433 protein-coding genes, 1 tRNA gene and 7 pseudogenes (2 of these 441 running past the window's edge) are annotated in these 453,852 nt (G+C 63.6%); 198 read left to right on the top strand and 243 right to left on the bottom strand.

Annotated elements, in window-relative coordinates:
• From EN862_RS05315 to EN862_RS05300, 4 genes and pseudogenes are all read right to left on the bottom strand, one after another.
• Positions 1–215, bottom strand: partial view of an SMP-30/gluconolactonase/LRE family protein gene (locus tag EN862_RS05315; RefSeq protein ID WP_127868685.1) — the beginning only. 1,909 nt of this gene lie to the left of the window's left edge; only the first 215 of its 2,124 coding nucleotides appear in the window; it begins with the start codon at positions 213–215; the stop codon falls past the left edge of the window.
• A 98-nt stretch (positions 216–313) separates the two neighbouring features.
• On the bottom strand, positions 314–1,339 hold the full coding sequence (locus EN862_RS05310; protein WP_127868684.1) for a sugar ABC transporter substrate-binding protein: 1,026 nt from the start codon (positions 1,337–1,339) through the stop codon (positions 314–316).
• 88 nt (positions 1,340–1,427) lie between these two features.
• Positions 1,428–2,414: an ABC transporter permease gene (locus EN862_RS05305; RefSeq protein WP_127868683.1), complete on the bottom strand. Its 987-nt coding sequence runs from the start codon at positions 2,412–2,414 to the stop codon at positions 1,428–1,430.
• A gap of 279 nt (positions 2,415–2,693) precedes the next feature.
• Positions 2,694–4,030 (bottom strand): annotated as a pseudogene (locus tag EN862_RS05300) (MFS transporter).
• A 111-nt stretch (positions 4,031–4,141) separates the two neighbouring features.
• On the opposite strand from EN862_RS05300, the gene EN862_RS05295 reads away from it, so the two are divergent.
• Complete coding sequence (locus tag EN862_RS05295; protein ID WP_127868682.1) at positions 4,142–5,143, top strand: ornithine cyclodeaminase family protein; 1,002 nt, start codon at positions 4,142–4,144, stop codon at positions 5,141–5,143.
• Positions 5,140–6,636 (top strand): histidine ammonia-lyase, encoded by a 1,497-nt coding sequence (gene hutH, locus EN862_RS05290; RefSeq protein ID WP_127868681.1) that lies wholly within the window; start codon positions 5,140–5,142, stop codon positions 6,634–6,636. Before EN862_RS05295 ends, hutH begins: the two co-directional genes overlap by 4 nt.
• Before the next feature lie 18 nt (positions 6,637–6,654).
• On the opposite strand, the gene EN862_RS05285 is transcribed toward hutH, so the two are convergent.
• The 13 genes from EN862_RS05285 to EN862_RS05225 all read right to left on the bottom strand — a co-directional run bounded on the left by EN862_RS05285 (position 6,655) and on the right by EN862_RS05225 (position 18,529).
• Positions 6,655–7,458: a 3-methyl-2-oxobutanoate hydroxymethyltransferase gene (locus EN862_RS05285; protein WP_127868680.1), complete on the bottom strand. Its 804-nt coding sequence runs from the start codon at positions 7,456–7,458 to the stop codon at positions 6,655–6,657.
• A 39-nt stretch (positions 7,459–7,497) separates the two neighbouring features.
• Positions 7,498–7,812 (bottom strand): MocE family 2Fe-2S type ferredoxin, encoded by a 315-nt coding sequence (locus EN862_RS05280; RefSeq protein WP_127868679.1) that lies wholly within the window; start codon positions 7,810–7,812, stop codon positions 7,498–7,500.
• A gap of 27 nt (positions 7,813–7,839) precedes the next feature.
• Positions 7,840–8,937: a fatty acid desaturase family protein gene (locus EN862_RS05275; RefSeq protein WP_189400934.1), complete on the bottom strand. Its 1,098-nt coding sequence runs from the start codon at positions 8,935–8,937 to the stop codon at positions 7,840–7,842.
• A 15-nt stretch (positions 8,938–8,952) separates the two neighbouring features.
• Positions 8,953–9,867 (bottom strand): sugar phosphate isomerase/epimerase, encoded by a 915-nt coding sequence (locus EN862_RS05270; RefSeq protein ID WP_127868677.1) that lies wholly within the window; start codon positions 9,865–9,867, stop codon positions 8,953–8,955.
• Between the two features lie 51 nt (positions 9,868–9,918).
• Positions 9,919–11,007: a Gfo/Idh/MocA family oxidoreductase gene (locus EN862_RS05265; RefSeq protein ID WP_127868676.1), complete on the bottom strand. Its 1,089-nt coding sequence runs from the start codon at positions 11,005–11,007 to the stop codon at positions 9,919–9,921.
• A gap of 83 nt (positions 11,008–11,090) precedes the next feature.
• On the bottom strand, positions 11,091–12,158 hold the full coding sequence (locus EN862_RS05260; protein ID WP_127868675.1) for an ABC transporter ATP-binding protein: 1,068 nt from the start codon (positions 12,156–12,158) through the stop codon (positions 11,091–11,093).
• On the bottom strand, positions 12,158–12,946 hold the full coding sequence (locus EN862_RS05255; protein ID WP_127868674.1) for an ABC transporter permease: 789 nt from the start codon (positions 12,944–12,946) through the stop codon (positions 12,158–12,160). Before EN862_RS05255 ends, EN862_RS05260 begins: the two co-directional genes overlap by 1 nt.
• Complete coding sequence (locus EN862_RS05250) at positions 12,946–13,815, bottom strand: ABC transporter permease (RefSeq protein WP_127868673.1); 870 nt, start codon at positions 13,813–13,815, stop codon at positions 12,946–12,948. The genes EN862_RS05255 and EN862_RS05250 overlap by 1 nt, the downstream gene beginning before the upstream one ends.
• Before the next feature lie 28 nt (positions 13,816–13,843).
• Entirely contained in the window at positions 13,844–14,908 is a 1,065-nt protein-coding gene (locus EN862_RS05245; protein WP_127868672.1) for an ABC transporter substrate-binding protein, read from the bottom strand.
• A gap of 38 nt (positions 14,909–14,946) precedes the next feature.
• A complete protein-coding gene (locus EN862_RS05240) occupies positions 14,947–15,921 on the bottom strand; it encodes a PfkB family carbohydrate kinase (RefSeq protein ID WP_127868671.1) in 975 nt (324 codons plus the stop codon).
• Positions 15,918–16,949, bottom strand: a complete 1,032-nt coding sequence (locus tag EN862_RS05235; RefSeq protein ID WP_127868670.1) for an ADP-ribosylglycohydrolase family protein — start codon at positions 16,947–16,949, stop codon at positions 15,918–15,920. The genes EN862_RS05240 and EN862_RS05235 overlap by 4 nt, the downstream gene beginning before the upstream one ends.
• Positions 16,950–16,951: 2 nt before the next feature.
• A complete protein-coding gene (locus EN862_RS05230; protein ID WP_127868669.1) occupies positions 16,952–17,677 on the bottom strand; it encodes a GntR family transcriptional regulator in 726 nt (241 codons plus the stop codon).
• A gap of 81 nt (positions 17,678–17,758) precedes the next feature.
• On the bottom strand, positions 17,759–18,529 hold the full coding sequence (locus EN862_RS05225) for an IclR family transcriptional regulator C-terminal domain-containing protein (RefSeq protein WP_127868668.1): 771 nt from the start codon (positions 18,527–18,529) through the stop codon (positions 17,759–17,761).
• 108 nt (positions 18,530–18,637) lie between these two features.
• On the opposite strand from EN862_RS05225, the gene EN862_RS05220 reads away from it, so the two are divergent.
• Genes EN862_RS05220 through pcaF form a run of 3 tightly spaced genes read left to right on the top strand, consistent with a single transcriptional unit; the run spans position 18,638 to position 21,501 of the window.
• Positions 18,638–19,495 carry a CoA transferase subunit A gene (locus tag EN862_RS05220; protein WP_127868667.1) on the top strand — a complete coding sequence of 286 codons (858 nt, stop codon included), beginning with the start codon at positions 18,638–18,640 and terminating at the stop codon, positions 19,493–19,495.
• The gene (locus EN862_RS05215; protein WP_127868666.1) at positions 19,492–20,295 is read left to right on the top strand and encodes a CoA-transferase subunit beta; all 804 of its coding nucleotides are present in this window, start codon (positions 19,492–19,494) and stop codon (positions 20,293–20,295) included. The genes EN862_RS05220 and EN862_RS05215 overlap by 4 nt, the downstream gene beginning before the upstream one ends.
• The gene (pcaF, locus tag EN862_RS05210) at positions 20,296–21,501 is read left to right on the top strand and encodes a 3-oxoadipyl-CoA thiolase (protein ID WP_127868665.1); all 1,206 of its coding nucleotides are present in this window, start codon (positions 20,296–20,298) and stop codon (positions 21,499–21,501) included.
• Between the two features lie 13 nt (positions 21,502–21,514).
• Here the strand turns inward: pcaF and pobA are convergent, their stop codons facing one another.
• The 6 genes from pobA to pcaD are packed head-to-tail and all read right to left on the bottom strand — an operon-like array spanning position 21,515 to position 26,319.
• Complete coding sequence (gene pobA / locus EN862_RS05205) at positions 21,515–22,687, bottom strand: 4-hydroxybenzoate 3-monooxygenase (RefSeq protein ID WP_127868664.1); 1,173 nt, start codon at positions 22,685–22,687, stop codon at positions 21,515–21,517.
• Positions 22,687–23,739 carry a 3-carboxy-cis,cis-muconate cycloisomerase gene (locus EN862_RS05200; RefSeq protein ID WP_127868663.1) on the bottom strand — a complete coding sequence of 351 codons (1,053 nt, stop codon included), beginning with the start codon at positions 23,737–23,739 and terminating at the stop codon, positions 22,687–22,689. Before EN862_RS05200 ends, pobA begins: the two co-directional genes overlap by 1 nt.
• 11 nt (positions 23,740–23,750) lie before the next feature.
• Complete coding sequence (pcaG, locus tag EN862_RS05195; RefSeq protein WP_127868662.1) at positions 23,751–24,365, bottom strand: protocatechuate 3,4-dioxygenase subunit alpha; 615 nt, start codon at positions 24,363–24,365, stop codon at positions 23,751–23,753.
• On the bottom strand, positions 24,365–25,117 hold the full coding sequence (gene pcaH, locus EN862_RS05190) for a protocatechuate 3,4-dioxygenase subunit beta (protein WP_127868661.1): 753 nt from the start codon (positions 25,115–25,117) through the stop codon (positions 24,365–24,367). Before pcaH ends, pcaG begins: the two co-directional genes overlap by 1 nt.
• Entirely contained in the window at positions 25,110–25,514 is a 405-nt protein-coding gene (gene pcaC, locus EN862_RS05185) for a 4-carboxymuconolactone decarboxylase (RefSeq protein WP_127868660.1), read from the bottom strand. Before pcaC ends, pcaH begins: the two co-directional genes overlap by 8 nt.
• Positions 25,507–26,319 carry a 3-oxoadipate enol-lactonase gene (gene pcaD / locus EN862_RS05180; RefSeq protein ID WP_127868659.1) on the bottom strand — a complete coding sequence of 271 codons (813 nt, stop codon included), beginning with the start codon at positions 26,317–26,319 and terminating at the stop codon, positions 25,507–25,509. The genes pcaC and pcaD overlap by 8 nt, the downstream gene beginning before the upstream one ends.
• 92 nt (positions 26,320–26,411) lie before the next feature.
• Here pcaD and pcaQ point away from each other — a divergent pair, with 92 nt between their 5' ends.
• The 8 genes from pcaQ to EN862_RS05140 all read left to right on the top strand — a co-directional run bounded on the left by pcaQ (position 26,412) and on the right by EN862_RS05140 (position 34,533).
• Complete coding sequence (gene pcaQ / locus EN862_RS05175; protein ID WP_095815781.1) at positions 26,412–27,329, top strand: pca operon transcription factor PcaQ; 918 nt, start codon at positions 26,412–26,414, stop codon at positions 27,327–27,329.
• Between the two features lie 181 nt (positions 27,330–27,510).
• Positions 27,511–28,827 carry an ABC transporter substrate-binding protein gene (locus EN862_RS05170; RefSeq protein WP_127868658.1) on the top strand — a complete coding sequence of 439 codons (1,317 nt, stop codon included), beginning with the start codon at positions 27,511–27,513 and terminating at the stop codon, positions 28,825–28,827.
• Positions 28,828–28,855: 28 nt separating this feature from the next.
• Positions 28,856–29,587, top strand: a complete 732-nt coding sequence (locus tag EN862_RS05165; protein ID WP_127868696.1) for an ABC transporter ATP-binding protein — start codon at positions 28,856–28,858, stop codon at positions 29,585–29,587.
• Positions 29,584–30,312: an ABC transporter ATP-binding protein gene (locus EN862_RS05160; RefSeq protein WP_127868657.1), complete on the top strand. Its 729-nt coding sequence runs from the start codon at positions 29,584–29,586 to the stop codon at positions 30,310–30,312. Before EN862_RS05165 ends, EN862_RS05160 begins: the two co-directional genes overlap by 4 nt.
• Positions 30,309–31,205, top strand: coding sequence for a branched-chain amino acid ABC transporter permease (locus EN862_RS05155; protein ID WP_127868656.1), 897 nt, complete (start codon positions 30,309–30,311; stop codon positions 31,203–31,205). Before EN862_RS05160 ends, EN862_RS05155 begins: the two co-directional genes overlap by 4 nt.
• Positions 31,202–32,263, top strand: coding sequence for a branched-chain amino acid ABC transporter permease (locus tag EN862_RS05150; RefSeq protein WP_127868655.1), 1,062 nt, complete (start codon positions 31,202–31,204; stop codon positions 32,261–32,263). Before EN862_RS05155 ends, EN862_RS05150 begins: the two co-directional genes overlap by 4 nt.
• 2 nt (positions 32,264–32,265) lie before the next feature.
• Entirely contained in the window at positions 32,266–33,051 is a 786-nt protein-coding gene (locus EN862_RS05145; RefSeq protein WP_127868695.1) for a coniferyl-alcohol dehydrogenase, read from the top strand.
• Positions 33,052–33,087: 36 nt separating this feature from the next.
• A complete protein-coding gene (locus EN862_RS05140) occupies positions 33,088–34,533 on the top strand; it encodes an aldehyde dehydrogenase (protein ID WP_127868654.1) in 1,446 nt (481 codons plus the stop codon).
• A gap of 44 nt (positions 34,534–34,577) precedes the next feature.
• Here EN862_RS05140 and EN862_RS05135 read toward each other — a convergent pair whose 3' ends face one another.
• From EN862_RS05135 to EN862_RS05115, 5 genes are all read right to left on the bottom strand, one after another.
• The gene (locus EN862_RS05135) at positions 34,578–35,432 is read right to left on the bottom strand and encodes a sugar phosphate isomerase/epimerase family protein (protein WP_127868653.1); all 855 of its coding nucleotides are present in this window, start codon (positions 35,430–35,432) and stop codon (positions 34,578–34,580) included.
• Position 35,433: 1 nt separating this feature from the next.
• Positions 35,434–36,210, bottom strand: a complete 777-nt coding sequence (locus EN862_RS05130; protein WP_127868652.1) for an ATP-binding cassette domain-containing protein — start codon at positions 36,208–36,210, stop codon at positions 35,434–35,436.
• Entirely contained in the window at positions 36,207–37,193 is a 987-nt protein-coding gene (locus EN862_RS05125) for an ABC transporter permease (protein ID WP_127868651.1), read from the bottom strand. Before EN862_RS05125 ends, EN862_RS05130 begins: the two co-directional genes overlap by 4 nt.
• Positions 37,194–37,323: 130 nt before the next feature.
• Positions 37,324–38,313: a substrate-binding domain-containing protein gene (locus EN862_RS05120; protein ID WP_245519499.1), complete on the bottom strand. Its 990-nt coding sequence runs from the start codon at positions 38,311–38,313 to the stop codon at positions 37,324–37,326.
• 74 nt (positions 38,314–38,387) lie between these two features.
• Positions 38,388–39,449: a LacI family DNA-binding transcriptional regulator gene (locus EN862_RS05115; protein ID WP_127868650.1), complete on the bottom strand. Its 1,062-nt coding sequence runs from the start codon at positions 39,447–39,449 to the stop codon at positions 38,388–38,390.
• Between the two features lie 147 nt (positions 39,450–39,596).
• Here EN862_RS05115 and EN862_RS05110 point away from each other — a divergent pair, with 147 nt between their 5' ends.
• A complete protein-coding gene (locus EN862_RS05110) occupies positions 39,597–40,628 on the top strand; it encodes a hydroxyacid dehydrogenase (RefSeq protein WP_127868649.1) in 1,032 nt (343 codons plus the stop codon).
• Positions 40,629–40,638: 10 nt separating this feature from the next.
• Here EN862_RS05110 and otsB read toward each other — a convergent pair whose 3' ends face one another.
• The 4 genes from otsB to EN862_RS05090 form a co-directional block, all read right to left on the bottom strand.
• Positions 40,639–41,421, bottom strand: coding sequence for a trehalose-phosphatase (otsB, locus tag EN862_RS05105; protein ID WP_127868648.1), 783 nt, complete (start codon positions 41,419–41,421; stop codon positions 40,639–40,641).
• Positions 41,418–43,211 carry a trehalose-6-phosphate synthase gene (locus EN862_RS05100; protein ID WP_127868647.1) on the bottom strand — a complete coding sequence of 598 codons (1,794 nt, stop codon included), beginning with the start codon at positions 43,209–43,211 and terminating at the stop codon, positions 41,418–41,420. The genes otsB and EN862_RS05100 overlap by 4 nt, the downstream gene beginning before the upstream one ends.
• A 148-nt stretch (positions 43,212–43,359) precedes the next feature.
• Complete coding sequence (locus EN862_RS05095; RefSeq protein ID WP_127868646.1) at positions 43,360–45,522, bottom strand: amylo-alpha-1,6-glucosidase; 2,163 nt, start codon at positions 45,520–45,522, stop codon at positions 43,360–43,362.
• 154 nt (positions 45,523–45,676) lie between these two features.
• A complete protein-coding gene (locus EN862_RS05090; protein ID WP_127868694.1) occupies positions 45,677–46,735 on the bottom strand; it encodes a glycosyltransferase family 4 protein in 1,059 nt (352 codons plus the stop codon).
• A gap of 258 nt (positions 46,736–46,993) precedes the next feature.
• Here EN862_RS05090 and EN862_RS05085 point away from each other — a divergent pair, with 258 nt between their 5' ends.
• Together EN862_RS05085 and EN862_RS05080 are read left to right on the top strand one after the other, a co-directional pair.
• Entirely contained in the window at positions 46,994–48,199 is a 1,206-nt protein-coding gene (locus EN862_RS05085) for an ROK family transcriptional regulator (protein WP_127868645.1), read from the top strand.
• Between the two features lie 3 nt (positions 48,200–48,202).
• Positions 48,203–48,697, top strand: a complete 495-nt coding sequence (locus tag EN862_RS05080) for a peptide deformylase (protein ID WP_127868644.1) — start codon at positions 48,203–48,205, stop codon at positions 48,695–48,697.
• Between the two features lie 26 nt (positions 48,698–48,723).
• Here EN862_RS05080 and EN862_RS05075 read toward each other — a convergent pair whose 3' ends face one another.
• The 6 genes from EN862_RS05075 to EN862_RS05050 form a co-directional block, all read right to left on the bottom strand.
• Positions 48,724–50,040 carry a sorbosone dehydrogenase family protein gene (locus EN862_RS05075; protein WP_127868693.1) on the bottom strand — a complete coding sequence of 439 codons (1,317 nt, stop codon included), beginning with the start codon at positions 50,038–50,040 and terminating at the stop codon, positions 48,724–48,726.
• 16 nt (positions 50,041–50,056) lie between these two features.
• Positions 50,057–50,509, bottom strand: coding sequence for a DUF2231 domain-containing protein (locus tag EN862_RS05070; RefSeq protein ID WP_127868643.1), 453 nt, complete (start codon positions 50,507–50,509; stop codon positions 50,057–50,059).
• Between the two features lie 168 nt (positions 50,510–50,677).
• Complete coding sequence (fghA, locus tag EN862_RS05065; protein WP_127868642.1) at positions 50,678–51,511, bottom strand: S-formylglutathione hydrolase; 834 nt, start codon at positions 51,509–51,511, stop codon at positions 50,678–50,680.
• A 114-nt stretch (positions 51,512–51,625) separates the two neighbouring features.
• Positions 51,626–52,774, bottom strand: coding sequence for an alpha-hydroxy acid oxidase (locus EN862_RS05060; protein ID WP_127868641.1), 1,149 nt, complete (start codon positions 52,772–52,774; stop codon positions 51,626–51,628).
• A gap of 4 nt (positions 52,775–52,778) precedes the next feature.
• Positions 52,779–53,870 carry an isocitrate/isopropylmalate dehydrogenase family protein gene (locus tag EN862_RS05055; protein WP_127868640.1) on the bottom strand — a complete coding sequence of 364 codons (1,092 nt, stop codon included), beginning with the start codon at positions 53,868–53,870 and terminating at the stop codon, positions 52,779–52,781.
• A gap of 27 nt (positions 53,871–53,897) precedes the next feature.
• Complete coding sequence (locus tag EN862_RS05050) at positions 53,898–54,641, bottom strand: glucose 1-dehydrogenase (protein WP_127868639.1); 744 nt, start codon at positions 54,639–54,641, stop codon at positions 53,898–53,900.
• 142 nt (positions 54,642–54,783) lie between these two features.
• On the opposite strand from EN862_RS05050, the gene EN862_RS05045 reads away from it, so the two are divergent.
• On the top strand, positions 54,784–56,280 hold the full coding sequence (locus tag EN862_RS05045) for an aldehyde dehydrogenase family protein (protein ID WP_127868638.1): 1,497 nt from the start codon (positions 54,784–54,786) through the stop codon (positions 56,278–56,280).
• A 148-nt stretch (positions 56,281–56,428) separates the two neighbouring features.
• Here the strand turns inward: EN862_RS05045 and EN862_RS05040 are convergent, their stop codons facing one another.
• The 10 genes from EN862_RS05040 to EN862_RS04995 all read right to left on the bottom strand — a co-directional run bounded on the left by EN862_RS05040 (position 56,429) and on the right by EN862_RS04995 (position 68,327).
• Entirely contained in the window at positions 56,429–56,716 is a 288-nt protein-coding gene (locus EN862_RS05040; RefSeq protein ID WP_127868637.1) for a GIY-YIG nuclease family protein, read from the bottom strand.
• A gap of 170 nt (positions 56,717–56,886) precedes the next feature.
• Complete coding sequence (locus EN862_RS05035) at positions 56,887–57,783, bottom strand: LysR family transcriptional regulator (protein ID WP_127868636.1); 897 nt, start codon at positions 57,781–57,783, stop codon at positions 56,887–56,889.
• Between the two features lie 115 nt (positions 57,784–57,898).
• Positions 57,899–59,398 carry a sugar ABC transporter ATP-binding protein gene (locus tag EN862_RS05030; protein ID WP_127868635.1) on the bottom strand — a complete coding sequence of 500 codons (1,500 nt, stop codon included), beginning with the start codon at positions 59,396–59,398 and terminating at the stop codon, positions 57,899–57,901.
• A 3-nt stretch (positions 59,399–59,401) separates the two neighbouring features.
• Positions 59,402–60,496, bottom strand: a complete 1,095-nt coding sequence (locus EN862_RS05025) for a strictosidine synthase (RefSeq protein ID WP_127868634.1) — start codon at positions 60,494–60,496, stop codon at positions 59,402–59,404.
• Positions 60,493–62,610 carry an SMP-30/gluconolactonase/LRE family protein gene (locus EN862_RS05020; RefSeq protein WP_127868633.1) on the bottom strand — a complete coding sequence of 706 codons (2,118 nt, stop codon included), beginning with the start codon at positions 62,608–62,610 and terminating at the stop codon, positions 60,493–60,495. Before EN862_RS05020 ends, EN862_RS05025 begins: the two co-directional genes overlap by 4 nt.
• A gap of 12 nt (positions 62,611–62,622) precedes the next feature.
• Complete coding sequence (locus EN862_RS05015; RefSeq protein WP_127868632.1) at positions 62,623–63,639, bottom strand: sugar ABC transporter substrate-binding protein; 1,017 nt, start codon at positions 63,637–63,639, stop codon at positions 62,623–62,625.
• A gap of 36 nt (positions 63,640–63,675) precedes the next feature.
• Positions 63,676–64,674 (bottom strand): ABC transporter permease, encoded by a 999-nt coding sequence (locus EN862_RS05010; RefSeq protein ID WP_127868631.1) that lies wholly within the window; start codon positions 64,672–64,674, stop codon positions 63,676–63,678.
• A gap of 164 nt (positions 64,675–64,838) precedes the next feature.
• On the bottom strand, positions 64,839–65,900 hold the full coding sequence (locus EN862_RS05005) for a maleylacetate reductase (RefSeq protein ID WP_127868630.1): 1,062 nt from the start codon (positions 65,898–65,900) through the stop codon (positions 64,839–64,841).
• Between the two features lie 175 nt (positions 65,901–66,075).
• A complete protein-coding gene (gene ftsZ, locus EN862_RS05000) occupies positions 66,076–67,068 on the bottom strand; it encodes a cell division protein FtsZ (protein WP_042647517.1) in 993 nt (330 codons plus the stop codon).
• 218 nt (positions 67,069–67,286) lie between these two features.
• Entirely contained in the window at positions 67,287–68,327 is a 1,041-nt protein-coding gene (locus tag EN862_RS04995) for a proline racemase family protein (RefSeq protein WP_127868629.1), read from the bottom strand.
• A gap of 94 nt (positions 68,328–68,421) precedes the next feature.
• On the opposite strand from EN862_RS04995, the gene EN862_RS04990 reads away from it, so the two are divergent.
• From EN862_RS04990 to EN862_RS04960, 8 genes are all read left to right on the top strand, one after another.
• Entirely contained in the window at positions 68,422–69,381 is a 960-nt protein-coding gene (locus EN862_RS04990; RefSeq protein ID WP_127868628.1) for a dihydrodipicolinate synthase family protein, read from the top strand.
• A 155-nt stretch (positions 69,382–69,536) separates the two neighbouring features.
• On the top strand, positions 69,537–69,692 hold the full coding sequence (locus EN862_RS36040) for a hypothetical protein (RefSeq protein WP_189400937.1): 156 nt from the start codon (positions 69,537–69,539) through the stop codon (positions 69,690–69,692).
• A 25-nt stretch (positions 69,693–69,717) separates the two neighbouring features.
• A complete protein-coding gene (locus EN862_RS04985) occupies positions 69,718–70,428 on the top strand; it encodes an SDR family oxidoreductase (protein ID WP_127868627.1) in 711 nt (236 codons plus the stop codon).
• A 10-nt stretch (positions 70,429–70,438) separates the two neighbouring features.
• Positions 70,439–71,188, top strand: a complete 750-nt coding sequence (locus EN862_RS04980) for an SDR family oxidoreductase (RefSeq protein WP_127868626.1) — start codon at positions 70,439–70,441, stop codon at positions 71,186–71,188.
• A gap of 82 nt (positions 71,189–71,270) precedes the next feature.
• On the top strand, positions 71,271–72,218 hold the full coding sequence (locus EN862_RS04975) for a LysR substrate-binding domain-containing protein (protein WP_127868625.1): 948 nt from the start codon (positions 71,271–71,273) through the stop codon (positions 72,216–72,218).
• Positions 72,219–72,395: 177 nt separating this feature from the next.
• On the top strand, positions 72,396–74,492 hold the full coding sequence (locus EN862_RS04970) for a hydantoinase/oxoprolinase family protein (protein WP_127868624.1): 2,097 nt from the start codon (positions 72,396–72,398) through the stop codon (positions 74,490–74,492).
• On the top strand, positions 74,489–76,108 hold the full coding sequence (locus EN862_RS04965) for a hydantoinase B/oxoprolinase family protein (protein WP_127868623.1): 1,620 nt from the start codon (positions 74,489–74,491) through the stop codon (positions 76,106–76,108). The genes EN862_RS04970 and EN862_RS04965 overlap by 4 nt, the downstream gene beginning before the upstream one ends.
• Positions 76,109–76,180: 72 nt before the next feature.
• Positions 76,181–76,996 carry an NAD(P)-dependent oxidoreductase gene (locus tag EN862_RS04960; protein WP_127868622.1) on the top strand — a complete coding sequence of 272 codons (816 nt, stop codon included), beginning with the start codon at positions 76,181–76,183 and terminating at the stop codon, positions 76,994–76,996.
• A gap of 8 nt (positions 76,997–77,004) precedes the next feature.
• On the opposite strand, the gene EN862_RS04955 is transcribed toward EN862_RS04960, so the two are convergent.
• Positions 77,005–77,982, bottom strand: a complete 978-nt coding sequence (locus EN862_RS04955; RefSeq protein WP_127868621.1) for a membrane dipeptidase — start codon at positions 77,980–77,982, stop codon at positions 77,005–77,007.
• Complete coding sequence (locus tag EN862_RS04950; RefSeq protein ID WP_127868620.1) at positions 77,979–79,427, bottom strand: aldehyde dehydrogenase family protein; 1,449 nt, start codon at positions 79,425–79,427, stop codon at positions 77,979–77,981. Before EN862_RS04950 ends, EN862_RS04955 begins: the two co-directional genes overlap by 4 nt.
• 100 nt (positions 79,428–79,527) lie before the next feature.
• Here EN862_RS04950 and EN862_RS04945 point away from each other — a divergent pair, with 100 nt between their 5' ends.
• The 6 genes from EN862_RS04945 (at position 79,528) to EN862_RS04920 (ending at position 85,970) form a co-directional block, all read left to right on the top strand.
• Positions 79,528–80,436, top strand: a complete 909-nt coding sequence (locus EN862_RS04945) for a LysR family transcriptional regulator (protein ID WP_127868619.1) — start codon at positions 79,528–79,530, stop codon at positions 80,434–80,436.
• Between the two features lie 15 nt (positions 80,437–80,451).
• Positions 80,452–81,453, top strand: coding sequence for an Ldh family oxidoreductase (locus EN862_RS04940; protein WP_127868618.1), 1,002 nt, complete (start codon positions 80,452–80,454; stop codon positions 81,451–81,453).
• Positions 81,450–83,099 carry a hypothetical protein gene (locus tag EN862_RS04935; protein WP_127868617.1) on the top strand — a complete coding sequence of 550 codons (1,650 nt, stop codon included), beginning with the start codon at positions 81,450–81,452 and terminating at the stop codon, positions 83,097–83,099. Before EN862_RS04940 ends, EN862_RS04935 begins: the two co-directional genes overlap by 4 nt.
• The gene (locus tag EN862_RS04930) at positions 83,096–83,674 is read left to right on the top strand and encodes a DUF3726 domain-containing protein (RefSeq protein ID WP_189400940.1); all 579 of its coding nucleotides are present in this window, start codon (positions 83,096–83,098) and stop codon (positions 83,672–83,674) included. Before EN862_RS04935 ends, EN862_RS04930 begins: the two co-directional genes overlap by 4 nt.
• 15 nt (positions 83,675–83,689) lie before the next feature.
• On the top strand, positions 83,690–84,796 hold the full coding sequence (locus EN862_RS04925; protein ID WP_127868615.1) for an SAM-dependent methyltransferase: 1,107 nt from the start codon (positions 83,690–83,692) through the stop codon (positions 84,794–84,796).
• Positions 84,797–84,947: 151 nt separating this feature from the next.
• Positions 84,948–85,970, top strand: a complete 1,023-nt coding sequence (locus EN862_RS04920) for an aminopeptidase (RefSeq protein ID WP_127868692.1) — start codon at positions 84,948–84,950, stop codon at positions 85,968–85,970.
• Between the two features lie 93 nt (positions 85,971–86,063).
• Here EN862_RS04920 and EN862_RS04915 read toward each other — a convergent pair whose 3' ends face one another.
• Positions 86,064–88,133 (bottom strand): NAD(P)-binding protein, encoded by a 2,070-nt coding sequence (locus EN862_RS04915; RefSeq protein WP_127868614.1) that lies wholly within the window; start codon positions 88,131–88,133, stop codon positions 86,064–86,066.
• Positions 88,134–88,353: 220 nt separating this feature from the next.
• On the opposite strand from EN862_RS04915, the gene argE reads away from it, so the two are divergent.
• Positions 88,354–89,511, top strand: coding sequence for an acetylornithine deacetylase (argE, locus tag EN862_RS04910; RefSeq protein WP_127868613.1), 1,158 nt, complete (start codon positions 88,354–88,356; stop codon positions 89,509–89,511).
• Positions 89,512–89,514: 3 nt separating this feature from the next.
• Here argE and EN862_RS04905 read toward each other — a convergent pair whose 3' ends face one another.
• The 4 genes from EN862_RS04905 to EN862_RS04890 all read right to left on the bottom strand — a co-directional run bounded on the left by EN862_RS04905 (position 89,515) and on the right by EN862_RS04890 (position 93,001).
• Positions 89,515–90,444 (bottom strand): LysR family transcriptional regulator, encoded by a 930-nt coding sequence (locus EN862_RS04905; protein ID WP_127868612.1) that lies wholly within the window; start codon positions 90,442–90,444, stop codon positions 89,515–89,517.
• Positions 90,445–90,594: 150 nt separating this feature from the next.
• Entirely contained in the window at positions 90,595–91,269 is a 675-nt protein-coding gene (locus tag EN862_RS04900; RefSeq protein ID WP_127868611.1) for a DUF1028 domain-containing protein, read from the bottom strand.
• A gap of 5 nt (positions 91,270–91,274) precedes the next feature.
• Complete coding sequence (locus EN862_RS04895) at positions 91,275–91,691, bottom strand: RidA family protein (protein ID WP_042647582.1); 417 nt, start codon at positions 91,689–91,691, stop codon at positions 91,275–91,277.
• Positions 91,692–91,726: 35 nt separating this feature from the next.
• The gene (locus EN862_RS04890) at positions 91,727–93,001 is read right to left on the bottom strand and encodes an NAD(P)/FAD-dependent oxidoreductase (RefSeq protein WP_127868610.1); all 1,275 of its coding nucleotides are present in this window, start codon (positions 92,999–93,001) and stop codon (positions 91,727–91,729) included.
• A 235-nt stretch (positions 93,002–93,236) separates the two neighbouring features.
• On the opposite strand from EN862_RS04890, the gene EN862_RS04885 reads away from it, so the two are divergent.
• Positions 93,237–94,853 carry a GMC family oxidoreductase N-terminal domain-containing protein gene (locus tag EN862_RS04885; protein WP_127868609.1) on the top strand — a complete coding sequence of 539 codons (1,617 nt, stop codon included), beginning with the start codon at positions 93,237–93,239 and terminating at the stop codon, positions 94,851–94,853.
• Between the two features lie 358 nt (positions 94,854–95,211).
• On the opposite strand, the gene EN862_RS04880 is transcribed toward EN862_RS04885, so the two are convergent.
• From EN862_RS04880 to EN862_RS04815, 15 genes are all read right to left on the bottom strand, one after another.
• Positions 95,212–95,970, bottom strand: coding sequence for an ABC transporter ATP-binding protein (locus EN862_RS04880; RefSeq protein WP_210235657.1), 759 nt, complete (start codon positions 95,968–95,970; stop codon positions 95,212–95,214).
• Between the two features lie 122 nt (positions 95,971–96,092).
• Complete coding sequence (locus EN862_RS04875; protein WP_126081817.1) at positions 96,093–96,896, bottom strand: ABC transporter permease; 804 nt, start codon at positions 96,894–96,896, stop codon at positions 96,093–96,095.
• Positions 96,897–96,985: 89 nt separating this feature from the next.
• Entirely contained in the window at positions 96,986–97,969 is a 984-nt protein-coding gene (locus EN862_RS04870) for an ABC transporter substrate-binding protein (protein WP_127868607.1), read from the bottom strand.
• Between the two features lie 353 nt (positions 97,970–98,322).
• A complete protein-coding gene (gene msuE, locus EN862_RS04865) occupies positions 98,323–98,883 on the bottom strand; it encodes an FMN reductase (RefSeq protein WP_127868606.1) in 561 nt (186 codons plus the stop codon).
• A gap of 106 nt (positions 98,884–98,989) precedes the next feature.
• Positions 98,990–100,237, bottom strand: coding sequence for an SfnB family sulfur acquisition oxidoreductase (locus tag EN862_RS04860; RefSeq protein ID WP_127868605.1), 1,248 nt, complete (start codon positions 100,235–100,237; stop codon positions 98,990–98,992).
• A 24-nt stretch (positions 100,238–100,261) separates the two neighbouring features.
• The gene (locus EN862_RS04855; protein WP_127868604.1) at positions 100,262–101,053 is read right to left on the bottom strand and encodes an ABC transporter ATP-binding protein; all 792 of its coding nucleotides are present in this window, start codon (positions 101,051–101,053) and stop codon (positions 100,262–100,264) included.
• Between the two features lie 72 nt (positions 101,054–101,125).
• Positions 101,126–102,466, bottom strand: coding sequence for an ABC transporter substrate-binding protein (locus tag EN862_RS04850; protein WP_112126904.1), 1,341 nt, complete (start codon positions 102,464–102,466; stop codon positions 101,126–101,128).
• Between the two features lie 89 nt (positions 102,467–102,555).
• On the bottom strand, positions 102,556–103,596 hold the full coding sequence (locus EN862_RS04845; protein WP_127868603.1) for a branched-chain amino acid ABC transporter permease: 1,041 nt from the start codon (positions 103,594–103,596) through the stop codon (positions 102,556–102,558).
• A 2-nt stretch (positions 103,597–103,598) separates the two neighbouring features.
• Positions 103,599–104,495: a branched-chain amino acid ABC transporter permease gene (locus EN862_RS04840; protein ID WP_189401074.1), complete on the bottom strand. Its 897-nt coding sequence runs from the start codon at positions 104,493–104,495 to the stop codon at positions 103,599–103,601.
• Positions 104,495–105,418: an ABC transporter ATP-binding protein gene (locus EN862_RS04835; protein ID WP_127868601.1), complete on the bottom strand. Its 924-nt coding sequence runs from the start codon at positions 105,416–105,418 to the stop codon at positions 104,495–104,497. The genes EN862_RS04840 and EN862_RS04835 overlap by 1 nt, the downstream gene beginning before the upstream one ends.
• 112 nt (positions 105,419–105,530) lie before the next feature.
• On the bottom strand, positions 105,531–106,634 hold the full coding sequence (sfnG, locus tag EN862_RS04830) for a dimethylsulfone monooxygenase SfnG (protein ID WP_127868600.1): 1,104 nt from the start codon (positions 106,632–106,634) through the stop codon (positions 105,531–105,533).
• Positions 106,635–106,797: 163 nt separating this feature from the next.
• Positions 106,798–107,307 (bottom strand): hypothetical protein, encoded by a 510-nt coding sequence (locus EN862_RS37510; protein ID WP_348632065.1) that lies wholly within the window; start codon positions 107,305–107,307, stop codon positions 106,798–106,800.
• Between the two features lie 33 nt (positions 107,308–107,340).
• Positions 107,341–108,216, bottom strand: coding sequence for an FAD-dependent oxidoreductase (locus tag EN862_RS37505; RefSeq protein ID WP_348632064.1), 876 nt, complete (start codon positions 108,214–108,216; stop codon positions 107,341–107,343).
• A complete protein-coding gene (gene ssuD, locus EN862_RS04820) occupies positions 108,213–109,385 on the bottom strand; it encodes an FMNH2-dependent alkanesulfonate monooxygenase (protein ID WP_127868599.1) in 1,173 nt (390 codons plus the stop codon). The genes EN862_RS37505 and ssuD overlap by 4 nt, the downstream gene beginning before the upstream one ends.
• 324 nt (positions 109,386–109,709) lie before the next feature.
• Entirely contained in the window at positions 109,710–110,057 is a 348-nt protein-coding gene (locus tag EN862_RS04815) for a helix-turn-helix domain-containing protein (protein ID WP_095817448.1), read from the bottom strand.
• 137 nt (positions 110,058–110,194) lie between these two features.
• On the opposite strand from EN862_RS04815, the gene EN862_RS04810 reads away from it, so the two are divergent.
• On the top strand, positions 110,195–111,049 hold the full coding sequence (locus tag EN862_RS04810; protein WP_127868598.1) for an SDR family oxidoreductase: 855 nt from the start codon (positions 110,195–110,197) through the stop codon (positions 111,047–111,049).
• A gap of 194 nt (positions 111,050–111,243) precedes the next feature.
• Here EN862_RS04810 and EN862_RS04805 read toward each other — a convergent pair whose 3' ends face one another.
• On the bottom strand, positions 111,244–112,137 hold the full coding sequence (locus EN862_RS04805; RefSeq protein ID WP_127876783.1) for a LysR substrate-binding domain-containing protein: 894 nt from the start codon (positions 112,135–112,137) through the stop codon (positions 111,244–111,246).
• Between the two features lie 119 nt (positions 112,138–112,256).
• Between EN862_RS04805 and EN862_RS04800 the strand changes: the two genes are divergently transcribed.
• Positions 112,257–113,126, top strand: coding sequence for an NmrA/HSCARG family protein (locus tag EN862_RS04800; RefSeq protein WP_127864672.1), 870 nt, complete (start codon positions 112,257–112,259; stop codon positions 113,124–113,126).
• Positions 113,127–113,316: 190 nt separating this feature from the next.
• Here EN862_RS04800 and EN862_RS04795 read toward each other — a convergent pair whose 3' ends face one another.
• The 4 genes from EN862_RS04795 to EN862_RS04780 form a co-directional block, all read right to left on the bottom strand.
• Positions 113,317–114,477 (bottom strand): epoxide hydrolase family protein, encoded by a 1,161-nt coding sequence (locus EN862_RS04795; RefSeq protein ID WP_127864671.1) that lies wholly within the window; start codon positions 114,475–114,477, stop codon positions 113,317–113,319.
• Between the two features lie 230 nt (positions 114,478–114,707).
• Entirely contained in the window at positions 114,708–115,091 is a 384-nt protein-coding gene (locus EN862_RS04790) for a VOC family protein (protein ID WP_127864670.1), read from the bottom strand.
• 179 nt (positions 115,092–115,270) lie between these two features.
• Positions 115,271–115,951 carry a redoxin family protein gene (locus EN862_RS04785; RefSeq protein WP_127864669.1) on the bottom strand — a complete coding sequence of 227 codons (681 nt, stop codon included), beginning with the start codon at positions 115,949–115,951 and terminating at the stop codon, positions 115,271–115,273.
• Positions 115,952–115,970: 19 nt separating this feature from the next.
• The gene (locus EN862_RS04780; protein WP_127864668.1) at positions 115,971–119,267 is read right to left on the bottom strand and encodes an adenylate/guanylate cyclase domain-containing protein; all 3,297 of its coding nucleotides are present in this window, start codon (positions 119,265–119,267) and stop codon (positions 115,971–115,973) included.
• A 368-nt stretch (positions 119,268–119,635) separates the two neighbouring features.
• On the opposite strand from EN862_RS04780, the gene EN862_RS04775 reads away from it, so the two are divergent.
• The gene (locus tag EN862_RS04775) at positions 119,636–122,551 is read left to right on the top strand and encodes a trifunctional glycosyltransferase/class I SAM-dependent methyltransferase/polysaccharide deacetylase (RefSeq protein WP_127864667.1); all 2,916 of its coding nucleotides are present in this window, start codon (positions 119,636–119,638) and stop codon (positions 122,549–122,551) included.
• Between the two features lie 45 nt (positions 122,552–122,596).
• Here the strand turns inward: EN862_RS04775 and EN862_RS04770 are convergent, their stop codons facing one another.
• The 3 genes from EN862_RS04770 to EN862_RS04760 all read right to left on the bottom strand — a co-directional run bounded on the left by EN862_RS04770 (position 122,597) and on the right by EN862_RS04760 (position 125,727).
• Positions 122,597–123,931, bottom strand: coding sequence for a hypothetical protein (locus EN862_RS04770; RefSeq protein WP_245519498.1), 1,335 nt, complete (start codon positions 123,929–123,931; stop codon positions 122,597–122,599).
• Between the two features lie 102 nt (positions 123,932–124,033).
• Complete coding sequence (locus EN862_RS04765; protein WP_127864665.1) at positions 124,034–124,558, bottom strand: GNAT family N-acetyltransferase; 525 nt, start codon at positions 124,556–124,558, stop codon at positions 124,034–124,036.
• 176 nt (positions 124,559–124,734) lie between these two features.
• Positions 124,735–125,727 carry a hypothetical protein gene (locus tag EN862_RS04760; protein ID WP_245519497.1) on the bottom strand — a complete coding sequence of 331 codons (993 nt, stop codon included), beginning with the start codon at positions 125,725–125,727 and terminating at the stop codon, positions 124,735–124,737.
• Between the two features lie 34 nt (positions 125,728–125,761).
• Here EN862_RS04760 and EN862_RS04755 point away from each other — a divergent pair, with 34 nt between their 5' ends.
• Positions 125,762–127,177, top strand: a complete 1,416-nt coding sequence (locus EN862_RS04755) for an adenylate/guanylate cyclase domain-containing protein (RefSeq protein ID WP_127864663.1) — start codon at positions 125,762–125,764, stop codon at positions 127,175–127,177.
• A 21-nt stretch (positions 127,178–127,198) separates the two neighbouring features.
• Here EN862_RS04755 and EN862_RS04750 read toward each other — a convergent pair whose 3' ends face one another.
• The 8 genes from EN862_RS04750 to EN862_RS04715 form a co-directional block, all read right to left on the bottom strand.
• Positions 127,199–127,678: a class I SAM-dependent methyltransferase gene (locus EN862_RS04750; RefSeq protein WP_127864662.1), complete on the bottom strand. Its 480-nt coding sequence runs from the start codon at positions 127,676–127,678 to the stop codon at positions 127,199–127,201.
• 213 nt (positions 127,679–127,891) lie between these two features.
• On the bottom strand, positions 127,892–129,073 hold the full coding sequence (locus EN862_RS04745; protein WP_127864661.1) for an ABC transporter permease: 1,182 nt from the start codon (positions 129,071–129,073) through the stop codon (positions 127,892–127,894).
• Positions 129,070–130,068, bottom strand: a complete 999-nt coding sequence (locus EN862_RS04740; protein ID WP_127864660.1) for an ABC transporter permease — start codon at positions 130,066–130,068, stop codon at positions 129,070–129,072. The genes EN862_RS04745 and EN862_RS04740 overlap by 4 nt, the downstream gene beginning before the upstream one ends.
• A gap of 2 nt (positions 130,069–130,070) precedes the next feature.
• Entirely contained in the window at positions 130,071–131,969 is a 1,899-nt protein-coding gene (locus EN862_RS04735) for an ABC transporter substrate-binding protein (protein ID WP_127864659.1), read from the bottom strand.
• Positions 131,966–133,861: an ABC transporter ATP-binding protein gene (locus EN862_RS04730; RefSeq protein WP_127864658.1), complete on the bottom strand. Its 1,896-nt coding sequence runs from the start codon at positions 133,859–133,861 to the stop codon at positions 131,966–131,968. The genes EN862_RS04735 and EN862_RS04730 overlap by 4 nt, the downstream gene beginning before the upstream one ends.
• 145 nt (positions 133,862–134,006) lie before the next feature.
• Positions 134,007–135,347, bottom strand: a complete 1,341-nt coding sequence (locus tag EN862_RS04725) for an adenylate/guanylate cyclase domain-containing protein (RefSeq protein ID WP_127864657.1) — start codon at positions 135,345–135,347, stop codon at positions 134,007–134,009.
• A gap of 266 nt (positions 135,348–135,613) precedes the next feature.
• Positions 135,614–136,957, bottom strand: coding sequence for a nucleotide sugar dehydrogenase (locus EN862_RS04720; RefSeq protein WP_127864656.1), 1,344 nt, complete (start codon positions 136,955–136,957; stop codon positions 135,614–135,616).
• Between the two features lie 113 nt (positions 136,958–137,070).
• Entirely contained in the window at positions 137,071–138,231 is a 1,161-nt protein-coding gene (locus tag EN862_RS04715) for a DUF3095 domain-containing protein (protein ID WP_127864852.1), read from the bottom strand.
• Positions 138,232–138,323: 92 nt separating this feature from the next.
• On the opposite strand from EN862_RS04715, the gene EN862_RS04710 reads away from it, so the two are divergent.
• On the top strand, positions 138,324–139,412 hold the full coding sequence (locus EN862_RS04710) for a glycosyltransferase family 4 protein (RefSeq protein ID WP_127864655.1): 1,089 nt from the start codon (positions 138,324–138,326) through the stop codon (positions 139,410–139,412).
• Positions 139,409–140,164, top strand: a complete 756-nt coding sequence (locus EN862_RS04705; RefSeq protein WP_127864654.1) for a polysaccharide deacetylase family protein — start codon at positions 139,409–139,411, stop codon at positions 140,162–140,164. Before EN862_RS04710 ends, EN862_RS04705 begins: the two co-directional genes overlap by 4 nt.
• A 201-nt stretch (positions 140,165–140,365) precedes the next feature.
• Here the strand turns inward: EN862_RS04705 and EN862_RS04700 are convergent, their stop codons facing one another.
• From EN862_RS04700 to EN862_RS04690, 3 genes are all read right to left on the bottom strand, one after another.
• Positions 140,366–141,220, bottom strand: coding sequence for an MBL fold metallo-hydrolase (locus EN862_RS04700; RefSeq protein ID WP_127864653.1), 855 nt, complete (start codon positions 141,218–141,220; stop codon positions 140,366–140,368).
• A 75-nt stretch (positions 141,221–141,295) separates the two neighbouring features.
• A complete protein-coding gene (locus EN862_RS04695) occupies positions 141,296–141,745 on the bottom strand; it encodes a cyclic nucleotide-binding domain-containing protein (RefSeq protein WP_126081340.1) in 450 nt (149 codons plus the stop codon).
• Between the two features lie 188 nt (positions 141,746–141,933).
• Positions 141,934–144,648: an ABC transporter ATP-binding protein gene (locus tag EN862_RS04690; RefSeq protein WP_127864652.1), complete on the bottom strand. Its 2,715-nt coding sequence runs from the start codon at positions 144,646–144,648 to the stop codon at positions 141,934–141,936.
• A gap of 161 nt (positions 144,649–144,809) precedes the next feature.
• Here EN862_RS04690 and EN862_RS04685 point away from each other — a divergent pair, with 161 nt between their 5' ends.
• Positions 144,810–145,484, top strand: a complete 675-nt coding sequence (locus EN862_RS04685) for a class I SAM-dependent methyltransferase (protein ID WP_127864851.1) — start codon at positions 144,810–144,812, stop codon at positions 145,482–145,484.
• A gap of 38 nt (positions 145,485–145,522) precedes the next feature.
• Here EN862_RS04685 and EN862_RS04680 read toward each other — a convergent pair whose 3' ends face one another.
• The 9 genes and pseudogenes from EN862_RS04680 to EN862_RS04640 form a co-directional block, all read right to left on the bottom strand.
• Positions 145,523–146,683, bottom strand: coding sequence for a glycosyltransferase family protein (locus tag EN862_RS04680; RefSeq protein ID WP_127864651.1), 1,161 nt, complete (start codon positions 146,681–146,683; stop codon positions 145,523–145,525).
• The gene (locus EN862_RS04675; protein ID WP_127864650.1) at positions 146,665–147,909 is read right to left on the bottom strand and encodes a glycosyltransferase family 4 protein; all 1,245 of its coding nucleotides are present in this window, start codon (positions 147,907–147,909) and stop codon (positions 146,665–146,667) included. Before EN862_RS04675 ends, EN862_RS04680 begins: the two co-directional genes overlap by 19 nt.
• Position 147,910: 1 nt before the next feature.
• The gene (locus EN862_RS04670) at positions 147,911–149,125 is read right to left on the bottom strand and encodes a glycosyltransferase family protein (protein WP_127864649.1); all 1,215 of its coding nucleotides are present in this window, start codon (positions 149,123–149,125) and stop codon (positions 147,911–147,913) included.
• 328 nt (positions 149,126–149,453) lie between these two features.
• Positions 149,454–149,681: pseudogene (locus tag EN862_RS04665) on the bottom strand (SUMF1/EgtB/PvdO family nonheme iron enzyme); the annotation flags it as partial.
• A 303-nt stretch (positions 149,682–149,984) separates the two neighbouring features.
• Entirely contained in the window at positions 149,985–150,512 is a 528-nt protein-coding gene (locus EN862_RS04660) for a hypothetical protein (RefSeq protein WP_127864648.1), read from the bottom strand.
• A gap of 311 nt (positions 150,513–150,823) precedes the next feature.
• Entirely contained in the window at positions 150,824–151,732 is a 909-nt protein-coding gene (locus tag EN862_RS04655; protein ID WP_127864647.1) for a formylglycine-generating enzyme family protein, read from the bottom strand.
• Positions 151,733–151,919: 187 nt separating this feature from the next.
• Positions 151,920–153,548 (bottom strand): arylsulfatase, encoded by a 1,629-nt coding sequence (locus EN862_RS04650; RefSeq protein ID WP_127864646.1) that lies wholly within the window; start codon positions 153,546–153,548, stop codon positions 151,920–151,922.
• A gap of 280 nt (positions 153,549–153,828) precedes the next feature.
• Positions 153,829–155,337 carry an arylsulfatase gene (locus tag EN862_RS04645; RefSeq protein ID WP_127864645.1) on the bottom strand — a complete coding sequence of 503 codons (1,509 nt, stop codon included), beginning with the start codon at positions 155,335–155,337 and terminating at the stop codon, positions 153,829–153,831.
• A gap of 446 nt (positions 155,338–155,783) precedes the next feature.
• Entirely contained in the window at positions 155,784–156,575 is a 792-nt protein-coding gene (locus tag EN862_RS04640; protein ID WP_135890486.1) for a hypothetical protein, read from the bottom strand.
• A gap of 224 nt (positions 156,576–156,799) precedes the next feature.
• Here EN862_RS04640 and EN862_RS04635 point away from each other — a divergent pair, with 224 nt between their 5' ends.
• The 4 genes from EN862_RS04635 to EN862_RS04620 all read left to right on the top strand — a co-directional run bounded on the left by EN862_RS04635 (position 156,800) and on the right by EN862_RS04620 (position 162,370).
• Positions 156,800–157,774, top strand: coding sequence for a helix-turn-helix domain-containing protein (locus tag EN862_RS04635; protein WP_127864643.1), 975 nt, complete (start codon positions 156,800–156,802; stop codon positions 157,772–157,774).
• Between the two features lie 243 nt (positions 157,775–158,017).
• A complete protein-coding gene (locus tag EN862_RS04630; protein ID WP_245519546.1) occupies positions 158,018–158,287 on the top strand; it encodes a hypothetical protein in 270 nt (89 codons plus the stop codon).
• A gap of 265 nt (positions 158,288–158,552) precedes the next feature.
• Positions 158,553–160,775, top strand: coding sequence for a mechanosensitive ion channel family protein (locus EN862_RS04625; protein ID WP_127864641.1), 2,223 nt, complete (start codon positions 158,553–158,555; stop codon positions 160,773–160,775).
• 149 nt (positions 160,776–160,924) lie between these two features.
• The gene (locus EN862_RS04620) at positions 160,925–162,370 is read left to right on the top strand and encodes an adenylate/guanylate cyclase domain-containing protein (RefSeq protein WP_127864640.1); all 1,446 of its coding nucleotides are present in this window, start codon (positions 160,925–160,927) and stop codon (positions 162,368–162,370) included.
• Between the two features lie 35 nt (positions 162,371–162,405).
• Here the strand turns inward: EN862_RS04620 and EN862_RS04615 are convergent, their stop codons facing one another.
• The 4 genes from EN862_RS04615 to EN862_RS04600 are packed head-to-tail and all read right to left on the bottom strand — an operon-like array spanning position 162,406 to position 167,708.
• Complete coding sequence (locus EN862_RS04615) at positions 162,406–163,476, bottom strand: adenylate/guanylate cyclase domain-containing protein (protein ID WP_127864639.1); 1,071 nt, start codon at positions 163,474–163,476, stop codon at positions 162,406–162,408.
• Positions 163,477–163,479: 3 nt separating this feature from the next.
• A complete protein-coding gene (locus EN862_RS04610; RefSeq protein ID WP_127864638.1) occupies positions 163,480–163,974 on the bottom strand; it encodes a Rab family GTPase in 495 nt (164 codons plus the stop codon).
• Positions 163,975–163,987: 13 nt separating this feature from the next.
• Positions 163,988–167,035, bottom strand: coding sequence for an OmpA family protein (locus EN862_RS04605; RefSeq protein WP_127864637.1), 3,048 nt, complete (start codon positions 167,033–167,035; stop codon positions 163,988–163,990).
• A 7-nt stretch (positions 167,036–167,042) separates the two neighbouring features.
• On the bottom strand, positions 167,043–167,708 hold the full coding sequence (locus EN862_RS04600; protein ID WP_127864636.1) for a hypothetical protein: 666 nt from the start codon (positions 167,706–167,708) through the stop codon (positions 167,043–167,045).
• Positions 167,709–168,120: 412 nt separating this feature from the next.
• On the opposite strand from EN862_RS04600, the gene EN862_RS04595 reads away from it, so the two are divergent.
• On the top strand, positions 168,121–168,831 hold the full coding sequence (locus tag EN862_RS04595; RefSeq protein WP_127864635.1) for an SIMPL domain-containing protein: 711 nt from the start codon (positions 168,121–168,123) through the stop codon (positions 168,829–168,831).
• Between the two features lie 174 nt (positions 168,832–169,005).
• Here the strand turns inward: EN862_RS04595 and EN862_RS04590 are convergent, their stop codons facing one another.
• Together EN862_RS04590 and EN862_RS04585 are read right to left on the bottom strand one after the other, a co-directional pair.
• On the bottom strand, positions 169,006–169,362 hold the full coding sequence (locus tag EN862_RS04590) for a hypothetical protein (protein ID WP_042647488.1): 357 nt from the start codon (positions 169,360–169,362) through the stop codon (positions 169,006–169,008).
• 247 nt (positions 169,363–169,609) lie between these two features.
• Positions 169,610–170,056 carry a YcgN family cysteine cluster protein gene (locus EN862_RS04585; protein ID WP_095817408.1) on the bottom strand — a complete coding sequence of 149 codons (447 nt, stop codon included), beginning with the start codon at positions 170,054–170,056 and terminating at the stop codon, positions 169,610–169,612.
• 194 nt (positions 170,057–170,250) lie between these two features.
• Here EN862_RS04585 and EN862_RS04580 point away from each other — a divergent pair, with 194 nt between their 5' ends.
• Complete coding sequence (locus tag EN862_RS04580; protein ID WP_127864634.1) at positions 170,251–172,590, top strand: OmpA family protein; 2,340 nt, start codon at positions 170,251–170,253, stop codon at positions 172,588–172,590.
• A gap of 407 nt (positions 172,591–172,997) precedes the next feature.
• Positions 172,998–173,516 carry a TIGR00645 family protein gene (locus tag EN862_RS04575; protein ID WP_127864633.1) on the top strand — a complete coding sequence of 173 codons (519 nt, stop codon included), beginning with the start codon at positions 172,998–173,000 and terminating at the stop codon, positions 173,514–173,516.
• A gap of 15 nt (positions 173,517–173,531) precedes the next feature.
• On the opposite strand, the gene EN862_RS04570 is transcribed toward EN862_RS04575, so the two are convergent.
• The 3 genes from EN862_RS04570 to EN862_RS04560 form a co-directional block, all read right to left on the bottom strand.
• Positions 173,532–174,398, bottom strand: coding sequence for an NAD(P)-dependent oxidoreductase (locus tag EN862_RS04570; RefSeq protein WP_127864632.1), 867 nt, complete (start codon positions 174,396–174,398; stop codon positions 173,532–173,534).
• 265 nt (positions 174,399–174,663) lie between these two features.
• Positions 174,664–175,308: a helix-turn-helix transcriptional regulator gene (locus EN862_RS04565; protein ID WP_127864631.1), complete on the bottom strand. Its 645-nt coding sequence runs from the start codon at positions 175,306–175,308 to the stop codon at positions 174,664–174,666.
• Positions 175,309–175,316: 8 nt separating this feature from the next.
• Positions 175,317–176,192: a S1C family serine protease gene (locus EN862_RS04560; protein ID WP_127864630.1), complete on the bottom strand. Its 876-nt coding sequence runs from the start codon at positions 176,190–176,192 to the stop codon at positions 175,317–175,319.
• 160 nt (positions 176,193–176,352) lie between these two features.
• On the opposite strand from EN862_RS04560, the gene EN862_RS04555 reads away from it, so the two are divergent.
• Positions 176,353–177,300 (top strand): trypsin-like peptidase domain-containing protein, encoded by a 948-nt coding sequence (locus EN862_RS04555; RefSeq protein ID WP_127864629.1) that lies wholly within the window; start codon positions 176,353–176,355, stop codon positions 177,298–177,300.
• 11 nt (positions 177,301–177,311) lie between these two features.
• Here the strand turns inward: EN862_RS04555 and EN862_RS04550 are convergent, their stop codons facing one another.
• Entirely contained in the window at positions 177,312–177,737 is a 426-nt protein-coding gene (locus EN862_RS04550) for a VOC family protein (protein WP_127864628.1), read from the bottom strand.
• A 66-nt stretch (positions 177,738–177,803) separates the two neighbouring features.
• Here EN862_RS04550 and EN862_RS04545 point away from each other — a divergent pair, with 66 nt between their 5' ends.
• Positions 177,804–178,430, top strand: coding sequence for a TetR/AcrR family transcriptional regulator (locus EN862_RS04545; RefSeq protein ID WP_127864627.1), 627 nt, complete (start codon positions 177,804–177,806; stop codon positions 178,428–178,430).
• Here EN862_RS04545 and EN862_RS04540 read toward each other — a convergent pair.
• Complete coding sequence (locus tag EN862_RS04540; protein ID WP_127864626.1) at positions 178,372–179,319, bottom strand: LysR family transcriptional regulator; 948 nt, start codon at positions 179,317–179,319, stop codon at positions 178,372–178,374. The two genes, EN862_RS04545 and EN862_RS04540, sit on opposite strands and share 59 nt — an antisense overlap.
• 115 nt (positions 179,320–179,434) lie before the next feature.
• Between EN862_RS04540 and EN862_RS04535 the strand changes: the two genes are divergently transcribed.
• Positions 179,435–180,076: an FMN-dependent NADH-azoreductase gene (locus EN862_RS04535; RefSeq protein ID WP_127864625.1), complete on the top strand. Its 642-nt coding sequence runs from the start codon at positions 179,435–179,437 to the stop codon at positions 180,074–180,076.
• Between the two features lie 77 nt (positions 180,077–180,153).
• On the opposite strand, the gene EN862_RS04530 is transcribed toward EN862_RS04535, so the two are convergent.
• From EN862_RS04530 to EN862_RS04520, 3 genes are all read right to left on the bottom strand, one after another.
• Positions 180,154–181,329 carry an ROK family transcriptional regulator gene (locus tag EN862_RS04530; RefSeq protein WP_127864624.1) on the bottom strand — a complete coding sequence of 392 codons (1,176 nt, stop codon included), beginning with the start codon at positions 181,327–181,329 and terminating at the stop codon, positions 180,154–180,156.
• Between the two features lie 153 nt (positions 181,330–181,482).
• A complete protein-coding gene (locus EN862_RS04525; RefSeq protein WP_127864623.1) occupies positions 181,483–182,505 on the bottom strand; it encodes an SIS domain-containing protein in 1,023 nt (340 codons plus the stop codon).
• Between the two features lie 22 nt (positions 182,506–182,527).
• Positions 182,528–183,445 (bottom strand): BadF/BadG/BcrA/BcrD ATPase family protein, encoded by a 918-nt coding sequence (locus EN862_RS04520; RefSeq protein ID WP_127864622.1) that lies wholly within the window; start codon positions 183,443–183,445, stop codon positions 182,528–182,530.
• A gap of 149 nt (positions 183,446–183,594) precedes the next feature.
• On the opposite strand from EN862_RS04520, the gene EN862_RS04515 reads away from it, so the two are divergent.
• Genes EN862_RS04515 through EN862_RS04500 form a run of 4 tightly spaced genes read left to right on the top strand, consistent with a single transcriptional unit; the run spans position 183,595 to position 187,566 of the window.
• Positions 183,595–184,845 (top strand): extracellular solute-binding protein, encoded by a 1,251-nt coding sequence (locus EN862_RS04515; protein ID WP_127864621.1) that lies wholly within the window; start codon positions 183,595–183,597, stop codon positions 184,843–184,845.
• A 1-nt stretch (position 184,846) separates the two neighbouring features.
• Positions 184,847–185,782, top strand: a complete 936-nt coding sequence (locus EN862_RS04510; protein ID WP_127864620.1) for a sugar ABC transporter permease — start codon at positions 184,847–184,849, stop codon at positions 185,780–185,782.
• On the top strand, positions 185,782–186,612 hold the full coding sequence (locus EN862_RS04505) for a carbohydrate ABC transporter permease (RefSeq protein WP_127864850.1): 831 nt from the start codon (positions 185,782–185,784) through the stop codon (positions 186,610–186,612). The genes EN862_RS04510 and EN862_RS04505 overlap by 1 nt, the downstream gene beginning before the upstream one ends.
• 21 nt (positions 186,613–186,633) lie before the next feature.
• Positions 186,634–187,566, top strand: a complete 933-nt coding sequence (locus EN862_RS04500) for a 3-keto-5-aminohexanoate cleavage protein (RefSeq protein WP_127864619.1) — start codon at positions 186,634–186,636, stop codon at positions 187,564–187,566.
• 23 nt (positions 187,567–187,589) lie between these two features.
• Here EN862_RS04500 and EN862_RS04495 read toward each other — a convergent pair whose 3' ends face one another.
• The gene (locus tag EN862_RS04495) at positions 187,590–187,883 is read right to left on the bottom strand and encodes an HlyU family transcriptional regulator (RefSeq protein WP_095817395.1); all 294 of its coding nucleotides are present in this window, start codon (positions 187,881–187,883) and stop codon (positions 187,590–187,592) included.
• Positions 187,884–187,950: 67 nt separating this feature from the next.
• On the bottom strand, positions 187,951–188,592 hold the full coding sequence (locus tag EN862_RS04490; RefSeq protein ID WP_127864618.1) for a TetR/AcrR family transcriptional regulator: 642 nt from the start codon (positions 188,590–188,592) through the stop codon (positions 187,951–187,953).
• Between the two features lie 171 nt (positions 188,593–188,763).
• On the opposite strand from EN862_RS04490, the gene EN862_RS04485 reads away from it, so the two are divergent.
• Both EN862_RS04485 and EN862_RS04480 read left to right on the top strand, forming a co-directional pair.
• Entirely contained in the window at positions 188,764–189,441 is a 678-nt protein-coding gene (locus EN862_RS04485; protein ID WP_127864617.1) for a PspA/IM30 family protein, read from the top strand.
• A gap of 41 nt (positions 189,442–189,482) precedes the next feature.
• Positions 189,483–189,743, top strand: a complete 261-nt coding sequence (locus EN862_RS04480; RefSeq protein ID WP_127864616.1) for a YiaA/YiaB family inner membrane protein — start codon at positions 189,483–189,485, stop codon at positions 189,741–189,743.
• A 79-nt stretch (positions 189,744–189,822) separates the two neighbouring features.
• On the opposite strand, the gene EN862_RS04475 is transcribed toward EN862_RS04480, so the two are convergent.
• The 7 genes from EN862_RS04475 to EN862_RS04445 all read right to left on the bottom strand — a co-directional run bounded on the left by EN862_RS04475 (position 189,823) and on the right by EN862_RS04445 (position 197,070).
• Positions 189,823–190,494, bottom strand: coding sequence for a PadR family transcriptional regulator (locus tag EN862_RS04475; RefSeq protein WP_127864615.1), 672 nt, complete (start codon positions 190,492–190,494; stop codon positions 189,823–189,825).
• 140 nt (positions 190,495–190,634) lie between these two features.
• Positions 190,635–191,015, bottom strand: a complete 381-nt coding sequence (locus EN862_RS04470; protein WP_189400943.1) for a DCC1-like thiol-disulfide oxidoreductase family protein — start codon at positions 191,013–191,015, stop codon at positions 190,635–190,637.
• Between the two features lie 63 nt (positions 191,016–191,078).
• Positions 191,079–191,372 (bottom strand): GYD domain-containing protein, encoded by a 294-nt coding sequence (locus EN862_RS04465; protein ID WP_127864614.1) that lies wholly within the window; start codon positions 191,370–191,372, stop codon positions 191,079–191,081.
• A gap of 395 nt (positions 191,373–191,767) precedes the next feature.
• A complete protein-coding gene (locus EN862_RS04460) occupies positions 191,768–192,142 on the bottom strand; it encodes a hypothetical protein (RefSeq protein ID WP_127864613.1) in 375 nt (124 codons plus the stop codon).
• A 23-nt stretch (positions 192,143–192,165) separates the two neighbouring features.
• Positions 192,166–194,193 carry an RNA polymerase sigma factor RpoD gene (gene rpoD / locus EN862_RS04455; RefSeq protein WP_127864612.1) on the bottom strand — a complete coding sequence of 676 codons (2,028 nt, stop codon included), beginning with the start codon at positions 194,191–194,193 and terminating at the stop codon, positions 192,166–192,168.
• Between the two features lie 429 nt (positions 194,194–194,622).
• Positions 194,623–196,569 carry a DNA primase gene (dnaG, locus tag EN862_RS04450; RefSeq protein ID WP_127864611.1) on the bottom strand — a complete coding sequence of 649 codons (1,947 nt, stop codon included), beginning with the start codon at positions 196,567–196,569 and terminating at the stop codon, positions 194,623–194,625.
• 138 nt (positions 196,570–196,707) lie between these two features.
• Positions 196,708–197,070, bottom strand: a complete 363-nt coding sequence (locus tag EN862_RS04445) for an RcnB family protein (protein WP_127864610.1) — start codon at positions 197,068–197,070, stop codon at positions 196,708–196,710.
• Positions 197,071–197,430: 360 nt separating this feature from the next.
• Between EN862_RS04445 and EN862_RS04440 the strand changes: the two genes are divergently transcribed.
• Both EN862_RS04440 and EN862_RS37500 read left to right on the top strand, forming a co-directional pair.
• Complete coding sequence (locus EN862_RS04440; protein WP_127864609.1) at positions 197,431–199,095, top strand: Na/Pi cotransporter family protein; 1,665 nt, start codon at positions 197,431–197,433, stop codon at positions 199,093–199,095.
• A 99-nt stretch (positions 199,096–199,194) separates the two neighbouring features.
• Positions 199,195–200,378: pseudogene (locus tag EN862_RS37500) on the top strand (MFS transporter).
• Positions 200,379–200,384: 6 nt separating this feature from the next.
• Here the strand turns inward: EN862_RS37500 and EN862_RS04430 are convergent.
• Positions 200,385–201,761: a PLP-dependent aminotransferase family protein gene (locus EN862_RS04430; RefSeq protein ID WP_245519495.1), complete on the bottom strand. Its 1,377-nt coding sequence runs from the start codon at positions 201,759–201,761 to the stop codon at positions 200,385–200,387.
• Between the two features lie 114 nt (positions 201,762–201,875).
• On the opposite strand from EN862_RS04430, the gene EN862_RS04425 reads away from it, so the two are divergent.
• Positions 201,876–202,262 (top strand): DUF983 domain-containing protein, encoded by a 387-nt coding sequence (locus tag EN862_RS04425; protein ID WP_127864607.1) that lies wholly within the window; start codon positions 201,876–201,878, stop codon positions 202,260–202,262.
• An 18-nt stretch (positions 202,263–202,280) separates the two neighbouring features.
• Here the strand turns inward: EN862_RS04425 and EN862_RS04420 are convergent, their stop codons facing one another.
• A complete protein-coding gene (locus EN862_RS04420; protein ID WP_127864606.1) occupies positions 202,281–202,838 on the bottom strand; it encodes a GNAT family N-acetyltransferase in 558 nt (185 codons plus the stop codon).
• A gap of 44 nt (positions 202,839–202,882) precedes the next feature.
• Positions 202,883–203,593 (bottom strand): DNA helicase, encoded by a 711-nt coding sequence (locus EN862_RS04415; protein WP_127864605.1) that lies wholly within the window; start codon positions 203,591–203,593, stop codon positions 202,883–202,885.
• Positions 203,594–203,878: 285 nt separating this feature from the next.
• On the opposite strand from EN862_RS04415, the gene EN862_RS04410 reads away from it, so the two are divergent.
• Positions 203,879–204,877 carry a hypothetical protein gene (locus EN862_RS04410; RefSeq protein ID WP_127864604.1) on the top strand — a complete coding sequence of 333 codons (999 nt, stop codon included), beginning with the start codon at positions 203,879–203,881 and terminating at the stop codon, positions 204,875–204,877.
• A 125-nt stretch (positions 204,878–205,002) separates the two neighbouring features.
• Here EN862_RS04410 and EN862_RS04405 read toward each other — a convergent pair whose 3' ends face one another.
• On the bottom strand, positions 205,003–205,452 hold the full coding sequence (locus tag EN862_RS04405) for a GatB/YqeY domain-containing protein (RefSeq protein WP_112126870.1): 450 nt from the start codon (positions 205,450–205,452) through the stop codon (positions 205,003–205,005).
• Between the two features lie 262 nt (positions 205,453–205,714).
• Between EN862_RS04405 and carA the strand changes: the two genes are divergently transcribed.
• A complete protein-coding gene (carA, locus tag EN862_RS04400; RefSeq protein ID WP_127864603.1) occupies positions 205,715–206,920 on the top strand; it encodes a glutamine-hydrolyzing carbamoyl-phosphate synthase small subunit in 1,206 nt (401 codons plus the stop codon).
• A 125-nt stretch (positions 206,921–207,045) separates the two neighbouring features.
• On the opposite strand, the gene EN862_RS04395 is transcribed toward carA, so the two are convergent.
• The 4 genes from EN862_RS04395 to mntR all read right to left on the bottom strand — a co-directional run bounded on the left by EN862_RS04395 (position 207,046) and on the right by mntR (position 210,327).
• Complete coding sequence (locus tag EN862_RS04395; protein WP_127864602.1) at positions 207,046–208,332, bottom strand: TCR/Tet family MFS transporter; 1,287 nt, start codon at positions 208,330–208,332, stop codon at positions 207,046–207,048.
• 163 nt (positions 208,333–208,495) lie between these two features.
• On the bottom strand, positions 208,496–209,407 hold the full coding sequence (locus tag EN862_RS04390; RefSeq protein WP_127864601.1) for a neutral zinc metallopeptidase: 912 nt from the start codon (positions 209,405–209,407) through the stop codon (positions 208,496–208,498).
• A gap of 177 nt (positions 209,408–209,584) precedes the next feature.
• The gene (locus EN862_RS04385) at positions 209,585–209,773 is read right to left on the bottom strand and encodes a hypothetical protein (RefSeq protein WP_041002355.1); all 189 of its coding nucleotides are present in this window, start codon (positions 209,771–209,773) and stop codon (positions 209,585–209,587) included.
• A gap of 95 nt (positions 209,774–209,868) precedes the next feature.
• Entirely contained in the window at positions 209,869–210,327 is a 459-nt protein-coding gene (gene mntR, locus EN862_RS04380; protein ID WP_041002353.1) for a manganese-binding transcriptional regulator MntR, read from the bottom strand.
• Between the two features lie 221 nt (positions 210,328–210,548).
• On the opposite strand from mntR, the gene EN862_RS04375 reads away from it, so the two are divergent.
• The 4 genes from EN862_RS04375 to EN862_RS04360 all read left to right on the top strand — a co-directional run bounded on the left by EN862_RS04375 (position 210,549) and on the right by EN862_RS04360 (position 214,273).
• Entirely contained in the window at positions 210,549–211,907 is a 1,359-nt protein-coding gene (locus EN862_RS04375; protein WP_127864599.1) for an Nramp family divalent metal transporter, read from the top strand.
• Positions 211,908–211,943: 36 nt separating this feature from the next.
• Positions 211,944–212,792: a methyltransferase domain-containing protein gene (locus tag EN862_RS04370; protein ID WP_127864598.1), complete on the top strand. Its 849-nt coding sequence runs from the start codon at positions 211,944–211,946 to the stop codon at positions 212,790–212,792.
• A gap of 85 nt (positions 212,793–212,877) precedes the next feature.
• The gene (locus tag EN862_RS04365; protein WP_127864597.1) at positions 212,878–213,528 is read left to right on the top strand and encodes a dihydrofolate reductase family protein; all 651 of its coding nucleotides are present in this window, start codon (positions 212,878–212,880) and stop codon (positions 213,526–213,528) included.
• Positions 213,529–213,622: 94 nt separating this feature from the next.
• Positions 213,623–214,273 carry a glutathione S-transferase family protein gene (locus tag EN862_RS04360; protein ID WP_127864596.1) on the top strand — a complete coding sequence of 217 codons (651 nt, stop codon included), beginning with the start codon at positions 213,623–213,625 and terminating at the stop codon, positions 214,271–214,273.
• 12 nt (positions 214,274–214,285) lie between these two features.
• Here EN862_RS04360 and EN862_RS04355 read toward each other — a convergent pair whose 3' ends face one another.
• Positions 214,286–215,152, bottom strand: a complete 867-nt coding sequence (locus EN862_RS04355; protein ID WP_127864848.1) for a LysR substrate-binding domain-containing protein — start codon at positions 215,150–215,152, stop codon at positions 214,286–214,288.
• A 100-nt stretch (positions 215,153–215,252) separates the two neighbouring features.
• Here EN862_RS04355 and EN862_RS04350 point away from each other — a divergent pair, with 100 nt between their 5' ends.
• Entirely contained in the window at positions 215,253–215,852 is a 600-nt protein-coding gene (locus EN862_RS04350; protein ID WP_127864595.1) for a LysE family translocator, read from the top strand.
• A gap of 179 nt (positions 215,853–216,031) precedes the next feature.
• On the opposite strand, the gene EN862_RS04345 is transcribed toward EN862_RS04350, so the two are convergent.
• On the bottom strand, positions 216,032–216,826 hold the full coding sequence (locus EN862_RS04345; protein ID WP_127864594.1) for an SDR family oxidoreductase: 795 nt from the start codon (positions 216,824–216,826) through the stop codon (positions 216,032–216,034).
• Positions 216,827–217,015: 189 nt separating this feature from the next.
• Here EN862_RS04345 and EN862_RS04340 point away from each other — a divergent pair, with 189 nt between their 5' ends.
• Complete coding sequence (locus tag EN862_RS04340; RefSeq protein WP_127864593.1) at positions 217,016–217,480, top strand: MarR family winged helix-turn-helix transcriptional regulator; 465 nt, start codon at positions 217,016–217,018, stop codon at positions 217,478–217,480.
• A 32-nt stretch (positions 217,481–217,512) separates the two neighbouring features.
• Here EN862_RS04340 and EN862_RS04335 read toward each other — a convergent pair whose 3' ends face one another.
• Positions 217,513–218,691, bottom strand: a complete 1,179-nt coding sequence (locus EN862_RS04335; RefSeq protein ID WP_127864592.1) for an MFS transporter — start codon at positions 218,689–218,691, stop codon at positions 217,513–217,515.
• Positions 218,692–218,884: 193 nt separating this feature from the next.
• On the opposite strand from EN862_RS04335, the gene EN862_RS04330 reads away from it, so the two are divergent.
• From EN862_RS04330 to EN862_RS04310, 5 genes are all read left to right on the top strand, one after another.
• A complete protein-coding gene (locus EN862_RS04330) occupies positions 218,885–219,241 on the top strand; it encodes a helix-turn-helix transcriptional regulator (RefSeq protein ID WP_127864591.1) in 357 nt (118 codons plus the stop codon).
• A gap of 3 nt (positions 219,242–219,244) precedes the next feature.
• On the top strand, positions 219,245–220,003 hold the full coding sequence (locus EN862_RS04325; protein ID WP_127864590.1) for a metallophosphoesterase family protein: 759 nt from the start codon (positions 219,245–219,247) through the stop codon (positions 220,001–220,003).
• A 92-nt stretch (positions 220,004–220,095) separates the two neighbouring features.
• A complete protein-coding gene (locus tag EN862_RS04320) occupies positions 220,096–220,899 on the top strand; it encodes an SH3 domain-containing protein (RefSeq protein WP_127864589.1) in 804 nt (267 codons plus the stop codon).
• A gap of 159 nt (positions 220,900–221,058) precedes the next feature.
• A complete protein-coding gene (gene carB, locus EN862_RS04315; protein WP_127864588.1) occupies positions 221,059–224,562 on the top strand; it encodes a carbamoyl-phosphate synthase large subunit in 3,504 nt (1,167 codons plus the stop codon).
• Between the two features lie 406 nt (positions 224,563–224,968).
• Entirely contained in the window at positions 224,969–226,063 is a 1,095-nt protein-coding gene (locus EN862_RS04310; RefSeq protein ID WP_127864587.1) for an HAD family hydrolase, read from the top strand.
• A 70-nt stretch (positions 226,064–226,133) separates the two neighbouring features.
• Here EN862_RS04310 and EN862_RS04305 read toward each other — a convergent pair whose 3' ends face one another.
• From EN862_RS04305 to EN862_RS04290, 3 genes are all read right to left on the bottom strand, one after another.
• Positions 226,134–226,526: a RidA family protein gene (locus EN862_RS04305; RefSeq protein ID WP_127864586.1), complete on the bottom strand. Its 393-nt coding sequence runs from the start codon at positions 226,524–226,526 to the stop codon at positions 226,134–226,136.
• 332 nt (positions 226,527–226,858) lie between these two features.
• A complete protein-coding gene (locus EN862_RS04295; RefSeq protein ID WP_127864585.1) occupies positions 226,859–227,419 on the bottom strand; it encodes a DUF4142 domain-containing protein in 561 nt (186 codons plus the stop codon).
• Between the two features lie 112 nt (positions 227,420–227,531).
• Positions 227,532–228,287, bottom strand: a complete 756-nt coding sequence (locus tag EN862_RS04290; protein WP_127864584.1) for a DUF899 family protein — start codon at positions 228,285–228,287, stop codon at positions 227,532–227,534.
• A gap of 159 nt (positions 228,288–228,446) precedes the next feature.
• Here EN862_RS04290 and EN862_RS04285 point away from each other — a divergent pair, with 159 nt between their 5' ends.
• A complete protein-coding gene (locus EN862_RS04285) occupies positions 228,447–228,785 on the top strand; it encodes a hypothetical protein (RefSeq protein ID WP_127864583.1) in 339 nt (112 codons plus the stop codon).
• A gap of 61 nt (positions 228,786–228,846) precedes the next feature.
• Here the strand turns inward: EN862_RS04285 and EN862_RS04280 are convergent, their stop codons facing one another.
• The 5 genes from EN862_RS04280 to EN862_RS04260 form a co-directional block, all read right to left on the bottom strand.
• The gene (locus EN862_RS04280; RefSeq protein ID WP_189401077.1) at positions 228,847–229,665 is read right to left on the bottom strand and encodes a carbohydrate ABC transporter permease; all 819 of its coding nucleotides are present in this window, start codon (positions 229,663–229,665) and stop codon (positions 228,847–228,849) included.
• Positions 229,666–229,672: 7 nt separating this feature from the next.
• The gene (locus EN862_RS04275; protein ID WP_127864846.1) at positions 229,673–230,545 is read right to left on the bottom strand and encodes a sugar ABC transporter permease; all 873 of its coding nucleotides are present in this window, start codon (positions 230,543–230,545) and stop codon (positions 229,673–229,675) included.
• A 71-nt stretch (positions 230,546–230,616) separates the two neighbouring features.
• A complete protein-coding gene (locus EN862_RS04270; protein WP_127864581.1) occupies positions 230,617–231,879 on the bottom strand; it encodes an ABC transporter substrate-binding protein in 1,263 nt (420 codons plus the stop codon).
• Between the two features lie 427 nt (positions 231,880–232,306).
• The gene (locus EN862_RS04265) at positions 232,307–232,804 is read right to left on the bottom strand and encodes an N-acetyltransferase (RefSeq protein ID WP_127864580.1); all 498 of its coding nucleotides are present in this window, start codon (positions 232,802–232,804) and stop codon (positions 232,307–232,309) included.
• Between the two features lie 35 nt (positions 232,805–232,839).
• Positions 232,840–233,856: a lytic transglycosylase domain-containing protein gene (locus EN862_RS04260; protein ID WP_189400946.1), complete on the bottom strand. Its 1,017-nt coding sequence runs from the start codon at positions 233,854–233,856 to the stop codon at positions 232,840–232,842.
• Between the two features lie 165 nt (positions 233,857–234,021).
• Between EN862_RS04260 and EN862_RS04255 the strand changes: the two genes are divergently transcribed.
• Entirely contained in the window at positions 234,022–234,591 is a 570-nt protein-coding gene (locus tag EN862_RS04255; protein WP_127864579.1) for a methylated-DNA--[protein]-cysteine S-methyltransferase, read from the top strand.
• A gap of 15 nt (positions 234,592–234,606) precedes the next feature.
• Here EN862_RS04255 and EN862_RS04250 read toward each other — a convergent pair whose 3' ends face one another.
• The gene (locus EN862_RS04250; protein ID WP_127864578.1) at positions 234,607–234,936 is read right to left on the bottom strand and encodes a hypothetical protein; all 330 of its coding nucleotides are present in this window, start codon (positions 234,934–234,936) and stop codon (positions 234,607–234,609) included.
• A gap of 279 nt (positions 234,937–235,215) precedes the next feature.
• Here EN862_RS04250 and EN862_RS04245 point away from each other — a divergent pair, with 279 nt between their 5' ends.
• Positions 235,216–235,428, top strand: coding sequence for a cold-shock protein (locus tag EN862_RS04245; protein ID WP_027168154.1), 213 nt, complete (start codon positions 235,216–235,218; stop codon positions 235,426–235,428).
• Positions 235,429–235,834: 406 nt separating this feature from the next.
• On the opposite strand, the gene EN862_RS04240 is transcribed toward EN862_RS04245, so the two are convergent.
• The 3 genes from EN862_RS04240 to EN862_RS04230 form a co-directional block, all read right to left on the bottom strand.
• Positions 235,835–236,446: a glutathione S-transferase family protein gene (locus tag EN862_RS04240; protein WP_127864577.1), complete on the bottom strand. Its 612-nt coding sequence runs from the start codon at positions 236,444–236,446 to the stop codon at positions 235,835–235,837.
• A 117-nt stretch (positions 236,447–236,563) separates the two neighbouring features.
• Positions 236,564–237,424, bottom strand: a complete 861-nt coding sequence (locus EN862_RS04235) for an EAL domain-containing protein (protein WP_127864576.1) — start codon at positions 237,422–237,424, stop codon at positions 236,564–236,566.
• On the bottom strand, positions 237,421–238,308 hold the full coding sequence (locus tag EN862_RS04230) for an EAL domain-containing protein (protein ID WP_127864575.1): 888 nt from the start codon (positions 238,306–238,308) through the stop codon (positions 237,421–237,423). Before EN862_RS04230 ends, EN862_RS04235 begins: the two co-directional genes overlap by 4 nt.
• 219 nt (positions 238,309–238,527) lie before the next feature.
• On the opposite strand from EN862_RS04230, the gene EN862_RS04225 reads away from it, so the two are divergent.
• Positions 238,528–239,730 (top strand): pyridoxal phosphate-dependent aminotransferase, encoded by a 1,203-nt coding sequence (locus EN862_RS04225; protein ID WP_127864574.1) that lies wholly within the window; start codon positions 238,528–238,530, stop codon positions 239,728–239,730.
• Positions 239,731–239,794: 64 nt separating this feature from the next.
• Here the strand turns inward: EN862_RS04225 and EN862_RS04220 are convergent, their stop codons facing one another.
• Together EN862_RS04220 and EN862_RS04215 are read right to left on the bottom strand one after the other, a co-directional pair.
• Entirely contained in the window at positions 239,795–240,190 is a 396-nt protein-coding gene (locus tag EN862_RS04220; protein WP_127864573.1) for a cupin domain-containing protein, read from the bottom strand.
• 39 nt (positions 240,191–240,229) lie between these two features.
• Complete coding sequence (locus EN862_RS04215) at positions 240,230–240,784, bottom strand: isoprenylcysteine carboxylmethyltransferase family protein (protein ID WP_245519494.1); 555 nt, start codon at positions 240,782–240,784, stop codon at positions 240,230–240,232.
• 148 nt (positions 240,785–240,932) lie between these two features.
• On the opposite strand from EN862_RS04215, the gene EN862_RS04210 reads away from it, so the two are divergent.
• The 3 genes and pseudogenes from EN862_RS04210 (at position 240,933) to EN862_RS04200 (ending at position 245,349) form a co-directional block, all read left to right on the top strand.
• Complete coding sequence (locus EN862_RS04210) at positions 240,933–241,790, top strand: alpha/beta hydrolase (protein WP_127864572.1); 858 nt, start codon at positions 240,933–240,935, stop codon at positions 241,788–241,790.
• 329 nt (positions 241,791–242,119) lie between these two features.
• A complete protein-coding gene (locus EN862_RS04205) occupies positions 242,120–244,168 on the top strand; it encodes an elongation factor G (RefSeq protein WP_127864571.1) in 2,049 nt (682 codons plus the stop codon).
• A 683-nt stretch (positions 244,169–244,851) separates the two neighbouring features.
• A pseudogene (locus EN862_RS04200) lies at positions 244,852–245,349 on the top strand (isoprenylcysteine carboxylmethyltransferase family protein).
• A 151-nt stretch (positions 245,350–245,500) separates the two neighbouring features.
• Here the strand turns inward: EN862_RS04200 and EN862_RS04195 are convergent.
• Together EN862_RS04195 and trxB are read right to left on the bottom strand one after the other, a co-directional pair.
• Positions 245,501–246,397, bottom strand: coding sequence for a LysR family transcriptional regulator (locus tag EN862_RS04195; RefSeq protein ID WP_042646207.1), 897 nt, complete (start codon positions 246,395–246,397; stop codon positions 245,501–245,503).
• 72 nt (positions 246,398–246,469) lie between these two features.
• A complete protein-coding gene (gene trxB / locus EN862_RS04190) occupies positions 246,470–247,444 on the bottom strand; it encodes a thioredoxin-disulfide reductase (RefSeq protein WP_127864570.1) in 975 nt (324 codons plus the stop codon).
• A gap of 238 nt (positions 247,445–247,682) precedes the next feature.
• On the opposite strand from trxB, the gene EN862_RS04185 reads away from it, so the two are divergent.
• Positions 247,683–248,159 carry an Lrp/AsnC family transcriptional regulator gene (locus tag EN862_RS04185; RefSeq protein WP_127225967.1) on the top strand — a complete coding sequence of 159 codons (477 nt, stop codon included), beginning with the start codon at positions 247,683–247,685 and terminating at the stop codon, positions 248,157–248,159.
• A gap of 66 nt (positions 248,160–248,225) precedes the next feature.
• On the opposite strand, the gene EN862_RS04180 is transcribed toward EN862_RS04185, so the two are convergent.
• From EN862_RS04180 to EN862_RS04160, 5 genes and pseudogenes are all read right to left on the bottom strand, one after another.
• The gene (locus EN862_RS04180) at positions 248,226–248,855 is read right to left on the bottom strand and encodes an HAD family hydrolase (RefSeq protein ID WP_127864569.1); all 630 of its coding nucleotides are present in this window, start codon (positions 248,853–248,855) and stop codon (positions 248,226–248,228) included.
• Entirely contained in the window at positions 248,848–249,420 is a 573-nt protein-coding gene (locus EN862_RS04175) for an SIS domain-containing protein (RefSeq protein WP_127864568.1), read from the bottom strand. The genes EN862_RS04180 and EN862_RS04175 overlap by 8 nt, the downstream gene beginning before the upstream one ends.
• A gap of 7 nt (positions 249,421–249,427) precedes the next feature.
• Entirely contained in the window at positions 249,428–250,912 is a 1,485-nt protein-coding gene (gene rfaE1 / locus EN862_RS04170; protein WP_127864567.1) for a D-glycero-beta-D-manno-heptose-7-phosphate kinase, read from the bottom strand.
• A 153-nt stretch (positions 250,913–251,065) separates the two neighbouring features.
• Positions 251,066–251,697 (bottom strand): annotated as a pseudogene (locus EN862_RS04165) (LysE family translocator).
• Positions 251,698–251,758: 61 nt separating this feature from the next.
• Positions 251,759–252,220: a thioesterase family protein gene (locus tag EN862_RS04160; protein ID WP_210235652.1), complete on the bottom strand. Its 462-nt coding sequence runs from the start codon at positions 252,218–252,220 to the stop codon at positions 251,759–251,761.
• Positions 252,221–252,382: 162 nt separating this feature from the next.
• Here EN862_RS04160 and rfaD point away from each other — a divergent pair, with 162 nt between their 5' ends.
• Genes rfaD through waaC form a run of 3 tightly spaced genes read left to right on the top strand, consistent with a single transcriptional unit; the run spans position 252,383 to position 255,290 of the window.
• On the top strand, positions 252,383–253,333 hold the full coding sequence (gene rfaD / locus EN862_RS04155) for an ADP-glyceromanno-heptose 6-epimerase (protein WP_127864566.1): 951 nt from the start codon (positions 252,383–252,385) through the stop codon (positions 253,331–253,333).
• Positions 253,306–254,313 carry a lipopolysaccharide heptosyltransferase II gene (gene waaF / locus EN862_RS04150; RefSeq protein WP_127864565.1) on the top strand — a complete coding sequence of 336 codons (1,008 nt, stop codon included), beginning with the start codon at positions 253,306–253,308 and terminating at the stop codon, positions 254,311–254,313. Before rfaD ends, waaF begins: the two co-directional genes overlap by 28 nt.
• The gene (gene waaC, locus EN862_RS04145) at positions 254,310–255,290 is read left to right on the top strand and encodes a lipopolysaccharide heptosyltransferase I (protein WP_127864564.1); all 981 of its coding nucleotides are present in this window, start codon (positions 254,310–254,312) and stop codon (positions 255,288–255,290) included. Before waaF ends, waaC begins: the two co-directional genes overlap by 4 nt.
• A gap of 249 nt (positions 255,291–255,539) precedes the next feature.
• Here waaC and greA read toward each other — a convergent pair whose 3' ends face one another.
• Together greA and EN862_RS04135 are read right to left on the bottom strand one after the other, a co-directional pair.
• Positions 255,540–256,013 carry a transcription elongation factor GreA gene (gene greA, locus EN862_RS04140; RefSeq protein ID WP_027168132.1) on the bottom strand — a complete coding sequence of 158 codons (474 nt, stop codon included), beginning with the start codon at positions 256,011–256,013 and terminating at the stop codon, positions 255,540–255,542.
• A 261-nt stretch (positions 256,014–256,274) separates the two neighbouring features.
• A complete protein-coding gene (locus tag EN862_RS04135) occupies positions 256,275–256,811 on the bottom strand; it encodes a tetratricopeptide repeat protein (protein WP_127864563.1) in 537 nt (178 codons plus the stop codon).
• A 178-nt stretch (positions 256,812–256,989) separates the two neighbouring features.
• On the opposite strand from EN862_RS04135, the gene EN862_RS04130 reads away from it, so the two are divergent.
• The 4 genes from EN862_RS04130 (at position 256,990) to EN862_RS04115 (ending at position 260,307) form a co-directional block, all read left to right on the top strand.
• On the top strand, positions 256,990–257,415 hold the full coding sequence (locus EN862_RS04130; protein WP_112126832.1) for a DUF3775 domain-containing protein: 426 nt from the start codon (positions 256,990–256,992) through the stop codon (positions 257,413–257,415).
• A 75-nt stretch (positions 257,416–257,490) separates the two neighbouring features.
• A complete protein-coding gene (locus tag EN862_RS04125; protein WP_127864562.1) occupies positions 257,491–258,537 on the top strand; it encodes an extensin family protein in 1,047 nt (348 codons plus the stop codon).
• Between the two features lie 127 nt (positions 258,538–258,664).
• Positions 258,665–259,495 carry an extensin family protein gene (locus tag EN862_RS04120; protein WP_127864561.1) on the top strand — a complete coding sequence of 277 codons (831 nt, stop codon included), beginning with the start codon at positions 258,665–258,667 and terminating at the stop codon, positions 259,493–259,495.
• Between the two features lie 104 nt (positions 259,496–259,599).
• Positions 259,600–260,307, top strand: coding sequence for an LssY C-terminal domain-containing protein (locus EN862_RS04115; RefSeq protein ID WP_127864560.1), 708 nt, complete (start codon positions 259,600–259,602; stop codon positions 260,305–260,307).
• A gap of 33 nt (positions 260,308–260,340) precedes the next feature.
• On the opposite strand, the gene EN862_RS36035 is transcribed toward EN862_RS04115, so the two are convergent.
• A complete protein-coding gene (locus tag EN862_RS36035) occupies positions 260,341–260,517 on the bottom strand; it encodes a hypothetical protein (protein WP_189400949.1) in 177 nt (58 codons plus the stop codon).
• 249 nt (positions 260,518–260,766) lie between these two features.
• Here EN862_RS36035 and EN862_RS04110 point away from each other — a divergent pair, with 249 nt between their 5' ends.
• The 4 genes from EN862_RS04110 to EN862_RS04100 all read left to right on the top strand — a co-directional run bounded on the left by EN862_RS04110 (position 260,767) and on the right by EN862_RS04100 (position 267,732).
• Positions 260,767–262,077 (top strand): hemolysin family protein, encoded by a 1,311-nt coding sequence (locus EN862_RS04110; RefSeq protein ID WP_127864559.1) that lies wholly within the window; start codon positions 260,767–260,769, stop codon positions 262,075–262,077.
• A 48-nt stretch (positions 262,078–262,125) separates the two neighbouring features.
• Positions 262,126–262,302: a hypothetical protein gene (locus EN862_RS36030; RefSeq protein WP_189401117.1), complete on the top strand. Its 177-nt coding sequence runs from the start codon at positions 262,126–262,128 to the stop codon at positions 262,300–262,302.
• A 404-nt stretch (positions 262,303–262,706) separates the two neighbouring features.
• Complete coding sequence (locus tag EN862_RS04105) at positions 262,707–267,404, top strand: autotransporter outer membrane beta-barrel domain-containing protein (RefSeq protein WP_127864558.1); 4,698 nt, start codon at positions 262,707–262,709, stop codon at positions 267,402–267,404.
• A 76-nt stretch (positions 267,405–267,480) separates the two neighbouring features.
• Positions 267,481–267,732, top strand: a complete 252-nt coding sequence (locus tag EN862_RS04100) for a hypothetical protein (protein WP_348632071.1) — start codon at positions 267,481–267,483, stop codon at positions 267,730–267,732.
• 30 nt (positions 267,733–267,762) lie between these two features.
• Here EN862_RS04100 and EN862_RS04095 read toward each other — a convergent pair whose 3' ends face one another.
• From EN862_RS04095 to EN862_RS04075, 5 genes are all read right to left on the bottom strand, one after another.
• Positions 267,763–269,325, bottom strand: a complete 1,563-nt coding sequence (locus EN862_RS04095; RefSeq protein WP_127864556.1) for a DHA2 family efflux MFS transporter permease subunit — start codon at positions 269,323–269,325, stop codon at positions 267,763–267,765.
• 7 nt (positions 269,326–269,332) lie between these two features.
• On the bottom strand, positions 269,333–270,427 hold the full coding sequence (locus tag EN862_RS04090) for an HlyD family secretion protein (protein ID WP_127864555.1): 1,095 nt from the start codon (positions 270,425–270,427) through the stop codon (positions 269,333–269,335).
• On the bottom strand, positions 270,424–270,963 hold the full coding sequence (locus tag EN862_RS04085; protein ID WP_127864554.1) for a helix-turn-helix domain-containing protein: 540 nt from the start codon (positions 270,961–270,963) through the stop codon (positions 270,424–270,426). The genes EN862_RS04090 and EN862_RS04085 overlap by 4 nt, the downstream gene beginning before the upstream one ends.
• 250 nt (positions 270,964–271,213) lie before the next feature.
• Positions 271,214–271,579, bottom strand: coding sequence for an avidin/streptavidin family protein (locus EN862_RS04080; protein ID WP_127864553.1), 366 nt, complete (start codon positions 271,577–271,579; stop codon positions 271,214–271,216).
• A gap of 239 nt (positions 271,580–271,818) precedes the next feature.
• Complete coding sequence (locus tag EN862_RS04075) at positions 271,819–272,424, bottom strand: NADPH-dependent FMN reductase (protein ID WP_127864552.1); 606 nt, start codon at positions 272,422–272,424, stop codon at positions 271,819–271,821.
• Positions 272,425–272,514: 90 nt separating this feature from the next.
• Here EN862_RS04075 and EN862_RS04070 point away from each other — a divergent pair, with 90 nt between their 5' ends.
• The gene (locus EN862_RS04070; protein WP_095817326.1) at positions 272,515–272,883 is read left to right on the top strand and encodes a helix-turn-helix domain-containing protein; all 369 of its coding nucleotides are present in this window, start codon (positions 272,515–272,517) and stop codon (positions 272,881–272,883) included.
• A 170-nt stretch (positions 272,884–273,053) separates the two neighbouring features.
• Here EN862_RS04070 and EN862_RS04065 read toward each other — a convergent pair whose 3' ends face one another.
• Both EN862_RS04065 and EN862_RS04060 read right to left on the bottom strand, forming a co-directional pair.
• A complete protein-coding gene (locus EN862_RS04065; RefSeq protein ID WP_127864551.1) occupies positions 273,054–273,257 on the bottom strand; it encodes a hypothetical protein in 204 nt (67 codons plus the stop codon).
• A gap of 106 nt (positions 273,258–273,363) precedes the next feature.
• On the bottom strand, positions 273,364–273,759 hold the full coding sequence (locus EN862_RS04060) for an acyl-CoA thioesterase (RefSeq protein WP_042646168.1): 396 nt from the start codon (positions 273,757–273,759) through the stop codon (positions 273,364–273,366).
• Positions 273,760–273,950: 191 nt separating this feature from the next.
• Here EN862_RS04060 and EN862_RS04055 point away from each other — a divergent pair, with 191 nt between their 5' ends.
• The 3 genes from EN862_RS04055 to EN862_RS04045 are packed head-to-tail and all read left to right on the top strand — an operon-like array spanning position 273,951 to position 277,698.
• The gene (locus EN862_RS04055; protein WP_127864550.1) at positions 273,951–275,567 is read left to right on the top strand and encodes a GMC family oxidoreductase N-terminal domain-containing protein; all 1,617 of its coding nucleotides are present in this window, start codon (positions 273,951–273,953) and stop codon (positions 275,565–275,567) included.
• Complete coding sequence (locus EN862_RS04050; protein ID WP_127864549.1) at positions 275,564–276,775, top strand: mandelate racemase/muconate lactonizing enzyme family protein; 1,212 nt, start codon at positions 275,564–275,566, stop codon at positions 276,773–276,775. Before EN862_RS04055 ends, EN862_RS04050 begins: the two co-directional genes overlap by 4 nt.
• Positions 276,772–277,698, top strand: a complete 927-nt coding sequence (locus EN862_RS04045; protein WP_127864548.1) for an NAD(P)-dependent oxidoreductase — start codon at positions 276,772–276,774, stop codon at positions 277,696–277,698. Before EN862_RS04050 ends, EN862_RS04045 begins: the two co-directional genes overlap by 4 nt.
• A 63-nt stretch (positions 277,699–277,761) precedes the next feature.
• On the opposite strand, the gene EN862_RS04040 is transcribed toward EN862_RS04045, so the two are convergent.
• Positions 277,762–278,700: a diacylglycerol kinase family protein gene (locus tag EN862_RS04040; RefSeq protein WP_127864547.1), complete on the bottom strand. Its 939-nt coding sequence runs from the start codon at positions 278,698–278,700 to the stop codon at positions 277,762–277,764.
• 808 nt (positions 278,701–279,508) lie between these two features.
• Here EN862_RS04040 and EN862_RS04035 point away from each other — a divergent pair.
• Positions 279,509–280,024: a hypothetical protein gene (locus EN862_RS04035; RefSeq protein WP_127864546.1), complete on the top strand. Its 516-nt coding sequence runs from the start codon at positions 279,509–279,511 to the stop codon at positions 280,022–280,024.
• 351 nt (positions 280,025–280,375) lie between these two features.
• A complete protein-coding gene (locus tag EN862_RS04030) occupies positions 280,376–280,777 on the top strand; it encodes a DUF2314 domain-containing protein (protein WP_245519493.1) in 402 nt (133 codons plus the stop codon).
• A gap of 2 nt (positions 280,778–280,779) precedes the next feature.
• Here EN862_RS04030 and EN862_RS04025 read toward each other — a convergent pair whose 3' ends face one another.
• Together EN862_RS04025 and EN862_RS04020 are read right to left on the bottom strand one after the other, a co-directional pair.
• On the bottom strand, positions 280,780–281,751 hold the full coding sequence (locus tag EN862_RS04025) for a DUF3137 domain-containing protein (RefSeq protein ID WP_127864544.1): 972 nt from the start codon (positions 281,749–281,751) through the stop codon (positions 280,780–280,782).
• Between the two features lie 71 nt (positions 281,752–281,822).
• Positions 281,823–282,866, bottom strand: coding sequence for a CapA family protein (locus EN862_RS04020; protein WP_127864543.1), 1,044 nt, complete (start codon positions 282,864–282,866; stop codon positions 281,823–281,825).
• 149 nt (positions 282,867–283,015) lie between these two features.
• Here EN862_RS04020 and EN862_RS04015 point away from each other — a divergent pair, with 149 nt between their 5' ends.
• The 7 genes from EN862_RS04015 to EN862_RS03985 all read left to right on the top strand — a co-directional run bounded on the left by EN862_RS04015 (position 283,016) and on the right by EN862_RS03985 (position 291,304).
• Positions 283,016–284,269 (top strand): hypothetical protein, encoded by a 1,254-nt coding sequence (locus tag EN862_RS04015; protein WP_127864542.1) that lies wholly within the window; start codon positions 283,016–283,018, stop codon positions 284,267–284,269.
• Positions 284,270–284,581: 312 nt separating this feature from the next.
• Positions 284,582–287,677 carry an excinuclease ABC subunit UvrB gene (gene uvrB, locus EN862_RS04010; RefSeq protein ID WP_127864541.1) on the top strand — a complete coding sequence of 1,032 codons (3,096 nt, stop codon included), beginning with the start codon at positions 284,582–284,584 and terminating at the stop codon, positions 287,675–287,677.
• A gap of 314 nt (positions 287,678–287,991) precedes the next feature.
• Positions 287,992–289,518, top strand: coding sequence for an ABC-F family ATP-binding cassette domain-containing protein (locus tag EN862_RS04005; protein ID WP_127864540.1), 1,527 nt, complete (start codon positions 287,992–287,994; stop codon positions 289,516–289,518).
• A gap of 102 nt (positions 289,519–289,620) precedes the next feature.
• A complete protein-coding gene (locus tag EN862_RS04000; protein WP_127864539.1) occupies positions 289,621–290,010 on the top strand; it encodes a nuclear transport factor 2 family protein in 390 nt (129 codons plus the stop codon).
• A gap of 92 nt (positions 290,011–290,102) precedes the next feature.
• Positions 290,103–290,285 carry a hypothetical protein gene (locus EN862_RS03995; RefSeq protein ID WP_127864538.1) on the top strand — a complete coding sequence of 61 codons (183 nt, stop codon included), beginning with the start codon at positions 290,103–290,105 and terminating at the stop codon, positions 290,283–290,285.
• A 148-nt stretch (positions 290,286–290,433) separates the two neighbouring features.
• Positions 290,434–290,850 carry a glyoxalase/bleomycin resistance/extradiol dioxygenase family protein gene (locus EN862_RS03990; RefSeq protein WP_127864537.1) on the top strand — a complete coding sequence of 139 codons (417 nt, stop codon included), beginning with the start codon at positions 290,434–290,436 and terminating at the stop codon, positions 290,848–290,850.
• Between the two features lie 100 nt (positions 290,851–290,950).
• Positions 290,951–291,304, top strand: coding sequence for a DUF1428 family protein (locus EN862_RS03985; protein WP_127864536.1), 354 nt, complete (start codon positions 290,951–290,953; stop codon positions 291,302–291,304).
• 324 nt (positions 291,305–291,628) lie between these two features.
• On the opposite strand, the gene EN862_RS03980 is transcribed toward EN862_RS03985, so the two are convergent.
• Positions 291,629–293,263, bottom strand: coding sequence for a tetratricopeptide repeat-containing sulfotransferase family protein (locus tag EN862_RS03980; RefSeq protein WP_127864535.1), 1,635 nt, complete (start codon positions 293,261–293,263; stop codon positions 291,629–291,631).
• A gap of 198 nt (positions 293,264–293,461) precedes the next feature.
• On the bottom strand, positions 293,462–293,845 hold the full coding sequence (locus tag EN862_RS03975) for a Kazal-type serine protease inhibitor domain-containing protein (RefSeq protein WP_127864534.1): 384 nt from the start codon (positions 293,843–293,845) through the stop codon (positions 293,462–293,464).
• 449 nt (positions 293,846–294,294) lie between these two features.
• Here EN862_RS03975 and EN862_RS03970 point away from each other — a divergent pair, with 449 nt between their 5' ends.
• The 3 genes from EN862_RS03970 (at position 294,295) to EN862_RS03960 (ending at position 295,584) form a co-directional block, all read left to right on the top strand.
• Positions 294,295–294,507 (top strand): cold-shock protein, encoded by a 213-nt coding sequence (locus EN862_RS03970; RefSeq protein WP_006202520.1) that lies wholly within the window; start codon positions 294,295–294,297, stop codon positions 294,505–294,507.
• A 238-nt stretch (positions 294,508–294,745) separates the two neighbouring features.
• Positions 294,746–294,958, top strand: a complete 213-nt coding sequence (locus tag EN862_RS03965; RefSeq protein ID WP_006202521.1) for a cold-shock protein — start codon at positions 294,746–294,748, stop codon at positions 294,956–294,958.
• A gap of 215 nt (positions 294,959–295,173) precedes the next feature.
• Positions 295,174–295,584, top strand: a complete 411-nt coding sequence (locus EN862_RS03960) for a BA14K family protein (protein ID WP_127864533.1) — start codon at positions 295,174–295,176, stop codon at positions 295,582–295,584.
• Between the two features lie 223 nt (positions 295,585–295,807).
• Here EN862_RS03960 and EN862_RS03955 read toward each other — a convergent pair whose 3' ends face one another.
• The 3 genes from EN862_RS03955 to EN862_RS03945 all read right to left on the bottom strand — a co-directional run bounded on the left by EN862_RS03955 (position 295,808) and on the right by EN862_RS03945 (position 297,962).
• Positions 295,808–296,449: an MBL fold metallo-hydrolase gene (locus EN862_RS03955; RefSeq protein WP_127864532.1), complete on the bottom strand. Its 642-nt coding sequence runs from the start codon at positions 296,447–296,449 to the stop codon at positions 295,808–295,810.
• A 164-nt stretch (positions 296,450–296,613) separates the two neighbouring features.
• Positions 296,614–296,922 carry a hypothetical protein gene (locus tag EN862_RS03950; protein WP_095817307.1) on the bottom strand — a complete coding sequence of 103 codons (309 nt, stop codon included), beginning with the start codon at positions 296,920–296,922 and terminating at the stop codon, positions 296,614–296,616.
• Positions 296,923–297,068: 146 nt separating this feature from the next.
• Positions 297,069–297,962 (bottom strand): branched-chain amino acid aminotransferase, encoded by an 894-nt coding sequence (locus tag EN862_RS03945; protein ID WP_127864531.1) that lies wholly within the window; start codon positions 297,960–297,962, stop codon positions 297,069–297,071.
• Between the two features lie 260 nt (positions 297,963–298,222).
• Here EN862_RS03945 and EN862_RS03940 point away from each other — a divergent pair, with 260 nt between their 5' ends.
• The 4 genes from EN862_RS03940 (at position 298,223) to EN862_RS03925 (ending at position 302,169) form a co-directional block, all read left to right on the top strand.
• Positions 298,223–298,750 (top strand): MarR family transcriptional regulator, encoded by a 528-nt coding sequence (locus EN862_RS03940; RefSeq protein ID WP_042647466.1) that lies wholly within the window; start codon positions 298,223–298,225, stop codon positions 298,748–298,750.
• On the top strand, positions 298,737–299,456 hold the full coding sequence (locus tag EN862_RS03935; protein ID WP_040989639.1) for a response regulator transcription factor: 720 nt from the start codon (positions 298,737–298,739) through the stop codon (positions 299,454–299,456). The genes EN862_RS03940 and EN862_RS03935 overlap by 14 nt, the downstream gene beginning before the upstream one ends.
• A 52-nt stretch (positions 299,457–299,508) precedes the next feature.
• Positions 299,509–300,924, top strand: coding sequence for an ATP-binding protein (locus EN862_RS03930; RefSeq protein ID WP_127864529.1), 1,416 nt, complete (start codon positions 299,509–299,511; stop codon positions 300,922–300,924).
• 222 nt (positions 300,925–301,146) lie between these two features.
• Positions 301,147–302,169 carry a glycosyltransferase family 1 protein gene (locus EN862_RS03925; RefSeq protein ID WP_127864842.1) on the top strand — a complete coding sequence of 341 codons (1,023 nt, stop codon included), beginning with the start codon at positions 301,147–301,149 and terminating at the stop codon, positions 302,167–302,169.
• Between the two features lie 157 nt (positions 302,170–302,326).
• On the opposite strand, the gene EN862_RS03920 is transcribed toward EN862_RS03925, so the two are convergent.
• The 3 genes from EN862_RS03920 to EN862_RS03910 all read right to left on the bottom strand — a co-directional run bounded on the left by EN862_RS03920 (position 302,327) and on the right by EN862_RS03910 (position 303,822).
• Positions 302,327–302,686, bottom strand: a complete 360-nt coding sequence (locus EN862_RS03920) for a tRNA-binding protein (RefSeq protein ID WP_127864528.1) — start codon at positions 302,684–302,686, stop codon at positions 302,327–302,329.
• Between the two features lie 18 nt (positions 302,687–302,704).
• Positions 302,705–303,205: a YbjN domain-containing protein gene (locus EN862_RS03915; RefSeq protein ID WP_040989643.1), complete on the bottom strand. Its 501-nt coding sequence runs from the start codon at positions 303,203–303,205 to the stop codon at positions 302,705–302,707.
• A 314-nt stretch (positions 303,206–303,519) separates the two neighbouring features.
• On the bottom strand, positions 303,520–303,822 hold the full coding sequence (locus tag EN862_RS03910; protein ID WP_127864527.1) for an accessory factor UbiK family protein: 303 nt from the start codon (positions 303,820–303,822) through the stop codon (positions 303,520–303,522).
• Between the two features lie 159 nt (positions 303,823–303,981).
• Here EN862_RS03910 and EN862_RS03905 point away from each other — a divergent pair, with 159 nt between their 5' ends.
• The 7 genes from EN862_RS03905 to EN862_RS03875 all read left to right on the top strand — a co-directional run bounded on the left by EN862_RS03905 (position 303,982) and on the right by EN862_RS03875 (position 310,020).
• A complete protein-coding gene (locus tag EN862_RS03905) occupies positions 303,982–304,164 on the top strand; it encodes a hypothetical protein (RefSeq protein ID WP_127864526.1) in 183 nt (60 codons plus the stop codon).
• A gap of 101 nt (positions 304,165–304,265) precedes the next feature.
• Positions 304,266–305,120: a prolipoprotein diacylglyceryl transferase gene (lgt, locus tag EN862_RS03900; RefSeq protein ID WP_127864525.1), complete on the top strand. Its 855-nt coding sequence runs from the start codon at positions 304,266–304,268 to the stop codon at positions 305,118–305,120.
• Positions 305,117–306,184 (top strand): class I SAM-dependent methyltransferase, encoded by a 1,068-nt coding sequence (locus EN862_RS03895; RefSeq protein ID WP_127864524.1) that lies wholly within the window; start codon positions 305,117–305,119, stop codon positions 306,182–306,184. Before lgt ends, EN862_RS03895 begins: the two co-directional genes overlap by 4 nt.
• An 89-nt stretch (positions 306,185–306,273) precedes the next feature.
• Entirely contained in the window at positions 306,274–307,062 is a 789-nt protein-coding gene (pgeF, locus tag EN862_RS03890; RefSeq protein ID WP_127864523.1) for a peptidoglycan editing factor PgeF, read from the top strand.
• A complete protein-coding gene (locus tag EN862_RS03885) occupies positions 307,062–308,213 on the top strand; it encodes a Xaa-Pro peptidase family protein (protein ID WP_127864522.1) in 1,152 nt (383 codons plus the stop codon). Before pgeF ends, EN862_RS03885 begins: the two co-directional genes overlap by 1 nt.
• A gap of 55 nt (positions 308,214–308,268) precedes the next feature.
• A complete protein-coding gene (locus EN862_RS03880; protein ID WP_127864521.1) occupies positions 308,269–308,895 on the top strand; it encodes a hypothetical protein in 627 nt (208 codons plus the stop codon).
• A 189-nt stretch (positions 308,896–309,084) separates the two neighbouring features.
• Positions 309,085–310,020 carry a ribose-phosphate pyrophosphokinase gene (locus tag EN862_RS03875; RefSeq protein ID WP_095817296.1) on the top strand — a complete coding sequence of 312 codons (936 nt, stop codon included), beginning with the start codon at positions 309,085–309,087 and terminating at the stop codon, positions 310,018–310,020.
• Here EN862_RS03875 and EN862_RS03870 read toward each other — a convergent pair.
• Both EN862_RS03870 and EN862_RS03865 read right to left on the bottom strand, forming a co-directional pair.
• Positions 310,017–310,583 (bottom strand): dihydrofolate reductase family protein, encoded by a 567-nt coding sequence (locus tag EN862_RS03870; RefSeq protein WP_127864520.1) that lies wholly within the window; start codon positions 310,581–310,583, stop codon positions 310,017–310,019. The genes EN862_RS03875 and EN862_RS03870 overlap by 4 nt on opposite strands.
• Positions 310,584–310,699: 116 nt before the next feature.
• Complete coding sequence (locus EN862_RS03865; RefSeq protein ID WP_127864519.1) at positions 310,700–311,569, bottom strand: helix-turn-helix transcriptional regulator; 870 nt, start codon at positions 311,567–311,569, stop codon at positions 310,700–310,702.
• A gap of 133 nt (positions 311,570–311,702) precedes the next feature.
• On the opposite strand from EN862_RS03865, the gene EN862_RS03860 reads away from it, so the two are divergent.
• Complete coding sequence (locus tag EN862_RS03860) at positions 311,703–312,932, top strand: MFS transporter (RefSeq protein WP_189400955.1); 1,230 nt, start codon at positions 311,703–311,705, stop codon at positions 312,930–312,932.
• Between the two features lie 82 nt (positions 312,933–313,014).
• Here EN862_RS03860 and EN862_RS03855 read toward each other — a convergent pair whose 3' ends face one another.
• Positions 313,015–313,872: an alpha/beta hydrolase gene (locus EN862_RS03855; RefSeq protein ID WP_127864517.1), complete on the bottom strand. Its 858-nt coding sequence runs from the start codon at positions 313,870–313,872 to the stop codon at positions 313,015–313,017.
• 148 nt (positions 313,873–314,020) lie between these two features.
• Between EN862_RS03855 and EN862_RS03850 the strand changes: the two genes are divergently transcribed.
• On the top strand, positions 314,021–314,464 hold the full coding sequence (locus tag EN862_RS03850; protein WP_127864516.1) for a MarR family transcriptional regulator: 444 nt from the start codon (positions 314,021–314,023) through the stop codon (positions 314,462–314,464).
• Positions 314,465–314,521: 57 nt separating this feature from the next.
• Here EN862_RS03850 and EN862_RS03845 read toward each other — a convergent pair whose 3' ends face one another.
• On the bottom strand, positions 314,522–315,166 hold the full coding sequence (locus EN862_RS03845) for a glutathione S-transferase family protein (RefSeq protein ID WP_127864515.1): 645 nt from the start codon (positions 315,164–315,166) through the stop codon (positions 314,522–314,524).
• 348 nt (positions 315,167–315,514) lie between these two features.
• Between EN862_RS03845 and EN862_RS03840 the strand changes: the two genes are divergently transcribed.
• The 6 genes from EN862_RS03840 to EN862_RS03815 all read left to right on the top strand — a co-directional run bounded on the left by EN862_RS03840 (position 315,515) and on the right by EN862_RS03815 (position 320,147).
• A complete protein-coding gene (locus EN862_RS03840) occupies positions 315,515–316,159 on the top strand; it encodes a 50S ribosomal protein L25/general stress protein Ctc (RefSeq protein ID WP_127864514.1) in 645 nt (214 codons plus the stop codon).
• A gap of 24 nt (positions 316,160–316,183) precedes the next feature.
• Positions 316,184–316,906: an aminoacyl-tRNA hydrolase gene (gene pth, locus EN862_RS03835; RefSeq protein WP_127864513.1), complete on the top strand. Its 723-nt coding sequence runs from the start codon at positions 316,184–316,186 to the stop codon at positions 316,904–316,906.
• Between the two features lie 91 nt (positions 316,907–316,997).
• Positions 316,998–318,101, top strand: a complete 1,104-nt coding sequence (gene ychF, locus EN862_RS03830) for a redox-regulated ATPase YchF (RefSeq protein WP_127864512.1) — start codon at positions 316,998–317,000, stop codon at positions 318,099–318,101.
• A 19-nt stretch (positions 318,102–318,120) separates the two neighbouring features.
• Positions 318,121–319,095, top strand: a complete 975-nt coding sequence (corA, locus tag EN862_RS03825; RefSeq protein ID WP_127864511.1) for a magnesium/cobalt transporter CorA — start codon at positions 318,121–318,123, stop codon at positions 319,093–319,095.
• A gap of 114 nt (positions 319,096–319,209) precedes the next feature.
• Positions 319,210–319,680: a MaoC family dehydratase gene (locus EN862_RS03820; protein WP_127864510.1), complete on the top strand. Its 471-nt coding sequence runs from the start codon at positions 319,210–319,212 to the stop codon at positions 319,678–319,680.
• Positions 319,677–320,147: a MaoC family dehydratase gene (locus EN862_RS03815; RefSeq protein WP_127864509.1), complete on the top strand. Its 471-nt coding sequence runs from the start codon at positions 319,677–319,679 to the stop codon at positions 320,145–320,147. The genes EN862_RS03820 and EN862_RS03815 overlap by 4 nt, the downstream gene beginning before the upstream one ends.
• 220 nt (positions 320,148–320,367) lie before the next feature.
• On the opposite strand, the gene EN862_RS03810 is transcribed toward EN862_RS03815, so the two are convergent.
• From EN862_RS03810 to petA, 5 genes are all read right to left on the bottom strand, one after another.
• Entirely contained in the window at positions 320,368–320,913 is a 546-nt protein-coding gene (locus tag EN862_RS03810; protein ID WP_112127111.1) for an adenine phosphoribosyltransferase, read from the bottom strand.
• Positions 320,914–321,107: 194 nt separating this feature from the next.
• The gene (locus tag EN862_RS03805; RefSeq protein WP_127864508.1) at positions 321,108–321,803 is read right to left on the bottom strand and encodes a phosphatase PAP2 family protein; all 696 of its coding nucleotides are present in this window, start codon (positions 321,801–321,803) and stop codon (positions 321,108–321,110) included.
• A 137-nt stretch (positions 321,804–321,940) separates the two neighbouring features.
• Entirely contained in the window at positions 321,941–322,798 is an 858-nt protein-coding gene (locus EN862_RS03800; RefSeq protein ID WP_127864507.1) for a cytochrome c1, read from the bottom strand.
• Positions 322,799–322,819: 21 nt separating this feature from the next.
• Entirely contained in the window at positions 322,820–324,121 is a 1,302-nt protein-coding gene (locus tag EN862_RS03795) for a cytochrome b N-terminal domain-containing protein (RefSeq protein WP_127864506.1), read from the bottom strand.
• Between the two features lie 17 nt (positions 324,122–324,138).
• A complete protein-coding gene (gene petA / locus EN862_RS03790) occupies positions 324,139–324,699 on the bottom strand; it encodes a ubiquinol-cytochrome c reductase iron-sulfur subunit (protein WP_042647595.1) in 561 nt (186 codons plus the stop codon).
• A gap of 312 nt (positions 324,700–325,011) precedes the next feature.
• Between petA and EN862_RS03785 the strand changes: the two genes are divergently transcribed.
• Positions 325,012–325,356, top strand: a complete 345-nt coding sequence (locus EN862_RS03785) for a cupin domain-containing protein (protein ID WP_127864505.1) — start codon at positions 325,012–325,014, stop codon at positions 325,354–325,356.
• A gap of 12 nt (positions 325,357–325,368) precedes the next feature.
• Here the strand turns inward: EN862_RS03785 and EN862_RS03780 are convergent, their stop codons facing one another.
• The 5 genes from EN862_RS03780 to EN862_RS03760 all read right to left on the bottom strand — a co-directional run bounded on the left by EN862_RS03780 (position 325,369) and on the right by EN862_RS03760 (position 331,935).
• Complete coding sequence (locus tag EN862_RS03780; protein WP_127864504.1) at positions 325,369–325,680, bottom strand: DUF6665 family protein; 312 nt, start codon at positions 325,678–325,680, stop codon at positions 325,369–325,371.
• A gap of 9 nt (positions 325,681–325,689) precedes the next feature.
• On the bottom strand, positions 325,690–327,573 hold the full coding sequence (locus EN862_RS03775) for an ABC transporter ATP-binding protein (protein WP_127864503.1): 1,884 nt from the start codon (positions 327,571–327,573) through the stop codon (positions 325,690–325,692).
• A complete protein-coding gene (locus EN862_RS03770; protein ID WP_127864502.1) occupies positions 327,570–329,462 on the bottom strand; it encodes an ABC transporter ATP-binding protein in 1,893 nt (630 codons plus the stop codon). Before EN862_RS03770 ends, EN862_RS03775 begins: the two co-directional genes overlap by 4 nt.
• A 153-nt stretch (positions 329,463–329,615) precedes the next feature.
• A complete protein-coding gene (locus EN862_RS03765; RefSeq protein ID WP_189400957.1) occupies positions 329,616–331,490 on the bottom strand; it encodes an ABC transporter ATP-binding protein in 1,875 nt (624 codons plus the stop codon).
• A gap of 28 nt (positions 331,491–331,518) precedes the next feature.
• Positions 331,519–331,935: a hypothetical protein gene (locus EN862_RS03760; protein ID WP_127864500.1), complete on the bottom strand. Its 417-nt coding sequence runs from the start codon at positions 331,933–331,935 to the stop codon at positions 331,519–331,521.
• A 467-nt stretch (positions 331,936–332,402) separates the two neighbouring features.
• Between EN862_RS03760 and EN862_RS03755 the strand changes: the two genes are divergently transcribed.
• Together EN862_RS03755 and soxR are read left to right on the top strand one after the other, a co-directional pair.
• Positions 332,403–332,861 carry a tRNA (cytidine(34)-2'-O)-methyltransferase gene (locus tag EN862_RS03755; protein ID WP_127864499.1) on the top strand — a complete coding sequence of 153 codons (459 nt, stop codon included), beginning with the start codon at positions 332,403–332,405 and terminating at the stop codon, positions 332,859–332,861.
• 148 nt (positions 332,862–333,009) lie between these two features.
• Positions 333,010–333,453, top strand: a complete 444-nt coding sequence (gene soxR / locus EN862_RS03750; protein ID WP_127864498.1) for a redox-sensitive transcriptional activator SoxR — start codon at positions 333,010–333,012, stop codon at positions 333,451–333,453.
• 3 nt (positions 333,454–333,456) lie between these two features.
• Here soxR and EN862_RS03745 read toward each other — a convergent pair whose 3' ends face one another.
• Positions 333,457–333,714: a hypothetical protein gene (locus EN862_RS03745; protein ID WP_127864497.1), complete on the bottom strand. Its 258-nt coding sequence runs from the start codon at positions 333,712–333,714 to the stop codon at positions 333,457–333,459.
• A 121-nt stretch (positions 333,715–333,835) separates the two neighbouring features.
• Between EN862_RS03745 and hemF the strand changes: the two genes are divergently transcribed.
• The 5 genes from hemF (at position 333,836) to EN862_RS03720 (ending at position 337,646) form a co-directional block, all read left to right on the top strand.
• The gene (gene hemF, locus EN862_RS03740; RefSeq protein ID WP_127864496.1) at positions 333,836–334,750 is read left to right on the top strand and encodes an oxygen-dependent coproporphyrinogen oxidase; all 915 of its coding nucleotides are present in this window, start codon (positions 333,836–333,838) and stop codon (positions 334,748–334,750) included.
• Between the two features lie 254 nt (positions 334,751–335,004).
• Positions 335,005–335,265 (top strand): DUF1344 domain-containing protein, encoded by a 261-nt coding sequence (locus EN862_RS03735; RefSeq protein WP_127864841.1) that lies wholly within the window; start codon positions 335,005–335,007, stop codon positions 335,263–335,265.
• Positions 335,266–335,541: 276 nt separating this feature from the next.
• Positions 335,542–335,727, top strand: a complete 186-nt coding sequence (locus EN862_RS03730) for a DUF1059 domain-containing protein (RefSeq protein ID WP_040989704.1) — start codon at positions 335,542–335,544, stop codon at positions 335,725–335,727.
• Positions 335,728–336,001: 274 nt separating this feature from the next.
• Complete coding sequence (locus EN862_RS03725) at positions 336,002–336,580, top strand: hypothetical protein (RefSeq protein WP_127864495.1); 579 nt, start codon at positions 336,002–336,004, stop codon at positions 336,578–336,580.
• A gap of 85 nt (positions 336,581–336,665) precedes the next feature.
• A complete protein-coding gene (locus EN862_RS03720) occupies positions 336,666–337,646 on the top strand; it encodes a S8 family serine peptidase (protein WP_127864494.1) in 981 nt (326 codons plus the stop codon).
• Positions 337,647–337,672: 26 nt separating this feature from the next.
• On the opposite strand, the gene EN862_RS03715 is transcribed toward EN862_RS03720, so the two are convergent.
• The 3 genes from EN862_RS03715 to EN862_RS03705 are packed head-to-tail and all read right to left on the bottom strand — an operon-like array spanning position 337,673 to position 340,214.
• On the bottom strand, positions 337,673–338,941 hold the full coding sequence (locus EN862_RS03715) for a CCA tRNA nucleotidyltransferase (protein ID WP_127864493.1): 1,269 nt from the start codon (positions 338,939–338,941) through the stop codon (positions 337,673–337,675).
• The gene (locus EN862_RS03710; RefSeq protein ID WP_127864492.1) at positions 338,938–339,570 is read right to left on the bottom strand and encodes a CoA pyrophosphatase; all 633 of its coding nucleotides are present in this window, start codon (positions 339,568–339,570) and stop codon (positions 338,938–338,940) included. The genes EN862_RS03715 and EN862_RS03710 overlap by 4 nt, the downstream gene beginning before the upstream one ends.
• Positions 339,570–340,214, bottom strand: a complete 645-nt coding sequence (locus tag EN862_RS03705; RefSeq protein WP_127864840.1) for a DUF1285 domain-containing protein — start codon at positions 340,212–340,214, stop codon at positions 339,570–339,572. The genes EN862_RS03710 and EN862_RS03705 overlap by 1 nt, the downstream gene beginning before the upstream one ends.
• A 154-nt stretch (positions 340,215–340,368) precedes the next feature.
• On the opposite strand from EN862_RS03705, the gene EN862_RS03700 reads away from it, so the two are divergent.
• From EN862_RS03700 to EN862_RS03685, 4 genes are read left to right on the top strand one after another with little or no spacing between them, the layout of a single operon-like run.
• The gene (locus EN862_RS03700) at positions 340,369–341,373 is read left to right on the top strand and encodes a MoxR family ATPase (RefSeq protein ID WP_095817269.1); all 1,005 of its coding nucleotides are present in this window, start codon (positions 340,369–340,371) and stop codon (positions 341,371–341,373) included.
• Positions 341,373–342,308, top strand: a complete 936-nt coding sequence (locus tag EN862_RS03695) for a DUF58 domain-containing protein (RefSeq protein ID WP_127864491.1) — start codon at positions 341,373–341,375, stop codon at positions 342,306–342,308. Before EN862_RS03700 ends, EN862_RS03695 begins: the two co-directional genes overlap by 1 nt.
• Complete coding sequence (locus EN862_RS03690) at positions 342,305–345,124, top strand: DUF4159 domain-containing protein (protein ID WP_127864490.1); 2,820 nt, start codon at positions 342,305–342,307, stop codon at positions 345,122–345,124. The genes EN862_RS03695 and EN862_RS03690 overlap by 4 nt, the downstream gene beginning before the upstream one ends.
• Positions 345,125–345,127: 3 nt before the next feature.
• Positions 345,128–347,215: a hypothetical protein gene (locus EN862_RS03685; protein WP_127864489.1), complete on the top strand. Its 2,088-nt coding sequence runs from the start codon at positions 345,128–345,130 to the stop codon at positions 347,213–347,215.
• Positions 347,216–347,382: 167 nt separating this feature from the next.
• Here EN862_RS03685 and clpS read toward each other — a convergent pair whose 3' ends face one another.
• The 4 genes from clpS to EN862_RS03665 form a co-directional block, all read right to left on the bottom strand.
• Positions 347,383–347,688 carry an ATP-dependent Clp protease adapter ClpS gene (gene clpS / locus EN862_RS03680; RefSeq protein ID WP_095817265.1) on the bottom strand — a complete coding sequence of 102 codons (306 nt, stop codon included), beginning with the start codon at positions 347,686–347,688 and terminating at the stop codon, positions 347,383–347,385.
• Between the two features lie 143 nt (positions 347,689–347,831).
• Positions 347,832–348,161, bottom strand: coding sequence for a hypothetical protein (locus tag EN862_RS03675; RefSeq protein ID WP_127864488.1), 330 nt, complete (start codon positions 348,159–348,161; stop codon positions 347,832–347,834).
• A gap of 151 nt (positions 348,162–348,312) precedes the next feature.
• Entirely contained in the window at positions 348,313–348,564 is a 252-nt protein-coding gene (locus EN862_RS03670) for a hypothetical protein (protein WP_127864487.1), read from the bottom strand.
• Positions 348,565–348,601: 37 nt separating this feature from the next.
• Positions 348,602–348,907 (bottom strand): hypothetical protein, encoded by a 306-nt coding sequence (locus EN862_RS03665; RefSeq protein ID WP_127864486.1) that lies wholly within the window; start codon positions 348,905–348,907, stop codon positions 348,602–348,604.
• A 237-nt stretch (positions 348,908–349,144) separates the two neighbouring features.
• On the opposite strand from EN862_RS03665, the gene EN862_RS03660 reads away from it, so the two are divergent.
• From EN862_RS03660 to EN862_RS03650, 3 genes are all read left to right on the top strand, one after another.
• Positions 349,145–349,861, top strand: a complete 717-nt coding sequence (locus EN862_RS03660; protein ID WP_127864485.1) for a response regulator transcription factor — start codon at positions 349,145–349,147, stop codon at positions 349,859–349,861.
• Entirely contained in the window at positions 349,858–351,267 is a 1,410-nt protein-coding gene (locus EN862_RS03655) for an ATP-binding protein (protein ID WP_127864484.1), read from the top strand. The genes EN862_RS03660 and EN862_RS03655 overlap by 4 nt, the downstream gene beginning before the upstream one ends.
• 94 nt (positions 351,268–351,361) lie before the next feature.
• Complete coding sequence (locus EN862_RS03650; RefSeq protein WP_127864483.1) at positions 351,362–351,736, top strand: YciI family protein; 375 nt, start codon at positions 351,362–351,364, stop codon at positions 351,734–351,736.
• A 34-nt stretch (positions 351,737–351,770) separates the two neighbouring features.
• On the opposite strand, the gene EN862_RS03645 is transcribed toward EN862_RS03650, so the two are convergent.
• A complete protein-coding gene (locus EN862_RS03645; RefSeq protein ID WP_127864482.1) occupies positions 351,771–352,007 on the bottom strand; it encodes a hypothetical protein in 237 nt (78 codons plus the stop codon).
• Positions 352,008–352,166: 159 nt separating this feature from the next.
• Between EN862_RS03645 and EN862_RS03640 the strand changes: the two genes are divergently transcribed.
• Positions 352,167–354,179: a BTAD domain-containing putative transcriptional regulator gene (locus EN862_RS03640; protein ID WP_127864481.1), complete on the top strand. Its 2,013-nt coding sequence runs from the start codon at positions 352,167–352,169 to the stop codon at positions 354,177–354,179.
• A gap of 21 nt (positions 354,180–354,200) precedes the next feature.
• On the opposite strand, the gene EN862_RS03635 is transcribed toward EN862_RS03640, so the two are convergent.
• Both EN862_RS03635 and EN862_RS03630 read right to left on the bottom strand, forming a co-directional pair.
• Positions 354,201–355,682, bottom strand: a complete 1,482-nt coding sequence (locus EN862_RS03635) for an aspartate aminotransferase family protein (RefSeq protein WP_127864480.1) — start codon at positions 355,680–355,682, stop codon at positions 354,201–354,203.
• 81 nt (positions 355,683–355,763) lie between these two features.
• Positions 355,764–356,849, bottom strand: coding sequence for a pyridoxal-phosphate dependent enzyme (locus tag EN862_RS03630; protein WP_127864479.1), 1,086 nt, complete (start codon positions 356,847–356,849; stop codon positions 355,764–355,766).
• Between the two features lie 170 nt (positions 356,850–357,019).
• Between EN862_RS03630 and EN862_RS03625 the strand changes: the two genes are divergently transcribed.
• On the top strand, positions 357,020–359,092 hold the full coding sequence (locus EN862_RS03625) for a transcriptional regulator (protein WP_245519492.1): 2,073 nt from the start codon (positions 357,020–357,022) through the stop codon (positions 359,090–359,092).
• Positions 359,093–359,099: 7 nt separating this feature from the next.
• Here EN862_RS03625 and EN862_RS03620 read toward each other — a convergent pair whose 3' ends face one another.
• The 5 genes from EN862_RS03620 to EN862_RS03600 form a co-directional block, all read right to left on the bottom strand.
• Positions 359,100–360,137 carry an MBL fold metallo-hydrolase gene (locus EN862_RS03620; protein ID WP_127864478.1) on the bottom strand — a complete coding sequence of 346 codons (1,038 nt, stop codon included), beginning with the start codon at positions 360,135–360,137 and terminating at the stop codon, positions 359,100–359,102.
• Positions 360,138–360,319: 182 nt separating this feature from the next.
• Positions 360,320–362,353 (bottom strand): autotransporter outer membrane beta-barrel domain-containing protein, encoded by a 2,034-nt coding sequence (locus EN862_RS03615; protein ID WP_127864477.1) that lies wholly within the window; start codon positions 362,351–362,353, stop codon positions 360,320–360,322.
• 111 nt (positions 362,354–362,464) lie between these two features.
• On the bottom strand, positions 362,465–363,646 hold the full coding sequence (choV, locus tag EN862_RS03610; protein WP_127864476.1) for a choline ABC transporter ATP-binding protein: 1,182 nt from the start codon (positions 363,644–363,646) through the stop codon (positions 362,465–362,467).
• Positions 363,643–364,497 (bottom strand): choline ABC transporter permease subunit, encoded by an 855-nt coding sequence (gene choW, locus EN862_RS03605; RefSeq protein WP_127864475.1) that lies wholly within the window; start codon positions 364,495–364,497, stop codon positions 363,643–363,645. Before choW ends, choV begins: the two co-directional genes overlap by 4 nt.
• A gap of 201 nt (positions 364,498–364,698) precedes the next feature.
• A complete protein-coding gene (locus EN862_RS03600; protein WP_127864474.1) occupies positions 364,699–365,634 on the bottom strand; it encodes a choline ABC transporter substrate-binding protein in 936 nt (311 codons plus the stop codon).
• 251 nt (positions 365,635–365,885) lie between these two features.
• Here EN862_RS03600 and EN862_RS03595 point away from each other — a divergent pair, with 251 nt between their 5' ends.
• Complete coding sequence (locus EN862_RS03595; RefSeq protein WP_127864473.1) at positions 365,886–366,497, top strand: thymidine kinase; 612 nt, start codon at positions 365,886–365,888, stop codon at positions 366,495–366,497.
• A gap of 7 nt (positions 366,498–366,504) precedes the next feature.
• On the opposite strand, the gene EN862_RS03590 is transcribed toward EN862_RS03595, so the two are convergent.
• A complete protein-coding gene (locus EN862_RS03590; protein WP_127864472.1) occupies positions 366,505–367,401 on the bottom strand; it encodes a DMT family transporter in 897 nt (298 codons plus the stop codon).
• A gap of 101 nt (positions 367,402–367,502) precedes the next feature.
• Here EN862_RS03590 and EN862_RS03585 point away from each other — a divergent pair, with 101 nt between their 5' ends.
• The 9 genes and pseudogenes from EN862_RS03585 to EN862_RS03545 all read left to right on the top strand — a co-directional run bounded on the left by EN862_RS03585 (position 367,503) and on the right by EN862_RS03545 (position 378,644).
• Positions 367,503–368,360, top strand: coding sequence for a LysR substrate-binding domain-containing protein (locus tag EN862_RS03585; RefSeq protein WP_127864471.1), 858 nt, complete (start codon positions 367,503–367,505; stop codon positions 368,358–368,360).
• A gap of 88 nt (positions 368,361–368,448) precedes the next feature.
• Positions 368,449–368,838, top strand: coding sequence for a cytochrome c family protein (locus EN862_RS03580; protein ID WP_127864470.1), 390 nt, complete (start codon positions 368,449–368,451; stop codon positions 368,836–368,838).
• A 332-nt stretch (positions 368,839–369,170) separates the two neighbouring features.
• Positions 369,171–370,259 (top strand): hypothetical protein, encoded by a 1,089-nt coding sequence (locus EN862_RS03575; protein ID WP_127864469.1) that lies wholly within the window; start codon positions 369,171–369,173, stop codon positions 370,257–370,259.
• Between the two features lie 136 nt (positions 370,260–370,395).
• Positions 370,396–371,544 (top strand): hypothetical protein, encoded by a 1,149-nt coding sequence (locus tag EN862_RS03570; protein WP_127864468.1) that lies wholly within the window; start codon positions 370,396–370,398, stop codon positions 371,542–371,544.
• Between the two features lie 24 nt (positions 371,545–371,568).
• Entirely contained in the window at positions 371,569–373,473 is a 1,905-nt protein-coding gene (locus tag EN862_RS03565) for an ATP-binding protein (protein ID WP_127864467.1), read from the top strand.
• Between the two features lie 61 nt (positions 373,474–373,534).
• Positions 373,535–373,946: pseudogene (locus EN862_RS03560) on the top strand (DUF559 domain-containing protein).
• Positions 373,947–374,010: 64 nt separating this feature from the next.
• Complete coding sequence (locus EN862_RS03555) at positions 374,011–375,315, top strand: DUF6638 family protein (RefSeq protein WP_127864466.1); 1,305 nt, start codon at positions 374,011–374,013, stop codon at positions 375,313–375,315.
• 103 nt (positions 375,316–375,418) lie between these two features.
• Complete coding sequence (locus EN862_RS03550; RefSeq protein ID WP_127864465.1) at positions 375,419–376,543, top strand: DUF2333 family protein; 1,125 nt, start codon at positions 375,419–375,421, stop codon at positions 376,541–376,543.
• Between the two features lie 421 nt (positions 376,544–376,964).
• Positions 376,965–378,644, top strand: coding sequence for a formate--tetrahydrofolate ligase (locus tag EN862_RS03545; protein WP_127864464.1), 1,680 nt, complete (start codon positions 376,965–376,967; stop codon positions 378,642–378,644).
• Positions 378,645–378,710: 66 nt separating this feature from the next.
• On the opposite strand, the gene EN862_RS03540 is transcribed toward EN862_RS03545, so the two are convergent.
• A complete protein-coding gene (locus tag EN862_RS03540; RefSeq protein ID WP_127864463.1) occupies positions 378,711–379,352 on the bottom strand; it encodes a cysteine hydrolase family protein in 642 nt (213 codons plus the stop codon).
• Positions 379,353–379,478: 126 nt separating this feature from the next.
• On the opposite strand from EN862_RS03540, the gene EN862_RS03535 reads away from it, so the two are divergent.
• The gene (locus EN862_RS03535; protein WP_127864462.1) at positions 379,479–380,456 is read left to right on the top strand and encodes a helix-turn-helix domain-containing protein; all 978 of its coding nucleotides are present in this window, start codon (positions 379,479–379,481) and stop codon (positions 380,454–380,456) included.
• Here the strand turns inward: EN862_RS03535 and EN862_RS03530 are convergent.
• The gene (locus tag EN862_RS03530) at positions 380,443–381,000 is read right to left on the bottom strand and encodes a sugar O-acetyltransferase (RefSeq protein WP_127864461.1); all 558 of its coding nucleotides are present in this window, start codon (positions 380,998–381,000) and stop codon (positions 380,443–380,445) included. The two genes, EN862_RS03535 and EN862_RS03530, sit on opposite strands and share 14 nt — an antisense overlap.
• A 132-nt stretch (positions 381,001–381,132) precedes the next feature.
• On the opposite strand from EN862_RS03530, the gene EN862_RS03525 reads away from it, so the two are divergent.
• The 6 genes from EN862_RS03525 (at position 381,133) to EN862_RS03500 (ending at position 388,934) form a co-directional block, all read left to right on the top strand.
• Positions 381,133–381,594, top strand: a complete 462-nt coding sequence (locus EN862_RS03525) for a DUF4126 domain-containing protein (protein WP_126059708.1) — start codon at positions 381,133–381,135, stop codon at positions 381,592–381,594.
• A complete protein-coding gene (locus EN862_RS03520) occupies positions 381,591–382,967 on the top strand; it encodes an FAD-containing oxidoreductase (protein ID WP_127864460.1) in 1,377 nt (458 codons plus the stop codon). The genes EN862_RS03525 and EN862_RS03520 overlap by 4 nt, the downstream gene beginning before the upstream one ends.
• Positions 382,968–383,163: 196 nt before the next feature.
• Positions 383,164–384,336: an MFS transporter gene (locus EN862_RS03515; RefSeq protein WP_127864459.1), complete on the top strand. Its 1,173-nt coding sequence runs from the start codon at positions 383,164–383,166 to the stop codon at positions 384,334–384,336.
• Positions 384,337–384,494: 158 nt separating this feature from the next.
• The gene (locus tag EN862_RS03510) at positions 384,495–385,550 is read left to right on the top strand and encodes a succinylglutamate desuccinylase/aspartoacylase family protein (protein WP_127864458.1); all 1,056 of its coding nucleotides are present in this window, start codon (positions 384,495–384,497) and stop codon (positions 385,548–385,550) included.
• Positions 385,551–385,787: 237 nt separating this feature from the next.
• On the top strand, positions 385,788–387,977 hold the full coding sequence (locus EN862_RS03505; protein WP_127864457.1) for an anthranilate synthase: 2,190 nt from the start codon (positions 385,788–385,790) through the stop codon (positions 387,975–387,977).
• A 27-nt stretch (positions 387,978–388,004) separates the two neighbouring features.
• Complete coding sequence (locus EN862_RS03500) at positions 388,005–388,934, top strand: cation diffusion facilitator family transporter (RefSeq protein ID WP_281035833.1); 930 nt, start codon at positions 388,005–388,007, stop codon at positions 388,932–388,934.
• A gap of 233 nt (positions 388,935–389,167) precedes the next feature.
• Here EN862_RS03500 and EN862_RS03490 read toward each other — a convergent pair whose 3' ends face one another.
• Entirely contained in the window at positions 389,168–390,268 is a 1,101-nt protein-coding gene (locus tag EN862_RS03490) for a hypothetical protein (protein ID WP_127864455.1), read from the bottom strand.
• A 98-nt stretch (positions 390,269–390,366) separates the two neighbouring features.
• On the opposite strand from EN862_RS03490, the gene EN862_RS03485 reads away from it, so the two are divergent.
• From EN862_RS03485 to EN862_RS03465, 5 genes are all read left to right on the top strand, one after another.
• Positions 390,367–390,801, top strand: a complete 435-nt coding sequence (locus EN862_RS03485) for a DsrE family protein (RefSeq protein WP_127864454.1) — start codon at positions 390,367–390,369, stop codon at positions 390,799–390,801.
• Positions 390,802–390,883: 82 nt separating this feature from the next.
• Positions 390,884–391,657, top strand: a complete 774-nt coding sequence (locus EN862_RS03480) for an SDR family oxidoreductase (RefSeq protein ID WP_127864453.1) — start codon at positions 390,884–390,886, stop codon at positions 391,655–391,657.
• Between the two features lie 51 nt (positions 391,658–391,708).
• Positions 391,709–392,020, top strand: a complete 312-nt coding sequence (locus EN862_RS03475) for a putative quinol monooxygenase (protein ID WP_127864452.1) — start codon at positions 391,709–391,711, stop codon at positions 392,018–392,020.
• A 68-nt stretch (positions 392,021–392,088) separates the two neighbouring features.
• Entirely contained in the window at positions 392,089–393,192 is a 1,104-nt protein-coding gene (locus EN862_RS03470) for an AbrB family transcriptional regulator (protein WP_127864451.1), read from the top strand.
• Between the two features lie 49 nt (positions 393,193–393,241).
• Positions 393,242–393,994 carry an SDR family NAD(P)-dependent oxidoreductase gene (locus EN862_RS03465; RefSeq protein WP_127864838.1) on the top strand — a complete coding sequence of 251 codons (753 nt, stop codon included), beginning with the start codon at positions 393,242–393,244 and terminating at the stop codon, positions 393,992–393,994.
• A gap of 23 nt (positions 393,995–394,017) precedes the next feature.
• On the opposite strand, the gene EN862_RS03460 is transcribed toward EN862_RS03465, so the two are convergent.
• Positions 394,018–394,905 (bottom strand): LysR family transcriptional regulator, encoded by an 888-nt coding sequence (locus EN862_RS03460; RefSeq protein ID WP_127864450.1) that lies wholly within the window; start codon positions 394,903–394,905, stop codon positions 394,018–394,020.
• 146 nt (positions 394,906–395,051) lie between these two features.
• On the opposite strand from EN862_RS03460, the gene EN862_RS03455 reads away from it, so the two are divergent.
• The gene (locus EN862_RS03455; protein WP_127864449.1) at positions 395,052–396,587 is read left to right on the top strand and encodes an MFS transporter; all 1,536 of its coding nucleotides are present in this window, start codon (positions 395,052–395,054) and stop codon (positions 396,585–396,587) included.
• A gap of 63 nt (positions 396,588–396,650) precedes the next feature.
• Here the strand turns inward: EN862_RS03455 and EN862_RS03450 are convergent, their stop codons facing one another.
• The 3 genes from EN862_RS03450 to EN862_RS03440 are packed head-to-tail and all read right to left on the bottom strand — an operon-like array spanning position 396,651 to position 398,912.
• Complete coding sequence (locus EN862_RS03450; RefSeq protein WP_127864448.1) at positions 396,651–396,965, bottom strand: nuclear transport factor 2 family protein; 315 nt, start codon at positions 396,963–396,965, stop codon at positions 396,651–396,653.
• Positions 396,965–397,741 carry an alpha/beta hydrolase-fold protein gene (locus EN862_RS03445; RefSeq protein ID WP_127864447.1) on the bottom strand — a complete coding sequence of 259 codons (777 nt, stop codon included), beginning with the start codon at positions 397,739–397,741 and terminating at the stop codon, positions 396,965–396,967. The genes EN862_RS03450 and EN862_RS03445 overlap by 1 nt, the downstream gene beginning before the upstream one ends.
• Positions 397,742–397,745: 4 nt before the next feature.
• Positions 397,746–398,912: an ATP-grasp domain-containing protein gene (locus EN862_RS03440; RefSeq protein WP_127864446.1), complete on the bottom strand. Its 1,167-nt coding sequence runs from the start codon at positions 398,910–398,912 to the stop codon at positions 397,746–397,748.
• Between the two features lie 430 nt (positions 398,913–399,342).
• On the opposite strand from EN862_RS03440, the gene leuA reads away from it, so the two are divergent.
• From leuA to EN862_RS03415, 4 genes are all read left to right on the top strand, one after another.
• Entirely contained in the window at positions 399,343–401,082 is a 1,740-nt protein-coding gene (gene leuA, locus EN862_RS03430; protein ID WP_127864445.1) for a 2-isopropylmalate synthase, read from the top strand.
• Between the two features lie 174 nt (positions 401,083–401,256).
• On the top strand, positions 401,257–403,047 hold the full coding sequence (locus tag EN862_RS03425; protein WP_127864444.1) for a hypothetical protein: 1,791 nt from the start codon (positions 401,257–401,259) through the stop codon (positions 403,045–403,047).
• Positions 403,048–403,341: 294 nt separating this feature from the next.
• Positions 403,342–404,145: an alpha/beta fold hydrolase gene (locus tag EN862_RS03420; protein ID WP_127864837.1), complete on the top strand. Its 804-nt coding sequence runs from the start codon at positions 403,342–403,344 to the stop codon at positions 404,143–404,145.
• A 160-nt stretch (positions 404,146–404,305) separates the two neighbouring features.
• Complete coding sequence (locus EN862_RS03415; protein WP_127864443.1) at positions 404,306–404,923, top strand: hypothetical protein; 618 nt, start codon at positions 404,306–404,308, stop codon at positions 404,921–404,923.
• Here the strand turns inward: EN862_RS03415 and EN862_RS03410 are convergent.
• A complete protein-coding gene (locus EN862_RS03410) occupies positions 404,913–405,845 on the bottom strand; it encodes a metallophosphoesterase (protein WP_127864442.1) in 933 nt (310 codons plus the stop codon). The two genes, EN862_RS03415 and EN862_RS03410, sit on opposite strands and share 11 nt — an antisense overlap.
• A gap of 68 nt (positions 405,846–405,913) precedes the next feature.
• Here EN862_RS03410 and EN862_RS03405 point away from each other — a divergent pair, with 68 nt between their 5' ends.
• On the top strand, positions 405,914–406,417 hold the full coding sequence (locus EN862_RS03405; protein WP_127864441.1) for an NUDIX domain-containing protein: 504 nt from the start codon (positions 405,914–405,916) through the stop codon (positions 406,415–406,417).
• Here EN862_RS03405 and EN862_RS03400 read toward each other — a convergent pair whose 3' ends face one another.
• A complete protein-coding gene (locus tag EN862_RS03400; RefSeq protein ID WP_127864440.1) occupies positions 406,418–407,404 on the bottom strand; it encodes a glutathione S-transferase family protein in 987 nt (328 codons plus the stop codon).
• A gap of 290 nt (positions 407,405–407,694) precedes the next feature.
• Here EN862_RS03400 and EN862_RS03395 point away from each other — a divergent pair, with 290 nt between their 5' ends.
• The 6 genes from EN862_RS03395 (at position 407,695) to EN862_RS03370 (ending at position 412,437) form a co-directional block, all read left to right on the top strand.
• Positions 407,695–408,300 carry an N-acetyltransferase gene (locus EN862_RS03395; protein WP_127864439.1) on the top strand — a complete coding sequence of 202 codons (606 nt, stop codon included), beginning with the start codon at positions 407,695–407,697 and terminating at the stop codon, positions 408,298–408,300.
• A gap of 27 nt (positions 408,301–408,327) precedes the next feature.
• Positions 408,328–409,089, top strand: coding sequence for a 3-hydroxyacyl-CoA dehydrogenase (locus EN862_RS03390; protein WP_127864438.1), 762 nt, complete (start codon positions 408,328–408,330; stop codon positions 409,087–409,089).
• A 6-nt stretch (positions 409,090–409,095) separates the two neighbouring features.
• Positions 409,096–410,283, top strand: a complete 1,188-nt coding sequence (locus EN862_RS03385) for a CaiB/BaiF CoA-transferase family protein (RefSeq protein ID WP_127864437.1) — start codon at positions 409,096–409,098, stop codon at positions 410,281–410,283.
• 36 nt (positions 410,284–410,319) lie between these two features.
• Entirely contained in the window at positions 410,320–411,093 is a 774-nt protein-coding gene (locus tag EN862_RS03380; protein ID WP_127864436.1) for a HugZ family protein, read from the top strand.
• Between the two features lie 154 nt (positions 411,094–411,247).
• Positions 411,248–411,586, top strand: coding sequence for a metalloregulator ArsR/SmtB family transcription factor (locus tag EN862_RS03375; protein WP_127864435.1), 339 nt, complete (start codon positions 411,248–411,250; stop codon positions 411,584–411,586).
• 53 nt (positions 411,587–411,639) lie between these two features.
• On the top strand, positions 411,640–412,437 hold the full coding sequence (locus EN862_RS03370; protein ID WP_127864434.1) for an RNA methyltransferase: 798 nt from the start codon (positions 411,640–411,642) through the stop codon (positions 412,435–412,437).
• A gap of 44 nt (positions 412,438–412,481) precedes the next feature.
• On the opposite strand, the gene EN862_RS03365 is transcribed toward EN862_RS03370, so the two are convergent.
• Positions 412,482–413,624 (bottom strand): hypothetical protein, encoded by a 1,143-nt coding sequence (locus tag EN862_RS03365; RefSeq protein WP_127864433.1) that lies wholly within the window; start codon positions 413,622–413,624, stop codon positions 412,482–412,484.
• 133 nt (positions 413,625–413,757) lie between these two features.
• Positions 413,758–414,294 (bottom strand): EipA family protein, encoded by a 537-nt coding sequence (locus tag EN862_RS03360; RefSeq protein WP_245431486.1) that lies wholly within the window; start codon positions 414,292–414,294, stop codon positions 413,758–413,760.
• A gap of 384 nt (positions 414,295–414,678) precedes the next feature.
• Here EN862_RS03360 and EN862_RS03355 point away from each other — a divergent pair, with 384 nt between their 5' ends.
• Together EN862_RS03355 and EN862_RS03350 are read left to right on the top strand one after the other, a co-directional pair.
• On the top strand, positions 414,679–415,308 hold the full coding sequence (locus EN862_RS03355; protein WP_095817211.1) for a histidine phosphotransferase family protein: 630 nt from the start codon (positions 414,679–414,681) through the stop codon (positions 415,306–415,308).
• 230 nt (positions 415,309–415,538) lie between these two features.
• Positions 415,539–415,907, top strand: a complete 369-nt coding sequence (locus tag EN862_RS03350; protein ID WP_127864432.1) for a response regulator — start codon at positions 415,539–415,541, stop codon at positions 415,905–415,907.
• Positions 415,908–415,976: 69 nt separating this feature from the next.
• Here the strand turns inward: EN862_RS03350 and ctrA are convergent, their stop codons facing one another.
• The gene (gene ctrA / locus EN862_RS03345; RefSeq protein WP_006203583.1) at positions 415,977–416,672 is read right to left on the bottom strand and encodes a cell cycle two-component system response regulator CtrA; all 696 of its coding nucleotides are present in this window, start codon (positions 416,670–416,672) and stop codon (positions 415,977–415,979) included.
• Positions 416,673–417,122: 450 nt separating this feature from the next.
• On the opposite strand from ctrA, the gene EN862_RS03340 reads away from it, so the two are divergent.
• Positions 417,123–417,500: a flagellar export protein FliJ gene (locus EN862_RS03340; protein WP_126064596.1), complete on the top strand. Its 378-nt coding sequence runs from the start codon at positions 417,123–417,125 to the stop codon at positions 417,498–417,500.
• A gap of 104 nt (positions 417,501–417,604) precedes the next feature.
• Here the strand turns inward: EN862_RS03340 and EN862_RS03335 are convergent, their stop codons facing one another.
• Positions 417,605–418,006, bottom strand: coding sequence for a helix-turn-helix domain-containing protein (locus EN862_RS03335; protein ID WP_127864431.1), 402 nt, complete (start codon positions 418,004–418,006; stop codon positions 417,605–417,607).
• Between the two features lie 90 nt (positions 418,007–418,096).
• On the opposite strand from EN862_RS03335, the gene EN862_RS03330 reads away from it, so the two are divergent.
• Positions 418,097–419,023 carry an NADP-dependent oxidoreductase gene (locus EN862_RS03330; protein WP_127864430.1) on the top strand — a complete coding sequence of 309 codons (927 nt, stop codon included), beginning with the start codon at positions 418,097–418,099 and terminating at the stop codon, positions 419,021–419,023.
• A gap of 62 nt (positions 419,024–419,085) precedes the next feature.
• On the opposite strand, the gene EN862_RS03325 is transcribed toward EN862_RS03330, so the two are convergent.
• Positions 419,086–419,361: a DUF1153 domain-containing protein gene (locus tag EN862_RS03325; RefSeq protein ID WP_006203587.1), complete on the bottom strand. Its 276-nt coding sequence runs from the start codon at positions 419,359–419,361 to the stop codon at positions 419,086–419,088.
• 255 nt (positions 419,362–419,616) lie between these two features.
• Here EN862_RS03325 and mnmA point away from each other — a divergent pair, with 255 nt between their 5' ends.
• Positions 419,617–420,807: a tRNA 2-thiouridine(34) synthase MnmA gene (gene mnmA, locus EN862_RS03320; RefSeq protein WP_127864429.1), complete on the top strand. Its 1,191-nt coding sequence runs from the start codon at positions 419,617–419,619 to the stop codon at positions 420,805–420,807.
• 70 nt (positions 420,808–420,877) lie between these two features.
• On the opposite strand, the gene EN862_RS03315 is transcribed toward mnmA, so the two are convergent.
• Positions 420,878–421,843, bottom strand: a complete 966-nt coding sequence (locus tag EN862_RS03315) for a Gfo/Idh/MocA family oxidoreductase (protein WP_127864428.1) — start codon at positions 421,841–421,843, stop codon at positions 420,878–420,880.
• Between the two features lie 252 nt (positions 421,844–422,095).
• On the opposite strand from EN862_RS03315, the gene EN862_RS03310 reads away from it, so the two are divergent.
• Positions 422,096–422,172 (top strand) — tRNA-Met (locus EN862_RS03310).
• Here EN862_RS03310 and EN862_RS03305 read toward each other — a convergent pair.
• Positions 422,129–423,799, bottom strand: a complete 1,671-nt coding sequence (locus tag EN862_RS03305) for a recombinase family protein (RefSeq protein WP_127864836.1) — start codon at positions 423,797–423,799, stop codon at positions 422,129–422,131. The genes EN862_RS03310 and EN862_RS03305 overlap by 44 nt on opposite strands.
• Before the next feature lie 74 nt (positions 423,800–423,873).
• Between EN862_RS03305 and EN862_RS36025 the strand changes: the two genes are divergently transcribed.
• Positions 423,874–424,017 carry a hypothetical protein gene (locus tag EN862_RS36025; protein ID WP_189400965.1) on the top strand — a complete coding sequence of 48 codons (144 nt, stop codon included), beginning with the start codon at positions 423,874–423,876 and terminating at the stop codon, positions 424,015–424,017.
• A 248-nt stretch (positions 424,018–424,265) separates the two neighbouring features.
• On the opposite strand, the gene EN862_RS03300 is transcribed toward EN862_RS36025, so the two are convergent.
• From EN862_RS03300 to traA, 9 genes are all read right to left on the bottom strand, one after another.
• Positions 424,266–424,868, bottom strand: a complete 603-nt coding sequence (locus EN862_RS03300) for a hypothetical protein (RefSeq protein ID WP_245519491.1) — start codon at positions 424,866–424,868, stop codon at positions 424,266–424,268.
• Positions 424,869–425,550: 682 nt separating this feature from the next.
• Entirely contained in the window at positions 425,551–426,645 is a 1,095-nt protein-coding gene (locus EN862_RS03290; protein ID WP_127864427.1) for a HigA family addiction module antitoxin, read from the bottom strand.
• Positions 426,646–426,669: 24 nt separating this feature from the next.
• The gene (locus tag EN862_RS03285) at positions 426,670–426,975 is read right to left on the bottom strand and encodes a hypothetical protein (protein ID WP_128192805.1); all 306 of its coding nucleotides are present in this window, start codon (positions 426,973–426,975) and stop codon (positions 426,670–426,672) included.
• Positions 426,976–427,056: 81 nt separating this feature from the next.
• Positions 427,057–428,532: a ThiF family adenylyltransferase gene (locus EN862_RS03280; RefSeq protein WP_127864425.1), complete on the bottom strand. Its 1,476-nt coding sequence runs from the start codon at positions 428,530–428,532 to the stop codon at positions 427,057–427,059.
• Positions 428,529–429,044 carry a Mov34/MPN/PAD-1 family protein gene (locus EN862_RS03275; RefSeq protein ID WP_127864424.1) on the bottom strand — a complete coding sequence of 172 codons (516 nt, stop codon included), beginning with the start codon at positions 429,042–429,044 and terminating at the stop codon, positions 428,529–428,531. Before EN862_RS03275 ends, EN862_RS03280 begins: the two co-directional genes overlap by 4 nt.
• Complete coding sequence (locus EN862_RS03270; protein WP_127864423.1) at positions 429,041–429,478, bottom strand: hypothetical protein; 438 nt, start codon at positions 429,476–429,478, stop codon at positions 429,041–429,043. Before EN862_RS03270 ends, EN862_RS03275 begins: the two co-directional genes overlap by 4 nt.
• Positions 429,478–429,756 carry a hypothetical protein gene (locus EN862_RS03265; RefSeq protein WP_127864422.1) on the bottom strand — a complete coding sequence of 93 codons (279 nt, stop codon included), beginning with the start codon at positions 429,754–429,756 and terminating at the stop codon, positions 429,478–429,480. The genes EN862_RS03270 and EN862_RS03265 overlap by 1 nt, the downstream gene beginning before the upstream one ends.
• Before the next feature lie 555 nt (positions 429,757–430,311).
• Positions 430,312–430,551, bottom strand: a complete 240-nt coding sequence (locus tag EN862_RS03260) for an AlpA family transcriptional regulator (protein WP_127864421.1) — start codon at positions 430,549–430,551, stop codon at positions 430,312–430,314.
• Between the two features lie 127 nt (positions 430,552–430,678).
• Positions 430,679–433,708 (bottom strand): Ti-type conjugative transfer relaxase TraA, encoded by a 3,030-nt coding sequence (gene traA / locus EN862_RS03255; RefSeq protein ID WP_127864420.1) that lies wholly within the window; start codon positions 433,706–433,708, stop codon positions 430,679–430,681.
• A 173-nt stretch (positions 433,709–433,881) separates the two neighbouring features.
• Here traA and EN862_RS03250 point away from each other — a divergent pair, with 173 nt between their 5' ends.
• From EN862_RS03250 to EN862_RS03235, 4 genes are all read left to right on the top strand, one after another.
• On the top strand, positions 433,882–434,208 hold the full coding sequence (locus EN862_RS03250) for a conjugal transfer protein TraD (RefSeq protein WP_127864419.1): 327 nt from the start codon (positions 433,882–433,884) through the stop codon (positions 434,206–434,208).
• A 1-nt stretch (position 434,209) separates the two neighbouring features.
• Positions 434,210–434,452 carry a conjugal transfer protein TraD gene (locus tag EN862_RS03245; protein ID WP_127864418.1) on the top strand — a complete coding sequence of 81 codons (243 nt, stop codon included), beginning with the start codon at positions 434,210–434,212 and terminating at the stop codon, positions 434,450–434,452.
• Positions 434,453–435,082: 630 nt separating this feature from the next.
• Positions 435,083–435,268 (top strand): hypothetical protein, encoded by a 186-nt coding sequence (locus EN862_RS03240; protein ID WP_127864417.1) that lies wholly within the window; start codon positions 435,083–435,085, stop codon positions 435,266–435,268.
• Between the two features lie 549 nt (positions 435,269–435,817).
• The gene (locus tag EN862_RS03235; protein ID WP_127864416.1) at positions 435,818–436,096 is read left to right on the top strand and encodes a hypothetical protein; all 279 of its coding nucleotides are present in this window, start codon (positions 435,818–435,820) and stop codon (positions 436,094–436,096) included.
• Positions 436,097–436,164: 68 nt separating this feature from the next.
• On the opposite strand, the gene EN862_RS03230 is transcribed toward EN862_RS03235, so the two are convergent.
• Positions 436,165–436,455 (bottom strand): hypothetical protein, encoded by a 291-nt coding sequence (locus EN862_RS03230; protein WP_127864415.1) that lies wholly within the window; start codon positions 436,453–436,455, stop codon positions 436,165–436,167.
• Between the two features lie 669 nt (positions 436,456–437,124).
• Positions 437,125–437,673, bottom strand: coding sequence for a J domain-containing protein (locus EN862_RS03225; protein WP_127864414.1), 549 nt, complete (start codon positions 437,671–437,673; stop codon positions 437,125–437,127).
• 216 nt (positions 437,674–437,889) lie between these two features.
• Here EN862_RS03225 and EN862_RS03220 point away from each other — a divergent pair, with 216 nt between their 5' ends.
• Positions 437,890–438,270 carry a YkvA family protein gene (locus EN862_RS03220; RefSeq protein ID WP_127864413.1) on the top strand — a complete coding sequence of 127 codons (381 nt, stop codon included), beginning with the start codon at positions 437,890–437,892 and terminating at the stop codon, positions 438,268–438,270.
• 337 nt (positions 438,271–438,607) lie between these two features.
• On the opposite strand, the gene EN862_RS03215 is transcribed toward EN862_RS03220, so the two are convergent.
• On the bottom strand, positions 438,608–438,874 hold the full coding sequence (locus EN862_RS03215; RefSeq protein ID WP_127864412.1) for a hypothetical protein: 267 nt from the start codon (positions 438,872–438,874) through the stop codon (positions 438,608–438,610).
• A gap of 292 nt (positions 438,875–439,166) precedes the next feature.
• Between EN862_RS03215 and EN862_RS03210 the strand changes: the two genes are divergently transcribed.
• Positions 439,167–440,426 (top strand): pilus assembly protein TadG-related protein, encoded by a 1,260-nt coding sequence (locus EN862_RS03210; protein WP_127864411.1) that lies wholly within the window; start codon positions 439,167–439,169, stop codon positions 440,424–440,426.
• Between the two features lie 404 nt (positions 440,427–440,830).
• A complete protein-coding gene (locus EN862_RS03205; RefSeq protein WP_127864410.1) occupies positions 440,831–441,040 on the top strand; it encodes a hypothetical protein in 210 nt (69 codons plus the stop codon).
• Between the two features lie 16 nt (positions 441,041–441,056).
• Here EN862_RS03205 and EN862_RS03200 read toward each other — a convergent pair whose 3' ends face one another.
• Both EN862_RS03200 and EN862_RS03195 read right to left on the bottom strand, forming a co-directional pair.
• The gene (locus EN862_RS03200) at positions 441,057–441,485 is read right to left on the bottom strand and encodes an SgcJ/EcaC family oxidoreductase (protein WP_127864409.1); all 429 of its coding nucleotides are present in this window, start codon (positions 441,483–441,485) and stop codon (positions 441,057–441,059) included.
• 154 nt (positions 441,486–441,639) lie between these two features.
• A complete protein-coding gene (locus tag EN862_RS03195) occupies positions 441,640–442,479 on the bottom strand; it encodes a class I SAM-dependent methyltransferase (protein ID WP_127864408.1) in 840 nt (279 codons plus the stop codon).
• A 121-nt stretch (positions 442,480–442,600) separates the two neighbouring features.
• On the opposite strand from EN862_RS03195, the pseudogene EN862_RS36750 reads away from it, so the two are divergent.
• Positions 442,601–442,762 (top strand): annotated as a pseudogene (locus tag EN862_RS36750) (transcriptional regulator); the annotation flags it as partial.
• Between the two features lie 369 nt (positions 442,763–443,131).
• A complete protein-coding gene (locus EN862_RS03190) occupies positions 443,132–443,425 on the top strand; it encodes a hypothetical protein (RefSeq protein WP_127864407.1) in 294 nt (97 codons plus the stop codon).
• A 1,940-nt stretch (positions 443,426–445,365) separates the two neighbouring features.
• Here EN862_RS03190 and EN862_RS03185 read toward each other — a convergent pair.
• The gene (locus tag EN862_RS03185) at positions 445,366–445,602 is read right to left on the bottom strand and encodes a hypothetical protein (protein WP_127864406.1); all 237 of its coding nucleotides are present in this window, start codon (positions 445,600–445,602) and stop codon (positions 445,366–445,368) included.
• A gap of 120 nt (positions 445,603–445,722) precedes the next feature.
• Between EN862_RS03185 and EN862_RS03180 the strand changes: the two genes are divergently transcribed.
• From EN862_RS03180 to EN862_RS03170, 3 genes are all read left to right on the top strand, one after another.
• Positions 445,723–446,184, top strand: a complete 462-nt coding sequence (locus EN862_RS03180; RefSeq protein ID WP_245519490.1) for a helix-turn-helix domain-containing protein — start codon at positions 445,723–445,725, stop codon at positions 446,182–446,184.
• Entirely contained in the window at positions 446,174–446,929 is a 756-nt protein-coding gene (locus EN862_RS03175) for a class I SAM-dependent methyltransferase (RefSeq protein ID WP_127864404.1), read from the top strand. The genes EN862_RS03180 and EN862_RS03175 overlap by 11 nt, the downstream gene beginning before the upstream one ends.
• A 116-nt stretch (positions 446,930–447,045) precedes the next feature.
• On the top strand, positions 447,046–447,366 hold the full coding sequence (locus tag EN862_RS03170; protein WP_245519489.1) for a thioesterase family protein: 321 nt from the start codon (positions 447,046–447,048) through the stop codon (positions 447,364–447,366).
• Positions 447,367–447,515: 149 nt separating this feature from the next.
• Here the strand turns inward: EN862_RS03170 and EN862_RS03165 are convergent, their stop codons facing one another.
• The 3 genes from EN862_RS03165 to EN862_RS03155 form a co-directional block, all read right to left on the bottom strand.
• Entirely contained in the window at positions 447,516–447,842 is a 327-nt protein-coding gene (locus tag EN862_RS03165; RefSeq protein WP_127864403.1) for a hypothetical protein, read from the bottom strand.
• Between the two features lie 42 nt (positions 447,843–447,884).
• The gene (locus EN862_RS03160; RefSeq protein WP_245519488.1) at positions 447,885–448,322 is read right to left on the bottom strand and encodes a nuclear transport factor 2 family protein; all 438 of its coding nucleotides are present in this window, start codon (positions 448,320–448,322) and stop codon (positions 447,885–447,887) included.
• 656 nt (positions 448,323–448,978) lie between these two features.
• Entirely contained in the window at positions 448,979–450,538 is a 1,560-nt protein-coding gene (locus EN862_RS03155; protein ID WP_127864402.1) for a winged helix-turn-helix domain-containing tetratricopeptide repeat protein, read from the bottom strand.
• Between the two features lie 109 nt (positions 450,539–450,647).
• On the opposite strand from EN862_RS03155, the gene EN862_RS03150 reads away from it, so the two are divergent.
• Entirely contained in the window at positions 450,648–451,109 is a 462-nt protein-coding gene (locus tag EN862_RS03150) for a cupin domain-containing protein (protein ID WP_127864401.1), read from the top strand.
• A gap of 260 nt (positions 451,110–451,369) precedes the next feature.
• On the opposite strand, the gene EN862_RS03145 is transcribed toward EN862_RS03150, so the two are convergent.
• Positions 451,370–451,648: a hypothetical protein gene (locus tag EN862_RS03145; RefSeq protein ID WP_127864400.1), complete on the bottom strand. Its 279-nt coding sequence runs from the start codon at positions 451,646–451,648 to the stop codon at positions 451,370–451,372.
• On the opposite strand from EN862_RS03145, the gene EN862_RS36020 reads away from it, so the two are divergent.
• Positions 451,635–451,799 (top strand): hypothetical protein, encoded by a 165-nt coding sequence (locus EN862_RS36020; RefSeq protein ID WP_189400968.1) that lies wholly within the window; start codon positions 451,635–451,637, stop codon positions 451,797–451,799. The genes EN862_RS03145 and EN862_RS36020 overlap by 14 nt on opposite strands.
• A 166-nt stretch (positions 451,800–451,965) precedes the next feature.
• Here the strand turns inward: EN862_RS36020 and EN862_RS03140 are convergent, their stop codons facing one another.
• The 3 genes from EN862_RS03140 to EN862_RS03130 form a co-directional block, all read right to left on the bottom strand.
• Positions 451,966–452,202 carry a hypothetical protein gene (locus EN862_RS03140; protein ID WP_127864399.1) on the bottom strand — a complete coding sequence of 79 codons (237 nt, stop codon included), beginning with the start codon at positions 452,200–452,202 and terminating at the stop codon, positions 451,966–451,968.
• On the bottom strand, positions 452,193–453,506 hold the full coding sequence (locus EN862_RS03135) for a winged helix-turn-helix domain-containing protein (protein ID WP_127864398.1): 1,314 nt from the start codon (positions 453,504–453,506) through the stop codon (positions 452,193–452,195). Before EN862_RS03135 ends, EN862_RS03140 begins: the two co-directional genes overlap by 10 nt.
• A 162-nt stretch (positions 453,507–453,668) precedes the next feature.
• Positions 453,669–453,852: the final stretch of a class I SAM-dependent methyltransferase gene (locus EN862_RS03130; protein ID WP_193771559.1), read on the bottom strand. 542 nt of this gene lie beyond the right edge of the window; only the last 184 of its 726 coding nucleotides appear in the window; its start codon lies off the right edge, out of view; the stop codon is at positions 453,669–453,671.

Genomic DNA, 453,852 nt, shown 5'->3' with positions numbered 1-453,852 from the left:
ACCACCAGGGAGAACTCGCCGAGCTGGCGTGTCGATTCCTGCAGCGAGGTCAGCTTGAAGAAGCCAGGAATGATCGAGCCGAACACGCCGAGCGTCGCCACCAGCGCCAGGAAGGGAATGGCATTGTCGGTCCAGCGCTTGGTCAAGATCTCGCCGATCAGATGGTCGGGCACGAGATTGTAGCGCCAGGCCTGGAGGCGTTCACGAAAGGTCATCGGCTGCGGCTGTCGTTCAAGCGGGAAAGAAGTGGCAACGGGAAAAGAGGTGGCCGGGGTGATCCGGCCACCTCGTGGATACCATCCGGACGCGCTGTCTATTTCGCCGCCGCTTCGGCCTGCAGCGCCTTCAGGTCCCAACAGCTGTCGGGCTTGAGGTCGGCCTTGGTCGTCGCCTTCTCCAGCGTGTAGATGTAGGTGTGCGAGGTGCCGGCCGGCTGGCCGCTCTGCAGCAGGAACTTGATGATGGCGTTCATGTCGCCGGACTGGCGGGCAAGATCGGTCATCACCACGGCGCCATAGGTGCCGTCGTTCAGCTTGTCGCAGTCGGCCGCCTTCTCGCCGCCGCCGGTGGTGACCAGGAACACCTTGCCATCGAGCTTGGCGTCGCGGATCGCGGCCGAAGCGCCGGTGGCGTCGCCGTCCCAGAAGTCGATGATCGAGCAGATGTCGGGGTGCTGCTGCAGCATCGTCGTTGTCACATTGCGCGACGTGGTCGCGTCCCAGTTGGAATCCGGCTTGGCGACAACCTGGAAGTCGGAATGCTTCTCCAGCACCTTCATGATGCCGGCATACTGGTAGAGGCTCGACGAGTTCGCCTGGTCGCCCTGCACCAGCCCGATCTTCTTGGACGAATTCTCGCCGCAGCCCTTGATCGCTGCTTCCGCTTCCAGCTGGCCGAGCTTGTCCCAGTCGCTCCCGACGAAGGCATCGGCCGGGAAGTTGGCCGGGTTGTCGACCAGGATCACATAGGTGCCGGCAGCCTGCGCCTTCTTCATCAGCTTGGAGTAGGAATTGAGGTCAGGCGCGTGGATGATCAGAACATCCGGCCGGGTGTCGGAAGCGATGGCATCGGTGATCGCCTGCGCGCCGGCATCGACAACCCAGTTCGGATCGCGGGTCTCGAACGTGCCACCCCAGGCCTCGACTTCCTTCTTCAGGTAATGCGCCCAGCCCTGCGCCAGGTCGAAGCCCATCGCCAGCGGCACCAGCATGACGCGCTTGCCGTTGAGCGCCTTGGCATAGGCGGCCGGGCCTGGATCGTCGGCGGCAAAGCTCGGCGCCGCGAAGGCGGTAACGGCGAGCGCCGTGGCGGCGGCCATCAATGTTTTGAGTAGTCTCATGTCACATCCTCTGGTTCGGTTTTCATTGCCGCGCGATCGTCGCGATCGCTCCGGGTACCCCAAAGCAAGATGGGCCAGCCCATCGGCTCTAAATGTCGCCCTGCTGCGCGGTCTGCTCGTCGCGCGGATTGATGATGCCGTCGACGATGATGGCCCCCAGCAGGATCGCCGCCTTGATCAGGTTCTGATAGAGCAGCGGAATGTCGATGATGGTCATGGCATTGAGCAGGATGCCGATCAGCGCCGCCCCCACCAGCACGTTGCGCACCCCGCCCCTGCCGCCGGACAGGCCGATGCCGCCGATCACCGCCACCAGCACGATGTCGTAGAGCAGCGTCGAATTGACGACGCGCGTGTTGATCGAATGCAGGCTGGCCGCCGTGAGCAGGCCGGCGATCAGCGCCACCACGGCCGAAAGCGCGTAGCGCAGCACCAGCATCGGGCGCACCGGAATGCCGATGTTGCGCGCCGCGACCGGGTTGTCGCCGGCGAAGTAGATGAAGCGGCCCCATTTGGTGTAGCGCAGGAACAGGAAGACCAGGAACGCCAGTCCGGCGAAGACGAAAACCTCGACCGGAATGTCGAGGAAGCGCACGCCGCCGAGCAGTTCCACCCAATGGCCCTGCGGCACGGGAACGGCATCCTGCGTGATCAGTTGCGAGCGCACATAGCCGAAGACGAAGGAGCCAGTGGCCAAAGTGACGAAGATCGCCGGAACGTCGGCATAGGCGACCAGAAAGCCGTTGAGCAGGCCGATGGCTAAAACGCCCGCCAGCACATAGGCGAAGGCCAGGCCGTCCGAGGTGCCGGTGTTGAGCAGTTGCAGGTACCAGGCAACCGACATCGCCATGATCGCCACTGCCGACAGGTCGATGCCGCGGCCGATGATGACGACCGCCATGCCGAGCGCCAGAATGCCGAGCACCGAGACGGATCGGACGATGGCCACCAGATTGTCGGCGGTCAGGAACCCGGGCAGGCCCAGCGCAGCGGCGGCGAACAAAAGGATGGCGATGGCAAAGACGATGCCTTCCTGATTGAGGCGCCTCCAGTTCGGCCAGCCGATCGCGTTCATCGCTTATGTCTTTCGCCCCAACGGCAAGGTTTTGCCGGCCCTCACCCCACACGAAAGCTAATCGGCCCGACAGCGGGTAGTCAAATGAATCCACGTTCAAGAACCGCGCCTCTCCGACTATTTTCCGAGTGGACGCATCGATTGCCGCAACTGGCGCAATAGACGGAAACTCTTGAGCTTTTGGCAATCCGTTACCTCGATCGCGCGGCCGGCGGAAGAGCCCGTTCGAAGGCAGCGCGGCCGGCGCAATTTGAGTCCGCGAAATCCCCCGGCGCGACCTCAATTGTTCGTCGAATGCCCCGAAACCTCGGCGCCGGCGTTGGCCGGCAGCACCAGGAAGCGCATCGCCGCGGCGAGACCGAGCAGGCCGATCGCGACGAAGGTGATTCTGAAGTCGACGAGGTCGGGCAAGGCTTCGCCCCTGAATATCTGCGACAAATTGAGGATCGCCGCCGCGATCGCCACGCCGAACAGCATCGATATCTGCTGCAGCATCGAGGACAGCGTCGCCGCCGAGCTCCGCTGCGGCGCGCCGATATCGGCGAAGGCGAGCGTGTTCAGCGCTGTGAATTGCATCGAGCGCGTGAGACCGGCGACCAGCATCAGCGCCACCTGAGACGTCTGCGGCGAGATCGCTCCGCAGGCCATGATCGCCAGCGACGCGATCGACCCATTCACCACCATCACGGTGCGGAAGCCGAAGCGCCTGAGCGTCGGCGTCGTCACCGTCTTCATGCCGAGATTGCCGAGGAAATAGGCCAGCACCAACAGGCCGGCATCGACTGGACTCAGGCCGAAGCCGACCTGGAACAGCAGCGGCAGCAGGAAGGGCGTGGCGTTGATCGCGACGCGGAAGACCGTGCCCGCGGCAAGCGTCGAGATCGCGAAGGTCAGCACCTTGAAGGCCGAAAGGTCGAGCAGCGGATGCCGAGCCTGCAAGAGGTGGCGAACGGCGAGCCAGCCGATCATGATGCCAATGCCGATGGAGCCTACCGTCGGCAACAAGCCGTTCTCGGGATGCGCGAGGCGTTCGAGCCCGTAAAGCATCACTGCAAGCCCGAGCGAGGTGAGGAAAAAGCCCGGCCAATCGAATGGCTTGGCCTCGGAATCGCGGTCGCCCGGCACGAAGCGGGCGACCAGCGCAAGCCCGGCCAGCCCCAGCGGCGCGTTGATGAAGAAGTTCCAGTGCCAGGAGAGATAGGTCGTGATGAAGCCGCCAAGCACCGGCCCGACCACCGGCGCGAACAAAGCCGGCTAGGTTATCAGCGCCGTCGCGGCGATCAATTCGGATTTCTCGGCGTTGCGCAGCACCAGGATGCGGCCGACCGGCGTCATCAGCGCGCTGCCCAGGCCCTGCACGATGCGGGCGGCGACGACTGGGTCAGGCTCTGCGAAAACCCGCAAGCAACCGAGGCCAGCGTGAACAGCGCCATCGCCAGGAGGAAAATATTGCGCGCGCCAAAACGGTCGGCAAGCCAGGCCGACAGCGGCACGAACACCGCCATGGTCAGCATATGCATGAAGAAGGCGACCGCCACGATCAGCGCGACACGACGCGCCTGACGTGCGGAATTTGCGGACGGGGACACGGCTGCGTTGTCGGGGATGCTGGTCATGACGCGGTGGTTGAACAGCATAAGCCCGGTCCAGTCCAGAGCTTATCCAACAAACTTTCGTGTCGCCTCTCCGCCTGTTATGGAAGAGCGCGGGCCGACCGAGGGAAACGCATGAAGCCTATCTACATCGACTACCTCAACGCTCTCGACATCGAAGCGCTTGCCATGACCGACGCCGAGATCATCGGCGCCGTCGAGGCCGGGCTCGTCGCGCAGGGCAACGGCCAGACCGTTATCGAGCCGCGTGTCCATCTCGAGCCGGATCCCTCCTTCCACGGCCACTTCAACGTGCTTCGCGGCTATGTGGCGCCACTCGACGCCGCCGGCGTGAAGATCGTCGGCGACTATGTCGACAACTACATGCACGGCCTGCCGTCCGAGTTCGGCATCCTCAATCTTTTCGATCCGCGCACCGGCACGCCGCGCGCCATCCTCGACGCCACCGTCATCACCGACATGCGCACCGGCGCCGTCACCGCCATCGGCGCCAAGCATCTGGCGAAGAAGTCGTCAAAAGTGCTCGCCCATATCGGCGCGCGCGGCACCGCCTATTGGAACGTGCGGCTGCTCGACCATCTTTTCGACTTCGACGAGATCCGCGTCCATTCGCGCCGGCCCGAAAGCCGCGACAGCTTTGCCGCGAAGCTGGCCGCCGATCTCGGCAAGCCGGTCCTGGCCGTGGCCGACTGGAAAAGCTGCGTCGAAGGCGCCGACATCGTCGTCGAGGCCTCGCGGCTGCCGGAACCGCAGCCACTGCTCAAGACCGAATGGATCAAGCGCGGCGCGCTGGTGGTGCCCTATGGCACGATGAGCGCCGTCGAGCTGTCGCTCACCGATATCATGCAGAAGATCGTCGTCGACGACTGGGGCCAGTGCAAGGGCGGCAAGTTCGGCTCGCTGCGCGCCCATGTCGAGACCGGACGGCTGAGCGAGGCGACTTTGCACGCCGAGCTTGGCCAGATCGCGGCCGGCCTCAAGCCAGGCCGGCAGAGCGATGGCGAGACGATCCTGTTCTGGCATCGCGGCCTCTCGCTCTCCGACATTGCGCTCGGCAAGGCCATGCTCGCCAAGGCCGGCGAAAACGGCATTGGCCAAAGGCTGCGCTTCGCATGAGCCCGCTCGTACTCACCGGCGCCGGCGTCAGCATCGAGGATGTGCTTGCCGCCGCGCGCAATGCTTGCAAGGTCGAGGTCACGGCTGGTGTCCTCGAAAAGCTCAACAAGGCTCGCCAGGTCCTCGATGCCGCAGCGGCCGGCGGCCAGCAGATCTATGGGCTGAACACCGGCCTCGGTGCCAATCTCATCACCGCGGTCGAAGGCGACGCGAGCGCCTTCCAGCGCCAGCTGATCGAAGGCCGCAGCGCCGCGGTCGGCGAGGCCCTGCCGGTGCCGGTGGTGCGGGCGGCGATGTTCGCCCGCCTTGCGATGCTCGCTTCCGGCGGCTCGGGCCTGTCGCCGCGCGTGTTTACGGCGCTGGTGGAGGCGCTCAATGCCGGCGTGCATCCGGTGATGCCGTCGCTGGGCTCGATCGGCGCCGGCGACCTCCTGCTGATGACGGCGATCGCCCGCATGCTGATCGGCGACGGCGAAGCCGAATACCAGGGCCGCCGCATGCCTGCCGCCAAGGCGCTGATGATGGCGCGGCTGGCGCCCGTCACGCTCTCGCCGAAGGACGGGCTTTCCCTGATCAACGCCTCGGCGGTTTCCACCGGGACCGGAGCGCTGGCGCTGACCGACGCGCTGTCGGCGCTCGACCAGCAGCAGCAGGCCGGCGCGCTGACGATGGAAGGCATCGGCGCCAACCGCACCATCCTCGATGCGCGCCAGCACCAAGCGCGTCCGGGCGCCTGTCAGCAGCTTGCGGCAAAGGCGCTGCGCGACCTCTTGGCGCGCGATGAGGCGCCGGCGCCGACGACCATCCAGGATCCGCTGTCGATCCGCTGCATGCCCTCGATCCACGGCGCGCTGATCCAGGCGATCGACCATGCGAGGCTTGCGGTCGAGATCGAGCTCAACGCCGCCGCCGACAATCCGCTGGTGCTTGCCGAGGATGAGCTGGTCATGTCGACCGGCAATTTCCACACCGCATCGCTGGCGCTCGCCTTCGAGACGCTCGGCCTGGCGATCGCGCAATGCGCGGCGGCTTCAGCCGCCCGCTTCGTCCAGCTCACCGGCTCGACCCGGCACGGCCTGCCGAAATATCTCTCACCGGTCGGCGGCGCCTCGGCGGGCTTCGTGCCGCTGCAGAAGACGGTGACGGCGATCCTGGCCGCCATCCGCCACAAGGCCAATCCGGTGATGCTCGATTTCCTGCCCGTGTCCGAGGGCGTCGAGGATCACGCCACGCAGACGCCGCTCGCCGTCGCGAAATGCGCCGAGATGATCGTGCTGTGGCGGCGGCTGATCGCCTTCGAGCTGATGGCGGCAGCGCAGGCCATCGATTTGCGCGAGGGCGCCACGCTCGCGCCGGCCACCGGCGCAATCCACACGGCCGTGCGCTCGCATGTGGCGACGCTGAAGGAAGACAGGCCGCTCGGCATCGATGCCGAGGCGCTTTACGCTGCTCTCGCCAGCGGAATTTGGCAAGGCCCTCCGGCAACGGGCTGAAGCTTTTCGACTCTTGCTTCAGGGCTTTGCGTCCACCTTCCTCATGAAGAGGGTGAGCTCGTCCGGATCCATACGCACGATATGCCTGTCTTCGGGATAGGCGCCGCTGTTGACGTCGGCGATATATTCGGAAAACGCGGCGATGCGCTCCTGCTGCAGCCGGTCATATTCGGCGGCGAAGTTGCGATAGACCTTTGAGTGGCGCGGCAAGTGACCGCGATTGGCGCCGAGAATATCCTCGGCAAACAGATATTGCGCGTCGCAGCCCCTGCCGGCGCCCATCGACAGCATGATCAGCGAAGTGCGCTCGGAGATCGCCTTCGCCACCTCCACCGGCACCACTTCGATCTCGGCGCCGATGGCGCCGGCGGCTTCCAGCTGCTTGACCGCCTCGAAGACCTGCATGGCGGTGTCGGCGGTCTTGCCGACCGCCTTGAAGCCTCCCGTCCAGGTCGCGCGGGAAGGAATGAGGCCGACATGGCCGATCACCGGAATGGCATCGTCGGCCATGCGCTTGATCGTGGCGTAGCCGGCGCTGCAATAGACCGCGTCGGCGCCGGCCTTGTAGAGCCGGAACGACCATCGCAGGAAATCGTCCGCCGTGCCGATTTCGAAGAAATTCTCGCCGGGCATGGTGAAGAGGCTGGGCGCCGCGTCGCGGTACTGCGGATTGAGCACCAATTCCGGCGGCACCGAGACGATATCGATGCCGGCGCGCTCGGCGGCCTCGGCTTCCTCCAGCGTCAGCACGCGCAGCATGGTCAATTGCCGCTTGCCCTTCATGGCGCGCAGATCGGCGACGGTCGGTCTCTTTCGGCTCATCGGACTTCGGTTCCCTCTATGTGTTGCGGCGCGTTGCTGTCAGCCGATATCGATCATCACCTTACCGGCCTCGACCTTGACCGGAAAGGTTCTGAGGTTGACGCAGACCGGCGCGCCCTTGGCCTGGCCGGTCTTGTAGTTGAAGCGGCCATTGTGCTTCGGGCATTCGATGATGTCGTCCATCACCAGCCCGTCGGCGAGATGCGCTTGTTCGTGCGTGCAGAAGCCATCGGTGGCGAAGAACTGATCGTCAGGCGAACGGTAGATCGCGAAGCTGCGGCCGCCGTGGTCGAAGCGGATCACATCCTCCCCGTCCACGTCGTCGACCGCGCATGCTTCGACCCAGTCCGCCATCGTCTGTCTCCGAGTTGCCCGCGTCGCCTATTCGGCGGCCGCGGCCGTTATGTCGAGATCATGGAACTCGCCGCGATAGGGCTTGGCAGTCGGCGGCAATTCGCGCTTGAGGTAAAAATCCTCGTATTTCAGCTGCCTGAGCAGAACCGGCCAGACCTCGCGATAGGCGTGCCACATCGACGGGTTCGCCACCGGCAGATCGTGCTTGATCAGCTCATGCAGCTTCGGAAGCGCGTGATAAGGCACCATCGGGAACATGTGATGCTCCACATGATAGTTCATGTTCCAGTAGATGAACCGGCTGACTGGGTTCATGTAGACGGTGCGCGTGTTCAGCCGATGGTCGGTGACGTTGTCGGCGAGCCCGATATGCTGCAGCAGGCCGGTCAGCACCATGTGCCAGGTGCCGTAGAGGCGCGGCAGGCCGATCAGCACCAGCGGTATCCATGATCCAAGCGCGATCGCGACAGCGATCGTCGCGGCATAGACCACCATGTGCCAGCGCGCCGCGATCACCGCCTTGTGCTGCTCCATCTGCGGGATGTAGCTCTTCTCGTCATCCGACAATGTGCCGAAGGCCTGGCGCACCAGCGTCGGCAGCGAGTAGCGGAAATCGAGGATGCCGGTGAAGGCCAAAGCCGCCTTGAGGAGGTCCGGCGGCCGCATCACCGCGATCTCGGCGTCGCGGCCGACGATGATGGTGTCGGTGTGGTGGCGCGCATGGCTCCAGCGCCACTGCACCGGATTGCGCATCAGCATGAAGGAAGCGATGTGATAGACGACGTCGTTCATCCAGCGCGTTCGGAAGGCGGTGCCATGGCCGCATTCGTGCCAACGCGAGTCGCTCGACGAGCCGTAGAGCACGCCATAGACGAACAGGAACGGCACGACCCACCACGTGCCCCAGAACCAGACGGTGCCGGCCGCCGAGCCCAGGATCGCGACGACCCAGATGATGGTGTCGCGGATCGCCGGCCCGTCCGAGCGCTGCATCAATTCCTTCATAGTCTTGCGCGGTACATCCGTGTGATACCACTCGGCCGAGGCGAGCCCGGTCTCGATCGCCCGGCGCGTGCTTTCGCCGACAAGGCTGTAGTCGCGCTTGGTGCTGGAGGCCGCCGTCATCATCCCTCCCCGCAATCAAAGCCCGTTCGCGCGGAATTTGCCGTCGAGGAATCTCTTGGCGCGCGGCACGTCGTCCTCGGTCAGATGCTCGATGATCACCGGGATGTTCGGATGCTTCTCGCTGAGCCGCTTGAGGTAGAGGTCGTAGTTCAGCGCGCCCAGCCCCGGCGCCGGCAATTCGATCTCGCCGACGCCGCGGAACGTCAGCCCCTCATGCGCGTCCGCGTCGCCGATATCGGCATGCTTTTCCGTCTTGTCGCTGCCCGAACGCTTCACGTCCTTGGCATGCGCGATCCTGATCTTGTCGGTCAGCGTATCGAACACCTGGTTCAGCACCTGATCCATACGGTCGATGTTATGCGCCTCGAAATAATTGGTCGGGTCCATCAAAAGACCAAGTCCGGGATGGTCGACCTGCGCGAACATTCTCACCGTCTCCTCGACCGAGCCGACGACATTGTTGACATAGGTCTCGAGCAGGAACACCGCGCCGTGATCGTAAGCCGTCTGCGCGAGGTTGGAGATCACCTTGCGGCATTCCTCGAAGCCTTCCTCGGTCTTGTTCTTGGGATGATGCACCCAGTCGGACTCGGTGTTGAAGGTACCAGTCTCGGAGATCACGTAAGGCGAGCCGAAGTCGCGCGCGTTACGGATGATCTCCTTGAGATAGGCAAGCCGCCGGTCCCGCTCTCCCTTGTCCGGATGGATGATATTGGTGTAGCCGGACACGCAGCAGACCGGCAGGTTATGGTCGCGAAACGTGTCGCGCACCTTCCTCGCCTTGTCCTTGGTGATCTGCCCGGCCGACAGGTCGATGTCCTTGAAATGCAGGTCGAGCTGCACGGTGTTGAATCCGAGCGCCCGGATGCGTCTTGCCGATTCCTCCAAACCGTAGGGGAAATAGCCTGTGAAGATACCTGCCTGCATCATGAGGTGAAGTCCTCCGGGTAAGCGATTCAGTTGCCGCGTCTTTCGGCTGCCTCAGTCGACGCGGATTTCGGACAGCCTGACGGTGCGGCCCTCCGCCATCGAGCGGTAGCCGGCCTCGACCAGCGCCATGGTCTTGACGTTGTCGGCGACCGACAGCGCCGGCGGCGTTCCGGTCTTCAGCGCATATTGCAGCTGTTCCATGACGCCGATGAAGGCGTGCGGGAACCACATCGTCTCCCAGCTTGGGCTGACCCATTTCCCGCCCGTCGTCTCGGTCGAGGCATAGGTCAGCGTCGAGGCGATGCCCTTCGGCCAGCCGATCGTGCCCTTGGCAACGCCCTTGGTGCCGTCGACGCGCCAGGCGATGTGCTGGTCGTCGTCGTAGCCTTCCTGGCGCGGACCGGACCAGACATCCTCCAGCGATACCGCGAGCACGCCGGACGGAAAGCGCAATGTCGAAACGGTAATGCCGTCGGAATGGTCGAATTTCGTGCGCGGGTCCTTGCGCGTCAGCGTGGTGATCTCGTCGGGATCGCCGAACAGGAAGCGCAGCACGTCGAGATGATGCACGCTCATATTGGCGAGCGTCAGCCGGTCGTAATCGGCCAGGAATGTCTGCCAGTGCGGGATCGCGTGCATGTCGATCTCGGCAAAGACGATCTCGCCAAGCGCGCCGCTGCCGATGATCTGCTTCAACACGCGCATCGATTGGTCGTAGCGCATGTTCTGGTTGACCGAGAGAATCTTGCCGGAGGCAGCCGCCTCGTCGCGCAGCCTGACCGCTTCCTCGACCGTGAGCGCCAGCGGCTTCTGCGCCAGGATCGCCTTGATGTGCGGCTCCTTCAGGGCATGGCGGATCAGCGCCGGTTGCTGGTCGGGAGGAAAGGCAAGGTCGACGATCTCGACGCTGATGTCCTCGATCAATTGCTCCGGCGTGTCGTGGACGGTCGGGATATGCCAGCGATCCGCCACCTTCCCGGCATTCGCCCTGGTTCGGGAAGCGATCGCCACCACCGGAAAGCCAGCTTGCGCATAGGCAGCGAGATGGCATTCGGCCATGATCATGCCGGCGCCGATACAGCCGATCCGGTAGTCCTTGACCCGGACCTTCACATCCGGCTCGAAACCCGTACTCGCCATCCATTCCTCCCGTCGAGGACTGGATATAACGCGATGCTCCGGGCCTCAGCCAAGGCCCGCGCCATCATTTCCCATCAGCGAGATCAGGCGGCCGCGATCAGCACCGTGCTATCCGGCGACCAGCTGAGCACCACCGGCTGGCCCTCGGCCAGCCGCTCGGCGCCGGTGTTTTGGACGATCACCTTCAGCGCCTGGCCATCGCGGTCGACGAAATAGGTGCTGTTGTTGCCGGCGAAGATGCGCTTCGAGACCTGTCCCGTGAGCATATTGGCGTTGGCTGGATCGGGCTTTGCCGCGCCGGTCGCAATCCGGATGCGCTCGGGCCGAACCGCGCAGCTCGCCTTGGCGCCCGCCGGCACCGACGCGCCTGTCGAAGCCGCGATCGTTGTGCCATCCGGAAGCTTGATCCCCGAGCCGGTCGCATCGCCGCGAAAGATGTTGGCGTCGCCGAGAAAGGTCGCGGCGAACTCGCTTTGCGGCCGGTCGTAGATTTCCTCGGGCGGTCCCTCCTGCACCAGGCGGCCGTCGCGCAGGATGCCGATCCGGTCGCTCATCGTCAGCGCCTCTTCCTGGTCGTGGGTGACGAAGATGGTGGTGATGCCGATCTCGCGCTGGATGCGCTTCAGCTCGATCTGCATGTCGACGCGCAGCGCCTTGTCGAGCGCGCCGAGCGGCTCGTCGAGCAACAGCACGCGCGGCTTGGTGACGATGGCCCGCGCCAGCGCCACGCGCTGGCGCTGGCCGCCGGAAAGCTGGTGCGGCTTGCGCCCGCCGAGCTTGCCTAGCTGCACCAGATCGAGCGCGCGCTGAACCTCTGTCGCGATCGTCGCCTTAGGTTCACCACGCACCGAAAGGCCGAAGGCGATATTGTCGGCGACGCTCATATTGGGAAACAGCGCATAGTTCTGGAACACCATGCCGATGCGCCGCTTCTCGACCGGCACGCGCTCGACGCTTTCGCCGCCGATGGCGATGCGGCCGCTATCGGGAAAATCGAAGCCGGCAATCTGCCTGAGCAGCGTGGTCTTGCCGCTGCCGGACGGCCCGAGCAGCGCATAGAATCCGCCATCGGCGAAATCGATCGAGACATCATCCAGCGCCTTGTGCGCGCCGAAGCTGCGGGAGACGTTCGCGACCTGGACGCCAGCCATTATTTCTCTCCGCCGAATTTGAAGAAGCGCGCCGTGAGCAGCATCAGCGCCATCGACACCACAATGATGATCGTCGAGACCGCGTTGATCTCGGGCGTGAAGCCTTTGCGGATCGCGGCATAGATCTCAACCGGCAGCGTCGTCTGGCCGGGCGTCGACAGAAAGTAGGAGACCACGAACTGGTCGAACGACACGGCGAAGGCGAACAGCCCGCCGGCGATCACACCGGGCATGATCCAGGGCAAGGTCACCCGCATGGTCACCTGCCACTGGTTGGCGCCGAGCGAGCGCGCCGCCTCTTCCAGTTCAGGCGCGAAGGTCTGCAGCCGCGCCGAGACGACGACGATCACATAAGGCAGCGCCAGCGCGACATGGCCGAGCAGGATGGCCACCAGACCTCGCCCGATGCCGACGCCGAAGAAGAAGATCAGCATCGCCGTGCCGGTGATCAGCCACGGAATGGCGATCGGCGGGAAGAGCAGCGCTTGCAGGACTTTCTTGCCGCGGAACTCGTAGCGATAGAGCGCGAGCGAGGCCATCGAGCCAAGCACCGTCGAGATCAAAGTGGTGATGACCGCGATCTCGATGCTGTTCCAGGTCGCCGCGATCAACTGGTCGTTCTGCCAGAGGGAGGCGTACCAGTCCGTCGTCCACTCGAACGGCAATTGGTAGAAGGGCGAGGCATTGAAGGACATCGCAGCCATGATGATGATCGGCAAATAGAGGAAGCCGAGCAAAAGCGCGATGTAGAAGCGCCCGAGCCCTTCGAGCATGCGCGTCGTCGCCATCAGCCGGCCCTCCGTAGGACGGGCGCGGCCAGCGCCAGAATGATCAGCACGACGGCGAGCAGGATGAAGGAAAGTGCTGCGCCCAGCGGCCAGTTGAAGACGGCGACAAACTGGTCCTCGATGACCGTGCCGTAGAAAGTGCCGGTGCGGCCGCCGAGGATGCGCGGCTCCATGAAAGAGCCGACGACCGGTACGAAGATAAGCGCGGCACCGGCGATCAGCCCTGGCATCGACAGCGGGATGATGACGCGCCACAGCACTTGCCGCCGCGATGCGCCGAGCGAACGCCCCGCCTCGATCAGCGAGTCGTCGATGGCCTGCAACGTCAGATAACAGGTCAGCACCATGTAGGGCACATAGGAGTGCACCAGGCCGATGATGACGGCCGGATAGGAATACATGAGATCGATGTTGATCTTGAACGGCAGCACCGCGTTGAGCGCTGTGTCGAGGATGCCGCCTTCGCGCAGCACCATCGCCCAGGAGAAGATGCGCACCAGCCCGTTCGACCAGAAGGGCAGGATGACGAGCAGGAAGATCGCTTCGCGGCTGCGCCCTTTCAGCACCTTGGCTAGCACATAGGCCGCCGGATAGCCGATGACGACGCACCACAGCGTCACTTCGAGGCCGAGCCGCAGCGACGCGAAGAGGAGCGTCGAATAGAGGCTTTGCGAAAAGAACGCCGCGTAATTGCCGAGCGTGAACGACCACTCCTTTCCGGCCAGCGGCAGGTCGGTCATGAAGGAGAAGAACACCATGGCCGACAGCGGCAGGAAGATCGCCACCGTCAGCCACAGATAGGCCGGAAGGAGAAGCGGCAGGGCCGGCCTCAGTCCGCGGCGCGAACCGATCGCAAGCTGGTCAGCCATTCTGCCTCTCCTCCCCGAAAGACATCGATTACTTCACGTTGACCTTCAGTTCCTGCCACAGCGCCAGGTACTTCTCGCGCTGCGCGTCGGTGACCGGCGCCTGGAACTGGATACGCTTGGCGACGTCCGGGCTGCCCATGACCTTGCGGTTGAAGGCGTCCTCGGGCAGCGCGTCGACCGCCTTGGTGTTGGCCGAAACCGGCGCGCCGACCTTGGTGACCCATTCGACATAGAATTTCGGATCGATCATGTAGTTGATGAAGGCCTCGGCGCCGGCGACGTTCTTGGAGCCGACGGGGATCGAGAAGGCGTCGAGCCAGGCGACTGCGCCTTCCTGCGGGATGACCAGCGAGACCGGCAGCTTGAAATGCGTCTTGGCGCGGTCGGCCGAACCGCTCCAATAGGTGCCGATGTCGATCTGGTTGGAGGCGACCATCTGGTTCCAGTCGTTCTCAGAGCTCCAGAAGGTCTTGACCTGCGGCATCAGCGAGGTGAGCTTCGCCTTGACCGCGTCCATGTCCTTGATGTCGTTGATGTTCTGCCCCGAAGCGATCGCGCCGAACTGCACCGCCTCGACGGCGTCGTCGCGGATGATGACGCGGCCCTTATGCGCGGGATCCCACATCTCGGCGATGCTCGTCGGCGGCTTGTCGAAGGACTTGTCGTTGATGGCGAGAGCCGTCAGGCCCCACACCCACGGCACGCCATAGACCTTGCCGTCATGGTTGAGCATCGGCGAGCCGGCCTTGTCCTTGGCGATGTCGGCGTAGTTGGAAAGCTTCGAGACGTCGATCGGCTGGATCAGCTTGCCGGCCATCGCCTGGTCGTTGAAGGCGGCGTTGATCATGACGACGTCATAGAGGCCGGGATTGGTGCGGATCTTGGTCAGCATCTCCTGTTCGGAGTTGAAGAAGTCGTTGACCACCTTGAAGCCGGTCGCCTTCTCGAAATTGGCGACCGCCCACGGCTCGTCGGCGCCGTAGCCTTTCCAGTTGAGCACATGCACTTCCTCGGCGGCTTGTGCGGCCAGTGTGAAGGCGGAGACAAAGACGGCGGTGGCCGTCAGGAAAGCGGTCAGTCTGGGCATGCGCATGATATTTCCTCTCATTGTTTGCCCGATTGACGGGCTTGTTAAGTTGCAGTCGCTTCCGCCCGGCCAGGCGCGGTCGTCGCTTCGCCGCGCTCAGCCAGGAATTCCTGGATTTCGAAATTGGTCGGCGCCGAAGACCCGCCATGGCGGGTGACGGAAAGCGCGGCGGCCGCGTTGGCATACCGGGCCGCCTCGCAGGGCGACATGCCTCGCGACAACGCGCTGACGAAGGCGCCGATATGCGTGTCGCCGGCCCCGTTCGTGTCGACCGCCTCCACCTTGAAACCGGGAACCGCGCGGGTGCCGCCATCGGCCATGCGCACCAGGCAGCCATGCGCGCCGGCGCGGATGACGACACCTTCGGCGCTGGGGCAATGCTCGGCCAGCAATCGTATGGCGACGGTCTGGGCGTCGCCGGCGCCCGCTATTTCGGCTGCTTCATTGGTGTTGCAGCTCAACCAGGTCGTACGCGCCAGCACCCTGTCCAGGATCGGGCGCGGAATATCGGCGATCACCGGTGTCGGGTCGAAGACGAAAGGAATGCCGGCCGGCAGCGCCTCGATCCAGTCGGTCAGCGCATCCCGGCTGCCGGGATAGCTCAGCGTATAGCCCGAGGTGAAAACCCAATCGCCGGGAACGGCTTGTACCGGCTTCATCGTGTCTGGCGTTAGCCGGCTCTCGGCGCCCGGCCAGGAGACGAAGGTTCGCTCCGCGTCGCCGCTGATCATGGCGACGCAATTGCCGCTGTCCATGAAGGGCGACGGCGGCGTCAGCGTCTCGATGCCTTCAGCGGCGAAAGCGGCGCGCAGGAAGTCTCCGTCCGGCCCGGTCCCGAGCTGGCCGCCGAACACAACTTTCATGCCGGTGCGGCTTGCCGCGACCATCATGTTGAAGCCGCCGCCGGCGACGCGGGCGTAAGCTGACGCTGTCTTTTCCGTGCCGGCCGCCGGCAACGCATCGATGCGGTAGACGTAATCCACCACCGCGCTGCCGACATGGACGAGCCGCCCGGTCATGCGGCGTCCTCCTTGCCCGGGCCGGATTTGGAGCCGCGTGCCGCGACCAGATCCGCAGCCAGCGCGCGGACCTCCGCGATGTCGATGCCTTTCAGTTCGGCGATGCGATCCTGCGGCAGCTTCGACAGGCCGGCGCAGGCACCCGCCATACCGGCGGCAATCGCCCCGATCGTGTCGGTATCGCCGCCGAGATTGGCGGCAATCACGGCAGCCCGCCAGGCATCGCCTTGCGCGACCTCCAGCACCGCGAAGGCGGCCGGCACCGATTCCTGGCTGGCGACGCCGGTGCCGACCAGGTCGACGATCAGCGTGATCGCTTCCTTCTCTGCCTTGCCGCGGACAAGCTCCTGCGCCCAGGCAATACGGGCGGCGATGTCGCCGCCGGTGACCCAATGGCCAAGGCTGGCGCCGAGCCCCGCCGCCGCGACGGCATGGCCGCAAGCGGCGCGCCAGTCGCCGCCCGAGACGCCGAGGCTGACAGCGGCGGCAACGGCACTAGCGGAAGCTATTGCGATCGATGTGTTGTGCGTGGCCCGGCAGGTTTCCGCCACCTTGGCGACCAGCGCGCCAAGCGGCTCCGGCGGCATCATGATGCCGACCGGCCCGATGCGCATCGCCGCGCCATTGGTGTCGCCGCCGCGCCCGGCCTCTTCGGCCGGCACGCCGCTGTTGATGGCATCGATGGCGCGCTTGGTCGATGGTCCGAGCAGGTCGTAGCTCCCGCGCGCCTTGACGTCGCGCTCCCAGTCAAGCAGCGCGTTGACCCAGCGCGCATGGTCGAAACGCTCGCCGGACTCGACCAGGATGCGGCCAAGCAGCAGCGCCTGCTCGGTGTCGTCGGTGATCGCGCCGGCCGGCAGCCCCTTCGACACCGGATGGTCGTCGGAAGGCGCGACGAAACCCTCGACATGGCCGTAAAGCTCGACGATGCGGCCCGGCGACAGAAGCTGCGTCGGCATGCCCAGCGCATCGCCAAGCGCCCCGCCGACCAGCGCGCCCATTGCCCGATCTATCGCCTCCCCCGCCATGCTCAGAACTCCAGATGCAGCGCGAAATGCGCCGGGTTGAGCAGACTGGTGACGAATTCGATGGCGCGTCCGTCGGCGGCGCGCGTCAGGCGGCGGGTGCGCAGGAACGGTGTGCCCGGCGCGCAGGCTAGGATCGCGGCGTCGGCCGCGCTCAGCATCTCGATGTCGACCCATTCCTCGCCGTGATCGGGAATAAGCCCTGCCCCGCGCAGCGTCTGGTGCAGCGTGCCTTCGCGCAGGCCGCGCAGGGGAATGTCTTCCAGTTCAGGCGATAGCGGCAGGCGGCTGCGCTCGATCGAAATGGCGTGGCCGTCATCGGCATTGGTGCGGGCGCGGTCGACGGCGATGAAGGATGGGCTCTCGACCCCGAGCCTGGCCGCCAGCTCCGCGTCCTCGATGATCTCGAGCCGCAAGGTGCGGGTCTCGGCATTGGCACCCGCATTGGCAAGCGCGCGCGACCAGCCGATCGCGTCGTCGACCGGCATGCCGTCGAAGGTGACGAAGGAGCCGATGCCGACCTTGGTGGTGATAAGGCCCCGGCTCGACAGTTCCTCGAGCCCCTTGCGGATCGTGTTGCGGCTGACGGAGAAGCGCTGGACGAGCTCGTTCTCGCTCTGCAGGCGGTCGCCGAAGCCGAGCACGCCGGAGCGGATCTCATGCTCCAGGACCGTCGCGATTTGCTCGGGCTTGCCCGTGCCGGGAGAGAGCTGCATCGCGCGACGGGCCATATCGATACCTGTTCAATGAACCTGTATAGTCCTGTTCATTAGCGCATCTGAAATGAAGCGTCAACACGCCTCGACCGACCTTTAAACGAAGAAGAACTCCTCCACCCGCTGCTTTGCCTGCCGCAGCACCGGCAGGATGTCGCGCTCCATCGCCTCGACCGAGAAACGCGCCGACTGCGTCGAGACATTGATGGCGGCGACTGTGCGGCCGGCGCGATCGACGATCGGCACCGCGATCGAGCGCAGGCCGGGCTCCAGCTCCTCGTCGACGATGGCGAAGCCGTCCGCCCTCGCCCTTTCGATGGCCTTGCCGAGCGCGGCCCGGCTGGTGATCGTCTTCGGCGTTCGCCGTTCGATGGTCGCTTGCGCAAGGAAGGCCTTTAAATCGTCCGCCGCCAGGCCGGAAAGCAGCACGCGCCCCATCGACGTGCAATAGGCCGGCAGCCTGGTGCCGACATCGAGCGCGACGCTCAAGATTCGCCGTCCGGGAATGCGCGCAACATAGACGACGTCCTCGCCCGACAGCACCGCCGCATTGCAGGCTTCGTCGAATTTCCCCGCTACCTCGCGCATAATGGGCGCGGCGAAGGTCCAAAGCGATGCTCCGCCGAGCCAGGTCCGCGCGACGGTCAAGAGACGCGGCGACAGCGAGAACAGCCGGCCGGACTGCGTCGCATAACCCGTGGCGACCAACGTCAGCAGAAAGCGGCGGGCGCCTGCGCGGGTCAGGTCAGCCTCTTCGGCCATCTCGGTCAGCGTCATGCCGGCCGGATGGCGCGCGAGGATTTCCATCACCGTGAGGCCCCGTTCCAGCGAGCCGACATGATCGCGTGAGATCGATTCCTCTTCCACGAACCTCTCCAGGCCAGCGTTGACTCGAGGCAAAGTTTGGAGCTAAAAGTATCTTATATAAAACACATGTTCGCAATACGAACTTTTTTGAATCTAGGGAGCCTGGAGATGGTCAAGTTCCTGCCGCTGAGAGAGGCGGTCGCGGAAAACCTGCATGACGGCGACACAGTCGCCTTCGAGGGCTTCACTCATTTGATCCCGACCGCCGCCGCGCATGAGGCGATCCGCCAGGGCTTTCGCGACCTCACTCTCATCCGCATGACGCCCGACCTGATCTACGACCAGATGATCGGCATGGGCATGGCGAAGAAGATAATCTTCTCCTATGTCGGCAATCCGGGCGTCGGCCTGCTGCGACGCGCCCGCGACGCCATCGAGAACGGCTTTCCGCGGTCGATCGAGGTCGAGGAGCACAGCCACGCCGGCATGGCCAACGCCTATGAGGCGGGCGCCGCCGGCTTGCCCTGCGCGGTGTTCCGCGGCTATCGCGGCGCCGGTCTCGCTTCGGTCAATCCGAACATCAAATCGGTCACTTGCCCCTTCACCGGCGAGGCGCTGGCCGCCGTTCCGGCGATAAGGCCCGACGTCACCTTCGTCCACGCGCAGAAGGCGGACCGGAAAGGCAATGTGCTGGTCGAGGGCATCATCGGCATCCAGAAGGAAGCGGTGCTGGCGGCAAAGCGCGCGGTCGTGACGGTCGAGGAGGTGGTCGACAATTTCGACGACCTCCACCCCAACCTCACCGTGTTGCCAAGCTGGACGATTGCGGCGATTTCCGTCGTGCCGGGCGGCTCGCATCCCTCCTACACGCATGGCTATTATGAGCGTGACAACGCCGCCTATCTCGAATGGGACGAGATCGCCGCCGACCGCGACCGCTTCCAGGCATGGATGCAGAAGAATGTTATCGAGAGCAGCGCCGACGACTTTGCCAGCCGCGTCGAGCATCTGAGGAAAGCCGCATGAGCGACACGAAGGATCTGGGTTTCAGCCCAAACGAGATGATGACGATCGCCGCCAGCCGCGCCTTGAAAAGCGACGACGTCTGCTTCGTCGGCATCGGCGCGCCATCGGCCGCCTGCAACGTCGCGCGGCTGACGCATGCGCCCGACATCACGCTGATCTATGAGAGCGGCACCATCGGTACCGCGCCCGACGTTTTGCCGCTGTCGATCGGCGACGGCGAATTGTGCGAGACGGCGGTCACCACCGTCGCAGTGCCGGAGATGTTCCGCTATTGGCTGCAGGGCGGCCGTATCTCGATCGGCTTCCTGGGCGCCGCCCAGCTCGACAAGTTCGGCAACATCAACACCACCGTCATCGGCGACTATGCGCATCCCAAGACCCGCCTGCCCGGCGGCGGCGGCGCGCCGGAAATCGCCACCTCGTCGAGACAGGTCTACATCACCATGGCGCAGTCGAAGCGCGGCATGGTCGAAAAGATCGACTTCTTCACCTCCTTCGGCCATGGCGAAGGCGGCGATCATCGCCGGCGGCTCGGCATTAACACCGCCGGCCCGACGCTTTTGATCACCGACCTCGCCATCTGGAAGCCGGACCCGGTGACCAAGGAGTTCACCGTCGTGTCGCTGCATCCAGGCGTCAGCCGCGAGCAGGTGCAGGAGACTTGTGGCTGGATCGTAAAATTCGCCGAGGCCCTTGACGAGACAACGCCGCCGACGGAACTCGAGCTGAAGACATTGCGCGACCTGCAGGCCCGCACCAAGGCGGCGCATCAGGGGACCGCCAAAGGGAAAGCTGCATAAATGGCTGAAGCCTTCATCTGCGATTATATCCGTACGCCCATCGGCCGCTTCGGCGGTTCGCTGTCCTCCGTGCGCGCCGACGATCTCGGTGCCATCCCGTTGCGGGCGCTCGTTGAGCGCAACAAGGATCTCGACTGGACCGCAATCGACGACGTCGTCTATGGCTGCGCCAACCAGGCCGGCGAGGACAACCGCAACGTGGCGCGCATGGCGCTGCTTCTTGCCGGCCTCCCGCAGGACATTCCCGGTTCCACGGTCAACCGCCTGTGCGGTTCGGGCATGGATGCCGTCACCATCGCCGCGCGCGCCATCAAATCAGGCGAGGCCGAGCTGATGATCGCCGGCGGCGTGGAATCGATGAGCCGCGCGCCTTTCGTGATGCCGAAGGCCGACGCAGCTTTCTCGCGCAATGCCGAGATCTACGACACCACCATCGGCTGGCGCTTCGTCAACCCGCTGATGAAGAAGCAGTATGGCGTCGATTCCATGCCGGAGACCGGCGAGAACGTCGCTGAGGATTTTTCCGTCTCACGCGCTGACCAGGACGCCTTCGCCGTGCGCAGCCAGGACAAGGCCGTGGCCGCGCAAGAGAGTGGCCGGCTGGCGAAGGAGATCACGCCGGTGACGATCCCGCAGAAGAAGGGCGATGCAATCGTCGTCTCGAAGGACGAGCATCCGCGCGCAGGCACCACCATCGAGACGCTGGCCAAACTGCCGACGCCGTTCCGCCAGGGCGGCACGGTGACCGCCGGCAACGCATCCGGCGTCAATGACGGCGCGGCCGCCCTCATCATCGCTTCGGAGGCGGCGGCAAGGAAGCATGGCCTGACGCCGATCGCCCGCATCCTCGGTGGTGCCGTCGCTGGCGTGGCGCCGCGCATCATGGGCATTGGCCCCGCCCCGGCCACGAACAAGCTTTGCGCCCGCCTCGGCCTGACGCCCGAGCAGTTCGACGTGGTCGAATTGAACGAGGCCTTCGCCTCGCAAGGCATCGCGGTGCTGCGCCAGCTCGGCATCGCCGAGGACGCCGCGCACGTCAATCCGAACGGCGGCGCGATCGCGCTCGGTCACCCGCTCGGCATGTCGGGCGCGCGCATCACCGGCACGGCGGCGCTGGAGCTCAGCGAGCGCGGCGGCAAGCTGGCTCTGGCCACCATGTGTATCGGCGTCGGCCAGGGGATTGCGATCGCGCTCGAACGCGTCTGAGCGCGGCGGCCGATCAATAGGGAAGGCCGACGTAATTTTCCGCGAGCGCCGTCGACGCGGCCTTCGAATGCACAAGATAGTCGAGCTCGGCTTCCTGGATGCGTTGGCCGAACTCGCCGGTCTCCGGAAAGCGGTGCAGCATCGTCGTCATCCACCAGGAAAAGCGCACCGCTTTCCACACACGCGACAACGCCTTGGCCGAGAAGGCGTCGAGCCCGGCCTCTGACCTCTCGCGGTAGAATTCGCGAAGCCCAGCAAAGAGATAACGAACGTCGCTGGCAGCGAGGTTGAGGCCCTTGGCGCCGGTCGGCGGCACGATATGGGCGGCATCGCCGACCAGGAATAGTTTTCCGAAGCGCATCGGCTCAGCGACGAAGGAGCGCAGCGGGGCGATCGACTTCTCGAAGGACGGCCCTGTGGTGACGGCTTCCGCTATTTGCGCCGGCAGGCGGCTGCGCAGCTCGTCCCAGAAGCGGTCGTCCGACCAGGCCTCGACGCGCTCGTCGGCGGGAACCTGCACATAGTAGCGGCTGCGCTGCGGCGAGCGCATCGAGCAGAGCGCGAAGCCGCGCTCGTGATTGGCATAGACCAGCTCATGGTCCGCAGGCGGCACCTCGGCCAGCACGCCCAGCCAGCCGAACGGATACTGCCGCTCGAACGTCTTCAGCGCGCCCTGCGGCACCGACTTGCGGCTGACGCCGTGATAGCCGTCGCAGCCGGCAATGAAGTCGCAATCGATGCGGTGCGTCGCGCCATCCTTGTCGTAGGTGACGAAGGGAGACGTCCCATCGAAATCATGCAGCGCGACATTCGACGTTTCGAAGACGGTCTGGAGTCCCGCCGCCTCGCGCTTCTGCATCAGATCGAGCGTCACTTCGGTCTGGCCATAGACGGTGACATGCTTGCCGCCGGTGAGCGCGCTCATGTCGATGCGATGCGCGCGGCCGTCGAAGGCGAGCGAGATGCCTTCATGCGGCAGGCCCTGGGCATGCAGCCGGTCCGCCGCGCCTGCTTCGCCGAGCAGGTCGACCGTGCCCTGTTCCAGCACGCCGGCGCGCACCCGCCCAAGCACATGCTCGCGGCTCGATCGTTCGAGAATGACGGTCTCGACGCCGATGCCGGCGAGCAACTGTCCAAGCAGCAGGCCGGACGGTCCGGACCCAATGATGACGACCTGCGTGCGCATCAGTGACCAAGGCTCTCGATCTGCGCGGCAAGCTCGGCGGCAAGCCTGAGCGCGGCCGCCGTCGCCACGACCATTTGCGGCAGGATCAGCCACTCCAGCGTCCAGGCCGCACCCGAGCGCTCCTGCTCATGCACCAGCGCCTGGTGCATGCCGGGAAGCTGCACCGCGTTGAAGCGCGCCAGCGCCACCAGCGTCTCCGCCTTCACCGGGTTCTGCTTGTGCGGCATGGCCGACGAGCCGCCGCCACCGGACAATTTGACGTCGGAGCCCGTCAGCGCCATCAGCGCGACATCCTGCCCGAACTTGCCGAGGCTGCCGGTCACCAGCGACAGCCAGCCGGCGAACTCGGCCAGCGCGTCACGCTGGCTGTGCCATTGCGGCGCATCGGCAAGACCGAGCTTCCCGGCAAGCGCGGTGCGCACGGCGGCGGCCCTGTCGCCGAGCCTGTCCAGCGTGCCGGCAGCGCCGCCGAATTGCAGCGCCAGCACACGGCCGGACATTTCGGCAAGGCGCTGCTGGTGACGTTCGAGCGGCGCCCTCCAGGATGTAGTCCGATCCGTCACTGTGATCGGGATTGCCGGCTGCATGCGCGTCATCGCCATGAACTGACGTTCTCCGAACTCCAGCTCGAGACCGGTGAGGCGCACGACGTTTTCACCAAGCAGCAGGCCGATATGATCGATGGCCTGCCGCAGGCGCAGCACAAGCGAGGTGTCGATAACATCCTGGCTGGTGGCGCCGAAATGCACATAGGCATCGTGCGGCGCGCCGACTGCGGCTTTGATCTGCCGAGCCAGTTCCGGCACCACGACGCCATCCCCGGCGACACCGGCGCGCAGCTTCGCGGTGTCCGGCCGGAAGGCGGCCAAAGCTTGCACGATCGCCGCCTCGGCCTCACGCGGGATGACGCCACACTCGGCCTCCGCCTCGGCCAGCGCCCGCTCGAAAGCGAGCATCGCATCGATGTCGGCTTCGACGGAGAAATGCCGTGCCGCCTCCTCGTCGCCGAGCAGGCCGGAAAGCAGCGGATGATCGAAGGGCGAAACGGTCATATTGGTCGCGGTCAGCTGTCGAAGAAGACCGTCTCCTTTTCGCCCTGCAGGTGGACATCGAAGACGTAAGTGTCGCCCTGCCGCTCGGCGATCAGCGTCGGCACGCGCATGCGATGTTCGATACGGGCGAGGATAGGATCCTCGGCATTGGCCTTCTCCTCGTCGGAAAAATAGAGCCTGGTGCTGAGCCCGATATTGATGCCGCGCGCCACGATCCACAGCGTGACATGCGGCGCCATCAGCCGACCGTCGCGGAACGGCACGCGTCCAGGCTTGATCGTGTGGAACCGGCAGACGCCCGTTTCCATGTCGGTCGGCTGCCTGCCCCACCCCAAAAAGTTGGGATCGGCCGCGCCGCGCATCTCCGCCGGTGAATTGTAGAGCCCGTTGGCATCTGCCTGCCAGATCTCGATCAGCGCATCCTTCAGCGGCGTGCCGGTGCCGTCGAGCACGCGGATGCGCAGCTCGATGCGCTCGCCCTTGGTCTCGCCGTTGACCATCGTCGAGCCGAGGTCGCTCGCATAGACGCCGCCGATACCGCAGAAATTGGGCGTCAGGCCGATATGCACGTAAGGGCCGGCGGTTTGCGAAGGGCTCTCCTTCAGCCGGTCGAGCGACTGCGCCATCAATTGCCCTCCGGCCTGTTCTCGAACAGCGTCGAGCGCCGCCCGCGCAGCACGATGTCGAACGTGTAGGCGAGCGCGTCCATCGGGATCGTCGCGTGCATGTCGAGCGCGGCGATCAGCGCCTCGACCGCGGCCTTGTTGGAAATGCCGCCGACGATCGGGCAGCGCCAGATCAGCGGATCGCCCTCGAAATACATCTGCGTGATCAGCCGCTGCGCGAAGCCGTGGCCGAACACGGAAAAATGGATATGCGCCGGCCGCCAGTCGTTCGGACCGTTCGGCCACGGATAGGGCCCAGGCCTGACGGTGCGAAAGGCGTAGCCGCCATCCTCGCCGGTGATCGTGCGGCCGCAGCCGCCGAAATTCGGATCGAGCGGGGCGAGATAGCCGTCCTTCTTGTGACGGTAGCGGCCGCCGGCATTGGCCTGCCAGAATTCGAGCAGCACGCCCGGCACGCCCTTGCCGCGCTCGTCGAGCACGCGTCCATGGACGATGATGCGCTCGCCGATGGCTCTCTCGCCGGCCTTGGCGAAATTGTGGATCAGGTCGTTGTCGAGCTCGCCGAGCATCGTATGCCCGAACACCGGACCGGTCAGTTCCGACAGGGTGTTGTCGAACGACAGCAGCGCCTTCCGCGGCGAGCGCAGCACCGAGCTCTTGTAGTTCGGCGTGAAGGCCGCCGGATGCCACTGCCGGTCGCGCTGGAAGAAGGCGCCGGTTTCCGGCGCGCGGTTTGAGCCTGACTCAGCCATGGGCGGTCTTTGCTCCGTCCATCTGCGCGAACACCTCCTTGGCGATCTTGAAGGCGCGGTTGGCGGCTGGCACGCCGGCATAGATCGCGACATGCAGGAAAGCCTCGCAGATGTCGTCTCGCGTGGCGCCTGTATTGGCGGTGGCGCGCACATGCATGGCGACTTCCTCGTCATGGCCGAGTGCGGCGAGCAGCGCCAGCGTCACGATCGAGCGCTCGCGCTTCGACCAGCCCGGTCGCGCCCACACGGTTCCCCAGGCGGCTTCGGTGATCAGTTGCTGGAACGGCCGGTCGAAATCGGTCGCCGCATCTTCGGCGCGGTCGACATGGGGATCGCCGAGCACGGAGCGGCGGACCTCGAGACCAGTCCGGTAGCGGTTCTTCGTGACATCATCCATGAGCAGGCTTTCCCTCGGGCAACGAGGCGACGAAATCGCGGATCAAAGTGACGAGCGCTTCGGGCTGCTCGATGCACGGAATGTGTGCGGCATTGCGGATCACTTCGAGGTGTGCGCCGGGGATCAGTCCAGCCAATGAGCGGACCAGCTCCAGCGGCGTCGAACCATCCTGGTCGCCGACGATGCAGAGCGTCGGCACAGCGATCCGCCGCGCGCTGTCGGTGAAATCGGCATCGCGCACCGCCATGCAGGTGCCGATATAGCCGGGCAGCGCCTGCCTGGTCAGCATGTTGCGGCAACCGGCCAGATCGGCGGCGCGCGCTGCGTGGAATTCCGGTGTGAACCACACTTTCATGATGCCGTCGGCGATCACCTCGATGCCGTCGCGCTCGACGGTGGCGATGCGCGTGTTCCAGCTCTCTGCGGTGCCTATCTTGTGCGCGGTGTCGCTGAGGATCAGCGCCTCCACGCATTTGGGATGGCGGGTGTAGAGTCGCTGCGCGACTAGGCCACCGACCGACAATCCGCACAGCACGACCTTCCCGAAACCGAAATGATCGATGAGGCCCAGCAGGTCGTCGACATGGTCGTCGATCGAGCGCACGCCGCTGCCGATATCCGACAGCCCATGGCCGCGCTTGTCGTAGACGAGCATCGGCATTTCACCAGTAAGCCGCGCGACGAGGTCGTCCCAGATACGGAAGTCGGTGCCCAACGAATTGATGAAGATGATCGGACGCGACGTGCCGGCCGCCTCGATATGGCGATGATGCAGCGTGACGCCGCCTATGCTGACGAATGGCACGATTTCGATCCTCCAAAGCCACATTGCACCAGCGATTTGGTTCGGTAAAATGATATTTTGCGGCGTTTCATTAACTCTGAGGTTATCGAACCATGGCCGAAAGCCGGATCCGCTTCCGCCACCTCCAAGCGTTTCTCGAAGTCGCGCGGCAAGGCAGCGTCGCGCGCGCAGCCGACTTCCTGCATGTCAGCGCGCCCGCCGTCACCAAGACTTTGCGCGAGTTGGAGGAAGCGCTGGGCGTCGCGGTGGTCGAGCGCGACGGGCGCGGCATTCGCGTCACGCGTCTCGGCGAGATCTTCCTTGGACATGCCGGCTCGGCGATTTCGGCGCTGAAGCGCGGCGTCGATTCCGTGCGCCAGGACGGCGCCCTCAATCGCGACCCGATCCGTATCGGCGCGCTGCCGACCGTGTCGGCGCGGGTGATGCCGCTCGCCATGAACCTGTTCCTCGAGGAGAACACCGGCGCCGCGCTCAAGATCGTCACCGGCGAGAACGCGGTGCTTCTGGAACAGTTGCGTGTCGGCGCGCTCGACCTCGTGGTCGGCCGGCTCGCGGCGCCCGAGCATATGACCGGCTTCTTCTTCGAACACCTTTATTCCGAACAGGTGCTGTTCGTCGTGCGGGCCGGGCATCCCCTGTCCGAGCCGGGCGCCGACATCTTCGCGCGGCTCGACGAGTTCCCCGTCCTGATGCCGACGCGGGAATCCGTCATCCGGCCTTTCGTCGACCGGCTCTTCATCACCAACGGCATGACCGCGCCGGCGACGGAAATCGAAACTGTCTCCGATTCCTTCGGCCGCTCCTTCATGCGCCAGAGCAACGCGGTGTGGATCATCTCGGCCGGCGTCGTCGCCAACGAGATCGCCAGCGGCGCCTTCGTCGCCCTGCCGGTGGATACGGAAGAAACCAAAGGGCCGGTGGGCTTGACCATGCGCACCGACACCGCGCCCTCGCCCGCCTTCACCATCCTCTTGCAGACGATCCGCGAGGCAGCGCGGCACCACGCCTGACGATCGGCCCTGGCAGTTCGAATTCCGCTAACCTAGGGGTTAATGAAACACCGTACAATATCATTTTACCGAACCAAACCGCTAGTGCAATGTGACCTCGGAGGATCGAGAGCCGTGCCGTCCGGCCGCAAACGGAAGACCCGTTTGCCGTCGTGTCGAACGGCCACTGAGGGAGGAGCAGATGTCTCGCATTATCGGCAGCAAACCCGCTCTATCGGGCATTTCACGGCGCCAATTCATCGCCACGTCGGTGGCCGGCGGCGCGGCACTGGCATTCGGCCGCGGCAAGGCCTTCGCGCAAAGCGCCGACACGGTCAAGGTCGGCTTCGTCAGCCCGCGCACCGGCCCGCTCGCCGGCTTCGGCGAGACCGACGGCTATGTGCTCGACCTTGCCCGCAAGGCCCTGGCCAACGGCATCGAGCTCGGCGGCAAGAAATACAGCGTCGATATCCTCGACCAGGACACCCAGTCCGACCCGTCCCGCGCCGGCCAGTTGGCAAAAGATCTGATCAACAACCAGGCCATCGACCTGATGCTCGCCGTCTCCACGCCGGAGGTGATCAATCCAGTGGCGGATGCCTGCGAAGCAGCCGGCGTGCCCTGCCTCTCGACCGTCATGCCGTGGGAGGCCTGGTATTTCGGCCGAGGCGCCAAGCCCGGCGCGCCCTCGCCTTTCAAATGGACCTATCATTTCGGCTTCGGCGTCGGCGAATTCTTCAAGACCTACATTTCGCAGTGGAACCTGATCGAGACCAACAAGAAGGTCGGCGTCATGTATCCGAACGACGCCGACGGTAACGCCATCCGCGCCAACCTCGCGCCGCTTCTGGCCAAGCAAGGTTTCACGATCGTCGATCCCGGCGCCTATGAGACCGGCACCACCGACTATTCCTCGCAGATCGCGCTGTTCAAGCAGGAAGGAGTCGAGATCTTCAACTCCTTCCCGATCCCGCCCGATTTCGCCGCCTTCTGGCGCCAGGCCGCGCAGCAGGGCCTGACAAGGCAGATCAAGATCGCCCAGGTCGCCAAGACCGGTCTGTTCCCCTCCGACATCGAGGCGCTGGGCGATCTCGGCATGAAGATTGCGAGTGCCGCCTATTGGCACAAGGCCTTCCCCTACAAGTCGCCGCTGACCGGCGTCTCAGGAACGGAACTGGCCGATGGCTACGAGGCGACAAGCGGCAAGCAGTGGACGCAGCAACTCGGCGCCTCGATGTCGCTGCTCGACGCCGGCTTCGAAGCCCTGAAGGCGAGTTCCAACGCCAAGGATAAGGCGGCGGTCGCCAAGGCACTGAGCACGCTGAAGACCGAGACGATGATCGGCAAGGTCGATTTCACCAGCGGCCCAGTCGCCAACGTCTCGCCCGGCCCGATCATCGGCACGCAATGGGTCGCCGCCAAGGAAGGCTCGAAGTTCCCGCTCGATTATGTCGTGACCGAGAACGCCACCGATCCGAAGGTGCCGGTCGAGGCCAAGCTCCAGCCTTACAACGGCTGATCTGTCGAGGGACCGCATCGTGAACGCCATGCCCAACGGTGCGATCCTCAGTGCCGCCGGCATCCACAAGCGCTTCGGAGCGCTTGTGGTGCTCGACGACATCGACTTCGCCATGGGCGCCGAAGAGGCGGTGGGCATCGTCGGCCCGAACGGCGCCGGCAAGACGACGCTGCTCAGCGTGCTTTCCGGCGCCTATCCACCAAGCGCCGGCACCATCGCCTTCAAGGGTGATGACGTGACCACGCTGCCGGCGACGCAGCGCTGCCGGCTGGGCCTCGTCCGCACGCACCAAGTGCCAAAACCCTTCGGCGGCATGACCGCCTTCGAGAATGTCTTCGTCGCCGCCTCGCATGGCGCCGGCCTCGGTCGCGACGAGGCCTATGAGGAGGCGCTCGGCTCGCTGAAGCTCTGCGGCATGCTGGGCGTCGCCAACCGGCGCGCCGAGACGCTTGGCTTGCTCGACCGCAAGCGGCTGGAGCTGGCGCGCGCGCTGGCGGCGAAGCCGACGCTGCTTCTGCTCGACGAGATCGGCGGCGGCCTGACCGACGGCGAGGCCGGCGAGCTGGTAGAGACCATCCGCGAATTGCGCCGCCGCAGGATCGGCATCGTCTGGATCGAGCACATCGTCCACATCCTTCTGCAGGTGGCCGAACGGCTGATCTGCATGGACGCCGGCAAGATTATCGCCGACGGCGACCCGCAGGCGGTGATGGCCGACCCGCAGGTGATCAGCGCCTATCTCGGCGGAGGTCCGAAATGAGCCTGCTGTCGGTCGAGGATCTGGTCGTCCGGCATGGCTTGCTGCAGGCGGTGCGCGGCGTCAGCTTCAGCGTCGAGCGCGGCGAGACGCTGGCGCTGGTCGGCGCCAACGGCGCCGGCAAGACGACATTGTTGAGGGCGATCGCCGGCGCGCACCAGGCAGCCTCCGGCCGCGTGGTCTTCGACGGCGCCGACCTTTCCGGCGTGCCTTCGCATGAGCGCGTCCGCAAAGGCGTGGCCTTGGTGCCAGAGGGCCGTCGGCTATTCGTGCAGATGACTGTCGAGGAAAATCTTCTGCTTGGCCGCACCGCCGGCCGCCGCGGCGACTGGAGCGTCGAGCGCGTGCTGGAAACCTTCCCCAACCTCAAGCCGCGCCGCCACGCCAAGGCCGGACATCTTTCCGGCGGCGAGCAGCAGGCGACGGCAATCGGCCGCGCATTGATGAGCAATCCCGACCTGCTGCTGCTCGACGAAGTCTCGCTTGGCCTGTCGCCGCTGGTCGTCGACCGCGTCTATGCCTCCCTTCAGGGTCTGATCAGCTCCGGCACGACGATCATTCTGGTCGAGCAGGACCTCAACCGCGCGCTCTCGGTCTCCAACAAGGTCATCTGCATGCTCGAGGGCCGCATCGCGCTTGCAGGCGACAGCAAGAACGCCTCGCGCGACGAGGTGACCAAAGCCTATTTCGGCCTGCACCGCAAAGCCGCCGGAGGCGTGCCGGCATGACCAACCAGATCGTCCAGGGCATCCTGCTTGGCGGCTATTACGCGCTGATCGCCTGCGGCCTCTCCTTCATGTTCTCGGTGATGCGCATCATCAACCTGGCGCATGGCAGCCTTGCCGTGCTGTCGGCCTTCGCGCTGTGGCTGCTCGCCTCGCGCTTCCACATCCCGCCCTTCCTGGGCCTCGCCATCGTGTTGCCGCTGATGGCGGTGATCGGCTGGGCCTTGCAGCGCTTCCTGCTCGAGCGCAGTGCGCGCGGTGGCGCGCTCTTACCGATCCTCACCACCTTCGGCCTCGCCATCGTCATCGACAATGTGCTGTTCGAACAGTTCGGCGCCGACACGCGCTCGCTGGCGCCGTTCATCGGCAACCTGTCCTACGATTCGTGGGAATGGCCAGGCAGCCTCTATGTCGGCAAGCTCGCGGTGATCATCTTCGTCGCCGCTGTCGTCCTGCTCGGCGGGCTGCAGCTCTTTCTCACCCGCACCGGGCTCGGCCGCTCGATCCGCGCCACTTCGGAAGACCCCGACACCGCCGGCCTCGTCGGCGTCGATGTGCGCCGCGCCAACGCGATCGCCGCGGCAATCGCCATGGTCACCGTCGGTCTCGCCGGCGCCTTCCTCGGTATGCGCGCCACCTTCGATCCCTATGCCGGCGCAACGCAACTTCTGTTCGCCTTCGAGGCGGCCGTCATCGGCGGCGCCGGCTCGCTCTGGGGCACGCTCATCGGCGGCATCGTGCTGGCGCTCGCCCAGACGCTCGGCGCCAAGGTACATCCGCAAGGCTTTCTCATCGGCGGGCACGTCGCCTTCCTGATCGTGCTGTTCATTCGGCTCTACACTTCCGGCCTCGGCCTGCGCGGCTTGCTGCGGTTCTCGACGGGGAAGGTGCCATGAGCGCCGCCTCCCCCGTCATCGAGCGCGGCACGGCCGCCTCGCGCATCGCCGGCTGCGGCGTCGCGATCATCATCCTGCTGCTTGCCCTCGCGCCGCAGTTCCTCTCCGCAGGCGCGGTCGACCGCATGACCGCTTTGTTCATCTATGTGATCCTCGCCGCGATGTGGAACGCACTTGCCGGTTTCGGCGGGCTGGTCTCGGTCGGCCAGCAGGTGTTCTTCGGTCTCGGCGCCTACTTCGCCATCCGCCTCGCCAACGCCGGGCTCAATCCGTTCGTCTCGCTGTTCGTTTCGGCGGTCATCGTCGGCGCCGTGTCCTGGCCGATCTCGCTGTTCATGCTGCGCTTGAGGAACGGCGAGTTCGCCATCGGCATGTGGGTGATAGCGGCACTCACCCACCTTCTCGTCAATCTCGACCGGCTGATCCAGGGCGAGACCGGCACCTCGCTGATCTCGCTCAACGTCTACGACGCGTCGACACGCAGGCTGACCATCTACTGGCTGGCGCTGGCCTCGATGACGGCGCTGCTCGCCGTCCTGTTCGGCCTGCTGCGCGGCAGCACGGGCGCCGCCATCCGCGCCATCCGCGACAATGAGGACGCGGCAGCCTCCATCGGCGTGCGCGTCACCGGCACCAAGCGGCTGCTCTTCGTGCTCGCCGCTTTCGGCATCGGCGTTGCCGGCGCGCTGTGGCTGGCGACCTCAATCACCTTCCAGCCGAAGACGTACTTCAGCGTCCAGTGGACCGCCTACATGATCTTCATTGTGCTGGTCGGGGGCATCGGTACCTTCGAAGGCGCCATCCTTGGCGCGCTCATCTTCTTCCTCATCGAGACCTGGTTCGGCGGCACCGGCGTCTGGTACCTGATCGGGCTCGGCGCCACGGCGCTGATCTTCTCGCTGCTCTTGCCGCGCGGTCTGTGGGGCACGCTCGAAGAGCGTTTTGGTTGGCGCCTGCTTTCGGTCGGCTACCGCGTCAGGCTTCCTGTCAACGCAAGCGACACGACCGGTGGGACCGCTTCGCCGGCACAGGTAACAACATCTCGGGAGAAAGCGTGAGCATGCTGTTCGGCAAGACGATCCTCATCACCGGCGTCGCCTCGGGCATCGGCGCCCGCACGGCGGAACTGGCGGGCCAACTTGGCGCCGATGTGATCGGCGTCGACATGCGCGAGCCAGCCGATCATCAGGGCATCTTCGTCAAGGCCGACATCTCGTCCAAATCCGGCGTCGACGATCTTGTCGCGCAACTGCCGCAGCGGCTCGATGCGCTGTGCAACGTCGCCGGTCTCTCCGGCAACACCGGCGCCGCGCCGACGTTCGCCGTCAATTTCTACGGCCTGCGCGCGCTGTCCGAAGCGCTGGCGCCAAAACTTCGCGAGGGCGGCGCCATCGTCAACGTCGCCTCGATCGCCGGCTACGGCTGGCGCGCCAATCTCAACCGCGCCGCCTCAATGGTCGGCGTCGAGGGTTTTCCCGATGTCCCGAAGGTGATTGCCGACCACGCAGTGAAGAACGAAGAAGGCTATCCGGTCTCGAAGGAGCTCCTCCTCCTGTGGACCTTCCGCGCCGCGCATCAGAAGCTGTTCAAGAGCCGCGGCATCCGCGTCAATGCGGTCAGCCCGGGCCCGGTGGAGACGCCGATCCTCAAACAGTTCCGCAGCGTGCTGGGCGACGCGAAGGTTGACAGCGATATCGTCCGGGTCGGCCGAGCCGGCACATCGGGCGACATCGCGCCGGTCGTGCTGTTCCTGTGCTCGGACGGCGCACGCTGGATCAATGGCGCCAACGTGCCCGTCGACGGCGGCCTCGAGGCGTCGATCAACGCGGAAGTGCTTGGCTTCTGATTTTGCAACGCTCCACCGGGAGCGAGGGAGAGAACAATGGATATCGGACTTCTGATTGATGGCGACGAAAGGGCAGCGACCGGCAAGGCCTCCTACGAACGCCTGGACCCCTTCACCGGCAAGCTCGCGACGCGCGCCGCCGCTGCAAGCATTGCCGACGCCAATGCCGCAGTCGATGCTGCGGCCGCTGCTTTCGATGCCTGGTCGAAGACCGGACCCGGTGAACGCCGGGCACTGCTCTTGAAGGCCGCCGATGTGATGGCTTCGAAGGTTGGCGAGTTCACGAAGCTGATGATGGAAGAGACCGGCGCCACCGGCCCCTGGGCGGGCTTCAACGTCATGCTGGCCTCCAACATGCTGCGCGAGGCGGCGGCGATGACCACGCAGATTTCCGGCGAGGTTATTCCGTCCGACAAGCCGGGCACGCTCGCCATGGCGATCCGTCAGCCGGCAGGTGTGTGCCTCGGCATCGCGCCGTGGAACGCGCCGGTCATCCTCGGCACGCGTGCACTCGCCATGCCGCTCGCCTGCGGCAACACCGTGGTGCTGAAGGCTTCCGAAATGTGCCCCGGCACGCATCGCCTGATCGGCCAGGTGCTGGTCGAGGCCGGCTTGCCGAAAGGCGTCGTCAATGTCGTCACCAACGATCCGAGGGACGCCGCGGCGATCGTCGAGGCGCTGATCGCGCATCCGGCGGTGAAGCGCGTCAACTTCACCGGTTCGACCAAGGTCGGCCGCATCATCGCCGAGCTCTCCGGACGGCACCTCAAGCCGGCGCTGCTCGAGCTCGGCGGCAAGGCGCCACTGGTCGTGCTGGACGACGCCGACATCGACGCGGCAGTCAATGCCGCTGTTTTCGGCGCCTTCATGCATCAGGGCCAGATCTGCATGTCGACCGAACGTCTTATCGTTGACGAGAAGATCGCCGACGAGTTCGTCGCCAAGCTTGCCGCCCGTGCTTCGCGACTTCCGGCCGGCGATCCGCGAGGCCATGTCGTCCTTGGCTCGCTGATCAGCACTCAGGCCGCGGACAAGATGGAGGAGCTGATCGCTGATGCGACCGCGAAAGGCGCCAAGCTTGCCGCCGGTGGCAAACGCACGGGCACGGTCGTGGAAGCTACGCTCCTTGACCAGGTGACCCCCGCCATGCGCGTCTATGCGGAGGAATCCTTCGGCCCGGTCAAACCGGTGATCCGCGTCAAAGGCGAAGAGGAGGCCGTGCGCGTCGCCAACGACACCGAATACGGCCTGTCGTCGGCCGTCTTCAGCCGCAACATTCGCCGCGCCATGGCGGTTGCCGCGCGCATCCAGGCCGGCATCTGCCACATCAACGGCCCGACCGTCGGCGACGAGGCGCAGATGCCTTTCGGCGGCGTCAAGGGTTCGGGCTATGGCCGCTTCGGCGGCAAGGCCTCGATCGCCGAGTTCACCGACCTGCGCTGGGTGACGATCGAGGATCCGGGCCAGCACTACCCGTTCTGATTGGCCGCTTCTTCCTTCTCCCCTTGCGGGAGAAGGAAGAAACCTCACCCCAGCGTCAATCCGGCCTTCTTCGCTTCCTCGCGCAGGAAAGGCAGGCCAACCTCGATGACGTCGCGCGGGTCTTCCGCCACCGGCCGCCACACCGCGAGCCCGCCGGCGATATCGACATCGACGTGGTTCATGCTTTCGAGCGTGATTGGGCCCTGATAGCCGATGTCGGCGATCGCCTTCATGCAGGCCGCCCAGTTGAGCATGCCGCGACCGGGCACGCCGCGATTGGCTTCCGACACATGCACATAGCCGAGATAGGGCGCTGCCGCCTCGAAGCCGGCGGCAAAGCTCTCTTCCTCGATATGCATGTGGTAGGTGTCGAGATGGATGAAGATGTTGTCGGCACCGACGCGCTCGATGATGCGCGCCGCATCGATGCCGCGGTTGATGAGATGCGTCTCATAGCGGTTGCAGGGCTCGATGCCGAGCTTCAGGCTGCGCGACTTCGCCGATTTCGCCGCACGTTCGAGGAAGCGGCACATACCGTCGATCTCGCGCTGCGTCGGCGCCCGTCCGGTGGTCTTGCCGATCGTGCCGTAGGTGACGCCGCCGAGCGCCTCGGCGCCGACCTCGTTGCAGACTTTGAAGGCCGGCTGCAGGAAGTCGAGCGCCTCTTCCGGCCGCTCGACCACATCGAGCGCGCGCGGCAGGCCAAGCGACGGGATGAGCTCGACGCCATAGTGACTGGCGAAGCCGCGCGTGCGCTTGGTGTCGATCTCCTCCGGCCTCAGCAGCGGGATCTCCATCAGCCCGATGCCGAGCTCCTTCAGCCGGTCCATCTGCGGCTCGATGCGGGCAAGGTCCCAGACCGGCGCGATCGCGAAAGTGTGCAGTCCGAAGGTATTCATATCAGCCTCGTTGCTCATGCGCCGCCGCGGCGGCAATGTCGCCGCCGCCGACGATGCGGCTGACGACTTCGTTCATATTGGTCCTGGCGGTGACGAGATCGGCATCCGCCCGCCCATGGCGCAGCACGACGATGCGGTCGGTGACCGACAGCACGTCGTTCAGCCGGTGCGAGATCAGGATGACGGCGATGCCTTCTGACTTGAGCCGCCGGATGAGGTCGAGCACGCTCTGCACCTCGCGCACCGCAAGGGCCGCCGTCGGCTCATCCATGATGACGAGCTTCGGGTTGAAGGTGAGCGCCCGCGCGATCGCCACCGTCTGCTGCTGGCCGCCCGAGAACGAGCCGACGGAACGGTTGATCGACGGCAGATGCGCGCCGAGCCGCTCGATCATTTTTGCGGCTTGGCGATCCATCTCGCCTTTGTCGACGAAGCCGGGGAACAGGCCGAACAGCCGCTTCGTCGGCTCCCGTCCGAGAAAGATGTTGGACGCCACGTCCTGCTGCTTGGCTAACGAAAGATCCTGGTAGATCATCTCGATGCCGAGTTGGCGGCGCTGTCCAGGATCGAGGGCAAGGATGTCCTTGCCGTCGAATTCGATCGAGCCCGAGTCGGCCCGGTAGATGCCGGTGATGGTTTTCATCAGCGTCGACTTGCCGGCGCCATTGTCGCCGACCAGCCCGACCACCTCGCCGGCCGCGACCGAGAGGTCCACGCCGTGCAAAACGTCGACCGCGCCGAAACTCTTGCGGATGCCGTGAAGCGAAAGCAGGGTCATACGCGCGACTCCTTCCGCACCTGGTACTGGTCAATGAACACGGCGAGGATCAGCACCGCGCCGATCGCCATCTGCTGGTAGTAGGATTGCACCGCGAGCAGCGTCAGCCCGTTCTGCAGCACACCCATGATCAGCGCGCCGATCATGGTGCCGAGGATCGAGGCGCGGCCGCCGAACAGGTTCGTGCCGCCGATGATCGCCGCCGTGATCGCGGTAAGCTCGTAATTGATGCCGGCGGTCGGGTCACCCGCGTTGACGCGGGCGGTGAAGAGCAGGCCGGCGAGCCCGGCCAGCGCGCCGGACAGCGTGTAGATGATGCGGCGGTGATGCTCGACGCGGATGCCGGCCGCGCGGGCAGCACCCTCACTATCGCCCAGCGCCAGCGTGTGGCGGCCGAAGCGCGTATAGGCGAGCACCGCGTGTGCCACGATCGCCGTCAGCACGAAGATGATGACCGGCATCGGAATGCCGAAGGGCCGGCCCTGGCCGATATAGACGATCTCGGGCGGCAGGCCGTAAATCGCCCTGCCCTGCGAGATGACCAGCGCCAACCCGCGCGCCAGGCCCAGCATGCCGAGCGTGACGATGAAGGCCGGCACGAAGGCGCGGGTGACCAGTTGCCCGTTGATGTAGCCGGCGATCGCGCCGGCCAGGATGCAGGCGATCACGGCGAGCACCGAGGGCCAGCCGAGATTGACGGCGACGAAGGCGCCCGCGACGCCGGCAAGCCCCATCACTGAGCCGAGCGACAGGTCGAGCCCGCCCGAGCCGATGACGAAGGTGGCGGCGATCGCCAGCACGCCGATCGTCGAGGTCGCGAGCAAGATGTTGAGGAAATTGCTGAGCGACAGGAAATAGGGCGACAGCAGCGCCATCGCCGTGCTCAGCGCCAGAAGGACCACCAGCGACTCCAGCCTGATGTGGAGCCTTTCGACGGATGCGCGCTGCACCCGAGCCCAGAAGCCGGGCTGTTCAGAAGCCATGTCTTTGCACCCTTCGGGTAAGGGAATAAGGCAGTAGGGCAGTAGAGGAGCCAGGCCTGAGAAGCGCAACTTTTGCCTTCCCTTACTTCCCTTACTGCCCTACTCCCTTACTGCCCTATTCCCTTCCTTCCTACTTCACATACTGCAGCATCGGCTCCTTGCCGGCGTCGATCACGTCCTTGGTCAGCACCAGGGTCGGCACGGCGATGCTTTCCTCGACCTTCTCGCCGGCGAGCGCCTTCTTGACGTTCTCCACCGCCTGCTTGCCGACGAGATAGGGAAGCTGCGCCACCGAGGCATTGAGGCGGCCTTCCTTGATCGACTTCACAGCATCGACATTGCCGTCTACGCCGATGATCGTCACCTGCGGGCCCTTGCCGGCCGCATAGACCGATTCCACTGCGCCGAGCGCCATGCCGTCATTGGCGCAGAAGATGGCGACGAGGTCGGGATGCGCGGTCAGCGTGTCGGTGGCGATCGAGGCGGCCTTGCCGCGATCCCAGTCACCCGGCAGCGAGGCGACAATCTCGAGCCCCGGCGCCAGTTCTTTCAGCTTGTCGGCGAAGCCCTTGGCGCGCTTCTCGCCGGTGATGTTGCCGGAGAGGCCTTCGATGACCAGCACCGGACCCTTGGCGTCCTTGCCGAGCTTGTTGGCTAGATACTCGGCGCCCTGCGCGCCGGCGGCGATGTTGTCGGAGCCGATATGGAAGGTCACCTTGACGCCTTCCTTGTCGAGCACCGCCTGGTCGAGATTGTTGTCGAGGTCGACGATCTTGATGCCAGCGTCCTGCGCCGACTTCAGACAAGGCAGAAGATTGGTGGAGTTGATGGCGGCGGTGATCATCGCCACCGGCTTACGCTCCAGCATCGTATTGCAAAGGTTGAGCTGCGGCTCGGCCGCCTGGTCGCTCTCGGCCGCCTGCTGGAAATATTTCACCCCGGCTTCCTTGGCGCCGTCCGCGACGCCCTGCGCCATCGCGCCCCAGAATGGATTGGCCAGCGTCTTCATCAGCACGCCATATTCGCCATCCTCGGCCTTGGCGACGCCGATGGCCGAAAACGCCAGAGCCACGCCCAATGCAAGCGTAAATCGATTTATCTTCAGGGTGAGCGATGTCATTCCAGTCCTCCTTCTGATCTGGGGTGCCGGATGCCTTGGCCAGGCCGGCGTCCTTCCGTTGTCGACAATGGGGGCTATTGTCGGTCTCCTCCCCCGGAATACGGGCCGTTGCCTGGCGAGCCAACGGATTCCCGCTCCAACACCTGGCAGGGTTCGAGCCGTGCCGTGGGTGGTCCCACGGCGCCCTCGACCCTGCGAAACAAAACGTTCATCGCCTCGCTGGCGATCCGGTGCACCGGCTGCACCACGGCGGCGATCGCCGGCCATGTCACCTGCATCCATTCGGCGTCGTCGAAGCCGACCAGCGAGATATCGTCCGGGCAGTGCCAGCCGCGGCGACGGAATTCCGACAGCGCGACGAGCGTGCCCTTCAAGAGCAGCGAATAGACGGCGGTCGGCCGCTCGCCTTGCCCGAAATAGTCGCGCAGTGAGGACCTGAGTGGCTCGACGCTCACCTCCGACGTGATGACGTCGATGCGGACCGCCGGATTGAGCGCCAGTGCCTGGGAGCGAAAGCCCTCCAGGCGCGCGCGCACCGTCGCCGCCTGCTCGGCAAGGCCGATGACCAGGATATGGCTGTGGCCCTTGCCGACCAGCATCCGCGCAACTTCGGCGCTGGCGGCGGCGCTGTCGGCCGAAACGGTATCGAAAGCGTCGTCGGACAAGACGCGGTCGATCAGCACGCCGGTCATGCCGTTGGCTTTCATGAAGGCAGCCGCCGGCCCGTGCTCATTGCGCACCGGCGCCAGCACCACGCCGGCAACACGCCAGTCATGCATGCGGGCCAGGATCTCCTTTTCGCGCGCTTCCGATTCACGGCTCGACGCCGCGACCAGCGTGTAGCCGCGCTGCTCGGCAAGGCCCTCCAGCTCGGTGACCATCTGGCCGAAGAACTCGCTTTCGAATTCCGGCATGATGGCGCCGATGATGCGGCGCTTGGCTCGACGCATGTCGGAAGCAAGGGGGTCGACGCGATAGCCCAGGCGCTCGACAGCATCGAAGACGCGTTGCGCGTTTTCAGGCTTCACCGTGGTGACGCCGGCCAGCACCTTGGAAACGGTGGCCGCGGACACGCCGGCATGGCTTGCCACGTCGTGGATCGACGCGCGCCGCTGCTTGGCCTCGTGTTGCGCCATTGACCTCCTCCCGAGGGCAGGCAGCTGGTTTTACTGCCGCGCTACTCCAATCGATAAATCGATTTTTCGTTCTTGTAAATCGTTTCACCGGGAGTAAGACTGGAAAGATGTGATTGGCGCGATCCAATCGCGTCCCGGGAGGAAAACATGTCCGACAAGACGTTGCCGCTGGTTATCAGCGCGCCCGAACCGCGTACGCTGGACCTGATCTTCACGCCGCCGCAGCTGGCGCTATTTCGCAAAAAATATCGCATCGTCGAGACAACGCCGGAAGGCGTCGCAAAGTTGCCGGCGGATGTGCTGGCCGAAGCGCGCTATATCGTTGGCCAGCCGCCCATCGCCTCGGAAACGCTGCAGAAAATGACGGCGCTGCGCTGCATCTTCAATGTCGAGACCAACCTCATCAACAACATGCCTTATGAGACGCTGTTTGGCCGCGGCATCCATGTCGTCACCACCGGCCTGGTCTTTGCCGAACCGGTGGCCGAGCTCGGTCTTGCCATGGCGCTCAATTTGGCCCGCAACATCGTCGACGCCGACCTCGCGTTCCGCCAGGGCAAGGAATTGTGGGGCGGCGATGGCAACCAGACGGCGCGGCTGCTCTCCGGCGCCGATGTCGGCATCATCGGCTTCGGCGATCTCGGCCGCGCGCTCAACCGCCTGTTGACCGGCTTCCGCACCCGCACGAAGGTCTATGACCCGTGGCTGCCGCCATCGATCCTCATCGACAACGGCGTCGAGCCGGCCTCGCTGGACGAGGTGCTGTCGCAAAGCGATTTCGTCTTCGTCGTCGCTTCCGTCACCAGCGAGAACCAGGGTTTCCTCGGCGCGGACTCTTTTGCCAAAATGCGCAAGGGCGCCGCCTTCGTCCTGCTCAGCCGCGCCGGCGTCGTCGATTTCGACGCGTTGATGCAAGCGGTGAGGAGCGGCCACATCGTCGCCGCAAGCGACGTCTTTCCGGAAGAGCCGCTGGCCAAGGACCATCCTGTCCGCGACCTCCCCGGCTTCCTACGCTCGGCGCATCGCGCCGGCGCCCTCGACATCGCCTTCAAGCGCATGGGCGACATGGTGCTGGAGGATATGGACCTCATCGACCGCGGCCTGCCGCCGCTGCGCTCCAAACGCGCCGAACGCGAGACGGTCTCGCGCATGCGCTCGAAACCCGTCGACAGGAACTAAGGCTGCTGCGTCAGGCGACAAGGTCGTCTCTGGCAGCATGGCTTGCCGAGTCTCCGAAATTGGCTTCGAGCCAAGCGATCGCGCTGGCGACATCCTCGATCGCGAAGCGGGCAGCCGTCTCGCCCTGCGGCTTGACGCGAATCGAGATCCCGCCCGCGGCATTGACAGTCTCGAAGCCGTTCTCGTCGGACGTATCGTCGCCGAGAAACACCGGGCGTCTGCCGGTGAAAGGATCGAGCTGCATGAAGCGCCGGATCGCGGCGCCCTTGGCGGCTTCGAGCGGCATCAGCTCGACGCCGGCATTGCCGGCGATCACGCGGTAGCCCTTGGGCAGGCGCTCAAGCGCTGCCTCGACCAGCTCCGTCGCCCGTGCCAGAAGCTGCGGCGCGGCTCTCGTGTGGATGGCGAGCACCGGCCCCTTACGTTCGACATAGACGGCCTGGCTTGCCAGCTCGAGTTCAATCTCATCGGCGAGGGCAGCCATATCCGCCGGTTCGTCCGCGGCCTCGATCGGTCCGTCCGGGAGAAGCCTGTGCTCCAGCCCGTAGAGGCCGGCAATCCGGAGTTTCAAGGGGGCGAACAGATGGTCGACGACCGCGATCGAGCGGCCGGTGATGAAGGCGAGCGCACCGTCCAACCGCCGCTCGATTGTCTGCAGGAGATCACGCAACTCCTCGCTGACCGAGACGGCGTCGGGGTGTTCCGCGTGCTCCAGCAAAGTGCCGTCGATGTCGAGGAAAAGCGCCCACCGTCCCGCGGGAAGCGGCGGGGTGAGGTCTGTCTGGATGTTCATCTAAATCCCACTGCCTGTTTGCGTTCGAACATGGAAACGACATTGTCGCCGGTCGGGCCTGCCGGCCGTTCGTATAAGGCCGTGACTCGATCCAGGTCGCCGCGCTTCCTCAGCCGCGCTGCGTCGAGCAGCATGCTGCCGGCCCAGCGATAGACATTATTGTCGCGCACGATCTCGCGCATGCGCCGCATGCGCTCACGCTGTTCGTCCGGCCCCATGGTCAGCGCCTGCAGCATCGCTTCGCTCATCATCGCCGCGTCGTAAGGATTGACGATCAGCGCCTCCAGCAGCTCGCGCGAGGCGCCAGCGAAGGTGCTGAGCAAAAGAACGCCCTGCTCGTCGTCCCGCGACGCGACGAACTCCTTCGCGACCAGGTTCATGCCGTCATGCAGGCTGGTGACCAGACAGATGTCAGCGGCGCGATAGAGTTCATAGACTGCCGCTTGCGAATGATGCTCGGCCACCATGACGACCGGCCGGTAGGATTCGCTGCCGTAACGCTGGTTGAGTTCGTCGGCACAGCGCAGACATTCCTCGTGCAGCTGTTTGTAGGCCGGCAACGTACCCCGGCTCGGCGCCGCGACCTGCAGGAACACGACTTTACCCACCATTTCAGGATGACGAATGAACAGCTCCTCTAATGCACGGAAGCGGTCGAGGATGCCCTTAGTATAGTCGAGACGCTCGACGCCGACGCACAGCTTGGCGCCGACTGCAATCCTGTGGCGCTTGCGCACGCGCAGCCGGCATTCCTCGACGTTGGGCAGGGCTTTCAGGAGATCGTCCGGCCATTCGATCGAGATCGGATAGGAATGCACCAGCGTCACTTGGCCGCCATAGGAAATGGCGGCATCGGCGCGCTCTATGCGGCTTTCCATGAAACGGTCGACGCTCTCGGTGAAGTTGTTGGCGTGATATTGGGTATGGAAGCCCACGATCGAGCTGCCGAGCAGACCATCCAGGATGCGCTCGCGCCACGGGCATATGCTGAACACTTCAGAATTCGGCCAGGGAATATGCCAAAAGGTGATGATGATCGCCTCGGGCAGGCGCTCGCGGATCATGCGCGGCAGAAGCGCGAAGTGATAGTCCTGGACCAGCACGATCGGTCGCTCGTTGCGCGCCTCGGCAACCACCGTGTCGGCAAACTTGCGGTTGACGGCTTCATAGGCTTCCCAGTCCGACTCGCGAAAAATCGGCCGCGTGAAGGCTATATGGCAGAGCGGCCACAGGCCTTCATTGGCAAAGCCAAGATAGTAGCCCTGATATTCGTCGTCGCTCAGCCAGACCCGCCGCAGCGTGTAGGAGGGATGGCCAGGCGGCACCTGCACGCGGTCATGTTCGTCGACCATCGTCCGGTCGGCGCTGCCGCCGCCATAGGCGATCCAGGTGCCGCCACAGGCGCGCGTGATCGGCTCGAGCGCCGAGACCAGTCCACTCGCCGGCACAACGAGCTCGACCTCGCCGTCCTTGGTTTCGTTGTGGATATAGGGCTCGCGATTGGAGACCACGATGACCTGCGCATCCGGCAGGTCCTCGGCAAGGATCTTGCGCAGGGTATCGGGCGACCAGCTAACCAGCGCCGCGTCCACCGACTGCCCGTTCTTCTCGAATTCGCGCAGCACTTTGCGCGCGGCTTCGGTGGCGGAGTCGTCGCCGGAAGTCGGCACAGCCAACGCTCTTGGATGATTGCGACGGTACCGGGATATCGAAATGAAAATCGCTAGTGCGGACAGTCCGAGGCTTGCGAGAATAAGGACCAGTAGCAGGTCGACGCCGTATTGTGTCATTGAAATGCCAGGTTGCCTCCGGCCGTCCGTTCATTGTTTTCGTTCGTGCCGGCCGCGGACGGGCAGACCGGCTTAGGTCTGCAACGCGCGAACCAGCGATCAGTTCCGACACTTTTCGATTGTTGGACGCGGGGTTGCAGCGCTTTATTTACGTGCGAACGATAAGCGGTACCTGCCCCTCGTGGCGGTCGGACAGGAAAGCGACGACGCGGTCGCCGACGCGCTGGAAGGTTAGATCGACCGCCTTGTCCCCGACGTTGAGATGCCGAAGCGTCAGCATGTCGATACCGATCGGAAGCCTTGGTCTAGTGACATGCAATTCGCCCTCCCAGCCATCGATCTCCAGGCCCAGGCACGCCTGCATCAGCATGAAGGTGGAACCTGCCGACCAGGCCTGCGGCAGGCAGGCGACGGGATAAGCGATCGGCGCCTCGCCGGGCGCGCGGGTGAAGCCGCAGAACAGTTCCGGCAGCCGCATGTTGAAATGCACGGCCGACTCGAACGTGCCGCTCATCAGCCGCACGACGCTGTCACGCTCGCCGTAACGCGCCAGGCCGACGCCGCAAAGTGCTGTGTCATGCGGCCAGATCGAGCCGTTGTGGTAGGACATCGGATTGAAGAACACGGCGTCGTCGGCAAGCGTCCTCAGCCCCCAGCCTGAATGGAAGGACGCCGACAGCAACTGGTCGGCGACCAGCCTGGCGCGCTCCGGCTGCGGCAGCCCGACGAAAAGCAGATGCCCGGCATTCGACGTCCGGACCTTGCAGGGCTGGCCTTCGCCATCGATGGCCAGGGCGTAGAAATTCATGTCGTCGAGCCAGAAATCGCGTTCCACGGCGACCCGCATTTCCTCGGCGCGGTTCTCCCAGTGCTCGGCGTCGGCGAATTCGCCGCGGCGGCGCGCCAGCGCCGCCAGGCCCCGAAAGGCGGCAAAGACATAGCCCTGCACCTCGACCAGCGCTATCGGCCCCTTTGGAATGCGGCCGTCGGCGTGGAACACCGAATCGAAACTGTCCTTCCAGCCCTGGTTGGCGAGGCCTGACTCGGCGGCGCGCTGATAGGTGACGAAGCCGGTGGCGCGGCTCGCCTCCTCCGTCCATTCGGCAGCGGCCTTGAGCGAAGGCCAAAGCTTGTCAATAAAGGCCATGTCGCCGGTGCGGTCGGCATAGGCGGAAGCCAGATGGATATAGAGCGGCGTGGTGTCGACACCGCCATAGTAGCGCCCGAACGGAAGCTCACGCAGCGCCGCCATCTCGCCCTTGCGCGTCTCATGCATGATCTTGCCCGGCTGGGAATCCGAGAAGGGCGACGTTTCGGTCGCCTGGTGCTCGGCCAGAAATGCCAGCACGCCGCGCGCCAGTCCGGGATTGAGCCAAAGCATCTGCAGGCTGGAGATCACCCCGTCGCGGCCGAACGCCGTCGAGAACCACGGAATGCCGGCATAGGGATAAGGTCCTGTCGAAAGCTCGGTGGTGAGCAGTGCCACGTCGGCGCGGGCGCGCTCGACCCAATCGTTGAAGACGCGGCCCGAACTGTGCACCGTGGCGCCATGCCTGCGCTTGGCGCGCATGCCGAAGCGCGCCCGCGCCGCCGCGGCGCGGAAGCGGTCGCGGTCGGGCGCATCGGCGACCTCGGGACCGACTTCGACATAGAGCACTTTCTGGCTGCGCTTGGTCACCGCGATGAGAAAATCGGCGCGATTGTCGCTCAATTGGTCTGGCGCCTGCGAAAAGGAGATTGCGGAAAGCCGCGGCAGGCCGTCGAGGCCATCATAGCCGAGCAGCACCGAGGTCTTGTCGGTCTTGGCGACATGCGTCGTGCCGCGCTTCACCCTCGTCGAGCCGCGCACTTCGAACATGTCGCGAAAATCGGCGGCGAAATGCAGCGAGGCGGTGATCGTCGAATGCTCGCGGCTGTAGTTGGAAAGCGTGATGCGCTCGAACAGCCTATCCTGCCAGATCAGCCTCACGCGTTCGATATGGATCGCGCCCTGCGGGATATCGCGGCCGGCCGCGCTTTGGATCGGCAGGTTGGTGAGGTTCGACGTGAACAGCACATTGTCCTGGCTGAGCGAAGCGCCGAGCAGCGACATCTGCCTGCCGCCGATGGTCAGCCGGAATTCGGACAGCACGCGCGTGTCGTCGCGGAAGAAGCCGTCGCCCGCCCCCCTGATGTCGCCATAAGCGTCGGCGACGGCGAAGCAGTCGCCCTGCTTGAGGGCAAAAAGCCGGTGCGGTTCGCGCGGCGCCGTTTCGTCGAGTGAAGAAAGGGCTACGGCAGGATCGAGCTTGCGCTCGTCGAGCTCCATCATTCGTCACCTCTTCGTTTGCCCCCGCCCTAGAGCATGATGCCGAAAAGTGTGAAGCGGTTTTCGGACGACATTATGCTCTGTCTCTTTGATTTAGAGCCGGATTCAGATTTCAGGCCGAACAGAGCTGAAATCATCCGGCTCTAGGCAGTGAAGGTCAGGAGGCTTTCGCCTCCGGCATGCCGGTCAGACGCATATAGGCAGCAACATAGTCGCTTGCCATTCTTGCCGCCGAGAACCTTTTCTCGAACATCGCCCTCACCTGCCGCCGGTCGAGATCGAGAAGCACCGGCATCGACGCGACCGCAGCGTCAACACTGTCCACGACGAAGCCGGTGACGCCATCGTCGACGATCTCCGGCAAGGCGCCCTGGTCCCAGGCGATCACCGGCGTGCCGCAGGCCATGGCCTCGATCGCGACCAGGCCGAACGGCTCCGGCCAGTCGATGGGGAACAAAAGGCCCGCCGCATTGCCGAGGAATTCGGCCTTCTCGTCCTCGGTGATCTCGCCAACATAGTCGATGCGGTCGCCGTCGATGAGCGCCTCGATGTTGTCGCGGAAATAGGCGCGGTCGTCGTCGCCGATCTTGGCCGCCAGCTTCAGCTTCAATCCGGACCGGCGCGCGATCTCGATGGCACGGTCCGGCCGCTTGTCGCGCGACAGGCGTCCGAGGAAGGCGAGATATGGTTCTTCCGCCTGCGGCTCATAAGTCGGCTGGTAGGCGTCGAGCGGCAATCCGTGATGGATCGTGGCGAGCCAGTTCGCGTCCGGCAGGCCGCGCTTCTGGCTGTGCGAGATCGAGATCATCGGGAAACGCGGGAAGCGTTTGTAGGCCGGCGCCAGATCCACATAGTCGAGCCGGCCATGCGGCGTCGTCACCGTCCGCCCCGCGATCTCTTCGAAGAAAGGAAAATGCAGGAAGTGGCTGAGATGGAAATGGATGACGTCGAACTCGCCGGCGCGCTTGCGAACATCGGCGAGCATCGCCAGATGCGCGGCGATCTCCGATTTCTTCGGCCGCGGGTCGAGGCGTATGGCCTGATCGCGCGCGGATACCAGCCTGGCCGAGGTCTCGCTATCGCCACTCGCGAACAGCGTCACATCGTGGCCGAGCTCGACCAGCGCTTCGGTGATGTAAAAGACGATCCGCTCGGTCCCGCCATAGAGTTTCGGCGGCACCGATTCATAGAGCGGCGCAACATGGGCAATGCGCATCGGGTCCCTCGGCTGTTGACGCGAAGCAAAATGCGTCAGCCGCCAGATCGTTCCTGCCCAATTGGTGGAGGTGCCGTTGGCCGCCGATTTTGCCGCGCCGCGCTTCGCCCAGGTGATCGCGCCGGGCGACCTGCATTTCCAGAAATGCAGGCTCCTACGCTGGCCCAAGCCTCGGACTGCTGAGCGCTAAGCCCATAATTAAATCAACTTGAGTTTCTGAAGTGGCATTCTACAGTTCCGGCGACTGGCAATGACCGCATGACCCTCAAGAAAGCCATCTCCGGCACCAATCTCGAACAGGCGAAATCGCACAACCGGCGTGTGGTGATCGAAGCCATCCGAACCAGTGGCGCGCTTTCGCGCGCCGCGATCGCCAGGCTGACGGCGCTGTCGTCGCAGACCATCTCCAACATCGTCGAGGAACTGGAAGAAGCCGGGCTGCTGAGGCCCGAAGCAACGCTCAAGGGCGCGCGCGGCCAGCCGGCCGTGCCCTATTCCATCAACCCCGATGGCGGTTATTCGATCGGTCTTCAGCTCGATCACCAGCTTGCCGTCGGCGTCGTCAGCGATCTCTCAGGTACGATGCGCGCCCGCATCGAGAGAAATGTCGACCGCCCCACGCCCGCCGAGGCGATGCCGCTGCTGGCCGCGATCTCGAGCGACCTGATCGCGACCTCCCGGCTGGAGCGGAAAAGGCTGCTCGGCATCGGCATGGCGATGCCCGGGCCGTTCGGCGTCGAAGGCATGACGTCGGTCGGCCCGACTGCCCTGCCCGGCTGGCAAGACTTTCCGGTGGCCGACGAATTGGAACGGCTGACCGGTATCGCCGTCACCGTCGAGAACGACGCCACCGCGGCGGCAATAGGCGAGCGGCTCTATGGCGTCGCCCGCAAGCTCGGAAGCTTCGTCTATCTGTTCATCGGCACAGGACTTGGCGCCGGGCTTTTCCTTGACGGGCATCTCTACAAGGGCAGCCGCCACAATGCCGGCGAGATCGGCCACATCATCGTCAGGCCTGGCGGCCTTCCCTGCGGCTGCGGCAAGCGCGGCTGCCTGGAGCGCTATGTCTCGCTGCGGGCGGCCTATGACAGGCTCGACCTGCCGGATCCCGACCATGCTTCTCCCGAGCTGCTGGAAAAAATGCTGGCAAAGGGCGACAGCCGTTTCGAGGCATGGCTCGCCGAGGCGGTCGAGCCATTGCGGCAGGCGATCGACATCCTGGAAATGGCGCTCGATCCCGAAACCGTCGTGCTCGGCGGCTTCATGCCGCTGCCGGTGATCGAGGCCCTGGCCAGCCGGCTCGAACCGCTCCATCTCTCCGTGAGCGCGACCAGCGCCCGCACGACCCCGCGGGTCCTGGTCGGCGCCGCGGGCAAGGATACCTCCGTGCTCGGCGCCGCCGCCTTGCCGATCTTCTCCGAAACCAATCCGCAATTCGACGTGCTGCAGAAGCCGGTGGGCTGACACATGACAATCCGGCCGATCATAAAATTTCCCGATCCGCTCCTCCGCTCTGTCGCGGATCGCGTGGAGCTGTTCGACAGCGACCTGCGCGGTCTGGCCGACGACCTTGTCGACACCATGCACGCGGCGCCGGGCATAACCGGTCCGCATATCGGCATTTTGAAACGCCTGGTCGTGATCCAGGTGCCTCCTGCCGCAAAACCGGCGATCTACGTGAATCCGGCGATTGTCGAGGCCTCGACCGAAATGCTCCGTCATACGGAAGGCAGCGTTTCGATGCCCGGTGTCACCGAAGAGGTTGAGCGGCACGCCCGCGTCCGGGTTCGCTACCAGGATCTCGAAGGCCAAGAGCAGTTCGAAGATGCCGAAGGCCTGCTGGCGGTCTGCCACCAGCACGAGATCGATCAGTTGGACGGCCTCTTCTGGATACACAGGCTATCGCGCCTGAAGCGCGAGCGCCTGATCAAACGCTACGACAAACTGATGCGGGCGTTTTAGGAAAATCAGAGGATTGAGCCTGTTCCTTACGTCGATCCCGGCGCCGCCGCGGTGACCCGCCACACCGTGTTGCCGACATCGTCGGCAATCAGCAGCGCGCCGGATTTGTCGACGGCAACTCCGACCGGACGGCCCCTCGCCTCGCCCTTGTCGTTGAGGAAGCCGGTGACCACGTCCTTCGCCATACCGTTCGGATGCCCGCCGCTGAACGGCACGAAAACCACCTTGTAGCCATTGAACTGGGAACGATCCCAGCTGCCATGCTCGCCGACGAAGGCGCCGCCGCGATAGGATTGCGGCAGGTTGTCCGCTGTATAGAAGGCAAGCCCGAGCGGCGCGACATGCGAGCTCAGCGCATAGTCCGGCGGGATGGCCTTGGCCACCATATCCGGCCGCTGCGGCATCACACGCGGATCGACATGCTGGCCATAATAACTGTAGGGCCAGCCATAGAAGGCGCCGTCCTTCACCGACGTCATGTAGTCCGGAACGAGGTTCGGTCCGAGCTCGTCGCGCTCGTTGACCACGGTCCACAGTGCCTTGCTCTGAGGTTCGAACGACAGGCCATTGGGGTTGCGCAGTCCGCTGGCGAAGATGCGCGAACGGCCGGTGGCGCGGTCGACCTCCCAGATCGCGGCGCGGTCCTTCTCGGCCTGGATGCCGTTCTCGGTGATGTTGCTGTTCGAGCCGACTCCGACATAGAGCAATGAGCCGTCCAGGCTCGCCACCAGGCTCTTCGTCCAGTGGTGATCGATCGGCCCGCCCGGCAGTTCCGTCAGCACCTTGCCGGGCGCCGTGATCTTGGTGTCGCCCGGCTGGTAGGGATAGCGTATGATGGCATCGGTGTTGGCGACATAGAGGTCGTTGCCAACCAGCGCCACGCCGAAGGGCGAGTTGAGATGGTCGAGGAACACGCCCTGGTAATCCGGCTTGCCGTCGCCATTGGTGTCGCGCAGCAGCGTGATGCGGTTGCTCGGCCCGGTATCGCCGCCGGAGGTGACCCAGCTTTCGACCCAGCCCATGACGATGTCCTTAGGCCGCTTGACCGATGCTTCATCCGGCGCCTTGGACTCCACCACCAGAACGTCGCCATCGGGCAGCACGTAAAGCGAGCGCGGATGCTGAAGTCCCTTGGCCAGCGCATTGATCTGCAGCCCTTGCGCGACGGTCGGCTTTTCGCCGTTTTTCCAGCCGACCACCGAGGCCAGATGCATCGGTGGGAACAGGTATTGATTTATCTCCGGTAGTTTCGGATTGGGACCGATCTGGGCGTTCGGATCGGTGTTCTCGTCGCTGCAGCCGGCAACGCCCAAGGCCATCGCGCTGCAAAGCGCCGCGGACATCCATCTTGTCGTGCTGTCAAACCGTCTCATCGGCCACTCCTACGTGATGGCGGTAGACCAGCCCCCAGCCGAGCCAGCCTGTGAAGATCAGGATGATCACCACCAGCGCCGACAGGATCAGCCCGGTCGGCACCACGGATGTCCAGGCATCGCGCGTGTGGATCAGCATGTTGAAGACGGACAAAACAAGCACCACGAGGTTGCCGGCCATATGCAGCCATGCAGTCGGCTGAGCGCGTATCCTGCGACCGCCCAGAAAGTCGGTAAGCCCCGCTATGGCAGCCAGGATGCCGACGATGACACCAACGGTCAGGAGCCAGGCCGAGAAGTTGGCCCAGGTCATTTCGGCCGTCCGCCAATAGGCGATATCGGTGAGCAAGGTCCCGACGAAACAGGCGATCGGGATGGTGACGAGCATGGGGTGGATGGGATGGCCGGCTATGCTTGCCGTGGATCGCGGATTGTCCATGCGGGAACTCCTTTCCGCGCTGCTGCTTCGGCTTAACAGCGCGAAAAGAGGAATGTTCCGCCGGAAATTCGCGCGCTCACCGGAAGGTGAACGCTGAAATCCCTTCAGTCACCGGTGACCCGGAATAGACCATTCGATTGCGGCGGGGCGCGCATTCTGCGGACGATGTCACTTAAGACGGCTGGCATGCCATTTGAGGTGATCGTCCATGAAGGTCGACATGAAATTGTAGGAATGGTCGTAGCCTTCCCGCATGTGCAGGATGAGGTCGATCCCTGCCTTCTTGCAGGCCTCTTCGAGCAGCCATGGGCGAAGGCCATCCCGCAGGAAGCCATCCGCCGTGCCTTGGTCGACGAGGAATTCGGGATATCGCTTGCCGTCCTCGATCAGCAGCGTCGCGTCATAGGCGCGCCAGCTCTTTTCGTCCGCTCCGAGATATTTTTCGAAAGCGGGGCGCGACCAGCCGGCCGTCGACGGTTGCACGATCGGCGCGAAGGCCGAGCAGCTCCGGTAGCGCTGCGGGTTCTTCAGCGCGATCGTCAGCGCGCCGTGCCCGCCCATCGAATGGCCGAAGATCGCCTGGCGTGACATGTCGACCGGGAAGTTCGCGGCAACGAGCGCTGGCAATTCCTCGGCGATGTAGGAATACATCCGGTAGTTTTCCGCATAGGGCTCTTGCGTCGCGTCGAGATAGAACCCGGCGCCGCAGCCGAACTGCCAATTGTCCTTTTCGTCGGGAACGTCCGGTCCACGCGGACTGGTATCGGGACACACGACGACGAGCCCGAGCTCGGATGCCATCCGCCGGTACTCGCCTTTGTCCATGACGTTGGCGTGCGTGCAGGTCAGGCCCGACAGATACCAGACGACCGGCAGCGGCCGGTCCTTGGCCTGCGGCGGCACGAAGACGGCGAAGGTCATGTCGCAGGCGCAGACCTCCGAAGCGTGCGAATAGACGCCCTGGATGCCGCCATGCGACTTGGAGGTGGAAACGACCTTCATCGGCTGCCTCTTGTCTGGAAAATCCTGGACGGGCATAGCCGCCGGCTGGGGCTCGCGCAACCTCGCGTTTCGCAAAGCTGGACGGATGGCGCAACGGAGCCGTGACGGTGCCGGTTAACCCGATGGAGCGATCAAGTCCGGACCAATCTCGTGGAAACTCGGCACCCCGGAAAGCTTCAGGCCGGTCGCGATCCCGTCGAGCAAAATATCCAGAACCCGTTCGACACCGGCCCGTCCGGCCACCGCTCCGAACAGGGCGGCGCGGCCGATAGCGGAGGCCATCGCTCCGCGGGCTTTTGCCTTGATGACGTCCATGCCCGTGTGGATGCCGGAATCGATCAGGACCGGAACCCCATCGCCAACGGCTGCATGCACAGGCCCGATAGCGTCGATGCTCGAGACTGCGCCGTCGAGCTGGCGGCCGCCGTGATTGGACACCCAGATCCCGTCCGCGCCCTCCGCGATCAATCTCGCGGCATCGTCCGGATGCAGGACGCCCTTGACGATCAGCGGTCCTTTCCACCAGTCGCGGATCGAACGAAAATCGTTCCAGTCGAAGCCAGCATGGAGATTGCGGCCGACGCGCGCTGCGATCGTCAGCCCCGCGCTGGTGTCACCAAGGTAACCACGGACATTCTCGAACCGTGGCAGGCCGCCGCGAAGCAGGCGAAGCGACCAAGCCGGATGCGCGATCCCTTCGACCAGGTGTCGCAGAGAAGGCCTGAGCGGAATCGAAATCCCGTTCCTCAGGTCCTTCTCGCGCTTGCCGCCCGTCTGCAGGTCGACAGTGACGACCAGCGCCGAATAGCCGAACTCTTCAGCCCGCCGCACCAGCCGGCGATTGAAATCGAAATCCTTCAGCACATAGAGCTGGAACCAGAGCGGCCCCTGGACCGCCCTTGCCATCCGCTCGATGCCAGTCGTCGCCATGGTCGACAGTGTGTAGGGTATGCCGCGCGCCGCGGCCGCTGAAGCAATGGCGATGTCAGCGCCGGGGCGAACGAGCGCGCAGGACCCCATCGGGCTGATCACCAGCGGCGTCGGATAGGTCCTCGACCACAAGGTGGTGGTGAGATCGGGCCGGGATACGTCGGTAAGAACACGCGGCAGCAGCCGGATGCGCTCGAAGCCGGCGCGGTTGTCGCGCAGGGTCAGTTCCTGGCCTGCCCCACCATCGACGAACTCGAAGACCGATTTCGGCAGCCGGCGACGCGCCAGCTGGCGGAAATCCTCCACCGATACGCAGCGATCGAGCCGCCCCATCGCTTCAGGCCGCGAGCCGGTCGCACACGTTTCCGGTGATCTCGGCGGTCGATGATTTTCCCTTCAGATCGGCGCTGAGCAGCCCGTTCGCCAGGCATGCCTCCGTCACACGGCGGATCTGTTCGGCGGCCCGGAGCAGCCTTTCATCGTCATGGCCGCGGCCAAGCCAGTCGAGCATGGCCGCCGCCGACAGGATCGTGCCGTAGGGATTGGCGATCCCCTTGCCGGCAATATCCGGCGCGGACCCGTGCGCCGCCTGGAAGAAGCCCTTCGCGTCGCCGACCTCGGCCGAGGGCGCCATGCCCATGCCGCCGACCGTCGCCGCCGCCAGGTCCGACAGAATGTCGCCGAACATGTTCTCGCTGACGATGACGTTGAAATGGCCGGGCTTCAGCACGAGATGCATGGCCATCGCGTCGACCAGCGCATGTTCCGCCTCGATGTCGGGATAGTCTCTCGCCACCTCGTCGAAGACGGAGCGGAAAAAGGCGTAGCTGCGCAGCACATTGGCCTTGTCACAGCATGTCACCCGCCGCACGCCGTCGCGCGGCGCGCCGCTCGACTGGCGCGCTAGCTCGAAGGCCTTGCGCACGATGCGCTCGATCCCGGCGCGCGTCTGCACGAGCGTGTCGACCGCGACCTCGCCGCGCAGCAGCGCCCCTGCCCCGCGCGCGGCGTAAAGCCCTTCGCTGTTCTCGCGCAGGATGACGTAATCGATGTCGCCGGCCTTCACCCCGGCGAGCGGGCTCGCCACCCCTTCAAAGAGCCTGATCGGGCGGATATTGGCGTAGAGGTCGAGCTCGAAACGGAGCCTCAGCGTGAAGTCGAGGCCCGCTTCCGTGCCGTCCGGATAGACCACGCCCGGCAAGCCGCCGGCGCCGTGCAGGATCGCATCCGCCGCCCGGCACGCCTCGAAGGTCGGCTGGGGAAAGCTCTGCCCGGTCTTCAGGAAATGCTCGGCGCCGGCCGGATATTCCGTGAAGCGCAAGGGGCAGTCCGGCCCGAGCGCTGCCTTCACCACCTCAACGGCCGCGGCGCAGACCTCGGGGCCGATGCCGTCGCCATGCACGACCGCGATCTGGTAGACATCCTTCATCGCCAATCCCTCAGGAACCGCAAATATTCAGATGCACTTGCCGCCGTCGACATTCAGGTCGACGCCGGTGATCATGCTGGCTTCGTCGGAGCACAGGAACGCCGCGGCATTGCCCATGTCCTGCGGCGTCGACAGCCGGCCGATCGGAATGGTGGCGACGACGCGGGCGCGGTTTTCCTCGCCCGAGCCGATGAAGGTGGACAGGAGCGGCGTGTCGCCGGCAACCGGGTTGATCGCGTTGACGCGGATGCCGAACGGCGCGAGCTCAACCGCCATGGCGCGGGTGGCGGCGATCGCCCAACCCTTCGAGGCGTTGTACCAGGTGAGGTTCGGACGTGGCGAGACGCCGCCCGTGGAAGCGACATTCAGGATGGCGCCGGACTTGATCGATTTGAAATGCGGCACCACCGCGCGGGCGCCGTTAAAGATCGAGCGCATATTGACGTTGGCGATACGGTCGAACAGGCCTTCGTCCATCATCTCCAGCGGCAGCGGCGGCTGCGCGACGCCGGCGTTGTTGACGAGTATGTCGAGCCCGCCGAAGGCCGAGCGCGCCAGGTCGGCGGCCGCCGTAAAACTCTCCAGCGTCGAGACGTCGCCCGTGATCGGCCGCACCCTGTCGCCGGCTTCGCGTGCGACGCGGGCAGCCGCAGCTTCGTCGCGATCCATCAGCACGACCGACGCGCCTTCCTCGACGAATTTCTTGACGATGCCTTCGCCAAATCCAGATCCGCCGCCGGTGATGATGGCGACCTTGCCAGCAAGTCTCATATCTGTTCCTCCGTTGCCGGCAACATCGGGGAAGACGCGCGCGTTGCACAGTCCGATTATCTGAACGCCCTTTTAGCTTTCCTTGTTTGAGGTCGCCCGAGGCGGGAGTAATAGTCGCCTCGGAATTCGTGAGGAGGAGACGATGACGCTGAACTTCGACCCGAGGGTGAAGGCCACGACGCTCTACCATGGCGAATTCCGGCCGATGTTCATCAGCGGCAAGTGGGTCGCGGCGCAGTCCGGCGAGGTGATGCAGGCCCTGAACCCGGCCACCGGCGAGGTGCTGGCGACCGTGCCGCGCGGCGGAGCCGCCGATATCGACGCGGCGGTGGCCGCGGCGCGGGCCGCGTTCGAGGGGCCCTGGTCGAAATTCTCGCCCTACGAGCGGCAATGCGTGCTGCTCAGGATCGCCGACCTTTTCGAAAGACATTGGGAAGAGCTCAGCGTCTCCGACACGCTCGACATGGGATTGCCGATCACGCGCACGCTGGCCAACCGGCGCCGCGTCATCGGCATGCTGCGCTTCTATGGCGGCATGGCGACCGCTTTGCATGGCGAGGCGATCGACAATTCCATCCCCGGCGAGATCGTAACCTTCACCCGGCGCGAGCCGGTCGGCGTCGTCGGCGCGATCATTCCCTGGAATGCGCCGACCGCAGCCTCGGTCTGGAAGATCGCGCCGGCCCTCGCCACCGGCTGCACCATCGTGCTGAAGCCGTCTGAGGATGCGTCGCTGACGCCGCTTCTGATCGCGAAGCTGATGCAGGAAGCCGGCGTCCCCGACGGCGTCGTCAACATTGTCACCGGAACCGGCGCCGAGGCCGGCGCGCGGCTGGCCGAGCACCCGGATGTCAATAAGATCGTCTTCACCGGCTCGACGCTGACCGGCCAGGCGATCGCCCGCGCCGGCGTCGCCAATCTCAAGCGCGTTTCGCTGGAGCTCGGCGGCAAGTCGCCGATCATCGTCTGCCGCGACGCCGATATCGACAAGGCCGTGCCGGTCGCGGCAATGGCGGTGTTCGTGCATTCCGGCCAGATCTGCATCGCCGGCTCGCGCCTGTTCGTGGCGCGCGAGATCCATGACGAGTTCGTGCGCCGGGTCGCGGAGTTCGCCGGCAAGCTGCGCATCGGCCACGGCATCGAGGCGGAGACGGAAATCGGCCCGCTGATCAATGCAAGGCAGGCCGGCAAGGTGGAAGGCTTTATCAAGGCCGGCAGCGACGAAGGCGCCAAGCTGGTCGCCGGCGGCTCAAGGCTGACGGGTGCGCTCTATGACGGTGGCAACTTCATCGCGCCGACCGTCTTCGGCGCAGTCTCCGACAAGATGACCATCGCGCGCGAAGAGATCTTCGGTCCGGTCATTTCGGCGATGCCCTTCGACACGCTGGACGAGGCCGTCGCGCGCGCCAACGCCACGCCCTACGGCCTGGCGGCCGGCATCTTCACCACCCATCTCGGCACCGCGCACAAGCTCGCGCGCCGCGTCAAGGCCGGCTCGGTCTGGGTCAACATGTACCACGCCATCGATCCGGCCGTGCCGTTCGGCGGTATGAAGATGTCGGGCTACGGCCGCGAAGGCGGCGTCGAGCATCTGCATGAATATCTGGAGACCAAAGCGGTCTGGATCCAGACGGATTGATATTCAGGTGAGGCCGGCCTGCGAATGGCGGCGTTCTGTGCAGGCGCACGTAGCTTCGTCATCCTAGGGCGAAGCAAGGAGCGAAGCGACGCGCGCAGACCCTAGGATCCATTCCGTTGCCTCGAAGCGTCGCAACGATGCAGAAGGCTCACCACCCCGTTCCGCGGAAAAGCTCAAACCAATTTGGATTTGTTTTCTCAATAAGGTCAATCTTCCACTGCCTTAGCCAGCGCTTCAGCGATTTCTCCCGCTGAATAGCATCGGTGATATCGAAGTATTCCTCATACCAGACTAGCCGCTGCACGCCGTAGCGACTGGTGAACTGTGACCCTTGCCCGGACTTGTGTTCGGGCATGCGGCGGCCAAGATCATTGGTGACGCCGATATAGATCGTGCCACGCTTCTTACTTGAGGTCATGTAGACATAACCGGTCATAGATGGATGTTAGCTGTCAAATTGAGCCTCTACCATTCTGGACCGCTGTGTTCTTCGACTGACGTTACGGAATGGATCCTAGGGTCTGCGCGCGTCGCTTCGCTCCTTGCTTCGCCCTAGGATGACGAAGGAAAGAGCGTTTGCCCCAATCTGCGAAGCGCTCCAGCAGATCAGCCCGCCAGCTCGCGCAGGTTGGTGCGGATAAGGTTCATCAACTGTTCGGAAAACGAGTGGTGCACATAGCCGCGCGCGGTGATGATGCCGACGGCGCGGTGCGCGTCGCGATGGTCGATCGGCACCACCCGCATGCGCTCGTCGTTGCGTGAGATGGCGATGCCGGGCACGACGCAGACGCCCAGCCCCGACGACACCAGCGCCACCGCCGTCTGCGCGCTTTCGACTTCGTATTGCGGCTTGAGCTCGATCCCTTCCGCCGCCGTCAGCCGGTCGAGCAGGCCGCGCACCGCTGTCTTGCGGTTGAGCAGGATCAGTGGGAAGCGTTTCAGGTCTGACAGAGGCAGCTTCTTTTCGCCGCCATAGGTCTCCGTCGGAATGCAGGCCATCAGCGGATCGTCGAGGATCGACTCGAACTGGAAGTCGTTGAGGTTCGGCAGTTCGGGGCCGATGTAGAACTCGACCTCCTGCTGCTGCAACAGCGCAAGTGCACCCTGCGGCGGGGTCTCGATGACCTCGACGATCGAGCGCGGATAACGCAGCTTGAATGTCGCCAGAATGTCGCCCAGGCGGCTCGCCGCAAGTGTCGGCGCGCAGGCGATCTGCACCTTGCCCTTGCGGCGCGCGGCGATCTCGGTCAGCCGGTCGAGGCTGGTCTGCACCTGCGACATTGCATTGGCGATCTCCTCGAACAGCACCTGGCCTTCCGGCGTCAGGCTGGCGCGCTGCGCCGTGCGGATGAACAGCGAGATGCCGATCTGCTCCTCGAGGTCGCGTATCTGCATGGAGACGGCCGACGGCGAGCGGTTGCTCTCTTCGGCCGCACGCCGGAAGCTGCCGTTTTCCGCGGCAAGCAGAAACGTCTGCAGAAGTTTGAGGTTGATGCTGGACATGTCCGCTCGGGCAGGTGATCTGAGCCTCCTGACCTATTCAGACGCGGAAGTGATTGCAAGGCAATAGGCCGGCTCAGGCGCCGGTCCTGGTTTAGCCAACAAATTTATTTCCCGGTCAGTGGACAGCGGCGAACATGACGCGTTCCTCAGTTGCGTCAGACAGCATCATCTCCTCGACCACGCGGCCGCGCTTGACCACCAGGATGCGATCGGAAACCGCAAGGATTTCCGGCAGATAGGACGAGATGACGACGACGGCCATGCCCTGGTCGGCAAGGTCGCTGATGAGCTGATGGATCTCGACGATCGCACCGACATCGACGCCGCGCGTCGGCTCGTCGAAGATCACCAGCTTGGGCCTTTGGATCAGCGATTTGGCGATCACGACCTTTTGCTGGTTGCCGCCGGAGAGCTCGATCATCCTGGCGCGGTCGCTGATCTGCTTCAGCCTCAGACGCTCGCCCCATTGCTTGGCGAGTTCCCTGGCGCGCGCCAGGGACACGATCGACACCGGGTTGGACTTGTCCGTCAGTTCGCCGATCTGAAGGTTCTCGCCCGCCGTCATGGTTTCGAAGAAACCGTCGGACTTGCGGTCCTCCGTCACATAGACGATGCCGTCGCGCACCGCTGGCCGGGGCACGCGATAGCGCACCGACTTGCCGAGCAGGCGGATTTCGCCGCCATGAAAGATGTTGCGCTTCAGCAGCCCGGCGACGACCTTGGCCATTTCGGTGCGGCCGGCGCCGACCAGTCCGAACATACCGGTGACCTGGCCCGAGAACACCGAGAAGGACGAGTTGCGCACAAGGCCGGCGCAGGAGAGGTTCTCGACCGAAAGCACCTTGTCGCCATAGGGCCGCGCAGTGCGCTTGACCTCGCCATGCAGCGTTTCGGTGAGCGTGCGGCCGACCATGGCCTGAACGATGGAGGCTCGGGTGAAGCCCTTGGCCTCCCCCGAAGCCACAATCTCGCCGTCGCGCATGACGGTGATGCGGTCGGCGACGGCGAGCGCCTCTTCGAGCGCATGGGTGATGAAGATGATGGCGATGCCTTCCTTCACCAGACGCTGCAACAAGTTGAAGAAATGGCGTTTCTCTTCCGGCGTCAGCGTCGCGGTCGGCTCGTCGAAGATGATGACGCGCGCCTTGTGATGGACGGCGCGCGCGATCTCCACCATCTGCTTGTGCGCGGCGCCCAGCGTGCTCACCTGCGCGGTCGGGTCGACTTGGAACCCCATGCCGGCAAGGAATTGCCGCGCCTGGATGTAGAGGCCGCGCAGCCGGTTGAACATCTTCTCCTCGCCGAGATAGAGGTTCTGCGCCACCGTCATGGCCGGCACCAGGTTGGTCTCCTGGAACACCATGGCGATTCCGGCGCGCAGCGCTTCGGCGGGGGTAGAGAAGGACACCTCCTTGCCGTCGAAGAACAGCTTGCCCTCGGTCAGCTTGAACACGCCCGCCATGACCTTGGTCAGCGTCGATTTGCCGGCGCCGTTTTCGCCCAGCAGCGCGTGGATCTCACCCTTGCGCAGGTCGAAATTGACGTTCTTGAACGCCGGGATGCGCGAGAACGCCTTGGTCGCGTCCTTCAGTTCGATGATGTTGGCGTACGACATCGCTTAACCTCGCTTGCCGCCGGCGGCCCTGGCCAGGCGCACGATCCTCGATCCGCCGCGCGAGGCGACGAGCAGGTCGTCGTCAACCTCGCAGGCGCTGAGAGTGCCATGCACCGTGCCGTCGGCGCGCGAGTGGAAGCTCGACAGCGGCTTCATGTTGTGGTCGCAATGGACCACCAGCCCGTAGGATCTGGTGACCGCGTAAGGTTTGAGCACATTCATCTGCTTGAGCTGGCTGCCCTGCATCGGCTCGCGATAGTCGCGCCATGAGCAGAGCGACGGTGCCATCCAATAGTCCTCCGGCACCTCCGCCAGCATGCGCTTGCGGTAGGCCTCCTCGCGCAGGATGAACTCCACCAGCTGGTTGCGCACGGAATAGAAGGTCAGCCAGTAGCCGGCGTTGAAGGCGGGTGCGATGCGCGCCGGATAGGCCGGCAGATGGTCCAGCACCGGCAATGTCGCCTTGCTGGCGAGGTCGATCGCCAGCACGCGATGGCGCCAGGCTTCGGTGACGTAGACGCGGTTCGAACCCGTCGTGGCGATGCCGGCCGGCCAGGCAAGGCCGTCGCGGATCAGCTCCAGCCGGCCGCTTTTCAGGTCGAGCCGCCAGACCGAGCCGGAGGCGTTCTTCTGCATCAGGTCGCGGCGCCAGGCGCTCGCCGGCAGGGAGGCCGAGCCGTTGGCCACCAGCAGAGTGTTGCTGTCGAGGAAGGTGAGAGCGGTGACGCAGGACAGGCTGCGGTCCTCGTCGCCTGTCGCCTCGCGCCCGTCATGCAGGCCGCCGCGGATGACGACGCCCTTGCCGTCGATGGCCAAAGCGGTCATGCCGCGGGCATGGGCGAGCGCGGTGATCTCGCCCGGAAATTCTTGCAGGACCTCGGCCTTGCCGTCGGCGCCGAAACGCATCAGCAGGTTCGCGCTGCTCGCCAGCATGCCCTTTTCAGTCCGCACCAGATTGTCGGCGTCAACGAGGCCGGCAAAAGTCTCTGCCTCTTCCAGTTCCTGGTTGGGCAGCAGCGGCCCGTCGAGCGTCGGTACCGTCACCGCCCAGTCGCCACGGCCAAGGAAGCGATCGAAAAGCCGGCTGACGGCGCTCATGGCTTTTTGCCCCAGTAGGAATCCGAGCTGAACCAGTTGGGGTCGACCCCCTTCAGCGGAAGGGTGCCCATGCGGTTGTTGAAGATGCCGCAGAGATAGAGGACGCCCTTGTGCTCGCGCATCGAGGTGATCATCGGATGCTTCTCGCCGGCCTGGTCCCATAGGCTTTCGAGGATCTGGCCCTTCTCGTCGAAGCGCAGCACGCAGCCGGTGTTGAGATTGGGCATCAGCCAGGCGTCTTCCGACACGCGCCGCGCCATGCGGCGGCGGAAGCCGGGCATTTCCAGCGACAGGTCGAGCGCCGGCGTGCGCATGCCCATCAGCGCCAGCCAATAGGTGCCGTCGGAGGCTCGGTTGATATTGTCGGGATAGCCGGGCAGCCCCTCGATGACGCGCTCGACCTTGCCCTTCTTCGGACCGTCGAAATAGTAGCGGCTGATGCGGCAGGCCCAGCTTTCGGCGAACAACACCGACTGGCCGTCGAAGGCGGTGCAGATGCCATTCGGGAAGACCAGGTTCGACAGCAGCGTGCGCGTCGAGCCGGAGTTGGGATCGTGGACGATGATGCGCCCGTTGCCGCGGCTCTCCAGCGCGTCCGCATACCAGTCGTGCATCTCGAAACGCACCGTGGCCTCGGAAAAGACGATGCGGCCGTCAGGGAGGATGTCGCAGTCGTCGGCAAGCTTCATGGTCGAGTCGTCGACCACCGATGTCAGCGAACGGTTGGTCTCGGCGGTGAGCAGCTTCACCTCGCCCGCTGGCGAAACCTGGTAGAGGCCCATGCCGGCGACGCAGATGACCAGATTGTCGTCGCGGTCGAAGGCCATGCCGAGCGGCGAGCCGCCTATATGGGCGAAGACTTCGCTCTCGGTGTAGTGCGGCGGCTGGAAGCGCAATATGTCGCCTTGCCGGCTGCCGGTATAGAGGCGGTCCTGCCGGTCAAAGATCACATCTTCGGCGCCGTCGAGGAAGCCGAGGCCGATGACGCCGACAACCTTCAGCCGGTCGTTCACGGCCATCGGCGCGCCGGGCGCCGTCGAGATCGCCTGCGGCATCTTGGCGAAGGTCGGCGAGATGTAGACGCTGCGCAGGATCTTGTGGCGGTTCTTCACCCAGCGCACGTCGAGCATGACCGAGAGTAGCAGCACGACGCCGAGGATCAGATAATTGACCGGGCCGGGCACGGCGAGCGCAAGCAGGCTGTTCGACAGGACGAGCACGAAGAGCGTGCCCATCAGCGCCTTGGCGACCGAGCCGCGCCCGCCGCCAAGCGAGATGCCGCCGAGCACCGTCGCGGTCAGCACCTGCAATTCGAGACCGGTGCCGATGTCGGAAGCAGCACTTCCGATGCGGGCCGAGAAGAAGAAACCGGAGAGCGCGACCAGCACCGAACAGAGAACATAGGCGCTGAACAGGGTGAAGCGCACATTGATGCCGGCATTGTAGGCGGAACGGCGCGCGCCGCCGACCGCGAACAGACGCCAGCCGTAGCGGGCGCGCGACAGCACCAGGTGGATCGCGATCGCGATGACCACGAAGACCGCGAAGGACGTTGGAACGCCCCAGACCGTTCCGAAGCCGAGAAAATCATAGGTCGGCGAATCCGGCCCGCTGGTGACGATCGCCGTCGAGACATGCGGGAAGACGATGTCGAAGGTGGAGCGGTAGATGATGAGCGTGACCAGCGTGGTGAGAAACGCCCGCATGCGTAGGAAGCCAACCAGGAAGCCGTTTATGGCGCCGCAGGCGACGCCGAGACCCAGGCAGGCCAGCAGGCCGGTTCCGAAACTCCACTGCTCGACATTCATGCCGTAGAGCGTGACGAGCACCGCCAGCGCGAAGGTCGAGCCGACCGAGAGATCGATGCCGCCCGACACCATCACGATGGTCATGCCGAGCACGACCAGGCCAAGCTCGGCGGTCTGGCCGCTGAGATTGGTCAGCGTCGTCACATCGAAGAAGCCCGGTACGATCGAGCCGAAGATCGCGCACAGGATGACCAGCGCGGTGAAGGGGATGACGCTGTCGATCCACTTCTTGGTCAGGATCTCCCCGACCACATGGTCGGGGAGCAGGCGGTAGCGCCAGCGCACAAGGCTTTCGGCCATGCTCATCGAAAAGTCCGCTTACTTGATGTCTTCAGGCTTCCAGCAGTTGCGGCCGGTCGCATTGGTCTTGTCGACGCGAGTGATCGGGCCGAAGAAGATGGTCTTCTCGCTGCCGGCCTTGCGATCAGGGTGCTGCAGCAGTTCGGAAATCTGCTGCGCGGCGATTTCGCCCTGCGTCGGCGCATTGAAGTTGAAGATCACGTCGAGCAGCCCGTTCTTGATGCTCTCGCAGCCGGTGGCGGCGCCAGCGCCATTGGTGACGATGGTCACCTGGTCCTGCTTGCCGGCAGCCGCGACGGCAGCGCCTGCGCCGACTTCGGCATTGTCCCAGATGCCCATGATGCCGCAGAGATCGGGGTGCTGCTGCAGCACAGTCTCGGTGATCTGGCGGGCCTTTTCGCTGATATAGTCGGCCGGCTGGTCGGAGACGAGCTGCAACTCGGGATTGGCCTTCAGCACCTCGTCGATGCCGGTGCGCATATAGATGTTGGCGGCGCCCGTCTGCACGCCGGCAAGCCAGACCACCTTGTGCGAGACGGCGTTCGGCCCGGTGCAATGCTTGGCGAGCTCGCCCATCTCCAGGCGGCCCATCTCGATCCAGTCATTGCCGACATAGGAGTCGGTCTGGGTCGCCGACTGCATGTTGACCTGCAGCACCTTGATGCCGGCGGCCTGCGCCTGCTTCAAGAGGCGCGCATAGGTCTGCACGTCCGGGTTCTGCACAATGATCAGGTCCGGCTTCTCGGCGATGGCGCCCTGCATGGCGCGAATGCCGGCATTGGTGTCGCCGTTGGGATCGCGCACCTCGAGGGTGAAGCCATAGCGGGCGGCGTGGCGCTGCCACACCATCACCCAGGCCTGGTTGAGGTCCATGCCCTGCGAGATCGGCACGAAGATAACCTTCTTGCCCTTGACGCCGTCGATATAGGCGGCCCGGCCGACCTGGTCGGTTTCCTGTGCGCTCGCGACCTGCGCCGCGCCCAGCAGCGCGAGCGCGCCCAGGCCCGCCAACAGGCATTTCTTGAATATCTTCATCGGTTCCTCCCTGATTTGATGGTTCGGGTTCTTGTTTCAGATGTCGCCGCTCTGCGAGGTCTGCTCGTCGCGCGGATTGATGATGGCGTCGATGGCAAGCGCGCTGAGCAGGATCACGCTCTTGATCAGGTTCTGGCTGGTGTAGCTGAAGTTCAGGATCGTCATGCCGTTGGTCAGGATGCCGACCAGGATGGTGCCGGCGATGACATTGCGCACACCGCCCTGCCCGCCCGACAGGCCGATGCCGCCCAGCACCACCACCAGCAGCACGTCGTAGATCAGGCTCGAATTGTAGAGGCGCGTGTCGATGCCGGTGACGAGACCCGTCATGATGATGCCGGCGGTGAAGGCGATCAGCGCGCTGATGACATATTGCGTGACGATGATCGGGCGCGTCGGCAGGCCGGTGGTGCGGGCCGCGTTCGGATTGTCGCCGGTCGCGTAGACCAGCCGGCCGAAGCGCGTCCTGCGCAGGAAGAGGCCCATCAGAGCCGCCACGGCGCCAAAGATGACGACGGACATCGGAATGCCGAGCACGCTGCCATTGCCGACGAATTTCAGCCAGGCGATGTCCGGCGGGGCATAGAGCACGTCCGAGGCGAAGACGATGCGCCCGGAGCCGTAGACCGACGAGGCGATGGCCAACGTCGCAAAGATCGGCGGCACTTCCGCGATCGCCACCATGACTCCGGTGAACAGGCCTATGGCCGCGACCAGCACGGCGCCGCAGATCACGGCCAGCGTGAAATCGATGCCCCAGGTGGAGATCCAGATGCTGAAGGCGACGCCGACGACCATCACCGCCACCATGGTGAGGTCGATGCCGCGGCCGACGACGACGAAGCCCATGCCGACGGCAAGCGTGCCGAGGATCGACACGTTCTTGAGTATGGCGATGATGTTGCCCTGGCTCAGGAAATTGTTGAGCGTCGCCGAGAACACGACGAACAGCGCGATCGAGATCGCAACGACGACGACTTCCTGCGACGCCTTGAAGCCAAGGCGCCTGTCGTCCGATTTGCCCGAACCAGGCATTTTCTTCCTCCCAGGCAGCCTGTGGTCGGCGCCTTTGTCAGGCGATCAGCTGCTCCGGAATCCTCCCAAGAAACCCAGCCGTTCGCCTGGCTGGGACAATTACGGCTGGAGCGTCGGCGGACAATTTCGTTTTTCTGATGCGCTGTGCAGTTTGCCCGGGCGTCTCAGCTCCGTGGCGGTTCGCCGGCATAGGCGCGGGCGATAAGGGCCCGGATCGGTTCCCGCTCCAGCGCGCGCGGGTTCCAGTAGGGATTGGCCAGCGCGCGGTCCGTCGCGATGTCGATTCCCTCGGGCGGCATGCCTATCTCCGACAAAGCGTGCTTGGCGCCGATCCGGCCGGCGAGATCGTAGAGAGTCTGCGCCGGGTCGTTCGTCTTCAGGACGGCCCGCAAGGTTTCCATGGCGGCCGGAACGGCAGGCGCGTTATAGGCCAGCGCATGCGGCAGCACGATCGCATGGGTCTCGGCATGCGGCAGGTCGAAACTGCCGCCGAGCGTGTGGCAAAGCTTGTGGTGCAGCGCCATGCCGACGGAGCCGAGACAGATGCCACAGAGCCAGGCGCCGTAAAGCGCCTCGGAGCGCGCGTCGCGGTCATGCGGGTTCCCGGCAATGACCGGCAGGGCGCTCACCAACGCGCCGATGGCCTCTGCGGCCATCAGGTCTATCACCGGGTTGCTTTCCCTGGCATAGAGCGCCTCGACGGCATGGGCGATGGCGTTCATGCCGCTTGTTCCCGACAGGGAAGCGGGAAGCGTCATCGTCAGGTCGACGTCGTAGATCACCACTTCCGGTAGCACCCTCGGGCTCGACTGGGTGACTTTCACGCCATCCTTGGTCTCGCCGAGGATCGGCGTCATTTCCGAACCGGCATAGGTCGTCGGCGCCACGATCTGCGGCAGGTCGGTGCGCAAGGCGATCGCCTTGGCGAGGCCGGTCGTGGAGCCGCCGCCGATCGCGACCAGCCCGTCGGCCTTAAGCTCCGCCACGACCCGCAGCGCGTCCTCGGTCACGGACACCGGCGTGTGCATCATCGCCCCCGCATAGACGCCGGCTGCCGTGCCGCCGAGCGACCCGGCGAGACGCCGGGCATCGGCCTCCCGCGGCGGTGTCGTAAGCACGAGCACGCGTTTCAGCCCCAGCCGGTCGATCTCCTCCGGGAGCCTGGCGATCGTGCCCGATCCGAAGACGACGCGTGCCGGCTGGGCGTTGTAGACGAAGCTTTTCATGTGAGCCTCTCCCGTCAGCCGCGACTGTATGCCGTGGCATGAAAATTAGCGACGGAGAGGCGCGCGTGTAAGTGCGCTAGCCGACGATATTCGGCAGCCGTAATCTATTCGCCGTTGGGAGCTGGCATCAGCCGATCGCGCCGCGCCATCGGCGCGGCCGAAGATCGCGGTGGCGTTAGGCGATCCTCTGCTCGAACTGCATCACGCTCGCGCTCTTGCGCAATCCGGTCGCGACGACCGACACACGGAACTTTCCGGCCAGGGACTGATCGAAGATGGCGCCGACGATGATGTCGGCATCGGCGTCGACCTCCTCGCGTATCCGCGTCGCCGCTTCATCGACCTCGAACAGCGTCATGTCCATGCCGCCGCTGATCGACACCAGCAGCCCCCTGGCGCCCGTCATGGAGGCTTCGTCCAGCAGCGGATTGGCGATCGCAGCTTCGGCCGCCGTCCTTGCACGCCCCTCTCCTGAGGCCTCGCCGGTTCCCATCATCGCCGGGCCCATGTCGCGCATCACCGACTTCACGTCGGCGAAATCGAGATTGATCAGGCCTTCCTTGACGATGAGGTCCGTGATGCAGCCGACGCCCGCGTAGAGAACGCGGTCCGCCATGGCGAAGGCGTCGGCGAATGTGGTCCTGGCGTCGGCGACCCTGAACAGGTTCTGGTTCGGGATGACGATCACGGTGTCGGCGCTCTCGCGCAGCCGCTCGATGCCTTCCTCGGCCGCCTGGGTCCGGCGCTTGCCTTCGAACGTGAAAGGCTTGGTGACGACGGCGACCGTCAAAATGCCGGCGTCGCGCGCGGCACGCGCAATCACCGGCGCGGCGCCCGTGCCCGTGCCGCCGCCCATGCCGGCGGTGATGAAACACATATGCGTTCCCGCCAGATGATCCATGATCTCGTCGATGGATTCCTCCGCGGCCGCACTTCCAACCTGCGGCAGCGATCCGGCGCCCAGCCCCTCGGTGACATGCGCGCCCAACTGAATCAGCCTCGACGATTTCGACATGGTGAGCGCCTGGGCGTCGGTGTTGGCGACGACGAACTCGACGCCCTGCAAGCCTTCGGCGATCATGTTGTTGACGGCGTTTCCGCCGGCGCCGCCGACCCCGACGACGGTGATCTTGGGTCTCATCTCCAGGATTTCCGGCTTGGCGGTCATTTCTTCATCTTTCTGCGAAAGCACCCGCTGCTCCGCCGCACAGCGATGCGAAACCGGAGCGACGAGCACACGAATCAGGTGATCCCCACCAAGCGCAGGGAATCAGAGCGGGCGCCTCCCTGCAAGGTCCGCCGAGCATATGCAGCGCGATGCCCTGCGTTCGAACAGAAAGGTTCCGGGTACCCGAGTGCTCCAAGACGACGCCGTTGCAGGAAGTTCTATTGCTTCACCGAGGTCGAGGTGCCCCAGGTGTCCGACAGCACATAGCCTTGCGGATAGGGATCCGTTGGATCGAGATAGTAGTTATGCTCGCCGGTGATCCAGGCACGGCCGGTGATCTCGGGAACGATCGCCTTGCGTCCGGCGATTTCGGTGAGGTCCACAATTCTGCCGGTGAAGCGCGAGCCAATGATCGATTCATGGATCAGAACGTCGCCGACGCGCATCAGGCCCCGCGCGTGCAGCACGGCCATGCGGGCCGATGTGCCGGTTCCCGTCGGACTGCGGTCCGAGCGCCCGGGCGAGACGATGCAGGTGTTGCGTGTGACCTTGCCCGGCCCCTGGAACGGCATGGCGAACTGCACGATCGACACGCCGCGCACATTGTCGAACTCAGGATGGACGACATTGAGCTGCTCGCGCGCGGCGTGGCGGACCTTCTCGCCGGCCACAGCAATCTCCCGGGCCTCGTCAGGCGTGACCGAGAAGCCCAGCGCGGCCGCGTCGACGATCGCGTAGAACATCCCGCCATAGGCGATATCGACCTTCAGAGTTCCCAGCCCCTCGACTTCGATATTCGCGTCGAGGCGTTCGGCGAAGGCGGGGGCGTTGCGGAAGGTGATCGACAGGCATTTGCCGTCGCGGCATTCGGCGCGCACCTCGATGACGCCGCCCGGCATATCCAGCTTGAAGCGCGTCTCCGGCTCCTGCATCGGCACCATCCCGGTCTCGAGCAGCACGGTGGCGACGCAGATCGTGTTGGAGCCGGACATCGGCGGGTACTCCGTCGGCTCCATGATGATGGCCCCCGCGGCGCAATCCTCGCGCGTCGATGGCACCAGGAGATTGACATGCCGGGCCACGCTGCCGCGCGGTTCGCAGATCAGCATGCGCCTGATATGATCGTGATCGCGCTCCATCGTGATCATCTTTTCCATCATCGTGCGGCCGGGCGGCGGCAGCACGCCGCCGACGATGACATCGCCGATCTCCCCCTCGGCATGGCAGCCGACGACGCGGATGCTGGACTTGGTACGCATGGTTGCTCCCTGTGGCCGCGACTATCCGCTTGGCAAGCGGTTCTTTGCGGGACAAACTGGCCAATGTGCGTGCCAGCCTCAAGGAGAATCCGAAATGACCGCCAATGTTTTTTCCGGCTGCATGCCGGCGCTGATGACGCCCTGCACCAATGACCGGCTTCCCGACTTCGACGCGCTGGTGCGTAAAGGTAAGGAACTGATCGCCGCCGGCATGTCGGCCGTGGTCTATTGCGGCTCGATGGGCGACTGGCCATTGCTGACCGACGCGCAGCGCATGCAAGGTGTCGAGCGACTGGTGAAGGCCGGCGTCCCGGTGATCGTCGGCACCGGCGCGGTCAACACAGCCAGCGCCGTGGCCCACGCCGCGCATGCCCAGAAGGTCGGCGCGCGCGGCCTGATGGTGATCCCGCGCGTTCTGTCGCGCGGCCCGTCGGTCACCGCGCAGCGCCACCATTTCAAGGCGATCCTTGCTGCCGCCCCCGACCTGCCCGCTGTCATCTACAACAGCCCCTATTACGGCTTTGCCACGCGCGCGGATCTGTTCTTCGCGCTGCGGGCCGAGCATCCGAACCTGGTCGGCTTCAAGGAGTTCGGCGGCCCGTCGGATCTGCGCTACGCGGCCGAAAACATCACCAGCCGCGACGACGAGGTCGCGCTGATGATCGGCGTCGACACCGCCGTCTTCCACGGTTTCGTCAATTGCGGTGCTTCGGGCGCCATCACCGGCATCGGCAACGTGCTGCCGAAGGAAGTGCTGCATCTGGTCGGCTTAAGCCAGGCGGCGGCGAAGGGCGACGCCGAGGCGCGCCGGCTGGCGCAGGAACTGGATGCCGCGCTCGCCGTGCTGTCCTCCTTCGACGAGGGGCCCGACCTGGTGCTTTATTTCAAGCACATGATGGTTCTGAAGGGTAATCCTGAATACAGGCTGCACTTCAACGAGACCGATGCTCTGATCGACAGCCAGCGCGGCTATGCCGAGGCACAGCTCAAGCTGTTCGACACCTGGTACGCCCAGTGGTCAAGGCAGCCCGTAATGGCACGCTACGCGGCCTGAGTTCGAGGACCTGAGGCCGCTCGACTTCGCCCTTCACCAGGATGAAGGGCGGATGGTCCGCGCCAGATGCGGCCTCAACACACAAACCGAGGGCTATCCGCCATCCGATTTGCGAAAGCTATGTTTTTGTTCGATCGGCCGGCATGAGCCCTCCCTTGCGCGCCGAAAGCATTGTATTCCTTTGCTTTGTGGCCTTGAAAATCGCGCAGGCGGCGTGGAACGTTTCAAACGCCGCACCGGCTTTCGAAAGTGTATCTTTCCTTTTTGCTGGTTTTCTTGGTTTTGCGGCGCCGGCCCGCGCCGCACATTGAAAGCCAGGCAAATGGGGAAGCTCAGGTGACGACAGCCTTCATCACAGGTGCGACGAGCGGCATAGGACGCGCGATCGCAATCGCCTTGAGCGATGCCAGCTACGAGGTCTATGCGGTCGGCCGCAGCCAGGCGGCGCTGAAAGAACTGCAGGCCGAACGTCCGGGCATCATGCCGATCGCTGTCGACGTCACCGATCGCGAGGCGCTGGAGTCGGCGCTGGCGGATCTCACCATCGACGTCTTGATCAACAATGCCGGCATGATGCCGCCGCTCGGCAATTTCGCCGACATGAAGATCGCCGACATCGACGCCACGCTGGAGGTGAACCTCAGCGCCACAATCCTGCTCACCCGCCTCGTCGTCCCGCGGATGCGTGAGCGGCAGTCGGGGCATATCCTGTTCACAGGCTCGATCGCCGGCCACGCGGCATTTTCCAACATCGCCGTCTATTCGGCCACCAAGGCGGCGATCTCCGGCTTTGCCAGCGCGTTGCGCGCCGACCTCTCGCCATCCGGCATACGCGTCACCGAGATCGTCGCTGGCCGTGTCGAGACGCAGCTCTACAACGACATCCTCGACGCCAAGGCGCGCGCCGCCATGTACGCCAGCAAAGTGGTGCAGCCGGATGACGTGGCCAGGATGGTCGTCGCCGTGCTCGCGCTGCCGGCATGGGCCGACGTCACCCGTTTCGACATCATGCCGACATGGCCGACTTCGCCGAGCGGCACCAAGTAAGGAAACCAGGATGAAAGACCTTTCCGTTTTGATCGTCGGCGGAGGCGCCGGCCTCGGCGCCCTTCTCGCCAAGATGGCCGTCGACGCTGGCGCGGCAAAGATCGGCATCATCGACATCAATCAGGAAGCCGCCGAGGCCGCGCTCGGTCCGGCGAAGGCCAAGGGCCTGCCAACAGTGGCCGCGACTTGCGACATCCAGGTTGGCGCGCAGTGCCACGCCGCCTTCGATTCCATCGCGGCCGAGCTTGGGCGCGTCGACACGCTGATCAATTGCGCCGCCATCTATCCGCGCCGTCCGCTGCTCGAAATCACCGACGCCGATTGGGACGCCTCCAACGGCATCAACATCAAGGGCACCTACCACATGATGGTGGCCGCGGTTCGCCACATGCAGGCGCAGGAGCCGAAAGCCCAGGTGCGCGGCCGCATCGTCAATCTGACCTCGGTCGACGCCTTCAAGGCGCATCCCCAGAACGCCCATTATGCCGCGACCAAGGCAGCCGTCGTCAGCCTGACCCGGTCCTTCGCGCATCACGTCGCCAGGGACGGCATCCTGGTGAACTCCGTCGCGCCCGCCGGCATGGCCACCGAGAAGGCCAAGGCGCTCGGCTTCCTCGAGGAGCTGGCCAAGGCAAGCCCGCTCGGCCGCGGCGCCGAGCCGACCGAAATCGCCGAATGGGTGCTGATGACCGGCGGACCCAAGAACACCTACATGACCGGCGAAAACGTCATCGTTTCAGGAGGTTACATCTACGCATGAATCTATTTCGGCAGCCGATGGCTGCTGAAGTACGGTAGTGCACGATCGACGGAGTCTCGAACGAAAGGAGGCGGAATTCACCATGACCGGCAAGCTTCGCCTGCCCTCGCTCAACGCGCTGCGCGTCTTCCATGCCGTCGTGCAGCACAAAAGCTTCCGCCAGGCCGCCGACGAATTGCTGGTCACGCCGCAAGCGGTCGGACAGCAGATCAAGCTGCTTGAAGACACGTTGCAGGTCACACTCTTCAAGCGCAAGGGCCGCTCGATCGAACTGACCGAGTCGGCGATCCTTCTTTCGCATTACGTGAAGGCCGGCTTCGACGAATTTTCCGAAGGCGTTCGTCGCGTCACTAAGTCAAACCACCGCGACCGCATCAACCTCAACGCCAGTCCATACTTCGCCACGCACTACCTGCTGCCGAGGCTGTCGCTGTTCCGCGAGATCCTGCCTGGCGCCGATCTGCGCCTGACGACGATGGTCGACCTGCCCGACTTCGGTCGCGACGACATCGATATGACTGTCCAATGGGGCTACGGCCACTGGCCCGACTACGAGACCACGCTCCTGGTGCCGGACCCGAAGATCATCTGCTGCACGCCGGCGATCGGCGAGAAGATCAAGTCGGCGCGTGACCTGACGAAGTTCACGCTGCTCGACACCGTGAAGTCGAAGCGCCTGTGGCCGGACATATTGCGGCACCTTGGCGTCGAGCTATCCGACGGTGACCGCAGCATCAGCTTCGACGACGCGGCGACCATGCGTCGGGCGACCCTGCAAGGCATCGGCGTCGGCCTGGTTTCCGTCATTGACGCTGAGGAGGATTTCCGCTCCGGCGCGCTGGTCGCGCCGATCGGCCGCGACGCCATCACTGATATGAAGCCGGAGGAAGTGCCCGGTTTCTATCTCGTCGTCCCGCGCGGGCATCTGCGCGTGAAGGCGGTGGCCGCGCTGCACCGCTGGCTCGCCCAGGAGGATTGGCTGAGCGACCTCAAGCTCTCCTTGCCGAAACCGACCCCGCTTTCAGACTGACAAGCGGCTGCGAGACAAGCGTTCTGGCGCGCGAGACAATAAAGAAAAACTTTCGAATGAGCCGCATTTCTTGATTTCGCGCCGGCCCGCTGGAGTGCAGATATAAGCCGAAAGGCAAGTCTGTCCGCTTGCCGCCCAAATGCGCGACGCAGCATTCTCTTCCCGGAAGGCCAAGGCATGACCTCCAGATCAGACGACATCCGCCTCGGCGCGGACATCGGCGGCACCTTCACCGACATCGCGCTCGATGTCAGGGGAGAGATGTTCTCGACCAAGGTGCTGACCAATTATACCGCGCCCGAGCAGGCGATCCTCGACGGCATCGACGTCGTCATCCGCGACGCCGGCATTTCGGCGGCCGAGATCGGCATCATCATCCACGGCACGACGCTTGCCACCAATGCCCTGATCGAACGGCGCGGCGCCAGGACCGCCCTGGTCACGACGGACGGGTTTCGCGACGTGATCGAGATGCGCACGGAGAACCGCTTCGAGCAATATGATCTCAACCTGCAACTGCCGGCGCCGCTGATCCCGCGTGAGGACCGTTTTGCCGTCAAGGGCCGCATCGGCGCCGAGGGCCAGGAGTTGCAGCCGCTCGACGAAGCCGCCCTGGAGGAAATCGCCGACCGGATCGCGGCAGGCAATTTCGGCTCGGTGGCGATCGGCTTCATCCATGCTTACGCCAACCCGGACCACGAGCGCCGGGCGCGCGAAATCCTCTCCAGGAAACTCAGCATCCCGATCTCGATCAGCGCCGAGGTCTCGCCGCAGATGCGCGAGTTCGAACGCTTCAACACGGTCTCAGCCAACGCCTATGTGCAACCGCGGATGGCCGACTATCTCGCCCGCCTGCAGACGCGGCTGAAGGACATGGGCGCCGACTGCCCGGTCTTCATGATCCATTCCGGCGGCGGCCTGATCTCCGTGGAGACTGCTTCGGAATTCCCGGTGCGGCTGGTCGAGTCCGGCCCGGCCGGCGGCGCCATCTTCGCCGCCGATATCGCCCGGCGCTTCGGCCTGGAAAAAGTCGTTTCCTACGATATGGGCGGCACCACCGCCAAAATCTGCCTGATCGAGGATTTTGCGCCGCGCACGGCGCGGACCTTCGAGGTGGCGCGCACCTATCGCTTCTCGAAAGGCTCGGGCATGCCGATCTCCATTCCGGTGATCGAGATGATCGAGATCGGCGCCGGCGGCGGCTCCATCGCCTGGGTCGACGCCATGGGCCGCATCCAGACCGGACCGGAGAGCGCCGGCTCGGAGCCTGGCCCGGCCTGCTACGGCCGCGGCGGAAGACGCCCGGCGATCACCGACGCCGACCTCGTGCTCAGCAAGGTCGACCCCGACAATTTCGCCGGCGGCGCGATCAAGCTCGACAAGGCTGCATCCGAACAGGCGATCCTGCGCGATGTCGGCGAACGCCTGTCGCTCAACGCCCTCTCGACAGCCTTCGGCATCTGCGAGGTGGTGGACGAGAACATGGCCAACGCCGCCCGCGTCCATGCCGTCGAGAACGGCAAGAACATTTCCGACAATCTGATGATCGCCTTCGGCGGCGCCGCACCACTGCATGCGGCAAGGCTCTGCGAAAAGCTCGGTATCGACCAGTGCATCGTGCCGCGCGGCGCAGGCGTAGGCTCCGCGATCGGCTTTCTCAAGGCGCCGTTCGGCTACGAGGCGCTGGCGTCGAAGCTGACGCGCCTGTCGCGCTTCAAGTCCGCAGACGTGAATGCCCTGCTCGCCAACCTCAAAGCCTCCGCCGAGGGCTTCGTGCGCACCGGCGCCAGCGGCAGGATCGTTTGCGAGATCACCGCTTTCATGCGCTATGCCGGCCAGGGCTGGGAAATCCCCGTGCCGCTGGCGGACGAGCCGTTCGGCGACGATGCGGTGGCCAAGCTCAAAGACCTCTTCGAAGAGAACTACCAGCGCTTCTTCGGCCGCGCCATCCAGGGGCTCAACGGGCTGGAGATCGAGATCGTCACCTGGTCGGTGAAGGCGACGGATGTTCGTCCGGCCGTGACGCGGCATGAACTCACCACCGGCAGCAAGACGAGCGAACCGACAACGACCCGCGCAGTGTTCGATCCGGCGACCGGCGCGCCACAGACCTATGGCATCGTCGAACGCGACGCGCTTTTCGCCGGCGACAGGGTGGCAGGCCCTGCGGTCATCGTGGAGCGCGAGACATCGACCGTCGTCACCACCAGCTTCGACGCCGTTATACAGAGCGACGGCGCGATCCTCCTGATCCGCAAAGGCAGCCAGGCATGAGCGATATTGGCGAAATCCGCATGCAGGTCATGTGGAACCGGTTGATCTCGGTGGTCGAGGAGCAGGCGCTGACCTTGCTGCGCACCGCCTTCTCCACCTCGGTGCGCGAAGCCGGCGACCTGTCGGCCGGCGTGTTCGACCCGCGCGGCCAGATGCTCGCGCAGGCGGTCACCGGCACGCCGGGCCACGTCAACACCATGGCCGAGGCCGTGCTGCATTTCATGAACGCGATACCGCGCGAGGAGATGTTCGAGGGCGACACTTATGTCACCAACGATCCCTGGCTCGGCACCGGTCACCTGCACGACATCACCATGGTGTCGCCATCCTTCCTGAACGGCGAGCTCGTCGCCTTCTTCGCCTGCACGGCGCATGTCGTCGATGTCGGCGGCCGCGGTTTCGGCGCCGACGGCAAGTCGGTCTATGAGGAAGGCATCCAGATCCCGATCATGAAGTTCGCGGAAAAGGGCAAGGTCAACCTCGACCTCGTCCGCATCCTGCGCGCCAATGTCCGCGAGCCGAACCAGGTGGTCGGCGATTTCTACTCTTTGGCCGCCTGCAACGAGGTCGGCCACCGCCGCCTGATCGACATGATGAAGGAGACCAGCCTTGCCTCGCTCGACGGTCTCCGCGACTTCATCTTCTCGCGCACCCGCGACGCCATGCTCGAGCGCATCGAGGCGCTGCCCAAGGGAAGCTGGTCGAACGAGCTTATGACCGACGGTTACGACGAACCCGTGAAACTGGCGGCGACGGTCTCGGTCCGCGACGACCATGTCGAGGTCGACTTCACCGGCAGCGACCCGATGAGCCGCTGGGGCATCAACTGCCCGATCATCTACAGCAAGGCCTATGCCTGCTATGCGCTGAAATGCATGGTGGCGCCGGACATTCCGAACAACGCCGCCTCGCTCGCCTTCTTCACCGTGTCGTCGCCCATTAACGTCCTGAACGCGGTGCGACCAGCGCCGGTGGCGCTCAGGCACATTTTCGGCCACATGGTCCCCGATCTCGTGCTGGGCGCGTTCTCCAAGGCGTTGCCCGGGAAAATCCTCGCCGAAGGCGCCGGGGCCCTCTGGAACATCCACATTTCCGTGCGACCCGTCGCTGGCGGTTCCGGCCGCCGCGCCGAAGTGCTGATGTTCAACTCCGGCGGCATGGGCGCCCGACCAAATCTCGACGGCCTGTCGGCGACGGCCTTCCCGTCCGGCGTGCACACGATGCCGATCGAGGCGACCGAGCATACCGGCCCGATCGTCATCTGGCGCAAGGAGCTGCGGCCGGATTCCGGCGGCGACGGCGAATTCCGCGGCGGCCTGGGACAGGTCATCGAGATCGAGGCGACCGAAGGCCACGAATTCGATTTCTCGGCGATGTTCGACCGCGTCAACCATCCGGCGCATGGCCGCGAGGGCGGCAAGCCGGGCGTCGCCGGCGTCGTCAAGCTCGACGACGGCACCAGGATGCGCCCCAAAGGCTGGCAGCATGTGCCGGCAGGGCTTCGGCTGATCCTGGAACTGCCGGGTGGCGGCGGCTATGGCGATCCGGCCAGGCGCAGCGCCGCCGCACGAGCGAATGACCGATCCAAGGGTTACGTCACGGAGAACGACCGATGAGCTACGTTGCCTCGCGCCTGTCGACCGAGGCGATCGCGCGGATCAGCCGCCGTCGCGCAAGTGGAGTAAACGATGCCGCATTATGAACGTATCCTGATCACGGGCGCCGCCGGCCGGCTCGGTTCGCAGTTGCGCAAGGGGTTGGTGCCGCTCGCCAAGACGATCCGCCTGGCGGGCCGCGAGCCCTTCGGTGACCTTGCGCCCCACGAAGAGGAAGCGGTCTTCGATCTCGCCGACATGGAGGCGACGATCGCGGCCACCAAGGATTGCGATGCGATCGTGCATTTCGGGGGGGCGCCGCTCGAATGCGAGTGGCAGACCATTCTCGATTCCAGTATCCGCGGCTCCTACCACATCTATGAAGGCGCGCGGAAACACGGCGTGAAGCGCGTCATCTATGCGTCTTCGGTGCATGCCATCGGCTATCACGAGATCGAGGCGCATATCGGCGTCGACGCGCCGGTGCGCCCAGACAGCCTCTATGGCGTGTCGAAGAACTTCGTCGAAAGCCTCAGCCGGCTCTACTGGGACAAGTTCGGTATCGAGACCGTGTGCCTGCGCATCTTCTCGTCCTTCCCCGAGCCGGCCGACCGCCGCATGCTGTGGTCGTATCTCTCCTTCGCCGACTGCGTGCGCCTGGTCGAGGCGTCGCTGACCGCGCCGCGCGTCGGCCACACCATCTCCTTCGGCATCTCCGACAACAAGCTGAAGATGGTCGACAACAGCGGCGCCGACCATCTGGGCTTCATCCCGCAAGACAGCGCCGAGCCGTTCCGGGCCGCCATCGAGGCCAAGACCCCGGTGCCCGATCCGAAGACGCCGTCGGTGAAATATCTCGGCGGCTGGTTTTGCGAGCTCGGCCATCCGGACGACAAGCCGGCAGAATAGCGCGGCATTCAGCCAGCGGGGGGCAGGCTGTCCCGGATGAACCGGTGCCAGGCGCCCCCAAGCACAAGGGATCTTCCCGTCTCGTCGAAGCCCGCCGCGAGAAGGCCCTGCGAAAGCCCGGGAAAATCGAGGTTCGATCCGAACCAGGACGGCTGAGCCGGGAAGCTTGCAGCGGCCTGGACCTCGCGGGTCCAGCGGCCCTCGCGCATCCAGCGCAGGACGCTGTCGGGCTGGTTCTGGCAGAGATCCGACCCGATGCCGAGATGCTCCGCTCCCATGATTTCAGCCGCTTCCCTGGCCATCTTGCCAAATTGATCGAGTGTCGTGTCCGAGCCGTTCGGAAGATGCAGCGGATAAAGCGAGAGGCCGAGCAGCCCTTCCTTTTCGCGCAGTGCCTGCAAGACGCCCTTGGACACATTGCGATTGCTGTCGCGGAGCCAGCGCGGGTTGGCGTGGCTGATGACCACCGGACGCTCTGAGAGCGCGATCGCCTCCAGCGCGGTCCGCCCGCCCGCATGCGACAGATCGATGATCATGCCGAGCCGGTTCATCTCGGCGATCGCCTCGCGCCCCATCCGCGTCACGCCGCTGTCCTCCTTTTCCATCCAGCCGCAGCCGAGCAGGGACTGATTGTTGTAGGTGAGCTGCATGAAGCGGATGCCGAGATCGTAGAGCATTTCGATCAGGCCGATGTCGTCTTCTATCGGCAGCGGGTTTTGCAGCCCGAGGAAGATCGCCGTCCGGTTCGTGGCCCGCGCCTGCTCGATGTCGCCGGCGTCGCGCGCCAGAAGGATCAGGTCCTCATTGTCGCGGAAGCGGGTACGCCAATCCACTAGATGCCGCACCGTCTCGCGAAAACCTTCGTGGTAGCCGACCGTGGCATGGACGGCGGTCAGCCCGGCCCGGCGCATCTCCTCGAAGATTTCCCGCGACCAGTTGCAGTATTGCAGCCCGTCGATGAGCACTTGCGGCGCGTCGCTGGTCATTCGGCCGCGCCCGCGTGGATGTAGGACGTCTTGACCTGGGTGTAGAACTCGACCGCCGAACGTCCCTGCTCGCGCGGGCCGTAGCTCGAGGCGCGGACGCCGCCGAACCGCACGTGATAGTCGGTGCCGGCGGTCGCAAGGTTGATCATGACGCAGCCGGAGCGCGAGGCATGGCGGAATTTCGTCGCGCGCGCCAGCGAGCGCGTGGCGATGCCGGCCGTCAGCCCATAGGGCGTATCGTTGGCAAGGAAGATCGCCTCGTCGAGATCGTCGGCTGTCATCACGCAGGTGATCGGCGCGAACATCTCCTCCTGGTTGATGCGCATGCGCGAGCGGCCGTTGAGGAAGACGGCGGGCGCCATGTAGTGGCCGCGATGCGCCAGATCGAGCGCCTCGCAGCCGGTCGCAAGCTCGGCACCCTCGCTGATGCCGAACGTCACATAATCGAGATTGGCCGAGAGCTGCTCAGCGCTCACCACCGGCCCCATCTGGACGCCGGCCTCAAGAGCATGACCGACCTTCAGCGCCTTGGTTTTCGCCAGCAGCTTTTCGACGAAGGCGTCATGGATCGGCCGATGCACGATCAGGCGCGACGAGGCCGTGCATTTCTGCCCGGTACCGCCAAAGGCGCCGTTCACGGCAAGGTCGACGGCGCGATCGAGGTCTGCGTCGTCCATGACGACGAACGGATTCTTCGACCCCATTTCGAGCTGGAGCTTCACGAAGCGTGCCGCCGCCAGCGCCGCGATGCCGGAGCCGACAGCGCCGGAGCCAGTGAAGCTCAGGCCCTGTATGTCGGCATTGGCGGCAAGCTCGCGGCCGATCGTCGACCCCGATCCCATAACAAGGTTGAACAGGCCTTTCGGGATCGCCTGCCGGCTGATGATCTCGGTCAGCGCCCAGGCGCTCGCCGGCGTGATGCTGGCCGGTTTCCAGACCACCGCATTGCCGAAGGCCAGCGCCGGCGCGATTTTCCAGGACGCGGTGGCGATGGGGAAATTCCAGGGCGAAATGATCGCGACGACGCCGAGCGGCTCGCGCTCGATCAGGACATCCACGCCGGCCCGGACCGAGTCGGCGGAGGCGCCGAGATTGCGCAGTGCCTCGGCGGCGAAATAGCTGAAGAACTGCCCGGCGCGAAAAACCTCGCCGACACCTTCGGGCAGGGTCTTGCCCTCCTCGCGCGAAAGCAGTTCGCCGAGCTCCTTCGAGCGGGCCATCAACTCGCGCCCGATGGCGTCGAGAACGGCGGCCCGCGCTTCGAGGCCCGCTGCCGCCCATTCACGCTGCGCGCCTTGCGCCGCCGCAACGGCGTCATGGATGTCGGACGGCCGCGCCTGGGCAAAGCGCCCGACGATGTCGGTCACATCCGATGGATTGACGTCCTCGATCCAGTCGGTGCCGTCGCGCCATTCGCCTGCAACAAAGTTCCGCCCGTTCAGCATCCTGTTCGACCTGCATCAATTCGGTTGACAACGACCTAAGCAATGCTGTGAACTTCAATCAAGCTCAATTTTTGGCACAAACGTTCAGGCAAGCTTAACAGTGACCAAAACCATCAGCCTGACCGGCATGCGCAGCTTCGTCGCGGTATGCGAGACCGGCGGCGTGCGTGCCGCCGCCGATCAGATCGGCCGAACGCCGTCGGCGGTGTCGATGACCCTGAAGCAACTGGAAGACGATATTGGCGCGCCACTGTTCGAGAGCGAACGCAAGGGCGCGCTTTCGCCGGTCGGCCGTATCGTGCTCGACGAGGCACGCGCCATGATCGCCCACTACGATCGCGCCTGTCTGGCGATGACCAGCTACGCCGCGGACCGGCAGGGACGCTGCGACGTTGCAAGCGTTCCTTCGGTCGCGGTCACCTTGCTGCCGCGCGCGATCGCCCAGCTTCGCGCCGAGGGCAGCCGGTTCGACATCCACGTCCGCGACAGCGATTCCAACGCCATCGTCGAGGCGGTAGAAAACGGGATGGTCGAGGTTGGCCTTTGCGTGCTTGCCAGCAAGCGGCCGCAGCTCAGTTTCGAGCCGCTGTTCCAAGAGCCGCTCGATTTCGTCTGCCCGGCCGATCATCCCCTGGCGAAATCGAAGCGTCCGTTGAAATGGGCGCAGCTGGAAGGCGAGAGCTTCATCCGCAATGGCGCGGCCGAAGCACTCGGGCTTGCCGAGACCGAGGCGCTTGCCGCCGGCTCGAAGCTCACCGCGACCAATGTGAGCTCCAACCTAGCCATGGTGGAGGCCGGGCTCGGCGTCACCATCCTGCCCCGGCTCTGCCGTTGGAAGTGCAGCCATGCCGTGCGCTTCGTTCCGCTGGCCGATCCGCGCTCGAGCCGGACGGTCGGCTGGATCGCCAAGGAAGGCCGGAACCTGCAGCCCGCGTCGCTGCGCTTCATCGAATGCATTCGCCAGCAGACGCAGGCGGGCGAGAAAGAGTTCGGCTATGCCGCGGCGTGATTGGTGAGTGACCGGATGACACGCCTGACGCAAGCCCGCATCGAAACGCTCGCCCGGGAAGCGCTGACGCGGCACGGCGCAAGCGAACGGCAGGCCGAGGCGCTGGCCGCCGGCATCGCGGCGGCGGAACGCGACGGATTGAAGTCGCACGGGCTGATGTATCTGCCGACCTATTGCGAGCATCTGACCTGCGGCAAGGTGCTGGGACTGGCCGAGCCGCGCCTGACCCGGCCTGCGCCGGCGGTTGTCGCCGTCGATGCCGGCAACGGCTTTGCCCATGCGGCAATCGCTCTCGGCCTGCCGCCGCTGATCGAAGCGGCGCGCTCCCAAGGTGTCGCGGCGCTCGCCATCCGCAATTCCTACAATTGCGGCGCCTTGGGCCATCACACCGAGCGGATCGCTCAAGCCGGCCTGGTCGGGCTGGGTTTCACCAACGCGCCGGCCTCGATCGCGCCCTGGGGCGGCCGCAAGGCGGCCGTGGGCACCAACCCCTGGTCGCTCGCGGTCCCGGATGGACAGGGCGGCGCGCGCTTCGTCATCGACCAGAGCGCCAGCGTCGTCGCCAAGAGCGAGGTCATCAAGCGCGCCCGCGCCGGCGAGCCGATCCCGTCCGGCTGGGCTTTCGATGCAGATGGCGAGACGACCACCGACGCCAGCGAAGCGCTGAAGGGCACCATGGCGCCGGCGGGCGGCTACAAGGGCGTCGGCTCGGCGCTTTTGGTGGAGATCTTCGCCGCATGCCTGACGGGCGCCAATCCCGGGCTTGTCGCGAGCCCCTTCTCCGGCACCGCCGGGGGCCCGCCTGGAACCGGTCAGTTCTTCCTGGCGGTGTCGCCCGACGCGACATCGGCCGGGGCGTTCGCGGGCAATCTTGAAACCGTCGCCGGCGCCTTCGTCGGCGATGCGAGGCTTCCCGGCACAAGGCGTTTCGGCGCGCGCGAGAACAATGCCCAAGGCATCGAGGTGGCGGCCGAAACGCTTGCCACCTTGGAGAAGCTTGCCGGGACTGCCGCATGACGGCAATCGCGCTGCGTCCGCCGGAGGTCGTCATGCGCCTGCAACGGCTGGGCGCGGCGCATCCGACGCGGCTCAGCTTCCTGCGCCAGCTGATCCGCCGCGCCGCCAGGGAGAAATGGCGTGTCCGCAAGCACGTGTTCGACCTGGACGACAATGGGTTCGGGCGCGCGGTCTATGCGGTCGAGACGCCGGCAAGGATATACAGCCTGGTCGCGTTCTCGACGCCGCTCGACGACGAGAAGCGCTCGGACCGGGTGATCGCGCAGGCCTGGGACACGAGCTACGTGCTTTACGACGGCTTGCCGGACGCCGCCGACATCGTCCGGCTGGAGGCGAATGCGCCGCTGCAGGAGGCGGGCCGCTACACCAGCCGCGAACTGGTGCTGGCGCGCGCGAACAAGAGTGTCAGGCTCTTTGAGGACGTCGCCACGGCGCTGGCGCAGGGACAACAGCCGGATGAGGAGCAACTGCTCGGCGTCGGCTATCTGTTGCGCACCACGGCGGTCTACGGCAACGGCAAGTTCGGCATCGCCGATCGCGACGAGATCGCTTCGCGCCCGGAGCTTGCCGGATCCTTCCAGGCCGAGATGCTCACCGTCTGGCTGATCCGGTCCTTCACGCTCGACCTCGTCGATCACATTGCCCGTCGCCGCAACCCGGCCGGCGCGGCAAGGCTGGCGCAGGACCTGCGCCGGGCACTCGGGGTGGGCAATGCGACGGGGCTCGGCATGGCGCCGTTCCTCGTGCGCCATCTGCTGTTGACGCATAGCTGGTTCCTGGCCCGCGAAACCGCGCTGGCGCGGGTGCGCGCCGAACCGCAGGCCGGCGAGGCGGAACGAGACGCCTTCTCGAAAGCGCTCGCAGATCTGCGTCGGCGCATCGCCCGCTGGCACAGCGACGACAGCCGCCAGGCCGCCGCAACCCGGCTACTGGCCGGCGATCTCGACACGCTGGCGGAAAATCTCGACCGGCTTTTGGCGAGGCCGCGCCCGTGGGATGCGCTCTATCGCTTCGCTGAAGATCACTTCTCGCTGGAGGGGCAGGAAGCCTGCGTCTCCCTTATCCTCGAACCGCACGGCGCCTTGATCGACGAGCTCGGCGACACGATGAAGGCCGACGAGACGCCAGGCCATGCCATCGACGGCGGCATGGACTGCGGTTCGCTACGCCAGACGCTGCTCGACTGCTATTCCTGGGCGGCGGATATCGACTTCGCCGAGCCGTCCGCCAATGCACGCTTCTGGTATGTTTCGGCGGAGAAGCTTGAGCCAAGGCTTGGCGAGCGCTTCGAGGAGGACGGCGCCGAGCTCGAACAACCTTTGGCCACTGCGCGCGACGCGCTCGGCCTGGCGGCCGCGCTGGCGCGGGAGCCGGCCTCGGCCAGTGTCGCGGACTTCCTGCTGCGCCGACCGGAATGGCGCCATGCGGTGCGACGCGCCCAGATCGTCGCGAGATTTCCCTATGCGGAGATCCACGACAACCTGATCGGCGCTGAATTGCGGCCCGTCGACATATTGCGCGCCAAGCTGGCGTTCTTCGGCGCGCGCAGCTTCGATCCGCGCTCCGACCGCTGGCTGCGGATCGCGCTGTTCAGCGGCGAGCCGCTGATCGAGGATGTCGCCACGACGGCAGGAGAGGCCGCGTGATCGACCTGTCGCTCAACGAGGTGGAAACGCTGAGCGCCAAGTCGGCGCGGAGCGCCGGATTTTCATGGGGATTGGCCGAGGATATCGGCCGAGCGGCGCGCCGGATCGCGGTCGAAGGCGACAATTGGGGCCTGGCCATGCTGAGCCTTGCCGAACACGCGCAATCCTTCGAGCCGCCCAATGCTGCCCGCGCGGCGCGCTGGCGGAGCGGCAAGATTGACGCCGCGACTGGAGGGCCGCTCTGTCCCATCCGGACGGCGGCCCTGCTGCTAGACGAACCGCTTCCAGCGAGCGCTATGCCGCTGACGATCCTGGATGTCGGCCTGCCGGTCTGGCTCGACGCAATGCTGCGCCGCTCGGCCATGCGCGTAGCGCGGCCCGCGGGGCTGGCGACGCGCGCCGATGTCGTCATCGAACACCGCGCCGAAACCGAGCAGTCAGCCACAGGCCGGCGCGGTGCGATCGACGACCGGACGCTTGCGGCGCTCAATTCCTTCGCCGCCAGAACCTATGTGCCGGAAAGCGAAAGATCGCGCGTGCGTGGTGCCGGCGGCGGTCGGGTGGACGATGAATAACAAGGGGAGAACAAAATGAGCGCAGCCGACGGCCAGAAGATCGCCATGCGCGGGGCGGGCTACTACTCGGCCAACACCGTCGGCGCCAAATACGTCATCGACAAGGTCGGCGATCTCGTCGTCGAGGCTGTCGCCAGGATGCCCCGATTGGCTGACGGCCTGCCCTTCGCCATCGCCGATTTCGGCGCCGCCGACGGGGGCACCTCCATGGACATGATGCGGCGGCTGGTCGGCGCCGTTCGCGAGAGGGAACCGAACCGGGCGATATCGATCACCTACACCGACCTGCCTCATAATGATTTCTCGACTCTGTTCCGGCTCAGCCAGGGACTGCTCGGGACCTCGACGGACGTCCCGCTGGCCGAGACGCCAGGGCTCTACATCTTCGGCAGCGGCACCAGCTTCTACCGCCAGATCCTGCCGGACGATTCGCTCTCCTTCGGCTTCTCCGCGACGGCGATGCACTGGATCAGCAAGCGGCCCTGCATGATCGCCGATCACGTCCAGGCGGTCGGTGCAAGCAATGCCGAGCGCGAGCAGTTCCGCGCCCAGGCGCTGCGCGACTGGGAGACGATCCTGCTTGCCAGGGCGCGCGAATTGCGATCAGGGGGGCGGCTGGCGCTGGCCAATTTCTGCGTCGACGACGAAGGCCGCTATCTCGGGCATACGACAGGCGCCGACATGTTCGACAGCTTCGCGCGCCATTGGCGCGGCCTGCTGCGGGCCGGGCGGATCAACGAGGTGGAATACGTCAACGCGACGTTCCAGCAGTTCTACAAGACACCTGAGGAGTTTGCCGCGCCGTTCCGCGATCCCACTTCGCCGGTGTCGCAAGCCGGGCTAAGGCTGGAGACGATGTTCACCATGGTCACGCCCTGCCCCTATGCGGAAGCCTTCCGCACCCACCGCAATGCGAAGGATTTCGCCCGCGCCTATGTGCCGACGCTGCGCTCCTGGTCCGAGACCGTTTTCGCCAACGCGCTGGATCCCGCGCGACCGCCAAGCGAACGCTCCGCGATCGTCGACGATTTCTACGGCGCCTATGAAGCCGACGTCGCACAAGCTCCCGAAGGCCACCGCATGGACTACGTCCACTGCGTGACGGAAATCGTCAAGTCTTGACGGACCGGCAAACGCCGCCCGCTCCAGGTCTTGACGAAAACAGGCGCGCCTGTTTGAGACTCGGGAAGCAAGGGGACATTCGCTCCCGAGGAGATGAGCAGGCGGTGGGCAAGCTTTGAAGCGCGTTTTTCGATTGCTTGCCGCTGCGATCATGGCGTCCGGCGTGACCGGATGCACCAGCATTTCCTATTATGCTCAGTCGCTGGAGGGCCATGTCGAGATCATGGCCGCGCGGAAAAATGTTGGAAAACTGATCCGCGATCCCTCTACGCCCAAGGCGCTGCGCGCCAAGCTGACGTCGGCCAGCGCCATTCGCCGCTTCGCCACGGAAGAATTGGCGCTGCCCGACAACAGCAGCTACCGCAGCTATGTCGACGTGGGCCGCAACGATGTGACCTTGGCGGTCTTCGCCGCGCCGCAATTCTCGCTCGCGCCGATAACATGGTGCTTTCCGGTGTTCGGCTGCGTTCCCTACAAGGGTTATTTTTCGCGCAAGGACGCGCTCGAAAATGCCGCCGCGCTGCAGCGGCAGGGGCTGGACGTCTATGTGACAGGCATCACGGCCTATTCCACGCTGGGCTGGTTCAGCGACCCGCTGCTCAGCACCATGCTGCGCCAGAACGACACCTATCTCGCCAGCCTTGTCTTCCATGAGCTGGCGCATCAGAAAGTCTATGTGAACGGCGACTCCGCGTTCAACGAGGCTTTCGCTGTTTCCGTCGAAACCACCGGCACGCGGAAATGGCTGCGCGCCACCGGCAACCGCGCCGGATTGCGCAGCTACGAAGCCGATCGCAAGCGCAAGGCGGATTTTCTCGGACTGATCTCGAAGACCCGGGACGAGCTGAAACAGGTTTATGGAAGTCCCCGCAGCCCGGAGCAGATGGCCGCCGCCAAGGCAGCTACGATCGACAGGCTGCGGGCGCGCTACCGGCAGATGCGCGACAAGCGCTGGGGCGGATACCGCGGCTACGACGCCTGGTTCGACAGCCCAATCAACAACGCGAAGCTCGCCGCCACTGCCGTCTACGGCGAACAGGTCCCGGCGTTCCTTCGCTTGTTTGACTTGTGCTCGGGCGACTATCCGAGATTCTACGCCTCTGTTCGACGGATCGGAAATTTGCCCGCGCCTTCCCGCGCCGAAGCGCTCAAGGCTGCGGCTACGTGTGATTGACGCGACCAATCGAAGGGCTGGCAATGTCGCTGGCGCCCGGAATTGCGCAAAACAAAGAGAGCGGTTCGCGTGCCCGTGAAGCGGTGACGCGCCCTACTCCGCCGCCAGCGCTGCCACCTCACGCCGGAAGGGCAAGGCATCGCCGATATCGGCCTCGTCCAGCTCGCGGGCGAAGCGATGGCCGGCATAGGTGGCCCAGGCGATTGGCCCTGGCGCCTCGGCATCGCCGATGACCTTGATCGAACGGATGCCGTTGCCGGCCCAGTCGCTCTCCCGAGCTTTCAGCTCGCGCCAGACCGCGTCGTCCTGATTGCGCGACGTGACGAGAACGACGGCATCGGCCGCCAGTTCTTGCCGCGCGCCTGTGTAGACGCAGGCCGTGACGACGCAGCCGGAGGCGATGCTCGTGACGGTCCTGTTGAGAACGATATCGACGCCAAGCTCCGCCAAGCGGCGGTGGATGGCGCCCTGCTCCAGCGTGTTGCGGGTCCAGTCCGAGACATAGGCCGACGGCGTCACCAGGGTCACCTTCGCGCCCTGCCGCGCCATCAGCTCGGCCAGCACGCCGCCCATGTAATAGTGGTCATCGTCGAACAGCACGACATTGCCGGAAGGCACCTTGCCGTCCATCAGATCGTCGGGCGTGTAGACCGGCATGGCGGCATCGATCGGCATCGGCACGACATGGGCGCGCGCCACGCCATCGCGTCGCCAGGTCGATCCGGTGGCGACGGCGACGTTCTGGAAGCCGAAGGACAGGATATCGTCCGCCGACAGCCGACTTTCGAAATAGATGTCGACATTCGGCATCTGGTTGAGCTGGTACTGGCGATAGTCGCGCACTCGCCCCCAGGCCGACAGGCCCGGAAGCAGGCATTCGCGCGCCACGCGTCCGCCAAGCTCGGTGCCGGCTTCCGCCAAGGCCACCTGATAGCCGCGCAGGCCGAGCGCGCGGGCGGCCTCCAGCCCGGCAGGCCCGGCGCCGACGATCAGCACGCTGTCGCTGTCGCCCTTGGCCTGCATGCGCTCCGGATGCCAGCCCTTGCGCCATTCCTCCATGAAGGTCGGGTTCTGCGTGCAGCGCGAGATCGACATCGTCATGTCGCCGGTGATGCAGATGTTGCAGCCGATACATTCGCGGATGTCCTCGATGCGGCCCTCCTCGACCTTGCGCGGCAGGAACGGATCGGCGATCGACGGGCGCGCGCAGCCGATGAAGTCGAGCGTGCCCGACTTGATCATCCGCACCATCACGTCGGGCGAGGTGAAGCGGCCGACGCCGACGACCGGCTTCGAGGTCAGCTTCTTGATGCCGGAGACGAGACTCTCCTGCGCCGCCTCTTCCTTGAAGCGCGACGGCCCCGAGCAATCCTCCCAGGCGCCATGCGCGAGGTCCCAGAGGTCGGGCAGCTCGGCATGCATCTCGATCATGTCGCGGACTTCCGAATTGGCGAAGCCAAGCTCGCCGATCATCTCGTCCAGCGACAGCCTGAGTGTCAGGCCGCAGGTGTCGCCGATCGCGTCGCGCCCTTCCTCGATCAGCTCGCGCATCAGCCGCGAGCGGTTTTCCAGCGAGCCGCCATATTCGTCGCTGCGCTGGTTGGTGGCGGTGGATAGAAAATGCTGGATGATGCCGAAGCCATGCGCGCCGTAGAGGCACACCAGGTCGAAGCCCGCCTGCCTGGCGCGCTTGAAGGCGTTGCGGTGCCAGCGGCGCAGGTCGCGTATATCCTCTCTGTCCATGGCGCGCGCTTGCACCGGATCGTTGGTGAAGGTGCGGATCGGCAAAGCCGACGGCCCGCGCGGCACTTCCTTGGTGTAGAGGTTGGGACCGTTGATGCCGGAATAGGCGAGCTGAACGCCGGCGAGCGCGCCATATTCGTGCATGGCCTTGGCCATCTTGGCCAAAGCCGGAATGTCGGCGTCGTCCCACAGCCTGAGCTCGATGAAGGGCGTGATCTCCGAGGTGTGGTGCATCTCCGTCTGCTCGGTGAAGATGACGCCCCATCCGCCTTCGGACTTCATGCGCCGCATCTCGGCCGCGGCCGACGGATCGCGGTAACCGCCGCCATTGCAGTGCGGAACCTGATAGAAGCGGTTCTTGGCGGTCACCGGACCGATCTTCATCGGCTCGAACAGAATGTCGTAGCGTGGGTCGCGCATGGTACTTCCCTTCCCGTCGGCTGGCGCTGCCGATGCTCTGGAGACTACTCATAAGTTGGCGCAGACGCAGGAAAACAACGGAATTCTTCTGTGCGGATTAGGACACGCCTAATCGCGCATCTGGGATTAGCCTGCGATGAACCGGGGCTGAGCCAAATGCGACTTCAGCGCCGCCACGCCACGATGCTACACAGCCGAGAGCGGCAACGAGGCAAGAGATATGGACAGCATCAGGATCCTCGAACGGCTGATCGCCTTCCCGACGGTGAGCCGTGACTCGAACCTCGACCTCATTGGCTACGCGGCGAACCTCCTGGAAGCCAACGGCATAGCCAGCCAGATCATCCACAGCGCCGACGGTCACAAGGCCAATCTCTTTGCCACGATCGGTCCGGCCAACAAGCCCGGCATCATGCTGTCCGGCCACACCGACGTCGTTCCCGTTGACGGCCAAAACTGGACGCTGCCGCCCTTCGCGATGACCCAACGCGACGGCAAGCTTTATGGGCGCGGCGCGGCGGACATGAAGGGTTTCGTGGCCTCGGCGCTCGCCGCCTGCCTCAAGGCTACGAAGATGGCGCTTCGCACGCCCTTGCATCTGGCGCTCTCCTATGACGAGGAGGTCGGCTGCCTCGGGGTGCGAGACCTGATCGAGATGCTGAGCGCGGCACCCCAACGCCCGCTGCTGTGTATTGTCGGCGAGCCGACCAACATGCAGGTGGCCACGGGGCACAAGGGCAAGCTCGCCGCACGCGCCGTCTGCAAGGGACGCGAGGGCCATTCGGCTCTTGCTCCGCTGGCGCTCAACGCCATCCATCTCGGTTGCGATTTCGTGCGCGCCTTGCGCGACGAACAGGAGCGGCTCGCCCGCGAAGGCCCGCGCGACGGCGATTACGACATTCCTTACACCACCGTGCATGTCGGCAAGATCAATGCCGGCGTGGCGCTCAACATCGTGCCCAACCTTTGCGAGGTGGAATTCGAGATCCGCAACGTCGCCGCCGACGATGCCGCCGGCATTCTCGACAGGCTCCGCGCTGCCGCGGCGCGCATTGCCTCTGACGCCGCTTCAATCGCCCCCGAAGCGGCGATCGACATCGAGATCACCAACACCTATCCGGGTCTCGATACGCCGGCGACGTTCGAAGCCGTCGCTTTCGTCAAATCACTGACCGGAGCCAACGACACCATGAAGGTCGCCTTCGGCACGGAAGGCGGATTGTTCAGCCGTGATCTCGGCACGCCTTCCGTCGTCTGCGGACCAGGCTCGATGGCGCAGGGGCACAAGCCGGACGAATATGTCAGCGTCGAGCAATTGCGGCGCTGCGACGAGATGCTGGAGCGACTGCTGTCGCGGCTCGCCGAAGGCTGGCCGTGACTCTTACTTGACGATGCGCTCGGTGCCGAAGACGCCCTGCTCGACGACGAAGCGGCGGCAGTGATCGATGAAGGCCTGCACCGTCAGCGTGCGGTGCTCGGCGTTGGGCAACGCAATGCCCATCATCAGCGGCCTGATGTCTCCCAGCAGGGGAACGAAGACCAGCAATTTGCCGTCCGGCGACATGGCGTTGAGCGGCCGCATGTTGGCGATGCCATAGCCGAAGCCGTTGGCGACCATCGAGCGCATCACGGCGATGTCGCCGGTGCGCTCGGCGATCCTGGGCCGCAGGCCCTGGAACGCCGAAAGGAAGTATTCCCGGCTGTAGGGCAGATCGAGCAGCACCATCGGCTCGTCGACCAGTTCCTCCGGCGTGATGCCCGCCCTCGTCGCCAGCCGATGCGCGGCCGGCAGCATCACATAGGCCGGCAACTGGATCAGCGGCTCGAACGTCATGTCCTGCGACAATTCGAGATCGTAGGTAAGTGCTGCGTCTATTTCGCCACGCTGCAGCATCTCGAACAATTGTCCCTGGTTGCGCTCGAACTGGCGGACCCGCACATCCGGATAGGCGTCCTCGAACTTTCTGCGCAGCGCCGGCAGCACGATCTGCGCGAAAGTGAGCAGGCAGCCGACCGCCAGCGGTCCGCGCACCTTTTCGGCGATATCGCCGGCAATGTCGTGCAGCGCGTCCGCATCGTTGAGCAGCCGCGCGGCCTCCTTGAGGAACAGGCGCCCGCCCGCCGTCAGCGCCAGCGCATGCGAATGCTTGCGCACGAAGAGCTGGACGCCGAACTCCGCTTCGAGCTGCGCGATCGACGCCGAGATCGACGGCGGCGAGACATTCACCTGCTCGGCCGCCTTGGCGATTGAGCCGGCTTCGCCAACGGCGACGAAATATTCGAGCTGTCTGAGCGTGAAGCGGAGCGGCATGGGCTGCTATGATGCCCGTTTGGTCGCTGCAATCAAGTCGCGGCCGCTCCTGCCCTCGATGAAAGCTTTGTCACGAAAACGGATCACGGACGCCTTGCCGACCCACTCCTTGTGGCTGAGTTCGCGCAGACTTGCTCCAGACTGCCGGTATTACTCGTCACCGGGCACGCCGTAGCTCGGCGCGTCGGACGGATTGAGGGCGCGGGTGACGTAGGCATCGAGCTGAGGCTTGTAGATCTCCCACAGCGCAGCCAGCTGCTCGATCGGGCAATCCTCGGTCCAGTCGCAGCGCAGATCGGCGACGGGCCAGGACACATCGCGCACCAGCTTCATGCCCGCGGAGCGGACAGGCCCCGCCTCGCCGCCCGCCTTGAGCGCGGCGCGCATGGTGGCGATCAGCCGGTCGCCGAGATGGCCATCGGAAGCGAGGAAGGCATCGACCATGGCTTGCGGGATGCCGCCATTTGCGAGCAGGTTGCCGCCGCAGGCGACATCCTCGCCGCGTGCCTCAGCCCAGATGCCGAGCGCCTTCGGCCCGGAATGGATCGCGCCGCCGCCGGCCGCGTCGACCGCCAGCACCTGCCGGTATTCGCTGAAGGCGGCCGTGCGCTTGATGATCGCGACCGCCTCGGCGGCGGAGGCGCCGCGCGCCATCAGCTCCAGCGCCCGGACCCCGAGCGTCGGGTCGGTGACGTTCTGGCTGGCGACCGCGCCGACGCCGGCCTGCGCATAGGCGCAGCGCGCCGCGACCGCGGGGGACGACGAGGACACCGCCACCCCGAACATGCCCGTGCGCCTGCAGCGCGCGACGATGGAAAAGGTCATGACGCTCAGTCCGGAATGACGGCGGTGCCGTCGATTTCGACCAGCCATTCCGGCCGCGCCAGCGCCGACACGACCAGCCCGGTCGACACCGGATGCACGCCCTTGATGTATTCGCCCATCGTCCGATAGACGGCCTCGCGATGGCGGACGTCGGTGATGTAGACGACCACCTTCACAAGATGCTCCATCGTGCCGCCGCACTCCTCGATGAGCTGCCTGATGTTCTGCATGACCTTGTGCGTCTGCTCGGCCGGATCGTGGCTGTCGATGTTCTTGGCCGTGTCGAGATCCTGCGGGCACTGGCCGCGCAGATAGACGGTGCGGCCGCCACGCGTGACGACGGCCTGGCAGAGGTCGTTGTCGAGCTTCTGCTCGGGATAGGTTTCCTTGGTGTTGAATTTGCGAATTCGCGTATGCGCCATCTTGGTCTCCAATTGGGTCGGGCTCGCAGCGTTGGTCAGGCGTCCACGGGCTCGCGCTTCGCGGCGGCGTGGTAGGCCAGATATTTGCGGTGCGTCGAAATACGGTCTGCCACATGCTTGGCATCATGCCAGACGCCCCAGATGAAGCTCGACCCCCTGCGCGACTGCCAGGGCAGGCCCAGGAAATAAATCCCCGGCTCGACCGAGACGCCGCGCTGATGCCGTGGCCGGCCCTTCTCGTCGAAGGCATCGACCTTCAGCCAGCTGTAGTCGACGGCGAAGCCTGTCGCCCACAGGATCGTCGCCACGCCGGCTTCGGCAAGATCCAGCTCGAGGATCGGATTGGTCACGCATGCCGGGTCCGGGCCTATTTTGCGGAGAGCGGGCTCTTCCGGAAGGTCGAGGCCGTTGCGCGCGACATAGGCATCGGCTTCGTCCAGCAGCGACATCAGATTGGCGTCGCCTCGGGCAATATTCTTCGCAAGATCCGGCGCGAAACTCATCACGCCATCCTGGTACGCCTTGGTCATGCCGACCAGCGTGAGCCCCTGCGCGGCCAGGCGACGGAAATCGATCGTCTCGCCACCGCGCGCGCCGCTTACAGCAATCGTGACATGTTCCGTGCCAGACCCTGGCGTTTCGAGGTCCCATTTCCCGAGAACGCCAAGCCACCAGCAGAAGTCGCGCCCACGATAGGAACGCGGCGGACGGTCATGCGCGCCGACGGAAAGATAGACGCGCCGTCCGGCGCGCTGGAGCTCATCGGCAATTTGCACGCCCGAAGATCCCGCGCCGACCACCAGCACCGCGCCCTTTGGCAATTGCGCCGGATTGCGGTACGCGCTGGAGTGGATTTGCAGGAGACCGGCATCGGCAGGAACGAGAGAGGGGATGACGGGGACCTGGAAAGGTCCGGTCGCGGCGACGACACTGTTGGCCTCGATCACGCCATCCGACGTCTCGACGCGAAATCCCGGACGGCCGACATTCCTCTGCACGAGCTTGACCTCGACGCCGCAGCGGATCGGCGCGTTGATCTGCTTTGCGTAGGCGACGAAATAGTCGGCGACCTCCTCCTTCGACGGAAAGCCGTCGGGGCCGGTCATAGAAAACTCCAGGCCCGGGAATCGGTCATGCCAGGCCGGACCGTTGGCGACCAGCGAGTCCCAGCGCTGCGAGCGCCAGCGCTCGGCAATCCGGCCGCGCTCGAGAACCAGATGAGGCACGCCGCATTTGCTCAGGTGCTCGCTCATGGCCACCCCCGCCTGGCCGCCTCCAACGACAAGCGTGTCTACCGTTTCAACCGACATGCTCAGTCCTTTTTTGATCATCCGACAGCTTCCGCTGCGCGGGATGAAACCCGATCTTGGGCAGTGGGTGGATGCAGATAGGCTGCGCCATCCGACCGCTTCTTACTGGCGCTCACAAGTAGCAGCACGTGCCGGCGCGAGCCCATAACGAATCTCCGAAGTCACGCGTAACCATTTCCGAATTTCTCGCGCCCATGGACGCACCTAGAGTTCCGCCATTCTCGAGGGGCTGGGCATGCAGACTGAGAGCTTTGACTACATTGTCGTGGGCGCCGGCTCGGCCGGTTGCGTGGTGGCCAATCGGCTGAGCGCCGACCCATCGGTCAAAGTGTGCCTGATCGAGGCCGGAGGCAGCGACAACAGCCTGCGGGTCAAGGTGCCGGCGGGCATTCTCTCGCTCTATGGAAACCCAAACTACGACTATTGTTTCGTCGGCGTGCCGCAACCGCAGCTCAACAACCGCAGCATTCCAGTCAACCGCGGCAAGGCGCTGGGCGGATCGAGCTCGATCAACTCGATGGTCTATATCCGCGGCGCCGCCGAGGATTATGACGAATGGGCCGGTCTCGGCTGCGCCGGCTGGGCCTACCGCGACGTGCTGCCCGTGTTCAGGAAGCTGGAGTGCAACCTGCTTGGCCAGGACTCGCGCTATCACGGCAGCGACGGCGAATTGCTGGTCGACAATCCGCGCGATCCGAACGTGCTTTCAAGCATGTTCGTCAAGGCCGGCAAGAACGCCGACCTCCCCGCCAACGCCGACTTCAACGCCGAAAGCCAGTATGGCCTTGGCATCTACAACGTCACGCAGGATCGCGGGCAGCGCTTCAGCAGCTTCAGCGCCTTTATGCGTCCGGTGCTTCATCGCAAGAACCTGACATTGCTCAGCCAATGCGAGGTGATCGATCTGGTCATCGCCGAGGGTCGCGCCACGGGACTGCGCATTCGGCATCAGGGCCAGCAGAAGACGCTCTCGGCCAGCCGCGAGATCGTGCTTTCGGCCGGTGCCATCAACTCGCCCAGGATATTGATGGCCTCGGGGATCGGTTCCGCTGCCGAACTCCAAGCGATCGGCATCGCGCCGGTGCTCGACCTGCCGGGCGTCGGCAAGAACCTGCAGGACCATGTCGACGGCATGATCACCGTGCGCTCCAGGAGCACCAGGACGCTCGGCCTGTCGCTTGCCAATCTGCCGCGCATCGCGGCAGCGCCTTTCCAGTATTTCGCGCGCCGCAAGGGCATGCTCACCACCAACTATGTCGAAGCCGGCGGCTTTGCCAAAACCAGGTACACGAATGGCCTGCCCGACATCCAGTTCCACTTCGTGCCTGGATATCGCAGCCATCGCGGCAGGCTGATCGAATACGGTCACGGCTACGCCATTCACACCTGCGTTCTGAGGCCGAAAAGCGTGGGCGAGATCAGGCTGTCGCGCGACAATTCCCGCCGCGACGTCCTCATCGACCACCGCTTCTTCACGCATGAAGACGACGCCATGGTGCTGGTTGAAGGCATCAAGATCGCGCGCCGGATTTTTGCCTCGCCCGAGTTCGACAGCGTGCGCGGCAAGGAGATGCTTCCGGGCAAGGATGTAAGCAGCGACGACGAGATCCTGGCCTATCTGTGCGCCGAGGCGCTGACCGTCTATCACCCGGTCGGGACCTGCAAGATGGGAACCGACGACATGGCCGTCGTCGATCCGGCGACGCTCAAGGTGCGGGGCGTCGAAGGGCTTCGCGTCGCGGATGCTTCGGTCATGCCGAAACTGATCGGCGGCAACACCAACGCGCCAAGCATGATGATCGGCCAGAAGGCTTCCGAGATGATCCTCGGCTCGGCGCGCAACGGCAAATAGGTCGCAGCTATTTCGGTGAACCGTCACAAACGTCCGGAATTGGCTTAAGCCCTCCAAACCTCGTCATTTTAGGGCGGAGCAAGGAGCGAAGCGACGCGCGCAGACCCTAGAATCCATTCCGTGAAGTTGAGGCGTCGCCGCGGTGCAGAATTCTGCTCCGCTGCATTCTTCGACCAAGGTCACGGAATGGATCCTCGGGTCTCCGCGTCCGCTTCGCTCCCGCTCCGCCCGTGGATGACGAAGCTGAGAGGCTTCGGCCAACCCCCAGCATCTGCGCTGATTTCACGAAAATAGACGATGAAAATCGTGCCGCCTACAAGCCTGCAACCTTTTCAGAAACCCTATGTCGAGAGGCTGTTTAGTGATCCTCGTCGATCTCGTCGTGCAGGAGGCCGAGGATGCGGCGCTTGAGCGCGATGAAGTCGGGCTCGAGGATCACGTCCATCGAACGCGGCCGCGGGATGTCGACCTTGATCTCGGCCTTGATCTTGCCGGGCCGCGCCGTCATCACCAGGACGCGATCGCCCAGCACCAGCGCCTCGTCGATGTCGTGAGTGACGAAAAGCACCGTCTTCTGCTGCCGCTCCCACACGCCCAGCAACAGCTTCTGCATGGTGCCGCGCGTCTGGCTGTCGAGCGCGCCGAACGGCTCGTCCATCAGCAGCACGGCCGGGTCGTTGGCGAGCGCCCGCGCGATCGCAACGCGCTGCTTCATGCCGCCGGAAAGCTGCGCGGGATAGTGGTCCGCGAAGGGCGCGAGGCCGACCTCATTGAGATACTGATCGACGATCTGCTTGCGCTGCTCCGCCGGCAGGCCCTTGCGTTTCGGTCCATATTCGATGTTGGCGCGCACCGTAAGCCAGGGAAACAAGGTATAGCTCTGGAACACCATGCCCCTGTCGGGACCGGGTTCGATCACTTCCCTGCCGTCGACCTTGATGCTGCCGGAGGTCGCGTCGTTGAGGCCGGCGGCAAGATAGAGCAGGCTGGATTTGCCGCATCCCGAGGGGCCGACGATGACGCAGAATTCGTTCTTGGCTACCTTGAGCGACACATCGTCCAGCGCCAGCACGCCATTGGCATCGCCATAGCGCAATGTCACGTCCTCGATGGCCATGGTGGTGACGGCCGAACGCTGATCGACGGCTGCATGGGCCGCGCCGTCCAAATTGTTCGCCTTGATGGTTTCGGTCATCGCTACCCTTGATCCGGCTGCGGTTTGCGAGGAGGCGTTCATAGTCAGGCTGCCCATGGCGCGACCCTTGCCCGGAGAATGCGGAATGCCGTGTCGGTGATGAGGCCGAGAAGCCCGATCGCGGCGATCGCCATGAAGATCACGTCGACCTGGAAGCCGCGCATCGCCTTGAGGCTGATATAGCCGAGCCCGCTCGACGCCGCGACGAGTTCCGCCACGACCAGATAGGTCCAGGCCCAGCCCATGGTGACGCGGAGCGTGTCGAGGATCGCCGGAAGCGCTGCGGGGAAAATGACGTGCCACACCGCCTCGCTGCGCTTTGTGCCCAGTGTGTAGGAGGCGTTGACCAGGTCCCTCGATACGCTGCGCGCGCAGTCGGAAATCATCACCAGCTGCTGGAAGAACGTGCCGAAGAAGATGACTGCGATGCGCTGCTCGATACCGATGCCGATCCACAGGATGAACAGCGGCACGAAAGAGGTCACCGGCAGATAGCGGATGAAGTTGACCAGCGGCTCAAGCGGCGCCTGCACTGCCCGGTAGGTGCCCATCCACAGCCCCAGCGGCACTGCGATCGCCGAGGACACGATGAAGCCCAGGATCACCACCTTGGCGCTGGTGAAAGTATGATAGAAAAGACTGCCGTCCAGCGACATGCGATAGGCCGTCTGCAGCACGGTTCCGGGCGTCGGCAGGAACATGTTCGGCACGACGCGGCCGTAGGACAGAAGAGCCCAGCCGCCGATCACGGCTATCCACATTGCCAATGCGAGCGTGGTTGCAGTGCTGGCGGGAATGTTGGCGAATGGGGTCGTCAGGCGTGTCCACGCCGTCCGCCTCTGTGCCATAAGATGGCCTCCGTGATTTATGCGCGAAACTCTGGCTTTCGAGAAAACAGGGCCGGCCCCGAGGGACCAACCCTGTCAGTTTCGAAAGCTCACTGTTCCTTGATGAAATCGGTATCGAGGATGGTTTTCGAGTCGATCGTCATCTTGAGCTTGCCGGCCTTGCCCCAGACATCCTGGGCGAAGTTCACCAGGTCGGCCGCCTCGCTCTTTTCCGGCGTGCCGAAGAATTCCAGGTTGCGGGCGCGGTCGTAGTAGCGCACGCCCTGGGCGCCGGCCGCGAAATCCTCGGGCTTCTCGAGATAGCCGCCAATGCCCTTGGCCATGATCTCATAAGCCTTGTCCGGATTGGTCTTGATGTAGTCGAGCGCCTTGTAATAGCCCTTGATCAAAGCCTTCACATCCTCGGGATGCTTCTCGATCAGGTCGCATTTGAGCGCGATCACGTCGACGATCAGGCCAGGCGTCGTCGTGGAGTCGATCAGCACCTTGCCTTTGCCGCCCTTGCGGACTTCGGTGAGGTGCGGCTCCCAGGTCACGGCGGCGGGAACCTGGCCGGCGATGAAGGCCGTCGCGGCGTCGTCGGCGGTCATGTTGGTGACACTGACATCGTCCTCGGTCATGCCTTCCTTCTTCAGGAGCACGTTGAACCAGAATTCGGAAACGGAGCCCTCGTTCAGGGCCACGGGCTGGCCCTTCAGATCCTTGAGCGACTTGACGTCGGCCTGCGTGACGACGCCGTCGCCGCCGTGGCTGTCGTCAAGCGCCACGACATATTTGAAGCAGAGGTCGTCGGAGCGGTACTTCATCAGTTCGTCGACTGTGGATGCCGCGCCATCGAGATCGCCGCCGGCGACCGCCGCCATATAGAGCGCCGATTCTTCGATCACTTTCAGATCGACATCAACGCCGGCCTCCTTGAAGTAGCCGAGGTCGCGGGCAAGAAAGAGCGGCCCGTAGCCGACCCAGGTGGTCATGCCGAGGCGAATGGCGCCCGCGTCAGCGGGAGCGGCAAGTCCCAGGCCGAGCAGGCCCGCGCCGACCGCGGTCAGCAGGCAATTGCGGAATGTCTTCATTGTCGTGGTTCCCCATGGCTGTTGCTGGCATCGGCCCATTCGAGTGGCGTATGCCAGGCTGTCGTTTCGGCAGCCGCTCTCTTGTTATGCGTCGCCCTCCCAGGCGGGCCTTGTTCTAGGTCCCGCAAGAGAGCATCCGGGCCGGGTCGCCAAAAGAAGTCTTTTTCTGTCCTTTGCTTCGCCGAAACCGAAGCAGCAGCCCTTCCCTTGTCGTTGAACTCGAATTGACGGCGCCAGGCGATTGCAGTTCCGGCGGATGTGCCAATGACCGCGGGCCGGCGTCCGCTGCGATGCAGACCGCCGATTAGAAAGCAAACTATTTGGGGATTTGCCGCTGGGGCACCGCCGTATGACTATTCGGCGGCCACTCTGACACCCGATTTATCGGCAAGCAAAACGGCGATCCCATCGACGGCCTGCGCCGCCCGCTTCAGGATTAGGTCGGACCGGAGCACACCATCGGTAAAATCCTTGTCGGTGGCATAGACAGCCGTCGGCAGCGTGAAGGCTTCGAAGAAGCCGAACAGCGGCCGCAGCTGGTGCTCCACGACCAGGGCATGTCGCTCACCGCCTCCGGTCGCAGTCAGCAGCACCGGCTTGCCCCTCAGCGCCGACGGATCGATCAGATCGAAGAAATGCTTGAACAGCCCGGTATAGCTGCCCTTGTAGGTCGGCGAGCCGACCACGAGCACGTCGGCTGCAATGACCTGCGTCAGGATCGCCTGCCCCTGCTCATCGAGATCGCGCGACCATTTGGCTGCGCCTAGCGACGGGCCGACATCGTCGATGTCATAAGTGTGGCCCGTCAGGCCATGGCGCGTGGCGATGTCCTGGACGACGAGATCGACGAAACTGCGCGTCTTCGACGGACGGGTGATGTTGCCGGAAAAGCCGACGATTGCTGGGCTGGACATGGAACGGACCTCCAAGGGTGCTCCGGATTGACATTTGGGCGGCCATGCCGGCCGCCGCTTGGCGAAAGCGTGGCCGAGGCCTGCCGGCCTCGGCGGGCCGGCGCGATCAGCTCCAGGCGTGCAACGGCGGGTTCTCGCCGTTGAGGAAATACTTGCCGAGGATGGCGTATTTCCAGCGCACCGGATCGTGCAGCGTGTGGGTGCGGGCGTTGCGCCAGTGCCGGTCGAGATTGTGCTCGGCGAGCGTCGAGCGCGTGCCCGCCAGTTCGAACAGCTTGTTGGTCGCCGCGATCGCGATCTCGGTCGACAGGATCTTCGCTTCCGCGGTGACGATCTGCGCATGCGCCACCGTCTCGGCGGTCGGCTCGGCGACTGCGCGGTCGATGGCATGGCCGGCCTTTTCGAGCAACGCCTGGGCAGCATGCAGTCGAAGCGTCAGGTCGCCGACCGCCTGGATCGTGTAGGGATCGTCCCAGGCATTGTCGACGCCGCTGTCGATCCAAGCGCGGCTCCTGGTCCTGACGAAGTTGACCGTTTCGTCGATCGCCGCCTGTGCTATGCCGGTGTCCACCGCCACCTGGATGATCTGGAAGATGGCGCCGTCTGCGGTCGGCTTGTCGTAACCCTTGTAACCCGGAACGAGATGCGTCTTCGGCACCTTGACGTTGTCGATGATCACGGTGCCCGACAGCGTCGTGCGCTGGCCGAAGCTCGACCAGTCGTCGATCACGGTCAGGCCGGGCGCGCCGCGATCGGCGATCGCGTACCAGGCCCGGCCCTCGTCGTCGAGCGCAACGATCGGCACCAGATGGGCAAGCAGCGCGCCCGATGAATAGAATTTCTGGCCGTTGACGATGACATGGTCGCCGGCGTCGGTGTACTTCGTCTCGAAATCGGCGGCGCGCTTGGAGCCGAATTCGGAAAAGGCGTTGCCGAACCGCGTCCCCTTCAGCACTTCGGCAAAGAGCAGCGCCTGCTGGTCCTTGTCGGAGACGGTGCGGATGGCCGCGACGACGCCGAGATGGTTCTGCGCGATCTGGCCTATCGAGGAATCGGCCGCCGAGATGATCTCGATCACCTTGGCCAAAGTCGCGTAGGACACTTCCGGCCCGCCGAACGCCTTCGGCACATTGATCGACCACAGGCCGCTCTGCGAGAACTGGTCGAGCTCGGCCACCGGCCAGATCCGCTCGCGATCGCGCTTGGAGGACTCCTTGACGAACTCGGCCGCAAGGCGATGCGCGACCGCGATCGCTTCGGCGTCGTCCTTGATGATATGCGCGGCGGTGGCCGGACGCGGCACCGGTGGAACGGCGGCCGCCGCTTTGTCGGTCTTCAGGTTGGACACAGTCATTTCATGGCTCCTTGGGATTTCGGTTCACACGACGGCGTGGAGATGGGTTGGTTGGGCGGCGGGCGAAGGCTGTTGTCCGAGATAGAAGGCGCGCACATCCTCGCGCTGGCGCAGGCTGGCGGCGGCGCCGGAGAGAACCGAGACCCCGTTCTCGAGCACCGTCGCATGATCGGCATAGCCAAGCGCGACCGCCGAATTCTGCTCGGCGACCAGGATCGACAGGCCGGCCTCCCGGTTCAGCTTTCTAAGCGTCTGGAAGATGTCCTGGACGATGAGCGGGGCAAGCCCCATCGACGGTTCGTCGAGGACGAGCAGGCGCGGTCGCGACATCAGCGCCCGGCCGATTGCCGTCATCTGCTGTTCGCCGCCCGAGGTCAGCCCCGACAAGGTCCGCCGCTTTTCCCGCAGCCGGGGGAAATGGGCATAGACCCGTTCCAGATCCCGATTGATCTCGGCGCGGCTGCCGCTGCGGCCGATGCCACCGGAAACCAGGTTCTCCTCGACGCTCAGGCTCTTGAAGCAGTGGCGGCCTTCCAGCACCTGGACGAGCCCGGCACGCACCAGGTCGCCCGGCTTTCGCCGCGAGACGTCCTCGCCATCGAACCTGATCGAACCGGCGGTGATCTGGCCACGCTCGGCCGGCAGCAGGTTGGAGACAGCTTTCAGCGTGGTGGTCTTGCCGGCGCCGTTGGCGCCGAGCAGCGCCAGCATCTCGCCTTGCCTGATCTCGAAGCTGACGCCGTGCAACGCCGTGATGGCGTGATTGTAGGTGGCGTGGATATTGTCCACGGCGAGGATGACGTCATTGCCCGGCATCGCGCGCTTCCCTGATGTGTGCGAAGTGGATGACCGGGCGTCGCAGTATAATCCGGCGCCCGGTCCGTTGGATCAGTTGGTGGCGGCCACCGCTTCGGCATCGGCTGCGGTGCGCGGCTTGATGCCCTTCTCGGCCGCATAGGCTTCAGCCGACTTTTCGATGATCGGCCGCAGAAGTGCCCAGTCGGGGGCGATCCAGTCGGAGACGACGTTCCACTTCTTGCCGTCCCACTGCTGGAAGGTCACGTAGCCTTCGCCTTCGTGGTTGTCCCAACTGACATTGATGGAGTGGAACAGGTCCTTGGCGCCGAGCGCTTCAACCTTGGCCGGATCGAGCTTGAGGTGCTCGAAGCCCCAGCGGACCTCGTCGCCGGTCAGGGTGCGATGGCCGAACTTCTCCTGCGCGATGCGGATTGCCTCGACATTGAGGATGCCGTTGACGATGCCGAGATTATGATAGACCGAGCCGATGCGCGACTTGTCCTCGAGGTTGCCCTTGCCGGCGCCGTAGACGGTCTTCACGATCTCCTGCACAACCGGATAGGTGTTGCCCGAAGCCTGCGTGGTGATCGCGGTGTAGCCCTTGGCGGCGTCGCCGGCCGGGATGACGTCTTCTTCCGAATTCGACCAGACATTGCCGATGATGTGGTCGACCGGATAGCCGACCTTCACCGCCGTCTTCAGCGCCACCGGGTTCATCACGCCCCAGCCGCGCAACACGACGAAGTCCGGCTTGGCGCGGCGGATCGTCAGCCATTGCGACTGCTGCTCGTTGCCGGGGTGCGGTACCTCGATCTGCTGCACGGTGAAGCCGTATTTCTGCGCCAGGAGCTCGTAGATCGGGATCGTCTCCTTGCCGTAGGGCGAGCCGTGATAGAGCACGACGATCTTCTTGCCCTTCAGCTTGTCGATGCCGCCTTCCTTGGCGGCGATGTAGTTCACGATGCCGGAGGTCTCGCTGTAGGGGTTGAGCAGCAGCGGGAAGACATAAGGGAAGACCCGCCCGTCGGTGGAGTCGGTGCGGCCGTGATTGACCGTGATCAGCGGCACCTTGTCGGCGGTGATGCGGTCGATCATGGCGTAGGCGATGCCGACCGAGAGCGGATTCCAGGCGGCAGCGCCGGCATGGCTCTTCTGACGCTCGTAGCATTCGACGCCGCGCTCGACCTCATACTGGGTCTCGCACTCGTCCCATGTCAGCTTGACGCCGTTGACGCCGCCGTCGCGGATGTTGATCAGGTTGAGATAATCGATGAAGCCGCCGAAGAAGCCGGTGCCGCCGGCCGCATAGGGCCCGACGCGATAGCTCTGCAGCGGGAAATATTGCTCGTCGGCATGGGCGGCCGGCAAGGCCACCGACACGGCCAGCGCCGCCGAGATGGCAATCGCCTTGACTGTGCTGAGGAAGGTCATGGTTCGAGGGTCTCCAGTATGGGCCTTGGTTTGGCCTGGTTCATTCTCTGAATGCTTGCAGTGTTGGAGCGCGCGGCTGCCAACCGGTCTCAGCTCGATTGCCAAGCGAGCGAGAGCCGTCTCCGGACCCTGTCCCAGAGGGCGACCAGCCCGTCCGGTTCCAGGATCAGAAAGAGGATGATGAGCGCGCCGAGCACGATGCGCTGGCTCATGTCGAGCACGCCGGAATCGAAGAGGTCGCCGAGCAGGAAGCCGCCGAGGCGCGACAGCACCAGCGGGAAGACGACGATAAGCGATGCACCCAGGAAAGCCCCGCGTATCGAGGCGAGCCCGCCGATGATGATGATGAACAGGATCTGGAACGAGCGGTCGAGGTCGAAGCCCGCCGGCTCGACGGTCCTGAGATAGGCGAACGCCCAGATGACGCCGGCGACGCCGATGATGAAGGACGAGATGGCGAAGGCGAGCAGCTTCGTCTTCAGCACCGGAATGCCGATGATGCGCGCCGCCGTGTCGTTGTCGCGGATGGCGATGAAGTTGCGTCCTGTCTGCGAGGTGACCAGCCGATGGGCGAGGAAGGTGAGGACGACGACGACGGTAAGCGCGAAGAGATAACGACCGACCGCGCCGTCAAACTCGAAGCCGGCGATGGAAAGCTTCGGCGCGTCGATGACGCCTGACGCCGAGTCGTTGGAGAACCAGCTGAACTTGGTTAGCGCCCATTGCACGAAGAACTGCGCGGCAAGTGTCGAGACCGCCAGGTAGAAGCCTTTCAGCCGCAGGCTGGGCAGGCCGAAGACGATGCCGATCGCGGCAGCCACGAGGCCGGAAAGGATGATGCTGGCGACGAGCGGCAGGCCTTCGATACGCAGGCTGAAATTATAGGCGGCGAAAGCGCCGGCCGCCATGAAGGCGGCGCTGCCGAGCGACACCTGGCCGGCATAGCCGGTGAGGATGTTCAGCCCCACGCCCGCCAGGCTGAGCGCCAGGAAAGGCAGCAGGATCGCCTCGAACAGGTAGGAGTTGCCGATCAGCGGGATGACGACATAGGCGAAGGCGATGAGGAGCAGCGGCGCCAGCCATTTCGGCAGCGCGGCGGCCGGAGACAGTTGCGTGGCGATGGCGCTCATCGTCAGACCCTTTCGACAAGCTTCTGGCCGAACAGGCCTGATGGGCGGATGAGCAGGAAGACGAGCGCCACGACATAGGCGAACCAGCTTTCGATGCCGCCGCCGAAATAGTCGCCGATATAGACCTCGGCGAGCTTCTCGCTGGCGCCGATCAGAAGCCCGCCGACGATCGCGCCGAGGATGGAATCGAAGCCGCCCAGCACCAGCACCGGCAGCGCCTTGAGCACCACCAGCGAGAGCGAGAACTGGACGCCGAGACGCGCGCCCCAGAGCAGTCCGGCCACCAGCGCGACGAGGCCGGCCGCGGCCCACACGCTCGCCCAGATCAGCGGCAGCCTGAGCCCGACGGCTAAAGCGGCGAACTGATCGTCGGCGACGGCGCGGAAGCTCAAGCCGATGCGGGTGTAGCGGAAGAACAGCGACAAGAGCAGCACCATGGCCGCGGCCACCGCGGCGGCAAAGATGTCGAACTGGCTGATCAGCACACCGCCGACTTCCAGCGGCACATCCTCGATGCCGAGCTCGAGGCCGTGCACCTGCGTGCCCCAGATGAGCTGGGCGGCGCCCTCGATGATGTAGGAGAGGCCGAGCGTGGCCATGAAAAGCGTGATCGGCGGCTTGTTGGTCAACGGCCTCAGCACCGTGCGCTCGATGCCGATGCCGAGCGCCACCATGATGGCGAAGGTGACGGCCAAGGCCAGAGCGAACGGGACGCCGCGCTCGACGAGGCTGACGAAGGTCAGCGCCGCAAACAGAAGCAGCGCGCCTTGCGCGAAATTGAGCACGCCGGAGGTCTTGTAGATCAGCACGAAGCCGATCGCGACCAGCGAGTACATGACACCCGACAGCAGGCCGCCGGTCAGCACTTCGAGGAAGAACTGGTAGTCGAAGTCGCCGATCATATGTCTGCCCCCTCTTCATTGCCGGAGGCGACGCCGAGATAGGCGTCGATGACACGCTGGTCGTTCCTGACCTCCTCCGGCGTGCCGTCGGCGATCTTGCGCCCGTAGTCGAGCACGGCGATGCGATCCGACAGGCCCATGACGACGCCGACATCGTGCTCGATCAGCACGACGGTGGTGGCGAAGCGGTCGCGCGCGGCGCGCACATAGGCCGCCATCTCGCTCTTCTCGCCCGCCGTCATGCCGGCCATGGGCTCGTCGAGCAAAAGCAGCCGCGGTTCGGCGACCAGCGCCCGGGCAAGCTCGGCACGCTTCTGCAGACCATAGGGCAGCGTGCCGGCCAGCCGGTCGCGGACGTCGGTCAAGTGCAGGAATTCGAGAACCTGGTCGGCGCGCCCGCGCTGCTCCTGCTGCTCGCGGCGGGTGCGGCCTATGCCGAGTATCTGTCCGGCGAAGTTGGATCTGGTCCGATAGGCAAGGCCGGACGTGACATTGTCGAGGACGCTGAGCCCCTTGAACAGAGCGAGATTCTGAAAGGTGCGGGCGACGCCCAGACGCGCCAGCCGTTGCGTCGGGACCTGGGCATAGCGCGCGCCATAGAGCCGGACGTGGCCGCGATCAGCCCGATAGACGCCGCTGATGACATTGATCAGCGAGCTCTTACCGGCGCCGTTCGGGCCGATGATGGCGCGTATTTCACCCGGTCGAACCGACAGATCGACATCCGCCAGCGCCACCACGCCACCGAAAGACAGCCCTATGCCCTCAAGGGCAAGAAGCGGCGCGGCATCTTCCGCCGCAGGCTGTCGAGGCCTGTCGCCGTGAGCCTGCCGCTGAGCGGCCGGCAGCCCTTGCGCGAAGACCTCCGGCGCATAGACCGAAGCCTCGATCGCCCCGAAAGCATGGTTGGATATCGGCATTCCATCGTTCCCCAACTGTAGAAGGCACGCACGGTCCCGGCCGCGCGCCCGACCGGCGCGCGGTTCATCATCGTCGGCTGGCCGGAGGATCTCCGGCCGGCGGCTGGCGTTGTTATTCGGCGGCGAGCGCCGCCGCGGCTTCCGCGTTTTCCAGCTCGCGCACGAGCGGGATGACATGCTTGCCGAAATACTCGACCTCTTCCTGGAAGTGCAGGAAGCCGAGCAGGATGAGATCGGCGCCGGCACGCTTGAGATCGACGATGCGCTCGGCTACCTGTTTCGGCGTGCCGATCAGGTTCGAGCGGAAACCGTCATTGTACTGCACCAGATCGTCGAAGGACGACTTCGCCCAATTGCCCTCGCCTTCCGGCGAAGCCTTGCCGGCGTTCTTGACCTCGTGGCCGAAGGCATTGACGGCCTCCGGATTGGCCTTGGCGATGATCTCGGCCAGCACCCCCTTTGCCTCCTCCTCAGTCTCGCGCACGATGGCGAAAGCGTTGACGCCGACCTTGACCGAGTGGTTGTTGGCCTTGGCTTTGGCCTGGATGTCGTCGACCTGCTTGGCGATCTCGGCGGGCGTGTTGCCATTGGTGAAGTACCAGTCCGAAACGCGCGAGGCCATGTCGCGCGCGGCGCGCGACGAGCCGCCCTGGAAGATCTCCGGCAACGGCTTCAGCGGCTTCGGCTTCAGCGAATACTGGTTGAAGCGGTAGAAGTCGCCACGGAAGGTGAAGCTGTCCTCGGTCCAGATGCCGCGCAGCGCGCGGATGAATTCTTCCGAGCGGCGATAGCGCTCGTCATGGTCGAGCCAATGCTCGCCGATGGCGTGGAATTCGCCGCGGAACCAGCCAGAAACGAGATTGATGGCGACGCGGCCGCCGGTCAGATAGCTGATGGTGGCGAGCTGCTTCGCCGCCAGCGCCGGGTTCCACGGCCCCGGCAGGATCGCCGCGATCACCTTCAGCGTCTTGGTGGCGGCGAGCAGGTCGTGGCTGAACGATACCGACTCATGCTGCTCGTCGGCGCCATAGCCGGCCGTGAAGCGGATCTGGCTCAGCGCATAATCGAAGCCCGCCTGCTCGGCGATCTGCGCCAGCTTGCGGTTGTACTCGGCCGAGTGGTTGGTCCTCTGCTCGATGTTCGAAATGACAAGGCCACCCGAGACGTTCGGCACCCAATAAGCGAATTTGACTGCGTCGCGATTGTTCTGCGGCATGGAGATCTCCCGGTTTGGCCTGTCCCAACGATTGATCCGGACGTGGCCGGATTTCGTCGCTAATTATTAGTCTACTGAGTATATATACAAAGTAGGATTTTCCGTTTTGATGGCCCTGCCCGGACGGAAATACCAATTCGCTTGCCTGCACCGTCGTGGATTTTCAGCGCCCGCTCACGAACGACGACAAGGCGCCGAGCCGGCTTTCGATCTCGGAGGCGACCGCTTGCGCGTGACGCGCCACTTCCGGCAGGCCCATCAGCTCGCCGAAGGTGCCGCGTGCCAATGGTCCGGCAATGAAAAGGCCGGGCACAGGCCCGCCGTCCGGACCGACGGCGCGACTGTCGCGCCCGGTTGCAATGCCGAGCCCATGGCTGTCGATCCGGATCAGGCCGGCATCGCCAAGCGAGCGCAGCGCCGGATTGATCCGCAGCGTCTTGCCATGCGCCGGCCCCGTTGTGTTGATCACCGCGTCGAAATGCATCGTCTCGAATTGCCTTTGACCGCGCCGGCGCAAAGTAATGGCCAGGCCGTCTCCGTCGTCGTTCGAGGCCACAAGGCTCGCGGCGATATTATCGAACGTGCCCTCGGCGCGGCGGCGATCGAGCACCGCCTCGACCTGCGGCGCGATGCGGAAGCGATGCACGTCCCAGAACGCGCGCAGCCGCCGCACCAGCCGAGTGCGCTGATCTTCCTTGAGAGCGGACTAGATTACCGGTCCCTGCAGCCGCAGCTGATCGAAGACTGACTGCCAGTTGACGCCGCGGGCATTGGCCGCTGCCAGCGTCGAGCGGATATTTTCGAGCAATCCGAGCGCGGTCGTGGCCGGCATGGCAGTGAAATCGCCAAAAGGTTCGCCACGTACTCGCGGGTGCCCGCGCGAACGCAATCCATGGCGTGACACGGTCAGGATACGCCCGCGATGGCCGCGGCGATCGAGCTCGGCGACGGTGTCGGCCGAGGTCAGGCCGGAGCCGACGATCAGCACCGACGCTTCGGGAGCGATCGAACCAAGCGCATCGCCAGAGTAGACATCGGCAACGAAACCCTCCGCATCGGCGATCGACTCCAGCGCGACCGGAACATCGGGCGACGGATGCGTCATGGCGAGAACCACTATGTCGGCGGCGATCGGTTGACCGGAAGCGGTCACGATCCAGCCGTTGCCGTCGCGCTTCACGTCGCTGGCACGATCTCGAACATGGCGGATCGCTCCGCTGGCGATATGCGGCGCCAGTTGCTCGGCAACGTAGCGGCCGAAGACCTGGCGCCTGGGAAAGATGTCGCCGTTACGCCATACCGCATCCGGGTCGCGCTCGGCCTCGCCGCCATGCGCCAGCCAGTGCGAAAAATGCTCCGGCTCGTCCGGCGACAGGCTCATCCTGGACGCTGGCACGTTGACGCGATGCGACGGCTCCTCGCTGGAATAGGCCAGCCCGCCGCCGAGGAACGGACGCGGCTCTATGATCGTGATCAATGGCCGGGCGGACTGGCGCGCCAGATGCCAGGCCACGGCTGCGCCGGTAAAGCCGCCGCCGAGAACGACAACATGGCTTCGCGGCCGGGGCGGCAGCGCGTTCACGAGGCGCTGGCGAGCGATTTCGGACGATGGTCGCCGGCGATCGTTTCGCCGAAAGGACCGGTGTTGACGGACGAGCCGGGCGCCTTGACCGGATGTTCGGTCGGCAGATGCGGCAGCACCAGCTCGCCAAAGCGGTAGGCTTCTTCCAGATGCGGGTAGCCGGACAGGATGAAGGTATCGATGCCGAGCCGCCGGTATTCGTCGATGCGCTCGGCAATGGTATCGGGGTCGCCGACCAGGGCCGTGCCGGCGCCGCCGCGCACCAGGCCGACGCCGGCCCACAGGTTCGGCGCGATCTCGAGCTTGGACCGGTCGCCGCCATGCAGCGCGCTCATCCGCGCCTGGCCGACCGAGTCCATGCGCGAAAAGACCTTCTGCGCCGAGGCGATGGTCGCGTCGTCGAGACGGCTGATCAGCCTGTCGGCGGCGGCCCAGGCTTCCGCGGTGGTTTCGCGGGCGATGACATGCAGGCGAATGCCGAAGGAGAGTTTGCGCCCGGCCTTTTCGGCGAGCTCGCGCACGCCGTCCAGCTTGCGCGCGACATCGGCAGGCGGTTCGCCCCAGGTCAGGTATTTGTCGATCTCCTGCGCCGCCACGGTCGATCCCGCATCGGAAGACCCGCCGAAATAGAGCGGCGGATAGGGCGTCTGCACCGGCGGGAACAGGAGGCGGCCATCCTCGATGCGGAAATGCTTGCCCTGATGCTCGACCGTCTCGCCGCTCAGCACGCGCTTGTAGATCTGCAGGAATTCCTGCGTCACCTCATAGCGCTCGGCATGCGACAGGAAGATGCCGTCGCCCTTGTTCTCCAGCGGGTCGCCGCCGGTGACGACATTGATCAGCAGCCGTCCGTTCGAGATACGATCGAGCGTTGCCGTCATGCGCGCCGCGAGCGTCGGCGACTGCAGCCCGGGCCGGACCGCGACGAGGAAGCGCAGCCGCTTCGTCAGCGGCGCCAGGGCCGATGCGATCACCCAGGAATCCTCGCAGGACCTACCCGTCGGCAGGAGCACGCCGTAGTAGCCAAGCGTGTCGGCCGCCTGCGCCACTTGCGTCAGATAAGGCAGGTCGACCGCCCGGCCCCCTTCCGAGGTGCCAAGATAGCGACTGTCGCCATGGGTCGGCAGGAACCACAGGACTTTGATGCGATCGGGGGTTTCATGAACCATGCCTGTTTGTTCCTATGGCGTGAAACTGCCTCGACGTGGCCGTGAAGCATCGCCCTATAGGGTATTATTCCATTAAATCTGTAGAGATAGATTATTCCAATTCGGCCGCCTGCTTCGGAAATTTTTCTCGGGCAGTCAAACCGCGCGACCGCTCTAAGGCGTGTTGAGATTCAGGTCAGGCCGAGTCGGAGTCGAAGACGGGCGCGAAGCGACCAAACTGGGTGGTTTCCGAGAACCGGAGCGGAGCGTACTTTTCGTATGTGAGCACCGGAAGCGCAGAAAACCGCCATTTGCAGGCCGGTCTCACCTGAATATCAACGCGCCTTAGTCTGAAGAGTCACGCAGCAGCAGGCGCGAGCCGACCTCGACGATCGATCTGATCGCGGGGAGCAGTTCCTGGCCCAATGACGTCAGCTCATATTCCACCGTTGGGGGCGACGTCGGCATGACGTGGCGGGTCAGGACGCCACGCTGCTCAAGGTCACGCAGCCGGGTCGTCATGACCTTCGCCGAGATGAAGGGATTATCGCGGCGCAATTCCGAGAACCGGCGCGGGCCTTCGCTCAAGGACCAGAGCACCTCCGGCGTCCAGCAGCCGCCAAGCAGAGCCATGCACCGCGACATCGGGCAGCCCAGAGGCGCCTTTACCGTCTTTCGTACCTTGAGAACCATCGCCCATCCTTCACCGGCGGTTTCCAGCTGGTTACCGGAAAATGCAGGTAACCACAAGATACGTGGTTTCCCCTGGTAACTATGGTCGCTATGTAAACGCTCCCGTATCCAATCCCAACCATGAAATGGACTGAACAATGTACGCAGTAACTGGAGCAACAGGACAACTGGGCCGCCTCGTGATCGAGGCGCTGCTGAAGACCATTCCCGCCGACCGGATCGTCGCGGCGGTTCGCAACCCTGCAAAGGCCAACGATCTGGCCGAACGCGGCGTGATCGTGCGCGAGGCCGACTACAGCCGGCCCGACACGCTCCGTTCGGCGCTGGCCGGCGTCGAGAAACTGCTCTTGATTTCCTCGACCGAAGTCAGCGGCCGCCTTCCGCGGCATCGTGCCGTGATCGACGCTGCAAGAGCGGCCAGCGTTTCACTGATCGCCTATACGAGCATGCTGCACGCCGACACGTCGCCCGCGACGCTCGCGATCGAGCATCGGCAGACGGAGGAGGCCATCGCGGCCTCGGGCCTGCCCGCCGTGATCCTGCGCAATGGCTGGTACGCCGAAAACCATCTCATGGCGCTCCCGGCAGCGCTTGAGCACGGCGCCTTCGTCGGCGCCGCGAAGGACGGGCGCTTCTCGTCCGCGGCGCGGCAGGACTATGCCGAGGCCGCGGCCACGGTGCTGACGGCCAGCGACCAGGCGGGGAAGACTTATGAACTCGCCGCAGACCATGCCTTCACATTTGCCGAGCTTGCGATGGAGGTCTCGCGGCAATCGGGCAAGACGATCATCTACAACGACCTGTCCGAGGCAGACTACAGGGATGTGTTGACGGGCGCCGGCCTGCCAGCCGATCTCGCTGCACTTCTGGCCGATGCCGACGCCGCCGCCTCGCGCGGGGCGCTGTTCGACGACGGTGGCGCGCTGAGGCGGCTGATCGGTCGTCCGACCACCTCGATGCAGAGCCTCGTCGCGGCCTCCTTGCACGGCTGAGCCAGGCGCTCAGCCGATGTCACGTTGACAGAACGGGCGTGGAACACGTGTGCGCTGGCACCAACGGCCGTCACCATGGCGGCCGCGGAGTTGACGTGTTGCGCCAGCCGGAGTTTCCCCACTTGCTCCGCTTGTCTTGTTCGCCGTTTTGCTCGCTGCAGAGGTGGGCCCATAGGAAAGGGTGGCCGAATTGTTCAGTCCGCGACATAGGCTGCCAATTCATCAGCCGTCCCCTGCGGAAAGGCTTCCTTCAAGTAGTCGAGGAAGGCTGACACGCGGGGGCTGAGCAAGCGCCTCGAGGGATAAAGGGCCCAAAGTGCCGTTTCGGGCCCTGACGCATCCCCCCAATGCACCAGCGTGCCGTTAGCCAGATCACCGCTGGCAAGCGACAACGGCAGGCGCGCGGCGCCGAGCCCCATGCGCACCGCATCCCGGACCATGACGAACGACGCCAGGCTGAGCACTGGCTTGGCGTTAATCGTCCACTTGCCGGACGAGGTCGTGACTTGCCAGGCTTCGGACTCGTTCAACGAGCCTCGACTGATCGCGGGAACGAGACCTCCCGAGCCTGGGAGCGTCAGGCGCGGACTGGCCACCACCACCAGCCGATCGCGCAGGAACACGCGCCCAACAAGGGTGGCATCCGGCTCCGGGTTGACCCGGATGACGAGGTCGTAGGCTTCTTCGATCATGTCCACGGCCCTGTCTTCCGTAGTGATCTCCAACCGAACCTCCGGGTATCTAAGGACGAAGCCCGCCGCGAGCTTTCCGATCGCCGTCTGAGAAAAGAGCAGTGGCGCGCTGATGCGTAGCCGGCCACGCGGGCTATGGCCGCCCGAAGCGACCGCTTTCGCCGTCTCATCAAGCTCTGTGAGCAGAAAGGCCGTTCGTTCAAACAGGGCTCGTCCCTCCTCCGTGAGCTTGAGCATCCGCGCACCACGTTCGAACAGGCGCAAATCAAGGCTTGCCTCGAGATCGGCCACGCGTCTGGAAAGTGTCGCCTTTGGCCGGCCGGCGGCACGCGAGGCCTTTCCGAACCCGCCGTGGCGGGCCACCAGGTTGAAGTCGGCAAGAGCGAGAAGATCCACGATCTTGTTCTTTTCTGTTCCACCAATGAGACGACCTGTCCAAACATATCATCTATCGGGACGAATGTGGATCACTCATTTTGAGCGTGCCTTTTAACTCAAACAGAAAGTGAACCCCAATGACCATCCTCGTTACAGGTGCCACCGGCCGCGTCGGCCGCCATGTCGTCGACCAACTCCTTCAGCGCGGCGCGACGGTGCGTGTGCTGACTCGCGACCCCGCGAAAGCCAGCTTCCCGACCGGTGTCGACGTCGCCGAGGGCGATCTCCTCGACATCGATGCACTGCGCAGCGCCTTCAAAGGGGTGAGCACGCTCTTCCTGCTCAATGCCGTCACGGGTGACGAATTTGCCCAGGCGATCATCACGCTCAACGTTGCTCGCGAAGCGGGCGTCGACCGTGTCGTCTATCTTTCGGTGTTCGAAGCCGATCGGGCGGTGAACGTCCCGCATTTCGCCGTGAAGTTCGGCGCCGAGCGCATGCTGGTGCAGATGGACTTCAGCGCCACCATCTTGCGTCCGACCTACTTCATCGACAACGAGTCGATGGTAAAGGACGTCATTATGGAGCACGGCGTCTATCCGATGCCGATTGGCAGCAAGGGCGTAGCCATGGTCGACGCCCGTGACATCGCCGAAGTAGCCGCGATCGAGCTGATCCGCCGCGACTCCGCACCCGGCAAGCTGCCGATCGAGACCATCAACGTGGTGGGGCCCGACACGCTGACCGGCCCAAACGTGGCTAAGATCTGGTCGGACCTTCTCGGTCGCCCAGTGGTCTATGGGGGTGACGATCCCGGCGCGTTCGAGCAGAACATGGCGAGCTTCATGCCGAAATGGACGGCCTACGAGATGCGCCTGATGGCCGAGCGCTATGTCAGCGACGGCATGATCCCGGAGGCCGATGACGTTGTGCGGCTGACCAGTATTTTGGGCCGTCCCCTGCACACCTATCGCGACTTTGCGGCCGGGATCGCGAGCGCGGCCTGAGGGCCGGGCCATCCGCCTCTTGAAACGCCAAGGAGGCCGCCTGTCCCTGCCAAGGCGGCCTGTGCACGCCGCGAATTGACCGGGAGGGCGCGACCCACTTCTTACGCGACGCGACCATTGCGGGCGGGCTACAAGGCCACACTTCCGTCGCCTCGAACAGCGGCAGCCGCAGTTGCACGGACCTCGCCCTCTACGAGAGCCGGCCGCGCAATGGCCTGAAGAACGCGCGCACCTCTTCAGCGAGCAGGTCCGGCTGCTCCAGAGCGGCGAAATGCCCGCCCACAGTCATGGTCGTCCATCGCTCGACGTTGAACACGCGCTCCATCCAGGACCGCGGCGGCATCGGCAGCTCCTTTGGAAAGACCGCCACGCCCAGCGGCGGCACCACCCCTTCACCCGGCCGGAAGGTCAGCGGCTGAAGCCGGTTCTCCTTATAGAGCCTGAGCGAATGGGCCAGGCTGTCGCTGAACCAGTAGAGCGAGATGTCGGTCAGCAGCGTATCAAGCGAAATGCAACTCTCAAGGTCGCCGCCGCAATCGCTCCATGAGCGGACCTTCTCGACGATCCAGGCGGCAAGACCGACCGGGGAATCGTTGAGCGAAAACGCGAGCGTTTGCGGCTTCGTCGCGTGCAGCGCGCCGTAGGCGCCTTCCAGCGCCGACCAATATGCCCGCTTGTCGAGGAAGGCCTGTTCTTCGCCAGTCAATGGCTGCGCCTGTTCGAGCCACGGCTGGAAGCTGGCGGGCACGTAGTTCAGATGAACGCCCAAGACGCTGTCCGAATAGAGACGCGCCAGCCAGATCGACACGCCGGCACCAATATCGCCGCCCTGCGCGCCGAAGCGATCATAGCCGAGCATCGCCATCAGGCCTCGCCACAGGCCCGCGATCTCGCGCGAACTGGTGCCGGCCTTTTGCGGCGGAGCGGAAAAGCCATAGCCGGGGAGCGAAGGCACGACGACATGGAAGGCGTCCGCCGGATCGCCGCCATGCGAACCTGGATCGGCAAGCATCGGCATCAGATGTTCGAACTCGACGAACGAGCCGGGCCAGCCGTGAGTCAGAATGAGCGGCATCGGCGAAGGCCCGGTGCCAGGCTGGTGCAGGAAGTGGATGTCCTGGCCTTCCACACGCGCCATGTAGTGCGGCAGCGCGTTGAGCCGCGTCTCCTGCGCTCGCCAATGGAACCGATGCCGCCAGTGACCGACGAGATGCGTCATGAACGACAAGCCGGCCCCATCCTCCCAGGAGTCGGGCGCAACGACCGAAGGCCACCGGGTGCGCGCCAGCCTGTCTTGAAGATCCCGCACGACGGCGTCCGGTATGTCGACATGAAAGGGCCTGACTGTCATCCATCCTCCAGCGAACGATCGCCGATCAAAAATTTCGCCCCTCGCTGTCGGTCTCTGCTGGCGAGCCAGCAGGACGGCCAAGATCGTGCGATTGGCCAATATCTGGCGCGGAGCGGTCGGCTTCCTAGCCCGTCGTCAGGAGTTCGGCGACGAACCGAGTTGGCGGATTACATCTACCGGCTGCCGTTCCCACCTCCGATGATGTGGTCGCGAAAGCGACAAACCGTTCCTTACGGGGCTTCGTAGAGTTCCAGCGGCAACCCATCCGGGTCGCGGAAAAAGGTAAACCGTTGGTCTGTATATGGGTCGATCCGGATTGGCTCGACGGCAACGCCGGCGGCTTCCAGGCGCATAATTACGGGGTCAAGATTCGCGACGGCGAATGCCAGATGCCTGAGGCCTGTCGCCTCTGGATGGGACGGCCGCGTCGCTGGCGCAGGGAAGGAGAACAATTCCAGCTGGACGGACCCGATCCGCAGATCCGCCTTCCATGATTGCCGCTCCTCCCGATAGACCTCCCGGATCACATCGAGGCCGAGGAGCTCGACGTAAAACCGTCGCGACCGCTCGTAGTCGGTGCAGATGAGAGCGACGTGGTGAATAGCGTTCAGCATGCCAAGACCTCTAGCCAAGTTAGGAAGCGCCGCACAGACAACGGCGGGTCCGGAGGGCGTGCAAGAACTGTTGATTCAATAACCGTGTGATCTCACAACCGCATAAAGTACAGCTTCGGCTGCGTCCAAAGACGACAGAAAGCATTGCCGCTTTTTGTTCGGTTGCTTCTTTCGCAAGTCTATTGGGCGACTTGCGACACGGCCGACATCAGTTCCTGCGGGCTTGGCGCCGCGAACATGTATCGCCCGCCCTCGGGAACTTCCGTGAAGCTCCAGCGGACGATCCCCTGCCGGTCCAGTAGGAACTGACCGATCAGTTGTCCGTGTCCCGTCGCCATCATCTGCTCGTCGGCTTCGGTCACTTCGTAGTGGTCCTTCTTGTCGAGGAATTCGCTGGCCGCAAAAGGATCCATGGGACCGGGCAGCTCGCCTGGTATGTCGACCCGCATATCCTTTGCCGCTGCCATCGAGACCTTGTACGGCCAGTTCGTCTCGTCTTGGGTGAATTCGAGATTGGGCAGTCCAAAAGCACGATGCGACGCGCGTTCAGGGTCGGAGGCCGCAAGCAGATTCGGCATCGGGTGGTAACGGAAATAGAGACGAGCCCGCTCGATCGGCGTGTTGACCACCGTCAGGCTCCCCACGCCCTTTTCGCGCAGCTCCGAATCAAGCCGCGCCTGGGCGGCGATATGGCGCCGGCAGAACGCGCAATGCAGACCTCGAAACAGGCCGACCAGCACCGGTTTTTGTCCGCGAAAGTCGTCAAGCGCAATCTTGCCATCCTGGGTGATGGCGTCGAGCACCACGTTCGGCGCACGGTCGCCCGGTTGAAGCGGTATCAAGTCAATGCGCGCTGACATTGCCAACCTCCCACCCCGGCTAGTCGAGAAAAGGCAGCACCACAAGCCCTTCCGGGTCGAGCCCGTGCTGGGCGCAAATACCCTGCGCCAGGGAAAAGTAGCGTTCGGCCTCGGCCAGATTGTCGAGGTCGAGATTGAGCGTTGCGAGGCCATCATAGCACGGAAACAGCTGTTGGGGCTCGCCCGTTTCGCGGGCTACGTCCAGCGCCTCGTGGAACAAGCCAATCGCCAATTCCGGACGGCCGTTGCACTGGTGGATTTGCCCAAGCACGATCAACGGCACCGGCAGATGCTCGCGCTGGTCGAGCGCCCGGTCGATCTCGATGGCCTTCTCGGCGGCAGGCACGCCCTCCGTCGGACAGCGATCCGTGAAGGTACAGCAGGCGACCGCCAGATTGGCGAGGAGGCGCGCCTGGTATCCCAAATCACCAATACGGCGCGCCACGTCAAGACCGCGCCGACAGACCTCCATCGCCTTTGTCGGGTCGATGGTCGTGTAAAGCACGCCGAGATTGGTGTAGCCGCGGCAAGCCGTGCCCAGTAGACCGGCGGCTTCGGCTAATTCGATGCTACGCTCGACCTGGCCGACGGCTTCGCGGTCTCGTCCAAGGCGTGCCAACGCGACAGCCTTGGTATTGAGCGCCTCGGCGGTCACGAGAGTGGCATCACGCCCTACCTCGGAGATATGCTCGGTTGTCAGCGTACGGACGCAATCCAGCGCCGCGTCCGCCCATTTTGCGGCGAGCGCGTTGTCTCCGCTACGGAACGCCTGTCGGCCACGTTCTTGCCACAGATGCGCCTGCTCGACCGGGGCATCCGCTCCATCGAGCAGCGCTGCCGCTTCGGCGTATCGCGATTCCGAGTTGTCCCGCTTGCCGACGTCCCAGAGCAGCCGACCGATCTTACGCAAAACCCGCGCCGAAGCGACACGATCGGCCGATGCGCGATATGCCTGCAGCACCGTCTCGTAGTGCCGGTGCGCGACGTCGCGGCGGCCTAGCGGGCCGCTCAAGTCGGCAATGCGCTCTGCGATTGCCAGTTTGAGCGGAGTTTGCCCTGTCTCGCTCAACGCAGTCAGCGCTCGCTCGTAGAAACGAAGGGCGTCGTCGTTGGCGTATATCATGCGGGCGCGATCGCCCGCCGCCTGCAGGTAATGCGCGCCCCTCTCCCGCTCGGCGCTCTGTGCGAAATGATGACCGAGCGCGGTCAAATCCTCGAGCCGTTCCGGCTTGTCGCCGCACAGCTGCTCCAAGGCAGCACCGACCCGTCCGTGGATGTCGGTCCGGCGTTGCAGGAGAAGGTTCTGGTAGATCACGTCCTGCAGCAATGTTTGCGTAAAGCGGTAGCTTTGCGACGAGACCGAGCCTGATCCTGCAACTTCCTCGATGATTTCCGCGTCGCATAGCAGTTCGCAGCCGGCCTCCAGGCGGCCCGGGTCGGCTGTCACGGCTTTCAGGAGCGTGGCATCGAAGCGCGGCCCGATTACCGCGGCTTCCTGGGCCAACCGGCGCACCTCCGGGGGCAGCCGGTCGACGCGGGCCAGCAACATTGCCTGGATAGTGGCGGGAATGCCGGTTGCGTCGCCTGCCACAGCCCGCCATCGCTGGCCCTCGCGCACCAGGACACCGCGATCGATAAGGCCGCGGACGATCTCCTCTATAAAAAGCGGATTGCCGCCCGCACGCTCGAGGATCTGGTCGACAAGACTGCCTGTGGAGCTTACCCAGCTCTCGCCGAAAAGCGCCGCCAGCAGGCTGCGTCCCTCATCCCTGTTGAGCGGCGATAGCCTGAGCGCTGTGTGGCTGACCCGACTTGAGTCGAGCTGGTCGTTGTCCGGCGCCGGGCGATGCGTCACCAGCAACATCAATCGCGTGCGTTCCAACCTGTCCATCACGAAACGCAGTGCCTCGAGCGACGCGGCGTCGGCCCAGTGCAGGTCTTCGACGACAATCAACAGCGGCGATAAAGCAAGCCGCCGTTCGATGATTGTGCGGACTGCGTAGAGAATTTGCCGACGCAACTGCTCGGGCTCGACATGCTGCAGGGTGGCATCGGGGTCGCCAAGGCCAAGCACATGGTAAAGCAGAGGCATCAGGCGCTTCGCCTCCTCGCCCTGCAGGCCAAGATCGTCGAGCAAGCCTGCGAGCTTGCCCCGCATTTCCTCCCCATTGTCGTTCTGCATCATCCCGGCAGCGCTGCGCACCACCGCGCCCAAGGCGCCAAATGATTGTTCCCCCAGCGGTGAGCACGTCACCTGCCGCACGGCGACGTTGCGAAAACGATCCTCGTCGCCGACGCGGGCGACGAACTCCTTCACCAGCCGCGATTTCCCGATACCGGCTTCTCCGACAAGGCGGACAAGCTGGGCCGAGCCGCCGCACGCCTGGTCAAGGCTCGCCAGCATTCTGTTGAGCTCCGCACCGCGACCTATCATCGGCGCGCTCAGGCCGAGCGCCTCGAGCCCGCGCGCTGCACGCGGCGTCGCAAGCGGTGCATCCAGTCGATGGACGAGCACACTGCCAGCCTTGCCGCGAAGCACGACATCGCCCAGCGACTCATATGAGAACGCATGTCGGGTCAGCCTGTGGGTGAGCTCGCCGACCAGCACCTCACCCGGTGCGGCCAGCGATTGCAGGCGTTGCGCCGTATTCACCGTGTCGCCGGTCACCGAATAGGATTTGGCGGTGCCGATGCCCAATCCTCCAGTAACGACCGGACCAGTGTTTATGCCGATGTGGAGTAACAGAGGCGAGCCGGAGTGGGAGGTGCTTTCGCCGAGCCGCGCCGTCCGGGCGATCATGTCGAGAGCGGCGCGAAGCGCACGTTCCGGATCGTCCTCATGCGCGACCGGCGCACCGAACAAAGCGAGCAGCGCATCGCCTATGAATTTGTCGACGAAACCACCAAAGTTTCGCACGGCCGCCGTCAATTCCTTGAACAAATCGTTCTGCAGCGCCTGCATGACCTCTGGGTCGAGCTGCTCGCTGAGCGTCGTGAAGCCGCAAAGGTCGGCGAACAGGACCGTCACCGTTCGGCGATCGGCGTCAGAGACGGGATGCGGCCCGTCTTCGCTTTCAATGTTCGCAAGCAGCGACGGAATTCGAGAAGGCGGCACAATGGTTCGGCTTGGTGTCGGAGCGGGCCGTTCGACGGCCTTGGCGGGTGCACCGACGCTGGCCCCACATTTCGGACAGAACTCGAAATCAGGTGCGCAGAGGTAGCCGCAACTGGCGCATGGCACGGGCTGGCGCTTGCCACACTTCGGACAGAAGGCGAAACCGCGCTCAACCTCGAAACCGCAGCCCAAGCAGTCCATGGAACAAGACCTCACTTGCGGCCGTGACGGCGTGATCTCGCTACGTGCTTCACGGCCAGGGTGCTCACAAGGATGAACCGATCGCGGCCGACCAGCAAGCGGCTGCGCAATTTGTCTCGCCTCGGCGCATCGATTGCGGCTCTGGGCGGTCACGAGCGCTCGCCATTCAAGCCTGTCTTCAGGTCTCTTTTGCCTGCCTCCAATCCACCTCGATCTTGACAGGGCGGTGCTGCCATCCGATGCCGTTATCCCGTTTGAGACAGTCGCCGACTCTTGCCAAAGAAAACCAAAGCTCGATGAACCAGGAAATCGCCGGCTATTTTTCGGGACCCTTGTTCTTCCTTCGAACCAGGCGCGGGTAGGACGGCGTGGCACATAAACCCCTGGTTTCAATCGTGGTGCCCGCGCACAATGCGGAGGCGACGCTGCCGCGCGCGCTGGATTGCCTGCTCGAACAGGAAATAGCGGATTGGGAAGCGATCATCGTCGACGACGCCTCCACAGACCGCACCCCCGCGATCATCGCCGCGTATGTAGAGCGCGATGCCCGGTTTCGGACGTTGACCTCTTCCGCCAACAGCCCCGCCCGCGCGCGCAACAGCGGGATTTCGACAGCGCGCGGCCAATGGCTGATGTTTCTGGATGCCGACGATTGGGTGGATGCCAGCTTCCTCGCCAAAATGCTGGCCGCGCTGAAAACCGCTCCCGATGCGGTGGCCGCCTATTGCGGTTCCCGGCACGTGATGCCCGACGGCGCGCTCGCCCCGGCGAGCATCTCGCCGGAGGTCGCGGTCCAGCCCTTCGAAACATTCGCTCGCCGGTGTCCCATCCGCACGCACGCGCTGCTGGTCGACCGGGAGACTATCGTCAAGTTGGGCGGTTTCGATGCGTCGCTGCGCACATGCGAGGACTGGGATCTGTGGCAGCGCCTCGCACGTCTCGGCAAAAATTGGGTGATGGTCGACGAGCCGCTCGCTTTCCATCGGGTCAGCCCCAAGGCGCTCTCTTGCAATTCGGCGCAGATGCTGGCGGATGCGGAAATCGTCATCGCCCGCGGCTTTTCTCCTGATCCCAGGGTCAAACACCCGGCATCGGCTCACGCCAATGGGGCGATCGAGGCCAACGGCGGCACCGCTGCCGAAGCACTCGCGTGGTTCGCGTTGTGGAACGCCGCGTCGGATAGCGGCCGAGGCTCGCTCTCGATCGACCCGCAGTCCCTGCGCGCGCTCCCGGCAGGACGCAAGTGGGCGCGTGAGATCGCCAAGATGGTCCTCGATGGCCTTATGGAGGGAAGCCTGTCGGTGCCGGAGCAATTGGCAGCCAGGTGGGACAGGTTCGGCGGCGCCCTCACCGAGTTGACCGTCGAACTCGGCAAGCTCCGCGGCGATCCCGGAGCGGGTCGCCGCGTCCAGTATCACCTTGAGCAGATGCTTCTCGACGCCGACGACCTTGCCGCACCGCGCAAACTGGGGCGGACACTCGGAATTCGCGTCGACGCTCGAAATCCGACCTCGACCGAACTTCCGGAAGGAATCGATCAAATTTATGCCTATCTGATGATGAAGGGCCGGATCGAGGCTCGCGTCCAGTTCGGCGCGCTCGGGAGAGTGACAAGGCATCATTGGATTGAATTGATCCTGAATCTCGTGCCCCCTCAGCAGCTTGCGCCGCAAAAGGGCGCCGGTGCCGACATGTCTGCGGCCGAGGCGTTGTCGTCCACAGCGGAATCCGATCGGGACAGCCACTTCGGCAAACTCGCGCGATTGGCCGCTGAGGCGCAGGAACTGGTTCGGTCGAGCGCCGAACCTGCAGAGCCCCTTGCGGCACCGCGCCGAAAACCGGCCGTGGATGACCACGACAATGATCGCACGTCGTTCTGGAACCGCCATTTCGCGACCGAGGATCCCTGGAACTACGGTTCGCCCTATGAGCAGGAAAAATATCAGCGGCAGCTCGAAATTCTGCCTGCCGGTCCCATCGGACGGGCGCTTGAGCTGGCCTGCGCGGAGGGTCACTTCACGCGGCAGCTGGCGCCGCGAGTAGGCCATTTGACCGCAACCGACATCTCCGCCATAGCCGTCGGGCGGGCGCGTGAGCGTTGCGGCGACCAGCCGAATGTCGAGTTCGGAGTCCTGGATTTCGCCGCCGACGCGCTGCCGGGTGAAATGGATCTGATCGTCTGTTCGGAAGTGCTCTACTACCTGGATGATCTCGCGGAGTTGCGGCGCATCGCCAAGAAATTTGTCGAGGCCTTGGCGCCTGGCGGCAGTTTCATCAGCGCACACGCATTCGTGCTGCGCGACAATCCTGAAAGGACGGGCTTCGACTGGAACACATTCGGCGCGCAAGCGATCTCAGAGACGCTGGCTGCGGCCGAAGGCCTCGTCCTCGAGCAATCGATTGAGACCGAGCTCTATCGCATAGACCGTTTCCGCCGTCTGTCGCCAGGCGAGGTGGCGAGGGAACCGATGATCGAACATGCGCCAATCCGCGCGCCCGTGGGAATTGGGGTCGCGCGAAACATCGTCTGGGGCGGGGCGCGGGCCTTGCGCCGCGACGTCGCACGCAACGAGCGGCGGCAGCGTATCCCTGTCCTCATGTATCACAGCGTCGCCGACGATGGTCCGGCCGCCCTCGCCCGTTTTCGGTGCACGCCCACCGCATTCGCCAGCCAGATGGCATGGCTGCGCGCCAATGGCTTCCACGCGATCAGTTCCGAGCAGCTGGAACGGTTCATCGCCGACCGTCAGCCTTTCGTTGGCCGCCCGGCGCTCATCACCTTCGATGACGGCTTTCAGAACTTTGCCGACCATGCCTGGCCGATCTTGCGCGCGAACGACCTGACCGCGGAAGTGTTCCTGGTGACGGACCTGGTGGGTGAAAGTGCGATATGGGACGCCGCCAGCGGTCCGCCGACGCCGCTTATGGACGCCGGGACGGTTCGGCGCCTCGCCGGCGAAGGTGCATTCTTCGGAAGCCATCTGGCGACGCATCGCGCGATCGATGGTCTGTCGACTTCCGACCTGGCCGCCGAGCTCCTTCGCTCTCGTATGTTCATCGAACGATGGACCGGGCGGGCAATCACGACGTTCGCGGCACCCTACTCGGTCACCGATCGACGGCTTGGCCGACTGGCCAGGGAGTGCGGCTATCGAACCGGCTTCGGCGGCAGACACGGGCCGGCCGACCTCGATTGCGATCCCATAGACCTTCCGCGCATCGAGATTCGTGGGGATCGCTCGCTCGATGACTTTGTCACCATTATCGAGGCAGTGCTCGGATGAAGCGGCCGGCGCGCTGATAAGCCTCGTCGCTTCCGGTTATGCGCCTCAGGTCGCGTTGATCGCTGCCTTGCCGATCTTGCGCCATCGGGCATTTTCGCGAACCAGTTTCAGGTCGTCGGTCGTCTCGGCAAATGTCCGCAATCGGTATTGCCGGAGCAGGTCCGGAAAGAGCGCCCCTTCCGGCAGGCCGGCCAGTTGCTCGCGGACCGAGATCTTTTCATCGATGACCCGCGTGCCCCAGGCATTTTCCCGGGTCTGCAGCTCCGCTGCCAGATCGCGCTCTTCCGGTGCGTTTTCGTCCAGCGCAGCCAGCAGGATCGAGTGGAAAAGCGCCACATAGCCAATCTGTCTCAGGCCGCCCACCACCCGCACCCGCGGCAATATGGCAAGGACGAGGAACATCAGGAACAGGTTTGGCAGCAGCACGCCGTCCAGCAGCGCCTGCCTGAGATGCGGCCGCTCGAACGGGATGGAAAGACCATGCGGCCTGTCAGGCTCGATGAGGTGCCCGTTGTCGAGGACGAGCCTGCGCACGCGCTCCTCGCGGATGCCCCAGAAATAGTCCGTGGCATTGGGCAGGAATCTGCCAAATGGGCTCGAAACGGCCTCTTGCAAGGCACGGTCGAGACGCTGGCGTCTCGCGGGCTGGGTGAGCAGCCTGGAAAGAAGACTGCCGTCACATTCCAGATGCCGCGCCATGGCAGAAGCGGCGAGCCGATCATCGATGAAGACGGGAACGGCCATGCCGGAACGATCCCAATTGGCGACCAGATCCTCGTTGAGGGCCGTCAGCGCATCGGCGGCGGTTCCAAACACCTTGTCCTGGCTGGCAAGCAGTGTGCCCCGCCAGCGGCTGGCATCCGTTTCATCGCCAACCGCCTCGAGCGCACGCTTGTTGAGGGAGACAGGACCGGCCACGCAGACGCTCTTGCGGCACAGTTTGTGACGCCCCAAGCCAAACAGGTTGACCTTGTCGTCGCCGACATCGAGCCATCCCGGCCCCTCACGGCCAACGGTCTCCATGGTCATCGTGGTTCCCATGAAGCCGAAAAAGGCCGACAGCCCGTTTTCCACCGCGCCGAGCCAGGCAAGCAGCAGGGCATCGAAGGTAATCCGATCCATTAGGAGGAGGCAGTGCAGGCCGGATTGAATCACCGGCCTGTGCTCGAACTCTTCGAGGACCTTGGCGATCTCCTCAGGCTGCATAATTACATCGAGGCGCTGACGCAGGACGTCGCGCAGGATCGAGCGGGCGGCGATCGCCGGGCCCGATACAGGCCTTGCCACCGGCCGCCACAGATGGCGGGCGTAATCGGAAACCGGTGCATTCCAGTTCTGCTCGATGTCGCGCACGACTTCCGGGCAGAGCAGCGACAGCACGGCCAGAACTTCCATCGGAGGCGTAGGGCTTGGATCAAAGGCGGCGGTCATTGGTCCCGTCTAGCCGCATCTTGGTCCAAACGCCAAGGGAAACAGCGGTACTTAGAACCGCAGTCGGGCCATGCTCAGGAGGTCGTGGTACTGCCCGTCAGTGAAGCCGGCCTTCACATGCCGACCTTCGACCTCGAAGCCGTGGCTCGAGTAGAGACGGATGGCCGGTTCGTTGTCGGCATATACGGTCAATTCGACCCGCTTCAGGGCCCGCCAGTTATCGGCCACGTCAAGCAGCGCGCCGAGTATGACAGAGCCGATGCCCTTGCCGACAAAGGCATCGCCAAGGCCGATATTGATCTCGCCGACATGCGAACGGCGCGGCGAACCCAGCACGACCAGGTTGCCATGGCCGACGACCTTGCCCTCGACCTCCGCGACGATCCATGTGGTTTCCTGGCCGGATTTGGCGATGCGCCGCTCGACTTGCTCCACCCTCTCGAAAGGCATCCTGAGCGTGCCCCAGCGGAAGCCAGGCATGTTGAAGATGGCGCAAAGCGCCTCCGCATCGCTTGGCCGGACGGCTCGGAGCTGCGGTTCGATTTTCTCGGAGGATGGCGAGGTCGTGCTGGTCATGGCGTTCCCGGCTGGAGCAATTCCAGGAAAAGTGTAAGCGGTTTTCCGCCCGCAATTGCGTCAGAACAAAGACATAGAGCAGTTCGCCGGTTCCTTTGAAACGGTGAAATGCTCTAACGCGATCGGCCCGGCACGATGCACCGGACGTCACCCGAAAATCCAGTCGTCTCTGCAACCTATGATGCCGGCTCCGAGCTGAAATACCGGGAGGCGGCGTAGAGCTTGAAGACGCCGCTGATGCCGATCCAGCCGAAAAGAGCGAGCCAGCATAATGTCTTTGTCGCCGTCCAGTCGATCCGGTGCACCGCAGCGTCGGTGATGACCAGGCCAAGGATGGCAAGCAGGCCAACCAGAAACTGCGCCAGGCCGAGCACCAGCAGTTCCTCGCGCGGAGCGTTTTTCCGGAGGAGATATACTCCGCCGGCGCCGGCGAGGAAGATGGCGCTGTAGACCTGGGCGTGGAAGGGATCGACCGGCCATGGCCAGCTGCTGCTGACCACCCGGGGAAACAGCAACATGCCGACGCCGTATAGCCCAAGGATCGCCATTTCCGTTGACATGTAGCCGCGCCATGCGGGGGTTAAGGCCACGCCTTTTGCCGAAGGACGGGCCCTGGCCCGCCACAGGAACAGCCCGGATACCGCGGCCGAGGCAAGATAGACCAGGAACCAGAGCCAGGCCGCTTTTCGTTCGAAGTTGAAATAGCCGAGATTGATGAACGAAGCCGCCGACACGATGACGGTGAAGATGAAGGCCATGACGAGCACCAGCCTGCCGGGCGACCAGCGATTCCAGAACAAGAGCGCCGCCATTACCGCCATTTCAGCGGTGTAGAAGCCGCCGAGGAAGCGGGCGCTGAACGGCGTGACGGGCCAGGGCCAGCGCGGCTTGACCAGCGCGGGCGCGAAAAACAGGCCAGCGCCCACGATCAGGACGATGATGACAACCGCGGAGAAGAGGCGAAGGGCCCCTGGAAACGGCGGATTGTCGGATTTCGGCATGGGAAAGAGCCTCAAAGATCGATGCCCATGCGCCATCATAGTGCCGCTTGGAGTGGGAGAAAATCCGTCAAATGGAAATCGACCGTCGCCGTGTTTGTCTATTCGAATTGGCGGTACGGTCGGTTTCGAAGTAAAATGCATCATTCGGACCAAGCGCGGTCCGGTCAACGCGCCCCTGGGCGCATTTTCCGGAGCCTTTACGATGAACGAAGCTCAGGATCTGTTCTCGCTTCTGCGGCAATCGAGCGATGTCGATCCGGTGGCGATCGACGCGATCAAGCGCACCATCGCGGAGGGCGATGACCGCGAGCTGTGCCGCATCAATGTGCCAGCCTTCGCCAGCAAGCATGGTCTCGACGAGGAGCGCGCCATAGGCGCCTTTCTCCACGCGGCACGGGTGGGCATCTTCGACGTCTCCTGGAATGTCCTGTGCCCCGGCTGTGGCGGCGTGCTCGACACCAACGCCACGCTGAAAACCGTGCAGAAGGACGAATATACATGCGCGCTTTGCGCCTCGGGCTATTCGCCGACCCTCGACGAGATGGTCGAGGTGACATTCACCGTCAGTCCCCGCATACGCAGGATTGCCGGCCACAATCCGCATGAACTACCGCCGCTGGAATATTTCCGGCAGATCTATTGGGCGTCCGGCGTCGATCTGCCCGATGAAGACTTCGCGAAAATCATGGAAGATATCACGCTGGAGGACATCGAGCTTGCGCCCGGTGAAAAGGCGGTTCTGACCGTACAGCTTCCGTCCGATTTCATCATCGTCTTCGAGCCGGTTACCCATTCGGTGCAGTTCATCGACGTGAAGGGTGAGCCGACAAAGGAGCGCCGAAGCCTTTCGTTAGTCTTCGACCGCGACCATGTCCAGAGCCAGACGCTGGAGATGCAACCCGGGCCGTTGCGCATTTCGCTGGAGAACAGGACCGACACACGCGTGCTGCCGACGGTGTTCATCGCCAGCCACGGCTTGCACGATCTGCTAGGCAGGCGCCGGCCCTTCCTCACAGCCAAGCGCCTGCTTACCAATCAGACGTTCCGCGATCTCTATCGCACGGATACGCTCGACATCAACCAGCGCCTGAAGATCACCAGCCTGACCTTCCTGTTCACCGACCTGCGCGGATCGACCGCGCTTTACGAGCGGGTGGGCGATCTTTCGGCCTTCGATCTCGTGCGCGCGCATTTCCAGGTTCTGCACGAGATCGTCGCGGCGGAAGCAGGCGCAGTGGTGAAGACGATCGGTGATGCGGTGATGGCGACCTTCGCGACGCCCGATCGTGCGATTGCCGCGGCCCTCAGGATGCGCGATGCCATGCGTGCGCTCAACGACAAGAGCGGGCGCGAGGATCTGCTGCTCAAGATCGGAGTCCATGCCGGTCCCTGCATCGCCGTGTCCATGAACGAGCGACAGGACTATTTCGGCCAGACGGTCAACATTGCTTCGCGGGTCCAGAACCTTGCCAACGCACAGGCGATCTTCGCCACTCATGCGGTGGTCGACGACAATCTCACCGCCGATCTATTGCACAGGAAGGCGCTGACGCCCGTGCCCCACGAGGTCTCGCTGCGCGGCATTGAGCGGGAGATTGCTGTCTATACGATCCCCTGAGACTTAGGCCGTCTGGACCTCTCACACCCGCCTATAGATAAAATAACGATCGGCGGGCACCGAAGGTGGCGGCGGGAGGCGTTGCAAGTGCGGGTGATCGAGCGGCGTGCCGCTGACGGCGATGCCGCCGACGCGAAGCAGGCGCGCGGTCAGGTCGGGAAGCCAGGTAGCGGTCACTGCGTCGCGATCTTCATAGCCGGTGCCGATGTCGGCATGAACAAGAGCGGCGTCGATGCCAATGAACCTGATCGCCGTCTCGCGTATTTCGCCGAGCACGAGGTTTTCAGCTTCGGGAATTGAGCTGGAGTGGGCGGCCAGTGCGCGGTCGAAAGCCACGATCCGGCGTCCGGGCAGGCGCTCGCGCAGATGATGAAACGTCCGGCCATTGCCGAGGCCGAGCTCGAGCACGGGGCCTTCGATGGTCGCGACCTGCGCGCAGACTTGATCGAGAATGTCGCGCTGCGCGGTCAGCCTGCGGATGAAACTCTCGAGGCGGCTCATTTGCGTTTGTGTGTCCTGAACCAGCTCAAGAGCGATCGGCAATGCCCGGGACCGAAACGGTTCGCGGGTGAAACCCGAGGGCGATGTATTGAACCCCGATCGAGCCTCGCGGCATATAGAGGCGAACGATGAACACTGCAACAACCGAACACACTGCCGACAAGGATCATGCCGGATGGGGGTCGGCGGCCCAGCGTAAGGCGCAACGCGATGTCACTTGTAGGGGTCTGCGGCGTCCCGCAGGCCGTCGCCGAGGAAGTTGAACGCCAGGATGACGAGAATGACGGGGAGGATCGGCAAAAGCAGCCATGGATAGAACGCGATCACGCTAACGCTGCGCGCCTCGGTGAGCAGGATGCCCCAGCTGGTTATCGGCGCCCTCAGGCCGAGCCCGAGGAAGCTCAGCGCCGTCTCGCCCAGGATCATGCCGGGGATGGAGATCGTCGCCGTGGCGATCAGATGCGACATGAAGCCGGGAATGAGGTGCCGGCGGATAATGCGGCTGCTGCTGGCGCCCATCAATTGCGCGGCCAGAACATAATCCTCCTCGCGCAAGGCCAGAAGCTTTGAACGCACGGCCCGCGCTAGCCCAGTCCAGTGGAGCAGCCCGAGGATGACGGTGATGCCGAAATAGATCAGGATCGGACTCCAGGTTATCGGCATGATCGCCGCCAGAGCCAGCCATAACGGAATGCTGGGAATCGATTGCAGGACTTCGATGATCCGTTGAACGATCAGGTCGAACATACCGCCATGATAGCCGGCCAGCCCCCCGATGATGATGCCAAGGACGAAGCTGAAACCGATGCCGACAAGGCCGATTGTCAGCGAAATGCGTGCGCCGTAGATGATGCGCGAGAGCACATCGCGCCCCAGCCTGTCAGTGCCGGCCAGAAAGAGCTGGCCGTTTTCGGCAGGGCAGACAAGATGCCTGTCACCTTCGATCAGGCCCCAGAATAGGTAACTGTCGCCCTTGCAGAAGAAACGGATCCGCTGAACATCATCCTGCTTGTCCGTATAGTTCCGCTTGAGCGTGTCCATATCCAGCGTCATCTGGCGGCCATACACGAACGGCCCGACAAACTGGCCGTTGTGGAACAGGTGCACCCGCTGCGGCGGCGAATAGATGTAGTCCATGTTGCGCGTGTGCAGATTGTAGGGCGCCAGGAACTCGCAGATCAGTATCCCAAGATAAAGCGCTGCCAGGAATATGCCGGATATGAGGGCAAGCCGGTGCCGTCGGAATTTCCACCACATCAGCCGCAACTGCGACGCCTGGAAGACTTTCGACTGCTCAGGCGTCATCGCCTCGACCGACTGCAGGTCAAAGGGCGCGATGGAAACGTAGTGTTGCAGCGGGGCACCCGGAGCGGGCAGCGGCGATTGCGTGTTCATTTGGTGCTGCCGCCCTGCAAGCGAATTCGTGGATCAAGCAGCGCCAGCGCCAGGTCGGAAATCAGGACACCGATGACCGTCAGGAAGGCGAGGAACATCAGGAACGACCCTGCCAGATACATGTCCTGGCTTTGCAGCGCCTTGATCAGCATCGGCCCGGTCGTTTCCAACGACAGCACGATCGCCGTGATTTCGGCGCCGGAGATGATGGCCGGCAGGATGGAGCCGATGTCGGAAATGAAGAAATTGAGCGCCATGCGCAGCGGATATTTGACCAGCGCCTTGAAGGGATGGAGGCCTTTGGCGCGCGCGGTCACGACATATTGCTTGTGCAGCTCATCGAGCAGATTGGCGCGCAGGCGCCGGATCATGCTTGCCGTGCCCCCGGTGCCGATGATCAAGACCGGGATCCAGAGATGGGCGAGGATCGACTTCGCCTTGGCCCAGCTCATCGGCTCGGCTAGATATTGCTGGTCCATGAGATGGCCGATGGACGTGCCGAACCAAATGTTGGCGAAATACATCAGGATCAGCGCCAGCATGAAGTTCGGAATGGCAAGGCCGAGAAGGCCGAGGAAGGTCAGGCCGTAGTCGCCCCAGCTGTATTGATGCGTGGCGGAGTACATGCCGATCGGAAAGGCGATGAGCCAGGTGACGATGATCGTGACGAAGGAAACCAGCACAGTCAGCCACATTCGATCCCCGACGACGTCGCGAACCGGCAGCTCATATTCGAAGGAATAGCCGAAATCGCCATGCAGCATCCCGCCGACCCAGTAGAAGTAGCGAATGACCGGCGGCTTGTCGAAACCATACTCCTTGCGCATCATCTGGATGCGATCGGAATCCACCGCTTCGCCCTGGGCCCGAAGCTCGGAAACATAGCTGTCGAAATAGTCGCCCGGGGGAAGTTCGATGATCGTGAACACCAGCGCCGATATGATCAGCAGCGTTGGAACCATCACAGCAATGCGCCAGACAATGTATCGAAGCACGCTCAGGACTCTCCAAGCCAGAATGTGTCCATCAAATAGACACCGAAATAGGCGGTCGGGTCGTAGCCGTAGAGCGCCTTGTCAGGCAGATTGCGCAGTCGCGAGGACGCCAGAATCGGCTGATGCGTTCCGTTCACCGTGCCGATCGAAAACACCTGATCGGTGTAGATCGACAGCATTGAATTCCAGATTTCGGCGCGCTCAGTGGCTCCGGTTGAAGCGTTCCAGCGCTTGAGCAAAGCCATCAACTCGACGACAGGCGGAAGATCGGGCGCCTCGCCGAGCGTGCCATGGGACAGGTAGTGAGCACCCCAGAGCGGCCATTGCAGCTGGTCGTCCATGGTGGGAGCCAACTGGGATGGGTTCATGTCGGCGGTCGGCACACCATTGTCGATGCCCGACCAAATCGACATCATGATCTCGCCACCTAGCGCGCGGCTGCGGAAGATGTCGCGCTGCGAAGTCCGGACGAACAGGGCGATGCCGATCTGGCGCCAGTGATCGGTGATGAGTTCGAGCGCGTCGGTTTCCAGCGTGCTTTCGCCGGCCGTTTCCACGATGACCTGCGCCGGGCGTCCATCGGGAAGGATCCGCAGACCGTCATCGTCGCGCGCCTTAAGCCCGACCTCGTCGAGCAGGGCGTTGGCCTGGTCGGGATCGTGGGCGACCCAGGCTTTCGCGAATTCCGGCCGGTAGAGCGGGCTCTCCGGCAGGACTGTATCGGCACTTTCCTGCGCCAATCCGTAGAACACCGCCAAATTGATCTCGCGCCTGTCCACAGCGAGCGAAAGCGCGCGACGCACGCGCACGTCGCGAAAAAGGCCACGCCACACCTGGTCGGTACAATTCAGATTGGGCAGCAGCGCCAGCCGCGAACCCTGTGTGCGTTTCCACAGATGCATCTTCACCGGGTAGCGCTTCTCCGCATCCTTCAGGAAGGAGTAATCGGCAAAGTCGATTCCCATGCATTGCAGGTCGCTCTCGCCCGCACCGGTCTTGGCGGAAATGATCGCCGACGAGCTGACATTCAGGACTACCCGGTCAACATAGGGCATTTGCCGGCCATTCTCGTCTATTCGATGAAAGAACGGGTTCCGCTCGAAGACGAACTGCTCGGCCGGCGGCTTGGTCCGGTTCTGCCAGGGATCGAGCGTCGGCAGTTCCGGGTTCTCCGGGCGATACTGGCGCGACATGCGGATATGCAGGAGCGTCCATTTCTTGGCCCTGTTCTCCTCCATCAGGCCGGCGAGCCGGAATGGATCCTGATATTTCTTGTGGAACTGCTTGAGATAGGCGGCCGGCAGAACAAGCGATAGCGGCGAAGCGGCAGCGAGCTTGGGCAGGAAGTCGGGATTAGGCGCATCCCAGCTATAGCGGACCGTCAACGGATCGACGATCTCGAAGCGTGGCGGCTTGCCGTCCGCCAGCAGGGTCGGGGGGAGCCCGCCTTGCGTAAGCTCATCGTTCAGCCAGACATCTTCCCAGCAATAGCGAAAATCCTCCGGCGTCAGCAGGCTGCCGTTAGACCATTTATGTCCTTCCCGTATCTTGAAAGTGAAGACGCGATCGTCCGCCACGTCGAAACTTTCGAGAATGTCGGGTTGCAGGTTGAGCTTTTCGTCATAGCCGACCAGGCGAGCATATCCGTAGATGGTCATCATCCGGATATCTTTCTGGCTGCCGATGATCGTGCGCAGCGTGCCGCCATACTGGCCGGGCTGCCGGCCCATAGCAGCGAGGTTCAGCACGCGCGGGCTATTGGGCAGGCGTTTGGCGAGTGCCGGCAGCGCCAGGGCCTTCAGCAGCGGCTGAAGAAATTCCGGCTCCAGATCGCCGGCGTGCAACGTGCTCGGCACGAATGCCGAAGCCATGAGTCCAAGGACGGCGCGCCGGCTGATCAAGGGCGTAGCTCGCTGACATCGGCCGAACGTCGGGCCAGCACGAGGTGGCCGCCGCCAAGATCGAGCGGCGACAGCATATCCTCTTCGCCCTCGTCGCGGAATTGCGGTCCCCAGGCGCTGGTATCGGAAGCGCCGCTGAGCTTCAGCGTCTTGAAATCCATCGGCCTGTCGAGATCGGGGAAAGGTACCGCGGCGACCAGTGAGCGGGTGTAGGGGTGGATCGGTTTCCTAAGCAGAATCTCGCGCGGCGCAAGCTCGACGATGCGCCCGCCGCACATCACCGCGATGCGGTCTGCCATGTAATCCACCACCGCCAGGTTATGGGATATGAACAGGTAGGTAAGGCCCAGTTCCTTCTGCAGGTCCTTCAGAAGGTTCAGGATCTGCGCCTGGACAGAGACATCGAGCGCCGAAACCGGCTCGTCGCAGATCAGCAGTTCAGGCCCCAGCGCCAACGCGCGCGCGATGCCGATACGCTGACGCTGCCCGCCGGAGAAACTGTGCGGATAACGCTTGATGAAGCGCGGATCGAGCCCGATTGCCTGCATCAGGCTCTTCACCATGGCTAACCGGGACGCGGCATTGCCACGTTGATGGATTTCCAGCGGCTCGCTCAAGATGTTCTCCACCGTCATGCGAGGTGAAAGCGACGAAACCGGATCTTGGAAGACCATCTGGATTTTCGCGCGCAGCATGCGCAAGGCCTCGCCCTCGCCTGCCAGGACGTCGATCGGTCCATCTCGGCCGTTGAAGATCACAGAGCCGCCGCTAGGGGTGACAGCGCGCATGAGGATCTTGCTGACGGTGGTTTTGCCGGAGCCGCTTTCGCCGACCAGACCCAGGCACTCACCCCGCCTGATATCGAAGCTCACACCGTCGACGGCGCGAACAGAGGTTTGATGATCTCCGCCGAACCATCCGGACTTGCGGATGGTGAAGGTCTTTGTCAGATCCCTGACCGACAGCAGGATGTCGTCCGGCCCCTTCGATACCGGCGCGGTCTGCTTGCCGAGCAGGTTTCCGACATTCACCGGCACCTCGCGCAGCGCCTTTAGCCTTTCGCCAGGCTTCAGGTCGAAATGCGGAACGGCTGCCATCAGGCCCTTAAGATAAGGATGGCCTGGCCGGCGGAATATCGCCTCGACGGGTCCCGCCTCCATGATCTCGCCATGGTACATGACCACCACCTCGTCGGCGACATTGGCGACCACGCCGAGGTCGTGCGTGATCAGCAGCATCGCCATGTTCAGCTTGGTCTGAAGCCCGCGCAGCAATTGCAGGATTTGCGCCTGGATGGTGACGTCCAACGCCGTCGTCGGCTCATCGGCGATCAACAGGGCAGGCCGGCAGATAAGCGCCATTGCGATCATGGCGCGCTGACGCAATCCTCCCGAAAGTTCGAAGGGATACATGTCATAGGCGCGCTTGGGATTGGGGAATCCGACAAGGCTGAGCATTTCCTCGGTCCGCGCCCTGCGCTCCGCCCGAGCCATGGGCGTATGAATCTGCAGGGATTCGCTGACCTGGTTGCCGATCGTGTGCAGCGGCGACAGCGATGTCATCGGCTCCTGAAAGATCTTGCCGATGCGGCTGCCTCTCAACGCCCGGATTTCGGGCCCGTCACGCGGCATCGTGAGGATATCCTGCGTCGTGCCGGGCTTTTCAGGGTCGGAAAACAGGATCCGGCCACGAACATGGGCTGTGTTCGGCAAAATGCCCATCACGGCCTGGCTGAGAACCGATTTTCCGGAACCTGACTCGCCCACAAGCGCGGTAACCTTACCGGGCAGGACGCGAAGATTTGCGCGCCTGACGGCATGCAACGGCCCCCCCATGATGGCAAAAGAGATGCCAACGTCTTCGATCCGCAGCAGATCGACACTCGAATTCATTCTCACACCAGCCCCACTCTGGCAGCTCCAGAAAGCGAGACTAGCGCATTGCCAGCGCAGAGCAACTTGGATTCGAAGCAGTCGCCAGTTGCGGAACCTGCGACCGAACTGGCTACCAAAGGCGATCGGGCCAGATCGCGGCGGTTTACTGGAGCTTACTCGGGTCGCCCGCCGCCATCCGCGCGGCATCGCGATGAAGCAGCATGACCTGCTCGGCGTCCGATCTTCGGCCGTGAATCGGCTCCGGCGTGCCGTCCTCATCGGGTGCGAGAGCTCCCGACAGATCGGGTGAAAGCACCGTCAGCTTCTGCTTGATGCCAGCCAGTTCCTCGTTGCCGAGCGTCAGCCAGCTGTTGGCGCCGCAATAGCCGGCGAAGTCTTTGCTGGCCAGAACGCTGTGCGGATATTTCTTGGTCAGGGTCTGCAGGCGCTGGACCTCGTTCACAGCCGAGCCGAAGACAGAGAATGTGAGCCGGTCGGTAAGCCCGACATTGCCGAACATCACATTGCCGACATGCAGGCCGATACCGAATTTGATGTCGGACAACCCCTGCTCCTTTCTGCGCAGGTTGAGATCCATCATGCGCGCGCTGGCCTTATGCGCGGCCGCAAGCGCAGCCTGGCAGGCGATCTCGGACTGCGAACGGTGCCTTTCGCAAGGGTAGACGGCAATGAAGCCATCACCAATGAAACTCATGATCTGCCCGCCGTTGCGATTGAAAGGTGCGGCGACGGCGTCGAAAAACTGGTTCAGCGTATCGATATAGACTTCGCGGCCTGAGGTTTCGGCAAGCCTCGACGACCCGCGCATATCTCCCATGACCAGTGCGGCCCGGATTGTATCGCCCTCGCCGCGCTTGATCTGGCCGTCAAGCACGCGCCTGCCAGCGTCGCCGCCGAGATAGGTGGTCATCATATTGTCGGCGAGCTTGGTGAGCACCGCCATCTTGGTGGCGATAGCGAGATGACTCTGGATGCGCAGCAGCGCCGAAATCATGCTGTCGCTGAAGCCCGCGGCGCTGTCGGTGGACCAAGACCCCATCATGCCCTGACTGGCGTTGCCGCTGAAGGGATGGACGAAAGCCATGTAATCGGTGATGCCCATAAGCCGGAGGTCATCGAAAACAGGAAACTCCGACACCACCGACGGGTCGAGCCGGCGTCGCAAATGATCGAGCTTATTGCTGAGCAGATGGTAGTATGGGCTGGTCAGGAATCTCTCAGACGGCACACCGGCCTCCTTGCGGAAGCCTTCCACTTCCATGCCCTGGCCGCGAACCCAGGTGAAGCCAAGCGCGTCATAAAGCGGGTGAAGCATCGAGAAGCTCAAATGCACCCGCTTCAGCGGCAGGCCAGCAGCAGCCAGCCGTTCGCAAAAGCCATTTACCAATGTTTCCAGGTCGTTGCCGGCCAGCGCCGATTCGTTCAGCCAATCGGCAACCTTATCCATGAGAATGGTGGAAATTTCTGCGTACGATGTGCTCATGCTATCTCGAAACCCGTCGGAAGACGGAACCATTATCCTCTGATCTGTCATAACACAGTCCGTCAACGACCCAACGATAAGACACCCGAAGTCAACAAGGCCGGCCTCGACGGCAAAAGCGGCGAAGAATATCCCGGATGACTATCCTTGCGGCCAAGGGGAAGGCGTAAATGCATCTGTATTCCGTGGCGTTATGTGGCGAGTCAGCCGACGGAGTGCAACCACGATCCTGACACTGCGCAAGAAATTCGCCGGCTCAGATGCCGTCAGGCCTTCACCACCGTCTCTCGGTCCAGCCCGAGGCGGCCAAAAACATTGCGCGTGTCGACGATCAGAGGGGCGTGATCAGCGATAGTCTGATAGTCGATCGCGTCGTGGTCGGTTGCAACGACGACAGCATCGAAATCCTTCAGGGCCGCCTCGGTCAATTCGACCGAGCGGCGCCCCTTGATCGCCATATGCTCCCGTGTGGTCGGTATTTCGGTAACATGCGGATCGTGGAATTCCGCCTTGCCGCCCCAATCCTCGATGAGTTCAATGAGCCGCAATGAGGGGCTTTCGCGGATATCGGGCACATTCTTCTTGTAGGCGAGCCCGACGATGAGAATGCGCGAGCGGCTGAGCGCCTTGCCGCAGCGCCGGTCCAGCGCCTTCGCCAGTTCATCGACCACATGACGCGGCATGGCCGTGTTGATTTCTGCCGCCAGCTCGATGAAGCGCGTCGGCAGTTCGTATTCGCGCGCCTTCCACGTCAGGTAGAAGGGATCGATCGGAACGCAGTGCCCGCCAAGTCCAGGGCCAGGATAGAACGGCATGTAGCCGAAGGGCTTGCTCTTTGCCGCCTCGATCACCTCCCAGATGTCGATGCCCATCGCACCCAGCACGACCTTCAACTCGTTGACGAGAGCTATGTTGACCGAGCGGAAGATGTTTTCCGTCAGCTTGACCGCCTCGGCGGTCGCCGTGGTGGAAACCGGAACGACGGTCTTGACCACGCCATGGTAGAAAGCCTGCACCAGCGTCGCCGCTTCAAGGCCGTCGCCTGCCACGACCTTGGGGATCGTCGCGACTTCGAAGCTGCGGTTGCCGGGATCCTCGCGTTCGGGCGAGAAGCCGAGGAAGAAGTCTGTCTTCGACCGCAAGCCGGTTTCTTCCAGTATGGGCTTGATCACGTCGTCGGTGGTGCCGGGATAGGTGGTCGATTCGAGCACGACGAGCTGGCCGGGACGCAGATGCTTGGCGATGGTGACTGCCGTGTTCCTGACAAAGGAGAGATCCGGCTCACGGTTTTTCGTCAGCGGTGTCGGAACGCAGATGATGATGACCTCGCAGGCGGCCAGTTCCGCAAAATCCGCAGTGGCGCGGAACCGTCCGCTCGCCACCTGGCCGGCAAGGGCTGTCGACGTCACCGCCTCGATGTAGGATTGGCCGTTGTTCAGGCTCTCGACCTTGTGGGCTTCGATGTCGAAGCCCGACACCGGGAAGCCGGCGCGTGCGACCGCAATCGCCAGCGGCAATCCGACATAGCCCAGTCCGATCACGCCGACTTGCGCGGCGCGCGTCGAAATCCGGTCTAGAAGATGGTCATATATCGATCGTGAGGCGTCCAAAAATCTGCTTTCCCGTCAATTCGGACAGGCTGTCCGTTCCATGGCGAGGCTCATGAGGCTCCAGGGACCATGGCCGAGGCATATTGCGGAAGATCGGTTTCCGCAAGCCGTCATCAAACCGGCACCTTCGACTTCAGGCTTGCGGCAGCCATCGCATAGCCGCCGGCACCGCCATCGATGAAATGAAGGTGATCGCGCTGGAGCGGCGAAGCGACGAGGCATGTCATCAGGGCCGATTTCTGGCGGTGCAGGCCATAGGTGCAGATGCCCGCCTCTTCCGCCTGTTTCAGCCGGTTCTCGATCCGCTGCGACACATTCGCGTCGACGTCGATGGTCATCTTCAGGCCGTCGTCGAACTTCCGGAAGTCCGAATTGCTGGCCACGTCGCGTTTGTAGACCTTCGGATCGAAACCGCCGATCGTCCAGCCACATCTATCGGTCACAGCCGTAAGAGTCATGAGGAACACAACCCACAGCTTCGTCAGCCACCGCCGTCCAGCCGGCGCCGTGGCCCGCGCCTCGAGATCGAGACCGGCGGGCAGTAAACTGTAGGCCGGCCCGTCCGCCGGTACGGGGTGGCCACCGCGCTCCTGCCTGCCGGCAAGGGCGATGATGTCGGAAACCAGCAACTGAAAGCCGCGCAAGTCGCGCGACGCCCGCGGTATGGCTATGATCGAGACGATTTCGCCATGCCGGGCTTCGATCGGGTTCCAGCGGCAGGAGAGGCCGGTCAGATCCGGCCGCGCGCCGGCCGGCGCGGGATCGATGCGGTAGCGCCCCGCTTTCATCTCGGCTTCCGCCCAACTGCCGCCACCGCCGGCGAACATGGCATAGAAGACCGCTTCGGAGGCCTGGAACCTCGCCACGCGAACGTCGAGTCCTTGCGCTCTTATATCCCTTATCGGCACGATTGCGGTGCGCAGGGCCAGGTCCAGTTCGTCCGCCACCCATCTCTGGACAGCGGCAAGCGCGTTGCGGGCGATCTCCAGCGCCGAGCCGGGAAACGCCACGAGCGCGCCGTCGCCGCCGAAGACAAAGGGAAAATCTTGCCGGCCCAGCGCATTGAGCAGCGCCGAAATGACGCTGGCGCCGGCCATATTGACGGTTTTATAGCGCCCAGCCTCGATCGCCTTTGTCGAGCCGACGATGTCGGCCGTGGCCAGCGCCCAGTCATCGGGAAGAGGCCGATAGTTGTCGATATCGGCAACGCTTTCGAACTTTGCGAAGACCGGCAGAGAAGCGACAAACGGGTCGGACGCGGCTGCTGTTTCCATGGGCATCAGATAGCATATTCCACTGCTGAAGGGTGAAGTCGATCATGCTTCGAAATTGACTTGCGCCGGCTTTCCGATGATAGGTTCCGGCGATGCGAATTGCCTTCTACGCACCGCTGAAGTCACCCAATGATCCCGTTGCCTCCGGCGACCGCCAGATGGCACGGACGCTGATCAAAGCGCTGCAGCACGTGGGGCATAGCGTCGAACTGGCATCCGAATTGCGCTTCTATCTACGCGAACCGGAGCCGAAAAGTTTCGATGCGCTCAAGATCGAGGCCCGAGAGGAAGCCGCGCGGCTGACCAGGCTTTGGGATCGTGACGGCAAGCCCGATCTCTGGCTCACTTATCATCCCTATTACAAGGCGCCCGACCTGATCGGGCCCGAGCTGGCGGCGGCCTTTGCCGTCCCCTATGCGACGGCGGAAGCCTCCTATTCGAGACGGCGCAATGCCGGTTTGTGGGCAGATGCGCAGGCTTTGGTGGCGCGAGCCGTCGAACGGGCGGCGCTGAACATCTGCTTAACGCAAAGGGACCGCGAGGGACTGGCGGATGCGGTACCCGGCGCCACTTTCGGCATGCTTTCGCCCTTCATCGACACATCCGCATTCCGTGAAACGCCGGCACGGGGTCGTCCGACGCGCCTCGTTACCGTCGCCATGATGCGCCCGGGCGACAAACTCGAAAGCTATCGCATGCTGGCGCAAGCGCTCGGTTCGATCGGTCACCTGCCCTGGACCATGTCGGTCGTCGGAGACGGGCCTGCCCGTGACGAGGTCAAAGCGCAATTCGCCGGCTTGCCCGCCGACCGTATCGAATGGCTTGGCGCGATTGAGCCGGCCGCCGTGCCGGATGTCCTCTACAGCGGGGGAATTTACGTCTGGCCGGGTTTCGGCGAGGCCTATGGCGTTGCCTATCTTGAAGCGCAGGCCGCCGGCCTTCCGGTGGTCGCTCAGGACATCGCCGGCGTGCCGGAGGTCGTGCGCGATGGCCAGACCGGGTTCCTCACCCCGCCGGGCGATGTGACGGCGTTCGCTTCAGCCATTGAAAGGCTTCTGGCCCGTAACGACGAAAGGACCATCATGGCCGCGAAAGCCAGACGTTTCATCCTCGAAGAACGCTCCCTCGGTGCTGCGGCAGCGCGTCTCGCCGAACTTCTTGCGAAGATCCCGGTTTCATGACATCCGACCAGATCTGGCAACCCTTGGTGGAAGAACTGGCGCGCCGGCAACGGGCGGACCGCAAGGCAGAGTTCTGGCTGCGCGACGATGACGCCGTGGATCCGACGCCTGCGCTTGACCGGCTGCTCGACCTCACCGGTCAATTCGCGATTCCGGTCACTCTGGCCGTCATTCCGGCCCTGACTGATGGGAAGCTGGTCGCCCGGCTTGACGAGGCGCCGCATGCCACGGTCGCCATCCATGGCTGGGCGCACCGAAATCATGCGTCGGAGGGCCAGAAAAAGCAGGAACTCGGCCCGCACCGGCCACGCGAGACGGTGCTCGATGATCTGGCTCGCGGTCTGTCGCGCATAACCGGCCTGCACGGCGCACGTGCTGTACCGATGCTGGTGCCGCCCTGGAACAGGATCGACGCCGGCTTGGTATCCGAGCTTGGATCGATGGGATTTGCAGCATTGTCGGTCTATGGGCCGCCTAAGCCGGCTTCGCTGGTGGTCATGAACAGCAATGTCGACATCATGGACTGGCACGGCACGCGCGGTTGCCGCGATCACGGCATATTGGTCCAGACCATCATCGCGCAATTGCGGCACGCATTCGACGGCGGCGAACCGGTCGGCTTGCTTACCCACCATCTCGTACACGATGAATCGGCCTGGCTTTTCCTCGAACGGCTGTTCACGGTCACCGCACAGACTGAAGCCTGCGCATGGCTTCCGATCAGGACATTGATCGGGGCGCGGCGCCGCTAAAGCATGTCGCCCGAAAGTGGAAACCGGTTTCGGGATAAAGACATGCGCAAAATCAAAGTCCCAAAGCGCATGGAGCGAATCCGAAGGATCGCGACGCGCTTTAGAGCAATTCCAGGAAAAGTGTGAGCGGTTAGGCTCGGCGCCTTCGCTGTAGCCTTCCGTCCGGAATTGCGTCAAAACAAGAAGATAGAGGAAAATAGCTTAGCGCGCTTTGTGTGATAAGACTGGAAATTCAAGCGTCTGGCCATCCCGCGCGGCAAAAGCGCCGGCAAACCTGTCCTTGGCCAGTTTCTCGATCTCGTCCAGTTCCTCGTCGGTGCGTGCCGGATCGTGGTGGATCAGCGCAAGCTCCCGCGCGCCGGCCGCCTCGCAGAGCTTGATGCCCTGTTGCCATGTCGAGTGCCCGTTACCGCGGTAGCGCTCCATTTCCTCCTCGGTATAGGTGCAATCGTAAATGACGAGGTCGGCATCTTCGATCAGGCCGAGCACCGCCTGATCGAGCTTGCCCGGCTCGTGTTCAGTGTCTGTGATCACTGCCACGACACGGCCGCCCCATTCGACCCGATAGCCTATACAGCCACCGGGATGGGTGAGACTGCCGGTCCGGATCACCACCCCTTCGCGCGGCCGAAGCACGTCTCCTGATACGAAATCGCGGTAGTCGAGGCTTGCCTTGCAGACGTCCAGTCGCACCGGAAACCAAGGCGGCCGCATGAACTCATCGACAATCTGCCGGGTCGTCATGCGTCCTGCAAGATGCCCGGACCAAAGCCTGACTTTGACGCTACGGTCGTAGATCGGCTTAAAAGCCGGCAGCCCGATGATGTGGTCGTAATGGCAGTGGGTGAAGAACAGGTCGAAATCGGTTACGCCCGACGCCCGAAGCGTTCGGCCGGCAGGCGGCAGGCCCGAGCCCGCGTCGAAGAGAAGCGTATGCTTACCGCATCGCATCTCAATACAGATCGTGTTGCCGCCATAGCGGGAGAATTCTGGCCCCGATACCGAAATGCTGCCGCGCACCCCCCAAAACCTGACCAGGAAAACGTCGTCCTCCATGCTGCTCCTTCGCGGTCCAGTCGCCCATGCTAGCCGGAGCCATCACAACGGCGAGAATTAAGTGCGCGTCACTGGTTACTTGGCGCTCCGTGCGTCGATCAGATCCGCGGTCGTATGGCTTAGGCGATCGGCGAGGACCCGCACCATCTCGATGGTCATTTCCGGGAACTCCCTCATAAGCCTCAGGAAATGATCCTTGCGAATTCTCAAGGCTTCCACCGGACTTGCGGCTCTGACGGTGGCCGTGCGGGAGCTGTTGCACAATATGGCGATCTCGCCAACGATCGAATTTGGCAGCAGTTCGGCAACTTTTATCGGTCCGTTGTCGGAATCGACCAGAATATCCGCCTTCCCTGAAAGGATGACATAGGCGGCGTCTCCCTCATCGCCTTGCCGGAAAAGGATCTGGCCGGCGCTGTAGCTTACGCGATCGGATGTGAACGCAAGCAGCTTGAGCTTTGCCGACTCTATGCCGGAGAACAAGGGAACGCGTTGCAGCATTCCAACCTCATCCTTGAGCAGCATTGTCGCAAACCTCCCAAAATTCACGTCTGCCAGACTAGAACAACCGACGCCCAGATGAAATCAATTCCGTTTCCGGGTGGCAATACGAACCACTTGAGGTGGCGAGCCCAACCAGCTGGAAAGCTCAATCTCTTGATCTTGCAGCAAGGTCCTACCGGTGGAATGATCCCATCTGAATGTCTCATGCTCTATGACACCAGTTCCTTGAAAATACCGTCCCCGGCCAAAAGCGTCTCGTGCGGTCCGTCTTCCACCAATCGACCCGAGTCGAAGACGACAACGCGATCGAACATCATCGCCATTGCCGGATTCGTCACGACGCACACAATTGCCGGCGAACGGCCGTCGCGTCTGGCTTCCTCGAGCACGTTTTGCAGCACCTTGTCCTGCACGCGCTGGTCGAGCGCCGACAGCGGTCGGTTGAGAATGAGAAAATCGGGCCGCTTGAGCAGAGCTCGGGCAACATCGAGCTTCTGTCGCTGCCCAGCGGTCAGCCGCCTGCCGCCGGCGCCGACGTTGAAGTCCAAACCGACATCCAGCAGTTCGGCATAAAGCCCCAATTCATCGAGAATATCATAGACGATGGAGCGTATGCGATCCGGCGCGTCGGGATGGTTGCTACCCAGACGCCCGAACAGGACATTGTCCATGACCGTAGCCGCGGCAATGTATTTGGCAGGATCGTAGCGTTCGACCGCATTTTGCAGCTCGGGCGGAAGGTCTTCATGGAATCGGTTGCGTGCGGCAACGATCTTGTTCATCAATTCCTCGCCCAGCAGGCCGAAGCGATGCCGGGGCTCGATATAGGCAAAGCTCAGGGTGACCATCATAGCGCGGTCGTTCTCCGAGACCGTCTCGTAGGGACGGTTCTTGAGCCGTTGCAGCAAGGTTTCGTAGGCGGGTATCTCCTCGGCGCTCATGAACGCGAGCTGCTGGAAGAACTGGTGATCGGGCGGCAGATCGGCAAACAGCTCGATCGCTTGTTCGGCGATCTCCAAGCCCATTTCGTAGAACGTTCGATCGAGGCCGGCTTGCCTCAGCACGGAAGCAAAATAGGGATTTGCCGCCAGAGCCTTGTCGGCCAGCTCCGGGCCTGCGGCAGCGCCGAAGAGCAGGTTCTGGCCGATCGTTGCTTCCTTGTTGTAGGCGCCCGGTTCGAATGGAACCACCAGTCCGCTCAATCCTTCGTGTTCCAGTCGGGTTCGCAGCGCCGCACGCAGTTCGACGATCCGCCCGGCAAGCTCCGTGTGACGCGTGAGGTCGGCCGAAGAACGCAAGCCTAGATCGAGAATGTCGCGCGACAGAAGAACCGCGTCGAGCACCTGGCGCACGGCTTCAAAGAGGTCGTGCGGGCCGGTAGCGCCGACGGAAGCGTAGTCGATCCAGTCGCTGTGGATATCAAGGTCCGGGTTGCCCGACCGGCGCGCCTCGTGGATGTTCCAGCGCTGCTGGTCCGCTGCGGCACCGTCATAAGTCACCGGTGTCAGCGGCGCATGCTTCAACCCGTAGAGCAGATTGTCGCGAAGGCTTGCCTGGAACAGGAAAACATCCGACGAGGCATAGGACATGCGCCGGCCGGTCACTGCTTCGGGAAGTTCAAGCAGGTCGTCGGCACCCGAAGCGACCTTTCCGCTTTCCGGCCAGTTCAGCCGCGCGAAGGCCTCTGCGAGCGCCTCCGCTCCACCTGTTGAGGTGCTGACCAGCGCCACCGTCTCACCGGGCTTGACCTGGAGAGAGATACGGTCGAGGAGCATTGCACCGCCATCGTCCGCCATGGACAGACCGATCGCGGACAGGGGTTTGGTCATCGGACCGGGATCATCGATCGTCAGTGCGCCGATTTGCGGCGCAATGAGACCCTCGACGGTGAATTGTTCGACGACCTGCTGGTATTTGACCTGGACATCCTGCCGGTCCTGATCCCAGTCGATCAGTTCCTTCATCGGTCCGGGCAGGTCCTTGTAGGCGCCGATCACGGCCACGAGCTGGCCGACGTCCAGCCGTCCCTGGATGACCAGATACCCACCTACCATGTAGAACAGAAACGGCGTGATCTGCGCGAGAAAATTGTTGAGGAACTTCACCATGAATTTCCATTGGTAAAGATCGAAGCGGATCTTGAAGATGAGCCCGAGCCGGGCAGCTATGTCGGCGCGCTCGTAGTTTGATGTATCATGGACGTGAACAGCGCCGATGCCGTCGACGATTTCGCCGACGCGGCCCGAAAGCGCGCGCGCCGTCAACTGCCGTTTGCGCCCGAGCACGATCAGCCGCCGCCGCATTCGCGGGATGAGCACGATCTGGATCGCCACGATCACGGCGGCGATCATTCCGAGCCAGAAGTTCTGGACCACGATGAACAGCATGGCCGTCACCGCCTGGCCGCCGAGTAGCACCGGCTGCAGGAAAGCATCGCCGATGAAACCGCCCAGCGGCTCCACCTCGTCCTTGACCATGGTCGCCACTTCGGCGGATTTCACGCGCTTGAAATAACGCGGCGGAAACCGCAGCACACGATCGACCAGTTCGAAGCGGATACGGCGCAGCATGCGTTCGCCGAGCCGACCCTTGTAGGTATTGATGTAGAATTTGAACAGGCCGTTGATGATGACCAGCAAGAGGAACACGAGGCTGAGGGCAAACAGCGTCGTCGTGCGGTCGAGCTGAAAGCCAGGAAAGAACTGGACCTCTCCGATGAACGGCAGGTTATAGTGGAGCCGCATGAATGGCTGGGTCGCGCCCGGTTGCTCGAAGCCCTTGCCTTGGATCGGGCCGTTGACGATCAGCTTCGGCAGGTCAAAGGACATGAAATACGGAATCATCGAAAGCAAGACGATAACCAATATCCAGAGCTGCTGCTTCTTGGTGTGCGTCCAGATATAGCGAGCAAGGCTGGGTTCCATATGCGACTGTGGACCTTCAGTTTAACGAACGAAGTAAAGCCTCAGCTGGTGGACGGCGCATCGGCAATCATCGCCGGCGACGCGTTCGAAGCCTGCGAGGCGGCTTGGCGGGGCAAGATTGCGTTGTGTCGCCCGAAATCCCAACGTACAAGGCGAATATGATGGATGTCACGCAACCGCGCAATGCCGGCATGGACGGGCACGAGCAGGCCTTGGACCTCACGCGGGGAATTGCTGCCTATGTCAATCACCCTCTCGTGGCGGGGCTGGCGCGCGTCATCGCCAAACATCCGCAGGCCGACATCGCCAACGCATTCAACCACAAGCAGGTGGCCTGCAAGATGTGGGCGCTCGACAGACTGTTCGAAAGCTGCGGCGGGCACTTCGCGCGCATATGGGTTCTGGGCGGATGGTACGGCATATTGCCGGCAATGCTTTTCAACGACCCCCGCTTCGATATTGCTGCAGTCGATAGTATCGACATCGATCCCGAGGTCGCGCCAGTTGCCCGGACCCTCAACCGGGACGCCGGCGACCGGTTCCGGGCGCTGACGGCAGATATGTACGCACTCGATTATGCACACGCCGGGCGGTCCGACCTGATAGTCAACACGAGCTGCGAGCATATCGCCGATCTCGGCGCCTGGCTTGCCCTGCTCCCGCGGGGCACGAATGTACTGCTGCAATCGAATGACTATTTCAGCGAGCCGACGCACATCAACTGCGTGGCTTCACTTGCAGCCTTCGAAGCAATGGCGTCGCTGCGGGAGATGCGGTTCTCCGGCGAACTGCCGACAAAAAAATATACGCGCTTCATGCTGATTGGAACTGTTTGAAGCGCGTTGCGCGAACTCTAACCCCGACGCGATCCGCGTCAGGATTTTACTGACCATGTTCGATGCCGCTCGCGCAGGATTTGCGCCGTATGACGCGCGCCTTCCAGATCGAGACGATGCGCGGACGGCGTCGGGGCCGCAAGCGCCTGTTCGATCGCTTGCGCCAAGCCTTCAGGCGTCAGGTCCTTTTCCATCAGCACCGTTGCAAGACCGAGTTCTTCGAGCATCAGGGCGCGAACCGTTTGTTCGGTTTCCCCGCCGGCAGCAAACGGCACGAGCAGGGAGCGACAACCCGCGCGCAGGACATCGCAGACCGTGTTGTAGCCCGCCTGCGAGACCGACAGGCGGGCGCCGGTCAGCAGGCTGGCGAAATCCTCGCGGAAGCGGAAGACGGACAGGCCCGGCGTGGCATCGCGTGCGATGGCGTCAAACTCGTCTTTCGGCAGGTTGGGACCGGTGATCAAACACCATTTCCAGCCATTGTTGGCATTCCGCGCCGCTGCGATGGTGGAGCTGACAAGGCCCCTCCCGGCAGCCCCGCCGCCAACCGACACCAGAATGTCGAAGCGCTCGGTGGCCGCGGGCGATGGCGGCGCGGCAACGAGCCCTGTGTAGGTGACCTCGGCCCTGATTGCCCCAGCCAGTGGAAATGTCTTGTCGATGGTTGCGAAAGCCGGATCGCCATGGACCATGACAAGGTCGAAATGCCTGTTGATGAGATCGACCGTTTCCTCGTTTCGGCCCGGCTTGACGCGCTCCTGAAGGATATCGCGGACGGACGTCGCCAGCAGCGGTCTGGGCGATGACGCCTCGATGGCCTCGAGCAGCGGCATGAGTTCGAAGCGCATCTGCCGGCGTCCAAATGGAAAGGCCTCGACAATGACGACATCAGGCCTGCAATCCCTGTATGCCTGCAGCAGCATCTCTGAACGCCGTTTCTTGAAATCATCGTCGACCGGTTTGCCCTGCAGGTCGACAAGTCCGGAAAATCCTTCATCACCGGAGGTGACAGGCGGAAGGGTTACAGTTTTTACCCCCGGTCCCGGAAACCCGGCGATCGGCGCGCCGCCGGTCACGACGGTTACGTCAAACCCGTCATCGACCAGTGCCGCTGCGATGCGGCTGGAGCGCGCGAGATGGCCGATACCGAGCAGGTGCTGGACATAGAGGAAGACGCGCTTCAATCGGCGGCCCGCCACTCGCGCTCGAACAGTTCCTTGAGCTGTCCAATGCTTGCCGTATGATCGAAATTGCCGCGCACGCGCCGCTCCGCGGCGTCGCCGAGGCGGGCGCGCAGCACGGGATCACGGATCAGGCGCTCCAGCGCCTGTGCCAGGGCAATTGGGTTTTCCGTCGGAACCAGCAGCCCGGTTTCATCCGGCGATAAAAGCTCCGGCACGCCGGAAATATCGGTCGACACGCAGGCAAGCCGCTGGCTGGCCGCCTCCACCAGGACATTCGGCAGACCGTCACGGTCGCCATTTGCGGTGATCCTGCAGGCCAGGGCGAAGATGTCGGCGCAGCGGTAGTGCTCAAGCACCTCCTCCTGCGCAAGCGCACCTTTCCAGGAGACACGGCCATCCAATCCAAGCTTTCGCGCCAGTGCCTTGAGCCGTTCCAGTTCCTCGCCGCCGCCGATATGCTCGAAACGCCACGCCAAATCGCCAGGCAAGAGGGCAAGGGCCTTCAGCAGGGTATCGTAACCTTTCTTTTCAACGGCGCGCCCGACACTCAGAATGATGACCGGTTCGTTCGGCGCCGAGCCGTCACGCTGTTTTCGCGCCTCGCCGAAACTGCCGAAGCGATCGAGGTCGAGCCCATGGTAGCTCAGATGCACGGACGAGTTGCCGTTGGCGAGTTCTTTCAGACGATCGAAGCCGGTTTTCGTGCAGGTGACCGTCCAGCGCGCCGAGGAAAGCTTGCCGGCCAAATCCCAGTCTTCCGAAGTCCAGATGTCCTTGGCATGGGCCGAGCAGCTCCAGGGCAGGCTACGAAGTAGGCTGGCATAGCGCGTCACCGATGCCGGCGTGTGCGCGAAATGCGCATGCAACCATCCCGCGTCTTCCGGCCATTCGGCCGCCAGCACGAGCGCCTGCCCGAAGCGGCGCACGCGATTGCGCGTGAAGTCGCGGGGGATATCGGTAGCCAGCGATCCGAGCGCGCGCCAGAAACCCGGCCGCAGCAGATAGGCAAGCAGCGAGCGAACCACGCGCAGCGGCTCTTCATGCAGATATTCCGGCAGATAACGGACGGGCGCTTTGATCTCGTCATGCACGGGATGGCGTTTTTCGTCGGTCGGCCGCCTGAGCGCGACGAGTATCAGGTCGAACCCCGCGCGCTCCAGACCGAGCAGTTCCTGCGCGATGAAGGTTTCCGACAGCCGCGGATAGCCCTTCAGAACCACGACGATCTTGCGGCGTTGCAACTCAGCTCATTCCTTCAATGACCGAAAGGTGAGGGCTGGCCCGCCGGTCGAGCAGTTCCGCGACGATTTCGGAAATATGGGGCAGCCCTTCCAGTCTCAGATGCGGATTGCTCTGTGATGGGCGGGGCCGGTCAGGCAGCGCCACCAGTGCATCGGCAAACCGCTGGGAATCCTTGGCTTCGTCCGGCAAAAGCATCTCGATGAGGCCGAGTTCGGCAGCGCGCCGAGCACGGATCAGTTGTTCCTCACGGGGCTCGACGCGCGGCACGATCAGCGCCGGCTTGTCGAAAGACAGTATCTCGCAATAGGTGTTGTAACCACCCATCGCCACTACCGCCTTGGCCCCGGCAATCAGGTCTTCCATGCGGTTGTCGAACTCGATGATCTTGATGCAGGAGATCTTGGCCCCCTTCTTGAGCAGCTTGTTGCGCTTGCGCGCCGGCATGTAGGGCCCAAGCACGATCAGCGCCCTGTGCTGCAGCTGCGGGTTCTGCTGATAGGCATCGATGACGTCGTGGATCAGTTCCGCGCCGTCACCGCCGCCCCCTGTGGTAACGAGGATATACTCACCCTCGGGCCGGTGGCCGGGCAACTCGTTCCGCTGCAGGCGCCGTTGCAGGAAACCGACGAACCTCATCTTTGCCCTGACAGCGGGCGGCACATCCAAGCCAGTCAACGGATCGTAGAAATCCGGCGGGCCATAGGCCCAGACCTTGTCGTAGAACAGGCCTATCTTGCGCATCACATCCCTGCGTGCCCACTCTGCTTCGAGCAGATGCGGCGCATCCATCACCTCGCGCAGGCCAAGCACGAGCGTGGTACCCCGCGTCTTGAGGTAGGACAGCGTGTCCTCGATCTCACCGCGCAGGCCGAGCGGTTCCTTGTCGACGATGAAGATATCCGGCCGGAAGGTCTCGGCCGTGTGGCGGATGATCGACTGGCGCATCCTGAGCGTCTCATGCAGATCGATATCCTTTTCCAGCGAGGTATACTCGCCGTTGCGCAACTTAATGACGCTGGGGATCTTCACGAAGTCGACACGGGCGCGATAGTCGAAGGCGCCGGCGATAGGCGCGCCGGAAATGATCAGCACCTGAAGTCCACGAAAATCCTCGACCAGCGAATGCGCGATGGTCCGACAGCGCTGCAGGTGGCCGAGCCCGAACGTGTCGTGGCTGTACATGAGAATTCGAGCGTCTTGTACGTGCTGGGTCATTTCCGAACGTCTTTTCGAATTCTCGCCTTGGGAACCGGGGCGGTTGGGGAAGCCATCCTGGGGCCTAACCGACCTGTTGTGAAACATGAGGGCGCAATTTTCAATTCGTATTACTGAGGAGGCCGCAGATCGCCCCTCACCGTTCGCGAATTCATCGTCTCTCATGCGACCGGCGCGATGCGAAAGGCCAGATAGCGCTGTTCACTCTGGACCCGCATTTCGTAGTGTAGATGGACGGCAACAAGAATCCAAAGCCCTTCATGAAGCTACATTCGCACGAAGCGATAGGTCCTGTCTTCTGCGACCTGAACATCTCAGCGCGTGCTCGTCACGACGAACGCGCGACGCAGCGAAACCCAAGGTGGCAGGTGGAGGTGTCCACGGGCTGCGCCATGCGGGCGGCCGGGCGGTAACGGCAGCAGTAGCTGGGGGCGCACAGGAAGGACCCGCCTTTGGTGACCTTGCGCGGAATCCTCATGTCGGGCGTGAGCGGGTCGTAACTCGCCTCCCGCTCCCCGCCGCGCGGATTCTCCATCGTGCAACAGGGGCTCTCGATCCGTCACGAGCCGAGACGCAGCGGCACGCTTGCCCATCGTCTAGCGCGAGAGCTGCGGTCGCCAGTGCGCCGCCGCCACTGGTAGAGCGATTGTCGTGACGGGACCTGTCTATGCCGATCAAGGCGCGCCGCCTGGACGGCTCTCGGCTGAGCGGCCCCCGCAACGCGATCCATCCGCGGCTCTGCTTTCATCGGTCGGACAATTGCCCGCGCCTCGTGTGGAATGCACGGATGATGCATAAGTCGCGACTTATTCGCGAGGTCACGAACACGGCAACCCGCTCTTCAATTTTTTCCGCTCGATCAATGCTTGAGGCATTTGCGACCGACCGCCATTGCCTTGAAAGTCCCCTTCAGGTCGACGACGAAGGCTCCTTTAGTCTTCGGAAAAACGGTCATTTTGTATTTCTTCGCCACGTCGCGCTTAAACTTCGGATCGTCGGTCAAGATATAGCCGCCAGAATATCCGCCCTTGAGTTCGCCGCTCGAGCTAGTGGCCACACCCTTGTAGAGGTGGCCATCCAAGGAGACGAAGATGTCCGACTTGGTCCCGTTCTGAAGGCCGATATCCACCTTCGTGAACACGCCAAGATACCCGACATCCTGATTTGCGGTAACGCCCATTTGGACCGCACTTGGGCCATCTTGGCGCACGAGCAAGCAATCTCCACGGGTTTGATTTGCATAAATCGTCCAGCCCTCGACGTCATCTCCGTATCGGACAAGCACATCGCTGGCTTTGGGAAGGGGATTCTCTGTTTGTGCGTAGGCTGCCGTTGCAGACGAAAGTGCTACTGACATTGCCATGATAAGTGTCATGGAGTTTCGCATAGTTTTTCCCCTCATGTTAGAAGTTCCGGAACATCAACAGTGACGTTCGGTTCACCGGCGCCTTCCTGGCGTACTCGGCTTCCGATCGTCCCCTCTTTGTTTAACATATTAGTAAGAGCTAATTCCCCTTGACTGAGGTCGCAACAGGCTACGGCAGAGGTCGCAAACCGCCGCGCATGCAGCTCGTATAAGCAGAAGCAGCGCCGATGTAGTTCACTTAACTCGCCCACGCATTGACCCGAACCCCACTGTGATGTCTCTCTACTCTGTTTCGCACTTCTCCGCGCGATAGCGCTTGCCGAGCGGGTCCATCAGGCTGGACGCACGATGCAGCGGAAGCCGAGGTGACAGGTTGACGTATCGACCGGCTGCGCCATGCGGGCAGCCGGGCGGTAGCGCCGGCAGTAATTAGGTGCGCAGAGGAATGAACCACCCTTGGTGACCTTGCGCGGAATCCGAATGTCGGGTGTCAGCGGATCGTAGCTCTCCTCCCGCTCGCCGCCGCGTGGGTTCTCCATCGTACAACATGGGCTCTCGATGCGGCGATGCTCTTGGTACCAGTCGACAGTCCACTGCCAGACATTGCCGGCCATGTCATAAAGTCCATAGCCGTTTGCCGGGAAGGAGCCGACCGGCGCGGTCCATTCGTAGCCGTCCTCACAGTCGTTGCGATGGGGAAACTCGCCCTGATAGGTGTTGGCCATATGCTGGCCACCTGGGGTCAGTTCGTCGCCCCATACGAAGTCGGCGCCGTCCAGCCCGCCACGCGCGGCGAACTCCCACTCGGCCTCGGTCGGCAGCGCCTTCCCTGCCCAGCTCGCATAAGCTTCCGCGTCCTCGTAGGCGATGTGCACGACAGGATGGGTGTCGAGCTTCTTTATGCTGCTGGCAGGCCCGCGCGGATGCCGCCAGTTGGCGCCACGCACATAGGCCCACCAGTTGTAGTGGTTGCGCATGTCCACCGGACCGGACGGCTTCTTGAAGATGGTCGAGGACGGTGCCAGCATTTCCGGGTTGGCGCCCGGGTAGTCGACAGGGTTGGCGGCCCTCTCGGCCAAGGTCACGTAGCCAGTTTCCGCGACGAAGCGGCCGAAGTCCCGGTTCGTAACGGTGCACGGGTCGATCCAGAAACCGCCGACGCGGGCTCGGTGTGCGGGCGCTTCCTCAGGATAGTGCCGGTCCGAACCCATCAAGAACTCGCCACCGGGAATCCAGACCATGTTTGAAAACGGCGCCTCGCCCCGCGTGGGTGAAGGTTCATGTTCCACGGGGAGCTGAGTTCCGCCATCCATAACTTTCATTGGACGCACCCTCCACGGCGCTTTCAGTGGCTCTTCATATCCACGAGAGTCCAGCCTTTGGTCTGGCTGCCGCGCCCGGTCCGGCCGGGCGCGACCGAAGTTCGCATCAGTTCGCGCCTGTACCGGCGGATCCGGCCGTCAGGCTCGCAAGAACCTGGTCGATCGAGAAGCTGCCTGGCTTCTGTCGCGGTGGGAATTCCTTGAACGTGGCAAGGAATTTGCCGACATATTGTTGTGCCGGCACCAGCAGGAACACATGTTCGACGCGCCAGCGGTCATAGTCCATGCCTTCGTGATCGGCCGTTTCGAACGGGTCGGAGCGCAGGTTGAACAGCTTCGGCAGGCGCAGCGGCACAAACGGCTCCTCCCAGACTTCGAACCCTTCGCCGCGCTGCTCCGCAAAGACCAGCTTCCACTGGTCGTAGCGTAAGGCTACCAGCGACCCGTCGTCGTTGAAGTAGAAGAACTCATGACGGGGGTCCGGCCCCTTGCCGGCGAAGTAGTCCATCTGATTGTAGCCATCGAGGTGAACCTTGTAGGTCTTTTTGCCGACCTTGAGGCCGGCCTTCAGCTTCTCGCCGATGTCGGGCTCGCCAACCGCCGCCATCAAGGTCGGGATCCAGTCTTCGTGTGACACGATATCGTTGAGGATCGTGCCCGGCTTGACCACGCCCGGCCAGCGCACCATGGCAGGCACCCGGTAGCCGCCTTCCCAATTGGTATTCTTCTCACCGCGGAAAGGCGACTGGCCGCCGTCGGGCCAAGTGAACTTCTCGGCGCCGTTATCGGTTGAATACATGACGATTGTATTGTCGTCGAGGCCAAGCGCTTTGAGCTTTTCGAGAACCTGGCCGACCTGACCGTCATGCTCGACCATGCCGTCGGGATAGATGCCGAGACCTGTCTTACCTTCGCTTTCCTTCTTCAGCCGCGTCCAGATGTGCATCCGTGTGGAGTTCCACCACAGGAAGAACGGCTTGTTTGCATCCTTCGCCCGCTGCATGAAATCAAGCGCTTTCTCGGTGACCTCAGCATCGATCGTCTCCATGCGCTTCTTCGTCAGCGGTCCCGTGCTTTCGATCTTCTGGGTGCCATCCGGGTTCGCCCAGCAATGAATCACGCCGCGCGTCCCGTATTTCTTCTGCATCTCCGGGTCTTTGAAGTAGTCGGGATGCTCTGGCTCATCCTCGGCGTTCAAATGGTAGAGTGAGCCGAAGAACTCATCGAAACCGTGGGCGGTAGGCAGGTGCTCGTCGCGGTCGCCGAGATGGTTTTTGCCGAACTGGCCGGTCATGTAGCCCTGCGCCTTGAGCAGATCCGCAAGCGTCGGGTCTTCAGGCTGCAGCCCCTCCTTGGCGCCCGGCAGGCCGACCTTCAGCATACCAGTGCGGAAAGGCGTCTGACCGGTGATGAAGGCGGCGCGGCCGGCGGTGCAGCTCTGCTGGCCGTAGTAGTCCGTGAAGAGTGCGCCTTCTTTCGCGATACTGTCGATGTTGGGCGTCTTGTAGCCCATCATGCCCTGGTTGTAGGCGCTGATGTTCCACCAGCCGATGTCGTCGCCCCAGATGATGAGTATATTCGGCTTCTTCTGAGACTCGGCCGTGGCTGGCTCCGCCAGGCCCCACGCCATAGCCGATATGGTGAGAGCCGAGGCGGCGCCGAGCAGAACATCGCGACGCCTAATCGGTAGACCTGACAGACGCTCTCCGCCTCTGGCTTCCGGTTTCTTGTGCATGACAGTCCTCCCTTTTGTTGTGACTCTCGGGACCGCTCATAAACACGCAGTCCGGAGTCAGTCCCCACTCATGTTGATTTTCCGGCCTGTTGGACGCATCAGCCCCAAAATGCCGCGAGAGACCTGACGAAGCCCGGCGCCGACGATTCTGTTCTGGCCCCGGGATAGTCCGCGGCATTGCCGCGCGCTCGACCAGCGTGACATAGCCGGCGGCAGGGATCCAAACCATATCGCCACGCGACGGCGCCTCAATCGGCCCGTCCGCCCCCCGTTGAGGCGATCAGTCCCCAACATTGAACATCTCGGAAGCGTCAGGCAGCAAGGTCTCCGAGTGCAGCAGCATTTTCACGGCATCCACCATGATCAGCGGAGGGGCCATCTGAGATGCAAGTTCGACTATCCGAGCCTGAAGTTTCTTCAGCATCTCAGGATTTTGATCGGCCAAATTGGTCGTCTCTGACTTGTCCTTCGAAAGATCGAAGAGCTCGACTTTGGGCGGCAGCGCTGCCTTCCACACGACCTTCCAGTCGCCCTGACGAACGGCGCCGTCCATCGGTTCAATGTTGTAGACAATCTCGGTTCGGGGAGAAGGTTTACCTTCTGCGATTGTCGGCCACATGTCCATGCCGTCCAACGGCTTGCTCTTCGCCGGCTTCGCGCCGGCCACAGCCGCGAGTGTCGGAAGCATGTCAGTGACATGAACCATGCCATCAACAACACCGGGCTTGATGTGTCCCGGCCAGTTGAGAAGTGCCGCGACACGGGTGCCCCCTTCATACGTTGTACCCTTGCCCTCCCGATAGGGTCCATTGTCGGCGGGTAGCTTGCCCTTGACGGCGCTCTCGCCAGCGAAGTGCGCGTCGATCACGCCGCCATTGTCGCTCTGGAAAACGATCAATGTGTTCTCGCGCATGCCACGCTTCTCGAGGGCGGCGACGACCTTGCCGACCTCGTCGTCCACCAGCGAAACCATGGCTGCGTACTTCCGCCGGCTCTCGTCGGCGATGTGGCTGTAACGATCGATATATTCCTTGGGTGCCTGGAACGGGGTGTGGGGCGCCGTGAAGGCCAGATAAACAAACAACGGTTTCTTGCCGTCGTGCCGCTCGATCACGCGCACAGCCTCGGCGCCGAACAGGAGGTTGTCGAAGCCTTCCTCTTTGAGAGGCTTGTTGTTCCGGAACCAATCCATGGTTCCATTGGCCGCTTTATGCGTGAAATGATCAATCTCGCCGAGCAATGCGCCATAGAACGAATCAAAACCGCGCTGGCGCGGCCAGAATGCCGTCTTGGCCTGTCCGAGGTGCCATTTGCCGCTCATGGCAGTGGCATACCCTGCGTCCTTGAGCATCTGTGGCAACATATATTCGTCAAGGGCCACGCCATATGTGCCGCCTTGAGGAATGACGGCCGTTTGCATGCCATAACGAAATGGATAGCGGCCGGTCATCAGTGCGGAGCGCGTCGGCGTGCACATCGGCTGCGCGTAGAATTGCTCCAGCCGCACACCTTCGGCCGCTAGCTTGTCGATGTTGGGCGTCTTGATGTCCGAGCCATGATAGCCGACGTCCTTCCAGCCTTGATCATCCGTTATGATGTAGACGATGTTCGGCTGCGACGGCCCTGCCGCCGCAGCCTGGGCGCCGGCGAGCCCGGCGAGTGCGCCCGAAAGGCCGACGGGTGCGGCCAATCGCGAAACGGCGGCAGCCGTCCCGGCCATCAATGCATCCCGCCGGGTAATTTTGCTGGTTGTGCCGGCTTCAGCCGGAAAGTCGCGATCGTTGCTCATGTTACGCCCCTGCTCTGTTATTCACGCCGCTTCACTCAAACCCAAATCGCATCTGATTTTTCGACCCGCCCGCCAAGGCAGCCGCCGGCTACACAACAGAGGATTGCTTCAGGGGCACCCGATGCCCTCTGCGCACATCTCTGAAGTGGTTCAGCCTGCCCATGATCCCCACTCGCCGTTCGTCGGCGATATTCTTGCGCTGTTTGATCTCGCGCTATTCGGATTCCAGGTTATTCCTAGTACAACCGGGCCGCTATCCACTTTGCGCAAAGTTTTCTGGCGGCTGGGGCGCATCGCTGGCCATAGGGAGCGCCGCCCAGGGGGATGAGCCTGCCAGGCGGTTTCAACGTTCCGGATGCGGCCAAAAAGGTATTCGACGGCGCAGTTCCTCACTCTCGGCAGTCGCAAGCGCCGCCGGGAACCAGCCACTTCATGTCAATCCGCTATTATCCCGGATGGGCTGGCGAGAATTGATAGGTGAACCCCAGCAATGGACCCTGCTGGGTGAGTTTGTTCACGAAGCCGTCGTGGCTGTAATTGTCGTGTACGGCCCGATAGCCGACGAACATCGACATCTTGTCGTTGAACTGATACCCGGCGCCGCCCATCACGTCCCACATCGATTTGGATCCGGCGCCGAAGCCACCGACGAGGCCCCAGCCGGCGAGGTAGAATCCATTGCCGACATCAGCCTTGAACTTGGCGCCGATCACCGGATCGACCCATGTATCACCGTCGCTCGCCGAGCGGCCGTCCAGCGCACCGCCGTGGAAGTCGAAACTGTTGTCGACCGACCAGAGACGGGCTCCGGCGACAAGGTCGAAATTCGTCCCATCCTGATAGTAGACGCTGTAACCACCGAGCGCGGTGCCCATGAACGTGCTCACCGTCGCATCGATGTTGGAGGCGAGGATTCCTCTGGGGGTGCCTATGTTGGCGTCGAGCTTGGCGTACACAATGTCCGTGCTGATGGTGAAAGGCCCATTGCGAGCTTCCGTGAGCCCCATAAAGCCGAATTTGAGGTGGTGCAGCACGTCACTGAAGCTCACATCGACGTCCTGAGGCGGGAATCCAAAGAGGCCGCTTTCGCCCTTGATTCCAGATGCCCACAGATACGGCGCGACAGTAAAGGTCCAACCGTCGTCCTGTGGCTTGGCGATGTCTGCTGCAAAGGCATTGGCCACACCAAGTACCAATGCCCCGGCCGTTGCCAGGGCGGCCAAACGAAATTTCTTCATCATCGTCCCCCATTTGTCGTTTTTGCTGCCCGACTATCCCAAGCAGAGACTACTCTTCCACATTGGATGAACCCTCGCTTTGCGCTCCGTCAACTTGGCCACACGGCCTATCCCCACTAGGCCGTTGGTCGGCGACCTAAGTGCAAATTGATCTCGCGCAATTTGTGCTTAAGCTATATCTAATACAATCGTCCTGCTATCCAGTTTGCGCAAAAGGACGTGCCTTGACTGCCTGGCCATCATCGCCTTCGTACAGGGATGTACAACTTGACCCTGACGACCTCACCAGCGCCGCCTCTGGTCTGCCGGTGAAAATAGACAGGCTTTCGCCCGGCTACGTTCCCTCCCGCATCCGGCAAATCCAGTCTCCCGGCAAGTGGGCGCTCGACCTGCCAGAATTCAATTGCGCCTTCCGCGCCAATGGCGGTTTCGATTCAGGCTCCGTGGCGTTGGTGGCCATCGAGCGGGCCTGTGGGTCGGCGATATGCGGAATCCCGCTTGAAGACGACTTGATCCTCGCGATCCCTGCCGGCACGACCGTGACTGCAACGGTCCGGCCTGGCCTCACTTACGTTGTCGCCATTGTTCCGACCGCAACCTGGATGGAAATCCAGTCGGTTGCCGCGGGAACGGTCCTCGAACAGATCAGCGATCGCCCCTCGGCAGTACGGCTCCCCGCCCACGAAGCGCAAAGAATCCGACGCCTGATGAAGTCGATGGCGGACCACCTCGGGGCAATTGCAAGTGACTCCGTTCTGCCGGAGCAGCCTCCAGGTGCGTTCGTGGAATATCTAGGGATGGTGGCTGACGCCTTCGCGGGCGCAGACAATCGTGAGACCGGGACAACCGGTTCCACGAGTCGTCATTTGAGACAAGCGTCGGCGGCCGAGGATTTCATTCGCACTCATATCCAGGAAGACATACGCATCGTTCGACTGTGCAAGGAAATCGGCGTCAGCCGTCGACAGCTGGAGTACGCCTTCCGCACTACGTTCGCTGTGACCCCGCTCGAATTCATCAGAGCGCTCCGCCTCAACGAAGCCAGACGGCTCCTTACCACGGCACGTGCTGACGGCTTGAGCGTTACCGCGGTCGCTATGGATGTGGGGATCACCCATCTGGGCCGCTTCGCCGCGAATTATCGACTCTTCTTCGGTGAATCTCCCTACGAAACACTGCAGCGCGCCGGAAGATCGTGACTGGGCGCACCCTGCGCCGAGAAATGCTGGTCCCCATGCAAGCGGTTCGATGGAATTTGCGCAATCCGGATAGAAGCCAAAATCGAGAATTAGTATATTCTAAAATACTGGCCGTAGGGTCGGCAGCGGAGGCTGCGTAGGCCGGAAACAAAAACACACGGAGCGGTGAGCTCTTGGGAGGATGCAAAAATGACAAGACCTAGCTCGAGATTGACCGGCGCTGCAGGAATCGTCGCCGCCCTGATGTTTGCTGGGCTGGTGGACACGGTTGGCCCGTTCGGCCCCTTTGTCAGCGACGCGCAGGCGAGAGTCGGCCGTCCGCTCACGCCTGGCAGCGTCGCAGGTGTCGCGAGGCGCACCACGCGTCGAACGATCCGCCGCTCGACCATTTACGTGGCCAGGCTCCCGGCGGCATGTGTGAAAACCTCGGTCAACGGCACCGTGCTTTGGTACTGCGGCGGCACATATTATCAGGCCTACAGCGGACGCTACGTCGTCGTCCACGTAAATTGAGTGGGAGTGGACCTCATCCCTTGATGAACATGGTGGATCACATCCAAGAGGGCGGAAAACTTTGAGAGGCGCTTCGATCGCGCGCCCTGGGACGGCGACGTCTTGCACCGCAATGTCGGTTTCTTCAAGGTAGGGCAACGATGGACGTAGATGTCCTTGCTTACCGATTTGACCGGAAGGTTGCAGCACGATGCCACTCATGATTCGACGATTGGGAGACAGGAAACCAGCGCACCTGGCAAGACGTCTCGGAGATTTGACGGCGATGTTGGTCATGATTGCCCGTCCGCTCGTCTTTGCGGTGGTCGCCCTCTTGTTGGCCGGTCCGGCACAGGCGCAGGCGCCGGCGACCGTCCCGCCCGAAAAGGTCAAACAGCTGTTCGATCTTCTCGACGATCCATCAGTGAAGGCCTGGGTGGCCGAACAACGAAAGCAGGATGCCGGTTCAACGGCAGCCCCTGCCGCGGCAGGAGCTTCACCGGCCGGCGCATCGTCCGACGCCGCGGCCGCGCCAGGCCGGATGAATACGATGGCATCCTCGATGCTCGATCGGATCAAGCATCATATCGAAAGAATCGTGCGGACCTTGCCCTCACTGCCAGGCCAGTTCGCGCGCATTCGGACCGAGACCATGGAGGATATGTCCGGCAAGAGGCCCGCCGGCGTGCTTTTTCTGGTCGCGATTTTTATCGCTGCCGGCCTGGCGCTCACTTGGGCAACGTACAAGCTCACCCGTCCGTTTCGTCTTTGGATCATTGCACAATCGAAAGATACGCCCATCGGGCGGGCCAGGAAGATTGGTGGCCGCACGCTTTACTCCAGCCTGCTGATCGTCTCGTTCGCGCTGGGCAGCGCCGGCGCGTTCATCTTGTTCGACTGGCCAATGCTTATCCGCGAGATCGTGCTGACCTTTCTGATGGCTGCGGTCGCCACAGCGGCGGTGCGCATGTACCTCGCAGCCCTGCTCGTCCCCTCCTTCATGCAGGTCGAAAACTCGGTCGAGGTTCGCGCTTTGCCGGTCACCAACGAAACGGCCGACCATTGGTTCTATTGGGTACCCAGGATCTTCGGCGTCTTCGCCTTCTTCGCCGCCGCGTTCATCCTCCTGCCGGGTCTCGGCATCGATCAGGACGGAATGTTGGTGCTGTCGGTAGGTGCCGATTTCGTACTGCTGCTGCTCTTTCTGATTGCCGTTTGGCGTAGGCCAAGAACACAGCGGAACGATGGGCACGGTCACACCGCAGCGACATGGTCTTTGACTGCTTACTTCGTCGGCCTGTTCCTGCTGCGCATCGCAGGCCTTCCCATATTGTTCTGGTTTACCTTCGCCGCATTCTTCCTGCCTTTGGCAATCGTGCTGACGCAGCGCGGGGTCAATTTCGTCCTGCGGCCGGGTTCGGAAGAGTCTGGCCGGCCTACGATCCCTGCGGTGACGATCGCTGTCATCGATCGCGCAGTCCGGATGATCTTGATCCTGGCGGCGGCTTACCTTCTTGCGCGTGCCTGGGGTCTGGACATGCAGTCGATGCAGGACAGCAACACGACGACCACGCTCATATTGCGCGGCTTGATCAATGTCGTGGTCATTGCTCTTGCCGCCGATTTCGGCTGGTCGATCATCAAAGCCTTGATCGAGAGAAAGCTGGGCATCGACACGCAGCACGCGGAGATCAGCGACGAGGAGATGCCGGTCGTCGATCCGCAGCAGGCGCGGCTGCACACGCTCTTGCCGATCATCCAAAACATTCTGCTGGCGGTGATCGTCGTCATGGCGGTGCTGATGATGCTCGCATCGGTCGGTATTCAGATCGGCCCGCTGATCGCCGGCGCTGGCGTCGTTGGTGTTGCTGTGGGATTTGGGGCGCAGACCCTGGTCAAGGACGTCATTTCGGGCGTGTTTTTTCTGCTCGATGATGCGTTTCGTGTTGGCGAATACATTACAGCCGGCCGTTATGTGGGAACGGTGGAGAGCTTTTCGCTGCGCTCAGTGAAGCTGCGCCACCATCGTGGCTCGCTGTTCACAATACCTTTCGGTGAACTCGGGGCAGTCCAGAACCAGAGCCGTGACTGGGTCACCGACAAATTCAACATCACCGTCGGCTATGACACCGACATCGACTTCGCTCGCAAGCTGATCAAGCGAATAGGCCTCGAACTGGCGGAGGATCCCGAATTCAAACCCTGGGTGCTTTCACCGATCAAGATGCAGGGCGTACAGGAATTCGGCGAGTACGGCATCGTCTTGAGGGTCAAGGTCACAACCAGACCGGGAGGCGCCTTCGGCATGAAACGCAAATTCTATGTACGCGTCCGCCAGGTCTTCAAGGAGCAGGGCATCGAACTGCCATTCCCGACCGTTCACGTCGAGGGGCTGCAGAGCCCACATGGGGCAGAGAATGCGCCTTTGGAGATCACACCCGAGTTGAAACTCGCCGTCGCGCAGTCGCACACCAACCGGCGCAGGAAAAAAGCCAGCACGACGGAGTAGGAAAGCTCCACCAGGAGATAGATCAGGCTGGCGGTTCGACGAAACGTTATGCTGATCCAGGCCGACTGTCATACAACCAAGGAAGTCAACCCATTCGCATCGCGCTGGTTTTTTAGTAGGCTGTCGCGAGGCAAGGCTGAGGATCGGGCGTGACGGTAGTCGACGATCGTCTTCTCGAAAGCAAGATGACCAAGGTGGAGCAGGCGCGCGCCTGGAGCCCGCGCGTCATCTCGAAATTCGAGACATTGATCAGGAGCGCCGACGACCACTCGCTCTATCGTGTCAATCCGCTGGCCTTTGCCCGCGACCGCGCAATCGCCGAGCCTGAAGCAATCGACCTCTTCCTTCACGCCGCCCGCTGCGGCTTGTTCGACATGAGCTGGGATGTGCTCTGTCCCCAGTCCGGGATGGTGCTCGACAGTTTCGGTGCCCTGCGCACGCTGAAGACCCACTACGTCTGTGGCCTGTGCGACGTGTCGGGCGACACCGACCTCGACGATTTCATCGAGGTCACCTTCTCGATATCCCCGAAGCTGCGGCGCCTGCCGCACCATGATCCCGAGACGCTGCCTGTCGAGGATTTTCACTGGAAGCTGCACTTCGGACATGACGGGCGATTACCCGGGCAAGACGTTCGCTTTGTTGACGTTCTGCGCGGCTTCGTTCGGGGCATGACGTTTCTGCCGCCCGGGACCACCACAGTGCTCCGCGCCGACCTGGGACCGGGCGCCCTTGCGGGCGTCAACGTGCAGACGCAGGCCGCATTCACTGTGCCGATATCAGGCGATCCGGTGCTGGCGCCGACGCTTCTGAAGATCGACTATGACGGCAAACGCTTCTTGCCGGCGTTGCCCGCCGTGCCGCCTGGTCCGATTGTCATTGAGGTGGCGAACAGGGGGCCGGTGCGAGGTTCATTGCTTGCCATCAACTGGCCGCCCGAGCTTGTCGCGCTGACCACCAAGCCGGCGCTTGATTTCGACCCTTATGTCTCCGGCGGAGCGCTGCTTGCGCGGCAAACCTTCCGCCAGCTCTTCCGGTCCGAACGTGTCGACGAGAAGGAGGGGCTCGGCATCCGGCAGGTCACCTTCCTGTTCACCGACCTCAAGGGTTCGACCGCCATGTATGAGCGCCTGGGTGACCTCAACGCCTATGCATTGGTCCGCGAGCATTTTGCTCTGGTCAACGCGGCGGTTCAGCAACATTCCGGAGCGGTGGTCAAGACGATTGGGGATGCGGTGATGGCTGCGTTTTCGCAGCCGTCGGATGCGATTTCGGCTGCACTCCACATCTTTGAAGAAATCGATCGTTTCAACAGCGACCATGACGGCCCGGGGATCATCCTCAAGATCGGTGCCCACTGTGGACCGTCGATCGCCGTGACGCTCAACGACAACCTCGACTATTTCGGCCAGACCGTGAATGTGGCCGCGCGCGTGCAGTCCTTGGCGGAAGCCGGACAGGTCTGCATTTCCGAGGCGCTCCATTCCGCGCCCGGGGTCAGCGACATGCTCGCCGGCCATCATGTCGTGGCCTTTGACGCGCCTCTTCGAGGCGTGGAAGGTGATGCTACCGTCTATCGCATTATGCGGGGATAGAAGCGATTTGGATTGCGCCCTCGAAGCACGGCAAATCAGCCGCGGAGCCGCCACATTCGCACACGACCCGTACCACGCAATTCCGTTTCTCCGAGCGGGTCGCAGGCAAAATCCGGTCCGAGCAATTCGTGGGTTGCATCCGAAATACGGATTTCATCGGGCTCCGCGGCCTTTTGAATGCGCGCGGCGAGATTGACGGTGTCGCCCCACAGGTCATAGACAAACCGCCTTTTGCCGATGACGCCAGCGACGATTGGCCCTGAGTGAATTCCAATTCTAAGGCTTAGCGGTTCTCCTGCGAAGCGCTCGCGCCTGGCCGCCTCCCGCAGCTCAAGCGCATAATGCGCAAGGGCTTGCGCATGATCGGATCGCGCGACGGGCAGGCCAGCGACCGCCATGACGCAATCGCCGATGGTCTTGATCTTTTCGCAGCCGTGTTGTTCCGAGAGCAGATCCGCCGCCCTGAAGAAGTAATTCAAGATAGCGAGCGTCGTCGTGGCTCCGACATTCCGCGCTCTTTCCGTAAAACCGACGATGTCGGCAAAAAGCACACTGACCTCGGCGTGGCTGTCCGCAATTTGCTCGTCCGCCTTCAGCCGCTCCGCGATTGAGGCCGGAAGAATGTTGAGGAGCAGGGATTCGGCGCGCCGGTACTCGCGCGACAAACCCTCCTGGCTCTCCCTCAATGCCTCGTTCGTCGATTGCAGCTTCGCATTGAGTTGACGCTCCCTCTCCTGCAGGAGCGTCATTTCATATGCCTTCTGCTGAAGCCGCTGCTGGTGGTCGCGTTCGGGCGTGGCGTCGAGAAAGACCAGCCACACCGAGTCGCCATCGCCAAAGAAGTGAAGGTCCGCGACATGCCCGCCGGGCAGTTCCATCATCGGCATATGAAATGGAAGCTCGGGGCAAGGCAGCAGCCCTTCCATGAATTCAAGCTGCTCGGCAATGGGCTCGCCGATGCGAAGCGACGAGAGCCCGTAAAAATCGAGATTGCCGCCCTTGGCTTCTATGCATTGCCGGGTGTCGATCTTCAGATACGCTGCGAAGCGCTCATTCGAGAAGAAGTCGTATATCCAGCCTCTGACTTCTTTCGGCAAACTGGACATGGTCTACTTGGCGACCATCGAAGCAAGCTGACGAAACGCATCGTCGACATGTTCGCCCGAAAGCGCGCTCGTCAGATAGATCTGCCATCCACGTTGCTTGAGTTCGTCGATCTCACCATCCGATATTGCCCACCGATCGGTCAGATCGGATTTGTTGAACAGCAGTATGAAGGGCATGGCGCCGAATTCGGCCTCGCATCGTTCGCGCAGCGTGAGCGCCACGGCAAGAGTGGCTGGCCGGGTTCCATCGACGACGAGCACGAGCCCGGTCGCGCCTCGCACATAGCTGACGCGGAACGAGCCGATATCGTCTTCGCCGGCCAGATCCCACAAGATCAGGTCCACGGTCTTGTCCGGAAACACGACGCTTTTCTTGTCGATCTTGACGCCGACCGTGGTCAGGTAGTTTTCCGAGAAGATGCTTTGGACAAACCTGCGCACCAGGCTCGTCTTGCCGACGGCGAACCCGCCCAACATGCAGATCTTTTTTTGCAGCATCCTGGGCTCCGCGCTACTCCAGGTTCACCGTAACCGAAACCCGGCGATTGGTGGAGTTCCCAGTTGGGCTATTTTCATTTTCGGGCACCGCCGGCTCGAAGGTGCCGGCGCCCCGAACCTGCAGCAGTTCCGGAGCGACGCCGCGCTTGTTGAGAAGCGCGCGAACTGTCTCGGCGCGGGCGGCGCTGATCGACGCGTTGGCCGTCTCACGGCCCGTTATGTCCGAATGGCCGGTCAGCATGAACCGCGCTGTCACGCCTGCCTTGCGGGCATTTTCGGCGAATTCCTTCAACTGATCAGCCAATCTGTCGAGCACCGGCGTCTGCTCCGGTCCCGGAACAACTCGACCGGAAGAGAAGTAAATATCGGTCGTCTGGATGGCCTCTCTCAACTGATTAAGCTCTGCAAGGTTCAGCTCGCTCAGCTGCGAGACATCCAGAACCACTCCGTCCGCCGAAAGTTGGTCGGCGGCGGCCTGCGCCCGGCTGATCCAGCCGGCAGGTGCCTCGCCCACGATGACGATGCGACCCTGGACGATCGAAAGCCGAACCGATTTCGGCGGGGACAGCGACGCCGTCAGCCGCTTCACCACGAACTTCGGATCAAGGCTCTGATAGAATTGCCACTGTGAATGAACGCGGGCAGGATCGACCTGTGTTCCGGACAGCAGAGCTTGCGGGTCGGCGGCAAGAGGATCCCTCAGACCGGAAATGTAGAACTGTCCGCCCCTCGCCGATTGCTGAGCGACGATGATTCCCGGTTGGGCCTCAAGTCGCGACACATAATACTGCCAATGCTCCGCCGCGCGTGCATCGGGGCTCACATCACGAACCTTGGAGATGTCGAACTCCGGCCCGCCTTCAGAAAGCTGTCTTGCCGCTGCGCGCGCCCGATCTATCCAGGTGTCGGGAGCCTCACCTTCGGCGACGATGCGGCCATTGACGATCGAGAGTCGCACTTTATCCATCGGATACAGTGACGCCGTCAGCCGCTTCAACACGAACGCCGGCTCGAGGCTCTGATAGAATTGCCAGCTTGCATGAACGCGCGCGGGATCGACCTGCGTTCCGGACAGCAGCGACTGCGGGTCGACGGCAAGCGGGTCTCTCAGTCCAGTAATATAGAACTGGCCATCGCGCACATTCTGTTGGGCGACGATGATGCCCGGCTGCGTCTCCAGTCGCGACACGTAGGCCTGCCAGCGCTCCTCGGGGCTGACATCACGGACCCCTGAGATGTCGAAGACCGGGCCGCCGGCTGAAAGCTGCTGGGCAGCCGCCCGCGCCCGGTTGATCCAGGCGGTGGTAGCCTCGCCTGCGGCAACGATGCGATCATTGACGACTGAAAGCCGCACCGAATCCGGTGGCGTGAGCGACGCCGTCAGCCGCTTCAGCACGAACTGCGGCTCAAGGCTCTGGTAGAATTGCCAGCTTGCATGCACACGTGCGGGATCGACCTGCGTTTCGGCCAACAGCGACTGCGGGTCGGCGGCAAGCGGGTCTCTCAGGCCGGTAATATAGAATTGGCCGTCGCGCACATTCTGATCGGCGACGATGATGCCAGGCTGGGTCTGCAGTCGTGACACATAGGCCTGCCAGCGGTCCTCGGCGCTCACATCGCGGACCCGGGAGATGTCGAAGACCGGGCCGCCTGCCGAAAGCTGCTGGGCAGCGGCCCGCGCCCGGTTGATCCACGTCGTTGTCGCCTCACCCTCGGCGACGATGCGACCATCGACGACCGAGAGTCGTACCGAATCCGGAGGCGCCAACGACGCCGACAGCCGCTTCAGCACGAACTGCGGCTCGAAGCTCTGATAGAACTGCCAGTTTGAATGAACGCGGGCGGGATCGACGTCCGTTCCCGGCAGCAGAGACTGCGGGTCCGCGGCGAGCGGGTCTCTCAGGCCGGCGACATAGAAGTCGCCGCCACGGATTTTTTGGTCCGAAACGACGATGCCCGGCTGGGCTGCCAGCCGCGACAGGTAGGCCTGCCAGCGGTGTGCGGATTGCCAGGACAGAAAGTACCAGCCGCCCGCCACGATCAAAGCCAGCAGGACCGCCGTCACCACCAGCCACGGAAATCCCTCTTTCGAATCCATGTGCTGCAGCTCGACGCAGGTCTGCAACTGCGTCTCCACGCCGGGCAACTGGGAACTGTCGCCGTCGAACCGCTCCAGGGCCCGCGAGGATTCTTGATGGATGCGAAGCAGTACGTCGCGGATGACTTCATGCAGTTCCTCCGGAGGATTTCCCCGGATCACCGCAACCAGGGTCGCAAACTGTCCGACTTCCGACCAGAGGCGAAGTTCCCCGAACCGGATGGTGTCGAGGCCGCTATTTTCCTTCTCTTTGAAAGAGTCCTTCACAAAGTCCTGGATGGCGCTCAGCATCGAGGAAATCAGTTGAGGATCTTCGCTGGTTGCGTCTTGGGAAGTTACATGCGCAATCAGGAGCCCGGAAGCGCGACTGATGAGAAAGACATGTTCCACGCGATAGATAAGAGAATGCTTGAGAACAACTGCCGAGAAGCTTGTCCCCGTCCGCCAGGCTTCAAACCTCCACTTCAACCCATGCCATGTGAATATATGCCTTAGAGACTCATTCAATGACTGGAAGGTCTGGTCGATCTTTTCGCCAATCGACTTGCGAATGGCCGGCAGAAACACCGGATACAATATATCCGTCAGCGTGTTCGGGTTCTTTTGGATGGACCGCTGCGCGGCCCTCTCGACCGCCGGGGCAAGGGCCTCGCCGAGTTGCGTATGCGACGCGCGCGCGGTTGCCTCGGGCAGAACGTTGCCCACCGCGGTGGCAAGCTGCTCGGGTTCGTCGAGCAGGTGCGTAACGCGTGACAGCTCCGAGATCTCGCCGCCGACGAGCAGTTGGCGGAGCCTTTCCAGCCGATGGTCGGCGGCTGGAACGCCTTCGTAAAGGGCATGGTTGTCCGGATCGACGTTCCGGGCAATTTCCACCAAAAGGCGGGCCAAAGCCTCGCGATCAATACCGGTATCGTTCGAAGCTTGTCTTTGAGATAGGCTGATTGGTTCGACGCTCGACGTCAAGTTCCGATCAACTCACTTTCCAGCCACGCTCCGAATTGCCCTTGCTGCCGACAGGATCCTGGTTGAGACATTTCGCGACCTCGACGAACAGGCCGGCCAGAAGGTTCCGGTCGGTCTTGACGTTGCTGAGATCGGAAAAGATCTTCTCCATCAGCATTTGAGCGCTCTCGTTCTTCTGCTTAATTTCCTCGCGCAGCAAATGGTCGCTTCTGCTCATGCGATCCGCGAATTCGCGCTCGAGCTCGCTCAATTGATCCGACAAGGCGCGCACCTGCTTTTCGAGCGCCTGGTTTTGATCGCGAAGATTGCGGTCCATCTCCTTGTCGGCCTCGGCGCGCGCGTCCTTTTCGTTGCGCAACTGCGTCGCCAGCGAGTCAACCTGCTTCTTGGCATTCGACTCGTAGGTTTCAAGATTGCGCTTGGTTTCGGATTCGACATCCTTGAATCGCTGCAGGAACCGTTCCTCAAGTTTGGAGAAGCGGCGATCATAGTCCTGCATCTGATTGCCGAACAAAAGATCGCGTATCTTGTCGACACCTGGAGCGTCACCGCCTGGCCCGCCCTCGCGAGCCTGGGAGGCCATGAAGTTCAGCCCATTTCCTTCTGAATTACCTATCAGATTTGCATCCGCTTTATTTGTCGAAGAAGCGGCACTCGAAGATTCCTTCGCCATCTCTAAACCCCAATTACCCGCTACAACATTAGGAGATGTGAAATTATGTCAGACAAATACCAGGCCCGCAAGGCGGAATCCTCTTGGCTTGAAACTGATTCGCCCGTCCCTTGTTCGCCTCTTGGACAGCAGGGCGCATCGAGCGGTCCAAGGGCCTGATCCATCAGAAGCGATTGACACTGGTCTATATTGCCCTCGCCATCGGTTCCGCAGAACTCTCAGCACATTACCTTCGAAAGCGATGGCGCCGGCCGCCAAAATCAGCCCATATTCGCTGCGTAGAGCGGCTTGCGCCCATAAGGCGCGTGAACAGGTCCCGGCTCATGCGCCGCATTGCAGGGTATCGATGCCTTTTGCAGGGTCGATGCAAGCGCGGCACCGAGCTGCGGACCGCAGACATCGAGGAGTTTTCATGACCAGACATCTTTTGCCTATCGCGCTGGCTGCCGCGGTCGCGTTCCCGGCGCTGGCAAGCGCCGCCGACACGCAGCCGCCTCCCCGCATCATCGTATCCGGCGAAGGCGAAGCGACGGTGGCACCGGACATGGCGATCCTCTCGCTCAGCGTCATGCGCGAGGCAAAAAGCGCGCGCGAGGCGCTCGATGCCAATAACGACGCCATGGCGGCGGTGATCGCGGCGATGAAATCCGCCGGCATTGCCGATCGCGACCTGCAGACGGCGGGCATACAGATCAACCCGCGCTACAACTACACCAACAAGGCCGACGGCAGCCAGGAGGCCGAGGTCGTCGCCTATCAGGTGACCAACACGCTGTCGGTGCGCGTGCGCGACGTCGACAAGACCGGCGAGATCCTCGACAAGGCGGTTTCGCTCGGCGTCAACCAGGGTGGCGGCATCGCCTTCACCAATGACGATCCGAAAGCAACGATCACCGAGGCGCGCAAGAAGGCCGTCGCCGACGCGATGGCCAAGGCAAAGACGCTCGCCGAAGCGGCCGGCGTCAGCCTGGGCAAGGTGCTCGAGATCACCGACCAGAATATCGCGCCGGCGCCGATGCCGATGGCGGCCAAATCATTCGATGCCGCCCGTTCGGCCGTCCCTGTGCAGGCTGGCGAAAATTCCTACAACGTCCAGGTCACGGTCACCTTCGAGCTGAAGTAACGATCGGCCGGCGCGCCGCAGGCGCCACCGACACGCAAAAAACCCCGGAGGATCGGTCCTCCGGGGCTTTTTTCGAGCCGCGCCTCACCTCGAGGGGCTCCGCTACTTAAGATTGATCTTCGCAGAAGATCATATCCTAACAGCCGATCCTCGCAGAGCATCGTCCTTTCAGCCTCAGCGATAGATGATCGGGCAGCCACGCTCGTTGGCGAACACAACCACCACGCGGTCGCCATACTGGCGGCCGACGACCTTCACCGTGCGGCGGCTGATATCGACGATGCGGGCGCGGTGCAGGCCCATGCGTTCGGCCTTGTCGAGGGCGCGATCCGGCGAGCAGCCGCGCCAATCGCGGTCACGGCGCCAGTCGCGGCGGTAGTAGCCGTCATCGTCGCCCGTATAGACGCCGAAGCGCGGATCCTGGTTGTTACCAAAACCGAGATAAAGGCTGTCCGCATGCGCCGGAATCGCGGCAAGCGTGCCGAGCCCGACAAGCGCCGAAAGGGCGGCAGTCTTGATGGTGTTGAACATGGTCTTCTCTCCTTGTTGCGGGCTTTCGCCCTAGAACCGATGATTGGAAAATGCCTTTTTGTGTCTGAACTTTCCGCGAACCGCCCATTCATGTCCGGTTCATGTAAACGCGAACCCGTAGGGTTCGTCGCTCGTGACCAAAAACGCTAACCCCTTAGGGTTCCAAACGCGAACCCGCAGGGTTCGTCGTTCCCCGTCAAAAAGCGCCCCCGTCAGGGTTCGTCATCCCTCGTCAAAAGGCGCCCGTTCAGGGTTCGTCATCCAATATGTAATCAAAGTAGTCGTCCGGCTCGGCCAGATCGGTCTCCTTGGCCTTCACCCGGCCCTGGATCGAAATACCGGCTTCATGCACGGTCGCAGCACTTCCCGAAACAAGCCTGTGCCACCAGTAGAGGTCATGGCCCTCGGCGATCAGCCGGTAGGCGCAGGTCTTTGGCAGCCAGGTGATGGTGCGCACATTCTGCGGCGTCAGCCCGACGCAGTCGGGCACCCGCGTCAGGCGGTTTGCATAGTCGGAGCAGCGGCAGCTTTCGGCGTCGAACAGCCGGCAGCCAACGCTTGTCCAGAAAATCTCGCCCGTATCCTCGTCCTCGAGCTTCGACAGGCAGCATTTGCCGCAGCCGTCGCAAAGTGATTCCCACTCGGCCGGGGTCATCGCCTCAAGTGTCTTGGTTTTCCAGAATGGCGCGGTCATTTCGGTGGATTTGGCCCTCCGCGACCTTCCGGTCAAGCGCTGCTGTCACGCAGACTCACTATCAACATTAGAAAAACACGAAATTGCCTTCAAAAGGCCGGCCAGGCGTCCTTGGCTGGCGCCAATGCCTGAAGGAACCAATTGCGGTCGATGAAAGTTTGGGCAGGGATGGGACCCCATTAGGAGAAAATGATATGAAACGCCAACCACGGATTCTGGCGGGCACGGCAATCGGCCTGCTTATGGCATCCGCGCCGTTGGGCGCGTACCCGCTGCAGGGGGGTGTCGCTTCCGGCAGTCTGCATGGTGCGCCGCTCGTGCTGGCTCAAGCCGCTTGCGCCGAAGGCCAGTCGGCCGAGGAATGCGCGCAGGGCGGAGCCGAACAGCCGAAGAAGAAGAAGCGCGAGCAGCAGCAAAGCGAATCGGCGCCGGCAACCGAACAAGCCGCCCCTGCCGAGACCGAGCAGAAGCCGCGCAAGAAGCGGCAAGAGCAGCAGCAGATTGATAATGGCCAATCCGGCGAGGCTGCTCCCGCCGAGCAGCAATTCAAGCCGCGCAAGAAACGCGATCAGCAGCAGCAGATCGAGGCAGCACCCGCCGATCAAGGCGGCCAGCCCGTGACCGACGAGCAGCAGTTCAAGCCGCGCAAGAAGCACGACCAGCAGCAGCAGATCGAGGCCGCGCCCGCCGATCAAGGCGGCCAGTCCGCGACAGACGAGCAGCCGCGCAAGAAGAAGCGCAACCAGCAGCAGATCGAAGCGGCGCCAGCTGACCAGCAGGCCACGGAACAGGTCGCGCCTGCCGCCGGCGACCAGCTGCAAGGCAACCAGGGTAAGAAGAAGCGCAAGCACGATCAGCAGCAGAGCGAGCCCGCCGGCCAGGCCGGCGAGCAGGTCGCGCCGACCGACCAGACCGCCCCTGCCAACGACAATCAGCAAGGCGGCAACCAGTTCAAGAAGAAGCACAAGCAGAACCAGCAGGGCGAGACCGCGCCGGCCGAGCAGACGCAGACCAACGAGCCTGCCAAAAAGCCGGCGCCGGCAGGTGAACCCGTGCCGCAGGCCGAACCGTTGCAGACCGGCGAGCAGCCGGCCCAGGGCGCAGAGACCCAAGACAAGAAGAAACGCGGCAAGAAGCTAGGCGAGCAGCCTGCTACCGGGCAGCAACCGGCGACGGGCGAGCAGCCAACCACGGGTGAGCAAACCCAGGGTGGCAAGCAGTTCGGTAAGAAGCCAGTGACCGAACAACCCACGACTGGAGAGCAGCCGGCGACAGGCCAACAGCCGGCCAACAACAATCAGCCCGCCAGTGGCGGCAACGCCGCGCAAGGCGAAGCTCCCGCGAACCCGAACGAAGCGCCCCTCCTCGACAGCCAGAAAGACGTCATGCGCAAGCACAAGGGCCGCAACGATAACGGCCAGAACGGCGGTGGCCAGGCAGGTGGCGCTCAAACCGAAAATGGCCAGAACGTCAATCAGGCCGGACAGCAGCAGGGTGGTGAGCAGGCGCAGAAGCCGGCTCCGGTCGATCAGGGTCCGCCGCCCACCGACGACAAGTCGGCGCAGCAGGCGATCAAGCCCGAGACGATCGTCCCGGTGGACCAGGAGAAGGGCAAGCGCATCGAGCTTACGCCCGAGCAGGTCGTGCGCGAGCGTCGCCGGCCGCAGGGCGCGGATGTCGTGAAACAGTTCGGCGACCGCGTCATCCTCCAGTTCAACAACCAGACCTTCGTGGAAAGCAACGAGGCGCCTCGCATCACCCGCGGCGCCAGGGACGTCTACTACGAGGATCTGTCGGGTGGCCGCACCCGCGAAATCGTGGAGCGCGACAACGGCGTCAGGATCATCACCATCCGCAACCGTAATGGCGACGTCATCCGGCGATCGCGCATTACACCGGATGGCCGCGAATATGTGCTGACCTATGTCGACGAGCGCTACTACAACGATGTCGATGAGTGGCGCGATCCCGGCGACGAGCTGCCGCCGATGCGGCTCGACATCCCGCGCCGGGACTATATTCTCGATTCCGAGGATGTTCAGAGCGATGACGACTACTACACCTTCCTCGAGCAGCCGCCGGTGGAGAGGGTGCAGCGTCTCTACTCGATCGACGAGGTCAAGCGGTCGGCCCGCGTGCGCGACATCGCTCGGCGTATCGACCTCGACACACTGAACTTCGACTTCGGCTCGGCCACGATCTCCGACACCGAGGTGCAGAAGCTCGAAGGCGTCGCCAGCGCCATGGAAAAACTGCTGAAGAAAAATCCGGCCGAGACCTTCCTGATCGAAGGCCACACCGACGCCGTGGGCACGCCGGAGGCCAACCTCGCCCTGTCGGACCGCCGCGCCGAAGCGGTTGCCGAGGCACTGACCAATGCCTTTGGCATCCCGGCCGAGAACCTCACCACGCAGGGCTATGGCGAGGAATATCTCAAGGTGAACACGCCCGGTCCGAACCGCGAGAACCGGCGTGTCGCCATCCGCCGCATCACCTCGCTGGTAGCGCCGGTGGCAAGCAACAGTGAGCAGTAATCAATGCATGTCGCCCAAAAGTGTGCAGCGGTTTTGGGACAACGACATGCATTAGACAAAGACACAAACCGCGCCGCGCTGAATTCGTTCAGCGCGGCGTGGTTTGGCGTTGGATTTCAAGAACCTGATCGGATTTCTGTAATCAGCGCTTGAGAGGAGGGCCCATCCGCTCGGACGGGCCTTTTCCTTTCCTGGCTCAACAAGATTTGTCCTGTCGATTTAGAGCTAACTCATTGAATTGCCGCATTGCGACACCAGATTCAAAGCAGGGCGTTCCCTGCCCTGTCCCGACTCCAGCGGGACATGACTGAGCCCCGCCGGTTCCCCTCTCCGGCGGGGTTTTTTGTCTTGAAAACCGGCTCCGTCTGGCCGAAATACCCTCTATCGCAACTTGACCGGAACCCTTCATGAAGCGTCTCGAACTCGCCATCGAATCCGTCATCCTCGCCTCGCGCTGGCTGCTGGTCGCCTTCTATCTCGGGCTCGGCTTCGCACTCGCGACATATGCCCTGTCCTTCGGCAAGAAACTTTACGAGTTCGTGATCAGCGCCTTCACGCTCGGCGACACCGACACGATCCTGAAGATGCTCGGTCTGATCGACGCCGCGCTTGTCGCCTCCCTGGTGGTGATGGTGATCATCTCGGGCTACGAGAATTTCGTCAGCCGCTTCGACGATCAGGATGGCGAGGTCCATTGGCTGGGCACGATCGATGTCGGCTCGCTGAAGGTGAAGGTGGCCTCGACCATCGTCGCGATCTCGTCGATCCATCTGCTGCAGATCTTCCTCAACCACGCTTCTTACACGGCGGAGCAGTTGATGTGGCTGACCATCATGCATCTGGCCTTCGTGCTTTCGGCGCTGATGCTGGCCTATATCGACCGGGTGATGGCGCTGGCCAAGGGCAAGAAGGCCGCGGCGGAGTAAGGCCTGCCGCGCCCTTCAGTAGATTCTTCTGACTTTCGTCTGCGAGTTCGCAAACACCTCGTCTGGAACGAAGAAGTCGCCCGCGAGCTGATCGGCCGCGCCAGGCGCATAGACCGAAAAATCGGTCACACCTTCGGCGCGCAGCACCTCTTCGTCGATATAGAAATTGCCGGTCGCCTCGCGCGAGGGACGCAGGAAGATCGCATGCGCCGCATCGGCCATGATGTCGGGCGAGCGGCTCATCGCCGCCACCGTCGCTCCGCCCAGAAGATTGCGTACCGCGGCCGTATCGATGGTCGAGATCGGCCACAGCGAGTTGACGGCAATGCCAGCTCCAGCGAATTCGGCGCTCATGCCAAGCGTGCACATCGACATGCCGAACTTCGCCATCGTGTAGGCGACGTGGTTCTTGAACCACTTGGCCTTCATGTCGAGCGGCGGCGCCAGATTCAGGATGTGAGGGTTCTTGGCCAACTTCAGGTGCGGAATACACATTTTGGAGACGAGGAACGTGCCGCGCGTGTTGATCTGATGCATCAGATCGTAGCGCTTCATGTCGGTCTCCAGCGTGCCTGTGAGCTGGATGGCGCTGGCATTGTTGACGCAGATGTCGATGCCGCCAAACCGCTCCACGGTTTTCGCCACCGCATCGGCGACCTGGGCCTCGTCGCGGATGTCGCAAAGTACCGGCAGCGCCTTGCCGCCGGCCTGCTCGATCTCTTGCGCCGCGGTGTAGATGGTGCCCGGCAGCTTCGGATGCGGCTCGGCGGTCTTGGCCGCGATCGTCACATTGGCGCCGTCGCGCGCCGCCCTGAGCGCGATCGCCAACCCGATGCCGCGCGATCCGCCCGAGATGAACAGCGTCATTCCGTTGAGCGACATCCTTTTGCCTCCCTCTGCAACAAGGGAGGCAACTTGCGCGGCAGACAGCCGTGGCGCAAGAGCGGAAAGCAACCCGAGTGTTTACGTTGCGTAGCGCAGGAAACCTTGCTGGCACCGGGCCGGGGTCACTTGAGATTCAGGTCAGGCCGAGTCGAGAATGATGGCTTCCGAGAACCGGAGCGGAGCGTACTTGAAGTACGTGAGCACCGGAAGCGCAGGAAGCCGTCGGTCGCAGGCCGGCATCACCTGAATATCAAGTGACCCCCTAGACCAGCACCAGCCCCTGTCGCATCGCAATCGCGATCGCGTCCGTCCGGTTGGCGGCGCCGAGCTTGATCAGGATGGCGGCGACATGGAACTTCGCCGTGTGGACCGAAATGTTGAGCCGGCGGGCGATCACCTTGTTCGGGGCGCCTTCGGCGAGCAGCGCCAGCACCTCCGCCTCGCGCGGCGACAGGGCCGGACGCGCCTGGTTGTCCTCCGGCACGTCCTCTTCGGCGAGCCCGTCATGGAAATCGCCATGCGCGACTTCCGATGGCCCTGCCCTGTCGATGCGATAACCGGAAGCTGCGAGCCGCGCCGCGGCAGCGATCAGCAGGCCGTCGGCCGACGGCGGCAGCACGGCGACCACATTGCCGGGAAGCCGCTCGTGTCCGCTGCGGCGGGAGAGCAGCACAACAGGCATCGTCGAGCCGACGGCCCGGCTTTCCAAGGCCGCATCGTCTGTCACCGCAACATCCGCGGACTGGCCGGTGCTGCTTCCGGCCAGCGTCGGTAGCAGATCGTCACTGGCGGCAAGCGCATCGGCAAGCTGCTCGGCACGCTGCGCATCGCCGAGCGCCACCAGCACCGTCAGCCGGTGGGCTGACGGTTCCGGTCGTGCGATCACTTGTGCCGCGCTGCTTGCCATCGATCCTCTCAGCTCAGTGGCTTCTCGCCGATGGTGATCGAGACGTCGCGCTCAGCGCCGCCGCTCAAGATGCCAAGCGTCACGGTGGTGCCCGCGCTATCCGGCCCGAGCTTGCGGATCAGCTCGCGCGGCCCATGCACGGCTTCGCCATTCCAGGCGACGACGATATCGCCGACATGCAGGCCGGCGGCTTTGGCCGGGCCATTGTCGTCCAGGCTCATGACCATGGCGCCTTTGGTGTCGCCGTTGCGGATCGGATGCAGCCCGGCGCCAAGATATCCACGCGCCACGTGACCCTTCTCGCGCAGCGTGGCAACCGCGCGCTCGATCGTCTCGTAAGGCATGACCAGCGCCCGCCGACGCGGCCCGAACAACAGCATGCCGATCAGGCCGCCCTTGGCGTCGAGCACCGGACCGCCCTCGAAGCGTCCGCCGGTGTTGATGGCGAGGTTGATGCGCCGGTCGATCGTGCCGCCGCGCATCGAGCGCCAGGCCGGTCCGACCTCGCCGACCGTGCCGAACACGGCAAGCGATGCGCCATCGCTGTTGCCCACGGCAATCGCCAGATTGCCGGGCCGCACGGTGCCGGCCTGAGTGAGTTGCGGCAAACCCGCAGCGCCGGAAGCCGGCTTCAGCAGCGCAACGCCCGTCGACGGATCGCGGCCGGCCAGCTCTGCCTTCACGGTTTCGCCGGAGGCCTGCGTCAATTCGATCTCTTCGCCGGCTTCGACCGCTTCCTCGGCGGTAACGAAATAGCCGTCGCGCCAGTGGAAGGCGCTCGCGGTGCGGTGATGGTGCGTGACGAAACTCGCGAGCGCGGGCGCAGCGGTGGCCGCGACATCGGCGATCGCGTCGGAAAAGGCACTGAGATTGAAGTCGCTCATAAGACTGTCTCCTGGGTTCGGTGACCCAGATATCGCTCCACAATGCCGTCGCGGATACTCGCCTGACGGCTAGTCACCGCCCCGACTGGCCATCTGGTCAGGTCGCGGCAATTGCGGCCGCTTCGCACATATAGTCATCATTCCACGAGGGAACACACCGATGGCCTTCGCAGCCGAAAAACTTTCATCCGATGACGCTTTGCTCGACGCTTACTCGGTATCCGTTGCCGACGCCGTCGACCGCATCGGACCGGCCGTCTGCCGCATCGAACGCATCGGCGCCGGCGGTCACGGCTCCGGCTTCGTCATCGCGCAGGACGGGTTGGTCGTCACCAACTTCCATGTCGTCGGCGACGCGCGCGCCGTGCGCGTCACCATGCCGGATGGCGCCTCGCGCGAAGGCCACGTGCTTGGCCGCGATCCGGACACCGACATCGCGCTGGTGCGCGCCGACGGCAGTTTCGCCGATGTCGCGCCGCTCGGCGATTCCAAGCGCCTGCGCCGCGGCCAGATCGCGATCGCCATCGGCAATCCGCTCGGCTTCGAATGGACCGTCACCGCCGGCGTCGTCTCCGCGCTCGGCCGCTCGATGCGCGCCTCGACCGGCCGGCTGATCGACGACGTCATCCAGACCGATGCCGCGCTCAATCCCGGCAATTCCGGCGGACCGCTGGTGTCGTCGGCGGGCGAGGTGATCGGCGTCAACACCGCCATGATCCACGGCGCGCAAGGCATTGCCTTCGCGGTTGCCTCCAACACCGCCAATTTCGTCATCTCGGAAATCATCCGCTTCGGCCGGGTGCGCCGCGCCTTCATCGGCGTCTCCGCCGATACCACCAACCTGCCGCGCCGAGCCGCGCTGTTGTCGCAGGTGACCACGAACACGGCGGTGCGCCTGCGCAGCGTCGAGAAGAACGGCCCCGCCGCCAAGGCCGGCCTGAAGGAAGGCGACATCATCGCGGCAATAGACGGCCGGCCGGTGACCGGCGTCGACGACCTCGTGCGCATGCTCGACGCCGAGCGCATCGACCGCGAGACGCTCTGCACCGTCGTGCGCCGCACCGGCGTCAGCCAGGTTGTGGTGGTGCCGGTGGCGCGGGCAAGCTAAGCCTCGCTGGCTTAGCTTCCCGCCATCCCCTCGGCATATTGCGCCAAGAATTCCTCGCTCGGCGGGATCGGCTTGATGACGTCGATCAGCACGCCGTTGGGGTCCCTGGTGATGAAGTGCCGCTGGCCGAAGGGTTCGTCGCGCAAGCTGCGCAGGATCGGCAGGCCGGCGGCGACGGCACGCTCATAGACGGCGTCGGGATCGCGCACCTCGAAATTGATCAGCAGGCCGGACGCGCGTCCGCGTCCCTCCTCCGGGATCGTCTCATGGTCACCCTGGACGATGCCGAGATTGACGCGCCTGTCCTCGGTCGATTGCAGATGCACATACCAGTCGCTTTCGAAGAGCGGCTTGAAGCGGAAATGTTCGACGTAAAAGGCGGCCGTGCCTTCGACATCGTCCGTCATCAGCACCGGATAGTAGCTGGTCGTCTTCATCTTTCCTTCTCCTCGCAACCAACATACACTCTGTATGTAAATGCAATTAACATACAGGCTGCATGTATGCAACAAGAGTCCGGACGCCGTTCCAACCGCGACCGCACCGAGGCGACGCGCGCCGATCTGATCCGCGCGGCGCGAAAGCTGTTCACTGAAAAATCCTATGCCGAGACCGGCACGCCGGAGATCGTCGCCGAAGCCGGCGTGACGCGCGGCGCGCTCTACCACCACTTCGCCGACAAGCAGGCGCTGTTCGGGGCAGTCGTCGAGCAGGAAGCAGCGGCCGTGGCGGCCGAGATCGACGAAGCCTCGCCGCCGTCGCTCTCCGCGCGCGACGCACTGATCGCCGGATCGGACGCCTATCTCGAGGCAATGCGGGCGCCCGGCCGGACACGGCTTCTGCTGCTCGATGGGCCGGCCGTGCTCGGCCGCACGGCAATGGACGAGATCGACAACCGCCACGGCAACCGCTCGCTGCGCGAGGGCCTGGTCGCCGCGATGCGGGCGCAGCAGCTGACCAGATTGCCGGCCGAGGCGCTGACCGCCCTGCTCGCCGCCGCCTTCGACCGGGCGGCTCTGGCCATCGAGGCCGGCGCGCCTGCCGAGGATTATCGCGCGGTGCTGATCGCGCTCATGGACGGCTTGTCTCCGGTTCCTCGTCCGTCCACACGCCCGGCTCCATCTCGTTGAAGCAGCCCAGCTGGCGCCTGAACTCGTCGATAAGCCAGGTCGCCGCCGGCTTGGGGCTGCGATCGTTGCGATGCATGGCGTAGAGCGGCGAGCGCACCTCGCGATAGGGCTCCAGATCGAGCTCCACCAATCGGCCGCTGGCTAGGTCGTCGGCGATCAGCCAGCGCGGCAGGCCGCCCCAGCCGAGGCCCTCGCGCATCAGCGCGTGCTTGGTGCGCATATCGGTCAGCCGCCAGGTGCGATAGGCAAAAACGCCATAGTCTCGCCCGCGCGTCCGCTCCGACTGGTCGGTGACGACAAGCTGGATGTGCTCGCGCAGGTCCTCGACACCGACCGGCTTCGGCAGTTTGGCCAATGGATGGTCGGGCGCCGCCGCAGGCACCAGGGAGGTGAAGCCGATGCGCAGCAGATTGACGTCGGCATCGCCTTGCAGGCCGCCGAAGCCGAGATCCGCCTGGCCGTTGACGACCTGGTCGACGATCAGGCCGAGCGAGCCGATATAGAGCCGCAACATGACCGCCGGGAACTGCGCCTCGAAGGCCTTGAGCACGCGCACCAGCGCCGGTGAAGGCAGCGTCACGTCGACCGATATCGCCACTTCGGCTTCCAGCCCTTGCCGGTAGCCGTCGGCGCGCGAGCGGATGCGCTGCAGCACGCCGATCATACGCCGCGCGTCCTCCAGCATCGCCTTGCCGACATCGGTCAGCTGCGGCTCGCGCACGCCTTCGCGCTCGAACAGCTTCAGCCCAAGCTGCGCCTCGAGATTGGCGATGCCGTAGCTGACCACCGACTGCGCCCGGTTGAGCTTGCGCCCTGCTGCCGAGAAGCTGCCGGTATCGGCGACTGCCACCAGGATCTGGAGTTGGTCCAATGTCGGGTTCGGTTGCATGGCTATGCATCCATTTTGTTGATGGATTGTATACATATTATACCAGTTATCCTGATGGAGCAGCAATCCCATATTGGCGTGGAAAGTTTCAATCCAACCCCAAGGGGACACCGCCATGTCTATTCTTCTCGTTACCTCCAGCCCTCGCGGCGCCGCTTCGCACTCGACCCGCGTCGCCACCGATCTTGCCCAGAAGCTTGTCGCCGCCGATCCGTCCAGCACGCTTGTCGTGCGCGATCTGGTCGCCAATCCGCTGCCGCATATCGACCCTGATTACGCCACCGGCATCTACACGCCGGCCGAAGCCCGCACGCCGCGCCAGGCCGAAGTCGTGGGCGTTTCCGACGCCGTGCTCGACGAGGTCTTCGCCGCCGACACGATCATCCTCGCCACCGGCTTCATCAACTTCAACATCTCCTCGACGTTGAAGTCCTGGGTCGACCACGTTGCCCGCTCGGGCAAGACCTTCGCTTACGGCGAGAACGGTCCGAAGGGCCTCGTCGCCGGCAAGAAAGTCTACATCGTGCTCGCTTCCGGCGGCATCTATTCGGAAGGCGCCGCGGTGCAGATGGACCATGCCGTCCCGTATCTGCGCAGCGTGCTCGGCTTTCTCGGCATGACGGACGTTGAAGTGATCCGCGTCGAGGGCGTCGGCATGGGTGCCGATGCCGTGACCGCCGCGCTCGCCAAGGCCACCGCCAAGGTCGACGCGATCGCTGCCGCCAATGCCAATCAGGCCGCCGCGGCGGCTGCCTGATCACCGATGCCGGAGATGAAAGAGGCAGGCGCCCACCAGCGCCTGCCTCTTTTGCATTTGGCTGGCGATTTCCCACCCTACAGAGGCGGCAGCACCACGGCCGGATGGCGGTCCTCGCGCAGGATCAGCCCAAGGCTGTAATCCAGCGCCAGCTTCATGGCGCCGAGCGCAGTGCCGACATCTTCCAGCGTGCTGACCGCGATCGGCGTCGGCCAGGCCAATTCGCCGGCCACCCGCTCGACCTCCGCCGTCATCAGCGCGTTGCGGCCGACGCCGCCGCCAAGCACGATCAGGCCCGGATCGAGCATGCCAATGCAGCCGGCCGCGAGCCGGCCGATATCGGCGGCATGGCGCGAGACCGCCTCGGCGGCCGGACGCGATCCTGCGAGAGCCAGCGCGAACAACTCCTTGGCGGAGTTCGGCGGGGTCCCCTCTTGCGCCGGCCATGCCTGCCGGCTGCGCTCGACAAGCGCCCGTGAGCCGAGATAGTGCTCAAGCCCCTCGCGATAAGGCACGTCGCTGGCCGACCACGGAAATGGCATGCGGCCGACTTCGCCGGCCGCGCCGCCAGCGCCGCGATAGAGCCGGCCTTCATTGATCAGGCCCAGGCCGACGCGAACGCCGACCTGCAGGAAGGCAAAGGTCTCGTGACCCTGCGCGGCGCCGAAATGCCTTTCAGCGATCGCCGCGCAGTTGACGTTGTTTTCCAGGATGATCGGCACATCGATCTTGCGGCGAAGCGTATGCAGCACCGCGTCCGGACCGTTGCCCTGGCCATTGCCGAGGCGGCTGTGCGAGACGATGCGCGGCACCGCCACGGCTATGCTGCGCAGGATCTGGAAAGCCTTGCCGACCTTGGCCGGGATCGATTTGGCTACCGCAAGAATGACTGCCCCGGTCTCATCGGCAGTCGCCCCGTCCGGAATGCTCTCTTCCACCGTCGCCAGGGGCTGGGCATCCATCGAATAGGCGACGGCGCGCACCTGTGCCGCGCCGACATCGATGCCGATCACATAGCCGGCGCCGGGGCCGATGCCATAGATGGTGGCAGTCCGCCCGATGGCGCCGCGTTCCGTCCCACGGGACGCGACGAGGCCGAGCGCGCTGAGCTCGGAAACGGCGGCCGACATGGTCGGCTTGGAGAGTTCCAGCATCGAGCCAAGCTTCGGCCGGGTCACCGGCCCCTGCGAGGCCAGCAGGCGCAACACGGCGCGGGCGCTATCCGTCAGGTTGGGGATTTCGGATGGAGCCATCTGCGACGTCGTTCCGCCTTCATCCTCTTGGCGCTCGGCCAGCCGCGCTGGTTCGCATAGCACGAATCAACCGCGACAATTGCCATTCTGATGCGTTTCGGCGGATTGCGCGAATGCGCCCTACCGACAGAACAAGCCTGGCGTCCAGAAGAACTAAAGCTCCGTCGGCGACCAGGGCTTGAGCTTGGTGTCGGTCTGCCGGTAGCGGAAAGTGATGTCGGTCAGCCCGGCCGCTTCTTGCATGTCCGCGACGACCATCTGCAGCGCGATGATCTCCAGGATGCCGTCCGCGATCGCGTTGCCCAGCGCCGGGACGGCGATCACGGCGAGCCTTTCCGTGGCGGCGATATCGGTCCGCCGCGTGATCAGCGCGGAGGGACAGCCGAAGCCGGCGACATCCTGCGCGATCTTGACCTCGCGGTGCTCGCCGAAGGCGATCAGGCCGCCGGTGGCCGAGTCCTGCGATTCCATCGGGCCGTGCAGATAGTTCAGCGTGTCCCAGCCTGAGGCAGGAACCCGGACCGCCTCGCGTATCAGCATCGCCGCCTCGCCCGCATTGGCAAAGCCGATCCCGGCGCCGACGATGTCGATGGACGCACGCGCGGCCAACAACCTGGCCGCTCGACCGGCGCTCTCCCAGCCATCGGCCAGCAGGCGTTCGACCGCCGGCGGCAATTGCGTCCAGTCGAAGCCGCCGCCGGCGATCTTGTCGACCAGCATGCCCAGCGCGAGCAGGGTGCCCGTATAGCCGGTCGAACTGGCGCCGTTGTCCGCGCCCGAGTCCATGGCGATCACCGCGCCGGCGATGTCGGCCAGCGGATTGTCGGCGCCGCGGCAGATGGCAAGCCGCGGATAGGCTTTCGCCTCCAGCATCACATCGGCGATTTCGCGGCTCTGGCCGGAAGCCGACAGGGCAACAAAGGCGTCCGCCGCCGCATCCGTCCGGCCATAGAGCTCGGTCGGCACGAAGGCGAAACCCCGCCTGCCGAACTGGCGCAGATAGAAGGCGCCGGCAAGCGCCGCCTGATAGCTGGCGCCAATGCCGGCAAAGCCGATCGTGCCACCGGCAAAGCCGGACAGGTCGAGCATATCGAGCGCCCTTGCCACGGCCTGTCTTCCGATTTCCAGGCTTTCGGCCTGGCGTGACACCGCCGGGCGGTAACCGATGCGCTTCATGTCAATGCTCCTTGATCCGCCCTCAGCCGTTGCCGCGCTTCTTGCCCGCGACAAGGCGCCCAGCCAAAGCCACCGCGCCGATCACCGGCGGCTCGCGCAGCAGGACCACGCGGCTCGTTGGCGACACCGATGCCATCGCCCTGACGAAAGCTTCCATCAGCATCGGCTGCTCGGCAATGACGCCGCCGCCGGCGACGACCAGCGACGCATTGGCGCCGCGTTCGATCAGCAATTGCACAAGCGCCGCGAGCCCCTCGCCGCCTTCCTTGATGACGCGCGAAGCGAGCGGCGAACCGGCGTTCGCGGCGTCGAAGACGGCGTTGGCATAGCGGCCCCAGGCCGCGGCGCCCCTCGTCTCGTTGAGCAATATGCCGAGCTTGGTCTGGTCGTCGGTTCCGATCTCGCGCATCAGCGCGGCAATCAGCGGATCGCCTTCCTGGCCGCGATCGAGCGCGCGACGGATCGCCTTGGCGGCTTCGCGCACCAGGGCCGCGGCGCTCCCTTCATCGCCCAGGATCCAGCCCCAGCCGCCGGCGGCAAGCATCTTGCCCTCGGCTGTGCGCGCGACCGCGATCGAACCGGTGCCGGCCACGACGCCGATGCCGTCATCATAGCCGGCGGCGGGCACCATCAGCTCGGCATCGTTGACCACGCGCACACTCGTTTTCAGATTGGCCGACAGCAGCGCCTGGAAGCGCAGGCATTGCTCATCGGTGTCGCAGCCATGCGCGCCGACGGCTATCGCCGCCGGCGCCGAACCGCCGCACAGATCCATGACGATGGCCGCCAGCTTCAGCGCGTCGGCCTCCATCTGGCGGATCCGCCATTCGTCGGTCACGACCGTCTTGTCGAACAGCGCGCTGCTCCCGCGACGCCCCATGATACGCGTCTTGGTGCCGCCTATGTCCACGCCGACCAGCAGGTTCTGACCCACGAACATTCCCTTCGCCAAACACGCCGCCGAAGCTTCGCGCTGTGCCGCAATCACGTTAGTTAGGAAACTTTACAAACTATCTTTTCAGACGGCAAGAACTATGATTTGACCAATCGCGTCAAAGCGCATGAAGCGCGGAATGGGAGATCAGCAAGATGAGCAGGAGAAGGATCGGCCTGGCCCTCGCGGCCGCCTCTTTCGCGTGGGGATTTGCAACAAGTCTGGCGCACGCCACCGACATCTCGTTCTGGACCTGGCGCCAGGAAGACAAGGCCGCCTACAACGAGCTTTTCGCCGACTTCACCAAGGCCAATCCGGACATCCACGTGAAGTTCGAATCCTTCCCGGACGAGAACTATCCGACCATCGTCTCGACCGCCTTGGCCGGCGGCAAGGGCGGAGACGTCATCCACACCCACGCCTATGGCTGGCTCGAGCAGTTCGTGAAGGCCGGCTATTTCGAGCCGCTCGACATGGCGACCGTGCCGTCGCTCGCCAACCAGCCGGCGGATGCGCTGGTGTCCGGCACCTATCGCGCCGACAAGAGGGTCTATTCGCTGCCCTTCGCCTCGCAGACGCTCGGCCTGTTCATCAATAAGGACGTCTTCGCCAAGGCCGGCCTGACGCCGCCGACCACCTGGGATGAGTTCATCACCGTCAGCAAGGCGATGAAGGAGAAGGGCATCTATCCCTTGGCCAACGGCATGGGTACCAGCTGGTTCAACGAGATGTTCGTGGCCATCTTCACCAACCCGTTCCTGGGCCAGGACTTCGTCAGCGACCTGACCAGCGGCAAGACCACCTTCAAGGATCCGCGCTATGTCGCCGCACTCGGCAAGCTGCTCGAATTGCGTCCCTACATGCCTGAGGGCTTCGAAGGCATCGACTACGAGACGGCCGGCCAGCTGTTCCTGAGCGGCAAGGCGGCGATGCTCGCCGGCGGCAGCTTCGACATCGCCACCTACCGGTCGCAGAACCCTGCCATCAACATGGACTTCGTCGCCCCGCCGCTGGCCAAGGCCGGCGACACGCCGCAAGCGACAAAATTCTTCGACGGCGGCTATGCGGTCAATTCCAAGTCGGCCAACAAGGAAGCGGCGCTCAAGCTGGTCAAATGGATGGGCACCAAGGAGTTCGGCGACAAGTTCTCAGCACTTCTCGGCAACATCTCGCCGATCAAGGGCGTGGTCATCAAGGACGAGCTGCTCTCGCATGTCGCCAAGTTGAACGAGACGGCGATGCCGCATATCAATGTCGTCTATTTCCGCTTCGAAAAGCCGACGGGATCGGAACTGCTGCAGGGCGACATCACCAAGATGATGTCTGGGTCGATCACGCCGGACCAGCTCGCCGCCGACCTCACCGACGGCCTCGCCAAATGGTATAAGCCGTTCCAGGGCAAATGAGATGGCAGAAGGCTGGCGCCACAGCGAAAGAGCTTTTCCGTGGCGCCGGTCGCTCTGGATTGCCGCGCTGCTGACGCCGGCGCTGCTGGTCATGGTGCTGTTCGTGCTGTGGCCGCTTTTGTCGGCTTTCCGCTTCGCCTTCTATGAATTCAACGGCTTGCGGCCTTCGGGTTTCATCGGGCTTGAAAACTTCCGCCAGGTGCTGTTCGAAAAGCCGTACAGCGACTGGACCTGGAATGCGTTCAAGCACAATGTCATCGCCTTCCTGGCGCTGATGCTGTTCGAGAATGGCACCGCCTTCCTGATCGCCTTTGCGCTGCTCAAGGCGCTGCCGGGACACCGCATCCATCAGGTCATCGTCTTCCTGCCGGTGGTGCTGTCGGCGGTGATCGTCGGCTTCCTGTGGAAGCTGTTCCTGCATCCGCTGTTCGGGCTGGTGAACCAGCTGCTCGGCCTGGTCGGCATCGGCGCCATTCCATGGCTGGGCAACGAGAACACCGCCCTCGGCAGCATCCTCTTCGCCAACATCTGGCACTGGCTCGGCTTTCCCACACTGGTGCTGCTTGCCGGCATGCAGCGCATCAGCAAGGACGTGCTGGAAGCCGCCCGCCTCGACGGCGCCGGCGACTACGCGCTGATGACGAAGATCGTCTGGCCGTTGATCGCGCCGAGCGTCACGATCGTGACCATCCTGACCTTCATCGGCAGCTTCAACTGGTTCGAGATCCCTTACGTCATGGCCGGCCTGACCGGCTCGCCGGGCGGCTCGACCGACGTGCTCGGCCTCTATTTCTACCGCACGGCCTTCGGCAGCACGACCACCGGCATCCAGGATTTCGGCCAGGGCAGCGCGCTGGCGGTGCTGATGTTCGTCTTCGTCGCCGGAGTCACGGCAATCGCTTTGCGTTATCTGCGCCGCCGCGAGATCGAGCAGTGATGCGGGATCGCGGCGAGACGATCAGGAACGGCGCCATCCAGCTCCTGCTGGCGGTCAATGCCGTCATCATGATCTATCCTCTGTTCGTCATGGTGGCGTCGTCATTCAAGACCAACGCCGAGATCTTTTCCTCGCCGCTGTCGCTGCCGACGCATTTCTCGACCGCCAATCTTGAAAAGGTGTGGACTGAGACCAATTTCGTCCGCTATCTGGCGAATTCGGTCGGCATCACCGCTGCTTCGGTCGCGCTGATCCTGCTGTTCAGCACGCTCGCCGGCTACGCCATCGCCCGCTACCGGTTCCGGTTGAGCTCGCTGGTGCTGATGTTCTTCCTCAGCGGCATGACGGTACCCCTGAAGCTCGCGATCATCCCGCTGTTCATCCAGTTGGACACGCTCGGCCTCGTCGACAGCTATCTCGGGCTGGTTCTGGTCTATGTGGCGATGGGCATTCCCTCGGCCGTCTTCATCATGACCGGCTTCCTGCGCACCCTGCCGCGCGAGCTGGAGGAATCCGCGCGCATGGATGGCGCCAGCGAGCTTCGCATCATGTGGTCGATCATGCTGCCGCTGGCGCGGCCGGCGCTGGTGATCGTCGCGATCCAGAACGCGGTGCCGATCTGGAACGACTTTTTCTTCCCCCTGGTCCTGATCACCTCCGACAATTTGAAGACACTGCCGCAAGGGCTGACCGTGTTCGTCGGCGAATTCACCACCGACTGGGGGGTGCTGTTCACCGGGCTGACACTGGCGGCGCTGCCGATTACGCTGCTCTATATCGTGCTGTCGAAGCAGTTCATTTCCGGCATCACGCAAGGCGCGGTCAAATAGAGAAGAGATCGAGGATCATAAGTGGCGAACCAGAACAAGATCATCATCACCTGCGCCGTAACCGGCTCGATCCACACGCCATCGATGTCGCCGCATCTGCCGGTGACGGCGCAGGAGATCGCCACCGCCGCAATCGAGGCGGCCGAGGCGGGTGCTGCGATCGTCCACCTTCACGCCCGCAATCCGGTCGATGGACGCCCCGACCAGTCGACCGAAGCGTTTGCCCCCTTCCTGCAGGTCATCAAGCAGCGCTCCAACTGCGTCGTCAACATCACCACCGGGGGTGCGGCGACGATGAGCGTAGAGGAGCGTGTCAGGCCGGCCAAAGTGTTCGCTCCGGAAGTCGCCTCGCTCAACATGGGCTCGATGAATTTCGCGCTGTTCCCGATGCTGGAGCGGTTCAGGACCTTCGAGCATGACTGGGAGCGGCCCTATCTCGAATCCTCGCGCGACCGCATCTTCCGCAACACCTTCGGCGACATCGAGCACATATTGCGCACCTGCGCCGACAACGGCACGCGCTTCGAGATCGAGTGCTACGACATCGGCCATCTCTACACGCTGGCGCATTTCGTCGAGCGCGGCCTGGTGAAGGCGCCGTTCTTCGTCCAGAGCGTGTTCGGCATCCTCGGCGGCATCGGCACGCATCCGGAAGACGTCGCCCATATGAAACGCACCGCCGACCGCCTGTTCGGCAACGACTATCACTGGTCGGTGCTCGGCGCCGGCCGTCATCAATTGCCCATCGCCACACAGGCGATCGCGCTCGGCGGCAATGTGCGCGTGGGGCTCGAGGATTCGCTGTGGATCGGCAAGGGCAAGCTCGCCCGCTCCAGCGCCGAACAGGTGACCAAGGTGCGCCAGATCATCGAAGGCCTCGGCGCCTCGATCGCCACGCCTGACGAAGCGCGCCAGATCCTGCAGCTCAAGGGCGGCGACAAGGTCGCGTTCTGAGAGGGCAAAAAGGACCGCGGCGGCTAGCCGAACATCTTCTCGCCCTGCTCGTCGACCAGCTGTATGCCCTTCTTGATCGAGATGTCGACGGCGTCGTCCAGCCCGGCGAAGCGGTCGGCGCGGATGAAGCGGTGCTCCTTCAGCACGCCGTCGACTTCCTTCGAGACGACGCCGCAGGTCTGGTACTGGCCCTCGGCCTTGTAGGGCGTCGCGCTGATCAGGAAGCCCTTGTGCTCGACCTGCTTGGCCGGCTTGGCGCTGCCGGCTTCCGTTGCCTCGCCACCGCCGCCGCCAAAAAGCTTCTTCAGAAAAGACATTTTTCAAAACTCCCATTTCAGCGGACACCAGGAAATCGCGGCGCCCCTTGTTCACGCTGGCCCCTTTTCACGCTGGCTTTGTCTCAGCATGCGCGAATGCGCCGCCGTGTTCCAGTCCCTTGACGAAGACGCCGACCAGCAGCTCGACCTGATGCCAGATCTCCTCGGCCTGGCGGCTGTCCGAATTCGCCACATAGCCGCTGGTCACGATGCCATGCACGCTTGACCACAAGGTCCGCGCCGCAAGCGCGCGGCGCTTGTCGTCGAGGCCGAAGTCTCCGGCCTTGAGCACGCCGGCGACGATTTCGAACAACTCGTCGAGCAGCGCGTCATAGGCGTCGGGGCCCGGCCGCGTCGCGCGCCGGCGGTTGAAGGCAAGCACCGCCGGCCAGCTGCCGGGATGCGCCTCGACGAACCGCACATAGGCCGCTGCCATCGCCAGGATGCGATGCTGGACATCGGTCACCCCTTGCCCTTCGAGATCGGCCATGGCCGCGAGGCCTGTCGCGCCGAGCCGGTCGAGCAGCCGCATGTTGACGGCGCGGTGCACTTCGTCGAGATCGGCAAAGAGGTTGTAGACCGATCCGACCGAAATGCCGGCCTGCTCGGCGATGGTGCGCGCTTTCAGGTTCTCGGCGCCGCCCTCGTTGAGCAGCGCCTCGGCGATGGCGAGCACCTTCTCGCTCATTTCTTCCTTGTCCAGCGCCATGTTCTTTCCTGTCGCTCTATCGAGTGGCCGGCCTGCCACATTCATTCTGTTTGCCTGCGTTTACCATGTCCGACGCCTCATGAACAGCGTTCAAAATAGTTCTTGAACAATGTTCATTTCCTGATATGTTGGCTTCGTGAACAATGTTCACACCAACAGGGAGATGACCCAATGCTTAGCCTGATCAAGACATTGCTTGACGGCGCCAGCGCTCGCGCCGAGGACAATCTGAAGGATCGTTTCGCCATCGACCTCCTGGCGCAGCGCATCCGCGACGCGGAGGCGGGCCTCGCCGCCGCCAAGCAGACGCTCGCCTCGCTGATCGTGCGCCAGCGTGCCGAGCAGACCAGCCTCGACCAGCTCGACCGCCGCATCGCCGATCTGGAAACCCGTACGCTGAGCGCGCTTTCGGCCGACAACCAGGCGCTTGCCGAAGGCGGCGCCTCGGCGATCGCCGAACTCGAGAATGAGCGCGAAGTCCGTCGCTCCACCGTGAAGAGCCTCGGCGAGAAGACCTTGCGGATGCGCCTGTCCGTCGAACAGGCGCATCGCCGCATCATCGATCTCAACCAGGGCATGATCTCGGCCCGGGCGATCGATGCCGAGCGCAAGGCGCAGTCGCGCCTCAACCGTTCGATCGGCCGGACCGCAAGCATTAACGAAGCGGAAGAGCTGCTGGCCCGCATCAAGGACAGCCCCGACCCGTTCGAGGAAGCCGGTATCCTCGACGAGATCGACGGTGAACTGCGTCACGAGGCGATCCGCGAGCGCCTCGCCGAAGCAGGTCACGGACCGGCCACCAAGGTGCGCGCTGAGGACGTTCTGGCGCGCCTGAAATCCCTGAACTGAGCCCGTAATTTCCGAAACAGATCAATCCAAGGAGCAATACGATGAACGGCAATCAGACCTATATCCTGTTCAACACCGTGTCGGTGGGCGCCGCCTATTTCATGCTCGGCCTGTCGCTGTGGCTGGCGCCGGTCGACCTCTCGACCAAGGGCTACTGGGCCATGGGCGTCCTCCTGCTCACCGGCAGCCTCGTGAACCTGGTCAAGTACCGCACCGACGAGCGCATCTCCGCCGAGACCACTGCCAAGATCGAGAAGGCGCGCAACGACAAGCTGATCAGCGAATATGTCGGCAAGGATTGACCGCTCCTCGATCGACAAGAAAAAGGCCCGGATCTCCGGGCCTTTTACACTGAACTGAAGAATTGCAGTCACACATGGGCTAGCGACGAGCCAGGGCCTCGATCGCCTCGGCGGCATCTTCCAGGATGCTGATCGCCTCGGCCTGCTTGTCTTCCGGCGCGTCGGCGATGTCGCCGAGCGCGGCGCGCAGGCGGTGTCGCAGCGCGCGGAACTGGTCGCGCTTTTCCGAACGGCCGCGGCGCCCCTCGTCCTTGTCGTCGCCCCAGCCGAACCATTCGCGCGCCGCCGCCATCTTGCGACCGAAGCGCTCGAGATGGTCGAGCACGCCGTCGATCATCTCGCGGTTCTCCTCGAGATGCGCCTTGCCGGCCTCGGTGATCGAAAACACCTTCTTGTTGCCCTCGCTGGACGACACCGCGTAGCCCGCCTCTTCCAGGAAGGTCAGCGTCGGATAGACCACGCCCGGGCTCGGGCTGTAGACGCCGCTGGTGCGCTCTTCCAGCGCCTTGATAATGTCGTAGCCGTGGCGTGGCGCATCGGCCAGCAGCGACAGCGTGATCAGCTTGAGATCGCCGTCGGCGAGCATCCGGCCGGCGCGGAACATGTCGCCCGGGCCGCGGCCGCCGCCCCTGCCCCCAAACGGACCGAAACCGCCGCCTCTTCTGCCACCAAATTTGCCACCGAATCTGCCGGCCATATGCATGAACATGCGCTCGCCGAAATGGTGCCCGGAATGGTCGTGTCTGTGCATGAATTGCTCCTTGAGTATATCTTACGATACATCTCAAGTAAGGCACGCTCCTCGTTGAGTCAAGATATATCTTACGATGTATCGCAGGATGCGCCAAGGCCCCCGGCATAACGCTTCAGTTCGGAAGGTGGAGTTGCGGCCTACCAGCGGCCCTTGCGCCGGTTCCAGGCATAGAGAAGGTCGGCGAAACGGTCATAGGCGATACGCGTCAAAGGCAGCGTTGCCACGTTGCCGAACAGGCTCGCCAGCCACCCCTCGCCCGGCGTGAGCCGCCAGACCGCGATCGCCACGTCGGCGCCGACCAGCAGCCGGCCTTCGCTATCGGTCGCGTGCAGGCGCCGGCGGATATCCTCGAGCGAGGCGCCGAAGGCTGAAAGGGCTTCGGGTTCGAAATTGATGTCGCGGAATGCGACGCGGCCCGCCCTGACCGCCTCGATGAGCCGCCGCCTCTGGCGATTGATGCCGGCGTCGCACACCGGGCAGCGCGTGTTGTACCAGACGGTCAGCAAAGGCTTGGGCATGGCGCGACTATCGGGAATGCGGCGCGGCTTCGCAACAGCCGCGCCGGTCCCGGCTTCAGCCGCCTACCCGAGCGAACTGATGATCTCGCGATAGGCGAATTCCGGAAACGCCTTCAATGTCCGCGTCTTGACATTGCCGCCCGACGACAGCAGCAGCGCGAAGCGGGCGAGCACCGCGTCGTCCGGGGCTTCGACGATGGCGACCATGTCGCATTCGCCCATCGTCAGGTAGAATGACTTGAACGATCCGCCCATTTCCCCCAGCAGCTTCTTGGCCGCATCGAGCCGTTTCGGCGACTCCCGCACATTCCGGGCGCCCTGCTCGGTCCAGTTGATGAGCACGATGTAGGTTGTCATGGCACACCTCCCACAGGAGCCACGGAGCGCGACGCCGTTACGACCGGCGCCGGGGCGGGCATCCGGCTTGTCGCCCACAAATGCATCCGACCCCGGAATTATCCTCCTGTCGGGCAAACCCGGCAAGGCGGCATGCGCGGTAACCGGAAACGCAGCGTCAGCGAAGCCAACCCTCGCCAGGCAAAACCGGCCCGTTAGGAGCGACGTCAATTCTCGCCGCAAAAAGCCCGTTCACCGTGCCGCGTCCGGTCAACAAGACCCTCATGCCCGGATAAAGCGTCCTGCGAACAGCTTCCGGGACATCGCATAGAGTGCCAGTCATCATCGGCATGTCCGCGAGATTGACCATGCGCGGGCAGCGCATTGATGACCCCGTTGTATCTCTGATGGAAAATTCAAGTTGCGTGTCTCCGCCCACCACCGCCGCCAGCCACAGCGGGTATGCAGTGAGAACAACTGCCCGGGCAAAAACCCCCAAAAATGAGAGGCACGACAAGGATACCGAAGCCGGAAACAAGGAAGGTCTTGGTGGATAAGTCCGGGCTCTGGAAATCCTTAGCAAACTTCCGACAGCAAAAAAACAACATCAGGCAGCCAACCAGTATGGCTACCGATTTCGCGATCATATCGTGGCTGCTGACATAGGCTTGCGACGGCACAAAAGGATGGCCGAAAATCAAGGCCCCAAGCAAAACCCACAGGTGGAATGCAAAGCCGAACAGACAGAAGAGAAATACCCGTGGGAGAAGACGACGTGGATATTTGGCCACCGTCTCTCCCACGAGTGCTTAATTCAGCTGTCGAGGAAGCTTCTCAGCTTGCGCGACCGGCTCGGATGCTTGAGCTTGCGCAGCGCCTTGGCTTCGATCTGGCGGATGCGTTCGCGCGTCACCGAGAACTGCTGGCCGACTTCTTCCAGCGTGTGGTCGGTGTTCATGCCGATGCCGAAGCGCATACGCAGGACGCGCTCCTCGCGCGGCGTCAGCGAGGCCAGCACGCGCGTCGTCGTCTCGCGCAGATTGGCCTGGATCGCGGCGTCGATCGGCAGGATCGCCATCTTGTCCTCGATGAAATCGCCAAGATGCGAATCCTCCTCGTCGCCCACGGGGGTTTCGAGCGAGATCGGCTCCTTGGCGATCTTCAAGACCTTGCGCACCTTTTCCAGCGGCATGGCGAGCTTTTCCGCCAGTTCCTCCGGCGTCGGCTCGCGGCCGATCTCGTGCAGCATCTGGCGCGAGGTGCGCACGATCTTGTTGATCGTCTCGATCATATGCACCGGAATACGGATGGTGCGCGCCTGGTCGGCGATCGAGCGGGTGATGGCCTGCCGGATCCACCAGGTGGCATAGGTCGAGAACTTGTAGCCGCGGCGGTATTCGAACTTATCGACCGCCTTCATCAGGCCGATATTGCCTTCCTGGATGAGGTCCAGGAACTGCAGGCCGCGGTTGGTGTATTTCTTGGCGATCGAGATGACGAGACGCAGGTTCGCCTCGACCATTTCCTTCTTGGCGATCGCGGCCTCGCGCTCGCCCTTCTGCACCTGGTTCACGATCTTGCGGAATTCCAGGATCGAGATCGCCGTTTCGGTGGCGAGGTTCTGGATCTCGGCGCGCAGCTCCTTGATCGTGTCCTTCTCGTTCTTGGTGAATTCCTTCCAGCCGCGCGAGGTCAGGTTGGCGATCGAGCGGGTCCAGTTCGGATCGAGCTCCGAGCCTTGATACTCCTTGAGGAATTCCTCGCGGCGCACGCCATAGCTCTCGGCCAGACGCAGAAGCTTGCCCTCGTTCTGCACCAGGCGCTTGTTGATGTCGTAGAGCTGCTCGACCAGCGCCTCGATGCGCGCGGCATTGAGCGACAGCGACTTCACCGCCTTGATCAGCTGGTCCTTCAGTTCCTTGAGCCTGCGGTCCTGGCTGGGTGACAGCGTGCCGGCGGCGGCGAGGCGATTCTCGACCTGCTGGTCCTGCAGCTTGCGCAGCTTCTTGTAGGTGTCGGCGATGACGTCGAGCGTCTCCATCACCTGCGGGCGCAGTTCCGCTTCCATCGCGGCCAGCGACAGGCTCGCCTCGTCCTCGTCGTCTTCCTCTTCCTCCAGCCCGCGCGTGTCGCTGCCGACATTGGTGATGTCGTCTTCTTCCTCGCGTGCCGCCGCGCGGCCGCGCGGCTTCTCTTCGGGCTTAGGCGCTTCCTCGACGCGTTCGACGACGGGCGCCTGCTTGGCCTCGGGGCCGGCATAGGTCGCTTCGAGGTCGATGATCTCGCGCAGCAGGATCTTCGATTCGTTGAGCTCGTCGCGCCAGATAATGATGGCCTGGAAGGTCAGCGGGCTTTCGCACAGACCCGCGATCATCGTCTCGCGACCGGCCTCGATACGCTTTGCGATAGCGATTTCGCCCTCGCGCGACAGAAGCTCGACCGAGCCCATCTCGCGCAGATACATGCGCACCGGGTCGTCGGTGCGATCGGTCGGCTCTTTCTTGGTCGTCGTGGCGGCCACGGCGGTGCCGGTCTGCTCGGCAAGCTCGTTGGCGTCTTCCTCGCTGTCGCCGGCAGGCTCGGCCTCGGCCTCTTCGCCCTGCTCGTCATCCTCGACGACGTTGATGCCCATGTCACTGAGCATCGCATTGATGTCTTCGATGCGGTCCGGATCCGTCTCTTCCGAGGGCAGCACCGCGTTGAGCTCGTCGAGCGTGACATAGCCGCGTTTCTTCGCGGCCTTGATCATCTTCTTGACAGCATCGTCGGAAAGGTCGAGCAGAGGGCCATCGGTGGCGCCTTCGCGTTCGGTCTCGACCTCTTCCTTTTCCTTTGTCGCCATTCTTTGTCGTCTCCAAGCGGCCCAATATCGAGGCCGCGTAAACTGTCGGACCGGTTACGCCGGATGTGCTCGTACCGGAATGCTTTTTACCGGTCCGGCAACCGCGTCATCTCTTTTGTTTTGTGCATCTCGTTTGCCCCAAACCGGTTTTCACTTTTGGGCGACATGCATTAAGTCCAGATTAACCCTGATATCTGGAGCAGGCATTTTGCCTGTCCAGCCGTCACCGGCACCTCACATCGCTCAAATTTCCCGCCGACGCCGGGGCACGGTTAACGTTTCGAATCGTCCTGATTCCGCCAATCTGCCAGAAGGTCAAGCGCCTCTGGCATGATTCGCATGAAAAAAGCGAATCAATTACCCGACTTAGAGGCGTCGATTCGACGCGCTACGCATTTCCACTTCACTTCCAATGGGTGGTGTTCGGCCCTAAACGCGGCCAACCCTGCCCGACGAAACGCCGAACCCTTCGATCAGCGCTTCCGTTGCCTGCACATCGTTGAATTGCGCTTGAATCTCGACGAGATGCCGGAAATTTTCGTCCGAAGGGTCTGCATCGAGCGCCGCCTGCGCCTGTTTCAGCTCTCTATGTAAGGTGCGGGCGCTGCGCTGCAAGTGCATCGCCTGGTTGAAGGCGTCGCGGGCATCGTCGAGCGCGGCGGTCTCCAGCGCCGGCCATTGCCGTGCGCGCTTGATCAGTTCCACCGCCCGCTCCCAGATGCCGCCGCATCCGGCGCGCTCGATGGTGGCGATGACCGCGCCGCGCTCGTCGGCCGCGTCATGCGCCATGGCGTCGAGGATGGCCGCGTGGAGCTTGCGCAGATCAGAATTGGCAAGGTCGAGGAATTCGACATGCGCGAAATTCTCGTCGATCAGCGCCGGATGGTTGACCAGCGCCACGATGATCGTCGCCTCGCGAACAGACATGCCTTCGCCGCCGCGCTTGACCAGCGCCGACTGTCCAAGGCTTTCGGTGATCGCGATGCGGCCGCTTCCGCCCTTGGCGAACTGCCCGCCGGGCGCCGCGGCCTTGCCCTGGCCGCGTTCCCCCGGCCGGCCGCCATCCTGGCGACCCTGCCTGGTGTCGCGCTGGGTGCCGAAAAAGCTCCGCACCCGTTCGCGCATCACCTGTTGATATTCGTAGCGCACACTCTCGTCGCGGATACGACTGGCGAGCTCATTCAGCCTCTTTCCCAGCTCGGCGCGACGTTCCGGCGTTTCGAAGACGCCGCCGGCGGTCTCCCGCATCCACAGGAGATCGACAAGCGGCCGCGCCTCCGCCAGCACCCCCCGGAACGCGTCCGGCCCATCGGCCTTGACCAGATCATCGGGGTCCTTGCCTTCCGGCAGCAGCGCAAAGCGTGCCGAGCGTCCTGCCTGCACCGAAGGCAGGGCCAGATCCGCGGCGCGCCATGCCGCTTTCAACCCGGCCTTGTCGCCGTCGAAGCACAACACCGGCTCCGGCGCCATGCGCCACAGAAGCTCGAGCTGGTTTTCGGTGAGCGCCGTGCCGAGCGGCGCCACGGCATTCTCGAAGCCGGCCTGCGCCAGCGCGATGACGTCCATATAGCCTTCGACCGCGATCACCGTGCCGCCCTTGGCGAGTGCCTTGCGGGCACGAGCGAAATTGTAGAGCACGTTGCCCTTGTGGAAGAGCTCCGTCTCCGGCGAGTTCATGTATTTGGCCAAGGCATCGGGCGCCAGCGCCCGCCCGCCGAAGGCGATGATCTTGCCGCGCGAATCCGGGATCGGGAACATGATGCGATCGCGGAACCAGTCATAGGAGACCGGGATATCGTCGCCATGCCGTACCAGCCCGCAGGCCTCGATATCGGCCTTCGGCACGCCCTTGGCGGCAAGATGCTCCTTGAGCGCATTGCGGCTGTCGAGCGCATAGCCCAGCCGGAAGGATTGCTGCGTCGCGGGCGTCAACCCGCGGTCGCGCAGATAGGCGCGGGCCTTGGCACCGTCGGCGCTCTGCAGCCGCTCCTGGAAGAAGAGGGTCGCCATCTCCATGACGTCGGTCAGGCTGGCGCGTTCCTTCTCGCGCCGTTCTTCCTGAGCGTCGCGCACCGGCATCGGCACGCCGGCCATCTCGGCGATCTTCTCGACCGCCTCCGGGAAGCTCATGCCGTCGAGCTCGGTGAGGAACTTGAAGTGATCGCCCGACACCGAACAGCCGAAGCAGTGGTAGCGGCCCTTCTTGTCCTCGCAGTGGAAGGACGGGCTTTTCTCGCCATGGAACGGGCAGCAGGCCCAATAGTCGCCGCGCGACGCGTTGGTCTTCTTCCTGTCCCACGCGACACGCGTGCCGATCACCGATGAAATCGGCACGCGGTCGCGTATCTCGTCGAGGAAGGCGGGTGGAAAGCGCATCGGGAAACTCGTTTGCCCTCCATATAATCAAGCCGCCCGGGCGCGGCGACTCTGTCCGGCGCATCGTACCCGCTTTTCACAGACTAAAAGAAGGCGGCCGGGGCGGCCGCCTTCTTTCCGCATACCGATTGTTGCGGATTACTGCGCGGCGATCGCGCCGAAGATGATGCCGGACAGGATGCTGACCAGCACATAGTCGTTGCCGACGCGGATCCACTCCTGGCCGGGCCCGGGACGGCGCAGGCCGTAGCGGTTCCAGTCGCGGACCGGCTGGTGGCGCTTCCAGTTCGAATATTTCTGGCCGTTGCGCCAATGGCTGCGCTTCACGACGACCTTCTTCTTCACGACCCGTTTGTCGACATGCCTGCCGGGCTTCTGCCAGTCGACCTGGGTGTAGTTCGGCTGCGGCGCGCCCGGCTGGGCGAGAGGCGCGGCCTGGCCGGAGAGGGCCGAGGCGGCCAGCATCGAGGCGGTGACGGCGGACAATATGAGACGCTTCATGGTCGGTACTCCTTGTTGTCGATAGACGGAGGAGTAACCGCCAACGGATGAACCGAAACTGAACGCTAGAATTACAATTCTGTAATGATTTCCAATGCTTGCGCCGACTACCTCAACAACGGTTCGGATCGCGCTCGGCCTTGCGGCCGAGCAACGCTTCATTCCGGCGAAACGCCGCCGCGAGACGCATGCAACCAATGCTTCCTCCGTTCATTTCCGACATGGTCCGTCGAGCCGAGACGATCGTCGCATCACAAAATCTATTACCCGGCTAATCTTAATTGGTGTATTTCCAGGCCTCGATATGGCTAAGATTCGTACCTCTCTCCGCGCCGCCGGAGCCACCCCGCGGGGTCGGCTGTGAGCGGCTCCGTCGTCCTGCTGCACCTTGCCGGCGCGGTGGCGCTGATGCTGTTCGCCACCCGTATGGTGAAGACTGGCGTCGAGCGCGCCTATGGCGACGTGCTGCGCCACAGGCTGCGCGCCACCATGCGCAACCCGATCATGGCGGTGCTGGCCGGATGCGGGCTGTCCATCGCGCTGCAGAGCTCAACCGCGGTGACGCTGCTGGTCGGCTCCTTCGCCGGCGCCGGCATCGTTTCGGGCGCCGCCGGGCAATTGGCAGTGCGCGGTGCCGAGATCGGTTCGGCGCTGGTGGTCAAGCTGCTCACCTTCGATCTGACGCTGCTGGTGCCGCTCTGCCTGATCGCGGGAACGGTCATGTTCATGGCCACGGAGCGGCGCGACTGGCGGCAGTTGGGCCGTATCCTAATCGGCATCGGCCTCTTGATCCTGTCGCTGGAGATGATCGGGCAGGCGTCGGAACCGTTGCGCCAGAGCTCGCTGATGCCGCTGATCATCAGCTATTTCTCCGGCGATTTCGTCACCGCCTATCTGCTCGCGGCACTGGTCACCTGGCTCTTCCATTCCTCGATCGCCGCCGTGCTGCTTCTGGTGACGCTGGCGGGGCGCGGCTTCATCCCTCCGGAGCTCGGCATCGTGCTGGTGCTTGGCGTCAATCTCGGTTCCTCCGTTATCGCGCCCTTGCTCACCCGCAATGCTGATCCGGGCATCCGCGTCGTGCCGATCGGTAACCTCTTGATGCGCGGCATGGGGTCGCTGTTGATGCTGATCTTGTTCATGACGGTGAAGCCGCCGATCGGCTTCCTTGGCGCCACGGTGCCCGACCAGATCGTAAACGCGCACATCCTGTTCAATGTGGTTATCCTGCTCGCCGGCCTGCCGCTTGCCGGTCTTGTCTACCGCGTTTCCGAGAAGATCGTGGCTGTCGGCGCCAAGCCGGACCCGGCGGCGGCGCTCGACGTCATTGAGCTTTCGGCGCTGAACGAAAGCGCTCTCGACACGCCGAGCCAGGCGCTGGCCAACGCGACTCGCGAGGTGGTGCGGGTCTGCGAGACGGTCGAGATCATGTTGAAGCGCATCATCGAGCTTTACGAGGATGCCGACAGCGACAAGATCAAGGCGCTTGCCGCGCTCGACGACCGCGTCGACAGGAAGCACGCCGCGATCAAGCTCTATCTCGCCAAGATCACCAGGAATCCGCTGACCGAGGACGAGGCATTGCGTTGCCAGGAACTGATCGGCGCCTGCGTCAAGCTGGAGCAGGTCGGCGACATCATCGTGCGCAACATGCTGGTGCATGTCAGGAAGAAGCTGGAGCGTGGCCTGGAGTTCACGCCGGAAGGCTGGCAGGAGCTTTGCGCCTTCCACTCCTCCGTGCTCGCCAACGCGCGGCTTGCCTTCAACGTGCTGGTCTCGCGCGACCCCGAGACCGCGCGCCAGCTGGTGTTGGAAAAGGATCTTTTGCGCGAGCGCGAGAAGGAAACCAGCGCCAGCCATTTCCTTCGCCTGCGCGAAGGCACCGCCAAGAGCGTCGAGACAAGCTCGATCCATCTCGACACCATCCGCGACCTGAAGCAGATCAACTCGCTGCTGGCCTCGATCGCCTATCCGGTGCTCGAGGAGCGCGGCCTGCTCGGCGGCTCGCGACTGAAGGCCAGCTAGCCCTACGCTCAAGAAAAGCTAAAGCGGCGTCGACAATTTCTGCATTGCCGCGCCCGTCAAGGCGTGGTTTGAGGCGTGTATACCTCGCATATGTTTTGAATCATGCTGCCGCTGATTGCCCTTTTCCTTGCCGCCTTCGCCTTCGGCACCACCGAATTCGTCATCGCCGGCGTGCTGCCGGAGGTGGCGCAGGGCCTCGGCGTTTCGGTGCCGACCGCCGGCTATCTCGTCTCCGGCTATGCCTGCGGCATCGCCATCGGCGGCCCTCTGCTGGCGCTGGCCACCGGCAAAGTCTCACGCAAGACGCTGCTGATCGGACTGACCGTCGCCTTCACTCTCGGCCAGGTTGCCTGCGCGCTGGCGCCCGATTTCACCGCGATGCTTCTGCTGCGCATCGCAACCGCCGTAGCGCATGGCTGCTATTTCGGTGTCGCTATGGTGGTCGCGGTCAGCCTGGTGCGCGAGGACCAGCGCGGCCGGGCGGTCGCGATCATTCTCTCAGGATTGACGGTTCCAACGTCATCGGCGTGCCCGCCGGCACCGCGATCGGCAGCCTGTGGGGCTGGCGCGCGACCTTCTGGGTGATGGGCGCGCTCGGCCTCGTCGCGATCCTCGCCATGCTGGCGCTGCTCCCGCGCACAGCGGGCGCCGCGAACCGGCCAGCCGGCCTGGCGCGCGAGGTTCGTGTACTCGGCCGCCAGCAGGTCTGGACCTCGCTGATCCTGATGCTGATGCTGATGATCGGCCAGTTCGCGCTGTTCACCTATATCACGCCGATGCTGCTCGAAGTGACCGGCCTCGACGAGAGCCTGGTCCCATGGGTGCTCTTGCTCAACGGCGTCGGCGCTACGATCGGCGTCCTGGTCGGTGGCAAGCTCGCCGACTGGAAGCTGATGCCCTCGCTCATCGTCATGCTCGCCCTGCAGGCAGTAGCGCTCGGCGTCATCCATCTTGTCAGCCCCTACCCGGTACCGATGATCGTCGCCATCGTCATCTGGGGCGGTCTCAACTTTGCCATCGGCGCGCCGATCCAGACACGCATCCTGGCCTGGACGGCCGATGCCTCCAACCTCGCTTCCGCGCTGATCCCGTCCGGCTTCAATGTCGGCATCGCGCTTGCCGCGTCGCTGGGTGCTGCGATGCTCAATGCCGGCTACGGCTATCGCAGCCTGCCTCTGGCCGGCGCCCTGGCCATGCTGGTGGCGGTGGTGGTGGCTGTCGGCTCGCAAGCCTGGGAATGGCGCAGCCGCGCGACGCCGCCGCTGCCCGCGGCGGCTGAATAGCGGGCGTCAGACCTTCGGTCGTGAGAAGCCTGACGCTCCCGAAAGGATGGACGCCAAGCTTTGCAGGCCTTCCTTCAGCCGCTCGCGGTTGGGGGTGGCGCCCAGCGCCAGGCGCAAGCCATTGGCAAAGTCCGGCCCGACAGCAAACTCTTCCGCGGGGCTGATGGCCAACCCCCGGCGGCGGGCGATGTCGGCGAGTTCGGCCGAGCGCAACCGGCTCTCCAGCGGATACCACAGATGCAGGCCGGTCTCCGATGCCGCAAAGCCCTTGGGCAGGATGTTGCGTGCGATCTCTTGCCTGGCCTGCGCTTCGGCGCGCACGGCGGCAGTAATCTCCCCGGCAAGGCCGCTTCGCAGCCACTCGCAGGCAAGGCCCGTCATCAGCGGCGGCGCCATCATGGTGGTGCCGCGTATCGCTGCCGCGACCCGCTCGGCGGCTTGCGGATCAGGCGCCGCCAGGAAGGCCGTTCGCAGGAACGGCGAGATGCATTTCGCCAATGTCGCGACATGGAAGGTTCGTTCGGGCGCCAGGGGCAGAAAGGCCGGCGGCGGCGTGCCGAGCAGCCTTCTATAGGGATCGTCCTCGACGATGGTCAGCCCGAGCTTGTCGGCCATGCGGGCGAGTTCCCGCCGCCTACCTTCGGGCATGACGGATGCGGTCGGATTTTGCAGCGTCGGGTTGAGGTAGAGGACACGGGTGCCATGCCGTCGCGCCGCCTCTTCGAGATCGTCCGGCCGCATGCCTTCATCATCGTTTCCGACAGCGGCGAGTTTGCGCCGTGTGGTCCCGGCCAGCGCGATCAGCCCGGGATAGGTCAGCGCATCGGCAAGGATCGTGTCGCCCTCGCGCGTTTCTGCCAGCACGACGGCCGTGAGCAGCGCCTGCGCGCCCGAGCCGACAACGACCCTGTCGACCGGCAGCCTGTCTCCCGCTGCGGCAAGCCATGATGAACCGGCGGCGCGCTCCGCCGGCGAGCCCGGGCCGGGATGATAGGAAAGCAGCGCTTCCGCGCTGGAGCGCTTGAGCAGCCCTTCGACACCTGTCCGGATCAGTCCCGGCAGGTTGAGGCCTGCGGGCGCCGGCGGGATGTTCATGCTGAGATCGAGGACGGGCTCTTCCGGTTCGCCCGGCGTGACGAAGGTGCCCCGGCCAGCCGTCGCGTCGATCAGGTTCCTGCGTCGGGCTTCGGAAAACGCCCGCGTGACGGTCGTAAGGTCGACCCCGAGCAGCCGGGCAAGCTCCCGTTGCGGCGGCAACCTGTCGCCCGGCTGCAAGCGGCCGTTCGAGCGGGCATCCGCCAGGGCATCGACGATCTTCAAATAGACCGGTCGCGGCCCTGTCTCGAGAACCGGAAACCAGCTGATATCGCTTTCACCGGTCACTTGTCGCCTATCCATACATTTTGTCGCATTGTCTGCATACAAGAATGATATATGTATGCAACCGAGATCTCAAGGCCAGTCTGGCCTCACGCGAGATCCACTGGAGCGACGATCATGGAAGACCATGCGCATTATCCACCCCTGGTGCCTTGGCAGGTGGGAATCCGCGGCCGCTGTCCGCGTTGCGGTGAAGGCCACCTGTTCGACGGTTTCCTGAAACTGGCGCCGAAATGCGATGTCTGCGGGCTCGACTATTCCTTTGCCGATCCCGCCGATGGCCCGGCCTTCTTCGTCATCTGCTTTGCCTGTGTGCCTTCGGTGCTGTTCGCCGTCTGGGCGCAGGTGACGTTCGAGCCCTCCATGTGGTTCCACGCCTTCGTTTCGATCCCGATCGTTCTCGCTACCTGCATCCCGCCGCTCAGGCCGCTCAAAGGCTGGCTCGTGGCAAGCCAGTTCTACCACAAGGCCGAAGAAGGAAGGCTGGCCAGGCCCGGCGAGTGACCGCCCAACCGCTTCGATCTAAAGATCGATCCGATATTTGAGGTTTTCCACGCCACCATAGGCGGCGACCTTGATGAAGCGCCCGACAAGGATGCCGCCATTGGCGAGGGTTACCTTCTGGGATGCAAGATTGTCGAGGTCCGTGGTGATCTCGACATAGTCCAGGCCCACTGCCCTCGCCTCGTCAAGCATCAGCCGCAACGCTTCGGTGGCGTAACCGCGCCCCTCTTTCCACGGCACCACCGCATAGCCTATATGGCCAAGCACGTGCGGCGGCAGCGCCGATGTGCCTCTTTGCCAGCGCAGCCCTATGGAGCCGGCAGCCTCGCCATCCCAAATCCAGCGCCGGAAGCCGGGCAGGCGCGGCACGGTCGTGCCGTCGGGCAAGGTGATGGGCGGCCCCTTGGCCTCGGGGTCGTCTAGGCTGGCGAGAAATTCGACGGGATCTTTCTCGATCGCCACAAGCTGCTCGCGCGTCGCTTCCAGAAGCCGCACATTGTCGGGCGACCAGCCGCGCTCCAACGCCACCTTGTAGGATGGCAAATGTTCGAGCGCGGGTTTGACGATTTCGATCATGTTCGTTCCTGTCGAGATCGGCATAACGGCGGCGCGGATCGCCCTCAAGTCGCCTGGAACCGGATTTCGCCCTTGTTGAGGAAACAGGCCTTGTCGAACAGCGACAGGTCGAGCGGGTTCGGCAGCCGGATATCGCCCGTATCCGGGAACGGCTTCCGGGCGGAATCGTATGATCTGTCGATCTGCGAGATGAATACCAACACCAGTTCACGTTTCCGAGCGAACGACCTCAAGGCGCCGATCTGGACCATGAGCTCGGGATTGTCCCGCTTCTGGTCGAGCAATTGTAGATAGTCGACGACCGCCAGCGTGCCGCGCGGCGCGAATTGCAACCTCTCGATGATGTAGGCCGCGCAGATGGCGTCGGAATTGTCGAACTCGAACAGGTGGTCGAAACCGGCAGGGTCGGCGCCGATGTCCCGGAACCGGTCGAGGATGTCGGCATGCGTGTATTCCAGGGTGAAGAACACGGCGCGATTGCCTTGCCTCATCGTCGCCACCGCGAGTTCGAGGCTCATCAGCGTCTTGCCCTGGCCTGGCCGCGCCGCCACGAGGACCATATCGCCGGGCACAAGCCGCTCCAGCAGCTTGTCGCCGGGCGCGGTTTCGGCGACTTTGGCCGCAAGCAGGCTCCAGTTGCCAAAGCCTTCCTTGGCGGCAATGCGGTCAAGGGCCTCATGAAGGGGAACATTTTCCCGGCGGGACAGGAGCCTCGCCTGGCGTTTCAGATGATAGACGGGTGCGGAAAGCCGCATCGAGAAACCTCCTGCCGCGAGCAGTCTCGACAACCCCTCCTTATGCCTGGCGCTCGAACAGTTGGTTGGGTGATGGACTGCCCTGCATGAACGATGCTTCCCGATGGAGGGAGGAGGCGTGGGCGCGCCGGGAATCAGATGATAGCTCAATCGAAGCGGACGGAAAATCCGACCTCCAAAAGGCGTCGCTAAACTAGAAGTGTTTCGCCGATGGATGCGAGACCTTCTATGATTAGTCCAGCGTGATTCACGGGTACGAGACATTTCGACAGGAGGGGCAAAACGGTGCGGTTGAGATCTGTTCCGCCGGGTGTGGCCATCTTTTGCCTTGTCGCAATCCTGGCCGCGCTGACGGCATCGGTCAGCTCATTTGCCGCCTTGCGGCCGTCGACCATTCCCGATTGGCTGCAGCGCCATGTCGGCGACGGCGAGGGCCAGATCTCTGAGGTTGTGCTGGAGCGGGCGCGCGCGCTCTACCAGAAGAAAGTCAGCGACGGTTCGGTCAGCAACCCCTGCTATTTCGCCATGGATGCGACGCGCCCCGGCGACTTGGGCAGCAGCGTGCTCGGCCAGCGCTACTACATCATCTGCGAAGCCAAGCAGCTGTTCCGCGCGGTTTCCTCGGGCCATGGCGGCGGCCGCAACCTGAAAGGCGTCGCCGATTTCTCCAACGGCAGGCGCTGCGCGAAGAACTTCGGCAACGCGATGGATTCCGAGCTGACGGCGGGCGGCGCCTATATGACGGCGGAGACCAAGACCTCGTTCAAGGGCTATTATCGCGTCGGCGCCCAGAACGCCGTGTTCATGCGCAGCTTCATCCAGTTCGACGGCGAAGGCGAGACGGCGAACGCCAGGCAACGCGTCATCGGCGGGCATCCGGCGGCGATCCTGAAGAGCTTGTGCATGCGCAAGAACCCGCAAAGCTCTTACGCCGACCACGACGGCTTTGTGCCCTACGGCAAGCTGGTGAATTATGCCGGCGGCCGCAGCAATGGCTGCACCAGCTGGTCGCCGGCCGATGCCGAGCAGATCATTCCGATGGTGAAGAACAGCCCGACGACGCTCTACATCTACCCGGAATCGCGCGACATCGCCGCCGTTGCGCGCGCCAAGTCCGGCGGCCAGGCGCTCTCAGCCGCGGGAGCCTATTGGAACGCCTCCTGCCTGAAGGAGATCGGCACTCCAAAGTTCTGGCCGAAGAAGATGCTGGAGCCGATCATCGCGCAATACAAGAAGGACCATCCGGCGCCACCGCCGCAGCCGGTGCCGATCTGCAAGGACTGAGGCAATTCCAGTAAAAGTGTCTAATGGTTTCCGTCCGGAATTGCGAAAAAACAGAGAGCGAAAAAGCAGAGAGATAGAGCGGTTCGCCGGTTCCCTGAAACGGCGAAACGTTGTGAGGCTGCCGCTTACTGCAGCAGCCCCTTAATGATGGCGCTCGCCTTGGCGAAGTCCATCTGGCCCGCATATTTCTGCTTCAGCGCGCCGATCACCTTGCCCATGTCCTTCTGGCTGGCGGCGCCTGTCGCCGCGATCGCCTCGCGCGCCGCGGCCGTGATCGCCGCGTCGTCGAGCTGCGTCGGCAGGAATTCGCGGATGATCTCCATCTCGCCGCGTTCCTGCGCCGCCAGTTCCGGCCGCTTGCCGTCCTCGAAGGCCTTGGCCGATTCCTCGCGCTGCTTCACCATCTTGGCGAGGATTTGCAGGATCTCCTCCTCGCTCGCTGGAGGCTTACCGGCGCCGCGATTGGCGATATCGCGGTCGTGGATGGCGGCCTGAATCAGCCGCAGCGTCGGCAGGCGGTGCTTGTCCTGCGCCTTCATCGCGCTCTTCATGGATTCGGCGATTTTCTCGCGCATCGTGCTTCTCCTTCGAATGCGGCGGACAATAGCTTTGCCGGCCGCGTGACGCAAATCCCGGCAAGCCGCTGATATTGCTGGACGAATGGAAAACAGGGCTGGCTGGCGGCGTCCGCATTGACCGTTCGGGTGCCTTCGCCTATGTACTCGGTCCTGCATGAGACAATGAGTTGACGCGCGGAGGCTGGGAAATCCTGCTTCGCGCGCTTTGCTGCGCGAGTGGTCCCGTTGGTCAGTCGCAGCGCTTGACAGGAGTGCCGCCATGGCCACGACCACCGCCCCCTGGGCCACCGAAAAGCCGACCGCCCTTCTGGTGCTCGCCGACGGCACAGTGATCGAGGGCCGCGGTCTTGGCGCCACCGGATCGGCCGTCGCGGAAGTGTGCTTCAACACGGCGCTGACCGGTTACGAGGAGATCCTCACCGATCCCTCCTACGCCGGCCAGATCGTCACCTTCACCTTCCCGCATATCGGCAATGTCGGCACCAATGACGAGGACATCGAGGACTTGCATCCGGCGGCCCGCGCGGGCGCCGTCGGCGCCATCTTCAAGGCCAATGTCACCGACCCGTCAAACTATCGCGCCGCCGGCCATCTCGACCAGTGGCTGAAGCGGCGCGGCATTGTCGCGCTGTCCGGCATCGACACCCGCGCGCTGACCGTGCTGATCCGCGAGAAGGGCATGCCCAATGCCGTCATCGCGCATGCGCCCGACGGCGTTTTCGACATCGAGGAGCTGAAGCGGCAGGCAGCGGCATGGTCGGGCCTGATCGGCCTCGATCTCGCCAAGGAAGTGACGTCCGGCCAGTCCTCGGTGTGGCGCGAGACGCCCTGGGTCTGGAACCAGGGCTATGGCGAGCGGGGCGTGCCGTCGATGCATGTCGTGGCCATCGACTATGGCGTCAAGCGCAACATCCTGCGCCTGCTGGCTGGCCTCGGCGCCAAGGTCACCGTCGTCCCGGCCAAGACCGACGCCGACGAGATCCTGGCCATGCAGCCCGATGGCATCTTCCTGTCGAACGGCCCCGGCGATCCGGAAGCGACCGGCGAATATGCCGTGCCGGTGATCCAGAACCTCTTGAAGACCGACATTCCGGTGTTCGGCATCTGCCTCGGCCATCAGATGCTGGCGCTGGCGCTCGGCGGCAAGACCGAAAAGATGCATCAGGGCCACCACGGCGCCAATCATCCGGTCAAGGACCACACCACCGGCAAGGTCGAGATCGTCTCGATGAACCACGGCTTCGCCGTCGATGCCGACTCGCTGCCCGAAGGCGTCGAGGAAACCCATGTCTCGCTCTTCGACGGCTCCAACTGCGGCATCGCGCTGACCGGCCGTCCGGTGTTCTCGGTCCAGCATCATCCCGAGGCCTCGCCCGGCCCACAGGATTCGCACTACCTCTTCCGCCGCTTCGTCAACCTGATCCGCGAACGGCGCGGCGAGGAAGCGCTGGCGGAACGGGCCTAGCTCAAACCGCAGCCAGCCTAGAGCAATTCCAGGAAAAGTGTGAGCGGTTTTCCGTCCGGAATTGTGTAAAAACAAAGAGTTAGTGTGTTTCACCGTTTCCGCGAAACGGTGAAACACACTAAGCTTCAAGCAGCGTCGGTTGCTGCTTCCTGCGTATGCGCCGCTTCCTGCGCGTGCATGCGCTCGACTTCCTTCGGCGTCGGCTTGGCTACCTTCGTCACAAAGACGATGACCGCCAGCGTCAGGAAAATCGCGCCGAGCACATAGGGCGCGCCGCCGAACACGACCGGCGCGCTCGGTCCGGTGAACCAGGAAAAGATCGCCGTGTAGAGCAGCGGCGTGACGATCGAGGTGATCGAGAAGATCGAGGTCATCGCGCCCTGCAATTCGCCCTGCGCCGAAGGCGGCACCTTGGCGGCGGCGAGGCTCCTGAGCGGCGGGTCCGCCAGCGATTCCAGGCAGCCGGCTACGATCACCGCATAGATCATCCAGCCTTGCGTCGAGAACGCATAGCCGAAGGCGCTGAGCGCGGTGAAGGTCAGCCCGATCGCCGCCGTCTTCCATTCGCCGAGCTTCGGGATGACGCGGGGCAGCACCGTCGCCATGACGATCGCTCCGCACAGTCCGAAAACGCCGAGCGAGAACCCGATCTGCTGCTGGTTCCAGCCGTAGCGGTAATTGGACACGAACGACCACACCGCCGGATACATCATGTGGCCGAGCGTCATCAGGAAGAACACCAGCCCGATCCAGCCGATGCCCGGATAATTGCGCATCTGCATGAGCGTGCCGACGGGATTGGCGCGCTTCCAGTCGAAGCGGCGGCGGTGTTTTTCGTCCAGCGTCTCCGGGAGGAAGACCATCGCGATCAGGAAATTGACCAAAGCGAGCCCGGCGGCGAAATAGAACGGCACGCGCGGCCCGAAGGTGCCGAGCACCCCGCCCAGCACCGGGCCGATGACGAAGCCGACGCCAAAGGCGATGCCGAGCAGACCGAAATTCTTCGACCGGTTCTCGTCGTTTGAGATGTCGGCTACGAAAGCGGACGTCGTCGAATAGCTGGCGCCGGAAATACCCGCGAGCACGCGGCCGATGAACAGCATCGGATAGGACCAGGCGATGGCGCAGATCAGATTGTCGATCGAGAAGGTCAGCACTGAGGCAAGCAGGACCGGCCGGCGCCCGAAGCGGTCGCTCAACCCGCCGATGATCGGCGCGAAGAAGAACTGCATCGCCGCATAGACGAAGAACAGCCAGCCGCCCTCGATCGCGGCCTCGCTGACGCTGACGCCGCTCAGTTCCTCAAGATAGGCCGGCAGCACCGGCATGATGATGCCGAAGCCGATGATGTCGAGCAAAAGCGTCGTGAAAACCAGCGCAAGGCCCCGCTTGGCGGTTTTAGGGTCGATCATGACGATAAGCTCCTCATCCACCCGGGGCACGGCGGGATGGACCTTATAGGCGAGGTTGGCTGCGGGAACAATCCGCGAACGAACACGAATGCCTTATGCTGACATCACTTGCCAGCTGTCGCCGATCGCGGATCGTCATCCGAAAAGGAGCGGCAGCGCCGCCTCAGATCGGACCGCTCATCGTGTTGCAGTCGGACAGCTTGCCGCTCTTGAAGCCGCGCGCCAGCCAGGTCTGCCGCTGCTGCGAGGTGCCATGGTTGAAGCTCTCCGGCACGACGTAGCCTTGCATCTTCTTCTGCAGCGTGTCGTCGCCGATCTGCTTGGCGGCATTGAGCGCGCTTTCGATGTCACCTTGCTCCAAAATACCCTTCTGCTGGGTGAAATGCGCCCACACCCCGGCGAAGCAATCGGCCTGAAGCTCGATGCGCACCGAGAGCTGGTTGGCGTCGACTTCGCTCATGCCCTGCCGCATCTGGTTGAACTTGCCCATGATGCCGGTGAGGTTCTGCACGTGATGGCCGACCTCATGCGCCACCACATAGGCGCGCGCGAACTCGCCTGAGGCGCCGAACTGCTGGTCAAGCTGCTGGAAGAAGGTCATGTCGAGATAGACCTTGTGATCGCCCGGGCAGTAGAACGGCCCGGCCGCCGCCGAAGCGAAGCCGCAGGCCGAACGAACCTGGCCGCTGAACAGCACCAGCTTGGGATCTTCGTAGGTCAGACCTTGGGATTTGAAAATGCCGGTCCAGGTGTCCTCGGTATCGGCAAGCACGGTCGCGACGAACTGCTTCATCTCGTCATTGGCGGGCGCGTTGCCCTCGTCCTGTGTCTCGGTGATCTGGCCGCCGCCACCGGGCAGCAGGCCGCCGTCGCCGCCGCCCAGGATCTGCGACGGGTCGAAGCCGAAATACCATCCCGCGAGCACAACCAGGATGACCAGCAGGATGCTGCCGCCACCGCCTGTGCGGCCGCCGATCGGAACGCGGAACTGGCCGCCGCCACCCAATCCGCCGCCACCGCTGTCGCTGCGGTCATCCTCGATGTTGTCGCTCTGACGACGGCCTCTCCAAAGCATGGCAACTCCTCGCAACGCGAATGTCCTGGAGGGACTGGCCCGCGACCACCCCCTGCAGACAATTATCGCAACGGCTGGCCTAAGTCACAGAATTTCTTGCGCCCGAACAATGCGCGGGCAGGAGGAAACTTCCATCGGGCCGGTTGATTTCAACTTTCTATAAACCGGCTGAAAACCTTAGCTTTTCTGCTTCGCGCCGGCGCTTTTGCCGTCCGAACTTTTCGAACGTTCCTCGAAACGCGCGGCGCCCTTCTTCAGCGGATGGCCGGTCTCGGCCTCGGTCTTGCGCTCGTCCCTGGCGGCAGCCTGGCGCAACCCCCTGGCCGCCTGTTTCCCCTTGGCGGTCGGTGCCTGTTCGATACCCATTGCTTCCTCCCTAAGCGCGATGATCGCGCGATGTGGGAAGTAATGCGGCGAAGATCGGTCGGTTCCGCTTCAACGCGGTCGGATGGATCGAATGTCTACGCCTGGCGATGCGTCATCGCCCGGCGGAAGGCGTCCAGCGTTTCGGCGCTGACATGGTGCTCGATGCCCTCGGCATCGATGCGCGCCGTCTCGGCGCTGACGCCCAGCGAGCGCAGGAAGGCCTCCACAGTCTGGTGCCGGATGCGGCTTTCCTCGGCGACCTTGCGGCCGGCCTCGGTCAGGAACACGCCGCGATAGGGCTTTCGCGAGACCAGTCCGTCGGCGCACAACCTGGTCAGCATCTTGGCAACCGTCGGCTGCGCGACGCCGAGCCTTGCCGCGATATCCACCTGCCGCGCCTCGTTGCCGTCCTCGATCAGGTCGGCGATCAGCTCGACATAGTCTTCGACCAGCGCGCTGCGGCGCGCCTGGCGCTGCTGCCGGAATCCTTCCGAATGGATTTCGGCATCGGGAAGCGGCTCCTCGCGACGAACTGGTTTGTTCCTAAGCGCCAATATGCGCTCCTCCTGAATCGGGATCGCATCCATAGCACGAAACCCCTGATGATCCGGCCGTTTATTTGCATTCCCGCGCGGGCGCAACCGGCGTTTCCGCCGCCCGCCCTGGAGCTTGCTCCCGCGGATCACGAAAGCATGATCAATGAAATATAGCCTATTGCATAATGTTGAGCCATGGCATAGGTAAAAGACGTTTCGATAATTCCAGCGGAAATCCCATGTCCGATGCCGATGCAGCAACCGTAGCCCGACCCGCGTGGCGATTCGACAGGCCGGACGACGAGCAGCCCAGCCTGCGCGAGGTGAACGCCTCGATCGCGGTGCCGCGGACCGGCGTCTGGTTCCGCCGCCTGTTCGCCTTCATGGGACCGGGCTACATGGTTTCGGTCGGCTATATGGACCCGGGCAACTGGGCGACCGACCTCGCCGGCGGCGCGCAGTTCGGCTACACGCTGCTTTTCATCATCATGCTGTCGAACCTGATGGCGATCCTGCTGCAGGCGCTGGCCGCGCGCCTCGGCATCGCCACCGGCCGCGACCTCGCCCAGGCCTGCCGCGCCTACTATCCGCGCCCCGTCAATCTGATGCTCTGGATCGCCTGCGAGCTGGCGATCATCGCCTGCGACCTCGCCGAGGTGATCGGCACGGCGATCGCGCTGCAGCTCCTGTTCGGCATTCCGTTGGTCGGCGGCGCCATGCTCACCGCGCTCGACGCATTCCTGGTGCTATTGCTGATGAACAAGGGCTTCCGCTATCTCGAGGCCTTCGTCGTCGCGCTGCTGATCATCATCTTCGGCTGCTTTGCCATCCAGATCTTCGTCGCCGCGCCGCCGGCCGGCACCATCCTGCACTCGATGTTTGTGCCGTCATCCGAAATCGTCACCAATCCGGCGATGCTCTACATCGCCATCGGCATCATCGGCGCGACGGTCATGCCGCATAACCTCTATCTGCATTCCTCGATCGTGCAGACCCGCGCCTATGAGCGAACCGATGCCGGCAAGCGCGACGCCATCAAATGGGCGACGGCGGATTCCACCATTGCGCTGATCCTGGCGCTGTTCGTCAACGCGTCGATCCTGATCGTCGCGGCGGTCGCCTTCCACGATACCGGTCATCACCATGTCGCCGAGATCGGCCAGGCCTTCGAGCTGCTGTCGCCGCTTCTCGGCCTCAGCATCGCCTCGATCCTGTTCGCCGTCGCATTGCTGGCCTCCGGCCTCAACTCGACCGTCACGGCGACGCTCGCCGGCCAGATCGTGATGGAAGGCTTTTTACGCCTGCGCATCCCGCAATGGGCACGCCGGCTCCTGACGCGCGGCATCGCCATCGTCCCCGTCGTGATCGTCACCGCGCTCTATGGCGAGAAGGGCACGGCCGAGCTTCTTGTGTTCAGCCAGGTTGTGCTCTCCATGCAACTGCCCTTCGCGGTCATCCCGCTGGTGCAGTTCGTGTCCGACAAGAAGAAAATGGGCAGCTTCGCCATACCGCGCGGCGTTGCGGCGCTGGCATGGATAGTGGCCGCGATCATCCTCGTTCTCAACGTCAAGCTCCTCTACGATACCTTCGCCGGCTGACCGCGACATTCCGGCCGGACGCGCTATCTTGGCGCTATGGCCGAACCGGACGAAGCCCGCAGATTCTACGCCAGGCTGATGGCAGCGCAGGCGCGGTCGGCCGATCCGCGCATCGAGGAGGTCTTCGCCTCGGTGCCGCGCGAGGCCTTTCTCGGCCCGGGACCGTGGACGGTGTTTGCCGGCGAAGGCCGGTTCGAGACGCCGAGCGCCGATCCGGGCTACATCTATCAGAACGTGCTCGTCGTGCTTGATGCCGACAAGGGCATTAACAATGGCGAGCCGCTCCTGCACGCCATGTGGCTCGGCAAGGTCCAGCCGAAACCGGGCGAGGCCGTCACACATATCGGCGCCGGCACCGGCTATTACACGGCGCTGCTGGCGAGACTGGTCGAGCCGGGCGGCAGCGTCACCGCCGTCGAGATCGAGCCCGACCTTGCCGCGCGCGCCAAAGCAAACCTTGCAGCTTACGACAACGTCGAAATCGTCCAGGCCGACGCCGTCGCCAATCCATTGCCGCCCTCCGACATCATCTATGTCAATGCCGGCGTCGTCGCCCCGCCCGCAGCGTGGCTGAAGGCGTTGAAGCCCGGCGGTCGCATGATCTTCCCGTGGCGCCCGTCCGAAACCGTCGGCCTTGCGGTCCTCATGACCCGCCTGGGAAACGGCTTCGCGTGCCGGCCCTTCATGGGCTCCTGGTTCATCCCTTGCGTCGGCGCCTCCGCTGTCGAGCCGGGTGCGAAAATACCGACCCGCGAGCGCGCCGCGCGCACGCGATCGGTCTGGCTGATGGCGGACAAGGCTCCGGACCGCACGGCGACCGCCGTCTTCGAGCAAATCTGGTTCTCGTCGCGCCGCATCACGGGCCCTAAATCCGGAAAAATTTGATGGCGCATGTCGTGAAGCCGCTCGCTCGTTCGTCGTTACGTTGAAGCCGCTGTGACGGCGGAGGAACAGCAAAGGAGAAGAGCACATGCGCAAGATCATCGCCGCCACCTTCGTCAGCCTCGACGGGGTCATGCAGGCGCCGGGCGGGCCGGAAGAGGATCCGGTCGGCGGCTTCAAGTTCGGCGGCTGGACGTTCCATTACTTCGACGAGGTGGCGGGCACGGCAATGGAGGAACTGTTCTCCAAACCCTTCGACCTGCTGCTCGGCCGCAGAACCTACGACATCTTCGCCGCGTACTGGCCGTATCAGAAAGATTCGATCGCGGATGTCTTCAACCCGGCGACCAAATATGTGGCGACGCACCGGCCGGATTCGCTGACCTGGCAGAACACCCGGTCGCTCGGGCCCGACATCGTCGCCCGGCTTAAGGAACTCAAGCAGGAAGACGGGCCTGACCTGCTTATTCAGGGCTCGGGCAATCTGATCCAGACCCTGCTCGCCAACGGGCTGATCGACGAGATCCGGCTGATGATCTTTCCGCTGCTGCTGGGTAAGGGCAAGCGGCTGTTCGGCGACAACGCTATCCCGGCGGCGTTCAAGCTCGTCAAGTCCCAGGCTACCACCACCGGCGTCATCATGGCGACCTATGCGCGCGCGGGCGAAATCCGCACGGGCTCGTTTGCCCAGCTGGAGGCTTCGCAAGCCGAGCTCGAACGGCGCAGGACCTGGAAGTAGCTATAGATGCGGGCGGGGCCGGCCTCGCCGCCGCCTCGCCCGCGACCTTTTCCAGAGCCACGAGACATTCGACGCCATCACAAGGACCCTGCCGATGATACCCACCATAACCGCCTTCGAACGATCGCCCGATGGCGGCAGGGGACTGGCGCGCGACATGCAAGTGCGCTGGGCGCTCGAGGAAGTCGGACAAGCTTACGACGTTCGTCTCGTCTCGTTCACTGCGATGAAGCAGCCGGCGCATCTAGCGCTCAACCCTTTCGGCAGTATCCCGACCTACGAAGAAGGCGACCTTGCTCTGTTCGAGTCGGGCGCCATCGTCCTCCACATCGCGGTGCGTCACGCGGGCCTGATGCCCGACGACGCGAACGCCCGGGCGCGCGCGGTCGCCTGGATGTTCGCCGCGTACAGCACGGTGGAGCCGCCGATCCTCGAGCGCGCAACCGCCGTGATCCTGGAGCGCGATGCGCCGTGGCACGATGAGCGCTTGCCTCTGGTCGACGACCGGATCCGCAAGCGGCTGGGCGAACTCTCCCGCCATCTCGGCGATTCCGACTGGCTCGATGGCGACTTCAGCGCCGGCGACCTCGTCATGGTGGGGGTGCTGCGTCGGCTGCAGAGATCGGGGCTGCTGAACGAATTCCCGAACCTTGCCGCCTATGTCGCCCGCGGCGAGGCGCGGCCGGCCTTCAAGCGCGCCTTCGACGCGCAATTGGCGGTCGCCATGGCGGCAGCGAATGGCTGACCGACGGCCGCGTCACGCCGCCTGGCGATAGCGCGAAAGACCCTCGCGGATGTGGCTGGCAAAAGCCTGTGCGGCTGGCGCGGTGGCATGTTTCGGCAGATGCAGGTTGACGGAGAAATTCGGCAGCGCCGGAAGACCCGCATCGGACAGGATGTCGAGATCGGCAGGCACCGTCGAGGCAAGCCAGGTGGTCACCGCCAGGTCCGACCGAACCGTCGCGGTCGTGGCATCGATGTTGCCGTTTTCGAACACGGTGCGCCAGTCGAGCCCATGCTCGGCAAGTGCGGTGAGCACCGCCGGCCGGAAGGCGCAGGTGTCGGCGACGATCGAGACCGGCAGCGGCCGCTTCAGGCGTGCCGCGCCGCCCCTTGCGCCGACCCAGACCAGCCGGTCGACGAGCAGGCATTCGCCGGCGCTGGGACCGACGCGCTCCTCGATGACGGCAAGGTCGATGGTGCCCGCCGCCAGGGCCGCCGCGAGTTCCGGCGAAGAGGCGCAGACCAGCGAGATCTCTACCTGCGGATAGGCTTCGGCATAGGCTTTCAGCACGGGCGCGAGCAGCGTGCCGACAAGATCGTAAGGCACGCCGATCCGCACCTGTCCGGCGACCACCCTGCCCTTGATCTCGGTGAGGATCTCGTCATTGAACTGCAGCAGGCGCCTGGCCTTGTCGAGCAGCCGCTCGCCGGAACGCGTCAGCTTCAGGCCGCGGCGATCGCGCTCGAACAGGCTTTGCCCCAGCACCTCTTCCAGCCGCTTCACCTGCTGGCTGACGGCACCCTGCGTCAGGTGAAGCGCATTGGCGGCCGCCGTCATGCTCGCCTTGTCGGCGGTGGTGACGAAGGTGCGGATGAGGGTCGTATCGAGATCGCGGATCATGAGCTCCATTATAATTCCTAATGCAAACCATATCAAACATTGCATTTACTGATGCCGCAAAGCGCCTAAGCATGCCGGCTCTTTAGACCGGGAAGCCTGCATGTCCGAAACCATCATTCCGCTGGTCCTGTTCGCTCTGATCTCGACCTCGACGCCCGGCATCGCCACAACGCTCTCGACCGCCTCCGGCGCGCAATTCGGCTTTCGCCGTTCGGTGCCGCTGATGGCCGGCAGCGCCGCCGGTTTGGCGACCGTGGCCGCCGCGGGGGCGGCGGGCCTCGCCGGCCTGCTCGCCGCCGTGCCTTCCTTGCAGCTCGCGATGAAAATTGTTGGATCGCTCTATCTGATCTGGCTGGCGATCAAGATCGGCCGCAGCGGTCCGCCCAAGCTCGATATCAGCATGGCCAGGCCGAACAGCTTTTTCGGCGGCGCCGGCATCCAGTGGATGAACCCGAAGGGTTGGGCGATGGGACTGGGCGCTGCGGCATCCTTTGCGGCGCTCGCCGACGGCCCCTTGCAGCTAGCGCTGCTGCTGGGCGCCGTGTTCGGCCTCGCCGCTGCCTTCTCGCTGTCCTTGTGGTGCGTGGCGGGAACCTTGCTTGCCCGCCTCCTCAAGACGGAGCGCCAGTGGCGCGCGCTCAACATCGTGCTCGGCTTGCTGCTGGCCGCCTCGATCCTGCAGATGTGGCGGCCCGCCTAACGCTGGTTCCACGCCCCCACGAAGGTGGGGGAGAGGTGGCTCGGCGAAGCCGAGACGGAGAGGGGGACTGGCGCCGCCTTGACCAAGGGATCCGGCGACGAACTCGCCTGACGAAGGCCCTCTCTCCGGCCGCTTCGCGGTCACCTCTCCCCCGCTTTGCGGGGGCGAGGAACCTGCTCTCAGACGGCGTAGCGCGCCGCCGGCTTGCCGGAGAACAGGCTGCCGAAGAACTGGTCCCTGGCGCCGAGATAGGTCGTCAGCCCGGCCGCATCGGCGAGGCCGGGCGCGGTGACGGTCTCGCCCTGGGCGAACCCGGCAAGCGCCGCGTCGACCAGATCCTCGGCGCTCATGATCCAGTCCGGATTGATCCTGTCGAGGCTGATGCCGGAGACGTCCCACAACTCGGTGCGGATCGGCCCGGGCACGACGGACTGGACTTTCACATTGGTGCCGGCGACTTCCTTCTGCAGCGCTTCGGTGAAGTTGGCCACATAGGCCTTGGTGCCGCTGTAGATGCCGCCGACGGCGATGCCATAGGCGACGACCGAGGCGATATTGATGATGCCGCCGCGATTACGCGCAAGCAAGCCAGGCAGCACCGCGCGGGTCAGCCTTGTCAGCGCGATGACATTGACCTTGATCATGCGCTCCGCCGTGTCGGCGTCGGCGTCTGCGATCGTCTCCAGGCCGGCCACGCCGGCATTGTTGATCAGCAGCGTCACGCTGTCGTCCGTCGCGACCGCCTGCTCGACGCGACGCAGATCGGCATCGACGGAGAGATCGGCGACAATCGTCTCGACCTTGCGGCCATAGGCATAGGCGAGCCTGTCCGCCACCTCCTGCAACCGGTCGGCGCGGCGCGCCACCAGCACCAGATCGTAGCCCTGCCCCGCCAGCCGGTCGGCATAGACCGCGCCGATGCCCGACGATGCGCCGGTAATCACGGCCGTGCCCTTGTTGTCCTTCGTGCTCATTGTCCTGTTCCTTTGTTCGCTTCGCTTGGCCGGGCGCCGATGATCGCTTCACCGGCCGAGCCTTGATTTCCATTAGTGGCATATGCCACTTTCAGGGAAGTAGGTATATGCCACGATCTTGTCAACGGCGGCCGCGAAAACTATTTTTGCAGCAGGCTGGCGCGTCTTTGGCCCGGCAAGGAGTTGATCATGACCGAAGCTCGGAAGCCCGGATTCAGCGACTGCAACAACGCCACGCTGCGCCGCGCCGCGCGCAGCCTCGGCCGCTTCTATGACGACGCGCTGGGGCCAACAGGCCTGAAGAGCACGCAGTTCGGTATGCTCTTCCAGATCCACATCAGCGATGAGCCGGCGATGGGCACCATCGCCGAGGCGCTGATCATGGACCTTTCCGCGCTCGGCCATACATTGAAGCCGCTGATCCGCGACGGTTATGTCGAGACCTTTCCCGACAAGGACGATCGCCGCGTCAAGCGCGTGCGGCTGACGCCGCAAGGCCAGGCCAAGCTCGACGAGGCGCTCAAGCTCTGGAGCGTCGCGCAGCGGCAATTCGAGAACAAGGTCGGCGCGGAGCAGGCGGCAAAGCTGCGCGCGGCGCTGGACGCGGTGGCCGATCTCGATCTGGAAATGCCAGCGGCCGCTCCTTCGAACTGAAGAAGCGGCCGCCGATCAGGATTTAAAAGCAGTTATTCGGCTGGCATCGCGACCGGGCGCGCGAACACACGACCAGCCAACACGATACCCAGACCCAGGATCGGGAATACTGCGGCGATCAGGCCGAGATCGGCCGGTGCGCCGAAGCGCAGCACGGCGGCGCCGACCACCGCGCCCAGCGCCACGCCGAAATAGAGCGCCGAAGCGTTGAGCGACAAAACGATCGGCGCGGCGTCGGGCGCGATCTTGAGGATGCGGCTCGCTTGCGCCGGCGGAAAGGCCCAGCCGACAATGCCCCACGGCACCATCATGGCCATCAGCGCGGGCCCGGCGATTGAATGCGACAGGAAGGTCGGGATCAGCGAGAAGGTGGCGAGCATCGCGGCCGACAGCGTCAGCGACCAGGCGACGGTGCGGGTCGCACCGAAGCGGTCGGCTGCCTGGCCGCCGGCGATGTTGCCGATGACGGCGCCGACGCCGAAGGCGAGCAGCATGCCCGGCAGCGCGATCGGCGAGAGCCCGCCACCCTGAATGGCCAAAGGCGCGATGAAGGCAAAGACGGTGAAGGCGCCGATCAGCGCAAGCACCGTCGTCAGCAGGATCGGCATGACACCGGGGCGCACCGCCGCCGCCAGCCTGCGCTTCAGCGGCAGCCTGGTGCCGATGATGCCGCGCGGCAGGCGCCACCACAGGATCGCGCCCGACAGCGCGCCGAGCGCGGCGATGGCGAAGAACGTGCCGCGCCATCCGGCGATCGCCGCGACCAGCGCGCCAAGCGGCGCGCCGACCGCCACCGCCACCGTGGTGCCGCCGACGACGACGGCGATGGCGCGCGCCCGGTGATGGTCGTCGACCAGCGCCACGGCCGTACCTTGCGCGGTTGCCGCGAACAGGCCGGACGACAGCGCCATGACGATGCGCGCGATCAAAAGCAGCTCGAAGGACGAACTCACCGCCGCCACCAGGTTGCCGATGACAAAGAACACCAGCGTCCACAGGATGACGCGCCGCCGGTCCCACTCGCCGGTCAGCGTCGCCAGCACCGGCGCGCCGATTGCGTAGGCGAGCGCGAAGGCGGTGATCAGCGAGCCGGCGAGCGGCACGGAAATGCCGGCGTCGGATGCGATGTCGGGAAGAAGGCTGGAAATGACGAAGCCTTCGGTCGAGATCGCAAACGATCCGAGCGCCAGCCAGAAGATTCGCTTGTCCATGGGATTTGTCCTTAGTTCAAAAGTTATTGAACAATTGGACATAGCAGGGCATGATGTCAACCGAGCCGGGACAAAATAGCTGAACCCTGCTGACAGCCCTGTGTCAGGACGGGGCCGAAAGAAGGAGGCTGCCTCTACCGGCAGGGAAAGGAGCCGCGTTGAAGTTCGTTCAGTTTGTGCTTAATTCTGGATCATGACCTTGCCCCATCCAACCACCGACCAGATCAGCCTGCCGATCGTGCTTGCCGTGCTCGGCGACCCGACCCGGCTTTCCATCGTGCGCTATCTGGCTCGCAAGGAAGGCGTGCCGATGAACTGCAGCAAGTTCCTCGACCTCGCCTCCAAGACCAATCTCAGCTACCACCTCGCCAAGCTGCGCGAGGCGGGCGTCACCCGGAGCGAAGCGGTCGGCACCAGCCGGCTGATCACGCTGCGCCGCGATGATCTCGACAAGCGTTTTCCGGGCCTGCTCGACAGCGTGATCGCCGCGGCTGATGGCGACAAGGATCTGCCGGCGGTCGGCACCGCCGAAGTCGAGGTTTCGGCCTGATCCATGCGCATCGCGGTTGTCGCCGACATCCACGGCAATGTGCTGGCACTGGATGCGGTGCTGGACGATCTCGGGTCGCGTGGTGGCGCCGACCTCACCGTCAATCTCGGCGACTGCGTCTCCGGACCGCTCTGGCCGCGCGAGACGATGGAACGGCTGCAGGCGCTGAACCTGCCGACGGTGCGTGGCAATCACGACCGCCGTGTCGCGCAAGACCCGGCCGACGAAACCATGTGGCCGTCCGATCGCTATGCAAAGGAAAGGCTGACATCAGCGCAACGCGAGGCCTTGCTTGCCTTGCCGCTGACATTGGAGATCGCGCCCGGCGTCGTCGCCTTCCACGCCCGCCCGGACCATGACGAAAAATATCTTGCCGACGCCATTGTCGGCGGCCAGCTGGTACGTGCGCCGCTGGCCGCCATCAGGCGCCGGCTTAAGCCGCTCGATCCGGCCTGCCGCCTGGTGCTGTGCGGCCACAGCCATCGCAGCGAACTGGTCCGCATCCCCGGCGGTCCGGTCATTTTCAATCCCGGCAGCGTCGGTTGCCCGGCCTATGACGACGACACGCCGCCGGCGCATGTCTCCGAACAAGGCTCGCCGCACGCCCGCTACGGCATTGTCGAGCTGGGCGCCGACGGCCGTCCCCGCCGCTTCGAGACCATCGCCGTCGACTACGACCATGAAGCCGCCGCAAAGCAAGCCGAACAAGCGGGAAGACCGGAATGGGCGCAAGCGCTGCGGACAGGTTTTATGAAGGATTGAGCGAAGCTCATATCCAGGATTGAGCGCGCCTCATATCCAGGATTGAGCATGGCTCGTATCGATCGCCACGATTTGAAGTGCATGGCCGAGGGATGAAGCGCAAAGTTACGCTCCGATCGACGCTGCTGATCGCCGCTCCTTTGTGTCTGGCCGCCCTCCCGGCCCTGGCTCAGGATGCGCCAGGCACAATCATCTCGATCATCGGCGGCCTCGCGCCGGATGATTTGCTCAACATCCGCGCCACCGCTTCACCGGGCGGAAAGATTGAAGCCCGGCTGCCCAACGGCGCGGCGGTGAAAAATTACGGCTGCAAGACGGTCAACAACAATCCATGGTGCAAGGTCGAGGACACGCAGGACGCCCGCATCACCGGATGGGCGCCGGCGCGCTATCTCAGCCCCAATAACCCGGCGTCGCCCCCTGAAGACAGCGCCGCGCCGGCGGCTGCGGCTGCCGCGCCTCAGCCACCTCCTCCCGAAGAGCCGCAGGCTGACATGGCGGCGCGCCTGGGCGGCGAGCCGGCCGATCCGCCTTCCGCGACCGAGATCGTCAGGACCGCCATGCTGGACGCCTACGGTCTCGCTTTCGTGACCTCGGCGAGCACCGAATCCGATGCCCCTGCCCCGGACGCGGCCGGCGGCATTCCCTGCGCGCGCCACATCGGCCAGCCGATGACCCGCTGCGCGGTGACTGTCGCGCGCAAGGATGGCGACAGCGATGTCACGGTGACTTGGCCGGATGGCGGTGTGCGCATCATCACCTTCCATGGCGGCCAGCCGAGCAGCTCGGACTCGTCCGAAAAATTCCGCTTCACCCGCGAAGGCACGCTCAACATGATCCGGATCGGCGTTTCAGAGCGCTTCGAGATCACGGATGAGCTGGCGCTGGGGGAATAGCGGGCCAACCAATAACCCGCATTTTCGGGGTTACATCCCGCAAAACTCTTCCCTATAAGGCCCTCCTAGCCTGATACCAGAATCGCAAGCACAACCGGCCGGGTCCTCCCCCCGTCCCGGTTTTTCGTGCAAGCCGCTCGCCGAACGGATTTTTCGACTATGCCAAGACGCACCGACATCAAGTCGATCCTGATCATCGGGGCCGGCCCCATCGTCATCGGCCAGGCTTGCGAGTTCGACTATTCCGGCACCCAGGCCTGCAAGGCGCTGAAGGAAGAGGGTTTCCGCGTCATCCTGGTCAACTCCAATCCGGCCACCATCATGACCGATCCGGAGCTGGCCGACGCCACCTATATCGAGCCGATCACGCCCGAAGTGGTAGCCAAGATCATCGCCAAGGAGCGGCCGGACGCGCTGCTGCCCACCATGGGCGGCCAGACGGCGCTCAACACCGCGCTTTCGCTGCGCCGCATGGGCGTGCTCGACCGCTACAATGTCGAGATGATCGGCGCCGATGCGCATGCCATCGACAAGGCCGAGGACCGCGCGCTGTTCCGCCAGGCGATGAGCAAGATCGGGCTCGAGACGCCGCGCTCGATGCTGGCCAACGCCACCGACGTCAAGAACGCCGACCGCAAGACGCATGAGGCCGAGCGCGCCGCGCTGAAGGCCGAGAACCCGGAAAACCTCGACGCCGCGCTCGATGCGCTGGAAACCCGCTGGAACCTCGGCGAAGGCGACCGCAAGCAGCGCTATATCAGCCACGCCATGGCGATCGCCGCCCAGGCGCTCGACCATGTCGGCCTGCCGGCCATCATCCGCCCCTCCTTCACCATGGGCGGCACCGGCGGCGGCATCGCCTACAACCGCGCCGAATTCTACGACATCGTCCAGTCCGGCCTCGACGCCTCGCCCACCACCGAGGTGCTGATCGAGGAAAGCGTGCTCGGCTGGAAGGAATATGAGATGGAGGTCGTCCGCGACAAGGCGGACAACTGCATCATCATCTGCTCGATCGAGAACCTCGATCCGATGGGCGTGCACACGGGCGACTCGATCACCGTCGCGCCGGCGCTGACGCTGACCGACAAGGAATACCAGATGATGCGCAACGCCTCGATCGCGGTGCTGCGCGAGATCGGCGTCGAGACCGGCGGCTCCAACGTCCAGTTCGCCGTCAACCCGGCCGACGGCCGCCTGGTCGTCATCGAGATGAACCCGCGCGTCTCGCGCAGCTCCGCCTTGGCTTCGAAGGCCACCGGCTTCCCGATCGCCAAGGTCGCCGCCAAGCTTGCCGTCGGCTACACACTGGACGAGCTGGAGAACGACATCACCGGCGGCGCGACGCCGGCCTCCTTCGAGCCGACGATCGACTACGTGGTCACGAAAATCCCACGCTTTGCCTTCGAGAAATTCCCCGGCGCCGAGCCGGTGCTGACCACCGCCATGAAGTCGGTGGGCGAAGTGATGGCCATCGGCCGCACCTTCCAGGAATCGCTGCAGAAGGCCCTGCGCGGACTGGAAACCGGCCTGACCGGTCTCGATGAGATCGAGATCCCCGGCCTCGGCCATGGCAGCGCGCCCGCCAGCCACACCGACGACCGCAACGCGATCCGCGCCGCGCTCGGCACGCCGACGCCCGACCGGCTGCGCATGGTGGCGCAGGCGATCCGCATGGGCACTTCGCTGGAAGACGTGCACGCCATGTGCAAGATCGACCCGTGGTTCCTCGAGCAGATCGCCGGCATCATTGCCATGGAAGAACGCATCCGCGAGCACGGCCTGCCGCAGGATGCCGTCAACCTGCGCATGCTGAAGGCGATGGGCTTTTCCGACGCCCGCCTCGCCTCGCTGACGAAGGCCGATGCCGAAGCCGTCCAAAAGGCCCGCGAAAAGCTCGACGTTCATCCGGTCTACAAGCGCATCGACACCTGCGCCGCGGAGTTCGCCTCGCCGACCGCCTACATGTACTCGACCTATGAAGTGCCTTTCGTCGGCGAACCCGCCAACGAGGCGCGCGTGTCGGCGCGCAAGAAGGTCGTCATCCTCGGCGGCGGCCCGAACCGCATCGGCCAGGGTATCGAGTTCGACTATTGCTGCTGCCACGCCGCCTTCGCGCTGCGCGACGCCGGCTATGAAGCGATCATGGTCAACTGCAATCCGGAGACGGTCTCGACCGACTACGACACTTCCGACCGCCTCTATTTCGATCCGCTGACGGCGGAGGACGTGCTGGAGATCCTGCGCGCCGAGCAGGCCTCGGGCGAGCTGGTCGGCGTCATCGTCCAGTTCGGCGGCCAGACGCCGCTGAAGCTGGCCGATGCGCTGGAAAAGGCCGGCATCCCGATCCTCGGCACCTCGCCCGACATGATCGATCTCGCCGAGGACCGCGACCGCTTCCAGAAGCTGCTGCACAAGCTCAACCTCACCCAGCCGAAGAACGGCATCGCCTATTCGGTCGAGCAGGCCCGCCTCGTCGCCGGCGAGCTCGGCTTCCCGCTGGTGGTGCGCCCCTCCTATGTGCTCGGCGGCCGCGCCATGCAGATCATCCATGACGAAAGCATGCTGCAGACCTACCTGCTCGACACCGTGCCCGGCCTGGTGCCGGAGGACATCAAGCAGAAATACCCCAACGACAAGACCGGCCAGATCAACACGCTGCTCGGCAAGAACCCGCTTCTGTTCGACACTTATCTGAAGGGCGCCATCGAGGTCGATGTCGACTGCCTGTGCGACGGCAAGGAGACCTTCGTCTCCGGCATCCTGGAGCATATCGAGGAAGCCGGCATCCATTCTGGCGACAGCGCCTGCTCGCTGCCGACGCATTCGCTGCCGTCCGACCTCGTCGACGAGCTGGAGCGGCAGACGGCGGCACTCGCCCGCGCGCTCAACGTCGGCGGCCTGATGAACGTGCAATACGCTATTCAAGACGGCACGGTCTATGTGCTGGAAGTGAACCCCCGCGCGTCGCGCACCGTGCCCTTCGTCGCCAAGACCATCGGCCGTCCCATCGCCAAGATCGCAGCGCGCATCATGGCCGGCGAGACGCTGGAAAACGCCTTCGCCCATTACGGCGCCATGCCCGACCCGCGCAATCCCGGCCACATCGCGGTCAAGGAAGCCGTCTTCCCCTTCGCCCGCTTCCCCGGCGTCGATATCCTGCTCGGCCCGGAAATGCGCTCGACCGGCGAGGTCATGGGCCTCGACCGCGACTTTGCGCTGGCCTTCGCCAAGAGCCAGCTCGGCGCCAATGTCGACCTGCCCCGCTCCGGCACGCTGTTCGTCTCGGTGCGCGACGAGGACAAGAAGGGCATCCTGCCGGCGGTCAAACGCCTGGCCGGCCAAGGCTTCAAGGTGCTCGCCACCTCGGGCACCGCCCGCTTCCTCGCCGAGAACGGCGTGGTCGCCGAGAAGATCAACAAGGTGCTCGAAGGCCGCCCCCACATCGAAGACGCCATCCGCAACCGCCAGGTCCAGATCGTCTTCAACACGACAGACGGCCAGAAGGCGGTGTCGGACTCGAAGTCGCTAAGGCGTGCGACGCTGATGCAGAAGGTGCCGTATTACACGACGCTTTCAGGCGCGGCGGCCGTGGCCGAGGCGATTGCGGCGTTGAGGGCGGGGAATTTGGAGGTACGGCCGCTGCAGGAGTATTTTGGGTGAGCGAATCATCTTGGGTGGGAGATCTGCTTTGAAGAGGAAGATCGTCGATACACTTATTATTGACCTCGACAACACTATCTATGACTGGTTCGCGATCTGGTATTCGTCGTTTAATCCCATATACGAAGAAATAATCAGGACAAGCGGCAAGAGCGTCGAGGATGTTCAGAAGTCAATCAGAGACGTACATCAACGGCGACGAACATCTGAATACACATTTTTAATTGAGGAAATCGACGCACTGCAAGAACAAAGGCAGAGCGGTGATATAAGAAAGAAATTTGAAGAATCTATACGAGCATCTCAACAGGCCAGAGATAAAAATCTCAAGCTATACCCAGGTGTTTTTAGGAGTCTGTGAGCTATTAAAAACTCCGGAACAAAGATAGTAGCTTATACAGAGTCTATGGCCTTCTACTCGGCATACAGGCTAAAACGAGTTGGCCTTGACGGCGTCATCGACGTACTTTTTAATCCCCAAGATCATGATATTCCAGTTGGAGTTTCCATAGAGAAGCTCAGAAGCTTGCCTGACGATTTTTATGATTTACAAGTAACGGAGGCTAGGCATACGCCAATTGGAGAGCTTAAGCCGAATCCTCGCGTCCTACTTGATATAATCAGGTCAGTCGGATCGCAGCCAGATAGATGCGCATACGTGGGTGATAGCATCTACAAAGATGTGGCAATGGCAAGAGACGCCCGGATATTTGATATTCATGCAAAGTATGGGGAAAGTCAGCGCCTGCCTGAATATGACCTTTTGAGGAGCGTATCTCACTGGACTCAACACGATGTCGAACGGGAACGCGCAATCGTCCAACAAGGCGCCGATTTCAAGCCAACAGCTATCTTAAATGAAAGCTTCTCTGAAATTTTTGCTCACTGCGACTTCGTCTCGTTTTCCGACGCTGAGCAGAATACGGTTTTATCTCGCAAAGACGAGCTGAACTTAGCGGTAGACGCATGGAAGAAAACCGTGGACGTTCAACAGCATTTCAACGATCTTGAAATGAGAGTTAGAAACTTTGCCATTACGGTAGTCGGCGCACTTATCGCTTCGATGAGCTTCACATATCAGCTCGGCTTAACGAGCGAGATATGGGGGATTGTCTTTCCTGCGGGAACGGTACTTGTGGCCGCAGCCATCTGTGCTTGGGCCGGGTTCTACTTCATGGATCGATATTGGTACCATGTGCTCTTGAAGGGGGCTGTGAACCACGCGGCTGAAATTGAAAGACTCTATGGTGACGATGTGCCATCGATAAAGCTCGGATCAACAGTATCCGAGGTAAGCCGAGGGGTTGAACTGTTTGGCTTTAAGGTAAACTCCACACGCAGATTGCAAATATTCTACTACGGAGGATTTGCAATTCTCGTTTGTGTTTTGGTCGCTTTGTTCTTCGCTAAGGCAGAGAAGAAGGGCATTCAGACACAGCGGATCGAACTGCAGAGCCCTTTGGCAGTTGAAATATTGCCGCCTTCTAAAAACACGCCGTAGCGGTCGCTAGCTCTGAGCGGTGTTTCGCTGGCAACCGACCGGCATCAGTTCAAGCACTAAGCGCTGGTCATCACGCCACCGCCACACACTCAATCTCGATATCAAACTCCATCGGCCAAGACGCCACGGGCACGAAACTCCGCGCCGGCGGGTTGGTGGCGAAATACCTCGCATAGACCCGGTTGATGGCGTTGTAGAAGCCGGAATTGACGGCATAGATGCGCACCATCACCACCTTGTCCAGCGAGGTGCCGGCCGCTTCCAGGCAGTGTTTCAGCGCCTTCAGCGACGCCTCGGTCTGGGTCTCGATGTCGCCGCGCACCATCTCGCCGGTCACCATGTCCACCGGCGGCGTCGCCGAAATGAACACGAAGCCGTTGGCCCGCACCGCCGTCGAGCACGGCAGGCCGAGCGCGCGCACCTTTGCCGACATCACCGGCACTTCGATGACTTCCTTGTCCATGGGGGTCCTCCCTGATTGGCAAAGGGAGCTTATCGCGGCGGCGAGGGAACGCCAGGGGCTTCCCTTCCCCCCTTGTGCAGGGCTGTTCGGCATTTTGCCAGGGCTGGTGGAAAACGCGCAACGTAGCGTTCCTTCGCCCCCCTCTCTGTCCTGCCGGACATCTCCCCTCAAGGGGGGAGATCAGCCGTCACGCCGGCTTTCGCCAATCTCCAACGTTGCAGGAAAGGCGAGGCGCCGAAGCTGCCAATCTCCCCCCTTGAGGGGGAGATGTCCGGCAGGACAGAGAGGGGGGCCTCGCGCCGGCGCAGGCCGATTAGCTTCCCCCAAAACCTTCACTGATGCGCGACCGCCAGGTCCTTCACATGCTTCTCATGCATCTTGAGCACCGGCAGCGTCTTCTTGGCGAATTCCTTCATCGCCGGGTCGTCGCCGGAATTGGCGTAGGTGGAAAACAGCGCCACGGCATCCCTGTGCGCGTCGCTCTGCATCTTGATGTATTTGGCGTCGAAATCCTTGCCGCTGGCAGCCTTCAATTCGTCGAGCATCTGCTGCTCCTTCGGCTGCAGCGCCGGGCCGGCGGGCTTGGTCGACGCGGTGGTCTGGCCCTGGCTGAGCGCCTCCTTGAAGTCGTCGCCGGCCTTGGTGTGATCCTTGATCATATCGGCGGCGAAAGCCTTGACGTCGGCCGACGCCGACTTCTCCTGCGCCAGCCTGCTCGACTCGATCTCGAACATGTTGGCATTCGGCACCGTTGTGACGAAGGTCTGGGTGTCGACCTTGTTGTCGGTCACCATCGGTCCCACGGCATCCGTATTGGTGTCGTTCGATTGGGCGAACGCGGCGGGCGCGCCGGCAAGAAGCGCGACGGCGACCAGGGGCAGCAGCGTTTTCATCTCGATCTCCGATCCGAATAGCCCCTCCGCCCTCCCCAACGCGGCACCGGCCACGGGGTTGCCTAAAGCTTGCTTGAAAGGGAACGCGGGCGGCCGACCGCCCGCATCGCCATCAGTGGCAGTGTGCGCTGGCGGGCTGCCCGGCATATTGCAGTTGCTCGTCCCAGTCCGGCCGGCCCTCGGGCGTGAAATCCATCAGGTTCCACAGGATCTCGCAGGTGCCGATCGCGCGGGGGTCTTGCCCAGGCTCGGACGGCGCGAAGCCAAGCTCCGACGACCAGAAATGGCGGATGCCGTCGGCATCGCGGTGGAACACCGAGAGCAGCGGAAGCTGCGCGCCCTCAGCGTCTTCCGCATTGTAGTCGCGCTTGAAATTGTTGCCGGCTGACGAGACGAGCCGCATGTTTTTCCAGCCGCGGTCGCGGGCGAGCGCGGTCAGATTGTCGAGCCCGGTTTTCGCCACCACCGCGAAGTTGAAGCCTGCCGCTTCGAGATGACCGATCGCGCCGTCGAACTGGTCGAGCAGCGCGGTGCAGGACGGGCATGGCTGGTCCTGCCGGGCAAGTTTTGCCGTCTCGCCGCTCGCCGCCACATCGCGCGTTTCCTGCGGATGGCGTGGGAACATCATCTGGTAGAGGATCAGCGTATCCTTGCCGGGCGCGAAGAGGTCCGGGAACTTGACTTTCGTCGCCCGGCCCCCAGCATCCAGCGCGTCAAAGACATAGTGCTGCGACACCAGCCCGCCCGGCGGCAGGGCGCGTCGCGCTTCGGCCACCGCCTCCATGGCGCGGCGCAGCTCGATTTCCTTGCGCAGCAGCTTTTCGCGGGCAGTGCGATATTTAGCGGATTCATTGGGAAAGGTGATCATGATCGTCTCCTTCGTGCCGGCGTCCCGGCGCGGGTTGCTCTACGACCCAAGGACGCGCCGCCCGGACGCGTTCCGACATTTTTTCATCACCGGAACCTGCCCCGCTTTGCGGCATTCTTTTGCGTGGCTAAAACCGTTCGGAATACCGGGGGAGAAAAAATGACCGACAGCGACGAGATCGACCTGCGCTGCCCACAGGTCGTCGCCGACAACGCCGCCAAGGGCCTCAGGCTGCGCCAGCAGTTCGGCCGCGGCGGCACCGAGATTGGTGTCGCCCGCGCCACCGAGCTCAAGAACCGCCGGAACCTGTCGCCCTCCACCATCCGGCGCATGGTCAGCTATTTCGCTCGCCACGAGGTCGACAAGAAGGGCAGGAACTACGGCAACGAGGACAATCCAACGGCCGGCTATATCGCCTGGCTGTTGTGGGGCGGCGATGAAGGGCGCGCCTGGGCGCTCGAGATGAAGAAGAAGGTCGGCAACGCGCCCGACATCTGAGAGCAATTCCAGGAAAAGTGTGCAGCGGTTTTCCGTCCGGAATTGCGTCAGGCAAATAGCCTCACCCCTTCACCCCGCCGGCGGTGAGGCCGGAGACGATGCGGCGCTGGAAGATCAGCACCAGCGCCACCAGCGGCACGGTGACGATCACCGAGGCGGCCATGATGTTGCCCCAGGGGATCTCGAACTGCGAGTTGCCGGACAGAAGCGCGATCGCCACCGGCACGGTGCGCTGTGTGTTGGTGGAGGTGAAGGTGAGCGCGAAGAGGAACTCGTTCCAGGCGCTGATGAAGGCGAGCAGGCCCGTGGTGGCGAGCGCCGGCCACATCAGCGGCAGGAAGATGCGCGTCAGGATGGTCCACGGCCCGGCGCCGTCGAGGATCGCCGCCTCCTCGACCTCGACCGGCAGGTCGCGCACGAAAGTGGTGAGCACCCAGACCGTGAACGGCAGCGTGAAGATCATATAGGACAGGATGAGCGCCAAGAGCGAATTGTAGAGATGCAGCGCCCGGACGATCTCGAACAGCCCGGCCAGTGCCGCCACCTGCGGAAACATCGACACCGACAGGATGGCGAGCATCAGCGCCGCGCGCCCGCGGAAACGGATGCGTGCCAGCGCATAGGCCGCGGTGACCCCGAGCAGCAGCGAGATCGCGACGACCGCGCCGGAAACGACGAGCGAGTTGACGAGATTGCGCAGGAAGGGCCCTTCGGTCAGCACATTGCGGTAATTGGCAAGGCTGAACGATCGCGGCCAAAGGCCCGCCTGGAACAATTCGGTGCCCGATTTCAGGCTTGTGACGATGGCGTAATAGAACGGAAACACCGCGACGAAGACGATCGCGAGAAGCAGCAGATAGAAGGCGGCGCGCCTCAGCATCTTCACCTCAGCGCCCTCCCTCGAAACTCAGCCGTCCAAGCCGGATATAGGCGATGGTGAGCAGGCCGATGATCAGGAAAAGCAGCGTCGAGGCGGCCGAGCCATAGGCGAACTTGTCGAACTCGAACAGGTTCTCGCGCGTGAAGATCGACATCGACTTGGTCTGGACGTTGTTGGGCGTCAGCACATAGATCAGGTCGAAGATGCGCAGCGCGTCGAGCGCGCGAAAAATCACCGCCACCATCACCGCCGGGCGGATCAGCGGCAGGGTCACCCGCCAGAAGATCTGCCAGGGATTCGCGCCGTCGAGCTTCGCCACTTCGAGGATCTCGCGCGGCAACATTTGCAGCGCCGCGAGGATCAACAGCGCCATGAACGGCGTCGTCTTCCAGATATCGACAATCAGCACGGCGATCATCGCGGTGTCGGCGCTGGCGGTCCAGGCGATCTTGCTGTCGACCAGGCCGAGATTGAGCAGCACGACATTGATGATGCCGAACTGGTCGTTGAGCATCCACTGCCACATCTTGGCTGAGACGATGGTCGGGATCGCCCAGGGGATGAGGATCGCGGCTCGCACGATGCCGCGTCCCTTGAATTCGGCGTTGAGCGCCGCCGCGACAATCATGCCGAGCACCGTCTCGCAGGCCACCGAGATAACGGCGAAGCGCACCGTGTTCCACACCGCCCGCCACCAGACCGGATCGACGAGCAGCCCGTCATAGAGCAGCCGCCCGCTCGGCAGGCGCAGCACCGAGAAATAATTGTCGAAGCCGACCCATTGCCGTGCGTCGAGATCGGCCAGCGAAGCATCGGTGAAGCTGTAATAGACCGTGCGCAGGAACGGCCAGCCGGCGACGACGGCGAGCACGAAGAGCATCGGCGCCAGGAACAGCCAGGCCGTGCGCACGCGCCGGCGCGCCAGCGGCGATGGCCTTACGCTGGCCGCGCTCACCAGCCCTTGCCTTTCAGCCTGGTCAGCCGCGCCTCGAGATCGGCGAGATTGTCGGCGGCGGTGCCGTTCCCGGAGATCGTGTTGTGGACCGCGGTCCAGAACTGGCTCGAGGCCTCATTGTATTTGATCCTGGCGGTTGCCGAGGGGCGCGGCTGCGCGTTGAGGAATATCTCTTTCCAGCGCGGCACGATCGGCTGTTGCCTGGCGATGTCGGGGTCGTCATAGAGCGCCGCGATGGTCGGCAGGTTGGCCGTCTTCAGCGTCCGGTATTTCTGCATTTCGGGCGAGGCGATAAACTTGACCAGATCGATCGCCGCGTCGGGGTGCTTCGAATATTTGGAGACCGCAAGGTTCCAGCCGCCGAGCGTCGCGACCGGATGCCCGCCATCACCGGCCGGCAGCGGCGCCACGTCGAACTTGCCCTTGATCGGCGAATTCTCGCTGTTGCCGAGCGCATAGGCATAGGGCCAGTTGCGCATGAAGACGGCGTTGCCGGTTTGCCAGACGCCGCGCGACTCCTCCTCCTGATAGGCAAGCACGCCCGGCGGCGCGATCGTGCCGATCCAGCCCTTGACCATCTCGAGCGTTGCAGCGGCTTTGGGGTTGTTGATGGAGATGCCGCCGTCCGGCTCGATGATCCCGCCTCCGCCATTCGACATGATCCATTCGAGCGCGTTGCAGGTCAGCCCTTCATAGGCGTTGCCCTGGAACACATAGCCCCAGAGGTCCTTGTTGCCGGCCGCCCGCTCCCTATCCATGACGCGCTTCGCGGTGTCCTGCAATTCCTGCCAGGTGGACGGTACCTTGAAGCCATATTTGTCGAGCAGATCCTTGCGGTAGTAGAGCGCCGGCGCGTCGGTGAAGATCGGCAGCGCGACCAGCCTGCCGTCGACGGTCTGCGACCGGATGATCGACGGGAAATGCTCGCCCGCCACATCCCTGGTCGCCTCAGTCAGGTCGACCAGTTGGCTGGCCAGTTGCGGCGCCCAGATGACGTCGGTCTGGTAGACGTCGATGTCGCTGCTGCCGGCGGCAAGCCACAGCCTGTATTGGCCGAACTGGTCGGTGGTCGAGGGCGGGATGACGACGATGCCGACCTTGTTGCCGCTCTTTTTCTCATAGAGGTCGAGGATCTCGCGCAGCACCTTGATGCCGTTGCCGGTGTCGCCCGACACGATCGAGAGCTCGACAGCCCGCGCTTGAGCAGTGGCCAGCAAGATGGTGGCAGCCAACGCTAGGAACGCGGGAACAAATTTCACGGGATTGCGGGCCTCCCTCAGCGGCCGGCGGCGCCATCTCGGCGTCGCGGCTCATCAAGGCCCCTGCGATGAATGCACGATGGCGCGTAGGGTTCCATGCGACGGTGCGGCGCCGGTTCAGGCCGACAGGTCGGTGAAGCCGCCTCGGTCGGCTCGACCGCGTCGGCGGCCTGCTTCCTTCACCCGCTTTCACGAAAGCGGACGGGCTCCGAAACCCCCGCCCCGGAGCCCGTCTGGGAGTGGCTGACGCATGCCGGCACAGCCGCCTCCGACGCCTTGCCCGCGTCGATCCGCCGATCGGCCGCCCGGCACGACGACGCATTAGCATGCCCTAACGTCAGCCTATGTGAAGGAGTTCACAATGCGTGCGCGCAGGTGGTTGCAACACAGCGCCGGGAGCCCGATCCAGTCCGCCGCGCTTTGCCCGTCAGCCTTCCCAGCCGACCGAGATCATGCCGAGCCGCTCGTAGAGCCTGAAGGCCGCGGTGTTCTTCACCGTGTGGGTCTTGAGATCGACATGGGCCGCGCCCCGCTCGCGAAAAGTCAGGAACACGTGCCGCATCAGCGCCTCGCCGATGCCCTGCCTTCTGGATTCCGGATGGACGGCGAGATCCTTGACGAAACCGGATGTCCAGCACAGCGCCGCGCCCGCAAGCAGGCCCTTGCCGTCGATGACGAGGAAACAGAGAGCGGGATCGAACTCGGCGTCGCCGGCAATGCGCGGCCACCAGTCGTCGAACGGCCCGTCGGCGCCGTCGTCGAACACCTCTTCCAGCAGCGCGTGCAAAGCCTGCGCATCACGATGTTCGAAAGCGCGCATGACGAAGCCTTCCGGCCAATGCGGCGCGGCGAGCGTATCGTCGAGCAGCTTGCGCAGGCGGATGTCGTTGGGAGCCGACGGACGAGGCGTCGTGTTCTCATGCATGGCGCTGTCTCGAAACGCCGCGCGGACCGTTCCGCTCAGGCGTCGGGTGGCAAGCGATGCCGCTTGCGGTCGGCGCCAAGTCCCGTCGCCTCGAGCAGGCCCTTGCGCTTGGCGTCGTAGTAATAGCCGGTCTGGTAGAGCGTATCGGCCCGCTTGGCGTTGCCGCCCGAGACCAGCCAGGCGCCACGCAGATATTTCACGGCATATTTGAGATTGGTCTCGGCGTCGAACAGGCCGGTCGCCGGGCCGTCATAGCCCATGCCGCGCGCCGTCGCGTGCTTGATCTGCATCAGTCCCCAATGGCCGTGATTATACGCTTTCGGGTTGAAGGTGCTCTCGCGGTTGACGACATGGCGCACCAGCTCGACCGGCACTTCGTAGAGCGCCGAATATTTCTCGATCAGCCGCTCGATCTCGCCGCGCGGGCCGCTGGCATGCTGCTCGGGCTGGCCGGGTGCCGCCAGCAAAGCGGGGTTGTCCGGCGCCACGTAAGCAACCTGCTGGACGCCCGGCATCGGGGCGATTTTCGCCGACTGGCCGGTGACCGGCATGGCGACGCCCGCGGTCGTATAGACCGCCGCTTGCTTGATGGATCCTGCCTGTTTGATGGATCCTGGGCCGGTCGGCGAGCCGCCGGCCGTCAGCACCGGCGGCGGCGGAAACTGGCCGGCCATCGGCGTCGCCCCGGCGAAAGCCGCGGGCTGAGCCAGCGCCGCCCCGGGCTGGACAGGCGGCGGCAAAAGCGCGCCTTGCGTCGCCAGCGCGCCTTGCGTCGCAAGCGCGCTTTGTGTCGCCGGCGCGCCGGGCGTGGTCGCCATGGCGACGACGTCGCCGGTAAGCGCGGCGGTCTGCACCTGCGCGAGGCCGGAAGGCTCCGGCAACACGGCCACCGTTTCGGGCAGCGCGACCGTCGGCGCGTCGTCGGCCACGACAGGCGTCGAGGCTTCGGCAAGCGCGGGCGCGGCCTTCATCTGCGAGGTCGAGGTGCAACCGCTGAGACCGGCTGCTGCAACGAGCACGCCGATCGCGGTGATTATGATTTTAGCTGGCAAGCCGTGAGGGTCCGGTTTGTCTGTTGTTAAGGAGTCCTTACACCAGCGATTCACACCCCGCAATCGGGGCCATCAGGCGGTTTTCGGGTGGCGGGAACAGGGCAAAAATGCCATATTGTTCTGGATATGTACTCGTTTTTCGCGGTTTTGCGGAAGGAAAACGCCATGAAACCCACATCTGAGATCACGGCCGGCCACGCAGTGTTAGAAACAGTGATCGGCTTCATGGGCATCGCCTGGAACGAGAAGGGCCTGATCAGGCTCTGCCTGCCCGAACGCAGCCGCGAGGCGGTCGAGCGCCGGCTGTTTCGCCACGCCGGTGTTTCGACCTCGACCGACCAGCCGCAATGGGTGGTCGAACTGATCGCCTCGATCAAGGCCTATGCGGCCGGCGAGGACGTCGATTTCTCCGACGTGCCGGTCGATCTCGACGGCGTCGACGATTTTCGCCTCGCCATCTACGATGCCGCGCGCAAGCTCGGCTTCGGCCAGACCACCACCTATGGCGAGCTGGCCAAGCGCGCCGGCCATGCCGGGCTCGCCCGCGAGACGGGTGCTGCCCTTGGCGCCAACCCGGTGCCACTGGTCATCCCCTGCCACCGCATCCTGGCGGCCGGCGGCAAGATCGGCGGCTTCTCCGCGCCAGGCGGCTCCGCCACCAAGGAAAAGATGCTGGCCATGGAAGGCGTTCGCGTCGGCCCGCCGCCGGCCGCGCAGGCTTCGTTCGGGTTCTGAGATCTCGCCGGATTATCAGTGGCGATGGGGGAAAAATCGCCGCCGGAAATGGTCGAAGTCCGGCCGCTTGCAGACATAGACCATGCAGGACCTAGTGTCGGCGCTCGGCACATAGGCGCGCGCCCTCACCTCGCCCGCGTTGCAGAAGCGCTCGTCGCGCACATAGCGGTCATAGAGCGGCAGCCCTGGCACGCGCGTCGACTGGTAGCGCAGGATGACCGCGCCCTGCCTTGCGATCGTCGCCTGCACCCGGTCGCAGCTCATGCGCGTCGGATCGTAGCGCGACGCCGCCTGCGCCTCGGCGGCCAGATGCAGGAAGCAGGCGGCAAGCAGAATGGTCTTCATGGTTGCTCTCCCTGGAACGGCAAGCATCTCATCTCTCCACAACGTGGGACCGGTGTCAAAACTTCCGTGCGCCGCTTCCAAAGCCCGAGACTGCACGCCGGCAGCGCGCAAGCGAACGTCTTGTTTTCTTGCAAAAACTATCCTATATCCGAGGCATTGAATTTGGCCGATCGATCGGGCCGCGATCTTCGCGTTTGCTGACGTCTATCTCCAAAATTTCGATACCGCCGGCCGGACGTTGGTCCGGTCAAACAAAAGCAAATGTGAAGGACTTTCTATATGGCAACTGGTACGGTCAAGTGGTTCAACGCCACCAAGGGCTACGGCTTCATCCAGCCTGACAACGGCGGCGCGGACGTTTTCGTCCACATCTCCGCCGTCGAGCGCGCTGGCATGACGAGCCTGGCTGAAGGCCAGAAGATCAACTTCGAGATCGAGCAGGACCGCCGCACCGGCAAGTCCGCTGCTGGGTCTCTGAGCAAGGCAGCCTGATTTGGCTTAAGCATTTTTGCGGCAAAGCATAGCGCTTAGTGCTGCGAAGGTGCGATTGAGTAAAGGCGCGCGCCGGACGAAGGTTCGGGGCGCGCGGCAAGTCACGGATGTACTGACGGTCGCGCGATAAGCGCGCCGGAGCGGAAAGACCGACAAGCTGGAACAGCAGATAGCTGCCAGCCCGGGCCGGACGCTCCCAATCAGGCTACCGGCACAGGAAGGCGGGCATTGCCCGCCTTTTTTGTTGCCTGGATTTTGGCGATTGGCGTCCTTCTCCCCGTTCACGGGGAGAAGTGCCCGGCAGGGCGATGAGGGGCAGCGCCAACGCTTCAGGACTGTCATTTTGCCCAACCAGGAAAGGCTGGCGCAGGACGCAGTCCGCCTAGGCCTTCGCCGACCGCCAGCGTCAGTCAGGCGCCCACTCTATCGGCACATGCCCCTTGTCCGCCTCGACCCGTTTCAGCCACGCGGCGACCGCCGGATAGGCGTCGAGCTGGAAGCCGCCCTTCTCGGCGGTGTGTGTGTAGGCATACAGCGCGATGTCGGCGACGCTGTAGGAATTGCCCGCGAAGAATGCGTTCTGCTCCAGATGCTGGTTCATCACGCCCAGCGCCTTGTTACCGCGTTCCAGCGTTTGCGCCAGCCGTTCCGGCGTGGCGTCCTTCGCCCGTTCCGGAAAAGTCAAAAGCGCCTTGCGCACCGCGATATAGGGCTCGTGGCTGTATTGTTCGAAGAACAGCCATTGGTAAGCCAGCGCGCGTTCGTATTTGTCGGCAGGCAGGAAGCGCGTGCCCTGAGCAAGATAAAGCAGGATGGCGTTGCTCTCGGCGATGCGCCTGCCGTCGTCGAGCTCCAGCATCGGCACCATCGCGTTCGGATTCTTGGCGACGTAGTCGGGCTTGCGCGTCTCGCCGGTATGCGAGCTCACCTCGACCCGGGTGAAGGGGATGCCGAGCTTGGCCATCAACAGCCGCGGTTTGTAGCAATTGCCGCTGTCGGCCATGTCGTAAAGGATCATGCCTCTTGCCCTCTCGAGTTTCCTGGGAACGCTCTAACCCGCGCGGCCAAGCCCCATCCAGTGATTTGTTTTTGCGAAAAACCATCAGCGATGCTGATGTGTCTTTCGGATCCAGCATCAGCGTTGCTGGTGCAGCGGCACAACCTTGTCGCCGGCGTCGAGCAGGGCGTCGACGGAAAGCGGCTCTTCCTTGAAGATCGTGCCTGCGAGCGCCGGGCGGGCGAGATGGAAACCTTGCAGCAGGTCGGCGCCGCCCTCGAGCGCGACGCGCAAGTGCTGGGCATTCTCTATGCCCTCGACCAGCACTTTGGCGCCGCGCTCCTGCAGCATGCCCACCAATGGCCGGAAGAAGCGCTCGGCGGCGGCGTGGCGGCAGAGCGCGCCGAACCAGGCGCCGTCGATCTTGACGATGTCGGGCGCGAGCAGATTGATGCGCGCCTCGGTGGAATGTCCGGTGCCGAAATCGTCGATGGCGATGCGGATGCCGTCGCGCCGCATTTCGCGCACCAGGCTGGCAAGAACCTGATCGTCGGCCGCTTGTTCGGTGATCTCGCAGACCAGCAGGCCCGGCTCCAGCTCGAAATCGCCGAGATGCCTGGTCATGAGCCGGATTTCGGCCAGCGCCCGCCCGAGATGATCGTTGATCATCGGATTGTAGTTGAAGAACAGCGTGAGCCCCTCGAGGCCGATGTTGCGGTAATTGCCGAGATGCAGCATCCGGCACATCGTTTCGACAAACAGCCGGTCGGATGCGGGAACGCCCCCGAAGAAGATCGATGGAGCCACCGGCTCGGCGATGCGGCGCGGCTCGATCAGCCCCTCGACGGCGACCGGCCTGAGCACCCTGTCCTGCGGGGCGAAAATCGGCTGATAGGCGCTCCACAGCCGGAATTCGCCATAGATGCCGAACTGAAGTCCGATCTCGTCGGCGAAGATCGCCTTGGCGACGTTGCGCCGCCTCTCATGCCTTTCGTTCATGGCGCGACCTTGCGCCCGAATACCCTTGCCGGCCGCGACCGCGTCGCCGGAGCCGTAGGGCTTGCGGCAGCCGATACCGTGCTCTCGGCTGGAGGCTGCACGAAGACGCGAAAGCTGGTGGGAGCAAGTTCGGGCCGAGCAAGCACATAGCCTTGCACCATGGAAGCGCCGGCTTTCTCGGCAAGCTCCAGTTGCCAGCCTTCCTCGAGACCTTCAAAGACGGTGTGGATACCCTGGGTTTCGAAGCCGTTCACCATGGCCGTCAGCAACGCGAAGCCGGCGCCGGACTCCATCAGATGCGTGATCCACTGCGCATCGAACTTGACGATGTCGGGCTTGAGTTCCTTGATCCGGTGGATGTCGGACTCATCGGCGCCATAGTCGTCCACAGCGATGCGGAAGCCATTGGCCCTCAGCGCCTCGACAAAATCATAGAGCGCTTCCTGCGAGGCCGACTTCTGCTCGGTAACCTCGCAAACGATGCGGCGCGGATCGATACCGGCTTCGTGCAGCACCAGCCGCATATCGCGCAATGCCTTGTCGGCAATGCCGCGATCGGTGAAGACGGACGGGTCGAAATTGATAAAGATGGACGCCTCCTGCGGCAGGCAGGCACCGGCGTTCAGAAGATGCAGCGTGCGCGTCAGCGCCTCGATGTGCAGCCGGTCGGCCGCCGGGCAGGTGCCGAAGAACGCCGCCGGCGACTGCGGCTCGCCGTCGCGGAACGGCCGGATCAGCCCCTCGAAGGCGGCGACCGAAAGCTTGCCCTCCTTGAAGGCGAAGATCGGCTGAAACGCGCTTTGTAGCGTATAGATGCCCCAGACACCGGTCGAGGTGCCGTCATCATGACGGATGATGTGGGCAAGCCCGATGCTGCGCGACAAGGTTTCTCGCTCCGCGAATTGGCGCAATCCGATCTGCGATCCTGCCAGCCAAGGGTTTACCGGCCGTTGATGAATTTAGCGTTGCCGCTCACGCAGGCGGACTTTGGTCACGCCTCCTTGACCTCTGGCTCATCGCACAATGCTTGCGCTCCGCGCCATGATGCGACATGAGAGGCGCCGCGGCCGCTCCTGGCCGCCTTTCCTAGGAGACTTCTTGTCATGGCCTTTCTCGCCGACGCCCTTTCCCGCGTTAAGCCTTCCGCGACCATCGCGGTGACGCAGAAAGCGCGCGAGCTGAAAAATGCCGGCCGTGACGTGATAGGCCTCGGTGCCGGCGAGCCGGACTTCGATACGCCCGACAACATCAAGAACGCGGCGATCGAGGCGATCCGCCGTGGCGAGACCAAGTACCCGCCGGTGTCGGGCATCGTGCCGCTGCGCGAGGCGATCGCAAAGAAATTCAAGCGCGAAAACAATCTCGACTACCGGCCCGAGCAGACCATCGTCGGCACCGGCGGCAAGCAGATCCTGTTCAACGCCTTCATGGCAACGCTGAACCCCGGCGACGAGGTCATCATCCCCCGCCCCTACTGGGTGAGCTACCCCGAAATGGTGGCGATCTGCGGCGGCACGTCAGTCTTCGCCGACACCTCGATCGACAACGGCTTCAAGCTAACGGCGGAGGTGCTCGAAAAGGCGATCACGCCGAAGACCAAATGGCTGCTGATGAACTCGCCGTCGAACCCGTCGGGCGCCGCCTACACGGAGGCCGAGCTCAGGGCGCTGGCCGATGTTCTGCTCAAGCATCCGCATGTCTGGACGCTGACCGACGACATGTATGAGCATCTGACCTATGGCGACTTCGTCTTCAAGACCATCGCCGAGGTCGAGCCGAACCTCTACGAGCGCACGCTGACGATGAACGGCGTGTCGAAAGCCTATGCCATGACCGGCTGGCGCATCGGCTATGCCGCCGGCCCTGTGCCGCTGATCAAGGCGATGGACATGATCCAGGGCCAGCAGACCTCGGGCGCCTGCACCATCGCGCAATGGGCATCCGTCGAGGCGCTCAACGGCCCGCAGGACTTTATCGCCAGGAACAAGGCGATCTTTCAAGGGAGGCGCGACCTCGTCGTCTCGATGCTCAACCAGGCGCGCGGCATCTCCTGCCCCTCGCCCGAAGGCGCCTTCTACGTCTACCCGTCCTGCGCCGAGCTGATCGGCAAGAAGACCAAGGCCGGCAAGGTGATCGACACCGACGAAGCCTTCTGCTCGGAACTGCTCGATGCCGAAGGTGTGGCGGTGGTGTTCGGCTCGGCCTTCGGCCTCGGTCCGAATTTCCGCATCTCCTATGCCACGTCGGAAACCTTGCTCGAGGAAGCCTGCACGCGCATCCAGCGCTTCACCGCGTCGTTGACTTGAACGGCGCAGGAAGCACCGAACGCGAAGAACCCGGCGTCACGCCGGGTTTTTTGTCGGGTTCGTCCTAACCGCCATATTGCTCGTCGGAAACCTGCTCGAGCCAATCGGCGTGGACGCCGTCCATCGCCTCCTGCATGGCGATATGGGTCATGGCGGTTTTCGCTCCGGCGCCGTGCCAGTGTTTCTCGCCCGGCGCGAAGGAGATGACGTCTCCTGCCCTGATCGTCTGGGTCGGCTCGCCCCAGGTCTGGGCAAGTCCGGCGCCGGCCGTGACATAGAGTGTCTGCCCGAGCGGATGCGTGTGCCAGTAAGTGCGCGCGCCGGGCTCGAAACTGACCAGCGTCGCCCTCAGCCGCGCCGGCGCTTCTTTCTCGATGATCGGCGTCTGCAGCACCCGTCCGGTGAAATAAGTCCCCGGCGCGATGATCGTCGGCACACTGCCGCACGCAATGATCTTCATCTGGCAATCCTTCCGTTGGGCAACCCTGCCTTGTCTCGGCTACCACCCCAGCCGCGGCCAGAACAGGCCGGCTCGACCGCGATAGGCCTGGTAATCGCCCGCCAACAGCGTACGCGAAAATTTCTTTTCTTCGCCCAGCGCCGCAACCACATAGAGGACGGTGATCCCGGCGACCGGTACCACCGCCCAGATCGACCAGGTCGCGATCCCCCATCCAATCCAGAAGATGATGTATGACGAGTAGAAAGGGTGGCGGATATAGCGGTAGGGACCATCGGTCAGCAGGCTGTGCGGATTATCGGGCGCGAAGGCGAAATGCAGCCGCGCCCTCCGCGACGTGACGATCGCCCACCAGAAGAGGACAGAGCTTGCCAGTTCGACGGCGAGCCCGGCGAGTTTTGCCGGAACCGGCTGCGATTGGATCCACAGGATGGCGAGAAAGAAAAGCGCCGTGGCAATCACCACTGCCGAAATCGCCATGGCGCCTGGAGACATGCCCTGCAATTGAAAATGCGCCCGCATCGACCAGACATATTGGCCAATGGTCGCGATGCTGCATATCGAGACGAGAAGATCGAGCAATGGTTCCATCATAGGGGGTTTCCGCAGGTGCTTGCCATCCAGCCGGTAGCCACACCGGCCGTTCATTTCCAGGAACCCTCTCTTAACCACATGCTTAAAGAAGATATAGAGCCCCGGATGCGATGTTGGCCACCAGCCAAATCCGAGGATTTAATACAGCATGAGCGTCACTGACCGCACGATCCGCACGCCGCAGGCCGAGTTGCGCCTCAGCCAGTCCTCTGGTTCCGGCATGCCCATCGTCATGATCCACGGCTCGGGGAGTTCGCGCGCGGTCTTTGCGCGTCAGTTCGACAGTCCGCTCGCCGATGCCCACCGGCTGATCGCTTTCGACCTTCCCGGCCATGGCGACTCCTCCGATGCTCGCGACCCGGCCGCAACCTATACGATCACCGGCCTCGCCCAGACCACAGCCCGCCTTCTCGATGCCCTGAACATCGGCCACGCCATCATCTTTGGCTGGTCGCTTGGCGGCCATGTAGCGATTGAACTTGCCAGCTTCCATCACGCGGTGAGCGGTCTTGTGTTGACCGGGGCGCCGCCGGTGTCGAGGGGACCGCTCGGCATGTTGCGTGGCTTTCATGCCAACTGGGACATGCTGCTCACCTCCAAGAAGGTTTACTCCGAACGCGACATCGAGCGCTTTGAGGCGTTTTGCTTCGGCGACAGCGCAAGTCCGTCTTTCCGCGAAGCCATAAGGCGCACCGACGGCAGGCTGCGCTCGGGCGTGGCGTTCGGCATGTTTGCCGGCAAGGGCGCCGACCAGAAGCAGGTGGTTGAGAATGCTCCGTTCCCGGTCGCGGTGATCAATGGAGAGCATGACCCGCTCGTGCGCCTGAGCTACTTCGAGACACTGGCCTACGCCTCGCTGTGGGAACGGTGCCATGTCATATCCGGCGCCGGCCATGCGCCATTCTGGGAAAAGCCGGACCTGTTCAATCCGCTGCTGTCACGCTTTGCCGAGACGGTAGTGAAGCAAGGCGCAGCCAGGCCGGTACGCCGAACCGAGGCCGGCTGAGCCTTTATTGACATCCTCAGGTTCTGGCTTCTCAACCACCACATCATCAATGGGTGGCGCCGACGGCCCAATTGGGGGGCGCCAGCTTGGCTTCTAGCGGCTGACGAACAGGAAATCGTGGCCTGACAAACCCAAGCCGGCGAACATCCTATTTTTCTTGCCCTCCCGGCGAACCCGTGTGACGATGGCCTTGGGAAGGGGTGGATAAACCCCGCTCGCGACGGCCGAACAGGCCGGCCGCCGCTCTGCACAGGGTGCGATCGGACGCAAAAATCGGTTTCCACTTTTGCTCATCGCTCTCTTGGGAAACGCCTGAGTGGAGGTCAGCCATGGGTACTCGCGCCGGAGGACGACGCACGGGACCGAAATGCATCGCCATAGTCGGTCCCTTTGCAAGCGGTAAGACGACACTTCTCGAAGCGATCCTCGCCCGCACGGGCGCCATTCCCCGCCAGTCACCCGTTTCATCGGGCAACACCGTTTCCGATCATTCGCCCGAGGCCCGCGCCCACGCCATGAGCGTCGAGGCGACCTTCGCCACCACCGATTTCATGGGCGAGCAGATCACCTTCGTCGATTGCCCCGGCTCCATCGAATTCGCCTTCGAGGCCGAGCCCGTGCTTGCCGCTTGCGACCTTGCGGTCGTCGTGGCCGAGGCCGACGAGAAGAAGATCCCGGCGCTGCAGCTGATCATGCGCAAGCTCGACGATCTCGCCATTCCGCGCATCCTGTTCCTGAATAAGGTCGACAAGGCGATTGCGGGCGTGCGCGAGACGCTGAAGATGCTGCAGCCGGCAAGTTCGGTACCGTTGCTCTTACGCCAGATCCCGGTGCGCAAGGACGGCATCGTCATCGGCTCGATCGATCTGGCGCTGGAGCGCGCCTACATCTATCGCGAGTACGCCGAAAGCCAGGTTGCCGAGATCCCGAACGACGACAAGGCGCGCGAGCTGGAAGCGCGTTTCTCCATGCTGGAGACGCTCGCCGACCACGACGATCACCTGATGGAGCAGTTGCTGGAGGAGATCGAACCGCCAAAGGACGCGATCTTCGACGATCTTTCGGCCGATCTGCGCGCCGGCGCGGTGACGCCGGTGCTGATCGGCACGGCCGAGAAGGGCAATGGCGTGCTGCGCCTGTTGAAAGCCATTCGCCACGACGCGCCGGACGTCGAGGCGACGAGGAAGCGCCTCGGCGCGCCCGAAGGCCAGACGGTGGTGCAGGTGATGAAGACCATCCACACCGCGCATGGCGGCAAGCTTTCAGTGTCGCGCGTGCTTTCCGGCCAAATGGCCGACGCCGCCGAGCTTTACCTTTCCAACGGCGACACGACGAAGGTATCCGGCATCTACAAGATGCTCGGCAAGGACCAGATCAAGCAGACATCCGCCAAGGCGGGCGACACTGTCGCGCTCGGCAAGCTCGACAACGTCAAGACCGGCCAGACGCTGAGTTCGGCCAAAGGCGGCATCCGGCCATTGGTCACTTTGGACCCGCCGCAGCCCGTCTTCGCCTTCGCGCTTCGCCCCAAGGAGCGCAAGGATGAGGTCAAGATGTCGGCGGCGATCCAGCGGCTGGCCGAGGAAGACCCATCGCTCAGCCTGCGTCACAACCAGGACTCCGCCGAAACCGTCCTGTCGGGCCACGGCGAGATGCATCTGCGCGTGGTGCGCGAGCGCCTCGAGGGCAAGAACCAGATTCCGATCGAGGGCCATGCCCCGGCGGTGCCTTACAGGGAGACGATCCGCAAAGGAACGCAACAGCGCGGCCGCCACAAGAAGCAGTCCGGCGGCCACGGCCAGTTCGGCGATGTGGTGATCGAGATCAAGCCGCTGCCGCGCGGCTCCGGCTTCCAGTTCTCCGACACCATCACCGGCGGCGTGGTGCCGAAGACTTATATCCAGTCGGTCGAGACCGGCATCCGCGACTATCTGAAGACCGGCCCGCTCGGCTTCCCGGTCGTCGACGTTGCCGTCAACCTGTCGGATGGCTCCTACCATGCGGTCGACTCCTCCGACATGGCCTTCCAGATGGCGGCGAAGCTGGCGATGAAGGAAGGGATGGCCGCCTGCTCGCCGGTCCTGCTGGAGCCGATTATGAAGGTCGAGATCGTCACGCCTTCCGACGCGACCTCGAAGATCATCGCGCTGATCCCGCAGCGGCGCGGCCAGATCCTCGGCTACGATGCAAGGCCAGACTGGCCCGGCTGGGACGTCGTCGAGGCAACCATGCCGCAGGCCGAAATCGGTGACTTGATCATCGAATTGCGCTCGGCGACCGCCGGCGTCGCCAGCTACAAGGCCGCTTTCGACCATATGGCCGAGCTCACCGGCAGGCTCGCCGACGAGGCGATGAACGCGAATGGCAAGGCCGCCTGAGCAGGTCGGCCTGCCTGACTGTTGAAGATATGAAAACGGCGTCCGGATGATCCGGACGCCGTTTTATTGCGGACCGTTTTCCTGGGAGGCAACGGCTGGTCCGCCGCATCCGGAAAAAAATGGTTCGGACGCGGTAGCTGCCTGAGCCCGGCCATCTCGAGTGATGCCCCCATCTCTCGAACCGACCAACCGCGTCCTATAATCTACTTAAACCATAGACTGCGTCTGCGACATGTTACCCGATGTTACATGTCACTGTTACGTGGCGGATTCGGTCGTGCTTTTGCCGGCTCGAAGGCGTGCGGGCAACAAAAAAGCCGGATCAATAAAGATCCGGCTGAGTTTGATTGGAAGTGCCGATTAGGGCTAACCTCCAGAGGGGAACACTCAAGGGCGCTAATGGGAGGAGAACGCGCCCCGGAGATGTGACTATATATGTGCTCATCATGCCCAAGAAACAAGCATCTATTTTGCAACACACGCATGCAAAAAGACGCAGGCTGTGGTCCAACCTATTCGAGGAAGCCATAGGACCAGAAAAATAGGGCGATTCCGCCGTATTTTCGGATCAGAAGTGACTGCTGAAATGCAAAATGCAGCCAATTTTGCTCTGAACCGCGTAAATCAGCGAAATGATGCCGACTTCGGCAGGCCAAGTTTATTTTTGCGGCAGGGGTCCCTGGATGCGTAGTTTTTCAGCAATCGCCGGCAGCGCGCTGTTTCTGGTCGTCGCGCCGGGCGTCGTTGCCGGGCTGGTGCCGTGGCTGCTGACCGACGGCTTCCACACGCCACTGTCGATGGTACCGGGCTTCGCGGCTGCCGGCTCGATCCTGGTGGTCGTGGCAACCGCGATCCTGCTTCATGCCTTCGCCCGCTTCGCGCTTGAAGGTCTGGGCACGCCGGCGCCGGTGGCGCCTACCTAGAAGCTGGTGGTCGGCGGCATCTACCGCCATGTCCGCAACCCCATGTACTTGGCCGTGCTGGCGATCATCCTCGGCCAGGCACTGATCTTTTCGAGCTGGGCGGTCCTGGTCTACGGCCTGATCGCCGCCGCGGCGATGATCTCCTTCGTCAAGCTCTATGAAGAGCCGACGCTCGCCCAGCACTATGGCGAAGAATACGAGGCCTACCGCCGCGCCGTGCCCGGCTGGCTGCCTCGGCTGACGCCATGGCGCGGATAAACCGCGCTGAGGGTGCGCCGAGATTCAGGTCAGGCCGAGTCGAAAATGGTGGTTTCCGAGAACCGGAGCGGAGCGTACTTTTCGTACGTGAGCACCGGAAGCGCAGGATGCCGCCATTTGCAGGCCGGCCTCACCTGAATATCGGCGCACCCTAGTAAGACCAGCTGCGTGCCTTCGCGATGACAAAATCGCGAAAAACGTGCAGCTTCGCCTGGTTCTTCATCGCGTCGGGATAGGCGAAATAGGTGTCGAAAGACGGCACCTCGGTCTCCGGCAGCAGCTGCACCAGGTTCGAGTCCTTGTTGATCACATAGTCCGGCAGCATGGCGATTCCCGCGCCGCCCTGCACCGCCCGCTTGATCGACAGGATGTCGTTGATCTGCAGCGTCGGCACCCGCTGCGCGCCCTCGAAATCGCCGACCGTCTCAAGCCAGTTCAACTCCGACAGATGCGAAGGCACCGGCACGCCGAAAGTGACGATGCGATGGTTCCTGAGCTCCGCGATCGAGGCCGGCCTGCCGAACTTGGCGATGTAGGACGGCGCCGCGTAGAGGTGGAAATGCACCGTGAACAGCCGCCGCTGGATAAGGTCGGGCTGCTGCGGCTGGCGCAGCCGGATCGCGCAATCGGCCTGGCGCATGGTGAGGTCCAGCTCCTCGTTGGCCAGGATCAGCTGCAGGCTGATCTCGGGATAGAGCTCGATGAATTCCTGCACGCGCTCGGTCAGCCAGCCGGCGCCCAGGCCGACCGTGGTCGTTACCCTGAGCACGCCCGACGGCCGGTCCTTGGTCTCGGTCAGCCGCGTCTTGATGGTTTCCAGCTTCATCAGCACGTCATGCGCAGTGCGGAACAGCATCTCGCCCTGCTCGGTCAGCACCAGGCCACGCGCATGGCGGTGGAAGAGTGCTACGCCGACATCATGCTCCAGAGCGCTGACCTGCCGCGAAATGGCCGATTGCGACAGATGCAGCGTCTCGGCGGCATGGGTGAACGACCCAGCCTCCGCCGCTGCGTGAAATACGCGTAGCTTGTCCCAGTCCAGCGCCATGATTCCCCTCGCGTTGCCTTTGGCGTCTGAATGAAAAATCAGGCTTTTAAACGGCTTTTTTCGGCCGATTTGTCACTCCGCCGCTTCGCGGTGGACCTCGATGCCCGCCAGATACTTTTCCGCCTCGAGCGCCGCCATGCAGCCAAGTCCCGCGGCCGTCACTGCCTGGCGGTAGACATCGTCGGTCACATCGCCGGCGGCGAACACGCCGGGCACGTCGGTGCGGGTCGAATCCGGCGCCGTCCACAGATAGCCGTTCGGCTTCTGCTTCAGCTTGCCGACGAACAGCTCGACCGCTGGCGCGTGGCCGATCGCGACGAAGACACCGTCGACCGGCAGTTTCGATTCCTGGCCGGTCACGACGCTGCGCAGCGTCAGGCCTTCGACGGAAGGCGGCAACGGCGCCTTGCCTGGACGTCCGGTGATCTCGTCCACCACCGTGTCCCAAATGGCCCGGACATTGTCCTTCGCGAGCAGCCGCTCGCGCAGGATGCGCTCGGCGCGGAAATCGCTGCGCCGATGGATCACGGTGACGCTCTTGGCAAGGTTCGACAGATAGAGCGCTTCCTCGACCGCGGAATTGCCGCCGCCGATCACAGCGACGTCCTTGCCGCGGTAGAAGAAGCCGTCGCAGGTGGCACAGGCCGAAACGCCGAAGCCCATGAAGGTCTGCTCCGACGGGATGCCCAGCCACTTGGCCTGCGCGCCGGTGGCGATGATCAGCGCATCGGCCGTGTAGACCGTGCCGGAATCGCCGGTGGCGCGGAACGGTCGCACATTGAGGTCGACCTCGGTGATGATGTCGTTGATGATGTCGGTGCCGACATGCTCAGCCTGCTTCAGCATCTGCTCCATCAGCCAGGGGCCCTGGATCGGATCGGCGAAGCCCGGATAGTTCTCGACATCGGTTGTGATCATCAATTGGCCGCCTTGCTGCAGGCCGGCGACCAGCATCGGCTTCAGCATGGCGCGGGCGGCATAGACCGCCGCCGTATAGCCGGCCGGGCCGGAACCGATGATGAGAACGGGTGCGTGCTTGATGTTCATGAAAAAAGTCCCCTGCGGCTCAAAGGCCGTGGTTTGTCGCGGTTAATGTAAGGGTTGCCAATCACGGCAGCAAGACGAACGGTCCGTCGTCCCCGGAAAGCTGTGATCCACAGGGTATTCGCGAAAATCGCGACTTTTGTTACGCCCGAAAAATCGCTTCGCAGAGGGGCTGGCGCGGACACAAAAGTCGTTTAATTACAAATTTGCGAAAGATTCTTGCGCAAGAGCCGAGACAGCCATGCCGCTCAAAGCCGACCTCGACGCCATCGACTGGAAGATCCTGCGCGAGCTGCAGAGCGACGGCCGCATGACCAATGTCGAATTGTCGAGCCGGGTCGGCATCTCGGCGCCGCCCTGCCTGCGCCGCGTCAGGCGGCTGGAGGAGGCCGGCATCATCCGCGGCTACCGCGCGCTCCTCAACGCGCCGGCGCTCGGCATGGATGTCGTCGCCTTCTGCCTGATCGGCCTGCATCACCAGGCCGATGCCGAGCTGAAAACCTTCGCCGAGCGCACCCGCGGCTGGCCGATCGTGCGCGACGCCTGGATGGTCTCCGGCGAATCCGACTTCCTGCTGCATTGCGTGGCAAGCGACCTCGGCACCTTCCAGACCTTCGTCATCGAGCAACTGGCTTCGGCCCCGAATGTCGACACTGTGCGCACCGCGCTGACCATCCGCCGGGTCAAGGATGAAGGGCTGGTGGCGTTCCCGACTTAATGTCCGGCTTCAGAAGAACCCGCCTAAAAACAGCGGTTTGTCGCCCGGTTTTGAATCACGCTGCGATCAAAGCGACCGTATCGCAGTGAGCAGTCCACCAAGGTCCGCCGCGTCGCGCAACGGCAACACCGAAAGCCCGCCCATCGTCGAACCCTTGCCCTCGACAAGCCAGCCGCGCTCGAGGCCGGCACGCTGACCGGCTTCCATATCGGCGGGCTTGTCGCCGACGATCAGCGAGCGCTTGAGGTCGAGGCCAAGCCGCCGGCCCGCCTCCAGCAGCATGCCCGGATTGGGCTTGCGCATCGGATGGTCGGCAACCGCCAGCGCGCCCGTGCCTTTCTCGTGGTAGCCGCAGGCAAGCACCATGTCGACCAAGGCATTCTTTTCGCCCAGCAGATCGACCACCCGCTCGTTGACCCTGGCGAACGCGTCCCAGCCGAAATAGCCGCGCGCGATGCCGGACTGGTTGGTGACGACAACGACCGGAATGCCGCGCTGGTTCGCGGCCGCGATGACGGGCGCGATGCCGTCGCGCAGCGCCATCTGCGCCGGATCATCGGGATAGCCGGTGTCGAGATTGATCGTGCCGTCGCGATCGAGGAACAGCGCCGGCCGGCCGGCTGGAAAGCTCCGGTCACCAACCCGCTCGACCCAAAGGCCCGGCTCGACCAGCGGAAAGCCTTCGCTCTCAGCCATTGCTGAGACGCGCTTCGACCGCCTCGCACAGATGGTGATAGAGGCACAGATGCCCCTGCTGGATGATCGGCGTCGAGGTCGACGGCACGTTGAGCAGGATGTCGGTCAGCGGCTTGAGCTTGCCGCCGGTCTCGCCTGTCAGGCTGATCACCGTCATACCCATCGCCCGCGCCTGCTCGGCGGCGGCAAGGATGCTCGGCGAATTGCCGCTGGTCGAGATCGCCAGCAGCACCGCACCCTCCGAGCCATGCGCCTCGACCTGACGCGAGAACACGGTGTCGAAGCCGTAATCATTGCCCCAGGCGGTCAGCACCGCGGCGTTGGCCGGCAGCGCGATGACGTTGTAGGCCTTGCGTTCCTTCAGGAAGCGGCCAACCAGCTCGCCGGCGATATGGATGGCATCGCTCGCCGAGCCGCCATTGCCGCAGATCAAGAGCGCCTTGCCTTGTGACAGCGCGGTCACGACCGTGGTCACCGCGCGTTCCATCTCACCGGTCAGGTCGCGCTCGACCATCGCCGAGATCGCGGCCGCGGAGCGGACCAGATAGTCGTTCAAATCGGACATGAGACCCTCAGTTTGCGGCACGCAGCTTGCCGATCGTGTTCGTCGTGCTCTTGCCGGCGACGAGATCGACCAGCACCACGCGCCCGCCCGCCTTCTGCACCACATCGGCGCCGACCACGGTCTCGATCGTGTAGTCCGCGCCCTTGACCAGGATGTCCGGCAGGAGCGCCTCGATCAGCTTGAGCGGCGTATCCTCCTCGAAGACGACGACGGCGTCGACCGATGCAAGTGCTGCCAGCACGCAGGCGCGGTCATGCTGGTTGTTGACGGGACGCCCCGGCCCTTTCAGCCGGCGCACCGAGTCGTCGCTGTTGAGGCCGAGCACCAGCCGGTCGCACTGGCTGCGTGCGGCATGCAGCAGGCTGACATGGCCGGCATGCAGGATATCGAAACAGCCATTGGTGAAGCCGACGGTAAGCCCCTCTTCCTTCCATGCCGCCACCATCCTGGCCGCGGCATTGGCGTCAAGAATGGCATCGGTATGAGCCGTCGGCCCATGCGAGCGGAACAGCGCGCCGGACAGTTCCTCGACGTTCAATCGTGCGGTGCCGCGTTTTCCCACCACGACGCCGCCGGCCGCATTGGCGATGACGGCGGCATGCACGCGGTCGGCGCCGGCGGCGAGCGACAGCGCGAAGCTCGCAATGACCGTGTCGCCGGCACCGGAAACGTCGAACACTTCGCGCGCCTGGGTGGAGATGTGGCGAGCGTCCTCGGCGGAGACCACGCTCATGCCCTTCTCGCTGCGCGTGGCGACGATGAATTCGAAGTCATGCGCGGCGATCAGGTCGCGCGCCGCGGCTACGATTTCGTCGTCGCCGAACACCTTGCGCCCGACCGCCTCGCCGAGTTCCTTGCGGTTCGGCGTCACTGCCGTGGCGCCGGCATAGCGCGCGTAGCCGCGCCCCTTCGGATCGACCAGCACCGGCTTGCCGGCGTCGCGGCAGATCGCGATCAGCTCGCCGGCGACGCCGTCGAGCAGGATGCCCTTGCCGTAGTCGGAAAGGATGACGATGTCGGCGCGGCCAAGCGTCGCCTGGAAATGATCGATGAGCTTCGCCCGCTCGGCGGAGGTGAGCGGCTTGATCTCTTCCTCGTCAAACCGCAGCACCTGCTGGTTGAGGGCGCTGAAGCGGCTTTTCGACGAGGTCATGCGGTCCTGGCGCTGCACAAGCCCGTCGGTGTCGACGCCGATCTCGCTGAGCATCCGCATCAGATTGTTGCCGGCCTGGTCGGCGCCGATTACCGACACGGGGATCGCAGCCGCGCCCAGCGAAACGATGTTGGAAACGACATTGCCGGCGCCGCCCATGTTCAGCGTCTCGCCCCGTCCATGCAGCACGGGGATCGGGGCTTCCGGCGAGATGCGCTCGATCACGCCGCTGACGAAACGGTCGAGGATGAAATCGCCCACGACCAGCACGGTGACGTCGCCGAACCGGGCGATGGTGCGATGTAAAGGTTCCGGAGAAGGCGGATTGTGCTTGATCATCTCACTCGCGGTGTGCCTGAAGAATGCCGGACTTGATTAGGTTTCAGCGCCGGAATTGTGGCGTGGGCTGTTTAAAGCGATGCCGATATACCGCAATTCGGGCGAGCGCAACGGGAGGCCCCGGCGCGCCGCCAGCCGCAGACAGCTTGGGAATCAGCTCCTTTGCAGGGCCACGTGGACACCGAGGCAACCAGCACGGCGCCGCCCGCGCGCTGCATCAGCCGCTGCGCCCGGCCCGAGCGCCGCAACAGTGCAATGAGAACGCCTGCTAGGAAAACGCAGACGATGTCGGCCGAGGAGAACATCAGATTGACGATGGTTCCCAGGATGACGAACTGCAGCCAGACCGGAAACGCAGCCGAGACATCGATGAATTGCGGCAGGAACGCCATGAAGAAGATCGCTGTCTTGGGATTGAGCACTTCGACAGCGATGCTTTCGAAAAAGGCGCGTCGGGCCGATTTCCGCTCGATGGCGGGCAGAGCCGTATTGCCGTCCGCCCGTTTGCGGAACATGGAGACGCCGAGCCAGATCAGATAAAGCGCGCCGCCGAGCTTGACCGCCAGATAGAGCGGCGGCACCGCATGGAACAGGACGGACAGGCCGGCGGCGGCCGCGAAGACATGCACATAGCCGCCGAGATGGATGCCGAGAGCCGCCGTCAGCCCCGACCAGCGACCCCGCGCCATGGTCTGGGCGGCGGCGTAAAGCATGGCGGGGCCGGGGATGTAAGCGAAGATCGCCGTGGTGGCGAAAAACGCGATGAGCAGTTCCATCGACGGCATCTTGGTCCCTCACGCTACGCCAGAGATGGCGGAGGCTGACTGAAGCGGAAGCTTTGCGGCCTCACTGTGGCGAGGAACCGGTCTGGCCTGATTTGGCCAGGACGCGCGCCATGAACTTGTCATGGTCGATCACTGCGCGCTCGTGGAACCCTTCCCCGATCAGTCCGCCTTCGTCGCTGCACGACACCTTGAATCGCAGCTTCCTTCCCTCCACGGCGACAAGCTCGACATCGGCGGTGACAGTCATGCCGATGGGCGTGGCGGCGACATGGCTGACGTCGACATGGGTGCCGACCGTTCTCTCGTGGCTGCCAAGGAACGGACGCAATGCCTCGATGCACGCCCATTCGATGAAGCCGACCATGAAGGCGGTGGCGAAAACCGGCGGCATGTCGCCAAAACCCGAGAAGGCTGGAGTCATGGCGGGCACCGTCAGGGTGTCGTCCACACGCAGGGTTTGAAGATGGCGAAGGCCAGGCTTTAAATCGAACGTCATGGTTGCACCACGGGCAAGGACCGGCACCCTGGCCCCTCGCCGCGGTGCTCGCAGGCAGCTTATCCCGAAGGCCCCTCCGACGATCCATCCCTACATTCGTCGTAGCCGCGGCCGGCGAGCTTTATCGACAGTCCAGCCCACCTCCCCTATAAGGGCCGGAATCGGCAACGGAGCAAGGCTGAAGAAAGAATGATCATCGTCACGGGCGGCGCCGGCATGATCGGCTCCAACATCGTCGCCGCTCTCAATGCCGAGGGCCATGACGACATCGTCGTCGTCGACGATCTCACCGACGGCCACAAGATCGCCAACCTGGCCGACCTTCGCATCGCCGACTATCTCGACAAGGACGATTTTCTCGCCCAGCTCGAGAATGGCTCGCTCGGCCGCATCGAGGCCGTCTTCCATCAGGGCGCCTGCTCGACCACCACCGAGTGGAACGGCAAGTTCATGATGGAGGTGAACTACGCCTATTCGAAGCGCCTCCTGCATGCCTGCCTGAAACTGCGCGTGCCCTTTCTCTATGCCTCATCGGCTTCGGTTTACGGGGGCGGCAGCGAGTTTCGCGAGGAGCCCGACTTCGAGCGTCCGCTCAACGTCTATGCCTATTCGAAGAAGCTGTTCGACGACTACGTCCGCCGCAACGTCTTCGACACCGACCATTCGCAGGTGGCGGGCCTGCGCTATTTCAACGTCTACGGGCCGCGCGAGGCGCATAAGGGCGCCATGGCCTCGGTCGCCTTCCATCTGTTCAACCAGGTCGAGCGCGGCGAAAACCCGAAACTCTTCGGCGCTTATGGCGACTTCGGCCCGGGCGAGCAGAGCCGCGACTTCATCCATGTCGGCGATGTTGCCGACGTCAATCTGTGGCTTTGGAAACGCGGCTTGAGCGGCATCTTCAACTGCGGCACCGGTCGCGCGCAGCCGTTCCGCGCTATTGCCGAGACGGTGATCGACACGCTTGGCAAGGGCGAGATTGAATTCATCCCCTTCCCCGACCACCTCAAGGGGAGTTACCAGAGTTTTACGCAGGCTGATATGTCCCGCTTGCGCGCGGCCGGCTACAATGGCCAATTCCGCACAGTCGAAACCGGCGTCAGGGACTATGTCGAATGGCTGAAGGCCCAACGATCCTCGTGATCGGCCCACGCTGGGTGGGCGACATGGTCATGGCGCAGTGCCTGTTTGCGGCGCTGAAGGAAAAACATCCGCATGCCGCGATCGACGTGCTGGCGCCAGCCTGGGCCGCGCCTTTGGTCAGGCGTATGCCCGAAATACGCAGCCAGATCGACTTTCCACTGATGCCGGGGGCGCTCGAATTCCGCAGCCGCAGGCGTTTCGGCCGCCTGCTGCGCGGCCGCTACGACATGGCCTATGTGCTGCCGGGAAGCTGGAAATCGGCGCTGATCCCGTTCTTTGCCCGCATCCCGCTTCGTGTCGGCAATCTGCGCGAGATGCGCTACGGCCTGCTGACCGACATCGTGCCGTTGCCCGAAGCGCTGAAGCGGCGCACGGCGCGCGCTTATTTCGGCCTCGCGCGCGGCGGCACGTTTCGCGCGCCGAGGCTCACAGTCGACAAGCCCAACCAGGCCGATCTGCTGGCGCGGTTCGGGCTGACGGGAAAGAAATTCGTGGCGCTCATGCCCGGCGCCGAATTCGGCCCGGCAAAACGCTGGCCGAGTGACCACTATGCCGGGCTGGCCCGGGACATGATGGCAAAGGGTTTGGGCGTCGTGCTGCTCGGCTCGAAGAATGATGCCAGCGTGACCGGCGAGATAGCGGCGCTCGCGCCCGGCGCCATTGATCTTGCCGGCAAGACGCGGCTGGAAGATGCCATCGACCTGATCGCCGCGGCGAAGCTTGCGGTCTCGAACGACAGCGGGCTGATGCATGTCGCGGCCGCCGTCGGCACTCCGATCGTCGCCGTCTACGGTTCGACCTCGCCGGAAAACACGCCGCCGCTCAGCGAGCACTCCGAGCTGATCTGGCTGCATCTGTCCTGCTCGCCCTGCCACAAGAAGGTCTGCCCGCTCGGGCACCTCAACTGCCTGAAGACGCTCGACGTCGCGCGCGTCTCCGCCGCGGCCGACCGGCTGCTCAAGGTTCCGGCCGCCGCATGAAAGTGCTGATCGTCAAGACATCGTCGATGGGCGATGTCATCCACACGTTTCCGGCCGTCGAGGACGCGATCCGCAATCGCCCCGATATCAGCTTCGACTGGTGCGTGGAGGAGCCGTTTGCCGGGATCGTGGCACTGCATCCGGCGATTGGAATGATCCACAAGGTGGCGGTCCGGCGCTGGCGCAAGACGCTTTTCGACGGCGGAACATGGCGCGAGATGGCAGGCTTGCGCAGAGCGTTGCGCGCCTCTCACTACGATCTCGTCATCGACGCCCAGGGCTTGTTGAAGTCGGCCCTGGTCGCCATGCAGGCCGGCGCGCCGATTGCCGGCTTCGATCGCGCCAGCGCCCGCGAGCCTTCGGCGACGCTGTTTTATCGGCGGAAATACGCCGTGCCGCGCGACCTGCACGCCATCGAACGCACCAGACGGCTGTTCGGACTGGCGCTTGGCTATCAGCCCGACCTGTCGACGCTCGAGTCAGGCATCGTGCCGCCGGTGGGCGCGCTGCCCGGCGTTGAAGGCAAAACCGCCTTCCTGCTGCACGGCACCAGTCGCGAGGACAAGAAATGGCCGGCCGAGGATTGGATCGAAACCGCGCGCGGGCTGGCCGACCGACACTTCACGCCGGTGGTCACCTGGTCGAATGAGGCTGAAAAATCTGTCGCAGAAGCCATTGCCGGAGCCGTGCCAGGGACGGTGCTGGTTGCGAAATCGCCGCTCGCGGATGTCGCCGCGATCCTCGGCCACTCGGCGCTGGTCATCGGCGCCGACACCGGCCTGACGCATCTCGCCAGCGCCTTCGGCCTGCCGACGGTCGCCATCTTCCTGGCGACGGAACCCGGTCTCACCGGCCCGCGCGGCAAGTTTGCATCGACCCTGCTTGCGCCAGCCGGCGGCAAGGTCACGCCGGCGGAGGTCGTGGCAGAGGCTGAACGGCTGATGCAGCGGCAGGCACTCGATCAGGCGGCCGGTTGACGCTGGTTGCTCAACAAGCGGGCGTCGGCGCCGCCCCTCATTGCCCTGCCGGGCATTTCTCCCCGTGAACGGGGAGAAAGCGGCTGGTCGCGATGCCGGCGCCTATCTGCAAACGTCGAAAATTAGCGAAATCATCACCGACAGGTGCCTTCTCCCCGTTTACGGGGAGAAGATGGCGGCAGCCAGATGAGGGGCAGCGCCGGCGTTTAGAAATTGAAGTCAAGGCTGAAGGCCCGGCTTTCAATATCTTTAAATAAACTGCACCTGGACGATCTCATACCCGCGGGCGCCGCCCGGAGCGTTGACCTCGATGGCGTCGCCGACTTCCTTGCCGATCAGCGCTCGCGCGATCGGCGAGGAGATCGAGATGCGGCCGGACTTCACGTCCGCTTCCTGGTCGCCGACGATCTGGTAGGTCTTCTTTTCCTCGGTGTCCTCGTCGACCAGCACGACGGTCGCGCCGAACTTGACCTTGTCGCCGGAAAGCTTGGAGACGTCGATAACCTCGGCGCGCGCGATCAGATCCTCGAGCTCGTTGATGCGGCCTTCATTGTGGCTCTGCGACTCCTTGGCCGCGTGATATTCGGCATTTTCAGACAGGTCGCCATGCGAGCGCGCTTCGGAGATCGCCTCGATGATACGAGGCCGCTCCTCTTGCTGGCGCCAACGCAGTTCTTCCTTCAATGACGCGAACCCCTCGCCTGTCATCGGGACCTTGATCATATGCCTGACCTTTCCTGCCGCCACCCCCGATTTCGGGAGCGGCCTTGTCAATGGGTACAAAAAGAAAACGGTCCGGCAGCCTCGGGCTAACGGAGCCGTTTCACCACAATTTCCCCGAATATAGCGATCTTTGCGCGGTTTTCACGCCCAAAAATGAAGTTCGGCAAATTGATCACCGCTTTCGCGAGCCCCTTGCCGGCTGCGGACAACAAAAAACCGGCTGCGACGGCTCGCAGCCGGTTGAACAGTGTCGGAACCGTATCAGCTCCGCAGGAAATGATCGATCTGTTCGGACAGCATGCCGTATTCGCGCGAGCCCGTGCCGGTCCGCTTTTCGATTTCGTTGAGCTGTTCCTGAGCACCGGCGAGATCGCCGATCTGCAGATGCGCTTCGCCGAGATATTCGCGCACCAGCGTGTAGTTCGGATCGATGCGCAGCGCTTCCTCGTAATAGCCGAGGCCGACCGTGACGCGGCCGGAATGGCGATGCGAATAGCCGAGATAGTTGAGGATGCGTGGATCCTGCTTGTTGGCGGCGAGCGTCAGCACCGAGATCGCCTCGTCATAACGCCCGGCCATCGCCAGATCATGGCCGGCCTCGTAGATGCTGTCGTCATCCAGCATGCCATACTGCGGCTTTACGCATTTGTTCTTCTTCTTGTCCCAGACCTCGCCCTTCTTGCACTGGGTGGTGGTTTGACCGCTTCCGCCGCCACTTTCTCCGGCCGCAAAAGCCGGGGCAACGAACAGCGGCAGCGCCGCAATGGCCATGACTTGAACAAGCAAACGTCTGCGCATCGAAGCCTCCTTGAGGGTGACAATGGCAGATTAACGCCACCTCATTGCGGTTTCATCCCGAAATGCGGGCGGATGCCTAACTATTTTCAGCGGCCGGAAAGAAGCATTTACCTCCGGACGTGACGCGCGCTGCAAATCCGCTATCATCGGGGCCAAGCGCATCACGTGGAGAAGGACCGTGCAGCAGCGCCTCGAGAAAGAATGGGAGCTTTCCATCGACCCGGACACGGTGCGCCTGTTCATCCTCAAGGCCAAGGCGCTGAGCGCTGCCGTCAACGAGGATTATGACGACGGCGCCGAGCACGAGGTCGAGTTCGACGGCGACGCGCATGCCAGCCACCACCATGACGGCCTTGTCGAGGAAGCCTCGGAAGACCTCACCGAGGAAGAATTCCGCGAGCTGATCAACGATCTCAACATCGACGAAGCGGCCGAACTGATCGCGCTCGCCTGGGTCGGGCGCGGCGACTATGACGCATCCGAATGGGCGGACGCGGTGGCAGCCGCCAGGGAGCGTCCCAGGAAGCGGACGGCCAAATATCTGCTCGGCCTGCCGATGTTGGCCGACTGGCTGGAGGAAGGCCTTGAAGCCATAGGCGCGTAACGCGCCGGTAACCGATTGTGATCGGCAAGGCACGCGGTGCAGGCAACTTCGCGACACGATCGCCGTTTCGGGGCGATGGCGACGCTGAGCCTCTCACGACTTTGCAGACTGGCGCTGCCTGTGGCGGCCGCGATCCTGCTGGTTACGCCGGCCCTGGCCAAACACCATCATCGGCACAAAGGACATCTGCCGCCACCGAGCCAGAGCGCCGCTCCGGCACCGGAAACGCCCCCGGCGACACCGGTTCCAGGGTCGCGTCCCCAGGACATGGAGAACGGTACTGAGAAGTCGGGGCAAGGCAAAAGCCGCCTCGACAGCAATGACGATTTCCTCAACCAGGAGAAGTCGCATCCTAAATGGGACGCCCGCCCGCCGCGCTCCAAGGGCGCTCAGTCCGCGCCGCGGACGCAATCCGAGCCTGAGACGCCGGATGTCGTGCCGACGCCACCGGAGAAGCCCGCCGAACTGGAGCCGGAGTCGCCGGAAACCGCGCCGCAACCGCCGGAAAAGCCGGCCGATGCCGGCGAGGAAAAGATGCTTCCCGATCCCCGCTCGGCCGATATGCCGGCCGACAAGATGCCGGCGGAGGAAACCGCGTGCCGCGAGCGGCTGAAGGCGCTGGGCGTCGCATTCGAGGAGCACAAGGCCGAGCACGATCCCGAGATCGGCTGCTCTATCCCCTATCCGATAATTCTGAAGACGCTCGGCAAATCCATCAGCGTAAGCCCCGGCACTGAGCTCAACTGCCCGATGGCCGAGGCAGCGGCGCGCTTCATGGCCGATGTCGTCCAGCCCACGGCAAAGGCCGAACTCGGCGCCGATTTGAAGGCGGTCAACCAGGCCTCGGCCTTCGTCTGTCGCCCGCGCAACGGCACCCGCAAACTTTCGGAACACGCCTTCGGCAACGCGCTCGACATCGCCAGCTTCACCTTGTCGGACGGAAGCGAGATCGAGGTCGGTCCAGTGCCCCCGGAGAAGGATGCGAAATTCCTCGACGCGGTGCGCAAGGCTGCCTGCGGCCCGTTCAAGACGGTGCTTGGACCGGGCGCCGACCCCGACCATGCGCTGCATTTCCACCTGGACCTCGAACCCCGCCGCCACGGCGGCACGTTCTGCCAATAGGCAAGTCGGAAGTCTTCTGACCAAACAACAACGCCGCAATTCCGCCTCATGCATGAATGCCGGCGCTGATCTTTCCTTTACTCTTGCCCAATAAACTTGTGCCATTCGGGGACAAGGACGCCTTTCGATGGTTCGAAGACTTGGCGCTATGCTGGCGGCGGCGCGATGGAACAAGCGTGCGCGCGTCGCGGCCGTCGGGTTGGTCGCAGGCGCCGCCATCGCGACGATATCGGCCTGCACGACCGGTGATGTCTTTGCGCTGCAGCCGGCCGTCGATGTCGGCAGCCAGACGGCGGCCGTGCCGCAGCCCGATGCGCCGCAATATTCCGGCATGCAGCGTCTCGTGCCGTCCGATCCCTACATGACCCAGGCCGCCTATCCACGCATGGACGAGCCCATGTCGCCGCTCGAGCAGATGCCGGCCAGCGAGATCGACTGCCGCAACGAGCTGAAGCGGATGGGCGTCGTCTATCAGGACGTCCAGCCGATCCACGAGGGACAGTGCGGCATCGATTTCCCGGTAAAGGTCTCGGCGATCGGGAGCGTCGCGATGAAGCCGGCAGCGACGCTGACCTGCAACATGGCCGCGACCTTCGCTGCCTGGACCAAGAACGAGCTGCAACCGGCAGCCCGCTGGCGCTATTTCTCCGGCGTCAAGGCGATCCACCAGGGCTCGAGCTATTCCTGCCGCAATATCGCCGGCGAAGGCGTGTTGTCCGAACACGGCAAGGGCAACGCCCTCGACGTGATGAGCATCGAGCTCAACAATGGCGACGACATCGACGTCCGCAAGCCCGGCCTGTTCGCCTTCCGCACGCGCGGCTTCCTCAACAATGTCCGCGCCGACGGCTGCGAATATTTCACCACGGTGCTCGGCCCGGGCTACAACTACGACCATCGCAACCATTTCCATTTCGATATCAAGAACCGCAAGAGCGGCTACCGCGCCTGCCGCTGATTTTGGGGGTCGCAAGGCGCCCCGCTTCATCCTCCACAGGCCTCTGCCCAAAAACGGCCGACACAGCGTAAAGTAGTCGCGCGTGGATTTTGGAGCGGTTTGTCGTGAGTAAGCGAAGCCTGAGGCGGCGCGCGGCGATCTGGCTGGCGACGGTTTGCGTCTCCTATCTGGCGCTCGCCTATATCGCGGCGCCGGAATTCTGGACATGGCGGGAGCGCGGCTTCCGTACAAAGCCCTTCGAGATGGTGACGCATACGCCGCAGGGCATTCCCGGCGATCCGATCAATGTCGGCCTTGTCGGCACCGAGAAGGAAGTGCTCCACGCCTTCGCGGTCGCGGGCTGGGACACGGCTGATGCCGTCACCCTCAGGACCGCGATCGACATCGGTGAAAGTGTGCTGTTTTCCCGCCCCTACCCCGATGCGCCGATGAGCCGCCTGCTGTTCGAAGGCCGCGCCCAGGACCTTGCCTTCGAAAAACCGGTCGGCGACAGCGCCGACCGGCGCCATCATGTCCGCTTCTGGCTGACGGACGCGGCCGGCGATGACGGCCGCCCGCTTTGGCTGGGCGCCGCGAGCTTCGACCGCGGCGTCGGCCTCAGCCACGACACGGGCGCCGTCACCCACCATATCGGCCCCGACATCGACGCCGAGCGCGACTTCCTGATCGGCGACCTGAAGGCCGCCGGCCTGCTCACATCCACCAGCGAGATACCGGGGATCGGCGCCACCAGGACGGGACGCAATGGTGGCGGCGACCCCTATTTCACCGACGGCATGGCCGTGATCGGCGTGTTGAGCACACGGGAGTGACGGCACGGCCAAGCCAAACGGAGGCACAGACCGTCACGCGGACGGAGGCCCGGTCGGCGGCTTCAGGCTGTCCCTTATGGCTTTCGCTTCCCTGACCAGCGACGACCAATTCGATCCAAGCAGCGAGATCAACTCCAGCGCCTGCGTCTCGGTAATGCCTGTCTCTTCCAGAAGCCTCTGGACAAGGCCACGTTTTGGTTCGAGCGCCAATGGGCAACCCCCAACAAGCTATCCTAACTATATCATTTGATATTGGTTCCACTCTATCCCTTTGATTTTTAATAAGGCGCTGTCGCTGAATTGAGCCCTTTCGTACCGATGTGCGGTTTGCAAACTCCAAGCCGATGCCAAGTTCGCCGAATGGCCTCTCGAGGCCACCTGCCTTGCTCCGGCCTGTCATCTGCCAAAAATACCGGCGGGCTATTTTCGAATGCGCTGCAGCAATGCTATTGACCGCCCATGCTTTATGTTGAAATCGCCGTCGTGGCCGTCCTCATCTTGGTGAACGGCCTCTTGTCGATGTCGGAGCTTGCCATCGTCTCGTCGCGGCCCGCCCGCCTCAAGGCGATGATCGACCGCAACGTCAAGGGCGCCGGCCGCGCGCTGGCGCTGGGCTCGAATCCCGGCAAGTTCCTGTCCTCGGTGCAGATCGGCATCACGCTGGTCGGCGTACTCTCGGGCGCATTCTCGGGCGCGACGCTCGGCGAAAGGCTGGCGCAATATCTGGCGTCGACCGGCATCCGCGAAAACATCGCCGACCCCGTCGGCGTCGGCATCGTCGTCGCTTTGATCACCTATGCCTCGCTGATCGTCGGCGAGCTGGTGCCGAAGCAGATCGCGCTGCGCGATCCCGAGCGCGTCGCGGTCCGCGCCGCGCCGGCGATGACCATCCTTGCGACCGTCTCGGCGCCGCTCGTCTTCTTGCTCGATCTCTCCGGCCGCGCCATTCTGTGGCTGCTCGGCCAGGCCGGCGAGGCGGAAGAGAAGGTCACCGACGAAGAGATCAAGATGCTGGTCGCCGAGGCCGAGCATCACGGCACAATCGAATCCGACGAGCGCCGCATGATCGCCGGCGTCATGCGCCTCGGCGACCGCGCCGTGCGCGCCGTGATGACGCCGCGCACTGAGGTCGACTGGCTCAACCTGCAGGCCGACGAGACGGTGACCCGAAAGCTCTTGATGGAAACGCAGCACTCGCGATTGCCGGTCGGCGACGGCAATGTCGACGCCATGGTCGGCGTCATCCAGACGCGAGACGTGCTGGCCGCCCTTCTTGCCGGCAGGGTTCTGGATCCGCGCCAGCACGTGCGCGCCGCACCCATCGTGCATGATCAGGCCGACGCGCTCGACGTGCTCCAGAAGCTCAGGGAATCGGACGTGCCGATGGCGCTGGTCCATGACGAGTACGGCCATTTCGAAGGCATCGTCACGCCGGCCGACATCCTGGAAGCGATCACCGGCGTGTTCCGCTCCGACCTCGAGGCCGGCGAAGAGGAAAATGCCGTCAAGCGCGATGACGGCTCATGGCTGCTCGCCGGCTACATGCAGGCCGACGAGATGGCCGAGGTGCTGGGCATCGACCTGCCGGAGAACCGCGACTACGAGACCGTGGCCGGCTATGTGCTGTCGCATCTCCACCATCTGCCGACGACCGGCGAGTGCGTCGACGCGCAAGGCTGGCGTTTCGAGGTGGTCGACCTCGACGGCCGCCGCATCGACAAGCTGATCGCCACCCGCCTGCCCGACGGGCATCGCCCGGTGGCGCGCTGAGCGGAACCTTAGCGTCAACTTGCGGTTTCAGGTCATGGGGAAAAATCCATGGCCGAAGACAAGCAAGAACGCGACGCGCGACTGAAGGCGGAGAAGGAATTCCGGATCCGATTTCTCGTGCAGGAGACCGGGATCACCGAGTCCCAGGCCCGCGACCTTGTCGACATGATCGGCATCGACGCCAGTTCGCTTCTTCGGGAAGCGCGGCTGCTGAAGAAGAAATAGGTGGCGGAACTTGATCGCGGTTCCGTTTGATTGGCCTCGGCGCGCGCACGGACTGTCGATTGCCAACGGCAGCCGCCATGGGCGAAGCTGACCACGTGTTGCCCCGGGCAGCCAAGCCGCGGGGGCAAGGTCCGGTCCGCAAATCCTGTGTCACCATGATAAGCGGGCCGGACCGCCCAGGTTCCGCCCGCCCCTTAACGCTGGCGATCGCGTTTCCCATCCGCATAATCAAGTCAAAGCTTATATTTACATTGCTTATATTCAATGAAGCTAATGTTGCTTTAAAGTAACGGCAAGAAAAAATCAATAATCGACAATTCAACTTCAAGACAGGAATCAAACACCAAGTTAACCTCTTCGCGTTCTGGTCGGCGCGCGCTGTCCAGGCCGCCAGGCAATCCGGCATGGGCTGGCGAGTGAATTGCGAGGGGCATCGCCAGATGAAGGCCAGCGGCGTCGGTACCATTCTTTCTGCCGGAAAAGGGAAGCCTAGCGCGGCGGCGCTTCGTGCCGGCGTTTCCCTGGCAGCGCTTCTCGCCTTGGCTGTCGGCGGCGCGCCCGCCTGGGCCGATGGCGGAGACGGCAAGGGCGCGACCGGAGCGTTTGGCACGGGCGGCGCCGACGGTTCTCTTGCGCAAGCGACGGGGCAGGATGCCAACTCTGCCACAGCCAGCACAGGGGGCGGCGGTGGCGGCGTGGACCTTACCACCGGCAACGGTGCCCCGGGCGGAGCGAGCGTAACCACTGCCGGCAGGCCAAGAGGCGCCACTGGCATCACCGGCACTACGGGTCAGACGGTCACTACAGTCACCATCGTCTCGGGCACAGTCGGTGGCGGCACGGGCGGATTAGGCCAAGCCGGTGTAACAACCACACCTGGCGGGCACGGCGGCGGCGGCGTCGGCATCTCGGCGACAGCCGATGTCACCATCGCGGGCACCGGAGTAGTGACAGGCGGCACGGGAGGAGGTCCCGGCAACACCGGATCCCCCTCCAGAAGCGGTGGCGCAGGTGGTGGCGGTGTCGGCATATTCTCAAACGCCAACGCAGTGGTGGATAGCGGCGGCAGCGTTACCGGCGGTGCGGGCGGTATCACCGTCGTCGGCGGTGGCGGTAGCGGCGCAGCGGCCATCGTGCTGACCGCAGGCGGCACGGTTACTAACAGCGGCACCCTGACCGGTGGCGTCGGCGGCAACAGTTTTGGGACTTCCGGAGGCGCCGGCGGCGATGGCGGTGCCGGCGTGCAACTACTTTCGGGCGGCACCGTCGTCAATGAAGCAGGCGGGACAATCAAAGGCGGCGCCGGCGGCACCGGGCAGTTGGCGGCGGGCGACGGCGGGGCCGGCATCAAAGGCGCCGGGATCGCTGTCGTCAATGCCGGCACGATCACTGGCGGCGCTGGCGGTGCAGGCGGCGGCCTTGCCGGTCAGGCGATCCAATTCACCGGCGGCGTCAACTCGCTCGAAATCTGGTCGACCTCCGACATCACCGGCAATGTGAAGGCTTTCAGCGCGGCCGATACCTTCAAGCTCGGCGGCAGCACGAACGGTTCGTTCGACGTCTCGCAGCTCGGCCCTGGCGGCAAATATGACGGCTTCGGCCTTTACGAGAAGACGGGCAGCAGCACCTGGACACTGACGGGAACGACGGCCGCAGTCACGCCATGGACATTGACCGGGGGCACGCTTTCGGTCTCCTCCGACGCCAATTTGGGAGCGGCATCGGGCACGTTGACATTCAACGGCGGCACGCTGCAGACGACCTCCGCCTTCACCAGCAGCCGCAATGTCGCCCTGACCGACAACGGCACGTTCCAGACCGATGCCGACCTTGTCCTGACGGGCGTCATCAGCGGCAGCGGCCTTTTCACCAAGACCGGCGCCGGCATGCTGACCTTATTGGGCAACAACAGCTATACCGGCGGCACGCGAATTCTGGGCGGGATCCTGGAGGCCGAGGGCGGCAACGCGATCGGCGACCAGTCTGCCGTGATTGCCCAGGCCGGTGTGTTCCGCGTCCTCGGCGACGAGACCATCGGCACGCTCTCGGGCGATGCCGGCACGGTGGAGCTTGTCGGCGACCTCACGACCAGCACGAATTTCGCCAACACGACCGCGCTGTTCTACGGCGGCATCACCGGAACCGGCGGCTTCGTCAAGAACGGCGCCTACCGCCAGGTTCTGGCCGGCAACAACAGCTATCAGGGCGCGACACAAATCCTGGGCGGGACGCTCTATGCGGTCGGTTCGGGCATCGACTCCATTCCCGACGCGTCGGCCGTGACGGTGGCGGCCGGCGCCACATTGTCGTTGGCGCGACCCTCCATCTCCTCCAGCATCACGGGCATTGACAGCGACGACGAGACGATCGGCTCCTTGTCGGGCGCCGGCAATGTCGCTCTCGGCGACAGGAAACTGACGATCGGCGGCGATGCCAGCACTGCGTTCTCCGGCTCGATCTCGGGCGCCGGCGGCTCTCTTGCCAAGCTGGGCACCGGCACGCTCACGCTCTCGGGCACGAACACCTATACCGGCGCGACGACGGTCGACGCAGGCAGGTTGCGCGTCGACGGCTCGCTCGGAAATACCGCCGTCAGCGTCAACAGCTCCGGCACCCTGTCGGGCGTGGGAACAATCGCGGGGCCGGTGACGGTTGATGGCACAATCGCGCCGGGCGACAGCCCCGGCACGCTCACGGTCGGTTCGCTGACGCTCAACGCAGGCGCGAATCTCGACTACGAGCTCGGCGTTCCGGGGACGGTCGGCAACGGCGTCAACGACTTGATCGTGGTCAATGGTGATCTCACCCTCGACGGCACGCTGAACATCACCGATGTCGGCGGCTTCGGTCCCGGCGTCTACCGGCTCATAAACTACGGCGGCGCGTTGACGGACAACGGGCTTGAGTTCGGGACCACGCCCGTCTCCGCGAGCGATCTCTTCATCCAGACCAGCATCGCCGGTGAGGTGAACCTGATCTCCAGCGCCGGCGTGACGCTGGGCTTCTGGGACGGCGGCAATACGGGGCTGCATGACAACGGCGCGATCGACGGCGGTGACGGCGTGTGGGACGCGACGAACCGCAACTGGACGGAAGCCGATGGCGCGATCAACGGCAAGTGGGGTCAGGATTTCGCGGTGTTCGCCGGTCAGGCCGGCACCGTCACGGTCGATGATTCCGCCGGCGCGGTCGGCTTCACCGGCATGCAGTTCATGACCAACGGCTATGTGATCGACGGCGACACGCTCACCACCGACACCGCCGCCACGACGATCAGGACCGATGCCGGCGTTACGGCAACCATCGCCGTGGAGATTGCCGGAAGCGGCGGTCTGGTGAAGACCGATTCCGGCACGCTCGTGCTTTCCGGCGCGAACACCTACAGCGGCGGCACGACGATCTCGACCGGCACGCTGATCGGCCAGGCAACGAGCTTCGGCAGCGGCGATATCCTTGATAACGCGGCTTTGGTTTTCGACCAGCCGACCGATGCCGCCTTCTCCGCCACCCTCTCCGGCACCGGCACGCTGGCCAAGTTGGGAAGCGGCAATCTCAATCTCACCGGTACGAACACGCTCAACGGGGCGACCACGATCGCGGCCAGCAAGCTTTCGGTCAACGGCTCCCTCGCCAACTCCGCGGTGACTGTTCTGAGTGGCGGCGCGCTCGGCGGCAACGGCACCGTGGGGTCGACGACGCTGCAGACCGGCGGCGTCATCGCGCCCGGCAACTCGATCGGCCAATTGACCATCCAGGGCAATTTCACCGGCGCCGGCGGCACGGTCGAAATCGAAGCGATCCTCGACGGCGACACCTCTTCCACCGACAGGCTGGTCATCACCGGCGACACGTCGGGCACCGCCAACATCAAGGTGATAGGCCTTGGCGGCGCCGGCGCGCAGACCGTCGACGGCATCAAGATCGTCGATGTCGGCGGCGTCTCCGCCGGCACCTTCAATCTGCAGGGCGACTATATCTTCCAAGGCGACCAGGCCGTGGTGGCAGGCGCTTACGCCTACCGGCTCTACCCGAACGGCGTCAGCACCCCGGCTGATGGCGACTGGTATCTGCGCTCGGCGCTGATTAACCCGGTCGATCCCGGCGGCCCGACCACACCGCTCTATTCGCCGGCCGTGCCGGTCTACGAAGCCTATGCCGGCGTGCTGCAGAGCTTCACCCAGCTCGGCACGCTGCAGCAGCGCATCGGCAACCGCTCATGGACTGTCGCCGACCAGTCGGCGACAGGCAGCGCCAGCCAGGGCGGCACCCCGATCTGGGGGCGTATCGAGGCCTCGCACAGCGAGTTCGAACCGGGCACGAGCACCACCGGCACCGACTATGACGCCGATCTGTGGCGGCTGCAGGCCGGCCTCGACATGCTGCTCTCCGAGACCGCCTCCGGCATGCTGGTCGGCGGTCTCACCGTCCACTACGGCACTGTGAAATCGGACGTCTCCTCGTCCTTCGGCACCGGCTCGATCGACGCAACCGGCTATGGCTTTGGCGGCACGCTCACCTGGTATGGCAAGAACGGCTTTTATGTCGACACCCAGGCCGAGTTCACCTGGTTCGACAGCGATCTTTCTTCCGCGACACTTGGCAGGAAGCTCGCCGACGACAACAACGGCTTCGGCTACGGCCTCGGCATCGAGGCCGGGCAGAAGATCGCGCTTCATGGCAACTGGTCGCTGACGCCGCAGGCGCAGCTCTCCTATGCCTCAGTCGATTTCGACAGTTTCACCGATCCCTATGGCGCGCTGGTCTCCAACGGCAGCAGCGACAGCCTGACCGGCCGCCTCGGCCTTTCCGCCGACTATGAAAGCGAATGGAAAGGCAGCGCGGGGCAGACGAGCCGCTCGCATGTCTATGGCATCGCCAATCTCTACTACAACTTCCTCGACGGCACCGATGTCGACGTCTCCGGCACCAGGCTGACCAGCAAGCCGCAGCAGCTTTGGGGCGGCCTCGGCGTCGGCGGCTCGCTGAGCTGGGCCGACGATCGCTATTCCGTCCATGGCGAGCTGCTGGCGCGCTCCAGCCTGGAGGATTTCGGCGACAGCCGTGCCTTCGGCGGCTCGGTCGGCTTCAGCGTGAAATGGTAGGCTGACGACGATAGGCCGAAAAAGGCAACCAGCAGTCGCTGGAAACTTTTCGATGCGTATAGGAATTTAATCCTTGGTGGGGCGATTCTCGCTGGAGGTCGCGGTGGTTCGTCGCAACAAGGCAAAGCAATTATCGGAGTCGGAGCTTGACCGGTTCCTGATGGCGGCGGGAGAGCTGCATCGCAGTATTGTGGCCCCGTTGATATCGACGCAATGCGATCACTACCGCTCGATGCAAACCCTGCACGAGGCATTGCTGAAAGCGGTGAAGGACATCACCGGCAAGGACGCTGCTTTTATCCGCTGGTTTGGGGCGGGGTCGCAGTAAACTGCGTCGCTCGCGGCGCTTGCGCGCCCCTCAATGCGCGTCCGGCGGCGGCGCCTTCGGCGTCACGTTGCGCAGGAACGGCACCAGCGCGGTGGCGATGACGAAAGCCACCATGATGACCAGGAACGCGTCCGCATAGGCCATGGTGGAAGCCTCGCGATAGGCGAGCTGCCAGAGCTGCTTCAGCGCGGCGGCGTGGCCGTCTTCGATGGCGCCGGGCAACTGGCCGTAGCGCTGCGCCACGTTGTCGAGGAGGTGCATGGCCGGCTCGTTCTGCGGCGTCAGATGCGAAGCGATCGTCAGGAAATGGAAGTTGGTGCGGTTGTTGAGGATCGCGCCGCAGATGGCGATGCCGACCGCGCCGCCGAGATTGCGCATGGTGTTGAACAGGCCGCTGGCATATTTCAGCCGTTCCGGCGGCAGGCTGCCGAGCCCGAGATTGACGCTGGGCGCGACGGCGAAGACCTGCGGGAAACCGCGAAAGATCTGCGGCAGGAGGAGCTCGGCCGAGCCCCACTGGCTGGTGATGGCGGAAAAACTCCACATCGAGGCGCCGAAGGAGGCCAGCCCGAACATCATCAGCCAGCGCGTGTCGAAGCGCTTGGCAAGGAAGATGTAGACCGGCACGCCCACCATCGAGGCGACGCCGGTTGAGAAGACCGCCAGCCCCGTCTCGAACGCGTTGTAGCCGCGCACATAGCCGAGGAACAGCGGCGTCAGATAGATCGTGGCGAAGATGCCGATGCCGGTGATGAAGGACAAAAAACAGCCGATGGCGAAATTGCGGTTGCCGAAGGCGCGGAAATCGACCACCGGCTGCGCATAGGTCAGGCTGCGAACGACGAACAGGATGAGCGTAACCACGGCGATGACGGCGCCGTTGCGGATCGTGGCGTCATCGAACCAGTTCCAGCGCGAGCCTTCCTCCAGCACATATTCCGCCGTGCCGAGGCTGACCGCCATCAGCGCCATGCCGATATAGTCCGCGCCCTTCAGCAACGACAGATCGCCCTTGTCGATCTTGACCAGCAGCGCAACGAGGATGGTGATGACCACCCCGGGGATGACATTGACGTAGAACAGCCAGTGCCAGTTCAACGTGTCGGTGATCCAGCCGCCGATGACGGGCCCCAACGTCGGCGCGATCGAGGCGATGCTGCCGACGACGGCGGCGGCATAGACGCGCCTCGGGCCCTGGAAATAATGGAAGGACGAGGTGAATACCGTCGGGATCATCGACGCACCGAGCAGCCCCTGCAGCGCGCGGAACACGATCATGCTCTCGATGTTCCAGGCGAAGCCGCACAGCATGCTGGCCAAAGTGAAGCCGGCCGCCGAGATGGTGAAGAGCCACCTCGTCGAGAAGACGCGTGTCAGCCAGCCCGACAGCGGGATGACGATGATTTCCGCCACCAGGTAGGAGGTCTGGACCCAGCCGATCTGGTCCTGCGCGGCCGACAGGCCGCCGCCGATATCCTGCAGCGAGGAGGCGACGATCTGGATATCGAGCAGCGCGATGAACATCCCCACGCACATCACCATGAACGGCAGGATGCTGGCGAGGAAAGATTGCGGGGCGGCCGGCGCTGACATGGCGCCCTCAATGCGACCCGGTATCGACGGTGACGACAGTGGACAGGCCGGGCCGCAGCGCGACCTTGCTCGCCTGGTCGGCGTCGATCGCGATCCTCACCGGCACACGCTGCACGATCTTGGTAAAATTGCCGGTCGCGTTCTGCGGCGGGATGACGCTGAAAATCGCTCCCGTGGCCGGCCCCAGGCTGGTGACATGGCCCTTGAGCGGCTGGTCGGGAGCGATATCGGCATAGACCGTCGCGGCCTGTCCGTCGGCCATCGCGCGCAACTGGTCTTCCTTGAAATTGGCGTCGACCCACAGGCCCGAGGCAGGAACGATGGTCAAGAGGTAGCTGCCCGGTGAGACATAGGTGCCGACCTGCGCCAGCCTGTTGCCGACGACGCCGTCGATCGGCGAGCGGATTTCCGTGAAGCCGAGGTCGAGTTGCGCGGTGTCGAGATCCGCCTTGGCGGCCGCGACTTCCGCGGTCGCTTCCGAAATCTGGGTGTTGAGGACGTCGAGCTGTTGTCTCGACGCCGCAAGCGCCGCCCGCGCGGCGGCGACGGATGCCTGCGCCTGGCCGTCGGCCGCAGCGCTTTTCTGGGCATCCTGCTGCGAGCCGGTCCTGGCGCTGGCAAGAACCGCGTAGCGCTTGGCGTCCTGCGCGGTGAACGCCGCAGCGGCGCTCTTGGCCTCGAGATCGGCGCTGGCCTGCTCGATCAGCGAGTTCTGCAGCGAGATCTGGGCACGCAGATTGTCGAGCGCCGACTGCTTCTGCTCAACCGATGCCTGCGCGCGTTCCAGCGCCGCCTTGAACGGCCTGTCGTCGATGCGGATGATCGGCTGGCCGGCGCTGACATGCTGGTTGTCCTCGACGAGCACCTGGTCGATATGACCGGCGACGCGCGGCGCAAGCGGCGTGACATTGCCGCCGACATAGGCATCGTCGGTCGTCACCATGAAGCGGTTGGCCTGCCACCACTCGAAGCCATACCAACCGGCGGCAGCGATCGCGATCAGCGCAGCGCCGAGCAGCAGTGGCTTGCGCCGCTTCCTGGCCGGCTTCGGGATATCGACGACCGCGGCCTGCAACTCGGCCGGGGAAAGAGTCTTGTTCATCTGCTTCGCGCCTCTTGGCCACCATTCTCGACCAGCGGCAGGCCTGAGCCTTCGCTGCTGAAACGATAGCGTTGCCGCATGCGATCGCTGGCCCTCGGTCCGGTGGCCAGGGTGAAGCCACCGCTGTCGAGCTCCCTGCCAGTCTCCTTGTCGACCAGGACGGGATCGGCCCAGCGCCCGTCAGCCGTGTCCACCACAACGAGGCTCGGGCCTTCGGGCGCCAGATGCCGGTTGCCCCAGGCCAACAGCGTAAGCAGCACCGGGCGGAAATCGCGAGCCTTGGCGGTCAGCACATACTCATGGCGAAGCGGCCGCTCGCAGTAGGCGCGCTTCTCGAACAGCCCGCGCTCGACCAGGCTGTTCAGCCGCCGCGTCAGGATGTTGGGCGCGATATCCAGGCTCTTCTGGAACTGGTCGAAGCGCGTCAGGCCCTGGAAAGCGTCGCGCAGCAACAGGATGCTCCACCACTCGCCAACCTCGTCGAGGCTGCGCGCGATGGGACATGGGCGCGTTTCGAAGCTTGTCTTGGCGACCATCTTCGTGACTCACTTTCAATATGCAAGTCCCACATAGTCGAGTTGATTGCATAATGCAAGTCACCATGCGGCGCGGGGTTGGAAACAGCCAACACGAAGCCGTGAACGGCGCCTCCTGGGCTGCCGGAGAGAAGCGTGAGATTTTATCGCGTCGAGGTAAGCGGAGAGACGGTCAGGCCGGGCGTATAGCGCGGGCGATGGCGCCGTTCCTGGCGATCAAAATGGCGCGCAGTGCCTGCTGGCTGTTTGGCTATTCTCGGACGAAGGTGTCGAGGCTTGTGCCAAAGGCGCGCCAGGTTCCGACCCGCTTGCGAGAAGCGATTTCGCCTTCCTTGCCGGTGATGGTGCTGCCCGCAACCGTCAGCCACATCGTCTCCAATTTGCCGTCCCGCAATATGCCGGTGTAACTCACCGCGGCCGGGCCGGCCGTACCCTCGCCGGCGGCCGTCACGCCAATGACGTCGCCATGCGCGATGCCGAATATCGGCACGGTCTGCCCATAGAAGCTGCTGTCTTCGAGCGCCGTGCGAAACGTGCCTTCAACCCGGCCGCCATCCTCGCCGGTGATGTCGAGCACAGACCCACACTGGTTGCGCCATCTGCCAAGCCAAGGCATTTCGCTCCTCCACGACTATATCGTCTTAGTCTTCGGCGGGATTCGGGCCTGCATCTAACGCGCTGTTCCGAGCGATCAAGTGACCGGCAAACGTGATCGGGGCCAAACGCGGGACAGTGTGACGCTTAAGGGGACCAGGCTGGGCCCAAGCAAGATAGGCAGCTTTGGTTCTAGTACATTAAAAGGGGCGGCGCCCGGCGCCGCCCCTTCTTACTGGGAGGACAAACTCGATTGACTGCTCAGGCAGCCTGGGCTTCGCCGGCGATCGCGTCGGCGGCACGCGCCGCCTTCAGCACCTTCGCCCACCAGGCGACGTCGTTGACCAGCGCGGCGGCGGCCTGGTTCAGATGCTCGATGTCCTCGAGCTTCTTGTCGCCCTGGCGCACGGCAAGGTAATCGCCCCAGGCGATATGCACGGCCGACTTGACCGGAGCCATCTGCAGCTCGACCGCGATCAGGCGGAGTTGTTCGACCGCGCGCGCGCCGCCGACCGAGCCATAGCCGATAAAGCCAGCCGGCTTCTTGTTCCATTCATTGGCGGCGTAATCGATGGCGTTCTTCAAGACACCGGTCGGAGCGTGATTGTACTCGGCGGCGGTGAAGATGAAGCCGTCGAACTCGGCGACCTTTCTCTGCCAGCGCTGCGCCACTTCGTTCTGCGACGGCGCCCAGGCGGAGGAAGCGACCTCGTCGAAGAAGGGCAGCGGCCAATCACGCAGATCGACGATCTCGACATCGATATCGGCGTGCGACTTGGCGATCTTGGCGATCCACTGCGTCGGCGCGTCGGCGAAGCGGGCGGCGCGCGTCGAACCGACGACAATAGCGATTTTGGGCTTGGACATAAGGGGCTCTCCTTGCGGGAATTTCTGGTATCGTTTGGATACCGGCGCTATATGTGATACTGACAAATTATCGCGCAAGGAGGCACGTTTTTGTTACTGAGGCACCCGCATATCACCGAGGACTGCCGCGCCGTCTCGGAAATCCTGCAACGGGTCGGCGACAAATGGACCGTGCTCGTGGTCGGCAAGCTGGGCGACGGCGCGCTGCGCTTCAACGAATTGCGCGCCGCCGTCGGCGGCATTTCGCAGAAGATGCTGACCACCACCTTGCGCGGTCTGGAACGCGACGGCTTCGTCACGCGAAAAGTGTTTCCGACCATCCCGCCACGTGTCGATTACGAGCTGACCGAGCTCGGCCACGAGCTGCTCGTGCCGGTCGGGGCGCTCGGCGAATGGGCGCGCAAGAACACCAATCGGGTCCGCGAGGCACGGGCGAGATTTGACAGCCAGCAGGCCTGAAACCCTTGTGGTTCAAAGGTTTCTGAACCATTGGATGAACTCGTGCTACTCGGCGCCGGCCCTGTCGTACCTTCCGGCTTTGACCGACCTGCCGCGGCCCCGCAGCCAGCCTCTCAGGTGTCTGCGTGCATCCGTCTCGACGAGCATGACTGTCTTTAGCCAACCACCAATCAGGCGCTCACAGCTATAGTGTTGCAGCACGCCGTCGAGCAGTTCTCCTGCTGCGCTGCCTTCTTGCCGATCGCCTTCGGGTCCCTCACGCAGGCGACGCGTGGAAGGTCCTTCCTGACTTCCACATAGGCCGTTATGCCGAGCAGGCAAACCAGCGCGACAAGGGCTGCCATGAGCCAGCCGTTCAGCATGTGTTGACGCATTGTTTTCCCCTCGCGACCTCAAGATGGGGCGCGAAGGCAACCATTGGATGTCGCGAAGCGCGTCTCCCGCGCGGGCGTTGTTACAAAACCGTGAATCGGAGACCTGTCAGCTCTCGGCCGGAACCGGCTTCGGTTTGCCTTCGCCGTCGAGCGCCACCATGACGAAATCGGCATGGGTGACCTTTTCCATCAGGTCGGAAAGGTAGCGCTGCGCCCAGGCCTCGACCTTGAGCACCATCGAGGTACGGCCGACACGCTCGACATGGGTGTAGATGCAGAGCGTGTCGCCGATCTTCATCGGCTTGGCGAAGGACATCTCCTTGACCGCGGCGGTGACAACGCGCCCCTTGGCGCGCTCGGCCGCGCGGATGCCGCAGGCAAGGTCCATCTGCGCCATAACCCAGCCGCCGAAGATGTCGCCGGCCGCATTGGCGTCGGAGGGCATGGCGAGCGTGCGCAGCGTGAGATCGCCGAGGGGTTTTCCGTCCGCGTAATGCACCATTGGGAGGTCCTTCAGCCGCTGCTTTCCTGAACCCGTAGCAACGCGGTTGCGATGTCGCAAGCTCTGCTGAAAGCGAAAACCACGCCGCCGGAGCAGTCGCTTTTTTCACAAGCGATGCCGGAAGGTCCGGCGACGACGTGAACCGGCAATGTCTAGGCTAGGCCGAGAATTTCGGAGCGCGCCCGCCTATCATGCAGACTTATGACTTCATCATCGTCGGCTCCGGCTCGGCCGGCTCGGTCGTTGCCGACAAATTGTCGGCCTCGGGCCGCTTTTCGGTGCTGGTGCTGGAAGCCGGCGGGACCGATCGGCGCTTCTATGTCCAGATGCCGCTCGGCTACGGCAAGACCTTCTTCGACCCGGCCGTCAACTGGAACTACAAGACCGAGCCGGATCCCGGCTTAGCGGGCAATGCCGACCACTGGCCCCGCGGCAAGCTGCTCGGCGGCTCGAGTTCAATCAACGCCATGGTCTTCATCCGCGGCGCGCGCGAGGATTTCGATGCCTGGGCCGCCGCCGGCAATCCGGGCTGGAGCTATGACGACCTCCTCCCCTCCTTCAAGGCGATGGAGGACAATGCGGCCGGCGCCGACCAATGGCGCGGCGTCGGCGGCCCCCTGCACGTCACCGATTGCTCGAACGCGGTGCATCCGCTGACCAAGCGCTATCTGGCGGCCGCCGAGCAGGCCGGCCTTCCCTTCAATCCGGACTTCAACGGCGCCTCCCAGGAAGGCGTCGGCGTCTACCAGATCACCACCAAGAACGGCCGCCGCATGTCCGCCGCCCGCGCCTTCCTGCGGCCGGCGATGAAACGCGGCAACGTTCGCGTCGAGACCAACGCGCTGGCGACAAGAATCCTGTTCGAGGGCAAGCGCGCCGTGGGTGTCGAATATGAGCAGAACGGCGAGCGGAAGACTGTCCGCGCCGGCCGCGAGGTGATCCTTTCGGGCGGCTCGATCAACTCGCCGCAATTGCTGCAGCTGTCCGGCGTCGGCCCCTCGGCGCTGCTTGGCAAGCTCGGCATACCGATCGTCCATGCCAATGACAATGTCGGCAACAATCTGCAGGACCATGTCGGCATCAACTACACATTCAAAGGCAAGCTGCCGACGCTGAACCAGATCCTGCGGCCCTGGTGGGGCAAGCTGCTCGTCGGCATGCAATACATCCTCTTGCGCTCCGGTCCGCTGTCGCTGTCGATGAACAATGCCGGCGGCTTCTTCCGCACCGATCCGTCGATGACGCGGCCGAACATGCAGCTCTATTTCCAGGCCTTCTCGACCGTCATTCCGAAGAGCGGCGAACGGCCGATCCTGACGCCCGACCCCTGGCCGGGTTTCTCCATCGGCCTGTCCAACTGCCGGCCGTCGAGCCGCGGCGAGATCATGATCCGCTCGAGCAATCCGCGCGACTATCCGAGGATCACGCCCAACGCCTATTCGACCAATGCCGATGTCGACGAGATGCTGGCGGCGGTGAAGTTCGTGCGCAAGATCGCCGCGATGCCGGCCATGGCCGAGATCATCGAGGAAGAGGTGCTGCCTGGACCGTCGATCCGGTCGGACGCCGACCTCATCCAGGATTTCAGGAAGCGCTCGGGCACCGTCTATCACCCGGTCTCGACCTGCCGCATGGGGCCGAACGCCGCGCGCGCCGTCGTCGATCCGCGGCTGAAGGTGCACGGGCTGGACGGCTTGCGCGTCATCGACGCCTCGATTTTCCCCGACAACATCACGGGCAACACCAACGCCGCCTCGATCCTGACCGGATGGAAAGGCGCCGACCTGGTTCTGGAGGATCAGAAATGAAAATCACCGACGTAAAGACCTGGGTTGTCGGCAACCCGCCGCCCGGCATCGGCGGCAAATATTTCATCTTCGTCAAGCTCACCACCAATGGCGGCGTCGTCGGCTATGGCGAGGCCTACAACGCGACCTTCTCCGCGCATGTTACCGCCAAGATGATCGAAGACATGGCCGAGCGCTACCTCGTCGGTCGCGATCCGCACGATCTCGAAAACCTGTTCCGCCGCATCTATTCCTCCGGCTTCACGCAACGCCCCGACGTCTCCGGCATGGGCTGTTTTTCCGCGCTGGAAATGGCGTGCTGGGACATCATCGGCAAGGAGGCCGGCAAACCGGTCTACAAGCTGCTTGGCGGCCAGGTGCACGAGACGCTGCGCTCCTATACCTATCTCTATCCGCACACCGGCAGCGTCCATTCGGAAGATGCGCGCGGCCGGAATGTCTACAACGACCCCGACATGGCTGCCGCCTGCGCGCTCGAATATGTCGAGCAGGGCTTCAACGCCGTGAAGCTCGACCCGGCCGGCCCCTACACCGCCTATGACGGCCACCAGCCGCGCCTGATCGACATCGACCTTTCGGCGCGCATGATCAAGGCGATCCGTGAGGCTGTCGGCACCAGGGCCGACATCCTTTTCGGCACGCATGGCCAGTTCACCGCATCCGGCGCGCTGCGCCTGGCGCGCGCCATCGAGCCTTACGATCCGCTGTGGTTCGAGGAGCCGGTGCCGCCGGATATGCCGGAGGTGATGGCGCAGGTCGCACGCGGGACCTCGATCCCGATCGCCACCGGCGAGCGGCTGACCACGAAATTCGAGTTCGCCCGCGTCATCGAAAACCGCGCCGCGACCATCCTGCAGCCGGATCTCGGCCGCTCCGGCGGCATCCTCGAAACCAAGAAGATCGCCGCCATGGCCGAGGCCTACCACATCCAGGTGGCGCCGCATTGCTATTGCGGCCCGATCGTCGGCGCCGCGAACATCCAGCTGGCCGTCACGCTGCCCAACTTCCTCATCCTGGAATCGCTAAAGCAGTGGGACGGTTTCCATGCCACCCTGCTCAAGAAGAAGATCGAATGGCAGGACGGCAACGTCATTCCGTCGAAGGAGCCCGGCCTCGGCGTCGAGCTCAACGAGGCGGTCTGCGACGCGCACCCCTACAGCGGCAAGGACCTGCATCTGCAGATGATGCAGACGCCGTTGATGCCGTGACCCCCGCTTACGCCTTCATCGGCCTCGGCCATCTCGGCGGCAACCTCGCCGCCAGCCTGCTGCGCCACGGCTTCGCCGTCACCGTGGTCGACCGCAACCCGGCCGCGGTCGAGCGCCTCGTCGCGCTCGGAGCGACGGCAGCGGCGAGGCCGGCCGAGGCCGCCGCTCGCGCCGGCAATGCGATCACCTGCCTGCCCTCGCCGAAGGTCAGCGAAGCGGTGCTCGCCGGCCCGGACGGATTGCTCGAGGGTCTGCCCGCGGGCGGTACCTGGATCGAAATGTCGACCAATGGCCGCGACGAGATTCTGCGGCTCGCCGCACTCGCTTCGGCAAAGGGCATCGAGACGCTGGAATGCCCGGTCACCGGCGGCGTGCATCTGGCGGCGGCGGGCAGGATCACCGCGCTCGTCGGTGGCGATCCCGCACTCTACGAGAAGCACTGGCCGGCGATCGAGGCGATGTGCGCGAAATCCTTCCTGATGGGCCCGATCGGCTCGGCGGCGGTGATCAAGGTCATCACCAATATGCTGGCCTTCATCCATCTCGTCGCTGCCGGCGAGGCGCTGATGCTGGCCAAGCAAGGCGGGCTCGACCTTGCTCAGGCCTACCACGCCATCGTCGCCTCCTCCGGCAACAGCTTCGTCCATGAGACCGAAAGCCAGCTCGTGCTCAACGGCTCCTACGATATCGGCTTCACCATGGACCTGGCGCTGAAGGACCTTGGCTTCGCGCTCGCGATGGGCCGGGATTTCGGCGCGCCGCTCGATCTGGCGACACGCGTCAACGCGATCTTCGAGGAAGGCAAGCGCGCCTATGGCGGCGACGCCTGGTCGACGCAGATCGTCAAGCTGCTCGAGGATGCGGTCGGCGTGGAGCTTCGCGCGCCGGGCTTTCCGGCCAGGCTCGAACTACAATCCGGCTAAAATTTAGCCAGCTGTTTCAATCGCCTGACTGCGCCGGTTGAATCAAACCGTCAGCCAGTTGATTCAACCTCTTAAGGTCAGCGCGCCGGGCAGGATCTCAAAAGTCGCCGGAATCCGGCCAGGCGACTCCCCGTCTATGTCGACCAGCGCGCCGTTCTTCTCGGCATCGCCCAGAGGCTCGACCAGCACCTTTCGGCCACGCAGGATGGTGATGGCCGGATGGTTGCGGTGGCGTCCGCCATAGAGCAGGCGGATGTCCCTTATCAGCCCGAGCTTGCCGGCGGCGCGCAGGATGACGATGTCGAACTGGCCATCGGTGAGCTCGGCGTCCGGGGCGATCATCATGCCGCCGCCGAAGAATTTGCCGTTGGCCACCGCCACCAGGGCCATGCGCGCCTCGACCGGCTCGCCGTCGTCGATGGTGATCCGGACGTCCTGGAAGCGATAGCGGGCGAACTCCAGCACCGTGCGCCAGAAGAACAGCGCCTTGGCCGAGACCCTGCCCTTGCGCTTGTCGGCATTGACGGCGCGGTCGGTGGCGCCGGACAGGCCCAAGCTGGCAATGTTGATGAAATGGCGGCTGGCCAGAGCGCCGTGGTCGTCGATGTAGCAGACGCGGCCGGCGTCGATTTTGCGGCCCTTGGCATCCGCGATTTGCTTGACCGAGGCGTCTATGCCGCGCGGCAGGCCAAGCCCGCGCGCGAAGTCGATGCCGGTGCCGCAAGGCAGAAGTCCAAGCGCGCTTTCATGACCGATCTCGGATTGTGCCTGCAAAAGCCCGTCGGCCACCTCGCTGGCGGTGCCGTCGCCGCCGGCGGCAATCACCAGCTCGCATCCGCTGGCGGCGAGGTCGATCGCCAGCCGCTCGGCATCGCCGCTGGCTTGCGTCTCGCGGAGATCGAAATCGCGGAAATTCGCCTTGAGCGATGCCGCGGCCTCCGCCCAATGCCGCTTGAGCCTACCGCCTCCGGCAATCGGATTGAGAACCACCCCGACCTTCAATCCGACCTCCCCCGAGGCACATCGCGCGAAATGCGCGGCGGAGTTCATGCTGGCGCCCAAACTCTTTTGCCGACATTCAAACTCGGACCGGCCGGCGGAGCAAGGCTCCAGCATCCAAGGTCGCTAAAAAAGCAGGGCAGGCTGTCTAAGGGGTTCGGCCGCCGAATTCCGAGGCTTTTGCCTTTGGTCCCCGATAATCCCGCTATCCACAGGCGGGTGGGCATTCCGCAAACCGCTTACCCGGCGTACATTCAACCCATCTCAGGCGGCCACTGAACGCCCCAGCCGAAAGGCAAAAGCGCAAGGCGGATTTCCTGAGGCCCGTACGGCCCAGAACGAGAGCAGGTTCGCCTGTTGGAGGGACGGATGCCGAGACCTACGGGTGCCGCGGAAAGCGTGCCAACGCCGACGGCGGACCGATGCTGCCATGAAGGCCGGGAAAAACCTTCGATGGCACGCTGGGCGAAGCCCGCAAGGGTGGAGATCGGCGTGGTCTGGAACGGGCGCTGCCCTCGGGTGGCGACTGGCAGGACCGTCAAAATCAAGGCTGGCCTGGCGCGACGACTTTAGGGAAGTTGCTGCCTCAACCGGCTCCTGATCTGACAGGGAGGCGCTGGGAGAAATCCCAGCGCCAACTGTCTTTTGGGATGGCCAGGCCTGCCTGAGGCATTTCTGTCACAGTCGCCGCCTGAGCAAACCTTCGGAAACGCCCCGTCATCCACATTTCACAATCGCGGCCAAATCCCGCCTTGTTCGGCGCGGATTGATACAAGTGGGGAATGGGTAGCGAATTCGAAGGGACAAGACCGTGATCAAGACCGCCCTTGTCGCTATGACCATCGTCGGCTGCGACTGCGACGCCAAGCTGTGCGAATATGTCGGCGAGACGCCGGCCAAATGGGCGACGATCGCCGACTGCGAAGCGGCGATGAAGAGCCAGATGCTGCATCAGCGCAACTTCAACTATCCGCTGGTTTCGGGCATCTGCCGCGTCAAGGGCTCGGCCTCTTCGTCCGAGCTTGCGGCGAAAGCCTCCAGGCCGGATCTGAAGCCCAGGAACCGCGTCGGCGAAACCATCGCCCCGCTGCCGCCCGAGCTCGACCATCGCCCAAGCGTTCCGGTCGGCGGAACGGTGACCGCCAGCGAAACAGAAGCCGCAAAGCCCGTCGCCTTCGACGGATCGGTCGATGGCGGCCGCGCCGTGCTTTACCGCACCAAGGCCGGCTATGCCGTGGTCAAGACCGACCTCAGCCGCGCCGCCGGCGCGACCGTGGACGCGGCGAAGCGCTCGGCAAGCTGGCTGGCCGGTCTGACCGGGTTGTAAGCCCATCCAAAGCGCGTTGAGATTCGGGTGAGGCCGGCCTCACCTGAATATCGAAACGCCTTACAGCTTGATCTTGAGAGTCTCCCAGAACTGCATTGTCCTGGTCGCCGATGCGCGTGATGAATAGCAGACCCTGGTTCCGATGTAGCGCTTATCATTTCGATGACGGTTGACGTGGGCCACTTTGCAAACCACCCGGTTGATCACGTCCCCGCGATGCGGAAAGATAGAGGCCTTTCTGAAGTTGGGGGCCCTTCGATGACCTTGGCTGTTCGCGCCGCACTGTGTCTTGTCTCTGTGTTGGGGTCGGCGACGGCCGGCGCTCAAGCTACCGATCCGAACGATGACCACGTGACCATATTCGCTCCCGGCGATCCGGAAATGGCAGCCGCGACAAAGCAGGCGCTTGCCAGCCTCGACGAGTTCCTCGCGCTCGCCGACAGCCCTCCAGCCGGCACATCGCGCTTCAAGCTGAAGGTGAAGGTAAAGGACGGCAATATCACCGAGCATTTCTGGGTCGTGCCCTTCCGCCGCACCGAAGCCGGATTCGTCGGAATCCTGTCGAACCAGCCCGCCGAGGTGCATAACGTCGTGCTCGGCCAGAACATCGAATTCACCAGGGATGACATTTCCGACTGGGGCTACACCAGGAACGGCCATCAGGTCGGCAGCTTCACCGCCTGCGTGATGTTCAAAAGGATGTCGAAGGAGGAAGCCGACGACATGCGCACCAGGTTCGGCTTCGACTGCTGAGCTTAATCCAGCGCTTCGTCTCTTGCGCCTATCTTGCGCACCAGCGCTGCCGTCGCCAGCATGGCGCCGAGATCAGTGATCATCGGCGCAACGTGCCTGTTGTAGTCGATCGGTTCCGAAATATGCGGCAGCTCGAAGAAGTTCTTCGAGCGCGGCATCAGCAGAAAACCGTCGCTGCCGCTGAGCGCCACCCTGGCCTGGTCGTGGGGCCATGTCTCGCGCAGCCAGGTCAGCGCCTGCGCCATCCGGCCGGTGACCAGCGGCCGCGCCGCCTCGACATTGTCGGTGCGGAATTCGTAGGTGCCATCGAGGTCTTCGACGCCGGATGACAGTTCCTGCATCTTCGAAGCGAACATGCCGCGGAAGAAATGCGCCACCTTACCGGCCTTGCGCGCCGCGACCAGCGTGCCCGGGAACGGCTCGATGGTCTCGAAGGCGACGATGACGCCCTTGAAAGCGGTCGTCTCGCTCTTGCCGGAGCCTTCCCAGAGCTTGGCCTCGTAGAGCTCGAAGGGAAAATCCTCATAGCGTCCGGAAATGACGTCGTCGAAGCTCTGCCGGTTGAAGGCGCCTACCGTTTCCCGCGGCATCCTGTCGAAGGAGTTCGGCCGCGCGCCATGCTGGTAGCGGACATCGCGCACGAAGCCGAAGATCATCGGCAGCAGCGTGTCGCGGAACGACTGCTGCAGCCGGGTCGCCGGCCGCAGCGCCTGGAAATAGAGCACCACCGCAACGATCACGCCGCCGAGATAGAGAAAGACATGCGGCGTCGAGAGCCACTGTTCGTGCGGATCGGCGGCGGCGTTGAACAGCCAGGCTATCAGCGCGACAAAGACGACGACCAGGCCGACGAACACCGGCACCCGCCAGCGAACCTGTCTCTGAACCGACGCCCGTTTCGCCTCATACTCCTCGATGCCGCGCCTGATGCCCGCGATCACCGCCTCGCTCGGCATGAAATCCGCTGCTTCCATGGCCACCCCCGGCCGCCGCTGAGATCGGCTCATGATAGCGGCTTTTGCGCGAAAGTCGCCTGTGCCCGCGGCTATGCCTCCGCCGTGGAAAAAACCGCCTCCAGCCGGGCGGCCACCTGCCGCTTGAGCGCGCCATCCAGAGCCTCGATCGGCACCAGTCGCTCATGGTTGCCTGCCCGCAGCCGCACGAAGAAATGCATCTTGTAGGCGGCGATGGCGCCGCGCGTGGCCGGATCGGCGCTGACATCGACCACGAATATCGAGCCGATGCGTGCCGGCCATGGCAGCCTGGCCAAGGCAGTGCCGAGGAAATCGCCAAGGCCATAGGCGATCACGCTGCCGCCGATACGCTCGACCGGTTGCACGACATGGGCGTGATGCCCGACGATCAGCCCAGCGCCATAGTCCGCCAGCCGCTTCGCCAACGCCCGCGTCGCCGGCCTCGGAAAATGCCGGAACTCCCAATCCCAATGCGGCACCGCGCAAAGCAGGTCGATGTCGGAAGCACCCTCGCGCGACCATTTGGCGGCACGCACGGAGATACGTTCCTCAAATGGCGCGGCGCCGGTGTTACGCCAGAGCGTGAAGGCAGCAAAGCCGATGGTCAGCGATCCGACGGCATGACGCTGGACAGGTCCGCCGGCAACCGTGCCGATGGTGCGGATCCCGAGCCGATCGAGCGCCGCGACCGTTTCCTCGAAACCGGCAATCCCCTGGTCGAGCACATGGTTGTTGGCCAATGACAGCACGAGCCTGTCGCGCGCGATGCCCGCGACTGCGAGCGCACTGGCCAGGAAATTCTCGCTCATCGCATGATGCGTGCCGAGCCATGTACCCATCGCCGCGCGTGGGCGCTCGACGATCGGGCTTTCGCAATTGCCGACCACGAGGTCGGCGGATGAAAGCAGCGCGGCGATCGCCGGATCGCATTCCGGGGCATCGCGATTGGCGACCGCCGAGATGTCGCCGACGAACGCCAGCCGCACCGTCCGCATCGGCGGCGGATCGATCAAGCTCGCCGCCGGCACCGCGAAACCGCTTCCGTCGCCGCCAAGCGAGGGTCTCAGCAGGCGCGGCAGCCATGACAGCTTGTAGGAAAGTGGATAGTTCGACACGGGCAGGTCCAGTTTTATCCTCTGTAGACTGTCTGTCCGGCTGGTTGAAGCCGGACGCCATTGCGAAAGCGCGCCCGCCGGTCGGCACGGACCGGAGGACGCCTTGGGCCAAATGCGTGTATGCTCACAACATGACGCAGTGGAGGGCGATGACGATGCGTAGAGCGATCCTTGCAGCAGCCTTGTTTGCATTTCTGCCGGCGTCCTTCGCCTGGGCGGAGATGCCGGACGCAGCCAAGTCCCTGTTCGAGGCGAAGAGCGTGGCCGAGCGGAACACGGCGCTGTCGACGCTGGAGGCGGCGGCCAAGGACCCGGCATCGGCCTATGCTGCGGGCGCGGGCGAATTCTTCACCGCGCTGGAGCTCCTCGCCGGCGGTTTGCATCGCCACGGCTTCGAGAGCCCGAAATCCTTCATGCTGCCGCTGATGCAGCTGCCCGTGCCGGACAACCCGAACCCGCAGCCGCTGACCTATGAGGAATTCCGCGCCATCCTGGTCGCCTTCCGCGACCGGCTGGAAAAATCCGCCGCAACGCTGGGTTCCGTGCCAAACGATGCCGATATCGGCATGGTGGTCGACCTCACCCGCGTCGGCATCGATCTCAACGAGGATGGCAATATAGCGCCCGACGAAAGCATCGCCGCCGTCATGGCCTCGCTCGCCCACGGCAGCATCGACACCGGCAACGCCGCGCCTGCACTCACCTTCCGCTTCGATCGCGCCGATGGTTTCTGGCTGCAAGGCTATGCCGAGTTCCTGATGGCGCAGGCCGATTTCTGGCTGGCGCATGATTTCAGGGCCATGTTCGACGGCTCCTTCCACATGCTGTTCCCGCGCGCCAAGCTGCCTTTGCAGGATGCACTGGTGCCGCCGGATGGCGGCATGGGCGGCAGCGTCTTCGCCTCGGAATGGCGCTTCGCCGACTTCGTCTCGCTGGTGCATCTCGTCAACTGGCCGGTGGTCGAGCCGGAGCGCCGGCAGGCCGCGCGACGCCACCTGCTGGAGATGATCCGGCTGTCGCGCGAGGACTGGAAGGCGATCCTGGCCGAGACCGACAATGACCGCGAATGGCTGCCGGGGCCGCAGCAGAAAGGCGCCAATCCTCTGACCGGCCTCGCGGTCGGCCAGGAGCAGGTGACGGCCTGGCTCGCCACGCTGACCATGGCCGAGGACCTTCTCGAAGGCCGCGTGCTGCTGCCGCATTTCCGCATCGCTGGCAAGGGCATCAACATGAAGCGTTTCTTCGACGAGCCCAAACCCTTCGACCTCGTTCTGTCGATCACCGGCCCCGGCATCGCGCCCTATCTGGAAAGCGGCAGGATCCTCACCAGCGACGATTTCGGCCAGATCCGGCGCGAGTTTGGCGGCGCTGGGTTTTTGACATTCGCGCTGTGGTTCAATTGAGTCTTGGGTTCCTCGCCTCCACGGACGTGGGGGAGAGCTGGCTCGACGAAGCCGAGACGGAGAGGGGGCGCCGGGTTGGGCGGCGAAAGCGCCTCGAAATGAAAAGGGCTTTCGCCTTACGAAGCCCCCTCTCCGTCCGCTTCGCGGACACCTCTCCCGCCAGAGGCGGGTCGAGGAATCGGGTCGGCGTTAGCCTCGCCCATCGGATCATGACGTCTCTCCTGACAGCCTTCTGTCAGCAGCGTCCGCGCTTGGGCAGCGCCGTTTCACTCGGCCCTTTCCATTTCGGCCGAGTCCACCCATATTCGGCCCATGGCCAGACATCCTGACAAGAAGACGCCTTCGCAAGACGGCGCGCCGAAGCGGCGCAGCCCGCTGACCGACTTCCTCGACGCCGCCGAGCCGTTGAACCCCGGCGGCTTCGCCGAGGCGCCGCAGGCCGAGTTTTCCGGCGCGCCCCTGACCGGCTCGATCTCCGATTGGGCCGGGCAGATCGAGCGCGAGGCGGAAAAGCAGCCGAAGGCGAAAGCACCGAAGAAGATCCCCGAGCGCTCGTCGGCGCCGGGGCGTACGGCGCGCGGCACCTCGATGGGCGGCGCGGCTTCGGCCAAGGAACGCGCCGCCGCCGGCCTCAACCCGGTCGCCGGCCTCGACATCAGCCTGGAGGATGCCGAGACGGTTTCGTCGAGCGGTGTCACCGCGACTGTCGCTGCCCTGTCGGCGCTGATCGAATCCGGCAATCCGCTGCACAAGGACGGCCAGCTCTGGACGCCGCACCGTCCGGCCCGGCCGGAAAAGTCGGAAGGCGGCATCGCCATCAAGATGGTGTCGGACTTCGAGCCCGCCGGCGATCAGCCGACCGCCATCAAAGACCTCGTCGAAGGCGTCGAGCGGAACGATCGCACCCAGGTGCTTCTCGGCGTCACCGGCTCCGGCAAGACCTTCACCATGGCCAAGGTGATCGAGGAGACGCAGCGCCCTGCCCTGATCCTGGCGCCCAACAAGACGCTGGCCGCGCAACTCTACGCCGAGTTCAAGAAATTCTTCCCCGAGAACGCGGTCGAGTATTTCGTCTCCTACTACGACTATTACCAGCCGGAGGCCTACGTCCCGCGCACCGACACCTATATCGAGAAAGAATCCTCGATCAACGAGCAGATCGACCGCATGCGCCACTCGGCGACGCGCTCGCTGCTCGAACGCGACGACGTCATCATCGTCGCTTCCGTCTCCTGCATTTATGGTATCGGCTCGGTCGAGACCTATACGGCGATGACTTTCCAGATGCAGGTCGGCGACCGGCTCGACCAGCGCTCGCTTCTCGCCGACCTCGTCGCCCAGCAGTACAAACGGCAGGACATCAACTTCGTGCGCGGCTCGTTCCGCGTGCGCGGCGACACGATCGAGATCTTTCCAGCCCACCTCGAGGACCGCGCCTGGCGCATCTCGATGTTCGGTGACGAGATCGAGTCCATCACCGAATTCGATCCGCTGACCGGCCAGAAGACCGGCGAGCTGAAAAGCGTCAAGATCTACGCCAATTCGCACTATGTGACTCCGCGCCCGACCTTGAATCAAGCCATCAAGTCGATCAAGGAAGAACTCAAGCATCGCCTGCAAGAGCTTGAAAAGGCTGGACGCTTGCTGGAGGCGCAGCGGCTGGAGCAGCGCACGCGCTTCGACCTGGAGATGCTGGAGGCGACCGGCTCCTGCGCCGGCATCGAGAACTATTCGCGCTATCTCACCGGCCGCGCCCCGGGCGAGCCGCCGCCGACTTTGTTCGAATATGTGCCGGACAATGCGTTGATCTTCATCGATGAGAGCCACGTGACCGTGCCGCAGATCGGCGGCATGTATCGCGGCGACTTCCGCCGCAAGGCGACGCTGGCGGAGTACGGCTTCCGCCTGCCTTCCTGCATGGACAACCGGCCGCTGCGCTTCGAGGAATGGGACGCCATGCGCCCGCTGTCGGTCGCGGTTTCGGCGACGCCCGGCGGCTGGGAACTGGAGCAGTCCGGCGGCGTCTTCGCCGAGCAGGTCATCCGCCCGACCGGGCTGATCGATCCGCCGGTCGAGGTGCGCCCGGCCAAGAGCCAGGTCGACGACGTGGTCGGCGAGATCCGCGAGACGACAAGGCTCGGCTATCGCACGCTGGTTACCGTTCTCACCAAGCGCATGGCCGAGGACCTGACCGAATATCTGCATGAGAACGGCATCCGCGTCCGCTACATGCATTCCGACATAGACACGCTGGAACGCATCGAGATCCTGCGCGACCTCCGCCTCGGCGCCTTCGACGTGCTAGTCGGCATCAACCTGCTGCGCGAGGGTCTCGACATCCCCGAATGCGGCTTCGTCGCCATTCTCGATGCCGACAAGGAAGGCTTCCTGCGTTCCGAAACCTCGCTGATCCAGACCATCGGGCGCGCCGCCCGCAATGTCGACGGCAAGGTCATCCTCTATGCCGACCAGATCACCGGTTCGATGGAGCGGGCGATGGCGGAAACCAACCGCCGCCGCGAGAAGCAGATGGAGTGGAACGCCGCCAACGGCATCACGCCGGAATCGGTCAAGTCGCGCATCGCCGACATTCTCGATTCGGTCTACGAGAAGGACCACGTCCGCGCCGACATCTCGCAGTTCACCGACGACGCCGGCGCGATGATCGGCAACAATCTGAAAACCCATCTCGAGGCGCTGGACAAGCAGATGCGCGATGCCGCCGCCAATCTCGATTTCGAGAAGGCCGCGCGCGTTCGCGACGAGATCAAGCGCCTGCGCGAGATGGAGCTTGCCATCTCCGACGACCCGCTGGCGCGCGAGGTGGAAAGCCAAAGTCCCGCATCGGGCCGCGAAAAGGGCAAGCATAACAAGGGCGTGGCCAGGCATCGCACAGCCGAGGAGCAGGAGCGTTTCCGCAGGCTCGACGAAGCCCGCGCTGCCGAAGAGGCGGCCAAGGCGGCCCGGCCCAACCTGTTCCGCAAGCCGCATCTCGACGAGATGGGCGCCGACGGCGCCGTGCCGGTGAAGAAGCCGCTCTTCGCCAAGCCTTCGATCGACGACATGGGCCCCGGTACGGACATGGCGACCCCGGCGGGCGCGGTGTCGCGCTCGCTGTTCAAGAAGCAGACGGCGCAGGAAGCGCATGGCTCCGATTTCGGTATCCCCGGCGACCGCGCCAAGCCGTTGTTCAGGAAAAACTCGCTCGACGAGATGACGGTGCGGCGGACGGAAAAGCCGGTCGAGGGAAAAGCGCCGGCGAAGCCGAAGCCTATTTCCCCCACGCCGGAAGGCCGCGACGACAAACCGATCGTCCGCCAGCGTTCGGGCATCGGCTCCTACGAGGACCCGGCCGACGAGCGCCGCCAGAAGCGGCGTCCGGGCAAGACTGGACGGCCGGGGCAGTAGCGCCTTTTTCCTTCTCCCCTTGTGGGAGAAGGGAAGCACTTCACCGCCCTCTTGCAATCCGCCCTTCCCCCGGTGTACCCAATCTCCCAACTCGAACATCCGGAAAGGAGGGCTGCGTGTTTATCGATCACCATCGTCAGCGTGGCCCGATTTGCGCCCTGCGAGCTTGCTTGCAGGGCTGACCGGACGGTCCGGGTTTTCCCGTTTCGATTTTTGGTCTGCCCTTCGTGGCGCCGTTAAGCTGATCGGTTGATCGGCCAGCGCACCGTCAAAGTGCATCAGCCGGACTTTCCGGCAAGACCAGAGAAATCGACATGGCCTTGATCAGCCTCAAATCCCTCGGCGTCACCATGGGTGCGCCGCTCTTCTCCAATCTCGATCTCACCATCGGCGCGAGCGACCGGCTCGGCATCGTCGCGGCCAATGGCCGTGGCAAGTCCACACTTCTCAAATGTCTGGCGGGCGCATTCGAACCCACCGCCGGCGACATCACTCGCTCGCGCGGCCTGCGCGTCGGCCATGTCGAGCAATCCGTTCCCGACGCGCTGCTCGGCCGCAGCTTCCATGACGTCGTCGCTGATGCCTTGCCGGCGGAGCAGCGCGACAGCGAGCTGTGGCGGGTCGACGTGGTGCTGGATTCGCTCGACATGCGGGAAGACATGCGCGGCCGGCCGATGCGCGCGCTGAGCGGCGGCTGGCAGCGGCTGGCGTTGATTGCCCGCGTCTGGGTGACCGACCCGGACGTGCTTCTGCTCGACGAGCCGACCAATCATCTCGATCTCGCCAGGATCAGCCAGTTGGAGGACTGGCTCAACGCACTGCCGCGCGACGTGCCTGTGATCGTCGCCAGCCACGACCGTGCCTTCCTCGACGCCACCACCAACCGCACGCTGTTCCTGCGTCCGGAGGACTCACCGGTGTTCGCTCTGCCCTATTCGCGCGCCAGGCAAGCGCTCGACGAGCTCGACGCCGCAACGGCGCGCAAATTCGAGCGCGACATGAAGATTGCTCAGCAGCTGCGCAAGCAGGCCGCCAAGCTGAACAACATCGGCATCAATTCAGGCAGCGACCTTTTGACGGTGAAAACCAAGCAGTTGAAGGAACGGGCCGAGAAGCTCGAGGATGCCGCAATACAAGCGCATCGCGAGCGTTCGGCCGGCGCAATCAGGCTGGCGAACCGCGGCACCCACGCCAAGGTGCTGATCACGCTGGAGGACGCGGCGGTCGAAACGCCCGACGGCGCGCTGCTGTTCAAGACCGGCAAGCGCCATATCTGCCAGGACGATCGCATCGTGCTGCTCGGCCGCAACGGCGTCGGCAAGACGCGCTTCATCGCCATGATCCGCAACGCCATCGCCGAACCGGGCTCGATCGCGAACATCAAGGTGACGCCGTCGACCGTGCTCGGCTACAGCGACCAGGCGCTGTCGGGCATCAATGCCAGCGACACGCCGCTGGCGATGCTCTCGCGCCGCTTCGAGGTCGGCGAGCAGCGGGCGCGTTCGCTGCTCGCCGGCGCCGGCGTTGCCGTCGAAATGCAGGAGAAAAAGATCGGCGCCTTGTCGGGCGGGCAGCGGTCGAGACTGATGATGTTGGTACTCCGGCTCATCCATCCCAATTTCTATCTGCTCGACGAGCCGACCAACCATCTCGACATCGATGGCCAGGAAGCATTGGAGGACGAGTTGCTGAAGCATCAGGCAAGCTGTCTGCTTGCCTCGCACGACCGCTCCTTCATCCGCGCCGTCGGCAACCGCTTCTGGCTGATCGAGAAGCGGCGGCTGACCGAAGTCGACGACCCGGAAGCGTTCTTTCGCTCCGTCGCCGAAACGCCGAACTGAGAGGCGATACACCTGCCGGGCCGCCACCGCCGGCCCGGCAATACTTTTCCATCTGCTAAAAAAGGAGCATCTTGGATTGCTCAGCCATGGAGGGAACGGGCCATGCGTGCAGTGGAAATCGTCAGCAATCTCTACAAAGCCTATGCGGACCGCGACATCGAGGGCGCCCTGGCGCGGTGCGCCGAGGATGTCGTCTTCCGCTGGATTGCCGATCCCCGGCAATCGCGTCATGCCGGCACCGCGCACGGCAAGCAGGAATTCCTCTCCAGGCTGCTGGCGCTCGATCATGACTTCGAATACCGCCACTTTGTCCCGGTCGAGATCATCGACGGTGGCGACAAGGTTGCCGCGCAGGTCGAGATCCACATGACGCGCCGCGCCACCGGCCAGGAGTTCGTCATGCGCACCGCCAATTTCTGGACGGTCCGCGACGGCGAGATCATCGAGATGGTGGAATATTACGACACCGCGCTGGCGGCGTCGGTGTTCTGAAAAAGATTGGGGCGATCTGTCGGATCGCCGATTGCCGCCTCGTCCTTGGGATGCCGACACGATGATGCCGGCATCAACCAGGGAGAACAATCATGTCGGTACTGTCGTCCATCGGCCGCCTCGCCAACCGGTATGCCCAGGCGCGTGCCCGTCACCGCAGCGAGCGCATCCTGCTCTCGCTGCCTGCAGAGCTGCGCAAGGACATCGGCTTTCCGGAGATTTTCGAAACGCGCGAAAGCCGCCGCGCCAGCACCTTCTCCGCGAAGGTCATATAAAATGATGCTTTCAATGCGATCGTCTTGCGGCCGCGCGGCTGCAACGCAAGGCGCTTAAAAAGAATTTCTGGAGGCATGTAGGATCGCCGCCGCTTCGTCCGTCCTTGGGCCGCAAGCCAGGTCAAACTCCGTGAAGAGGAACACGAATATGAACGACCAGACCCCGCCCCGCGCCAAGGTTCTTGGCGGATTGACCCCCTACCTGCAGGTCGACGGCGCCATCAAGGCCGCCGAATTCTACAAGAAGGCTTTCGGCGCGGAGGAAGTGTTCGCCTATCCGCCGGACGACAAGGGCCGCACCATGCACATCCATCTCTACGTCAACGGCTCGACGCTGATGCTGGGCGACGCCTATCCGGAACACGGCCACCCGCATCAGGCGGCCCAAGGCTATACTCTGCAGCTCCATCTCGGCAGCGACGACATCGATGCCTGGTGGAAGCGCGCGGTCGACGCCGGCTGCGAGGTCGTCACCCCGCTGCAGGTGATGTTCTGGGGCGACCGCTGGGGCCAGGTGAAGGACCCCTTCGGCGTAGCCTGGGCGATGAACGCGCCGGTGAAGTAATTCCTAGCGAGCAGCGTTGCCCGCAGGGCTGACGCGCTCACCCGCGCCGGGTCGTATCCCCGCCGACCCGGCGCTTGTTTTTTAGCAAAGGAGTTTCACCATGTCCTATGTCGACGGTTTCGTGATTGCCGTGCCGAAGGCAAATCTCGATGACTACAAGAAGCTCGCCAATCTTGCAGGCCCGATATGGATGGAGCACGGCGCGCTCTCCTATGTCGAATGCATCGGCGACGACGTGCCCTATGGCGAGCTGACCTCGTTTCCGCGCGCCGTTCAGGCCAAGGACGACGAGATCGTCATCTTCGCCTGGGTGGTCTACGAATCCAGACAAAGCCGCGACGCGGTCATGGCCAAGGTGATGGCCGATGAGCGCCTCAAGATGGACTGGTCCGCCATGCCGTTCGACGGCAAGCGCATGATCTTCGGCGGCTTCCAGCCATTTATCGAGCTTTGAGGGCTGACTGAACCCCAGTGTCGGCTGATCGCAATGCTTTGCGGTTGGCCGAGACGCTCGTCAGATCGTCATCCACAGGCGGAGCAAGGAGCGAAGCGACGCGGCGCAGACCCGAGGATCCATTCCGTTACCTATGAGTGTCACCGCGGTGCAGAACGATCTCTGTTCTGCACCGCCTTACCCCTCGCGCGAGGTCACGGCATGGATCCTCGGGTCTACGCGCCCGCTTCGCTCCCGCTCCGCCCGTGGATGACGAAGGCGAGAAGCGCGATCAAACGGTGAAGCGCAGGGAACCGCCGTTCGCAGGCCGGCCTCACCTCAATATCAGCCCAGCTTGTCCAGCAGCGGCTTCAGCCGGTCTCCATAGCGCTTCCACAGATCGACCGAGCCCTGATACATCGGCTGGCGCACCTGCGCGGCGGAAGCGGTACGCACCGGCCGATCCGTCTCGTGGAACGACAGAACCTTGTCGTCCCAGGGCAGGCCGAGATACGCCATCAGCGCCCACGTTTGCCCTTCCTGGTCGGCGACGAAATCCTCATAGCGCACGTCGTGCACGACGCCCGGCAGCACCTTGTGCCAATGCGCCATGATGTCGGTGTAGAGGTTATGGAAATCGGCGAGCTCGCCGAGATCGTAGCCATAGCGGTGGCTGTCGCCGCGGAAATGCACCTTGAAGATCGACAGGCAGGTGGCGGCCGCGTCGCGGGCGCAATGCACGATCTTGGCCTTCGGCAGCATCATGTGCAGGAAGCCGACCAGCATGAAGTTGCCCGGCATCTTGTCGGTGACATGGCGGTAGCCCGGATAGCGGGTATGCAGCATGTCGAGATAGGCTTGACCAGCTTCGGCGAAGGCCTTGTCGGGCATATCGGCGATCCCGGCGGGAAAGCCGCCCGGCATGCTCATCGGAAACTGCTTGCCAACGGCCGTCTTCAGGATGCTCAACTCGCCGGCGCCATAGACTTGCGGATGACTGGCGATGATCTGCTCGACCAGCGTGGTGCCGGAGCGCGGCATGCCGACAACGAAGATCGGCGTATCGTCGGAAACATCGCTCGTCCGGTGCTTCTCGAAGAAGGCCTTGTCGAAGGCGGCCTTCATTGCCTCGAACTCGTCGCGCGTGCGGACCGGATCGTAGTCGATACCCTGGCGGCGGATGGCATTGCCCTCGGCGAAATAGTCGAAAGCGCGGCCATAGTCCTTGAGGTCGTCATGGACCTTGCCGAGACCGAAGGAAAGCTGCATGCGCGCCAGGCTGCCCTGCGGTGCCTTGGCATGCTCGGCTTCCATGCCGGAAAGCTCCTTGTCGCGTTCGGTCTGACGCTTGACCTGGGTCAAAAGCAGCCAGGCTTTGGCCATACCGGGAACAACCGCCACCGCCTGTCGGGCAAGATCGGCGGCTTCGCCGAGCTTGCCCTTCTCCATCATGGCCACGCTGAGCCCGTAAAGCAGCTCGGCGTCCTTCGGCCGGATCGACAAGGACTCGCGAAACAGGGCGATCGCCTCATCCAGCCGCCCGGCCTCCTGCAGCGTTTCCGCAAGCCCGATGCGGGCACGGACATGGAACGGGTTGCGGCCGATCGTGCCGCGATAGATCTCCTCGGCGACGTCGAACTGGCCGAGCTGCTTCAGCGACGAACCGAGATTGTCGCGCGCCGCCAGCTGGTCCGGCTTGATATCCACCGCGCCGCGAAAGAAATCGACCGCGGCGGCGACCCGACCGAGGTCGCGCATGACCGTGCCCATATTGTTGAGGAAGTCGGCGTTCCCGGGCTGCAGCGTCACCGACTGTTCGATGAGCTCGAGCCCCTCCTCGCTGCGACCGGTCTGGTGCAGCAGCAGTCCGAGGAAGTGCAAGGCGGCGGCATGGTTCGGCTGCTGCCCCAGGACCTGCCGATAGAGCGCCTCGGCTTCCTGACGGCGCCCGGCCTGGTGCAGCTGCAGCGCCCGCTGCACATAGGGATCGAGCGGGCTGGCCGTTCCCGGCTTGCCGCCCGCATTCGCCGCTCTTCTTTGATCTCTGTTAATGGGAAACCTGCCGTGTTCGTTGGTCCGCCGGACCTAAGCCATGCGGGCAAGAGATTCAAGGCTAAGCAACACCACGCGCGTTGCGCTGTCTATACCCGCCTGTTGAGGCGGACACCGCGTTACTTCTCAGCACGGACCGTCGCCGACGACGCGGTAGTCCGCCGCGCGGGCCTCGCATGCGTTCGGGAAGGTGCGCACTTGCCCTTGGCGCCTGGCGCAGACCGGGGCGTATTCGCGCGTGCAGAATGTCTGCTCGCCGCCGCCGTCGCGGCAAGGGCCGTCACGCATGATGCGGTAGCCTTCCCTCTCAGCCAAGCATGCGTTGGCGAAAGTCTGGCGGTCGCCGCCCCGCCGGGCGCAGACCGGCTGGTACTGCATGGTGCAGAGCTGCGGGTGCGGCCTGGGCGGGCGCGGGCGCGGCCCATCGTCGACCACCACGGTACAGGCCGCGAGCAGCGCCGCGAGAATGAAAATGACCGGGCCCTGCCGAGTGATCGCCAGCAAGCGCAATGTGTCCTCCTCCGTCCGGCACCCCGCGCCAACTCGCGACATCCTCGCATTCCCCGTCACGAACGCAACCACCGTTTGTGGCGCCGCCAAGCCCTTGGCCGACGGCCTCGCTCTGGCCCATGCTTGGCTCCTCTCTGGCCGATGACCCGTGCCGGCACGGGGTCTATCGAGGCCCAGCGTTGGACGCGCCGCGGGCCGCCCGCGACCGTCGTCTTGCAACCATCACGTTTCCGTGTAATAAATTTCCCCGTTCGGGCATTTGCGACCCGGAGAGCGGAACGTTTTGGACGACCTTTCCCCGATAAGTGTGAATCTCTGACAGCCCCGTTTTTCGGCGGGGGGTTTGACCATGCGCGAATGCATGACCGCCGAAGCAACCACCGGGATTTGCCCAAGGCGCGAGGCAGCGGGCAAACCACAAGACTGACACGGGTGAAGGAGTTTCCCCAATGGCCCAGACCGGTACCGTAAAGTTCTTCAACGCCACCAAAGGCTTCGGCTTCATCACGCCGGATGGCGGCGCCAAGGACGTGTTCGTCCATATTTCCGCGATCGAGGCATCTGGCCTGCGCACGCTGGTCGACGGCCAGAAGGTCACCTTCGACGTCGAGCCGGACCGCATGGGCAAAGGCCCGAAGGCGGTCAACCTGCGCGCCGCCTGATCGGCGCGCAACCGCCTGTCCTTGCGGATGCAATGATGCGGCAGGATCATAAACGGGCTTTTGGACAGGCTCGAAATTGCGAAGGCGCGACCGAACGGTCGCGCCTTTTTTGCGCGCAAATCCTTGGATCGGCAGGCGAAAACTTTCTCTTGCCGATAGCGCTAAAATAAAGGACAAATTTCCTCTCGGGCAATTTGCCGGCCCGAGACTTGACTTGATGGGATCAAAGGAGTTTCCCATGCCGCAGACCGGCACCGTCAAATTCTTCAACCATGCCAAGGGCTTCGGCTTCATCACGCCCGACGATGGCGCGAAGGATGTCTTCGTCCACATTTCGGCTGTGCAGGCGTCGGGCCTTCCCGGTCTTGAGGATGGGCAGAAAGTGACATTCGACACCGAGCCGGACAAGCGCGGCAAGGGTCCGAAGGCCGTCAATCTGTCGATCGGCTAAGCCGGCTCACGACGGATCCGACGGAGGCTTTTCAGGCGGGACCGCTCCCGCCCGGAACGGGTTGTGCCTGGACTTTCGAAGAATAACCGGCCTCGAAAAAATCGATTGCGCGGATTTCCGTTCAGCCTCCGTTCAGCCACGGTCTTCTATTAACCTTTGCTAAAGCCGGTCCGCATCCCCCAAAAATGCGCGGGCCGGCGCGAAGGAGACCGAAGATGAACCGTTTTCTCAAGACCGCCATCCTGAGCGTTGGCATTGCCGCGACCACCCTGGCCACCTTCTCGGCGGCCAATGCCGATGACTGGCGCTGGCACCATCATCGCAATCATAGCGGCGACGCTCTTGCCGCCGGCGTTGTCGGTCTGGCGGCCGGCGCCCTGATCGGCAGCGCGCTCAGCAACCCCGGACCGCGCTATTACGAACCGGCCTATGGTGACGACTACTATGTCGCCCGGCCGGTGCGCCGCTACTACGTGCAGCCGCGCGTCGTCTATGCCGACCGCTATGCCGAGCCGTGGACCAGGGCCTGGTACGAATATTGCTCGGACCGCTATCGCACCTTCAATTCGCGGACCGGCACCTTCACGGGCAGCGACGGCGATCAGCATTTCTGCGTCGCCAATTAATATTTAGGGTTCCCTGCCCTAAGCAAAGCGCCGCCTCAAGCGGCGCTTTTTGTTTCTGGCCCGGCCACTCGCCACTGGGCAGGTCGTGCTGAGATTCAGGTCAAGCCGAGTCGAGAGCGGTAGGTTCCGAGAACCGGAGCGGAGCGTACTTTTGGGTACGTGAGCACCGGAAGCGCAGGAAACTGCCGCTCGCAGGCCGGCATCACCTGAATATCAGCATAACCTAGGTCAAGAACGGATTGCTCCGCCGCTCATCGCCAAAGCGGCTGCCCGGCCCATGGCCGCAGATGAAACCGATATCGTCGCCAAGCGGCAAAAGCTTGTCCTTGATCGAGGCGATCAGCGCGGCGTGGTCGCCGCCGGGCAGATCGGTGCGTCCGATCGAGCCACGGAACAGCACGTCGCCGACATGCGCGAATTTGGCCGCGCGGTTGTAGTAGACGACATGGCCCGGCGCGTGCCCCGGGCAATGCAGCACTTCGAACACGTGATTGCCGAAGGACACCGTCTCGCCTTCGGTGAGGAAGCGGTCCGGCACGCAATTGCGCACCGGATCAGTCAGGCCGAAACGCTTGGCCTGGTTCTCGAGGTTGGCAAGCAGTGGCTTGTCGGCTTCGTGCGGGCCGATAATGTCGATGCCGAGCGCCTCCTTCAGTTCCATCGCGCCGCCGGCATGGTCGATATGGCCATGCGTGATCCAGATCGCGCCGGCCTTGATGGCATTGTCCTTCAGCGCCTTGAGCACCTGGTCAATATCGCCGCCGGGATCGACGACAACGCCGTTCTTGTCGTCCATGTCGAACAATACGGTGCAGTTCTGCTGGAACGGCGTGACCGGCACGATGCCGGCATTGAGCTGACCCATGGCTTTCCTTTCTCGAGCAATTCCTGGAAAAGTCTGAACCGCTCCTGTTGTGGCCCTGATGTAGACAGGCGGCCTACCGCCGTCCACCGCCGGCCAGCACAAATATCCTGGAAACGAAAATGGGCGGCCGAAGCCGCCCATCGGAAAACTTGAAGCGAGAGGCCTTATTTCTTCATCGCGTTCATGACCGCGCCGATGATGCCGGTCAGGATGGCGCCGCCGCCGACGCCGCCGAGAAGGTTCTTCAGGTCGAGCGCGCTACCGATTCCGCCCGCCGCGGCCGCCGCGTCGACACCACCGCCGCCCAACAGGCTACCAAGGATGGCCGCACCGCCGACGCCGCCGATCGCGCCGCTGAGGATTTTGGTAAGCTGGCCCATCGCCGCTTGCTTCAGCGCCGCGCCAACCGCCTGGCCGCCGATAACGCCGGCAATTACCTGTACAACGATCTGAATAATCGTGTTGCTGTCCATGTAACTAGTCCCTCCATAGCCGCCTGCCTCCAAGGGCCGACACCATCATGAGACGCCGAACCGTTCGAAAGTCAAATGCATGAAAGCTTAAATAAAAAGGGCGGCCCGAAAACCGCCCCTCTTGCAAAAAAAAGCTGTGACTATCGCTATTCTGCGGCGATCGCGTGCTTTGGTTGCACTGCAGCAGAATAGTCGTTCATCAACGTCTTGACGATCTCCCCGACCTCGAATCGGTGTGGGCCGATCTCCGAAACCGGTGTCACCTCGGCCGCGGTACCGGTCAGGAAGCATTGCTCGAAACCTTCGAGCTCTTCCGGCATGATGGCGCGCTCGATCATTTCGAAACCACGGTCCTTCGCCAGGCCGATCACCGTGCGGCGGGTGATGCCGTCGAGGAAGCAGTCGGGCGTCGGCGTATGGATCTTGCCGTCCTTGACGAAGAAGATGTTGGCGCCGGTGGCTTCCGCCACCTGGCCGCGCCAGTCGAGCATCATGGCGTCGGCATAGCCCTTGGCCTCGGCCGCATGCTTGGACAGCGTGCAGATCATGTAGAGGCCGGCGGCCTTGGACTTGGACGGCGCGGTGCGCGGATCCGGCCGGCGCCATTCGGCGACATCGAGGCGGATGCCCTTGAGCTTCTGCGCGGGGTCGAAATAGCTCGGCCATTGCCAGATGGCGATGGCGCAATTGATGCGGTTGTTCTGCGCCGAGACACCCATCTGCTCGCTGCCGCGCCAGGCGATCGGGCGCACATAGGCATCCTGGAAACCCTGCTTCTTCAAAAGCGTGCGGCAGGCCTCGTCGATCTCGGCGACCGTATAGGGAATCTTGAAACCGAGCAGGCGCGCCGATTCATGCAGGCGCTCATTGTGCTCGGTCAGCTTGAAGATCTGGCCGCCATAGGCGCGCTCGCCCTCGAAGACTGCGCTGGCATAGTGCAAGCCATGGGTCAGCACATGGACCTTGGCGTCGGCCCATTTGACGAACTCGCCGTTCATCCAGATGAAGCCTTCCAGTTGATCGAAGGGAACGGATGCCATGGAAACCTCCCGCGGGCGGGCGCCCGCAAATCGTTGTGTTTTATAGCCTTCATGCCGGCCTCGTCACAGGATCCGAAACGCTGGCCGGTGCTTGAAAGCGTAGGCGGATATTCAATTCGTGGCAAACTCAGGAAGTTCCGGAAAAACGGCTCCCTCTTGCCTTTTCGTTCGCAATCCGCCGAAAAGCTTGTCAAAAATTATCATTGCTCGGAAATTACGTCAATAGTACTGACATAATTCCCGCCTCGCATGGAGAAATGATGACGAGCCCCGCAGCCGGAAAACCGATCAGGACGGCGATCGCCGATGAGGACGGCATCGACTTCGCCATCATCGAACTGTTCTTCTTCGCCTATCGCGATTTCACCTCCGACCCGGACCAGATCCTTGCCGATTATGGCTTCGGCCGCGCCCATCACCGTGTGCTGCACTTCGTCAACCGCAGGCCGGGCCTCACCGTCGCAGAACTGCTCGATGTGCTGAAGATCACCAAGCAGAGCCTTGCGCGGGTCTTGAAGCAGCTGATCGACACCGATCATATCGTCCAGGTGCAGGGTCCGCGCGACCGCCGGCAGCGCGAGCTCTACCCGACCGCCAAGGGCCGCGCGCTGGCCTTGGCGCTGGCGCGGCCACAGTCGCGCCGCATCCGTGCGGCATTGGAGGATTCCGGAGCCACCGAGCGCGCCACGATCGAGCGTTTCCTGGAAGCGATGGTCAATCCGGAACTAAGAGCGCAGATCGACATTGTGCCTGCGCAAACATCGGGGAAGAACCATGGAGACCATTGAGAAGGTCGATCATCCGGCCGCGCCCGACGATGACGCGCCGCATCTTCTGGTTGTCGATGACGACACGCGTATTCGCAACCTGCTCAAGCAGTATCTGTCCGAGAACGGTTTTCGCGTCACCGTCGCCGGCAATTCCGGCGAAGCCAGGCGCAAGCTCGCCGGCCTCGACTTCGACCTTTTGGTGCTCGACGTCATGATGCCGGGGGAAACCGGCGTCGACCTCACCAAGGCGCTGCGGGCCGAGAAGAACGTGCCGATCCTGATGCTGACGGCGCTGTCCGAGACCGACAGCCGCATTACCGGGCTGGAAGCCGGCGCCGATGATTACCTGCCGAAGCCGTTCGATCCGCGCGAGCTGATCCTGCGCATCAACAACATCCTGCGCCGTGGCGGCCCGGCCGCGACGCCGAAGGTGGAACAGCTGGTGTTCGGACCTTATACGTTCCAGATCGCCAAGCGCGAATTGAAGCGGGGCGGCGAGGCGCTTAAGCTGACCGACCGCGAGCAGGAGATCCTCGCGATCTTCGCCGCGCGAGCGGGCGAGACCATACCGCGCCATGAATTGGTGGGCGATGAATCGGATGTCGGCGAGCGCACCATCGACGTGCAGATCAACCGGCTGCGCCGCAAGATCGAGCGCGATCCGTCCAATCCGGTGTGGCTGCAGACGGTGCGCGGTATTGGGTATCGGCTCAGCGTCGAATAGGTTACCGTCGAAGGCCCTTTGCTGAACAGGCCATCGACGAGCGGAAGGGCGAATGGCGACCACGCAACTGGAACAGCCGAAAGGGAGCGGCCTGCGCGATCTCGCGCTGCGGACGCTGAGGGCGATGCCGCGCGCCTGGAACCGGTTCTGGCGCCTGATCGCGCTCTACATGCCGAAGCGGCTCTACGCCCGCTCGCTGATCATCGTCATCGCGCCGATGATCCTGCTGCAGTCGGTGATCGCCTTCGTTTTCATGGAACGCCACTGGCAGACGGTCACCCAGCGCCTGTCGCAGGCGACGATCTCGGACATTGCGGCCGTCATCGACATGATGGAGACCTATCCGCACGACGCCGACTACGCCAACATCATTCGTATCGCCCAGGACCGCATGCAGTTGAAAGTGGATCTGCTGCCGCCAGATCCGTTGCCGCCGCCCGGCCCGAAGCCGTTCTTCTCGATCCTCGACGAGGCGCTGTCGTCGGAGATCACGAGACAGATCAACCGTCCGTTCTGGATCGACACGGTCGGCAACTCGAACGTCGTCGAGGTCCGCGTCCAACTCGAAGGCAAGGTGCTGCGCGTCTTCGTGCGGCGCAGCCAGGCCTATGCCTCGAACACGCATATCTTCCTGATCTGGATGGTCGGCACCTCGCTGGTTCTGCTGATGATCGCCATTCCCTTCCTGCGCAATCAGATCAGGCCGATCCTGACGCTCGCCGAGGCTGCCGAGAGCTTCGGCAAGGGCCGGCCGATGCCGCGCGATTTCCGCCCGCGCGGCGCCGAGGAGGTTCGCCGCGCCGGCTTCGCCTTCATCCAGATGCGTGAGCGTATCGAGCGCCAGATCGAGCAGCGCACCGCCATGCTGACCGGCGTCAGCCACGACCTCAGGACCATCCTCACCCGCTTCAAGCTGCAGCTGGCCCTGGCCGGCGGAAAGGCGGAAACCAAGGCCGCGCTGAACCAGGACATTGACGACATGCAGTCGATGCTGGAAGGCTATCTCGCTTTTGCCCGCGGCGAGTCCGCGGAGGATACCGGCCGTTTCGACCTCATGGCCTATTTCCAGAAGCTCGGCGAGGAAGCGCAATTGCGTCGCTGCAAGCTCACGACGACGCTGACCGGCGACCCGGCGGTGCATGTGCGGCCGAACGCCTTTGCCCGTTTGCTTTCGAACGTCATCGGCAATGCTTTCCGCTATGCCAAGACCGTCGAGGTCCACGCCGACCACGGCCGTGGCTCGCTCACCGTCACCATCGACGACAATGGGCCGGGTATCGCGCCCGACAAGCGTGAAGAGGTGTTCAAGCCATTCCTGCGGCTGGACGAGGCGCGCAACCTGGATGCCAGCGGCACCGGACTTGGCCTGTCGATCGCCCGCGACATCGCCCGCAGCCATGGCGGCGACATCAGCCTCGAGGACAGCCCGCTCGGCGGCCTGCGCGCCGTGATCACGGTACCTGCGTGAGCAGAGCCAAGACAGGCTTCATCCGCCCGTCATGAAATCATGGTGAAGAGCGCGCATGAAGCGCGCGACCCTTGTTGATTCGGCCCTGCCGCCCCGCTTCGATCCCGCCCCTGCCCGGGTGCGCTGGAGCGAGGCGCGAGCTGCCGCCTGGCTGCCGTTCCGGCACCGAGCCAGCGCGCTCAGGACCTATCGCAAAGGATCGCCATGCCTATCGGGATCGCCATGCGCATCGTGATGGTCACCGACGCATGGCGGCCGCAGGTCAACGGCGTGGTGCACACGCTGGAACGCCTCACCGAGGCGCTGAAGTCCTTCGACGTCGAGCTCGACTTCCTGACGCCGAACCTCTTTCGCACCTTGCCGATGCCGACCTATCCCGACATCCGGCTGGCGCTGACCACGCCAGGTCGTGTGGCGAGCCTCATCGAAACGCGCAAGGCCGACCATATCCACATCGTCACCGAGGGTCCGCTGGGCATCATGGCGCGCCGCTATTGCCGCAAGGCCAGTCGCCCCTTCACCACCAGCTACCACACGCGCTTTCCCGAATATCTCAGCGCCCGCCTGCCGGTTCCGGAGAGCTGGGCCTATAACTGGCTGCGCGACTTTCACAATTCCGGACAGGGCACGCTTGTCGCCACACAATCGCTCGCGGACGATCTCGCGGCGCGCGGCTTCAATAAGCTCAGGCCCTGGACGCGCGGCGTCGACACCGACCACTTCCGGCCCGACAAGCGCAAGGAAACCGGATTTCCCCGCCCGGTCTTCCTGTGTGTCGGCCGCGTCGCGATCGAGAAGAACCTGACCGCCTTCCTCGACCTCGACCTGCCCGGCAGCAAGGTGATCGTCGGCGAAGGGCCGGAACTGGCGAAGCTCAAGGCGCGCTATCCCGACGCGCATTTCCTCGGCCACCGCCCGAACGACGAGCTGGCCGAGATCTACGCGTCGGCCGACGTCTTCGTCTTCCCGAGCCGCACCGACACTTTCGGCAACGTCATAATCGAGGCCCTGGCAAGCGGGACTCCAGTCGCCGCCTTTCCGGTGACCGGACCGATCGACATTGTCGGCGACGGTGTCGGCGGAGCCGTATCGAACAATCTGGGCGAGGCGGCGATGAAAGCGCTTCACGTCGATCGCGCCGAAGCGCGTCAGCGCGCCATGCGCTACAGCTGGAAGGCCTGCGCCGAAATGTTCCTCGACGTGGTCGACGAAGCGCTGGGCAGGACCCGTAAACTGGCAGCTTGATACAACGTGGCGGTTAGGATGCGCCGAGATTCAGGTCAGGCCGAGCTGAGAATGGTGGGCTCCGAGAACCGGCGCGGAGCGTACTTGAAGTACGTGAGCACCGGAAGCGCAGGAGACCGCCATTCGCAAGCCGGCCTCACCTGAATATCGACGCATCCTAGAATAGGCGCCCGCCATCCGGCACCCTCCGCTCTATGGCGCCGAGCACCACGGCGCCCTCGTCATCCGGAAAGCCAAGCGTCAGCACCTCGGACATGAACGGACCGATCTGACGCGGCGGGAAATTGACTACCGCGAAGACCTGGCGGCCGACCAGCGTCTCCGGCGCGTAATATTTGGTGATTTGCGCCGACGACTTTTTAATTCCGATGGCCGGACCGAAATCGATCTTCAGCTTGATCGCCGGCTTGCGGGCTTCCGGAAACGGCTCGGCCTCGACGATCGTGCCGGCACGGATGTCGACACGATCGAAATCGGCAAAGCTGATCTCGGGCTTGCGCTCGCTGCTGGAACTCATCGGCAATATTGGCTTGGTTCAGGCGTTTCCGTGGGTCTCGAAGAGCACGCTGGACAGCGCGTCCTTGGCCGATGTACCCGACCAGACGACGAACTGGAAGGCCTGGAAATAGCATTCGCAGGCCTCTAGCGCCGAGGACAGAAGCACCTCGACCTGCTGGCTCGACGGCTCGACCCCGCCGGCAAGCAGCAGCGACTGCCGGAACATGATCGCGCCTTCCTGCTCCCACAGATCGAAATGCCCGAACAGCATCTGCTCGTTGATCAGCGACAACAGCCGCATCACTTCCAGCGCGCGCGTCTCCGGCACCTTGATGTCGAAAGCGCAGGCAAGATGCAGCGCCTCGAAATCTTCCATCCAGGAAAAGGAGACATGGTAGTCGGTCCAGCTGCCGGCCACCGAAATCGAAATCTCGTCGTCGCCGGCGCGCTCGAAGGACCAGTCATTGTTGTGGGCCACCTGCTCGATGACATCCACCGGGTGGATTTCGCGGGAGAATTCGAGTTCGAGGAGTTCCATGAATGCTTCCTGTGTTCAGGGGAGCGCCACACGCTCCGCGGGGCACACACGACGAACAATCTTGTCTAGAACTCGGACGGTCAGGACTTTCCAACGCAAAGACCCCAACCGGACCCCACCGCCCGGCGCATGACCCTGCTTCGAATCATGCAACAAATTCAGTCTATTGATCGGGAGTCGCGTGAACAGCCCAATTTTTCGCACTGCGTCATCCGCATGTGGAAAGGTGGCTGTCACAAAGATTCATGCAATGCCGGTAAGCGATTCACGGCAAAGCGATTTTTCGGATCGCGCTATGTGGAAAAGTTTAACGATTATTTTTTTGCGCGGGGCTTCGCGGCACCCGCAGGTGCGGTCTGTCCGGTGAGTTCGGCGAGCCGGGCCTCGAGCGCCTCGACGCGCGTCGCCAGCTGGATGTTGTCTTCCCGGGCCTTGACCGCCATCTCGCGCACGGCCTCGAACTCTTCGCGCTGCACCACATCCATGGAGTTCAGCATGCGCTCGGCCTGCGCCCGGAACGCCGTCTCCACCTCGCGCCGCACGCCCTGCGCGGCACCCGCGGCATCGGTCATGATCTTTGCGAATTCGTCGAGAATGCGGTTCGGTCCGGTCGCCATGGCAGATCCTCGCTTTACTGTTTTGACGTAGTGGCGCGCGGCGCGGAATGCAAGCGTATTGCGGCCTGCTCAACTCGGTTACGATCTGATCTGACCGCGCCCACATTGGCGCTATTTGGGGCTATTATGTGTGGGGGATATTTCGAACGGGAGCGTGAGATGTCCATCAATGCGGATTCGGACAAGCGCATTGCCGCGCTAGACGCAGCGCTCGCCAAGGGCATCAGCGACGTCGAAGCAAAGCGGACAATGCCTGCCGAAGAGGTGTTTGACCGCTTAGAAGCCAAATACAGAAAATTGGCCGAAGGCCAGGCGCTGGCACGGCCACATAGCCACGACTAGCTATTCCCGAAGTCAGATTTGCCGCGCAGGCGCCGCCTTGACCCCGCCAAAACCCTGCCGCATGGTCCGCGCCCGAACGTGACCGCGCCCTGGAGATCCTGTTGAGCGAATATTTCCTTTTGCCGCTGGCCTCCCTGCCCTTTCCCAACATCGATCCGGTCATCGTCAACATCGGGCCGCTGGCGGTGCATTGGTACGGCGTCGGCTACATAGTCGGCATCCTCTTTGCCTGGTGGTATGCCAAGCGGCTAGTCACCAACACCCGCCTCTGGCCGGACGGCCACCTGCCGATGAAGCCCGAGGACCTCGACGACTTCATCGTCTGGGCGGCGATCGGCGTGGTGCTCGGTGGACGCACCGGTTACGTGCTCTTCTACGACCTGCCGCGCTATATCGCGCATCCGCTCGACATTTTCGCGGTTTGGCAGGGTGGCATGTCGTTCCATGGCGGCCTGCTCGGCGTTATCCTCGCCATGACGCTGTTCTCGCTCAAGCGCAGCATTCCCACCTGGACACTGTTCGATGTGGTGTCGGCGGGCGTGCCTGTCGGGCTCGGCCTCGTGCGTGTCGCCAACTTCATCAATTCGGAGCTTTGGGGCCGGCCCTCGGACGTGCCGTGGGCGATCGAATTCCCCAATGGCGGCCCGTTCGCCCGCCACCCAAGTCAGCTCTACGAGGCGCTGCTCGAGGGCCTGGTGCTGTTCCTGGTGCTGCGCTTCCTCACCCATTCGCGGCTCAAGCTGAAGACGCCGCGTTTCGTCGGCGGGGCCTTCATCTGCGGCTACGGCCTGTCGCGCATCTTCGTCGAATTCTTCCGCGAGCCCGACCAGCAGCTCGGCTATCTCCTCGGCACCAACTGGCTGACCATGGGCATGATCCTGTCTACCCCGATGGTTCTCGCCGGCATCTGGGCCATGGTCACGGCAAAGCCGACGCCACAGCCGCGGGCGGCATGACCCGGCTGAAGGAGCGCATCACAGGCCTGATCGGCGCAACGGGGCCGATCCCGGTCAGCGAATATATGGCGCTCTGCCTGTTCGATCCCGACGAGGGCTATTACACGACGCGCGAGCCCTTCGGCGCCGCCGGCGACTTCATCACCTCGCCTGAGATCAGCCAGATGTTCGGCGAGCTCGTTGCCGTCTGGCTCTACCAGGCCTGGCAGGGCGCCGGCCGGCCCCTACCCTCGACCTTTGCCGAGATCGGACCGGGCCGCGGCACACTGATGAAGGACATGCTGCGCACTTGGTCGCGCCTCGACCCGGCGCTGGCAGCCGGCGCCTCCTTTGCCATGATCGAGACCAGCCCGCGCCTGGCTGAAATCCAGAAACAGACGCTTGCCGGTCAAAACGCGGTATTTGCCTGGCACCAGACCATCGACACGCTGCCGCGGCAGCCGCTCTTCATCGTCGGCAACGAATTGTTCGACGCGGTGCCGATCCGGCAATTCGTCTATGTCGGCGCGGGCTGGCGCGAGCGCGTGGTCGGCCTCGACGGCGCCGACGAACTGCACTTCTTCGCTGGCGCGGGGTCCGTCGACCCGGCACTGCTGCCGGCCGCCGCCTCCGATGCGCCGCAAGGCGCCATCGTCGAGGTGGCGCCTGCCCGTTCGGCGCTGATGGCGCGGATCGCTGAACGCATAGCCGGCCGGGGCGGCGCCGGCCTCTTCATCGACTACGGCCATCTGGAGCCGGGGATCGGCGACACTTTCCAGGCGCTGCGCCGGCACCAGCGCGAGGACGTTTTGGCCAATCCAGGCGAAGCCGACCTCACCGCCCATGTCGATTTCGCCGCTCTTGCCGACATCGCGCGCGCTCACGGTCTCGATGTGCAATTGTCGACCCAGGGCGAATTCCTGCTCGGCATGGGCCTGCTCGAGCGCGCCGGCACACTGGGCGCCGATGCCGACGCCGAAACACGTCAGGCCATTTCGGACGCGGTCGAACGCCTGGCCGGCCCCGACGCGATGGGCGAGCTGTTCAAGGTGATGAAGGTCCTGCCGGCGGCGAAAGCCGCCTGATATCGGCGGGCGGCCTCGTCGTCTGGTCCTGCTTGTCGTCCGAACTTCGCCTTGACGAGACCGCCTTGCGCGGACGACAAACCCAAACCATGCTGAATCAGACCAGACCCGATCCAGTTCGCTCGCCGCAGCTCGAAAAGGCGCAAGGCATACGCCACGGCTACTTCACCCGCATCGGCGGTGTCTCGGACGGCATCTATCGGGGCCTCAACATCGGCACGGGCTCCAGCGACGACCAGACATTGGTCGCCGAGAACCGGCGGCGCGTCGCCGACTGGATGGGCGTGCCCGCGGACCATCTGCTGACCGCGCACCAGATCCATTCGCCGGATGTCGTTGTCGCCAGGGAACCCTTTGCCGGTCCTCGCCCGAAAGCCGACGCCATCGTCACCGACCGTCCGGGCATCGCCATCGGCGCATCGACCGCCGATTGTGGGCCGGTGTTGTTCGCCGATGCCGAGGCGCGCGTCATCGGCGCTGCCCATGCCGGCTGGAAGGGCGCCTTCACCGGCGTGCTCGAAAACACCGTCTTGGCGATGGAAGGCCTCGGCGCCCGCCGCGACCGCATCGTCGCTGTGCTTGGCCCCTCGATCGGCCCCGACAATTACGAGGTCGGACCTGAATTCGTCGCCCGCTTCGTCGAGGTCGACGCCGGCAATGCTCGCTATTTCAGGCCGTCGAAGACAGCCGGGCACTCGATGTTCGACCTCAACCAATATACGCTCGACCGGCTGCGCAAGGCGGGCGTGAGCGCCGAGGGCCTTGGCCGCTGCACTTACGCGGAAGAAGATCTTTTCTATTCCTACCGGCGCACCACCCACCGCAAGGAAGCCGATTACGGGCGCCAGGTTTCGGCAATCGTACTGGAGAAAGAGTAATGGCGCTGCATTTCGAACGTTCGGAATTCGACGCGCGGCGTGACCGGCTGCTGATCGAGATGGCCGAAAAGAAGCTCGACGCCGTGCTCTTGTTCGCGCAGGAGAGCATGTACTGGCTGACCGGCTACGACACGTTCGGCTTCTGCTTCTTCCAGTGCCTGGTGGTGAAAGCCGACGGCTCGATGGTGCTGCTCACCCGTTCGGCCGATTTGAGGCAAGCGCGCCAGACCTCGACCATAGAAAACATCCTGTTGTGGACCGATCGCCAGGGCGCCAATCCGGCGATCGACCTGCGCAACCTGCTCAACGACCTCGATCTGCTCGGCGCCCGCATCGGCGTCGAATACGACACCCACGGCCTGACCGCCTATAACGGCCGCCGCCTCGACGAGCAGTTGCAGACCTTCGGCCAGATCGCCGATGCCTCCGGCATCGTCGGCCGGCTGCGCCTGTTCAAGAGCCCGGCCGAGATCGCCAAGGCGGAAAAGGCCGCCAATCTTTCCGACGACGCGCTGGACGCGGCGCTGCCGCTGATCAAGCAAGGCGGCGACGAAGGGCTCATCCTCGCCGCCATGCAGGGCGCGGTCTTTGCCGGCGGCGGCGACTATCCCGCCAACGAGTATATCATCGGCTCCGGCGCCGATGCCTTGCTCTGCCGCTACAAGGCCGGCCGCCGCAAGCTCACCAAGAACGACCAACTGACGCTCGAATGGGCCGGTGTGTTCCACCATTATCATGCCCCCATGATGCGCACCATTTTGACGGGCAAGGTGTCGAAGCGCCATCAGGAACTGTTCGACGCTTCCCGGGCCGCGCTGCTCGCTGTCGAAAAGGCGATGACCCCGGGCAACACCTTCGGCGACGTCTTCGACGCGCATGCCCGCACGCTCGAGGCTCACAATCTGACCAAGCACCGGCTGAACGCCTGTGGATACTCGGTCGGCGCCCGCTTCACGCCGTCCTGGATGGACATGCCGATGTTTTATCAGGGCAACCCGGAACCGATCGCGCCCAATATGACGTTGTTCGCGCACATGATCATCATGGACTCCGAGACGGAGACAGCGATGACGCTCGGTCGCACCTACCTCACCACGGAATCGGCGCCGAAGCCGCTGTCGCGCCATGATCTCGACTTGATCGTGCAGTGAATCCATAATGGTTGGTTCACGCGGGGGCATTCGCCAGTAGGGAGTTTTCAAGCAAATGAGACGATCGCGGATGACGACCGTGTCATTGCTTGCGGCGCTGGCGCTCGGCGCCTGCACCAACGCCAAGGACGTGCTGGAACCTTCGGCCATCACCCCGCCGGCGAGCTCGGCCCAGTCCTCGGCCGCCCCTCAGGGCACATCGACGACCGCCACAACCCCGACCGCGACCGCGCCTGCCCCTACCCCCGCCCCTTCCGCCGCAGCGTCGTCCGCGACACCCAGGACACCGGCCCAGACCGCGGCTCTCGCGAAGACGCGCCTGCAGGTGGCGCCGATCGTCGGCGCATCGGTGGACGCGGCGGCACCGTTGACGGCGGAACTGCAGACCCGCGCCAAACAGCGTGGCCTGACGCTTGTCGGCAGCACCGACCAGACGGCGACGCACGTGCTGAAAGGCTATTTCTCGACGATGTCCGAGGGCAAGGACACCACCGTCATCTATGTCTGGGACATTTACGACCCCTCGGGGAACCGTCTGCATCGCATCAATGGCCAGCAGAAGGCGCCCGCGGTCGGCGGCGGCGAGGGCTGGCCGACGGTGGCGCCCGCGACCATGCAGGCCATCGCCGACCAGACGATCGACCAGTTCGCCGCGTGGCTCGGCAGCGGCGGCGCCGGTTGACCGGACCATGCCGGCCGAACTGTTGCCGGCCAAACTGTTGCCGGCTTGCGATGTTTTCCGTGTTTGTTGCGGTCGCCGGAAGGATTCCCCACAACGAGGCTTGCAATACCGGCGCGGGCCGCTAAAAGCCCGCATAAAAGGCTCATTGAGAGTCTCTTGAGCCTCTCCATCCTTCACCAGGAACGGTGCATGAAGCTTTTCGCGGGCAATTCCAACCGGGTGCTGGCCGAAGCGGTCGCTCGCTATCTCAACGTCCCGCTGGGGAAAGCCAGCGTCAGGCGCTTCGCCGACCAGGAAATCTTCGTCGAGATCCAGGAAAACGTGCGCGGCGAGGATGTCTTCATCCTGCAGTCGACCTCTTATCCGACCAACGACCATCTGATGGAATTGCTCATCATGATGGACGCTTTCATGCGCTCCTCGGCGCGGCGCATCACGGCGGTCATCCCCTATTTCGGCTATGCAAGGCAGGATCGCCGCGCCTCCGGCCGCACGCCGATCTCGGCCAAGCTGGTCGCCAACATGATCACCCGCGCCGGCGCCGACCGCGTGCTGACGCTCGACCTGCATGCCGGCCAGATCCAGGGTTTCTTCGACATCCCGACCGACAATCTGTTCTCGGTGCCGGTGATGGCCCGCGACGTGAAGGCCAAGTACAAGCAGCTCGGCAATGTCGTCGTCGTGTCGCCCGACATCGGCGGCGTGGTGCGGGCGCGCGCGCTGGCCAAGCGTTTCGACGCGCAGTTGGCCATCGTCGACAAGCGCCGCGAGCGCCCCGGTGAATCGGAAGTCATGAACATCATCGGCGCGGTCGCCGGCAAGGATTGCCTGCTGATCGACGACATCGTCGATTCCGGCGGCACGCTGTGCAACGCGGCCGACGCGCTGCTTGCCAACGGCGCGACCTCCGTCACCGCCTACATCACCCATGGCGTGCTGTCGGGCGGCGCCGTCGCCCGCATCGCCGGCTCGAAGCTGCAGGAATTGGTGATCACCGATTCCATCCAGCCGAGCCAGGCCGTGCTCGACGCGCCGAATATCCGGGTCATTTCGATCGCCGATCTGATGGGCGAGGCGATCTCGCGCACGGCAACGGAAGAGTCGGTCTCGAGCCTGTTCGACTAATTGTCGGTCTGCGCTGGTGCATAGCGCAGCAGCGTAACGCCTTGCGTAAAACGCTCCGTGCCGAGTGGCGTCAGCGCCAGCGACAGGCCGGACTGGAAGTAAGGCTTGCCGCCGCCCAGCACGACCGGATGCACATAGAGCCGGTACTCGTCGATCAGCCTCGCGCGCGCAAGATGGGAGGCTAACTCGGCCCCGGAGACGGAAATCTCGCCAGTTGCTTCCCCCTTGAGCGACTTTGCCACCGCCTCCGCGTCACTTCTAACCAGACGGGCATTCGGCCCGACTTCTCGGAGCGTGGTCGAAAACACGATCTTCGGCGTTTCACGCCAGGCGCGCGCAAAATCCCGCTCGACGTCTTCAGCGCCAATCTCCCGTTCGGGGCTGTCCCAGAAGCGCATGGTCTCATACATCCGGCGTCCGCAGAGCACGATCGAAGTCCGCCTCATCTCGTCGTTGAAATGCCGGTGCAATTCTTCTTCGGGAACCGGCAGGTCGATGCCTCCGCTCGGCCCGGCGATATAGCCATCCAGCGATGTCAGCATGGCATAGACGATCGTCGCCATAGGGTTCCTCCGATTTCGCCCTCCCGCAAAGGGATCATAGCTGATTGCAAATTGCAATCAGAAGTCCGGATGGAGTCCAAATCGGCAACGCATCGGCCCGATGCCGCGGCGCAGCTTCACGCGGCGAGCGGACCGCCTGCGCGCCGCGGGTTTTCACCGGCATCGCGCGCGCCGCGCATATAGCCGCGCGGCGAAGCGCCGAGCATGCGCTTGAACATGGTGGTGAAGGCCGGCACGCTGTCATAGCCGAGATCGAGCGCCACCCTGGTGATCGGCTCGCCATCGGCAAGCCTGGGCAGAGCGGCGAACAGGCAGGCCTGCTGGCGCCAGGTCGACAGCGACAGCCCTGTCTGGCGATGGAACGCACGGGTGAAGGACCGGCGGCTCATGCCAGCGGCATCCGCCCATTCGTCGATCGTCGCATGCGGCGAAGGAACCGCCACGAAGCGCCGGCAAAGCGCCGCGAGCTTCGCGTCGGATGGGAATGGCAGGCCGAGCGGCCGTTCCGGCAGGTTCGGGATCTCGTGCAGCAGCAGTCCCATGACGAGCGCGGCGCGCCCTTCGAGCTCGCCGCCCTGCGGCAGTTTCTCCGATTCAACGATCAGGCTGTGCATCAGCTCGGTGATGCCGACGACGCGCAATCCCTCCGGCAGCCCGGCAATGGCGTTCGGCATCACATAGACCGAGCGCATCGAGACATCGCCCAGCATCTCGACCGAATGCTCGGTGCCGGCCGGTATCCACATCGCGTGATCGGGCGGCACCATCCAGCGGCCGTGTTTCGTCGTCACCAGAACCACACCGACCAGCGCGTGCAGCAGCTGGCTGCGGCTGTGGCGGTGCTGCGGCACATGATAGCCGTCCGGATATTCGGTCGGCAGCGCCACCGCCGGTCCAACCGCCTCCTCCAGCCACTGCCAGCGGCTTTCATGCAGCCGGCCCAGTTCGGCGGCGTCGCCTCTGAAGATTTCCCGGCCATGCGGCATCGGATGTGGCCCACTTGCGAAACTATTGGACCAAACCACGAAAGAAGTCGTCATTCAACCCGATTATAAGGCAGCGTCCTCTCCCATGAGACTGCCTGCGGTCCGCCGCCAAAAAGACTACGGAGCATTTGCCTTGACTGATACGACCGCCAACTCCGTCGCCGCGCCGGCGACGGCAAGCAGCACCTCGGCGCAAGCGACGGTCTTTGCCGTCATCCTTTCGGTGAGCTTCTGCCACGGCATCAACGACATCATGCAGTCACTGCTGCCGGCGATCTACCCGCTCCTCAAAGAGAATTACGGTCTCGATTTCTGGCAGATCGGCCTTCTGACCTTCACCTTCCAGGTCACGGCCTCGTTGCTGCAGCCGGTGATCGGCATGATCACCGACAAGCGGCCCATGCCCTATTCCTTGCCTTGGGGCATGGCTTCGTCGCTGGTCGGCCTGATCGTGCTGGCTTATGCCGGCCACTATGTGCTGCTTCTGGTCGGCGCCTCGCTGATCGGTATCGGCTCGGCGATCTTCCATCCGGAATCCTCGCGCATCGCCCGCTTCGCCTCGGGCGGCCGCTTCGGCCTGGCGCAGTCGCTGTTCCAGGTCGGCGGCAATTTCGGCCAGTCGATGGGCCCGCTGCTTGCCGCCTTCATCGTCGTGCCCTTCGGCCAGGCCAGCATATCCTGGTTCGCCATCGGCTCGCTGATCGGCATCTTCGTGCTGTGGCAGGTCGGCGGCTGGTACAGCCGCATGCGCGCTGCGCAGGCCACCCGCAAGCAGGTTGCCCATGTGTCGCCCTTTCCGCGCAAAAAAGTGATGGGCGCGCTCGCCGTGCTGACGCTGCTGGTGCTGACCAAGAACGCCTACATCGCCTCGCTCTCCAGCTACTACACCTTCTACTCCATCCATAAGTTCGGCGTCTCGGTGCAGACGAGCCAGGTCATGCTCTTCCTGTTCCTCGGCGCATCGGCGCTGGGCATCCTGCTTGGCGGCCCGTTCGGCGACCGTTACGGCCAGAAGGCGATGATCTGGTTCTCGATCGTCGGCGTCCTGCCCTTCACACTGGCGCTGCCCTACGCCAATCTGGAATGGACGATGGTGCTCACCGTGATGATCGGCCTGATCCTGTCGTCGGCCTTCTCCAACATTGTGGTGTTCGCGCAGGAGCTGGTGCCGGGCCGGGTCGGCACGATCGCCGGCATCTTCTTCGGCTTCGCCTTCGGCATGGGCGGGATCGCCGCCGCCGTGCTCGGCGTGATCGCCGACATGAAGGGCATCGATTTTGTCTTCCAGGTCTGCTCGTACCTTCCCCTCCTCGGCCTGCTGACGGTGTTCCTGCCCAATATGAAGGAAGCAAGGAAAGCCTGACTGCCGGCCACGCCGCGAAGAGCCCAAAAAACACAAGCACCCGCCGATCGGCGGGTGCTTGTCTGCTTTCCGAACGCGGAACTCAGGCCTTGAAGAAGGCCAGCAGATCCGCGTTGATGACATCCGCATGGGTCGTCGCCATGCCGTGCGGGAAGCCCTTGTAGACCTTGAGCTCGCCCTTCTTGAGCAGCTTGATCGAAAGCAGGGCGGAGTCCGCGATCGGGACGATCTGATCGTCGTCGCCATGCATGACCAGCACCGGCACGTCGATCTTCTTCAAATCCTCGGTGAAGTCGGTTTCCGAGAAGGCCTTGATGCAATCGTAGTGCGCCTTGGTGCCGCCCATCATGCCCTGGCGCCACCAATTGTCGACAACGCCTTGCGAGACCACCGCGCCCGGACGGTTGAAGCCGTAGAACGGACCAGCCGGAACGTCGCGGAAGAACTGGGCGCGGTTGGCGGCCTGGGCGGAACGGAAGCCATCGAACACCTCGAGCGGCAGGCCGCCCGGATTGGCGTCGGTCTTGAGCATGATCGGGGGCACGGCGCCGATCAGCACGGCCTTGGCGACGCGACCGCCGCCGCCATACTGCGCGACGTAGCGCGCCACTTCGCCGCCACCCGTCGAATGGCCGACATGAATTGCGTTCTTAAGATCGAGATGCGCGACGAGCGCTGCCACGTCGGCGGCATAGGTGTCCATCTCGTTGCCGATGTCAGTCTGGGTCGAACGGCCGTGGCCGCGGCGGTCATGCGCTATGACACGGTAGCCCTTCGACAGGAAGAACAGCATCTGGGCATCCCAGTCGTCGCTGCTCAGCGGCCAGCCATGGTGGAAGACGATCGGCTGACCGGTGCCCCAGTCCTTGTAGAAGATCTGCGTGCCGTCCTTGGTGGTGATCGTGCCACTGCCGATCTTGGTCTGCGAACCTTCAGTCATCTCCATCTCCTTTGTAATTTTCGCAATAAATAATATCACGATAACGATATGCGTACCGCCATCGAGCTGGCTTGTCCATAGAAATATGTATCACGATAACATTTTCCGTGGTACATAATCGGTGCTCAGTCGGCAAAAGGATCGTGCCGTGCCTCTTCCCTTGGACAACCAGCTCTGTTTCACGCTTTACGCGACCAGCATGACAATCAATCGTACCTACAAACCGATGCTGGACGAAATGGGCATCACCTATCCGCAATATCTCGTGCTCAATGCGCTGGGTGAGGCGGACGGTATGTCGGTGGGCAGCATCGCGCATCGGCTCGCCCTGGAATCGAGCACGATCACGCCGCTGGTGAAGCGAATGGAACAGGCCGGCCTCGTCACCCGCCAGCGCAGCCAGACCGACGAGCGCCAGGTGCAGGTCGACCTGACCCCTAGCGGACGAGCCCTGCTCGTCCGGTGCAATTGCCTGAACGAGACGCTGATCGAGCGCTCAGGCATGAAGCTGGCCGAGCTCGATGCCCTGAACCGGCAAATCCAGAAATTGCGCGATGCGCTGAGCGGCGGCCAGGCGGTCGACGCCGCCTAGGCAATTCCTGGAAAAAGCCTAGCCGTTTCCGTCCGGAATTGCGCAAAGCCATGCGGGTTACGCCTCCGCCTTAACCGGCGGCAGCGGCGGCGCCTCGAGCCCCTGGAACGGGTCGCGCCAGGCGTCGATCGCTTCCAGCCGGCCGTACCAACGGCGGATCGACGGATAGTCGTCGAGCGGCAAGCGAGCGGCATCGTTAAAAGGCAGGAATGTCGCCATGCGGAAATCCGCATAGGAGATGGAATTGCCGACCAGCCAATCGCGCGACGAAAGCTCAGGCTCGAGGGCCGCCGCGGCCTTGTGGAACTGCCTCAGCCCCTCCTCCACCAGGGCCTGATCGATGGGACCCAGCCCATAGCGCTGCTTGGTGCCGCGCTCGAAATGCACCATGTCGCAGGCGAAGGCGAAGCGTTCCTTGCCCCAGCTGATCCAGCGGATCATGTCCGGCTCATCGTCCCCACCACGCCAGAAATCCGAACGCATCTCGCGCGAAAGCCGGCAGGCGATGGCGTCCGTCTCCCACAGGCTCCATCCCACGCCGACCAATATCGGCAAGGTCAGATTGGGGTTGAGCGCGCGGTAGCGCTCGGCCTGCCCCGGCGCCATCGGCGATGCGAATTCAAAGGCGATCTCCGCCTTGAGATAGCGCGCGGCCGCGACAGCGAGGCGAGGATTTGGATTGCGGCTGAACAGAAGTTTCATAGTGGTCCCCACGGGCTGGTTGCACGCCGCAGGACGGCTGGGAACCACCCGATCCTACATTTGTCGAATGGGATTTCCGGTTTATGCTTGTCAGCGCTGGAAAACACCCTGCAAGCCTTCCAGTCCAACCGCTTGCGCCGTCGTCCGCCTTCCGCTATAGAGCCGCCACCCGCGTAGACACCCTTGGAGGCAACGCGGAGGAAGGCCGGCCAGGCCTCGCATGATCCCCAGACGCATTTGGATCGCCAAACGCATCGGACAGATCGTGCAAGGCCGCGACGGCTTTCGACGTTTACGGTTGGCCTCGTGCCTGCCGCAAGCGCTCCATAACACGCGAAAGGAAATGCCATGAGCCACGATACTTACGAGCTCAAGGCCGAAGCGCGCGAACAGGTCGGTAAGGGGTCCGCCCGTGCAGTTCGCCGCGACGGTAAAGTGCCTGCAGTCATCTACGGCGACAAGCAGCCTCCCCTGGCGATTGCGCTGAACTACAAGGACCTCTTCTACAAGATCCATGGCGGAGGGTTCCTCACCACGGTCGCCACGATCGATGTCGACGGCAAGAAGATCCAGGTCCTGCCGAAGGATTTCCAGCTCGACCCGGTCAAGGATTTCCCTGTCCATGTCGACTTCCTGCGCATCGGCAAGGACACCGAGGTCAATGTCGACGTGCCCGTCCACTTCATCAATGAAGACAAGTCGCCCGGCATCAAGCGCGGCGGCGTGCTCAACATCGTTCGCCACGAAGTCGAGTTCCACTGCCCGGCCAACGCGATCCCGGAATTCATCACCGTCGATCTCGCCGGCACCGACATCGGCGACTCGATCCATATCTCGGCGGTCAAGCTGCCGGCCGGCGTCAAGCCGGTCATCTCCGATCGCGACTTCACCATCGCGACCATTGCCGGCTCGTCGGCAATGAAGCCGGAGGCAGAAGCCACCACCGAGGTGGCTGCGGCCGAACCTGCGGCCCCCGCGGCCGAAGAGAAATAATCATTTCTGCACCCGGAGGCGGCGATGCTTGTCTTTGCAGGCCTCGGCAATCCGGGCGCGAAATACGAAAACAACCGGCACAATGTCGGCTTCATGGCGGCGGACGCGATAGCCCGCCGCCATTCCTTTTCGCCCTGGTCGCGAAAATTCCAGGGCCTGATCTCAGAAGGCACGCTCGGCGGCGAGAAGGTGCTGCTGATCAAGCCGCAAACCTTCATGAACCTGTCCGGACAGTCGGTCGGCGAGGCGCTGCGCTTCTACAAGCTCGAGCCGTCCGCGCTCACTGTCTTCTACGACGAGATCGACCTTGCCGCCGGCAAGCTCCGGGTCAAGGTGGGCGGCGGTTCCGGCGGTCATAACGGCATCCGCTCGCTCGACCAGCATGTCGGCAACGCCTATCGCCGGGTGCGCATCGGCGTCGGTCATCCCGGCGTCAAGGAGATGGTGCACGGCCATGTGCTCGGCGATTTCGCCAAGGCGGACCGCGAATGGCTGGATGTCCTGCTGGACGCGATCTCCGACAACGCCGCGCTGCTCGCCAAGGGCGACGACAGCTCCTTCATGAACCGCGTCACGCTCGCCTTGCGTGAAAAACTCGTGCCGACCGGCGATGATGACCGCCCGCCGCCCAAACCGCCGAAGCAGCAAAGCCACGTCCGCCAGGCGCGGCCGCAGCAGCCGGCGGCAAAAATCCCCGAAAGCGGCCCGATGGCCGCGATGCTGAAGAAGCTGTTCGGCAAGGAGTGAGCGTCGAAGGAACGATGCTCGGGGCTTGACGTTCGTCGCCCCTATCGCCCATAGCCCTCACCAAATTGAATTCCGACAGGACTGGACGAACATGGGTTTCAAATGTGGCATCGTTGGCTTGCCCAACGTCGGCAAGTCGACGCTGTTCAACGCGCTGACCAGGACGGCGGCCGCGCAGGCCGCCAACTATCCCTTCTGCACCATCGAGCCGAACACCGGCGAGGTGGCGGTGCCGGATCCGCGCCTGCAGAAGATCGCGGCGATCGGCAAGTCGAAGGAGATCATCCCGACCCGCATCTCCTTCGTCGACATTGCCGGCCTGGTGCGCGGCGCCTCCAAGGGCGAAGGGCTGGGCAACCAGTTCCTTGCCAACATTCGCGAGGTCGACGCGATCGTGCATGTGCTGCGCTGCTTCGAGGATGATGACATCACCCATGTCGAGGGCCGCATCGACCCGGTGGCCGACGCCGAAACCGTCGAGACCGAGCTGATGCTCGCGGACCTCGAAAGCCTTGAACGCCGCATCGTCCAGGTCCGCAAGCGCGCCGCAGGCAAGGACAAGGAAGCCATGGCCGTCCTGCCGATGATGGAGGCGTCGCTCGAATTGCTGCAGGCCGGCAAGCCGACGCGCTTCCTGTTGAAAGGCATCGCGCCGGAGGACCTGCGCATCCTGCAGGGGCTGAACCTGCTCACCTCGCATCCCGTTCTCTATGTCTGCAACGTCGCCGAGGCGGACGCCGCCACCGGCAACGAACACACCAGGGCGGTGGAGAAGATGGCGGCCGCGCAGGGCGCCGGCACGGTGGTGATCTCGGCGGCGATCGAGGCGGAAGTCGCCCAGCTTTCCGACGAGGAGGAAATGGAGTTCCTTGCCTCGATCGGCCTCGACGAGCCTGGCCTCAACAAGGTGATCCGCGCCGGCTACGAACTCTTGCATCTGATCACCTACTTCACCGTCGGGCCGAAGGAGACGCGCGCCTGGACGATCCACAAGGGCGATAAGGCGCCGCAGGCGGCCGGCGTCATCCACACCGACTTCGAGCGCGGCTTCATCCGCGCCCAGACCATCTCCTACAACGACTTCGTCACGCTGGGAGGCGAAGTGGCCGCCAAGGAAGCCGGCAAGGCGCGTGACGAAGGCAAGGACTATGTCGTCCAGGACGGCGACATCATGCTGTTCAAGTTCAACACCTGATCTCCAGGGAGACCCGGCGATGATAAAAACCTTCGTCGTGGACAATGACCGCCTGCGCCTCACCGAGGATCTTGCGGCGGATGGCGACAGGGTCGTCTGGGCCGATCTCTTCAATCCGACCAAGGAGGAAGAGGCGCGCATCGAGAGCTGGCTGGGGATAGCGATCCCGACCCGCGAGGAGATGGAGGAGATCGAGATTTCGAGCCGCCTCTACGTCGAGGACGGCGGCTACTTCATGACCGCCGTGCTGCCGGCGCAGACCGAGGCCGACGATCCGCTGATGTCGCCGGTGACCTTCGCGCTTGCCGGCAACCGGCTGATCACCATCCGCTACCACGAACCGAAGGCCTTCAAGACCTTCCCGCTGCGCGCCGAAAAGGTGGCGACCGGCTGCACCAGCGGCGACACCATCCTGATCGGCTTGCTGGAAGCGATCGTCGACCGTCTGGCCGACATCCTTGAGCGCGCCGGCCGCGACGTCGAAGCGATCTCGCGCGACATTTTTGAGGCGCGCTCGACCAAGGCCTCCAAACGCAACCGCGATTTCCAGGAATTGCTGAAAGGCATCGGCCGCAAGGAGGACCTCGCTTCTTCCGTTCGCGACAGCCTGATCTCGTTGCAGCGCCTCGCCGGCTTCCTCGCCCATGTCGCGGACCAGACCAAGATGAGCAAGGATGTCCGCGCCCGCATCAAGACGCTGTCGCGCGACGTGCTCTCGCTCGCCGACCATGCCACCTTCCTGTCGCAGAAGATCTCCTTCCTGCTCGACGCAACGCTCGGCATGATCTCGATCGAACAGAACGCCATCATCAAAATCTTCTCGGTCGCCGCCGTCATCTTCCTGCCGCCGACGCTGGTCGCCTCGATCTACGGCATGAACTTCGACATCATCCCCGAGCTCAAATGGGAGTTAGGCTACCCCTTCGCCATCGGCCTGATGGTGGTCTCGGCCATCCTGCCCTTCTGGTATTTCCGCCGCCGCGGCTGGCTCTGACGGCGTCGGCCGGCGACGGCTGGCTTACCAGAAATCACTTGACCAAATTGCCTTGGACCTTCATCCGGAAATGCCCGATTTGGGGACCACGCATTCGTCAACCGGATTGCCAGCATGACCGGAAAGACCTGGGCCTATGAGGATTTCGCGGAGGGCGCCTCGCTCGACCTCGGCAGCAAGGACGTAAGTGCGGCCGAGATCATCGAATTCGCCTCGGAGTTCGACCCGCAGCCGATGCATCTCGATGAGGAAGCCGGCAAGGCGAGCATCCTCGGCGGGCTTTCGGCTTCGGGCTGGCACACCTGCGCGATGTTCATGCGCATGCTTTGCGACGCCTTCCTGCTCGATTCGACCTCTCAAGGCTCGCCCGGTATCGAGCATGTGAAATGGAAGAAGCCGGTTCTGGCAGGCGACCGGCTGACCGGGAAGGCCACCATACTTTCCAAGCGCCAGTCCAAATCGAGGCCTCAGCTCGGCTTGATCACCATGCGCAGCGAGCTCTTCAACCAGCGCGGCGAATGCGTCTTCGAGCTGGAGAACACCGGTATGTTCCTCGCGCGTGATGCCGCTCAAGGCCAATCATGACACTCGACGAATACTTCCTGATCGGCGAAACCGTCACGCTGGGCTCGCATAAATTCGAGGCCGACGAGATCAAGGCGTTTGCCAGGAAATACGACCCGCAAATCTTCCATGTCGATGAGGAGGCGGCAAGGAAGAGCGTGCTCGGCGGGCTTTGCGCTTCCGGCTGGCATACCGCCGCCACCTGGATGAAATACAACCTCGAAAAGCGCATGGAGACCGAGGGCGTGCGCTGGACCGGCCCCGGCCCGCAGCCCGAATTCGGCCCCTCGCCCGGCTTCCGCAACCTCAAATGGCTGAAGCCGGTCTATGCCGGCGAGACGGTGACCTTCACGCGCACCGCGCAGGCGCACCGGCCGCTTACCGGACGTCCCGGCTGGAACCTGCTCACGCTGCGCTCCGAAGGATTTGACTCCACCGGCGACAAGGTCATCGAATTCGACAGCGCCGTGCTGGTGAAGGTGGAGTAGTGAATGGTGAATGGTGATTAGTGATTAGTCAGTAGTGATCCGCATAGATTCGCGCTCGAACAACCTACCTTCACTCTTCACTCTTCACTCTTCACTCTTCACTCTTCACTCTTCACTCTTCACTCTTCACTCTTCACTCTTCACTCTTCACTCTTCACTCTTCACTCTTCACTCTTCACTCTTCACTCTTCACTATTCACTATTCACTATTCACTATTCACTAATGCCCCTCATACCCGATCAGCGTCCTGACCGGCACGCCGAGCGCTTCCAGCTTCTTGCGGCCGCCGAGGTCCGGCAGGTCGATGACGAAGCAGGCCGCGACGATGTCGGCGCCGATCTGCCTGAGCAGCCTGACCGCTGCTTCCGCGGTGCCGCCGGTGGCGATCAGGTCGTCGACCACGATCACCTTCTCGCCGGGCGAGACGCCGTCCTTATGCATCTCCATCTCGTCCAGGCCGTATTCGAGGCTGTATGCCACCCGCACCGTTTCGTAGGGCAGCTTACCCTTCTTGCGGATCGGCACGAAGCCGGCCGAGAGCTGGTGCGCCACGGCGCCGCCGAGGATGAAGCCGCGCGCCTCGATGCCGGCGATCTTGTCGATCTTCAGCCCGGCATAGGGATGCACCAGCTCGTCGATGGCGCGGCGGAAGGCGCGGGCATCGCCAAGCAGCGTGGTGATATCGCGAAACAATATGCCGGGCTTGGGATAATCCGGAATGGTGCGGATGGCCGCAAGCAGCGTGTCTTCGAGGGAGGATTTCATTGAGGTTTTCCGCGTGTCCGGCTGTCGGATTTGGCGGCGTCGGCCATTGCTGCCCGACGCGACCGACAAGGGCTACCGCGATGTCGCGCCAGAGACAAGCACATCCGGCAAAGCATCGGTGCCGACCGGCCTCCGCCATAACAAAAAGGGCGCGCGCGAAAGCGCCCTTCGAAAAGCAGGCGCTTACCTTGCAACTACATGCCGAGATCCGAACGCAGTTCGGAGCGCGCCACTTCGAACTCGGCCTTGAAATCGGGACGGCTGAGCAGGACCGCGGCAATCACGCTGCCCGAAATCTTGCCCATCTCGATGTCGGACGGATAGTGGATGCCTCCGACCACGCGGTTATGCGCATATTCGGCCGCGCGGGCCATGATCTCGGCGCGCTTTTCCGGCACCATGTCGGCGAGGATAATGCCCATCATGGTGCCGACCGTGGCATGGCCCGACGGCCAGGAACCGGAGTTCGACAGCTTGACGACCGGCTTGACCAGATCGCTGAGCTGATGCGGGCGCGGACGCCTCCAGACATCCTTGGCCGGATCGACGACGGCGCCTTCCGTGGCCACCACGCGATCGAAGAAGGCGCTGAACTTCGGCAGCGTTTCCTTGTTGAACTTCGGCCCCATGACATCTGCGAACCGCCAGACATTCTCCTCGGCATCGGCGATGGCGCGCTTTTCCATCTCGGGCGTACGCGTCATCTGCAGCGTCAGCACTTCGCCAAGCTCAGCCTTCGTCTCGGCGGAGTCGTTCGCCGGCGGCGGCGGCAGGATCATCGTCAGGTCGATATCCTTGTTGGTGACGAAAGGCTGAGCCTCGTCGGCATGGGCAGTGTATCCGGTGATGAGCAGCAGGAAACCGGCCGCGAGGGATGCGTATCTTTTCATGGGTGCGATCCTTTGATGAGGGCAAGGCAGGATCGCCGCGCGCGATGACGGCCATGTGACAGGGCCGTCATCGTGGTCCCGAAATACAAAAGGGCGCCTGAGGGGCGCCCTTTGAAGCTTTACGATTTGGTCGCGCCTCAGTGCGCGACGTCGGCCCACACCCTGCGCTTGGTCATGTAGACCAGCGCGCCGAAGAGCAGCAGGAAGACCATGACGCGGAAGCCGGTCTTCTTGCGGTCCTCCAGATGCGGCTCGGCGGCAAACATCAGGAACGCCGCGACATCGCGGGCATACTGGTCGACGGTCTGCGGCGCGCCGTCGTCATAGGTCACCTGGCCGTCCGAGAGCGGCTTCGGCATCTTCAAGGACACGCCGGACAGGAAGTACGGATTGTAGTGCGTGCCTTCCGGGATCACCATGCCGGCCGGCGGCGTCTGGTCGTAGCCGGTGAGCAGCGAGTGGATGTAATCCGGGCCGCCCTGCGCATACTGGGTGAAGATATCGAAGATGAAGCGCGGGAAGCCGCGCTCGACGCCGCGCGCCTTGGCGAGCAGCGACATGTCCGGCGGGGCGGCGCCGCCATTGGCGGCAGCCGCGGCCTGCTCGTTCGGGAACGGCGCCGGGAAGTGATCCGACGGCTTGCCGGGACGGTCGAACATGTCGCCGGCGTCGTTCGGGCCGTCATGGATGGTGTATCCGGCGGCCAGCGTCTTGATCTGCGCCTCCGAATAGCCAAGCCCTTCCAGTGTGCGGAACGCTACAAGGTTCATCGAGTGGCAGGCCGAGCAGACTTCCTTGTAGACCTTGAGGCCGCGCTGCAGCTGCGCCTTGTCATAGGTGCCGAACGGACCAGCGAAGCTCCAGCTCATTTCCTTCGGTTCGTTGATCGGGAAATGCGTCGGCGCGGCCGGGTTGTGTTCCTCTTCGGCGGCGATGGCAGCGGTACCCGCGACCACCAGGCCGAGCAGCGCCAGCGAGGTGAGAATCTTTTTCATACCCAAAATCCCCTCAGATTCTCAGCCCTTGGTTTCCGGCGCGGCGGTCGCGCCTGCCGGATGTCCGCTGCCGCCCTTGTTCTTTTCCAGCACCGCTTCGGTGATCGAGTTCGGCAGCCTGCGCGGCGTCTCGATCAGGCCGAGCACCGGCATGATGACCAGGAAAAAGGCGAAGTAGAACAGCGTCGCCATCTGCGCCATGAACACGTAGGCGCCTTCCGCCGGCTGCGAGCCCAGCCATCCGAGCAGGACGGCGTCGGCCACGAACAGCCAGAAGAACAGCTTGTACCACGGACGATAGACCGCCGAGCGCACCTTGGAGGTGTCGAGCCACGGCACCAGGAACAGCATGGCGATGGCGCCGAACATGCACAGCACGCCGCCGAGCTTGGAGTTGATCGGGCCGATGTTGAAGGTGATGGCGCGCAGGATCGCGTAGAACGGCAGGAAGTACCATTCCGGAACGATATGGGCCGGCGTCTTCAGCGGGTTGGCGACCGTGTAATTGTCCGGGTGACCGAGATAGTTCGGCAGATAGAACACGAAATAGGCGAAGAAGAACAGGAACACGATCATGCCGAACGCGTCCTTGATGGTCGCATAGGGCGTGAAGGCAACGGTGTCGGTTTTCGACTTGACCTCGATGCCTGTCGGGTTCGACTGGCCCACGACATGCAGCGCCCAGATGTGCAGCACCACGACGCCGGCGATCATGAACGGCAAAAGGTAATGCAGCGCGAAGAAGCGGTTCAGCGTCGGATCGTCGACCGCGAAGCCGCCGAGCAGCAGCTGCTGGATCCAGTTGCCGACCAGCGGAATGGCGCTGAAGAAGCCGGTGATGACAGTGGCGCCCCAAAAGCTCATCTGACCCCAGGGCAGCACATAACCCATGAAGCCGGTGGCCATCATCAGGAGGTAGATGATGCAGCCGAGGATCCACAAGAGCTCGCGCGGCGCCTTGTAGGAGCCGTAGAACAGGCCGCGGAAGATATGGATGTAGACGGCGACGAAGAAGAACGAGGCGCCATTGGAATGCAGATAGCGCAGGAGCCATCCCGAATTCACGTCGCGCATGATCTTCTCGACCGAATCGAAGGCGAGATTGGTATCGGACGTGTAGTGCATCGCCAGCACGATGCCGGTCAGGATCTGCGAGACCAGCATGATCGACAGGATGCCGCCGAACGTCCACATGTAGTTGAGGTTGCGCGGCACCGGATAGGCGACGAAGCTGTCATAGATCAGCCGCGGCAGCGGCATGCGCGCGTCGAACCAGCGCTCGATACCGGTCTTGGGCGTATAGGTCGAGTGTCCCTCGCTCATCGATAATGTCCCCTGCCTCAACCGATAAGGATTTTGGTATCGGAAATGAACTTGAATACCGGGATCGCCATGTTCTCCGGCGCCGGGCCTTTGCGGATGCGGCCGGCGGTGTCGTATTGCGAACCATGGCACGGGCAGAACCAGCCGCCGAAATCGCCTTCCTGGCCGAGCGGGATGCAGCCGAGATGGGTGCAGACCTGCACCATCACCATCCAGGCCTCCTTGCCGGGCGTGGTCCGGTTGGCGTCGGTCGCCGGCGCATCGGACGGCAGGTTGGCGTTGCGCGCGATCGGGTCCTTGAGATCGGCGAGATTGACGGCTTCGCCGTCCTTCATTTCCTTTTCGGTGCGGTTGCGCACCACCACCGGCTTGCCGCGCCACTTGACGATCAGCGAAGAGCCGGGCTGCAGGGAGGAGACGTCAACCTCGACCGAGGCCAGCGCCAGCGTCGAGGCGTCGGGGCGCATCTGATCGATGAACGGCCACGCGACGGCTCCGGCGCCGACAACGGCGGCCATGCCGGTGGCTACGTAGAGAAAATCGCGACGGTTGGGATCGTGGATGTCGGTTGCGCTCACGGGTGCCTGATCCTTTCGCCTCTTCCTAACCGGAGGCCGAGCCTTGTCCCCGCTCAATCGCACCTGCCCGACAGCGCATGGCGAACAGGCTAGCGAATTCCTCCGGCATTTGGATTTTCGGTTTATGCGTGCGGCCCCTTTTTGTCCAGCGGGGTGAGGCCACAAGGGCAGATTGTCGCGGGGTTGCGCCGCGGCGGTCGCCGGCGTGTCCTCGCTGGGCTGCTTGGCAGGGCGAAACACCGCGGAATCACGGGCGAAATCGGGTCCGCGTTCGCCTCGACATCGGCTCTTGGCCCGGTCTATTCTGCCGCCATGGCGCATGTCATTGAACGCGACAGCTGGGCCGAAGCCCCCGACCGCTGGAAAGGCGAGCTGCAATGCGGCCAGTTCGGCGCCAATTCCTGCCTGATCTTCAACTATCAGTCGACGATCGGCGGCGGCCCGCGCCTGCACAAGCACCCCTATGCGGAGATCTTCGTCATCCGCTCCGGCACCGGCCTGTTCACCATCGGCGACCAGGAGATCAAGGCCACCGCCGGCCAGATCCTGATCGTGCCGCCCGGCACGCCGCACAAATTCACCAATCTCGGCCCCGGTCCGCTCGAGAGCACCGACATCCACGAGAACGGCCACTTCATCACCGAATGGCTGGAGTAGCTTGCCGGATTCCTAGCTGGCCCCGAGCCTGACCAGCACGGCTCTCGGAATGTCGTATTCCCTGATAACCGCATCGTGCTTTCGCAGACCGCAAAGCTCGCGCTGGATGAAATAGGCGTGCACGGCCGCGGCAGCTTCCTTCAGCAGCCGGTTGTGATGCTCGCCTTCGCCACCCTCGCGCAATCTGGCAAGGGTTTCCTCCACACGCTGTCCGGCGCGGCCGAGCGCAGCGGCCTTTTCGGCGAGGATTTCGTGGCCGAGCAAGTCGAGCGCGCTTTCCTGCGCGCTTGAGCGTCCGAAATTGGTGGGCATGCGTACCGACATGACGCCGTTCTACTCCGCCGGCCGCGTCTCTGCCAGCGCGCTTTCCTCGTTGAACAGGAAGCCGCCGGACTGCCGTTTCCAGAGCCGCGCATAGAGCCCGTCGAGCGCGACCAGCTCGTCATGCGTGCCTTGTTCTACGATGCGCCCGCCGTCGAGCACCACCAGCCGGTCTAGTGCCGCGATGGTGGACAGCCGGTGCGCGATGGCGATCACGGTCTTGTTCTCCATCAGCCGGGTCAGATTCTCCTGGATCGCCGCCTCGACATCCGAATCGAGCGCCGAGGTCGCCTCGTCGAGGATCAGGATCGGCGCATCCTTGAGGAAGACGCGTGCGATCGCCACGCGCTGCCGCTGCCCGCCGGAGAGTTTCACGCCGCGCTCGCCGACATAGGCCTCGTAGCCGGCGCGGCCCCTGGTGTCGCGCAGCCCCAGGATGAAGTCATGCGCCTCGGCCTTTTTTGCCGCGGCGATCACCTGCGCGTCGGTGGCATCCGGCATGCCGAGCTTGATGTTGTCGCGCAGCGAGCGGTGGAACAGCGCCGTTTCCTGGCTGACGACGCCGATATTGCCGCGCAGCGAGTTCTGCGTGACCCCGGCGATGTCCTGGCCGTCGATCAGGATCCGGCCGCCTTCGAGGTCGTACAGGCGCAGGATCAGATTGGCCAACGTCGTCTTGCCGGCGCCGGACGGGCCGACAAGGCCGACCTTCTCACCCGGATGCACGACAAGGTCGATGCCGTCGAGCACCCCTGCCCCCTTGCCGTAATGGAAGGTGACGTTGCTGATGTCGATGCGGCCGCCGGCAACCACCAGTTCCTTCGCATCCGGCGCGTCGGTGAGGCCAAGCGGCTGCGAGATCATCGCCTTGGAATTCTCCAGCACACCGAGGTTTCTCAGAATGCCGTTGAGCTGCATCATCACCCGCCCGAGCAGCATGTTGAGCCTGAGGACGAGAGAAAGCGTGAAGGCGACAGCGCCGACCGTGATCGAACCCTCGACCCACAGATAGATGGCGAAGCCGGCGATCACGGTGATCATGACGCCCGACAGCGTCGTCAGCGCCATGCGCACGCCGGTCAGACGGCGTGTGAACGGCCGCAGCGCGTCGAGATAGATGTCGAAACCGTTCCTGATGTAGCGGTCGTCGCCATCCACCGAGAACAGCTTCAGCGTCTGCATGTTGGAGTAGGAATCGACGATGCGGCCGGTGATCATCGACCCGGCCTCGGCGGTCGCCTCGGCATGCTTGCGGATCTGCGGCAGATAGAGTTTGGCCAGCCAGCCGAACACGGCGATCCAGACCACCACCAGAACCGCCAGCCTGAGGTCCAGGCCGGCGACCAGCGCCAGCGTCGTCACGGTATAGATGATCATGAACCAGATGACCTCGATGAAGCTCTCCATCAGGTCACCCGTCGCCTGCCCCGCCTGCCAGACTTTTGTCGCGATGCGGCCGGCGAAATCGTTCTGGAAGAAGGCATAGGACTGGCGCGAGACATGCCGGTGCGCCTGCCAGCGCACCAGATTGTAGAATCCTGGCGTGATCGTCTGTTCGTCGACCAGCGCCGACAGGCCGACGACGGCCGTGCGGATGACGAGCACCACCGCGCCCATGAACAAGAGCTCGGGGCCGGCCGCGGCCCAAAGCGCATGCCAGCTGCGTTCGCCGGGCAACTGGTCGAGGATGTCGACCAGCCTGCCGACGAAATAGAACAGGCCTGCCTCGACCAGAGGCGCGATGCCGCCGATGATCAGCATGGCGAAGAAGGCGAGCTTCGCCTGTCCGACATAGTGCCAGAGGAAGCCGCCGACGCTGGCAGGCGGCCGCAAATTGGCGGGCTCGCGGAACGGGTAGACCCAGTGCTCGAACCAACGATAGATGGCCTGCATCATTCGGCGGCTTCACCTTTCGTCGGCAGATCGTCGGCGACGAGCTTTTCCTCCAGCAGGAAGCCACCCGACTGGCGCCGCCAGAGCTGTGCGTAGAGCCCGCCCTTGGCGATCAGCGCCTCATGCGAGCCGTCCTCGACGATGCGGCCCATGTCCATGACGACGAGCCGGTCCATCGCCGCGATGGTCGACAGCCGGTGCGCAATGGCGATGACGGTCTTGCCCTGCATGAGCTTGTAGAGGTTCTCCTGGATGGCGGCCTCCACTTCCGAATCGAGCGCGGACGTCGCCTCGTCGAGAATGAGGATCGGCGCGTCCTTCAGCATAACGCGGGCAATCGCGATGCGTTGCCGCTGGCCGCCTGAGAGCTTCACGCCGCGCTCGCCGACAAGCGCCTCATAGCCTCTCTGTCCATGCGGATCGGTGAGCCCGGCGATCACATCGTCGATCTGGGCGGCTTTGGCGGCGCTGACCATCGCCTCGTCGCTGGCCGACTGGCGCCCATATTTGAGATTCTCGCGGACCGACCGGTGCAAGAGCGAGGTGTCCTGGTTGACGAAGCCGATCGCCGCGCGAACGCTCTCCTGCGAGACGTTGCGGATGTCCTGCCCGTCGATCAGCACCTTGCCATCCTGCACGTCGAACAGCCGCAACACGAGATTGACCAGCGTCGACTTGCCGGCCCCCGAACGGCCGATCAGGCCGACCCGCTCGCCGGGCGCGATCTTCAGCGACAGATCGTCGATGACGCCGCCTTTGCCGTCCTTGCGCCAGTAGTTGAAGTTCACCCGGTCGAACTCGATGCCGCCGGCGGTCACGACGAGGGCCGGCGCGTCAGGCTGGTCCTGCATGACGATCGGCCGCGCGATCGTCGTCATCGAGTTGCTGGCGACGCCGATCTGCCGGAAGACGTTGGCGCCGACATCGAGGATCCTGCCGGAGATGTTGGCGATCTGCAGCGCGAACGGTATCGCCGTCGCCACGGCCGCGGTGGTCATGGCGCCGGCGTTCCAGCCGGCAAGCGCCAGCCAGCTCACGGCGATGAGCAGCGCCGCGTTGAGCACGAACAGGGCCGACCACATCAGCGTGAAAACGCGCATCAGCCGGTAGAACGTGTCGGCGTGCTCGACTACCGCCTGCGAGACATATTTGTCTTCGTGCTCGCCGGTCGAGAATGTCTTCAACGTCAGGATGTTGGTGTAGCTGTCTACCATGCGGCCGCTCACCTGCGACCACCGCTCCGACAATTGGGACGAGCGTTGCGTGATCCTGGGCATCGCGGACCAGAAGATCAGGCAATAGAACACCAGCCACACCGCCACGACAGCCAGGAGGAGCGGGTCGAGCCGCGCCAGCACCACGATAGCGACGGCGACGAAGACCAGCGCATACCAGACGGCGTCGACGGTGAGGTTGACGCTCATCTCCACCGAATCGCCGCTTTGCATGACCTTGGTTCCGATGCGGCCGGCAAAGTCGTTCTGGAAGAAGGACCAGTCCTGGCGCACGACATGCCAATGGCTCTGCCAGCGGATGAGGTCGATGAGATTGGGCGCGATGGCGTGGTTGCGGATCAGCGCATCGACGACCATCGACAGCGGACGCAGCAGCACGACGAAGGCCATCAGCAAGAGCAGCGGCCCATGCGCGGCGAAGAAATCGCCCGGCTTGGTGCTGGAGAGCAGGCCCACGATCAGGCCGACGAAAATCGGCAGCATCGCGTCCACGATCGCCGCCACGGCAACGATGATCATGCGCAGCCGATAGGCGGCGCGAAACTGCCTTATGAAATACCAGTAGAACCGCCAAAGCCCCATTGGCGGCTGCCGGTCGTCGGCCAGCGCCACCGGCGAATAACGGCTTTCGAACCAGGTGAAGATGCGGTCGAACATTTTTCTCTCGTGGAGGCCACAAACCTGCCGGCGCCCGATCTGGTCGCCGGCAGGCCTCTGAGCAGGTCCAGGCAGGGCCTCTGGCCATGCCGTGGTTACGCCCGGGATCGATTCCCGGCAATCGCCGTAACCTTGATGTCAATCGCGATCGCGTTACTCCGCCGCTATCTCGGTCGCCTTGGCGTCGGACTCGGCCGGCCCTTCATCGAGCAGGAAGCCGCCGGACTGACGTTGCCAGAGCTGGGCATAGAGCCCGCCCCTCGCGACGAGTTCCTCATGCGAGCCTTCCTCGATGATGCGGCCCTTGTCCATGACGACGAGCCTGTCCATCGCCGCGATGGTCGACAGACGGTGCGCGATGGCGATGACGGTCTTGCCCTGCATCAGCTTGTAGAGGTTCTCCTGGATCGCCGCCTCGGCTTCCGAATCGAGTGCCGAGGTCGCCTCGTCGAGGATCAGGATGGGTGCGTCCTTCAGCATGACGCGGGCGATCGCGATGCGCTGCCGCTGGCCGCCGGACAGTTTGACGCCGCGGTCGCCGACATGGGCGTCGAAGCCCTTGCGGCCATTGTGGTCCGAAAGCCCGCCGATGAAATCGAGCGCCTCCGCCCGCCGCGCCGCTTCGACCAGCATCTCGTCGGTCGCGTCCGGCCGGCCGTAGAGGATGTTCTCCTTCACCGACCGGTGCAGCAGCGAGGTGTCCTGCGTCACCATGCCGATCTGGGCACGCAGCGAATCCTGCGTCACCGCCGCGATCTCCTGGCCGTCGACGAGGATCCTGCCGCTTTCGAGGTCGTAGAAGCGCAGCAGCAGATTGACCAGCGTCGACTTGCCGGCGCCGGAACGGCCGACAATGCCGACCTTCTCGCCAGGCTTCACGGTGAGCGACAGGTTCTCGATGACGCCCTTCTGCTTGCCGTAATGGAAGCGGATGTCGTCGAAACGGATTTCACCCTGGCTGACGGCGATGTCCTTGGCGCCCGGCTTGTCCTCGACCAGGCGCGGCAGCGAGATCGACTGGATGCCGTCCTGCACTGTGCCGATATTCTCGAACAGCCCGGACATTTCCCACATGATCCACTGCGACATGCCCCACATTCGGAGCACCAGGCCGATGACCACGGCGACGGCGCCGATCGTCACCGCCTGGCCGAGCCACAGCCAAAGCGAGATCGCGGTCACGGAGAACAAAAGCAGCGAGTTCAGGATGTAGAGCAGGCCATAGAGCACCGTCACCAGCCGCATCGAGCGGTAGACGGTGTCAAGGAAGCTCGCCATGCCTTCCCTGGCAAAGGTCGCCTCGCGGCGCGCGTGGCTGAACAGCTTCACCGTCTGGATGTTGGTGTAGCTGTCGACGACGCGCCCAGTCATGGTCGAGCGCGCATTGGCCTGCTCCTCGCCGACCTTGCCCAGTCTCGGGATGAAAAAGCGCAAGAGCCCGATATAGCCGACCAGCCAGACGGCAAGCGGCGCCGCCAACCGCCAATCGGCCGAGCCGACGATGAACAGCATGCCGATGAAATAGACGATGACGTAGTTCAAGACATCGATCAGCTTGATCACGCATTCGCGCACCGCAAGCGCCGTCTGCATCAGCTTGGTGGCGATGCGGCCGGCGAACTCGTCCTGGTAGAAGGCCATCGACTGCTTGAGCAGATAGCGATGCACCTGCCAGCGGATGCGCATGGGATAATTGCCCATCAGCGTCTGCTGGTTGAGCAGCGAATGCAGCCAGACCGTGCCCGGCAGCGCGAACAGCACGACGAAAGCCATGCCGGCGAGCTTCCAGCTCTCCGTCTGCAGGAAGGTTTCGCGGTTCTGCGCCGACAGCCAGTCGACGATGCGGCCGAGGAAGCCGAACATCCACACTTCGGTGAAGGCGATCGCCGTCACCAGCACCGCATCGAGGATGATGTAGGGCCATGCGCCGCGCGTGTAATGCACGCAAAACGCGACCAGCGTCTTCGGCGGCTCGACCGGCTCCGCGGCGGGAAACGGATCGAGCCTCTGTTCAAACCAGCGGAACATTTCCAGGCACTCACAATGCTATGCGCGCTCACGCGGCGCGGGATTGATGGGCAAGGCTTTTCGACCGCGCGCCGCGACGGGCCGGCGATACGGAATCATCCGCATCGCCGGCCCTGCTTCGCGCAATATAGGGTTTCGCCGGCTTTTCGCCGACAGGCTCGCTCGACGATCCTGACGGCCCCGAGCCTCCCGACGAAAAGCTGGAGCCTGCCCGGTTCCTGTCGCCCGGCCGGATCAAGCGGATGATCCGGCGCACCAGCGTGGGCCGGCTGTGATCGGGCACCGCGCGCGAGAAATCGACATCCGGCAGCATGCCGCGATGCGGCCTGCGCCGTTCCTCGGCATGCACCGCCGACGAATAGGTCTCGCCGATCAGCAGCGCCCAGGTCGCCGCCTTGCGTTCATGCAGGCTTCTTGACCCCGGTATCTTGTAGGGATCGAACATTGGTCCGTCCTCCATATGCAAATGCGTTAAAAAGGGTGACACGGCCTCGATCACCGGCATTCGACCGAGGGCACGGATCGAATCGTCCGGGACCGGACGGCAAGCGTCGATCGGGACGCGGCAAGCGTCGCTCTCGACACGTTCGGCTGGGGCGCGGCGCCCCTTTGGCAGTTTGAAAAACATCGCAAGATTCCTTCGAGAGCCGAAAACTGGGTTCGGCGGGAATCGGTGCGATGAAGACTTAAAGTGTCAGAAGAATCGTCGTACCGAAACCGCCATTGGGCATACGAGAGCCCAGGAGAGGCGCTGGATGTGCATGGTCATCATGTATTCCCCTCCATTCGGTTCGGGTTGACGATGGTGGGCATATACTCGACTTCGCAGAAAATGGCCACCCGCCAGTCCAGAAATCGCCGAAAGCCGGAGATGCCTGTGGCCGATCTGCCACTTATTAGCAGGATGCGAAAATGAACGATCGTCTCCGCATCGCGCTCTACCAGCCGGATATCGCCGGCAACACCGGGACAATCCTGCGCTTCGCCGCCTGCCTCGACATCGGTGTCGATATCATCGAGCCGGCCGGCTTCCCGCTCTCCGACCGCGCGCTGAAACGGGCCGGCATGGACTACCTCGAAATGGCGGCGCTCACCCGCCATGCCGACTGGCACGCCTTCGAGGAATGGCGAAAAGCGCATGCGCGCCGCCTGGTGCTGCTCACCACCAAGGCCGCGACCGCCTATACCGGCTTTGCTTTCGCCGCCGGCGACATTCTTCTGTTCGGCCGCGAGTCCGCCGGCGTCACGGAAGAAGTCCATCAAGCGGCGGATGCCCGACTGACCATTCCGATGCGGCCGGGCGCGCGCAGCATCAATGTCGCGCTGTCGGTCGCCATGGTCGCGGGCGAAGCGCTCCGCCAGCTCGGCTAGGACGCGTCGGGTTTCCTCGCTATCCCGAACGGCTGTCCCTTCCGCCATCATTTTCACCCAGGCGCACATCGCCTTCTCCTGCGTTTGCCATATCGTCCTCCCTTCGCTACAAGCTCAACTTAACTTAAGGTCAAGCGGGAATTCGAAAATGGCTCCGGTGAGGGAATTGACGGTCGGCCAGGTCTCCATGCGCAGCGGCGTCGCGGTATCGGCGCTGCATTTCTACGAGGCGCGTGGGCTGATCCGCAGCCATCGCACGTCCGGCAACCAGCGCCGCTACGGCCGCGATGTGCTGCGGCGCGTGGCGATCATCCGCGTCGCCCAGGAGGTCGGGATCTCGCTTGCCGACATCGCCCAAGCATTCCAGTCCCTGCCCGAAGAACGCACCCCGACGCGCGAGGACTGGAACCTGCTTTCGACGGCCTGGCGCGACGAGCTCGACCACAAGATCGCCCAGATGAAGAAATTGCGCGACGGCCTGACCGACTGCATCGGCTGCGGCTGCATGTCGATCGACAAATGCCCGCTGAGGAACAAGGAAGACCGGCTGGCCAAGGAGGGAACGGGCGCGAGGCGGTTGGTGGTAGGTTGATGCTCAATCCGCCGCCGGCAGCCGCCGCATGGTGAACTCGATCACATCGCCCGGACGTTCGAACCAGCTTTCGATCTCGGTCCAATAGGCCTGCTTCGGGAAGCGCTCAAACCATTCCTTGGCCTTGAGGCGCGCCGCCGGCCGCGGCAGCACGAAGGTCTCGCGCAGGAAACCGTCGCGCGGCAGGTTTGCGCGCTCGCCGCGCGAGCGCTCCAGCCTCTTCTTCAAGCCATCCAGCGGCGGTCTTGCCGGGGTGCGCACGAAGGAACTCCTTTGCACCTTGGTCAGACAGGACTTGACCCTTGTCTTTAAGAGATTAGGGATCGCGCGCAGAAAAAACGAGTCATTTGTCAGGCAAGTGCGCCCATAGCTGGAGACTGAATTGGAACGACCTGACCTTCCGGTGGGGCTGCCGGCCGACATCGAACAGAAGAAGATGAAGGCCCGCCTCTGGTTCGAAGCGCTGCGCGAGCGTATCTGCGCCACCTTCGAGCAGATCGAGCAGGAACTCACCGGCCCGCAAGCGTCATGGTCGCCGGGCCATTTCGAAAAGACTCCCTGGGAACGCGACGAAGGCCGCGGTGGCGGCGGCACGATGTCGATGATGCGCGGCCGCGTCTTCGAGAAGGTCGGCGTGCACACTTCGACCGTCCATGGCGAATTCTCGCCCGAATTCAGGAAGCAGATTCCCGGCGCCGAGGAGGACCCGCGCTTCTGGGCCAGCGGCATTTCGCTTATCGCGCATCCCTGGAACCCCAACGTGCCGGCCGTGCACATGAACACGCGCATGGTCGTCACCACGCGCCAGTGGTTCGGCGGCGGCGCCGATCTGACGCCGGTGCTCGACCGCCGCCGCACCCAGGACGATCCCGACACGATCGCCTTCCACCGCGCCATGCAGTTCGCCTGCGAGAAGAACGCCGCCGTCGCCGACTACCCGAAATTCAAGGCCTGGTGCGACGAGTACTTCTTCCTGCCGCACCGCAATGAGCCGCGCGGCATCGGCGGTATCTTCTTCGACTGGCTGCATTCGGACGAGGACAAGGGCAGCTGGAACGCCGATCTGAATTTCGTTCAGGATGTCGGCCGTTCCTTCCTCGTCGTCTACGCACATCTGGTTCGGGGCAACTTCAACCAGAACTGGACCGACGGCGAGCGCGACGAACAGCTGATCCGGCGCGGCCGCTACGTCGAATTCAACTTGCTTCACGATCGCGGCACCATCTTCGGCCTGAAGACCGGGGGCAATGTCGACTCGATCCTGTCCAGCCTGCCGCCCGAGGTAAAATGGCCGTAACGATCCGGTGATCGCGGCGGCGGCCGCATTGCTGTCCCATTCGCCGAATCTTGGCAGGCAATGTGGCGGACAGATATCTTTTTCGTCTAATATCCTTTTGAAAAAATTGAGTTATTTAAGGTTGGGGCCGGGAAGCGCCGGCGGCAGAGGTGGCGATCATCGCGTCCCACGACCGCGACTCGACGCGACTTGACGGCCCTGAGCAAAGAGGGGTGCCTGATCCAACAGGCGCCTTCATTCCAGGAGAGCATGCCATGCGCAAGCTTATCGTGACGGCGGCAACCGTCGCTTTTCTCGCCTCCGGTGGCGCCGCGTTCGCGGCGGTCAAGCACACTACGGGAACCGTGAAGAGCTTTGACGGGACGGCCATGAGCCTTGTTCTGGACAACGGATCGACCTTCACCCTGTCCAAGGCCTTCAAGGATCCCGGCATTCAGGCCGGTGAGAAGGTTCGCGTGTCCTGGGACATGAGCGGCAAGAAAAAAATTGCCGAAGCCGTCAAGATCATGAAGTAGCGGCTGGAGCAATTCCAGGAAACCGCCCGGCGAGGCATAGCAGGCTCAGGCGGCGCGAAGGGCGAAGCACCAGTGCTTCGCCCTTCGTTTCATGCTTTTACCGCGCCGACCGCCCCCGGCCACTTCTTCGTGCAACCGAAAGCGGCGGCGTGTGTTATTGATATCCATCCGGGCAATCCTGCGAAAACGCGCATCGGCTTTGGGCGGGATTGCATAAAGACAAATGGCTGGAGCGCTCTGGCTGAGCAGCCCCGTCGCGAGGAAAGGAAAATCCCCATGAAGGAATTTCAATGTGGATCGCTGGTTCCCGGCTGTGACTGGCATACGCGCGCTGAGGAAGAAGCGGAGGTCATGCGCCGCGCTGTCGAGCATATGCGTGAAACGCATGGCGAGACCATCATCCGCGAGACGATGATCGAGGCGATCCGCTCGCGCATCCAGAAGGTCCGCGACGCCGCCTAAGCGGCTACATCGCCGAATTCGGACCACGCAAGCCGACAGGCAAGAGCCAACGTTGGTTCCGGCATGCCCTCTCCGCGGGCGGTTCTTTGGATCGCCGGCGGAGGCATTTTTCCGCATAATTCAAGCAAATTCTTATATTCGTAGCAGCTTGGATAACTTCCCGGTAACGGTCCGCGTGCGACTCTGCCGCATATGATCCGGCCAGAGGCGGCTGCCCGAGGAGCCCTTCGCCATCAAGGCGCTGGCCGGAGTGGTGGGGCGAGGTGCTTCGCGCATGCGCGAGCGGTCCAACATCGGAGTCGGTCTCTGCGCGGCGGCGCTCCTGTTGTGCGCTCTTTCCTTTGCGTCCACGGCAATGGCCCAGGAATGGACGACCTCGCTCGTCGATATCCATCAGGGCTCTCCGCTCAGCGACAAGGCCAGGGGCCTCGGCAATGGCGGCTATGAATTGCAGGGCGGAAGCTGGGTCTCCTTCAGCCATTGGTATCACGCGAGCTGGGTCGACATGCATGTCGACTTCCTCACGCAGATCACGCCCGATACGGGCTTTCTCTGGGGGTTCGGCACCGGCGAGCAAGCCGAGAAATACAGCATCGCGCCCAGCCTGAAATTCGGTTTTCTCACCCAGACCCATCCGAATCCGAACAGCACCCTGTCCCTGTCGGTCACCTCGACCATCGGCGGCGCCCTGACCGAAAAGCCCTGCGTGGCCGACTACGGCGACCTGGGCAGCTACAGCGTCAATTGCCGGCTGGCAGCGGGCGAGGCATCACCCGAGGAGACGCTGACGCATCTGGTCAACGCTTCACCCGAGAGGCTGCATCTGTGGCTCAACTACCGCGTTACGTTCTGATCGCCGGAAGGCCTTCGATGGAAAGTGTTCCGGCGCCCAAATTTCGTAAATTCATCCGCCTTCTTGTTTGACCGGGAGTAAGATCATGTCTGGTAATTTCTGGAAGTTCGGCATTGCCGCGGCTCTGGTCCTGCTGCCGGCGTCCATGGCATCGGCGCAGGAAGTGCCCGACGCGGACGAGACGGCTGTGCTGTGCCACGGCGTTCAGTCCATATGCGTGAGCGCCAAGATCCCGGTCGCGGGCACGACGCAGGCCGTGCAGAACTGGATGAGCCCCGACGTCGGCGCCGCTTGGGCAGCCGGCTACAAGGGCAGAGGCGTCACCATCACCATGGTCGACGACTTCAGCAGTTCAGATCGCTTTTCCGGCAATTTCGGCATTGGCGTGCAGACGCAGCGGCACGGTGAATGGACGCGCGAGGAGGCGAGCATGATCGCCCCATCGGCGACCATCCGCTCCAAGGATTTCTCGACGGGTTCGGCCGTCTCGCTGGCACGCGGTCTCAACGTGCTGAACCTCAGCTACGGCATGTACACCACCGCGGGCTATAGTGTGAATCAGATCTGGTGGGCTCCGGAAGAGGCCTCGATCATCAACTATGCGACCAGGGGAACGGCCGTCGTCTCCAAGGCGGCCGGCAACGACGCCGTCGCCGTCGGCGCGGCCATCAACGGCCAGCAGGACTATCTCGACCTCGCCTTGATCGGCAAATCGACGGCGATCTTCGTCGGCGCGCTATCGACGAACGGCACGACGGCCAACAAGGCTCAGCTTGCCTGGTATTCCGACTACGCGGGCACCGATACGCAGGTGCAGAGCCACTTCCTGGTGGTCGGCGTCGAAGGCGACAAGACCGGTCTTTACGGAACGTCGTTCGCCGCGCCGATCATCTCGGGCTACGCCGCGATCATCGGTAGCAAGTTCACCAAGGCGACGCCGGTGCAGATCACCAATGACCTTCTCAACACGGCCCGCACCGATACGCTGGCGAACTACGACCCGTCCATCTACGGCAAGGGCGAGGCAAGTCTCTCGCGGGCGCTGGCTCCTGTGGCGATCCATTGACAGGCGGCGTCCGCTCCCGCTGGAAACTAAATTTCCAGAGCCTGCGCGGCGCGTTCCATCAGCGCGTCGCGTTCCAGCATGAAGCCCGACCCGACCCATTCCCTTTCGAGATTCTTCAGGGTCGCGCCGAGCTTCGGCCCCGGTGACGCGCCAAGTTCGGTCAGGTCGGCGCCCTTGATCGGAAACACCGGCTTTTCCCATCTCAGCGCGAAATTGAGCAGACGCGAAAAACCGCCCGCCTCCATCATCGCCTGATTGTCCTCGACGGCACGCGTCCGCGCGGCGGCAAGCGCCAGCCGAATACGATCGAGATAGCCGTCGCGGTCGCCGTAGTAGAGTTTCTTGGCCAGCTCGGTCTCGGTCATCTTCGCGTCCGGAGCGATGGTCAGCGCCCAATGCCGCAGGCGAGCGGCCTCGTCATTCGAAAGCCGCAGCCGTTCGCCAAGCGTCTTCATGCGCGCGGCATCGGGCGGGACGATTGCCTCGAGCCGCAGCATCGGATCGGCGGTCCAGCCGAGATCCTTTCCGGTCCTGGCCAGGCCGTGGATGGCGTCGATGCCCCATTTCTCGCTCTCCGGGAGCACGGCCGACAGCACGCCTGCCTGGCGCATCCAGAGCAGGGCGCGCGAAGGATCCGGAGCGGACAGCAGCTTCTTCAGCTCGGACCAGACGCGTTCGGCCGAAAGCTGGGCAAGCCCCTCCTTCAGCCTGGCGCAGGCCTTCAAGCCTTCGGCATCGGGCCGGCCGTCGCCATACCAGGCGAAGAAGCGGAAAAAGCGCAGGATGCGCAGATAGTCCTCGCGGATGCGTGCCTCCGCGTCGCCGATGAAACGCAGCCGCCGCGCCTCGATATCGGCAATGCCGCCGACAAGGTCGACGACCGTGCCGTCGGCTTCGGCATAGAGCGCGTTGATGGTGAAGTCGCGCCGCTCGGCATCAAGCTTCCAGTCGCGCCCGAAAGTCACTTTCGCCCGGCGGCCGTCGGTCTCGACATCAGCGCGCAGCGTGGTGACTTCATAGGGCTTGCCGCCCGCAATCACGGTGATGGTGCCGTGTTCGATCCCGGTCGGCGCCGTCTTGAAGCCGGCCGCCTCCGCGCGCCGGATGGTCTCTTCGGGCAGTGTCGTCGCGGCGATGTCGATATCGGCCACCGGTTGGCCAAGCAGCGCATTGCGCACCGCGCCGCCGGCGACACGCGCTTCCTCGCCGCCCTGCTTCAGCGCCGCAAGCAGCTTCTGCAGATGCTTGTCGGCCAGCCAATCGGCGCTGCCGGAGAGAGACACCTCGACGCTCACGCATAAAGCCTTTCATACAGCGTGCGGATGATGCCGGCGGTGACGCCCCAGATGCGCTGGTCGCCATAGGGCATATCGTAAAAGAACCATTCGAGATCGTTCCACATGCGGCTCTCGCGCGTGTGGTTGGCCGGGTCCATCAGGAAACTCAGGGGAACCTCGAAGGCAGCGTCGACCTCGTCGGTATTGAGCGTCAGCGAAAAGCCCGGCCGCACCACGGCAAGCACCGGCACGATGCGGTAACCGCTGCCTGACACATAATCCGGCATGCGGCCGATGATCTCGATATGGTCGCGATCGAGACCGATCTCCTCGAAGGTCTCGCGCAGCGCGGTCGCCTCGGGGCCGGGGTCGGTCGGATCGATGGTGCCGCCTGGAAACGCCACCTGGCCGGAATGGCTGCGCAGCTTCTCGGCGCGCTTGGTGAGCAGCACCATCGCGCCCTCGGCGCGGTCGACGACCGGGATGAGCACGGCCGCGTCCCGCAGCGGCTTGACGTGCTGGAGCCTGGGGTGATCGGGATTGAAGCGATGATCGCCGAAATCCTCGCCAGGGGTGATCGCGGCCTGCGCTGCGGCCCGCGCCCGGAAATCCGCGATCGAAAACGGCGCCCGCGTCACCTGGTCCATCACGCGCTCAGCCGTTTCAGCTTCTCGGCCGGCATGATCGGATAGATCTCGCCGCCCGAGCGGACGGCGAACATCGTCTTGCCGTCGATATCGATCTCCTCGCCATGCCCGACCAGCTCATACATCACCGCCCGCGCCACCAGCGCCTCCAGCCGTCCGCGCACCAGCACATAGGGTTTCAGCCCGCCGGTTTCGTCCTCGTCGACGAAACGCAGCGGATGGCCGGGCCCGGCGGCCACCACATCGCCGACATTGGTGCGGAAGGTGATGACTTGTTCGTCGCCGCTCCCGGACACATTCATTTCGACGGCGATGAAGGGCGCGTCGACGACGCGGATTCCGACCCGCTCGACCGGGGTCACAAGATAGGTCTTTCCGTCCAAATCCTTGCGCAGCACGCTGGAAAAGAGCTGCACCAGCGGCATGCGGCCAATCGGCGTGCCGAGATAGAACCAGGTGCCGTCCGCCTTGATCTCCATGTCGAGGTCGCCGCAGAAATCCGGATTCCAGCGCTCGACCGGCGCCGGCCCCTTGCCCGCGCGGGCGGCACGCGAAACCAGCGCCTCAAGTCCGCGCGCCTCGGTAGCGCTCGTCAAGCTCTGTGCGCTCGGGCTTTGTTGACGATGTTCGCTGCGTTCGGCCATGGTCACGAAATAGTCACTGTTGTCCCGATTGTCAGCCTTGTCCGCCCAAGTCTGTGATTTAAGTTCGAATGCAGGCGCCAGGCGAAGCCGAATCGCGGCATTCTGCGACATTGAGAATGCAGGCCGGTATCTCCAACCACAAGGATCGAACGGCATGAGCGTGATGATCAAGGAAAGCCCGATCAGCGAGAAAGCGATGATCGAGGAGGCCGAAAAGGCGCTGGCCGATATCTCCAGGGTCCGCGACGCGGTCGGCCGGGTGATTTTTGGCCAGGAGGCTGTCGTCGAACGCACGCTGGTGGCGCTGCTGGCCGGCGGCCATGCGCTGCTGGTTGGCGTGCCTGGGCTTGCCAAGACCAAGCTGGTCGAGACGCTGGGCATCGTGCTCGGCCTCGATTCGCGCCGCGTCCAGTTCACCCCCGACCTGATGCCGTCAGACATCCTCGGCTCCGAGGTGATGGAGCAGGACGAGTTCGGCAAGCGCTCCTTCCGCTTCATTTCCGGGCCGATCTTCACGCAACTGCTGATGGCCGACGAGATCAACCGCGCCTCGCCGCGCACGCAATCGGCGCTGCTGCAGGCGATGCAGGAATACCACGTCACCATCGCCGGCGTCCGCCACGACCTGCCCTCGCCTTTCCATGTGCTGGCGACGCAGAACCCGCTGGAACAGGAAGGCACCTATCCGCTGCCCGAGGCTCAGCTCGACCGCTTCCTGATGCAGGTCGACATCCTTTATCCGGAGATCGATGCGGAGCGCCGCATCCTGCTCGAAACGACCGGCATCGACGAAGCCAAGGCCGACAAGGTGCTGCAGCCGGCGAGACTGAAGGAAATCCAGACGCTGATCCGCCGCATGCCTGTGCCGGAAAGCGTCGTCGAGGCGATCCTAAAGCTGGTGCGCTCGGCCCGGCCCGGCCAGGGCAATGCCGAGACCGACAAGCACGTCGCTTGGGGGCCAGGCCCGCGCGCCAGCCAGGCATTGACCCTGTGCGCCCGCGCCCGCGCCCTATATGATGGCAGGTTGGCGCCCTCGGTCGACGACGTTCGCGCGCTGGCCGAACCGGTGCTGCAGCACCGCATGGCGCTGACTTTCGCCGCCCGCGCCGAAGGCACTTCGGTGCGCGACGTGGTGGCGAAGCTGGCAAAAGGCATCTGATGGGTCGAATAGGCGAGGTCCAGGCACCGGTTGCGACGCGCGACGCGCTCGCCCGCGGCCGGTTGCGGGCTTCACTGGTGCCGGACCTGCTGGTCGAAGCGCGCCGTATCGTCAACACGGTGATCGCCGGCTGGCACGGCCGCCGCAAGCGCGGCATCGGCGAGAATTTCTGGCAGTTCCGGCCCTATGTCGAAGGCGATTCCTCGCGCATCGACTGGCGCCGCTCGGCCAGGGACGACCATACCTATGTGCGCGATCGCGAATGGGAAGCGGCGCACACCGTCTGGCTCTGGGCCGACCCCTCGCCTTCCATGCTCTACAAATCCGCCGGCGCCGGCGTTTCCAAGGAATCGCGCGCGCTGGTGCTGGCGCTCGCCTTGGCCGAGCTTTTGTCGCGCAGCGGCGAGCGCATCGCCTGGCCGGGCCTGACCGACCCGTTCACCGCCCGCAACGGCGCCGAGCGCATCGCCGCCCAGCTGAGCCATGCCGCCGCGCTGCCGGCCAAGCCCGACCTGTCGGCGATCCGCCGCTTCTGCGACATCGTGCTCGTCAGCGATTTCCTCGACCCGGTCGAGGAAACCATGGCGTGGCTCGACGTGCTCGCCCGCCACGGCGTGCGCGCGCATCTGATCGAGGTCGCCGACCCGGCCGAGGAAACCTTCCCCTATGCCGGCCGCACCGAGTTCACCGATCCGGAGACCGGCGACAAGCTGACCGCCGGCCGCGCCGAGATGCTGGCCGAGGAATATCGCCTGCTTTACCGGGCTCGCCGCGAGGAGCTGGCTGCCTGGTGCAAGCGTCTCGGCTGGAGCTACACCGTCAACCACACCGACCGCCTCGCCTCCGAAGCGCTGGTGCGCATCCACATGGCGCTGACCGTGGAAGGCGGTCATGCGGCGTCGATTGCCAATCGAGCCGGAAAGGCGGTCGCATGAGCTGGCTGCCGCTTTCCTTCGGGGCGCCGATGGTTCTGTGGGGCCTTTTGGCGCTGCCTGTGATCTGGTGGCTGCTCCGGCTCACCCCGCCCAAGCCGCAGACGGAAGTTTTCCCGCCGTTGAAAATCCTGGCCCGGGTCCTGAGGCGCGAGGAAACCCCGCAGCAAAGCCCGTGGTGGCTGACGCTGCTGCGGCTGCTTATGGCGGCGCTTGTCGTGATGGCGCTGGCCGAGCCGGTCTTCAATCCGCGCGAAAGGCTACCGGCGGAAGGTTCCGCCCTGGCGCTTGTCATCGACAACAGCTGGGCAAGCGCCGCCGACTGGGGCAAGCGCGTCGCCACCGCCGAGCGGCTGATCGCCGACGCCGGATCGAACGGCGTGCCGATCGTCATCGCCTTCACCGCCGAGAAGCCCAATGCCGAGATCGGCCCCTTCGATGCCTCGGCCGCGCTCGACCATCTGCGCGCCGCCAAGCCGCGGCCGGTTCCGACTGACCGTCCGGCCGTCTACGCCCGCGTCGCCGCCGCGCTGGAGCGCCTGCCCGGTGCCAGCGTTGCCGTGCTGGCCGATGGCCTTGCCGCCAAAGGCGACGACGCCGCGTTCAAGACGCTGCTCGAAAAGAACGCGAAGCGGCTGGTCTGGGCCACGTCCGACCGGCTCTCCCTGACCGGCCTGATTGGCACCGACAACCAGGTCGACGGCTTCGCCTTGACCGCCATCCGCGCGCCGGGCGACCCGGCGCCGGCGCAGGTCAGCGCCGGCGCCTTCGACGACAAGGGCCGCCGTATCGCCGATGCGACACTGACCTTTGCGCCCGGCGAAGCCACCGCCACGGCCACGATGGCGGTCCCCTTCGAACTGCGCAACGACTTCGCCTCGATCGCGCTCGACGGCGAGCATCAAGCCGGCGCCGTGCGGGTCCTGGACGAGAGCTCCAAACGCCGCCGCGTCGGCCTTCTGTCGCAGACCGAGGCCGACCAGGCGCAGCCGCTTCTGTCGCCGCTCTACTATATCCGCCGCGCCCTCCAGCCTTTTGCCGATCTGGTCGAGCCGTCGAGCGCCGACCTCGCCGACGCCATTCCGCAGCTTCTCGACCAGAAGCCGGCGATGATCATCATGGCCGATGTCGGCACCATCCCGGAGCAGGTCAAGCAGCGGCTGGTCGACTGGGTCGACAAGGGCGGCACCCTGGTGCGTTTTGCCGGACCTCGCCTTGCCGCGGCCGGCAATGACGATGACCTCCTGCCGGTCCGGCTGCGCAGCGGCGAGCGCGCGCTCGGCGGCGCGCTGTCCTGGACGACGCCGCAGGCGGTCACCGAATTCCCGAAGAACGGTCCCTTCGCCGACCTTTCCCCGCCCTCCGAGGTGACGGTCAGCCGGCAGGTTCTGGCCGAGCCGACGCCCGACATCGTCGAGCGCACCTGGGCCACGCTTGCCGACGGCACGCCGTTGGTGACGGGCATGAAAAAGGACAAGGGCACGCTGGTGCTCTTCCATGTCACGCCGGAGGCGACCTGGTCGAACCTGCCGATCTCCGGCACCTTTGTCGAGATGCTGCGGCGCGTCGTGCAGCTGTCGCGCAACCAGGGCGCGGCGATTGCCAATGCCGAAGCCACCGCCGCGTCGCTGGCACCCTACCGCATGATCGGCGCCGACGGCATGCTCACACCGCCCTCGCCCGATGCCCGGCCGCTGGTGCCCGGCTCCGGCCCGCTGCCGGTGACGCTGGAGAACCCGCCCGGCCTTTACGGCTCCGAGACGGGCGTCTTCGCGCATAATCTTCTCGATGCGTCGAGCACCTTTGCGCCGCTGGTCCGTCCGCAGGTTTCGCTACCGGTGAGCGCCATCCCCTATGCCTTCGACGAATCGGAGAACCTCAAGGGGCCGCTGGTCGCCGTCGCGCTCCTGCTGATGGCGCTCGACACCTTGGCCGTGTTCTGGATGGGCGGCCTATTGGCGCGCCGGCCGCGTCGCGCGGCCGTGGCGACCACAGCCGCTGTTCTGGTCGTGCTGGGCGGCCTCTTCGGCCACGCCGATTACGCCCGCGCCGACGATTCGAAGCCAGGCGACGCCCAGGCGATCGACGACATTTCGAAAACCCGCATCGCCTATGTCATCACCGGCGAGCCCGGCGTCGATTCGATCAGCCGCGCCGGCCTTGAAGGCCTCACCCGTTTCCTGATCGAGAAGACCGCGCTCGAGCCCGGCCCGCCGGCCGGCGTCGACATCGCCAAGGACGAGCTGTCCTTCTTTCCGCTGATCTATTGGCCGATCGACGCCTCGGCGCCGATGCCCAGCCAGGCGGCGATCGCCCGCATCGACGCCTATATGCAGCAGGGCGGCACGGTCCTGTTCGACACGCGCGACCAGTTCTCCAACGGCATCGGCGCCGGCTCGGCGAGCCCGGCGACCGAACGGCTGCGCGACATCCTCGCCAACCTCAACGTGCCGCCGCTGGAACCGGTGCCGTCGGACCACGTGCTGACCAAATCCTTCTTCATCCTTCCGGAGTTCCCTGGCCGCTTCAGCGGCAGCCCGCTCTGGGTCGAGGCCTCGCTCGACGCCAGCAACACCGAGAACCGACCCGTGCGCACCGGCGACGGTGTCTCGCCGATCATGATCACCGCCAATGATTTCGCCGGCGCCTGGGCGGTCGACGAGAACGGCGATCCGATGCTGCCGACCGTGCCGCCGGACCCGATGCAGCGCGTCTACGCGCTGCGCGCCGGCGTCAACATCATGATGTACATGCTGACCGGCAACTACAAATCCGATCAGGTGCATGTGCCCGTGCTGCTCGAACGGCTGGGGCAGTAGCTCATGAACTGGTCGGTCTCCTTCGAACCGCTCGTCTCCTGGCCGCTCTTCGGCCTGCTCTTCGTGCCGTTGCTTTTGCTGGCGCTGGTCGGCCTGTGGTTCCGCCAGCGCGGCTCGGCATTGCGTTGCATCGCGCTGCTCGCCCTTGCCGCGGCACTGCTCAACCCGGTGTTCCTCGCCGAGGAGCGCGAGGCGCTGAAGAGCGTCGTTGCGCTGATCGTCGACCGCAGCCAAAGCCAGGATATCGGCGACCGCACCAGGCAGACCGACGAGGCGCTGGCCGGGATGCAGGAGCGTCTCGGCCGCTTCAAGCAATTCGATGTCCGCGTAGTCGAGGCCGGCAAGTCGGAAGCCGCCGACGAACGCACCGAAACCAAGCTGTTCAGCGCGTTGGAGGGCACCTTCCGCGACGTGCCGCCGTCGCGCATCGGCGGCGCCATCATGATCACCGACGGCGAGGTACATGACGCACCCGGCGGAGCGCCGGAATTCAACGCGCCGCTGCATGCGCTGATCACCGGCAGCGAGCATGAGAAGGACCGCCGCATCCGTTTCGAGAACGCGCCGCGCTTCGCTCTTGTCGGCAAGCCGCTCGACATGACCTACCGCGTCATTTCGACGGAAGGCAACGGCGGCCCGGTGGATGTACGGGTCTCGGTCAATGGCGAGCAGGTCTCGGTCGAGCACGCGACCGTCGGCCAGCCGATGAAGCTCTCTGTCACCATTCCCAATGCCGGCCGCAACATCGTCCAGCTCGGCATCGACCGCGAGCCCGGCGAGCTGACGGACGCCAACAACCGGGCGATCGCCCTGGTCGACGGCATCCGCGAGAATCTGCGCGTGCTCCTGGTCTCCGGCGAGCCGCATGCCGGCGAGCGCACCTGGCGCAACCTTTTGAAGTCGGACGCGTCGGTCGATCTCGTCCACTTCACCATTCTGCGCCCGCCGGAAAAGCAGGACGGCACGCCGATCAACGAGCTGTCGCTGATCGCTTTCCCGACGCGCGAGCTGTTCGTCGAGAAGATCAAGGATTTCGACCTGATCATCTTCGACCGCTACCAGCACCGCGACGTGCTGCCGATCCTCTATTACGACTACATCTCCGAATATGTCGAAAAGGGCGGCGCGCTGCTGATTGCCGCCGGTCCCGAATATGCCGGCGAGAACTCCATCGCCCGCACGCCGCTCAACGCCGCGCTGCCGGCCATGCCGACAGGCGAGGTGGTGGACAAGGCCTTCTATCCGCGCCTGACCGATCTCGGCCAGCGCCATCCGGTGACGCGTGGGCTCGACGGCTCGGCAAGCGAGCCGCCGCATTGGAGCCGCTGGTTCCGCACCATCGGCGTTAAGAATCCGGAAGGCGAAGTGGTGATGAAAGGCGCCGACGACCGGCCTCTGCTCCTGCTCGACCGCAAGGGCGAAGGCCGCGTCGGCATGCTCTTGTCGGACCAGGGATGGCTGTGGGCGCGCGGTTTCGAAGGCGGCGGCCCGCATGTCCAGCTCTATCGGCGCATCGCCCATTGGCTGATGAAGGAACCGGAACTGGAAGAAGAACGGCTGACCGCCGACGGCCGCGGCATGGTGCTGGAGATCCGCCGCCAGACGATGAGCGACGATCCGGGTCCCGCGCAGGTGATCACGCCGTCCGGCAAGACGGTGACGGTGAAGCTCGATAAAGCCGAGCCCGGCATCTTCACCGGCAGCCTGCGGACCAGCGAGATCGGCCTTTACCAGATCGGCAATGGCGACTTGACCGCGCTTGCCCATGTTGGCCCGATCAACGCGCCGGAGTTCTCCGACGCGATCTCGACCGAGGATCGGCTGAAGGCACCGGCCGAAGCGACCGGCGGCAGCGTGCGGCGGCTGGCCCCGTCATCCACGCTCGGCAATCTCGCCGGCGGCGTGACGCTGCCCTCGATCGTGCCGGTCCGCTCCTCGGCGGCGGCCTCGGGTGACGACTGGATCGGCCTGCGCACCACCGACGACAGCACGCTCAAGGCCGTGTCGCGCGTGCCGCTGTTCGGCGGCTTCCTCGGCCTCGGCCTTTTGCTGCTCGCCATCGGCTCGATGTGGTATCGCGAGGGGCGATGAGTTCTTACCTCTCCCCTTGTGGGAGAGGTCGGATTGCCCCGATTTGTCTTTCACAAATCGGCTGGCAATCCGGGTGAGGGGTAAGCTTGGCGCCAAGCTGGAACACCCCTCATCGTCGCGTTCGGCGACACCTTCTCCCGCAAGGGGAGAAGGAAAAGCGCCCGCCGCTACTCTTCCGGCTCGACGGTGAACAGCAGCGGATAGCCCTTGGCCTTGCCGGCGTCGGTAGCCCGCGTCGCCTTGGTTTCGGCGACATCCTTGGTGAACACCGCAACCACGCAGACGCCGCGCGTATGCGCCGTGATCATCACACGATGCGCCTGGTCCTCGCTGAGCTTGAATTCGCCCTTGAGCACGGTCACCACGAACTCACGCGGCGTGAAATCGTCATTGATCAGGATGACCTTGTAGAGCTTCGGCCGCTCTGTTTTCGGCTGTGTCTTGGTGCGCGGTTTGAGGACTGTTTCAGGCATCGGCATCCGCCAGTTGGGAACCAAAGCAATTCCAGGAAGAGTGCTCGCGGTTCTCCGTCCGCAATTGTGCAGAGCTTTAACCCATTTGCCGCCGTGGTGGCGGGCGAGCGCTCGGCCTTATGTGGGAGAGCGTTGGTTGCGGTTCAACGGCCCTGCCGGCGCATTGTTGTGCCGGACCTGCCCGAGCCGCCATCATTCGTGCGGGAACCGCGCTCCATGAATGCCGTGATCATCCAGGCGGCGAAGCCGACCAGGGTTATGCCGGTCAGCACGATCAGGACCCAGGACTGCGTCGGCGTGATGTAGTCGAAGCTTGAGGAGATCAGCGGAGCGAACAGCTCGGGCTCGGTCCTGCCGCTGGCGGGATCCGGCACGGGGCTTGCGGTAAAGATGATCAACGATCGCACGGCCGCGGTGACGATCAGGCCGCCGAGTGTCAGCGAACGCATCCGGGACGAAAACCGCTTCTTCATGCGGATTGTCCTACAGCACCGGCGTTGCAATCAGGTTAAGGATCGGAACGGGCGCGGCGGAAGCTGCCGATGTCACGCTTCGCCCGCCGGAAGACCGCTCCAGCCGAAACCGGCCGGAGCGGTCTTGAAAGATCAGGACTGAAAGCCTGGATTACGACTTCTTCGCCGGAGCCTTCTTGGCCTTCTTGACCGGGCACTTGTGCGTCTTGGTCACTTTGCAGGTCTTCTTGGCGGCAACCTTCTTCGGAGCAGCCTTCGCCGGAGCCATGGCGGCCGGAGCGGTCGTGGTCGTGGTGCTGGCAGCCGGAGCAGCGGTCGTCGTGGCGGCGGCATTGCCGAGAGCCGGCATCGCGAAAGCGAGAGCAACACCGAGGCCGAGGACGGAGAGGATGGACTTCTTCATGGCTTCATTTTCCTTTTTCTTGCGGTCTAGGTGAGCGTCACTGAGCGGGATCGATCGGTGTCACTCCAAGCAGCTTCAAAGCGTTTGCGAGCATCCGGATTCCCTGTGCCTGCTTCTTGTTGGCGCAGAACCGGTTTCCCTTTCTTTGCAGTGCTTTCGCCGCGGTGACCTGCGTTGCCGCGGCATGGGTTTCGAGGGCTTCGTCAACCTGACGGCTCAGATTGGTGCAGCGCTCGGTCCGGGTGAGCGGTGGCGCGACCTTTGCGGTTGAGGCGCCGGCCGCGGCGGTGATGAGCGATATGCTGAGCAAAGCACCCATCACGCTGATCCAGAACCTCTGCATTGGTCTCGTCCGTTACTCCGGAAACTTGCGTCGCAGCCGATGACCTGACCGCCACGGCACCGGTTATGACCTTGAAATTTTTCACCAGTTTTTCTCGACTGTAGAATTTTGTTTCTGGATTGTTTCTGGGAATCCGGCTGGGGCGCCGATCGCGACCTCTGGCCAAGATGTGGCCCGAATTCTATCGTGTGAGAGATCGCCGAAGGGACGCCGGGCTAACAGAATCATAGGTTTCGAGTGAAATCGGACGCACACATACTGATCGTCGACGATGACAAGGGCATACGCGACCTGCTGCAGGAGTTTTTCCAGAAGCGCGGGCTGCACACCACGGTGGCCGGCGACGGCACCGAGATGGAGGCGGTCCTGCGCCGCACGCCGGTGGACCTGATCGTTCTCGACGTGATGCTGCCCGGAAAGAGCGGACTCGAGCTTTGCCGCGAGATCCGTGCCAACTACACCACGCCGATCATCATGCTGACCGCGGTCACCGAGACGACCGACCGTGTTGTGGGTCTCGAAATGGGCGCCGACGACTATGTGCCCAAGCCCTTCGATCCGCGCGAGCTCCTGGCCCGCATCCGCGCCGTGCTCAGACGCAACGGCAGCGCCGAGCCGCGCCGCCCCGTCGCCAAGCAGATATATCGCTTCGCCGGCTGGACGATGGACTGCGCGCGGCGGCGCCTGACGGCGCCCGACGACGTCCGCGTGGAGCTGACCATGGCCGAGTTCAACCTGCTGCAGACCTTCGTCAAGAGCGCGCAGCGCGTGCTTACCCGCGAACAGCTGATCGAGCTTTCCGGCGGCGACACCGGCTACAGCTTCGACCGCAGCGTCGACATTCTGGTGAGCCGGCTGCGCCGCAAGATGGAGGACGATCCGAAGACGCCGAAATTGATCCTGACGGTGCGCAGCGGCGGCTATCAGTTCCTGCCCGAGACAACGTCCGAATGAGACGCTTCCTGCCGCAGACCCTGCCTGCCTGGGTGCTGCTCATCGTCATTGCCGGCCTCATGCTCAGCCAGGTGGCGACGCTTTACATCGTGGCGCGTGACCGCGCTGCGGCCAACAGTGTCGTCGATCTCTACCGGTTGAACGACCGCGCCTATTCGCTCGTGCAACTGATGCATGACGCCACGCCCGAAGAGCGCAAGGCGACCGCGTCGGGCCTGTTCAACTCGACCTATGCGCTGACGGTTTCGGACACGCCCGCCGTCACCTCCTCGATCGCCGGCGATGATCAACTGGCCGAGTTGGAGGACATCCTGGTCGGGCGCCTGTCGAAATTCGGCATCACCGACGCGCGCGTGCGGCGCGATCCGGCCACCCAGGAGGCCGACGTCCCGGACGGTCAGGCGGTGAACAAGGATGTCGGCCAGGTCGAGCGCGACCTTCTGGTCCTGGCCGCGGATTTCGCGCAGAGCGACAAGCTGACGGCGTCGTTGCGTTTTTCCGACGGGCAGTGGTTGAATTTCACGGAACCGATCACGCCGGCGGGGCCGATTCTGAGCCTCGACAGCCTGCCGCTCTACTCGCTGATCGCCGGTCTGATCGTCATCATGTCGATCTGGTCGCTGCGCCGGCTGACCGCGCCCTACCGGATAATGGAAACGGCGGTGACGCGGATCGGCAACGACCTAAAAAGCCCGCCGATCTCCGAGAGCGGCAGTCGCGAGATCCGCGCCGCGGCAAAGGCGATCAACGCCATGCAGATGCGGCTGCGCGATTATGTCGAGGACCGCGAGCACCTTGCCGCGGCGTTGGCTCATGACCTGCGCACGCCGCTGACCCGCATGCGGCTCCGCCTCGAACTGTTGCGCAGGTCGCCCGCGCGAGATGCGCTTGCGCACGACCTCGCCGACATCGAAAGCATCGCCAGCTCCGTCATCGACTTCGCCAAATTCGAGGTGACCGAGGAAAAGGCCGAGCGGATCGATTTCTGGTCGTTGGTGGAATCGGTCGCGGACTCTTTCGAGGACGCATCCTTCGACGAGGATGCCACACCTTCGCGCGGCCTGATCTGCATCGCGCGGCCGGTGGCGCTGCGCCGCTGCATCACCAATCTCATCCAGAACGCGGTGATCTACGGCAAGAAAGCGCATCTCGGCGTGCGGCGAACAGGCGACACGATCACGCTCTCGATCCGAGACGAAGGCCCCGGCATCCCGCAAGCGAAGCTGGACGCGGTGTTCGGCTCCTTCGTGCGGCTGGAGGAATCGCGCAACCGCACAACCGGCGGCCTCGGCCTCGGCCTCACCATCGCCCGCAACATCGCCCGCGGCGCCGGTGGGGAGGTCGATCTTTCCAACCATCCGGGCGGCGGCTTGCTGACCGAACTGCGGCTGCCCGTGGCAGCTTGAGTCAGCAGGCGGCTTGCTGGTCCCAATTCCCCACTGGATCGGCCGGCTCTTCCTTGTGATAGTGCCGCCCCTCCCGGCGATGAGGAACCGCATCATGTTCTACGCTATCCTTGCCTATCACGTCGAAGACACTGTCCAGTCCTGGACGCCCGACGAGGATGCGGCGCTGATGAAGGACCTGCTCGAGGTCAACGACAGGCTGACCCGAGCGGGCAAGCTCGGCCCGGCTGCCAGGCTCGGCGCGACGGCCAAGGCCGTGACGCTGCGCGGCCCGGGCGACGGCATGGTGATCGACGGTCCCTTCGCCGAAACCAAGGAGCAACTGCTCGGCCTCTACGTCCTCGACTGCGCGAACCAGGATGAAGCGATCGCCGCCGCGCGAGACCTCAAGCGCGTCAACCCAAGCGCCGTCTACGAGATCCGGCCGATCATGCTCTATCTGCCCGGCGCAACGCTGGCGGCCGGTTGAGATCTTTTCCCGCCGCCGCCCACTCGCGAGCGGTTCACTGGCGCGCGCGATGCCTGATGATGCGGTCGCGGGCCGCGACATCGGCAGGAGCCTCATCGACCGGGTAGCCGAAATCCTTCAGTTCCGAAATCGACAGGCCGGCCAAAGCCCGGCGCTGCCTTGCATCCTGATATCGATGCTGGAGCCCAGCGAAGACCATCGCGATGTTGGTGGCAAGCGTGCCGGCAAAGCGGGTGGTGGGCTGGAAGGCTCTGATGCTGATATACGCCATTGCCATTCTCCTTCGTTCGAATTTACGAGGCAATGTCCCATCGACGCGCTTGGCCAATGTTCATCCAGGCGTGAAAGCGCGGCAAAAACCGCGCTAAATCGGCGTTAAGTCGGCTGCAGGACGTGATATTCTGCCCATGGCTGTTTCACGGGGGCTGGGGTGCATATCCGGTTGCTTGGCGGCATCGAGGTTGTCTCCGCGGGCGGGCAACCTCTGCACTTCGCGACGCGCAAGACGTCGCTGCTCTTTGCCGCCCTCGTTCTGGCCGGCCCCAAGGGCCTTCGCCGCGACAGGGTCGCCGCGATGCTGTGGGCTGGCAGTGGCGAGCAGCAGGCGCGAAACAGCTTGCGTCAGGCTCTCGTCGACATAAGGCGGCTGTTTCCCTCCACGGGGGACGAGGCCATTCGCATCGAAGGCAATGCCGACACAATCTGGCTGGCGGCGAATGCCGACGAGGCCGACATCTGGATTTTCGACCGGGGGTGCCGGGCCGATGACGGCGCGAGCCTAGCGGCAGCGGCTGACCTCTACCGGAGCGAACTCCTCGACGGGCAGTCGTCCCCCGGCGAGATTGACGACTGGCTCGCGCCGCTTCGCGCGAACTATACTCGTAAGGCGCTGGATCTGGTCGAGCGGCTAAGCCTCTTGCCGGAGCTGGGTCCGCGCGAGGAAGAGGTCTGCAAAGCATTGGCCGAAAGATTAGTGGCGCTCGATCCATGTGCCGAGCAGGCTCATCGCGCCCTCATTCGCATCTTCCGCCGCCGCGGCAAGACCAACGATGCCTTCCGGCAGTTCCTGGCCTGCAAGGAAGCGCTAAAGCGCGAGTTCGACGTCGAACCCGAAGAGGCGACGCGGGCGCTGGTCGAACGGATCGAGGCGACCGCGGAGCTGGGGGAGCCCGCAGCCGATCGCGGGCCGCCTCAGGCCGAACTGTCTCTCCTCGAAGCCAAGGCGGCACGTCCTGCCGTCTCTGTGCCGGAAAAACCGTCGATCGCTGTCCTGCCGTTCCAGAACATGAGTGGCGACGCCGAGCAGGAATATTTCACTGACGGCGTTGTCGAGGAGATCACGACGGCGCTGTCGCATGTGAATTGGCTGTTCGTGATCGCGCGAAATTCCGCCTTCGCCTATAAGGGCCAGGCGGTCGACGTCACGCGCGTCGCGCGCGAACTCGGGGTGCGCTACGTGCTGGAGGGCAGCGTCCGCAGGGCCGGCAGCCGGCTGCGCGTGGCAGGCCAACTCGTCGAGGCAGCGGCCGGGGTGACTCTGTGGGCAGACCGGTTCGAAGGTGACGTTTCGGAGGTGTTCGAACTGCAGGACCTCGTCGCCTCCCGCGTCATCGGCGCGATTTCGCCCCGGCTCGAACAGGCCGAGATGGCACGCGCCAAGCGCAAGCCCACCGAAAGTCTCGACGCTTACGACCACTATCTGCGCGGCATGGCCAGCCTCTACCGATGGACGCGGGAGGGGTTGGAAGAAGCGCTGCCACAATTCTACAAGGCCATCGAGCTCGATCCCGATTTTGCCGCCGCACAGGGCGCAACCGCCTGGTGCTATTTCTGGCGGATGGCGAACGGCTGGATGACCGACAGACAGAAAGAGACGGCCGAGGTCTCCCGGCTGGTCGGCAACGTCGCCATTGCCGGCCAGGACGACGCGGTTGCGCTGGCCTTTGGCGGCCTGGCGCTGGGCTATGTCATCGGCGATTACGAGGCCGGCTCGTCACTGGCCGATCGTGCGCTCGCGCTAAACCCGAACTGTGCCGCGGCCTGGAGCGCCAGCGGTTGCCTCAAGGCTTGCCACGACGATCCGGACATCGCCATCGAGCACCTGTCGCGGGCAAGACGGCTGAGTCCGCTCGATCCGCTGACCTTCTTCATGCAGACCTGCACCGCCTTCGCCCATTTCGTGGCCGGCCGCTACGACGTCGCGTGGCCACTCGCGGAGGCGGCATCGCGCACGCAGCCATATTATCTCACCGGCCTGCGAGTCGCGGCCGCCAGCAATGCCATGGCCGGCAGGCTGGATGCCGCGAGCAAGCATATCGCGCGCTCGCTGGCGCTCGACCCCGAACTGACGCTTGCCAACCTCACACACGTGGCGGGGCATATCAGGCCGGCCTATTTCGTCAAATATTTCGAGGCCCTGCGGTTGGCCGGCCTGCCCGAATGACAAGCCGTGGCCGTGTGCTTTCTAGGCCTGTGACATGGTCGCTTCGATTTCTCTTCCAACACGAAGCATCTCGCGCACCAGCAGGTCGAGATCGTCGCGGCGCGTGCGGTGATTGGCGATCGCCACCCTCAGGCAGTGCCGGCCGTGTACGGTGGTGTCGGACAGAGCCGCGATCCCCTCTTCCTGCAGTCTCAGCATGATCTCGGTGTTGAACGCCTTGAGCCGCTCTTCGGACCCGCCATGAAGCCGGTGTCGGAAGCTGACGATGTTGATGGTGGTCGGCGCCATCAGCTCGAGCGCCGGCTCCGCTTCGATCAGCCCGGTGAGGCAGCGGGCCTGGGCGATGTTCTGGTCGATCAGCCGGCCGAACTTTTCGACGCCATGCTCCTTCAGAGCCATCCAGATTTTTAGCGCGCGGAAGCCACGCGAGGTCTGCAGCCCGTAGTCGTGCAGCCACTCTCCGGAGGCAAGGCCGCGCGGCGCCGATTCCAGATATTCCGGCGTGACGGCAAAAGTGTTGCGGTGCTGGGATGCGTCCCGCACCAGCGCGCAGCCGGCCTCGAACGGTGCATGCAGCCATTTGTGCGGATCGAGCGCGATCGAGTCCGCTCGGTCGATGCCGGCCACGAGCGACTTGTTCTCGGGCGCGATTGCGATCAGCGCGCCGATGCAGCCGTCGACATGGAACCAGAGGTCTTCTTCGGCCGCGACTTCCGCCAGCGCCTGAAGATCATCGATCGCGCCTGTGTTGACGGTGCCGGCGGTGCCGATCACGCAGGCCGGCTTGAAGCCCGCCTCTCTATCTTCGGCGATTGCCGCCTTCAGCGCCGCGATATCGACGCGAAGGCCCGCATCGGTCGGTATCCGCCGCAGCGCCCGGTTGCCGAGACCAAGCGCCTCCATGCCCTTGCGGTGGCAGGAATGGACCTGGTCCGAGGCGTAATAGCGCAGTGGCTTGGGCATTGCGCCGACGCCACGCTCGCGCACGTCGACGCCCGCTTTGACGTTGCGCGCCACCGTCAGCCCGATGATGTTGGCCATTGAGCCGCCGCTGACCAGCGTCCCGCTCGCCGAGGCCGGAAAGCCCACCATCTCCTTCAGCCAGTTGACCACCTGGCTGTCCATCAGCCCGGCAGCATGGTTGCCGCCGCCGAGATTTGAGCCCTGGATCGCCGCCAGGAAATCGCCGAGCGCGCCGGTGAAGTTGCTGGATCCCATATACCAGGCCCAGAAGCGCGGATGGATGTTGCCCATCGGATAGGCCATGACGTTGCGGGCGACATCGTCATAGACCGCGCTCACCGGCGCCGGTGAGCGCGGTATCGGCGCATCAAAGAACGCGCGCACCTCGTCCGGCATCTCGCGCCAGACCGGACGCTCACGCACATCCTTGAGATAGGCGATGGCGTCGTCGAGGATCCGGTGCGACAGAGTCCCCATACCGGCCCAGTCCGGTGGATCGAGCGTCTCGTCCGCGACCGCCGTCTCCTGAAAGCTGTCCATTCTTATCTCCCGTCGGCATGTGGATAATATAGGCAAGATGGCAACGCCGCCGTTCGAACGGCGGTGTCGCGAAATCCATCTTCAGGCGTCGAACTGGCAGCTCGGCGTCGATCGCGAGAGCGCGGTTTCCTCGGCGTCCATCTCGGCCTCGATGCCGTCGAAGAGCGGCGTCGACATGTAGCGTTCGCCGGTATCGGGCAGCATGCACAGGATCACCGAGCCGGCCGGGGCCTTGCCGGCGATCTGGCGCGCCACGGCGAAGGTGGCGCCACCGGAAATGCCGGTGAAGATGCCTTCCTGCTGCGCCAGCGCCTTCGCCCATTTGATGCCTTCGGGACCGGGGATCGGCACCACCTCGTCATAGTAGCGCTGGTCGATCGCTTCCTGCAGGACATTGGGGATGAAGTCCGGCGTCCAGCCCTGGATCGGATGCGGCTCGAAAGCCGGATGGCTGGCTGCCGGCGCCCCACCGGCGCCGCGCTCTTGGGCCTTGCCGCTGCCGATCAGCTGCGCGTTCGCCGGCTCGGCAAGGACGATCCTGACTTCCGGCCGTTCCTGGCGCAGGACCCGGCCGACGCCGGTCACCGTGCCGCCGGTACCGTAGCCGGTGACAAGGACGTCGAGCCTCGAACCGGCGAAATCGTTGATGATCTCGCGGCCCGTGGTCGCCTCGTGGATAGCGGCATTGGCCTCGGTCTCGAACTGGCGCGCCAGGAACCAGCCATTGGCCTCGGCAAGCTCGACCGCCTTCTTGTACATGCCGAAACCCTTCTGGGCGCGCGGCGTCAGCACCACCTTGGCGCCCAGCATGCGCATCAGCTTGCGGCGCTCGATGGAGAAGCTGTCGGCCATCGTCACCACCAGCGGGTAGCCCTTCTGCGCGCAGACCATGGCAAGACCGATACCGGTGTTGCCGCTAGTCGCCTCGACCACGGTCTGGCCGGGCTTGAGCTTACCGCTGCGCTCGCCTTCCTCGATGATGTTGAGCGCCAGCCGGTCCTTCACCGAGGCCGCCGGGTTGAAGAACTCGGCCTTGACATAGATCGTCGCATGACCCGGACCGAGATTGTTGATGCGGATGACCGGCGTGTCGCCGACCGTGTCGAGAATGCTGTCGAACAGCCGGCCGCGGCCGGCCGTGGTCCTGATTTTCAATTGATGCAGCATGGGCTTTCTCCTCGAAATCTCACATGCCGGTTACAAACCGGCGGCTTGGGCGGCGCGGTTTCGACACCTTGCCGCGTTATTTGCATGTGACTTGCCGGCAAATCGGCAAAGGCCGCATCCGGCTCGAAAATTCGCCGCCGGATGCGCCCTGTCGTGTTTGGTGATAGAACATGGACCAACTCGTCAGCGTGGGAGCGAGCGTGGAAACGGACGTGGAATCCGTTCGGCCGGCCCTGAAAGGCGATGCCGCCGGCCTGTCGATCCGGTTGCTCGGACCGCTGGCGATTATCCGCGACGACGTTCCGGTCGCGCTGCCCTCATCCCGCAAATTACGCGCGCTGCTCGCCTATCTGGCGCTGGCCCCCCACCCCGTCAGCCGCAGCCGGCTCTGCGAGCTTCTATGGGACGTCCCCAACGACCCGCGCGGCGAGCTGCGCTGGTGCCTGAGCAAGCTGCGTGCCGCGCTCGACGAACCGGGCCTGCACCGCATCGAAACCGAAGGCGACACTGTGGCGCTTCGCCTCGGCGATACGAGCGTCGATGCGATCGAGGCTGCTGCCGCGATAGCGGAAGGGATCGAGACGCTTGGCCTCGACCGCCTGCGGACGCTTGCGGAATTGTTCGCCGGCGACTTTCTCGACGGGCTGGAGGTCGATCGCAGCCCGCATTTCGGCAGCTGGCTGACGGCGCAGCGCCGCCGTTTTAGCGCATGCCATGTCGCGGTCCTGGAGCACATCATCGGCCTTCTCCCGCCCGGAGCCGATGAGGCCGGCGCCTGTATCGACAAATGGTTGGAGCTCGCGCCGTTCGACGGGCGCGCGCATGTGGCGCTGCTGGAAAATCTGGCCCACCGCCGGCAATTCGGCGCCGGCGAGGAGCACATTGCGACAGCAGCGGAGCTGTTTCGTTCGGAAGATCTGGATTTCACGCCGTTGCGCGAGGCCTGGCAGGAGATAAGAGCCCGCAATGCCAGGGCAACGCCAGGCACCAGATCCGAGCCTGCTTCCCCGTTCCCGGTATCGCCAGTCGCCGCGATCGAGCCCGAATCCGCGGCGACACGCCGAGCTTCGCTCGCCGTGATGCCTTTTGCGGAGAGCGCCGGCACCGGCGGCTTCCGCGGCGGGCTTGCCGACGGCCTCACGCATGACATCATCACGCGGCTTGCCAAGCTTCGCGATTTCTTCGTCATCGCCCGCGGCTCGGTCTTCGCGCTCGCCGAAAAGAACGTCGCGCCGGAAGACGCCGGGCGCAGGCTGAATGTCGATTATGTCGCGACAGGCTCGGCGCGGAGCCTGCCGGGCCGTTTCGTCGTGTCGGTCGAGCTTGTCGAGGTGCGCACGGCAAGGATCGTCTGGGCCGAGACGTTCGAGCACAAGCCCGACGACATCTTCATCGTCATCGAGGATATCGGCAACAGCATCGTTTCCTCCATCGCCGCGGAGATCGCGACGGTGGAGCGCAACCGCGCATTGCTGAAGGCGCCCAATTCGCTCAACGCCTGGGAGGCCTACCATCGCGGCCTCTGGCACATGTATCGCTTCACCCGCCAGGAAAACGAGCTGGCGCAGCATTTCTTCGGCGAGGCGCTGAAGCTCGATCCCACTTTCGCGCGCGCCTATGCCGGCATGTCCTTCACCCACTGGCAGAACGCTTTCCAACGCTGGGGCGACCGCGATCGCGAGACAGCGCTTGCCTTCGAAAGCGCCGGCCAGAGCCTGCTGGTGGACGATCGCAACCCCGCCGCCCACTGGGCAATGGGCCGAGCGCTGTGGCTGCGCGGCGAACAGGACGGCGCGCTGCTGGAACTGGCGAGCGCCGTCGACCTCAGCCCCAATTTCGCGCTTGGTCACTACGCGCTGTCCTTCGTCCATTCTCAGTCGGGCGACCCGCAATCGGCGATCGGCTCATCCGACCATTCGCGTCACCTCAGCCCCTTCGATCCGCTGCTGTTCGGCATGATGGGCGCACGCGCCATGGCCCACGCGCGGCTCGGCGAATTCGAAGCGGCGGCCGAATGGGCGCTGAAGGCAGCCGCGAGGCCAAACGCCCATGTCATCATCCTGGCGATCGCCGCGCATTGCCTGGCGCTGGCTGGCCGGCAGGACGAGGCGAGGACCTTCGCCGCCACGATCCGCAGCACCTTGCCGAACTATCGCGCCGACGATTTCATCGCCACCTTCCGCTTCGACCGGGACGGGGAAGCTCTGTTTCGCAACGGCGCCAAGCTGATCGGGCTGAATTAGGCCACTGCTAATGCACGAGCGGGCCGCTGGCCTTCCGCCAGGCGTCGATGCCGCCCTGGATGTGGCGGGCGCTGGAAATCCCGACGTCCTGCGCTGCTTGCACCGCCATCGCCGAACGCTCGCCGAAGGCGCAGTAGAACAGCAACTGCTTGGCTGTCGATTTGGCCAGCTCATGCAGCATGCCGCCGGCCATGATGTTCTCCTGCAGCCGCGCATAGGGCAGATGGATGGCGCCGGGGATGACGCCGTGGCGCTCGCGCTCCGACTGCTCGCGCAGGTCGATCAACGCCACGTCGGGCCGCCCGACCAGCGCCAGCGCCTGCTCGGCGCTCACCGCCCAGCCGCGCCTGGCGATGTCGTCCTGATGCAATCCGACGCGCATGTTGGCGGGCACGGCAACATCCATCATCTTCGGGTTGGACAGATTGAGATTGTTCATGATGTTCACATATTCGTCGACCGACTTCACCTGCAGGCGCGGATTGAAAGCCTTCTCCTCGCCGATCGTCGATACGGTCTCGCCCTTGTAGTCATGCGCCGGGAAGATCAGCGTCTCGTCGGGGAGCTTGAGCAGGCGGCCGAAGATCGATTCATACTGCTGGCGCGGATCGCCATTCTGGAAGTCGGTGCGGCCGGTGCCGCGAATGAGCAGCGTATCGCCGGTGAAGACACGATCGGGCAGGACGAAGCTGTAGGAATCGTCGGTGTGGCCGGGCGTGTAGATGACGTCGAGCGCCAGCCCTTCGATGCCGAGCTTGTCGCCGTCGGCAAGCCGCATCGATACCACGTCGGCCTTGGTCTGCTCGCCCATCACGGTCACGCAATGCGTCCTGTCGCGCAGCGCGCCGAGACCGGTGATATGGTCGGCATGGAGATGCGTGTCCACCGCCTTGACCAGCCTGAGATCGAGTTCGTTGACCAGTTGCAGATAGCGCTCGACCTTCTCCAGCACCGGATCGATGATCAGCGCCTCGCCGCCGCGCCGGCTGGCGAGCAGATAGGAGTAGGTGCCCGAGACGGAATCGAAGAGCTGGCGGAAAATCATCGTCGCGTACCCCGCTGCATTTTCACCGCCGGGCATCGCCCTCGCGGCCGTAGCAATATTCTACTGCATAGGCCTCTGGAATCAGAATGGATTTCGAAAAATATATATGCCGGTAGACGGCCTTCCCCGCAGCTGCGGGATATCGGCCCTCGAATGCGGTACGGGCTGGTCGATCAGAACCCTCAAAAAGCCTTGCTGAGGCGAGCCAGGCCTCGGACAGTGAAGGCGTTGTCGGTCCCGTAACCGGCCTCGAAGCCGGCATTGAGCGTCAGGCCGGCGCCCACCTCCGCCGCGACGTCCGCGCCGGCAAAGCCGCGCAAGACAAATTTTCTGCCGCCCGCGGGAAATGAGATGTCCTGCCCGAGCAGCGTCGCCGAAACGTCGCCACTGCTTTGCGCGATCGCGTCGACCCCGGCGCGAAGCGTGGTTTGCCAAGCCTGCGTTGGCGTGCTGACAGGCGTCAAAGCCAGCGCGAGCTGACCACGCGCCTCGAAGACGTTGACGTCACGCCGCGATACCGCAAGATCGCTGTCCGAGCCGGTCTCCGCGTAGTCGTCGATGAAGAGCCCCGCATAGCGCAGCCGCACGCTAGGGATCAGCGTGCCGGCTCCGACCGGCAGCCGCATGCCGAGCGTGACCGACGGGCTGAGGAAGACGCCGTTGAAATCAGCCCGCGCCGTCTCGATGCCGCCGAGCACCAGATTGTTCGCGACATGACGGCGGCTACGCTCCTGCAGCACGCCGGCGACGAATGCCGCCTCGACGAAATGCGCAGCTCCGTCATAGCCGAGGTAGCCACCCGCAAACGCGCCGCGATGGACGATCTCCTGCGCGTCATCGTCGACCTCGGTCGATCCCACGGCGCCGCCGAGGAACAAGCCACCAAGGAAGCCGTCACCCGAGCGCCTTTCCGCGCCGGCGATCACGCCGCCCAGCGCCTCGCTGAACCCGGTCGATGCGCCGGAGCTCCCCTCGGAGCGTAGCCCGCCGAATGTCGCGATCCAGACGTCTGGACCTTTATGCGGCGCAGGCAAATCGTCGCTTGAAGCGGGCATGCGCGCCTCGACTGCGCCGGCTATGCCGTCGACAAGGTCTTCGAGCAGCGGCGCGTTGCTCGCAAACCCGCTGATGTCGACCACCGCCACGCTGTCGCCGCTCGTCACGAACGGTCTGCCGCCAGTCAGCACGGTCTGCGGCAGGCCGCTTCCCGAAAAACTCATGACGGCATTCAACCCCGGGCCGAATGTGACCGTATTGCCGCCGCCGGAAAAGACGATCGGCCCCTGAATGGCGGTCCCGCCCAACAGGTTCAGCGTGGCGCCGGGCGCGCCGAAATAGATCGCCACGCTCTGGTCGCTGAAGACGCGACCGGAATTGGTGATGACGGAGTTGCCGCCCTGGGCCGCAATGCCGACACCGCCCAGACCCTCTACGATCACCAAACCGGAATTGGTGATCGTGGCGTTGCCGAACAGCGTAGTGATACCCGTCGAAGCTGTCCCGAAGACATCGACCGTGCCGCTGTTGGCGATCGCGATGTCATTGCCGCTGGCGCCGATGCCGATGGAAGCAAGGCCCGACACAACGATCGACCCGGAATTGTCGACTCGCAGCCCGTCGCTCTGCCAGAGAATCCCGCCGGCCGCGGTGCCATAGGCCTCGATGGATCCGCTGTTGTCCACCGTCAGGTCCGGCCCATCGCCGATTATGCCTGCGGCAGCCGTGCCGGAAACGCCGATGAAGCCATGGTTGTCCACATGCCCGCCCGGGGCATCGCTGATGATGCCGTATGTGGCGATGCCAAGCGTTTCTATTGAGCCGTTGTTCACGATACGCGCATTGCCGCCTTCCGACAAAACGCCGATTGAGCCATCGCCGATCGCCAGGATCGCTCCGTTGTTGAGGATGGTCGCGTCGAGCCCTTGCGAATGCGCATTGGCGGCACCGCCGCCCAATGTTGCGATTAGCCCGTAATTGGTCAGCCGCTGACCCGAATTGAACATCCGCACGGCATCGACGCCGGCGCCGAATGTTTCGATCGCTCCATTCGCCTGCACGATGCCGGTGTCGCCGGCATCATTCATCGTCTGCTGACCGGCGATGACGCCATTGCCGATGACAAAATCTTGGGCGAACGCCGCGCCGCTTCCAAGCGAGACGCCCACGACAATCGACAGCGCTATCGCGCCTGGAACCCGTATGCGCGACGTCGGCATCACCCCTCTGGCGCATGGCCACGCAGCAGGTGGATTCTGCGCCCGAAGGAAGCGAAAGACAAGCCGCGGGCTGCGCGCGGACCGGAGATCCGGCGTGCCCGCGAAAGAAGCCTATCGCCTCAGCACTGCGCTGAGCACATCCCGGATGCCGATCGCGCCGACGAAGCGCGAGCCTTCGTCGAACAGCGCCACCGGCGCCGTCTGCGAGCGGTGCATGGCGAGCATCACCGTTTTCAGTGGCGTGCCGGGATTGGCCCAGAACACCTGGGCCCCCTCCTCCGGCTGGCGCTCGACATCGGCGCAGGAAACCCATACCGCCGGCTTGCCGTCGCGCTCGGCCGCGGCCACCAGGCCATGCTCGTCGATCTTGAAGCGCGTCGTCTTGCGCCGGTCGAGCCACACCCAGCCATTGTCGCCTTGCTCCAGGTCGCGGCGGTCGCGCATCACGTTCCACGCCGTCAGCACCGACAGCGGGTTAACATTGGCGATGAAGTCGCGGACATAGTCGTTGGCGGGTCGGAGAACGATGTCTTCCGGCGCGCCGGTCTGCACGATGCGGCCGCCTTCCATGATCGTGATGTGGCTGCCGATCTTCAGCGCCTCCTCGAGGTCGTGGCTGACGAAGATGATGGTCTTCTTGAGCTCGGCCTGGAGCTGCAGCAGTTCGTCTTGCAGCTTGGTGCGGATCAGCGGGTCGAGCGCCGAGAACGGCTCGTCCATCAACAGGATCGGCGCCTCGGTGGCGAAGGCGCGCGCCAGGCCGACGCGCTGCTGCATGCCGCCCGAAAGCTCATGCGCGTATTTCTTCGACCACTGGTCGAGATGGACGAGCTGCAGCTGCTTCCGCACCCGCGCCTTGCGCTCGGCTTCCGGCACGCCGGCAAGCTCGAGGCCGAAGCCGACATTTTCCTCGACGGTGCGCCAGGGCAGCAGCCCGAACTGCTGGAACACCATGGCCACCTGCTTCTGCCGCAGCCGCCGCAAAGTCGCCTCGTCGCAGGTGACGACATCGACGGTGCGGTCGCCGTCCTTGACCAGCACCTGGCCGCGCGACACGACGTTCAGCCGGTTGACGGCTCTGAGCAGGGTCGACTTGCCGGAGCCGGACAGGCCCATCAGCACCGAGATCTCGCCTTCATGCACGGTGAGGCTGGCGCCGGCGCAACCCAGCACATTGCCGGTCTTTTCCAGGATCTCGGCACGCGTGGCGCCCTGGTCGATCAGCGCCAGCGAACCGGCCTGATCGGCGCCAAAGACGATGTCTACGTTCTTGAAATCAACCGCGACGGTCATTTCTTGCCTCCAACGCCGATGCGGGTCATGCGGTCGAGCACGATGGCGAGCACCACGATGGCTAGGCCCGCCTCAAGCCCGAGATCGATGCGGCGCGAGCCGAGCGCGCGGTTGATTTCCGTGCCGAGGCCGCCGGCGCCGATCAGGGCGGCGAACACCACCATCGACAGCGACAGCATGATCGACTGCGTCAGGCCCGCCATGATGGTCGGCAGCGCCGAGGGCAGCTCCACCTTCCACAGAAGCTGGCGCTTGGTGGCGCCGAACGCTTCGCCCGCTTCGATGATCGCCTTGGGCACCGAGACCACGCCGAGATGGGTGAGCCTGACTGCCGTCGGGATGACGAAGATGATAGTGACGATGAGACCGGGCGCGTTGCCGAGCCCGAACAGGGTGAGCACCGGGATCAGGTAGACGAAGGTCGGCAGCGTTTGCATCAGGTCGAGCACCGGCAGCATGAAGCGGTAGACCTTCGGCTTGTGCGCGGCCCAGATGCCGAGCGGCACGCCGATCGCCATCGCCATGGCCGCGGCAGCAACAACCAGCACCAGCGTCTGCACCGTCTGCTTCCACAGGTTCTGGTTGATGATGAAGATCAGGCCGAGGAAGACACCGATGGCGAGCGGCCGCGACCGCTGCAGCAGCCAGGCGACGATCGCGATGACCAGCGCCAGAAGCACCGGCGGCACCATCAGCAGGAGATTCACCGCCCCGTCGAGGATGAAATTCAGCCCGTTTGAAAACGCCCGGAAGATCGTGTCGAAATTGTCGGTCAGGAAGCCGAAGAACGCCTTGCCCCACGGCCCGATGGGGATTTTGTAGTCGGTCAGGAATTTCGAAATCGGATCCATCTTTCCCCTCTCGGCTGCGCCGCACTTGCCGTACGGTCACCTTCTCATAGGATAACGCATGTCACCCAAAAATATGCGGCGGGTTTGGGAAAATGACATGCGTAAAAACAGAGACTTAAAGCGCAACGCGCTTTAAGAAAAAGGGCAGCCTTTTCTACTGGCTGCCCTCTTCCGGATGATCATTCCGGACCCAAAGCCGGCTCAGCTCCCGAGCGCGGTCTTGACGGCGGCAGCCGCGTCGCCGCCATCAAAGGTGGTGACGCCGGCAATCCACGGCGCAACGGCGTCGGGATGCTTCTTCAGCCAGTCTTTCGCCACCGTCTGGGCATCGCCGCCCTTCAGGATCGCGTCCATCATCTCGCCTTCCATGTCGAGATTGAACTTCAGGTTGGCGATGAACTTGCCGGCGTTCGGGCATTCGGTGGTGTAGCCCTTGCGCACGTTGGTGTAGACGGTGGCGGCGCCGAAGCCGCTGTCGCCCATGCCGTCGAGATAGGTGATCTTCATGGCGCCCATCACCGGATGCGGCGTCCAGCCGAGGAAGGCGATCCACTCATTGTTCTTCATCGACTGCTCGGCCTGCGTCAGCATGCCGGCTTCCGACGACTCGACCAGTTCGAAGCCCTCGAGATTGTCCTTCGGGTTCTTGATCATGTCGAGGATGATGCGGTTGCCGTCATTGCCGGCCTCGATGCCGTAGATCTTGCCGCTGAACTTGTCCTTGAACTTGCCGAGATCGGTCAGCGTCTTGACGCCGGCATCCGCGACATAGGTCGGCACGACGATGCCGTAGCCGGCGCCGGTCAGGTTGGTGCTGATCGTCTCGACCGAGCCGTCGGCGGTGTAGTCCTTGATGTCGTTGGTCATCGACGGCATCCAGTTGCCGAGGAAGACGTCGAGGTCCTTGTTCTTCAGCGAAGCCATGGTCACCGGCACCGAGAGCTGGATCGTCTGCGGCTCGTAGCCGAGCGCGGTGAGCAGCACCGAAGCCAGCCCCGTCGTGGCCTGGATGTCGGTCCAGCCGACATCGGACAGGCGAACCGCCTTGCAGCTCGCCGGATCGCCGGCATAAGCGGCCGTCGTGGTCAGAAGCGCCGCAAGGCCGACGCCTGCGACGATAGATTTCATACGCGACATGAACTTTCTCCCATTGCAATTTCTTTGGCGATGCGAAGTCACGGTTCTTGCGCCCGCCTTGTTTCGTCAGCCAAACACCATTTTGAAGTTGTTTCAAGCGGTTCAACGTCACGATGAACGGCGCGCACTGGCCAGTAAACGACATGACGGGTTTTTGACCGACATCGGATTTTAGACTGCAGGGAGGTTTTTGGTGGACGGAGCCTCGGCCCCCCTCCCCGAGCGCCGACATGTGAGCTTAGAAGGATGGCATGGCCAAGCTCTACTTCCACTACGCGACGATGAACGCCGGCAAGACGACGATGCTCTTGCAGGCGTCCTACAATTATCGCGAACGCGGCATGTCGACGATGCTGTTCGTCGCCGGCCACTATCGCAAGGGCGACAGCGGGCTCATCTCGTCGCGCATCGGTCTCGAATCCGAGGCCGAGATGTTCCGCGACGGCGACGACCTCTTCGCCAGGGTCGCCGAGCATAACGAACATACGACGGTGCATTGCGTGTTCGTCGACGAGGCTCAGTTCCTCGAGGAGGAGCAGGTCTGGCAGCTCGCGCGCATCGCCGATCGGCTGAACATCCCGGTCATGTGCTACGGTCTGCGCACCGATTTCCAGGGCAAGCTGTTTTCCGGCTCGCGCGCGCTGCTCGCCATCGCCGACGACCTGCGCGAGGTGCGTACCATCTGCCGCTGCGGCCGCAAGGCCACGATGGTGGTCAGGCTCGGCTCCGACGGCAAGGTGGCCAAGCAGGGCCAGCAGGTCGCTATCGGCAAGGACGTCTATGTCTCGCTCTGCCGCCGCCATTGGGAGGAGGAGATGGGCAGGGCTGCCCCCGACGATTTCATTGGCTTCACCAACAGCTGACCCAAGTTCAAGCGGCCGAGACACGCCGCATCGGAAACCGCCAGCCAAGCCGCACGCCGAGGGTTGCCAGGGCAATCAGCGCCATGCCGGCAGCCTGCGCTGGTCCGAGTGGATGGCCGTACAAAGCCCAGTCGATGATGATGGCGACGACAGGATAGATGAAGGTGAGGATGCCGATCACCGGCGTCGTCAGGCGCGGAAAGGCGCTATTCATCAGCACATAGGCGATGCCGGTATGCAGGACCCCGATCCCGGCCAGCCAGCCCCACGATGCCGGCGCAATGGGATGGCCGATGTCGGCGAACGGAGCGAGCAACACGATCCCGACCAGCGTCTGGCAAAGCACAGTGATCTCCGCGCGCTGTTGTCCGAGGCCCTTGGCGAGAATCGTCGCCACCGCGTAAAGCAGGGCGGCGCCGAGCGTCAGCGCGATGCCCAACGCCCATTTCGCGTCGGCATGGCCGTGTGTGGCAACCAGGCCGGCGGCCAGCGCGACGCCGACGAATGCCCCAAGCATCCATAGCAGCTGGTCGAGCGAGATGCGTTCCTTAAGGAAGACAACGCCGATCAGCACCACGAAGAACGGCTGCACATGGTAGACGATGGTCGTCGTTGCGATCGATGTCATGCCGAAGCCGGCGAAGAAGGCCGTCCAGCTCAGCACCATGCAAGCGCCGCCGAGAGCGGCCAGCGCAAGCCGGGATGGCGACAGCGTCCGGTCCGGCAGGTAGCCGCGCAACAGGCACCACGCGGCCAGGAACAGCGAGCCGAACACGCATCGCCAGAAGACGACGGTGACGGGATGTTGTCCCGACTCCGTGACGAAGGCGCCGACCGTGCCGGCAATCACCATCGCCAGAGCGAGGCTCGCGGCGGGGAAGCGGGCGATCGATATATCCCTCATCACTTGGCTCTCCAGACGGGTCGAAGATCATCTGGCCAGCCGGAGCGATGTCAATCAAGCGAATAGATTTGTGAGCACCTATTCGATATGCTGATAGCACCATGGCCGCTCCGCTCGACCTCAACCTCTTGAAAACCTTCGTCGCCGTCGTCGAGAGCGGCAGCCTGTCCAATGCGGCGCCTCGCGTCGGCCGCAGCCAGTCGGCGGTCAGCATGCAGATGCAAAGGCTGGAGGATATGGCGGGCAATCAGCTTCTGGTGCGGGGTCCTAGAACGGTCACTCCCAATGCGGCCGGCGAGGACTTCCTCATCTATGCGCGCCGGCTGCTGAAACTATCCGACGAGGCATGGGCGAGCGTCACCCGGCCGAAGGAGACAGGCAGCGTTCGCCTTGGCGTGCCGGATGACTACGCGGCCTTCCTCCTGCCGCCCGTGCTGTCACGCTTTGCCGAGGATCATCCTCTGGTCACCGTCGAGCTCGTCTGCGAGCAGTCGACCGCGCTGGTGAAGACCCTGGCGGAGGGACGGCTCGACCTGGCGATCGTCACCCGGCTGCCGGATCAGCCGCTCGACGTGATCAGGCTGGAGCGCTTTGTCTGGGTCGCCTCGCCCAACCACGTCGCCTGGCAGACCGATCCTCTGCCCGTCGCCCTTTTCGAGCCTGGCTGCGCGGCACGAATGAATGTCCTGCAGGCACTTGGCGGTGCCGACCGATCCTACCGCTGCACCTATTCCAGCGCCTCCCTGCTCGGGCTGGTCGCGGTCGTCCAGGCCGGGCTCGCGGTCGCCGGCCTTGCCCAGCGAAGCGTGCCGCCGTCGCTGCGCATCATCGGCGCCAATGAGGGGCTGCCGGTGTTGCCGGACCTCGAGATCGGTATCCTGCGCAACCCTTTGTCGGCGACGCCGGCGGTCGATCGTCTGCATGATTTCCTGCGCCGCGACCTGGCGCAGCAGGCCTGAGCCGCGCAGATCGCTCGCGGCCCCGGGTGTGGCGTTTGCCAGGGCTTCGCCGTATAAGGCCGGCAGCCAGAACTCTCCGGGGTCAGCCATGCTTCGAGCCATTTCGTCCGCCGCGCTTTTCCTGCTTGCCAGCGGCCTTGCCGCGCATGCCGGCGGCGATGCAGCGCTGGGCAAGAAGGTCTTCAATCGTTGCATCGCCTGCCACGAGGCGGAGACGGATCGCGACAAGGTCGGTCCGCATCTGCTGGGTGTCGTCGGCCGCAAGGCCGGCTCGGCGGAGAGCTTTGCCGGCCATTATTCGCAAGCCATGAAGGATGCCGGCGCCGCGGGCCTCGTCTGGGACGAAGCCAATCTCACCGAATATCTCAAGGCGCCCAGGCAGAAGGTTCCCGGCAACAGGATGGCCTTTACCGGCCTGACCAGCGACGACGACATCGCCAATGTGATTGCCTATCTCAAGGCCGATCCGAAACCCTGATCGGCGCGGAAGAAACCGGCATCGCCCAACCGTCGCGCGAAAGGCTGGCCGTTGAACCATTGATTTCGTCATCGCCCGCCGCAACAGATTCGCCGACGCTGTTTCATCACCTTGGCTGTTCGCAAAAACAAGAGCTTAAGGCATATCAGCTAAAGCTGTTTAAACCCGGCGCGCGTTACTGGGCGCCTTACGCATGCTTGCCTTGTCTTTCAAGGACCTGACCAGTTCTTTTGTTTTGACGTCTCTCCTTGTCTTCCTTCTTTCAATCCCTTGAAGCCCCACATATATTCGCCGCCACGACATGGAAACGGATGCCGAAGCGGGAGGCCCCAATGGCGACATTGCAGAATTTCGATGCCGAAATTGCCAAGACCAAGCAGGTCGTGCAGGACATGCGCACCAAGATCGAGCAGTCCGGCACGGTGCTCGACACGCTCGCTCAGGCCGATAAGAAGATCGGCGACGCCAATTTCGACATCGAGAACGCCCGCATCGAGGACGTGCTCAAGCAGCAGAAGGTCATGGAAGGCAACATCGCCGACCTGATCATCGGGCTTGAAGACGCCACCAACGTCTTCGGCGCCGAATTCGAGAGCATGAAGAACTATACCGGCTGGGAAAACTTCGTCGGCGTCTTTTCGGCGCAGCGCAAGCAGCGCATGCGCACCGACCGCGTCCGCAACATGTCCTTGGCCGGCAACCTGCAGGAGCTTTTGGCGAAGTCGGACACCATCGTCGGCATCCTGAAGGCGCAGAAGCAGGTCCTCGACCAGCGCTACAAGACTTCCGAGACCAGCCTGTCGCAGGTGATCGAGCGCCGCAAGACGACCATGACCAATCTGGAAACGGTGCAGAAGCGCATCGAGGAATTGAACCCCCTGCTGCTCGACATCGAGAACAAGATCGCCGCGTCCACGACCCAGAAGGAGCGCACCGAGCTCGAGGGCGAGCGCTCCAAAATGGCGACCGAGTACAACGAAAAGCAGGCCAAGGAACAGGAACTGCTCGCCGAAAGCCAGACGCTGGAGCGCTACACCTCGATGTTCCAGACCTTCGTCGATTCGCTCAACAACCAGATCGCCGCGCAGTCGACGCTGATCAACAAGCTGACCATCGACACCGAGCAGCGCATCGTCCTCTACAAGGCCCTGGAAGATTCGCTGAAGACGGCCGCCCAGCAGGACGTCGCCCACAAGATCAACACGCTGGGTAGCCAGGTCGACAACACGGCGGAAGAGACCATGGCCGGCATCGGCGCCGCCTCGCAGAAGCATATCGGCGACCTGCTTGAAATGCATGAGAAGAACATGGTGGCTTCAGCCGACATCCAGCGGCGCAAGAAGCTTGCTGACGACGCTTTCGCGCGCCGCTTCGACGAGGTGATGAAGAAGCACAATTCCGCCAACTACGTGCAGTCCTAAGCAGGTTCCGCAAAAGTGTTCCACGGTTTTGCGGTCAGAACCTGCGAAAAACAAAGGAACCCAAGCAGCTATTCGTGGGGCATCCCACGAATAGCTGCTTGGGCGGTGCGGCTGATCTCATCTCCACGGCAGCCCCATGACACCTGAGAACGACGCGGCGGCACGCTATTTCTCCGCCATCACGGCGGCGCTGGGCGGACTGGAAGTGTTCATGCGCGACGACCGCTCGCCGCTTTACCGGCACGGCATCGTCGCCAAGATCGTCGCGGAATATATCACGCGACTGGACAAATCCTTTGCCTGCTGGCGCAACCGGCTGGGCTTCATGGACACCTTCCGTATATCGCGCGCCGACAGCGGCTATCCCGTTTTCCAGAACCTGCTCGAATTGGAGAACGACCGCCAGCAGGCCGATGCGCGCCTGGCCAACATCCCGCAGGCCGGCGAGCTGCGCGAGGAGATGGCCGACTTCATCCTGCGCCACAAGGAATTTCCCGAGGCGCTGCAGAAGTCGATGGCCGAGCGGCTCTATCTGGAGGACGTCAAGAGCGAGGCGACCTTCGGCCCCTTCACGCTGGCGCAGACGGCGAAGGTTTCGGTCAACCCGAAGACCATGCGGCCCTATTATCTCGTCCACTGGGCCACGTTCGACGGCAGCGCCAACCTGCCGCTGATCTACATGGTGACGGTCGAGGATTCCTCGGAAAGCATGGTTCGCCAGCTGGTCGACGACAGCACCGGCAAGCTGAACGAGCGTGTCGACATTCCCCTTCCCGTCGACGGCCTGCTCAATCCCGAGCTTGCGCACCGCTTCGACGACTTCACCGAGAAGAATTCCGCCTACACGCTCTCGCCGGCAACGATCGCGGTCAATCTCGACAAGGATTTCGAGCCGCTGCATCCCAAGCAGTTGCGGCGCGTCGTGCTCGGGCCCTTCTACTCGGCCGGCATCACCGACAACAATTCGACCGTGGCCGAGGTGCTCTCCAAAGTGCGCAAGCCCGAGAATGCCTGGCTGCTCACCTGGACAATCCAGGAGGTCTTTTCCAGGAGCGAGAAGCCCGGCCGCAAGGGGCTGTTCTCCAGCGAGAAGACGACCCAGGAATTCTTTATCAACACCGACGATCTCGAAGCGGCGCGCCAGGGCGTCTCGAGCTATGAGAACCACGCGCTGATCCCGCATGAGGCCTACCAGGCGCTCTACGCCGCGGGCGAGGCGCAGAAGATCTTTTCCGGCTACAAGGTCCACATCCTGTCCAACGGACAGGTCATCAGCGATGTATGATCGTCAAACCGCGGAGCATCCTTCATGGACACCGGCCTGACCACGATCTCGGAAGCCGCAATCGAAAAGCACCGCGCCATTGCGCAGAGCTTCATCACCCGTATCGTCGTGCTGGAGGATCCGGCGCGCGAGTCCGGCACCGCGCTTGCCGGCACCAACCGCCGCTTCGTCTCGACCGTTTCGGTCGGTTCGGTGCGCCGCACGCGCGAGGTCGAGCTCACAAAGACGGTCGCAGCGATCCATCCCGACGACCAGTTGATGACGATCCCGCAGCACACGCTGCTCTACCGTGCCCGCCGTGGCCTGGCGATCGCGCTCGCCATTTCCGATGTCTTCGCCGAAGGCTCCGACCTTGAAAGCTTGCAGGCGAAAAACACGCGCGCTCCGCTGGAAGGAGACGAGGCGGCCACCTTCAAGAAGCTTCTCTCGGCGTCGGCTTACGTCTCCGCTTTCAGCTTTGCCTCCTATCTGTTCCAGCTGATCGACAGCGACGGCGAGGCGCCGAACGACACCGCCGAGCCCGATTTCCTGTTCGACACGCCGCAGGACGCGGTGAAATCGATCGTCGCCGGCCTGGACAAGGCGATCGCCGGCTCGAAGGATGACGCGGACCTGACGACACGGGCGCGGGCATTTGCCCGTGTCGCCATCGACGGGCTGCTCGCGCGCAAAGACCGCTTCGACGGCATCGGCCCATTCGAGAACGCGCATATCCGCATCGATGTCGACGACTTCACCCTCGACGGTTTCGACGTCGCGCCCGGCAAGCGTTCCAAGCCGCTGGTGATGACCTTCAAGAAACCGGAAGAGGTCGTCGGCAACCACATCGCCAAATTCCAGTCGGTCAGGCTGGCCAAGATGCTGATGGCTTACGACTTCGAGCGTGAGTTGAACCCCTTCGTCGAGCTCGGCGGCTTCCTCTTCACCTTCATCGGCGACGGCGCGCCGGGCACCGGCAAGACGACGCTGATCCAGATGATCGCCGGCCTCGTCAACGGCTACTGCCAGGTCGCCGGCTATCCTTTTGCTTACGAGAATTTCGGCGTCGACCAGATCTCGTCCTATCAGGGCAAGTCAGGTCAGAACTGCCGCCAGTTCATCAACAACGTGCTCAATCCGCGCGTCATCGGCTTCGGCACCATCGACGACATCGACCAGGTGGCCGCGCGCCGCTCAGACGACCGCGCGTCGGCCGGGCAGCAGGAGATCACCGGCGTGCTGATGGACGCTTTCGCCGGCGCCTCGACGGTCGTGCGCGGCAACTGCTCCTTCGGCATGTTCTCCAACTACCCCGAAAACGTCGACGATGCGCTGCGCCAGCGCGCCGGCGCCCGCTGGCTGGTCGACGGCCCGCAGACCCGCGACGACTATATCGACATCTTCGTGCTGCTCGCCGGCAAGAACCACAAGATCCCGCTTGGGGACCACGAGCTCTATGCCGCGCAGGAGATCCAGCGTGCCGTGGCCGAAGCCTATGAAGAGCACGAGAAGCCGCAGGAAGATGGGCTGATGAAGGTCTATGAGCGCTACATGAAGGAAAATGGCGCGCCCAAGACCATGGCCGATATCGGCACCTATCTGCACATGATCAAGGACGCCGAACCGCGCTTCACCGGCCGCGCCATCAAGAACGTCACCGACGCGATAAAAATGCGCGCCATGGATATCGAGCTGCCGGACGACTGGTTCGAGAAGCCGGAAGCCTTCATGCACAAGAGCTACGACGACAAGAAGGCGATGATCGAAGAACTGCGCGGACCATTTTCGATGGACATGGTCATGCAGGAGATCAACCGCTACGCCGATTCCGAATTCCGCTATTCCGACAAGTCCGACGACGCCGCGGTGGAAAAGCTGCTGCGTGACGCAAGGCTACGCGAGCGCGCGGCGCGCGAGATGGAGGAGTTGAAGAAGAAGGGGGCGTGGTGATCTTTTCCTTCTCTCCGTTCACGGGGAGAAGGTGCCCGAAGGGCGGATGAGGGGCGGCGCCATGCGTGGCAGAAATAAGCAGAAAATAGCAAGAGCCCGTGAGCTACGGAAGACTGAGAACGATGCCGAGGAAAGGCTTTGGCATGAACTGCGCGGACGGCGATTGAATGGCCATAAGTTTGTACGTCAGCTACCGATTGGGCCCTATTTCGCGGACTTCGCTTGCCGCGAAGCCAACCTGGTCGTCGAAGTCGACGGCAGCCAGCACGCGGGCCGATCTAGGGATCGATACAGAGACGAGACGATGAACGGAAATGGTTGGTCGGTATTGAGAGTTTGGCATGCGGATGTTCTGACCAGCCGTGGGTGTGCTCGAGACGATTGTTGCGGCGTTGGATGGTCGGTTGGATCGGAAGATGATTGGTATCGACGCGAAATTTCTGCCGGCTGCGAAGTCGGAACTAAAACGATGAGCGCCGGCGCTGCCCCTCATCCGCCCTTCGGGCACCTTCTCCCCGTGAACGGGGAGAAGGAAAGATGAAGGCCGCCAAAAAACCCGACCTCCTGCGCGACAATGAGCTGATCTACGGCCGTCTGCTCACTGTCGACGAGCCGCATCTCATCCAGCGCTACAACAAGGCTCTTGTCGCCTTCGGCCTCGAGCCGACCAAGCTGAAGAGCTTCCAGATCGACCGCACCGGCTTCTCGCCCGAAATCGCTGAAGAGTGCGGCGATTTCGACTATCTCGATCCCAACGAGGTCAACCGCCGCTTCATCATCCTGACGCCGTCGCAGATCGACCTGCCCGTGGTGCACACCGCCTTCTCCAACACCTCGCAGCTGATGTTCGAGTTCATGTCGAAGAACCAGCGCGCCATCGACGCGCTGACCATCAAGGACGTGATCTACGGCGAGATCGAGGACTCGGTTCCCAAGGTCAACGACATCGAGGACCTGCTGTCGATCAACCAGGTCGAGTTCAAGGTGCTGTCGGCCGAGGATGTGCTGGGCAAGGCGGCCGAACTCGGCAAGCTGGTCGACCGGCTGAAGCAGGAGCCGGACGCCTGGCGCGACAGCGCCATGCTCCAGCGCATGGTCGATCTCGCCAAGGTCTGCGGCGACATCCGTGAGAACGCGTTGGTCCCCGACCAGGTGATCTTCCGCCACAATGCCTACTGGACCAGCCATTTCGGCGGCCTCTACGTCTTCGTCGATCCCGATATGACGACGGTGATCTGCGATCCGGCCGCTCCCGGCTTCCGCCGCTCGCGCCCCTGGCAGGTCAGCTACCTGTCGATCAACGACGCCGACAAGGTGTTCCGCTTCCTTGCCGCCACCGGCCGCGTCGACCTGCCGCGCGCCTCGTGGATCGAGGCCTCCGGCTATCTAGAGCATCGCGCCGAGATGATCGTGCGCGCGCTGATCCGCGATGCCGAGCCCAACCGCAACCTGACCGATGTCGACAAGGTCTGGCTGCAGACCTGGATTCTCGGCCATGCCGACCTGATCGCAAGCGACGGGAACTTTCCCTTCCTCAACGCCGCCAAGCGCGAAATCGCCCAACTCGGTCATCTCAAGATCGAGGACGTGCCGCCGCGCCAGCGCTTCCTGGTCGTGCGCGCCAAGCCCGAACACCCCGATGCATGGCTGACCAACCAGCTGATCTCGGATTTCGTGCCGCAGGACTTCGTTTCGCGTTACGTCTTCAACAAGCCCGGCTTCTACAAGGACTATGACGGCTTGAGCGACGCCTGGCGAAGCCATGTTGTGGACGTTCTGAAAACCACATATTTGAAGGACAAGGCGGCGTTCCGCGCACGCCTTTACGGCTTGACTGACTAGAAGGTCTGGGCGGTTTCCGTCCGGAATGTGCGCCAAAACAAAGGGTTAGGCAGATCGCCGTTTCCCTTGAAACGGTGAAATGCTCTAAGGGGGTGCCACAGCCATGCTCGACCCGATCGTGAACTTCTTCACCCGGATATTCCAGTGGATCGGCCGCGGTATCGGCTTCGTTATCGGCATTATCCTTTGGCCGTTCATGTGGGTTGGTCGCTGGTACGGACAGCGCGGCTGGATCCTGAAGGCCGTGGTCGGCCTTGCCCTTGTGGTGTTGATCGGCCTTTACGCCAATTTCTTCTACGCCACGCAGTGGTGGAACAATTTCAACCCGAATTATCCCGCCACCTACACGTTCGAGAAGCGCAACGTTTCCGCCGGCGAGCAGGTTTCCGCCGGCGCCGGCACCGACACGGCAAAAACCTGCGGCAACTCCGCGATCGCCCAGGTCGCGGCCGATCTGACCGACTTCAACGTCAACCAGAATGCCTGGATCTCGTCGATGATCCTCTACAAGCTCGGCCTGTTCGGCATCGACTGGGACAACACGCCGTGGATGGACAACAAGGCATCCTTCCAGCGCGGCATCAATCAGGCCGTGCGGCGCACCGCGACAGAGCTTGCCGATAATCTCGGCCGCGTGCGCACAACCTCGCAGATCGATGCCGACCTGCAGGACGCTCGCGGCAATCTGCAGTTCGACGAGTACACCTGGTATTTCGGCCTGAACCCCTTCGGCCCCAAGACGCCGACGCCGAGCTATTATCGCGACGCGGTGCGCAAGCTGCGTTCCTTCAATGCGCGTCTCGCCACCTGCCAGGCGACGTTCGACGCGCGCGCCGACAATCTCAAGCAATATATCGACCGCATCGCCTCGGATATCGGCTCGACCTCGGCGATCCTCAAGGAGCGCGCCGAGAACCACAACAATGGCTGGTTCGATACCCGCGCCGACGACCGCTTCTGGTTCGCCTATGGCCAGCTCTATGCCTATTACGGCCTCATGAAGGGCGCACAGGCCGACTTCGAGGACGTGCTCAAGGAAAAGCACCTGCAGAGCCTGTGGGACACGATGGATTCGCAGTTCGTCTCGGCGCTGCGCATCCAGCCCTTCATCATCGCCAACGGCCGCGAGGATGGCTGGCTGTTGCCGACGCATCTGACGACGATGGGCTTCTACATCCTGCGCGTGCGCTCCAACATGGTCGAGATCAGCAACGTCCTGACCCAATAGAGCGGTTCTCCGTTTCACGGAAACGGAGGACCGCTCTATTTGTTTGTTCTTGCGCAATTCCGGACGGAAAACCGTTACACACTTTTCCTGGAATTGCTGTAGCCCGGCTCTCAGTGGTCAGGGGCGATGGCGGATTTGCGCCTTCACCCCTGTCGCTTTTCGCGCATTAGGCGGCTGTTTTGAGACGGCGAAACGGCCCCCGCTCTGGCTTCTATACGGCGCAACGACCGGACCCGAAACGACTGCCTTCAAGAGGCCCGGCGGCAGGAACACTCTTTCTTAACAGGAAACATAGTTGCATGGAAGTTGACGCCGCGCCAGCGACAGGGTTAGAACATGTCCTTGCGTCCGGGTGGCGTTTCGACCATGCACGAATGATCGAACCCCTCCCCTCCACCGCCTACTCCAGAGGAAAGCCGTCATGGCCGAAGTGAAGTCCGACATCGAGATCGCGCGCGCCGCCAAGAAGAAACCGATCCAGGAGATCGGCGCCAGGATCGGCATCCCGACCGAGCATCTGCTGCCCTATGGTCACGACAAGGCGAAAGTCTCGGCCGAGTTCATCAGGTCGGTGAAGGGCAACAAGGACGGCAAGCTGATCCTCGTCACCGCCATCAACCCGACGCCCGCCGGCGAAGGCAAGACGACCACCACGGTCGGCCTCGGCGACGGCCTGAACCGCATCGGCAAGAAGGCGATCATCTGCATCCGCGAGGCCTCGCTCGGCCCGAATTTCGGCGTCAAGGGCGGTGCCGCCGGCGGCGGCCTTGCCCAGGTGGTGCCGATGGAGGACATGAACCTCCACTTCACCGGCGACTTCCACGCCATCACCACCGCGCATAATTTGCTGTCGGCGCTGATCGACAACCACATCTACTGGGGCAACGAGCTCGGCATCGACACCCGCCGCGTCGCCTGGCGCCGCGTCATGGACATGAACGACCGCGCACTGCGCGAGATCATCTGTTCGCTGGGCGGCGTCGCCAACGGTTACCCGCGTGAAGCCGGCTTCGACATCACCGTCGCCTCGGAAGTGATGGCGATCCTGTGCCTCGCCACCGACCTCAAGGACCTGGAAAAGCGCCTCGGCGACATCATCGTCGCCTACCGCCGCGACAAGTCGCCGGTCTATGCCCGCGACCTCAAGGCCGACGGCGCGATGGCGGTTCTGCTCAAGGACGCCATGCAGCCCAACCTGGTGCAAACGCTGGAGAACAACCCGGCCTTCGTCCATGGCGGCCCGTTCGCCAACATCGCGCATGGCTGCAACTCGGTCGTCGCCACCACGACGGCGCTCAAGCTCGCCGACTATGTCGTCACCGAAGCCGGCTTCGGCGCCGATCTCGGCGCTGAAAAATTCTTCGACATCAAGTGCCGCAAGGCCGGCTTGAAGCCGTCGGCGGCCGTCATCGTCGCCACCGTGCGCGCGATGAAGATGAACGGCGGCATCAAGAAGGAAGATCTCGGCAAGGAAAACATCGAGGCGGTCAAGAAGGGCTGCCTCAACCTCGGCCGCCACATCGAGAACGTGAAGCAGTTCGGCGTGCCGGCGGTGGTGGCGATCAACCACTTCACCACCGACACCGAGGCCGAGATCCAGGCCATGAAGGACTTCGTCAAGGCGCAGGGCGCCGAGGCGATCCTGTGCAAGCACTGGGCGCAGGGCTCTGCCGGCATCGAGGACCTTGCGAAAAAGGTCGTCGAGATCGCCGAATCCGGCGCCTCGCAGTTCTCGCCGCTCTATCCGGACGAGATGCCGCTGTTCGAGAAGGTCAACACCATCGTCAAGCGCATCTACCGCGGCGACGAGGCGATCGCCGACAAGTCGATCCGCGACCAGCTGCATGCCTGGGAACAGGCCGGCTACGGCAACCTGCCGGTCTGCATGGCCAAGACCCAGTACTCCTTCTCGACCGACCCGAACCTGCGCGGCGCGCCGACTGGCCACACCGTGCCGGTGCGCGAGGTCAGGCTCTCGGCCGGCGCCGGCTTTGTCGTCATCATCTGCGGCGAGGTCATGACCATGCCCGGCCTGCCCAAGGCGCCGTCCTCGGAAAAGATCTTCCTCAACGAGCAGGGGCAGATCGAGGGCCTGTTCTAAGCAGCCTTCACACCGGAAATGAATCGAGGGCGTCGCTTTGTTGCGGCGCCCTTTTTGCTTGCCGGACTAGGCGGCGTTCCGCTGCAAGGCCTGCTGGTTCGATGCGTAGATCGTGTCGCGTTCGGGCAGCTTCCCGGTCTTCAGGCAGTCGATCCATTCGGCGGTCTTCAGCACCGCGGCGAAGCGCGACTGCAGAACCACGCTCACCACCCGGTGGATGTCTTCGGCAGAGGCATAGCCGGCGCTGTTGGCGTAAGGCACCGAGCCGCTGGCATCCGAGAGGAACTCGACGGCGAAACCCATATGCACCGCGTGGATGATGGTCGACAGATCGCAATTGTGGGTCATGTAGCCGACGACCGCGATCGTATCGATGGCGTTGGCGCGCAGCCAGCCCTCGAGATCCGTGCCGGTGAAGGCCGATGGCAGCGTCTTTTCGACATAATGGTCGCGGGCGCGTCGGGCGATCTCGGGATGCAGCTCGCCGCCATGGCTGCCCTTGGCGAAGATCGGCGAGGTCTCGGGCGCCATCTGCTTGATGACGACGACCTTGATGCCGGCCGCCGCGGCGGCATCCATGGCGCGCGCCACATTGACGACGGTCTCGGCGAAGGGCGGATGCTGGATGGCTAGATTGCCGCCATTGTAGTCGTTCTGGACATCGACGACGACAAGCGCGCGGTGCGGCTGGGTGGCTGGTGCTGACATGGCGGTTTTCCTTTCGACCGGGTTGATGGCGCAAAGCTAGGCCGAACATCCGCACGCAGGAAGTGGCCCGATTGACATCGTTAGAAAGAATTGGGACATTCGCCAACCAACGCAACGATGTCAGCCATGAAGAACCCGATCATCGCCGCTGTCGCTTTCGACGGCATCAGCCCGTTTCATCTCTCCGTGCCCTGCCTTGTATTCGGCGCCGATCGAACCAAGCTTGGACTGCCGCGCTTCGACTTCCGCGTCTGCGCGATGGAGGAGGGACCCATTCGTTCCGATGCAGGGCTGAGCATCGTCGTGCCGCATGATCTTTCGGCGCTCGACGAGGCCGATATCGTCATCATCCCGAGTTGGAAGGACCTCGATGCCCCTCTGGCCGCGCCGTTCAAGGAGGCACTGCAAGGCGCGCATCGGCGCGGCGCGCTGATCGTGGGCTTGTGCCTCGGCACCTTCGCTATTGCCGGCGCCGGATTGCTGGCCGGGCGTAAGGCAACGACCCACTGGGCCTATACAGATCAGCTCCAGGCGCTTCATCCAGATATCTCGATCGATGCCGACGTGCTCTATGTCGACGAAGGCGACATCATCACTTCCGCGGGTGTCGCCGCGGGGCTCGACTGCTGCCTGCACATCGTGCGCGCCCGCTATGGCGCGGAGGCCGCGCTTCGGCTTGCCCGCCATGTCGTGCTCTCGCCACACCGGCAGGGCGGGCAGGCGCAGTTCATCGAGCGGCCGCTTGCGCCGACACCGAACGCCGACCGGTTCGCCAAGGCCCTCGATGACGTGCGCGCGACGCTCGGCGAGGCGCACAGTCTCGACAGCGTCGCAGACGCGGCCGGCCTTACCCGCCGCACCTTCACGCGCCGCTTCCAGAAAACCACCGGCACCAGTTTCGGCGACTGGCTGGCCGACCAGCGCGTCGCGCTGGCGCAAAGACTGCTGGAGCAGACGGACAAATCGATGGACATGGTCGCCTTCGAAGCCGGTTTCGGCAGCGCAACCTCGCTGCGCCAGCATTTTGCCGCGCGGCTGAAAACCTCGCCTATGCAATACAGGCGGGAGTTTTCCAAGACCGCTGGCGCGCTCAGCGCGGCGTGACCACCCGCGCCGGGTTGCCGACCACCGTCGTGTTCGCCGCCACATCGCGGGTCACCACCGCGCCGGCGCCGACGATCGCGCCCTCGCCTATGCTGACGCCGCCGAGGATGATGGCGGCGCCACCGATCCAGGCATTGTCGCCGATCGTTACTGGTTTTGCGATCTCCAGCCCGGCCAACCGTCCAGTGGCTTCGCGGTGATGCTCGGCGCAGTAGATCTGCACACTAGGGCCAAGCAGCGTGCCCTTGCCGATGCGCACCGGCGCGGTATCGAGAATGGTGCAGCCGGCATTGAGGAACGTGCCATCGCCGAGAAACAGATTGAAGCCGTAAGCGCAATGGAACGGCGCCTCGATGCGAGCCCCCTCGCCCGCGCCGCCAAGCAGCGCCTGCAAGGCAGGCCCTATATTGCCGCGCTGCCGGGGCGGCAGGCCGTTGTGCTCGAACACCGCATCGCGCGCGGCGAAGCGCAGCGCCTCGAGCTCATCGTCTATGCAGGTGTACCATTCGCCCGCCGCCATCTTCATGCGCTCACTTGCCGTCATGGCGACACCTCTCGATTTCGTCTGCTGCCAAGCACAACCGATTGTCGGACAAAAGCCCGTGGCCAAACGCCCGGCCTATGCTAGCCTGCCTTCATGGAACCGTGCGAGGTTCCGATTTTGAGGGGGTCGATCATGCTTTACCTGCTTGCACTGCTGATAGGTGTCGTTGCCGGCCTGCGCGCCATGACAGCGCCGGCCGCCGTCGCCTGGGGTTCTTATCTCGGCTGGCTGCCGGTCGCCGGCACCTGGGCGAGCTTCATGGGCCACTGGATCGCCGTCGGCATCTTCACCATCCTGGCGATCGTCGAATTGGTCACCGACCAGTTGCCGTCGACACCGAGCCGGAAGGTGCCGCAGCAATTCGGCGCCCGTATCGTCCTAGGCGCCTTTACCGGCGCGGTGATTGGCGCGACCGGCGGCGCCACCATCGGCGGGCTCATCGCCGGAGCCATCGGCGCGGTGATCGGCACGCTGGGCGGAGCCGAGGTGCGTGGCCGGCTGGCCGCCGCCTTCGGCAAGGATCCGCCCGCCGCCTTCATCGAGGATGCGGTGGCCATCATCGGCGGCCTGCTGATCGTGGCGGCGGTCGCATGAGCGCCAAAGCCTTCGACGCCATAGTCATCGGAGCCGGCCAGGCCGGCACGCCGCTCGCCGGCCGGCTCAACGCGGCCGGCATGAGTGTGGCGCTGATCGAGCGCAAGCTCATCGGCGGAACCTGCGTCAACACCGGCTGCATCCCGACCAAGACGATGGTGGCGAGCGCCTATGCCGCCCATCTCGCCCGCCGCGCCGCCGACTATGGCGTGACGGTTTCCGGTCCCGTCGGCGTCGACTACAAGGCGATCAAGGCGCGCAAGGACAAGGTGTCGGGCGCTTCCCGCACAGAGCTCGAGACCTGGATCGCAGGCATGGAGAAGTGCACGCTCTATCGCGGCCACGCGCGCCTTGAATCGACCAACACCGTGCGCGTCGGCGAGGATCTGTTCACCGCGCCAAGGATCTTCCTCAACACCGGCGGCCGCGCATCGGTGCCCGACCTGCCCGGCGTCCACGACATCCCCTATCTCACCAATTCCTCGATGATGGATCTCGATGTGCTGCCCAGCCATCTGATCGTCGTCGGCGGCAGCTACATCTCGCTCGAATTCGCGCAGATGTTCCGCCGCTTCGGCTCCGAGGTCACGGTGATCGAGAAAGCGCCGCGGCTGACCGGCCGCGAGGACGAGGAAACGTCCGCCGCCATCCAGTCTATTCTCGAAAATGAAGGCATCACCGTCCATGTCGGCGCCGGCGACATCGCGTTCGCCAGGAAAGGCAACGAGATCGCCGTCACCTTCTCCGCTGGCAAGCCGCCGGCTGTCGGCTCGCATGTGCTGCTGGCGCTCGGCCGCGTCCCCAACACCGACGATCTCGGCCTAGAAAAGGCCGGCGTCGCCGTCGACCAGCGCGGCTTCATCGTCGTCGACGACCAGTTGCGCACCAGCGTGCCCGGCATCTGGGCGATGGGCGACTGCAACGGCAAGGGCGCCTTCACCCACACCTCCTACAACGACTTCGAGATCGTCGCCGCCAACCTGCTCGACAATGATCCGCGCAAGGTCAGCGACCGCATCGAGGCCTATGCGCTCTATATCGACCCCCCGCTTGGGCGCTGCGGCATGACGGAAGCCGCGGTGAAGAAATCCGGCCGCCGCGCGCTGGTCGGCCAGCGGCCGATGACGCGTGTCGGCCGCGCGGTCGAGAAGGGCGAAACGCAAGGCTTCATGAAGATACTCGCCGATGCTGACACCGGCGAGATCCTCGGCTGCACCGTGCTCGGGCCAGGCGGCGACGAGGCGATCCATTGCGTGCTCGACCTCATGTATGCCAAGGCGCCGATCTCGACGCTGGCGCGCGCCATGCACATCCACCCCAACGTCTCGGAACTGCTGCCGACGATCGCCCAGGAGCTGAAGCCGCTGGCTTAGAGCATTCCAGGAAAAGTGTGACCGGTTAAGGCTTGGCGCCTTCGCCGTAGCCTCCCATCTGAATTCGCGCAAAAAAAGAAGATCTCCGCAAAGCCGATCTCGTCTTTCTGCATTGCTGCGTTGCAACAATGGCGGTTGCGCGCTGAGCATATCCAAAGTCAGTCTCGATTTTGAACCGATTCAGTCTGGACATTCCATGCCGCTGCCGATCCTAGCGCTTGCCATTGCCTCCTTCTGCATCGGCACCACCGAATTCGTCATCATGGGCCTGCTGCCGGAGGTCGCGGCCGACCTTGGTGTCTCGATCCCTTCGGCTGGCCTTCTGGTCACCGGCTATGCGCTGGGCGTCGTGTTCGGCGCGCCGATCGTCGCCATGGCGACCGCGCGCCTGCCACGCAAGCCGGTGCTGGTCGGCCTCGCCACGCTGTTCGTCATCGGCAATCTCTTCTGCGCCATCGCCCCGAACTACTGGCTGCTGATGGCAGCACGCGTCTTCACCGCTTTCGGCCACGGCGCCTTCTTCGGCATCGGCTCCGTCGTTGCCGCCAGTCTCGTTCCGCGCAACAAGCGGGCAAGCGCGATCGCGCTGATGTTCGCCGGCCTGACGCTGTCCAACATCCTCGGCGTTCCCGCCGGCACGGCGCTGGGCGAAGCCTTCGGCTGGCGCGCCACTTTCCTCGCCGTCGTCGGCATCGGCCTCGTCTCGGTCGCGGCCATCGCCTGGCTGGTGCCGTCGGATGTCGCGGAGCCCAGCGGCGGCGGCCTGATGGGTGAGCTGCGCGTGCTCGGCAAGCTCCAGGTGTGGCTGGCGATGCTGATCGCCTCGCTCGCCTCCGCCAGCCTGTTCGCCGTCTTCACCTACATCAAGCCGTATCTGACCGACGTCTCCGGCCTGCCGACGGCGACCGTGACCTGGGTGCTGCTGCTCTTCGGCGCCGGCATGACCATCGGCAACATCATCGGCGGCAGGCTGGCGGACTGGAAGCTGATGCCGACCGTGATCGGCACGCTGCTTGCCATGGCCCTGCTGTTCGTCGTCTTCGCCAAGCTCGGCGCCATCGCAAGCGTCGCTGTGGCGATTGTCTTCTTGTGGGGCATGCTGATCTTCATCGTCGTGCCGCCTTTGCAGATCCGCGTCGTCGAGGCGGCTGCCGAAGGACCGAACCTTGCAGCCACGCTGAACCAGGGCGCCTTCAATGTCGGCAATGCCGGCGGCGCCTGGATCGGCGGGCTCGCCATCTCCTGGGGCGTCTCCTACGCGAACCTGCCGCTGGTAGGCGCGGCGCTTGCGCTTCTGGCCGTCGCGGTGGCGGTGCTGTCGCAGTCGCTTGACCGCCGCGCGATCCTGGAGCCGCAGCCCGCTGAATAATGCTCGGCGTCTTCGCCGTAGCAGGCTCGGCGTTTTCGCCGTAGCGGGCTCGGCGCCTCGCCGTAGCTGGCTGTTGCCATACGGCGTAGCGCGGCCTGGACCACTCGACATCCCAATCGCGAACAGGCATTTGGGTGGCCTCTTCATTTGGAGGCCTCATGCAGAAGACGATCGAGCGCATCGCCGGCGACGCCGAAGGCACGATTTACGAATTCCCGGTCTTCCGCTTCGAAGGCAAGGACAAGGCGGCCCCTTCCGCCTATCTGCAGGCCGCTCTTCACGCCGGCGAGCTGCCGGGCGTCGTCGCCATCGACGCGCTGATGCCGATGCTTGCCAGGGCCGACACCGAGGGTCGGATCAGGGGTCCGATCACCATTGTGCCCTGGGCCAACCCGATCGGCCGCGCGCAATATCATTTCGGCGAGCATCAGGGCCGCTTCAATCTCGGCACCCGCACCAACTTCAACCGCTCCTTCCCTTTGCTTGCGGCGCCCGACGCCAGGCTTCTGCCGGATGTCAGCCTTGGTGGCGCCGACCGCCGGCTGAAGAATCGGCTCGTCCAGCTCTCGCTCGGCAGCGATATCGTGCTCGACCTCCACTGCGATGACGAAGGCCTCGCCTATCTCTACATCCACACCAGCCTGTGGCCGCATATGGCCGACTGCGTCGCTGCCATGGGCGCCGAAGCTGTCCTTTTGTGGAGTGAGGACAGCACCGGCACCTTCGAGGGCGCCTCGATCATGCCCTACCAGAATGTGCCCGCGAGCGTCGCGCGCTTCGAGTGTCGCGTCGTCACCACGGTCGAATATCGCGGCATGCTCGACGTCGATGGCGCACTGGCCGCTTCCGATGCCGGGGGCCTCTATCGCCTGCTGGTGACACGCGGCGTCGTTCAGGACCCGTCCCTGCCGAAATTCGAGAAATTCTCAGGACCGGTCGTACCGCTCGAGAACATCGACATGATGCCCTCGCCCAGGGCCGGCGCGATCCTCTACGACGTCAAGCCCGGCGACCGCGTCAAGAAGGGCGACAGGCTGGCGACGATCGTGCACGCGCCCGGCGAGGCCGGCGGCCGCACGGAAGTGTTTGCTCCGCAGTCGGGCTTCATCCTGACCCGCCGCGCGCGCCGCATCATCCGCGCCGGCGAGGATCTTCTCAAGCTCGCCGGCGACGGCAGGAGCAGCGACGCGCGCTCGGGCACGCTGGAGGATTGAGGACGGCGGTCTTCACCATCCGGGTGAAATCCAGTTGCACCGACCTCCATTCGCCGCTATGGGAGTCGCCATGAACATGCGTTCGAACAAGACCGTTTGGTGGTGGGCTCGCTGACAGCGGCCGGTTCGTGCGTGTGCGCGTGAAAGTAAGGGTGGCCGCAGCGGAATGTCCGGGCGGCCATTTGTTTTTTAGAGCCATTCCCGGGTCCGTTGCCCAAAACGCTGATGGAGACGGCAATGACGACTAAAGTTCTGGACAACGGGGCCGAGCGCTTCGTCACCGCCGGCGGCGTGACGATCACCCGCGAACGGCACGACAGGCCCTATGAAGGCGCGATCGACGCCTATGTCGACGGCCTGAATTCACGCCGCGGCGCGGTGTTTTCGTCGAACTACGAGTATCCGGGCCGCTACACGCGCTGGGATACCGCCATCATAGATCCGCCGCTGGTGATCTCCGCGCGCGGTCGCGCCATGCGCATCGAAGCGCTGAACAAACGCGGCGAAGTGCTCCTGCCCGTGATCGGAAAGGCGCTTGGCGCGCTGAGCGAAGTGACGATCGCGGAGACCTCGAAGACGCTCATCCGCCTCGATGTGGCAAAACCCGGCCGCGTCTTCACCGAAGAGGAGCGCAGCCGCGTTCCGTCCGTCTTCACCGTGCTGCGCGCCATCACCGCTTTGTTCAAGACCGCCGAGGACGCCAATCTCGGTCTTTACGGCGCCTTCGGCTACGACCTCGCCTTCCAGTTCGATCCGGTCGACTACAAGCTCGAGCGCAAGGAGAGCCAGCGCGATCTGGTGCTGTTCCTGCCCGACGAGATCCTCGTCGTCGACCATTATTCGACCAAGGCCTGGACCGACCGCTACGACTATTCCGGCGACGGCTTCTCGACCGAAGGTCTGGCCCGCGATGCCCATGTCGAGCCGTTCAAGACCGCCGACCGCATCCCGCCGCGTGGCGACCATGAGCCGGGCGAATACGCGAACCTCGTGCGCCGGGCGATGGAAAGCTTCAAGCGCGGCGACCTGTTCGAGGTCGTGCCTGGACAGATGTTTTACGAGCGCTGCGAGACCCAGCCCTCCGACATCTCGCGCAAGCTGAAATCGATCAACCCCTCACCCTATTCCTTCTTCATCAATCTCGGCGAAAACGAATATCTGATCGGCGCCTCGCCGGAGATGTTCGTGCGCGTCAACGGCCGCCGCGTCGAGACCTGCCCGATCTCGGGCACCATCAAGCGCGGCGACGACGCCATTTCCGACAGCGAGCAGATCCTCAAGCTGCTCAACTCCAAGAAGGACGAGTCCGAGCTGACCATGTGCTCGGATGTCGACCGCAACGATAAGTCGCGCGTCTGCGAGCCGGGCTCGGTGCGCGTCATCGGCCGCCGCCAGATCGAGATGTATTCGCGCCTGATCCACACCGTCGACCACATCGAGGGGCGGCTGCGCGAAGGCATGGACGCTTTCGACGCGTTTCTCTCCCACGCCTGGGCGGTCACGGTTACCGGCGCGCCGAAGCTGTGGGCCATGCGCTTCATCGAGCAGAACGAGAAGAGCCCGCGCGCCTGGTATGGTGGCGCGATCGGCATGGTCAATTTCAACGGCGACATGAACACCGGGCTGACGCTGCGCACCATCCGCATCAAGGACGGCATCGCCGAGGTGCGTGCCGGCGCCACGCTGCTCTTCGACAGCGTGCCCGAGGAAGAAGAAGCCGAAACCGAACTGAAGGCATCCGCCATGCTCTCCGCCATCCGCGACGCCAAGACCGGCAACGCCGCAGGCGCCGAGCGCGCCGCCGCGCGCGTCGGCGACGGCGTCAACATCCTGCTCGTCGACCACGAGGACTCTTTCGTCCACACGCTGGCCAACTACTTCCGCCAGACCGGAGCCAACGTCTCCACCGTGCGCACTCCGGTGCCGGAAGAGGTTTTCGAGCGGCTGAAGCCCGACCTCGTCGTGCTGTCGCCCGGACCGGGCACGCCAAAGGATTTTGACTGCGCCGCCACCATTAAAAGGGCGCGCAGCCGCGACCTGCCGATCTTCGGCGTCTGCCTCGGCCTGCAGGCGCTGGCCGAAGCCTATGGCGGCGAATTGAGGCAGTTGCACATCCCCATGCATGGCAAGCCCTCGCGCATCCGCGTCTCCAAGCCCGGCATCATCTTCTCGGGGCTTCCCAAGGAAGTGACCGTCGGCCGCTATCATTCGATCTTCGCCGATCCGGTGCGGCTGCCAGACGGTTTCGTCGTCACGGCTGAGACCGAGGACGGCATCATCATGGCTTTCGAGCACCGCAAGGAGCCTATCGCCGCGGTGCAGTTCCATCCGGAATCGATCATGACGCTCGGCCACAATGCCGGCATGCGCATCATCGAGAACATCGTCGCGCATCTGCCGCGCAAGGCCAAGGAAAAGGCCGCCTGAAGGCGGCGCGTCGGGATGAATGCGGCAATGACGATGACGCAAGCAAAGGCGGCGACCAGGCAAAAGGTCGCCAGCCTTGCGTTCTGGTCGATCGTCGTCGCCGGCGTCGTGTTCGTCCTCAAGGTCGTCGCCTGGTACATCACCGGCTCGGTCGCGCTCTACTCGGACGCGGCGGAATCAATCGTCAACGTGATTGCCTCAATCGCCGCTTTCTGGGCGATCCAGATCAGTTACAAGCCCGCCGACCAGGATCATCCCTTCGGCCATCACAAGGCCGAGTACTTTTCGGCCGTGCTCGAAGGGGTGCTGATCGTCGTCGCGGCGCTCCTGATCATCAGCGAGGTGTGGCGATCCTGGCAGCAGCCGGCGCCGCTCGAGCAGCCTTGGCGGGGCCTTGCCATCAACGGCGTCGCGACTGTCATCAACGCCATCTGGGCCTGGATGTTGATCAGCGCCGGGCAGAACGCGAAATCGCCAGCCCTGACCGCCGATGGCCAGCACATCATGACCGACGTCGTGACGTCCGTCGGCGTGCTCGGCGGCCTTGTCGGCGCCGTGCTGACCGGCTGGCAGATCCTTGATCCGGCATTGGCCGTGATCGTCGCGCTCAACATCCTGTGGCAAGGCTGGCATGTCATCGGCTCGTCGATGAGCGGCCTGATGGATCGCGCCGTCGACAGCCAGGAGAACATGCAGATCCGCGACATCATCTCGGCCAATTCGAAAGGCGCGCTCGAGGTGCATGACCTGAAGACGCGCATTGCCGGACGCGCCACCTTCATCGAGTTCCACCTCGTCGTCGACGCCGACATGACGGTCGGCGCCAGCCATGTCATCTGCGACCGCATCGAGGACGCGCTGAAGGCCGAGATCCCCTCGGTACGCGTCACCATCCATGTCGAGCCGGACGACGAGGCCAAGCTGCCGAAAGGCACCACGGCGGTGCCGTTCGCCTAAAGCGAATCATCACTTTGGAAGTTAGCCGGGGCCTCCCAACTTCGTCATTCTAGGGCGAAGCAGGAGCGAAGCTCCGTGGCGAAGACCCTAGAATCCATGCCGTTACCTTTGCCAAGGCGTGCAACGGAGTAGAATTCTGCACCGTTTCAACGCGTTAGCGTCACGGCATGGAGTCTATGGTCTGCGCCGCGTCGCTTCGCTCCTTGCTCCGCCATAGAATGACGAAGCGCTGATTACGGAGCGCAGGCCGACTGCGGCATAGGCTGCAGCCGATAGATTTTGTCGTCCGATTTCGTTTTGCCATTCGCCGCCTTCGAGCAGAGATCGAGGACAGCCACCGCATTGTTGGGGTTGGCCAGCATCATCGTGCCGTTGGCGCCGCGCTTGAGGAAGATCTCCTTCTGCGAAATGTCGCAGGCAAAATCGCTCATCTTCGAGCTGGCCGAGCAGCGCCACTGGTCTCCCTCGCCCTGGCAGGAATAGGTCTGCGTGACCTTTTTGCCTTTCTGCCGCGTCGTCACCGACACGGCGATATCCGCCCCGTCCGGCCAGTTCGCGGCATGGCCGCCGGCGGCGAAGGAGGCAAGCTCGACCGGCCCGCGGAAGACGCGGATCGATTGCGTCAGCTGCTTGGGATGCGATTTCAGATGCGCGTCGTCATAGTCGCGCCCGAAGCAGAAGGGCTGATCGGGCTTCAGCCGTACGCGCAGCGGGTCGCCCAGCGCCGGATCGATGGGGTCGATGCGCGCGAACTCCGCCTTGCAGGTCTCCGCCGGCATCGGAACCAGCTTGAAATTGTCGTCCTCGCTGCCCAGCGCCTGCTTGTTGTATTCGGCCTTGCTCATCGACTCCGACGCGTCGGGATCGAGATAGACGTCCTGCGATAGGGCGGACAGAAGAAGCTTCCCCTTGTCGTCCACCTTCAGCGAAGCCAGCGTGCGGTCGCAATCCATGCCGCAGCGGATGCCGCTCGACGGATCGCTCGGGTCGTTCTTGTTGCACCAGCTGCTCGCCCATTCGGGTTTCTTGCCGTCGCGCACCGTGGTGGTGAGGAAGCCGTTGTAGGAGTTATCCTGGTTGGCGGGGGGCTCTTCGTTCGGCCGGCTGACCGGATCATGGCCGTAGAAGAAGAAGATGCGCGCCACTTTCTGGTGCGGATGCGCCTTGAGATGGGCGGCGTCATAGATGCGGCCGAAGCAGGCATCGGCGCCGTTGGGGCTCAGCTCTTTGAGGCTGAGAGTGTTGTCGGCGCGCGCCGAACCGGCGAAAACGGCAAGGGCAGCGCAAAGCAGCGCGCCAGCCGTGGTCCTCGCTACCATGGTCCTCGATGTCATGTGATCCTCCTCCCACCGACCGGACTGGAGTATGCTAGTCCAGGAGTGCCGCCCGGACCATGCAAAATCATGCGAGGCGGCAAGACAAGGAGGATACGATGCTGCGCCGTGACATCTTTCGCGCCGGTCTTGCCGGTGCCGCAAGCCTATTCGGCCTGAGCCGGGCAAACGCGGCGGCGACTGAGGAGAAGCTGAAAGTGGCCTATCACCTCAGCGACGCGGACAAGGTCAATTTCGTCCTCGGCAACATCAAGAACCACTATGAAGGCACCGGCGGCGATGTCGACATCGTGCTTGTGGTGCACGGTCCGGCTCTTGCCGCCTTCAAATCCAAGGGCGCTTCCGGCGCTGTTTCCAGCCGCTTTGCCGGCCTCGTCCAGCAGGGGCTCGTCCCGCAGGCCTGCGGCAACACCCTGCACGGCATGGAGATCACGCTGACGGACCTGCTGCCGGGCTTCCAGCTTGCCGAGAAGGGGGGCGTCGTAAAACTCGCCGAACTGCAGCGGCAGGGCTATGTCTATCTGAGGCCCTGAACGCGCCCGCACTTGAACGCCAACACTTGAAGGCAAGCCCCGCAATGGCCTACGAAAGACGGCAACCAGGAGGCTAGCCGACATGACGACACTTGCCATCCCTGATCTTGCCGGCAAGGCGGTGCTGGTCACCGGCGCTTCTACCGGCATCGGCGCAGCACTTGCCCGTGCCTACGCGGCGCAGAAATGCCGCGTCGCGCTGCATTACAATGCGAGCCGCGCACCCGCCGAAGCCGTGGCCGAATCCATCCGCGATGATGGCGGTGAGGTGTTTCTGGTTCAGGGCGATTTTTCGATACCTGCCGACGTCGAGCGTGTGGTCGACGAGAGCGCAAACCATTTCGGCCGGCTCGACGGCCTGGTCAACAATGCCGGCGGCATGCTCGGCCGCGTCGCCTATGCCGATCAGGACGAAGCGCATTACGACGCGGTCATGGACCTCAACGCCCGCTCCGTGCTGACCGCCTCGCGCAAGGCGATCCCGTGGCTGAAGCGCCAGGGCGGCTTCATCATCAACACCACCTCGATCGCCGCCCGCAACGGCGCCGGCGGCGGCGCCGGCCTCTATGGTTCGTCCAAGGCTTTTGTCTCCAACGTGACGCGCGGCATGGCCAAGGAGCTGATCGGCTTCGGCATCCGCGTCAACGCGGTCGCGCCGGGCACGATCCTGACGCCGTTCCACGAACGCTATTCGAGCGCCGAGCAGATCAAGGCGATGGTCGCGACCATTCCGCAGGGACGCGCCGGAACGGCCGAGGATTGCGTCGGCGCCTATCTGTTCCTGTCGTCCGATCTGCTGAGCGGTTACATCATCGGCCAGGTGATCGAGGTGAATGGCGGCCAGTTGATGCCGTGACCCGGCGATTGCATACTTGATGCCGCGTGCAACCTGGAGGGAGATCAACGCATGTACGGACTGATCGGCAAGATGCGGGCGGCGCGCGGCCAGCGCGATGCGGTCATGGACGTGCTGCGCGAAAGCACCGCCGCGCTCCCCGGCTGCCTGAGCTACATCATCGCCACCGATCCGGCCGACGCAGATGCCATCTGGGTCACCGAAGTATGGACCGACCAGGCGAGCCACAAGGCCTCGCTGCAGCTGCCGGAAGTCCAGGCCGCGATCGCCAGGGCGCGTCCCTTCATCGCCGGCTTCGAATTCCAGATCGAGACTCATCCGGTCGGCGGCGTCGGCCTCCCCGCGCCCGAAAAGGCCGGCTGACCGCCTCGACACGGATTGTCCGCGAAAAGCGGGTTCGCATTTGTCTGCATCAGGTCTAAGAGCCGGATATGGACTCTTCGCCGGAGCAGCCAGCCCCGAACCAAGCGCCCATTGAACGCATGGCGCGATTGCGCCAGCCGCGGCAATGGCTGGTGCTGCTTGTGTTTTCCCTGCTCTTCGCCGGCGCGCTGGAGCTCGCTGCACTACCGGCGGCGCTGCTGATCGGCCCTATGCTTGCCGCGATCCTCTCCGGCACCAACGGCGCCACGGTGCGCGTGCCGCGCCTCCTGTTCGGCTCGGCCCAGGCGATCGTCGGCTGCCTGGTGGCGAATTCGATCTCCGCCGACATCTTTGCGGCCTTCTACAAGGAATGGCCGCTCTTCCTCGGTGTGGTGATGGCAACCGTTACCGCCTCCAGCCTGCTCGGCTGGCTTATCAGCCGCTGGCGCATCCTGCCCGGCACCACGGCGGTCTGGGGCTCCTCGCCCGGCGCCGCCACGGCCATGGTGCTGATGGCCGGCGCCTTTGGCGCCGACCAGCGTCTCGTCGCCTTCATGCAGTATCTGCGCGTCATCTTCGTCTCGATGACGGCCGCGCTCGTCGCCAGGATGTGGGTCGACACATCCGGCGTCGAGGTTCCGCCGATCGTCTGGTTTCCGCCGATCGATGCCTTCGCCTTTGCCGTCACCATCGGCATCGCGATCGTCGGCGGCTTGGCCGGAAAGCTGGTCAGGCTGCCCTCGCCGTACTTTCTCGGCACCTTCATTTTCGGCGCGCTGATCCATCTCGGCCTCGGCGCGCCGATGCAATTGCCGCCTTGGCTGCTGGCGATCAGCTACGCCATGGTCGGCTGGTCGATCGGGCTGAACTTCACGCGCCCGATCCTGCGCCACGCGGCGCGCGCCCTGCCGCAGATCATCGGCTCGATCGTCGCGCTGATCGCCTTTTGCGGCGGCATGGCCTTCGTCATCAGCCGCCTGCTCGGCATCGATCCGCTGACCGCCTATCTGGCGACCAGCCCCGGCGGCATGGACAGCGTCGCAATCATCGCCGCCGCGGCGCGCAACGTCGACATCTCCTTCGTCATGGCCTTGCAGTCGGCACGCTTCCTGGTCGTGCTGCTCATTGGGCCAAGCGTAGCCAGGCTGGTGGCGCGAAACGTCAGGGCCTGATCCACGCTATTGCAAGGTGGGAGCGAGGAAAATGCCCATGAACCGTCGTGTGAATGCCGTCGATCTTTCCGGCCGCGTCGCCGTGGTGACCGGCGGCGCGCAAGGCATCGGCCTTGCGGTCGCGCGACGCTTGTTGTCGTCGGGCGTCAGCGTGGCCATCTGGGACATCGACCAGGCCGCAATGGCCAAGGCCGTAGCCGAACTCGCTTCGTTCGGCCGCGTCGAGGCCATCCTTTGCGACCAGTCGCAGATCGAGGCCGTCGATCGCGCCGCCGCCCAGACCGAGCGGACGCTTGGCCCCGTCGATCTTCTCGTCAACAATGCCGGCATTGCCGGGCCGGCGGCGACCGTGGTGGACTACGATCCCGCCGCCTGGCGCCAGATCGTCGATATCGACCTCAACGGCGTCTTCTATTGCTGCAAGCGCCTGGTGCCCGGCATGGTCGCGCGCAACTATGGCCGCATCGTCAACATCTCCTCGGTGGCCGGCAAGGAGGGCAATCCCAACGCCGCTGCCTATTCGGCCGCCAAGGCCGGCGTGCTGGCGCTGACCAAATCGCTCGGCAAGGAGCTCGCCGGATACGACATAGCCGTCAACGCGCTCACGCCCTCGCCTGCCCGCACCCGCATTCTGGAGCAGCTCACCGAGGCCCAGGTCGCCTACATGCTGGGCAAGGTGCCGCGCGGCCGTTTCGTCGAGGTCGAGGAGGCGGCCGCCATGATCGCCTTCATGCTGTCGGACGAGAACTCCTTCACCACCGGCGCGACGTTCGATCTCTCCGGCGGGCGCACGACCTATTGATCACAGGCGGCCCGGGGCGGAATCTATCGCCCGACAGCAAGCCGCTCGGGCAGGAAATCGACGAAGACGCGCACCTTGGGCGAGAGGTGGCGATTGGATGGCCACAGCATGCGAAACTGGCCGCGGCCGTCGACATGGTCGTCGAGCACGGTGCGCAGCCTTCCGTCGTGCAGCGCCTCCCGCACCAGGAAATCGGGCATGCAGGCGATGCCGAGCCCGGCAAGCGTCGCGCCCTTCAATGCCTCCATGTTGTTGCAGGTCAGCATGGAGCGTATCTGCGGCGCGGCGCTCCCGGTGATGAACGGCCAATGGAGCAGCCTGCCGCTGTTGAGAAAGCGGAAATGTATGCCGAAATGCGCCGAAAGGTCCGCCGGCGTTCCGGGCGTGCCATGGCGGTCGAGGTAGGAAGCGGCCGCGCACAGGATCATGCGAAAGGGCGCGACCGGCCTCGACACCAGTCGTGAATCGGGCAGCTCGCCGCTGCGGATCGCGACGTCGATACCCTCTTCGATGACGTCCACGACGCGGTCGTTGAAATCGATATCGAGCTCGATTTCCGGGTATCGCGCCATGAATTCCGACAGCACCGGCAACAGCAGGTGATAGGTGACGATCGGGGTGGAGATCCGCAGCCGCCCGTGCGGCGTCTCGCGTGTCCGCGACAGCATCGCCTCGGCATCGTCGATGTCGTCGAGAATGCGGCGTACCCGCTCGTTGAACAGCTTGCCTTCCTCGGTCAGGCCGATGCGCCGCGTGCTGCGCTGCAGGAGCCGCACGCCGAGTTCCTGCTCGAGCCGGGCGACGCTCTTGCCGACGGCGGAAGCGGAGATGCCGAGCGCTCGCCCCGCGCTGACAAAACTGCCGAACTCGGCGGTGCGTGCAAAGGCAAGAAGGCCGTTGAGACGATCCATCGCTTGAATCCATTCGAGCGCTTCATTCCGGTATGAATGGAGATTTGATACTATTTTGCCGGAAATGTCCCTGCCCTATCTTGCGGTTGCGATCGGCGCCGCCAGTCCGCGGCACGCCGGCAACCCCGCCTCGGATAGGAAAATCCATGACTTTGATGACCGGAACCGGCCCCGCCGGCAGATGGCTTGTGCTGCTGTCGGTCTGCCTCGCCGCCATGACGATGCCGTTGAGCTTCACCGGGCCGGCCGTGGCGCTGTCCCGCATTGCCGCCGATCTCGAGGGCAGTCCGCTCGCGCTCAACTGGGTGACCAATGCCTTCATGCTGACCTTCGGCGCCGGCCTGATGGCGGCCGGAGCATTGGCCGACAACCATGGCCGCAAGCGGGTCTTCCTCACCGGCCTCGCCACCTATATCCTTGCCGCGCTGGGCTGCATGCTGGCGCCGGACATCGTCTGGTTCGACATGTTCCGTGCCTTGCAAGGCATAGGCGGCGCTGCCGCCTTCGCCGGCGGTGCCTCAGGACTTGCCCAGGAATTCGACGGGCAATCGCGGCTGCGCGCCTTCAGTTTCCTCGGCACCAGCTTCGGCATCGGGCTCGCCTTCGGCCCTGTCGCCTCCGGCCTGCTCATCGATACATTCGGCTGGCGCGCGATCTTTCTCCTCGTGGCGGCGCTTGGCGTTGCCGCAGGCGCGCTCGGCCTGGGCACCGTCGCCGAATCGCACGACCCGGATGCAACCGGGCTCGATTGGGCGGGAGCCGGCACCTTCACCATCGCGCTTGCCGCGCTGACTTATGGCGTGCTGCAGGCGCCGCAGAGCGGCTGGGCCAATCCCTTCGTTCTCGCGCTCCTTGGCGTGGCTGCCGTCTGCTTTGCCGCCTTCGTCATAGTCGAGCGGCGCGTGGGCCGGCCGATGCTGGATCTGACACTGTTCCGCTTCCCGCGTTTCGTCGGTGTCCAGTTCCTGGCCGCGGCACCCGCTTATGCTTTCGTCGTCCTGCTCGTGCTCTTGCCGATCCGCTTCATCGGCATCGAGGGGATGAGCGAGATCAAAGCGGGGCAATTGATGATATGCCTCTCCGGGCCGCTGCTGATCTTGCCGCTGCTGGCGGGCCAGGCGGCACGCTGGATTGCCCCGGCCACGATCTGCGGCGTTGGCCTGCTGATCGCCGCCGCCGGCCTTGTCTGGCTCAGCCGTGTGCCCGCGGCGGACAGCGCACTGGTGGCCCCGCTGGTCCTGATCGGCATCGGCATCGCCCTGCCCTGGGGTTTGATGGACGGACTTGCGGTCAGCGTCGTGCCGAAGGAGCGCGCCGGCATGGCGGTCGGCATCTTCAACACCACCCGCGTCGCCAGCGAGGGCGTGGCCCTGGCGGTCGTCATGGCGGTCCTGTCGGGCTTCACCGCCACGCAGCTCGGCGCTCAAGGGCTGGCTTCGCCCGCCGATGCGGCATCGGCCGCGCAACTGCTGGTGACCGGCAACCTCGGCGGAACGACGCAACACCTGCCGATGGCTGGCGTCACAGTCCTCATCCGGGCCTATGAGACCGCTTTCGACCGGCTGCTCGTCGTGCTGGCGACCATCACGGTGCTGACGGCCGTCGTCGTCTTCGTCGGCCTGCGTCGCGGATCGGCGCCCGAGCAGGACGTCGCTCCTGTCCCGGCATGCCAGGAAGGCTGACGCCACCAGCCAAGGCAGGTCATCCGGCTTCTGCGCCGGACGCCCTGCTTGACGCGTCATGCTTCAGCTGATGACCAAGCTTGCGATCCGGTCGCCGTCCAGCGTGAAGGCCATGTCGCCCTCGCCGTTGAAACCATTGCCCGTCACCGCAACGCGGGCATGGTAGACGCCGTCGCGCCGCGTGATGCGGACGATGCGAAGATTGGACTGCGCGCCGATATTGTCCGACTGGTTCCACCGCGCGAGCCCGTCGCGTCCGTGGAAATCGCGGCCCCAGTCGCTCAGGAAAGCCTTCTCGGTGAACGTGTCGAGAAACGCTTCGCTATCGCCGGCATTGGTGGCCTCGACAAAGCGGCGGATCGGATCGGGCGTGGTCATCAATCCAGCCTGTGCATCAGATCGTCATCCAGCCAGCGGCCGAAGAAATAGACCAGTTGCTTGTGCCACCACGGCCAGTCATGGCTGACGTCGCCGCCCCAATAGTCCACCCAGGCCGGGATGGACTTGTCGCGCAGCACCTGTTCCAGCTCGCGCGTCTCGACCAGCATGCGCTCTTCCCAGGCGCCCTGGCCGCAGCAGAAGATCAGCCTGAGCGCCCTGAGCCGCCCGAGCAGCTTCTGGTCGACGATGCCCGGCAGGTAATCGAGCGGCGAATTGAAATAGATGTTGCCTTCCAGCGCCCGGCCGAAAAAATCGCTGGCCGAATAGACGCCGGACAGCGAGATGACGCCGCTTGCCAGTTCCGGGAAGCGGAACACGAAGTTCGACGAATGGTAGCCGCCCATCGAGCAGCCGCTGAACAGCGGCTTGAGATTGCGCCCGCCATTGGACTTGGCGGCGGCCGCCTGCAGCTCCGGCAGCGCCTCTTCGCGCACATAGCGGAAATAGGCCTCGTGCCGCGCGATGCGATGCGCCGCATCGGCATGCTTGTTGAAGAAGGATTCCGAATCGATGCCGTCGAGCGTGAAGAGCTGAATGCGGCCGGTATCGATGAACTCGGCAAGCGCCGCGACCCCGCCCGAATCCTCGAACTGGTAGAAGCGCCCTTGCGAGGTCGGGAACACCACCACCGGGCGCCCGGCATGGCCGTAGCGCTTGTATTCCATGTCGCGGCCGAGATTGCGGGCATGGCCCTTGTGATAGGAGACGTCCATCGGCTCAGGCCTTTTCCGCGTGGATATAGTCGACCGCCTGGCGCAGCGCCTTCGGATCCTTCGAACGCATCTGGTAGGCGTAATTGCCCATGGCGCGGCTGAAGACCTCTTCGATGGCCTGGTGGTGGACGATCTTGTCGCCGTGCGCGGCTAGCACGTCCGCATGGCTGTGCAAATAGTCGATATGGCGTTTGCGGCTGGCATAGGCGGTGAAATACTTGCCCTTGTAAGGGCCGCCGGCCGCATCCTTGACCACCATCTCGGCCCATGCGGCATAGACGTCGATGTCGAATGTGTAGTTGATAGCGTCGGTCATCCAGGCGCCGGGCGGGCGCATATTGACCTCGAGCGCGATGATGCGCTTGTCCTTGGTCTCGAACAGCTCGATGTGGAAGAAGCGTTCGCGCACGTCGAACGCCTTCAGGATCTTGCGGCCCGCCTCCTCTACCGCCGGCGTGATCTCGGGAAAGCAGGTGTAGCTCATATGGCGGTCCTTGTTGACCGCGTCCATGATGCTCTGGTCGTAGCGGTGGCTGGCTGCCAGCACCACCTCGCCGTCGCGGTTGACCAGCCCGTCGAAGGTCACCACCAGCCCCTCGATGAACTGCTCCATGACGAAGGTGACGTCCTCCGGCTTGTCCCGGAAGAACTGGTCAAGTTCCCTGGCATTGGAGATCTTGAAGGTGTTGGAGGCGCCGGAACCTGAATCCGGCTTGACCACGACCGGATAGCCGACACGCCGGATGAAGGTCATGGCGCCGGCGCGGTCGGAGCATTTGCGCTGCGGAATGGTCTCGACGCCGCTCTTGCGGAAGAAGGCGCGCATGCGGCTCTTGCGCTTCAAATTCTTCACGAAGTCGAGCTTGGTGCCATAGATGTTGAAATCGGTGCGGATATTCGCCTCGAGCTCCAGCCAATGCTCGTTGAGCGATTCAAAGCGGTCGATGCGGCCCCATTTGTGGATGAAATGGCCCATCGCCCGGAACACCGCGTCGTAATCCTCCATGTCGGCGATGCGGTAATATTCCGAAAGCGCGGCCTTCAGCTTGCCGTTCAGGGTCTCGTAAGGCGCGTCACCAATGCCGAGCACGGTGGCGCCGGCCTTCTTCAGCCGGTCGCAGAAATCGGCTCCGTTGGCCGGAAAATGCGGCGAGAAGAACACGAAATTCATGGGCGACCCCTCCCCGGAGCTTCGCTCGGTAGCCAAGCGTTCGAAACCAAGTCTGGCGCATTTACGAGGCGCGGGGAAGACGTCGGCGCCGCGAAGAGACCGGGCGAGGCGCAATCGTTCCTGCGTCCCGCTTGCCTCTGACGGGCCGCTCCTGTAAGAGAACCGCCATGACCACGCGCGTTCGCTCCGTCGCTTCTTCTCGCCCCGGCTTTGCCGGCGAGACCGCGCGCGCGCTCGCTTCGACCCTGCTTCTTCTCGGCCTTATCGGCGATCGCCGGGTTCGCTGAAGGAGCGCCCGGCGGTCGATACCCGCCGTCTCAGGCGCATGCTCCTTGGCAAAGTCATAATCAAGCGAATGAAATTCTGGTAGAGGCGACGCTCGCCATCAATACGCCCAAGGCGAACATGCGAGCCGCCCGGAGAAGAGACGATGAACGCACGAGAAGAAATCCGCGCCGGCGAGGCTGAAGCCGGAACGCGCGCGGCCGGCCACATGCCGGATGCAGCCCGCAAGTACCAGTCTTACCCCACCGTCGGCCTGACCGACCGAACCTGGCCGAACAAGGTGATCGACAAGGCGCCGATCTGGTGTTCGGTCGACCTGCGCGACGGCAACCAGGCGCTGATCGACCCCATGGGTCATGAACGCAAGGCGCGCATGTTCGCGCTGCTCCTCGACATGGGCTTCAAGGAAATCGAGATCGGCTTTCCCTCGGCCTCGCAAACGGATTTCGACTTCGCCCGCTGGTGCATCGAGGAAGGCGGCGTGCCCGCCGACGTGTCGCTCCAGGTGCTGGTGCAGTGCCGGCCGGAACTGATCACGCGCACTTTCGAGGCGCTGAAGGGCGCGCGCCGCCCGATCGTGCATTTCTACAATTCGACCAGCGAGCTGCAGCGCCGCGTCGTCTTCGAAAAGGATGTCGCGGGCATCAAGCGCATCGCCACCGACGCCGCCAAGATGATCACCGACATGGCAGCCAAGGCCGGCGGCGGCTATCGCTTCGAATACTCCCCCGAAAGCTTCACCGGCACCGAGCTCGAGGTCGCGCTGGAGATCTGCAACGCCGTCACCGAGATCGTGAAGCCGACGGCCGACAACAAGCTGATCATCAACCTGCCCTCGACGGTCGAGATGTCGACGCCCAACGTCTATGCCGACCGCATCGAGTGGATGTGCCGCAATCTCGACAACCGCGAGAACCTGATCATCTCGCTGCATCCGCATAACGACCGCGGCACCGGCATCGCCACCACCGAGCTCGGCCTGATGGCCGGGGCCGACCGCGTCGAAGGCACGCTGTTTGGCAATGGCGAGCGCACCGGCAATGTCGATATCGTGACGCTGGCGCTCAACATGTTCACCCAGGGCGTCGATCCGGAGCTCGACTGCTCCGACATCAACCGGATGAAGGATGTCTATGAATATTCGAACCAGTTGAAGATCCCGGAACGCCATCCTTATGTCGGCGAACTGGTCTACACGGCTTTCTCCGGCTCGCATCAGGATGCCATCAACAAGGGCATGAAGGCGCTGAAGAAGGCCAACACGCCGCTCTGGGAAGTGCCTTATCTGCCAATCGACCCGGCCGATGTCGGCCGCACCTATGAGGCGATCATCCGCATCAACTCGCAGTCGGGCAAAGGCGGCATCGCCTATGTGCTGCAGGCCGATTACGGCCTCAATCTGCCGCGCAATCTGCAGATCGAGTTCAGCCAGGCGATCCAGGCGATCACCGATGCGGAAGGCAAGGAGGTGCCGGCCAAGCGCATCCATGAACGCTTCCTCGAAACCTATGTCGACCAGCCCGGCGCACGGCTGAAGTTCCTCGACCACCGCACCTTCCCCGACACCGAGGTGAAGGGGCGGCGCATCGTGGAGGCGGATATAACCGACAACGGCAAGGAACTGACGATCACCGGCTCGGGCACCGGCCCGATCGACGGCTTCGTCGATGCGCTCTCGCGCCATGTCGGCGTCGACATGTCGGTGCTCGACTATTCGGAGCATTCCTTGCAGCGCGGCTCCAACGCGTCGGCCATCTCCTATGTCGAGATGGAATATCCGGGCGGCAAGCTGTTCGGCGCCGGCATCAACACCAACATCGTCGCCGCCTCGCTGGAGGCCGTCGTTTCGGCCGCCAACCGCATCATCGGTGGGAAGGCCGGCTGACCAGCCAGGCTCCCTAACCGTGTTGCAAAACAGACGCAATTTCCCCGTCGCTCGTTAACCGGCGGGGGAATTTCCGGTGGCTTACGCGAAAGCATAACACAAGCGTCCTTGTGTGCCGGCGCGAGCGCTATATTATCACGACCTAACCTGTGCCGAGTTCGAAAGGATCGACACTTGGAGCATGCCCCGCCTGCCGCCCCCGCAGTGCGCGAGACATTGGAGCGACTGCTTGCCAGCGAGACGTTCGGACGCTCCGAGCGTGCACGCAGGCTGTTACGCTATCTCGTCGAACGCGAGCAGGCCGGCGAGGCGGACAGGCTGAAGGGCGTTTCCATCGCCATGGACGTCTTCGGCAAGGACGGCGATTTCGATGCCTCCACCGATGCCGTGGTCAGGGTCCAGGCCGGCCGCTTGCGCGAGCTTCTGGACCAATACTTCGCCAATGAAGGCGTCGCCGAGCCGGTTCGCATCGCGATCCCGCGCGGCGGTTATGTTCCTTCCTATGAACTGAACGCAATCCGCCTGCCCGGCGACGCAAAATCCGCGACCGGCAACATCGCGCGCCTACCCCAGGCGTCGGCCGAAGCCGCCCCGGCCGCGGCCGAATATCTCGACAGCCCGACGCCGGGCGAGCCTGCGGCCCCCATTGCATCAGCCGCACCTGCACAATCACTGACGCGGCAGTTGCGGTTCTTCTGGGCTGCCATGGTTCTGGTCATTGCCATGCTAGGCCTGCTCATCCTTCGCCAGGGCAATGCCTTCCTTGGCGGCGGCGACACGGCGGCGACGGCCGCAACGGCGGGCGCTGCCGGCACCGCCGCTCAGCCGATATTCGACTCCTTGCCGCTCATCTACCTTGCCACGAAAGCCGATGGAGCGGAGGCGGCTCGCGTCGCGTCGTCGCTGCGCGCCGGCCTTGCCGGTTTCGACACCATCGACTTCATCGGGCGCGACGCGGATTCAACGCGCGATCAATCGGCCGACCCGATTAGTTTCGTCTTCGATATTGTCCCCGGGCCCGCCGCCGGCGACGTCACGGTGGAATTGCAGAGCGTCGCGACCGGCCGGGTCCTGCTGTCGCGCAACCTGACATCGGCCGAAACCGCGCCTGGTGTGGTTGAAAGCAACATCGCCAGCCTCCTCACGTCGACCGTTCCCGCTTCCGGCGCGATCTACAGCTACATCGACCAGAGCGACATCCGCACGAGCCAGATCGGATGCCTGGTGCTCGACGACCACTACTATCTCGACATGAACGCCAAGACGCACGAAGCTGCCTATCGCTGCCTGGAGAAGCTCACCAGCGAAGGCACCAAATCGTCGCTTGTCTACGCGGAGCTGGCCGCGCTTCATGGGGAGGCCGTCACCGTCCACTATCCCTATCCACCCGATGCGACGCTCGAAAAGGCCATGTCGCTTGCGCATCGCGCCGTCCAGATGGGGCCTATGAACCCGCACGCGCATCGCGCCCTCGGCTACCTCAACTCGCGCCTCGGCAACGCGGACGAAGCGATCCGCTTGACGCGCAAGGCCTACGAACTCAACCCGTATGATCTCGGCATGGCCGCCGCCTATGGCTACGGGCTGATCTTCGCCGGCAAATATGATGAGGGAACGCCGATCCTGGGCCACGCGGTCGAGGCCTTCAGCGGCCATCCGACCTGGTGGGACTATGGCCTGTTCGTCGGCGCCTTCATGCAGGGCGACATGAAAAAGGCCGCCATCGCCAGCGAGTCGCTGCGCACGACGGCATCCAAGTCGCATTATCTGGCCGCGCGCCTGATCGGCGCCAAGATTTCGGGTCGGGACAAGCTGGCGGGCGAGCTTGCCAACGAGCTCACCACCGAATTCCCGAAATTCGCCGCCGACCCGCGCGCGACATTCGTCGACCGCAAATATCCGGCGGATCTCACCGATCGGCTGGTGCAATCCTTGCGTGCCGCCGGGATCGGCAATCCGAGCTAAAGAACTTGCCGGAAAAGCGTGGGCGGTTGGGTTCGGCGGCCACGCCGCAGCCTTCGTGCCGGAATTGCAGCAAGACAAGGACATAGGCACACCTTCCGCCCGTGTTTGTGCCAGCCGATGGCCGCAGTGCGGAAGTATCACGCTGTGATCCGAAACCTATTAGGACGCGCTTGCGCGTCGAGCGCCTGACAGGCCGCTTCGGTCGCGAAAATTTTACTGGCTATCCCTCTGGATCGGGAGCAATTCAGCCACAATTTCCAATTGCAGCCTGCCTTGTTCACAGCTCCATTTTTCATGCTTCCCTTCCCTTATGCCGTCGAGGGCGGCGCCGGTCCGAAGACGATCGTCCTTCTGCACGGCTTCGGAGCTTGCCGTGAGATCTGGCGCGACGTCATGGCGCCGCTGGCGGCGGAGGCTCGAGTGTTGGCCTACGACCTGCCGGGCCATGGTCGTTCGCTGCAATGCGAAGGCATGGGAGGCGCCAAGCCGGCCGCGCGAGCCATCCTCGCCGATCTCGCCGCCCGCCAGCTGACCAAGGTCCATCTCGTCGGTCATTCCATGGGCGGCGCGATCGCCACGTTGATGGCGCTAGCCGATCCTGGCATCGTGGCTTCGCTCACGCTGTTGGCGCCCGGCGGCTTCGGTCCGGAGATAAACGCAGCCCTGCTGCGCCGCTATGCGGCGGCTTCCGGCAGGAGGCAGATCCGCGCCAGCCTTGCGGCCATGTCGGCCCCGCGCAGCTTGCCGCCCGACCACGTGGTGGACGCCCTCTCCCTCATGCGCAAACAGCCCGGCCAGTTGCAGACCTTGATCGATATGGCGGCGGCGATGACCAAGGATGACCGGCAAGGGGTCATCCCTCGAGCGCAGCTCGAGGGGCTCGACATGCCGGTGATTGTTGTCTGGGGAGCGGAGGATCCGCTCCTGCCTGTCGAGCAGGCCGAAGCTCTGCCGTCGCATTTCCATCTGCACCATGTCCTTGACGCGGGTCACATGCTGGTCGAGGAGGCCCCGGATCTGATCGCCGAGATCGTGCGCCGCAACACGCGACGGCGCGCCAGGCGGTTGCGTCCGGCGCTGGGCGCCGCGGCCAGTTGATCGCGGGGCGATGTCCCTGCCGGGGTTGGCCCCCAGACCAGCCGAAAAGATTCGAAACGAATTTCCGCCTGGACCGAGGCTGCGGCCCGCTATGTCATCGGCGTGCATTTTGCCGGCGACTGTGTTAACTCGCTGTTAACCAGCAGCGAGGCGGCCGCCCATGAAGGATGCAGGCGACATAATCACCCCGATCGAGCCATCGCGAAAGCTTTCGGATGCCATACGCGACGTCAAGAACGCCTTCGCCGACCGCGATGACGTGGTTGTCGACATGCGCGAGGCTCACCGCATGCGGCTCGATCTGCTGGCAGTTGAGCTCGCCCCCGTCTTTGCCGATGTCCCGGCCGACATCGACAGCTTCGACTTCGCCGTCTCGTCGGGCCTGCAGCCGCGGCTATGGATCGACGCGGTAAGCCACGTCGCAATGGGACGCGACCGCCGAACCTACCGCTTCCTCAAGGACACGCGCGTCGGCCGTGTGGTGCTGGCTGAATCGACCGAGATGAAAGCCGTCGCCGACGCTGTCACGCGCTACGTGGCCGAACGCGTCGTCGAGCGGCAGCGCATGATGGAGGGCGGCATGGAAAGCGCCGTTCCCGGCCTGCATCGACACGTGGTGCAGGAAGCGGAGCCGCCTATCCGATCCGAAACGGGCCGCAACGGCTGGACAACCTTCTTCGCCGGCCTTGGCCTGATCGCCGCCGGCGCCCTTGTCGGCCTGGCGGTTTCGCTGGCGTTGTTCTGGGACCGCATCATGCAGATGAAGATCAGCTTCTGACGAGTTGGCGCCCGTCTGCCGGCACGTCGAGGTCCATGGTCTGGAGGTCCGAAGGCGGCATGGCCGGTCCGGTCAGGCCGCGCCTGGTCAGGCGCAGGCGCCAGTTGCCCCTTTCACCATCGATTTCGAACATGTTGTACTGCGCCGCCGGATGGTTGCCACCCGGCGCCTGGCCGGCGGCGGCAACACCGACCACCGGCACCTTGGCGCCGCGTGCGCCGATGGTGAACAAGGACGGCAGGTGCGAGTGGCCGTGCAGGACGAGTTCCGCGCCATGCCGGCGAACGACCTTGTGAAAACGGGCAATGCCGAACAGACGCTTGTGCTGCGGGACCGCGCCGCGCACCGGCGGGTGGTGGATCATGATGATCCGGAAGAGCCCCCGTTTCGCGGTATCATCGAGGACCTTGCCGAGCCGTTCGGCCTGCCCTTCCATGAAGAAGCCGTTGGCCATGAAGGGTGCGGTGGCGCGCGCCGTGGTGACGCCGATCAGCGCGACATTGCCACGCACGCGCAGATACGGAAAGGAATCGCGGTCGACCGGACTGTTGACGCCGTCGCCCGTCATCCAGGGAGCCCATGCCCGGCAGACCTTGTCGAAGGCGCCCGGCACATAGGCGTCGTGGTTGCCGGGAACCACGGAAACGTCGTGCGGCGATCCGAGCGTCTCCAGCCAGTGCTTGGCCATCTCGATCTCGCCGTCGAGCGCCAGGTTGACGAGGTCTCCGGTGACGGCGAGATGGTCCGGCGCGCTCGCCTTGATGTCGGCGACGATCGTGTCGATGACAGCGTCATGCATATGGCGGCGTCGGTTGCGCTGCCAGTTGACATAGCCCAGCACGCGCTTGGACGCGAGGTCGCGATAGGTTACATCGGGCAGCGGTCCCAGATGAGCATCGGAAATATGCGCGAGCCTGAACATGGCCCCTTCTTAAGCGACGCCGGCGAGGCTTTCCACTCACCCTTTGCTGTTCGCCTTAGGATGGTAGCATGAACGTCCGCGCCGATCCGGAAGAGGCCTTCCGCCAGACCGGCTGGCCTGGGCTGCGCGCGAGGCTTTTCCACTTCTATTTCCTGCTGCGCCGCCCGATGACTCTCGGCGTGCGCGGCCTGGTCCATGACCGCGCATCCAATTCAGTCTTCCTTATCCGACACACCTATGTGCCGGGCTGGCAATTGCCCGGCGGAGGCGTCGAGCCCGGCGAGACGCTTGAGGATGCGCTGGCGCGCGAGCTTGCCGAAGAAGGCAACATCGCGCTGACCGCGCCGCCGGTGCTGAAGTCGATGCATTTCAATCGCCGCTCCAGCAAGCGCGACCATGTCGGCCTTTATCTGATCGAAGCCTTCAGCCAGACGGCTCCGAAACGGCCCGACCATGAGATCGCCGAAGCGGGCTTCTTCCCGCTCGATCATTTGCCGGAGGGCACGACCCCGGCGACATTGCGGCGGATAGCGGAGGTTTTCGGCGGTGAGCGCATCTCACCATATTGGTAGTCACGCCGCCTTCCTGAACCTACCCCGGTCATGCGGAGCCGCATAATCGAGCTCTGGCCCCACCGGAACGATCCCCGTCGGATTGATCGATCTGTGGCTGCCGTAATAATGCGACTTGATGTGGTGCAGGTTGACCGTGCCGGAGACGCCGGGCACCTGATAGAGATCGCGCAGATAATTCGACAGGTTCGGATAGTCGGCGATGCGGCGCAAGTTGCATTTGAAGTGGCCGACATAGACCGGATCGAAACGAACCAGCGTCGTGAACAGCCGCCAATCGGCCTCGGTGATGTGTTCGCCGGCCAGGTAGCGCTGTCGCGACAGCCTCTCCTCGATCATGTCGAGAGCCTGGAACAATTCACCGAAAGCTTCCTCGTAGGCTTTCTGCGTGGTGGCGAAACCGGCGCGATAAACGCCGTTGTTGATTGCCGGGTAGACCTGCGCATTGATCCTGTCGATCTCCGCGCGCAGCGCCGCCGGATAGAAGTCGAGACCCGCATCGCCCCATTCGTCGAAGGCGGAATTGAGCATACGGATGATCTCGGAGGACTCGTTGTTGACGATGGTCTGTTCCCGCTTGTCCCACAGCACCGGCACCGTCACGCGGCCTGAATAGGCCGGATCGGCTTTGGCGTAGATCTGGTGCAGGAAATCGAGGCCGTAGAGCGTGTCCCCGGTGGCGCCGTCCTCGGCTTTGAACGTCCAGCCGTTTTCGCCCATGAAGTGGTGCACCACCGATACGGAGATGATGCCGTCGAGCTTCTTCAGGGCACGGAAGATCAGGGTGCGGTGTGCCCAGGGGCAGGCAAGCGAGACATAGAGGTGATAGCGGCCGGGTTCCGCCTTGAAGCCGCGCCTGCTGCCTTGCGCCGGACTACCGTCACGCGTGATCCAGTCGCGCCATTGCGACTCTCTCCGAATGAACCGTCCGCCGCTGTCGGTCTCGAACGGGCGGTCCTGCCATTTGCCTTCGATCAGCAATCCCATGCGGAAATCTCCCTGCGGTTCGCAATAATCTAGGCCGATAGCCGGGTTGGCGAAGCCCCTCGGCGCTGAACAGTTCGTCAAATGACGAACCAGTTCGTCAAATGACACAAAGAAAGACAAAAAGCGCCGATTGCAGCGGCACAAAATTGGTGCTAGCGGAGGCGCCCATGTTCGACTTTGCCTCGATCCGGTTCGACCGACGACGAAAGGGCGCCCGCGCTTAACAAGCGCTGACTGGCGAACGCTGCCGCTTGCAGCAAACCTTCCTCGCATACCGGAACGCAAAGACCATGAGCCTTGCCGACGTGAAATACCTGCCGGAAACCCCGGCGCATGATGCTGAAATCGAAGCCATCAACGACGAGGCCTTCGGCCCGGGCCGCTTCGTGCTTGCCGCCTACAAGATCCGCGAGTCGGGCGGGCATGACCGCTCGATGTCCTATGTCGCCGTCAAGGACGACACGGTGATCGCCTCGGTGCGCATGACGCGCGTGGCCGCGGGCGCGGGACGCGCCATGATGCTCGGCCCGCTTGCGGTGCGCCCCGCCTTCAAGAATCTCGGCATCGGCCGCAAGCTGGTCGCGATCGCGCTGGAGGCGGCCAGGAAGGCCGGCGCGCCTGCCGTCATCCTGGTCGGCGACGAGCCATATTATGGGCCGCTCGGCTTCAAGCGCTTCCCGCGCGGGCAGATAACCATGCCGCGCCCGGTCGATCTCGACCGGCTGCTGCATCACGAGATCAAGTCCGGAGCCGTCGCTCGCTTTGCCGGTGAAGTCTGCCACGCCAACACGGCAAGGGTTGCGGAATTTGCCCCGGCCCTGGCGCGGCCGGTTAGCAATGCGCAGTTGTCGATCGAGCCGGCCATTGCGGTTGCGCCTCCCCTGCGCGCCTCGTAGCATAATTCGAAACCCTGGGAGGCTTGCATGAACCCGAACGGCCAGATCGCGATCGTCACCGGCGGGGGATCCGGCCTGGGAGAGGCGACGGCGCGCGCGCTTGCCGCCAAGGGCGCCCGCGTCGCCATCCTCGATGTGGGCATCGAGCGCGCGGCGAAGGTCGCAGCCGACCTCGGCGGCATTGCCGTCCAATGCAATGTCTCTAGCGGCGACAGCGCCACGGCCGCGATCGCCGAAGTGACTGGAAAGCTCGGTGAACCGCGCATCCTGGTCAATTGCGCCGGCATAGCCATCGGCGTGAAGACGATCGGCAAGGACGGACCGCATCCGCTCGACCAGTACCGCAAGGTTATCGAGATCAACCTGATCGGCACGTTCAACATGATCCGCCTCGTTGCCGATCGCACGGCGAAGCTCGATCCGCTTGCCGGGGGCGAGCGCGGCGTCATCGTCAACACCGCCTCCGTTGCCGCCTATGACGGTCAGATCGGGCAGGCCGCCTATTCTGCTTCCAAGGGCGGCGTCGTTGGCATGACGCTGCCGGTGGCGCGCGATCTGGCGCGCTCCGGCATTCGCGTCTGCACCATCGCGCCCGGCATCTTCAAGACGCCGATGATGGCCGGCATGCCGCAGGAAGTGCAGGATTCGCTCGGCGCCGCGGTGCCCTTCCCGCCGCGGCTCGGCGAGCCGTCGGAATATGCGGCCCTTGCGCTGCACATCGTCGAGAACCAGATGCTCAACGGCGAAACCATCCGGCTCGACGGCGCCATCCGCATGGCGCCGAAATAAGCCGAGATGACTGGCTCGCCGACAGGCGCCGGTGCTTCCACCGAAAAGACCGGCCCGCTCGCCGGCTTAAAAGTCATCGAAATGGCCGGGCTCGGCCCGGTGCCGCTTGCCGCCCTGATGCTGGCCGAGATGGGCGCCGATGTGTTGCGCATCGAACGCGCCGATGCCGGCCAGCCGCTTCTGGACCTACCGGAAGAATACGACCTCGACCGCCACGGCCGTTCCATCCTCAAGCTCGACCTCAAACATCCGGCGGGCCCAGAGCTCTTGCTGCGGCTCGCGGCATGGGCAGACTTGCTTGTCGAAGGCTTCCGCCCCGGTGTGATGGAGCGCCTCGGCCTCGGGCCCGATGTGCTGCTTCAACGCAATCCGGCGCTGATCTATGGCCGCCTGACCGGGTTCGGCCAAGACGGACCGCTGTCCGGGCGAGCGGGGCACGACATCACCTATCTCGCTTATGCGGGCCTGCTGCATGCTATCGGCAGGAAGGACGCGCCGCCCGTGCCGCCGCTCAATCTCATCGCGGATCAAGGTGGCGGCGCCATGATGCTTATTGCCGGCGTGCTCGCCGCCCTTTTCCAGCGTTCGCTGACCGGAAAGGGCCAGGTGGTCGATGCCTCGATGATCGAGGGGGCCTCGATGCTCGCGGCGCCGATTCACGCTTACATGGCGGCGGGTCTGTGGAGCGACAGGCGCGGCGAGAACCTGCTCGATTCCGGCGCGCCATTTTACGACACCTATGAGACGGCGGACGCAAGGCACATTGCCGTTGGCTGCCTCGAACCGCGCTTCTTCGGCGAATTCGCCAGGCTGCTGCCGCTCGCCGGGCATTTTGTCGGCAGCCAATATGACAAGTCATCGTGGCCCGCGATGCGCGTCGCGATTGCCGCCCGGGTCAGGGAGAAAACGCGCGACGAATGGGTCGAGCTTTTCGCCAGGTCCGATGCCTGTGTCGCGCCCGTGCTGTCGCTGGTCGAAGCCAGGAACCACCCGCACAATCGCGCCAGGCAAAGCTTTGTGACGTCTGGCGGGCTCGAGCGCCCAGCGCCGGCGCCGCGTTTCTCGCATGCCCCGGCAGCGGCTGTGGCAGCACCGGCCGCCGCCGATCGCGAAAGCGCAAGCATATTGGCCCGTTTTGGCTTCAGCCAGGAGGAAATCGCAGCCCTTGCAAAGGCGGGTGTAATCGGCCGATAACCGGAGAATAGAAATCAACTTATCTCGGGTGAGCTTATGACCGAACCGAAAAAAGATGTCATTCGCCAGACCGACGCCGAAGCGATCAGGTTGGCGAAAACCTTGATCCGCGCAGCGCGTTTCGGCGCGCTCGCGGTTATCGAGCCCGGCACCGGCGCGCCGCTGGCAAGCAGGGTCGGCGTCGCCACCGACATCGACGGCGCGCCGCTTATCCTGATCTCGATGCTGTCCGCGCACACCGGCGCGCTCGTCGCCGATCCGCGCTGCTCGCTGCTGCTCGGCGAGCCCGGCAAGGGCGATCCGCTGGCGTATCCGCGCATCAGCCTGTCATGCCGGGCCGTGCGGCTGGAGCGGGGATCGGCCGACCAGGTCCGAGCCGAACGCCGCTACCTCAATCGCAATCCGAAGGCCAAGCTTTATGCCGGACTCGGCGATTTCTCGTTCTTCCGGCTCGAGCCTGGACGCGCCAGCCTGAATGGCGGCTTCGGCAAGGCCTATCTTCTCGAGCGCGACGATTTCATCACCGGCGGCGCCCTTGTCGAGGAACTGGCCGGCAGCGAGCAGGCAGCACTCGATCACATGAATGCCGACCATCGCGACGCGATTGCCCTCTATGCCCGTCACTTCGGCGGCGCCTCGGGCGACGGCTGGATCGTCACCGGCTTCGATGCCGACGGCATGGATCTCGCCGCCCCGGACGCAACCTGGAGGATCTTCTTTCCCCAGCCTTTGCAAGCGGCGCGCGAATTGCGTTCGGTGCTCGTCGAGATGGCGAAGGCGGGACGCGCGGCAGAGCAAGACGTTAGTTGATCGCACGCCGGCGAAAGCAACGCTTGATAGTTAAACGAAATGATCTACCTTTGTTATGGCGCTGATTCAGCAGCGCCTGTCGACATCTGAACATTGTGGAATCAGGCGCCATTGCCCCCTGGCGCCAGGATGAGCCAGGACCCTTGGGGGATCTATGATCTCAAACAAACTAATCGCCAATGCGGAATCGGCCGCCGCGTTTCTCACTCTCATGGGCAACGAAAAGCGTTTGCTGATCGTGGCCTATCTGATCGATGGCGAAATGTCGGTCGGCGCCATCGCCGAAAAGGTGCAACTCAGCCAGTCCGCGCTGTCGCAGCATCTCGCCAAGCTGAGGGCGCTCAATCTTGTCGAGACGCGGCGCGACCGCCAGATGATCTACTACTCCTGCAAATCCGAAGCGGTGCGCGAATTGCTGCGTATGCTGGAAGGTATTTTCGGCGACGGCGATCTCTCCCAGATGGCCTATCGGTTGCGCCGCGCCGGGGCTTGACCCGCGGCTCCAGTCGCTCATTACCTCGCTGACCAATCTTCGGCGAGGCCTGTATGAACCTCATCCCCATCGACGACCCTCGGGACCCGCGCGTCTCCGCCTATCTCGACATCCGCGAGCGCGATCTCATCGGCAGGCGTGGCCGTTTCATCGCCGAGGGCAAGGTGGTGCTGGACCTCTTGCTGTCGACAGGGCGCTTCCCCGCGGAGTCTGCCCTCATCCTCGAAAACAGGCTGGCCGGTGTGCAGGAAATCCTGCGCAAGGCGCCTTCGGATTTCCCGGTCTATGTCGCAGCCGGCGAGGTCATGGACCGGATAGCCGGCTTCCACATGCATCGCGGCATCCTGGCGATCGGCATGCGCGGCGATCCAGCGCCCGCCGAGCTTCTGTTGGAAGGCCTGCCTCGGCACGCCTTAGCCGTCGTCCTGGTCGGCATATCCAATCACGACAATATGGGGGCGATCTTCCGCAATGCCGCGGCCTTCGGCGCGGACGCGGTGCTGCTCGACCGGACCTGCTGCGATCCGCTTTACCGCAAGGCAATCCGCGTTTCCGTCGGCGCGGCGCTGAAGGTTCCCTTCGCGTCCTTCGACGATACGGCGGCCTTCACCGCCATGCTCGACCGGCTTGGCTTCAGCCAGTTCGCGCTCTCGCCGCGCGGCACCACCGACATCCGGGTCGCGCAGCATTCCGCCAGACTGGCACTCTATCTCGGCACTGAAGGCGAAGGCCTGCCGCCGGATTTGCTTACCCGCCTGCACACGGTAAGGATTGCCATGGCAGAAGGGTTCGACAGCCTAAACGTCGCGGCGGCTTCGGCGATCGCCCTGCATCACTTTTCCGCCCGATAGCAGTCCACGGAACGATCCCTGGGGGACGCCCCGCGATCGTCTCCTCAGTTGGACGAGCCGGCCTTCTGCAAAGCCCTCACGCGGTCGGCAAGGCTGATGCCGATCCCATTTTGCTGCCCGTCACTCGCCAGGGCCTTGGCGATAGGGGAGTCCGGCCCGTCGAGTTTCATCGTCAGATTGACGACCTCGGCCGCCAGTTCGTTCATCTGCTCGCGAAGGCCGGCGCCGGAGCGTGGATCTCCCGTCGATTCGGGTTTCGCCGCTCCAGAGTCGGCAAGGTCGGTTTTCAGCCGCTTGTTCTCGCGCGCCAGTGCCGTCAGCCTCGCCTCCAGTCGTTCGCGGTCGCCCTCCAACCTGGCGATTGCCTTGTCGACATCGTCGCTTTTCGTATCGGCGCCCGCAGAAAGCCGCGCCACGCCGTTTACGGCGGCGGTCTCCTTTGACCGTTCGCGCATTCGAGCGAGCTCCTTCTCGCGCCGGTCCAGCTTCTCCTCACGGTCGGCAAGCGTGGCGAGCAGGCGCCCCACCTTCTTCTCGAGCTCGGCCGTCTTCCTCTTCTCCGCCTTCAATGCTTCGCGCGCAGCCTTGCTTTCCGAGACGATCTCCTGGTTGCGCTTGTCCGCCTCCTTGCGCTGGCCTTTGAGCAACGCAATGTCGCTGGCGAGCTTTTCCAGCTCGGTTTCGCGCGCAACCAGCTCGATCTGGCGGTTCGAGGACGAGAAGCTGGCGTCATCATACATCTGCTCGAGCTTCTGCAGCTCCAACGCACGCTTCTCCAACGCCCGCTCGGTCTGTGCGAGCTTTTCCGACAGGCGGTGAATATCCTCCTCGCGCTGCCTGAGCTCCGCATTCTTGGCCTGCAGATCGGAGAGCGCCTGGTTCTTGTCCTTCTTTTCGACCGCGAGCCCTTTCAAGGCCTCGTGCCCGCGAGCGATCTCCACCACCTGCTCGGCCACCTTCTCCCGCAAGGTCTTGACGGTTATCTCCAGGCGGCGCGTCATCATTGCATACTCCGCCCGGACCCGGTCCTTGTCCGCCTGGATCTCGGCAGGCGTCAGCGGCAGCGACGCCTCCAGGCGCCTGCGCGTCAGCACGACGGCCCGCCGCCAGACCGCCGGCGCGATCAGCGACACCAGAAAAGCGGCGCAAAGGAAACCGAGTGCGAAGAACAGGACCGACTGGACCAAGGCGAGCTATCCACTTTACGGAGCGGCAATCGCTGGATTGTGCCACCTGGCATGGCGGAAATTCAACGCCGCGGCAAGACCTTGCCGCGGCGTGGTGAGCACGGTCCGAGCGATTGTAATGGGCAGAACCCGATCAGAAGGGGTTCCAGGTCGGCCTTTCGGTGAGCTTCAGATAGCCGAGATTGACGCCGAGGCGAGCGCCGACGCCGGTGCGGATCGGCACGATCAGCACGCGGTTGCTCTGCAGCACGTTGAAGCCCACGCCGGCTATGACATAAGCGGACCCGGCCACGCCGCCGAAGCGGTTGTAGAGGCTGCTGATGTCGTCGAGGTTATAGACCAGCATCATCACCCGAGAGCCCTCGCCGCCGAAGTCCCAGCCGAGCGACGGCCCTTGCCAGAACACCTTATGGTCGCCGGCGTTCTTGGTGTAGAGCGTCCCCTCGCCATAGGTCAGGCCGCCGATGAGGGCCCCGGATCCCTCCTCGCCCAGCAGGTAGCCGTTCGGCAGGCCGTAGGACGCGAATATCTTCTCGACGACGGTGGCCAGGCCACCGGATGTCTCGCCGAAGAATTTATGACCGGAATCGATGATTTCCTGCGCTGTGTACTGTTGGGCCCGCGATGCCGCGGTCGAAAGGACCAAAGCCCCCAGGAGTGTGATGGTCATGGTGAGGACACGGACGAATGTCCGGTCGTAGTATCGGGAAAACATGCTTCCAATCTCCGTCAGGGAGCACTTTCGCCGACGCCTCGCACCCCTGCGGCTCTTGGCGGCCGTTCAGGGTGGCTATCACAGGCAAACTATGCCGTAATCCTTTTTCAACCATTAAGCTCCCACACGAAGATGGCGGTTCGAAGGCTGAGCTTTAGCGGCGACCACCGGTTTTCCCCTTGTGAACGCACCATTTTCGCGCTCGGCAATTGTGGATTTGTTGCTGCGCGCTCAGGCGCTGTGTATTCAGAAAGCGTTGGGGAGGCACGTGATTCGTGTGGGCGGGCGCGAAAACGGTCGCTCGGCCATGAACCAGTGACTTAAGCAGGGATTTCACCGATGGCCGAGCTCTTCACCCTTTCCGCGCCCGATCTGGCGGCGCTGCTTTGCAGCCGCGTCTGCCACGACATCATTTCGCCAGTCGGCGCAATCAACAACGGCCTCGAACTGCTCGACGAAGGCGGCGCCGACGAAGACGCCATGAAGCTCATTCGCCAGAGCGCCAAGAACGCCTCGGCGCGGCTGCAGTTTGCCCGCATCGCCTTCGGCGCCGCGGGTTCCGCCGGCATGATGATCGACACCGGTGATGCCGAGGCCGTGGCCATCGCCTTCTTGAAGAACGAAAAACCGGAACTGGTATGGAACGGCTCGCGCGCGCTGCTGCCCAAGAACAAGGTCAAGCTGCTGCTCAACCTCATTCTTGTCGCCCATGCGGCGATCCCGCGCGGCGGCAAGCTGGTGATCACGCTGGAAAATCTCGAAACCGAACCGCGCTTTTCGCTGTCGGCCAGTGGTCCGATGCTGCGCGTGCCGCCGAAATTCCTCGAACTGCATTCCGGCCATAAGCCCGAGGAGCCGATCGACGCACATTCGGTCCAGCCTTACTACACGCTGCTTCTGGCGCGCGAGGCCAACATGACGATCTCGATCCACGCGACCGCCGACGAGATCGTGCTCAGAGCCGAATAATATCAAGAAACGCTGCAGTATCGCTCATCCATGATACTTGCGCCCGCAGTGCAGGCGCAGCAATGTTTTGCATCCGTTGCGACAGCCGCGCCACGGTTCGGGATGGCATGAAACGCCTCTTTGGAAAAACTTTACCTAACGGCTTTTCGGCTTCTTTACCAGATTGGCCTATAGTGCTGCCCTGTTACCCGGAGGCTGCCGGTTCGGCAGATGGCAAAGAGGATCCGGACATGAAGCGCTGCCTGTTCGTCGACGATTCGAGCGTCATCAGGAAGGTCGCAAAACGTATTCTTGGCGGCTCGGACATGATTGTCGTCGAGGCGTCGACCGGGGTCGAGGCTACCGAAATCTGCGCCGACGACATGCCGGATGTCATCGTCATCGACGGCGGGCTGGCCGACGTACAGGCCGTGGACCTCATTCGCCGCATCCGCGCCATCGAAGCTCCCATCAAGCCGCAGATCCTGGTCTCGCTGATCGAGGTCGATGCCGCGGCGATCATGCGCGCCAAGCGAGCCGGCGCTCAGGGCTATCTGCTGAAGCCCTTCAACCGTGCGCAACTGCTCGAAAGCTTCCGTTTCCTGAAGATCGCCGCCTGATTCGCAGGGACCGGCTCCAAACAAAAACCCGGCCTGAGCCGGGTTTTTGTCTTAAGGCACTGTGATCGCTCAGGCGCTGACGCGGATATCTTCCGGTTCGCGCAGCACATAGCCGCGGCCCCACACCGTCTCGATGTAGTTCTGGCCGCCGGACGCCGCGTCCAGCTTCTTGCGCAGCTTGCAGATGAAGACGTCGATGATCTTCAGCTCCGGCTCGTCCATACCGCCATAGAGATGGTTGAGGAACATTTCCTTGGTGAGCGTGGTGCCCTTGCGCAGCGAGAGCAGCTCCAGCATCTGATATTCCTTGCCGGTCAGGTGCACGCGCTGACCGCCGACCTCGACCGTCTTGGCGTCGAGATTGACCACCAGGTCGCCCGTGGTGATGACCGACTGGGCGTGACCCTTGGAGCGGCGCACGATGGCATGGATGCGCGCCACCAGTTCGTCCTTGTGGAAGGGCTTGGTCATATAATCGTCGGCGCCGAAGCCGAGGCCGCGCACCTTGTCCTCGATGCCGGCCATGCCGGACAGGATCAGGATCGGCGTCTTGACCTTGGAGAGGCGCAGCGTGCGCAGGACTTCATAACCCGACATGTCGGGGAGATTGAGATCCAGAAGGATGATGTCATAATCGTAGAGCTTGCCGAGGTCGACACCTTCTTCGCCGAGATCGGTCGTATAGACGTTGAAGCTCTCCGATTTCAGCATCAATTCGATGCTCTGTGCGGTTGCACTGTCATCTTCAATCAGCAGAACACGCATTTCATTCCCCTTTTCTGCTGCCGGGCCGTGCCGCGACCCGTCCGGGACCCGGAGCAGTGATTGCCTGAACAGAAGGTGCCACCGACTGGTTAACAAATCCTAATTTCGTGTCGTCCACGATACCAGATTTTTTAACCCCTTTCTACACCCACTTGAATCTAATAATGAATCACAGACGCAAACCGTTAATGCACCACATCAAAAAGTCAGCCTAAGTGACTCCAGGGACTCGCTGGCCCGGGCTTTCGCCGAGAGCCGGAATTTTTACCCGGCCTTAAGTCCTCGCCCGTATGATTAACAATGCCCGTAAACGAATGGTTACCGCCGGCAAAAATCTTTAGGGCTTTGTTTCCTATAGCCCAGGGAAAGCCGGGGGAAACGGGCAGCGCTTGGGTCGTTCCGGGCGGACTGGACGGTATTGCAGGGTGTGCGTTTGCGGAGTATCGAGTCATGAAGTCACGTGAAAACCTCGTTCGGCTGAAGCAATTTCAGGTGAATGAGAAGCGGCGGCAGCTCTTGCAGCTGGACATGATGATCGCCGAGTTCGAACGCATGGCCGTCGAGCTGGAAGCGCAGATCATCGCCGAGGAGAAAAAAGCCGGCATCACCGACATCAACCATTTCGCCTATCCGACCTTCGCCAAAGCGGCCCGCCTTCGCCGTGACAACCTTAGAAATTCACAAAGCGACCTCGCCCAGCAGCGAAGCACCGCCGAATCATTACTCGGCGAAGCTGAAGCGGAGCTTTCCAAGGCGGAGATGCTGGAATCGCGCGACACCAAGATCCGCGACGCCGAAATAGGCGGCCGCAGCGCCATGATCGGCTGATCGCCGGCATGTTTGCAGTCCTTGCGGGAGACATGTGGAGCCGGAGGCATGCCGGCACGCGGCTTCAGCACCGCCAACCGGTCGAATCGGCCTCGCCGCCTGCTTCAGGACGCAGCGGCCATCTCATCATGATCAGCCGATGCCCGGCCGCGGGCTTCCTTGATTTCCGGCGTATGCTCTTCGGCCCAGGATCGGATTTGGCTGAGCAGCCCCGCTAGGTTCTGGCCAAGCTCCGTAAGCTCATACTCCACGCGCGGCGGAATGACGGGAAACACCTCACGCCGTACAAGACCGTCGCGTTCCAGCACGCGCAGAGTCTGCGTCAGCATTTTGGGCGTAATGCCTTCCATCTTGCGCGCCAGCTCGCCATTGCGCAGCCGGCCGCGCCGCAATGCGCAGACGGTAAGATAAACCCATTTGCTGGCCAACATCTCGAGCACGGTATGCGACGGGCAGGTGCGCCGGAACGCGTCGTAGCCGAGTGGGGAGCCGTCTTCACTATCCATGAGGTGCCTATATATAGAAAAGGTACATACTAGACAACAGAATATCACTATCCAAATGATAGCGGCGCACCAATCGAGCAGGAGGCTTCCATGCGTGCCGTTATCCAGAATGCCGTCGGCGGACCCGACGTCCTTTTCGTCGCCGAGCAGCCCGGCCCCTCGCCCAAACCCGGTGAAGTGCTCGTCCGCGTCAAGGCGGCGGGTATCAATCCAGTTGATGGCGCCGTGCGCGGCGGTTTCTACCCGCTGCTCGGCGAGCCGCCATTCACACTGGGCTGGGACATTTCAGGGACCGTCGCGGCGCTCGGCGCCGGCGTGCACGAGTTCAAAGTCGGCGACGACGTGTTCGGCATGCCCCACTTCCCCAAACAGGCCGGTGCCTATGCCGAGCTTGCAACGGCGCCGGTGGACGAGATTACCGCCAAACCTGCCGCCATCGACCATGCGCGCGCCGCCGCGCTGCCTTTGGCTGGGCTGACGGCTTGGCAAGGCCTCGTCCGCCATGGCGGCCTGCAGGCGGGGCAACGCGCGCTGATTCATGCCGGCGCCGGTGGCGTCGGCCATCTGGCGGTACAGATCGCCAAGGCGCGCGGCGCCTACGTCATCACCACCGCGAGCCCGGACAAAACGGATTTCGTCCGCGCGATCGGCGCCGACGAGGTGATCGACTACACCAGGGAAGATTTCACGAGGAAGGCCGGCAATGTCGATCTGGTGCTGGATCCGATCGGCGGCGACCATGCCGACCAATCGCTGGAAGTCTTGCGTGACGGCGGCGTTCTGGTCTCGCTGCTCAACGTTCACGATGCCACCCGGGCGAAGGCCAGCGCGCGCGGTATCCGCGTCGAGCGCATGTCCGTGGTGCCCGACCGCGATGGCCTGGTCGAACTTGCCAGGCTGGTGGATGCAGGCAAGCTCTCGCCCCATGTGGCGAAGACCTTCCCGCTCGAACAGGCGGGAGCAGCCCATGCCTTTCTGGCCACGCGGCCGATCGGCAAGATTGTGCTGACGGTCTGAGGTTTTACAGAAGCGAAAAGGGCGCGGAGCACCGCGCCCTTTTCGTTTTATATCTGTCCAGCCTAGTGCCGATATTGCTGGATGCGGGTTGTGCGCAGCCCGGCAAGGCCATATTCGTCGATCGATGCCTGCCAGGAGAGAAATTCTTCGGTGGTGAGCTTGTAGCGCTGGCAGGCTTCTTCAAGGCTAAGCAGGCCGCCGCGCACGGCTGCGACCACTTCCGCCTTGCGCCGGATAACCCAGCGCCGCGTGTTCGTCGGGGGCAGATCGGCGATCGTAAGAGGGCTGCCGTCGGGCCCAATAACATACTTGACTCTAGGTCTAACCAGATCGGTCATCGTACTCTCTACTAAAAACTCAAAGACCCAATCCCCGCCACAGTACCGCCACAGCTTTAAAAATTGCCTAAGCGAACCCTAATCACTAGGTAAGGATCGTGAACGCCCGGTTAGGATATCGTTTAGAATTTGAAACACCGGCCTCCGGACCCTGAAATTGCCGGTAATCTCGTCCCGCGCCGCAAGCTGGCGTAGACGGGGCGCTTGACCTATATTCCGGCCATTGGCATTTGAGCGCCGCACAGTGAAAGCACCATGAACAGCCTCGATCTCCCTCGCCGCCCCGAAGAAACCCGCGTCGTCGTCGCGATGTCGGGCGGTGTCGATTCCTCTGTGGTCGCGGGCATCCTGAAGCGCGAAGGCTATGACGTCGTCGGCGTGACGCTGCAGCTCTACGATCATGGCGCGGCCACACATCGCGCCGGCTCATGCTGCGCAGGCCAGGACATAGACGATGCCCGCCGCGTTTCCGAGACGCTTGGCATCCCGCATTATGTCCTCGACTATGAAGAGCGCTTCCGCAAGGCGGTCATCGATCCCTTTGCCGAGAGCTACGTCGCCGGCGAGACGCCGATCCCCTGCGTATCGTGCAATCAGACGGTGAAGTTCGCCGATCTGCTCGCGACCGCGCAGGACCTCGGCGCCGATGCCTTGGCCACCGGCCACTATATCCGCTCGCGCGCCAATGGCGTGCATCGCGCGCTCTACCGGCCGGTCGACGCCGACCGCGACCAGAGCTATTTCCTGTTCGCCACCACGCAGGCGCAGATCGATTACCTGCGCTTCCCGCTCGGCGGCCTGTCGAAGCCGCAGGTGCGCGCCATCGCCGAGGAGATGGGGCTGACCGTCGCCGCCAAGCAGGACAGCCAGGACATCTGCTTCGTGCCGCAGGGCAAATATTCCGACATCATCGCCAAGCTGAAGCCGGCCGCCGCCAATCCAGGTGACATCGTCCATATCGACGGCCGCGTGCTCGGCCGCCACGAAGGCATCCTGCGCTACACGATCGGCCAGCGCCGCGGCATCGGCATCGCCTCCGGCGAGCCGCTCTATGTCGTCCATCTGGATGCCGACCGGGCGCGCGTCATCGTCGGCCCGCGCGAGGCGCTGGAGACGCACAAGATCTATCTGCGCGCCATCAACTGGATGGGCGACGGGCCGCTATCGGATATTCCGGCCGGCGGTATAGAGCTCTTCGCAAAAGTCCGCTCGACCAGGCCGCCGCGTCCGGCCGTGCTGCATCATCGCAATGGGGTGACTTCGGTCGAGCTGGCCGACGGCGAGTCCGGCATCGCGCCCGGACAGGCCTGCGTGCTCTATTCCGATGACGGCAACGAGGCGCGGGTGTTCGGCGGCGGTTTCATCGAGCGTTCCGAGCGCGGCGCCGAGGCCGAGGCCATGCTGTCCAGGCTAGCCGCCAGACCGGCGCAGATTCCCGCCGAATAAAATCCCGGCTTTGGGTCAGCCGACTTTCAAGGCGACCCAACTTTGAGCCTTATTGCCGCTTCAGGACGGCTCAGGCGGGCGAGCCCATATGGATCACCGTACCTGCAGTCAGGATGCGCAGCACCCGGATCGCTTCCTCGCCGTCGGTGCGCGGCTCGGCGCGTGTCTCGATGCATTGCATGAAATGGGCAAGCTCGCGCGTCAGCGGCATGCCCTCGCCGACCGGCACGTAGGAAGGCTCGTTGGCCGTGAACGCCCATTGGCCGCTGTCCTGCCAGACCGCGTGGCGGTAAACGGCAAGCTTGCGCTCCCAGGGCTCGACGTCGTCGAACACCGCCATCGCCTTGGTGCCGACGACCGTTAGCCGCCGCTCGCGATAGGGATTGAGGCGCGAGGCGAAGAGATGGCTGCGCAGGCCGTTCGGGAAGCGCATATGCAAATGCGCGAAGTCGCTGAGATTGTCGAGCAGCGCCGCTCCCTCGCCCCTCACCTCGATCGGCTCGGTGCCGGTGATGGCCAGGATCATCGACAGGTCATGCGGCGCAAGGTCCCAGAGCGCGTCGTTCTCGGTGTGGAACTTGCCGAGGCCGAGCCGGTGCGAATGGATATAGCGCACGTCGCCGAGCTCGCCATTGTCGATCAGGCCCTTCAGCGTCTCGAAGGCTGGATGGAAGCGCAGCACATGGCCGACCATGAAAACGCGGCCATTGTCCTTTGCCGCCTTCACCGCGCGCTCGGCATCGGCGACGGTCAGCGCGATCGGCTTTTCCACCAGCACGTCCTTGCCGCTTTCGACGGCGCGCACCGCGGTATCGGCATGGTATTGCGGCGGCAGCGCCATGACGATGGCGTCGATGTCGTTGCGCTCGAACAGTTTGTCCGGCTCGATCGCCAGGCAATCCTGCTCGCTGGCGAAACCTTCGGCACGAGCGCGGTTGACGTCGGAAACGGCATAGAGCGCGCCAAGCGCCTTGAGGGTGCGGATATGGTTGCTGCCCCAGTATCCGCAACCGAGGACGGCGATGCGCGGCTTCATTCGTTCAAACTCTAGAATTTCATGGCCGAGACATAGCGACGTGCCCCGCCGAACTCAACCCCGGGACATGCCCTGAGTGGCTGTCCGGCAAAGCTTTTCTGGGACGAGAATATGCGGGCTGGATTATGCCGGCATGTCGGCCTCATCCAAGCTTGACAGGCTCACCCTCCCAACCTTATATCCGCGCGACCTTGGCGAACGCCTCGCGACGCCCGTCCATCCAGGACGGTTTTCCGGGCCATTTGCCACCCTGGCGGGGTAGCTCAGTTGGTTAGAGCACGGGAATCATAATCCTGGGGTCGGGGGTTCAAGTCCCTCTCCCGCTACCACTTCACACCCACTATCGTTTCCGACGGCCGCACCGAAACGGCCGCCTAATGAGGCGTGCCGCGCGGAAGGGAACGCTGCTCCGCCAATAAGGGCGGCAAGCTTGCCCTTGACCTCGATCTCGAAGCCTTCGCGTGCAGGTTTCGGGTGCAACGTAACGCTGTGAACAAGCTGCCGAAAATTTCGGATGAGCGGGCCACGATCATCTGGAGCAGTCGCGTGGTCGGCCAACGCGGTTGAAAGATCATCGACGGTTTTGACATACCGCTGCAAGGTGGCCGGGTGGAGAGCCACGGTTGATGGTGGCTCATCGAGACGATCGAATTGCCCCTCAATCAGAGAAAGCTGTGTCTTGAGTTCTGCGATCCGCTGCTTGGCATCCTCTTCAGCAATCACGCCCCTGATCACAAGGTCGATCGTGCGCTGAAGTTCGCCTTTTACCCGATCGCGCTTGCCTTCTAGCGCTGAGCGCATCGAGTTCGCCCGTGCCGCCAATTCTCGGCGCTCTTGGTTATATTTGCGGATGTATGCCTCGATCAGGTCCGGCGCTCTCAGCTGCTCGCGCATGCTATCGAGGACTGCCCTCTCGATCTCGGGCAGGTAAATAATGCGCCGATTGGAGCAGCTCCCGCTTTCACGAACGGCGGAGCACCTGACACGCGTTTTGCCCGTCTTGTCACGATCGTGAACCGACATGCCGGATGCGCAGATTCCGCAACGAAGTAGACCGGACAAGAGGTGCGCCGGGCGACGCTTGAAACTAGAGGATGCGTTCACCCGAGCCACTTTGAGTGCCTGTGCCTTTTGCCAAACGTCGTCGTCGACAATGCGAAGATGCGGAACCTCCTTCATCTGCCACTGGTCCTTCGGATTTGGCCTTGAGACGCGCTTGCCAGTATCGGGGTTCTTCACCATTCGGACCTTGTTCCAAATGATCCGACCAACGTAGAGTTCGTTAAAGAGCAGACCCACCCCTCGTTGGGCATTTCCGTTGATGGTGGAGCCGTTCCAGCGTGTCCCTCGCGGCGGCGCTATCCCATCGCGATTGAGGTCGCCAGCTAGGTCTCGTGGGGTTCGACCGGCAGAGTAGGCGTCAAAAATGCGCCGGACAACTTCCGCCTCCCGTTCGACGACTTCAAGTTCGCCAGGGCGACCCAAGATAGGTCGATAGCCATAGGCCCGGCCTCCGGCGTGACGTCCATCACGGACAACGCCAGCCATGCCCCTTCGCACCTTCTTGGCGCCATCCTCCCTCTGCATTTGGCCGACCAGCCCACGAATACCAATGAGGACAGCATCGGCGATGCCATCGTGAACAGCTTGGATTTCGATACCGAGAAAGGAGAGCCGTTTGTGAAGACCCGAGAGATCCGCCATATCGCGCGACAGACGGTCAAGCGCTTCCACGACTATGGTATCAAAGGTTTTTTGGCCTGCCGCCTTCATCAAGGTCAGGAGCCCGTCGCGACCCAATAGCGACGCTCCTGAGCGCGCCTTGTCCTCATAGACGGCAACGACGTTTAGACCGTTGCGAGCTGCATAAGCGCGGCAAAGAGCAATTTGGTCTTCGGTGGACTTTTCGTTTTGGAGCTCCGTCGAGAAACGAGCGTAGATAGCGGCTCGTATCATATCCTGGGAGCCTTCTGGGCATGACGTGAATCAATCGCGGCGCTTCGGTCAATCGAAGGGTCGATAGCACTGAGATGATCGCGCCTAGCATCAGCGACGGCGAGCGCTTCGACGAACTCAAGCATGGCTTTGCGAAGCTCTTCCGGCGCTACCGCAGCGGCGGTTTCGATGAGGGAAGAACCATTGCCTGTGTCTGGTGCCGGCTTCACGAAAGCTAGCATCGCGACGACCAGCGACGAGCAAAGAGACGCGTCCCATCAATCGTGCAATTGGCACGCCGCAGCGTAGAAATCGGACAGGGGTCAACTTAACGAGGCTAGATCGCGACGTGATTTCGCCGGTGCGTATGTCACGAAGCTCGTCGCAGGGCGTCGCCGAACTTTCCAACCTGCTCCGATTCGCATCATTCCTTACGACAGAGGTGCTCCGTGGCTGCGAGCCCGCGCCTACGGCGGCTGCTAGAAGGTCACAAGACAGGCGCATTCCGCTGGGAATCCTCCGAAAGCGCCGTCACGAGCTTGATGGCTTTGTTCCAATATCTCTCCACGTCAGCACGGGTAGCGGTGCGGTCCGGTCGATAGGCTGGCAGATCGCCCGCAAGTGCCTTGAGGTCGCGCAGTACGGACGCAATGTGCGGCCATGGGAAATCCGTCGGATCGCCGATGTCCCGGTCGGCGCCAACAATCATGTCCAGCTTCGCGATGATCCCAGCGAGCGACAGAGAAGCAACACTGGGGATAGCATCTTGAAACTTGAGTGCCTCGGTCATGGCAAACACCTCCGCCTCGCGAGCCACCGCATATTCGGCGCTCGCCTCCGACGCGGTCACCGACATCCGCCAAGACGCGGATTCGCCTGAGGTCAATACCGGAATTCCGGTATTGGCCATCATTCGTCCCTCCAAACGCTGCTGCACCCGACACAATAGCAACGAGGTATATCGAGCTTTTTGCCACTCGCTCCAGAGGCCTGAAGCCGGGTCAATAGCTTGCCGTTCGGGAACGTTCTGCTTATCCCCTTGCCGACCGATGACGAAAGGCAAAGTCGTGGTATTGTCGGAATCAGCCATGATCCGAGCTCCAGACAGCTTTGGCGTGGTCAGGCTAGGCATGGTGCGTCAACACTGCGTCTAGCCGCACCCCCGACAACAGGCCAAGGGTATCCACTGATACCTTTGGATCATAGCGCAATGATCTAAAGGGATCAAACAGAAATTGGTGACAGCAGCACAAATGCGCGCAGCCCGAGCCTTGATCGGCATATCACAATCGGCGCTTGCCAAGCGCGCTAGCGTTTCTATTCCTACTGTAAAACGCTGTGAGAGCGACAGCGAGCGCGTCGCGGCGGTATCTGCTGAAACCCAGGACAAAATCCGTGCCGTTCTTGAGGCAGAGGGTGTGGAATTCACGAACGGCAATCATCCCGGCGTCAGATTGCGGCGACCCTGACCGAGGACAAATCGAAGAGCGTTAGTGAGCTTGACATTTTCGGCCAGTGTGACGGTTCCCGGACGCATCACCGACGCGTTCGGAATGGAGCCGGAAGCACTCATTCGTAAATCGAAGAGCGGTCATTTAGATTAGGAGCGCGAGCGCGTCTCAAACCGCGCCGCACCGAGCGAGCGGCGGCTTTGCGCCTCATCTCGATCGTTGTACCTAACATTGCCGCCGACCTGAAGCGGACATAAGAGTAGCTGGCGGAATTGGAACACCTGCGCCAAGAGGCCATAGGTCGTTTTGCGCCAACCGAACCTACTTCGCCCACTCGTAACGTTGCTTCAAGTGGTTCATCTGAGAGAAGCTCAAGACCTTGCGGTATTGAAGTTGTCCGACAACGATGCCTGGATCGATGCCTTGACGAGCAGCAAACTCCACTACTTCGTCCTCGTCGTAGGTGAACCTTGTTATAAATCGCGTTAGCGCTAGAGCGGGAACGAGGAACTCAGATGCCCAGTCGTCTGCCTCCGCCTCCAGCTCCGCGGCAACATTCGAAAGTCCCTTCCCGTCAAGAAAAATCGACTTCCGACTATGGAGAAGCAAATGAGCGCACTCATGAAAGAACGTGAACCAGAAATGGTCGTTCGAGAGATGGCGCGCCGTCTGCTGAATCAACGCTCGGCGCGGGGACAACCAACGAGAGACGCCGCTCAAGGCTACCTTTGACAACGAGCGCTCAAGAACGAATACGACGCCGGCCGATGCACAGAGTCGCTTCACTTCAGGAAGAAAGACTTCGATTGATTCGGTTGTGAGTCCTCGGATCTCCTTGAGCGCTGCTAGAAAGGCAGTCCTGTCAAAGTCCGCCGCTTCAATCTGTTCGGCTCTCAGGTCACCGATACGAAGCCACGCCAGCAGCGATGCCTCTGCGCTTTCGAAGGAAGGGGAGTGCCGGTAGGCGACGGCGCTAAGTTCGTCGAAGCGTTCCTGGCACGCCTCCACGCTTCCGCAACCGAAGAACCGTAGCAGCTCACGCACCTGAGCAGCAGATTCTTTCTCCAGCGAAAGCAGGCCTCGCTTCGAAAGTTCGGCCAGTGGGAACTGCTTGGCCCAGTTGATGTGCTTTGCCAGACTTACTTCTTCCTTCGATCGAGCGAGGAATAGGCGATAGTTGGCCTCCATCCCCAACCAGATCGCGGCCGAAGTTTCCAGCACACGTTCGAGTTGAAGTGCTGTTTCGGGTTCGATCGGAGCCTTCCCGGAGATGATCTCCGCGATGAGTTTCGGCGAACGGCCACAACGACGGGCAAGTTCTCGAGCCGAAATATCGAGGCCGCTCAGTTGCTCTTCAATCAGTGACCCTGGCGGGGCAGCGTAGTTGGGCTGGTAGCCATACCTAATGTCAGACATGGCGACGCAACGAAGACGGGTGCTTCAAGGTTCAACTCCCAGGATGGTGATGCCAGTGACGTCCGCTGCTTCGAGCTTTCGACGGACTGTTGGAGTAGCTGGCTCAAAACGGAGACGATAGTTGTTGCGCAGATCGACGGTGAAAGATCGTCCGTCCACCTTGAGGCCGATGGGAGGCTTTCGGGGGACATGCGACAGCGCAGGGGCGCCGGCCAGCACCGCCATTCGCACCGCAATCGACTGAGCAACCTCCTTCCCGTACCGCTCGCCGAGGCGATCGATGCTGTTGAAGATGGTGCACAATCGGGCATCAGAGAATGAGATCTCCACAGTTGCGCCGCCCAAACCGCGCCGAATCGTTTCCTTTTAGGAAACACCAGCGAGCGGCAAACAACAAGTCTGCCGCCGGGTTTAATACCACCTTCCTGCCCTGACCCGCTCAATGAGGTGGGCGCGCATGCTGCATTGGCAGTCGTCGTGACGGTCCTCAGGGTAATGGGCGCCCTGTTGCGGTCCCCAGAGAACACTGAAGAAGAAGCGCGGCTCGACCCCGACATTGCCGGTCGTGAGGTAACGAACCAGCTCGGTGACCATCATGCTGGCGCTCATGGTCGCGACAAAAGGCACCGATGGCCGAAAGTCCGCCGCTACATCGCCACCGGCAAACTGCCGGGCTGCCTCGAACACCGAGCAAATCGGCTTGCCGATCTGGCCGATCAGCCAATTCCGCTTTTCGGGCTCGGCGTCTGCGACGTCCTGTCGAGACAGAGCTCGGCTCGCCTGCCGAAGTGCCGCGACCGAGAGGCCGGTGAGCCTCCGTTGCACATTCTCGGCCGGCTCCCCATGCTCCAATTCGAAGATGCAGCGAAGACAGGCGATCTCACCGCTCCATGGATGAGCGCTGACCTGGCACTCGAGCCTGGGCCCAATTGCGCCATCGATCACGAGGTCCGGCCACAGATCCTGGACCGCGTACCGGGCCTCGACATTGTCAAACCCGCTGAGGACGACCTTTGGCGCCCGCCAGTTCGCGTCCGCCTCGGCGTCTTCGATCCTCCCGACAACCGGCTCCACCCCTTTGCCCCAGATCGTCGCCAGGTAGGTGGCCTTCTCGTCGCGGGCCGCCGCAGCGGTCGGCGTCAGCCGCAGGCAGGTGCCCCAGTTCTCATCTCCGTACGTTTGGACGTCCAGGACCCGTCGCCGTCCCTTCAACGGCAACTGCGAGAGCAGATGAACGACACCGTTTCCAATGGCGCCAGCGCCGGCGACGAGAAGGTCTGTCTCCATCTCGGTCGGCAGGTGAGGGCCGGGATCATTGCTCAACCCGTAGTCCCAAAGCGAGAAACTGATACCATCGAGGAGCTGCCCGTGTTCGGGCTTCAGGCGCAGCAGCCGCTTGAAGACCTCGCCCGCTCCAAGCGAGGCCGCAGCAACCGCCCCAACTGGATTCCACTGGTTGCAGCGCTGCGAGATGGCCATGGAGCCAGAACTCACTCGAGCGAGCCACCCGTTGCTTGTGATGACCGTCAACGGCAACGCGGCTGACGCTTCGCCTCCGACCGACAGGATTGCCGCGTAGCCCTCTTCGGCCAGTGGCATGGTTGCGAATGCCGGCGCGCGCTCCCACGCCTGGCCCCGCGCGGTCTTGGCCAGACCTTCCGCGAGCTCATCGAAACCGCCGGGGATGGCCACCGTCAGGTCTGTAGTCATGCGCATCAGAAGCAGCACGGCCGACCGCATCATCTCGGCACCGTTGCGAGAGGCAAGAACTTCAGGCGTACCGGTCAGAAGAACGCGCTGATCGGTAAACCTATCGGGCGGCGCCGAAATCCCCGAAAGACCGCGGACGGTAGCATTGATACGACTGCGGTGAAGATCACCAATCATCGCATGACTCCCACCTGCTCGACGGAAACGCCTCCAGCTCCGGCGACCACACGACACATCCGTTCGATAGCGCCGAGGCGGCGCCAGGCGCCGCGGTCGAAAATATGCACTCCGCACTCCGCCAGCGTGGTGTTCGGGCGACGGGCAAAATCCGGAGCAACCACCGAGAGGTAGCCAGGCACGCGAATTCCGTAGCGCTTGTCCGCCTCCGACAAGTCCACCCAAGCGCTTGGGTGCGAGTGAATCTGCCCGACCAGATAGACACCTGCGCGAATGGCAAGCATCGTGACCTCGTTCAGCAGCTCGGGGGATATGGACAGGTGATCAGGGCGTTTGGTGATGCCCGGCCCCCGCAACGCCACGACATGTGTGACGGTCACGATGCCGGCAAACCGGCGGCCCAGCCAAAGCGCAACTCCCTCGCAACCACGGGCCCCGTCCGGTGCCATCTCGCTGATTGACGCGGTCATGGCGGCCTTGGGTAGTCGCCAAACAATAGGTGCCGTCATCATGGGCGATGCCTCCCGGTGAAATTGACGTCAAGTTCCTGCTTCAGGAGGCGCACGATCATCAGCAGCGCGTTACCCCGAATCTTCAAGCGGATAGCGCTGTCGGTTCGCCACTCCGGGTGCGTGTCGTAGCCCTCGCTGCACCAGTTCGCGCAGATGTCGTTGGGCGGGCGAAACCCTGGACCAGTCGGCCATGCGGTCGGCACGCCCAATCGGCCGGTCTCGGGTTCTACAAACCGCACCGACGGCGGAAGATCGCCGGGATAGTTCAGCCAGAACAGTCGCGCAGTGAATGTCTCGGTGGAATGGCCTTCTGGTGAAAGGGTGACCCAAACTTCCAGGTCACCCTTCCTTGCGAGGCTCCACCGATTCGAGTCTGCCGCCTTGACGGCTTCCTCGAAATCTTCGTCGAGCGCGAGTTTGGCGAGCTCGGACATTAGCCCTGGACGATCTGCTGGCTGAGCTGCAGCGACAGGGCGCCGGCGTTGCCGGCGATGGCGCCGAGCGTGACCGACATGTCCGTCAGGCGGTCCTTACCTTTGAACAGCGGGTAAGTAACCTGGTTTCCGTTCTCCTCGCCTTCCTTAAGCCCGAATGCAGCGAGCACGCGGTTCCAGAGCGACAAGAGCGTCTCCGTTGCGCTGGCATCGTGGTCGTGGAACGGCCGCCCAGCAGCCGGATAGACGACCGTAACGTTCAACGTGGTCTTGGCCATCAGAACCTCCTGGGTTGGCCTGTTGAGTCGCGTTAGCGACAAGCCCCGATAGCACAGGCCATCGGCCGCGCGCAATATGTGTTACGCATTGAGAAACATTTTTAGAAATTGTGAATGTGATGATCGCCGCCCAATGGGTGACATATTCTCTTTGATTGGGGCCTAGCAGTGGGGAGTTCGAAGCCGAAACCCTTCGGTGGCCTGCACCACGTCGGAGGTCGCTCGCCAGATCTTCAGCGAGTATTAGCTGTGTTCGGACAACCAAGGTCGCTACGAGCCAGCTCGGGTCTCCCTCGAGAACGCCGCGTGTTCATCTTGTCGATCAGCCGCTGACGCAGCGGACTGATTGTGCATCGAGAACAGGATAGGTCATGGTCGGGCTCCTTGATGAAGAAGCCCGTGATGCTCTGCCGCTGCCGAACCCGCTCAACGCGGGCGCAACGACCGGTTCTTGATCCCTACCTCAACCGCTCCCGACCTCACGAGCAGCGGGTTCGTTCATCGGTCCCTTATCGGCCACCGGATTTGACAAAGGTGAACCTATGCTGATGGCAGCTATGTACCCGCCGATCGATTGCCCTTAGTCGCTATTGTTCTGTCCGACCTGGCGCACCACAAAACTGGGTCAGCGATCCACCGATTGACATCGGATTCCCTCCATCCCGCCCCGTTGACGCTGATCTTGATCTGAGCCGGGAACGTGCCTTCGGCAATCTTGCGATAGAGGGTTGAGCGGGACAGACCGGTCCGCGCGAGAACGGTCCTAAGGCGAATGATACGATCCGGTTCAGGCATGGCTGCCTCGCCTTTCGCTGAGTACATTTGGCATCTGCTGGAACCAGACAGGACAACCCAAGCTGGCGTGCAATCGGATTCGGCATCTCCTCGACCTGGGGCGTTGGAACGGCGGCAAATCGGTGGGTTAGATGCCCATGCCACGCCCGATGCCAATGCCGTGGCTGAATGCGAGTTCCACACCCAGGCGCCGGCCGGATTCGACCTGGATGCCAAGCGCCTTCTTATGATTGGCAAGCAGCGATTCCAGTTGCGGATCGCGCTCGAGACTCTTGGCCATGTCGGACATGGCCGAGCGCGTTGACCTGTAACCGGACATATCGCCGGCCTCGTATTGGCGCTGGCTTGTCCTTTTCAGCTTTTGCCAGTCTTCCACGAAACGGTCGGCCCGGCGGCCTGGATCGGTGCGGATTTCTGTTTCAAGCTGGAGCGCGCGCACGATGCGGTTGACGCGACCGGCTCCGGCTTCGCGCGCCAGCTCGGGGTTCTTGACATAGGCCGCTTCGGCATCGCGCCAGCCATAGGGCCGAACCTCCTCGAAAGCGATGCGCGCATCTCTCAATTCGCGCATCTGTTCGGGGCTGCCCTGCCCTTCCGCGTTTCCAGTGCTGAGAATCGAGTTGAGCGCGCGCGCGTGGCGCACAAGCGCCTTCGTGCGAGCGTTGCGCAACGCCGCTTCCGGATCCACCGGCGCATCCGCCTCGCGCTGCGCTCCCCTGACCGAGGCATCTCTTACAGGCGCGGCATCGCCGTTTTGCACTCGACCGTCTTCCCTTCCCGGCTGATGTCCACGGTCTTGTCCGGGCTCGGCGTCTGCAGGCGAGCGCAACCCGTCGAGCAGCCCGTCGATCCTGTCGCGAAGCTTCTCTGGAACGATCCGGCGCACGATCTCGACCACACGCTCGCGGAAGGTGATGCCACGCCGTTCGGCATAGCTCTGCGCCGGATCGATCTGCCCGTAGTCGGACGCCATGTCCTTGGCGCGGTCGCGTGACAGCGTCCGGACGAGGCGTTCGCGAGTCGAAAAGTCATCGCTGCCGTAATGAAGGTCCATCCCGTCGCGATGACGCGACAGGGCAACGTAGCTGCCATGGGCATCCATGCCTGGCGTCGCCAGCACATGGGTGCGGTCGACCGTCATGCCTTGGGCCTTGTGGATGGTCACGGCATAGCCGTGGTCGATGTGGGAATAGTCTTTCAGGTCAAAGCGCACAGACCTGCCGTCGTCGGTTTGAACCGTCATGGTTTGCGCGCTGACCTCTTCGATCACACCGAGCGTGCCATTCTTGACACTGAGCGACCGCTCGTTGCGCAGGAACATGACCCGGTCGCCGTTTGCGAAGTTTCGTGCACCGCGCTCGACATCCACCTGAACATCGTCGCCGAGATGGCCGGCAGCGCGCATGCGCTCGCGCGCTGCAGTGTTAAGGGCGCGCACCTCGTCGTTTGTGTGGGTGAGAATGATCCGGCTTGCGTCTGGCTCTGCCTGCCTGTCGCGATCCCAACGCTCGACCAGATCGCTGCGCGCCTCGTCGCGCGAGCTAGCCTGATGCACCATGCCTTGTACGTCATAGGCGTCGATCGCAGCGTCGATCCTGCCGGTTGCCAGATCGCGTGTCGCGTCGCGCTGCCAGTCCTCGCGTTGCCGGCGCACCTGGCCGATCTCGACGCCGCCATGACGCTCATGGATGGAGCGGAACGCGGCGCCGGCTTCGATCGCCTGCAACTGCTGCGGATCGCCGACAAGCACGATCTTGGCGCCGACCTCCGCCGCATGGGAGAGCACGCGCTCCAACTGGCGCGTGCCGACCATGCCGGCCTCGTCGATCACCAGGACATCGCGCGCTGTGAGCAGATCGCGGCCCTGTCCCCAGCCATGTTCCACGCTGGCGATGGTGCGCGAAGCAATTCCTGATCCGCTTTCGAGATTCTCGGCCGCAATGCCGGAAAGTGCGGCGCCTTTAACCTCATAGCCTGCTGCTGCCCAAGCCTGACGCGCGACACCCAGCATTGCGCTCTTGCCCGTGCCGGCAAAACCGACAACGACACCAAGACCGCGGCCGTCCGTGATGTGCTCCAGCGCATCGCTCTGCTCGCCTGACAGAACGAGGCCACGCTGCCTGGCATGCGCCACAGCCGTCGCACGAACCGACTCACTCACCGCATGCTGTCCCTCTGCAGCCATGCGTTCCGCCGCACGATACAGGCACTGTTCTGTCTCGATCATTTGCCGCGTGGTGAAGCGATCTTCTCCGCGTCCATCCTTGCCGAGTTCGACAAGGTCGGGCGCTTTGCTGATGGCACGCATCACCGCGTTGAACTGCTCCAGTCCGTCGCTGTGCCGATGCGAGAACTTCGCGATGTCCTTTCGGGTAAAGGTCGATTGCTGATGGGTTATGGCATCCAGTGCCACGGATGGATCCGCGATGATGCGCGCGCCATTGTTACGCGCGATCTCTCGGTGCAGTTCGGCGCGATCGGCTTCGCTGTCGGCAGTGTCAAGGCCGCTGCCCTCAATGCGTTGAGCCGGCGCGCCAATCTGGGTTTGCGGCTCCAACGCAATGCCCTGCGCTTCCAGGCTGCGATGATCGATGCGGGCGTCGATATCGAGTTCAGCCAAGCGTTCATTGGCAAGCTCCGCCCATCGCTCGCGCCAGCGCTCGACCATCTGGGTAGCGTTCCAGTCGCGCACCTTCGCCCCAAAACCGTTCTCATCGACGGAGCGCATGGTGAGCATGACATGGGCATGAGGCTTAGGACTGCCATCCTCCGCTCTGTCCCAATGCACATTGAGATCCGCGACCATGCCTCGGCTGACAAACTCCGCCTGCACGAAGTCGCGCGCCAGCTCGATGCCCTGCGCCTGGCTGAGTTCACGCGGAAGGGCAAATTCCACCTCGCGGGCGAGCTGCGCATCCTTGCGAACCTCGAACGCTTCGACGGCGTTCCACAGCCGCTCGCGGTCGCTCCAGGCTTCGGGTGCGTCCTCCGGCAGCAAGATCTCGGAATGGACAACGCCGCGCTTGGCCGAGAAGTCATGGCTGCGTTCGATCCGCTCGTCACGCAGCCGCGAGGCCGAGCGGTAGGCGGCCGACGCCACAGCGCTGGAGCCAGCCTTGCGGCCAATGACCTTGACGTGAAGATGATAGATCGCCATCGCGACCAGATCATTTGCACGGCAAAGTGCACGTCGGCACGACGTATAAGCGCGCCCTCCCTCGAAAAATTCTCGGGATGGACCAGCCCGTCCCGGGCTGTCTCGGCAACCCTGAAGCCTTCCGGAAGGCCGTCCCTTATCATCACCGCATCGACAATCGATGGAGACAGCACATGCGCAAACCACGGGACTTCGACACCGAACTGAAAGCACTAGAAGACAAGGCGCGAGAGCTCAAAACGCGGAAGGTACAGCAGCTCGGTGAACTGGTGATCGCCACCGGCGCCGATCAACTCAGCACAGACGAACTGGCCGGCGCGTTGGTCGCAATTGCCGAAACGAAGGACACCGGAAAGCGTGAGGCATGGGCTAAGCGTGGGGTGATGTTTTTCGAAAGCGGATCTCGGCGAACTGCTCCGGCAACTCAGCGCAACCTGCGCGGCGCTCCAGCGCAACCGGGCAGCCCACAATCGCCGGCAGGCGGCTCGGGCTCGCAATGACATGCGCACCTGGCAAATCGAGCGTCGCAAGCGCACTCGACATCTAATTGAACTCGGTGGTCTCGTCGTCAAGGCAGGCATCGTCGAACTGATCAACGACGATCGCGCCATCATCTATGGAGCTATGCTTTGGGTCGCCGCGAAGCTCCAGAGCCATGAAGGTGAGCATGCGCGCAACATTTGGGCCGTGAGGGGGAAGCAGGCATTGGACGCGGAACTGCGCAAGAGCAAAGGGGAAGTCTAACCTAGCAATGTTTGGGGAGCGCTGGGCACCCTCTAAGCAGTCGTTTGGTCACACCCGGACAACAACAACCTCGTTCATCCAAGGCGACAAGATGGTGCGAAAGCGTCAACAGGACTGTAGCCAAGGCAGGAAATTCACACATCAGCAGGCCAGCAAAACTATGCCCGTTGGCTTTGGCCAGCGGGCTTTTTGTAGCCGCCGACCGTGCGAAGGCAGCCTCGCTTCGACCGGCTCTGGCCGCTGGCGTGGCGAGCTCTCTGGTCGATGCGAAAGACTTTGCGACAAGATGGGACCCCGTTGCGCCGAGGCCGGGGAAGCGCAGGCCGTACGAAATGCGCGAGAAAGCTGCTATAGCTTGGCGCTATTCAGCGTGACGAAACCGAATTGGAAATGGTGCAGCGGCACATCCAGCGAGGACGTGAGCACATCGCGCGCCAATATCAGATAATTCGAAGAGTGCAAGGCCAAGGGCTTCCCGACTGAGGAAGCCGAACAGAAGCTGGCGGGCCCGCCAGCTTCAAAATGAGACACTGCCGGCATTCATCAGGACTCGCGAAATTGGTCGTGCAGAGATATATATTTCGCCGCTGCGCGGGGAATGGTTTTCGCCCCCGCTCATGTGAGGGACCCATGGCGAAATCAACTCTGTCGGCAATGGATGCCGACATCATACGATCTGCCTTCCTGAAAGAACTTCGCGAGAGCAAAGCGCCAGAGAGTCAGTGGCGGGAAATCGCTCTGCAACTGATCCAGTTGTACACCGGGCAGAGGGAAGTTGATCCCGACACGCTGGAATGGATCGTTAGGAAGCCGTAACGGCCAAAGACAATTTTGGCGAACCCGGTGAAACATTAGGGTTTGTCGCAAGTTGGATGTTTCAACGCCGCGTTGAGGCGAAGGCTGTCGCGTCGACGGGAGTGAGGATGCTTGACCCCGACAAAGAGCCGGCCCCAGCAGAGCGGGCTCTTTCTGTGAAAGTACCCGAGCGAGACGTAACCAAGGTTATTGCACGGCGGGCGGCGAACTACTTCTTCGACCGGCGATCACACACGATGAGGTCGGGCTTCCGTTTTCCTCAAAAATTCAGTTTCGAAGGGCTGCCGTCGCGACATTGCCGGCCTAAGCGCTTCAAGACCATAGCGCCGAAGGCGGCAACCGCAATTACAGCATTTCCGTCCGCGACGAGCGCGGCCAGGTTGTCTACACCCTGACCCTGGCCTTGTGACGCTTTCCATCATTAGGTCACCCCAAAGCAGCAGACGGAGCGGCCGCTCGCGCTAGCGGATTGCCTGAGGCGGCGATTGGAACCTCTGTCGGTAAGCGCACGTTTCCTTCTAGGATTATTATCTTAAGGAGGTAGGTCCGATGAATATCAAGATGTTCACAATGGGCGCCCTTGCGCTCGCGATGATGAGTGGTGCAGCAATGGCTGGGTCCACGTCTGCGCTGGACGACCCAGCCAAGATGTCGCCGTTCTTCACCGACGCCGGGATGAAGACTCTAAGGTCGGAAGCCGATTTCAAAACGGCCTGGATGGCGATGAAACCGGACGAACGAACCGCGGTGCTGAAAGACTGCGGCGACGCCACGCTCAACAAGGCGCATGCTGACTTCTGCGCTATGGCCAAGAAGATGGGTGGCTAACTGTTCTCTCCGGCCGACCACGAAGGCGGACCCCTGGTGTCCGCCTTTTATACGAAGATCCGCGATTGTCAGTGGGCATTGGCTGATGGGGCGGTCTTGCCCTGAGTGGCCGCCGGCATGTCGCGGGTCGCGGCACCCGTCTGTGTGTCAGTGGCTGGGACAGTATGGTCTTCGCCCGACAGCGGACTGCCGCCGCCAGGCACGTCCTCGGCTGTAGGAGCCTTATTGTTTATGCCGTTCTGGAATGGTTGGCTGTCGGTCGTCAAACCGCCTGCCGCCGTGGCGGTAAAAAGGTGATCGGCTGCCGACGCGGGTCCGGCGAGCAGCGATACGGCCGCTATGAGGATAAATGTTCGCATCTGGGTTCTCCGATGATTGCCCGTCCGATGCGCGACCTAGTTCGTTCGGAAGGCCAACAGCGTCAAAGACGGGGCCGTCCCTTCCAGGTCTGAACGCCGTGCCTCGTCACCCGGTTCCCGCGCTACGCGGCAGCGCGTCGGGTGCGCTCCCCGAAAGAGAAGGTTCAAGAGTCACAACTAAGATCAGCGGAACCTAGTTTAATATGCGGCTCATGCTTATCGAAAGATGAACACGCGCGGCGCCAGTTTCCTCGACCGTGGGATGGCAGACCATCTGCCTGGAGCGGGGACGGATGACCCCGCCGCGATAAGCATCTGACCGACTAAGCGATGAAAGCTGCGGACCGGGAGGGCATTGAGATCTACGAGGAAGCCGGCAGCGACTTCGAGGTTATCGCGGCGGCAGTGCAGCGCCGCCGAGGCACCCTTGGCCGACGAAAAGCTCCATGATTCCTGACGGCCCGGTTCGCACGGGAAGCAGGCTCTCGGAAGGCCAGGCCAGCGAACTGGACCAAGTGCATCGGCACCGACTGGGATTCACTCTCTCCCGCGGCTTCAAAGGGCTTGAGAGCATGACGCTTGCCGATAAGCCTCGCTTATGCGATCCGCGAGATAAGCGTGACCAGGAGTTGACCGAGCGGACTGGCCAAGGGCCTTGTTCGTTGAATGTTAGCTGGCCGTGCTCTCTAGCAGTCTTGTAGCGACCGGCCTAGCGTCCTGACGTTCCGAATAGGCGCGATCAATGCCTTGCACCGTGATCGCGAATGTCCCGTTCTCTGTCCTGCCGATGAAACCCTTCGCCTTAAGGTACCAGAGGTGGAATTCTAGGTGCTCGCGAGGGCAGCCCGACAGGCGCTCGAGCTCTTCGTCGCCGATGCCCGGATTGTTGACGTCTTGCCGCCGCTTCGCACAGAGCAGTGCGAGCACTCTTGCCTGGACGATCGTGTCCTTCTCAACCACGCGGGGGTCGCTAGCTTCCTGAGCCGTCTCACGCTGGTGGCCCAAGTACTCTCCGTAGAGGATGTCGTATTGGGCGCGGGCGGCAGGATCTCTCAGCGTGTTGTGCGCCTCTACAAGGTCGCTAAAGCGCCGTTCATCGCCAGTTTCCCCGTTATCGGGATGGTATCGTTTGGCGAAGTAGCGGAAGATTCGCTCGATAGTTTCAGACGTCGCTCTCGGACTGATTTCCAACAGCTCGTAATAGTTGACAAAAGTCATCGTGGTGCTTCCCCAAGCCACCACCCCCAAGGATAAAATCGCGCAGGTTCATAGCACACGCAAGTTCGCGTACGCTGGATTCGACTGAATAGGTTAACCGGCGCCCGCTGAAACCCGCCCTGCGAGGCCCAAAACACCTGCCTCCAACCCGACGAGCTGCGGCACAGGAACCCTTTAGGCAGTGACGCTCGTCCGTAGCATGCCTATGTATGGAACATGTCGTTTCTGGCTTCTGCAAAACGATGGGCGCGCACCGTAAAGCGCGATGTCGTGGCGCTCTGGATTGCCGCGCGTGATCCGCGCGTACCGTGGTATGCGAAGGCTACCGCGGGGGCGGTTGCTGCCTATGCCCTTAGCCCCATCGACGTCATCCCGGACTTCATTCCGATCATTGGCTATCTTGACGATCTTGTCATCGTGCCGCTCGGTATAATGGCCGCTGTTCAAATGATCCCTGTGGCGTTGATGGAAGAGTTCCGGGAGAAGGCAGCCAGCCAAGCGAAGCCGGTCAGCAAAGCCGGTCTGGCATTTATGATATTGGTCTGGATCGTCTCGGCGGTCTCGTTGACGTGGATGTTCTGGCCGAGAGCGGCCTAGGCGGTGGCGATGCGTGTCATTTTCAGATGTGATCCCAGAAGCAGCGGACAAGCCAACAGCTCTAGCAACAATTGGGAAACAACCTCACACCTACCTATAGAGGGCTGTGCGCCAAGCACGATCCGGCCCAGATCGTTCACGGTGGCCTTGCGCCGCTTGTCCGCGACATTCAAGAGCGGTTTTGTACCTGATCATCCCCGCGTCATTGGCGGGGCTGTCTAGCCAGCAAAGACGTGGACGATGGCGAAGGCTATGCCGATCGCAAGGCCCGTAGCGAGGCTTTTCACCGACGCTGCAAGTTTCGCCATGCGTTGGACTTTCGGGAGGAGGGTGTTGATCACCAGACGCGCCAGGCGATCACGCACAAAACCGCGAAGCACATCCAAACCCCTATGCGGAGGTCGACAAGGAACTTGTCTCCGGCGCTTAGGATGGCGGCGATATCGTCGGTAGCCTTGTCCATTATGGTTGCGAGATCCTGCTCAAAGGCCTCGTGCCTTTCCCTCCAGTCTTCTCGCGTCATCCTGTCCTTGGCTTCCTTCCGAGTGCCATCTCTTGGATTCTGATCGGGAAGCAATCCTTTAGCATAAGGTACTTTAGTCATAGCTAAACTCTTGGTTTTTGTGACTATACTTATAAATCACATCACCAGTTTCTCACTTATAAATTTCATTTTGCCCGGCCTTGCTAATCACACAGCCATCACGCCGGTGTCCTAATAAACCAGGCGAACAGGCTCTTGAACGCTGCTCAGACTAAGGTCTCGATCCGTGATCGCCGAACGGGCGCTAATTCGCCTCTAAGGTCTGACCGGCGCAAATCGAGCGAAAAAATTATCCATTCGTTTATCGGGGGTGCTGAACGTGATGTCTGGGATATCTTAGGCGCGCTCGGCCATGGGCTCTTCAGGTCGGTTCTTCAGACATCATTCTTTCCGGCGCTTCTTTCGGCGCTTTTGCGAAGGCAAGGGCGGCAATGTCGCGACCATCGTCGCGTTCACCCTGCCGGTAGTCGTCGGCGGCGCGGGGCTGGGTGTCGAGACGTCGTACTGGTACTATTCGAGCCTGAAGCTGCAGGCGATCGCGGACGCGGCCGCCTATGCTGGCGCGCTCGAAAAGATCCAGGGGTCCGACACGGCCGCCATCACCGCGGCTGCCACGTCATCGGCGACCTCGAACGGGCTGGGCGGCGGCACCATCGTCGTCAACACGCCGCCCACCTCGGGACCGAACACGGCCAAGAAGGCGGTGGAGGTGATCCTCAACCAGAACCTCGACCGGTTGTTCACCGCCATCTTCACCCAGACAAAGGTGCCGGAACAGGCGAGGGCGGTGGCGCTGATCACCGACGCTTCAAAGGCCTGCGTGCTGGCGCTAAACCCCTCCGCCTCGCAGGCGGCGCTGTTTTCCGGCAGCACGAGCGTCAAGTTTACCGGCTGTTCGGTCATGTCGGATTCGATCGCCGGTGACTCAATCAAGGTGCAGGGCTCGGCAGGGTTGCAGACCGATTGCCTGATTACCGCCGGTGGCGTTGTGCTGAACAACGTGGTGACCATGGACCCTTCGGTCTGCAAAGCCCCGATAACCCAGGCCCTTCCGGCGTCCGATCCGTTCGGTAGCCTGCCGGCGCCTTCGGCCAGCGGCTCCTGCCAGAATGTCAACGGCGGCAAGTCGACGCAAACAATCCAGCCCGGAACTTATTGCAATGGTATGAACCTCAACGGCAATGTCACGCTTTCTCCCGGCGTCTATGTCGTCCAGGGCAATTTGAAGATCAACGCCGGTGCGGTGATCCAGGGCGACGGCGTAACCATCTACATGTCCGGCAGCAACACCGTCAGCATGAACGGCAATGCCACGGTGACGCTGAGCGCACCGACCTCGGGCACCTATTCCGGCGTGCTGTTTTACGGCGACAGGACGGGTATCGCGGCGCAAAGCACCTTCAACGGCACTGCGACCTCGCTGTTGACCGGCGCAATCTATTTTCCCAGGCAGCAGGTCAATTATCTCGGCAACTTCTCAGGCGTGAACGGCTGCACGCAGGTCGTCGCCGACACCATCCAGTGGTCGGGCAACTCGACCATCAACCAGGACTGCTCGAGCCTCGGCATGAAGACCATCCCGGCAGCGCAGTCGGTCGCAGTGGTCGAATAGCGGCCCTTGCCCATCTGCAAAACATCGTAAAGCGGGCGGTCTCCCAACAGTTGAGCCCGCGCAGGCGATGCCACCTCATGGGCGAGCATCGTCCAGGCCGGATCCACTGAGCCAAATTTGCCTGGAACATGTGCCGCTCTGGGTGGATGCGGTTGTTCAAAACGAGAGGTGATGCGACCAGCTGTCTCAAAAGCGTCCCCTGTTGCCTCCGAGCTACAGCCATGGGGTTTACGCTGCATTAGGAGAGAGTTGTGTGGGGTTACAGCCCGGGTTCGGCGGACCGCTCGGGAAAAGATGGGGCGCACGACGTTCTTGAAGAAAAAGCCCGTCTGCTTCGGCGGACGGGCTTTTTTCTTGCCTAAAATCTCGAATGGGATTTAGCTCGGAGTGCCGGGAAGATCCTCATGCCGATTTACCAAAGAGCCGAGGAAAGTGGCATTTTCAGTTCATCCGAAGTCGCGCTGCTCGGACGCGTGTTCGACAAACTGAAGGACGAACATCAATCCCCAGAGCGACGTGAAGCCCTCGCATCTCGTCTGCTGGCAAACTACCTGGCAGGGATCACGGATGAGGCTGAACTGTTGTCAGTATCTAAGTTGCCGCTTGGGCGCTAGATACCTGTTGCCGTCCTCACCTCGTTTTGGAGGGGGGAGCAATTGCGCCTGGAACTATGTCGGTGTTCTGCGCCACCTTGATCAGCCAGCCGGACTGTTCCTCCTTAACAATCAGAAGCAGGATGCCTTTCCGCGGTCCGGCTGGTGAGCCGTCCGGAGCGGATGCACCGGTCAGAGTCCAGGTATAGTGCACCGATGCAATGCCCGGAGATAGTTCGATGACCGACGAGACGACACCCTCTAACTGGCTGTCGCGGAACATAGTTTCATGAGTTGCACGGTGGGCCGCTTCGATCTCGCTGCGATTTCTCCACCACATGCCCACGACATTGACGAAATTGGCGTCCTCGCAGAACAAGGACGCGAAGTCATCCATATCGTGTCGATTCCAGGCGTCGGCAAAGGCGCGACCGACATCTGAGGGTCTGCTAACTTTCAGCCCCATGTGATGTGATCTCCATCGCATTCCTCGCGCCCGGTCTGAGGATAGCCGCATCGTCTAGCGTTGTCACGGAGGCGGCGGGAGGCAGAGTCTTCTTCGGTCTGCGCGGCTACCAATAGCGATGCCGTAATTCGCTTAGCGCAGCAGCGACCTTCACTCACGCGCGGCGACGAGCGACAATGGCTCCGAGCGTAATTTGGTTAGCCTCGAGCATTCTCACCATGTTGCGCGACTTGAGGCTTGCTGTCTGTCCCTGCAACAGATGCAGACCGAGCGGCGACGGGCCGCCAGCTGCCGATTGCGCCGCCAGCCTGTCCCGATGATGCCCTAGCGCAATCTCACGCCGATCTTCCTCGCGGATAATCTCAAAGCCCGCATTGTCGAGAAGATTGCGCATTTCTCCCGCGGTCACAAGAAAACTCGTCTCCTCCGTCTCGGCCCACGGTAGCGGAAACAACAGACCCTCCCGTGGTCCCTTCATCACGTCATAGATTGCAAGCATGCCCCCCGGTTTCAGCACGCGCGCGATTTCAGCATACAGGCGCGGTCGGTCGGCGATATTCATCGCAACGTGAAACGTTACCGCGGCATCAAATGTCGCTTCCGGCCAGGGCAGGGCGAGAGCGCTGCCGACATGGAGATCCACCTTATCGGCAAGTCCAGTCCGCTCGGTCAGCATCGTTCCAACCCGCACATATTCATCGGTCAGGTCGATCCCCGTTGCGCGGCATCCACATTCGGCCGCGAGATATCGGGCGACGCCACCCAAGCCGCAACCAACATCGAGGACGTGAGCATTTTTTGGCAGGCTCATCATTCCGATGACGTGTTGCGTCGCTGCTCGTCCACCCATGTGGAACTCGTCAACAGGAGCAAGATCGATCGGAGACAGCGTGTTCAGTTTGCCAGAAACCTTCAGTGCGTCGAGAATCAGTGTTCCAAGGCCCTCTACGGTGTAATGGTCAGCAACGGCAGTTTCATTGACCCCAGTCACCATTCCACACCTCTCAAGGTTTTGCTCATGGCCTGCTCACCGCCCACGCGGGCAATATGGCGTGATTAGCCCGAGAGTGTCACCATTGGCGTCATCGCACCAGTATTGGTGAGCTCCTAGCTACGTCCGGAAATCAGGCGAGCGGTTACGGGTAACCGGGCAGCTTGTCGACGCGGCTAGCGGCAACCACATTTGGGCGGAGCGCTACGACCGCCCCCCGCCTCCGATAATTTTTGTGGTGCAGGACGAGTTCACTCTCAGTGTGATCGCGGCAATCGAGCCGCAGTCTCTACGCTGCCGACTCTGACCAGCACCCGCTTCAGGAGCGGAGGCGGAACGTCTGCTTGCTGGGCAGGGAAGAACCATAGCGCATCTCATGGTCCGCTGCATCGACCTGACCCGATGTGAAGGTTCCGCGGTCCTCTCAATTGCATCGCCTGCAGTTGCGTCCTGGTTCAATCCCAGGTGCCTGTGGACGGTAAGCCCGCGTTCACGATGTGGCGGCATTCTGATTGAAGACAAATACAGTGCGCCTAATTTGGACCTGCGTCCTTTGAGACGCGCCCCGCGCCCAATATTGGCAACCGTCGCTTCAATAATCCAGATGCGTAGGTTGCTGGAATTTTCAAGGCGGGGATTTCGCGGGGCGAAGATCATGCAATGGCTTGAGCGCATGAATACGGGCATGTCCGCCAAAGAATTTCTGGTAGTGCCGCCCAAGGAATCCCGATACGAAAGCGCATCATATCGGGCGCAGATGGAGGCCGCTCTATCGGCTGCCATGCCGGATTATACGTTTATCGTGACGCTTGACCATCCCCGGCGGCAGGAAGACGAACACATCTTTGTTGAGCCGAACGGCGTAGTGCTCGATCTGGTCCCGTTTTTACAGCGCGTTGCCGAGGCACTGGCGCCGTTTATTGCCGACAAGGCACCGAGGCTGAACTAGCCGGTCCCGCGGACAAACGATGCCCGGCCTGCGGGGGAGTCGGGGGGACTTCGGGCGGACAGGCCGGGCCCTTACCCCGGTTGAAGTGCGGGGCAGACCCGCATTATGCGCCAGCGTTGATCTCTCGACATTAACAATTTTAGCTATCACTACTAAAGCCGGTCGTAGAGGCGGCGCATCGGGTGCTGACGCGGGTCTACGCCGCCAGGGCCACGGAAACGCGGCCCTGCCTCAGTTCGAGACCTGTCGCACGATGCTTAAGAGTTTGTGCGGGCCGTCGCTGCAGAAGCGAAGCAGAAATCGCCAGACTCACGGAGGCTCGACACTGTCCAGCCGCCCAGCCTGCCTTCATCCCCGCGAGGCCACATGACCTGCCCTCCCATTCGCGTTTGCTTCCGACTGCTGGAAAATCATCCGGGCGGACCGTCGCCACCACAAGGGACCAAAAGCCTTTCGACGACGCCATGCGAGCGCGTCGCCGGCGGCATGCGCCAGTTGGGGATGCGGGATTGATCCGGTCGCGACCGGCAAGGGCGGGCAAGGGCTCTGAAACCCAATGGCGTATTGAATTTGGCCCGGCTGCTATTTGGCCGGGTTGCTTCGCCTGACCGACCCGTTGAGCGACTGAGGTCCCAAAATGCCGCGCATAGGTCCAAGGTAGTTTGCTGGAAATTTATGGTTACCGTAACGTCAACACTGCGCATCCATTTCGGGTGTGCAGGGTGAAGGGGCATGTTCATGAGGTTCGTTATTTCTATTGGCGCAGCTATCGTACTGACAATGACTGGTGCTTCCGTTGCGAAAGAAAAGAAGGTGGCCCTAAAGCAGGGTGCGAGCCTGTGTTCCACAAGCGCAAACGGTTCGGTCACCCCGAAACTTGATTGCAAGTCGACAGGGACGGTTGTGCAAGGATCGGATGGGTCCCAAAATGCGCTGGGGCCGCGATTGGGCTACAGTTCCAGCCCGTGGTTCGTTTTATCCGGCTTCTGAATAGCTGACCGGTTACGCGACGTTTGTCGGTCCGGGCTCCTAATGTGGCCGGCGTTTTCTCCGCGAGATGGGGAACGTGAAGTTGGGATCCTGGTTCTCATGGAAGGGCCGAGGCCCCCAAGAGATATGACCCCTCGGTCTCAGGCCACCGACTGCTTTGGTCCCCAACCCGCCCGCAAAGCGATTCGAGGGGAAGCTCGATATTTCCTTAATCGTATAATATCGACGCGACGCCTGAGGTCCAGCGATGACCACGGGTGGCCCGGTAATCTCCATGTCGAACTGGGCCGCGATCGCTTTTATTTCGGCGAGATCGCGCGGAATCTTCAGTCCCTCCGCGGCGACCGCCGGAAAAAGCCTTCGAGCCCGCCGGGTGACAAGATGGTGATCCATCGCGCACGTTCGATGACTACGAACGTGTCCTTGATGCCCACACTCGCAAACTGCAACGCCCCGGCCTGGGTTCTTGCAAGCTTTCGACTCGGTGCGCCTCGGCCGGAATTGCGAGTGCTTTTGGCTAAGCGGATTTAGGTCGGTTTTCATCGACGGCTCCAAAGTGAGGTTCCGAGCCCTTCAGTGGGGTTAATGCCAGCTTTTTCGGTTCGAAACGAGGCGGAATGAGTTCCCACCAGCGGCGCGTGCTGGCACAATCCGTGGCAGGGCCAATGCTTTTTTCTGATTCGAAGGCCTCCCACACTCGGTAACCGACAGCTCGCACCCGCCCCCCAGCCCGGCCGTCGGTTGCCAGTTCTTTTGGGGCTCTGCATCCTTCGGCCGAGTGGCGACGATGCGCCGACTTGAGGCAAGCGAGGCGCCCCAGCATCGATTGTCAGCCGCTCATGCTCCAAAAAGGAATGCCAGACCACCTGCCGCGCGTCCCGCCGCGGCTGCGCGATATTTCAACGAGAACGTCGCTTTGATGGTCAGATTCAAGTTAAAGCGAAGCTTGATCAAACCTGCAGAATTGCAGTGCCCACCTTGGCGGGAACAATGGGCAAGCGCGGACCACGGTCGTTGAGTTTGAGTACGACTGTGGCTCGAACGTCAGGAACGGGCAAGGGTGCGAGGAGAGATGGCGCGTGACGGTAAAGAACCTTGCCGGTTACTTGCTGCCCGGTGAAATCAAGTCGGCCGAGGATCTCAAGCCCGGTGATCACGTGAATGTCGGTTTCCTTCGCGCCAGGCATTTGTTTCGGGCATGTTGTGCCATGGCGTCTCCGTTTGGCGCTCGCAGCCCACTTGAAATTACATTAGCGCTAATGTAATTTGCGATCATGACCCTACGCATTAAGCCAGGTTTGGGAGAATTGCTCCGCTTTGTCGGCGAACTGGTCGATCAGGGCGCCGAGGCGCAATACCGCGCCCTCAATCTCAACTATCGCGCAAGGTATACGCCGGTGCTACGCGCAGTCAGGGCTGGCGCGGAAAGCGTCACCGACATCACGGCCCGAACCCGTCTAACCCAAGGCGCAATCAGCCAGACCATAGGTCTGATGGTGGCCGACGGGATCGTTGCCAGGCATAGCCTCGAAGATGGCCGGAAAAGCGGCGTTCACCTCACTGGCCGCGGGGAGGAATTGTTGGAGACACTCGAACCGCTATGGCTTTGCACCTTCAAGGCCATCGACCAATTAGAAAAGGAAATCGGCCATCCACTGCTTCGCGTTCTGGAGGACGCCGCGCTCGCACTCGAGCGACAGGACTTCGCCGCTCGCCTGAGGGCCGCCGGTGTTAAACGCCACACAGAGGAGCCTGTCGATGGCGACTGAAACGAAAGTATCAAGGAACTGGTTCGATCAGGGCGGTCGCGATTATGCGCGCTTCAGGCCGGAATATCCCTCGGCAATTGCGCGGTTTCTTGCCGAGGCAGCGCCCACTCGCCGCCGAGCGGTGGATGCAGGCTGCGGCAATGGACAGCTTACGACCCAACTGGCTGACCATTTCGATGAGGTAATTGGGCTCGATCCCAGCGCCGACCAGATTGCAAACGTCACGATCCATCAGCGCGTCCGCTATATCTGCGCACCAGCTGAGAACATCCCCCTGCCCGATCGCAGCGCCGACGTCATAACTGCCGCGCAGGCGGCTCACTGGTTCGACCTGCCGCACTTCTATGAAGAGGTGCGTCGGATCAGTTGCGACAATGCGTTGATTGCATTGATCAGCTACGGCGTTCTGCAACTCGGCTCCCCTGAGCTCAACGAGCGGTTCAACCAATTCTACAGGCGGGAGATAGGGCCTTATTGGCCGCCGGAGCGCAAGCTCGTGGACACGGGCTATGCGACAATTCCGTTCCCGTTCTCCGAGCTTCCGCCTCCGCAATTGTTCATCGACCGCAGTTGGGAACTGCGCGATTTCCTCGGCTACATATCCACGTGGTCAGCGACGCGGCGCGTCATCGAAGCCGGCCGGGAAGATATCCTCGAAAGCTTCGTCACCGATCTGTCCCGACACTGGGGAGAAGGCGAGCAGCCCGTAATCTGGCCCGTCAACATGAGGCTAGGCCGCCTGTGAGCCACAGCGCTATCCGCTCTCCCCTGCGACCTGGACTACGCCACAGTGAACAGCTTGTCGTGGCGCCCCAACACACCGTTCCGGAAATCGATGGAGGATGGCCCGGCTTCCGTGACATGCCGGAGGTGCTCGCCACGGCCATAATGATCGGCTTTATCGAGCAGACCTGCATCGAAGCGTTGCGTCCATGCCTCGCGGCCGAAGAACGCACTGTAGGCACCCATGTCGATGTCAGCCACGTGGCGGCCACCGCCGTCGGCATGACCGTCACGGCCGACGTCGAGTTGAGTTCGGTCGAAGGAACAAAACTTCGCTTCCTGGTCCGATGCTCGGATGAGGCCGGTCTTATCAGCGAAGGGACGCACGAAAGATCAATCGTTGATTTCGATACATTCTGGAAGCGCGTGATGGAAAAGAAAAGAAACTGCAATGTTTGAGGCTTCTCCGAACGGAGGACCGACGTCGGCGAGGCCGAAATATCCGGCGTTGTCGGCGGCTCAGGTGCCTGCTCAGCGGGTTCCTGCTGTGGTCGAGGTAGCGTCCTTCAGCCACGGAACGTGGCCGCGCCCGCGATCGCTCCTTGCGATCAGCGCTCGGGCAGTCCCGCCAACTTCAAGCCTTCGGCCACCTGGTTTGCCCATTCCGGGGTGTTGTGAAAGACAGGCAACGACCGGAATCGCTCGATCGTGAAACTCGGCTGGGCGGCCGTGAGCTTTTGTGCGGCCCAGCGTGCCGTCTCCAGATCGCCGTTTATCGCCGACCAGGCGGCGAGGTATCGATAGGACGTGATGATGTCGGGATGGGCGATGCCCTGCTGTGCTTGGAGATTTTGTCGGATCTGGCAGCGAGACCATCGGACCGCAAACAGTACCTTCGGTACGATCCTGCTTGACTGGCAACCCTGCTGCAGCAAGCGCTTGCGAGATCGAATCGCTTCCCCAAATCACAACCGCGTTTATTGGCGGAGTACCGAATCTGCCGGCTGAGCCGTCGTTATCGGATCGGCATGCCGATGCACAATCTTCCAGACACCATCTTCTGGGCGAAAGACGGTCGTCACGCGCAACGCCAGAGGCGCGACATCGCTCCGGCCGCCGACCTTGGACCTGAGCCGTTCTACTTCGACGAGGTATGCCAGCTCAGGCGTCACACACTTCACTATGCAATCGAAGCCGGCAGCGTCGCCGTCCCTGTAATGCGATGCCGCTTTCTCCATCGTCTCAACGACCTGCTTCCATCCATGCGCGAAAGGGCCAAAGGGATTGCCCAGCGTTACATCGTCTCGTTCGGAGTAGAGCTTCTTCGCGGACGTGTGGTCTCCTCTCATGAACTCACGCAGAGCCAGGTGGTATTTTTCAACCGCTTGATCGAAGTCATTGGCGTCGAGTGACACATCATCCTCCCGTCGTTTTATTTCTGAGCCAGACTGGCGACTCTCCAGGTCAACGTTTTGTCTGTCCGCAGCGGTGAGGCATTTCGCTCACTGCGCCGCAGTGCAGGTTGGCTCGGTCAGTATAGCACGGCGCAGACAAAGTTCGCGTCAGCGTGTCGAGATGGTAGCGGGTCGGTTTGAAAGTCGAGGGTCAATGATAACCGGAGTGCCAGATACAACTGTGACCTTCATGACCTCGTGTCCGCCGATATCGCGAACTGTGCAGACTATATCGCGGCTCTCACCGTGGGCGGTCGGTACGGCCACGAACCTGCGCACGATTTCGAAGGCGCGGTCCTGAGCCTCAAGTGGGCTTTTTAAGCTGGTCCCACGTGCGTCTTGATAGACCTCCCATTACGGGAGAGTTCGAAAAAGAATCTGGGCATGGCGGGTTATAACTGCCCAGCAGCGGAAAGGTTCAGCCGGCGGTCATCACGGTCAATGCTTGTCGCCCTAGGCGAGTGCCTGCCCAGCAGAGCGCGGAAGGCCATAGCAATGGCGCGCGCAAGGCTGGCTCCGCGCGACCAATGCGCAGCGTAGGCGTCGCAACGACGCATCCGATCCATTGCATATCGAGCTTCCCTCGAACCGCCCGGCGAGCTCGTGCAGTTTGTCAGCTATCCCGGCAGTCCGGCTTCCCGCAGCGCGTTGCCAAGAGCCTTCGCAAGCGCGGGGGCGCAATTCACCCCTGCAAACTGGCGGCTGTAGCGAAAGCCCGGCTGCAATTCGAGCACGCGAGCCGCGGCCGCCCTCGCCTCGTCCAACCGGCCAAGCTTGGCCAGCGCGGCGGCCAATTGCATATAGGTGATGCTGTGTGCCGGATTGGCTTGGACGGACTTGTAGGCAGCACGGCAAGCTTCTTCATAACGTCCGCGCAGCAAATGGCTCATCGCCTGCGCGTCAAATGCGGCCCAGGCCCAGGAATCGAAGGGGCTCAGCCGCAAACCCTGCTTGCTCCATTCTATCGCTCGCTCCGCTTCACCGCTCCATCCGAGAATGACGCTGCCAAGTATGTAGGTCAGAGCCGATGACGGGCTGATGGCGAGGGCGGCTTCCAATGCCGCGAACGCAGCGGCACGATCATGTGCATCCATTGCGATGGAAAAGCCCGCCCATGTCAGGGCGAGAGCATCATCCTGTCCGTGGACGATGGCCGACCGCGCGTGCCGGATCGAAGACGCACGATTGATCTCCTGCAGGCCGGCGCGAAGGAACAGGCAGTGATGGCACATCGCCGCGTTGCCATGCGCCAGCGCATAGGTAGGTTCGAGCGCGATCGCACGCTCGAGAAGGACCAGCGCTCTGGTCACTTGCTCCGGCATGCCTGAATCGACATCAGGCTGGGCCTGCAGCACGAGATCGTAGGCATCGAGGCTATCGGGGCGTTTGCGCCTGACACGTTCAATTTCGGCCTTCCGCACGCTTGGCGCAATCGCGCCCACTGCTGCCAGCGCGATCTCGTCTTGAAGCGCGAAGATGTCGTCGGAGCTGCGGTCATAGCGCTCGGCCCAGACATGGGCGCCGGTCGAAGCATCGATCATCTGCGCGGTAACCCGCACGCTACGGCCGGCCTTGCGCACACTGCCTTCGAGCACATAGCGAACGCCAAGCTCGCGGCCGACCTGCTTCACGTCGACGGCGCGATCCTTGTAGGAGAAGGTCGAGTTTCGCGCGATGACGAACAGCCATTTGATGCGTGCTAGGCCTGTGATGATATCGTCCACCATCCCATCGGCAAAATATTCTTGCTGGGGATCGCCGCTCAAATTCGAGAATGGCAGGACCGCGACGGACGGCTTCTCAGGCAAGCTCGGTCCCGACGTGGCGCGGGCGGCCAAGGTATCGGGAACATTGGTGTCGACGGCAGGTCCGACGTAGCGGTAGCCACGGCGCGGCAATGTTTCGATCCATTTCGCGACATCAGCCGCATCGGCCAATGTCCGGCGCAAGGCTGCGATCTGAACCGTCAGATTGTTGTCGGCAACCGCCGATCCGCCCCAGCCGGCGTCGATCAGCGCGTCTTTGGACACAGGTTGGCCGGCGTTCTGGATCAGCAGGCGCAGCAGCGCGACGGCGCGCTGCCCGAGCATAGTCGGCTCATCTCCGTAAAAGAGGATGCCCACCTCCGGATCGAGGCGAAAAGGGCCAAAGCGGTAGACGTCGCCCCTGACTGTCATTGGAGCCTTTTAGCAAATTTTTGGCAACGGATTCACGACTTTCCGGCGCGATCGGCCGATGTTGCGCGAACGCTTGCGAGAAACAAGCGCCCTGTCAGAGGAGGATCATATGAGCGCTGCTGCCGTCATCCGCATGCCTGACGAGAAGAAGGGCGTCATGTTGCGGGGCTATCCGATGGCGTTCCTCGTCACCGATGAAAATACCAGGCATACGAGTATGTTCGACTGGACGATCCCGCCGGAATTCGCCACTGGGCGGCATGTTCACCGGGTGCAGGAGGAGACCTTCTATCTGCTCGAAGGCGAGTGTGTATGGCATGTCGGCGACAGGACGATCCGTGCAACGCCGGGAACCTTTCTGTTCATCCCGCCGGGAGTGTCGCACAACATCACCAATGTCAGAGAGAAGCCTGCGCGCGTGCTGATGACCGTCTCTCCGCCTGGCCACGAGCATTATTTTGAAGAGCTGGCCGCGCTCGCGGCGCGTGGGGCGCCAGATCCAAAAGCGCTCGCCGATCTGCGAAACCGCTACGACACCGACCAACTGTCGACGCTGACGACGCGTGCGTGAAAGGGGTAAGCGAAATGACCTTGGGACCGCAATCGTCGCGCTGCTCACCGACGATGTCAGGTTTCAGGACGTCCGCGGCCTGGTCGCTACGGCCGCGATTGGGCGCAAAGCCGCTATTCGCCTTGGGAAACGTGGACTGACTTCAATTCGCAACGCCGTTCAGAGGAGAAGGTTGGTTTCGGGTTTGTGTCCCTCTATCAGCCCTCTTAAACGAACGCATGCACGGTCTCCAGCCTAAAGCTGGGGGGCCTCAACCGCCGTCAGCGCCATTTTCTAGCTCGGTCGGCCCACAAATACGCGGCATTCGAGCGTGGCACCGAGCTATAGCGCATGCGCGCGGCGATAGGTCGGATCAATGCGATGCTGCACTCATCCAAATGCAACTCACCGGACAACTGCGCCTCGTTGCCGGCGGTTAATTTCAGCGCAATTTCCCTGAAGCTTCGCCGCCGCCTCACGATCTTCGCCTCGCACCAACTACCCTCATCGTTGCTGTCGCTAAGGAACGGCTCAAGGATGGAGACCATGATCATGATCACGACGGTTCCCTTCATCGGCGTCGCAGCCGGTCGTGCCTCGCTTGCTTCCCCCTCCCGCCCTTTCCGGCTGCTGGCCGCCGCGACGGCGGGGCTGTTGTGGCTGCCGCGCTTCTGGCGGGCGCGCAGCAAGCTCGCTGCCCTGGCTCAATGAGCGAGTGCGGGCGTCGCGACATCGGCCTCACCGCTTTGGATATTGAAAACGCGCTCGCGCTGCCCGTCGACTGCGACCCGACCGCAACATTGGCCAATCATCGACGACCGCCGCCATCACGGTGAATGCTGAGGCGTCCGAAAGCGTCGGTCGGCAGGCTATCAATTCACTCCGGCAGGCCGGCCTCGCGCAATCCAAAGGCGATCCGTTCACTCGTGCCCACGTCGAAGGGCGAGGCGTCGCCAACCCTGGCAATGGTGAGGCCCGGGTAGGTTTCCATGAGCCTGCGGCAAGCGAGCCGTGCCTCGTCTTTGCGACCGGCATGAACCAGCGCCGTGACCAGCAGGCGCAGTCCCCACCAGGCGCCAGGCTGCTGGCTAAGGCCGCGCTGCGTCAGCGCCACCGCCTCGTCATAGCGCGCGGCGACGAATGCGCCGCGCCGATGCCGATCTCGGCCATGTAGCGCATCGGGTCGCGCGGGCTCAGCCGTTCGAAATGCTCGAACTTCTCAATCGCCGCATCGGGCCGCTCGCGATAGACGTCAAGCCAGGCGCTGCGCAGCCAGGCCCAGGCGGAATTCGGATCGAGCGCGCGCGCCCGCGCGAGATGCATGTCGGCGACATCGTAGTCGCGGGCGAAGGAATGAGCGGCGCCGAGCACGGCCAGCACCATCGGGTCGTCGCCGGAGAGCGCCGCGCCCTTCTTCGCCAGGCGCAGGCCTTCCTCTCGGGAAGCTGCCGGCTTTTCGGTCCAGCGATAGCCCGCGCGCTGCAGATGGCACCAGGCAAGCAGCGAAAGCGCCAGCGGATAATCCGGCTCGATCGCGATCGCACGATCAAGCAGCGTCCCGGCCTCCTCGTTCTGCGCCCGCTCTAGGGACCAGGTGAGCGGAAAGGCACGCAGCACGAAGTCGTAGGCGGCGAGACTTTCCGGACGTTTGCGCCGCGAGCGCTCGATCTCGGCCGACAGGATGGAAGGCTGGATGGCGCCGACGACACTCTCGGCAAAGCGGTCCTGCAGGTCGAACACGTCGGCCATGGTGCCGTCATAACGGTTGGCCCAGACCGTCTTGCCGGACGACTGATCGATGAGCTGCCCCGTGAGGCGAACATGGTCGCCGGCCTTGCGAACGCTGCCGGTCAGCACGTAGCGCACGCCGAGTTCCGCACCGGCCCGTTTAACCCCGTCAGCCTGCCCCTTGTAGGCGAAGCTCGAATTGCGGGCGATGACGAACAGCCATCGGATTCGCGAGAGCGCGGTGATGATCTCGGCGACCATGCCATCGGCGAAATAGTCCTGCGCTGGGTCGCCGCTGAGATTCTCGAAGGGCAGCACGGCGATCGACGGCGCGTCGCTGACGCCCTCGCCCGCCCCGGCGGCCGACACGGCGGGCCCTCCGACGCGGTGAACACGATCCTCGTCGATCACATAGCCGCGCCGCAGCACGGTGCGGATCAGGCCTTGCGCATCCGCGCCGAGGGCCTTGCGAATATCTTTGATGCATTGGGTGAGGGAATCGTCGGAGACGGCGATGTTGGGCCAAACGGCATTGACCAACTCGTCCTTGCCGATTACGCGGCCGGCGTTCTCCAGCAGATATGTGAGCAGCGAAAGCGATTTGGCTCGGAGGTCAACATCTTGTCCGCCCCTCTGCAGCCTTCCCTTGCGCAGATCGAGCTTGTACCCGGAGAATTCGAACGTCGTCATGTCGCCCCTCGAGGAGACGTCAAACAGTTTCGGCCTTCACGTGACGGTTAGACGGCTTCACGCAATTCCGCACGGAAAATTGCTATACACCTTTTCTGAAATTGCTTCAGTCGTCGACCAAAATCCTAGCAACCTCGGAGACATCACGACTGTCCTTCGACATCAAGACTTGCGTCCGCTGAAGATTGCATGGCCGGCGAAGAGCCATATGCAGTCGACCGCGCTGAACCCGGCTTCGGTTAACCAGGCAAGCTGCTCAGCCAGCGAGGAAGGCTTGTCGATCGGCTCGCCGTCGGGATTGCGGAAGTAGTTCCAGCCCAGCCGGTTGAACTCGGCGAAGGCAGCC

It is taken from the genome of Mesorhizobium sp. M2E.F.Ca.ET.219.01.1.1 (assembly GCF_004016445.2).
Lineage (GTDB): Bacteria > Pseudomonadota > Alphaproteobacteria > Rhizobiales > Rhizobiaceae > Mesorhizobium.
This window is presented reverse-complemented; position numbering and strand designations above follow the sequence as displayed.

Coding starts and splice junctions, on each gene's coding strand:
- EN862_RS04495 (WP_095817395.1), bottom strand. CDS start 187,883: ATGTCTTTTCTGAAGAAGCTTTTTGGCGGCGGCGGTGGCGAGGCAACG.
- EN862_RS04530 (WP_127864624.1), bottom strand. CDS start 181,329: ATGGCTCCATCCGAAATCCCCAACCTGACGGATAGCGCCCGCGCCGTG.
- EN862_RS04505 (WP_127864850.1), top strand. CDS start 185,782: ATGCGGGATCGCGGCGAGACGATCAGGAACGGCGCCATCCAGCTCCTG.
- EN862_RS04285 (WP_127864583.1), top strand. CDS start 228,447: ATGACCGACAGCGACGAGATCGACCTGCGCTGCCCACAGGTCGTCGCC.
- EN862_RS04725 (WP_127864657.1), bottom strand. CDS start 135,347: ATGAGCACATCGTACGCAGAAATTTCCACCATTCTCATGGATAAGGTT.
- EN862_RS04235 (WP_127864576.1), bottom strand. CDS start 237,424: ATGAACGAAAGGCATGAGAGGCGGCGCAACGTCGCCAAGGCGATCTTC.
- rfaE1 (WP_127864567.1), bottom strand. CDS start 250,912: ATGATCAAGCACAATCCGCCTTCTCCGGAACCTTTACATCGCACCATC.
- EN862_RS03805 (WP_127864508.1), bottom strand. CDS start 321,803: ATGAAAAGATACGCATCCCTCGCGGCCGGTTTCCTGCTGCTCATCACC.
- EN862_RS03875 (WP_095817296.1), top strand. CDS start 309,085: ATGAAGCTTTTCGCGGGCAATTCCAACCGGGTGCTGGCCGAAGCGGTC.
- EN862_RS03855 (WP_127864517.1), bottom strand. CDS start 313,872: ATGACTGAAGGTTCGCAGACCAAGATCGGCAGTGGCACGATCACCACC.
- EN862_RS05200 (WP_127868663.1), bottom strand. CDS start 23,739: ATGACCGTTTCGCCCTTCGATCATCCGCTGCTTTCCGGCCTGCTCGGC.
- waaF (WP_127864565.1), top strand. CDS start 253,306: ATGGCTGAAGGCCCAACGATCCTCGTGATCGGCCCACGCTGGGTGGGC.
- EN862_RS04405 (WP_112126870.1), bottom strand. CDS start 205,452: ATGCGCGAGAAAATCGCCGAATCCATGAAGAGCGCGATGAAGGCGCAG.
- pcaC (WP_127868660.1), bottom strand. CDS start 25,514: ATGGATGATGTCACGAAGAACCGCTACCGGACTGGTCTCGAGGTCCGC.
- EN862_RS03590 (WP_127864472.1), bottom strand. CDS start 367,401: ATGAGGGATATATCGATCGCCCGCTTCCCCGCCGCGAGCCTCGCTCTG.
- EN862_RS03990 (WP_127864537.1), top strand. CDS start 290,434: ATGAACGACCAGACCCCGCCCCGCGCCAAGGTTCTTGGCGGATTGACC.
- EN862_RS04060 (WP_042646168.1), bottom strand. CDS start 273,759: ATGGTGCATTACGCGGACGGAAAACCCCTCGGCGATCTCACGCTGCGC.
- EN862_RS05160 (WP_127868657.1), top strand. CDS start 29,584: ATGAGCCTGCTGTCGGTCGAGGATCTGGTCGTCCGGCATGGCTTGCTG.
- EN862_RS03955 (WP_127864532.1), bottom strand. CDS start 296,449: ATGGGTCAGCTCAATGCCGGCATCGTGCCGGTCACGCCGTTCCAGCAG.
- EN862_RS03730 (WP_040989704.1), top strand. CDS start 335,542: ATGAAGGAATTTCAATGTGGATCGCTGGTTCCCGGCTGTGACTGGCAT.
- EN862_RS03555 (WP_127864466.1), top strand. CDS start 374,011: ATGAAGGCCGCCAAAAAACCCGACCTCCTGCGCGACAATGAGCTGATC.
- EN862_RS03945 (WP_127864531.1), bottom strand. CDS start 297,962: ATGGCATCCGTTCCCTTCGATCAACTGGAAGGCTTCATCTGGATGAAC.
- EN862_RS04385 (WP_041002355.1), bottom strand. CDS start 209,773: ATGGGTATCGAACAGGCACCGACCGCCAAGGGGAAACAGGCGGCCAGG.
- EN862_RS04215 (WP_245519494.1), bottom strand. CDS start 240,784: ATGATGGAACCATTGCTCGATCTTCTCGTCTCGATATGCAGCATCGCG.
- EN862_RS03570 (WP_127864468.1), top strand. CDS start 370,396: ATGACACCTGAGAACGACGCGGCGGCACGCTATTTCTCCGCCATCACG.
- EN862_RS03410 (WP_127864442.1), bottom strand. CDS start 405,845: ATGTTCAGGCTCGCGCATATTTCCGATGCTCATCTGGGACCGCTGCCC.
- choW (WP_127864475.1), bottom strand. CDS start 364,497: ATGGATCCGATTTCGAAATTCCTGACCGACTACAAAATCCCCATCGGG.
- EN862_RS03810 (WP_112127111.1), bottom strand. CDS start 320,913: ATGAAATCCTCCCTCGAAGACACGCTGCTTGCGGCCATCCGCACCATT.
- EN862_RS04845 (WP_127868603.1), bottom strand. CDS start 103,596: ATGAGCGCCATCGCCACGCAACTGTCTCCGGCCGCCGCGCTGCCGAAA.
- EN862_RS05050 (WP_127868639.1), bottom strand. CDS start 54,641: ATGAGACTTGCTGGCAAGGTCGCCATCATCACCGGCGGCGGATCTGGA.
- EN862_RS03530 (WP_127864461.1), bottom strand. CDS start 381,000: ATGACGGCAAGTGAGCGCATGAAGATGGCGGCGGGCGAATGGTACACC.
- EN862_RS03815 (WP_127864509.1), top strand. CDS start 319,677: ATGACACTCGACGAATACTTCCTGATCGGCGAAACCGTCACGCTGGGC.
- EN862_RS04800 (WP_127864672.1), top strand. CDS start 112,257: ATGACCATCCTCGTTACAGGTGCCACCGGCCGCGTCGGCCGCCATGTC.
- EN862_RS04645 (WP_127864645.1), bottom strand. CDS start 155,337: ATGAGCAACGATCGCGACTTTCCGGCTGAAGCCGGCACAACCAGCAAA.
- EN862_RS04660 (WP_127864648.1), bottom strand. CDS start 150,512: ATGCGAAACTCCATGACACTTATCATGGCAATGTCAGTAGCACTTTCG.
- EN862_RS05305 (WP_127868683.1), bottom strand. CDS start 2,414: ATGAACGCGATCGGCTGGCCGAACTGGAGGCGCCTCAATCAGGAAGGC.
- EN862_RS04905 (WP_127868612.1), bottom strand. CDS start 90,444: ATGCCGCTCCGCTTCACGCTCAGACAGCTCGAATATTTCGTCGCCGTT.
- EN862_RS05220 (WP_127868667.1), top strand. CDS start 18,638: ATGGTCAAGTTCCTGCCGCTGAGAGAGGCGGTCGCGGAAAACCTGCAT.
- EN862_RS04415 (WP_127864605.1), bottom strand. CDS start 203,593: ATGCGGCTTTCCGCACCCGTCTATCATCTGAAACGCCAGGCGAGGCTC.
- EN862_RS04305 (WP_127864586.1), bottom strand. CDS start 226,526: ATGGACAAGGAAGTCATCGAAGTGCCGGTGATGTCGGCAAAGGTGCGC.
- EN862_RS03455 (WP_127864449.1), top strand. CDS start 395,052: ATGACTTTGATGACCGGAACCGGCCCCGCCGGCAGATGGCTTGTGCTG.
- EN862_RS05080 (WP_127868644.1), top strand. CDS start 48,203: ATGACAATCCGGCCGATCATAAAATTTCCCGATCCGCTCCTCCGCTCT.
- EN862_RS04785 (WP_127864669.1), bottom strand. CDS start 115,951: ATGTCAGCGCGCATTGACTTGATACCGCTTCAACCGGGCGACCGTGCG.
- EN862_RS03695 (WP_127864491.1), top strand. CDS start 341,373: ATGGGTCGAATAGGCGAGGTCCAGGCACCGGTTGCGACGCGCGACGCG.
- EN862_RS03420 (WP_127864837.1), top strand. CDS start 403,342: ATGCTTCCCTTCCCTTATGCCGTCGAGGGCGGCGCCGGTCCGAAGACG.
- EN862_RS04225 (WP_127864574.1), top strand. CDS start 238,528: ATGGCCTTTCTCGCCGACGCCCTTTCCCGCGTTAAGCCTTCCGCGACC.
- EN862_RS03135 (WP_127864398.1), bottom strand. CDS start 453,506: ATGACGACGTTCGAATTCTCCGGGTACAAGCTCGATCTGCGCAAGGGA.
- EN862_RS03470 (WP_127864451.1), top strand. CDS start 392,089: ATGGACTCTTCGCCGGAGCAGCCAGCCCCGAACCAAGCGCCCATTGAA.
- EN862_RS04730 (WP_127864658.1), bottom strand. CDS start 133,861: ATGAATTCGAGTGTCGATCTGCTGCGGATCGAAGACGTTGGCATCTCT.
- EN862_RS04025 (WP_127864544.1), bottom strand. CDS start 281,751: ATGGAAGCAGCGGATTTCATGCCGAGCGAGGCGGTGATCGCGGGCATC.
- EN862_RS04625 (WP_127864641.1), top strand. CDS start 158,553: ATGTTGGTCATGATTGCCCGTCCGCTCGTCTTTGCGGTGGTCGCCCTC.
- EN862_RS04960 (WP_127868622.1), top strand. CDS start 76,181: ATGCCGCATTATGAACGTATCCTGATCACGGGCGCCGCCGGCCGGCTC.
- EN862_RS04755 (WP_127864663.1), top strand. CDS start 125,762: ATGAACGAAGCTCAGGATCTGTTCTCGCTTCTGCGGCAATCGAGCGAT.
- EN862_RS03800 (WP_127864507.1), bottom strand. CDS start 322,798: ATGAAAAAGATTCTCACCTCGCTGGCGCTGCTCGGCCTGGTGGTCGCG.
- EN862_RS04565 (WP_127864631.1), bottom strand. CDS start 175,308: ATGGCAAGCAGCGCGGCACAAGTGATCGCACGACCGGAACCGTCAGCC.
- EN862_RS04080 (WP_127864553.1), bottom strand. CDS start 271,579: ATGCCTTGGCTTGGCAGATGGCGCAACCAGTGTGGGTCTGTGCTCGAC.
- EN862_RS04055 (WP_127864550.1), top strand. CDS start 273,951: ATGCAGACTTATGACTTCATCATCGTCGGCTCCGGCTCGGCCGGCTCG.
- EN862_RS03940 (WP_042647466.1), top strand. CDS start 298,223: ATGACGAGCCCCGCAGCCGGAAAACCGATCAGGACGGCGATCGCCGAT.
- EN862_RS04875 (WP_126081817.1), bottom strand. CDS start 96,896: ATGGCACAGAGGCGGACGGCGTGGACACGCCTGACGACCCCATTCGCC.
- EN862_RS05310 (WP_127868684.1), bottom strand. CDS start 1,339: ATGAGACTACTCAAAACATTGATGGCCGCCGCCACGGCGCTCGCCGTT.
- EN862_RS05145 (WP_127868695.1), top strand. CDS start 32,266: ATGCTGTTCGGCAAGACGATCCTCATCACCGGCGTCGCCTCGGGCATC.
- EN862_RS04095 (WP_127864556.1), bottom strand. CDS start 269,325: ATGTCAGCGCCGGCCGCCCCGCAATCTTTCCTCGCCAGCATCCTGCCG.
- EN862_RS04575 (WP_127864633.1), top strand. CDS start 172,998: ATGAAGCGTCTCGAACTCGCCATCGAATCCGTCATCCTCGCCTCGCGC.
- EN862_RS03895 (WP_127864524.1), top strand. CDS start 305,117: ATGACCCGGCTGAAGGAGCGCATCACAGGCCTGATCGGCGCAACGGGG.
- EN862_RS03650 (WP_127864483.1), top strand. CDS start 351,362: ATGTTCTACGCTATCCTTGCCTATCACGTCGAAGACACTGTCCAGTCC.
- EN862_RS04240 (WP_127864577.1), bottom strand. CDS start 236,446: ATGATCCTTTACGACATGGCCGACAGCGGCAATTGCTACAAACCGCGG.
- EN862_RS03535 (WP_127864462.1), top strand. CDS start 379,479: ATGAAGAACCCGATCATCGCCGCTGTCGCTTTCGACGGCATCAGCCCG.
- EN862_RS04640 (WP_135890486.1), bottom strand. CDS start 156,575: ATGAAGAAATTTCGTTTGGCCGCCCTGGCAACGGCCGGGGCATTGGTA.
- EN862_RS03385 (WP_127864437.1), top strand. CDS start 409,096: ATGACTGGCTCGCCGACAGGCGCCGGTGCTTCCACCGAAAAGACCGGC.
- EN862_RS04195 (WP_042646207.1), bottom strand. CDS start 246,397: ATGGCGCTGGACTGGGACAAGCTACGCGTATTTCACGCAGCGGCGGAG.
- EN862_RS05235 (WP_127868670.1), bottom strand. CDS start 16,949: ATGGCGGGGGAGGCGATAGATCGGGCAATGGGCGCGCTGGTCGGCGGG.
- EN862_RS03265 (WP_127864422.1), bottom strand. CDS start 429,756: ATGGCCAAGACCACGTTGAACGTTACGGTCGTCTATCCGGCTGCTGGG.
- EN862_RS04885 (WP_127868609.1), top strand. CDS start 93,237: ATGCAGACTGAGAGCTTTGACTACATTGTCGTGGGCGCCGGCTCGGCC.
- EN862_RS04955 (WP_127868621.1), bottom strand. CDS start 77,982: ATGACCAGCGACGCGCCGCAAGTGCTCATCGACGGGCTGCAATACTGC.
- EN862_RS03215 (WP_127864412.1), bottom strand. CDS start 438,874: ATGACTAAAGTACCTTATGCTAAAGGATTGCTTCCCGATCAGAATCCA.
- EN862_RS03845 (WP_127864515.1), bottom strand. CDS start 315,166: ATGAAACTTCTGTTCAGCCGCAATCCAAATCCTCGCCTCGCTGTCGCG.
- EN862_RS03755 (WP_127864499.1), top strand. CDS start 332,403: ATGAACGATCGTCTCCGCATCGCGCTCTACCAGCCGGATATCGCCGGC.
- EN862_RS04595 (WP_127864635.1), top strand. CDS start 168,121: ATGACCAGACATCTTTTGCCTATCGCGCTGGCTGCCGCGGTCGCGTTC.
- EN862_RS05170 (WP_127868658.1), top strand. CDS start 27,511: ATGTCTCGCATTATCGGCAGCAAACCCGCTCTATCGGGCATTTCACGG.
- EN862_RS04915 (WP_127868614.1), bottom strand. CDS start 88,133: ATGCGCGACCCACGCTACGACATTCTGTTCGAGCCGATGAAGATCGGT.
- EN862_RS03935 (WP_040989639.1), top strand. CDS start 298,737: ATGGAGACCATTGAGAAGGTCGATCATCCGGCCGCGCCCGACGATGAC.
- EN862_RS05095 (WP_127868646.1), bottom strand. CDS start 45,522: ATGATGGAGCTCGACGAGCGCAAGCTCGATCCTGCCGTAGCCCTTTCT.
- EN862_RS05255 (WP_127868674.1), bottom strand. CDS start 12,946: ATGGCGACGACGCGCATGCTCGAAGGGCTCGGGCGCTTCTACATCGCG.
- EN862_RS03575 (WP_127864469.1), top strand. CDS start 369,171: ATGGCGACATTGCAGAATTTCGATGCCGAAATTGCCAAGACCAAGCAG.
- EN862_RS04015 (WP_127864542.1), top strand. CDS start 283,016: ATGACGATGCGTAGAGCGATCCTTGCAGCAGCCTTGTTTGCATTTCTG.
- EN862_RS04925 (WP_127868615.1), top strand. CDS start 83,690: ATGAGCGCAGCCGACGGCCAGAAGATCGCCATGCGCGGGGCGGGCTAC.
- EN862_RS03305 (WP_127864836.1), bottom strand. CDS start 423,799: ATGATACGAGCCGCTATCTACGCTCGTTTCTCGACGGAGCTCCAAAAC.
- EN862_RS05240 (WP_127868671.1), bottom strand. CDS start 15,921: ATGACCGGGCGGCTCGTCCATGTCGGCAGCGCGGTGGTGGATTACGTC.
- EN862_RS04005 (WP_127864540.1), top strand. CDS start 287,992: ATGGCCTTGATCAGCCTCAAATCCCTCGGCGTCACCATGGGTGCGCCG.
- EN862_RS04715 (WP_127864852.1), bottom strand. CDS start 138,231: ATGGAAACAGCAGCCGCGTCCGACCCGTTTGTCGCTTCTCTGCCGGTC.
- EN862_RS04265 (WP_127864580.1), bottom strand. CDS start 232,804: ATGCATGAGAACACGACGCCTCGTCCGTCGGCTCCCAACGACATCCGC.
- EN862_RS03360 (WP_245431486.1), bottom strand. CDS start 414,294: ATGACCATCACACTCCTGGGGGCTTTGGTCCTTTCGACCGCGGCATCG.
- EN862_RS03670 (WP_127864487.1), bottom strand. CDS start 348,564: ATGAAGAAGTCCATCCTCTCCGTCCTCGGCCTCGGTGTTGCTCTCGCT.
- EN862_RS04090 (WP_127864555.1), bottom strand. CDS start 270,427: ATGAACAAGACTCTTTCCCCGGCCGAGTTGCAGGCCGCGGTCGTCGAT.
- EN862_RS03335 (WP_127864431.1), bottom strand. CDS start 418,006: ATGGATAGTGAAGACGGCTCCCCACTCGGCTACGACGCGTTCCGGCGC.
- EN862_RS04180 (WP_127864569.1), bottom strand. CDS start 248,855: ATGGCTGAGAGCGAAGGCTTTCCGCTGGTCGAGCCGGGCCTTTGGGTC.
- EN862_RS04480 (WP_127864616.1), top strand. CDS start 189,483: ATGAACGGCAATCAGACCTATATCCTGTTCAACACCGTGTCGGTGGGC.
- EN862_RS03930 (WP_127864529.1), top strand. CDS start 299,509: ATGGCGACCACGCAACTGGAACAGCCGAAAGGGAGCGGCCTGCGCGAT.
- EN862_RS03350 (WP_127864432.1), top strand. CDS start 415,539: ATGAAGCGCTGCCTGTTCGTCGACGATTCGAGCGTCATCAGGAAGGTC.
- EN862_RS04245 (WP_027168154.1), top strand. CDS start 235,216: ATGGCAACTGGTACGGTCAAGTGGTTCAACGCCACCAAGGGCTACGGC.
- EN862_RS03395 (WP_127864439.1), top strand. CDS start 407,695: ATGAGCCTTGCCGACGTGAAATACCTGCCGGAAACCCCGGCGCATGAT.
- EN862_RS03630 (WP_127864479.1), bottom strand. CDS start 356,849: ATGCTGCATCAATTGAAAATCAGGACCACGGCCGGCCGCGGCCGGCTG.
- EN862_RS03340 (WP_126064596.1), top strand. CDS start 417,123: ATGAAGTCACGTGAAAACCTCGTTCGGCTGAAGCAATTTCAGGTGAAT.
- EN862_RS03485 (WP_127864454.1), top strand. CDS start 390,367: ATGCTGCGCCGTGACATCTTTCGCGCCGGTCTTGCCGGTGCCGCAAGC.
- EN862_RS05115 (WP_127868650.1), bottom strand. CDS start 39,449: ATGGCGCAACACGAGGCCAAGCAGCGGCGCGCGTCGATCCACGACGTG.
- carB (WP_127864588.1), top strand. CDS start 221,059: ATGCCAAGACGCACCGACATCAAGTCGATCCTGATCATCGGGGCCGGC.
- EN862_RS03200 (WP_127864409.1), bottom strand. CDS start 441,485: ATGGGGCTGAAAGTTAGCAGACCCTCAGATGTCGGTCGCGCCTTTGCC.
- EN862_RS04085 (WP_127864554.1), bottom strand. CDS start 270,963: ATGGTCGCCAAGACAAGCTTCGAAACGCGCCCATGTCCCATCGCGCGC.
- EN862_RS03540 (WP_127864463.1), bottom strand. CDS start 379,352: ATGTCAGCACCAGCCACCCAGCCGCACCGCGCGCTTGTCGTCGTCGAT.
- EN862_RS04950 (WP_127868620.1), bottom strand. CDS start 79,427: ATGCTGAACGGGCGGAACTTTGTTGCAGGCGAATGGCGCGACGGCACC.
- EN862_RS03240 (WP_127864417.1), top strand. CDS start 435,083: ATGGCGAAATCAACTCTGTCGGCAATGGATGCCGACATCATACGATCT.
- EN862_RS05140 (WP_127868654.1), top strand. CDS start 33,088: ATGGATATCGGACTTCTGATTGATGGCGACGAAAGGGCAGCGACCGGC.
- EN862_RS05165 (WP_127868696.1), top strand. CDS start 28,856: ATGCCCAACGGTGCGATCCTCAGTGCCGCCGGCATCCACAAGCGCTTC.
- EN862_RS03785 (WP_127864505.1), top strand. CDS start 325,012: ATGGCGCATGTCATTGAACGCGACAGCTGGGCCGAAGCCCCCGACCGC.
- EN862_RS04940 (WP_127868618.1), top strand. CDS start 80,452: ATGACACGCCTGACGCAAGCCCGCATCGAAACGCTCGCCCGGGAAGCG.
- EN862_RS05230 (WP_127868669.1), bottom strand. CDS start 17,677: ATGGCCCGTCGCGCGATGCAGCTCTCTCCCGGCACGGGCAAGCCCGAG.
- hutH (WP_127868681.1), top strand. CDS start 5,140: ATGAGCCCGCTCGTACTCACCGGCGCCGGCGTCAGCATCGAGGATGTG.
- EN862_RS05020 (WP_127868633.1), bottom strand. CDS start 62,610: ATGAGCATGGCCGAAAGCCTTGTGCGCTGGCGCTACCGCCTGCTCCCC.
- EN862_RS03985 (WP_127864536.1), top strand. CDS start 290,951: ATGTCCTATGTCGACGGTTTCGTGATTGCCGTGCCGAAGGCAAATCTC.
- EN862_RS03245 (WP_127864418.1), top strand. CDS start 434,210: ATGCGCACCTGGCAAATCGAGCGTCGCAAGCGCACTCGACATCTAATT.
- EN862_RS05150 (WP_127868655.1), top strand. CDS start 31,202: ATGAGCGCCGCCTCCCCCGTCATCGAGCGCGGCACGGCCGCCTCGCGC.
- EN862_RS03965 (WP_006202521.1), top strand. CDS start 294,746: ATGCCGCAGACCGGCACCGTCAAATTCTTCAACCATGCCAAGGGCTTC.
- EN862_RS04935 (WP_127868617.1), top strand. CDS start 81,450: ATGACGGCAATCGCGCTGCGTCCGCCGGAGGTCGTCATGCGCCTGCAA.
- EN862_RS04250 (WP_127864578.1), bottom strand. CDS start 234,936: ATGAAGACCATTCTGCTTGCCGCCTGCTTCCTGCATCTGGCCGCCGAG.
- EN862_RS03880 (WP_127864521.1), top strand. CDS start 308,269: ATGAGACGATCGCGGATGACGACCGTGTCATTGCTTGCGGCGCTGGCG.
- EN862_RS04255 (WP_127864579.1), top strand. CDS start 234,022: ATGAAACCCACATCTGAGATCACGGCCGGCCACGCAGTGTTAGAAACA.
- otsB (WP_127868648.1), bottom strand. CDS start 41,421: ATGAACATCCAGACAGACCTCACCCCGCCGCTTCCCGCGGGACGGTGG.
- EN862_RS05025 (WP_127868634.1), bottom strand. CDS start 60,496: ATGAGCGCCGTCAGCCGGCTTTTCGATCGCTTCCTTGGCCGTGGCGAC.
- EN862_RS03885 (WP_127864522.1), top strand. CDS start 307,062: ATGGCGCTGCATTTCGAACGTTCGGAATTCGACGCGCGGCGTGACCGG.
- EN862_RS04765 (WP_127864665.1), bottom strand. CDS start 124,558: ATGACCAGCACGACCTCGCCATCCTCCGAGAAAATCGAACCGCAGCTC.
- EN862_RS03840 (WP_127864514.1), top strand. CDS start 315,515: ATGAGCCACGATACTTACGAGCTCAAGGCCGAAGCGCGCGAACAGGTC.
- EN862_RS05265 (WP_127868676.1), bottom strand. CDS start 11,007: ATGGCGAGTACGGGTTTCGAGCCGGATGTGAAGGTCCGGGTCAAGGAC.
- EN862_RS05070 (WP_127868643.1), bottom strand. CDS start 50,509: ATGGACAATCCGCGATCCACGGCAAGCATAGCCGGCCATCCCATCCAC.
- EN862_RS04600 (WP_127864636.1), bottom strand. CDS start 167,708: ATGGCGAAGGAATCTTCGAGTGCCGCTTCTTCGACAAATAAAGCGGAT.
- EN862_RS03635 (WP_127864480.1), bottom strand. CDS start 355,682: ATGGACAGCTTTCAGGAGACGGCGGTCGCGGACGAGACGCTCGATCCA.
- trxB (WP_127864570.1), bottom strand. CDS start 247,444: ATGAACATCAAGCACGCACCCGTTCTCATCATCGGTTCCGGCCCGGCC.
- pcaH (WP_127868661.1), bottom strand. CDS start 25,117: ATGGCTGAGTCAGGCTCAAACCGCGCGCCGGAAACCGGCGCCTTCTTC.
- EN862_RS04580 (WP_127864634.1), top strand. CDS start 170,251: ATGAAACGCCAACCACGGATTCTGGCGGGCACGGCAATCGGCCTGCTT.
- greA (WP_027168132.1), bottom strand. CDS start 256,013: ATGATCAAGGTCCCGATGACAGGCGAGGGGTTCGCGTCATTGAAGGAA.
- EN862_RS03370 (WP_127864434.1), top strand. CDS start 411,640: ATGAACCTCATCCCCATCGACGACCCTCGGGACCCGCGCGTCTCCGCC.
- EN862_RS04445 (WP_127864610.1), bottom strand. CDS start 197,070: ATGAAGCGTCTCATATTGTCCGCCGTCACCGCCTCGATGCTGGCCGCC.
- EN862_RS03280 (WP_127864425.1), bottom strand. CDS start 428,532: ATGATTGGTGATCTTCACCGCAGTCGTATCAATGCTACCGTCCGCGGT.
- EN862_RS04570 (WP_127864632.1), bottom strand. CDS start 174,398: ATGTCGCTCAACGGAATGACGCTGTTCATCTCGGGCGGATCGCGCGGC.
- EN862_RS04370 (WP_127864598.1), top strand. CDS start 211,944: ATGGCCGAACCGGACGAAGCCCGCAGATTCTACGCCAGGCTGATGGCA.
- EN862_RS04000 (WP_127864539.1), top strand. CDS start 289,621: ATGCGTGCAGTGGAAATCGTCAGCAATCTCTACAAAGCCTATGCGGAC.
- EN862_RS04515 (WP_127864621.1), top strand. CDS start 183,595: ATGAGCAGGAGAAGGATCGGCCTGGCCCTCGCGGCCGCCTCTTTCGCG.
- EN862_RS04815 (WP_095817448.1), bottom strand. CDS start 110,057: ATGGTTCTCAAGGTACGAAAGACGGTAAAGGCGCCTCTGGGCTGCCCG.
- EN862_RS03510 (WP_127864458.1), top strand. CDS start 384,495: ATGCAGAAGACGATCGAGCGCATCGCCGGCGACGCCGAAGGCACGATT.
- EN862_RS04290 (WP_127864584.1), bottom strand. CDS start 228,287: ATGATCACCTTTCCCAATGAATCCGCTAAATATCGCACTGCCCGCGAA.
- EN862_RS04860 (WP_127868605.1), bottom strand. CDS start 100,237: ATGACTGTGTCCAACCTGAAGACCGACAAAGCGGCGGCCGCCGTTCCA.
- EN862_RS05155 (WP_127868656.1), top strand. CDS start 30,309: ATGACCAACCAGATCGTCCAGGGCATCCTGCTTGGCGGCTATTACGCG.
- EN862_RS05295 (WP_127868682.1), top strand. CDS start 4,142: ATGAAGCCTATCTACATCGACTACCTCAACGCTCTCGACATCGAAGCG.
- EN862_RS03460 (WP_127864450.1), bottom strand. CDS start 394,905: ATGGATCGTCTCAACGGCCTTCTTGCCTTTGCACGCACCGCCGAGTTC.
- EN862_RS03700 (WP_095817269.1), top strand. CDS start 340,369: ATGAGCGTGATGATCAAGGAAAGCCCGATCAGCGAGAAAGCGATGATC.
- EN862_RS03925 (WP_127864842.1), top strand. CDS start 301,147: ATGCGCATCGTGATGGTCACCGACGCATGGCGGCCGCAGGTCAACGGC.
- EN862_RS03565 (WP_127864467.1), top strand. CDS start 371,569: ATGGACACCGGCCTGACCACGATCTCGGAAGCCGCAATCGAAAAGCAC.
- EN862_RS36025 (WP_189400965.1), top strand. CDS start 423,874: ATGATCGCGCCTAGCATCAGCGACGGCGAGCGCTTCGACGAACTCAAG.
- EN862_RS03445 (WP_127864447.1), bottom strand. CDS start 397,741: ATGGACGTCTCCTATCACAAGGGCCATGCCCGCAATCTCGGCCGCGAC.
- EN862_RS04965 (WP_127868623.1), top strand. CDS start 74,489: ATGAGCGATATTGGCGAAATCCGCATGCAGGTCATGTGGAACCGGTTG.
- EN862_RS04110 (WP_127864559.1), top strand. CDS start 260,767: ATGCTTTATGTTGAAATCGCCGTCGTGGCCGTCCTCATCTTGGTGAAC.
- EN862_RS04745 (WP_127864661.1), bottom strand. CDS start 129,073: ATGAACACGCAATCGCCGCTGCCCGCTCCGGGTGCCCCGCTGCAACAC.
- EN862_RS03380 (WP_127864436.1), top strand. CDS start 410,320: ATGACCGAACCGAAAAAAGATGTCATTCGCCAGACCGACGCCGAAGCG.
- EN862_RS03710 (WP_127864492.1), bottom strand. CDS start 339,570: ATGGACCAGGTGACGCGGGCGCCGTTTTCGATCGCGGATTTCCGGGCG.
- EN862_RS04120 (WP_127864561.1), top strand. CDS start 258,665: ATGGTTCGAAGACTTGGCGCTATGCTGGCGGCGGCGCGATGGAACAAG.
- pcaF (WP_127868665.1), top strand. CDS start 20,296: ATGGCTGAAGCCTTCATCTGCGATTATATCCGTACGCCCATCGGCCGC.
- EN862_RS03690 (WP_127864490.1), top strand. CDS start 342,305: ATGAGCTGGCTGCCGCTTTCCTTCGGGGCGCCGATGGTTCTGTGGGGC.
- EN862_RS03155 (WP_127864402.1), bottom strand. CDS start 450,538: ATGACAGTCAGGGGCGACGTCTACCGCTTTGGCCCTTTTCGCCTCGAT.
- EN862_RS04425 (WP_127864607.1), top strand. CDS start 201,876: ATGGAAGACCATGCGCATTATCCACCCCTGGTGCCTTGGCAGGTGGGA.
- EN862_RS03405 (WP_127864441.1), top strand. CDS start 405,914: ATGAACGTCCGCGCCGATCCGGAAGAGGCCTTCCGCCAGACCGGCTGG.
- EN862_RS03475 (WP_127864452.1), top strand. CDS start 391,709: ATGTACGGACTGATCGGCAAGATGCGGGCGGCGCGCGGCCAGCGCGAT.
- EN862_RS04185 (WP_127225967.1), top strand. CDS start 247,683: ATGCCGCTCAAAGCCGACCTCGACGCCATCGACTGGAAGATCCTGCGC.
- EN862_RS04175 (WP_127864568.1), bottom strand. CDS start 249,420: ATGTCCGATTTGAACGACTATCTGGTCCGCTCCGCGGCCGCGATCTCG.
- EN862_RS05245 (WP_127868672.1), bottom strand. CDS start 14,908: ATGCGCATGCCCAGACTGACCGCTTTCCTGACGGCCACCGCCGTCTTT.
- clpS (WP_095817265.1), bottom strand. CDS start 347,688: ATGCCTGAAACAGTCCTCAAACCGCGCACCAAGACACAGCCGAAAACA.
- EN862_RS04295 (WP_127864585.1), bottom strand. CDS start 227,419: ATGAAAACGCTGCTGCCCCTGGTCGCCGTCGCGCTTCTTGCCGGCGCG.
- EN862_RS03275 (WP_127864424.1), bottom strand. CDS start 429,044: ATGATGACGGCACCTATTGTTTGGCGACTACCCAAGGCCGCCATGACC.
- EN862_RS04850 (WP_112126904.1), bottom strand. CDS start 102,466: ATGACCTTCCTCAGCACAGTCAAGGCGATTGCCATCTCGGCGGCGCTG.
- EN862_RS04360 (WP_127864596.1), top strand. CDS start 213,623: ATGATACCCACCATAACCGCCTTCGAACGATCGCCCGATGGCGGCAGG.
- EN862_RS03970 (WP_006202520.1), top strand. CDS start 294,295: ATGGCCCAGACCGGTACCGTAAAGTTCTTCAACGCCACCAAAGGCTTC.
- EN862_RS03525 (WP_126059708.1), top strand. CDS start 381,133: ATGCTTTACCTGCTTGCACTGCTGATAGGTGTCGTTGCCGGCCTGCGC.
- EN862_RS05285 (WP_127868680.1), bottom strand. CDS start 7,458: ATGAGCCGAAAGAGACCGACCGTCGCCGATCTGCGCGCCATGAAGGGC.
- EN862_RS03795 (WP_127864506.1), bottom strand. CDS start 324,121: ATGAGCGAGGGACACTCGACCTATACGCCCAAGACCGGTATCGAGCGC.
- EN862_RS03205 (WP_127864410.1), top strand. CDS start 440,831: ATGCCGATTTACCAAAGAGCCGAGGAAAGTGGCATTTTCAGTTCATCC.
- EN862_RS04205 (WP_127864571.1), top strand. CDS start 242,120: ATGGGTACTCGCGCCGGAGGACGACGCACGGGACCGAAATGCATCGCC.
- EN862_RS03490 (WP_127864455.1), bottom strand. CDS start 390,268: ATGACATCGAGGACCATGGTAGCGAGGACCACGGCTGGCGCGCTGCTT.
- EN862_RS03515 (WP_127864459.1), top strand. CDS start 383,164: ATGCCGCTGCCGATCCTAGCGCTTGCCATTGCCTCCTTCTGCATCGGC.
- EN862_RS04705 (WP_127864654.1), top strand. CDS start 139,409: ATGACATCCGACCAGATCTGGCAACCCTTGGTGGAAGAACTGGCGCGC.
- EN862_RS03220 (WP_127864413.1), top strand. CDS start 437,890: ATGTCGTTTCTGGCTTCTGCAAAACGATGGGCGCGCACCGTAAAGCGC.
- EN862_RS03760 (WP_127864500.1), bottom strand. CDS start 331,935: ATGTTCGATCCCTACAAGATACCGGGGTCAAGAAGCCTGCATGAACGC.
- pcaQ (WP_095815781.1), top strand. CDS start 26,412: ATGGCCGAAAGCCGGATCCGCTTCCGCCACCTCCAAGCGTTTCTCGAA.
- EN862_RS04655 (WP_127864647.1), bottom strand. CDS start 151,732: ATGGTCTGGATTCCCGGTGGCGAGTTCTTGATGGGTTCGGACCGGCAC.
- EN862_RS03315 (WP_127864428.1), bottom strand. CDS start 421,843: ATGAAGCCGCGCATCGCCGTCCTCGGTTGCGGATACTGGGGCAGCAAC.
- EN862_RS04975 (WP_127868625.1), top strand. CDS start 71,271: ATGACCGGCAAGCTTCGCCTGCCCTCGCTCAACGCGCTGCGCGTCTTC.
- EN862_RS04475 (WP_127864615.1), bottom strand. CDS start 190,494: ATGCACAGACACGACCATTCCGGGCACCATTTCGGCGAGCGCATGTTC.
- EN862_RS04880 (WP_210235657.1), bottom strand. CDS start 95,970: ATGGCCATCGAGGACGTGACATTGCGCTATGGCGATGCCAATGGCGTG.
- EN862_RS04920 (WP_127868692.1), top strand. CDS start 84,948: ATGGCGTCCGGCGTGACCGGATGCACCAGCATTTCCTATTATGCTCAG.
- EN862_RS04555 (WP_127864629.1), top strand. CDS start 176,353: ATGGCCTTCGCAGCCGAAAAACTTTCATCCGATGACGCTTTGCTCGAC.
- EN862_RS03870 (WP_127864520.1), bottom strand. CDS start 310,583: ATGGCGACGATCGTCTATGCCATGCTGACATCGCTGGATGGCTATATC.
- EN862_RS04345 (WP_127864594.1), bottom strand. CDS start 216,826: ATGAGCACGAAGGACAACAAGGGCACGGCCGTGATTACCGGCGCATCG.
- choV (WP_127864476.1), bottom strand. CDS start 363,646: ATGACCGTCGCGGTTGATTTCAAGAACGTAGACATCGTCTTTGGCGCC.
- EN862_RS04795 (WP_127864671.1), bottom strand. CDS start 114,477: ATGACAGTCAGGCCCTTTCATGTCGACATACCGGACGCCGTCGTGCGG.
- EN862_RS03170 (WP_245519489.1), top strand. CDS start 447,046: ATGCCGGAGGTGCTCGCCACGGCCATAATGATCGGCTTTATCGAGCAG.
- EN862_RS03325 (WP_006203587.1), bottom strand. CDS start 419,361: ATGACCGATCTGGTTAGACCTAGAGTCAAGTATGTTATTGGGCCCGAC.
- EN862_RS05215 (WP_127868666.1), top strand. CDS start 19,492: ATGAGCGACACGAAGGATCTGGGTTTCAGCCCAAACGAGATGATGACG.
- EN862_RS04540 (WP_127864626.1), bottom strand. CDS start 179,319: ATGCAACCGAACCCGACATTGGACCAACTCCAGATCCTGGTGGCAGTC.
- EN862_RS04685 (WP_127864851.1), top strand. CDS start 144,810: ATGGATGTCACGCAACCGCGCAATGCCGGCATGGACGGGCACGAGCAG.
- EN862_RS05110 (WP_127868649.1), top strand. CDS start 39,597: ATGTCCGACAAGACGTTGCCGCTGGTTATCAGCGCGCCCGAACCGCGT.
- EN862_RS03705 (WP_127864840.1), bottom strand. CDS start 340,214: ATGGCCGAACGCAGCGAACATCGTCAACAAAGCCCGAGCGCACAGAGC.
- EN862_RS05035 (WP_127868636.1), bottom strand. CDS start 57,783: ATGTCCAGCATCAACCTCAAACTTCTGCAGACGTTTCTGCTTGCCGCG.
- EN862_RS04375 (WP_127864599.1), top strand. CDS start 210,549: ATGTCCGATGCCGATGCAGCAACCGTAGCCCGACCCGCGTGGCGATTC.
- EN862_RS04695 (WP_126081340.1), bottom strand. CDS start 141,745: ATGCTGCTCAAGGATGAGGTTGGAATGCTGCAACGCGTTCCCTTGTTC.
- EN862_RS03520 (WP_127864460.1), top strand. CDS start 381,591: ATGAGCGCCAAAGCCTTCGACGCCATAGTCATCGGAGCCGGCCAGGCC.
- ctrA (WP_006203583.1), bottom strand. CDS start 416,672: ATGCGTGTTCTGCTGATTGAAGATGACAGTGCAACCGCACAGAGCATC.
- EN862_RS04980 (WP_127868626.1), top strand. CDS start 70,439: ATGAAAGACCTTTCCGTTTTGATCGTCGGCGGAGGCGCCGGCCTCGGC.
- EN862_RS04420 (WP_127864606.1), bottom strand. CDS start 202,838: ATGATCGAAATCGTCAAACCCGCGCTCGAACATTTGCCATCCTACAAG.
- EN862_RS04105 (WP_127864558.1), top strand. CDS start 262,707: ATGGGCTGGCGAGTGAATTGCGAGGGGCATCGCCAGATGAAGGCCAGC.
- EN862_RS05125 (WP_127868651.1), bottom strand. CDS start 37,193: ATGGCTTCTGAACAGCCCGGCTTCTGGGCTCGGGTGCAGCGCGCATCC.
- EN862_RS03915 (WP_040989643.1), bottom strand. CDS start 303,205: ATGGAACTCCTCGAACTCGAATTCTCCCGCGAAATCCACCCGGTGGAT.
- EN862_RS04970 (WP_127868624.1), top strand. CDS start 72,396: ATGACCTCCAGATCAGACGACATCCGCCTCGGCGCGGACATCGGCGGC.
- EN862_RS04355 (WP_127864848.1), bottom strand. CDS start 215,152: ATGATCCGCGATCTCGATACGACCCTCATCCGCACCTTCGTCACCACC.
- EN862_RS04650 (WP_127864646.1), bottom strand. CDS start 153,548: ATGCACAAGAAACCGGAAGCCAGAGGCGGAGAGCGTCTGTCAGGTCTA.
- EN862_RS03645 (WP_127864482.1), bottom strand. CDS start 352,007: ATGGCGTATATCAGCATCAGAGCCTTCCAGCCCACCACCCGCTTTGCC.
- EN862_RS36020 (WP_189400968.1), top strand. CDS start 451,635: ATGATCATGATCACGACGGTTCCCTTCATCGGCGTCGCAGCCGGTCGT.
- EN862_RS03330 (WP_127864430.1), top strand. CDS start 418,097: ATGCGTGCCGTTATCCAGAATGCCGTCGGCGGACCCGACGTCCTTTTC.
- EN862_RS04780 (WP_127864668.1), bottom strand. CDS start 119,267: ATGGACTGCTTGGGCTGCGGTTTCGAGGTTGAGCGCGGTTTCGCCTTC.
- EN862_RS04535 (WP_127864625.1), top strand. CDS start 179,435: ATGTCTATTCTTCTCGTTACCTCCAGCCCTCGCGGCGCCGCTTCGCAC.
- EN862_RS03440 (WP_127864446.1), bottom strand. CDS start 398,912: ATGAATTTCGTGTTCTTCTCGCCGCATTTTCCGGCCAACGGAGCCGAT.
- leuA (WP_127864445.1), top strand. CDS start 399,343: ATGAACGCACGAGAAGAAATCCGCGCCGGCGAGGCTGAAGCCGGAACG.
- rfaD (WP_127864566.1), top strand. CDS start 252,383: ATGATCATCGTCACGGGCGGCGCCGGCATGATCGGCTCCAACATCGTC.
- EN862_RS03235 (WP_127864416.1), top strand. CDS start 435,818: ATGAATATCAAGATGTTCACAATGGGCGCCCTTGCGCTCGCGATGATG.
- EN862_RS04135 (WP_127864563.1), bottom strand. CDS start 256,811: ATGCGCAGACGTTTGCTTGTTCAAGTCATGGCCATTGCGGCGCTGCCG.
- EN862_RS04320 (WP_127864589.1), top strand. CDS start 220,096: ATGAAGCGCAAAGTTACGCTCCGATCGACGCTGCTGATCGCCGCTCCT.
- EN862_RS05250 (WP_127868673.1), bottom strand. CDS start 13,815: ATGGCTGACCAGCTTGCGATCGGTTCGCGCCGCGGACTGAGGCCGGCC.
- EN862_RS03225 (WP_127864414.1), bottom strand. CDS start 437,673: ATGACTTTTGTCAACTATTACGAGCTGTTGGAAATCAGTCCGAGAGCG.
- EN862_RS04220 (WP_127864573.1), bottom strand. CDS start 240,190: ATGAAGATCATTGCGTGCGGCAGTGTGCCGACGATCATCGCGCCGGGG.
- carA (WP_127864603.1), top strand. CDS start 205,715: ATGGCCACGACCACCGCCCCCTGGGCCACCGAAAAGCCGACCGCCCTT.
- EN862_RS04900 (WP_127868611.1), bottom strand. CDS start 91,269: ATGACCTTTTCCATCGTCGCGCGCTGCAGGCGCACGGGCATGTTCGGG.
- corA (WP_127864511.1), top strand. CDS start 318,121: ATGATAAAAACCTTCGTCGTGGACAATGACCGCCTGCGCCTCACCGAG.
- EN862_RS04335 (WP_127864592.1), bottom strand. CDS start 218,691: ATGGACAAGCGAATCTTCTGGCTGGCGCTCGGATCGTTTGCGATCTCG.
- EN862_RS04050 (WP_127864549.1), top strand. CDS start 275,564: ATGAAAATCACCGACGTAAAGACCTGGGTTGTCGGCAACCCGCCGCCC.
- EN862_RS03865 (WP_127864519.1), bottom strand. CDS start 311,569: ATGCCGCATGGCCGGGAAATCTTCAGAGGCGACGCCGCCGAACTGGGC.
- EN862_RS04310 (WP_127864587.1), top strand. CDS start 224,969: ATGGCCTTCTACTCGGCATACAGGCTAAAACGAGTTGGCCTTGACGGC.
- EN862_RS05045 (WP_127868638.1), top strand. CDS start 54,784: ATGACGCTGAACTTCGACCCGAGGGTGAAGGCCACGACGCTCTACCAT.
- EN862_RS04365 (WP_127864597.1), top strand. CDS start 212,878: ATGCGCAAGATCATCGCCGCCACCTTCGTCAGCCTCGACGGGGTCATG.
- EN862_RS03505 (WP_127864457.1), top strand. CDS start 385,788: ATGACGACTAAAGTTCTGGACAACGGGGCCGAGCGCTTCGTCACCGCC.
- EN862_RS36030 (WP_189401117.1), top strand. CDS start 262,126: ATGGCCGAAGACAAGCAAGAACGCGACGCGCGACTGAAGGCGGAGAAG.
- EN862_RS03620 (WP_127864478.1), bottom strand. CDS start 360,137: ATGATTTTCCGCCAGCTCTTCGATTCCGTCTCGGGCACCTACTCCTAT.
- EN862_RS04125 (WP_127864562.1), top strand. CDS start 257,491: ATGGCGACGCTGAGCCTCTCACGACTTTGCAGACTGGCGCTGCCTGTG.
- EN862_RS04630 (WP_245519546.1), top strand. CDS start 158,018: ATGTTTGCTGGGCTGGTGGACACGGTTGGCCCGTTCGGCCCCTTTGTC.
- EN862_RS05005 (WP_127868630.1), bottom strand. CDS start 65,900: ATGAAAAGCTTCGTCTACAACGCCCAGCCGGCACGCGTCGTCTTCGGA.
- EN862_RS05100 (WP_127868647.1), bottom strand. CDS start 43,211: ATGACACAATACGGCGTCGACCTGCTACTGGTCCTTATTCTCGCAAGC.
- EN862_RS05060 (WP_127868641.1), bottom strand. CDS start 52,774: ATGGGGCGGCTCGATCGCTGCGTATCGGTGGAGGATTTCCGCCAGCTG.
- ftsZ (WP_042647517.1), bottom strand. CDS start 67,068: ATGACCGCCAAGCCGGAAATCCTGGAGATGAGACCCAAGATCACCGTC.
- EN862_RS04560 (WP_127864630.1), bottom strand. CDS start 176,192: ATGAGCGACTTCAATCTCAGTGCCTTTTCCGACGCGATCGCCGATGTC.
- EN862_RS04490 (WP_127864618.1), bottom strand. CDS start 188,592: ATGGCGCTGGACAAGGAAGAAATGAGCGAGAAGGTGCTCGCCATCGCC.
- EN862_RS03725 (WP_127864495.1), top strand. CDS start 336,002: ATGCGCGAGCGGTCCAACATCGGAGTCGGTCTCTGCGCGGCGGCGCTC.
- EN862_RS03600 (WP_127864474.1), bottom strand. CDS start 365,634: ATGTCGCGTATGAAATCTATCGTCGCAGGCGTCGGCCTTGCGGCGCTT.
- sfnG (WP_127868600.1), bottom strand. CDS start 106,634: ATGCCGCAGAACAATCGCGACGCAGTCAAATTCGCTTATTGGGTGCCG.
- EN862_RS04870 (WP_127868607.1), bottom strand. CDS start 97,969: ATGAAGACATTCCGCAATTGCCTGCTGACCGCGGTCGGCGCGGGCCTG.
- EN862_RS04895 (WP_042647582.1), bottom strand. CDS start 91,691: ATGGCGCATACGCGAATTCGCAAATTCAACACCAAGGAAACCTATCCC.
- EN862_RS03615 (WP_127864477.1), bottom strand. CDS start 362,353: ATGCCGACGTCGCGCATACGGGTTCCAGGCGCGATAGCGCTGTCGATT.
- EN862_RS03185 (WP_127864406.1), bottom strand. CDS start 445,602: ATGCCTGGCGCGAAGGAAACCGACATTCACGTGATCACCGGGCTTGAG.
- EN862_RS04520 (WP_127864622.1), bottom strand. CDS start 183,445: ATGTTCGTGGGTCAGAACCTGCTGGTCGGCGTGGACATAGGCGGCACC.
- EN862_RS03820 (WP_127864510.1), top strand. CDS start 319,210: ATGACCGGAAAGACCTGGGCCTATGAGGATTTCGCGGAGGGCGCCTCG.
- EN862_RS03500 (WP_281035833.1), top strand. CDS start 388,005: ATGACGATGACGCAAGCAAAGGCGGCGACCAGGCAAAAGGTCGCCAGC.
- EN862_RS04210 (WP_127864572.1), top strand. CDS start 240,933: ATGAGCGTCACTGACCGCACGATCCGCACGCCGCAGGCCGAGTTGCGC.
- EN862_RS05135 (WP_127868653.1), bottom strand. CDS start 35,432: ATGAATACCTTCGGACTGCACACTTTCGCGATCGCGCCGGTCTGGGAC.
- EN862_RS04280 (WP_189401077.1), bottom strand. CDS start 229,665: ATGCTGAGGCGCGCCGCCTTCTATCTGCTGCTTCTCGCGATCGTCTTC.
- EN862_RS03150 (WP_127864401.1), top strand. CDS start 450,648: ATGAGCGCTGCTGCCGTCATCCGCATGCCTGACGAGAAGAAGGGCGTC.
- EN862_RS05260 (WP_127868675.1), bottom strand. CDS start 12,158: ATGGCTGGCGTCCAGGTCGCGAACGTCTCCCGCAGCTTCGGCGCGCAC.
- EN862_RS03665 (WP_127864486.1), bottom strand. CDS start 348,907: ATGCAGAGGTTCTGGATCAGCGTGATGGGTGCTTTGCTCAGCATATCG.
- argE (WP_127868613.1), top strand. CDS start 88,354: ATGGACAGCATCAGGATCCTCGAACGGCTGATCGCCTTCCCGACGGTG.
- EN862_RS04610 (WP_127864638.1), bottom strand. CDS start 163,974: ATGCTGCAAAAAAAGATCTGCATGTTGGGCGGGTTCGCCGTCGGCAAG.
- EN862_RS03950 (WP_095817307.1), bottom strand. CDS start 296,922: ATGGACAGCAACACGATTATTCAGATCGTTGTACAGGTAATTGCCGGC.
- EN862_RS03480 (WP_127864453.1), top strand. CDS start 390,884: ATGACGACACTTGCCATCCCTGATCTTGCCGGCAAGGCGGTGCTGGTC.
- pcaG (WP_127868662.1), bottom strand. CDS start 24,365: ATGGCGCAGTCGCTCGACCGGCTGAAGGAGAGCCCTTCGCAAACCGCC.
- EN862_RS05085 (WP_127868645.1), top strand. CDS start 46,994: ATGACCCTCAAGAAAGCCATCTCCGGCACCAATCTCGAACAGGCGAAA.
- EN862_RS04275 (WP_127864846.1), bottom strand. CDS start 230,545: ATGCTCTTCGTGCTCGCCGTCGTCGCCGGCTGGCCGTTCCTGCGCACG.
- EN862_RS04395 (WP_127864602.1), bottom strand. CDS start 208,332: ATGATCGACCCTAAAACCGCCAAGCGGGGCCTTGCGCTGGTTTTCACG.
- EN862_RS03190 (WP_127864407.1), top strand. CDS start 443,132: ATGCAATGGCTTGAGCGCATGAATACGGGCATGTCCGCCAAAGAATTT.
- EN862_RS03545 (WP_127864464.1), top strand. CDS start 376,965: ATGGCCGAAGTGAAGTCCGACATCGAGATCGCGCGCGCCGCCAAGAAG.
- soxR (WP_127864498.1), top strand. CDS start 333,010: ATGGCTCCGGTGAGGGAATTGACGGTCGGCCAGGTCTCCATGCGCAGC.
- EN862_RS03390 (WP_127864438.1), top strand. CDS start 408,328: ATGAACCCGAACGGCCAGATCGCGATCGTCACCGGCGGGGGATCCGGC.
- EN862_RS04390 (WP_127864601.1), bottom strand. CDS start 209,407: ATGCTTTGGAGAGGCCGTCGTCAGAGCGACAACATCGAGGATGACCGC.
- EN862_RS03585 (WP_127864471.1), top strand. CDS start 367,503: ATGGCCGCTCCGCTCGACCTCAACCTCTTGAAAACCTTCGTCGCCGTC.
- EN862_RS03595 (WP_127864473.1), top strand. CDS start 365,886: ATGGCCAAGCTCTACTTCCACTACGCGACGATGAACGCCGGCAAGACG.
- EN862_RS03780 (WP_127864504.1), bottom strand. CDS start 325,680: ATGTCGGTACGCATGCCCACCAATTTCGGACGCTCAAGCGCGCAGGAA.
- EN862_RS05275 (WP_189400934.1), bottom strand. CDS start 8,937: ATGACGGCGGCCTCCAGCACCAAGCGCGACTACAGCCTTGTCGGCGAA.
- pth (WP_127864513.1), top strand. CDS start 316,184: ATGCTTGTCTTTGCAGGCCTCGGCAATCCGGGCGCGAAATACGAAAAC.
- EN862_RS03995 (WP_127864538.1), top strand. CDS start 290,103: ATGTCGGTACTGTCGTCCATCGGCCGCCTCGCCAACCGGTATGCCCAG.
- EN862_RS03300 (WP_245519491.1), bottom strand. CDS start 424,868: ATGGCTGATTCCGACAATACCACGACTTTGCCTTTCGTCATCGGTCGG.
- EN862_RS03735 (WP_127864841.1), top strand. CDS start 335,005: ATGCGCAAGCTTATCGTGACGGCGGCAACCGTCGCTTTTCTCGCCTCC.
- EN862_RS03655 (WP_127864484.1), top strand. CDS start 349,858: ATGAGACGCTTCCTGCCGCAGACCCTGCCTGCCTGGGTGCTGCTCATC.
- EN862_RS03400 (WP_127864440.1), bottom strand. CDS start 407,404: ATGGGATTGCTGATCGAAGGCAAATGGCAGGACCGCCCGTTCGAGACC.
- EN862_RS03920 (WP_127864528.1), bottom strand. CDS start 302,686: ATGAGTTCCAGCAGCGAGCGCAAGCCCGAGATCAGCTTTGCCGATTTC.
- EN862_RS03175 (WP_127864404.1), top strand. CDS start 446,174: ATGGCGACTGAAACGAAAGTATCAAGGAACTGGTTCGATCAGGGCGGT.
- EN862_RS04590 (WP_042647488.1), bottom strand. CDS start 169,362: ATGTTCAACACCATCAAGACTGCCGCCCTTTCGGCGCTTGTCGGGCTC.
- EN862_RS04525 (WP_127864623.1), bottom strand. CDS start 182,505: ATGAAGCGCATCGGTTACCGCCCGGCGGTGTCACGCCAGGCCGAAAGC.
- EN862_RS04855 (WP_127868604.1), bottom strand. CDS start 101,053: ATGCCGGGCAATGACGTCATCCTCGCCGTGGACAATATCCACGCCACC.
- EN862_RS03210 (WP_127864411.1), top strand. CDS start 439,167: ATGGGCTCTTCAGGTCGGTTCTTCAGACATCATTCTTTCCGGCGCTTC.
- EN862_RS05055 (WP_127868640.1), bottom strand. CDS start 53,870: ATGAAGGATGTCTACCAGATCGCGGTCGTGCATGGCGACGGCATCGGC.
- EN862_RS05090 (WP_127868694.1), bottom strand. CDS start 46,735: ATGCGCATTGCCCATGTTGCGCCGCTCTATGAATCGGTGCCGCCGAAA.
- EN862_RS03260 (WP_127864421.1), bottom strand. CDS start 430,551: ATGCCTGAACCGGATCGTATCATTCGCCTTAGGACCGTTCTCGCGCGG.
- EN862_RS04835 (WP_127868601.1), bottom strand. CDS start 105,418: ATGCCGATATCCAACCATGCTTTCGGGGCGATCGAGGCTTCGGTCTAT.
- EN862_RS04075 (WP_127864552.1), bottom strand. CDS start 272,424: ATGTCCAAGCCCAAAATCGCTATTGTCGTCGGTTCGACGCGCGCCGCC.
- dnaG (WP_127864611.1), bottom strand. CDS start 196,569: ATGCGCTTTCCACCCGCCTTCCTCGACGAGATACGCGACCGCGTGCCG.
- pobA (WP_127868664.1), bottom strand. CDS start 22,687: ATGCGCACGCAGGTCGTCATCATTGGGTCCGGACCGTCCGGCCTGCTG.
- EN862_RS04615 (WP_127864639.1), bottom strand. CDS start 163,476: ATGTCCAGTTTGCCGAAAGAAGTCAGAGGCTGGATATACGACTTCTTC.
- EN862_RS04585 (WP_095817408.1), bottom strand. CDS start 170,056: ATGACCGCGCCATTCTGGAAAACCAAGACACTTGAGGCGATGACCCCG.
- EN862_RS03960 (WP_127864533.1), top strand. CDS start 295,174: ATGAACCGTTTTCTCAAGACCGCCATCCTGAGCGTTGGCATTGCCGCG.
- EN862_RS04510 (WP_127864620.1), top strand. CDS start 184,847: ATGGCAGAAGGCTGGCGCCACAGCGAAAGAGCTTTTCCGTGGCGCCGG.
- ychF (WP_127864512.1), top strand. CDS start 316,998: ATGGGTTTCAAATGTGGCATCGTTGGCTTGCCCAACGTCGGCAAGTCG.
- traA (WP_127864420.1), bottom strand. CDS start 433,708: ATGGCGATCTATCATCTTCACGTCAAGGTCATTGGCCGCAAGGCTGGC.
- EN862_RS03770 (WP_127864502.1), bottom strand. CDS start 329,462: ATGTTCGACCGCATCTTCACCTGGTTCGAAAGCCGTTATTCGCCGGTG.
- pgeF (WP_127864523.1), top strand. CDS start 306,274: ATGCTGAATCAGACCAGACCCGATCCAGTTCGCTCGCCGCAGCTCGAA.
- msuE (WP_127868606.1), bottom strand. CDS start 98,883: ATGTCCAGCCCAGCAATCGTCGGCTTTTCCGGCAACATCACCCGTCCG.
- EN862_RS04710 (WP_127864655.1), top strand. CDS start 138,324: ATGCGAATTGCCTTCTACGCACCGCTGAAGTCACCCAATGATCCCGTT.
- EN862_RS03195 (WP_127864408.1), bottom strand. CDS start 442,479: ATGGTGACTGGGGTCAATGAAACTGCCGTTGCTGACCATTACACCGTA.
- EN862_RS04330 (WP_127864591.1), top strand. CDS start 218,885: ATGACCTTGCCCCATCCAACCACCGACCAGATCAGCCTGCCGATCGTG.
- EN862_RS04325 (WP_127864590.1), top strand. CDS start 219,245: ATGCGCATCGCGGTTGTCGCCGACATCCACGGCAATGTGCTGGCACTG.
- EN862_RS05075 (WP_127868693.1), bottom strand. CDS start 50,040: ATGTCCGCGGCGCTTTGCAGCGCGATGGCCTTGGGCGTTGCCGGCTGC.
- EN862_RS04890 (WP_127868610.1), bottom strand. CDS start 93,001: ATGTCGGTTGAAACGGTAGACACGCTTGTCGTTGGAGGCGGCCAGGCG.
- EN862_RS05010 (WP_127868631.1), bottom strand. CDS start 64,674: ATGCCTGGTTCGGGCAAATCGGACGACAGGCGCCTTGGCTTCAAGGCG.
- EN862_RS05280 (WP_127868679.1), bottom strand. CDS start 7,812: ATGGCGGACTGGGTCGAAGCATGCGCGGTCGACGACGTGGACGGGGAG.
- EN862_RS03415 (WP_127864443.1), top strand. CDS start 404,306: ATGAAGGATGCAGGCGACATAATCACCCCGATCGAGCCATCGCGAAAG.
- EN862_RS04350 (WP_127864595.1), top strand. CDS start 215,253: ATGTCCGAAACCATCATTCCGCTGGTCCTGTTCGCTCTGATCTCGACC.
- EN862_RS03290 (WP_127864427.1), bottom strand. CDS start 426,645: ATGTCTGACATTAGGTATGGCTACCAGCCCAACTACGCTGCCCCGCCA.
- EN862_RS03450 (WP_127864448.1), bottom strand. CDS start 396,965: ATGACCACGCCCGATCCGATCCGCCGCTTTGTCGAGGCCACCAATGCC.
- uvrB (WP_127864541.1), top strand. CDS start 284,582: ATGGCCAGACATCCTGACAAGAAGACGCCTTCGCAAGACGGCGCGCCG.
- EN862_RS03270 (WP_127864423.1), bottom strand. CDS start 429,478: ATGTCCGAGCTCGCCAAACTCGCGCTCGACGAAGATTTCGAGGAAGCC.
- EN862_RS04550 (WP_127864628.1), bottom strand. CDS start 177,737: ATGAAGACGACCAGCTACTATCCGGTGCTGATGACGGACGATGTCGAA.
- EN862_RS04470 (WP_189400943.1), bottom strand. CDS start 191,015: ATGCCCAAGCCTTTGCTGACCGTCTGGTACAACACGCGCTGCCCGGTG.
- EN862_RS03550 (WP_127864465.1), top strand. CDS start 375,419: ATGCTCGACCCGATCGTGAACTTCTTCACCCGGATATTCCAGTGGATC.
- EN862_RS05270 (WP_127868677.1), bottom strand. CDS start 9,867: ATGATGCAGGCAGGTATCTTCACAGGCTATTTCCCCTACGGTTTGGAG.
- EN862_RS05040 (WP_127868637.1), bottom strand. CDS start 56,716: ATGACCGGTTATGTCTACATGACCTCAAGTAAGAAGCGTGGCACGATC.
- EN862_RS03905 (WP_127864526.1), top strand. CDS start 303,982: ATGTCCATCAATGCGGATTCGGACAAGCGCATTGCCGCGCTAGACGCA.
- rpoD (WP_127864612.1), bottom strand. CDS start 194,193: ATGGCGACAAAGGAAAAGGAAGAGGTCGAGACCGAACGCGAAGGCGCC.
- EN862_RS05015 (WP_127868632.1), bottom strand. CDS start 63,639: ATGAAGATATTCAAGAAATGCCTGTTGGCGGGCCTGGGCGCGCTCGCG.
- EN862_RS03910 (WP_127864527.1), bottom strand. CDS start 303,822: ATGGCGACCGGACCGAACCGCATTCTCGACGAATTCGCAAAGATCATG.
- waaC (WP_127864564.1), top strand. CDS start 254,310: ATGAAAGTGCTGATCGTCAAGACATCGTCGATGGGCGATGTCATCCAC.
- EN862_RS03675 (WP_127864488.1), bottom strand. CDS start 348,161: ATGAAGAAGCGGTTTTCGTCCCGGATGCGTTCGCTGACACTCGGCGGC.
- EN862_RS03375 (WP_127864435.1), top strand. CDS start 411,248: ATGATCTCAAACAAACTAATCGCCAATGCGGAATCGGCCGCCGCGTTT.
- EN862_RS04465 (WP_127864614.1), bottom strand. CDS start 191,372: ATGACAACCTACATCGTGCTCATCAACTGGACCGAGCAGGGCGCCCGG.
- EN862_RS04690 (WP_127864652.1), bottom strand. CDS start 144,648: ATGGAACCCAGCCTTGCTCGCTATATCTGGACGCACACCAAGAAGCAG.
- EN862_RS03765 (WP_189400957.1), bottom strand. CDS start 331,490: ATGTTCCGCTGGTTTGAACAGAGGCTCGATCCGTTTCCCGCCGCGGAG.
- EN862_RS04545 (WP_127864627.1), top strand. CDS start 177,804: ATGCAACAAGAGTCCGGACGCCGTTCCAACCGCGACCGCACCGAGGCG.
- EN862_RS03355 (WP_095817211.1), top strand. CDS start 414,679: ATGGCCGAGCTCTTCACCCTTTCCGCGCCCGATCTGGCGGCGCTGCTT.
- EN862_RS05130 (WP_127868652.1), bottom strand. CDS start 36,210: ATGACCCTGCTTTCGCTTCACGGCATCCGCAAGAGTTTCGGCGCGGTC.
- EN862_RS05120 (WP_245519499.1), bottom strand. CDS start 38,313: ATGACATCGCTCACCCTGAAGATAAATCGATTTACGCTTGCATTGGGC.
- EN862_RS04995 (WP_127868629.1), bottom strand. CDS start 68,327: ATGCGTACCAAGTCCAGCATCCGCGTCGTCGGCTGCCATGCCGAGGGG.
- EN862_RS04670 (WP_127864649.1), bottom strand. CDS start 149,125: ATGACCCAGCACGTACAAGACGCTCGAATTCTCATGTACAGCCACGAC.
- EN862_RS04700 (WP_127864653.1), bottom strand. CDS start 141,220: ATGGAGGACGACGTTTTCCTGGTCAGGTTTTGGGGGGTGCGCGGCAGC.
- EN862_RS04485 (WP_127864617.1), top strand. CDS start 188,764: ATGCTTAGCCTGATCAAGACATTGCTTGACGGCGCCAGCGCTCGCGCC.
- ssuD (WP_127868599.1), bottom strand. CDS start 109,385: ATGGTTCATGAAACCCCCGATCGCATCAAAGTCCTGTGGTTCCTGCCG.
- EN862_RS03720 (WP_127864494.1), top strand. CDS start 336,666: ATGTCTGGTAATTTCTGGAAGTTCGGCATTGCCGCGGCTCTGGTCCTG.
- EN862_RS03775 (WP_127864503.1), bottom strand. CDS start 327,573: ATGATGCAGGCCATCTATCGTTGGTTCGAGCACTGGGTCTACCCGTTC.
- EN862_RS03580 (WP_127864470.1), top strand. CDS start 368,449: ATGCTTCGAGCCATTTCGTCCGCCGCGCTTTTCCTGCTTGCCAGCGGC.
- mnmA (WP_127864429.1), top strand. CDS start 419,617: ATGAACAGCCTCGATCTCCCTCGCCGCCCCGAAGAAACCCGCGTCGTC.
- EN862_RS04790 (WP_127864670.1), bottom strand. CDS start 115,091: ATGCTGAACGCTATTCACCACGTCGCTCTCATCTGCACCGACTACGAG.
- EN862_RS04810 (WP_127868598.1), top strand. CDS start 110,195: ATGTACGCAGTAACTGGAGCAACAGGACAACTGGGCCGCCTCGTGATC.
- EN862_RS04990 (WP_127868628.1), top strand. CDS start 68,422: ATGACCGCCAATGTTTTTTCCGGCTGCATGCCGGCGCTGATGACGCCC.
- EN862_RS04065 (WP_127864551.1), bottom strand. CDS start 273,257: ATGCGTCAACACATGCTGAACGGCTGGCTCATGGCAGCCCTTGTCGCG.
- EN862_RS05030 (WP_127868635.1), bottom strand. CDS start 59,398: ATGTCGTACGCCAACATCATCGAACTGAAGGACGCGACCAAGGCGTTC.
- EN862_RS03230 (WP_127864415.1), bottom strand. CDS start 436,455: ATGCGAACATTTATCCTCATAGCGGCCGTATCGCTGCTCGCCGGACCC.
- EN862_RS03250 (WP_127864419.1), top strand. CDS start 433,882: ATGCGCAAACCACGGGACTTCGACACCGAACTGAAAGCACTAGAAGAC.
- EN862_RS04750 (WP_127864662.1), bottom strand. CDS start 127,678: ATGAGCCGCCTCGAGAGTTTCATCCGCAGGCTGACCGCGCAGCGCGAC.
- EN862_RS04340 (WP_127864593.1), top strand. CDS start 217,016: ATGACCGAAGCTCGGAAGCCCGGATTCAGCGACTGCAACAACGCCACG.
- fghA (WP_127868642.1), bottom strand. CDS start 51,511: ATGAAGGTCGTTTCCACCTCCAAGTCGCATGGCGGCATCCAGGGCGTC.
- EN862_RS03625 (WP_245519492.1), top strand. CDS start 357,020: ATGGACCAACTCGTCAGCGTGGGAGCGAGCGTGGAAACGGACGTGGAA.
- EN862_RS03685 (WP_127864489.1), top strand. CDS start 345,128: ATGAACTGGTCGGTCTCCTTCGAACCGCTCGTCTCCTGGCCGCTCTTC.